This is a genomic window from Halorientalis sp. IM1011, from assembly GCF_001989615.1.
Lineage (GTDB): Archaea > Halobacteriota > Halobacteria > Halobacteriales > Haloarculaceae > Halorientalis.
The window spans coordinates 2163227-2601641 of sequence record NZ_CP019067.1 but is presented as its reverse complement, the minus strand read 5'-3'; the positions used below and the strand labels follow the sequence as shown (position 1 = coordinate 2601641).

General features: G+C 65.2%; 463 protein-coding genes, 29 tRNA genes and 3 pseudogenes (2 of these 495 cut by a window edge). 234 read left to right on the top strand and 261 right to left on the bottom strand.

Features of this window, described 5'->3' with window-relative positions:
- Nucleotides 1-1159 carry the 5' portion of a gephyrin-like molybdotransferase Glp gene (gene glp, locus BV210_RS13425; RefSeq protein WP_077207138.1) on the bottom strand. The gene continues 92 nt to the left of window position 1, outside the view, so the window shows 1159 of its 1251 coding nt (coding positions 1-1159); the start codon lies at nucleotides 1157-1159; its stop codon lies beyond the left edge, outside the window.
- Between the two features lie 109 nt (nucleotides 1160-1268).
- Between glp and BV210_RS13420 the strand changes: the two genes are divergently transcribed.
- From BV210_RS13420 to BV210_RS13375, 10 genes are all read left to right on the top strand, one after another.
- Nucleotides 1269-1631, top strand: a complete 363-nt coding sequence (locus BV210_RS13420; RefSeq protein ID WP_077207137.1) for an Hsp20/alpha crystallin family protein — start codon at nucleotides 1269-1271, stop codon at nucleotides 1629-1631.
- Between the two features lie 18 nt (nucleotides 1632-1649).
- Nucleotides 1650-3515 carry an AarF/ABC1/UbiB kinase family protein gene (locus BV210_RS13415; protein WP_084802638.1) on the top strand — a complete coding sequence of 622 codons (1866 nt, stop codon included), beginning with the start codon at nucleotides 1650-1652 and terminating at the stop codon, nucleotides 3513-3515.
- Between the two features lie 41 nt (nucleotides 3516-3556).
- Entirely contained in the window at nucleotides 3557-3934 is a 378-nt protein-coding gene (locus BV210_RS13410) for a MaoC/PaaZ C-terminal domain-containing protein (RefSeq protein WP_077207136.1), read from the top strand.
- A 64-nt stretch (nucleotides 3935-3998) separates the two neighbouring features.
- Nucleotides 3999-4382, top strand: a complete 384-nt coding sequence (locus BV210_RS13405; protein ID WP_077207135.1) for a translation initiation factor IF-5A — start codon at nucleotides 3999-4001, stop codon at nucleotides 4380-4382.
- Complete coding sequence (locus BV210_RS13400; protein WP_077207134.1) at nucleotides 4382-5191, top strand: arginase family protein; 810 nt, start codon at nucleotides 4382-4384, stop codon at nucleotides 5189-5191. Before BV210_RS13405 ends, BV210_RS13400 begins: the two co-directional genes overlap by 1 nt.
- A gap of 57 nt (nucleotides 5192-5248) precedes the next feature.
- Nucleotides 5249-6016: a hypothetical protein gene (locus BV210_RS13395; protein ID WP_077207133.1), complete on the top strand. Its 768-nt coding sequence runs from the start codon at nucleotides 5249-5251 to the stop codon at nucleotides 6014-6016.
- A 53-nt stretch (nucleotides 6017-6069) separates the two neighbouring features.
- Nucleotides 6070-6837 (top strand): Nif3-like dinuclear metal center hexameric protein, encoded by a 768-nt coding sequence (locus tag BV210_RS13390; protein ID WP_077207132.1) that lies wholly within the window; start codon nucleotides 6070-6072, stop codon nucleotides 6835-6837.
- 137 nt (nucleotides 6838-6974) lie between these two features.
- On the top strand, nucleotides 6975-7379 hold the full coding sequence (locus tag BV210_RS13385; RefSeq protein ID WP_077207131.1) for a CBS domain-containing protein: 405 nt from the start codon (nucleotides 6975-6977) through the stop codon (nucleotides 7377-7379).
- 97 nt (nucleotides 7380-7476) lie between these two features.
- On the top strand, nucleotides 7477-7761 hold the full coding sequence (locus BV210_RS13380) for a hypothetical protein (RefSeq protein WP_077207130.1): 285 nt from the start codon (nucleotides 7477-7479) through the stop codon (nucleotides 7759-7761).
- A gap of 110 nt (nucleotides 7762-7871) precedes the next feature.
- On the top strand, nucleotides 7872-9059 hold the full coding sequence (locus BV210_RS13375) for a redox-regulated ATPase YchF (RefSeq protein WP_077207129.1): 1188 nt from the start codon (nucleotides 7872-7874) through the stop codon (nucleotides 9057-9059).
- A 5-nt stretch (nucleotides 9060-9064) separates the two neighbouring features.
- On the opposite strand, the gene BV210_RS13370 is transcribed toward BV210_RS13375, so the two are convergent.
- On the bottom strand, nucleotides 9065-9574 hold the full coding sequence (locus tag BV210_RS13370; RefSeq protein ID WP_077207128.1) for a hypothetical protein: 510 nt from the start codon (nucleotides 9572-9574) through the stop codon (nucleotides 9065-9067).
- 182 nt (nucleotides 9575-9756) lie between these two features.
- On the opposite strand from BV210_RS13370, the gene BV210_RS13365 reads away from it, so the two are divergent.
- From BV210_RS13365 to BV210_RS13340, 6 genes are all read left to right on the top strand, one after another.
- Nucleotides 9757-10791, top strand: coding sequence for a deoxyhypusine synthase (locus tag BV210_RS13365; protein WP_077207127.1), 1035 nt, complete (start codon nucleotides 9757-9759; stop codon nucleotides 10789-10791).
- 176 nt (nucleotides 10792-10967) lie between these two features.
- Nucleotides 10968-11963, top strand: coding sequence for a CDP-glycerol glycerophosphotransferase family protein (locus BV210_RS13360; RefSeq protein ID WP_077207126.1), 996 nt, complete (start codon nucleotides 10968-10970; stop codon nucleotides 11961-11963).
- Nucleotides 11951-12640 (top strand): NTP transferase domain-containing protein, encoded by a 690-nt coding sequence (locus BV210_RS13355; protein WP_077207125.1) that lies wholly within the window; start codon nucleotides 11951-11953, stop codon nucleotides 12638-12640. The genes BV210_RS13360 and BV210_RS13355 overlap by 13 nt, the downstream gene beginning before the upstream one ends.
- A gap of 142 nt (nucleotides 12641-12782) precedes the next feature.
- Entirely contained in the window at nucleotides 12783-13445 is a 663-nt protein-coding gene (locus BV210_RS13350) for a glycerophosphodiester phosphodiesterase (RefSeq protein ID WP_077207124.1), read from the top strand.
- 310 nt (nucleotides 13446-13755) lie between these two features.
- The gene (locus BV210_RS13345; protein ID WP_077207123.1) at nucleotides 13756-14607 is read left to right on the top strand and encodes a formate/nitrite transporter family protein; all 852 of its coding nucleotides are present in this window, start codon (nucleotides 13756-13758) and stop codon (nucleotides 14605-14607) included.
- A gap of 116 nt (nucleotides 14608-14723) precedes the next feature.
- The gene (locus BV210_RS13340; protein WP_077207122.1) at nucleotides 14724-15110 is read left to right on the top strand and encodes a hypothetical protein; all 387 of its coding nucleotides are present in this window, start codon (nucleotides 14724-14726) and stop codon (nucleotides 15108-15110) included.
- 20 nt (nucleotides 15111-15130) lie between these two features.
- Here BV210_RS13340 and BV210_RS13335 read toward each other — a convergent pair whose 3' ends face one another.
- Both BV210_RS13335 and BV210_RS13330 read right to left on the bottom strand, forming a co-directional pair.
- Nucleotides 15131-15754 carry a bifunctional 2-polyprenyl-6-hydroxyphenol methylase/3-demethylubiquinol 3-O-methyltransferase UbiG gene (locus BV210_RS13335; RefSeq protein ID WP_077207121.1) on the bottom strand — a complete coding sequence of 208 codons (624 nt, stop codon included), beginning with the start codon at nucleotides 15752-15754 and terminating at the stop codon, nucleotides 15131-15133.
- A gap of 111 nt (nucleotides 15755-15865) precedes the next feature.
- Nucleotides 15866-16150: a translation initiation factor eIF-1A gene (locus BV210_RS13330; protein WP_077207120.1), complete on the bottom strand. Its 285-nt coding sequence runs from the start codon at nucleotides 16148-16150 to the stop codon at nucleotides 15866-15868.
- 287 nt (nucleotides 16151-16437) lie between these two features.
- Here BV210_RS13330 and BV210_RS13325 point away from each other — a divergent pair, with 287 nt between their 5' ends.
- The gene (locus tag BV210_RS13325) at nucleotides 16438-16632 is read left to right on the top strand and encodes a cold-shock protein (RefSeq protein WP_077207119.1); all 195 of its coding nucleotides are present in this window, start codon (nucleotides 16438-16440) and stop codon (nucleotides 16630-16632) included.
- Between the two features lie 100 nt (nucleotides 16633-16732).
- On the opposite strand, the gene BV210_RS13320 is transcribed toward BV210_RS13325, so the two are convergent.
- The 4 genes from BV210_RS13320 to BV210_RS13305 all read right to left on the bottom strand — a co-directional run bounded on the left by BV210_RS13320 (nucleotide 16733) and on the right by BV210_RS13305 (nucleotide 19440).
- Nucleotides 16733-17299 (bottom strand): GAP family protein, encoded by a 567-nt coding sequence (locus tag BV210_RS13320; RefSeq protein ID WP_084802699.1) that lies wholly within the window; start codon nucleotides 17297-17299, stop codon nucleotides 16733-16735.
- Between the two features lie 122 nt (nucleotides 17300-17421).
- Complete coding sequence (locus BV210_RS13315; RefSeq protein WP_157526015.1) at nucleotides 17422-18588, bottom strand: HAMP domain-containing sensor histidine kinase; 1167 nt, start codon at nucleotides 18586-18588, stop codon at nucleotides 17422-17424.
- A 93-nt stretch (nucleotides 18589-18681) separates the two neighbouring features.
- The gene (msrB, locus tag BV210_RS13310; protein WP_077207116.1) at nucleotides 18682-19089 is read right to left on the bottom strand and encodes a peptide-methionine (R)-S-oxide reductase MsrB; all 408 of its coding nucleotides are present in this window, start codon (nucleotides 19087-19089) and stop codon (nucleotides 18682-18684) included.
- A 99-nt stretch (nucleotides 19090-19188) separates the two neighbouring features.
- On the bottom strand, nucleotides 19189-19440 hold the full coding sequence (locus BV210_RS13305) for an MTH865 family protein (RefSeq protein WP_077207115.1): 252 nt from the start codon (nucleotides 19438-19440) through the stop codon (nucleotides 19189-19191).
- A 176-nt stretch (nucleotides 19441-19616) separates the two neighbouring features.
- On the opposite strand from BV210_RS13305, the gene BV210_RS13300 reads away from it, so the two are divergent.
- Entirely contained in the window at nucleotides 19617-20060 is a 444-nt protein-coding gene (locus tag BV210_RS13300) for a universal stress protein (RefSeq protein ID WP_077207114.1), read from the top strand.
- Between the two features lie 9 nt (nucleotides 20061-20069).
- On the opposite strand, the gene BV210_RS13295 is transcribed toward BV210_RS13300, so the two are convergent.
- Entirely contained in the window at nucleotides 20070-20789 is a 720-nt protein-coding gene (locus tag BV210_RS13295; protein WP_077207113.1) for a fumarylacetoacetate hydrolase family protein, read from the bottom strand.
- Nucleotides 20790-20818: 29 nt separating this feature from the next.
- Here BV210_RS13295 and BV210_RS13290 point away from each other — a divergent pair, with 29 nt between their 5' ends.
- From BV210_RS13290 to BV210_RS13270, 5 genes are all read left to right on the top strand, one after another.
- Complete coding sequence (locus tag BV210_RS13290; protein ID WP_216640625.1) at nucleotides 20819-21232, top strand: hypothetical protein; 414 nt, start codon at nucleotides 20819-20821, stop codon at nucleotides 21230-21232.
- Between the two features lie 47 nt (nucleotides 21233-21279).
- A complete protein-coding gene (locus BV210_RS13285) occupies nucleotides 21280-21792 on the top strand; it encodes a gamma carbonic anhydrase family protein (RefSeq protein ID WP_077207112.1) in 513 nt (170 codons plus the stop codon).
- Nucleotides 21793-21887: 95 nt separating this feature from the next.
- Entirely contained in the window at nucleotides 21888-24389 is a 2502-nt protein-coding gene (locus BV210_RS13280) for a PAS domain S-box protein (protein ID WP_077207111.1), read from the top strand.
- 87 nt (nucleotides 24390-24476) lie between these two features.
- Nucleotides 24477-24863, top strand: coding sequence for a hypothetical protein (locus BV210_RS13275; RefSeq protein WP_077207110.1), 387 nt, complete (start codon nucleotides 24477-24479; stop codon nucleotides 24861-24863).
- 52 nt (nucleotides 24864-24915) lie between these two features.
- Nucleotides 24916-26142 carry a TIGR00300 family protein gene (locus BV210_RS13270; RefSeq protein ID WP_077207109.1) on the top strand — a complete coding sequence of 409 codons (1227 nt, stop codon included), beginning with the start codon at nucleotides 24916-24918 and terminating at the stop codon, nucleotides 26140-26142.
- A gap of 40 nt (nucleotides 26143-26182) precedes the next feature.
- Here BV210_RS13270 and BV210_RS13265 read toward each other — a convergent pair whose 3' ends face one another.
- From BV210_RS13265 to BV210_RS13240, 6 genes are all read right to left on the bottom strand, one after another.
- Nucleotides 26183-27514, bottom strand: coding sequence for a hemolysin family protein (locus BV210_RS13265; RefSeq protein ID WP_077207108.1), 1332 nt, complete (start codon nucleotides 27512-27514; stop codon nucleotides 26183-26185).
- Between the two features lie 174 nt (nucleotides 27515-27688).
- Nucleotides 27689-28702 carry an alcohol dehydrogenase catalytic domain-containing protein gene (locus tag BV210_RS13260; RefSeq protein WP_077207107.1) on the bottom strand — a complete coding sequence of 338 codons (1014 nt, stop codon included), beginning with the start codon at nucleotides 28700-28702 and terminating at the stop codon, nucleotides 27689-27691.
- Between the two features lie 86 nt (nucleotides 28703-28788).
- Nucleotides 28789-29370: a hypothetical protein gene (locus tag BV210_RS13255; RefSeq protein ID WP_077207106.1), complete on the bottom strand. Its 582-nt coding sequence runs from the start codon at nucleotides 29368-29370 to the stop codon at nucleotides 28789-28791.
- A gap of 79 nt (nucleotides 29371-29449) precedes the next feature.
- Nucleotides 29450-29977, bottom strand: a complete 528-nt coding sequence (locus tag BV210_RS13250) for a hypothetical protein (RefSeq protein WP_077207105.1) — start codon at nucleotides 29975-29977, stop codon at nucleotides 29450-29452.
- Nucleotides 29978-30042: 65 nt separating this feature from the next.
- Nucleotides 30043-30309 (bottom strand): hypothetical protein, encoded by a 267-nt coding sequence (locus BV210_RS13245; protein WP_077207104.1) that lies wholly within the window; start codon nucleotides 30307-30309, stop codon nucleotides 30043-30045.
- 49 nt (nucleotides 30310-30358) lie between these two features.
- Complete coding sequence (locus tag BV210_RS13240) at nucleotides 30359-30631, bottom strand: hypothetical protein (RefSeq protein WP_077207103.1); 273 nt, start codon at nucleotides 30629-30631, stop codon at nucleotides 30359-30361.
- A gap of 184 nt (nucleotides 30632-30815) precedes the next feature.
- Between BV210_RS13240 and BV210_RS13235 the strand changes: the two genes are divergently transcribed.
- Nucleotides 30816-31772, top strand: coding sequence for a phytoene/squalene synthase family protein (locus BV210_RS13235; protein WP_077207102.1), 957 nt, complete (start codon nucleotides 30816-30818; stop codon nucleotides 31770-31772).
- 1 nt (nucleotide 31773) lies between these two features.
- Here the strand turns inward: BV210_RS13235 and BV210_RS13230 are convergent, their stop codons facing one another.
- Genes BV210_RS13230 through BV210_RS13215 form a run of 4 tightly spaced genes read right to left on the bottom strand, consistent with a single transcriptional unit; the run spans nucleotide 31774 to nucleotide 35305 of the window.
- Nucleotides 31774-32001: a hypothetical protein gene (locus tag BV210_RS13230; RefSeq protein ID WP_077207101.1), complete on the bottom strand. Its 228-nt coding sequence runs from the start codon at nucleotides 31999-32001 to the stop codon at nucleotides 31774-31776.
- A 55-nt stretch (nucleotides 32002-32056) separates the two neighbouring features.
- Nucleotides 32057-32908, bottom strand: coding sequence for a bisanhydrobacterioruberin hydratase (gene cruF, locus BV210_RS13225; RefSeq protein WP_077207100.1), 852 nt, complete (start codon nucleotides 32906-32908; stop codon nucleotides 32057-32059).
- On the bottom strand, nucleotides 32898-33794 hold the full coding sequence (locus BV210_RS13220) for a prenyltransferase (RefSeq protein WP_077207099.1): 897 nt from the start codon (nucleotides 33792-33794) through the stop codon (nucleotides 32898-32900). The genes cruF and BV210_RS13220 overlap by 11 nt, the downstream gene beginning before the upstream one ends.
- Nucleotides 33791-35305, bottom strand: a complete 1515-nt coding sequence (locus BV210_RS13215) for an NAD(P)/FAD-dependent oxidoreductase (RefSeq protein ID WP_077207098.1) — start codon at nucleotides 35303-35305, stop codon at nucleotides 33791-33793. The genes BV210_RS13220 and BV210_RS13215 overlap by 4 nt, the downstream gene beginning before the upstream one ends.
- 106 nt (nucleotides 35306-35411) lie before the next feature.
- Between BV210_RS13215 and BV210_RS13210 the strand changes: the two genes are divergently transcribed.
- The 4 genes from BV210_RS13210 to BV210_RS13195 all read left to right on the top strand — a co-directional run bounded on the left by BV210_RS13210 (nucleotide 35412) and on the right by BV210_RS13195 (nucleotide 37847).
- The gene (locus BV210_RS13210) at nucleotides 35412-36104 is read left to right on the top strand and encodes an SDR family NAD(P)-dependent oxidoreductase (RefSeq protein WP_077207097.1); all 693 of its coding nucleotides are present in this window, start codon (nucleotides 35412-35414) and stop codon (nucleotides 36102-36104) included.
- 69 nt (nucleotides 36105-36173) lie between these two features.
- Entirely contained in the window at nucleotides 36174-37037 is an 864-nt protein-coding gene (locus tag BV210_RS13205) for a ZIP family metal transporter (RefSeq protein ID WP_077207096.1), read from the top strand.
- Nucleotides 37038-37224: 187 nt separating this feature from the next.
- Nucleotides 37225-37524, top strand: a complete 300-nt coding sequence (locus tag BV210_RS13200; protein ID WP_077207095.1) for a hypothetical protein — start codon at nucleotides 37225-37227, stop codon at nucleotides 37522-37524.
- Nucleotides 37525-37613: 89 nt separating this feature from the next.
- Entirely contained in the window at nucleotides 37614-37847 is a 234-nt protein-coding gene (locus tag BV210_RS13195) for a hypothetical protein (RefSeq protein WP_077207094.1), read from the top strand.
- An 18-nt stretch (nucleotides 37848-37865) separates the two neighbouring features.
- On the opposite strand, the gene BV210_RS13190 is transcribed toward BV210_RS13195, so the two are convergent.
- Nucleotides 37866-38189: a transcription factor S gene (locus BV210_RS13190; RefSeq protein WP_077207093.1), complete on the bottom strand. Its 324-nt coding sequence runs from the start codon at nucleotides 38187-38189 to the stop codon at nucleotides 37866-37868.
- 53 nt (nucleotides 38190-38242) lie between these two features.
- The gene (locus tag BV210_RS13185; RefSeq protein ID WP_077207092.1) at nucleotides 38243-39253 is read right to left on the bottom strand and encodes a HAMP domain-containing sensor histidine kinase; all 1011 of its coding nucleotides are present in this window, start codon (nucleotides 39251-39253) and stop codon (nucleotides 38243-38245) included.
- A 130-nt stretch (nucleotides 39254-39383) separates the two neighbouring features.
- Between BV210_RS13185 and BV210_RS13180 the strand changes: the two genes are divergently transcribed.
- On the top strand, nucleotides 39384-39971 hold the full coding sequence (locus BV210_RS13180; RefSeq protein ID WP_077207091.1) for a response regulator transcription factor: 588 nt from the start codon (nucleotides 39384-39386) through the stop codon (nucleotides 39969-39971).
- Here the strand turns inward: BV210_RS13180 and BV210_RS13175 are convergent.
- The 4 genes from BV210_RS13175 to BV210_RS13160 form a co-directional block, all read right to left on the bottom strand.
- Entirely contained in the window at nucleotides 39963-40577 is a 615-nt protein-coding gene (locus BV210_RS13175) for a hypothetical protein (protein ID WP_077207090.1), read from the bottom strand. The two genes, BV210_RS13180 and BV210_RS13175, sit on opposite strands and share 9 nt — an antisense overlap.
- Nucleotides 40570-41514 carry a hypothetical protein gene (locus tag BV210_RS13170; RefSeq protein WP_077207089.1) on the bottom strand — a complete coding sequence of 315 codons (945 nt, stop codon included), beginning with the start codon at nucleotides 41512-41514 and terminating at the stop codon, nucleotides 40570-40572. Before BV210_RS13170 ends, BV210_RS13175 begins: the two co-directional genes overlap by 8 nt.
- Nucleotides 41515-41646: 132 nt before the next feature.
- On the bottom strand, nucleotides 41647-42483 hold the full coding sequence (locus BV210_RS13165; RefSeq protein ID WP_077207088.1) for an HTR-like protein: 837 nt from the start codon (nucleotides 42481-42483) through the stop codon (nucleotides 41647-41649).
- A gap of 63 nt (nucleotides 42484-42546) precedes the next feature.
- Nucleotides 42547-43515, bottom strand: a complete 969-nt coding sequence (locus BV210_RS13160) for a beta-ribofuranosylaminobenzene 5'-phosphate synthase family protein (RefSeq protein WP_077207087.1) — start codon at nucleotides 43513-43515, stop codon at nucleotides 42547-42549.
- A gap of 125 nt (nucleotides 43516-43640) precedes the next feature.
- On the opposite strand from BV210_RS13160, the gene ilvD reads away from it, so the two are divergent.
- Both ilvD and BV210_RS13150 read left to right on the top strand, forming a co-directional pair.
- Nucleotides 43641-45386 (top strand): dihydroxy-acid dehydratase, encoded by a 1746-nt coding sequence (gene ilvD, locus BV210_RS13155; RefSeq protein WP_077207086.1) that lies wholly within the window; start codon nucleotides 43641-43643, stop codon nucleotides 45384-45386.
- A gap of 114 nt (nucleotides 45387-45500) precedes the next feature.
- Nucleotides 45501-45719, top strand: coding sequence for a hypothetical protein (locus tag BV210_RS13150; RefSeq protein ID WP_077207085.1), 219 nt, complete (start codon nucleotides 45501-45503; stop codon nucleotides 45717-45719).
- A gap of 24 nt (nucleotides 45720-45743) precedes the next feature.
- Here the strand turns inward: BV210_RS13150 and BV210_RS13145 are convergent, their stop codons facing one another.
- Entirely contained in the window at nucleotides 45744-46781 is a 1038-nt protein-coding gene (locus BV210_RS13145) for a right-handed parallel beta-helix repeat-containing protein (RefSeq protein WP_077207084.1), read from the bottom strand.
- A gap of 522 nt (nucleotides 46782-47303) precedes the next feature.
- Between BV210_RS13145 and BV210_RS13140 the strand changes: the two genes are divergently transcribed.
- From BV210_RS13140 to BV210_RS19935, 3 genes are all read left to right on the top strand, one after another.
- Nucleotides 47304-47537: a hypothetical protein gene (locus BV210_RS13140; protein WP_077207083.1), complete on the top strand. Its 234-nt coding sequence runs from the start codon at nucleotides 47304-47306 to the stop codon at nucleotides 47535-47537.
- The gene (locus BV210_RS13135) at nucleotides 47527-47922 is read left to right on the top strand and encodes a PIN domain-containing protein (protein WP_077207082.1); all 396 of its coding nucleotides are present in this window, start codon (nucleotides 47527-47529) and stop codon (nucleotides 47920-47922) included. Before BV210_RS13140 ends, BV210_RS13135 begins: the two co-directional genes overlap by 11 nt.
- A 75-nt stretch (nucleotides 47923-47997) precedes the next feature.
- Nucleotides 47998-48165: a hypothetical protein gene (locus BV210_RS19935; RefSeq protein ID WP_157526013.1), complete on the top strand. Its 168-nt coding sequence runs from the start codon at nucleotides 47998-48000 to the stop codon at nucleotides 48163-48165.
- Between the two features lie 66 nt (nucleotides 48166-48231).
- Here the strand turns inward: BV210_RS19935 and BV210_RS13130 are convergent, their stop codons facing one another.
- The 5 genes from BV210_RS13130 to cmk all read right to left on the bottom strand — a co-directional run bounded on the left by BV210_RS13130 (nucleotide 48232) and on the right by cmk (nucleotide 50769).
- Complete coding sequence (locus tag BV210_RS13130; RefSeq protein ID WP_077207081.1) at nucleotides 48232-48624, bottom strand: PIN domain-containing protein; 393 nt, start codon at nucleotides 48622-48624, stop codon at nucleotides 48232-48234.
- Entirely contained in the window at nucleotides 48621-48824 is a 204-nt protein-coding gene (locus BV210_RS13125) for an antitoxin VapB family protein (protein WP_077207080.1), read from the bottom strand. The genes BV210_RS13130 and BV210_RS13125 overlap by 4 nt, the downstream gene beginning before the upstream one ends.
- A 346-nt stretch (nucleotides 48825-49170) precedes the next feature.
- Nucleotides 49171-49241: transfer RNA gene (locus tag BV210_RS13120), tRNA-Pro, on the bottom strand.
- 47 nt (nucleotides 49242-49288) lie between these two features.
- A complete protein-coding gene (locus BV210_RS13115) occupies nucleotides 49289-50191 on the bottom strand; it encodes an RNA-guided pseudouridylation complex pseudouridine synthase subunit Cbf5 (protein ID WP_077207079.1) in 903 nt (300 codons plus the stop codon).
- Nucleotides 50191-50769, bottom strand: a complete 579-nt coding sequence (gene cmk / locus BV210_RS13110) for a (d)CMP kinase (protein WP_077207078.1) — start codon at nucleotides 50767-50769, stop codon at nucleotides 50191-50193. Before cmk ends, BV210_RS13115 begins: the two co-directional genes overlap by 1 nt.
- A gap of 162 nt (nucleotides 50770-50931) precedes the next feature.
- Between cmk and BV210_RS13105 the strand changes: the two genes are divergently transcribed.
- On the top strand, nucleotides 50932-51984 hold the full coding sequence (locus BV210_RS13105) for an AI-2E family transporter (protein WP_077207077.1): 1053 nt from the start codon (nucleotides 50932-50934) through the stop codon (nucleotides 51982-51984).
- A gap of 4 nt (nucleotides 51985-51988) precedes the next feature.
- Here BV210_RS13105 and BV210_RS13100 read toward each other — a convergent pair whose 3' ends face one another.
- Together BV210_RS13100 and BV210_RS13095 are read right to left on the bottom strand one after the other, a co-directional pair.
- On the bottom strand, nucleotides 51989-52879 hold the full coding sequence (locus BV210_RS13100; RefSeq protein ID WP_077207076.1) for a DUF106 domain-containing protein: 891 nt from the start codon (nucleotides 52877-52879) through the stop codon (nucleotides 51989-51991).
- A 79-nt stretch (nucleotides 52880-52958) separates the two neighbouring features.
- Nucleotides 52959-53606 (bottom strand): adenylate kinase, encoded by a 648-nt coding sequence (locus tag BV210_RS13095; RefSeq protein WP_077207075.1) that lies wholly within the window; start codon nucleotides 53604-53606, stop codon nucleotides 52959-52961.
- Between the two features lie 106 nt (nucleotides 53607-53712).
- Between BV210_RS13095 and BV210_RS13090 the strand changes: the two genes are divergently transcribed.
- Nucleotides 53713-54123 (top strand): hypothetical protein, encoded by a 411-nt coding sequence (locus tag BV210_RS13090; RefSeq protein WP_077207074.1) that lies wholly within the window; start codon nucleotides 53713-53715, stop codon nucleotides 54121-54123.
- A 6-nt stretch (nucleotides 54124-54129) separates the two neighbouring features.
- Here BV210_RS13090 and BV210_RS13085 read toward each other — a convergent pair whose 3' ends face one another.
- The 3 genes from BV210_RS13085 to trkA form a co-directional block, all read right to left on the bottom strand.
- Nucleotides 54130-55695 carry a TrkH family potassium uptake protein gene (locus tag BV210_RS13085; protein WP_077208060.1) on the bottom strand — a complete coding sequence of 522 codons (1566 nt, stop codon included), beginning with the start codon at nucleotides 55693-55695 and terminating at the stop codon, nucleotides 54130-54132.
- Nucleotides 55696-55765: 70 nt separating this feature from the next.
- Nucleotides 55766-57259, bottom strand: coding sequence for a TrkH family potassium uptake protein (locus tag BV210_RS13080; RefSeq protein ID WP_077207073.1), 1494 nt, complete (start codon nucleotides 57257-57259; stop codon nucleotides 55766-55768).
- Nucleotides 57256-58587, bottom strand: a complete 1332-nt coding sequence (gene trkA, locus BV210_RS13075) for a Trk system potassium transporter TrkA (protein ID WP_077207072.1) — start codon at nucleotides 58585-58587, stop codon at nucleotides 57256-57258. The genes BV210_RS13080 and trkA overlap by 4 nt, the downstream gene beginning before the upstream one ends.
- 201 nt (nucleotides 58588-58788) lie before the next feature.
- Between trkA and BV210_RS13070 the strand changes: the two genes are divergently transcribed.
- Together BV210_RS13070 and BV210_RS13065 are read left to right on the top strand one after the other, a co-directional pair.
- The gene (locus BV210_RS13070; RefSeq protein ID WP_077207071.1) at nucleotides 58789-59223 is read left to right on the top strand and encodes a universal stress protein; all 435 of its coding nucleotides are present in this window, start codon (nucleotides 58789-58791) and stop codon (nucleotides 59221-59223) included.
- Nucleotides 59220-61547, top strand: coding sequence for an amino acid permease (locus BV210_RS13065; protein ID WP_077207070.1), 2328 nt, complete (start codon nucleotides 59220-59222; stop codon nucleotides 61545-61547). Before BV210_RS13070 ends, BV210_RS13065 begins: the two co-directional genes overlap by 4 nt.
- On the opposite strand, the gene BV210_RS13060 is transcribed toward BV210_RS13065, so the two are convergent.
- From BV210_RS13060 to BV210_RS20640, 29 genes are all read right to left on the bottom strand, one after another.
- Nucleotides 61544-62605: a DUF2304 family protein gene (locus BV210_RS13060; RefSeq protein WP_077207069.1), complete on the bottom strand. Its 1062-nt coding sequence runs from the start codon at nucleotides 62603-62605 to the stop codon at nucleotides 61544-61546. The two genes, BV210_RS13065 and BV210_RS13060, sit on opposite strands and share 4 nt — an antisense overlap.
- 86 nt (nucleotides 62606-62691) lie before the next feature.
- Nucleotides 62692-63840: a sulfatase-like hydrolase/transferase gene (locus BV210_RS13055; protein ID WP_077207068.1), complete on the bottom strand. Its 1149-nt coding sequence runs from the start codon at nucleotides 63838-63840 to the stop codon at nucleotides 62692-62694.
- 64 nt (nucleotides 63841-63904) lie between these two features.
- Entirely contained in the window at nucleotides 63905-65536 is a 1632-nt protein-coding gene (locus BV210_RS13050; protein WP_077207067.1) for an ATP-binding protein, read from the bottom strand.
- 109 nt (nucleotides 65537-65645) lie between these two features.
- The gene (secY, locus tag BV210_RS13045) at nucleotides 65646-67115 is read right to left on the bottom strand and encodes a preprotein translocase subunit SecY (protein ID WP_077207066.1); all 1470 of its coding nucleotides are present in this window, start codon (nucleotides 67113-67115) and stop codon (nucleotides 65646-65648) included.
- Between the two features lies 1 nt (nucleotide 67116).
- Nucleotides 67117-67626 (bottom strand): uL15m family ribosomal protein, encoded by a 510-nt coding sequence (locus tag BV210_RS13040; protein WP_077207065.1) that lies wholly within the window; start codon nucleotides 67624-67626, stop codon nucleotides 67117-67119.
- 2 nt (nucleotides 67627-67628) lie between these two features.
- Nucleotides 67629-68093, bottom strand: a complete 465-nt coding sequence (gene rpmD, locus BV210_RS13035) for a 50S ribosomal protein L30 (RefSeq protein ID WP_077207064.1) — start codon at nucleotides 68091-68093, stop codon at nucleotides 67629-67631.
- On the bottom strand, nucleotides 68093-68725 hold the full coding sequence (locus tag BV210_RS13030) for a 30S ribosomal protein S5 (RefSeq protein WP_077207063.1): 633 nt from the start codon (nucleotides 68723-68725) through the stop codon (nucleotides 68093-68095). The genes rpmD and BV210_RS13030 overlap by 1 nt, the downstream gene beginning before the upstream one ends.
- Complete coding sequence (locus BV210_RS13025; RefSeq protein WP_077207062.1) at nucleotides 68722-69279, bottom strand: 50S ribosomal protein L18; 558 nt, start codon at nucleotides 69277-69279, stop codon at nucleotides 68722-68724. The genes BV210_RS13030 and BV210_RS13025 overlap by 4 nt, the downstream gene beginning before the upstream one ends.
- A gap of 1 nt (nucleotide 69280) precedes the next feature.
- Entirely contained in the window at nucleotides 69281-69730 is a 450-nt protein-coding gene (locus tag BV210_RS13020) for a 50S ribosomal protein L19e (protein WP_077207061.1), read from the bottom strand.
- Complete coding sequence (locus BV210_RS13015; protein WP_084802633.1) at nucleotides 69727-70806, bottom strand: 50S ribosomal protein L32e; 1080 nt, start codon at nucleotides 70804-70806, stop codon at nucleotides 69727-69729. Before BV210_RS13015 ends, BV210_RS13020 begins: the two co-directional genes overlap by 4 nt.
- Nucleotides 70806-71342 carry a 50S ribosomal protein L6 gene (locus tag BV210_RS13010; protein WP_077207060.1) on the bottom strand — a complete coding sequence of 179 codons (537 nt, stop codon included), beginning with the start codon at nucleotides 71340-71342 and terminating at the stop codon, nucleotides 70806-70808. Before BV210_RS13010 ends, BV210_RS13015 begins: the two co-directional genes overlap by 1 nt.
- Before the next feature lie 2 nt (nucleotides 71343-71344).
- Nucleotides 71345-71737 carry a 30S ribosomal protein S8 gene (locus BV210_RS13005; protein WP_077207059.1) on the bottom strand — a complete coding sequence of 131 codons (393 nt, stop codon included), beginning with the start codon at nucleotides 71735-71737 and terminating at the stop codon, nucleotides 71345-71347.
- Nucleotides 71734-71949, bottom strand: coding sequence for a 30S ribosomal protein S14 (locus BV210_RS13000; protein ID WP_077207058.1), 216 nt, complete (start codon nucleotides 71947-71949; stop codon nucleotides 71734-71736). Before BV210_RS13000 ends, BV210_RS13005 begins: the two co-directional genes overlap by 4 nt.
- Entirely contained in the window at nucleotides 71946-72479 is a 534-nt protein-coding gene (locus tag BV210_RS12995) for a 50S ribosomal protein L5 (RefSeq protein ID WP_077207057.1), read from the bottom strand. Before BV210_RS12995 ends, BV210_RS13000 begins: the two co-directional genes overlap by 4 nt.
- Nucleotides 72476-73186, bottom strand: coding sequence for a 30S ribosomal protein S4e (locus BV210_RS12990; RefSeq protein WP_077207056.1), 711 nt, complete (start codon nucleotides 73184-73186; stop codon nucleotides 72476-72478). Before BV210_RS12990 ends, BV210_RS12995 begins: the two co-directional genes overlap by 4 nt.
- Nucleotides 73183-73545 carry a 50S ribosomal protein L24 gene (gene rplX / locus BV210_RS12985; RefSeq protein ID WP_077207055.1) on the bottom strand — a complete coding sequence of 121 codons (363 nt, stop codon included), beginning with the start codon at nucleotides 73543-73545 and terminating at the stop codon, nucleotides 73183-73185. Before rplX ends, BV210_RS12990 begins: the two co-directional genes overlap by 4 nt.
- Nucleotides 73542-73940, bottom strand: coding sequence for a 50S ribosomal protein L14 (locus tag BV210_RS12980; RefSeq protein WP_077207054.1), 399 nt, complete (start codon nucleotides 73938-73940; stop codon nucleotides 73542-73544). The genes rplX and BV210_RS12980 overlap by 4 nt, the downstream gene beginning before the upstream one ends.
- The gene (locus BV210_RS12975; RefSeq protein WP_077207053.1) at nucleotides 73940-74299 is read right to left on the bottom strand and encodes a 30S ribosomal protein S17; all 360 of its coding nucleotides are present in this window, start codon (nucleotides 74297-74299) and stop codon (nucleotides 73940-73942) included. The genes BV210_RS12980 and BV210_RS12975 overlap by 1 nt, the downstream gene beginning before the upstream one ends.
- Nucleotides 74290-74583: a ribonuclease P protein component 1 gene (locus BV210_RS12970; RefSeq protein ID WP_077207052.1), complete on the bottom strand. Its 294-nt coding sequence runs from the start codon at nucleotides 74581-74583 to the stop codon at nucleotides 74290-74292. The genes BV210_RS12975 and BV210_RS12970 overlap by 10 nt, the downstream gene beginning before the upstream one ends.
- Nucleotides 74584-74585: 2 nt before the next feature.
- Complete coding sequence (gene rpmC / locus BV210_RS12965) at nucleotides 74586-74798, bottom strand: 50S ribosomal protein L29 (protein ID WP_077207051.1); 213 nt, start codon at nucleotides 74796-74798, stop codon at nucleotides 74586-74588.
- Nucleotides 74795-75730: a 30S ribosomal protein S3 gene (locus BV210_RS12960; RefSeq protein WP_077207050.1), complete on the bottom strand. Its 936-nt coding sequence runs from the start codon at nucleotides 75728-75730 to the stop codon at nucleotides 74795-74797. Before BV210_RS12960 ends, rpmC begins: the two co-directional genes overlap by 4 nt.
- Entirely contained in the window at nucleotides 75730-76191 is a 462-nt protein-coding gene (locus BV210_RS12955) for a 50S ribosomal protein L22 (RefSeq protein WP_077207049.1), read from the bottom strand. Before BV210_RS12955 ends, BV210_RS12960 begins: the two co-directional genes overlap by 1 nt.
- Before the next feature lie 3 nt (nucleotides 76192-76194).
- Entirely contained in the window at nucleotides 76195-76617 is a 423-nt protein-coding gene (locus BV210_RS12950; RefSeq protein ID WP_077207048.1) for a 30S ribosomal protein S19, read from the bottom strand.
- On the bottom strand, nucleotides 76614-77345 hold the full coding sequence (locus tag BV210_RS12945) for a 50S ribosomal protein L2 (protein ID WP_077207047.1): 732 nt from the start codon (nucleotides 77343-77345) through the stop codon (nucleotides 76614-76616). The genes BV210_RS12950 and BV210_RS12945 overlap by 4 nt, the downstream gene beginning before the upstream one ends.
- Before the next feature lie 2 nt (nucleotides 77346-77347).
- On the bottom strand, nucleotides 77348-77602 hold the full coding sequence (locus tag BV210_RS12940; RefSeq protein ID WP_077207046.1) for a 50S ribosomal protein L23: 255 nt from the start codon (nucleotides 77600-77602) through the stop codon (nucleotides 77348-77350).
- A complete protein-coding gene (rpl4p, locus tag BV210_RS12935) occupies nucleotides 77599-78342 on the bottom strand; it encodes a 50S ribosomal protein L4 (protein ID WP_077207045.1) in 744 nt (247 codons plus the stop codon). The genes BV210_RS12940 and rpl4p overlap by 4 nt, the downstream gene beginning before the upstream one ends.
- Nucleotides 78339-79355 carry a 50S ribosomal protein L3 gene (locus tag BV210_RS12930; protein WP_077207044.1) on the bottom strand — a complete coding sequence of 339 codons (1017 nt, stop codon included), beginning with the start codon at nucleotides 79353-79355 and terminating at the stop codon, nucleotides 78339-78341. Before BV210_RS12930 ends, rpl4p begins: the two co-directional genes overlap by 4 nt.
- Before the next feature lie 7 nt (nucleotides 79356-79362).
- Nucleotides 79363-80238: a putative RNA uridine N3 methyltransferase gene (locus tag BV210_RS12925; RefSeq protein WP_077207043.1), complete on the bottom strand. Its 876-nt coding sequence runs from the start codon at nucleotides 80236-80238 to the stop codon at nucleotides 79363-79365.
- Nucleotides 80239-80342: 104 nt separating this feature from the next.
- A complete protein-coding gene (locus BV210_RS20640; protein ID WP_253741523.1) occupies nucleotides 80343-80939 on the bottom strand; it encodes a hypothetical protein in 597 nt (198 codons plus the stop codon).
- 107 nt (nucleotides 80940-81046) lie between these two features.
- Between BV210_RS20640 and BV210_RS12915 the strand changes: the two genes are divergently transcribed.
- The gene (locus BV210_RS12915; protein WP_077207041.1) at nucleotides 81047-81412 is read left to right on the top strand and encodes a sensory rhodopsin transducer; all 366 of its coding nucleotides are present in this window, start codon (nucleotides 81047-81049) and stop codon (nucleotides 81410-81412) included.
- A 100-nt stretch (nucleotides 81413-81512) separates the two neighbouring features.
- Nucleotides 81513-81583 (top strand) — tRNA-Gly (locus BV210_RS12910).
- Nucleotides 81584-81682: 99 nt separating this feature from the next.
- Here the strand turns inward: BV210_RS12910 and BV210_RS12905 are convergent.
- Nucleotides 81683-82102 (bottom strand): hypothetical protein, encoded by a 420-nt coding sequence (locus BV210_RS12905; protein WP_084802632.1) that lies wholly within the window; start codon nucleotides 82100-82102, stop codon nucleotides 81683-81685.
- Nucleotides 82103-82287: 185 nt separating this feature from the next.
- Between BV210_RS12905 and BV210_RS12900 the strand changes: the two genes are divergently transcribed.
- The 3 genes from BV210_RS12900 to BV210_RS12890 are packed head-to-tail and all read left to right on the top strand — an operon-like array spanning nucleotide 82288 to nucleotide 84731.
- Nucleotides 82288-82659, top strand: coding sequence for an SHOCT domain-containing protein (locus tag BV210_RS12900; protein ID WP_077207039.1), 372 nt, complete (start codon nucleotides 82288-82290; stop codon nucleotides 82657-82659).
- Nucleotides 82660-82704: 45 nt separating this feature from the next.
- Entirely contained in the window at nucleotides 82705-84012 is a 1308-nt protein-coding gene (locus BV210_RS12895; protein ID WP_077207038.1) for an NAD(P)/FAD-dependent oxidoreductase, read from the top strand.
- 59 nt (nucleotides 84013-84071) lie between these two features.
- Nucleotides 84072-84731 (top strand): hypothetical protein, encoded by a 660-nt coding sequence (locus BV210_RS12890; protein WP_077207037.1) that lies wholly within the window; start codon nucleotides 84072-84074, stop codon nucleotides 84729-84731.
- A gap of 7 nt (nucleotides 84732-84738) precedes the next feature.
- Here BV210_RS12890 and BV210_RS12885 read toward each other — a convergent pair whose 3' ends face one another.
- On the bottom strand, nucleotides 84739-85335 hold the full coding sequence (locus tag BV210_RS12885) for a DUF6149 family protein (RefSeq protein WP_077207036.1): 597 nt from the start codon (nucleotides 85333-85335) through the stop codon (nucleotides 84739-84741).
- Nucleotides 85336-85497: 162 nt separating this feature from the next.
- Between BV210_RS12885 and BV210_RS12880 the strand changes: the two genes are divergently transcribed.
- The 12 genes from BV210_RS12880 to BV210_RS12825 all read left to right on the top strand — a co-directional run bounded on the left by BV210_RS12880 (nucleotide 85498) and on the right by BV210_RS12825 (nucleotide 97755).
- Nucleotides 85498-86748, top strand: coding sequence for an NAD(P)/FAD-dependent oxidoreductase (locus BV210_RS12880; RefSeq protein ID WP_077207035.1), 1251 nt, complete (start codon nucleotides 85498-85500; stop codon nucleotides 86746-86748).
- A gap of 61 nt (nucleotides 86749-86809) precedes the next feature.
- Nucleotides 86810-87001 carry a hypothetical protein gene (locus tag BV210_RS12875; RefSeq protein ID WP_077207034.1) on the top strand — a complete coding sequence of 64 codons (192 nt, stop codon included), beginning with the start codon at nucleotides 86810-86812 and terminating at the stop codon, nucleotides 86999-87001.
- 58 nt (nucleotides 87002-87059) lie between these two features.
- Nucleotides 87060-87470 (top strand): hypothetical protein, encoded by a 411-nt coding sequence (locus tag BV210_RS12870; RefSeq protein WP_077207033.1) that lies wholly within the window; start codon nucleotides 87060-87062, stop codon nucleotides 87468-87470.
- Nucleotides 87471-87529: 59 nt separating this feature from the next.
- Nucleotides 87530-87817 (top strand): hypothetical protein, encoded by a 288-nt coding sequence (locus tag BV210_RS12865; RefSeq protein ID WP_077207032.1) that lies wholly within the window; start codon nucleotides 87530-87532, stop codon nucleotides 87815-87817.
- A 93-nt stretch (nucleotides 87818-87910) separates the two neighbouring features.
- A complete protein-coding gene (locus BV210_RS12860) occupies nucleotides 87911-88780 on the top strand; it encodes a hypothetical protein (RefSeq protein ID WP_077207031.1) in 870 nt (289 codons plus the stop codon).
- Nucleotides 88781-88833: 53 nt separating this feature from the next.
- Entirely contained in the window at nucleotides 88834-89367 is a 534-nt protein-coding gene (locus tag BV210_RS12855) for a DUF5815 family protein (RefSeq protein ID WP_077207030.1), read from the top strand.
- Between the two features lie 236 nt (nucleotides 89368-89603).
- Nucleotides 89604-89831 (top strand): hypothetical protein, encoded by a 228-nt coding sequence (locus tag BV210_RS12850; RefSeq protein WP_077207029.1) that lies wholly within the window; start codon nucleotides 89604-89606, stop codon nucleotides 89829-89831.
- A 194-nt stretch (nucleotides 89832-90025) separates the two neighbouring features.
- A complete protein-coding gene (locus tag BV210_RS12845) occupies nucleotides 90026-91813 on the top strand; it encodes an ABC transporter substrate-binding protein (RefSeq protein ID WP_077207028.1) in 1788 nt (595 codons plus the stop codon).
- A gap of 4 nt (nucleotides 91814-91817) precedes the next feature.
- On the top strand, nucleotides 91818-92666 hold the full coding sequence (locus tag BV210_RS12840) for a phosphatase PAP2 family protein (RefSeq protein WP_077207027.1): 849 nt from the start codon (nucleotides 91818-91820) through the stop codon (nucleotides 92664-92666).
- Nucleotides 92667-92788: 122 nt separating this feature from the next.
- Entirely contained in the window at nucleotides 92789-95989 is a 3201-nt protein-coding gene (carB, locus tag BV210_RS12835) for a carbamoyl-phosphate synthase large subunit (protein WP_077207026.1), read from the top strand.
- Between the two features lie 85 nt (nucleotides 95990-96074).
- Nucleotides 96075-96728, top strand: a complete 654-nt coding sequence (locus BV210_RS12830) for a hypothetical protein (RefSeq protein ID WP_077207025.1) — start codon at nucleotides 96075-96077, stop codon at nucleotides 96726-96728.
- A gap of 79 nt (nucleotides 96729-96807) precedes the next feature.
- Nucleotides 96808-97755: a hypothetical protein gene (locus BV210_RS12825; protein WP_077207024.1), complete on the top strand. Its 948-nt coding sequence runs from the start codon at nucleotides 96808-96810 to the stop codon at nucleotides 97753-97755.
- A gap of 301 nt (nucleotides 97756-98056) precedes the next feature.
- On the opposite strand, the gene BV210_RS12820 is transcribed toward BV210_RS12825, so the two are convergent.
- A complete protein-coding gene (locus tag BV210_RS12820; protein WP_077207023.1) occupies nucleotides 98057-98467 on the bottom strand; it encodes a hypothetical protein in 411 nt (136 codons plus the stop codon).
- Nucleotides 98468-98694: 227 nt separating this feature from the next.
- Here BV210_RS12820 and BV210_RS12815 point away from each other — a divergent pair, with 227 nt between their 5' ends.
- A complete protein-coding gene (locus tag BV210_RS12815) occupies nucleotides 98695-99000 on the top strand; it encodes a DUF433 domain-containing protein (RefSeq protein WP_157526011.1) in 306 nt (101 codons plus the stop codon).
- Nucleotide 99001: 1 nt separating this feature from the next.
- A complete protein-coding gene (locus BV210_RS12810) occupies nucleotides 99002-99346 on the top strand; it encodes a DUF5615 family PIN-like protein (protein ID WP_077207022.1) in 345 nt (114 codons plus the stop codon).
- A 288-nt stretch (nucleotides 99347-99634) separates the two neighbouring features.
- On the opposite strand, the gene carA is transcribed toward BV210_RS12810, so the two are convergent.
- Nucleotides 99635-100681, bottom strand: coding sequence for a glutamine-hydrolyzing carbamoyl-phosphate synthase small subunit (gene carA / locus BV210_RS12805; RefSeq protein WP_077207021.1), 1047 nt, complete (start codon nucleotides 100679-100681; stop codon nucleotides 99635-99637).
- Between the two features lie 102 nt (nucleotides 100682-100783).
- Here carA and BV210_RS12800 point away from each other — a divergent pair, with 102 nt between their 5' ends.
- A complete protein-coding gene (locus BV210_RS12800; RefSeq protein WP_077207020.1) occupies nucleotides 100784-101197 on the top strand; it encodes an Lrp/AsnC family transcriptional regulator in 414 nt (137 codons plus the stop codon).
- Nucleotides 101198-101263: 66 nt separating this feature from the next.
- Nucleotides 101264-101716 carry a hypothetical protein gene (locus BV210_RS12795; RefSeq protein WP_077207019.1) on the top strand — a complete coding sequence of 151 codons (453 nt, stop codon included), beginning with the start codon at nucleotides 101264-101266 and terminating at the stop codon, nucleotides 101714-101716.
- Between the two features lie 25 nt (nucleotides 101717-101741).
- On the opposite strand, the gene BV210_RS12790 is transcribed toward BV210_RS12795, so the two are convergent.
- Entirely contained in the window at nucleotides 101742-102443 is a 702-nt protein-coding gene (locus BV210_RS12790; RefSeq protein WP_077207018.1) for a CehA/McbA family metallohydrolase, read from the bottom strand.
- Between the two features lie 91 nt (nucleotides 102444-102534).
- Between BV210_RS12790 and BV210_RS12785 the strand changes: the two genes are divergently transcribed.
- A complete protein-coding gene (locus BV210_RS12785) occupies nucleotides 102535-103476 on the top strand; it encodes a diacylglycerol kinase family protein (RefSeq protein WP_077208057.1) in 942 nt (313 codons plus the stop codon).
- A 48-nt stretch (nucleotides 103477-103524) separates the two neighbouring features.
- The gene (idi, locus tag BV210_RS12780) at nucleotides 103525-104118 is read left to right on the top strand and encodes an isopentenyl-diphosphate Delta-isomerase (protein ID WP_077207017.1); all 594 of its coding nucleotides are present in this window, start codon (nucleotides 103525-103527) and stop codon (nucleotides 104116-104118) included.
- A 140-nt stretch (nucleotides 104119-104258) separates the two neighbouring features.
- Here idi and BV210_RS12775 read toward each other — a convergent pair whose 3' ends face one another.
- Nucleotides 104259-106355, bottom strand: coding sequence for a carboxypeptidase regulatory-like domain-containing protein (locus tag BV210_RS12775; RefSeq protein ID WP_172824898.1), 2097 nt, complete (start codon nucleotides 106353-106355; stop codon nucleotides 104259-104261).
- Nucleotides 106356-106551: 196 nt separating this feature from the next.
- Between BV210_RS12775 and BV210_RS12770 the strand changes: the two genes are divergently transcribed.
- Nucleotides 106552-107250 carry an SDR family NAD(P)-dependent oxidoreductase gene (locus tag BV210_RS12770; protein ID WP_077207015.1) on the top strand — a complete coding sequence of 233 codons (699 nt, stop codon included), beginning with the start codon at nucleotides 106552-106554 and terminating at the stop codon, nucleotides 107248-107250.
- Nucleotides 107251-107280: 30 nt separating this feature from the next.
- Here the strand turns inward: BV210_RS12770 and BV210_RS12765 are convergent, their stop codons facing one another.
- The 3 genes from BV210_RS12765 to BV210_RS12755 all read right to left on the bottom strand — a co-directional run bounded on the left by BV210_RS12765 (nucleotide 107281) and on the right by BV210_RS12755 (nucleotide 110508).
- Nucleotides 107281-109056, bottom strand: a complete 1776-nt coding sequence (locus BV210_RS12765) for a histidine kinase N-terminal 7TM domain-containing protein (protein WP_077207014.1) — start codon at nucleotides 109054-109056, stop codon at nucleotides 107281-107283.
- A 73-nt stretch (nucleotides 109057-109129) separates the two neighbouring features.
- Nucleotides 109130-109471, bottom strand: coding sequence for a hypothetical protein (locus BV210_RS12760; protein ID WP_077207013.1), 342 nt, complete (start codon nucleotides 109469-109471; stop codon nucleotides 109130-109132).
- Nucleotides 109468-110508, bottom strand: coding sequence for a zinc-binding dehydrogenase (locus tag BV210_RS12755; protein ID WP_077207012.1), 1041 nt, complete (start codon nucleotides 110506-110508; stop codon nucleotides 109468-109470). The genes BV210_RS12760 and BV210_RS12755 overlap by 4 nt, the downstream gene beginning before the upstream one ends.
- Before the next feature lie 96 nt (nucleotides 110509-110604).
- Between BV210_RS12755 and BV210_RS12750 the strand changes: the two genes are divergently transcribed.
- Nucleotides 110605-111252: a molybdenum cofactor biosynthesis protein B gene (locus BV210_RS12750; protein WP_077207011.1), complete on the top strand. Its 648-nt coding sequence runs from the start codon at nucleotides 110605-110607 to the stop codon at nucleotides 111250-111252.
- A gap of 1 nt (nucleotide 111253) precedes the next feature.
- On the opposite strand, the gene BV210_RS12745 is transcribed toward BV210_RS12750, so the two are convergent.
- Together BV210_RS12745 and BV210_RS12740 are read right to left on the bottom strand one after the other, a co-directional pair.
- Nucleotides 111254-113596 (bottom strand): PKD domain-containing protein, encoded by a 2343-nt coding sequence (locus BV210_RS12745; protein WP_172824897.1) that lies wholly within the window; start codon nucleotides 113594-113596, stop codon nucleotides 111254-111256.
- Between the two features lie 299 nt (nucleotides 113597-113895).
- The gene (locus BV210_RS12740; RefSeq protein WP_077207009.1) at nucleotides 113896-114213 is read right to left on the bottom strand and encodes a cupin domain-containing protein; all 318 of its coding nucleotides are present in this window, start codon (nucleotides 114211-114213) and stop codon (nucleotides 113896-113898) included.
- A 91-nt stretch (nucleotides 114214-114304) separates the two neighbouring features.
- On the opposite strand from BV210_RS12740, the gene BV210_RS12735 reads away from it, so the two are divergent.
- Nucleotides 114305-114976 (top strand): MBL fold metallo-hydrolase, encoded by a 672-nt coding sequence (locus tag BV210_RS12735; RefSeq protein WP_077207008.1) that lies wholly within the window; start codon nucleotides 114305-114307, stop codon nucleotides 114974-114976.
- Here the strand turns inward: BV210_RS12735 and BV210_RS12730 are convergent, their stop codons facing one another.
- The 5 genes from BV210_RS12730 to BV210_RS12710 all read right to left on the bottom strand — a co-directional run bounded on the left by BV210_RS12730 (nucleotide 114977) and on the right by BV210_RS12710 (nucleotide 119236).
- Nucleotides 114977-115309 (bottom strand): CTP synthetase, encoded by a 333-nt coding sequence (locus BV210_RS12730; RefSeq protein ID WP_077207007.1) that lies wholly within the window; start codon nucleotides 115307-115309, stop codon nucleotides 114977-114979. It lies immediately after the preceding gene.
- Nucleotides 115310-115352: 43 nt separating this feature from the next.
- Nucleotides 115353-115925: a PH domain-containing protein gene (locus BV210_RS12725; protein WP_077207006.1), complete on the bottom strand. Its 573-nt coding sequence runs from the start codon at nucleotides 115923-115925 to the stop codon at nucleotides 115353-115355.
- A 63-nt stretch (nucleotides 115926-115988) separates the two neighbouring features.
- Nucleotides 115989-116906 (bottom strand): glutamine-hydrolyzing GMP synthase, encoded by a 918-nt coding sequence (gene guaA / locus BV210_RS12720; RefSeq protein ID WP_077207005.1) that lies wholly within the window; start codon nucleotides 116904-116906, stop codon nucleotides 115989-115991.
- Nucleotides 116906-118564, bottom strand: coding sequence for a glutamine hydrolyzing CTP synthase (gene pyrG / locus BV210_RS12715; protein WP_077207004.1), 1659 nt, complete (start codon nucleotides 118562-118564; stop codon nucleotides 116906-116908). The genes guaA and pyrG overlap by 1 nt, the downstream gene beginning before the upstream one ends.
- 84 nt (nucleotides 118565-118648) lie before the next feature.
- On the bottom strand, nucleotides 118649-119236 hold the full coding sequence (locus tag BV210_RS12710; protein ID WP_077207003.1) for a dienelactone hydrolase family protein: 588 nt from the start codon (nucleotides 119234-119236) through the stop codon (nucleotides 118649-118651).
- Between the two features lie 55 nt (nucleotides 119237-119291).
- On the opposite strand from BV210_RS12710, the gene BV210_RS12705 reads away from it, so the two are divergent.
- Together BV210_RS12705 and BV210_RS12700 are read left to right on the top strand one after the other, a co-directional pair.
- On the top strand, nucleotides 119292-120149 hold the full coding sequence (locus tag BV210_RS12705; protein ID WP_077207002.1) for a PspA/IM30 family protein: 858 nt from the start codon (nucleotides 119292-119294) through the stop codon (nucleotides 120147-120149).
- A 91-nt stretch (nucleotides 120150-120240) separates the two neighbouring features.
- The gene (locus BV210_RS12700; RefSeq protein ID WP_077207001.1) at nucleotides 120241-121293 is read left to right on the top strand and encodes a hypothetical protein; all 1053 of its coding nucleotides are present in this window, start codon (nucleotides 120241-120243) and stop codon (nucleotides 121291-121293) included.
- Here the strand turns inward: BV210_RS12700 and thrS are convergent.
- Together thrS and BV210_RS12690 are read right to left on the bottom strand one after the other, a co-directional pair.
- Nucleotides 121290-123212, bottom strand: coding sequence for a threonine--tRNA ligase (gene thrS, locus BV210_RS12695; protein ID WP_077207000.1), 1923 nt, complete (start codon nucleotides 123210-123212; stop codon nucleotides 121290-121292). The genes BV210_RS12700 and thrS overlap by 4 nt on opposite strands.
- Before the next feature lie 80 nt (nucleotides 123213-123292).
- Nucleotides 123293-124015, bottom strand: coding sequence for a P-loop NTPase (locus BV210_RS12690; RefSeq protein WP_077206999.1), 723 nt, complete (start codon nucleotides 124013-124015; stop codon nucleotides 123293-123295).
- 164 nt (nucleotides 124016-124179) lie between these two features.
- Between BV210_RS12690 and BV210_RS12685 the strand changes: the two genes are divergently transcribed.
- Nucleotides 124180-125697 (top strand): hypothetical protein, encoded by a 1518-nt coding sequence (locus BV210_RS12685; RefSeq protein ID WP_077206998.1) that lies wholly within the window; start codon nucleotides 124180-124182, stop codon nucleotides 125695-125697.
- 12 nt (nucleotides 125698-125709) lie between these two features.
- Here BV210_RS12685 and BV210_RS12680 read toward each other — a convergent pair whose 3' ends face one another.
- Together BV210_RS12680 and BV210_RS12675 are read right to left on the bottom strand one after the other, a co-directional pair.
- Entirely contained in the window at nucleotides 125710-126765 is a 1056-nt protein-coding gene (locus tag BV210_RS12680; RefSeq protein ID WP_077206997.1) for a dipeptide epimerase, read from the bottom strand.
- A gap of 8 nt (nucleotides 126766-126773) precedes the next feature.
- The gene (locus tag BV210_RS12675; RefSeq protein WP_077206996.1) at nucleotides 126774-127787 is read right to left on the bottom strand and encodes a DUF1611 domain-containing protein; all 1014 of its coding nucleotides are present in this window, start codon (nucleotides 127785-127787) and stop codon (nucleotides 126774-126776) included.
- A gap of 71 nt (nucleotides 127788-127858) precedes the next feature.
- Here BV210_RS12675 and BV210_RS12670 point away from each other — a divergent pair, with 71 nt between their 5' ends.
- Together BV210_RS12670 and BV210_RS12665 are read left to right on the top strand one after the other, a co-directional pair.
- Nucleotides 127859-129178, top strand: a complete 1320-nt coding sequence (locus tag BV210_RS12670; protein ID WP_077206995.1) for a hypothetical protein — start codon at nucleotides 127859-127861, stop codon at nucleotides 129176-129178.
- A 69-nt stretch (nucleotides 129179-129247) separates the two neighbouring features.
- Nucleotides 129248-130288: a hypothetical protein gene (locus BV210_RS12665; RefSeq protein WP_077206994.1), complete on the top strand. Its 1041-nt coding sequence runs from the start codon at nucleotides 129248-129250 to the stop codon at nucleotides 130286-130288.
- On the opposite strand, the gene BV210_RS12660 is transcribed toward BV210_RS12665, so the two are convergent.
- A complete protein-coding gene (locus BV210_RS12660) occupies nucleotides 130281-131168 on the bottom strand; it encodes a Vms1/Ankzf1 family peptidyl-tRNA hydrolase (protein WP_077206993.1) in 888 nt (295 codons plus the stop codon). The two genes, BV210_RS12665 and BV210_RS12660, sit on opposite strands and share 8 nt — an antisense overlap.
- A 25-nt stretch (nucleotides 131169-131193) precedes the next feature.
- Entirely contained in the window at nucleotides 131194-131580 is a 387-nt protein-coding gene (locus tag BV210_RS12655) for a DUF5802 family protein (RefSeq protein WP_077206992.1), read from the bottom strand.
- A 290-nt stretch (nucleotides 131581-131870) separates the two neighbouring features.
- On the opposite strand from BV210_RS12655, the gene BV210_RS12650 reads away from it, so the two are divergent.
- Entirely contained in the window at nucleotides 131871-132818 is a 948-nt protein-coding gene (locus BV210_RS12650) for a hypothetical protein (RefSeq protein ID WP_077206991.1), read from the top strand.
- Between the two features lie 51 nt (nucleotides 132819-132869).
- The gene (locus tag BV210_RS12645; protein WP_077206990.1) at nucleotides 132870-133523 is read left to right on the top strand and encodes a metalloregulator ArsR/SmtB family transcription factor; all 654 of its coding nucleotides are present in this window, start codon (nucleotides 132870-132872) and stop codon (nucleotides 133521-133523) included.
- On the opposite strand, the gene BV210_RS12640 is transcribed toward BV210_RS12645, so the two are convergent.
- Nucleotides 133520-134077 carry a hypothetical protein gene (locus BV210_RS12640; RefSeq protein WP_077206989.1) on the bottom strand — a complete coding sequence of 186 codons (558 nt, stop codon included), beginning with the start codon at nucleotides 134075-134077 and terminating at the stop codon, nucleotides 133520-133522. The two genes, BV210_RS12645 and BV210_RS12640, sit on opposite strands and share 4 nt — an antisense overlap.
- A 91-nt stretch (nucleotides 134078-134168) precedes the next feature.
- On the opposite strand from BV210_RS12640, the gene gatD reads away from it, so the two are divergent.
- From gatD to BV210_RS12625, 3 genes are read left to right on the top strand one after another with little or no spacing between them, the layout of a single operon-like run.
- Entirely contained in the window at nucleotides 134169-135416 is a 1248-nt protein-coding gene (gatD, locus tag BV210_RS12635; RefSeq protein ID WP_077206988.1) for a Glu-tRNA(Gln) amidotransferase subunit GatD, read from the top strand.
- Nucleotide 135417: 1 nt separating this feature from the next.
- The gene (locus BV210_RS12630) at nucleotides 135418-136335 is read left to right on the top strand and encodes a GNAT family N-acetyltransferase (protein WP_077206987.1); all 918 of its coding nucleotides are present in this window, start codon (nucleotides 135418-135420) and stop codon (nucleotides 136333-136335) included.
- Nucleotides 136336-136383: 48 nt separating this feature from the next.
- Nucleotides 136384-137847 (top strand): BGTF surface domain-containing protein, encoded by a 1464-nt coding sequence (locus BV210_RS12625; RefSeq protein WP_077206986.1) that lies wholly within the window; start codon nucleotides 136384-136386, stop codon nucleotides 137845-137847.
- On the opposite strand, the gene BV210_RS12620 is transcribed toward BV210_RS12625, so the two are convergent.
- The 3 genes from BV210_RS12620 to BV210_RS12610 form a co-directional block, all read right to left on the bottom strand.
- Nucleotides 137834-138112 carry a ubiquitin-like small modifier protein 1 gene (locus tag BV210_RS12620; protein WP_077206985.1) on the bottom strand — a complete coding sequence of 93 codons (279 nt, stop codon included), beginning with the start codon at nucleotides 138110-138112 and terminating at the stop codon, nucleotides 137834-137836. The genes BV210_RS12625 and BV210_RS12620 overlap by 14 nt on opposite strands.
- Nucleotides 138113-138186: 74 nt before the next feature.
- Nucleotides 138187-139368, bottom strand: coding sequence for a TrkA C-terminal domain-containing protein (locus BV210_RS12615; RefSeq protein WP_077206984.1), 1182 nt, complete (start codon nucleotides 139366-139368; stop codon nucleotides 138187-138189).
- The gene (locus BV210_RS12610; protein WP_077206983.1) at nucleotides 139368-140612 is read right to left on the bottom strand and encodes a potassium channel family protein; all 1245 of its coding nucleotides are present in this window, start codon (nucleotides 140610-140612) and stop codon (nucleotides 139368-139370) included. The genes BV210_RS12615 and BV210_RS12610 overlap by 1 nt, the downstream gene beginning before the upstream one ends.
- Before the next feature lie 93 nt (nucleotides 140613-140705).
- Between BV210_RS12610 and BV210_RS12605 the strand changes: the two genes are divergently transcribed.
- Complete coding sequence (locus tag BV210_RS12605; protein ID WP_077206982.1) at nucleotides 140706-141869, top strand: NAD-binding protein; 1164 nt, start codon at nucleotides 140706-140708, stop codon at nucleotides 141867-141869.
- Between the two features lie 2 nt (nucleotides 141870-141871).
- On the opposite strand, the gene BV210_RS12600 is transcribed toward BV210_RS12605, so the two are convergent.
- The 4 genes from BV210_RS12600 to BV210_RS12585 form a co-directional block, all read right to left on the bottom strand.
- A complete protein-coding gene (locus tag BV210_RS12600; protein ID WP_077206981.1) occupies nucleotides 141872-143434 on the bottom strand; it encodes an HPP family protein in 1563 nt (520 codons plus the stop codon).
- A 49-nt stretch (nucleotides 143435-143483) separates the two neighbouring features.
- Nucleotides 143484-144209 (bottom strand): nucleoside phosphorylase, encoded by a 726-nt coding sequence (locus BV210_RS12595; protein WP_077206980.1) that lies wholly within the window; start codon nucleotides 144207-144209, stop codon nucleotides 143484-143486.
- A gap of 45 nt (nucleotides 144210-144254) precedes the next feature.
- Nucleotides 144255-144929: a hypothetical protein gene (locus BV210_RS20480; protein ID WP_077206979.1), complete on the bottom strand. Its 675-nt coding sequence runs from the start codon at nucleotides 144927-144929 to the stop codon at nucleotides 144255-144257.
- A 289-nt stretch (nucleotides 144930-145218) separates the two neighbouring features.
- Nucleotides 145219-146061 (bottom strand): DUF63 family protein, encoded by an 843-nt coding sequence (locus BV210_RS12585; RefSeq protein WP_077206978.1) that lies wholly within the window; start codon nucleotides 146059-146061, stop codon nucleotides 145219-145221.
- Between the two features lie 80 nt (nucleotides 146062-146141).
- Between BV210_RS12585 and deoC the strand changes: the two genes are divergently transcribed.
- On the top strand, nucleotides 146142-146777 hold the full coding sequence (gene deoC, locus BV210_RS12580; protein ID WP_077206977.1) for a deoxyribose-phosphate aldolase: 636 nt from the start codon (nucleotides 146142-146144) through the stop codon (nucleotides 146775-146777).
- Nucleotides 146778-146823: 46 nt separating this feature from the next.
- Nucleotides 146824-148083 (top strand): tRNA (N(6)-L-threonylcarbamoyladenosine(37)-C(2))-methylthiotransferase, encoded by a 1260-nt coding sequence (locus BV210_RS12575; protein ID WP_077206976.1) that lies wholly within the window; start codon nucleotides 146824-146826, stop codon nucleotides 148081-148083.
- A gap of 113 nt (nucleotides 148084-148196) precedes the next feature.
- Here the strand turns inward: BV210_RS12575 and BV210_RS12570 are convergent, their stop codons facing one another.
- Both BV210_RS12570 and BV210_RS12565 read right to left on the bottom strand, forming a co-directional pair.
- The gene (locus tag BV210_RS12570) at nucleotides 148197-149129 is read right to left on the bottom strand and encodes a cation diffusion facilitator family transporter (protein WP_077206975.1); all 933 of its coding nucleotides are present in this window, start codon (nucleotides 149127-149129) and stop codon (nucleotides 148197-148199) included.
- 44 nt (nucleotides 149130-149173) lie between these two features.
- Nucleotides 149174-149713, bottom strand: a complete 540-nt coding sequence (locus tag BV210_RS12565) for an HIT domain-containing protein (RefSeq protein WP_077206974.1) — start codon at nucleotides 149711-149713, stop codon at nucleotides 149174-149176.
- Nucleotides 149714-149984: 271 nt separating this feature from the next.
- On the opposite strand from BV210_RS12565, the gene BV210_RS12560 reads away from it, so the two are divergent.
- Entirely contained in the window at nucleotides 149985-150185 is a 201-nt protein-coding gene (locus BV210_RS12560) for a hypothetical protein (protein ID WP_077206973.1), read from the top strand.
- A gap of 18 nt (nucleotides 150186-150203) precedes the next feature.
- On the opposite strand, the gene map is transcribed toward BV210_RS12560, so the two are convergent.
- Entirely contained in the window at nucleotides 150204-151097 is an 894-nt protein-coding gene (map, locus tag BV210_RS12555) for a type II methionyl aminopeptidase (protein WP_077206972.1), read from the bottom strand.
- 294 nt (nucleotides 151098-151391) lie between these two features.
- On the opposite strand from map, the gene BV210_RS12550 reads away from it, so the two are divergent.
- On the top strand, nucleotides 151392-153152 hold the full coding sequence (locus tag BV210_RS12550) for a hypothetical protein (protein ID WP_077206971.1): 1761 nt from the start codon (nucleotides 151392-151394) through the stop codon (nucleotides 153150-153152).
- A gap of 148 nt (nucleotides 153153-153300) precedes the next feature.
- On the top strand, nucleotides 153301-154563 hold the full coding sequence (gene icd / locus BV210_RS12545; protein ID WP_077206970.1) for an isocitrate dehydrogenase (NADP(+)): 1263 nt from the start codon (nucleotides 153301-153303) through the stop codon (nucleotides 154561-154563).
- Nucleotides 154564-154577: 14 nt separating this feature from the next.
- Here icd and BV210_RS12540 read toward each other — a convergent pair whose 3' ends face one another.
- The gene (locus tag BV210_RS12540) at nucleotides 154578-155357 is read right to left on the bottom strand and encodes a hypothetical protein (protein WP_077206969.1); all 780 of its coding nucleotides are present in this window, start codon (nucleotides 155355-155357) and stop codon (nucleotides 154578-154580) included.
- A gap of 89 nt (nucleotides 155358-155446) precedes the next feature.
- Between BV210_RS12540 and BV210_RS12535 the strand changes: the two genes are divergently transcribed.
- The 3 genes from BV210_RS12535 to BV210_RS12525 all read left to right on the top strand — a co-directional run bounded on the left by BV210_RS12535 (nucleotide 155447) and on the right by BV210_RS12525 (nucleotide 157622).
- The gene (locus BV210_RS12535) at nucleotides 155447-156553 is read left to right on the top strand and encodes a hypothetical protein (RefSeq protein ID WP_077206968.1); all 1107 of its coding nucleotides are present in this window, start codon (nucleotides 155447-155449) and stop codon (nucleotides 156551-156553) included.
- A 49-nt stretch (nucleotides 156554-156602) separates the two neighbouring features.
- The gene (locus tag BV210_RS12530; protein WP_077206967.1) at nucleotides 156603-157127 is read left to right on the top strand and encodes a DUF5817 domain-containing protein; all 525 of its coding nucleotides are present in this window, start codon (nucleotides 156603-156605) and stop codon (nucleotides 157125-157127) included.
- 84 nt (nucleotides 157128-157211) lie between these two features.
- Nucleotides 157212-157622: a hypothetical protein gene (locus BV210_RS12525; protein ID WP_077206966.1), complete on the top strand. Its 411-nt coding sequence runs from the start codon at nucleotides 157212-157214 to the stop codon at nucleotides 157620-157622.
- 51 nt (nucleotides 157623-157673) lie between these two features.
- Here the strand turns inward: BV210_RS12525 and hmgA are convergent, their stop codons facing one another.
- Nucleotides 157674-158885 (bottom strand): hydroxymethylglutaryl-CoA reductase (NADPH), encoded by a 1212-nt coding sequence (gene hmgA, locus BV210_RS12520; protein ID WP_077206965.1) that lies wholly within the window; start codon nucleotides 158883-158885, stop codon nucleotides 157674-157676.
- A 203-nt stretch (nucleotides 158886-159088) separates the two neighbouring features.
- Here hmgA and BV210_RS12515 point away from each other — a divergent pair, with 203 nt between their 5' ends.
- The 4 genes from BV210_RS12515 (at nucleotide 159089) to nadC (ending at nucleotide 163547) form a co-directional block, all read left to right on the top strand.
- Nucleotides 159089-159748, top strand: coding sequence for an HAD family hydrolase (locus BV210_RS12515; protein ID WP_077206964.1), 660 nt, complete (start codon nucleotides 159089-159091; stop codon nucleotides 159746-159748).
- Nucleotides 159749-160008: 260 nt separating this feature from the next.
- Nucleotides 160009-161130, top strand: coding sequence for a quinolinate synthase NadA (gene nadA / locus BV210_RS12510; RefSeq protein WP_172824896.1), 1122 nt, complete (start codon nucleotides 160009-160011; stop codon nucleotides 161128-161130).
- A gap of 9 nt (nucleotides 161131-161139) precedes the next feature.
- Entirely contained in the window at nucleotides 161140-162732 is a 1593-nt protein-coding gene (locus BV210_RS12505) for an L-aspartate oxidase (RefSeq protein ID WP_077206962.1), read from the top strand.
- On the top strand, nucleotides 162732-163547 hold the full coding sequence (nadC, locus tag BV210_RS12500) for a carboxylating nicotinate-nucleotide diphosphorylase (RefSeq protein ID WP_077206961.1): 816 nt from the start codon (nucleotides 162732-162734) through the stop codon (nucleotides 163545-163547). Before BV210_RS12505 ends, nadC begins: the two co-directional genes overlap by 1 nt.
- Here nadC and BV210_RS12495 read toward each other — a convergent pair.
- Nucleotides 163544-164281 carry a GNAT family N-acetyltransferase gene (locus BV210_RS12495; protein ID WP_077206960.1) on the bottom strand — a complete coding sequence of 246 codons (738 nt, stop codon included), beginning with the start codon at nucleotides 164279-164281 and terminating at the stop codon, nucleotides 163544-163546. The genes nadC and BV210_RS12495 overlap by 4 nt on opposite strands.
- A gap of 137 nt (nucleotides 164282-164418) precedes the next feature.
- On the opposite strand from BV210_RS12495, the gene BV210_RS19930 reads away from it, so the two are divergent.
- Nucleotides 164419-164601 carry a hypothetical protein gene (locus tag BV210_RS19930; protein WP_157526009.1) on the top strand — a complete coding sequence of 61 codons (183 nt, stop codon included), beginning with the start codon at nucleotides 164419-164421 and terminating at the stop codon, nucleotides 164599-164601.
- A 48-nt stretch (nucleotides 164602-164649) separates the two neighbouring features.
- Nucleotides 164650-165051, top strand: coding sequence for a hypothetical protein (locus BV210_RS12490; RefSeq protein WP_077206959.1), 402 nt, complete (start codon nucleotides 164650-164652; stop codon nucleotides 165049-165051).
- A 22-nt stretch (nucleotides 165052-165073) separates the two neighbouring features.
- Here BV210_RS12490 and BV210_RS12485 read toward each other — a convergent pair whose 3' ends face one another.
- On the bottom strand, nucleotides 165074-166711 hold the full coding sequence (locus tag BV210_RS12485; RefSeq protein WP_077206958.1) for a hypothetical protein: 1638 nt from the start codon (nucleotides 166709-166711) through the stop codon (nucleotides 165074-165076).
- A 118-nt stretch (nucleotides 166712-166829) separates the two neighbouring features.
- The gene (gene gpmI, locus BV210_RS12480; RefSeq protein ID WP_077206957.1) at nucleotides 166830-168356 is read right to left on the bottom strand and encodes a 2,3-bisphosphoglycerate-independent phosphoglycerate mutase; all 1527 of its coding nucleotides are present in this window, start codon (nucleotides 168354-168356) and stop codon (nucleotides 166830-166832) included.
- A gap of 146 nt (nucleotides 168357-168502) precedes the next feature.
- Here gpmI and BV210_RS12475 point away from each other — a divergent pair, with 146 nt between their 5' ends.
- The 4 genes from BV210_RS12475 (at nucleotide 168503) to BV210_RS12460 (ending at nucleotide 171890) form a co-directional block, all read left to right on the top strand.
- Nucleotides 168503-168898 (top strand): hypothetical protein, encoded by a 396-nt coding sequence (locus BV210_RS12475; RefSeq protein ID WP_077206956.1) that lies wholly within the window; start codon nucleotides 168503-168505, stop codon nucleotides 168896-168898.
- A 56-nt stretch (nucleotides 168899-168954) separates the two neighbouring features.
- Complete coding sequence (locus BV210_RS12470; protein WP_077206955.1) at nucleotides 168955-170205, top strand: DNA double-strand break repair nuclease NurA; 1251 nt, start codon at nucleotides 168955-168957, stop codon at nucleotides 170203-170205.
- Between the two features lie 188 nt (nucleotides 170206-170393).
- Nucleotides 170394-171062 (top strand): hypothetical protein, encoded by a 669-nt coding sequence (locus tag BV210_RS12465; RefSeq protein WP_077206954.1) that lies wholly within the window; start codon nucleotides 170394-170396, stop codon nucleotides 171060-171062.
- Between the two features lie 48 nt (nucleotides 171063-171110).
- Nucleotides 171111-171890 carry a hypothetical protein gene (locus tag BV210_RS12460; RefSeq protein ID WP_157526007.1) on the top strand — a complete coding sequence of 260 codons (780 nt, stop codon included), beginning with the start codon at nucleotides 171111-171113 and terminating at the stop codon, nucleotides 171888-171890.
- A gap of 405 nt (nucleotides 171891-172295) precedes the next feature.
- Here BV210_RS12460 and BV210_RS12450 read toward each other — a convergent pair whose 3' ends face one another.
- Nucleotides 172296-172637 (bottom strand): hypothetical protein, encoded by a 342-nt coding sequence (locus tag BV210_RS12450; protein WP_077206951.1) that lies wholly within the window; start codon nucleotides 172635-172637, stop codon nucleotides 172296-172298.
- Nucleotides 172638-172751: 114 nt separating this feature from the next.
- Here BV210_RS12450 and BV210_RS12445 point away from each other — a divergent pair, with 114 nt between their 5' ends.
- Genes BV210_RS12445 through BV210_RS12435 form a run of 3 tightly spaced genes read left to right on the top strand, consistent with a single transcriptional unit; the run spans nucleotide 172752 to nucleotide 175612 of the window.
- Complete coding sequence (locus tag BV210_RS12445) at nucleotides 172752-174671, top strand: ATP-binding protein (RefSeq protein ID WP_077206950.1); 1920 nt, start codon at nucleotides 172752-172754, stop codon at nucleotides 174669-174671.
- Between the two features lie 52 nt (nucleotides 174672-174723).
- Nucleotides 174724-175149: a universal stress protein gene (locus tag BV210_RS12440; RefSeq protein WP_077206949.1), complete on the top strand. Its 426-nt coding sequence runs from the start codon at nucleotides 174724-174726 to the stop codon at nucleotides 175147-175149.
- Nucleotides 175150-175195: 46 nt separating this feature from the next.
- Entirely contained in the window at nucleotides 175196-175612 is a 417-nt protein-coding gene (locus BV210_RS12435; RefSeq protein ID WP_077206948.1) for a hypothetical protein, read from the top strand.
- Nucleotides 175613-175837: 225 nt separating this feature from the next.
- Here BV210_RS12435 and BV210_RS12430 read toward each other — a convergent pair whose 3' ends face one another.
- On the bottom strand, nucleotides 175838-177013 hold the full coding sequence (locus BV210_RS12430) for a KaiC domain-containing protein (RefSeq protein WP_077206947.1): 1176 nt from the start codon (nucleotides 177011-177013) through the stop codon (nucleotides 175838-175840).
- Between the two features lie 146 nt (nucleotides 177014-177159).
- Between BV210_RS12430 and BV210_RS12425 the strand changes: the two genes are divergently transcribed.
- Nucleotides 177160-178002, top strand: coding sequence for an NAD(+)/NADH kinase (locus BV210_RS12425; RefSeq protein ID WP_077206946.1), 843 nt, complete (start codon nucleotides 177160-177162; stop codon nucleotides 178000-178002).
- Here BV210_RS12425 and BV210_RS12420 read toward each other — a convergent pair whose 3' ends face one another.
- Nucleotides 178003-178263 (bottom strand): hypothetical protein, encoded by a 261-nt coding sequence (locus BV210_RS12420; RefSeq protein WP_077206945.1) that lies wholly within the window; start codon nucleotides 178261-178263, stop codon nucleotides 178003-178005.
- Nucleotides 178264-178318: 55 nt separating this feature from the next.
- Entirely contained in the window at nucleotides 178319-178543 is a 225-nt protein-coding gene (locus BV210_RS12415; protein ID WP_077206944.1) for a hypothetical protein, read from the bottom strand.
- Nucleotides 178544-178645: 102 nt separating this feature from the next.
- On the opposite strand from BV210_RS12415, the gene BV210_RS12410 reads away from it, so the two are divergent.
- The gene (locus BV210_RS12410; protein WP_077206943.1) at nucleotides 178646-179224 is read left to right on the top strand and encodes a response regulator; all 579 of its coding nucleotides are present in this window, start codon (nucleotides 178646-178648) and stop codon (nucleotides 179222-179224) included.
- Nucleotides 179225-179443: 219 nt separating this feature from the next.
- Here BV210_RS12410 and BV210_RS12405 read toward each other — a convergent pair whose 3' ends face one another.
- On the bottom strand, nucleotides 179444-179845 hold the full coding sequence (locus BV210_RS12405) for a universal stress protein (RefSeq protein WP_077206942.1): 402 nt from the start codon (nucleotides 179843-179845) through the stop codon (nucleotides 179444-179446).
- 173 nt (nucleotides 179846-180018) lie between these two features.
- Between BV210_RS12405 and BV210_RS12400 the strand changes: the two genes are divergently transcribed.
- A complete protein-coding gene (locus BV210_RS12400) occupies nucleotides 180019-180387 on the top strand; it encodes a helix-turn-helix domain-containing protein (protein WP_077206941.1) in 369 nt (122 codons plus the stop codon).
- On the opposite strand, the gene BV210_RS12395 is transcribed toward BV210_RS12400, so the two are convergent.
- Nucleotides 180388-180906: an HTH domain-containing protein gene (locus BV210_RS12395; RefSeq protein WP_216640624.1), complete on the bottom strand. Its 519-nt coding sequence runs from the start codon at nucleotides 180904-180906 to the stop codon at nucleotides 180388-180390.
- A 290-nt stretch (nucleotides 180907-181196) separates the two neighbouring features.
- On the opposite strand from BV210_RS12395, the gene BV210_RS12390 reads away from it, so the two are divergent.
- The 5 genes from BV210_RS12390 to BV210_RS12370 all read left to right on the top strand — a co-directional run bounded on the left by BV210_RS12390 (nucleotide 181197) and on the right by BV210_RS12370 (nucleotide 186887).
- Nucleotides 181197-181364, top strand: a complete 168-nt coding sequence (locus BV210_RS12390) for a hypothetical protein (protein WP_157526005.1) — start codon at nucleotides 181197-181199, stop codon at nucleotides 181362-181364.
- A gap of 86 nt (nucleotides 181365-181450) precedes the next feature.
- The gene (kdgK1, locus tag BV210_RS12385; RefSeq protein WP_077206939.1) at nucleotides 181451-182404 is read left to right on the top strand and encodes a bifunctional 2-dehydro-3-deoxygluconokinase/2-dehydro-3-deoxygalactonokinase; all 954 of its coding nucleotides are present in this window, start codon (nucleotides 181451-181453) and stop codon (nucleotides 182402-182404) included.
- A 99-nt stretch (nucleotides 182405-182503) separates the two neighbouring features.
- Nucleotides 182504-183991, top strand: a complete 1488-nt coding sequence (locus BV210_RS12380; RefSeq protein ID WP_077206938.1) for an aldehyde dehydrogenase — start codon at nucleotides 182504-182506, stop codon at nucleotides 183989-183991.
- Between the two features lie 94 nt (nucleotides 183992-184085).
- The gene (pyk, locus tag BV210_RS12375; RefSeq protein WP_077208055.1) at nucleotides 184086-185831 is read left to right on the top strand and encodes a pyruvate kinase; all 1746 of its coding nucleotides are present in this window, start codon (nucleotides 184086-184088) and stop codon (nucleotides 185829-185831) included.
- Nucleotides 185832-185921: 90 nt separating this feature from the next.
- Nucleotides 185922-186887, top strand: coding sequence for an ROK family protein (locus BV210_RS12370; protein WP_077206937.1), 966 nt, complete (start codon nucleotides 185922-185924; stop codon nucleotides 186885-186887).
- Between the two features lie 134 nt (nucleotides 186888-187021).
- Here the strand turns inward: BV210_RS12370 and glpK are convergent, their stop codons facing one another.
- The gene (glpK, locus tag BV210_RS12365; RefSeq protein WP_077208054.1) at nucleotides 187022-188560 is read right to left on the bottom strand and encodes a glycerol kinase GlpK; all 1539 of its coding nucleotides are present in this window, start codon (nucleotides 188558-188560) and stop codon (nucleotides 187022-187024) included.
- Between the two features lie 100 nt (nucleotides 188561-188660).
- On the opposite strand from glpK, the gene glpA reads away from it, so the two are divergent.
- The 4 genes from glpA to BV210_RS12345 all read left to right on the top strand — a co-directional run bounded on the left by glpA (nucleotide 188661) and on the right by BV210_RS12345 (nucleotide 193656).
- A complete protein-coding gene (gene glpA / locus BV210_RS12360) occupies nucleotides 188661-190367 on the top strand; it encodes an anaerobic glycerol-3-phosphate dehydrogenase subunit GlpA (RefSeq protein ID WP_077206936.1) in 1707 nt (568 codons plus the stop codon).
- Complete coding sequence (gene glpB / locus BV210_RS12355; RefSeq protein ID WP_077208053.1) at nucleotides 190357-191631, top strand: glycerol-3-phosphate dehydrogenase subunit GlpB; 1275 nt, start codon at nucleotides 190357-190359, stop codon at nucleotides 191629-191631. Before glpA ends, glpB begins: the two co-directional genes overlap by 11 nt.
- Nucleotides 191628-193007 (top strand): anaerobic glycerol-3-phosphate dehydrogenase subunit C, encoded by a 1380-nt coding sequence (locus BV210_RS12350; RefSeq protein WP_077206935.1) that lies wholly within the window; start codon nucleotides 191628-191630, stop codon nucleotides 193005-193007. The genes glpB and BV210_RS12350 overlap by 4 nt, the downstream gene beginning before the upstream one ends.
- An 88-nt stretch (nucleotides 193008-193095) precedes the next feature.
- On the top strand, nucleotides 193096-193656 hold the full coding sequence (locus tag BV210_RS12345) for a hypothetical protein (protein WP_077206934.1): 561 nt from the start codon (nucleotides 193096-193098) through the stop codon (nucleotides 193654-193656).
- An 89-nt stretch (nucleotides 193657-193745) separates the two neighbouring features.
- Here BV210_RS12345 and BV210_RS12340 read toward each other — a convergent pair whose 3' ends face one another.
- Complete coding sequence (locus BV210_RS12340; RefSeq protein ID WP_077206933.1) at nucleotides 193746-195611, bottom strand: histidine kinase N-terminal 7TM domain-containing protein; 1866 nt, start codon at nucleotides 195609-195611, stop codon at nucleotides 193746-193748.
- Between the two features lie 147 nt (nucleotides 195612-195758).
- Here BV210_RS12340 and gfo6 point away from each other — a divergent pair, with 147 nt between their 5' ends.
- Nucleotides 195759-196838, top strand: coding sequence for a D-xylose 1-dehydrogenase Gfo6 (gene gfo6, locus BV210_RS12335; RefSeq protein WP_077206932.1), 1080 nt, complete (start codon nucleotides 195759-195761; stop codon nucleotides 196836-196838).
- Between the two features lie 9 nt (nucleotides 196839-196847).
- Here gfo6 and BV210_RS12330 read toward each other — a convergent pair whose 3' ends face one another.
- From BV210_RS12330 to BV210_RS12320, 3 genes are read right to left on the bottom strand one after another with little or no spacing between them, the layout of a single operon-like run.
- Nucleotides 196848-198086 carry a mandelate racemase/muconate lactonizing enzyme family protein gene (locus tag BV210_RS12330; RefSeq protein ID WP_077206931.1) on the bottom strand — a complete coding sequence of 413 codons (1239 nt, stop codon included), beginning with the start codon at nucleotides 198084-198086 and terminating at the stop codon, nucleotides 196848-196850.
- A gap of 40 nt (nucleotides 198087-198126) precedes the next feature.
- A complete protein-coding gene (locus BV210_RS12325; protein ID WP_077206930.1) occupies nucleotides 198127-198390 on the bottom strand; it encodes a hypothetical protein in 264 nt (87 codons plus the stop codon).
- A 41-nt stretch (nucleotides 198391-198431) separates the two neighbouring features.
- On the bottom strand, nucleotides 198432-199343 hold the full coding sequence (locus BV210_RS12320; protein ID WP_077206929.1) for a dihydrodipicolinate synthase family protein: 912 nt from the start codon (nucleotides 199341-199343) through the stop codon (nucleotides 198432-198434).
- Between the two features lie 109 nt (nucleotides 199344-199452).
- Between BV210_RS12320 and BV210_RS12315 the strand changes: the two genes are divergently transcribed.
- Complete coding sequence (locus tag BV210_RS12315) at nucleotides 199453-199749, top strand: MoaD/ThiS family protein (RefSeq protein WP_077206928.1); 297 nt, start codon at nucleotides 199453-199455, stop codon at nucleotides 199747-199749.
- Between the two features lie 5 nt (nucleotides 199750-199754).
- On the opposite strand, the gene BV210_RS12310 is transcribed toward BV210_RS12315, so the two are convergent.
- Genes BV210_RS12310 through BV210_RS12300 form a run of 3 tightly spaced genes read right to left on the bottom strand, consistent with a single transcriptional unit; the run spans nucleotide 199755 to nucleotide 201789 of the window.
- Nucleotides 199755-200234 (bottom strand): type II toxin-antitoxin system VapC family toxin, encoded by a 480-nt coding sequence (locus tag BV210_RS12310; RefSeq protein WP_077206927.1) that lies wholly within the window; start codon nucleotides 200232-200234, stop codon nucleotides 199755-199757.
- Nucleotides 200231-200449, bottom strand: coding sequence for an AbrB/MazE/SpoVT family DNA-binding domain-containing protein (locus BV210_RS12305; RefSeq protein ID WP_077206926.1), 219 nt, complete (start codon nucleotides 200447-200449; stop codon nucleotides 200231-200233). Before BV210_RS12305 ends, BV210_RS12310 begins: the two co-directional genes overlap by 4 nt.
- 41 nt (nucleotides 200450-200490) lie before the next feature.
- Nucleotides 200491-201789 carry an HAD family hydrolase gene (locus BV210_RS12300; RefSeq protein ID WP_077206925.1) on the bottom strand — a complete coding sequence of 433 codons (1299 nt, stop codon included), beginning with the start codon at nucleotides 201787-201789 and terminating at the stop codon, nucleotides 200491-200493.
- A 103-nt stretch (nucleotides 201790-201892) separates the two neighbouring features.
- Here BV210_RS12300 and gfcR point away from each other — a divergent pair, with 103 nt between their 5' ends.
- The 5 genes and pseudogenes from gfcR to gdhB all read left to right on the top strand — a co-directional run bounded on the left by gfcR (nucleotide 201893) and on the right by gdhB (nucleotide 206266).
- Nucleotides 201893-202531 (top strand): transcriptional regulator GfcR, encoded by a 639-nt coding sequence (gene gfcR / locus BV210_RS12295; RefSeq protein WP_077206924.1) that lies wholly within the window; start codon nucleotides 201893-201895, stop codon nucleotides 202529-202531.
- A 40-nt stretch (nucleotides 202532-202571) separates the two neighbouring features.
- Entirely contained in the window at nucleotides 202572-203624 is a 1053-nt protein-coding gene (gene trmB, locus BV210_RS12290; protein ID WP_077206923.1) for an HTH-type sugar sensing transcriptional regulator TrmB, read from the top strand.
- Between the two features lie 69 nt (nucleotides 203625-203693).
- Nucleotides 203694-204650: pseudogene (locus BV210_RS12285) on the top strand (formate/nitrite transporter family protein); the annotation flags it as partial.
- A 146-nt stretch (nucleotides 204651-204796) separates the two neighbouring features.
- A complete protein-coding gene (locus BV210_RS19925) occupies nucleotides 204797-204946 on the top strand; it encodes a rubrerythrin-like domain-containing protein (RefSeq protein ID WP_157526003.1) in 150 nt (49 codons plus the stop codon).
- Between the two features lie 18 nt (nucleotides 204947-204964).
- Complete coding sequence (gene gdhB, locus BV210_RS12280; RefSeq protein WP_077206922.1) at nucleotides 204965-206266, top strand: glutamate dehydrogenase GdhB; 1302 nt, start codon at nucleotides 204965-204967, stop codon at nucleotides 206264-206266.
- 30 nt (nucleotides 206267-206296) lie between these two features.
- On the opposite strand, the gene psmB is transcribed toward gdhB, so the two are convergent.
- Nucleotides 206297-207010, bottom strand: coding sequence for an archaeal proteasome endopeptidase complex subunit beta (psmB, locus tag BV210_RS12275; RefSeq protein ID WP_077206921.1), 714 nt, complete (start codon nucleotides 207008-207010; stop codon nucleotides 206297-206299).
- The gene (gene psmA / locus BV210_RS12270) at nucleotides 207007-207747 is read right to left on the bottom strand and encodes an archaeal proteasome endopeptidase complex subunit alpha (RefSeq protein ID WP_077206920.1); all 741 of its coding nucleotides are present in this window, start codon (nucleotides 207745-207747) and stop codon (nucleotides 207007-207009) included. Before psmA ends, psmB begins: the two co-directional genes overlap by 4 nt.
- 141 nt (nucleotides 207748-207888) lie before the next feature.
- Here psmA and BV210_RS12265 point away from each other — a divergent pair, with 141 nt between their 5' ends.
- Nucleotides 207889-208305, top strand: a complete 417-nt coding sequence (locus BV210_RS12265) for a DUF123 domain-containing protein (RefSeq protein WP_077206919.1) — start codon at nucleotides 207889-207891, stop codon at nucleotides 208303-208305.
- Here the strand turns inward: BV210_RS12265 and BV210_RS12260 are convergent, their stop codons facing one another.
- The 6 genes from BV210_RS12260 to BV210_RS12235 form a co-directional block, all read right to left on the bottom strand.
- A complete protein-coding gene (locus BV210_RS12260; RefSeq protein WP_077206918.1) occupies nucleotides 208306-209076 on the bottom strand; it encodes an enoyl-CoA hydratase/isomerase family protein in 771 nt (256 codons plus the stop codon).
- A gap of 63 nt (nucleotides 209077-209139) precedes the next feature.
- Nucleotides 209140-211347: a neutral/alkaline non-lysosomal ceramidase N-terminal domain-containing protein gene (locus tag BV210_RS12255; RefSeq protein WP_077206917.1), complete on the bottom strand. Its 2208-nt coding sequence runs from the start codon at nucleotides 211345-211347 to the stop codon at nucleotides 209140-209142.
- Nucleotides 211348-211513: 166 nt separating this feature from the next.
- Nucleotides 211514-211819, bottom strand: a complete 306-nt coding sequence (locus tag BV210_RS12250; protein WP_077206916.1) for a putative quinol monooxygenase — start codon at nucleotides 211817-211819, stop codon at nucleotides 211514-211516.
- An 86-nt stretch (nucleotides 211820-211905) separates the two neighbouring features.
- The gene (locus tag BV210_RS12245; protein WP_077206915.1) at nucleotides 211906-213156 is read right to left on the bottom strand and encodes an RNA-guided endonuclease TnpB family protein; all 1251 of its coding nucleotides are present in this window, start codon (nucleotides 213154-213156) and stop codon (nucleotides 211906-211908) included.
- A gap of 103 nt (nucleotides 213157-213259) precedes the next feature.
- Nucleotides 213260-213333 (bottom strand) — tRNA-Ile (locus tag BV210_RS12240).
- 80 nt (nucleotides 213334-213413) lie between these two features.
- Nucleotides 213414-213935, bottom strand: a complete 522-nt coding sequence (locus tag BV210_RS12235) for an FxsA family protein (RefSeq protein ID WP_077206914.1) — start codon at nucleotides 213933-213935, stop codon at nucleotides 213414-213416.
- A 101-nt stretch (nucleotides 213936-214036) separates the two neighbouring features.
- Here BV210_RS12235 and BV210_RS12230 point away from each other — a divergent pair, with 101 nt between their 5' ends.
- Both BV210_RS12230 and BV210_RS12225 read left to right on the top strand, forming a co-directional pair.
- Complete coding sequence (locus BV210_RS12230) at nucleotides 214037-215659, top strand: DUF255 domain-containing protein (protein ID WP_077206913.1); 1623 nt, start codon at nucleotides 214037-214039, stop codon at nucleotides 215657-215659.
- A gap of 55 nt (nucleotides 215660-215714) precedes the next feature.
- Nucleotides 215715-216518 carry a TrmB family transcriptional regulator gene (locus BV210_RS12225; RefSeq protein ID WP_077206912.1) on the top strand — a complete coding sequence of 268 codons (804 nt, stop codon included), beginning with the start codon at nucleotides 215715-215717 and terminating at the stop codon, nucleotides 216516-216518.
- Between the two features lie 317 nt (nucleotides 216519-216835).
- On the opposite strand, the gene mptA is transcribed toward BV210_RS12225, so the two are convergent.
- Nucleotides 216836-217765, bottom strand: coding sequence for a GTP cyclohydrolase MptA (gene mptA, locus BV210_RS12220; protein ID WP_077206911.1), 930 nt, complete (start codon nucleotides 217763-217765; stop codon nucleotides 216836-216838).
- A 206-nt stretch (nucleotides 217766-217971) separates the two neighbouring features.
- Between mptA and BV210_RS12215 the strand changes: the two genes are divergently transcribed.
- Nucleotides 217972-220263, top strand: coding sequence for a nitric-oxide reductase large subunit (locus tag BV210_RS12215; RefSeq protein ID WP_077206910.1), 2292 nt, complete (start codon nucleotides 217972-217974; stop codon nucleotides 220261-220263).
- A 108-nt stretch (nucleotides 220264-220371) separates the two neighbouring features.
- On the opposite strand, the gene BV210_RS12210 is transcribed toward BV210_RS12215, so the two are convergent.
- The 4 genes from BV210_RS12210 to BV210_RS12195 all read right to left on the bottom strand — a co-directional run bounded on the left by BV210_RS12210 (nucleotide 220372) and on the right by BV210_RS12195 (nucleotide 224920).
- The gene (locus BV210_RS12210) at nucleotides 220372-222201 is read right to left on the bottom strand and encodes a histidine kinase N-terminal 7TM domain-containing protein (protein WP_077206909.1); all 1830 of its coding nucleotides are present in this window, start codon (nucleotides 222199-222201) and stop codon (nucleotides 220372-220374) included.
- Between the two features lie 12 nt (nucleotides 222202-222213).
- Nucleotides 222214-222807 carry a HalX domain-containing protein gene (locus BV210_RS12205; protein WP_077206908.1) on the bottom strand — a complete coding sequence of 198 codons (594 nt, stop codon included), beginning with the start codon at nucleotides 222805-222807 and terminating at the stop codon, nucleotides 222214-222216.
- 220 nt (nucleotides 222808-223027) lie between these two features.
- A complete protein-coding gene (locus BV210_RS12200) occupies nucleotides 223028-223621 on the bottom strand; it encodes a response regulator (protein ID WP_077206907.1) in 594 nt (197 codons plus the stop codon).
- A gap of 261 nt (nucleotides 223622-223882) precedes the next feature.
- Complete coding sequence (locus BV210_RS12195; RefSeq protein ID WP_077206906.1) at nucleotides 223883-224920, bottom strand: Lrp/AsnC family transcriptional regulator; 1038 nt, start codon at nucleotides 224918-224920, stop codon at nucleotides 223883-223885.
- Between the two features lie 85 nt (nucleotides 224921-225005).
- Between BV210_RS12195 and BV210_RS12190 the strand changes: the two genes are divergently transcribed.
- A complete protein-coding gene (locus tag BV210_RS12190) occupies nucleotides 225006-225458 on the top strand; it encodes a MaoC family dehydratase (protein ID WP_077206905.1) in 453 nt (150 codons plus the stop codon).
- 7 nt (nucleotides 225459-225465) lie between these two features.
- On the opposite strand, the gene BV210_RS12185 is transcribed toward BV210_RS12190, so the two are convergent.
- Nucleotides 225466-225711 (bottom strand): type II toxin-antitoxin system HicA family toxin, encoded by a 246-nt coding sequence (locus BV210_RS12185; RefSeq protein WP_077206904.1) that lies wholly within the window; start codon nucleotides 225709-225711, stop codon nucleotides 225466-225468.
- A 48-nt stretch (nucleotides 225712-225759) separates the two neighbouring features.
- Entirely contained in the window at nucleotides 225760-225981 is a 222-nt protein-coding gene (locus tag BV210_RS12180) for a type II toxin-antitoxin system HicB family antitoxin (RefSeq protein ID WP_077206903.1), read from the bottom strand.
- 174 nt (nucleotides 225982-226155) lie between these two features.
- On the opposite strand from BV210_RS12180, the gene BV210_RS12175 reads away from it, so the two are divergent.
- Nucleotides 226156-227223 (top strand): anthranilate phosphoribosyltransferase, encoded by a 1068-nt coding sequence (locus BV210_RS12175; protein WP_077206902.1) that lies wholly within the window; start codon nucleotides 226156-226158, stop codon nucleotides 227221-227223.
- A gap of 9 nt (nucleotides 227224-227232) precedes the next feature.
- Here BV210_RS12175 and BV210_RS12170 read toward each other — a convergent pair whose 3' ends face one another.
- Complete coding sequence (locus BV210_RS12170) at nucleotides 227233-227619, bottom strand: hypothetical protein (protein WP_077206901.1); 387 nt, start codon at nucleotides 227617-227619, stop codon at nucleotides 227233-227235.
- A 309-nt stretch (nucleotides 227620-227928) separates the two neighbouring features.
- On the opposite strand from BV210_RS12170, the gene BV210_RS12165 reads away from it, so the two are divergent.
- Nucleotides 227929-228576: a hypothetical protein gene (locus BV210_RS12165; protein ID WP_077206900.1), complete on the top strand. Its 648-nt coding sequence runs from the start codon at nucleotides 227929-227931 to the stop codon at nucleotides 228574-228576.
- A gap of 37 nt (nucleotides 228577-228613) precedes the next feature.
- Complete coding sequence (locus BV210_RS12160; RefSeq protein WP_077206899.1) at nucleotides 228614-229159, top strand: peptidylprolyl isomerase; 546 nt, start codon at nucleotides 228614-228616, stop codon at nucleotides 229157-229159.
- Between the two features lie 19 nt (nucleotides 229160-229178).
- Here the strand turns inward: BV210_RS12160 and BV210_RS12155 are convergent, their stop codons facing one another.
- A complete protein-coding gene (locus BV210_RS12155; protein ID WP_077206898.1) occupies nucleotides 229179-229706 on the bottom strand; it encodes a DsrE family protein in 528 nt (175 codons plus the stop codon).
- Nucleotides 229707-229852: 146 nt separating this feature from the next.
- Between BV210_RS12155 and BV210_RS12150 the strand changes: the two genes are divergently transcribed.
- Nucleotides 229853-230194: a ferredoxin gene (locus tag BV210_RS12150; RefSeq protein WP_077206897.1), complete on the top strand. Its 342-nt coding sequence runs from the start codon at nucleotides 229853-229855 to the stop codon at nucleotides 230192-230194.
- Here the strand turns inward: BV210_RS12150 and BV210_RS12145 are convergent, their stop codons facing one another.
- The 6 genes from BV210_RS12145 to BV210_RS12120 form a co-directional block, all read right to left on the bottom strand.
- On the bottom strand, nucleotides 230195-230803 hold the full coding sequence (locus BV210_RS12145) for a hypothetical protein (protein WP_077206896.1): 609 nt from the start codon (nucleotides 230801-230803) through the stop codon (nucleotides 230195-230197).
- Nucleotides 230804-230893: 90 nt separating this feature from the next.
- Nucleotides 230894-232687 carry an ABC transporter ATP-binding protein gene (locus tag BV210_RS12140; RefSeq protein ID WP_077206895.1) on the bottom strand — a complete coding sequence of 598 codons (1794 nt, stop codon included), beginning with the start codon at nucleotides 232685-232687 and terminating at the stop codon, nucleotides 230894-230896.
- On the bottom strand, nucleotides 232684-233799 hold the full coding sequence (locus BV210_RS12135) for an ABC transporter ATP-binding protein (RefSeq protein ID WP_077206894.1): 1116 nt from the start codon (nucleotides 233797-233799) through the stop codon (nucleotides 232684-232686). Before BV210_RS12135 ends, BV210_RS12140 begins: the two co-directional genes overlap by 4 nt.
- Nucleotide 233800: 1 nt before the next feature.
- Entirely contained in the window at nucleotides 233801-234814 is a 1014-nt protein-coding gene (locus BV210_RS12130; RefSeq protein ID WP_077206893.1) for an ABC transporter permease, read from the bottom strand.
- A 3-nt stretch (nucleotides 234815-234817) separates the two neighbouring features.
- The gene (locus BV210_RS12125) at nucleotides 234818-235843 is read right to left on the bottom strand and encodes an ABC transporter permease (RefSeq protein ID WP_077206892.1); all 1026 of its coding nucleotides are present in this window, start codon (nucleotides 235841-235843) and stop codon (nucleotides 234818-234820) included.
- A gap of 36 nt (nucleotides 235844-235879) precedes the next feature.
- Nucleotides 235880-237466 carry an ABC transporter substrate-binding protein gene (locus BV210_RS12120; RefSeq protein ID WP_077206891.1) on the bottom strand — a complete coding sequence of 529 codons (1587 nt, stop codon included), beginning with the start codon at nucleotides 237464-237466 and terminating at the stop codon, nucleotides 235880-235882.
- 224 nt (nucleotides 237467-237690) lie between these two features.
- Between BV210_RS12120 and BV210_RS12115 the strand changes: the two genes are divergently transcribed.
- Both BV210_RS12115 and BV210_RS12110 read left to right on the top strand, forming a co-directional pair.
- A tRNA-Leu gene (locus tag BV210_RS12115) sits at nucleotides 237691-237774 on the top strand.
- A gap of 558 nt (nucleotides 237775-238332) precedes the next feature.
- Complete coding sequence (locus tag BV210_RS12110; protein WP_077206890.1) at nucleotides 238333-238851, top strand: DUF5813 family protein; 519 nt, start codon at nucleotides 238333-238335, stop codon at nucleotides 238849-238851.
- Here the strand turns inward: BV210_RS12110 and BV210_RS12105 are convergent, their stop codons facing one another.
- The 3 genes from BV210_RS12105 to BV210_RS12095 all read right to left on the bottom strand — a co-directional run bounded on the left by BV210_RS12105 (nucleotide 238852) and on the right by BV210_RS12095 (nucleotide 240501).
- Entirely contained in the window at nucleotides 238852-239274 is a 423-nt protein-coding gene (locus BV210_RS12105) for a DUF1648 domain-containing protein (RefSeq protein WP_077206889.1), read from the bottom strand.
- Between the two features lie 304 nt (nucleotides 239275-239578).
- Nucleotides 239579-239809 carry an Lrp/AsnC family transcriptional regulator gene (locus BV210_RS12100; protein ID WP_077206888.1) on the bottom strand — a complete coding sequence of 77 codons (231 nt, stop codon included), beginning with the start codon at nucleotides 239807-239809 and terminating at the stop codon, nucleotides 239579-239581.
- Nucleotides 239810-239811: 2 nt separating this feature from the next.
- The gene (locus BV210_RS12095) at nucleotides 239812-240501 is read right to left on the bottom strand and encodes a TrkA family potassium uptake protein (protein ID WP_077206887.1); all 690 of its coding nucleotides are present in this window, start codon (nucleotides 240499-240501) and stop codon (nucleotides 239812-239814) included.
- 110 nt (nucleotides 240502-240611) lie between these two features.
- Here BV210_RS12095 and BV210_RS12090 point away from each other — a divergent pair, with 110 nt between their 5' ends.
- Nucleotides 240612-240842 (top strand): Lrp/AsnC ligand binding domain-containing protein, encoded by a 231-nt coding sequence (locus BV210_RS12090; protein ID WP_077206886.1) that lies wholly within the window; start codon nucleotides 240612-240614, stop codon nucleotides 240840-240842.
- Between the two features lie 82 nt (nucleotides 240843-240924).
- Nucleotides 240925-241248 carry a hypothetical protein gene (locus BV210_RS12085; protein ID WP_077206885.1) on the top strand — a complete coding sequence of 108 codons (324 nt, stop codon included), beginning with the start codon at nucleotides 240925-240927 and terminating at the stop codon, nucleotides 241246-241248.
- Here BV210_RS12085 and tmk read toward each other — a convergent pair.
- Nucleotides 241245-241829, bottom strand: a complete 585-nt coding sequence (gene tmk / locus BV210_RS12080; protein ID WP_077206884.1) for a dTMP kinase — start codon at nucleotides 241827-241829, stop codon at nucleotides 241245-241247. The genes BV210_RS12085 and tmk overlap by 4 nt on opposite strands.
- A gap of 43 nt (nucleotides 241830-241872) precedes the next feature.
- A complete protein-coding gene (locus BV210_RS12075) occupies nucleotides 241873-242382 on the bottom strand; it encodes a universal stress protein (protein WP_077206883.1) in 510 nt (169 codons plus the stop codon).
- A 134-nt stretch (nucleotides 242383-242516) separates the two neighbouring features.
- Here BV210_RS12075 and BV210_RS12070 point away from each other — a divergent pair, with 134 nt between their 5' ends.
- From BV210_RS12070 to cofG, 5 genes are all read left to right on the top strand, one after another.
- Nucleotides 242517-243395 carry a complex I NDUFA9 subunit family protein gene (locus BV210_RS12070; protein ID WP_077206882.1) on the top strand — a complete coding sequence of 293 codons (879 nt, stop codon included), beginning with the start codon at nucleotides 242517-242519 and terminating at the stop codon, nucleotides 243393-243395.
- Nucleotides 243396-243540: 145 nt separating this feature from the next.
- Nucleotides 243541-244722 carry a tubulin/FtsZ family protein gene (locus BV210_RS12065; RefSeq protein WP_077206881.1) on the top strand — a complete coding sequence of 394 codons (1182 nt, stop codon included), beginning with the start codon at nucleotides 243541-243543 and terminating at the stop codon, nucleotides 244720-244722.
- Entirely contained in the window at nucleotides 244700-245470 is a 771-nt protein-coding gene (locus BV210_RS12060) for a hypothetical protein (protein ID WP_077206880.1), read from the top strand. The genes BV210_RS12065 and BV210_RS12060 overlap by 23 nt, the downstream gene beginning before the upstream one ends.
- On the top strand, nucleotides 245470-246099 hold the full coding sequence (gene cofC / locus BV210_RS12055; protein ID WP_077206879.1) for a 2-phospho-L-lactate guanylyltransferase: 630 nt from the start codon (nucleotides 245470-245472) through the stop codon (nucleotides 246097-246099). The genes BV210_RS12060 and cofC overlap by 1 nt, the downstream gene beginning before the upstream one ends.
- A 26-nt stretch (nucleotides 246100-246125) precedes the next feature.
- Nucleotides 246126-247241, top strand: coding sequence for a 7,8-didemethyl-8-hydroxy-5-deazariboflavin synthase subunit CofG (cofG, locus tag BV210_RS12050; protein ID WP_077206878.1), 1116 nt, complete (start codon nucleotides 246126-246128; stop codon nucleotides 247239-247241).
- On the opposite strand, the gene BV210_RS12045 is transcribed toward cofG, so the two are convergent.
- Nucleotides 247235-247930, bottom strand: a complete 696-nt coding sequence (locus tag BV210_RS12045; protein WP_077206877.1) for a helix-turn-helix domain-containing protein — start codon at nucleotides 247928-247930, stop codon at nucleotides 247235-247237. The genes cofG and BV210_RS12045 overlap by 7 nt on opposite strands.
- A gap of 284 nt (nucleotides 247931-248214) precedes the next feature.
- Nucleotides 248215-249570: a 7,8-didemethyl-8-hydroxy-5-deazariboflavin synthase subunit CofH gene (gene cofH / locus BV210_RS12040; protein WP_077206876.1), complete on the bottom strand. Its 1356-nt coding sequence runs from the start codon at nucleotides 249568-249570 to the stop codon at nucleotides 248215-248217.
- Nucleotides 249571-249727: 157 nt separating this feature from the next.
- On the opposite strand from cofH, the gene BV210_RS12035 reads away from it, so the two are divergent.
- Complete coding sequence (locus BV210_RS12035; RefSeq protein ID WP_077206875.1) at nucleotides 249728-250564, top strand: SDR family NAD(P)-dependent oxidoreductase; 837 nt, start codon at nucleotides 249728-249730, stop codon at nucleotides 250562-250564.
- A gap of 7 nt (nucleotides 250565-250571) precedes the next feature.
- Here the strand turns inward: BV210_RS12035 and BV210_RS12030 are convergent, their stop codons facing one another.
- Entirely contained in the window at nucleotides 250572-252386 is a 1815-nt protein-coding gene (locus tag BV210_RS12030; protein WP_157526001.1) for a histidine kinase N-terminal 7TM domain-containing protein, read from the bottom strand.
- Between the two features lie 198 nt (nucleotides 252387-252584).
- Between BV210_RS12030 and BV210_RS12025 the strand changes: the two genes are divergently transcribed.
- On the top strand, nucleotides 252585-253607 hold the full coding sequence (locus BV210_RS12025; RefSeq protein ID WP_077206873.1) for a phosphoribosylaminoimidazolesuccinocarboxamide synthase: 1023 nt from the start codon (nucleotides 252585-252587) through the stop codon (nucleotides 253605-253607).
- Here the strand turns inward: BV210_RS12025 and BV210_RS12020 are convergent.
- From BV210_RS12020 to BV210_RS12010, 3 genes are all read right to left on the bottom strand, one after another.
- Nucleotides 253604-253957 (bottom strand): hypothetical protein, encoded by a 354-nt coding sequence (locus BV210_RS12020; RefSeq protein WP_077206872.1) that lies wholly within the window; start codon nucleotides 253955-253957, stop codon nucleotides 253604-253606. The two genes, BV210_RS12025 and BV210_RS12020, sit on opposite strands and share 4 nt — an antisense overlap.
- A gap of 251 nt (nucleotides 253958-254208) precedes the next feature.
- The gene (locus BV210_RS12015) at nucleotides 254209-255192 is read right to left on the bottom strand and encodes a formyltetrahydrofolate deformylase (RefSeq protein WP_077208052.1); all 984 of its coding nucleotides are present in this window, start codon (nucleotides 255190-255192) and stop codon (nucleotides 254209-254211) included.
- Nucleotides 255193-255427: 235 nt separating this feature from the next.
- Nucleotides 255428-256375 carry a ribonucleoside-diphosphate reductase gene (locus tag BV210_RS12010; RefSeq protein WP_084802626.1) on the bottom strand — a complete coding sequence of 316 codons (948 nt, stop codon included), beginning with the start codon at nucleotides 256373-256375 and terminating at the stop codon, nucleotides 255428-255430.
- Nucleotides 256376-256534: 159 nt separating this feature from the next.
- Here BV210_RS12010 and purS point away from each other — a divergent pair, with 159 nt between their 5' ends.
- The 5 genes from purS to BV210_RS11985 all read left to right on the top strand — a co-directional run bounded on the left by purS (nucleotide 256535) and on the right by BV210_RS11985 (nucleotide 259599).
- Entirely contained in the window at nucleotides 256535-256792 is a 258-nt protein-coding gene (gene purS / locus BV210_RS12005) for a phosphoribosylformylglycinamidine synthase subunit PurS (protein ID WP_077206871.1), read from the top strand.
- Nucleotides 256789-257466, top strand: coding sequence for a phosphoribosylformylglycinamidine synthase I (purQ, locus tag BV210_RS12000; protein WP_077206870.1), 678 nt, complete (start codon nucleotides 256789-256791; stop codon nucleotides 257464-257466). The genes purS and purQ overlap by 4 nt, the downstream gene beginning before the upstream one ends.
- Nucleotides 257467-257554: 88 nt before the next feature.
- A complete protein-coding gene (locus tag BV210_RS11995; RefSeq protein WP_077206869.1) occupies nucleotides 257555-257848 on the top strand; it encodes a hypothetical protein in 294 nt (97 codons plus the stop codon).
- A 179-nt stretch (nucleotides 257849-258027) separates the two neighbouring features.
- Complete coding sequence (locus BV210_RS11990; RefSeq protein ID WP_077206868.1) at nucleotides 258028-258669, top strand: hypothetical protein; 642 nt, start codon at nucleotides 258028-258030, stop codon at nucleotides 258667-258669.
- Nucleotides 258670-258828: 159 nt separating this feature from the next.
- The gene (locus BV210_RS11985; RefSeq protein ID WP_077206867.1) at nucleotides 258829-259599 is read left to right on the top strand and encodes a BGTF surface domain-containing protein; all 771 of its coding nucleotides are present in this window, start codon (nucleotides 258829-258831) and stop codon (nucleotides 259597-259599) included.
- Nucleotides 259600-259662: 63 nt separating this feature from the next.
- On the opposite strand, the gene BV210_RS11980 is transcribed toward BV210_RS11985, so the two are convergent.
- Nucleotides 259663-260739, bottom strand: coding sequence for an archaeosine biosynthesis radical SAM protein RaSEA (locus tag BV210_RS11980; RefSeq protein ID WP_077206866.1), 1077 nt, complete (start codon nucleotides 260737-260739; stop codon nucleotides 259663-259665).
- A 43-nt stretch (nucleotides 260740-260782) separates the two neighbouring features.
- Nucleotides 260783-261202: a VanZ family protein gene (locus BV210_RS11975; RefSeq protein ID WP_084802625.1), complete on the bottom strand. Its 420-nt coding sequence runs from the start codon at nucleotides 261200-261202 to the stop codon at nucleotides 260783-260785.
- 182 nt (nucleotides 261203-261384) lie between these two features.
- Between BV210_RS11975 and BV210_RS11970 the strand changes: the two genes are divergently transcribed.
- A complete protein-coding gene (locus BV210_RS11970; protein WP_077206864.1) occupies nucleotides 261385-263331 on the top strand; it encodes an aldehyde ferredoxin oxidoreductase family protein in 1947 nt (648 codons plus the stop codon).
- A gap of 192 nt (nucleotides 263332-263523) precedes the next feature.
- On the opposite strand, the gene BV210_RS11965 is transcribed toward BV210_RS11970, so the two are convergent.
- On the bottom strand, nucleotides 263524-264072 hold the full coding sequence (locus tag BV210_RS11965) for a DoxX family protein (protein ID WP_077206863.1): 549 nt from the start codon (nucleotides 264070-264072) through the stop codon (nucleotides 263524-263526).
- A 128-nt stretch (nucleotides 264073-264200) separates the two neighbouring features.
- On the opposite strand from BV210_RS11965, the gene BV210_RS11960 reads away from it, so the two are divergent.
- Nucleotides 264201-265118: an alpha/beta fold hydrolase gene (locus tag BV210_RS11960; protein ID WP_077206862.1), complete on the top strand. Its 918-nt coding sequence runs from the start codon at nucleotides 264201-264203 to the stop codon at nucleotides 265116-265118.
- Nucleotides 265119-265168: 50 nt separating this feature from the next.
- Nucleotides 265169-265783, top strand: a complete 615-nt coding sequence (locus BV210_RS11955) for an immunoglobulin-like domain-containing protein (RefSeq protein ID WP_077206861.1) — start codon at nucleotides 265169-265171, stop codon at nucleotides 265781-265783.
- Here BV210_RS11955 and BV210_RS11950 read toward each other — a convergent pair.
- The 6 genes from BV210_RS11950 to arcS all read right to left on the bottom strand — a co-directional run bounded on the left by BV210_RS11950 (nucleotide 265773) and on the right by arcS (nucleotide 270170).
- The gene (locus tag BV210_RS11950; RefSeq protein ID WP_077206860.1) at nucleotides 265773-266129 is read right to left on the bottom strand and encodes a hypothetical protein; all 357 of its coding nucleotides are present in this window, start codon (nucleotides 266127-266129) and stop codon (nucleotides 265773-265775) included. The two genes, BV210_RS11955 and BV210_RS11950, sit on opposite strands and share 11 nt — an antisense overlap.
- Nucleotides 266129-266404: a hypothetical protein gene (locus BV210_RS11945; RefSeq protein ID WP_077206859.1), complete on the bottom strand. Its 276-nt coding sequence runs from the start codon at nucleotides 266402-266404 to the stop codon at nucleotides 266129-266131. The genes BV210_RS11950 and BV210_RS11945 overlap by 1 nt, the downstream gene beginning before the upstream one ends.
- Complete coding sequence (locus BV210_RS11940) at nucleotides 266404-266691, bottom strand: ubiquitin-like small modifier protein 1 (RefSeq protein WP_077206858.1); 288 nt, start codon at nucleotides 266689-266691, stop codon at nucleotides 266404-266406. The genes BV210_RS11945 and BV210_RS11940 overlap by 1 nt, the downstream gene beginning before the upstream one ends.
- A gap of 49 nt (nucleotides 266692-266740) precedes the next feature.
- Nucleotides 266741-267124: a hypothetical protein gene (locus BV210_RS11935; RefSeq protein WP_077206857.1), complete on the bottom strand. Its 384-nt coding sequence runs from the start codon at nucleotides 267122-267124 to the stop codon at nucleotides 266741-266743.
- A gap of 44 nt (nucleotides 267125-267168) precedes the next feature.
- A complete protein-coding gene (locus BV210_RS11930; protein ID WP_077206856.1) occupies nucleotides 267169-268353 on the bottom strand; it encodes a hypothetical protein in 1185 nt (394 codons plus the stop codon).
- A gap of 65 nt (nucleotides 268354-268418) precedes the next feature.
- Entirely contained in the window at nucleotides 268419-270170 is a 1752-nt protein-coding gene (gene arcS / locus BV210_RS11925; protein ID WP_077206855.1) for an archaeosine synthase subunit alpha, read from the bottom strand.
- A 149-nt stretch (nucleotides 270171-270319) separates the two neighbouring features.
- Between arcS and BV210_RS11920 the strand changes: the two genes are divergently transcribed.
- Nucleotides 270320-271564 (top strand): hypothetical protein, encoded by a 1245-nt coding sequence (locus BV210_RS11920; RefSeq protein ID WP_077206854.1) that lies wholly within the window; start codon nucleotides 270320-270322, stop codon nucleotides 271562-271564.
- Here the strand turns inward: BV210_RS11920 and tgtA are convergent.
- The 9 genes from tgtA to BV210_RS11875 all read right to left on the bottom strand — a co-directional run bounded on the left by tgtA (nucleotide 271561) and on the right by BV210_RS11875 (nucleotide 279502).
- Nucleotides 271561-273048 carry a tRNA guanosine(15) transglycosylase TgtA gene (gene tgtA, locus BV210_RS11915; RefSeq protein ID WP_077206853.1) on the bottom strand — a complete coding sequence of 496 codons (1488 nt, stop codon included), beginning with the start codon at nucleotides 273046-273048 and terminating at the stop codon, nucleotides 271561-271563. The genes BV210_RS11920 and tgtA overlap by 4 nt on opposite strands.
- Before the next feature lie 42 nt (nucleotides 273049-273090).
- Nucleotides 273091-273522, bottom strand: coding sequence for a type II toxin-antitoxin system VapC family toxin (locus BV210_RS11910; protein WP_077206852.1), 432 nt, complete (start codon nucleotides 273520-273522; stop codon nucleotides 273091-273093).
- Complete coding sequence (locus BV210_RS11905; protein WP_077206851.1) at nucleotides 273519-273794, bottom strand: hypothetical protein; 276 nt, start codon at nucleotides 273792-273794, stop codon at nucleotides 273519-273521. The genes BV210_RS11910 and BV210_RS11905 overlap by 4 nt, the downstream gene beginning before the upstream one ends.
- A 45-nt stretch (nucleotides 273795-273839) precedes the next feature.
- Nucleotides 273840-274400, bottom strand: coding sequence for an NUDIX hydrolase (locus BV210_RS11900; RefSeq protein ID WP_077206850.1), 561 nt, complete (start codon nucleotides 274398-274400; stop codon nucleotides 273840-273842).
- Nucleotides 274401-274508: 108 nt separating this feature from the next.
- On the bottom strand, nucleotides 274509-274898 hold the full coding sequence (locus tag BV210_RS11895; protein ID WP_077206849.1) for a cupin domain-containing protein: 390 nt from the start codon (nucleotides 274896-274898) through the stop codon (nucleotides 274509-274511).
- 39 nt (nucleotides 274899-274937) lie between these two features.
- On the bottom strand, nucleotides 274938-276425 hold the full coding sequence (locus BV210_RS11890) for a glycosyltransferase family 2 protein (RefSeq protein ID WP_077206848.1): 1488 nt from the start codon (nucleotides 276423-276425) through the stop codon (nucleotides 274938-274940).
- 411 nt (nucleotides 276426-276836) lie between these two features.
- A tRNA-Pro gene (locus BV210_RS11885) sits at nucleotides 276837-276909 on the bottom strand.
- Nucleotides 276910-276972: 63 nt separating this feature from the next.
- A complete protein-coding gene (locus tag BV210_RS11880) occupies nucleotides 276973-278718 on the bottom strand; it encodes a hypothetical protein (RefSeq protein WP_077206847.1) in 1746 nt (581 codons plus the stop codon).
- The gene (locus BV210_RS11875) at nucleotides 278711-279502 is read right to left on the bottom strand and encodes an ABC transporter ATP-binding protein (protein WP_077206846.1); all 792 of its coding nucleotides are present in this window, start codon (nucleotides 279500-279502) and stop codon (nucleotides 278711-278713) included. Before BV210_RS11875 ends, BV210_RS11880 begins: the two co-directional genes overlap by 8 nt.
- Before the next feature lie 102 nt (nucleotides 279503-279604).
- Between BV210_RS11875 and BV210_RS11870 the strand changes: the two genes are divergently transcribed.
- The gene (locus BV210_RS11870; protein WP_077206845.1) at nucleotides 279605-280117 is read left to right on the top strand and encodes a YfcE family phosphodiesterase; all 513 of its coding nucleotides are present in this window, start codon (nucleotides 279605-279607) and stop codon (nucleotides 280115-280117) included.
- A gap of 49 nt (nucleotides 280118-280166) precedes the next feature.
- Here BV210_RS11870 and BV210_RS20290 read toward each other — a convergent pair whose 3' ends face one another.
- Nucleotides 280167-280322: a hypothetical protein gene (locus tag BV210_RS20290; RefSeq protein ID WP_172824895.1), complete on the bottom strand. Its 156-nt coding sequence runs from the start codon at nucleotides 280320-280322 to the stop codon at nucleotides 280167-280169.
- A gap of 121 nt (nucleotides 280323-280443) precedes the next feature.
- Here BV210_RS20290 and BV210_RS11865 point away from each other — a divergent pair, with 121 nt between their 5' ends.
- Nucleotides 280444-280902 carry a GDP-mannose mannosyl hydrolase gene (locus BV210_RS11865; RefSeq protein WP_077206844.1) on the top strand — a complete coding sequence of 153 codons (459 nt, stop codon included), beginning with the start codon at nucleotides 280444-280446 and terminating at the stop codon, nucleotides 280900-280902.
- A 6-nt stretch (nucleotides 280903-280908) separates the two neighbouring features.
- On the opposite strand, the gene BV210_RS19920 is transcribed toward BV210_RS11865, so the two are convergent.
- The 3 genes from BV210_RS19920 to trmY form a co-directional block, all read right to left on the bottom strand.
- Nucleotides 280909-281865: a hypothetical protein gene (locus tag BV210_RS19920; protein ID WP_157525999.1), complete on the bottom strand. Its 957-nt coding sequence runs from the start codon at nucleotides 281863-281865 to the stop codon at nucleotides 280909-280911.
- A gap of 32 nt (nucleotides 281866-281897) precedes the next feature.
- The gene (locus tag BV210_RS11855; RefSeq protein ID WP_253741515.1) at nucleotides 281898-282911 is read right to left on the bottom strand and encodes a PKD domain-containing protein; all 1014 of its coding nucleotides are present in this window, start codon (nucleotides 282909-282911) and stop codon (nucleotides 281898-281900) included.
- Between the two features lie 113 nt (nucleotides 282912-283024).
- On the bottom strand, nucleotides 283025-283621 hold the full coding sequence (gene trmY / locus BV210_RS11850) for a tRNA (pseudouridine(54)-N(1))-methyltransferase TrmY (RefSeq protein WP_077206841.1): 597 nt from the start codon (nucleotides 283619-283621) through the stop codon (nucleotides 283025-283027).
- Nucleotides 283622-283755: 134 nt separating this feature from the next.
- Here trmY and BV210_RS11845 point away from each other — a divergent pair, with 134 nt between their 5' ends.
- The 4 genes from BV210_RS11845 (at nucleotide 283756) to BV210_RS11830 (ending at nucleotide 288958) form a co-directional block, all read left to right on the top strand.
- Nucleotides 283756-285270, top strand: coding sequence for a phosphoenolpyruvate carboxykinase (ATP) (locus BV210_RS11845; RefSeq protein WP_077206840.1), 1515 nt, complete (start codon nucleotides 283756-283758; stop codon nucleotides 285268-285270).
- A gap of 102 nt (nucleotides 285271-285372) precedes the next feature.
- Complete coding sequence (locus BV210_RS11840; RefSeq protein WP_077206839.1) at nucleotides 285373-287715, top strand: STT3 domain-containing protein; 2343 nt, start codon at nucleotides 285373-285375, stop codon at nucleotides 287713-287715.
- Nucleotides 287716-287773: 58 nt separating this feature from the next.
- A complete protein-coding gene (locus BV210_RS11835; RefSeq protein WP_077206838.1) occupies nucleotides 287774-288340 on the top strand; it encodes a metal-dependent hydrolase in 567 nt (188 codons plus the stop codon).
- Nucleotides 288341-288415: 75 nt separating this feature from the next.
- Nucleotides 288416-288958: a hypothetical protein gene (locus BV210_RS11830; RefSeq protein ID WP_077206837.1), complete on the top strand. Its 543-nt coding sequence runs from the start codon at nucleotides 288416-288418 to the stop codon at nucleotides 288956-288958.
- Nucleotides 288959-288991: 33 nt separating this feature from the next.
- On the opposite strand, the gene aglM is transcribed toward BV210_RS11830, so the two are convergent.
- The 3 genes from aglM to BV210_RS11815 all read right to left on the bottom strand — a co-directional run bounded on the left by aglM (nucleotide 288992) and on the right by BV210_RS11815 (nucleotide 291129).
- Complete coding sequence (gene aglM, locus BV210_RS11825; protein WP_077206836.1) at nucleotides 288992-290287, bottom strand: UDP-glucose 6-dehydrogenase AglM; 1296 nt, start codon at nucleotides 290285-290287, stop codon at nucleotides 288992-288994.
- An 81-nt stretch (nucleotides 290288-290368) separates the two neighbouring features.
- Nucleotides 290369-290848: a type II toxin-antitoxin system VapC family toxin gene (locus tag BV210_RS11820; RefSeq protein ID WP_077206835.1), complete on the bottom strand. Its 480-nt coding sequence runs from the start codon at nucleotides 290846-290848 to the stop codon at nucleotides 290369-290371.
- The gene (locus tag BV210_RS11815) at nucleotides 290845-291129 is read right to left on the bottom strand and encodes an AbrB/MazE/SpoVT family DNA-binding domain-containing protein (RefSeq protein WP_077206834.1); all 285 of its coding nucleotides are present in this window, start codon (nucleotides 291127-291129) and stop codon (nucleotides 290845-290847) included. The genes BV210_RS11820 and BV210_RS11815 overlap by 4 nt, the downstream gene beginning before the upstream one ends.
- A gap of 247 nt (nucleotides 291130-291376) precedes the next feature.
- Here BV210_RS11815 and BV210_RS11810 point away from each other — a divergent pair, with 247 nt between their 5' ends.
- The 4 genes from BV210_RS11810 (at nucleotide 291377) to BV210_RS11795 (ending at nucleotide 294480) form a co-directional block, all read left to right on the top strand.
- Entirely contained in the window at nucleotides 291377-291790 is a 414-nt protein-coding gene (locus tag BV210_RS11810) for a transcriptional regulator (protein ID WP_077206833.1), read from the top strand.
- A gap of 154 nt (nucleotides 291791-291944) precedes the next feature.
- Nucleotides 291945-292859 carry an ABC transporter ATP-binding protein gene (locus BV210_RS11805; protein WP_077206832.1) on the top strand — a complete coding sequence of 305 codons (915 nt, stop codon included), beginning with the start codon at nucleotides 291945-291947 and terminating at the stop codon, nucleotides 292857-292859.
- Complete coding sequence (locus tag BV210_RS11800) at nucleotides 292856-293665, top strand: ABC transporter permease (RefSeq protein WP_077206831.1); 810 nt, start codon at nucleotides 292856-292858, stop codon at nucleotides 293663-293665. The genes BV210_RS11805 and BV210_RS11800 overlap by 4 nt, the downstream gene beginning before the upstream one ends.
- The gene (locus tag BV210_RS11795; protein WP_077206830.1) at nucleotides 293662-294480 is read left to right on the top strand and encodes an ABC transporter permease; all 819 of its coding nucleotides are present in this window, start codon (nucleotides 293662-293664) and stop codon (nucleotides 294478-294480) included. Before BV210_RS11800 ends, BV210_RS11795 begins: the two co-directional genes overlap by 4 nt.
- A gap of 84 nt (nucleotides 294481-294564) precedes the next feature.
- Here BV210_RS11795 and BV210_RS11790 read toward each other — a convergent pair whose 3' ends face one another.
- Together BV210_RS11790 and tnpA are read right to left on the bottom strand one after the other, a co-directional pair.
- A complete protein-coding gene (locus BV210_RS11790) occupies nucleotides 294565-295839 on the bottom strand; it encodes an RNA-guided endonuclease TnpB family protein (RefSeq protein WP_077206829.1) in 1275 nt (424 codons plus the stop codon).
- Nucleotides 295836-296216, bottom strand: coding sequence for an IS200/IS605 family transposase (gene tnpA, locus BV210_RS11785; RefSeq protein WP_077206828.1), 381 nt, complete (start codon nucleotides 296214-296216; stop codon nucleotides 295836-295838). Before tnpA ends, BV210_RS11790 begins: the two co-directional genes overlap by 4 nt.
- Before the next feature lie 300 nt (nucleotides 296217-296516).
- On the opposite strand from tnpA, the gene BV210_RS20475 reads away from it, so the two are divergent.
- A complete protein-coding gene (locus BV210_RS20475) occupies nucleotides 296517-296720 on the top strand; it encodes a hypothetical protein (protein WP_216640623.1) in 204 nt (67 codons plus the stop codon).
- Between the two features lie 511 nt (nucleotides 296721-297231).
- On the opposite strand, the gene BV210_RS11775 is transcribed toward BV210_RS20475, so the two are convergent.
- A complete protein-coding gene (locus BV210_RS11775) occupies nucleotides 297232-298404 on the bottom strand; it encodes an MFS transporter (protein ID WP_077206827.1) in 1173 nt (390 codons plus the stop codon).
- Between the two features lie 101 nt (nucleotides 298405-298505).
- Here BV210_RS11775 and BV210_RS11770 point away from each other — a divergent pair, with 101 nt between their 5' ends.
- Nucleotides 298506-298937: a nucleotidyltransferase domain-containing protein gene (locus tag BV210_RS11770; protein WP_157525997.1), complete on the top strand. Its 432-nt coding sequence runs from the start codon at nucleotides 298506-298508 to the stop codon at nucleotides 298935-298937.
- Nucleotides 298938-298957: 20 nt separating this feature from the next.
- Here BV210_RS11770 and BV210_RS11765 read toward each other — a convergent pair whose 3' ends face one another.
- Both BV210_RS11765 and BV210_RS11760 read right to left on the bottom strand, forming a co-directional pair.
- Nucleotides 298958-299653: a hypothetical protein gene (locus BV210_RS11765; RefSeq protein WP_077206826.1), complete on the bottom strand. Its 696-nt coding sequence runs from the start codon at nucleotides 299651-299653 to the stop codon at nucleotides 298958-298960.
- Nucleotides 299650-300321, bottom strand: a complete 672-nt coding sequence (locus tag BV210_RS11760) for a helix-turn-helix domain-containing protein (protein WP_077206825.1) — start codon at nucleotides 300319-300321, stop codon at nucleotides 299650-299652. The genes BV210_RS11765 and BV210_RS11760 overlap by 4 nt, the downstream gene beginning before the upstream one ends.
- Before the next feature lie 184 nt (nucleotides 300322-300505).
- On the opposite strand from BV210_RS11760, the gene aglF reads away from it, so the two are divergent.
- Nucleotides 300506-301273 carry a UTP--glucose-1-phosphate uridylyltransferase AglF gene (aglF, locus tag BV210_RS11755; RefSeq protein ID WP_077206824.1) on the top strand — a complete coding sequence of 256 codons (768 nt, stop codon included), beginning with the start codon at nucleotides 300506-300508 and terminating at the stop codon, nucleotides 301271-301273.
- Between the two features lie 418 nt (nucleotides 301274-301691).
- On the opposite strand, the gene BV210_RS11745 is transcribed toward aglF, so the two are convergent.
- A complete protein-coding gene (locus tag BV210_RS11745) occupies nucleotides 301692-303779 on the bottom strand; it encodes a hypothetical protein (protein WP_084802624.1) in 2088 nt (695 codons plus the stop codon).
- Nucleotides 303780-303913: 134 nt separating this feature from the next.
- Here BV210_RS11745 and BV210_RS11740 point away from each other — a divergent pair, with 134 nt between their 5' ends.
- From BV210_RS11740 to BV210_RS11725, 4 genes are all read left to right on the top strand, one after another.
- A complete protein-coding gene (locus BV210_RS11740) occupies nucleotides 303914-305344 on the top strand; it encodes an exopolysaccharide biosynthesis polyprenyl glycosylphosphotransferase (protein ID WP_077206822.1) in 1431 nt (476 codons plus the stop codon).
- 273 nt (nucleotides 305345-305617) lie between these two features.
- Nucleotides 305618-306424, top strand: a complete 807-nt coding sequence (locus tag BV210_RS11735; protein WP_371340753.1) for a hypothetical protein — start codon at nucleotides 305618-305620, stop codon at nucleotides 306422-306424.
- Nucleotides 306425-306451: 27 nt separating this feature from the next.
- Nucleotides 306452-307882: an O-antigen ligase gene (locus tag BV210_RS11730; protein WP_077206820.1), complete on the top strand. Its 1431-nt coding sequence runs from the start codon at nucleotides 306452-306454 to the stop codon at nucleotides 307880-307882.
- Nucleotides 307883-307914: 32 nt separating this feature from the next.
- Nucleotides 307915-309123, top strand: a complete 1209-nt coding sequence (locus BV210_RS11725; protein ID WP_077206819.1) for a glycosyltransferase — start codon at nucleotides 307915-307917, stop codon at nucleotides 309121-309123.
- A gap of 6 nt (nucleotides 309124-309129) precedes the next feature.
- Here BV210_RS11725 and BV210_RS11720 read toward each other — a convergent pair whose 3' ends face one another.
- Both BV210_RS11720 and BV210_RS11715 read right to left on the bottom strand, forming a co-directional pair.
- Nucleotides 309130-309981 carry a glycosyltransferase gene (locus BV210_RS11720; RefSeq protein WP_077206818.1) on the bottom strand — a complete coding sequence of 284 codons (852 nt, stop codon included), beginning with the start codon at nucleotides 309979-309981 and terminating at the stop codon, nucleotides 309130-309132.
- A 14-nt stretch (nucleotides 309982-309995) separates the two neighbouring features.
- Nucleotides 309996-310862, bottom strand: a complete 867-nt coding sequence (locus BV210_RS11715; protein WP_157525995.1) for a glycosyltransferase — start codon at nucleotides 310860-310862, stop codon at nucleotides 309996-309998.
- Between the two features lie 867 nt (nucleotides 310863-311729).
- Here BV210_RS11715 and BV210_RS11710 point away from each other — a divergent pair.
- Nucleotides 311730-312027, top strand: a pseudogene (locus BV210_RS11710) (IS5/IS1182 family transposase); the annotation flags it as partial.
- A 43-nt stretch (nucleotides 312028-312070) separates the two neighbouring features.
- Here BV210_RS11710 and rfbB read toward each other — a convergent pair.
- From rfbB to BV210_RS20885, 7 genes are all read right to left on the bottom strand, one after another.
- A complete protein-coding gene (rfbB, locus tag BV210_RS11705; RefSeq protein ID WP_077206816.1) occupies nucleotides 312071-312991 on the bottom strand; it encodes a dTDP-glucose 4,6-dehydratase in 921 nt (306 codons plus the stop codon).
- Between the two features lie 45 nt (nucleotides 312992-313036).
- Nucleotides 313037-313216: a hypothetical protein gene (locus tag BV210_RS20890; RefSeq protein WP_077206815.1), complete on the bottom strand. Its 180-nt coding sequence runs from the start codon at nucleotides 313214-313216 to the stop codon at nucleotides 313037-313039.
- The gene (locus tag BV210_RS11695) at nucleotides 313213-314286 is read right to left on the bottom strand and encodes a glucose-1-phosphate thymidylyltransferase (protein WP_077206814.1); all 1074 of its coding nucleotides are present in this window, start codon (nucleotides 314284-314286) and stop codon (nucleotides 313213-313215) included. The genes BV210_RS20890 and BV210_RS11695 overlap by 4 nt, the downstream gene beginning before the upstream one ends.
- 47 nt (nucleotides 314287-314333) lie before the next feature.
- A complete protein-coding gene (locus BV210_RS11690) occupies nucleotides 314334-315473 on the bottom strand; it encodes a glycosyltransferase (protein WP_077206813.1) in 1140 nt (379 codons plus the stop codon).
- Nucleotides 315474-315475: 2 nt separating this feature from the next.
- Nucleotides 315476-316600, bottom strand: coding sequence for a DegT/DnrJ/EryC1/StrS aminotransferase family protein (locus BV210_RS11685; RefSeq protein WP_077206812.1), 1125 nt, complete (start codon nucleotides 316598-316600; stop codon nucleotides 315476-315478).
- Between the two features lie 62 nt (nucleotides 316601-316662).
- Complete coding sequence (locus tag BV210_RS11680) at nucleotides 316663-318213, bottom strand: alkaline phosphatase family protein (protein WP_077206811.1); 1551 nt, start codon at nucleotides 318211-318213, stop codon at nucleotides 316663-316665.
- Nucleotides 318210-318650 (bottom strand): class I SAM-dependent methyltransferase, encoded by a 441-nt coding sequence (locus BV210_RS20885; RefSeq protein ID WP_253741513.1) that lies wholly within the window; start codon nucleotides 318648-318650, stop codon nucleotides 318210-318212. Before BV210_RS20885 ends, BV210_RS11680 begins: the two co-directional genes overlap by 4 nt.
- A gap of 541 nt (nucleotides 318651-319191) precedes the next feature.
- On the opposite strand from BV210_RS20885, the gene BV210_RS11670 reads away from it, so the two are divergent.
- Together BV210_RS11670 and BV210_RS11665 are read left to right on the top strand one after the other, a co-directional pair.
- A complete protein-coding gene (locus BV210_RS11670) occupies nucleotides 319192-320688 on the top strand; it encodes a lipopolysaccharide biosynthesis protein (protein WP_077206809.1) in 1497 nt (498 codons plus the stop codon).
- An 85-nt stretch (nucleotides 320689-320773) separates the two neighbouring features.
- Nucleotides 320774-321559, top strand: coding sequence for an FkbM family methyltransferase (locus BV210_RS11665; protein ID WP_077206808.1), 786 nt, complete (start codon nucleotides 320774-320776; stop codon nucleotides 321557-321559).
- A gap of 413 nt (nucleotides 321560-321972) precedes the next feature.
- On the opposite strand, the gene BV210_RS20630 is transcribed toward BV210_RS11665, so the two are convergent.
- The 8 genes from BV210_RS20630 to BV210_RS11625 form a co-directional block, all read right to left on the bottom strand.
- A complete protein-coding gene (locus tag BV210_RS20630) occupies nucleotides 321973-322077 on the bottom strand; it encodes an AIM24 family protein (protein ID WP_253741622.1) in 105 nt (34 codons plus the stop codon).
- A gap of 170 nt (nucleotides 322078-322247) precedes the next feature.
- Entirely contained in the window at nucleotides 322248-324254 is a 2007-nt protein-coding gene (locus BV210_RS11655; RefSeq protein ID WP_077206807.1) for a VirB4 family type IV secretion system protein, read from the bottom strand.
- Nucleotides 324251-325279 carry a hypothetical protein gene (locus BV210_RS11650; RefSeq protein WP_077206806.1) on the bottom strand — a complete coding sequence of 343 codons (1029 nt, stop codon included), beginning with the start codon at nucleotides 325277-325279 and terminating at the stop codon, nucleotides 324251-324253. The genes BV210_RS11655 and BV210_RS11650 overlap by 4 nt, the downstream gene beginning before the upstream one ends.
- Nucleotides 325279-326616 (bottom strand): hypothetical protein, encoded by a 1338-nt coding sequence (locus BV210_RS11645; protein ID WP_077206805.1) that lies wholly within the window; start codon nucleotides 326614-326616, stop codon nucleotides 325279-325281. The genes BV210_RS11650 and BV210_RS11645 overlap by 1 nt, the downstream gene beginning before the upstream one ends.
- Nucleotides 326609-327502 (bottom strand): hypothetical protein, encoded by an 894-nt coding sequence (locus tag BV210_RS19910; RefSeq protein WP_157525993.1) that lies wholly within the window; start codon nucleotides 327500-327502, stop codon nucleotides 326609-326611. The genes BV210_RS11645 and BV210_RS19910 overlap by 8 nt, the downstream gene beginning before the upstream one ends.
- Nucleotides 327503-329197, bottom strand: coding sequence for a hypothetical protein (locus BV210_RS11635; RefSeq protein ID WP_253741511.1), 1695 nt, complete (start codon nucleotides 329195-329197; stop codon nucleotides 327503-327505).
- 23 nt (nucleotides 329198-329220) lie between these two features.
- A complete protein-coding gene (locus BV210_RS20625) occupies nucleotides 329221-329466 on the bottom strand; it encodes a hypothetical protein (protein ID WP_253741509.1) in 246 nt (81 codons plus the stop codon).
- 402 nt (nucleotides 329467-329868) lie between these two features.
- Entirely contained in the window at nucleotides 329869-330321 is a 453-nt protein-coding gene (locus BV210_RS11625; RefSeq protein ID WP_077206802.1) for an SWIM zinc finger family protein, read from the bottom strand.
- 209 nt (nucleotides 330322-330530) lie between these two features.
- Here BV210_RS11625 and BV210_RS11620 point away from each other — a divergent pair, with 209 nt between their 5' ends.
- Both BV210_RS11620 and BV210_RS11615 read left to right on the top strand, forming a co-directional pair.
- Complete coding sequence (locus tag BV210_RS11620; protein ID WP_077206801.1) at nucleotides 330531-330869, top strand: DUF6516 family protein; 339 nt, start codon at nucleotides 330531-330533, stop codon at nucleotides 330867-330869.
- A gap of 24 nt (nucleotides 330870-330893) precedes the next feature.
- On the top strand, nucleotides 330894-331343 hold the full coding sequence (locus tag BV210_RS11615; protein ID WP_172824894.1) for a hypothetical protein: 450 nt from the start codon (nucleotides 330894-330896) through the stop codon (nucleotides 331341-331343).
- Between the two features lie 104 nt (nucleotides 331344-331447).
- On the opposite strand, the gene BV210_RS11610 is transcribed toward BV210_RS11615, so the two are convergent.
- The 4 genes from BV210_RS11610 to BV210_RS11595 form a co-directional block, all read right to left on the bottom strand.
- Entirely contained in the window at nucleotides 331448-331975 is a 528-nt protein-coding gene (locus BV210_RS11610) for a SprT-like domain-containing protein (protein WP_077206799.1), read from the bottom strand.
- Nucleotides 331976-332208: 233 nt separating this feature from the next.
- Nucleotides 332209-332748, bottom strand: a complete 540-nt coding sequence (locus BV210_RS11605) for a hypothetical protein (protein ID WP_077206798.1) — start codon at nucleotides 332746-332748, stop codon at nucleotides 332209-332211.
- Between the two features lie 3 nt (nucleotides 332749-332751).
- Nucleotides 332752-333336, bottom strand: a complete 585-nt coding sequence (locus BV210_RS11600; protein WP_077206797.1) for a helix-turn-helix domain-containing protein — start codon at nucleotides 333334-333336, stop codon at nucleotides 332752-332754.
- A 282-nt stretch (nucleotides 333337-333618) separates the two neighbouring features.
- On the bottom strand, nucleotides 333619-334599 hold the full coding sequence (locus tag BV210_RS11595; protein WP_084802698.1) for a transcription initiation factor IIB family protein: 981 nt from the start codon (nucleotides 334597-334599) through the stop codon (nucleotides 333619-333621).
- 225 nt (nucleotides 334600-334824) lie between these two features.
- On the opposite strand from BV210_RS11595, the gene BV210_RS11590 reads away from it, so the two are divergent.
- On the top strand, nucleotides 334825-335094 hold the full coding sequence (locus BV210_RS11590) for a hypothetical protein (protein ID WP_077206795.1): 270 nt from the start codon (nucleotides 334825-334827) through the stop codon (nucleotides 335092-335094).
- A gap of 77 nt (nucleotides 335095-335171) precedes the next feature.
- On the opposite strand, the gene BV210_RS11585 is transcribed toward BV210_RS11590, so the two are convergent.
- From BV210_RS11585 to BV210_RS11565, 6 genes are all read right to left on the bottom strand, one after another.
- Nucleotides 335172-336005, bottom strand: coding sequence for a type IV toxin-antitoxin system AbiEi family antitoxin (locus tag BV210_RS11585; RefSeq protein WP_077206794.1), 834 nt, complete (start codon nucleotides 336003-336005; stop codon nucleotides 335172-335174).
- A gap of 427 nt (nucleotides 336006-336432) precedes the next feature.
- A complete protein-coding gene (locus BV210_RS11580) occupies nucleotides 336433-337371 on the bottom strand; it encodes an ImmA/IrrE family metallo-endopeptidase (RefSeq protein WP_077206793.1) in 939 nt (312 codons plus the stop codon).
- A 73-nt stretch (nucleotides 337372-337444) separates the two neighbouring features.
- Complete coding sequence (locus BV210_RS11575; protein WP_077206792.1) at nucleotides 337445-338047, bottom strand: hypothetical protein; 603 nt, start codon at nucleotides 338045-338047, stop codon at nucleotides 337445-337447.
- Nucleotides 338048-338050: 3 nt separating this feature from the next.
- Nucleotides 338051-338359: a hypothetical protein gene (locus tag BV210_RS11570; RefSeq protein ID WP_077208047.1), complete on the bottom strand. Its 309-nt coding sequence runs from the start codon at nucleotides 338357-338359 to the stop codon at nucleotides 338051-338053.
- 68 nt (nucleotides 338360-338427) lie between these two features.
- Nucleotides 338428-338574 carry a hypothetical protein gene (locus BV210_RS19905; RefSeq protein ID WP_157525991.1) on the bottom strand — a complete coding sequence of 49 codons (147 nt, stop codon included), beginning with the start codon at nucleotides 338572-338574 and terminating at the stop codon, nucleotides 338428-338430.
- 697 nt (nucleotides 338575-339271) lie between these two features.
- Nucleotides 339272-339517 (bottom strand): helix-turn-helix domain-containing protein, encoded by a 246-nt coding sequence (locus BV210_RS11565; RefSeq protein WP_077206791.1) that lies wholly within the window; start codon nucleotides 339515-339517, stop codon nucleotides 339272-339274.
- A 280-nt stretch (nucleotides 339518-339797) separates the two neighbouring features.
- On the opposite strand from BV210_RS11565, the gene BV210_RS11560 reads away from it, so the two are divergent.
- The 3 genes from BV210_RS11560 to BV210_RS11550 all read left to right on the top strand — a co-directional run bounded on the left by BV210_RS11560 (nucleotide 339798) and on the right by BV210_RS11550 (nucleotide 342609).
- Nucleotides 339798-340649, top strand: a complete 852-nt coding sequence (locus BV210_RS11560) for a hypothetical protein (RefSeq protein ID WP_077206790.1) — start codon at nucleotides 339798-339800, stop codon at nucleotides 340647-340649.
- A gap of 387 nt (nucleotides 340650-341036) precedes the next feature.
- Entirely contained in the window at nucleotides 341037-341402 is a 366-nt protein-coding gene (locus BV210_RS11555) for a hypothetical protein (RefSeq protein WP_077206789.1), read from the top strand.
- Between the two features lie 283 nt (nucleotides 341403-341685).
- Nucleotides 341686-342609: a helix-turn-helix domain-containing protein gene (locus BV210_RS11550; protein WP_253741507.1), complete on the top strand. Its 924-nt coding sequence runs from the start codon at nucleotides 341686-341688 to the stop codon at nucleotides 342607-342609.
- Nucleotides 342610-342800: 191 nt separating this feature from the next.
- On the opposite strand, the gene BV210_RS11545 is transcribed toward BV210_RS11550, so the two are convergent.
- The 3 genes from BV210_RS11545 to BV210_RS11535 all read right to left on the bottom strand — a co-directional run bounded on the left by BV210_RS11545 (nucleotide 342801) and on the right by BV210_RS11535 (nucleotide 345755).
- Nucleotides 342801-343580 (bottom strand): hypothetical protein, encoded by a 780-nt coding sequence (locus tag BV210_RS11545; RefSeq protein ID WP_157525987.1) that lies wholly within the window; start codon nucleotides 343578-343580, stop codon nucleotides 342801-342803.
- Between the two features lie 47 nt (nucleotides 343581-343627).
- Entirely contained in the window at nucleotides 343628-344776 is a 1149-nt protein-coding gene (locus BV210_RS19895) for a homing endonuclease associated repeat-containing protein (RefSeq protein ID WP_157525985.1), read from the bottom strand.
- A 106-nt stretch (nucleotides 344777-344882) separates the two neighbouring features.
- The gene (locus tag BV210_RS11535) at nucleotides 344883-345755 is read right to left on the bottom strand and encodes a hypothetical protein (RefSeq protein WP_077206786.1); all 873 of its coding nucleotides are present in this window, start codon (nucleotides 345753-345755) and stop codon (nucleotides 344883-344885) included.
- A 709-nt stretch (nucleotides 345756-346464) separates the two neighbouring features.
- On the opposite strand from BV210_RS11535, the gene BV210_RS11530 reads away from it, so the two are divergent.
- The gene (locus tag BV210_RS11530) at nucleotides 346465-346857 is read left to right on the top strand and encodes a Fic family protein (protein WP_077206785.1); all 393 of its coding nucleotides are present in this window, start codon (nucleotides 346465-346467) and stop codon (nucleotides 346855-346857) included.
- A 336-nt stretch (nucleotides 346858-347193) separates the two neighbouring features.
- Here BV210_RS11530 and BV210_RS11525 read toward each other — a convergent pair whose 3' ends face one another.
- From BV210_RS11525 to BV210_RS11510, 4 genes are all read right to left on the bottom strand, one after another.
- The gene (locus BV210_RS11525) at nucleotides 347194-347640 is read right to left on the bottom strand and encodes a hypothetical protein (protein ID WP_077206784.1); all 447 of its coding nucleotides are present in this window, start codon (nucleotides 347638-347640) and stop codon (nucleotides 347194-347196) included.
- Nucleotides 347641-348168, bottom strand: coding sequence for an ArsR family transcriptional regulator (locus BV210_RS11520; RefSeq protein WP_077206783.1), 528 nt, complete (start codon nucleotides 348166-348168; stop codon nucleotides 347641-347643).
- A 93-nt stretch (nucleotides 348169-348261) separates the two neighbouring features.
- Nucleotides 348262-348606 (bottom strand): hypothetical protein, encoded by a 345-nt coding sequence (locus BV210_RS11515; RefSeq protein WP_172824893.1) that lies wholly within the window; start codon nucleotides 348604-348606, stop codon nucleotides 348262-348264.
- 89 nt (nucleotides 348607-348695) lie between these two features.
- Entirely contained in the window at nucleotides 348696-349214 is a 519-nt protein-coding gene (locus tag BV210_RS11510; RefSeq protein WP_077206781.1) for a transcriptional regulator, read from the bottom strand.
- Between the two features lie 151 nt (nucleotides 349215-349365).
- On the opposite strand from BV210_RS11510, the pseudogene BV210_RS20880 reads away from it, so the two are divergent.
- From BV210_RS20880 to BV210_RS11490, 4 genes and pseudogenes are all read left to right on the top strand, one after another.
- Nucleotides 349366-349663, top strand: a pseudogene (locus BV210_RS20880) (DUF6516 family protein).
- A complete protein-coding gene (locus BV210_RS11500) occupies nucleotides 349644-350111 on the top strand; it encodes a transcriptional regulator (protein ID WP_077206780.1) in 468 nt (155 codons plus the stop codon). Before BV210_RS20880 ends, BV210_RS11500 begins: the two are co-directional and overlap by 20 nt.
- 100 nt (nucleotides 350112-350211) lie before the next feature.
- The gene (locus BV210_RS11495; protein WP_077206779.1) at nucleotides 350212-350493 is read left to right on the top strand and encodes a ribbon-helix-helix domain-containing protein; all 282 of its coding nucleotides are present in this window, start codon (nucleotides 350212-350214) and stop codon (nucleotides 350491-350493) included.
- Nucleotides 350494-350891: 398 nt separating this feature from the next.
- On the top strand, nucleotides 350892-354614 hold the full coding sequence (locus tag BV210_RS11490; RefSeq protein WP_157525983.1) for a hypothetical protein: 3723 nt from the start codon (nucleotides 350892-350894) through the stop codon (nucleotides 354612-354614).
- Nucleotides 354615-354691: 77 nt separating this feature from the next.
- On the opposite strand, the gene BV210_RS19890 is transcribed toward BV210_RS11490, so the two are convergent.
- Complete coding sequence (locus tag BV210_RS19890; RefSeq protein WP_157525981.1) at nucleotides 354692-355321, bottom strand: hypothetical protein; 630 nt, start codon at nucleotides 355319-355321, stop codon at nucleotides 354692-354694.
- A gap of 1604 nt (nucleotides 355322-356925) precedes the next feature.
- Here BV210_RS19890 and BV210_RS11485 point away from each other — a divergent pair.
- The 28 genes from BV210_RS11485 (at nucleotide 356926) to BV210_RS11335 (ending at nucleotide 365991) form a co-directional block, all read left to right on the top strand.
- Nucleotides 356926-357001 (top strand) — tRNA-Gln (locus BV210_RS11485).
- Nucleotides 357002-357011: 10 nt separating this feature from the next.
- Nucleotides 357012-357085, top strand: a tRNA-Asp gene (locus BV210_RS11480).
- 285 nt (nucleotides 357086-357370) lie between these two features.
- Nucleotides 357371-357451 (top strand) — tRNA-Ser (locus tag BV210_RS11475).
- A gap of 117 nt (nucleotides 357452-357568) precedes the next feature.
- Nucleotides 357569-357655 (top strand) — tRNA-Ser (locus BV210_RS11470).
- Between the two features lie 84 nt (nucleotides 357656-357739).
- Nucleotides 357740-357810, top strand: a tRNA-Trp gene (locus BV210_RS11465).
- Between the two features lies 1 nt (nucleotide 357811).
- Nucleotides 357812-357893, top strand: a tRNA-Leu gene (locus tag BV210_RS11460).
- 3 nt (nucleotides 357894-357896) lie between these two features.
- Nucleotides 357897-357978: transfer RNA gene (locus BV210_RS11455), tRNA-Leu, on the top strand.
- A 32-nt stretch (nucleotides 357979-358010) separates the two neighbouring features.
- Nucleotides 358011-358093: transfer RNA gene (locus BV210_RS11450), tRNA-Leu, on the top strand.
- Between the two features lie 65 nt (nucleotides 358094-358158).
- A tRNA-Ala gene (locus BV210_RS11445) sits at nucleotides 358159-358229 on the top strand.
- A 363-nt stretch (nucleotides 358230-358592) separates the two neighbouring features.
- Nucleotides 358593-358664 (top strand) — tRNA-Tyr (locus BV210_RS11440).
- A 139-nt stretch (nucleotides 358665-358803) separates the two neighbouring features.
- Nucleotides 358804-358878 (top strand) — tRNA-Glu (locus BV210_RS11435).
- Nucleotides 358879-358949 (top strand) — tRNA-Met (locus tag BV210_RS11430).
- Nucleotides 358950-359022 (top strand) — tRNA-Val (locus BV210_RS11425).
- 3 nt (nucleotides 359023-359025) lie between these two features.
- Nucleotides 359026-359099, top strand: a tRNA-Ile gene (locus BV210_RS11420).
- A 4-nt stretch (nucleotides 359100-359103) separates the two neighbouring features.
- Nucleotides 359104-359174, top strand: a tRNA-Val gene (locus BV210_RS11415).
- A gap of 35 nt (nucleotides 359175-359209) precedes the next feature.
- Nucleotides 359210-359283: transfer RNA gene (locus BV210_RS11410), tRNA-Ser, on the top strand.
- Nucleotides 359284-359288: 5 nt separating this feature from the next.
- A tRNA-Gly gene (locus BV210_RS11405) sits at nucleotides 359289-359362 on the top strand.
- A 194-nt stretch (nucleotides 359363-359556) separates the two neighbouring features.
- Nucleotides 359557-359629 (top strand) — tRNA-Ala (locus tag BV210_RS11390).
- A gap of 3 nt (nucleotides 359630-359632) precedes the next feature.
- Nucleotides 359633-359706 (top strand) — tRNA-Cys (locus BV210_RS11385).
- An 87-nt stretch (nucleotides 359707-359793) separates the two neighbouring features.
- Nucleotides 359794-359869 (top strand) — tRNA-Glu (locus tag BV210_RS11380).
- A gap of 52 nt (nucleotides 359870-359921) precedes the next feature.
- Nucleotides 359922-359993 (top strand) — tRNA-Phe (locus tag BV210_RS11375).
- A gap of 203 nt (nucleotides 359994-360196) precedes the next feature.
- Nucleotides 360197-360268 (top strand) — tRNA-Thr (locus BV210_RS11365).
- Nucleotides 360269-360833: 565 nt separating this feature from the next.
- A tRNA-Arg gene (locus BV210_RS11360) sits at nucleotides 360834-360908 on the top strand.
- Nucleotides 360909-360972: 64 nt separating this feature from the next.
- Nucleotides 360973-362502, top strand: coding sequence for a TROVE domain-containing protein (locus tag BV210_RS11355; RefSeq protein WP_077206778.1), 1530 nt, complete (start codon nucleotides 360973-360975; stop codon nucleotides 362500-362502).
- A gap of 25 nt (nucleotides 362503-362527) precedes the next feature.
- Nucleotides 362528-362602, top strand: a tRNA-Gly gene (locus tag BV210_RS11350).
- Nucleotides 362603-362747: 145 nt separating this feature from the next.
- Nucleotides 362748-363050, top strand: a complete 303-nt coding sequence (locus tag BV210_RS11345) for a hypothetical protein (RefSeq protein WP_077206777.1) — start codon at nucleotides 362748-362750, stop codon at nucleotides 363048-363050.
- A gap of 54 nt (nucleotides 363051-363104) precedes the next feature.
- On the top strand, nucleotides 363105-363926 hold the full coding sequence (locus BV210_RS11340; protein ID WP_077206776.1) for a DNA polymerase beta superfamily protein: 822 nt from the start codon (nucleotides 363105-363107) through the stop codon (nucleotides 363924-363926).
- 394 nt (nucleotides 363927-364320) lie between these two features.
- Nucleotides 364321-365991, top strand: coding sequence for an acyl-CoA synthetase (locus tag BV210_RS11335; protein WP_077206775.1), 1671 nt, complete (start codon nucleotides 364321-364323; stop codon nucleotides 365989-365991).
- Between the two features lie 36 nt (nucleotides 365992-366027).
- Here BV210_RS11335 and BV210_RS11330 read toward each other — a convergent pair whose 3' ends face one another.
- Together BV210_RS11330 and BV210_RS11325 are read right to left on the bottom strand one after the other, a co-directional pair.
- Nucleotides 366028-366618, bottom strand: coding sequence for a carboxymuconolactone decarboxylase family protein (locus BV210_RS11330; protein ID WP_077206774.1), 591 nt, complete (start codon nucleotides 366616-366618; stop codon nucleotides 366028-366030).
- A 68-nt stretch (nucleotides 366619-366686) separates the two neighbouring features.
- Complete coding sequence (locus BV210_RS11325; protein ID WP_157525979.1) at nucleotides 366687-367346, bottom strand: hypothetical protein; 660 nt, start codon at nucleotides 367344-367346, stop codon at nucleotides 366687-366689.
- 180 nt (nucleotides 367347-367526) lie between these two features.
- On the opposite strand from BV210_RS11325, the gene fmdA (BV210_RS11320) reads away from it, so the two are divergent.
- On the top strand, nucleotides 367527-368789 hold the full coding sequence (gene fmdA, locus BV210_RS11320) for a formamidase (protein WP_077206772.1): 1263 nt from the start codon (nucleotides 367527-367529) through the stop codon (nucleotides 368787-368789).
- A gap of 60 nt (nucleotides 368790-368849) precedes the next feature.
- Here the strand turns inward: fmdA (BV210_RS11320) and thsA are convergent, their stop codons facing one another.
- The 5 genes from thsA to BV210_RS11295 form a co-directional block, all read right to left on the bottom strand.
- Entirely contained in the window at nucleotides 368850-370541 is a 1692-nt protein-coding gene (gene thsA, locus BV210_RS11315; protein WP_077206771.1) for a thermosome subunit alpha, read from the bottom strand.
- Nucleotides 370542-370670: 129 nt separating this feature from the next.
- Nucleotides 370671-371195 (bottom strand): AmiS/UreI family transporter, encoded by a 525-nt coding sequence (locus tag BV210_RS11310; RefSeq protein WP_077206770.1) that lies wholly within the window; start codon nucleotides 371193-371195, stop codon nucleotides 370671-370673.
- A gap of 163 nt (nucleotides 371196-371358) precedes the next feature.
- Nucleotides 371359-371718: a fluoride efflux transporter CrcB gene (gene crcB / locus BV210_RS11305; RefSeq protein WP_077208044.1), complete on the bottom strand. Its 360-nt coding sequence runs from the start codon at nucleotides 371716-371718 to the stop codon at nucleotides 371359-371361.
- A 4-nt stretch (nucleotides 371719-371722) separates the two neighbouring features.
- Nucleotides 371723-372103, bottom strand: a complete 381-nt coding sequence (locus tag BV210_RS11300; protein WP_077206769.1) for a CrcB family protein — start codon at nucleotides 372101-372103, stop codon at nucleotides 371723-371725.
- Nucleotides 372104-372162: 59 nt separating this feature from the next.
- Nucleotides 372163-372483, bottom strand: coding sequence for a hypothetical protein (locus BV210_RS11295; RefSeq protein WP_077206768.1), 321 nt, complete (start codon nucleotides 372481-372483; stop codon nucleotides 372163-372165).
- Between the two features lie 145 nt (nucleotides 372484-372628).
- Between BV210_RS11295 and BV210_RS11290 the strand changes: the two genes are divergently transcribed.
- Nucleotides 372629-373237, top strand: coding sequence for a molybdenum cofactor guanylyltransferase (locus BV210_RS11290; protein ID WP_077206767.1), 609 nt, complete (start codon nucleotides 372629-372631; stop codon nucleotides 373235-373237).
- Between the two features lie 16 nt (nucleotides 373238-373253).
- Here BV210_RS11290 and yqeC read toward each other — a convergent pair whose 3' ends face one another.
- Nucleotides 373254-373979, bottom strand: a complete 726-nt coding sequence (gene yqeC, locus BV210_RS11285; RefSeq protein WP_077206766.1) for a selenium cofactor biosynthesis protein YqeC — start codon at nucleotides 373977-373979, stop codon at nucleotides 373254-373256.
- Nucleotides 373980-374093: 114 nt separating this feature from the next.
- On the opposite strand from yqeC, the gene BV210_RS11280 reads away from it, so the two are divergent.
- Complete coding sequence (locus BV210_RS11280; RefSeq protein WP_077206765.1) at nucleotides 374094-374411, top strand: hypothetical protein; 318 nt, start codon at nucleotides 374094-374096, stop codon at nucleotides 374409-374411.
- Nucleotides 374412-374470: 59 nt separating this feature from the next.
- On the opposite strand, the gene fmdA (BV210_RS11275) is transcribed toward BV210_RS11280, so the two are convergent.
- Nucleotides 374471-375739, bottom strand: a complete 1269-nt coding sequence (gene fmdA, locus BV210_RS11275; RefSeq protein WP_077206764.1) for a formamidase — start codon at nucleotides 375737-375739, stop codon at nucleotides 374471-374473.
- Nucleotides 375740-375932: 193 nt separating this feature from the next.
- Nucleotides 375933-378056 carry a formate dehydrogenase subunit alpha gene (gene fdhF, locus BV210_RS11270; protein ID WP_077206763.1) on the bottom strand — a complete coding sequence of 708 codons (2124 nt, stop codon included), beginning with the start codon at nucleotides 378054-378056 and terminating at the stop codon, nucleotides 375933-375935.
- Nucleotides 378057-378232: 176 nt separating this feature from the next.
- Between fdhF and BV210_RS11265 the strand changes: the two genes are divergently transcribed.
- Nucleotides 378233-378790, top strand: coding sequence for a hypothetical protein (locus BV210_RS11265; protein ID WP_077206762.1), 558 nt, complete (start codon nucleotides 378233-378235; stop codon nucleotides 378788-378790).
- A 14-nt stretch (nucleotides 378791-378804) separates the two neighbouring features.
- On the opposite strand, the gene BV210_RS11260 is transcribed toward BV210_RS11265, so the two are convergent.
- Nucleotides 378805-380565 carry an aldehyde ferredoxin oxidoreductase family protein gene (locus BV210_RS11260; protein ID WP_077206761.1) on the bottom strand — a complete coding sequence of 587 codons (1761 nt, stop codon included), beginning with the start codon at nucleotides 380563-380565 and terminating at the stop codon, nucleotides 378805-378807.
- 161 nt (nucleotides 380566-380726) lie between these two features.
- Nucleotides 380727-382343: a BCCT family transporter gene (locus tag BV210_RS11255; protein ID WP_077206760.1), complete on the bottom strand. Its 1617-nt coding sequence runs from the start codon at nucleotides 382341-382343 to the stop codon at nucleotides 380727-380729.
- 186 nt (nucleotides 382344-382529) lie between these two features.
- Between BV210_RS11255 and BV210_RS11250 the strand changes: the two genes are divergently transcribed.
- Nucleotides 382530-383834: an acetamidase/formamidase family protein gene (locus BV210_RS11250; RefSeq protein WP_077206759.1), complete on the top strand. Its 1305-nt coding sequence runs from the start codon at nucleotides 382530-382532 to the stop codon at nucleotides 383832-383834.
- 5 nt (nucleotides 383835-383839) lie between these two features.
- Here the strand turns inward: BV210_RS11250 and BV210_RS11245 are convergent, their stop codons facing one another.
- Entirely contained in the window at nucleotides 383840-384100 is a 261-nt protein-coding gene (locus BV210_RS11245) for a ubiquitin-like small modifier protein 1 (protein WP_077206758.1), read from the bottom strand.
- 121 nt (nucleotides 384101-384221) lie between these two features.
- Here BV210_RS11245 and BV210_RS11240 point away from each other — a divergent pair, with 121 nt between their 5' ends.
- On the top strand, nucleotides 384222-384953 hold the full coding sequence (locus BV210_RS11240; protein WP_077206757.1) for an SDR family NAD(P)-dependent oxidoreductase: 732 nt from the start codon (nucleotides 384222-384224) through the stop codon (nucleotides 384951-384953).
- Nucleotides 384954-385040: 87 nt separating this feature from the next.
- Nucleotides 385041-386432 carry an ATP-binding protein gene (locus BV210_RS11235; protein ID WP_077206756.1) on the top strand — a complete coding sequence of 464 codons (1392 nt, stop codon included), beginning with the start codon at nucleotides 385041-385043 and terminating at the stop codon, nucleotides 386430-386432.
- On the opposite strand, the gene BV210_RS11230 is transcribed toward BV210_RS11235, so the two are convergent.
- Nucleotides 386429-387409, bottom strand: a complete 981-nt coding sequence (locus BV210_RS11230) for an NAD(P)-dependent oxidoreductase (RefSeq protein WP_077206755.1) — start codon at nucleotides 387407-387409, stop codon at nucleotides 386429-386431. The genes BV210_RS11235 and BV210_RS11230 overlap by 4 nt on opposite strands.
- Nucleotides 387410-387518: 109 nt before the next feature.
- Here BV210_RS11230 and BV210_RS11225 point away from each other — a divergent pair, with 109 nt between their 5' ends.
- Complete coding sequence (locus BV210_RS11225; RefSeq protein WP_077206754.1) at nucleotides 387519-388604, top strand: guanosine monophosphate reductase; 1086 nt, start codon at nucleotides 387519-387521, stop codon at nucleotides 388602-388604.
- A gap of 3 nt (nucleotides 388605-388607) precedes the next feature.
- On the opposite strand, the gene BV210_RS11220 is transcribed toward BV210_RS11225, so the two are convergent.
- Together BV210_RS11220 and hpt are read right to left on the bottom strand one after the other, a co-directional pair.
- The gene (locus tag BV210_RS11220; protein ID WP_077206753.1) at nucleotides 388608-389987 is read right to left on the bottom strand and encodes a uracil-xanthine permease family protein; all 1380 of its coding nucleotides are present in this window, start codon (nucleotides 389985-389987) and stop codon (nucleotides 388608-388610) included.
- A 131-nt stretch (nucleotides 389988-390118) separates the two neighbouring features.
- The gene (gene hpt, locus BV210_RS11215; protein ID WP_077206752.1) at nucleotides 390119-390664 is read right to left on the bottom strand and encodes a hypoxanthine/guanine phosphoribosyltransferase; all 546 of its coding nucleotides are present in this window, start codon (nucleotides 390662-390664) and stop codon (nucleotides 390119-390121) included.
- 125 nt (nucleotides 390665-390789) lie between these two features.
- On the opposite strand from hpt, the gene BV210_RS11210 reads away from it, so the two are divergent.
- Both BV210_RS11210 and BV210_RS11205 read left to right on the top strand, forming a co-directional pair.
- A complete protein-coding gene (locus tag BV210_RS11210) occupies nucleotides 390790-391017 on the top strand; it encodes an antitoxin VapB family protein (protein ID WP_077206751.1) in 228 nt (75 codons plus the stop codon).
- The gene (locus BV210_RS11205; protein WP_077206750.1) at nucleotides 391004-391417 is read left to right on the top strand and encodes a type II toxin-antitoxin system VapC family toxin; all 414 of its coding nucleotides are present in this window, start codon (nucleotides 391004-391006) and stop codon (nucleotides 391415-391417) included. Before BV210_RS11210 ends, BV210_RS11205 begins: the two co-directional genes overlap by 14 nt.
- Nucleotides 391418-391433: 16 nt before the next feature.
- Here BV210_RS11205 and BV210_RS11200 read toward each other — a convergent pair whose 3' ends face one another.
- Together BV210_RS11200 and BV210_RS11195 are read right to left on the bottom strand one after the other, a co-directional pair.
- Nucleotides 391434-392378 carry an NAD(P)-dependent oxidoreductase gene (locus tag BV210_RS11200; RefSeq protein WP_077206749.1) on the bottom strand — a complete coding sequence of 315 codons (945 nt, stop codon included), beginning with the start codon at nucleotides 392376-392378 and terminating at the stop codon, nucleotides 391434-391436.
- Nucleotides 392379-392381: 3 nt separating this feature from the next.
- Nucleotides 392382-393557: an NAD-dependent epimerase/dehydratase family protein gene (locus BV210_RS11195; protein ID WP_077206748.1), complete on the bottom strand. Its 1176-nt coding sequence runs from the start codon at nucleotides 393555-393557 to the stop codon at nucleotides 392382-392384.
- 149 nt (nucleotides 393558-393706) lie between these two features.
- Between BV210_RS11195 and BV210_RS11190 the strand changes: the two genes are divergently transcribed.
- Together BV210_RS11190 and BV210_RS11185 are read left to right on the top strand one after the other, a co-directional pair.
- A complete protein-coding gene (locus BV210_RS11190) occupies nucleotides 393707-394819 on the top strand; it encodes a DUF4330 domain-containing protein (protein ID WP_077206747.1) in 1113 nt (370 codons plus the stop codon).
- Nucleotides 394812-395453, top strand: coding sequence for a hypothetical protein (locus tag BV210_RS11185; RefSeq protein WP_077206746.1), 642 nt, complete (start codon nucleotides 394812-394814; stop codon nucleotides 395451-395453). Before BV210_RS11190 ends, BV210_RS11185 begins: the two co-directional genes overlap by 8 nt.
- On the opposite strand, the gene glmS is transcribed toward BV210_RS11185, so the two are convergent.
- The 5 genes from glmS to BV210_RS11160 form a co-directional block, all read right to left on the bottom strand.
- Entirely contained in the window at nucleotides 395454-397244 is a 1791-nt protein-coding gene (glmS, locus tag BV210_RS11180; RefSeq protein ID WP_077206745.1) for a glutamine--fructose-6-phosphate transaminase (isomerizing), read from the bottom strand. It lies immediately after the preceding gene.
- A complete protein-coding gene (gene glmU, locus BV210_RS11175; protein ID WP_077206744.1) occupies nucleotides 397244-398437 on the bottom strand; it encodes a bifunctional sugar-1-phosphate nucleotidylyltransferase/acetyltransferase in 1194 nt (397 codons plus the stop codon). Before glmU ends, glmS begins: the two co-directional genes overlap by 1 nt.
- Before the next feature lie 113 nt (nucleotides 398438-398550).
- A complete protein-coding gene (locus tag BV210_RS11170) occupies nucleotides 398551-399408 on the bottom strand; it encodes a CheF family chemotaxis protein (RefSeq protein WP_077206743.1) in 858 nt (285 codons plus the stop codon).
- Nucleotides 399409-399535: 127 nt separating this feature from the next.
- A complete protein-coding gene (locus BV210_RS11165; protein ID WP_077206742.1) occupies nucleotides 399536-400345 on the bottom strand; it encodes an undecaprenyl-diphosphate phosphatase in 810 nt (269 codons plus the stop codon).
- Nucleotides 400346-400565: 220 nt separating this feature from the next.
- Entirely contained in the window at nucleotides 400566-401498 is a 933-nt protein-coding gene (locus tag BV210_RS11160; protein WP_084802619.1) for a ribonucleoside-diphosphate reductase, read from the bottom strand.
- A gap of 166 nt (nucleotides 401499-401664) precedes the next feature.
- On the opposite strand from BV210_RS11160, the gene BV210_RS11155 reads away from it, so the two are divergent.
- Nucleotides 401665-402318: a helix-turn-helix domain-containing protein gene (locus BV210_RS11155; RefSeq protein ID WP_077206741.1), complete on the top strand. Its 654-nt coding sequence runs from the start codon at nucleotides 401665-401667 to the stop codon at nucleotides 402316-402318.
- 32 nt (nucleotides 402319-402350) lie between these two features.
- Nucleotides 402351-402512 (top strand): hypothetical protein, encoded by a 162-nt coding sequence (locus tag BV210_RS19885; RefSeq protein WP_157525977.1) that lies wholly within the window; start codon nucleotides 402351-402353, stop codon nucleotides 402510-402512.
- Nucleotide 402513: 1 nt separating this feature from the next.
- Here the strand turns inward: BV210_RS19885 and BV210_RS11150 are convergent, their stop codons facing one another.
- On the bottom strand, nucleotides 402514-404061 hold the full coding sequence (locus BV210_RS11150) for an aldehyde dehydrogenase (protein WP_077206740.1): 1548 nt from the start codon (nucleotides 404059-404061) through the stop codon (nucleotides 402514-402516).
- 262 nt (nucleotides 404062-404323) lie between these two features.
- Between BV210_RS11150 and BV210_RS11145 the strand changes: the two genes are divergently transcribed.
- Nucleotides 404324-405190 (top strand): triacylglycerol lipase, encoded by an 867-nt coding sequence (locus tag BV210_RS11145; protein WP_077206739.1) that lies wholly within the window; start codon nucleotides 404324-404326, stop codon nucleotides 405188-405190.
- Nucleotides 405191-405239: 49 nt separating this feature from the next.
- Nucleotides 405240-406547 carry a tRNA pseudouridine(54/55) synthase Pus10 gene (locus tag BV210_RS11140; protein ID WP_077206738.1) on the top strand — a complete coding sequence of 436 codons (1308 nt, stop codon included), beginning with the start codon at nucleotides 405240-405242 and terminating at the stop codon, nucleotides 406545-406547.
- Between the two features lie 310 nt (nucleotides 406548-406857).
- On the opposite strand, the gene BV210_RS19880 is transcribed toward BV210_RS11140, so the two are convergent.
- Nucleotides 406858-407010, bottom strand: coding sequence for a hypothetical protein (locus BV210_RS19880; RefSeq protein WP_157525975.1), 153 nt, complete (start codon nucleotides 407008-407010; stop codon nucleotides 406858-406860).
- Nucleotides 407011-407170: 160 nt separating this feature from the next.
- Here BV210_RS19880 and BV210_RS19875 point away from each other — a divergent pair, with 160 nt between their 5' ends.
- Both BV210_RS19875 and rnhB read left to right on the top strand, forming a co-directional pair.
- Nucleotides 407171-407344, top strand: coding sequence for a hypothetical protein (locus BV210_RS19875; RefSeq protein WP_157525973.1), 174 nt, complete (start codon nucleotides 407171-407173; stop codon nucleotides 407342-407344).
- Nucleotides 407345-407386: 42 nt separating this feature from the next.
- Nucleotides 407387-408028, top strand: a complete 642-nt coding sequence (gene rnhB / locus BV210_RS11130; RefSeq protein WP_077206736.1) for a ribonuclease HII — start codon at nucleotides 407387-407389, stop codon at nucleotides 408026-408028.
- Between the two features lie 186 nt (nucleotides 408029-408214).
- On the opposite strand, the gene BV210_RS11125 is transcribed toward rnhB, so the two are convergent.
- From BV210_RS11125 to BV210_RS11105, 5 genes are all read right to left on the bottom strand, one after another.
- Nucleotides 408215-409861 (bottom strand): preprotein translocase subunit SecD, encoded by a 1647-nt coding sequence (locus BV210_RS11125; protein ID WP_077206735.1) that lies wholly within the window; start codon nucleotides 409859-409861, stop codon nucleotides 408215-408217.
- A gap of 13 nt (nucleotides 409862-409874) precedes the next feature.
- A complete protein-coding gene (gene secF, locus BV210_RS11120) occupies nucleotides 409875-410750 on the bottom strand; it encodes a protein translocase subunit SecF (protein ID WP_305794031.1) in 876 nt (291 codons plus the stop codon).
- Nucleotides 410751-410890: 140 nt separating this feature from the next.
- Nucleotides 410891-412633, bottom strand: coding sequence for a histidine kinase N-terminal 7TM domain-containing protein (locus BV210_RS11115; RefSeq protein WP_084802618.1), 1743 nt, complete (start codon nucleotides 412631-412633; stop codon nucleotides 410891-410893).
- Between the two features lie 141 nt (nucleotides 412634-412774).
- Nucleotides 412775-413233, bottom strand: a complete 459-nt coding sequence (locus tag BV210_RS11110; protein ID WP_077206733.1) for a DUF5812 family protein — start codon at nucleotides 413231-413233, stop codon at nucleotides 412775-412777.
- Between the two features lie 74 nt (nucleotides 413234-413307).
- Nucleotides 413308-413877 (bottom strand): hypothetical protein, encoded by a 570-nt coding sequence (locus BV210_RS11105; RefSeq protein ID WP_077206732.1) that lies wholly within the window; start codon nucleotides 413875-413877, stop codon nucleotides 413308-413310.
- 103 nt (nucleotides 413878-413980) lie between these two features.
- Between BV210_RS11105 and BV210_RS11100 the strand changes: the two genes are divergently transcribed.
- The 3 genes from BV210_RS11100 (at nucleotide 413981) to BV210_RS11090 (ending at nucleotide 416841) form a co-directional block, all read left to right on the top strand.
- Nucleotides 413981-415300, top strand: a complete 1320-nt coding sequence (locus tag BV210_RS11100; RefSeq protein WP_077206731.1) for a glucose-6-phosphate isomerase — start codon at nucleotides 413981-413983, stop codon at nucleotides 415298-415300.
- A 52-nt stretch (nucleotides 415301-415352) separates the two neighbouring features.
- Nucleotides 415353-416510, top strand: a complete 1158-nt coding sequence (locus BV210_RS11095) for a CPBP family intramembrane glutamic endopeptidase (RefSeq protein WP_077206730.1) — start codon at nucleotides 415353-415355, stop codon at nucleotides 416508-416510.
- A gap of 178 nt (nucleotides 416511-416688) precedes the next feature.
- Complete coding sequence (locus BV210_RS11090) at nucleotides 416689-416841, top strand: CopG family transcriptional regulator (protein ID WP_077206729.1); 153 nt, start codon at nucleotides 416689-416691, stop codon at nucleotides 416839-416841.
- Here BV210_RS11090 and BV210_RS11085 read toward each other — a convergent pair.
- Both BV210_RS11085 and BV210_RS11080 read right to left on the bottom strand, forming a co-directional pair.
- Entirely contained in the window at nucleotides 416838-417296 is a 459-nt protein-coding gene (locus BV210_RS11085) for an NOB1 family endonuclease (protein ID WP_077206728.1), read from the bottom strand. The two genes, BV210_RS11090 and BV210_RS11085, sit on opposite strands and share 4 nt — an antisense overlap.
- A 15-nt stretch (nucleotides 417297-417311) precedes the next feature.
- Nucleotides 417312-417551: a PRC-barrel domain-containing protein gene (locus tag BV210_RS11080; RefSeq protein WP_077206727.1), complete on the bottom strand. Its 240-nt coding sequence runs from the start codon at nucleotides 417549-417551 to the stop codon at nucleotides 417312-417314.
- Between the two features lie 198 nt (nucleotides 417552-417749).
- On the opposite strand from BV210_RS11080, the gene infB reads away from it, so the two are divergent.
- Nucleotides 417750-419564, top strand: a complete 1815-nt coding sequence (infB, locus tag BV210_RS11075; protein WP_077206726.1) for a translation initiation factor IF-2 — start codon at nucleotides 417750-417752, stop codon at nucleotides 419562-419564.
- On the opposite strand, the gene BV210_RS11070 is transcribed toward infB, so the two are convergent.
- Genes BV210_RS11070 through BV210_RS11060 form a run of 3 tightly spaced genes read right to left on the bottom strand, consistent with a single transcriptional unit; the run spans nucleotide 419565 to nucleotide 422204 of the window.
- The gene (locus tag BV210_RS11070) at nucleotides 419565-419789 is read right to left on the bottom strand and encodes a hypothetical protein (protein WP_077206725.1); all 225 of its coding nucleotides are present in this window, start codon (nucleotides 419787-419789) and stop codon (nucleotides 419565-419567) included.
- Nucleotides 419789-420790, bottom strand: a complete 1002-nt coding sequence (gene cydB / locus BV210_RS11065; protein WP_077206724.1) for a cytochrome d ubiquinol oxidase subunit II — start codon at nucleotides 420788-420790, stop codon at nucleotides 419789-419791. The genes BV210_RS11070 and cydB overlap by 1 nt, the downstream gene beginning before the upstream one ends.
- Nucleotides 420783-422204, bottom strand: coding sequence for a cytochrome ubiquinol oxidase subunit I (locus BV210_RS11060; RefSeq protein WP_077206723.1), 1422 nt, complete (start codon nucleotides 422202-422204; stop codon nucleotides 420783-420785). The genes cydB and BV210_RS11060 overlap by 8 nt, the downstream gene beginning before the upstream one ends.
- Nucleotides 422205-422401: 197 nt before the next feature.
- Between BV210_RS11060 and BV210_RS11055 the strand changes: the two genes are divergently transcribed.
- Nucleotides 422402-422653: a hypothetical protein gene (locus BV210_RS11055; RefSeq protein WP_084802617.1), complete on the top strand. Its 252-nt coding sequence runs from the start codon at nucleotides 422402-422404 to the stop codon at nucleotides 422651-422653.
- On the opposite strand, the gene BV210_RS11050 is transcribed toward BV210_RS11055, so the two are convergent.
- The 3 genes from BV210_RS11050 to BV210_RS11040 all read right to left on the bottom strand — a co-directional run bounded on the left by BV210_RS11050 (nucleotide 422654) and on the right by BV210_RS11040 (nucleotide 424148).
- Nucleotides 422654-423016 (bottom strand): DUF5811 family protein, encoded by a 363-nt coding sequence (locus BV210_RS11050; RefSeq protein WP_077206722.1) that lies wholly within the window; start codon nucleotides 423014-423016, stop codon nucleotides 422654-422656.
- 40 nt (nucleotides 423017-423056) lie between these two features.
- Complete coding sequence (locus BV210_RS11045) at nucleotides 423057-423533, bottom strand: pyruvoyl-dependent arginine decarboxylase (protein ID WP_077206721.1); 477 nt, start codon at nucleotides 423531-423533, stop codon at nucleotides 423057-423059.
- Between the two features lie 219 nt (nucleotides 423534-423752).
- A complete protein-coding gene (locus BV210_RS11040) occupies nucleotides 423753-424148 on the bottom strand; it encodes a CopG family ribbon-helix-helix protein (protein WP_077206720.1) in 396 nt (131 codons plus the stop codon).
- Nucleotides 424149-424251: 103 nt separating this feature from the next.
- Here BV210_RS11040 and BV210_RS11035 point away from each other — a divergent pair, with 103 nt between their 5' ends.
- Nucleotides 424252-425079, top strand: coding sequence for a hypothetical protein (locus BV210_RS11035; RefSeq protein ID WP_077206719.1), 828 nt, complete (start codon nucleotides 424252-424254; stop codon nucleotides 425077-425079).
- A gap of 190 nt (nucleotides 425080-425269) precedes the next feature.
- Here the strand turns inward: BV210_RS11035 and BV210_RS11030 are convergent, their stop codons facing one another.
- The 4 genes from BV210_RS11030 to pyrH all read right to left on the bottom strand — a co-directional run bounded on the left by BV210_RS11030 (nucleotide 425270) and on the right by pyrH (nucleotide 431584).
- Complete coding sequence (locus tag BV210_RS11030) at nucleotides 425270-427222, bottom strand: heme-binding protein (protein WP_077206718.1); 1953 nt, start codon at nucleotides 427220-427222, stop codon at nucleotides 425270-425272.
- A 70-nt stretch (nucleotides 427223-427292) separates the two neighbouring features.
- Nucleotides 427293-429116, bottom strand: a complete 1824-nt coding sequence (locus BV210_RS11025; RefSeq protein WP_077206717.1) for a site-2 protease family protein — start codon at nucleotides 429114-429116, stop codon at nucleotides 427293-427295.
- Nucleotides 429117-429197: 81 nt separating this feature from the next.
- On the bottom strand, nucleotides 429198-430841 hold the full coding sequence (gene lysS / locus BV210_RS11020; RefSeq protein ID WP_077208040.1) for a lysine--tRNA ligase: 1644 nt from the start codon (nucleotides 430839-430841) through the stop codon (nucleotides 429198-429200).
- A gap of 50 nt (nucleotides 430842-430891) precedes the next feature.
- Entirely contained in the window at nucleotides 430892-431584 is a 693-nt protein-coding gene (pyrH, locus tag BV210_RS11015) for a UMP kinase (protein WP_077206716.1), read from the bottom strand.
- 84 nt (nucleotides 431585-431668) lie between these two features.
- Here pyrH and BV210_RS11010 point away from each other — a divergent pair, with 84 nt between their 5' ends.
- The 3 genes from BV210_RS11010 (at nucleotide 431669) to BV210_RS11000 (ending at nucleotide 434301) form a co-directional block, all read left to right on the top strand.
- Nucleotides 431669-432499, top strand: coding sequence for a molybdopterin synthase (locus BV210_RS11010; RefSeq protein ID WP_077208039.1), 831 nt, complete (start codon nucleotides 431669-431671; stop codon nucleotides 432497-432499).
- Between the two features lie 323 nt (nucleotides 432500-432822).
- Entirely contained in the window at nucleotides 432823-433083 is a 261-nt protein-coding gene (locus BV210_RS11005; protein WP_077208038.1) for a hypothetical protein, read from the top strand.
- A 111-nt stretch (nucleotides 433084-433194) separates the two neighbouring features.
- Nucleotides 433195-434301: a site-2 protease family protein gene (locus tag BV210_RS11000; protein ID WP_077206715.1), complete on the top strand. Its 1107-nt coding sequence runs from the start codon at nucleotides 433195-433197 to the stop codon at nucleotides 434299-434301.
- Between the two features lie 29 nt (nucleotides 434302-434330).
- On the opposite strand, the gene thiL is transcribed toward BV210_RS11000, so the two are convergent.
- Complete coding sequence (gene thiL, locus BV210_RS10995; RefSeq protein WP_077206714.1) at nucleotides 434331-435209, bottom strand: thiamine-phosphate kinase; 879 nt, start codon at nucleotides 435207-435209, stop codon at nucleotides 434331-434333.
- A gap of 132 nt (nucleotides 435210-435341) precedes the next feature.
- Between thiL and BV210_RS10990 the strand changes: the two genes are divergently transcribed.
- The 3 genes from BV210_RS10990 (at nucleotide 435342) to BV210_RS10980 (ending at nucleotide 437020) form a co-directional block, all read left to right on the top strand.
- Nucleotides 435342-435803, top strand: coding sequence for a 30S ribosomal protein S19e (locus tag BV210_RS10990; RefSeq protein ID WP_077206713.1), 462 nt, complete (start codon nucleotides 435342-435344; stop codon nucleotides 435801-435803).
- A gap of 269 nt (nucleotides 435804-436072) precedes the next feature.
- The gene (locus BV210_RS10985; protein WP_077206712.1) at nucleotides 436073-436423 is read left to right on the top strand and encodes a DNA-binding protein; all 351 of its coding nucleotides are present in this window, start codon (nucleotides 436073-436075) and stop codon (nucleotides 436421-436423) included.
- Nucleotides 436424-437020 carry an alpha hydrolase gene (locus tag BV210_RS10980; RefSeq protein ID WP_077206711.1) on the top strand — a complete coding sequence of 199 codons (597 nt, stop codon included), beginning with the start codon at nucleotides 436424-436426 and terminating at the stop codon, nucleotides 437018-437020.
- Between the two features lie 9 nt (nucleotides 437021-437029).
- On the opposite strand, the gene BV210_RS10975 is transcribed toward BV210_RS10980, so the two are convergent.
- The gene (locus BV210_RS10975) at nucleotides 437030-437233 is read right to left on the bottom strand and encodes a hypothetical protein (protein WP_077206710.1); all 204 of its coding nucleotides are present in this window, start codon (nucleotides 437231-437233) and stop codon (nucleotides 437030-437032) included.
- Nucleotides 437234-437318: 85 nt separating this feature from the next.
- Between BV210_RS10975 and hisS the strand changes: the two genes are divergently transcribed.
- Nucleotides 437319-438415, top strand: partial view of a histidine--tRNA ligase gene (gene hisS / locus BV210_RS10970; RefSeq protein ID WP_077206709.1) — the 5' portion only. 205 nt of this gene lie beyond the right edge of the window; the window shows 1097 of its 1302 coding nt (coding positions 1-1097); it begins with the start codon at nucleotides 437319-437321; its stop codon lies off the right edge, out of view.

The window sequence follows — 438415 nt, the reverse complement described above, 5'->3', positions numbered from 1 at the left end:
GCGCGACCGAAGAGAGCACGCCCGCGCCGCTCGCCCTGGTCGGCGTGGCTCGCGGTGGGTCCTCCGACTCGTCGATTCCGCGGCCGTCCCGGTCGAGTTCGACGCGGGCGAACGTCCGGACGCCGGGTTCGCTGGCGATCTTCCGGTCGAGGACGGCCTCGGTCTCGGGATGGGGTTCGAGCGGCATGTGCCCGGCCCACTTCACAGCGGGGCGCAGGAGCTGGACCGCGTTGACGATGCAGGCCACGGGGTAGCCGGGGAGCATGATCACGGGCGTGTCCTCGACGACGCCGAAGCCGGCGGGGTGGCCGGGTTTGACGCCGATCCCGTGGACCAGCACCTCGCCGAGGTCGTCGACGACGGAGGGCAGGAGGTCCCGTTCGCCCACCGAGGAGCCGCCGGTAGTGACGATCACGTCCTTCGTGAGGTCGCGCTGGATCGCCGCCCGGAGGGCGTGTTCGTCGTCTGTGACGACGGTGCGGTACTCGGGAACCCCACCCCAGCGCTCGACGTACTGGGCGACGGTCAACCCGTTGGTCTCGACGATCTCGCCCGGGTCGGGATCAGTTTGAACGAGTTCCTCGCCGGTCGGGACGACGCCGACGGTCGGGGGCTGGTAACACTCGATCTCGGTGACGCCGGTCGATTTCAGGAGGCCGATGTCCGAGGGGCGCAACTGGTGGCCGGGGTCGTAGAGCGAGCGGCCGGATTCGACGTCCTCGCCGGCGGGCGCGACGTTCTCTCCTTCGGCGACGGCGTCGAAGATCTCGACGTCCTCCGCGACGGTGTCTATTTGTTCGACCATCACCACCGCATCGGCTCCGGGCGGGAGTTCGCTCCCGGTGTGGACGCGGACGGCCTCGTCGGGGCCGACCTCGTCGCCGTCCTCGGCGTGGCCGCCCAGTCGGAGCACTGCGGGGGAGCGGTCGCCAGCGCCGAAGGTGTCCTCGGCCCGGACGGCGAACCCGTCCATGGCCGCGCGGTCGTAGTGCGGGACGGCGCGGCGGGCCGCCACGGATTCGGCGACGGTCCGGCCGGCGGCCGTCGAGAGCGGGACGGTCTCGGTCCGGTCGTGGGGCGAGACCGCCTCGCGAAGCCGCTCGCGCGCGTCGGCGAGCGGCGTCACGTCCTTGAAGCCCGACTCGCGTGGGTCAGTCATGGCCGGGAGTTAGACCGGGGCGGGCAAAAAGCGTCGGGCGAACAGGTGTGTAACGTGGACACGGCACGGGACCGCGGGCTTTTTCGCCCATGCGTCCTTAGAACTGCGCATGTCAGCGCTGCGCGATGCGTTGCGGGACCTCCCCGAGACGGTGTTCGCGGACCTGCTGGAGTCAGAGGACGCCTACCTCCTGGTGATCGACCTGCCGGGAGCGACGGCCGAGACCGTCGACGTGCAGGTGACGGCCGGCCGCCTGGAGATCGAGGCGCGGCGCGAGAAGGATCTCCCGACGGAGTTCCGGTACGTCGAGGAGGAGCGCGCGCTCTTTCTGGACGCCGAACTCCCCCTGCCGCCCGACGCGACGGGTGCCGACGCCGAGGGCACCGTCGACCGGGGCGTCCTCGAACTCCGCCTGCCCAAGGCCGGAGCCCAGCCGGAAACGTCCATCCCCATCGAGGACGCCGAGGCCTGAGGTCGGGGTGGCCGTCCGGTGAACCTCCGCGCGTACCGACGGTTCGTCACCGTCGCACGCCAGTTCCTGCCGCTGTTGCTCGCCTACGCCCGCGACCGTAACCGGTTCCTGCTCTTCGGCAGTTCCCGGCAGGTCTCGGCCGAACAGCGCCGGGAGCGAGCTGCGGCCCTGCTCGACTCGCTGTTGACGCTGGGCCCGACCTTCATCAAACTCGGCCAACTGCTCTCGACCCGGCCGGACGTCCTGCCCCCCGAGTACATCGACGAGTTCACCAAACTGCAGGACGAGGTCCCCCCGGCTCCGTGGGCCGAGGCCAAGCAGGTCCTCGAAGGCGAACTGGGGCCGGTCGAGGAGAACTTCGAGAACTTCGACACCGAGTCGATCAGCGGCGCGAGTCTCGGGCAGGTGTACTACGCCGAGACCGAGAACGGCCCCGTCGCGGTGAAGGTGCGCCGGCCGGGCGTCGAGGACCTCGTGGAGGCCGACCTGCGGGTGATCCGGTGGTCGCTGCCGATCATCATGCGGTTCGTCGACGAGACGCGGTCGTTCTCGCTGGAGACGCTGGCCGACGAGTTCGCCAAGACGATCCGCCAGGAGATGGACTACGGCCGGGAACGCCGGATGCTCGAAGAGATCAGCGAGAACTTCGCCGACGATCGGCGAGTCCGCATCCCGGACGTGGACCGGTCCCGCTCGACGGGACGGGTCCTCACGATGGAGTACGTCGAGGGGACCAAGATCTCGAACATCCGGGAACTGGACGACCTCGGCGTCGACCGGACGGCGGTCGCCGAGACGCTCCAGCGGGTCTACCTCCAGATGATCGTCGAGGACGGCGTGTTCCACGCCGACCCCCATCCGGGGAATCTCGCGGTGCAGGACGACGGGACGCTCGTGTTCTACGACTTCGGTATGTCGGGGTACGTGGACGCGTTCATCCAGGAGAAGATCGTCGACTTCTACATGGCCGTCGCCGAGCAGGACACCGACGCCATCCTCGACACGCTCATCGAGATGGGGACGCTGAAACCGGACGCCGACCGCGAGGTGATGGGCGAGGTGATGGAACTGGCCATCGCCGACGCCCGCGGCGAGGACATCGAGCAGTACCGCGTCCAGCAGATCGTCCAGCAGGTCGAGGACACCATCTACGAGTTCCCGCTGCGCCTGCCCGCCAACCTCGCGCTTGTCCTGCGCGTGGCGACAGTCGTCGAAGGCGTCTGTGTCACGCTCGACCCCGACTTCGACTTCATCGCCGTCGCGACCGACTACCTGGGCGATCAGGGCTACGTCGAGGCGGGCGTCCGGCAGTTCGTGACGGATCGGGCAGACGAGGTCCAGCAGGCGGCCCAGTCGGCGATCCGGACGCCGCCGAAACTGGAGCGGACGCTCGACCGGATCGACCGGGACGACCTGCGGGTCAACGCCGACATCGAGGACTCCGACGGGTTGCTGGCGACGCTGGCCAGGCGACTGGTCTACGGAATGGCCCTGTCGGCCGGCATCGTCTCGACCGCGGTCCTGTACGCGTTCAGCACCGTCGAAGCCGCCGGTGTGGCCGGCGGTGCGACGGTACTCGTGGCGGGCCTGCTGTACTGGTCGTTCCGGAGCAAGCGCGGCATCCGCGCCCAGCCCCAGTTCACCCGCCAGAGCATGCGCGAACGCCAGGAGGGACTCGGCGACGAGGGCTCCGCGGTCGGCGAGATCGGTCTCGGCGCCGGGTTCGGCCCCGACGGGGAGGAGGGAGACGAGGGGAGCGGAGATGCGGACGAGGATGCCGACCGGTCGGACGCGACCCCAGTCGCAGTAGAGGACGGGAGCGGCGACGAGGGCGGGACCGACATCGACGTGACGGCCGGCGACAGTGAGGACGTCGAGTCCTGACCGGCGAAAGGGCTACGGATTACGGGCCAGTTCTCGGGGACATGCCAGCCATCGCCGAGGGCGAAGTCGTCACCTACGAGCGCACCTTCACGGAGTCGGACGTTCGCGAGTTCGCCGACCTCTCGGAGGATCGCCAGCCGCGCCACCTCGAACACGACGAGGACGGACGATTGATGGTTCACGGTCTCCTGACCGCGACGATGCCGACGAAGATCGGCGGCGACCTGGAGGTGCTGGCGAGCCACATGGAGTTCGACTTCCGGCGGCCGGTATACACCGGGCAGGAAGTGCACTGCCGGGTCGAACTGACCGACGTGGCGGCGGGTGAAGAGCGCGACGAGGTGGCGGCCGACATCGAGTGTACGGTCGAGGGGGAGACGGTGCTATCCGGTGCGTTCGAGGGCGTCGTGTTGCACTGAGAGCCGCTGGACGGGACGGGTCGCTTCCAAACCGTTTATACTCGTACACTGAATACCGCGGGACATGGCAAGACAGCAGACCGAGGTTCGCGAACTCGACGAGGGGAGTTACGTAATGATGGACGACACGCCCTGCAAGATTAACTCCTACAGCACGGCCAAGCCGGGCAAACACGGGAGCGCGAAGGCCCGCGTCGAGGGTGAAGGAGTCTTCGACGGCAAGAAGCGTAGCCTCTCACAGCCCGTCGACGCGAAGATCTGGGTCCCGATAATCGAGCGCAAGCAGGGTCAGGTCGTCAACGTCGAGAGCGACGACGTGGCGCAGGTCATGGACCTCGACACCTACGACACGATCACGATGAAGGTCCCCGGAGATGTGGATCTCTCGCCCGACGACGACATCGAGTATCTGGAGTACGAAGAACAGCGCAAGATCGTCCGTAGCTAATGTTTCCCGGCGCTCGGGCCCACCGGAGCGACGCCGCATACGTCGTCGTCGGCGCGCCGCTGGACGCCTCGACGACGTTCCAGCCCGGCACCCGGTTCGGCCCGCGCCGCGTCCGCCACTTCGCCGAATCCTTCGACGACTACGATCACCACACCGACCAGCGGTTCACGGACCTCGCCGTCCACGACCACGGCGACATCGGTCCGACCGACGACACGAGCGAGTATCTCGACTTCCTCCGCGGAACACTCGAGGACGTGCGCGATGAGGGCGCTGTCCCGCTGACCATCGGCGGGGAACACACCGTCACCGTCGCGGGCGTCCGTGCCGTCGACCCGGACGTCTTCGTCTGTCTCGACGCCCACCTCGATCTGCGCGAGTCCTACGCGAACAACCCGCTGAGTCACGCGACCGTCACCCACCACGCGCTGTCGGTGGCCGACGAGGCGATCGTGCTGGGGGCTCGCACCGGCAGCGAAGCGGAGTGGGACCGCGCCGCTGATGCCGACGTGACCGTCGTTCCGCCCGCCGAGGTCTCCGACTGGGAGCCGCCCGCCGCAGTGCGGGATGGAGAGACCTACCTGAGTGTGGACATCGACGCAGCGGATCCGGGCTTCGCGCCCGGGACCGGGACGCTCGAACCGTTCGGACTCGACCCCACAGAGATGCACGACGCGGTGCGGGCGGTCGCACCCCACGCCGAGGGGTTCGACGTGGTGGAGGTCAACGACCGCGACGACGGGCAGGCGGCGACGCTGGGGGCGAAGTTGGTGCGGGCGTTCGTGTTCGCCCACGCCGCCGGCGAGTGAGGGGGAGCGATCGGCCGGCGGATAGCTTTTAGACGGTGGCGCGAGTGGGTCCCGAGCATGTCAGAGTTCGCGTCCTGTTACTTCTGCGGCACAGCGCTCGACGCACAGATCGACCCCTATCCGGTGGTTCCGGAGGACGCCGGGACCGACGAGCGGCCGACGGTCGACCTCTGCCCGGTCTGTCGCCGGAAGCTCTCGAAAGTGCTCGACGTGGCGCTGTCGGCCGCCGACGGTGCCGAACGGACCGCCACACCCCTCGCCGCCGGCCCCGAGCCGTCGCCGCTTTCGGCCGACCACGAGGACCCGACGGCCGACCTGGGGAGCGACGATGACGAGGGCCCCGCCTACGCCGTCGAACCCACAGGTGAGGCGACTGCAGTAGCAGATGGCGAGGACGAGCGGGAGGGCGAGGCGGAAGACGCAGTGCCGAACGGGAGCGAACCCGGAACAGTCGCGGATGAAGGCGAACCCGACGCGTCCGAGGGATCGGAGACCGTCGAATCCGAATCGGGCGAAGCCGAAACCAGTCCTGACGACGAGGCGGAGATGGCAACAGACGCGGAGACGGCCGAGGAAACGGACAGGGACGAGAGCGACGGGTCGGAGGGAACAGATCAGCCGTCGCTCCTCTCGACGCCGGCGGCCCAGAAGGTCATCAAGCTGCTCCAGAACCGCGAGTTCCCGGTCGAGCGCGAGGAGATCGAGGTCGTGGCGTCGAACGCCTACGCCATCCCCCAGCAGGACTGTGAAGACGTGCTCGACGCGCTGGTCAGCGAGGGCTACGTCGGCGAGCAGAAGGGGAAACTCGTCCGCTCCGAGGAGTGAGCGGGCGACGACCGTGACGTAACCACTACCACCCGGGGCCGCGAAGGGCGGGTATGGACTGCAGCGACTTCTGCGCGCGACTGGACGAGGAGTTGCGGACCGACGCGTACGCCGACCTCGACGCCAGCCCCAACGGACTTCAGGTCGGGTCGGTCGAAGGGGAGATCGACCACGTCGCGTTCGCGGTCGACGCCGCGGCGGCGACCGCCGAGGCCGCCGTCGAGGCGGGCGCGGATATGCTCGTGACCCACCACGGCTACGTCTTCGGCAGCGTCGAGCGCGTCACTGGCCGGTTCTACGACAGACTCGAACCACACTACGAACACGACCTGCCGCTGTACGTCTCGCACCTGCCGCTAGACGGCCACCAGGAACTGGGCAACGCCGCCGGGGTGGCCGACCTGCTCGACCTCGACGAGCGGGAACCGTTCGGCGAGATGGGACCGGAGTACGTCGGCCAGCGCGGAACTGCGGTCGAGTCGTTCACCGCCGAGGAACTGCGGGACCTGCTGACCGCGGAACTCGATCACGGCGGGCAGGGCGTGCAGGTGCTCGACTTCGGACCTGACGAGATCGAAGAGATAGCGATCGTCACCGGCAGCGGCGTCGACTGGCTGGACGAGGCCGTCGACGCGGGTGCCGATGCCCTCGTCACGGGCGAAGGCAAACAGCAGGTGTACCACGAGGCTCGTGAGGCCGGGATCACCGTCGTCCTGGGCGGGCACTACGGCACCGAGACCGTCGGGGTCCGGAATCTGGCGGAACTGGCCGAATCGTGGGGCCTCGAGACGACGTTCGTCGATCATCCGACGGGGCTGTGAGCCTGATCAGTGGGTCGAAGAACTGAAACGAATCATCTCGGGGGCGTTCGTAGCGAGTACCGCAACGTCGCGAGAACTCGACGTTCGGTCGTCGGGGTACCAATAGACATTACAGGCTGACCGCCCAGGGTAAGGGTATGGACGATATTTTCGTCGCGCGCCTGATGTCGTCGGGTACGGTTACCGTTTCGCCGGACACGCTGGTCGAGGAGGCTGCCGACATCCTGCTGGAAAAGCAGATCGGCTCGCTCGTCGTCGTCGACACTCACAATCAGTTGAAGGGTATTCTCACGAGTACAGACTTCGTCCGCATCGTCGCCAAGAGCCAGCCGAAGGCGAACACGACCGTCGAGACGTACATGAGCGATCAGGTCGTCACCGTCGACGCACAGGACTCCATCCGCGACGCCGCGGACAAGATGATCACGTTCGATATCCAGCACCTCCCCGTCGTCGACGACGAGGAAGGCGTCATCGGAATGCTCTCGACGACGGACCTCACGGCCTACCTCTCGGACGTCGAGGACCCCTCGACCGCGTAGGATCGACTCCCCCACACTGGGTCCACTCCGGAACGTCTCACCGTTTCAGTGCGACCGAGTAGGAAGCTTGAGGGACGCGCCAGGAGAGGAGACACACATGAGTCCGACCGTCCACGAGATTCAGAACGCGATTCGAGTGACGACAGGTCGCTTCGAACGGGAGGTCGACGCGTCGTTCACGAAGGAGGAGTTACAGGCCATCTGTGAGGCGCTCGACGTCGATGTCGACGAGACGGAGCGGCCGTCGACCACGCGGATGCGCCGACGGATCCGGGCAGAGGTCGGCATCGCGGAGTCGTCGGAGACGGCGGACGACTCCACGTTCCGGAAGGCCGACCTCCAGGCGATCGCCGACGCGGTCGGGGCCTCGGTCGAGTCGTAGTTGCCGGTCCAGGTTCCGCCGTGAGTTCCGATTCGACGACTGCGAGTGATTCTCACGCACAACCTATCAAATTCAAAACCATTTAGCGCGGCTCGATAGTACGGGAGGTAATGAGTTATCGGATCGGTCTCGTCGGCAAGCCCTCCGTGGGGAAGTCGACGTTTTTCAACGCGGCGACGATGAACGACGTGCCCGAGGGGGCCTACCCGTTCACGACCATCGACCCGAGCGTGGGGGAGGCCTACGTCCGGGTGGAGTGTGCGGCCCCTGAGTTCGGCCACGAGTGTACGCCCAACCACGGTTACTGCCGGGAAGGGACTCGCTACGTCCCCGTCAAACTGGTCGACGTGGCTGGCCTCGTCCCGGGGGCCCACGAAGGGCGCGGGCTGGGTAACCAGTTCCTCACAGATCTGAACGAGGCGGACGTGCTGGTCCACGTCGTGGACTTCTCGGGCGAGACGGACATCGAGGGCGAACCGACGGAGGATCACGACCCGCGAGAGGACATCGACTTCCTCGAGAACGAACTCGACATGTGGTATCTCGACGTCCTTGAGAAGGGCATCGAGCGCTACCGCTCGGGCTATCACGGCGAGGACGGGGACATCGAGGTCGAACTGGCCGAGCAGATGAGCGCCTTCCGAACGAACGAGGACGAGATCAAGCAGGTGATCCTCTCGCTGGATCTGGAACTCGATCCCGACGCGTGGGACGAGGAAGACAGAGAGGAACTGGCTCGCGAGATCCGCAAGCGGACCAAGCCGATGGTGATCGCGGCGAACAAGATGGACACGCCCGCCGCGCAGGACAACTACGAGGAAATCACGACCGATCCCGACTACGACCACCTGACGGTGGTTCCGGTGTCGGCCCACGCCGAGAAGGCGCTGAAGACCGCCGACGAGGGCGGCGCGGTCGAGTACCGCCCCGGGGCGGCCGACTTCGAGCTCGTCGGCGACGTGAGCGACGAGCAGGCCGCCGGTCTCGAACAGATCCGTGGATTCGTCGAGGAGTTCGAGGGGACCGGCGTCCAGACAGCGCTGGAGACGGCGCTGTTCGAGGAGTTCGGCGCGAAGGCGATCTTCCCGGGCGACGGCAGTCCCCGCGATAACGGCGAGTTCCTGCAGGACTGTTTCGTCCTGCCCGAGCGCGCGACCGCCGAGGAGTTCGCCTACTTCCTCCACTCCGATATCGGCGACGGATTCCTCCACGGGATCGACGCCCGCTCGGGCCGGCAGGTCGGGGCCGACACGGAACTCGATCACCGTGACGTGCTGGAGGTCGTCACGACGAACTAGCGGACTCAGACGAGGAGCCAGACCAGCAGGCCGGCGATCAGCAACTTCTTGACGAGGATCACGCCGACGACGAGCTGGCGGGTCGACGCGGTCCGCATCGCCTCGATCCCTCGGCGCGGGAGGTTGGGTGCGCGGGCGAGTTCGCGGGTCAGCAGGCGCAACTCGGTCCGGAAGGTCTCGGAGGCCGAGCCCGCGCCCTCGATCTGCGCCCGGTGGGCGCTCGGGACCCACTCGTCGCCGGTGTAGGTCAACTCGATCGACTCACCTTCGAGGAAGGCGACCTGCTCGAAGTCGAAGCCAGCCGTCTCGGTCAGCCGTTCGAGTTTCAGCACGTCCCGGTCGGCGTCGAGGTCGTAGGAGAGGCGTACGGGATCGGGAGCCCACTCGAATGTGGCAGTCAGGACCACGCGCTCGCGGCCGACGGCCACGTCGGTCACCGTCGCCAGTTCGGCGTTGCCCCGGCGCTGGCGTTTCTTCGCGGCGAGATGTTCGTACTCGGTGACGGTCTCGGCCATACGCTCACTCGGACGCGACGCGATATAAGTTTATTTTCTGTCACAATCGGTGATAGGAAACGGCGATTCGTCCGCTCCTGCGTCCGGGAGGGTAGGGCGGTGTCGACCGCCGACGCACGATCCGGCCTGCCGGTCGGCGACAATCGCGGACTTTTAGCGCGTTCGGCGGCCAGTGAGGCCCAATGAGCGACGACGAGAGCGGCGACGCCGACGGAGCGCACGAACAGCCACCGCGGGAAGCGTTCCACCACGATCCCATCGGTCACGCCGAGGCGCGGGCGGGGATGACGGTGGGCGAACTGGCCGAGGAGTACGGCGAGGCGGGCGTCGGTGCGGCGGACCTCCACGAGGCCGTCGACATCTACGCCGAGATGCTCGGCGACGACGTGACCGTGATGATGGGGCTTGCGGGCGCGATGGTCCCCAGCGGGATGCGTCGGATCGTCGCGGACCTGATCCGGGACGGCCACGTCGACGCGCTGGTGACCACCGGTGCGAACCTCACCCACGACACCATCGAAGGGATCGGCGGCAAACACCACCACGGCCACGTGCCGGACGAAGAGCACGAGCGCGAACACGACGAGCAACTGCGTGAGGAGGGCGTCGATCGGATCTACAACGTCTATCTCCCACAGGAGCACTTCGCCCTGTTCGAGTCACATCTCCGCGAGGAGGTGTTCCCGCCGCTGGCCGAGGAGGGAACCGTCGGCATCCAGCGACTGACCGAGAAGTTGGGCGAGGCCAACGCCGCGGTCAACGAGCGCGAAGGGATCGACGAGGATCCCGGCATCGCCGCCGCGGCCTACGAGTCCGACGTGCCGATCTACTGTCCGGCGGTACAGGACTCCGTGCTGGGCCTGCAAGCGTGGATGTACAACCAGACCTCCGACTTCACCCTGGACGCGCTGTCGGACATGGACACGCTCACCGACCAGGCCTTCGACGCAGACCGGACGGGCGCACTGGTCGTCGGCGGCGGCGTCCCGAAGAACTACGTCCTCCAGACGATGCTCGTCGCGCCCGAGGCCTACGACCTGGCGGTCCAGTTGACGATGGACCCGCCCCAGACCGGCGGCCTCTCGGGGGCCACCCTGGAGGAGGCCCGGTCGTGGGGGAAACTGGAGACAGCCGCCCGCAACGCCTCCGTCTACGCCGACGCGACGATCACCCTCCCCCTCCTGGTCGCCGCCGCTCGCGAACGGATCGCGGACTGATCGGTCACGGATCGGTTATCGCCTCGGTACCGTTCGGTTCCCGCGTTGTAGTGTTCATTCGTCTATTAGTCACGCGAAAAAATTAATGACTATGGTAGCATATGTAGATTGAGTTTCCGTACGTCCGGCTACGGCGGTGGCATCGACAGACAGGTATCCGCGGTATCAATCGTACCATGGTCAACGTTCTGTACACATTCGACCGGCAGTTCATGCGGAAAACGTTCGCCGCGATCGACACACACGTCCCCGAGGAGTCCGCGGTGTTGCCTCTGGGTGCCGCTGCGAGCGACGAGGACCCACTTCCCGATCACCGACCGATCGACTCGGCGGCCGCCCTCGACGCAGCGATCGACGAGATCGACCCCGACGTGATCGTCAAGAACCACCGCTTCGAGTCGGCCGTCCTCGACGACGAACCGACCTACCACGAGCGGTATCCGGTGGTTCATCTCCGCCACGGGGCGTCACTGGGACGCGGCGAGACAGCCACCACGACCCGGGATCTCGCTGACACGCTGACCGTCGCGCTGGCCCCCGGCGACCGGTGGGCCGACCGGTATCGAGAGGGATTCCCCGAATCGGTCCGAGTCGCGACGGTCGGCATCCCGGAAGCGGACGCCCTCGTCGACAGCGACCCGCCCCGGAAGCGACGGGTGCTGTACGCGCCGACCAACCACAACTACGGCGGCGGCTGTTATCTCGAGACCGCCGAGGCCGTGCTCGACACGTTCGCGGGTTCCGACTTCGCCTTGCGCTTTCGCCCCCACCCGATGGACCGGGTCGAGGAACCGGGCCGCTCGGTGACCGAGCGCTGTCGCGACCGGATCGAGGAGTTGCCGAACGTCACCTTCGACGACGCGTCGACGCCCCGGGAGAGCCTGCTGTGGGCCGACGTGTTGCTCTCGGACTGCTCGGGCGTCGTCACCGAGTGGCTCCACACGGGCCGGCCACTGATCCAGTTGACCGCCACCGCCGCCGACCACGAGATTCCGGCGGTGGGCGTCCAGACCGACGACCTCGCGCTATCGACCGTCGAACGGGTGTACGAGGAGGGATACCCACGGGAGGTCGCAAAGCGGGTCGATGAGACGGTGACGGACCTGGGGATACCGATGGACGGTCGTGCCGGCGAGCGGGCGGCCCAGGAGGTGGTCGCATGCACGCAGTGATCCTCGCGGCCGGCGAAGGCAGCCGAATGGGCGGCGCGACCGCGGACGTGCCGAAGGCGTTCATGGATCTGGCGGGGCGGACGCTGTACGAGCGCCAGCGGGAGGCCATCGACCCCCACACGGACGCCGTCACGGTCGTGTTAGGCCACGCTTACGAGAACGTTCGCGACGAGGTGGGGGACGCTCGCACGGTCGTGCTGGAGGACTGGGCCGACTACGAGAACGCCGAGTCGCTCCGCCGCGGCCTCCAGCGTATCGACGACGACGTGCTCGTGGTCAACGGCGACGTGATCGTGACCGAGAGCGCCGTCGGTCGCCTGTGTGCGCGCAACGCAGCCACGGACGAACGCAACGTCGTCGCCTGCCTCCCGGGGAGACAGGCCGAAGCGACTGCGATCCGGTGTGACGACCGCGACCGCGTCACGGACTACGGTCTCATTACCGGCCGCCAGCACGCGGGTGTGGGCGTGCTCGACCGGTCGAACCTCCGCGCCGCACGGGACTGGCTCGCCGCCAATCGACGGGAGTGGTACCCCGGACTCTACACCACCGTCCCGACCCAGGCCGTGACCATCCCGCCCACCCACCACATCGAGATCAACTATCCCAGAGACCGGATCGCAGCGCGGAGCAAACTCCCCCTGAACCCGTCCGACGAACTCGACGTCGGAACGTGATGGTAGCATCCGAATACACCCCTTCATCGGCACTTACTCCGCGATAGCGGCCCTGTCGGGACCGAAATACACAGCCGACGACTACCACCGGGTGGCGCGGCTTGCGACACAGTTAACCTCGTCCTATCCCTTGCCTCGGGTGATGGAGATCATCGGTCACCGGGGATGCGCCGATCAGTGTCCGGAAAATACCGTCGCTGCGGTCGAACGCGCCGGTCGATACGTCGACGCGGTCGAAGTCGACGTGCGCCGCTGTGGCTCCGGTGAACTCGTCGTCTTCCACGACGAGTACGTCGACGAATTGACCGACGGGACGGGTCGCGTCGCCGACCTCACCCTCGCCGAACTCCGCGCGCTCGACGTGGCCGGCTCGGGCGAACCGATCCCCCGCCTCGGGGCCGTCCTCGACGCGGTCCCGCCGGGCGTCGGCGCGCAACTGGAACTCAAAGAGACCGGCCTCGCCGCAGACGTGCGCGAAGTACTCGCCGACCACAGCGTCGACGCGGCCATCTCGTCGTTCCAGCCCGCCGCACTCGAATCGGTCCTGAACCTCGACTGGTCCGTCCAGACCGGGTATCTGTTCGCCGAAGACCCGACCGCGAACCTGCAGACCGCAGTCGAGATGGGCTGTGACGCCGTCCACCCCCACTACGACCTCTGTATCGACACCGACGTGGTCGAGCGGGCCCACGGCCAAGGGCTGAACGTGATCGCCTGGAAGGCCGCCAAGACCTCCGAGGAGATCGCCGACCTGCGGGCCGCCGGCGTCGACGGCGTCACCGCCGACCGCTGGGACATCGCCTGATACTGTCGGACAGACCATGTCGCAACCGGCGTGTATCGAGAACGAGGGTAGCGATAGGTTCCCGCCGACACGGCCGCTGACGGGTACGAGCTTCTGTCCGGCAGTATAAGAGAAACCGACTTGGGGCCGGTCCGTCTACGTCGAATCGGCCGATGACGATCGTGCGGTTCCGAGCCGGCCTGACGACCCGGCCGTGACGAACCCTATGAGTGCCGAGGCCGATATTCCTCCCATACCTTTTTGCGGACCGTCGATATACCGACGGTCCGAAGGGGGACCAGTACCGGCCCGATATAGGGGGATTTCGATCGTGAGTGATAGTTCCGACGAGCCGTCCGGAGGATCGCTCTCCTACAGCAACATCCTCGAACGGGAGATGGAAAACGCCGTTCGGGAACTCGACCGGCCCAGTAAGGGACTGCTCGTCTCCGGGCTCTCGGCCGGGCTGAACCTCAGCTTCGGGGCGCTGTTCATGGGCATGGTGCTGACGTTCTCGCCGACCTTTCCCTCGGTGTTCGTCGAGCGGTTCGTGCTCGCGGCGGCCTCCTCGATCGCGTTCCTCTTCGTCGTCCTCGGGCAGACGGAACTGTTCACAGCACACACGACGCTGGCCGTGTTGCCCCTGCTGGACGGTCGAACGAGTCTCCGGCAACTGGGTCGGCTGTGGGGGGTCGTCTACGTCGGCAACCTCGTCGGCTGTGCGCTGTTCGCCGGCCTCATCGCAGTCCTCGGTCCGGCACTCGACATCGTCGCCGCGTCGGCGTTCGACAGTCTCGCACGGTCGCTGCTCGCCAACTCGTCGTGGGCGATCCTCCTCTCGGGTGTCGTCGCCGGCTGGTTGATGGGGTTGACGACGTGGCTGGTCGCAGCGAGTCGGGACACCGTCGGCCAGATACTGATCATCCTCGTCGTTACGAGTACCATCGGCTTCGGGCCGTTCCACCACGCGATCCTCGGGACAACGGAGGTACTCGGGGCCGCGTTCCTCGGCACCGGCGTCACCCTCGTGGAGTTCGGCCGCTTTCTCCTCGTGACGACCGTCGGGAACGTCGTCGGTGGCTCGGTGTTCGTCGCGGGACTCAACTACGGCCACATCGCGCTCGTGGGTGAGGACACGGCCGAGCTCGATATCGACGAATCCGGGACGGACAGCGACGACTGACGGACGATAGATCGGGGAGTCCCACGAACGTCGGTGTCGGGTAAGCCGTCCGTACTCCCGTCAGCCAGTGGAGAGTCCGCACACGCCTTTTCCGGTTGGGTCCCGTACCGCGCGCGATGGCCGACGAACAGCCCGACCACGACAGCGTGAGCGAGAACGCACGACACCGCCAGCACGACCGGAGCGAGAGCGTCGAGGACATGCTGAACGAGGCGGCCGAACTGCTCGGCGAGCAGAAGTACCCGGTCACGAGCGAGGAACTGGCCACCGAGTACGCGGATCAGCAACTGGATCTCCCCAACGAGACCGAGAGCCTCGGCAGCGTCTTCGACCGACTCGTCGACGAGCGCTTCGAGTCCGCGGCGGAGGCCCGCGAGGCACTCTACGGGGAACTGACTGGCCAGGCGGGACCCGAAGACGAGTTCAACGACCAGCGGGACCTCGACGCACTGGACGAGCGTGAAGGGAGCGATCTCTCGGAGAGCGGGAGCACCGACGAGTAGCGACCGAGCGGGCCGACCGCTCAGCGATCGACCGACTCCGGCACGCGGAACGTCCGGACGGTGTCGCGCTCGCCGTGTTCGACGTCGATCTGGTCGAACCCGAGGTCGGTGAACACCCGGTTCCAGTCCCGATAGTACAGCGGGAAGTCGTCGTGGACGTAGTTCACGTCCCCATTCTCGTCCCCCTCGTCGCCCTCGTTCTCGATCGTGACGAGGAGGCTGCTGGTGATCCGGGCGAGTTCGGCGAACACCCAGTCGGCGTCGGGATGGATGTGCTGGAGCGTCTCGACGGAGAAGACGGCGTCGAAGCGGTCGTCCTCGAAGTCCTCGACGACGTTCTCGATGGCGTCGCAGTAGAAGGTGCCCGCGGCCGCGAGGTCCGGGTAGGCGTCCTCCATGGTCTCGAACGCGTCGGCGTTGATCTCGATGCCCTCGAGGTTCTCGAAGCCGTGATCGAGGAGGTGCGCGAGGTGGCGGCCGGAACTACAGCCCAGTTCCAGCACGCGGGCGTCCGGGTCGAGGTGCTCCGCGAAGGTCGCGCGCAGCGACTCGCTTCTCTTGTCCGGACCGTAGTGGGCGTAATACTCCGGGGAATACTCGCCGGACCGGCCGGCCCACTCTCGGCGAACGTCGTGAGAATCCACAGAGGACAACGAGCGCGGACACGTATAGCCTCGTCGGAGCGACCAGGAACACAGCCGCGACGGTGTGAAGATGTATCTCGGCGACGCAGCTATCGAGATCGGATAAGGGAATTAGTCGATGTGGCCTTCGGCGCGGAGCTGATCGGCGTCCTGCCCGTCGTACCGCCACTCGATGTTCGCCTTCTCGTCCTGCCAGTCCCAGGGTTCGACGAGTACCACGTCGCCCTCGCTGATCCAGGTCCGGTATTTCATGCGGCCGGGGATCCGGCCCATTCGGTTTTCGCCGTCTTCACACTGCACGCGGACGTGGTTCCCACCGTTGTGTTCGGTCACGACCGCGAACAGCTCGTCGTCGTTGGGCATCCGGAGATTCCGTCGCCCTGTTTCTTCACTCACACCTTTAATACGAGCCGAAGACGGTAAAGTGATCCGGAAGATTCGATAGCACGTACCACACGGCTGAGCGCGTGACGGTGATCGAAGCCAGCGGCCACCGGGAACTGCCGAGACCGTTAAATATCCCCCATTTCGTGACGGATCGGACACCAGACGCGACAGAACCGACCGTACGTGGCCGTAGTTCCAGATTTCTCGCGTTCTGCAGCACGTTCGTATAGATTTTCGCCGATCGAGAAAACGTATACGGAAGGCTTAACCGTGTAGTCGGCGTTCGTCTATTCGCAATGGCAAACGGTAAGGTTGATTTCTTCAACGACACGGGCGGTTACGGCTTTATTGACACAGAGGACGCGGACGAGGACGTTTTCTTCCACATGGAGGACGTTGGCGGCGAGGACCTCACCGAGGGGACCGAGATCGAGTTCGACATCGAGCAGGCCGAGAAGGGCCCGCGCGCGTCGAACGTCGTTCGGACGTAACTCGTTTCGTACCGTCGCTTCGAGCGACACAGCCCACTTCGATTTCTTTCGACGCTACCCGCCGAGCGATAGCACCGGCCGCCGCGACCCGATCCGTCTCTCAGGTGAGTGCGAGGACCAGGAACACGAGGAGGACGATCTCGTTGACCAGCCACGCGTTGGTCGTCATCCAGTTCCGGACCGCGGGCAGCAGACGGTCGGCCCGCTCGCCCAGCACGAGGACGGACAGCGGGGGGAGCGCGAGCAACAGGAGAGTGGCGGCGACGAACGCGAGCGCGTCCGTCACGGGCCGCCCCTCGGCCGCGAGATAGGAGCCGACGGCCGCCGAGGTCAAGATATCCGTCGGGAAGAATCCGAGCAACAGGAAGCCCAGCCGGAAGGCGAAGCGGGGCGTCGCCGTCTCCAGGTGGCTCATCCAGGTCGGGGGGTCGGCCGTCTCGCGAGTCCAGAAGACGTAGCCCATCGCGGCGAGAATGGCGACGACGACGACCTCGAGGAGGGGCCGCGACTGGGTCCGGCCGGCGATGCCGATGCCGGTCGCGTAGACAGCCGAGACCACGAGCGAGATCGACACCGTCGCCCCCAGCAGGTACGCGAGCGAGGCCCGCCGCCAGTGGTGACTCGTGGCGAGAAAGACGGCGCTCAGGAACTGGGGGCCGGCTACCATCACGACGGCCAGCGGGAGGACGGTCAGGAGCGTCTCGGACACGGGTCGGATCTCACGAGTCCGAACAGACGGGAGACTGTGGCCTAAAGCTTGTCAAGCGAATCCGACAGTTTGTCCGGCGCTCAGACGCCGACGCCGGCGAAGGCGGATGTCTGCTCCCGTTCGGCCCGCGGGAGGGAGACGACGAACACGGAGCCCCGCGGCTGGTTGTCCTCGACGTGGATCGACCCGCCGTAGTGGTCCAGCATCGTGCGGACGAAAAAGAGGCCGAACCCGCCGCCGCTGGAACTGTGGCCCTGCTCGAAGATGACCTCCTTCTCGTCGTCGGCGATTCCGGGACCGTTGTCGCTGATGCGGACCTCGACGGACTCGGCGCCGGCCCGGACGGTGACGTGGATGCGCGGGTCGTCGGCGTCGTTGTGCTGGACGGCGTTGGAGAGCAGGTTGCCGAAGACGGCGGGCAACATGTCGTCGGCCCGGACCACCACGTCGTCGGAGACGTCGGCGGTCACGGTCAGGGCGTCGTAGGTCGACCGGACCGTGGCGATCTCCTCGCGCAACACGGCCGAGAGGTCGACCGGTTCGGGCGTCACGTCGGCGTTCGCCGCCAGCGCGTCGACCGTCGCGCGGGCCCGCTGTGAGAGGTCGATGACGCTCTCGGTCTGGTTCAGGATGGCGTCCAGGGACTCCCGGTGGGTCCCGTCGAGTTGCTGGTCGAGGTGTTCGGCGCGGGCCCGCACCACCGTCATGCTGTTGAGTACGTCGTGACGGAGGATCGAGTGCATGAACTCCAGTTGCTGGCCGACCTGCCGGGCCTGGTGAGCGTCGTTCCGGGCTTTGACGTAGAGGAGGCCGATCAGATAGCCGGCGACGGCGCCCGCGTGGGCACTGGCGAGCAACTGGAGCGTCGGGCCGCCGATTCGGAGCCCGACCGAGGGGCGGACGAAGACGGTGACGTACATCACGAGGTAGACGAACACGACCCCGGCCAGCGAGGCGGCCGCGACCAGCCAGCGTTGACCGGGTGTGTACTCGCTGTCGTAGAGGTAGAGGGCACCGTAGACGACGACGGCCGACAGCCAGGCCCCGAACAGGACCGCCGCAACCTGTGGCAACCCGAACCCGAACTGCTGGAGTTCCCGGAAGAAGTTCAGCAGGGTGGCCAGAAACAGTCCGATGCCGACGATACCCACGACTGCGGGACCGCCCCGCGGAGTCGACGATACGAGTCGCTCGATACGCCCCCGTGCACCGCTTCCCCACTCCGTAACTGCGTCGAACCCTGACATCCCCCGATCCCCTGACCGATCCGCGACGACCACAGAGACAGGTCAATGCATCATCACGTATAAGCTATACTGCTCCAACAGGTTTCGCGGCGACTACTCCGACGGGTCGAACTCCAGTGCAGCCGAATTGATGCAGTAGCGTTTGCCCGTCGGCTCCGGCCCGTCCTCGAAGACGTGGCCGAGGTGGCCCTCACAGGTGGCACAGACGACTTCCGTCCGGCGCATCCCGTGGCTGGTGTCCACCCGGGTCTCGATGTTGTCCTTCGCCGCGTCGTAGAAGCTCGGCCACCCCGATCCCGACTCGAATTTCGTCTCCGAGTCGAACAGTTCCGTCCCACAGCCCGCACAGACGTAGGCACCGTCGTCTTTCTTGTCGACGTACTCGCCGCTGAACTTCGGTTCGGTACCGGCCTCCCGGAGGATTTTGTAGGCCTCGTCGTCGAGGACCTCGCGCCACTCCGCGTCGCTCTCTGGCAGGTCACGCTCGGCGTCCTGTGACATACCAGCCGGTACGGGTCGGACGTTGATACGGGTTCTGCCTACCGACCGTAGCGGCCGCTGATCGGTCGGGTCAGGAAAAAACGGGATCGGTTCGCGGCGTTAGACGTAGCCTTCGTCTTCGAGGCCGTCCATGATGTCGCCGACCAGCGAGTCGACGTCGTCGTAGGGGAAGTCCCCGCCGCCGCCCTTCTGGTTGAGCTCCATGGCGGTCATGCTGAAGTCACCGGACTCGAACGTGGTGGACGGACCGTTCGGCAGGGCCGGAACGAGGTCCATCGGGCTGTTGACCGGGTAGTCTGCTCCTTCGAAGGCGTCGATCAGCTGCTCTCGCAGGTCGTCTTTGTCGACCATATTCGTCATGTCGTAACCCTCCTTACTAAAATTGGTGGTTCTTTCGTGAAGAAATGGCTGCTCACGGGCTAACAGTGTAAACTCTTGGTTCGTTGTGCGACGTTGTGTCATGCGCCGGTCACGGCGTGGGGGATCGGGGGTGTGTTTCAAGTGTGCGCCCGGAGAACCGCCCAGATATGTACGACCGGATACTCGTTCCGACCGACGGCAGCGCCGGCACCGACGAGACGCTCGATCACGCGCTCCACATCGCGGCCGACAACGACGCGACGGTCCACGCGCTGTACGTCGTCGACCGCAGACTGTACCTCGCGGCCGACGAGGACACCCAGGACGACGTGATCGCCACGCTGGAGGAGGAGGGCGATGCCGCGCTTTCCGCCGCCGAGACCGCGGGCGCGAACGCCGGCGTCGAGATCGTCCGCGAGCGCCGCGAAGGGATTCCCCACACCGAGATCACGAGCTACGCCGAGGAGATCGACGCCGATCTGGTCGCGATGGGCACTCACGGCCGGACCGGCCGGGACCGGGTAGCCTCGCTCGGTAGCGTCACCGAACGCGTCGTCGAGCGTGTCGGCCGACCGACGCTGGTGGTCGACATCGGCGACGACGAAGAATAGCAGCGGGCGTTACTGGTTCTCGGCGATCGTGTTCCGGAGGGTGCCGATGCCCTCGTAGCGGATCTCGATCTCGTCACCGGGTTCGACGAGGCCAGGGTTGGCGGGGCTGCCGAAGGAGATCACGTCGCCCGGGCGGAAGGTGTAGCGCTCGCTGAGGAAGGCGACGGTCTCGCGGGGCTTGTTGAACATGTTCTCGGTGTTGTCGTGCTGGCGACGCTCCCCGTTGATGTGGGTCTCCATCTCCTTGCCCACCGGTTCGTAGTCGGTCTCGATCCAGGGGCCGAGCGGCCCGGAGCCGTCGAAGGCCTTGCGGGCTGTCCGGCGCTCCTGATCCAGCGCGTCCATGTCGTTGAGGATCGTATAGCCCCGGAGCACGTCGTCGACCTCGTCCTCTGTGATGTCGTGACAGGGCTCGTCGATCACGGCGGCGAGTTCGCCGGCGTAGGTCAGCTCCTCAGTCCACTCGGGGTAAGGGATGGGCCGTTCGGGCGGGTGGAGGCTGTGGGGCGGTTTGATGAACCAGTCCGGAACGTCGGGGATGTCGTAGTCCATCTGGTCGACCTTCTCGCCGAAGTTGCGCCCGACACAGAACAGCGCGTCGGGATCACAGGGCGCGAGCAGGTCCGCGTCCTCGCCGAGTTCGTAGGTGCCGTCGTCGGTCTCGATCGCGCCGTCGGCGTATTCGCCTTCGACGATCCCGTCCGGCGTCTCCGCGCGTGCGAGTCTCATGGGCGCGGATTCCCGTCCCGACGGTTTAGATGGTCCGGTCTCCGACGGCGGGGAGTCTCTCGGCCGCCGACGACGGGTTCCTGTCACAAGACCTATCGGTCCGTCGGTCGAAAGGCGACACAGAGATGGGGCGTATCGAGATCTCCGGGGCAGTCCTCTACTATCTCCTCTGGGCGGTCACGGCGATCGCGCTCGTCCCGGTTCTGGTATTTCAGGTGTCCCCGGTAGGAGGTCCCTCGAACGTCGCCCTCACCATCCTGATCACGTCCTTGCTGATCGCGGGTGGTGTGGGGGTGTGGCGACGGCGGACCGGTCGGGAACCGGAGCATCTCGGCACGGACGAGGACATCGCGTGGGATCCCGTCGCCTACCCCGAGCAGGCGGCCAAACAGCGATGGATGCGAGCCATCCGCCGCTTGCCCGGCGACGACGAGGACGACTGATCGCTCGGTGCCCAACGGTTTTGGGAAGTAGTACCGTACCCCACACCATGGACTCCCGCCAGTACGCGTTCGAGGGGGAGGAACCGGCAATCGACGGGACGGCACGCGTCAGTCGCGAGGCGACGGTCGTCGGGGACGTGACGGTCGCGGCGGACGCCAGCGTCTGGCCCGGCGTCGTCCTTCGCGGGGACGTGGGACCGGTCCGGGTCGGCGCGCAGTCCCACGTGGGGGACAACGCCGTCCTCCACGCCTCGACGGTCGGCGAGCAGGTGATGGTCGGCCACGGCGCAGTGCTCAACGACACCGCCGTCGAGGACGGCGCGCTCGTGGGGTTCAACTCCACGGTGACGGAGTCGGTCATCGGCGAGGGGAGCATCGTCGCCTCGGGCACGGTGGTCCCGGAGGGGTACGAGGTGCCGGCCCGCTCGTTCGTCCGCGGGATGCCGGCCACGGTCACGCCGCTGTCGGAGACGACCATCGACCCCGACGCCGTCTTCGAGGCGTACAGTTCCGGCGACTACACGAACCTCGCCCAGCGCCACGAGGACCTGTTCGGGTAGCTGGCCGGTCCGTCTCGGAACCGCCGGCAGCGGGCTTCGGGTGACGAACTCGGCCACAGGTTTTTGTGCGCTACACCGATATGTCTCAGCATCACATGAGGCCCGGTCGGGTGGTGCTGTACGTGGGGACCGACAGCGCTCGGGCAGCGTCGTTGCGGGAGGAGAGCGGCGACGCCTCGGTCATAGAGCGTGTCGAGACGGTCACCGAGGCGACCGACAGGATCGGTGACGTCGTCTGTGTGGTCAGCGAAGCGACGCTCCCCGACGGGAGCGGCGTCGACCTCTGCCGGACGGTCAGACAGCAATTCGAAGACGTGGCGTTCGTCCTGATCCCCGAGTCGGGCGGCGACGACCTGGCCCGGGCAGCGGTCTCGGCCGGCGTCGACGAGTACCTCCCGGCGGAAACGATCGCCGACGCGGCGGATCTCTGGGAGCGAGTACTCGCGGCCATCGAGACCGTCAGCACGGCCCAGCGGCGCTACCGGAAACTGGTCGAACAGGCCACCGACGCAATCGCGATCGTCGATCCCGACGCGACGATCCAGTACGTCAGCCCCCGAATCGAGTCGGTCCTGGGGTACAGGCCGTCGGAACTGGTCGGCCGGCGCGGGACGGAGCTCATCCACCCCGATGACCGTGACGACGTGCTCGACCGACTGGCGAGCAGCCTGGCGAATCCCGGAGAGACCGTCAGCGCGGTCTACCGCGCTGAACACGAAGACGGTGGGTGGCGCTGGGTCGAAACCAGAGGGCAGAGCTTCGTCGACGACCCGGCCGTCGGTGGCACGGTGATCAGTATCAGGGACGTGACCGAGCGCGAGGAACGCGAGCGGGACCTCCGGATGTACGAGACCATCGTCGAGGCCGTCGACGACCTTGTGTTCGCCCTCGACGAGGACGGCCGATTCACGTTCGCGAACGAGGCCCACGAGTCCCGGACCGGCTCGTCGGCCGAGGAGTTGCTCGGCAAAGATCCCACGGAGATGGTTCCCGACGAGGTGAACGCCCGGGGGAGAGCGGTTCTGGAGGAGCTCCGGTCCGACCCCGACCGGGACAGCGCGACCGTCGAGCTCGACCTCCCCGACGGGGACGGCGAGACGGTCCCGTGTGAGGTCCACCTCGCCACGCTGACCGACGACGACGGACAGTTCCGCGGGACGGCGGGCATCGTCCGGGACATTTCCGACCGGAAAGAGCAGGAACAGCTCTACTCCACGCTGTTGACCGAGGCCAACGACGGGATCTCGATCGCGAGAGACCTGACACTCGAGTTCGTCAACGAGCAACTGGCCGCCCTGCTGGGTGGGACCCGCGCGGAGATCGAAGGGATGGGGGTGCTCGACGTGGTCGCGCCGGAGGACCACGATATCGTCCGTCGCAACGCAGCGGATCGCCGGGACGACGACACCGGCCGCTACGAGATCGAACTCGTGACGCTCGACGGCGAGCGAGTGCCCGTGGAAGTCAGCACGACGTTCGTCCAGTACCAGGGCGAGACGGGCGAGATGGCGATCGTCCGGGACATCGCCGACCGGAAGGAACGGGAGCGCGAACTGGAACTGTACGAGACGATGCTCAACGCGGTGCCCGACAGCGTCTATGCGATCGACGAAGACGGCTACTTCGTCGCCCTCAACGACACGGCCAGCGAGGTGATGGGGCTCCCCGAGGACGACCTGGTGGGCGAACACTGTTCGATCTGTATGGACGAACGCGACATCGAGCGGGGCCGCGAACTGATCCGCGACCTCCTGACCGGCGACCGGGAGAAGGGGATCTACGAGATGGACCTCGAACCCGCCGACGGGGATCCGATCCCCGGGGAGAACCACGTCGCGCTCCTGCTGGACGAGGACGGCCAGTTCCGTGGCTCCGTCGGCGTCCTCCGCGACGTGACCGACCGCAAGGAACGGGAACGACGGTTGACCGTCCTCAACCGGGCGCTGCGCCACGACCTGCGCAACAGCATGCACGTCATCATGGCCAACGCCGAACTGATCGCGCGGGACCGCTCGGACGCCGCGACGCAGGGGAAACTCGACACCATCGTCGATCGGGCCGAGGGGATCAACAGCCTCAGCGAGAAGGCCCGCGAGATCGAGCGGACGCTGGCCAACCACGAACGGACGCGCAAACCCGTCGACCTCGGGGAGTTGCTCGCGACGCAGGTCGAACGGTTCCGCGAGCAGTATCCCGACGCACGTATCGAGACGGACCTGCCGGACCACGCCTGGGTCGAGGCCACGTCGCTGATCGACACGGCCGTCGAGAACCTCATCGAGAACAGCATCGAACACACCGACGACCCCCGGGTCACGGTGTCGGTGTCGGACGACGACGGATCGGTCACCGTGACCGTGGCCGACGACGGCCCGGGTATCCCCGAGAAGGAGCGACGCGTCGTCGGGAACGGCAGCGAGACACCGCTGGATCACGCCAGCGGCCTCGGGCTGTGGCTGGTCACCTGGATCACCCGCGACTCCGGCGGGGAAGTCGTCTTCGAGGCCCCCGAAGGGGGTGGCAGCGTCGTCCGACTCGTCCTCGATAGCGCACCCCCGCCTGTCGACGACGAACCCGGCCGGGCCGGCGTCCAGTGATCGACCACCCCCGACGGCCACCGCCACACGACCGGTACCGGCCCCGTACTTAAATCGGAAGCCGACGTAGAGGAGGGTGAACGCGGCATGACAGTCGACGACGACCCCTTCGCCATCCCGAGTCGGCCGGAGCGACGCTACCCCCGGGGTGGCGGCGTCGAGTACGAGGGCGGGACCGTCTTCTCGCTCGTTCCGGCCCCCGAGCGCGAGGACGCGTGGCTCCGTGGACTCGTCGAGGACGTCCTCGACGGCGAGGGGTACACCTACGGGGACTGGTTCGACCTGCCGATGCCGCTGTATCTGGTCCACGACGAGGCGACCGGCGACGTGTTCCGGGTGAGCGTCCGGAACGCCCGGATCCGGTTGCACGTCCTGCCCGCCACGGAATCGGGCGGCCTCCGGCAGTTCTTCGACCGCCTCCGGGACAGCGCCGACGGCGTCGACTGGGACGTGAACCGCCGGATCGACGACTAGGTCGGGCCGAGGACGCGTAATCGACTTATCACCGGGTATCCATTGGCCCACCATGACTGTTTCTCGGGAAGTCGAGTTGCAGGGACACATCATCGACTCCGGGATGATGCAGACCTGTTTCGGCATCGTCATGGATCTGGGCGGGTCCTTCTCCGTCGAGGAGTTCGACATCGGTCGCCACAAGGACGAACAGTCCTACGCGAAACTGCTCGTGACCGCCGACTCCGAAGCGGACCTGCAGTCCATCGTCCACGAACTCCACCAGAACGGCGCGAACCCCGCCGACCCCAACGACGCCCGTCTCGAACCCGCCCCGGCCGATCAGGTCGTCCCCACGGGCTTCTACTCGACGACCAACCACCCCACCGAGATCCGCTACGAGGGCGAGTGGATCGAGGTCGAGAATATCGAGATGGACTGTGCCGTCGTAGTGGAAGACGGCGACGACCCCCGCGCCTACACCAAGGTCCTCAACGCCGTCGAGGAAGGCGACACGATCGTCACCGGCGAGGCGGGCATCCGCGTCAGTCCGCCCGAGCGCCCCCGTGACTCCGAGGGTGCCTTCGGGTTCATGCAGGGCGGCGTCTCCTCGGAGCGGCCCTCCGAGACGACCATCGCCAACATCGCCGAGGCCATCGAGGAGACCAAGGCCGAGGGCGGCAAGGTCCTCGCGGTCTGTGGCCCGGCGCTGATCCACTCCGGCGCGCGTGAGGACCTCGCGCGCCTCGTCAGGGAGGGGTACGTCGACATGATCTCCGCGGGCAACGGCTTCGCCGTCCACGACATCGAGCGCGACCTCTACGGCACCTCGCTGGGCATGGACACCGAGAGCCTCGACCACCCCCGGAAGGGTCACAAACACCACATCTACACCATCTCCGAGGTGATCCGCGAGGGCGGTATCGAGGAGGCCGTCGAGTCCGGCACTATCGAGTCCGGCGTCATGTACGAGTGCGTCGACAACGACCGCCCGTTCGTGCTCGCGGGGTCGATCCGCGACGACGGCCCCCTCCCCGACACCATCACCGACGCCGTCGAGGCCCAGAACGCCATCCGCGAGCAGGCCCACGAGGCCGACATGGTCCTCATGCTGTCGACCCTGCTCCACTCCGTCGCCGTCGGGAACTGCCTGCCCTCGACGACCCGGGTCGTCTGCGTCGACATCAATCCCGCCACCGTCACCCAGTTGCTCGACCGCGGCAGCGCACAGGCCGTCGGGATGGTCACCGACATCGGCACCTTCGTGCCGATTCTGGCCGAAAAGGTACTGGACGACTGAATTACCGACGGACTCCACCGAAAAACTCCGCGCCCTGCACTCAGTCTTCTGCCGGTTCGTCCGTCTCGCGTTCGTGGACCCAGACCGTCGAAATCCGGGTTCCGTCGACGCTCGTCACCTCCACGACGTGTCCGGCGACCTCGACCTGATCGCCACGCTCCGGTGCACGGTCGAGGTGTTCGAGTACCAGTCCACCGATGGTTTCGACCTCGTCACTCGTGAGGTCGCCCTCGATCACGTCGTTGATCTTCGACAACGGGACGCCGCCGTCGACGTCGTACCCGTCGTCGTCGTGCTGGCGAATCGAGTGTTCACGCTCGTCCATATCGAACTCGTCCCGGAGGTCCCCGACGAGTGCCTCGACGACGTCTTCGACCGTCGCGATCCCCTCGAAGGCCCCCCATTCGTCGATGACGGCGACCATCTGTTGTCGATCCTCCCGGAACTGTCGCAGGAGATCGCTCAGTGCCATCGTCTCGGGGGTGACGACGATATCACGAGCGATGTCGCCGACCACTTCGGCCTCCCCGCTCTCCACTTCGGCTCGTAGCACGTCCTTGACGTCGACGAACCCGACAACCTGATCGCCGTCGTCGGCATCGAGAACGGGATAACGGGTATGGCCGGCTTCGAGGACGGTCGACTGGAGGTCCGAAAGCGGGGCATCCGCCGGAACGCTCACCACGTCCGGTCGTGGAACCATGACCTCCCGCACCACGATGTCGTCGAGATCGAAGACCCGCTCGATCATCGTCACTTCCGCAGCGTCGATGTCCCCTTCCTCGCCGGATCGAGTCAGGACCCGGAGGAGTTCCCGCTCGCCGAGCGTCTCGTCCGTCTCGGACGCGGGTGGCACGCCGAGTGCTCGGGTGAACGCGTTGGCGGCCCCGTTGAAGACGACGATTCCCGGGTAGAGGATGTAGTAGAAGACCTTCATCGGCGGGGCGAGGTACAGGGAGAGTCGCTCGGTCTTGGCGATCGCGAGCGTCTTCGGCGCGAGTTCACCGAAGACGACGTGGAGGAAGGTGATGATACTGAAGCCGATCGCGAAGGCGACCAGATGGATGAGACTCGCCGGGAGCACCGGCGCCAGCACGGGCTCTATGAGCGACGCCACGGCCGGTTCGCCGACCCACCCCAACCCGAGCGAGGCGATGGTGATGCCGAGCTGCGTCGTCGCGAGATAGTCGTCGAGGTTCGTCATCACCTCCTGAAGCGTCCCCGCGCCCGGGCGTCCCTCCTCGGCGAGTTGATCGACCGACGTCCCCCGTATCCGTACGAAGGCGAACTCTGCAGCGACGAAGAAGCCGTTGAGCACCACGAGCGCCAGCGCAACGGCCACCTGTGCCAGCGACAGCGCGACGTTTACCATCGGTGGGGCTGGCAGCTACGGCTGTTCGATTGTCGTGTGTCCATATCTCTCGGTCTCGTCCCATCTACTAAAATCATGTAATACGACTTCGATGGAGCCTGACTGTCGGGAGTGTCGCTTTCAGGTCGACGTGATACAGCGGTCGTGGGCTCGTCCAGACCGAACCCTAACGAATCACGGCGTGACGACGAGTTTCCCGACGCTGTCGCGGTTCCGCATCGCCGCGAACGCCGCGCCAGTCTCGGCGAGGGGATACGTCTCGTCTACCTCCGGCGTGAACGCGCCGTCGGCGACGAGACCGACGATCCGCTCCAGGTCGCCCTGCGTCCCCATCGTGCTCCCGATGACCCGCTTGTGACCGAGGAAGAGATCCGGGATGTCGATCTCGGAGGTGCCGGCGGCGGTCCGGCCACAGATCGCCATCCGGCCGCCGCGTTTCAGGACGTCGAGACCCAGTTGCGTGTACTCGCCACCGAGGTGGTTGAGCACGCCGTCGACGGGGCCGATATCGCCGACCGCCTCCCGGATCGCGTCCGGGTCGGTGCCTTCGACCGCGTGGTCGAGGCCGAGCGATTCGACGCGATCGAGTTTCGCCTGCGAGGACGACGTGCCGACGCTGTGCGCGCCGAGCGCGTCCGCGAATTGGACGCCCGCGACGCCGACGCCGCCAGTCACGCCCGGGACGAAGAGGAGATCACCCGGGCCGGCCTCGATCCGGCGGAGCATGTGGAAGGCGGTCATGTAGGCCGTCGGGAGCGCAGCGGCCTCGACCATCCCCACGTCGTCGGGGAGGGCGACGAGGCGGTCGGCCCGGACGCGGGCCGTCTCGGCGAGCCCGCCGTGGAAGAGGGCGAAGTTCTCACAGCGGTTCTCCGGTCCCTCCCGGCAGTAGCGACAGGTTCCGCAGGTCTCGTTGGGACAGAGGACCACGCGGTCGCCGGGCTCGACGCCCGTGACGCCCTCGCCTACGTCCTCGACGGTCCCAGCCACGTCGAGGCCGCTGACGAAGGGGAGATCGGCCGCGTCGACCATCGCGGAGTCGCCTTCGAGGATCCAGAGGTCGTGGCGGTTGATCGCCGCCGCCTCGACGGCGACCGTCGCCTCCCCGCGGTCGGGTTCGGGTGTCGGTTGCTCGACGATCGAGACGCCGTCCGGCCCGGTGAGATCGGTGAACGCTGCGGTTCGCATCGAGTCAGTGATCGTGCCCCATCGCCATGAAGGCCCGGGCGAGCGGGACGGCTGAACGGGGCCACGTCAGCTCCTGTGGCCGGTACTCAGTCCGCGGACGCGGGTTCGTTCGACGGGAACTCCCGCTCGACGGACGCGGCGATGGGGGCGATCCCCTCGTGTTCGTCGAGGTTGTCGAGGCCGGCGTCGAGGGTCCCGTCGACGAGGTCGTCGGCGTACCCCTCCGCGATGGCGCGCTGGACGACGTAGACGACCGTCTCCTCGACGAGGTCGTCGGCGTGGCCGCCCTCGATCAGTTTCTCGACGATTACGTCGCCGACGCCCTCGACGACGCGATCCGAGCGCCCCATCAGCCCCTTCACGATGCGCTTGACGGCGCGTTTGATCAACATTCCGCCGAAGGGAAGCTCCTCCATGACGATATCTGCGACCTCCTGCACGATGGCGTCGGAGTGACCGCCCTCGACGAGGTGGTGGACGATGCGGTCGCCGACCGCCGAGACGACGGCCGCGTCGTCGTCGGCCCCGTGGACCCGGGCCGCGATCAGCGCGCCGACGGCCTCGACCATCTCGTCGTCGTCCAGCTGGTCGCCGATCCCCGTCCTGATCGTCTCTGCGACTGCTGCCCGTTCCGTGTCGTCGAACTCGATCTGGTACGCCTCACCCATGTGTTCGGCCACCGGGCCATCGAAAAGTAAAGATTCTCGCTCACATGTGGGGCGGGGGTTCGGCGTCCGGACCACCGGATCAGCCGTCCGCTTCGATGATCTGGGTGACGCCGTCGTCGAAGATCTCCCGGATCAGTTCCTCGGCGTAGCCGCCCTCGATGGCGGCCTCGATGGCGATCTCCAGTGACGCGTCGACCAGCTCTTCGGCGTGGCCGTTCTCGATCAGCGTCGCGACGATCTCGTCGCCGACCTGCTGGACGATGGCCTCCGAGCGGCCGCTGGTGAGTCGTGTGACGATCCGGCGGACGGACCGGCGGATCACGACCGAGTGTCTGAGCCCGGGCAGATTGTCCATCACGATGTCCGCGACGGCTTCGATCAGATCGTCGGCCGCCTCGCCGTCGAGTCTGTCGACGATCTCGTCGCCGACCTGCCTGACGAGGCGTTCAGCGTCGTCCTCGTCTTCGACGTACTCGCCGATCGCGCGAGCGACGCTCCGTGCGATCTCCTCGGCTTCGTCCTCACTCAGTTCCGCGGCGATGACGGCCCGCACTCGCTCGGCGATCTCCGCACGGTCACGGCCCGCGATCCCTTCGTCCCCTGACATGGGCGCGAGTAGTTCGTCGTGAGTACAAAAACTCCTCGGGACGGCAGATCGCTGCGGACGGACAGTCAGTCGGGCCGATCGCGGTAGGCGACGAGCAGTGTCCGGGCGCGGTCGACAGCCGCGCGCACGTCGGGATGGTCGTCCCGACCCAGATCCCGAAGCTGCGCCTCGATGGTGCGGACGGTCCCGCGGTGCTGGCCGTCGGCGGGCAGTTCGCCGACCTGATGGGCCAGATCGGCCAGCCGTTCGGCCAGCCGGCGGTCGACTGTCAGTTCCGACGCGAGCAGTAGCTGGCGGTGTGCCTTCGCGATCCCCGTCCGTTCCTGTCGCATGTCCCCTCTATCGGCACTCCGTCTCCGGTCAGGAAAGAAGTTCCGGGACTCAGACGCCGCCCTCGATGGTCTCGCGGTAGGCGTTGATCGCGTCGTTGGCGTCGTCGATGGCGTCACCGGCCGCCTCACCCACCTCGTCGCCGAGATCGGCGAGCGCGGACTGGATGCGGGCCAGTCGGCCGTGATCGGGGCCGGACTCCCGGGTCGCGAGGTCGTCGAGCTGGTCGGCCAGTTCCGTCAGTCGGTCGCTCGCATCGCCGTTCGTGGCGTCGCTTGCTGTCCGGAGGTCCGCTGCTGCGGTTTCGAGCTGTGGTCGGGCCATACGTACCCTTCGAGAAAGGCGTGCAAAAACGCTTTCCGAACCTGTGCGGGATCGAACGGGTCTGATACCAACCAGTAAGGTACCGTCGTTAAGCCTGTGGCTTCCCAATATACGACAACGTGTCTGATCCCCACCCCAGTCCCCCCAGTGAGCGCGCCGGCCGTCGACCGATACCGGACAGAGCATGGTAACGAACGACTCACTCGAAGCGAGCCGGCAGATTCACCGGCGGACGGGCAAGACGTTCTACTACGCGACGCGGCTGTTTCCCGAGCGGATCCGCCACAAGACGTACGTCCTGTACGCGTTCTTCCGGATCGCGGACGAGGTCGTCGACGACGAGGACAACGACCTCTCGCCCGCCGAGCAACGCGACCGACTGGAACGGTTCCGCGAGGCCGCGCTGGGTCGTCGCGAGACCGACGACCCGGTCCTGCAGGCGTTCGACGACGTGCGCCGCGAGACGGACGTCACCGAAGACGACGTAGACCTGTTCGTCGACGCGATGGCGACCGACATCGAGAAACACCGCTACGAGACCTACGACGAACTCGAGGCGTACATGCGCGGCTCCGCGTCGGCCGTCGGCTACATGATGACCGGGATCATGGACGTCGAGGACCCGGACGTGGCGCGGCCACACGCCCGTGCGCTCGGGGAGGCGTTCCAGCTCTCGAACTTCCTGCGCGACGTGCGCGAGGACGTCGTGGATCGCGATCGGATCTACCTGCCACGGGAGACCCTCGACCAGTACGGCGTCACCGAGTCCGAGATCGAGAACCTGGAGATGAGCGACGGGTTCCGGTCGGCGATGATCCACGAGATGGCTCGCGCCGAGAAGCTGTACCGCGAAGGGGTCGCCGGGATCAAGTACCTCCCCGAGGACTGCCAGTTCGCCGTCCTGCTGGCGGCGGTGCTGTACGCCGACCACCACCGCCTGATCCGGGAGCGGGACTACGACGTGCTCTCGGAGACGCCGGATCTCTCGACGACGCGGAAGCTCTGGCTGATCGCGAAGACGCGCTGGCACTGGCACTGGAACAAGGACCCCGAGGCCGTCTTCGAGCGCGTCTCGACGATCGGGGACGCCCCGAGTCCAGCACCCGGGCCGGAACCGCCGGAGTGGACCCCCACGCAGTAGCCTACTCGATCAGCGGGAGGACGATGCCGAACAGGATCGGCGAAAAGAAGCCGATGATCAGGCCGGAGAACTCCGCGGCGAGAAAGAGCGTGTTCTCCCAGGCGGGCAACGGTTCGAAGAAGGCGTGGCCGACGACGGAGCCGGCGATCCCGATCACGAGGAGGGCGACTCCGAGGAAGAAGCCACCCTTCGCGTACGTCTGGTAGTCCATCGACGCAGTCTGTGCCATATTGGGAGACCGACACTGAGTGTTGAATTTCTTTCGGTCCCGACGAACCTGACCGCTACCCCCGGTGAAAGCCGGGCGCAGTCCGGAGAACCCCGAAGTCGAAGCGGTCGATCTTCACGAGGCTGCCGAAAAACAGGCCCGCCAGCGCCACGGGCACCCAGTTCCCGAAGTAGGCGTTTATCAGCCCCCAGAGGATCACGAAACTCACCAGGTCGTCGAGCATGAACGCACACGACCGGACGCGGGCGACCAGTTCCGTCCAGTCGAAAGCCAGATCGAAGAGGCCGACGGCGACCGTCGCCGAGAGGACCCAGCCGAGGTAGTTCGACCACGGGACGCCGTAGTAGGCCCCGCCGCCGTCGTAGGCCCAGAATCCCAGCGCCACCGCACCGGGGTCCAGCACCAGATCGACCAGCAGGACGGTCGCGATCACCGCAGGCAGGCGGATCGCCCAGCGACTCGCCCGGTCGCCCAGCAGGAGGAGCGAGAGCAGGTAGCTGTTGAGGACCAGCGGGAAGAAGAAGATCGGCAGACCGATCGGGACGGTGTCCAAAAGCATCGGGCCGAGTTCGACGCCGTACTCGAAGAATCCGTAGGGCCACCCCGTGGTGACGCCCACGTACTCGATGCCGTAGGAGTAGGCCGTCAGCGCGAGCAGGGCGGCGGTCGCTCGGCGGTCCAGCAGCGGTGCGACGCCGGCGATCAGCGGGAGGCGCATGACGAAGGTCCCGAAGAGGACGAGATACGGGTTGAACTCGAGCGGGCCGGGGAGCAGGGCTTCGGCGCTGGCGAGCAGCATGACCGCGCCGACGGCGGGGAAGACGACGGCGATGGTGAAGCGGTTCTCGCGGACGAGGTCGTCCAGTCGGGCCTCGACGGCCGCTCGGGTGGGCGTCTCAACCGCCATACACCAGGATCCAGAGGCCGCCGATGGTCATCGTCATGCCGATCAGGGTGTTGATCGCGGGGTACCACCAGTAAGCGTCGTCCACGTCGATCCGGGAGAAGGCGATGCCGAACACGAGCACGGGATACAGGAGCAGGAGGGCACCGAACAGGACGTGGACGGTCGCGAAGGCGACCGCGGCCGCCAGCCAGCAGCCCGCACAGTAGTAGTAGGTGCGTCGCTCGCCCAGCACGGTCGCCGTGGTCCGGATGCCGGCCTCGCGGTCGGGTTCGATGTCCGGGATGGCAGAGAAGGTGTGCATCCCCATCGTCCAGAGCCAGCCGGCGACGATGGCGGCGAGGGGCGGCAGCTCACCGGCCACCGCGGTGAAGGCGATCACGCCCGGGAGGATGTACAGGCCGTTCGAGACGGAGTCGAGCAGCGGCGTGGTCTTGAACCGCAGCGGTGGCGCGCTGTACTCGACGGCCAGGAAGAACCACAGCGCGAGCACGAGCGTCGCCGCCCGGGGTAAGCCGAGCGCGAACAGTCCGCCGAGGACACCGCTCGCGACGACGACGGCGGCGATCCAGCGGTCGCCCCGATAGCGCACTTCCCGCTCGTCTTTCTTCGGGTTGGCCTCGTCGACGTCGGCGTCGAAGGCGTCGTTGACGCCGTAGAGGAAGACGTTCGCGGGGATCGTGAAGTACGCCAGCAGGAGGATGGCGAGCGGTGAGAACAGGTCGGCCACGCTGTCGGCGGCGTACGCCGCGCCGACGATGACCGGCCCGCCGAGGTAGAGCCAGAACCGCGGGCGGGAGAGCCAGAACAGGTAGCCCAGTCGACTCTCCTCGGAGGGGAGGTAGCCGGCGACCGATTCGAGTCGGGCGCGGACGGCGCTGTCGCTCATCTGTCGTCGATCACGGCGTTGGCGGTGTGTTCGCCGCTGATGAGACACATCGGGACGCCGATGCCGGGCGTCGTGAACGATCCCGTGAAGTAGAGGCCGTCCACGGCCGACGACCGGTGGGGCGGGCGCAGGAGGGAGGTCTGTCGCAGCGTGTGGGCCAGCCCCAGCGCCGTGCCCTGGATCGAGTTGTACCGGTCGGCGAACTCGGAGACCGAGAACCGTTCCTCGAAGGCGATCCGGTCGCGCAGGTCGACGCCGGTGTTCTCGGCGAGGTCGGCGAGGATCTCGTCGCGGTAGCGCTGTCGGGTGGCCTCGTCGTCGTCCAGTCCGGGCGCGATGGGGACGAGGACGAACAGGTTGCTGTACGCGTCGGTATCTTCCTCGGGGACGGTCGTCGGATCTGTCTCGGAGGGCACACAGACGTAGTAGGCCGGATCCTCGGGCCAGGACGGCTCGTCGAATATCTTCTCGAAGTGGGGATCCCAGTCCTCCGGGAGGACGAGCGTGTGGTGGGCGAGTTCGTCCACGTCGCCCTCGATACCGAGATAGAGCAGGAACGCGGAGGGAGCGTAGGTCTTGCTCTCCCAGTAGTCGGCGTCGTACTGGCGTTCGTGTTCGGGGAGCAGTTCCTGCTCGGTGTGGGCGTAGTCGGCGTCGCTGACCACGAGATCCGGACCGTATTCGGTCCCGTCCTCGGTGGCGAGAAGGAAGCCGTCCTTCCGGCGGGTGATCTCGGCGACGGGTGCGTCGGTGACGTACTCGACACCGAGTTCCTCGCCGAGGTCGACGAGGGCGTCGACGACCGCGCCGTAGCCGTTGTCCCGGCCGTCCTTGCCGACGGGGTAGTGGACGCCGAGGTTGAAATCGACGTGGCTCATCATGTTGTACAGCGCCGGCGTGTTGTGGGGTGCCCCGCCGAGGAAGACGAGGGTGTACTGCATGATCTGCTGGAGTTTGGGGTTCTCGAAGTAGTCCTCGACGTGGCCCTGCATGTTGCCCAGCAGCTTCAGCCCGACCGGCGCGGCCCGCATCACGTCCAGATCGATCCAGTCGCGCAGACGCGGGCGGTCCTCGTAGACGAAGTTCTCCATCGCGAGTTCGTAGTTCGACTCGCTCTCTTCGAGGTAGGCGTCGAAGGCCTCGCCGCCGCCGTCCTCGTACTCGGCGAACAGCTCTCTTACTTCGGCGCGGTCGGCGGACACGTCGATCTCGTCACCGTCTTTGAAGAAGATACGGTAGTGGGGATCCAGCCGTTCGAGATCGTAGTAGTCGTCGGTCGACTTCCCGAAGTGGCCGAAGAAGCGCTCGAACACGTCGGGCATCAGATACCACGAGGGACCCATGTCGAAGCGAAAGCCCTCGGCTTCGAGCCGGCTGGCGCGGCCGCCCAGTTGCTCGTTTTTCTCGAGGACGCGCACGTCCGCACCGGCGTCGGCGAGGTAACACGCGGTCGAGAGTCCCCCGAACCCACCGCCGACCACGTCGATGTCCGTTCCAGCGAGCGAACTCATTGGGAAAAATAGGGGCCGGAACCCGAATAAAAGAAGGGGCTGACCAGTTGGGTGCGGGAACCGGGCACACGAAACGGGGATGTGGGTTCCGACCCATGGGGATAGCATGAACGAGGACACGGCCGTCGTCACCGGCGCGAGCAGGGGTATCGGTGCCGCAATCGTCCGGGAGTTCGCCGCCGCGGGCGCACACGTCGTCGCCTGTGCACGCGAGACCGACGAGTTCGCCGCCCTCGAGGAGGCGGTCGAATCGGCCGACGGGACCGTGACGACCCAGCGGGCGGACGTGCGCGACGAGTTCGACGTGGAGCGGTTGCTGGAGACCGCAGCCCGCGAAGGCGGCGAGATCGACACCGTCGTCGCCAACGCCGGCATCTACCACGGCTCACCGGGCGGGACGCCGCTCGCGTCGGAGTCCTACGCGGCTTTCGACGACCACGTGCGGACGAACGGCCGGGGGACCTTCGCCACGATCCGCGAGTCGCTCCCACATCTGGCAGCCGACGCGCGCGTACTCGTCACCTCGGGGGGTGTCGCCCGGGAGGCCGAACCCGGATACGGTTCCTACGCCGTCTCGAAGGCGACCGCCGAGGCCGTCGCCCGCGGGTTCGCGGCGGACATCGACCAACCAGTGGGAATCGTCGACCCCGGCGTGGTCGCGACCGATCTGACCGAGGGCCGTGGCCGCGACCCCGAGGAGGTCGCCCCGATGTTCCGCTGGGCGGCGACCGACGTCCCCGCCGAGGACCTCGACGGCGGCGTCCTCGACCTGGACGACTGGAAGCGCGCGACCCGCTGACGGCGTCGCTGTCCCGGTCAGCCCCCGGATCGGAGGTTTTATTGTTATCATCGCTAGTTCTATAGCCACATGTCTAATAACACTGGTCCCAAAATTATTAACTCCGGGACGCGCCCGTCGCTGGTGGGCCTGGCCGGCGTAGGTGTGCTGGTGGCGCTCTCCGGACTGGCGGTGCTCGCGGGGCTGTGGAAGGTGCTGGTGATCTCGTGGGTCGCGTTCGCGGCGATGGCGGGGTCGATCCCGCTGGGCGTCCGGGCGGCCGAGACCGGCGGCGCACGGCGGTTGGTCTGGGGCTACGGCCTCGCCAGCGGCGCGATGATCACGAGCGCGGCTGTCTTTCTGGTGCCCCAGGCGATGAGTTTCGACCCGCGGATCGGCGGTTTCGGTATCGCTGCCGGCATCCTCGTCGGCTTCGGCTCGCACGTCCTCGGCCACCGGCTCTCACACCTCAACGCGACGTTCGACGACACGGCGGTCCAGCTATCGGCCCACGCGCTCTCGGCCGGCGCGATCATCGGTCTGGTGTACGCGGCGATGCCGGAACTGGGCCTCCTGCTCGGGTTGTCCATCGTCTCGCACAAGGGACCGGCCGGCTACGCCGCGGCGCGCCGACTGGCCGCCGACGGTCGGTCGGCCTCGGTCATCCTGCTCCCCGCGGCGGGCGTCGGCGTCACGGGCATTCCGACCGCTCTGCTCTCCCTGCCAGCCATTCCAGCACTCAACGCAGCCGTCTTCGGCTTCGCCGCCGGCGTCTTCCTCCACGTCGCCATGGACTTTCTCCCCCGCTGTGAGATCGGCGGCGAGGTCGGCGAGGTCGCACAGGTCTCCGATCACGCCCACGAACTGCTCGATCGCCTCCGGATCCACGCCGTCCTCAGTACCTCGCTGGGCGGGCTCGCCGTCTTTCTCGCCTGGATCGCCATCGGCCCCTGATCGGACGACCGCCCGACTATCCGCGTTCGTCACGGTCGGATTTTCGGATCTTCGAATTTCACACGAGCGAGTCCAACGTCCGTAGCCGTACATGGGAGAATATAAGGACAATATATCTATTCTGGAGTGTATTGCTGTACATTCAGGGCAAGATTTTTACTATACCAGGACACTCGTTGAGGTAAGCATGGTAGAATGCGACAGCTGTGAAGACGACGTACTGCACGTCTGGAGACACCGCGCGATCACCGAGACCGTCACCCATCGGGACCAGCGCTGGGTCTGTGCGGACTGTCACCCGAAACTGGCGAGTACGCTCCGGACCGACACGACCACCGAAACGACGGAGGAAACGGACGCGACCACCGACGAGAAGGTCGTCGTCACCGACGGTGGGCAGTTCGCCTGTCCCTCCTGTGGGGGCGAGACGGTCAACGGGCAGGGCGTGTTCGGCTGTCCGACCTGTCACTGGACGGGTGTGAAGTGAGGGGTGAGCGGTGAAGCTCGGGGGCTGGGCCGGTGGCACGTCGAACCGTCACCACGCTTATCTGTCGGGCGGGAGTCGCCCGAGAGGTAATGGGAATTCTCGATTCGGTCGGTGGACTCGTCGGTAGTATCATCGCATCGCTGGTGTTGCTCGTGTTCGCGATCCTCAGTTTCTTCGTGACGGTGTTCATCGTGCGGGCGGGGGCCGGCTTAGCCGGCTACTCGCCGAGCGGCGACTTCGTCGTTCTCGCGGCCGCGATCCTGGCCGGTGCGGCGATCGTGGGCGGTGCCTCGCCGCTGGCCGCCCTCGGTGACGAGTCGTAAAATTGGCTACTCGGGCGCTCAGTTGTACTCGCGCCAGCGATTCCCGCAGTCCTGACACTTGAAGAACCGAGTCGGCGGTTCGTCGGCCGAGCCGGTCTGTTTGATCGTGTACCATGCCTTGCCGTGGCCACACTCCTCGCAGGTCACGTCGTCGGCGGTGGGTTTGCCCTCGAAGCTGTCGCCCTCCTCGGTCTCGATCAGTTCGTCGCCGCTCTGTTCCTCCGTCGAGACGAACTTCTCTGCGGCGGCCTCGTCTTTTACCTGTTCGGCGCCACAGGACGAACAGACCATCACGTCGCCGTCGGCGTGCATCATGGACCCGCAGTCGTCACAGAATTGCATGTTCGGAGTTGCCCAAACTCGGCCCCGACTCACACTTGGCTCTTTCGACTGGTTCAGAGCGGTTGCAGCGACTCGACGCCCTCGATTTCGAACCGCGCACCTCCCGCATCGCTCTCGGTGGCCGAGACCGTCCAGCCGTGGGCGTCGACGACGCGTTCGACGATGGCGAGGCCGAGACCGGTGCCGTCCTGATCGGTCGTGACGCCGGGCTCGAACACCTCCTCGCGATCACTCTCGGGGATGCCGGGGCCGTCGTCTTCGACGAAGAATCCGGTGCCGTCGGCGTTGCCGAGCGCGCCGATCCTGATCGACGCGTCGGCCGACCCGTGTTCCACGCTGTTGCGAAAGAGGTTCGCCAGCGCCTGCTGGAGGCGGTCGGGATCGGTCCGGAGGGTCGCGCTTCCGTTCTCGACGGTCAGTGTGGCTTCGTCGCCGTCGACGGTCTCCCAGGCGGCTGTTCCGACGGATTCGAGCGTCGTCCGCTCCCGGTCGTCGATGACCCGACCCTCGCGGGCGAGTTCGAGGACGTCCTCGATCAGGGTACGCATCCGGGCCAGTGCGTCCGCGACGCGGTCGAAGTCCGTGTCGTCGCCGCTCTCGCGGGCCGCGTCGAGGTAGGTTTCGGCGACCTCCAGTGGGTTCCGGAGATCGTGGGAGACGACGCTGGCGAAGGTCTCCAGACGCTCGTTGCGCTCTTCGAGGCGGTCGAGCTCGGCCTGAAGGTCTCGCTCGTCGTGGCCGTCGCCGAGTGCGGTGTAAAGGAGGTAGCCGCCGTCCTCGGTCGGGACGTTGCGCAGTCGGAAGCGCCGCTCTCCCCCGGTCGTATCACAGACGGTCTCGCGGTCGAGGGGATCGCCCGACTGGATCGCGTCCGCGACCGCCGGGAGGGCGTCCTCGGCGGCCAGCGTCGCCCGCAGAGATACTTCGGCCCCGTCGGCGGCGAAGGTCTGCCGGAACGCGGGGTTGATCGCCTCGACGACGATGCCCTCGGCCCCGTTGCCGTACTGCACCACGGGGTCGGGATGGGCGTCGAGCAGGTCGTCGGCTTCGTCCCCCTCGTTCATACCTGTCGGTCCGGAATTCGGCCACGGCCTTAGAGTAGGTGTGGGCCGTTACGAACAGTGAGTCGGCGGCTCGTGTTCCGAAACCGCAAAAAGGTATATCAGCGCGCCTCCGATACGATTCACAGCGACAGTGTCTCCCGAGTCAAGTACCGCGCCGAACGTTCTCGTCGTCGACGACGAAGAAGACGTCGCGGAGGCCTACGCGCTGAAGCTCCGGGACGACTACGACACGGAACTGGCGTTCGGCGGCGAGGCGGCCCTCGAGAAGGCCGACGCGACGACCGACGCCATGCTACTGGACCGCCGGATGCCCGACATCCACGGCGACGAGGTCCTCGCGGAGCTTCGCGACCGCGGCTTCGACTTCCCGATCATCATGGTGACCGCGGTCGATCCCGACCTCAACATCCTGGAGATGGACTTCGACGACTACCTCTGCAAACCGGTCGACAGGGAGACGCTCCGGACCACGCTCGACCAGCACGTCGACCGCAGCGGAACCGACCCGAAACTGGAGGAGTTTTTCAGCCTGCTCTCGAAGCTCTCCGTCCTGGAGTCGGAACTCCAGCCGAGCGAACTCGAAGATCACGAAGAGTTCCAGCGACTCAAGCGCCAGGCCGTGACCCGCAGCGAGGAGCTCAGGGAGTCGATGGACGACTTCGAGGAGATAGTCGAAACTCACCGGTCGGTCGACCGGGGAACACGCTCGTCACTCTGACTCGTCACCGAGTCCGACGCCGCCCCCCTCCAGCGCGCGCTGTTCGGCGACGACCGGACAGTTCAGCAGCCGCACCGTCTCCGTGTCCAGAAACTCGACGATCGCCGCCCCCTCGTAGGTACACTCGATCTCGGGCGGCGGACTGAAGTGTTCACACCCCTCACAGAACCGGTGTTTCGACACCTCCGAGTAGGTCCGTTCCTCGGTGTCGGGACCACCGCTCTCCAGGTCCTCCCAGACGGCGTCGGGGTCGATCTCGTCGACGCCGGCCGACTCGAAGGCGTCGAAGGGGTCGTCCCCCTCGTCCCGCCGGGGTGTCGAGAACTCCGCGAAAGGGTCGTCGGTCGGTTCCGTCGAGCCGTCACCGCCCGCTTCGTCGGGCGTCGGTGAGTCGACTTCGGCGGCTCCGTCGGCGTCGGGTGCGTCGGCGTGGTCGAAGGGGTCGTCCGGGAGGTGGCCCGGCGGGGTGTCGGTGGGAGTGTCGTCCACGGCGGCTTCGTCCACGCCAGCATCGCCGTCGTCGGGCCCGTCCAGCTCCTCGAAGGGGTCGTCGCTCTCGTCGGGCGCCTCGAAGGCGTCGAAGGGGTCGTCCTCGTCCTCAGCCATCGCTTTCCTCCGGAGCCTCGATGCCCTGGGCCTTGACGAGTTTCGGACTGCCGAAGAAGCCGTCCTTGGGTTCGACGTCGGTGACGACGGCCTCGCAGTGTGGGCACTCGGGATCGGTCAGCAGTCCGATCTGGACCCCCTCGCCACAGACCGAACACTTCGCGCGGTCCACGTCGAGTTCGGCGGCACGGCGTTTGATCGCCTCGACGGAAGTCGCCCGTTTCGAGCCCATTCGGGTGTCGTCCCGTAGATCACGGACGACGTGAGCCACCGTCCGAACTTTCTCTTCGAGGTCGCCGACGGTCTCGTCGAGGTCGTCGAGTCGGGCCGCGTTGTCGTCGGTGCGATCCTCGATCTGGGCCCGGAGCGCCTCGACGTCGTCTTCGACCGTCTCGATTTCCCCGGCGAGTCCGTCGATCCTGTCGGCCAGGTCGGGGTGATCGTGGTCGGCCGGTGCCTTCGCGTCGGCCTCCTGTTTGACCTGGATGACGCGCTGGCGCACGTCCTGGACCTTCTCCATGAAGTCGTCCTCGACCGCGTCGATCCGGTCGTCGACTCGACCGCCGACCTGTTCGGTGGCGCGGTCGGCCGCGGACTGTGAGAGCTCTGTGAGTCGGTCTTCGAGGGCGTCCTGGAGGTGTCGTTCGACGGCCTCCTGGACCTGATCCTCGACCGCCAGCTGCTCGGCGACGGTCTGGGCGATGCCGGGAATTCGGTCCGTGAGAACGTCGTCGACGGCGGCTTCCACGTCGACGATCTCGGCCAGCGCTTCGGGATTCTCGGCGTCGAGGTCGTCGGTGGCGCGGTGAGCGGCGAGCAACTGGGCGAGGACGGTCTCGCGGTCGGTGCCGCGCTCGGTGGCCTGCTCGTCGACCCAGGCTGCCAACTCCGGCGGGAGCGACACCGTCACCGGCTCGTCTGTCGACTCACTGGCCATTCACTCGCTGTTGGCCCCTTCGCCAGTTAAGCGTTTGCCACATTTTATCAACTCGTATAACAACGGATGGGCGGGAAATCGGAACGCTCGCGCCGGAAATCGAGGTCGAGCAGGAGAATGCGACCGAAGGTGTCAACGGATCTTCCGGACGTCGCTGATGTCGAAGCCGGCGTCGCCGATCTCGGTCTCGAAGCGGATGATGTTCTCGTCCTCGATCCGCGAGAGGACGCCACGGAACTTCTTGAACACCAAGGTCCGGGCGCGTTCGGAGCCGCCCTGTTCCCACTCGAAGGTCATCGTCCCGTTGGCGGCGTCGACGAGCTGGCCGTGCTGTTCGGGCGTGACCGTCTCGTGGTTGACGTGGACGAGGATCAGCCCGTTCCAGGAGTGAGCGGCCTTCTGGAGCCCCTTGACGAGGTAGACGATGTCCGACCAGTCCCGGCCCTCACCGACGGCGCTGATCAGGTCCGACAGCGAATCCAGCACGACCAGATTGCCCTGCGCGTGTTCGTTGAGGTACGCCCCGAGGGCAGTGAAGAGGTCCTCGCGGTCGTGGCGGCCGGCCATGTCCCGGATGTGGCCGGTCTCCTCTGCATACCAGTCCCGCGGGACGCTGCTCTTGTGGAAGTACGACTCGGCCATGTCGACGAACTCGACGGCCTCGAACCCCGACTCGACGATCTCGGTGTCCATCGTGCGATTCATCTCCCGGTAGAGCTGGTCGCTGTCGGCGGTGAAGGAGATGTAGTGGATTCCGTCGGTCACGCTCGCGCCGGTCGCGATGTCGCCGTAGTAGAGGTCGTGGAGTTCCGGATCCGCGTTGGCGAGCCCGTTGATGATCGCGCTCGTGTACATGAACTCCCGGGAGCCGGCCCCCGCTTCGCCCGAGAGCAGGACGACGCTACCCGGCGGTGTCCCCCCGTCGATGATCGTATCCAACTGTCGGATACCGAAGGGGATGCGGTCCATGCCCCCAACGAGTGGGCGGGCCCGTTTACTACTTGCGGCGTGTTCGACCGTCGAAACGCGGAATCAGGCGTCGATCTCGAGCCCGCAATTGGCGGGGGCGGTCACGACGATCCGGCCGTCGACGCCGACGGCGTCGAGGGCGTCCCGGGCGGCCGACCGGGCGTCCTCGGCCATCCCGGCGTCGGTCAGCGCGTAGACCGCCGGGCCCCACGAGGACTGGCCGGTGCCGGTAACCGCGGGACACCCGGAGAGTTCGTCGACGATCCGGCCCGCGGGCGGGCGGTAGACGCCGCCCTGCTCGTCGGCGTACCAGGCCCCGTTGAGCCGGCCGAGTTTGGCGACGCCTGCGCCGAACGTCGTCCGGTCGCCCTCGGCGGCGGCGGGGAGGACCCGCCGGAGGAGGACGCCGCCGATCTCGTCGGCGATACCCGGATCGGCGCGTTCGACGACGGTGCGCATACTCTCGTCTTCGGCGTCGCCGCTTCGGCCCGGATCGGTGTCGGGGACGACGACGACGAACCGCCAGTCGGTCGGGAGTTCGTGGTGGGCGGTCACCGGCGGCACCGTCCACGCGCCGTCGGCGGGCGGCGCGGCCGTGAACAGTTCTGTCGGGTGGCCGCCGTCGACGACGAAGCCACCGCGCTCTGCGACCGCGACGCCGACGCCGCTGCGGCCGCCACGGCCCAGCGCCGGGGCGCGCTCGCGGAGTCGCGGCTCGCGGTCGTGGGCGGCCGCGACCGCCGCGAGCGTCGCCATCGCGAGTTGCGTGCCGCTCCCCAGACCGACGTGGCGGGGCAGCCGCTCCACGACGGTCAGGTCGACGCCGGCCACGTCGAGCAGGTCGACCGCCGTTCGGGTGTGGGCGGCCACGGCCCCGTCGTCGCAGTGGACGCCCTCTGCGGGTTCGGCCTCGATCACGACCCGCGGTTCGTCGAGGGCGACGCCGACGCCCCCGTAGAGGCGTTCGCGGGCCAAAGAGAGGTTCTGGAAGCCGAAGTGCAGGCGCGCTCCGGCGGCGACGCGAACGGACATGGAGCGAGATATTCACTCGGCCGGCATGGCAGTTGCGGGTTCCGGCCGAACCGGTTCGGGGACGAAACGACCATCCGGTCCCGGAATCCGGGAAGTTAAAGCGCCAGGGTGGCAATCCTACGGCCATGAGCCAGCAACCGCAGGAACCCGACGCCGAGCGGACAGGGTCGGGCAAGCCCGACGACCTCCCGAGCAAGGAAGTCACCGAGGGCCGAGACAAGGCACCCCACCGCGCGATGTTCCGCGCGATGGGCTACGACGACGAGGACCTCTCCTCGCCCATGGTCGGCGTCGCCAACCCCGCCGCCGACATCACGCCCTGTAACGTCCATCTGGACGACGTGGCGAACTCCGCCTACGAAGGTATCGACGAGGGCGAGGGGATGCCCATCGAGTTCGGTACCATCACGATCTCCGACGCCATCTCGATGGGGACCGAGGGGATGAAGGCCTCCCTCATCAGCCGAGAGGTCATCGCCGACTCCGTGGAGCTCGTCGCCTTCGGCGAGCGCATGGACGGCCTCGTGACGATCGGCGGCTGTGACAAGAACATGCCCGGGATGATGATGGCCTCGATCCGGACGGATCTCCCCTCCGTGTTCCTCTACGGTGGGTCGATCATGCCCGGCGAGCACGACGGCCGCGAAGTCACCATCCAGAACGTCTTCGAGGGTGTCGGTGCGGTCGCCGACGGCGAGATGAGCGAGGACGAACTCGACGATCTCGAACGCAACGCCTGCCCCGGCGCAGGGTCCTGCGGCGGGATGTTCACCGCCAACACGATGGCCTCCATCTCGGAAGCATTGGGCTTCGCACCGCTTGGCTCGGCCTCACCGCCCGCCGAGGACGAGAGCCGCTACGAGGTGGCCCGCGAGGCCGGCGAACTCGCCGTCGAGGTCGTCCGGGAGCGGCGCAAGCCCTCCGACTTCCTCACGCGTGAGTCCTTCGAGAACGCCATCGCGCTGCAGGTCGCGGTCGGCGGGTCGACGAACGCCGTCCTCCACCTGCTGGCGATGGCCGCCGAGGCCGGCGTCGAGCTCGACATCGAGGACTTCAACCGCATCAGCGCCCGCACGCCCAAGATCGCGGACCTCCAGCCCGGCGGCGAGCGGGTGATGAACGACCTCCACGAGGTCGGCGGCGTGCCGGTCGTCCTCCGTGAACTGCTCGACGCCGACCTGCTCCACGGCGACGCCCTGACCGTGACCGGCGAGACCATGGCGGAGGCCATCGAGGCCTACGACCCGCCGGAGATTTCGGATCTGGACGCCGACTTCCTCGAAACCGTGGACGACCCGATCCACGAGCGCGGGGCCATCCGCATCCTGACGGGGAACCTCGCCCCGGGCGGCGCGGTCATCAAGATCACCGGCGAGGACCACCTCCACCACGAGGGGCCCGTCCGGATCTTCGAGGACGAGGAAAACGCCATGCAGTACGTCCAGGAGGGCAACGTCGAGAGCGGCGACGTGATCGGCATCCGCAACGAGGGGCCCCGCGGCGGCCCCGGGATGCGGGAGATGCTGGGCGTCACCTCCGCCGTCGCGGGACAGGGCCACGCCGAGGACGTGGCGCTCTTTACGGACGGCCGCTTCTCCGGCGCGACCCGTGGCTTCTCCATCGGCCACGTCGCACCCGAGGCCTACGTCGGCGGCCCCATCGCTGCGCTTGAGGACGGCGACACGATCACCATCGACATCGACGACCTCGAACTGTCGGTGGACCTCTCCGAGGCGGAGATCGAGCGCCGCCTCGACGAGCGGGACCTGCCCGAACCCAACTACACGAACGGTGTGCTGGCGAAGTACGGCGAGATGTTCGACTCGGCGGCCAACGGCGCAGTGACGAATCCCGGCGCGAAGCAGGACTGACGTCCGCGCGACCGCGGTTCTCGCCGCGAGCCGACGGCTCGTGTGAAATTGACAACCCGTGAAATAGTCCTCCAATCAGATATAAGTGTATGGATAATCCATGCCCGGATTGCCATGGACGAAATCATCGAAGTAGCCGAGGTGGCAGCCGACTTTGGGTTAGAAGGCGCGATGGCCTGGATCGTCCGCATCATCGGGCTGCTGGTGCTACTCGCGGGGGCGGGGATGTGGCTCGTCGCCGATATGTCGTTGCTCGTCCTGCCGGCGGCTCTGATGGTCGTCGGGCTCGTCCTGCTCGTCGCACCCAGTATCTTCCTCCTGTTTCTCGAGTAGGGCGAATAGTCCTGTGACAGGTCGTCAGTTCAGCCGGATCGTCACGTTGCCGCTGTCGGTCGCGGTGTAGAACCCGGCGGCGTTCCGACCGGTCGTCACGTCCACCAGCAGCGCGTCGGATACGCCGTCGAAGTCCAGTCCCCACCCCTCGTTGTCGGTGACGACCAGCGTTGTCGCCCGCACGTCGGCGGCATCCCGGAGGGCGAGCCCGCTCTCACCGTTGTCGGTCGCCGTCGCGTTCCGGAGGCTGGCGTTGTTCGCGGGACCGAGTCGCAGGCCGGCACCGCCGTTGGCCCGAGCGGTGGTGTCCAGCAGTCGGCTGTCGTCGAATCCGTTGCTGGCCCGCAGGCCGTCCTGGGCGTTCTCCCGGACCGTCGTGTTCCGGAGTGTGGACGCCGTTACGTCACCCATCACGACGCCCCAGGTGTTGTTCGTGGCGCGGGTGTCTGCCAGCGAGAGGGTCCGGACGTCGGCCGCAACGACCCCGATCTCGTTGTTCCGGAGCGTGGTCCCGGTGACGCGGTCGGCGTCCGCACCGGGCCGGAGGGCGACCCCCCAGCGCTCGTTGTCGACCGCGCGGTTGTCGATCAACTCGACGGTGTCGCTCGCGGCCTGGAACCGGAGTTCCGGGTCGATCACGATACCGTCCCGGTTGGCCGCGGCCGTGACGTTCCGGACGGAGCCGGTCGCCACGCCACCGCGGTACGTGAGACCGATCTTCCACCCCCTCGTCGTGAGATTCGAGACGGTGACGTTCGTCAGCGTATCGTTGCCTGTGGGTTCGACCAGCACGCCGACGGCGTCGGAGTCGTTGCCGACGACGGCGTTGGCCTGGCCGTCGAGCGCCACGTCGCTGGCGGTGATCCTGAGGCAGGGAGTGGAGCCATTCCCCGAGAGGGTTCCGGCGAGTCGGTACTCCCCGGGTTCGGTGATCGACCGACAGGTATCGACCGGCGTCGCCTGTGCGGCAGTGCTGGCGGGGAGAACGGCGAGTGCCAGTAGCGTAATCGTGACCACCGCCACCACGTGTCCTGCGGAGAGCCGTCCGAATCGGCGCATCATGCCCATCGTAACGGTCGCTCGGGTGTTAGTTACGGACGGCGTGTCTGGGAGTAAGGTCGGCTTGTCCGGGTCGACGTATCGAGCGAGTCACCGCCGAGCGCTCACAGCCGGATCAGGGTGAGGTCGATCTCGACGTCCCTGTTCGCCTTCGCGATGGCGACCAGTACCGTCCCGACCAGCAGGACGACCGTCCCCGCGAGGAGATAGGCGACGAGCATCATCGACCTACCCCCCGGTGCCGGTACTCGTCGCGCTGTGCCCTCCGTGACCCGTCGGGGCCGCTTGAATTTCGGGACATGGCTCTCTTGGTGTGTCCGTCGGCAGGTGCGGACTGGGCGAGACGCCGCGACGGCGTCCCCCATATCGACCGACGGCGGGCATCTAAAAGGGCTTACTGGGGGTGTTTCCGGATTTTCCGGGATGTGATTGGCTAGCACTCGATCGGGCGTCCTCCCGGGTCTCGGTCACGCCGTCGTGACCCCCGCAATTTTCTTGAGGCTTTGCCGTGTATTCGAATACACAATGAAGACGGTCAGGGTCGACGAGTGGTTTCACGACTACCTCAAGACGGAGAAGGAAGATAGCGAGACGATGGGCGAGGCACTCGTCCGACTAACCGGCGCGCCGGCACCCGATCCCGACCTCGTCGCTGGGGTAATCTCGGCAGAAAAAGGCGAAGAGATGAAAGATCGGATCGCGGAGATGGATCGGTCGAGCGCGCGAGACGTTCGGGAGCGGATGGTCGATGATTCTTGATACCAACTATCTCATCGACCTGTTTAGTGGGGACGAAGCCGCCCACAGGAAGGCTCGGGAACTGAAAGCTGAGCACGAAATTCAGCGGATCCCGACCCCAGTGTTGGCAGAGTTGGAATACGGTGCTGAATTCGCTCTCGACCACGAGGAGCTGCGGTGCATCGAGAACCTGAGCCGCATGTATTCGGTTACGGAACTCGACGCGGAGATGGCGAAACGGGCGGGGCGGCTATTCGCACAGGCCGATCCAACCGAGGGTGGAGACTCCGGAGCCGATATGGTCGATGCGATGGTGGCCGCACTCGCCGATATCACCGGTGAGGCCGTCGTGACAGACAACACGACGGATTTCCAGCAACTCGGTGTACCTGTCGAAACGTTCTGATCGAGTCGAAAAAACGTTCGACTCACTGGTACCGTTCCAGAAACAGTTACCAGAGTGTAATTTCAGTTAGTGAGTGTGACGACTGATGATGCTCCATCTCCGTTCGCGGTTCTGTTCGTGCTCCTCGTCAGTATGATTGGCGGCGGTGCTCTGTTTGGAATGGCAGGCGCAATGCTCGGAACTGTAGTGGGGATAGCTCTATTTTTTATCACACATCGAGAGATAGAGGAGCACGACGACTGATTCCAGAGAGGCGATCGCTCTCGTCGTACACCCAGTCGTATTTCCCGCCACGTGAAAACGAGCGGGTCACCTATCGCGCAGGTTCGTGACGTCCAGCAGGCCGGTCAGGTGGTCGGTCTCGAAGTCGGCGTCGGCGACGACGAGTTCGTCTCCCGTCGAGCGGGCGGTCGCGGCGATCAGGGCGTCTGGCGTGGTCAGCCGGTGACCGTCGTTCATCAGTTCGTCCTGAATCCGGAGAGCTTCGAGGGCGATGTTCTCGGAGAGGTCGAGTGCCTGCACACCACCGAAATCTTCCCGGAGTCCGGTCACGTCAGTCTCGCCCGAGCCGAGTCGCCCGTCGATAACCTCGTAGACACAGATGGTGGAGGTGAAGAACGGTTCTCGGCCGTCGAGGTACTCGACCACGTGATCGACGTCCCGCAGGTAGTCGATGATAGCCGACGAATCCAGAAACGTCATCGGCGGTCGTCCCACTGCTCGCGCGATTCGCGGATCCGCTCCTTGGCGCGTTCACCCTCTTGGTCCGACCACGCACCGGCTCTGATCGGCTCTTCCTCGCTGGCGATCCGGTGCAGGAGTTCGTCGAACGTCTCGTCGTCCCGCTTCAACCGCTCCAGCAGGGCCTTCGTCTCGTCCGACACGCGGATGCTCGTGCTCATACACGAGCGTATGCAAGCTGTATACAAACGTCTTGTGCCGCTCTTAGCCACTCGACTCTTTCGTATTTCCGACGCCGAATCCCGTGTTTTGGGGCCGAAGAACGTTCTATGCACAAGCATCCGCGCGAACGAAGTGAGCGCGGTTCACCGGCCGCGAGCATCGCTCGCGGCCGGCAGTTTTTCCCCAAGTTTTTACGAGGAGCGGTAGCGGCGAAGCCGCTACCCGACGAAGTAAAAAGTGGGAGTGGGACTACCGGAAGACTCACTCCGTTCGTCTTCCGTCGTCCCACGTTTCACGCTCGCGACGCTCGGTCGCTCCGCTCCATCGCTTGCGTCGCGTGAAAAGTGGGACCGCCGAGATTCGAACTCAGGTCCGACGCACCCCATGCGCCGAGGATACCGCTACCCCACGGTCCCGCACTCGGGAAGAGGAGGGTCCCCGGATTAAGGGTGTCGTTTTGCGCTCAGACCAGTACGCGTTCTAACTCGACGACGGTCCCCGAATCACCGTCGGGGTCACCCACCAGCCGACCGAGACAGATCGCCGTCCCGTTCGGGGTGTAGCAGGCGGCGAGCGGTCGATCCGCCACGTCGTCGGCGTCGAGAGCGGAGTCGATCACGCCCGGTGCGTACACCGGCGCGCCCTCGGCGACCTGTGCGGCGGCACTGGGAGCGATGGTCACGGCCGGTAACGGTTCCAGGGCCTGCTCGGCGGGCTGAACTATCTCTCGCAAAGGCCCGTCGTCGCCGTCCTCGGTCCACCACGCCAGCGCGTCGGCGAGGTCCTCGAGCGTCACCAAGTCGCGGTCGTCGAACTGGCCAGTAGAGGCCCGGCGCAGGTGGCCCATGTGCGCGCCGGTCCCCAGCGCCAGCCCGAGGTCGTGACAGAGTTTGCGGACGTACGTGCCGCTCTCACAGCGAACCCGCAGGAGTGCGCGGCGGTCCTCCACCTCCAGCACGTCGAGATCGTAAATCTCCCGGACCCGGAGCTGGCGCTTGACGGCGCTCTTGCGAGGCGGTTTCTGGTAGATCCGACCCTCGAACTCGGCGGCGACCGATTCGAGGTCGACGGGGGCCTGTGCGTGGAGTTCGAGGACGGCGACGTACTCCTTGACGGCGTCGTCGAACACCTGGGCGGCGCGGGTGGCGTCGCCGAGCAGGAGCGGCAGACAGCCAGTGACCTTGGGGTCGAGCGTACCGGCGTGGGCGACGCCGTCGATGCCGCCCGGCACGGCGTCGGCGACCATGTCCCGGACCCACGCGGCGACCTGGTGGGCGGAGGGGCCGGGCGGTTTGTCGAGGTTGACGACGCCGAACTGGAGCAGGTCGGCGACGGATCGGTCGTCGGGACCGGGGCGGTCGACCATCAGAACTCGTAGCGGACGCCCTCGACGGGGTATTTACCCTCGTCGGGATCCGGGTCGTAGGACTCGGCGGCCGACAGCACGAGCGAGAGGCAGGCGTCGGCGTCCCAGCGGGCGGTGTTCACAGTTAAATCGTAGATCGAGCGGTCCTCGATGTCGATGTTGTAGTACTCCCGATAGCGCTGGGCCTCACTGGCGGCGCGGGCGCGAGTCTCTTCGAGCACCTCGTCGAGGGGTTTGTCCTCCCGGTCGGCGATGCGGTCGGCTCGCACGTCGAGGGGTGCGTCGAGCCAGACCCGGAGGTCGGCGTACTCGGCGGCCATCCAGCCGGCGAGTCGCGATTCCAGGACCAGCTCGGTCGACTCACGGGCGGTCTCGCGGAGCCGGCGGTCCAGATCGCGGTCGATCTGGTCGTCCTCCTCGGCGAGTTCGTTGAACTCGACCAGCGAGTAGCCGCGGTCGTCGGCGAGCGCGCGGAAGATGTCACCCCCACTGACGTGCTCGTACCCGAGCGCGTCGGCGAGTCCCGCGGCGAGCGTACTCTTCCCGCTGCCCGCGGGGCCGGAGACGGTAATCAGCATATCAGTCCTGCGTTGGTCGCGGTAAAAGAGGTTGTGTCTTCGGCCGAAACCCGGCGAACCGCCACACTGGTCTGCGAACTGCACCGCCGGGGAACGACGGCCGGGCGACCTGCTGTCCGTTCCAGACCCGGGCTTTTGGGGGTGGCAGCCCTCACCGTATCCATGGAGGTATCATGGACGGTGAGCCGTGCGCGGGCGGCCTGGGCGCTCGTCGGCCTCGCCGTGGCGGCGCTGGTCGCCTACGTGCTGGTATCGTTCGTCGGCGCGCTGGCAGTCGGCGTCTTCCTCTACTACGCGGTGCGGCCGGCGTACCGGGCGATCGAGCGGCGGTTCGGGCGAAGCGACCTCAGCGCCGCGGTCACGCTGGGGCTGGTCGGCGTCCCGATCCTAGCTGTGCTGGGGTACGCCGGGCTGGTAGCCGTGCGGGCACTCGACCGCTTCGCCGCCCACGCGAACCTGGCCCGGTACCGATCGCTACTCGCTCCGTATCTCGACGTGGCGTCGCTGACCGAACCGCAGGCGCTGCTCGGACTCCTCGGTGGCAACCTGGGCCGGGCCGCGGGCTATCTCGGCCTCGCGACGACGTGGGGGATCAGACTGTTCGTCGCCGTCACCGTGGCGTATTACCTGCTGTGTGACGGGGACCGCATCGCCGACTGGTTCCGCGACACGTTCGGGGACTCGTCGGGATCCGTCGCCTTCGCGGAACGCGTCGACGCCGACCTGACGAGCATCTACACGGGGAACCTGCTGGTGATCGGCGTCACGGCTGCCGTTGCGACCGGTGTCTACGCCGCACTCGGGGCCGTCGCCCCGGCACCCCTCGCGATCAGGTTTCCGATCCTGCTGGGACTGTTGACCGGTATCTTCACGCTGGTGCCTGCGGTCGGGATGAAGCTGATCTGGGTGCCCTACGCGCTGTCGCTGGTCGTCCGGAGCCTGCGCGCGGAGGCCGGCCTGTGGTTCCCCGTCGTCTTCGTCGTCGTCACGTTCGTCGCCGTCGATTTCGTTCCGGACGTGTTCGTCCGATCGTACCTCTCGAAGGGGGGTCTTCACATGGGGCTGCTTCTGTTGACGTACGTGCTGGCGTCGATCGCCTTCGGCTGGTACGGAATCTTTCTGGGGCCGATACTGCTGGTGGTGGCGATCCACTTCGCCCGCGAGGTGGTCCCAGCGCTGGTCAGCGGCGAAGACGTAAGCGTCGAAAACGGGTGAGGACTCAGGTCGGCGTCGTCTGGATGTTCAGCGACTTCCGGATGATCTGGGTGAAGCCCATCGAGCAGAGGAAGTACCAGAGGATCCAGGCCTGCAGCGGGCCGAGAACACCCTCCGTCCAGCTCGTCGTTCCGATCAGCGGCAGCGTGATCGTCTGGGGGTGGATCGACTGGCTGGGCGAGAGCAGCATCCAGTACATCCACAGGAACACGGGGATGGTGAGCAGCATGATCCAGACCATCGGTCGGATCTGCTCTTTGAACATCCCCATCTGGTCGCCCATGGCGTCCATCTGTTCCTGCTGTATGCGGTCCAGCGCTTCCTCGTCGCCGCGTTCCTTGGCGTCCTTGCGGCGCTCCTGAATCTCCTGCATCTGCTCCTGGTACTCGCTCATCTTGTCCATGTCCATCAGGTTGGCCTGCAACAGCGTCGAGTACAGGCCCGTGAGCATGGCGAGCACCATGACGACGACGTAGAAGGGGAGCATCGCTTCCAGCGGCCCGAATAGAACGTCGAGCGTCCCGCCGATGACGTTGCGGACCGACGGCAGCGAGTAGCCTGCCATCATCCCCAGCGCACCGACACCGGCCAGTTTGTCGTAGCTCGACCACGAGGACTCCTCGTCGCCGTCGGCGGCCGCATCGCTCACCTCGTCGTCGGAGAGCGCGTCGCGGACGCCGTCGGGGTCGTCGACGACGAACCCGGATCCGTCGGCGTCGACCAGCAGGCCCTTCTCGATGAGGCGACCCCACTGGCCGCTGGTCATCTCGTCGCTGACGTCGCTCCACTCGACGGTCCCCTCGGACTCGGCGGCGTCGAGCACGACCTCGAGCGCGTCCAGCAACTCGCCGTCCTCGCGGGCGAGCGACTCTACTTTCTCGGCGGTACGTGGCATTGTCGGGACTCTAGGCACCACCGCTAATCAAGCTTTTACTCTGTCCTCGGAAAACGACCGGCCGACGGCGTCGATCCGGTCAGCTCTGCGCTTCGATGGCGTCCTCGATGTCCGCCCACACCTCGTCGGGAGTCTGTTCGCCGTCGATCTCGACGAAGCCGTCGTGGTCGCGGTAGTGGTCGATGACGGGCGCGGTGTTGTCCTCGAACACGTCGAGGCGGTTGTTCACCGACTCCTCGTTGTCGTCGTCACGCTGGATCAACTCCCCACCACACTCGTCACAGACGCCCTCTTCCTCGGGCTGGTCGAACTCGACGTGGAAGTTCGTCCCGCAGTCGTCACAGACCCGGCGGCCGGTCAGCCGGTCGACGAGTTCCTCGCGGCTGACCGAAAGCGAGAGGATCACGTCGAGGTCGGTCATGTCTTCGAGTTCGTCGGCCTGCTCCATGTTGCGCGGGTAGCCGTCCAGCACGTAGCCGTCCGCGCTCTGGAGCGCCTCCTCGACGATGGCGTTCACGACGGCGTCGGGCACGAGGTCACCCGCCTCCATGTACTCGCGGGGCGTGTCGTACTCGGTGTCCATGTCCGAGATGTCCATGTCCTTGTTCGCCCGCAGCGCGTCCCCGGTGGTGACGTGTTCCACGTCGAACCGCTCGGCGATGCGGCTGCTCTGTGTCCCCTTGCCTGCGCCCGGCGGTCCCAGAATCAACACGTGTGCGTCTGCCATGTGCTCGGCTTCTCCACCACGGAACTTCTACCTGTTGCTCTCGAGTTGACCACCCCGACCTCCACGAAGGACCCCGCTTTTGTCCCTGGCCGTCCTCGATTCCGGTATGACCGCCGAGGGGAGCGACGCGGCCGAGAGACGGACGGCCATCGCGAAGGCCATCGTCGCCCACCGCAAAGCCGGCAGCGAGTCGCCCGTCCGGTTCGTCGCCGGTTCGTCGAGCGGCGACGAGGCCGCGGACAGCGGGTCCACCCCCTCCGACGACCGGCCGGCCGTCGAGTACCGCGACCGCGAGATTACAGTGTGGGTCGACGGCGACGAACGCGACCGGCTGGACGCCCTGCTCGAGGACTTCCACGTCTTCAAGATCGCCCAGCCAGCCACGCGCAAAGCCCCCGACGGTGAGATTCACTGCTCGGCCATCGCGGACCCGAAACACGCCGCGGACTTTCTGGATCGCCTGTTTCTCGACGTGTTCGAGCGATCGGAGGGGTACGACCTCCGGGTCGAGAAGTGACGGGAGTCAGGCGCCGTCTTCGAGGGTGATGACGAAGAGGGCGAGTACTGGGACGATTTCGAGCCGCCCGATCCACATCAGGAACGTCATCCAGAGCTTCGAGACGGGCGAGAATTCCAGATAGCTCCCGAACGGACCGACCACGCCGAATCCGGGACCGATGTTCCCGATGGTCGCCAGTGCCGCGCTGAACGCCTCAAGCGTCGAGATGTCGAAGCCGATCCGGGCCGCGTCGAGACTGAGGAACACCGCCGAGACACCCATGAGGACGAAGTACAGCACGGTGAACACCAGGATGCCCCGGACCGCATCCTCGTCGACGACGTTCCCGCCGAGTTTGACCGGCTGAACCACGTCGGGTCGGGCGGTCGTGTACAGTTCCCGGCGGAGGGCCTTGATCGTCACCAGCCAGCGGACCACCTTGATCCCACCACCGGTCGACCCGGCCGAGCCACCGATGAACATCGCGAACAGCAGGATCATCTTCCCGTGGGTGTCCCACTCGGCGAAGTTCGACGTGGCGAACCCCGTCGAATTCAACAGGGACGCGATCTGGAACGCCGCCTGCCGCAGTGCGTTCTCGGCGACGCCGTCGGTCGCGCCGCCCAGATCACCGAGTGCGGGGGCCGCGCCGCGATAGAGGACGAACGCCAGCACGGCGACGACGACCGCGATCGCACCCACGTACGCGCGAAACTCGGTGTTCTCGAAGATCGCGTCGAACTCGCCCCGGAGGACGTGCCAGAACAGCGCGAAGTTGACCCCGGCGACGACCATGAAGGGGATGAACACCCACTGCACGACCGCGCTGAAGTACGCGATGCTCTGGGCCTGCGGGGAGAACCCGCCGGTCGGCAGCGTCGAGAAGCCGTGCGCGATGGCGTTGTAGAGGTCCATCCGCGGCGCGAATTCGGTGAAGCTCAGGCCGTAGAGCAACAGCATCAACAGGAGGGTGAACCCGACGTAGATGAGCCACAGCGCCCGCGCGGTCTCGGCGATCCGGGGCGTGAGCTTCTGCAGTTCCGGCCCGGGGGCCTCGTTTTGCATCAACTGCGCGCCGTTGACCGCGACCTCGGGGAGGATGGCGATCATCAGCACGATGATCCCCATGCCGCCGAGCCACTGGATGAGCTGTCGCCACAGCATGACGGCGTGGGAGTGGCGCTCCAGTCCGATCTGTCCCAGTACCGTCGCGCCGGTCGTCGTCACGCCGCTGGTCGCCTCGAACAGCGCGTTGACGGGGTTCGCGAGCGTCGAAGCGGTCCCCTGCCCCGCGAGGAAGAAGGGAATCGCCGCGACGACCGCGGCGGCCAGCCACGACAGCGAGACGAGCAGGAGCGCTTCCCGGGCTCCGAGGTCCGGGTCCGAGTCGAGTCGTTCCAGCGCCAGCCCCGCGGTCACACCGATTACCAGCGAGACCGCGAAGACCCAGACGTCCTCGCGGTAGACGACCGCGACGAGCAGCGGCAACAGCATCGTCAGCGAGAAGAACTTGACGACGGTCCCGAGGAGGCTCAGACTCGCGCGCCACTCGAAGGGCGTCCCCGGAACGCGTGACGTGACGCGAGACACGTCTGCCGTCACTCGACAGGTCGACATGAATCCATCGGCTTGGGCCGACCGCCCCGGGGTCAGGTCTCCGTCAGGACCGCCAGTACGCGGGCGTCAGGATCACCAGAACGGGGATGATCTCGATGCGGCCCACCCACATCAGGACGATCATCGCCAGTTTCGTCGTGTCCGGGAAGTGAAGGTAGCTCCCGTAGGGGCCGGCGGCACCGAAGGCCGGCCCGATGTTGAGGAAGGTCGAGGCGGCCGCACCCATCGCCTCGAACTCGCCGACGCCGCCGGCCACCCGGGTCGCGTCGGTGACGACGAAGACCGTCAGCAGGGCGAAGATGACGAGACTCAGGAGGACGTACGCGTAGATGTCCTTGATCGTCTCCTCGTCGACCGAGGACCCGCTGAGCCGGACGGGGCGGATCGCCTCGGGGTGAATCTCCGTAAACAGGTCCCGCCGCAGTGACTTGACGACGACCAGCCAGCGCAGCGTCTTGATCGAGCAGGTCGTGCTGCCGGCCATCCCGCCGACGAACATCCCCAGGAACAGGATGTGCTTCGCGCCCGCCGACCACAGGTTGAAGTCGACCGTCGCATAGCCCGTCGTCGTGACGATGGAGACGACCTGAAAGAGCGCGTGCCGGGCCAGCGGTTCGACGCGGTCGAACTGCCCGCCGCCGGCCAGAAAGACGGCGGTCAGCCCGGCCGCCCCGAGGACGATCGCGAGGTAAAACTGGAACTCGTCGCTCTCTCTGAGCCGGCTCGGATCCCCCTTGAGCAGGAAATAGAGGAGGACGAAGTTCGTCGCACCGGTGAACATGAACAGGATCGTCACCCACTGGACCGCCGGGGAGAAGTAGCCGAGACTCGCAGGCTGGGGAGAGAAACCGGCCGTCGAGACCGCGGTGAAGGCGTGGGCCACCGCCTGATACACCGTCACGTTCGGGGCCAGCCCGGCCGCGTGCAGGGCCAGCCACGACAGCACCATCAGCGCCGTCAGGCCGACGTAGATCATCCCGAGGAGTCGCGCCGTCTCCTCGATCCGTGGCGTGAGTTTCGTGAGATCCTGGGTCTGTGTCTCGGTCTCCATGAGCTGTGCGCCACCGACCGAGATCTGTGAGAGGACGGCCACGGCGAGCACGAGTATACCGAGCCCACCCATCCACTGGAGCAGCGACCGCCAGAGGTGGATCGACTTCCCGTGGGCGTCGAAGGAGTCGATCACCGTCGCCCCGGTGGTCGTGACGCCGCTCATCGACTCGAACATCGCGTTCACGGGATCGGCTAGCACGCCCTGGCCGGCGAGGACGAACGGGATCGCACCGACGAGCGCGATGGCCAGCCACGTCAGCGCGACCATCAGGTACGACTCCCTGAGTCCGAGGTCGCGCCGGTCGAACCGTTCCAGCGAGAAGCCGGCAGAAATCGTCAACACGAGTGGAATCAGGAACGGGACGACCGCCTCGCCGTACCACGCTGCGACGGCAGCGGTCGCGGCCAGTGGCAGGGTCAGGGCCTTCAGCACCGTGCCGATGAGTGTCGCGCTCGTCCGCCAGTCGACCGCAACGGGGCTCACAGTTTCTCGGTCACTTCCGAGAGCGCGTCGGCGTCGCTGAACACGACGACGTGGTCGCCCCGCTCGATCACGGTGTCACCACGCGGTTTGATGAGCGAGTGGCCCCGCGTGATCGCCCCGACGACCACCCCGTCGGGGAGTTCTGCCATCGACTCCTGGATCGGGCGATCCACGAGCGCGCTCTCGGCGTCGACCTCCAGTTCGATGACCTCGGCGCAGTCGCCCTCGATGATGGCGACGTTCTCGGCGCGGCGCGCCCGGGTGAACCGGGTGATCTCCTCGGCGGTCGCCTCGCGCGGACTGACCGCCACGTCGACCCCGACGGCCTCGAACAGTTCCGTGAACTCGCCGGTGTTGACGACCGCGACGGTCCGTGCCGTCCCCATCCGCTTGGCGATGAGCGTCGAGAGGAGGTTCTTCTGGTCGTTGTCCAGCGCCGAGACCAGCACGTCCGCCTTACCGACGCTCTCGCGTTCGAGCAGTTCCTGATCCGTTGCGTCCCCGTTGAGGACCGTCGTGTTCGGGAGGTTCTCGGCGAGCCAGCGGGCGCGGCCCTCGTCGCGCTCGAACAGTCGGGGCTTGTATCCGCTCTCTTCCAGCAGGCGCGCGACCTGATACCCGATCTCGCCACCGCCGACGACCACCACGTCGTTGGCCTCGTCCGCCTGCGGCGCGACCGCGGTGCTGAACTCGCGCATGCTCTCGGGACTCCCGATCGCGACGACGTCGTCGTCGGCCTCGATGACCGTCTCACCCGTCGGGACGAGGACCTCGTCGTCCCGGAGGATGGCGGCGAAGGTCAGCGAGTCGAAGCGGTCGGCCTCCGCGACGGTCTGGCCGGCCACCGGACTCTCCGCCGGGATCTCGAACTCGGTCATCTGGACCAGCCCGTCGGCGAACATGTCCACGTCCTGGGCCGTCGCGAGGCCGATCACGCCGACGATGGATTTGGCCGCCAGCAGGTCCGTACAGACCATGAAGTCCACGTCGAAGGCCCCGCGACGCTGCTCCCAGGCGCGGAGGTACTGCGGTTGTTTCACCCGGGCGATTGTGAAGGGGTCGCCGACGATGGCCGACACGCCGCAGGTGACGATGTTCGTCTCGTCGCTGTCCGTGCTGGCGATGAGCATGTCCGCCCCGCCCACGCCCGCCTCTTCGAGCGTGTCCAGATCCGTCCCGTCGCCCTCGATCGGGAGCACGTCGTGTGAGTAGGTGAGTTCGTCTACGCGCGCGGGATCGGTGTCGATCACCACCACGTCGTGATCGGACGCGAGGCTGGCCGCGATACTCGAACCGACCTGCCCCGCGCCGACGATGATTACCCGCACGGTCGATCACCAGCACCCGTCATTGGGAGTCCCTTCCGGCGGGCTACTCAAGAGAATTTCCCTTCCTCCGGTCCCGCAGTCGAGACCGCATGTCCGAGAAGTTAAGGTCGGTCGACTATCAGTCCCGCACATGATGGGACGGATTCGGTCACGAGAAAGGGGAATCGGACCGACCGAACGGTGGCGCGCGGACGGACCACGATGACCGACCTCTTCGATCGGGTCCTCCTGCCGGTCGCGAGCAGGGATGACGCACGGACCACCGCGCGAGCGTTCGATTCGTACGGAGCAGACGCCGACCGCGTCGTCGCCGTCCACGTGATCGAGAAGGCCGGCGGCGCTGTCGACAAGGCCTCCGTCGAACAGCGCGAGGAGGAGGCCGAGAAGATCTTCGCCGTCGTCCGCGAGGAACTGGGCGAGGGCGTCGAGACCGAGATCGCCTACGGCACGGACGTGGCCGAGACGATCTTCGACGTGGCCGACGAGATCGACGCGACGGCTATCGTCTTCACGCCGCGGGGCGGGAGCCGGTGGGTCCAGTTGTTGACCGGCGACGTGGCGCTGGACCTGATCACCGAGACGGATCGGCCCGTCGTGGTCCTCCCTGACGAGGAGACCGACGGAGGGGATGGATGAGCGACGAGGAACTCGCCAAGGACCTGGGGCCGCTGGCCGCGCTGACCATCGGCGTCGGGACAATGATCGGCGCGGGCATCTTCGTGTTGCCGGGCGACGCGATCCAGCTGTCCGGATCCTTCGCCGTCGTCGCCTTCCTCGTCGGCGGTGGGATCGCCCTGCTCACGGCCTTATCGGCCAGCGAACTCGGGACCGCGATGCCCAAATCGGGCGGCGCGTACTACTACGTCAACCACGCACTGGGCCCCCTGTTCGGCTCGATCGCCGGCTGGGCCAACTGGCTCGGGCTGGCCTTCGCCTCCGCCTTCTACATGGTCGGATTCGGCGAGTACATCGCTGCCATCGCCGGACTGGGCGAGAAGATCGACTTCGTCGGCGGACTCGTCGGCCTCGTCCGGCAGGTGGGACTGGGCTCGGTCGCCGACTGGATCCGTGCGACCGTCGGCCTCGGCGTTCTCACCGCAGACACCGTGACGTTCCTGGCGGTGCTCGGCGGCCTCTTTTTCATCTCGGTCAACTACGTCGGCGCGAAGGAGACCGGCCGGCTCCAGAACATCATCGTCGTAATCTTGATCGCGATTCTCACGGTCTTCACCATCGCCGGGGCGCTCCGGGCCGATCCGGCGAACCTCCCGGAGGCCAGGGGATACGGCCCGATGATGGTGACGACGGGCATCATCTTCGTCTCCTATCTCGGGTTCGTCCAGATCACGAGCGTCGCCGAGGAGATCAAAGACCCCGGGCGAAACCTGCCCCGCGCCGTCATCGGCAGTGTCGTCCTCGTGACGGCCATCTACGGCCTCGTGTTGATCGCGATGAGCGCTGCGGTACCGCAGGGCTTCATCGCCGCCGAACAGGGGGCCGGCAACATCGTCGTGGTCTCGGCCGCCCGGGAGTTGCTCGGCCCGCTCGGAGCCGTCGCCATGCTGTTCGGTGGCCTGCTCGCGACGGCTTCCTCTGCGAACGCCTCGATCCTGGCGTCCTCCCGCATCAACTTCGCCATGGGCCGGGATCGCCTGATCACGCCCGCGCTGAACGACATCCACGACCGGTTCGCGACGCCCTACCGCTCGATCGCGGTCACCGGCGCGCTCATCATCGCGTTCATCGTCGGCGCGAACGTCGTCGGCGGGGACGCCGTCGTCTCGCTGTCCAGCACCGCCAGCTTCCTCCATCTGGTGATCTACGGCCTGCTCAACATCGCGTTGATCGTGATGCGGACGGCGGATCCGGCCGACTACCAGCCCGACTACACCGTCCCGCTGTACCCGTTCACGCCGATCCTCGGCGCGATCACCTCCTTCGCGTTGATCTACTTCATCGAGCCGACCATCGTCACGCTCGGGTTCGGACTGGTCGCCGCCGCCGTCGCGTGGTACTTCGTCTACGCCCGCACGCGCACCGAGAAGCAGGGCATCCTCGGCCAGTACGTCCAGGCACGCTCCGAGGACATGCCCGATTCCGCTGTGGCTGCGGCCGAGGGTGTCCAGCCCGACGGCGGCCAGTACAGGGTGATGGTCCCGCTGGCCAACCCCGAACACGAGACGGAACTCATCACGCTCGCCAGCGCCATCGCGAAACAGCGCGACGGGAGCGTGCTGGCCACCCACATCGTCACTGTCCCCGACCAGACCTCGCTGGCCTACGGGGCCGACCACGTCGACGACCTCGACGCCGAGTCGGCCGACCTGCTGTCCGCCGCCGAGGCCGACGCCGAGACGTTCGGCGTCCCCGTCGAGACCCAAACGATCCTCTCACACCGCTCCTTCGAGGAGATTTTCACCGCCGCCGAGTCACACGAGGCCGACCTCGTCGTGATGGGCTGGGGCCCCGACTCGCACGGTTCGCCGGGCCGGGCCGAGTCCGCCATCGACGAACTCGCACAGGATCTGCCCTGTGACTTCCTCGTCCTGAAGAACCGGGGCTTCGACCCCTCGCGCGTGCTCGTCCCCACCGCCGGCGGCCCGGACTCCGAGCTGAGTGCCGCCACCGCGCAGATGTTACAGGCCGAGTACGACTCCGAGGTGACCCTGCTGCACGTCGCCGACGACGAAGACACCGGCCGAACCTTCCTCTCGGAGTGGGCCGAGGAGAACGGCCTCGGGGACGCCGACCTCCGGGTCGAGACCGGCGACGTGGAAACGGCCATCGAGACCGCCGCCGGGGACGCGACCCTGATGATCATCGGCGCGACCGAGGAAGGCCTGCTCGAACGGCTCGTGCGCGGGTCGCTCGTGCTCGACGTGGTCGACGAGGTGGAGTGCTCAGTGTTGTTAGCCGAGAAAGCCCGCGACCGGTCGCTGCTGGAACGCCTGTTCGGCTAGCGGATCCAGGTCACGAGGATCGTCCGCATCAGCCCCAGCGCGTACCTGACCTTCGGCTTCTTGCTCTCGCCGTGTTCCCGCTCGGCGATCGTGACCGGGATCTCCCGGATACGCAGCCCGTTCTTGCGCGCCTCGATGAGCAGTTCCGGTGCGCTGAACTGCTCTTCGGTCAGCGTCAGGTCGTCGAGTCGCGACCCACGGATCGCCCGGAACCCGTTCGTGCAGTCGCTGATCTCCATGTCCGTGAGCAGGTTGATCAGCCACGTGAACGTCCGGATGCCGACCTGCCTGACGGGGCCGTTGCCCGAGCGGTCGGTCCCGATGTAGCGCGAGCCGACGACGTAGTCGGCGTCGTCGTCGACGATCGGCCCGATCAGGTTGTCGAGCTGATCGATCGGGTGCTGGCCGTCGGCGTCGATGGTGACCACCACGTCCGCCCCGTTCTCCCGCGCAATCTCGAAGCCCGTCTTCAGCGCGCCGCCCTGCCCCTGGTTGATCGGGTGTTCGACGACCGCCGCGTCGGTCTTGCCGGCCCGGCGAGCGGTCGCGTCCGAGGAGCCGTCCGAGACGACCAGCGGCACGACCTCGTACCCTCGGACCGTCTCTGGCAGGGAGTCCACGACCGACTGGACGCTGTCGGCCTCGTTGTACGCCGGGATGACGACGTAGACCGTTCGTTCCCCGTCACCGTGGATATCGGCCTGATCCACGGTGAGACTCCGGGTGAGTTCGGCGATCGTGAGCTGCTGTTCGCGAAGCCGGCCGATGACGTACAGCACGAGCGCCATCAGCAGGACGGTGGCCACCAGCGAGATGACCAGCGGCCGCCGCTCGATCCGCAGAACGTTCCCGAGCGCGTTGAACAGGTCGGGAAAGACTGCGATCACCAGCGTGCCGGCCGCGATGGCCGTCGCCACGCCGAACTCCGTCTTCGAGAAACTACGCCGGTAGCGTCTGAACCCCCAGAGGAAGGTCAGGAGGGCGACGGCCACCAGCACGGCCGTCAGCGTCGGGCTGTCGAGGCCGGTGGCCTGAAAGGGCGACCCAGTGGCCAACATGCTAATTGAACTTCGATTTCGTGAGAACCGTTAAATGCGTTGTGTCTCGGCCCGCACACAGGCCCACAGGGCCGCGTACGGCCCGCTCACCCCGCGTCCGCGTACCCCAGATCCTGCAACTGGCGTTCGACCTCGTCGGACACCTCCGTCCGGTCGACCGCCACCTCCTCGCCGCCCTCCGTCATCGACACGTCTGCGTCCCGGGCGATCAGTTTCCGCTCGAAGTCCTGCCACGCGACCGTCGCTTTCTCGTGCCAGGGCGCGACCGTCACCGCTTCCTCGGTCGCCGCCTCGGTCAGGTCCGTCCCCTGCCAGGCATCGGGCGCGTCGATCCCAACCCCGGCCGCCAGCGTCGGCCCGATGTCCAGCAGACTCAGCCTGTCGCCGGTCGTCTCGACCCCGTCGAGAACGACTGGCACCCGGATCACCGTGTCGGGCACCCGCCGGCGGTACCCCTGGTGGTAGTAGTACTCCTCCTCGCCGAACTCGTCACCGTGGTCGGCGGCGAAGGCGAAGATCGGGTCCTCGCTGTCGATCTCCGTGAGGACGCGCTCGATCCGGTCGTCGACCCGACCCAGCGCGTCGCGGTAGGCCGACGTGATGATCCCGCGTTCCGCGTCGGTCACCTCCGAGGAGCCGAACCAGTGGCGACCGCCCGACGCCTCGGCCTTGCGGTCGATCGCAGAGGGAATCGCGTCCTCACCGGTGCCGTAGGGTCGGTGGCTCTCCATCTGGTGGACCCAGAGGAACCGGGGCCCGTCGGCGTCGTTGAACCGCTCGATGGCCTCGTCGACCACCTCGTCGTCTTCGGGCAGGTCGTCCATGTTGGCCTCCATCGGATAGACCCGGCGGTACACCTGCCGGACGATGTCGAACGAGCCGAGATACTCCCGGAGACTGCTCCGCCGGTTCGACGCGGCGTTGCCCGACCCGGACATGTAGTTGTCGTAGTGGTCGAAGCCGTCGTCGAACCCGAAGGCCGGATCGGCCTGTGCCGTCGGCACCAGCCCGATGGTCGTATAGCCCGCCTCGCTGAACGCCTCGGCGATCGTCGGCCCGACGACCCGCGACTGGACCGACGCACGCAGCCGCGAGGACTGCAGCGCCGCCAGACTCGGCCGCGTGTAGTGGCCTGCAGTCACGCCAGTCAGCACCTCGTGATCGGAGACGAAGGGCATGGCGTCGACGAAGTCCCGACGAACCGAGTCCGCGGTCAGCAGTACGACGTCTTGCATGCAGTTGCCGGAGAACGCGGGACGCCGATATTAGGTCTTCCGCCTCGCCGCCGTCGCGGCGACCTCACACGCCAGTGATCTCGATTCGGACGCCGCCAGCCTCGCTCTCGGTCAGCGTGCGCTCCCAGTCGTGGGCGTCGACGACCTCGTCGACGATCGCCAGCCCGAATCCGGTCCCGTCGTCGGCCGTCGAGTAGCCGCTCTCGAAGACCGACTCCCGCTCCTCGGCCGGGATCCCCGGCCCGTCGTCTTCGACGAAAAAGCCCGTCCCGTCGGCGAGTGCCCCCACGCGGATCGTCACGTCCTCGCCGCCGTGTTCCAGTGAGTTGCGGAAGAGGTTCTCCAGCAGGTGCTGGAGGCGGGTCGCGTCCGCCGTGAACGTCAGGTCGCCATCGACTTGGAGGGTTGCCTCGCCGGCGTCGACCATGCGCCAGGACTGACGCGCGAGGCCGGACAGCGTCACCGATTCCGTCTCGTCGATCGGCTGGCCGTGGCGGGCCAGTGCCAGCACGTCCCGGATCATCGTCTCCATCCGATCGAGCGCCTGACTGGCCGTCCGCAGGTTCTCGTCGTCGCGACTGTTGCGGGCCAGTTCCAGACGAGACATCGCCACGTTGAGCGGGTTCCGGAGGTCGTGACTGACCATCCCGGCGAACCGATCCAGCCGCTCGTTCTGCCGTTCCAGTTCCCGCCTGTATCGCTCCCGCTCCGTGATGTCAGTAAAGACGATCAGTCGCCCCAGGGTCGCCTGGCCAGCGGCGAAGGGACTCTCCGAGACCTGATAGTACCGGACGCCGTCGTCGCTGGCCCGCTCGACGATCCCCTCCCCGGAGTCGAGCGCGTCCGTCACGTCCGGGACGATCGTCCAGAGCGGGTCGCCGAGCACGTCCCCCCGCAGTTCCGGGAAGCGGTCCCCTGCCCGGTCGTTGTAGTCGCGAATACGATCCGCGTCGTCGACGACGATGATCGGATCGTCGTGACTGCCGGCCAACTGGACCGACCGGAACCGGTCGAGGTAGACGAAGGCGACACCGACGGCGAAGACGGCCACGCCGAGCGGTTCGTAGGTGATGTCGATGAGATACGGCGTCGCAAAGCCCACGATGTCGAACACGATGGGCAGCCCCGTCGCGCCGACGAGCGCCAGCAGCGGCGTCGTGTCGTACCCGACCTGTGCGAAGTACTCGAAGAGCATGAACGCCCCGACGATCGCGAGCGCGTACGACAGCCCCATCACGATCCAGTGGAGCGGTTCGTGCGTGACCGCGAGATGGGGAAACGGCGTCGCGGTCGGCGTCGCGGAGAAATACAGCCCGTGGACCGGGTTCGTGAGCTTCACCGCCACGATCGCCAGAAACACGCCGACCGCGACGCGGCGGAGGCTCACGTCGCGGTGCAGCGACCGATTGGTGTACGCCGAGCAGAAGTACAGCCACGGACCGACGGTCGCGAACCCGACGACGAGTCCGACGAGATAGAAGCCCTGTTTCAGTGGTTCGGTCGGCGCGAGCAGGAAGCCCACGTGCGCGAGTGCCCAGCCACCGCTCGTGACGAGTAGCGCCACGAGACCGCGTCGCGTGTCCGTGTCCTCGATCCGGGTGACCCGGCCCACGCTGGCGAAACAGCCCACCGCCGCCACAGCGAACGCCGCGATGTAGGCGACGAATACGGGATCGACGGCCGGAACCAGCTCCATTCGGTGAAAAATGACGGGAGACGGGCAATAAGCTACCGGTCGCTTCGAGCGAGCGCACGTACGTCCCGATACCGAACCGCGGTCGAGAGAGAAGAACGGGTGCCCGGTGTTAGCCGAACATCTGGCGCATCATGGGGTGCATCTCCATGAGCTGCTCTTCTGCGATCTCCTCGTACAGCTTGTACGTGATGGAGACCGTCAGCAGCAGGCCGGTCCCACCGACACCACCGATGGTGCCGAGCATGTTGGCCATCACGGCCAGCAGGCCGACAAGCGCGCCGCCGATGACGGTGACCTGGGGGATGTACCGCTCCAGAACCTTCTCGATGACGCCGGGGTTCTGCCGGAAGCCGGGGATCTGCATCCCGGAGCCGTGGATCTGCTGGGCCGTCGCTTCGGGGCCCATGTCGGTCGTCTCGACCCAGAAGATCGCGAAGATCGCGCCACCGATGACCATGAACGTCAGGTCGACGGAGACGCGGATCGCGATCTGCCAGAGTTCCGCAGTGGTCTGACCGAGCGCCGGGATCCAGTCACCCGGGCGCTGAATCGGCGCCATGTAGTAGAACAGCCCGCCGGTGGGCTGGGACTCCGAGTACGTGCCGAGCCAGGCCGGCATCCCCGCTCCGAGCTGTGCGTTCAGGATCCGCCCCAGGAACTGGAGGTTCGCCTGCAGCGCACGCACGAGGATCATCGGCAGGACGCTCGCGTAGATCAGCTTCACCGGGAAGCGACCGCGCGCGCCCTTGACCCGTGCGTTCGACAGCGGAATCTCGACGCGCACCGACTCGGCGTAGACGACCACCACGAAGATGAAGATCGTCGTCGCCAGCCGGATCAGGCCGAATTGCGAGCTCATGAGCACCTGCTGGAGCCCCGAGCCGAACAGCGACCCGATCGGCTGTTCGCCGATCGCGATCAGGATCCAGGACGGGAAGAACCCGACCTGTTCCGAGCCGATTCCGGGCAGGGCGAAGAAACCGCCGATGAGGCGCTGGCTGACACCGGCGACGATGAACAGACCGACACCGGAGCCGACGCCCCACTTCGAGATGACCTCGTCCATGTAGAGGATGAGGATCCCGCCCATGAACACCTGGGCGAAGATCAGCATCTTCACACCGGCGAGCCCGATTCCGAGGCTCTGTGCGACCTGCGGGCTCGCGGGCAGGAAGTTGCCGGCGAAGACCATCGGTAGCCCCGTCAGGATACACATCACGATCACCAGCAGCTTCTGGAGACCCTGGTAGAGCACCTGGTCACGGGGGTTGTTCTGGGTGTCCAGTCCCAGCAAGTCCGCACCGCCGAGCAACTGCAGGACGATGGATGCGGTGACGATGGGACCGATCCCAAGCTGGAGGATCGTCCCCTGCCCGCCGGCGAGGATCGAGCGGAAGCGCCCGAAGATGTCGCCGCCTGCTGTGCCCAGTCCGTACAGGTAGACGTTCGTCAGGAAAAAATACAACACCAGCACGCCGGCCGTCCAGGCCAGCTTCCGTTTGAACGGAACGTGGCCCTCCGGCCGTGCCACTGAGGGCATGCGGGTGAGTACCGGTTCGGCGGTTTCTTTCCAACCCATACTACGCGGACCCTTCTTCCTCGCTTGTATCCTTATCGGATTCGTCTTCGCGTTCGGCCTGTCGTTTCTCGCCGCGTTCGGTGAGCTCCGCGCTGCCACCGGCCGATTCGAGCAGTTCCCGGGCCGACTCGGAGAAGTCGTCCGCGAGGACGGTCAGTTCGTTGCGGACCTGCCCGCCGCCGAGGACCTTCACCGCGTCGACCTCGTGGCCGTCCTCGACGACGTCCCGCACGTCGATCCGGAAGCCGCCGTCGGTCTCTTCGGCAACGCCGTCGGCCGCCAGTAGCGCGGCGTCCTCGTCGAGTTCGCGGAGGTCGATCTCCGCGATCTCCTCTTTGAGCTTCTGGGGGCGCTTGAACCCGGACTTGCCGAGCGGTTCGTAGTTGTGGAACTCGTGTTTGTCACGACCGGCGCGACCGCGGCCACCGCGGTGACCCGCGCCACGACGGTTCTTGTGACTGCCGCCGCCGTGCGTCCGCGAGCCGCGCTGTCGTTTCTTTTTGCTCGTCATTGTTATCGCATCGCTGTGAGGAGATCGTCGATCTCCTCAGTTGTGTGTTTGCCGAGCTGTCCGTCCGTGGACGCCGGGCCCTTCAGGCCGTCGTGACCGCCACGGGGCGGGTGCAGTCGGAGCACCGGTGCCAGACCCTGCTCGCGCAGCGTCGTCTCCTCGGCGATCAGCGCGAAGGCGAGGCCGTCGATGGCGTCGTAGTCCGTGTTCTCGGCGACCCACTCGTCGTCGATGTCGGCGTCGCCCTCGAGGGGTTCGCCTCGCGTCTGCAGTAGCGTCTCGACGGTCGCCTGACTGGGTTCGCCGTAGGCGACGTAGTCGTTGACCTTGTGGATCATCCCGCGGTAGGCGTCGGTCTCCGGCACCAGCGTGCAGTGGTTCACGTCGTGGACGTTCAGCATCTCCAGCGTGTCGCTGACGTCCTCGGCCATGTTCACGTCACCGCGGATCTGGACGAGCGCCTGCATCACTCGATCACCTCTCGTTTCTCCATCGTTCGCTGGGGCACGCGGGCCTCGGCCGTGTTCTGCAGGGCGTTGAACGTCGCCTTCGCGAAGTTGACCGTGGTCCGGGTGTTCCCCGAGGAACGGGTCCAGATGTCTTCGATCCCGGCGAGTTCGAGAACGTGCCGGACGGTCTCCCCGCCCGCCAGTCCCAGCCCGCGCGGGGCCGGCTGGAGCTCGACCTCGACGCTGCCCGCCTTGCCGGTCGTCCGGAGCGCGACGGTGTGGGGTCGCCCACAGCCACACTCCCAGGACCCGCAGCCACGGGAGACGTCGATCAGGTTCAGCTTGCCGATGTCGATCGCCTTCTGGATCGCACCGCCGACCTGGTCGTCACGCCCCTCGGCGTAGCCGACGAGGCCGTCGCGGTTGCCCACGACGACGACACACCGGAACTTCACCCGGCGGCCGGAGTCGGTCATCCGCTGGACCATGTTGATGTCCAGCACTTCGTCTTCGAGGTCGGGGACCAGCTGGTCGACGACCTCCGGTTCCTTCAGCGGCAGACCGGAGTTGAGGGCCTCCTTCATCGAGTCGATCTCGCCCTCCTGTACCTTCCGGCCGAGCCGCGTGCGCGGTTCCCATCCGTTGCTCATAGTTCAGCCTCCATCAGTGTCTCTCGCACGTCGCTGAAGTGCGACGGCAGCTCCGTGGCATCGAACTCCCCGGAGTACAGCGGCTCGTCGAGCTGTTCGGCGTACTCGGCGATGTGTTCGCCACTGGTGCGCTCCCAGTCGGCGAGCACGCTGTCGTTGTGGGGGATCTCGAGCCCGGCGTCGATTGCACCTTCCTGTACTGCGAACACCTTACTGCCCGGCGTGGCGGTGTTGAGGCCGATGTCGAGCACGGCCTCCTCGAATCCGTTCGCGAGCGCGCGCTTGCCTGCCAGCAGTCCCGTGAGATAGGCGGCGGGCAGGTTCCCGGTGGGAGCCTCCCAGCCGAACTCCTCGAGATCGCTGGAGTGTGCGCTCGCGACCGTCTCGTCGCCCTGCGGGCCAGTGACGATCAGCTGCGCCGTAGTATGCTGGTTGCTCTTGCGAGCGACCAGCCGGGGTTTCCCGGATTTCAGCAGGCGCAACCTCTGGTGGTAATCGGTTCGTGCCTCGCGGCGACGCCGCATCGGCACCTTGTATCGTGGTCCTGTTGCCATGTCATTCGCCTCCGTACTGATTGTCGATGAATCGCTCCATGTCGGCGACGCTGTCGAACTCGCCACCGCCAGCCTGGTCGTAGAGCTCGCGGTACTCCGAACTCGACAGGTCACCGTCGTCTCGCATCTCGCGCAGCCGGTTCCGCTGTGCGCGGATGCGGCTCTCCCAGTCCTCCTTGGGGTCCTGGCGGCCGCCGGACTTGCCCTTCCGGGAGCCGGCGTTCTTCTGGTGGCCGTAGGCGCGCTTCTCGGCGCGCTCGCGGGCCCGGCCGCGTGAGTTGCCCTTCGCGTCCTCGGACTGGATCGTGCCCTGGTCGATCAGTTCACGAACGTCCTCGCGCGTGATCGCGTCGGCGATTTCGCCCTGCTCCTCGGGGTCGAACCAGATCTTGTTCTTCCCGACGTCCAGGATGTCCGACGCGAGCCGTTTCTGTGCACTCAGATCCGTCATTCTTCGACCTCCACTTCGACGTAGGTGGGGTTGAGGACGCGCACGCCGCGGTCCTCGGCTTCCTCTTCGATGCGTTCGCGCTTGCGGCCGCCGACCTTCGAGGCGATCCGGACCGCCTCGCGGTCGCCGTCGACGCCTTCGAGGTCGTCCACGTTGTGGACGCGAACCTCCTCGAAGCCGCTCGGGTGTTTGCCCCGAACCGCTTTCGGGGTGCGGAACCCGGCCTGAACCGTGTCGCCTTTGCCCTTGATGCCGCGGCGCTGCTTCGAGAGCTGGCCGCGTGGGCGACGCCACGAGGTGGGCACCCGCTTTTTCTTGTGGTAGTCCTGGCGGTTGAACTGCGGTTTGCCTTCGCGTCCCCGCTGGTTAAGGAGCCGCTGCTCGTTCTCGGAGAGGTCCGGCGTCTTCTCGGTCAGCCCGCGGGCCTGGAGTTCCGTCTCGACGTCCTCGGCCTCCTCTGGTTCGGGCGACTCGTCTTCGACTTCGGCCTCGGTCTCCTCGCTGACTTCGAGTCCGCCCACGTCCGCCTTGATGCGGGCCGCCAGCGCGTTGCCGATGCCGTCGACTTCGGACAGGTCGTCCTGGCTCGCACCGCGAACGTCGTCGACCGTCCGGTAGCCTTCGCCTTCCAGCGCGGCCGCCTTCGAGTCGCCGACGCCGCTGATGTCGGTCAGGTCGTCGTAGGTCTCGTCGGCCTCCTCGGCCGCCGAGTCGTCGCCTTCGACCTCCGCGTCGGTCTCGTCGTCGACTTCCACGTCGCCGACCTCGGCCTCGATGCGGGCCGCCAGTGCGTTGCCGATGCCCTCGATGTCGGTCAGGTCGTCCTGACTCGCCTCCGCGAGGTCGTCGGTCGTCTCGTAGCCGGCCCCGCGAAGGGTCGCAGCGGTCTGGGTGTCGACGCCCGCGATGTCGGTCAGTTCGTCGTCGCCAGCCTGCTCACGCTCGGCGGCGTCGCCGGCGAGTTCTTCCTCGTCGACCTGCGTGGCGTCGTCTTCGGCGGCGACTTCCTCTTCGAGTTCGTCGTTGTGAGCGTCCTCACCACGTCCCTCTCTGCTCTTGTCTTCGTCTTCTGTCATCAGGCCTCACCTCGGTTCGGTTTCGCGGTGATGTAGACGCCGTCCTGGAACACCCGGATGTCCTTGTCCTTGACCCGGGTGAGCTGTTCGATGTCGGCGGCGGTCTGGCCGACGGCCTCGATGTCCGAGCCCGTCAGGGTCAGTTCCTCGCCGTCGACGCTGACCTCGGTGTCCCCGTGGATGGTGGTCCGCCGGGGCGCTTTCTCGCCGAGGAAGTTCTCGATGACGACCTCGTCGTTCTCGACGCGGACCTTCATCGGGAAGTGAGAGTAGAAGACTTCCATCTCGTACTCCCAGCCCTCGGTCACGCCGTGGAACATGTTCCTGACGTGACTCTCGAAGGTGCCGAGCGTCGAGTTCGTCTTGGCGTCGTCGTTCTCGCTCTGGATGACGACCGCGCCATCCTCGATGGAGACGTCGACGTCCGGGTACCAGAGCCGGCGCGTCACACTGCCGTTGGGACCCTCGACGCTGAGGTCGAGATGGTCCATCTCGGCGCTTACCTCGTCCGGAATTTCGAGTTCTGTGCGTGGCATTGTCAGTATACGTAGGCGATCACCTGGCCACCGATGCCCTCCTCGCGGGCCTCGTAGTGGCTCATGATCCCGTGGCTGGTGGTCACGACGAGTGTGCCGTAGTCCCGAGCGGGGAGGAACCGCTTCTCCCACTTCTCGAACTCGTCTGCGCCCGCCGAATAGCGGGGCTTGACGGGGCCACACTCGTTGATCGCACCCTTCAGTTCGACCTCGAACTCACCGGCTTTGCCGTCGTCGACGAAACTGAACCCGTCGATGTACCCGCGGTCGTAGAAGACCTCGAGCACGCTGCCGATCTCGTTCGAGGCGGGCGATACCGTCTGCTCCAGATGTCCGACGCTTTCGGCGTTGTTCAGCCCCGAGAGCGCGTTGGATAGCGGATCGTTGCCTGTCATGAGTATTTCCTGAAGCCCATGCCGCGTGCGATCTCGCGGAAGCACTGACGACAGAGGTAGATGTCGTACTTGCCGACCAGTCCCTGCTCGCGACCACACCGCTGGCAAGAGCGGAGTTGCTCCGTGCGTTTCGCCGTCTGCTCGCCGGTGGCGTCGCGGACCTCCTCGGTCTCCTCGCCCTCGGCGTCGGCTTCTGTCTCGCTTTCGCTCATTCGTTGACCTCCACGTCGTAAGCCGCCTCGACGTACGCGACTGCGTCGTCGGGGTTCAGTCGGTGGTTCGACGGGATCGACCGCGAGGCCTTGTCACGCTTGGCCACCCGGTAGCCGGGGCGGACCATGTTGACCGTGACGTCCAGCCCGTAGATCCCGATGTTCGGATCGTACTCCTGGCTCGGGAAGTCCGTGTGTTCCTCGACACCGAAGCTGAAGTTGCCGGTGTCGTCGAACTGGGACTTCGAGAGGTCGACGAGCGGAATCGCCGTCTCCAGGAACGACTCGGCTTCCTCGTCGCGCAGCGTGACCTTCGCACCGATGGGGTCACCCTCGCGGATGTCGAACTCGCCGACGGTCTCCGTGGCCGTCGTCCGGACCGGCTGCTGGTCCGTGATCTCGGCCAGGATGTCCTCGGCGTTGGCCAGTTCGCGACCGCCCTGCCCGACGCCCATGTGGACGACGACCTTCTCGATGCGCGGTTCGCGCATCTCGTGGAAGTCGCCACCGGATTCGCTCTCGGAGCTCATTCGTCGTCACCTCCTTCGACGAAGTTCTCGTCGATCACGACGACGTACTCCTCGACGGTCTCGAAACCGTCGTCGTCCTCTTGCTCGACGAGGACGTTGTTCTCGGAGCTGCCCGGCGTGATCTGGATCTCCTCGATCCGGCCGATGTCACCGGCGTGTGCGCCGGCGACCGCCGTCACGAGTTCGCCTTCCTGGTAGGGGAAGTGGGCCACGATTTCCCCGTCGTCGTTGTCGACGACGATGGAGTCGTTGCCGCCGTACTCGCTGTCCTCGTCGACGGTCAGCGTCTGGCCGTCGTGCAGGGTCAGCTGTACGTCCCCACCGGGGATGTGCTGTTTGTTGACGATCTTGCCCAGCTTCGAGCCCGCCGACTCCTCGTCGATGGGCGTCAGGGCGAGCCGTCCGCCCTCGCCGGGGAACACGCGGTAGTACTCCTCGCGCTCGGTGAACGCCAGGATGTCGAACATCCCGACGGGTCGTTCCTCGTCCGAGACCGCCTTGCCGTTGATCAGGACGTTGTCCTGGTTGAGGGCGTAGCGGGCCTCCTTCCGGGAGTCGGCGTACTCCAGTACGTCCCGCAGGACGATCAGCAGGGGGACCCCTGCTTCGCCGTGCGGACCGGCGTCTGCCTTCACCGTGAACGTCTCGGTCTTGCGCTCGACCGGCCAACTCTTCGGGACGGAGAGTCGTTTCTGATGTTTCGTCATGCGCTATCCTCCTCCGATTCGAGTCGCGCCTGCCGCCGCTCGTCCTCGAGGTCGAGGGCCGTCACGCGGAGGTTCGACGCGTCCAGCGGCCGGGGCACTTCCTCCCCGTCCGCCTTCTCCAGCGTCACGTCCTCGACGTGGACGACCTGATCGGTCAGGTCCACGGCGACGACCTCGGCTTCCTCGCCGGCGTGGTCGCCACGCAGGACCTCGACCGTGTCGCCCGCGTTGACGCGGACGTTTCGCTGGCCGTACTCCTCGCGGAGGTCGTCGGCCAGCGTCGCCCGCACCTCGGCGTGGCGCTCGTGCAGCGGCGCGCGCTCGGTCTGGGTTCGCTGTTTGTGTGGTTGTCGTGTCATACTATCATCGTAGCCGTGCTCGCGATGGAGCCGAACCGTTCGGCGACCTCGCGAGCGATGGGACCCTTGATCTCGGTCCCGCGGGGTTCCTCGTTCTCGTCGATGATGACCGCCGCGTTGTCCTCGAACTTCACGCGTGTGCCGTCCGGCCGCCGGATCGGCTTGCGCTGGCGGACGACCACCGCTTCGAGCACCTGGCGACGCATCTCCGGCGTCCCCTTGGTGACCGAGACGGTGATCTTGTCACCGAGGCCCGCTTTCGGGTGGCGGTTCAGCGTCCCGGAGTACCCCGAGATGCTGACCACCTTGAGCTGGCGTGCGCCTGTGTTGTCGGCACACGTGATCAGCGAGCCCTTCTCGAGGCCCTGGGTGACGTCGGCACCGAGTGCCTCCATCAGTCGTCACCTCCAGCGGCGGCCACCTCGGTGGCGTCCGCCGAGGCCACGCGTTCCACGACGACGTGGCTTTTCGTCTTCGAGAGCGGTCGTGTCTCTGCGATACGGACCGTGTCGCCCACCTCCAGGTCCACGCACGGGGGTGCGTGAGCCGGGACGCGCGACCGACGCTTCATGAATCGGTCGTACTTGGGCACCTTCACGTCGTACTCGCGTTCGACGATCACGGTCTTGTCCATGTCCGTGGAGGCGACCTCCCCTTCGAGCGTCTGCCCACGCACACTGAGTGTGCCGTGGAACGGGCAGTTCTCGTCGGAGCAGGCCTCCTCCGGCCGTTCTACGTTAAGTCCTAGCGCCATTTCGAATCACCTGTTCGTTCCGTGCGCCGCGCAGGCCGCGCGACCAACTGTTCGCCCTCGACAGTGACCGTTTCACCGCCGGGAAGATCGAACTCGAACGTCGCGTCGCCCTTCGGCACTTGCCACACCCGCTCTGCCGTACTACCCTCTATCGACAGGGTCCGCGTCGTCTCCATCACGACCTCGCCGGCGATGCCGACGAGATCGGGGTTGGACGCGGCGACCACCCGAACCGGGCGGCCGATGAGTTCGTGTCGCGTGAGCGTCGCGGGTGTCAGTGGCATCGTTATTCCTCGTCCAGGTCGCCTTCTTCGCGCTGGATCGTCTTGATCCGGGCGATGGCTTTCCTGATCTCTTTGATCTCGCCCGGATTCTCCGGGCGACCACCCGCGGCCTGCACGGCCCGGGTGTTCAGCAGTTCCGTCTCCAGATCCTCGAGTTCCGCCTGCCGTTCAGGCGGCGTCATGTCGCGGATCTCGTCGGTGTGGATGATCGTCATTGCTCATCCTCCTCGGCCTCGTCGGCCTCGTCTTCCATCTCGTCCATCAGCTCTTCCGCTTCGGCCTCGGTGTCCTCGTCGACTTCGGACTCGATGGCGTCGTCGAGTTCGTCGATGTCGACGTCGTCGGGTTCCTCGTCGGGCACCTCGACGTCTTCCTCGACGATCTCTTCGTCGAGGACCTCCTCGGCGACGTCCTCGTCGGCCGGTTCGGCCTCGTCGGCGTCCTCCGGCGGCGCGCCCGTCGAGGGCTCCTCGTCACCCTCCTCGGGTTCGCCTTCGAGGAGTTCCTCGACGCTCTCGCCCTCGACGTCTTCGACGTAGTCCTCGACGTCCGCGTCCTCGTAGATGCGGAAGTCGTCGGGGAGCTGGGCGTTCGGCGGGATGATCTTCACGTCCACGCCGATCGTGCCGAGCTTCATGACCGCCGTCCCCTGACCGTGGTCGACGATGGTCTCTGCGGGCTCACCGTTGTGCTTGATGTAGCCACGGTTGAACTTCTCCACGCGTGAGCGTGCGCCCGTGACTTTGCCCGAGAGGACGATCTCGGCCCCGAGTGCGCCGGCTTCCATGATCCGGTCGATCGTGGTGTGACCGGCCTTCCGGAAGTACCAGCCGCGTTCGAGGGCGTTGGCCAGGCGATCGGCGACGATCCGGGCGTTCAGGTCCGGCTCTTCGACCTCCTGAACGTCGATCTGGGGGTCTTCGAGGTTGAACCGATCTTCGAGTTCGGTCGTGACCTTCCGGATGTTCTTCCCGCCCTTGCCGATGACCATGCCGGGTTTTTCGGCCTTGAGGACGATCTGGGTCCCCATCGGCGTCTTGGCGACGTCCATGCCGCCGTAGCCCGCACGGCCCAGTTCGTCGGCGAAGAACTCGTCGATCTGGGTCCGCTGGAGGCCGTCCTCGATGAACTGGTGTTCGTCAGCCATCAGTTCTCGACCTCCTCGAGGATCAGTTCGACGTCGACTTCCGGGGAGTTCCACTCAGTGGCCCGCCCCATCGCGCGGGGCTTGCGGCCGCGGGTCTCGCCGACCTTGTGGGCGGCGACGTGGATGATCTCCATGGACTCACCGTCGAAGCCCTGGTTGTCGGCGTTGCCGACCGCGTTCTCCAGCAGGTCGAGGAAGGCCTCGCTGGCCTTCTCGGGGAAGCGACCGGCGTCCCAGCCGTCGATGTCGTTGCGGTGGCCGACGCCCGAGTTGTGGGACTTGAAGGGCACCGACTGCTCTTCGTTGACGACCGCTTCGAGGTACTCCGTGGCCTCGTCGGCGGTCATGCCCTTGATCTCGCGGGCGATGGCCTTGCTGTGCTTGTGGCTCATCTGCCGTTCCCGAAGCATCGCTTTCGCCGTCGTGTCCGGGTCCGGGTCGATTGAGTAGCTGATTCCCATGTGTTACTTGAGTGGCACGAACTTCGAGGAGCGGGTCGCCCCGATCCCGGCCTGTCCGTGCTCGACGGATGTCCGTGTGAGCTGGAACTCGCCGAGGTAGTGGCCCAGCATCTCCGGCTCGACCTCGACGCGCTCGAAGCTCTGGCCGTTGTGGACGGCGAACGTGAGTCCGATCATCTCCGGCAGGATCGGCATGTCCCGGAGGTGCGTGCGGATCGGATCGTTCGCGGTCTCCTCCTCGCCGGCCTCGCGGGCCTCCTCGAGCAGCTGTTCTTTCTCGTAGGACAGGCCGCGCTCGATGCTTCGCCGCTGGCGTGCGGGGAGCAGTTCCGCGACCTCGTCGACGTCCATGTCCTGCAACTCCTCGAGACTGTGACCACGGTAGGAGAACTCTCCCTCGTGGCCGATCTGGTACTCCGAACTCATTCAGAACCACCCTTCCCGCCGCGGCCGGTCTTCCGGGAACTGATGTCCCCGACCTTCCGGCCCGGCGGCGCGTTCCGCGAGATGGACTTGGGCTTGCCCGGGTGCTGGCGACCGCCACCACCGAACGGGTGGTCGACGGCGTTCATCGCCACACCGCGGACGTTCGGCCACTTCGTCCCTCGCGCTTTCATCTTGTGGTACTTGTTCCCCGCCTTGACGTGGGGCTTCTCGGTCCGACCGCCACCGGCGACGACCCCGATGGTCGCCCGGCAGTCCGGATCGAGCCGCTTGATCTCCCCCGACGGGAGCTTCACGACCGCGACCGAGCGGTCGTGAGTCATCAGATTGGCGGAGACGCCCGACGCGCGGGCGAACTTCCCACCGTCGCCGGGGTTGGCCTCGACGTTACAGACCGGGACCCCTTCCGGGATCTCGGCCAGCGGCATCGTGTTGCCGGGCTCGATCGCCGCGGAGATACCGACCTGGATCGTATCGCCCAGGCCGATCCCCTCGGGCGCGAGCACGAGGCGCTGGTCGCCGTCGTCGAACTCGACGGCCGCAACGGGTGCGCTGCGGGCCGGGTCGTGTTCGATGTCGACGACCGTCCCGGAGACGACGTCTTTGTCTTCGAGCTTCCGGTGCGACAGGTCCGCCTTGTAGCGGTGTGACGGGGCCTGGAACGTCGGGCCACCGCGACCGCGTCGTTGTCCCTGAATTCGTCGTCCCATGATCAGAACACCCCGATCCGGGAGGCGATCTCTTCGGCGTCGTCCTCCTCGGAGAGCGTCACCGTGGCCTTCTTCTCGCCGTCCATGGTGACCATCGTGTTCACGTCGACGACGGTCACGTCGAACTGTTCGGCGATGGCGTCGGCGATCTCGCCTTTCCCCGCGCCGGTGTCGACGACGAACTGGAGCTTGTTCTCGAAGTCCATCTTGTTCATCGCCTTCTCCGTGACGTGGGGGTAGCGGATGATCGAGCTCATCGGTCGGCCACCTCCTCGAGCGCGCTCTCGGTCCAGACGGTGAGCCGGCCGGGCTGGCCGCCGGGCGCGAGGTCTTCCGCGTTGACCTCCCGCGCGGTCGCCACGTCCGCGCCCGCGAGGTTGCGGGCGGCACGCGACGGCTCCTCGCTGGTGACGAACAGGATCGAGGACGGCCGACGGTACTTCCGACCGCGGGTCTTCCCCTGACCGGCCTTGATCTTGGTCTCGTCGGCGCGCTCGATGTCGTCCTCGAGGCCCAGCGCCTCCAGCACGTCGACGACCTCCTGGGTCTTCACCAGGTCCTCGAAGTCGTCGGAGACGACCACGGGGAGTTCGACGTCGTCGTCGAACTCGTGGCCGCGCTCCGCGACGACCTCGGCGTCGGTCGTGGCCGCGACGGCCGACCGGACGGCGAGTTTGCGCTCCTTGTCGTTGATGTCTTGCGTGCGGTCCTTCTCGGACTTCGGCGGGTGGGCCCGGCGGCCACCGACGGCCTGGGGCACGCGTCGTGCCTGTCCGCCCTCTCGGGGGACGTGGGCCATCCCGCGGCCGGAGCCGAACGACTCGGCCGGCGTTCGCAGGCCGGCGTACTCGTCGCTCCCGTAGTCCTGTTTCCGGTTTGCCTGGGCGGCCTGCACCGCCGACCGGATCAGATCCGGTCGGAGCTGCGTGTCGAAGACCTCCGGGAGGTCGACCTCCCCGTCTTCGCCGCCGTCCAGGGTACGTACTGTCGCGTTCATCCTTGGTTACTCTCCTGAGACACGTAGCGCACCTCGGGATCGAGGCGCGGCTGGTCGTTCGGTCGGACCGCCGGGCGGAAGCGCAGCAGGCGCTTGTCCGGCCCCGGCAGCGAACCCTTCACCAGCGCGTACGGCCCGTCGACCTCGCCGTAGTTGACGAAGCCGCCGTCGACGGAGGGCTCGTCGCCCTCGCCGACGTCGACGAGCCGCTTGTTCAGTTCGGTCCGCTGGTGGTAACCCATCTGCCCCTGCTGGGGGACGGTCGAGCGAACCCGCGAGGGGTTCCACGGGCCGAGGTTACCGATCCGGCGTCGCCAGCCCTGGCGCTTGTGCTTGCCCTTCCGCTTCTGGACGCCCCAGCGCTTGACGGGACCCTGCGTCCCCTTGCCTTTGGTGATGCCGGAGACGTCCATGTACTCGCCCGCGCGGAACACGTCGTTCATCGCGTGTTCGCCGCCCTCGTCGAGCAGATCGAACGCGAACTCGACGCGGTCGGAAAGGGAGCCACCGCCGACGCGTGTCTCCATTACGTCGGGCTTTTTCTTGGGTACGCTGGGGACGGCGTCGGGGACCGAGTGCGTGATGACACGCACGTCCGCGAGATCGCCGTTCTCCAGCGCGGTCTGTACTTCGTCGCGAGCGCCCTCGGCGTCGTGCTCGTCGGGGAGATCGAGGGTCCGGTCGAGTTCCGGGTGGAACTCGTCGGTCCAGACCTCCGTGAGCGGTCGCTTGCCGTAGGGCGTGTCCTCGTAGGCTCGCACGGCGACGGCGCGCATCGGCGGCGTCTCGACGACCGTGACGGGAACCGTCTCCTCCATCCCCTCGCGTGGGGAGTCGGGCTCGTCGTTGATCAGCACGACGTGTGTCATGCCGGCCTTGTAGCCGGCGAAGCCCTGGAGGCTCGGCTGTCCGTCGTCGTCGGGCCAGGTGTTGAAGCGCGGCACTTCACTGGCCGACCGCGAGCGCGGGCCGAAGCCCAGCGAGCCTTTTCGTGGTCTGCTTGGTTGTGGCATGCGTTGGTCACTCCGTGAGTGAGAGGCAGGCGAGCACGGCGAACATCGCTTCTTCCGTTCGCACGACCTCGCTGCCCTGATTCGGAACCGCGTTCAGCCAGAGGTCGAACCGGGACCCATCCGGTTCGTCCGCGGGTAGATCCGTCCGTTCTCGCTCGGTCACTTCGCCGCCCTCGTCGCCGCCCGGTGGGGCGACACCGAGTATCTCCGGGAGACCGCGCTCGGGCGACCCGAACGCGACCGTCATCCCTCGCGGTGCCGTCTCGGCGACGATGTCGCCGAGACGGTCGACACTCAGCTGTTCGCCGTGCCGTGATGTGGCAACGCGAACACCGGCGTCGTCACGCGAGAGCTCCGTCGAGAGGTCCGACGCCTCGACGACGAATCCCGGCGGGGACTCGTCGGCGAACTTGGCGCGGACCGGCCGTCGCGAAGAGACCCTGATGGATACGCGCTCCCCCTCCGCCAGCCCGCCGTCGGGCTCGGGGAGGGAGATCGGGTGTTGCAGTCCGCAATTGACCCGAACGCGTCCGTCAGATCCGACCTCGGTCACGATTCCCTGTCTTAACGACCCCGAATCGTCCGATCCGGAGCCGGTCCGTGAGGCGACGCGGAGCGGCGGCAGGACGCCCGCGTACTCCAGTTCGTCCCGCTTACCCCACGCCTCCTTTCGGAGGTATGGCGGCGTCGCGGCGTACCGCAGCACGGTTTCGACGAACCCGTCACCCCATCGGCCCTCCGCCCCGGAATCGGGGAAGACGACCAGACGATCGACCCGGAACACCGTCGCCGCGCGGGCGACGTAACCGATTTTGCGAGTTGCCTCGCGTTTGTCCTCGGCTTCCCGGGTCAGCGATGACGGCACGAGCACGCTGACTGTCATGCCGTGACGCTTCCACGCCACGCCACTAGACTGTGCCGAATCTACTCTACTGCCAGGTTAAAAAGGACCCGCTTCGCGTGCGCGTTGGGGAGCGTTCACACGGGTCAGCGGTCCGGCACGTTCGACCCCAGCCACGCGCCCAGCGTCAGCCCGTAGATCGCGTGACTCACGTGGAAGATCCAGCGTTCGTCGGGGTCCAGATCCAGTCCGAGCACCCGCTCCAGCATGACCCGGGTCCCGAACACCGACAGGAGCATGGCGTACCCCGTCGCCAGAGCCGTCCCCTGCCACTCCTCGCGGGCGTCTGACCCGCTCGTTCGGGGGACGAAGACCGCCCCGAAGGCCGCCCCCGCTCCCATCCCGTAGCAGAGGTGGAGCACGAGCGCCACCAGGGGATAGTCCGTGGGCTCCCCGTTCCCGACGAAGCGCGCCCAGAACTCCGCCGTCGGCGGGAGCGAGTCGGTGATCGGGATCCGGAACGCGGTCATCACGACCGTCGCGACGGCCCCGCCGACCAGACCGAGACCGAGCGCGTCACGGCGGGAAACCCGACCCGGGGATCCGCCACGCCCGTCGGCTTCGTCAGCGGGTTCGCGGTTCCAGTCGGTCGATTCGGTCGCCGCGGGGTTCGAGTCGGTCACCGACGGCACGTCCACGGCGACGGCGGTATGCGTACTTGCCGCTCGGTCCCCGACTGGCACTGGCCCCTCAGCAGAACTGGCCCGGATTCGGCCGGTGGACATAGCCAGCCTGCACGCGACTCGCATCCCAGACCGTCGTTTATGCCTGTCGGCGTGGAACCGCCGCCATGATCGGACGCACCCAGTGGGCCATCCCGGAGGGGTACATCCCGGAGACCAGTCACGGGCCGCCGGAGATGGAGAGCCACGAGACGATCTGCCTCCTGAACGCGACGGAGGCGGCCGCCCACGCCGAGGTGACGGTCTACTTCGAGGATCGGGAACCGGCCGGTCCCTACGAGGTGACGGTCCCCGCCGAGCGGACGGTCCACGTCCAGTTCAACGAGTTCGAAGAGCCCGAGATCCCGCGGGGGACGGCCTTCGCGAGCGTGATCGAGTCGGATCGGCCGGTTGTCTGTCAGCACACGCGTCTGGACTCTCGGCAGGCCGAGAACGCGCTGTTGTCGACGGTGGCGTACCCGGGAGATTCGTAGGTTTCGTTCGGGAGTGACTGGCACGCCGCCCGGCGGTTTCGGACCGATTCGGAAGCCTTATACCTTCCACCATGGTTACTGTGTGATGTAGTGAAGTAGCGCGCTGGTGGTGTAGTGGTATCACAGGACCCTGCCACGGTCCTAACCCGAGTTCAAATCTCGGCCAGCGCACTTTTGCGACGAACAATTCCGACGAGCGACGCGTAGCGTCGCGAGTCGTCCGTGAGTCGCAAAGTCGCCCAGAGATTTGAAGTAGGACAGAGCTGTCGCTTACTGTCCGGAGCCGGCTTCGGACTCCTCTTCGTGGTCGCGCGCCTCGGATTCGGTCTCGATCTGGACGGTCGTGCTGTCGGACGGAGGGTCCTCGCCGTGGGTGTCGCCGCGGCCGCGCTGGCCGCCGTCGCCGATGTCGACGGGGAGTCGATCCCGGAGGTCGCCGGCGATGGACTCGACGCGGTGGCGGACGGTCTGGGTCTGTTCCTCGAACTGTTCGACGCTGCGGGCGACGTGGTGGACGCGGTCGCGGGGGATCTGGTGCATCAGGTCGTTGCCGTCCTCGTCGGTCCCTGTCTTGAGCATCCAGTGGTCGCGCGCGTAGACGAGTTCCTCGTTGTCGACGGTCTCCGTGACGGTGCCTTCCTCGGGGTCGTCGTAGGTGATCGTAGCCTGACCGAGTTCCAGTTCGTCCATGTCCAGTAGTATCATGCGAGGACGTATAGCCGCTGTGTCAGTGGATCGTTCGAACCAGACAGACAGGTCATCGTGGCTGGATTCGGACTGGCCAGTTCGTGGCTTTCGTTCCGAAAGTGTGACCGCTCGGCTGATTCGGAAACACAGGCGCAACCGGGGTAAGGGACGAGTGCATAGGTACAGGTATGACCCGAACGACGACGCGACTCGCGAGTGTCGCACTGGCGGTCGGTGTCGCACTGGCGCTGCTCCTGGCGACTGGCGGGGTCGCGGCGGGCCACACGGGCGACGACGGGATGCACCATCACGACGGGTGGATGGGGAGCCACGCCGGCGGGATGTGGGGTGGCTTCGGCTGGCTCTGGATGCTCGGCGGTCTGCTCGTCGTGCTGGCGGTACCCGCGATAGCGGTGTACGCGCTGTCGGCGCGGGGCGGGAGCGGAACCGCCACCGGGGCCGACGACGCGCTCACGACTCTGCGACAGCGGTACGCAGCGGGCGAGATCGACGAGGAGGAGTTCGAACGCCGACGGGAACGGCTCTCCGGCGGGGAGTGAGCGCCGAAGGCAACGCACATGTGTTCGCCGGGTGGACGGTGAGACATGATCGGTGTCGTCGGTGGCGGGGTGGCGGGACTGGCCGCAGCCCACCGGCTCCAGCGGGCCGGCCACGAGGTACAGGTGTTCGAGGCGAGCGATGACGTGGGCGGGCTCGCGGCTGTCTACGAGACCGCCGGCGATCCCATCGAGAAGTTCTACCACCACCTCTCGAAATCCGAGGAGACCATCGTCGAGGTGGCCGAAGAACTGGGGCTGGGCGACAGCATCGAGTGGCGCGTGGGGGAGAACGCCTACTACGTCGACGGCGTCGTCCACCCGCTAGACAAGCCCTGGGAGATCCTGGCCTACCCGCACCTCTCGCTGTACGACAAGTTCCGGCTGGCGATGCTCACGATGGAAGTCGACGTTCGCGGCGGGATCCCATCCTTCGACACCTACGACGACCTCGAAGACTTCGAGGACGTGCCCATCAAGGAGTTCCTGCTCGAACACACGACCGCGAGCGTCTACGAGAACTTCTGGGAGCCGCTGCTGTCCGCCAAGTTCGGCTCGCGCAAGGAAGACGTCAGCGCCGCGTGGCTGCTCGGCCGGGTAAAGTTCCGCGGCGAACGCGACCTCCTCAAAGGCGAGATCCTGGGCTATCCCGAGGGTGGGTTCGCGCCCTTCCTCGACGCGCTGGTCGACGCCGTCGGTCGTGAGAACGTCACCACGGGCGCGCGGGTGACCGACCTCGGGACCGCCGACGGGCGCGTCGAGTCGCTGGCCGTGGAGACCGCCGAGGGAGGCCAGAACCACGAGGTCGACGGGGTCGTCGTCGCCGCGATGCCGGACGTGCTGGAGGGGCTGACGGGCTATCCCTGCGAGATCGACTTCCAGGGAACGGTCTGTTCGGTCTGGAGCATGGACGAGTCGCTGACCGACACCTACTGGCTGAACCTCGCCGACGAGGCTCCCTTCGGTGTGTTCATCGAACACACCAACTTCGTCCCGCCGGAGCGCTACGGCGGCGAACACCTCTACTACACCGCCAGCTACGTCCAGGACCTCGACGAAGACCTCTGGGGGATGGACGACGGCGAAGTGGAAGCCCACTGGCGGGACGGCATCGCCGACCTGTTCCCCGACTTCGATCCCGCGAGCGTGAACTGGGTGGAGACCGCCCGCAACCCCCGGACAGCGCCGGTCTACGAGCGCGGGTATCTCGACATGGTGATTCCGTACGACCTCTCGGAGGCGGTCGCCGACGGCGTCACCTACGCCGGGATGGCCAGTCGCGCCCAGTACCCCGAGCGCAGTCTCAACGGGGCTATCGAGGCCGGCTTCGCCGCTGCCGACGTGCTGTCGGAGTGAGTCAAACCGACGTTTGACCCTCCAGAAGACAGGTTATCCGTGGCTGCGTCGGATCGGGCATGAAACGCCGCACGGTACTGGCAGCGCTCGGCGCGACGACGGCGGCGACCGCTGGCTGTCTCGACCGGTCCGGGAACGGATCGACGCCGACCGACACGGACAGGACGGGGACTGGTGGCGGGACTGAGACACCGCCCGGAACGGCGACCGACGAGAGACGGACCCCGATGGCACCTTCCGGTCGATTCGACGGGGCGGACTGTCCGTCCTTCAGCGACGGCGTCGACCGGACGGTCTGTTTCCATGCGCTCGAACCCGGGTCGGCCGAGGTGTGGGTCGAACCCGACCGCGAGGTGTTCGAGCCGACGACCGGCGACGACACTCTGGAGACGATCACGTTCACACTCCACAACCAGTCCGGCGGGCCGTTCGGGCTGAACCCCTACGCCTGGGCGATAGAGCGACGGACGACCAGTGAGTGGGAACACGTCGCCCCCGACGAACACGTCGAACCGTGGACGACCGTCGAAGACGACGGGACGTACACCTGGGAGCTGAGCGTCGAGACCCACCCCTCGGGGGACTGGGAGAATCACCGGACACTGGTCGAAGACCTCGAATCGGGCGTTTACGCGTTCACGATCACGGGATCACTGGGCGGAGACACGGGTGGATCCACCGGGGTCGAGTGCGTCGTGCTGTTCGAGGTGGATCGTTGAACGCTGATCAGTCCGCGCCGGCCTCGTCGGAGTCGACACCGGGGGCGTCCGCCGGGTCCACGTCCTCGGGTTCGTCCTGTCCGCCGACCACGACCTCGCCGTCGTCGGTCTCGACGTACACGTCGTCGGCGAACCCGCCCTCGGCGTGAGGGTGTTCGGGGTCGTCGAGTTTCTCGGGGGTCGACGGGGCGTCGGATATGCCGTCGTCGGGCCGGAAGTCGCCGAGCGGGTCGTCGATGGTGATCCCCCAGCGCTCGAAGAAGTCCGCGTAGCGGTCGTAGTGGTCCGCCAGTTCGTCGCCCGGGAACTCCATCATCTCCGTCCAGCCGTGGTTGTAGAAGTCGAAGTTGGCCTGGACGTGGGTGATCTCGCGGGCCTTCGCCTCGGTGTAGCCCGAATCCAGCGCGGCGACGTAGGTGTCCATCGTGGCCTCGAAGAAGTCGTCGAGGTGGGCGCGGCGGGCCTCGCGGTGGACCGCGTCGGCCTTGTCGAGGAAGATGGAGGTGTGGAGGTCGACCAGACGGTCCTCGACCCGCTTTCCGATGACGGGAGCGGTCAGTGCCTTCTTCGCGGCCCAGTGGCGGACGTTCTGGCGGATCTTCATCTCGACCCATTCGTAAGGACGGGATGTCCTAAAACGTCCCGGGTTCCCGTCGGTGACCGGTTCCGGACCGGTGTGCGGGCGGACCACGAGATGGGACGGTCGGCGACGCGAAACTCTCTCGGATAGCAATGCACATTAGGCCCGGTATGCAAACGACGCGTTATGAGCGCGTCGCACGTAATCATCGGAGACGGTATCGCGGGGAGTTCCGCGGCGGAGACCATCCGGGAACAGGACCCCGATGCCGACATCACTGTCGTTACCGAGGAGGGTGAGGCGCTGTACAACCGAATTCTCATCAAGGAGTTCGCCAAGGGGAAACTCCCCGAGGCCCCCATCTCGATCCACGAGGAAGACTGGTACGCCGAGCGGGACATCGACCTCGCACTCGATACGGTCGTCACGGGCGTCGACACCGACGCCAAAGTGGTCCACACCCACGACAGCGGCGACATCGAGTACGACAAGCTACTCCTGGCGAGCGGGGGGACGCCCACACAGCTCCCGGTCGACAACTCCGACGCCGAGGGGATCCACCACTTCTGGACCTTTCAGGACGCCCGGGCCATCCGCGAGCACGCCGACGAGTCCGACACGGGCATCGTCGTCGGGGCGGGACTGCTCGGGATCGACCTCGCGGCCATCTGTGGCGCACAGGACATCGACGCCCACTACCTGATGCGGGGCAACCGCTGGTGGCGTTACGCCCTCTCGCTTGACGGTGCCGAGATCATCCACGACGCGCTCGAGGAGAACGGCGTCACGCCCGTCTTCGATTCAGGCGTCGACCACTTCACGACCGACGACGACGGCGTCGTCACCGGTGCGGTCGACCCCAACGGCGAGGAGTTCGAGGGTGAGTTCGTCGGTGTCGCCATCGGCCTGAACTTCAACACCGAGTTCCTCCGGGACACCGACATCGAACTCCAAGACGGCATCGTCGTCGACGAGTACATGCAGACCAACGTCGAGGACGTCTACGCCGCGGGTGACGTGACCCGGTTCTACGACACCATCCTCGACGACTACACCCAGAACGGAGCCTGGGGCTCGGCCAAAGAACAGGGCGCGGTCGCCGGGCAGAACATGGTCGACGGTGACGAGGCCGAGGAGTTCCGCTGGGTCTCCTCGTACTCGATCACGCACTTCGACTTCCCCTTCCTCTCCTTCGGTCACCCGACGCTGGGCGACGATCACGCCGAGCGGAAATACTCCGACACGGAGTGGCGGCGACTCGCCTTCAAGGACGGCAAACTCGTCGGCGGCGTCCTCATCGGCGACCTGGCACCCCAGTCGAAGTACAAGCAGCTGATCCGCGAGGAGCGGGACGTCGCCGACCAGAAGGAGGTCCTGCTCGAACAGAGCGTCGATCTGGAGAACCTCGACGCGCCCGCTGCCGCCGAGTCCGAGTAATTCACCGATCACCCGCGACGGTCGGACCAGCTTTTTCTGACGGTCCTTCGAACAGTTTCACATGCCTGGACGCCCTGCGGAATCGCGGTCTCTCCGGATCGTCGGCGCGCTCGTGGCGCTGGTCGCCGTGATCGGCTTCGCCGCGTTCGACTGGGAGTGGGGCGGCGGCGACCCGCTGCCGACGCTGCTCGGGGTCGCCGCTGCCGCACTCGCCGTCGGCGTGACGCTGTATCGACGGCTCGATCGAGGGTGACGCCCTCGCGAGCGGCGGTATCGAAGGCGTTTTCTCCGGCGCGGGCCGAGCGGGGGGTATGAACGGCGGGAGCAGCGACATGACCCTTGCCTTCGATCTGAGCGCGCTCAAGGAACTGGCACACCCCGATTCGGTGTTCAACGACGCGCGCCAGTGGAGCGAGTACGTCGGCGTCGTCTCGGAGAAGCCGACCTACGTCGTGACCAACTTCACGCGCAAACACCGGATCCGCCAGGACTTCTTCTCCGGCCCCCGGGGTCGCGAGGAGAGCCTCGAAAACGTGAAGGGACAGTTCGAGACCGAACGCCACGTCTTCGTCGGCACCGACGAGGACGACGAGGCGCTGGCCGAGGCCGCCGGCTGGGAGTTCCTCCACGTCGAGGACGCCGCCGAGGCCGCCGACTGGGAACTGGGCGAACCCGACAGCCCCGACCAGCAGGTCGAAGACAGCCGCGACGACTGGCCCTGAATCCGGCAACCCTCGCTCTCGCCCGTACGACTTTTTCGATCGGCGTGGTATCGACAGCCGTGACCGACAGCAACGTCACGGTCGACGTGGAGGTAGAGGTGGAGGTCGACAGTCAGGAACTCGACGTCGCGGTCGGCGACGCCCGGGAGTTCGAGGCCGAACTCGACGCGCCCGGCCTGGAGATCGAGGTCGAAGCCGAGGTCGAGGTCGCGGGCGACGAACCGGCGAGCAGCCCAGACGAGTACGTCGAACTGGACGCCGAGGACGAAGCGGGCGAGGCCGAAGACGACGAACCCGAAGCCGAGGAGAGCGAGTCCGGGAGCGAGGACGAGGAGGCCGGTGGGTAGTGACGGCAGGGCCGGAGCCGACGACCACGGCGTCTATCGTCCGGGTCCGTCCGCCCAAAACGGTTTGGTCGATCGGAGCACACGTTCTCCCGAATGTCCCTCGACATCGAGCGGGCCCTCAGCGACGGTCTCGACCGGTTGCTCACGCGACCCGGCGCGTATCTCGTCGGTGCGTTCCTCGTACTCGGGGTGGCCAACGTCGTCGTCGCACAGTCACTGACTGAGCTCGCGGCCGAGTTCGTGATCGAGGAGTACGGACAGGAGCTGGCCGAAGCGGGCTCGCTGGACGAGTTCCGGAGCCAGGTCGGCATGTCGCCGTTCGCAGTGGGGCTCTCGCCCACGCTGCTGGCCGTGGCGTTCGTGGCACTGGCGTTCGTGGCCGAGGCGGTCGGCATCGTCGCGGTTCGGGTGTTCGCTGCCGCCGATCCGGAGCGGCTGCCCGACGGAGTCGCCGACGGCCTGCCGCTGGCGACCGTGAACGGGTTCCTCGCTGGCATCGTCACGTTCGTGATCGTCACCGTCGGGTTCGTCGTCGGGCTGATCGGCCTCATCATCGGCGGGTTCGTCCTGGGGGCGTTCCTCGTGGTCTCGCTGGTGTTCGTCCGGCAGGCGGTGGCGCTGGACGACGAGAACGCGATCGGGGCGCTCGGCCGGAGCTGGGACGTCGCGAAGGGGAACCGCTGGTACCTGTTCGCACTCGTGCTCATCCTCGCCGTCCTCGGCATGGTTGTCGGCGGCCTGGGCGGGCTGGTCGCCGGACTCCTCGGTCGGACGGTGAGCACACTGGTCAACGCCGTGATCGGCGCAGTCGTGGGCGTGTTCGGCATCGCGGTGACCACGCGGGCCTACCAGCAACTCCGCCCGACGGGCGATGCCGGGACGGGCGTCGACGGGGCTGGAGGCGACGGAACGGGTGTCGACGGCGACTGGGAGACCTCGGAGAGCCGGAGCGACGGGTACTGAGCCGCGTCGTCGACCCGCGGCGTTTAACCGGGCGCGAGTCGTACGCGACGGCGATGGCAGAACCGCGCGTGCCGGGCGGCGAGGACGACGACCTGGAGTTGGCCTGTGGCCAGACGCTCAGCCCCCGGGAACTCGACCTGGGCGTCCGGGAGTTCGACTGTGACTGCGGCGACGCACACGGAGTCGTGATGGACGTCCACCCGCTGGGACGGTTCGTCCCGGAGTCGCTGGCGGACGTGTTGCGCGCCACGGTCGAACCCGCTGACGAGTTCGACGAGTTCACCACCGCCCACCTGATGGGGATGGTGATCGAGGAGTTCCCCGGTCGGGTCGAGAGCGCCGACCTCTCCGACGACGGTGACGTGGGCTACAGCGCCGTCTGGGTCACCGACTTCGACTCGCGGGAACTCCACGAAGTCGTCGTCGAGTTGCTCGTCGAGTTGATGGAACACGCGATGAGCCACGCCGGCGACGACGACGCCATGTCCGAGTTCGAAGAACAGATGCTCCAGTTCGACGTGAGCGAGTTCGTCGAGATCTACCGCGAGCAACGCGAGTTCGAGTCCGAACACGACACGGCCGCCTGAATCCTGAACGGCACCGCCCGGGAGACGGAATTACCCGTCGCCCTCCCCCTTCGTCGCACCCGACGCGCCCCCAGTCCGTCGGGAATCTGTTGATTCTCCACCACTTCCGGCGGTGACACTGGTCGTATGACGGGAGCCGACACGAACGAGGAAGTGCCGTCCGGGGGTTTTCGCCGAACGGCCGTCAGACGGGCGTCTGACGACATTTAATGTGATAGTAGGGCATGCGTATGTGTATGCGCTTACGTCAGGGTCGGTTCGAACGCATCCGCACCGTCCTCGACGAGGCGGACGCCGACGAGCCACTGACGGCGCGGGAGATTCTGGACCTGCTGGACGAACACGGCGAGGAGTTCGACAGCGCGCACCAGATCGCGACGGTACTGGGACGGCACGCCGAAACCGGCGACGTCGAGGTCATCCGCGACCGGCCCTACCGGTACCGCTTCCAGGACGGCTCCTGAACGGGCGCGTCGCCGCTCGGCTGCGTCCGGGGTCCGGTACCGGGTCGTTCGGGTGCCGGCCGGCGACAGTGTTCCGACTCGTAGCGGTATCGGTAGGTGAATCTTGCCAGTCCTCACGTTGGGTGGAACACGAACAGAGGGGTCCAGAATACATAAGGGATATAGCGGGGACGGCTAAACGTAACGACAACGCAATGTCGTCCGGCAGAGATGGCGTGACCAGGCGGCAACTCCTCGCCGGCGGCGCGACGGGCGTGGCCGGCGCGAGCGCCGGCTGTCTCGACCGCCTCCAGTCGCTTCTGGGCTGGCGGGCCAGCGGCCAGACGACGCTCCGAATCAAGACACTCCCGGCGGATACGGATCCGTACGCCCTTCGGCTGGCGCGGGCAGTCGGGGAGTGGTTCCAGACGGCGGGGGTAGACGCCCGGGTCGTCCCGACAGCCGAGGACGAACTCCGCCGGCAGATCCTCGTCAACCACCAGTTCGACCTGTTCGTCGGACGGATGCCGGATGTGCCTCGGGAGCCCGACGCCCTGTACTCGCTATTGCACTCGACGGGCGCGCAGTCCCCGGGCTGGCGCAACCCCTTCGGCTACTCGAACGCACGGGTCGACGACCTGCTTCAGCGGCAGCGACGCGTGACGGGACAGGAACGACGGGACGCGGTGACGACGCTCCAGCGAACGATCGCGCGCTCCCAGCCGTTCAGCATCCTCGGGTTCCCGGAGACGATCCGGGCGGTTCGGACCGACAGGTTCACCGGCTGGGAGCGGGCGGATCTGGATTCGCCGATGGGGTATCTGGCGCTGGAAGCGACGCCCGAGGCCGAATCCAGTCCTCGCACCCTCCGGATCGGGACGACCTACGGGCAGGAGATCCAGAACCTCAATCCGCTGGCGGTGCGCTACCGCGACAACACGATCCTGACGAACCTGCTGTACGACCCGCTGGGGCGGGCCTACGACGGCGACCGGATCGAGCCGTGGCTGGCCGACCGCTGGTCGTTCGAGCGCCGCGACGGGGAGCTCCAGGCGACGGTCCGGTTGCGGCCCAACCAGCGCTGGCACGACGGCGAACCGCTGACCGCCGACGACGTGGCCTTCACCTACGAGTTCGTCAGAGACACGTCGACGCCGGACAGCGACTCGTTCGTCCCCGTCCCGCGGTATCACGGACAGGCCAGTCTGGTCGAGAGCGTGCGGGCCACGGACCTCCGAACCGTCGAGTTCACGTTCGGGGACTGCTCCGAGCAGGTCGCCCGGCGCGCACTCACAGTGCCGGTCCTGCCCGAACACGTCTGGCAACAGCGCCGCCGGCCGGCGACCCTCGGCGGCGTCGACGTGGGCGGGGAGGTGACGGAGGCGCTGGTCACGAACAACGTCCCCGCGGTCGGGAGCGGGCCGGTGGCCTTCGAAGAACAGCCCTCGGGCGTCGAACTCGTCTTGGGTCGGTTCGACGAGCACTTCCTCCACCGGACCGACGCCGGGGAGTTCCCGGAGTCGATGGCCGGCGGGCTCCCCTTCGATCGGCTGGTCGTCCGTGCCGACGTGTCCGACGGGATCGTCGTCTCCTCGGCCGCCGACGGGACCATCGACGCCGCGGTCAACGGGATCGGCGTCGACAGCGCGGAACAGATCGTCGGGGCCGACGAGCTCAAGTTACTGACTAGCCCGTCGAACTCCTACTACGTCCTGGGGTACAATACGCGACGGACGCCGCTGCACAACTACCAGTTCCGACGGGTTCTGGGGCAGTTGATCGACCGGGGACACCTCGCGGACGAGGTGTTCGACGGGTACGCGACGCCCGCGGCGAGCCCGCTCGCCGGGACGGACTGGGTCCCGTCGGACCTCGAGTGGGACGGCGACCATCCGCTGCTCCCCTTCCTCGGATCGGACGGACAGATAGAGTCCGAACGCGCCCGACGGGCCTGGGGCGAGGCGGGCTACCGCTACGAGGGTGGCAACCTCGTCGGACGGTGATACCGTGAGCCTGCTGGAACTCTCCGCGCGAGTGCTCGGGGTCGTCGGGGCGATGCTCGTCGTCGCCTCGCTGGTCCTCGTCGGGCCGGCCCGACTCCGGGCGACACGCGAGAACGTCCGGGAACGTATCCGTGAGGCCGGACCGGCCGTGGCCGTCCTGGCCGCCGTTTTGCTGGTGAACAGCCTCATCCGGGACGTGAGCGGCGACCTCTCGCAACTGGTCGGCGTCCAGATCACCTACCGGATCTACGCCATCGAGGGCGAGCTCGTCGCGCAGATCCAGTCGATCGCCTCGCCGGTTCTGACAGCCTACTTCTCGAACGTGTACGTCTACGGCTACGCCTTCCTGATGATCTTCCCGCTAGTGGCGTACTTCACGCTCGACGACCAGCGGCCGATGCGGGAGATGACCATCGCGTACATCCTCAACTACGGGATCGGGCTGATCTGTTACCTCGCGTTCATCGCCTACGGCCCGCGCAACTTCATGCCCGACGTGGTCGACCCGCTGTTGTACCACCACTGGCCCCGCTCGCAGTTGCTGACCAGCGAGATCAACCGCAACACCAACGTCTTCCCCTCGTTGCACACCTCTCTGTCGGTGACCGTCGCGCTGATGGCGTACCGGACCCGCGACGCCTACCCCTACTGGTTCCCCGTCGCCGTCTTCGGCGCCGCCAGCGTCGCCATCTCGACGATGTACCTGGGGATCCACTGGGCGACCGACGTGGTCGCCGGCACCGTGCTGGCCGTGTTCTCGGTCACCGCCGCCGAACGAATCCGGGCGTTCACGGACCAGCACGACGGGTCGGTCCGCGAGCGCGTGCGTGTCCTCGCCGTCTGGCGGGACTGAACGCGCCGGTCACGGTGACGACCGTCCCGTGTGAACCTGCCACAATACGAATTTCGAAATTCGGTTACGATGCTCGCAATCTATCGCCGGGCTTATTACGATGAGCGAACTGGGAACGGACAATGACAGACGGATCAGAGGACCGCACGATTCTGTTGATCGGGAGTGGGCCGATCAAGATCGGACAGGCCGCGGAGTTCGACTACTCCGGTGCGCAGGCCTGTCGCGCGCTCCAGGAGGAGGGGGCGCGGGTCGTGCTGGTCAACTCCAACCCGGCGACGATCATGACCGATCCGGAGATGGCCGATAAGGTGTACATCGAGCCGATCAACACCGAGGCCATCGCGGAGATCATCCGGAAGGAACAGCCAGACGGCGTCATCGCCGGCCTCGGGGGCCAGACCGGGCTGAACGTCACGGCCGAACTCGCCGAGGAGGGCGTGCTCGAGGAACACGACGTGGAGGTCATGGGCACGCCGCTGGACACCATCTACGCCACGGAGGACCGCGACCAGTTCCGCCAGCGAATGGAGTCGATCGGCGAACCCGTCCCCGAGTCGGTGACCATCGAGTCCATGGACGAGGTCGAGGACGCCGTCGAGGCCGTCGGCGGCCTCCCGGTCATCATGCGGACCACCTACACGCTGGGCGGCCAGGGGTCGGGCGTCATCGGCGACATGGACGAACTGAAGGAGGCCACCCGGAAGGGACTCAGTCTCTCACGCGACAATCGCGTGATGATCACCGAGTCGATCGACGGCTGGATCGAACTGGAGTACGAGGTGATGCGGGACGCCGACGACTCCTGTATCATCATCTGTAACATGGAGAACATCGACCCGATGGGGATCCACACCGGCGAGTCCATCGTCGTCACCCCCAGTCAGGTCATCCCGGACGAGGGCCACCAGGACATGCGCGACACGGCCCTCAAGGTGATCCGCGAACTCGGCATTCAGGGCGGCTGTAACATCCAGTTCGCCTGGCACGACGACGGCACGCCTGGCGGCGAGTACCGCGTCGTCGAGGTCAACCCCCGCGTCTCTCGCTCCTCGGCGCTGGCCTCGAAGGCGACCGGCTACCCCATCGCCCGCGTCACCGCCAAGGTCGCGATGGGCAAGCGCCTCCACGAGATCGAAAACGAGATCACGGGCCAGACCACCGCCGCTTTCGAGCCGGCCATCGACTACATCGTGACGAAGGTGCCCCGGTGGCCCAAAGACAAGTTCCGCGACGTGGAGTTCGAGCTCGGGCCGGCCATGAAGTCCACCGGCGAGGCCATGGCCATCGGCCGGACCTTCGAGGAGTCGATGCTGAAGGCGCTCCGCAGTTCCGAGTACGACCCCGCCGTCGACTGGGCGGACGTGAGCGACGACGAACTCGAATCAGAGTATCTGGAGCGGCCGACACCCGACCGCACCTACGCCATCTTCGAGGCGTTCGAGCGCGGCTACTCCGTCGAGGAGGTCAACGCCCTCACCGAGATCCGCGAGTGGTACCTCGAACGGTACAAGCGCATCGCCGATTCCGCCACCGCGGCCGCGGCGGGCGACTTCGCGGCCGCCGCCGAGGAAGGGTTCACCGATCAGGAGATAACGGCCATCGCCGGCGGCGAGTTCAACGACACCCACGCCTCCTGGCTCCCCGACCGCGACGAGGCACAACAGGTCGACAGCGAGGAGGTCGAGGCCGATGGTGGAAGCGTCACCGTCGAGCAGGTCGACGCCGAGACCCCGGACCGCGCGTTCAAGCAGGTCGACACCTGCGCGGGCGAGTTCGCCGCCTCGACGCCGTACTACTACTCCGCCCGGGAACCGCTCTCGGGGCTGGGCCGTAACGAGGTCCAGGTCGACACCGAGATGGAGAGCGTCGTCGTGGTCGGCGGCGGCCCCATCCGGATCGGGCAGGGCGTCGAGTTCGACTACTGTTCGGTCCACGCCGTCCAGGCGCTGGAGGCGATGGGCATCGACGCCCACGTCGTCAACAACAACCCCGAGACCGTCTCGACGGACTACGACACCTCCGAGGGCCTCTTTTTCGAGCCCATCACCGCCGAGGAGGTCGCCGACGTGATCGAGACGACCAACGCCGACGGCGTGATGGTCCAGTTCGGCGGCCAGACCTCCGTCGACATCGGCGAACCGCTCGAAGCCGAGATCGAGCGCCGCGGCCTGGACTGTGAGATCATGGGCACCGCCGTCGAGGCGATGGACCTCGCGGAGGATCGGGACCGCTTCAACCAGCTCATGGACGATCTGGGCATCGCTCAGGCCGAGGGTGGTACGGCGACCTCCGAGCAGGAGGCCCTGGAGATCGCCCGCTCGATCGGCTACCCCGTCCTCGTGCGCCCGAGCTACGTGCTGGGTGGGCGCGCGATGGACGTGGTCTACAACGACGAGGACCTCGAGACCTACATCGAGGAGGCGGTTCGCGTCTCTCCGGACAAGCCGATCCTCATCGACGACTTCCTCGCCGACGCCGTGGAACTGGACGTGGACGCCGTCGCCGACGGCGACGACGTGCTCATCGGCGGCATCATGGAACACGTCGAAACTGCAGGTGTGCACTCCGGCGACTCCGCCTGTATGATCCCACCGCGCTCGCTGTCGGACGACGTCCTCGAACGCGTCCGCGAGGTCACCGAAGACATCGCGACGGCGCTCGATACGGTGGGCCTGCTCAACGTCCAGCTCGCCGTCAAAGACGAGACGGTGTACGTGCTGGAGGCCAACCCGCGCTCCTCCCGTACCGTGCCCTTCGTCTCGAAGGCGACGGGCGTGCCCATCGCCAAACTCGCCGCGAAGGTCATGGCCGGCGCGAGCCTGGAGGAACTGGACGTGGACGAGCAGATCCCCGACCAGGTCTCCGTGAAGGAAGTCGTCCTGCCCTTCGACCGCCTGCCGGGCAGCGACCCGCGGCTGGGCCCGGAGATGAAATCGACCGGTGAGGTCATGGGCACTGCCGGCTCGTTCGGCAAGGCCTACCAGAAGGCCCAGATGTCCGTCGGCAAGCCGATTCCCACCGAGGGCAACGCCATCGTCGACCTGCCGGTGATCGGCTTCGAGGACCACTTCGACGTGGAGGATCTGGAGGACGCCGACATCGAGGCAGTCAAGTCACGCCTGCGCGACGGCGAGATCGACCTCGTCGTCTCGCGCAACCGCGAGATCCTGGAGGTCTGTGTCGAGGAGACGATCACCTACTTCTCGACCATCGAGAGCGCCGAGGCGGCCCTCGAGGCCATCGAGTCCTCGGACCAGCCGCTGAACGTGCAGGACGTGGCCACCCGTCCCAAGGACACCCGCGACTGGGGCGACTACTGAGGCCGCGACGCCGTCGCGACCCGCTTTTCTCCGTTCGCTCTCACGTTGCAGTAGCCATTTCACCGACTTCGTGGTATATCCCCGCATGGAAGGGGGACTGGGACAGTCACGGAGCGTCGGGACCGCATACACCGAGTACCTGCTGGACGGGGCGCTGATCGGGGCCGGCGCGTACGTGGCCGGCTACCTCGTCACCGTCCTGTTCACGGTGCTCGACGGGTTCGAGGTGGCCGGCGACGTGCCGGCATGGACGGCGATCGGATGGGTGTTCTACGGCGCGCACAACGTCCCGATCGAGACGAGCGGCGGGGCCGCCGACGAACTGTCGACCGAGAGCGCGAGCGTCTTCGAACTGCAGGGTGCCGTCGCCGCCCCCATCTCGGAGCTTTCGAGTACGGTACCGCGCGTCCTGTACCTGCTCGTGCCGGTGGCCGTCCTGCTGGGCGCGGGATACGTGGCGTACAGGGTGGCAGACGAGCGTCGACCGGGGCCGGTTCGTGCGGCTACACTCGGGGCGTCGGTGGTGATCGGCTACCTCTCGCTCGCCGTCGTCGGCGCGTTCGTCTTCGAGCACTCGCGTTCGCTGACCGTCCAGGGCCGGACGGCGCTTTCCTTCTCGGCGGGCCCGGACCTCTTGCTGGCGGTCGTGCTCGCCGGACTGGGCTACCCGCTCGTGCTCGGAGCGATCGGTGGCCTGCTCGCTCGGCAGGGCAGCGCGAACGACCAGGCACGGATCTGACTCGACTCTGGGGGTGTGAGATAACAGTCTCTAAGTACCCACACAGGTTATCGGGGAGACGTGTCGGAGGGGACGGGATATGCTAGATAGGGACAACAGTACGACGCGGATCGTCTCGGGAGTGGTCCAGATACTCGCGATCGCGGTGGTGGGGATCGTCGTGAGCGTGCTCATCGCGGCGTTCACGGAGAGCCTGGCGGCGGCGCGGACGCTCGCGACGATCGCGGGCGCGCTGGGGACGGTCGTCCTGCTCGTGATCGTCGGCTGGTACGCCAGACGGCTTGAGGAGGCCACGGCCGAGAGCCGGAAACTCCGCCGTCGGCCGTACGTCAAACGCATCGTCGCGACGGGGATCGACCGGATCCTGGAGTGGCTCACGACAAACCGCGACCGCTGGGATCGGACGAACCCACCGGCCGGGATGCCGACCTACCCCGAAATCGAGGACACCGGGGTCCCAGACGACGTGGTGGCCGACATCTCCCGGGACTACCCCGATCTCGTCTCGGACGTGAGCGCCTTCCTCACCGCCTCCCGGGAGTACCGCGACGCCTGGCAGGAGCTCCACACCGACCTCTCCCGGATCGTCGACCACGCCTTCGAGCTCTCGGACCCCCCCGAGGTCATCGACGACGTGGTCCCGCAGAACTACGAGGGCGCGGCCCGCGCCGAGGGCGTCGACCCGTGGGCCGAACCCAACGAGTTCGTCGACGACCACCCGCGCCTGTTCGCCCGCCTCGTCCTGACCAACCCGGAACCGTCCCTGAACGGAGCCGCCTACCTCGACACCGAGGATTACGCCGTCCTGCTGGTCGACGAGTTCCGCCGCGAGTTCATGAACCTCCGCGGCGAGGACGAGATCGCAGACCAGATCGACCTCGTCCACCGGAAACTGGAGACGCTCAAGGAAAACGACGAGAACATGGAAGAACGCCTCCAGGACGTGCGCAGCCAGTACCTCGACGAGTACGAGATCATGGAGACCGAACTCGGCGAGATCAGGGCTGGCGGGCGGAGTGCGGTGTAGTGCGGTCGGAACGAGGTCTGGGGTCCACGGGCGCGTGGCATAGGCGATGCGCGCCGACTCGTCCATGCTCGCGACTCACGACGTGCCCGTCGAGGGGATTACCGAGCCGGTGACCGGAGATGAGTGGAATTGGGTCGGTCGAAAAATCGCTCAGTGTATGTGCGAACTGAACAGCTGGTTCACTCCATCAAATCTAGAAAGAAGGGCACCTGCTCTGCTCTTACTCGGAACTAACATTAGCCAGCTGAATCATAGATTGCGAATCTTCGATACTTACGGACTTCCGCAAAACGAGAGAAATTCAACTACTAATCATCTCTTTAGGAGGTGTAAATTGGTATGTGAGCCACAGTGAAGCGGTTAGAGCGAGCACTCCGGCGCTGACCCAGATCCATATGGGGACAAGCCCGTAGATCTGTATCTCGATATACCAGATGACCCGGAAGACGATGGTGAGGCTGCAAATCATCGCGATTGCTGCTATTGCTGGCCGTTGATTCCCTGTCCGATACGAATAGACACCCGCCCCAATTATTCCGAGTCCGACAAGTCCCAGAATAACTTCGACCATGATTACGAAGGCTGCGATCGGCCCGGATTCAAAGAATGCCAGTCCGAGAAAGTGGATCGGCAGTACGATTACGAGGGTACCTACAACAACTGCTAAGAGACCCCAAAATCTCCTGCTTGTAGATTTGCTGAATCGTCTCATAATTCGAAGGAAAATCCTATAGCAAAAAGTTTTGTGTAGTGAATGACATAAACGGCAGGTTATGGCTCCTCGGTATTACGTTGTGGCCGAAAGCATCGACACCAGTTTGTTGAATGGACATCCTGTACTGAACGATAGGGCGGTATCTGTACTCCCATCATTGAGCACTCTGGGCTGACTTCCCGTACCGGCAAAGACTGAAGGCCACTGCAGTGGTATTCTACCCTATGTCGAAGCAGATGAATACCGTTGTCTCAGGTGACGAGTCAGAGATTCACGACGAACCCCACATTCAGGGCCGACGAATCACCGTCAGCCACATCCACGCGCTGGTCGAAGAGCGCGGCCTCGACGCGCAGACGGTTGCGGACCGCTTTGACCTTACCGCCGCGGACGTCTACCACGCACTGGCGTACTATCACGACCACCCCGAAGAAATGCGAGCGGTCGAAGAACACCGGCGAGAGCTTCACGACGCCGCAGAAGAAGACCCCGAAATCGTCACCGGCCCCGAAGATCTGCCGGAATCGTAGTATGCAGGTGTCGTTTTTGCTTGACGAGAACATCGCGGCTCCGCTGGCCGACAAGCTCGACAAAGCTGGCCACGACGTAGAGCGTGTCGTCGACGTGGGCGAGTTGGGCGAAGGCGTCGACGATACCACAATTCGCCTGTACGCCGTCCAAGAGGGCCGTCTCATCGTCACCAGTGACGACGACTTCGTCCAGATGTCGGCTGACTCACACAGTGGCGTGTTCTATGTCCCCGACCAGTCGCTTCCCCCGCACGAACTCTACCATATCATCCAGCGGGTTCTCGAAGCATTCCCCAATCGAGAGACATTGGATACAGTGACGTACATCACTCCTGATTGGTTGTGACCCCGGACCAAGTGAGTAGGCCCTAATTCATCTGTACTGAGCACCAGCATCCGCGCCGAGCAGGGCGGGACCGAAGGTCCCGCTGGCAGCCGGCGCGTCGTCGTTCGAAAGGCGCTTCGCGCCTTTCGTGATGACGAGAGAGCTTTGCTCTCTCGGACCACGCCGGCGACGAAGCGAGGCGCGGTTCACTCGACGCGAGGCGGAGCCGAGCGTCGAGGTCGTTTTTCCCCAAGTTTTTGCGATGGGGGGTTCGCCCCAAGGCGAACCCCCCGACGTAAAAAGTGGGTTTTAGTCCTCGGCCATCGCCAGCACGTCGTCGAAGAAGCCCTTCGAGTCGTTCGGACCGGGGTTGGCCTCGGGGTGGTACTGACGGGTGATGATCTCCAGCTCGTCGTTCTCCAGCCCTTCGGGCGTGTCGTCGTTGACGTTGATCTGGGTGACCTCGAGCTTCTCGCCGGGTTCGGCGACGGTGTAGCCGTGGTTCTGGGTGGTCATGACGACCTGATCGGTCCGGAGGTCACGGACGGGCTGGTTGACCCCGCGGTGGCCGAACTCCATCTTCTCGGTCGAGCCGCCCAGCGCGCTGGCGACGACCTGCTGGCCGAGACAGATGCCGGCCATGGGCGTCTCGCCGGCGTAGCTGTCCACGAGATCTTTCGTCTGTTCGAAGTTCTCGGGGTCGCCGGGGCCGTTGGAGATAAAGAGGAGGTCGGGGTCGATCGCGGCCACGTCGTCCTCGGTGGCGTCGTAGGGGAGGACGTGGACGACGGCGTCGCGCTCGACCAGCGAGTCGATGATCGAACCCTTCGCGCCGCAGTCGATCAGCGCGACCGTCTTCCCGTCGCCGTCTTCGTTGAAGACCTCGGGTTCGCCGACGCTGACCTGCGCACCGATCTCCGTGTGGTCGGACATGTGCTTGCACTGCTCGAGTTCGGCCAGCGCGTCCTCCTCGGTGGCGTCGGGGCCGGCGGCGATGCCACACTTCATCGCACCCTCGTCGCGGATGCCGGTGACGAGTTCGCGCGTGTCCAGGTGATCGACGGCCGGCACGCCCTCGGATTCGAGCCACTCGGCCACGTCCTCGGTGAGTTCGCGGGCGACGACGCCGCGCGGGTGGACGCGGTCGGACTCGAAGCGCTCCTCTCGGACGCCGTAGTTGCCGATCAGCGGGTAGGAGAAGGTCAGGATCTGCTCCTCGTAGGAGGGATCCGTCAGACTCTCCTCGTATCCCGTGTACGCGGTCGTGAATACCAGTTCCCCGCGGGTCGTGCCCGGAGCGCGGGAGCGCGCCTCGACGACGCGTCCGCCCTCGATAGCCACGTAGGCGTCCGTCATTACGAGATGCGTATCCGTTCGGCGCGGATAAGTGTTGCTTTCGAAGCGCAGTTACGAATTTCGCAATCCTCAAGTACGGCGGGTGAGTACCCGCAAATCTCAATGGACGAGCTGGACCGGCAGATCCTGAGCATTCTGCGACGGGACGCCCGGACGGCCTACACGGAGATCGCGGATCGGGTGGGGACCTCGGAGGGGACGGTCCGGAATCGCGTCGAACGGCTGGTCGAGGACGGCGTCATCGAGCGCTTTACCGTCGCTACGTCCACCGGGAACGTCAAGGCGATGATCGAGATCAGCGTCGACGTCAACGTCGACACCGCTGCGATCTCCGATCGCATCGTCGAGTGGCAGGAGGTGGACTCGGTCTGGCAGGTCTCGGGGGAAGAGGACATCGTGCTGGTCGTCGACGCCGCCGACACCGAGCGGGTCAACGAGTTGATCACGAAGGCGCGGGAACTCGACGAGGTCGTCTCGACCAAAACCCGTCTCATTCTGGACGAACGGCTCGGGTGAGCGAGGGGAGGTCGCCAAGCGCAGGCCGGGGGAACGCACATACCGCTCCCGACCGAACGGACGGGTATGACACTCGACGTGGAGGTACCCGACCCGCCGCGGCTCAGCGGCCCGGGCGACCCGGGCGACTACGACGCCGTCGACGAACCGGAGGAGTGGACCGGTGACGAGGAGGCCCGTGAGGCACTGTCGGACATGCTGTCGGCCGGAGCGTGGGAGGACGCCTTCGAGGAGTGGCGCAGGGGAACCTCCCTCTCGGTCGAGCAGTTCCGGGCCGCCCGCGAACTGGGAACCTTCCAGCACCTCGACTTCCACTACAACCCCACAGCGGAGGACGTGGGCTACCGTGCGCCGTCGCTCCCCGAGGGCCCCGACGCGCTTGCGGAGGCGGGGCTGGACCGGGACGACGCCCGGGAGATCGAGGGGGAACTCGACGACCTCGGTCGGATCGTCAGCGAAGTCCTCGAGAACGACTACATCCACCGCTCCTCCGAGGAGTTCGGTTACGACTGGGAGTGATCGCGGCGGACGCCGCTGTCGGCGGTCACTCCTCCCCGGGTGGTGCTCCGACACCGGGTGTGGTCCACTCGGGTTCGGTCAGGTGGCCCTTCTCCGAGTGGATCCGACGGTAGAAGGTCCGGAGCAGTCGGTGGGGAAGCCAGGTGTCGATCCGCGGGGCGACCCGCCCGTCGCGGATGGCGTCGACGACCGCCGCGGGCGTGAGTCGGTCTGCGTCGACGAGCGTGTGTGCGCGGCCGACCTCGAAGGCGTAGTGGGCGTCGCTACCGCCGACGATGGGGAGGTCGTGGGCCTCGGCGAGGCGCTCGACCCAGTTCCGCGTCCGGGGGTGTTTGCCGTTGATCTCGATGGCGTCGAAGGGGGCCTCGACCTCCCGGACCGTGCTGTTGCGGTAGGGATGGGCGACGATCGCAACGCAGTCGCGGTCGTGGGCCAGGTCGACGACCTCCGCGGGGTCCATCCCGCCGACCTTCGTCGCGGCGGGCGGGTCCGGTCCGATCACGAGGACGTGGCCGCGGGCGGTCGACACCTCGATGCCGGGAATGGTGACGAGTCCGGGGACCGCGTAGTCGACGGCGTAGTCGTGGTTGGTGAAGGCGAGGCCGTCGAGACCGCGGTAGCGTGCGACCGCGGCCAGCGCTCTCGCGCCCACGGGGTCGGCGGGCGTGGGTCGCGACTCGAACCCGTGAAACGACCGCGTATGCGTGTGGAGGTCGACTGCGAACACGGCCGCAAGGAAGCGGTAAGAGTCCTTTTGCGTTCTGTCCGCTTCGTTGCGGGTAGTGACCCATCCAGAACGCCAGTCGGACGGCGAGTCGATGGACGAGGGGTCGCGGGCCGCGACCGAGCGTGTCCTCGTGTTGAATCCGGTGAGTGGCGACGCCGACCACGCCGACCGCGTCCGCGAACTGGCGGCCGACCACGGCTTCGCCGTTCGAGAAACCGAGGGCGAGGGCGACGCCGAGCGGTTCGCCGCCGCGGCCGCCGACGAGGGGGCCGACCTCGTGGCCGCAGCGGGCGGCGACGGGACGCTCAACGAGGTCATTTGCGGACTGGTCGAGGCCGACGCACTCCCGGACGTGGGGTTCGCCGTCGTCCCCGCTGGAACGGGCAACAACTTCGCCGAGAACGTCGGGATCGAGGGGATCGAACACGCCTTCGAGGTGATCGAGTCGGGCGAGCGCCGCCGGATCGATCTGGGGTTCGCCGACGACGCGCCCTTCCTGAACTCGGCGATCTGCGGGCTGACCGCCGACGCGAGCGCCGACACCGACCCCGAATCGAAGTCCGAACTGGGTGTGCTCGCGTACGTCGTCGAGACACTCCGGACCGCGGCCGACTTCGACGGCGTCCCGCTCGAGATCGAGGCCTTCGGTGAGGTCGGCGGTGAGACGGAGTGGTCGGGGACGGCGGTCCTCCTGCTCGTGGGGAACGCCCGCTGTTTCCCCGCCCGTGGCCGGAGTCAGGCCGACGTGGAGGACGGCCTGTTCGACGTGACCGTCGTCGAGGAGCGGCCCGGGTCGAACCTGGCCGATCTCGCCCGCACGACGATGCTCGAACGTGTACTCGGCACCGACGCCGACGACGTGACCCGACTGCGAGCACCGGCGCTGTCGGTGACGGTCGCCGAGGACGATCCGGCCACGTTCAGCCTCGACGGGGAACTCCGGACGACGAGTGCGGTCCACCTGCGGACGGAACCCTCGGCCGTCCAGCTCCCCGTCGGGACGGCCTACCAGCCCGATCCGGAGTCGGACTGACCGAGCTACCTCGATTCCTTTTTCAACCCGCTGGTCGATTGCACAGGCATGAGTTCAGAGGAAACGTCCGACGGGGCGGACGCCGCCGGGGCCGACGGCCCCGCACACGAAAACGCCCGGCAGGCGGTCGTGAAGGTCGACGAGGACGACACCGAACTGGGGACGGTCAACCGCCTCGACGCCCACACCGGCGACGGGATCCGACACCGCGCGTTCACGTCGCTGCTGTTCGACGAGGACGACAACATCCTGCTGGCCCAGCGCAGCCCGGACAAACGGCTCTGGGACACCCACTGGGACGGCACCGTCGCCTCCCACCCCGTCCAGGGCCAGAGTCAGGAGGCGGCGACCCGCCAGCGCCTCGAAGAGGAACTCGGCGTCACACCCGACCAGTACGACGACCTCGAGGTGACCGACCGCTTCGAGTACAAACGCTACTACCCCAACGAGGGCATCGAGTGGGAGGTCTGTTCCGTGTTGCAGGCCACCCTGACCGACCGGTCGCTCGATCCCGATCCCGAGGAGGTCGCCGGGGTCATGTGGGTGCCCTACGAGCGACTCCGCGAGCACCCACGGTGGTACCGCCAGCTCCGGCTCTGCCCCTGGTTCGAGATCGCGATGCGCCGGGACGACCAGGACTGACCGCGAATTCTCGACGGTTCACCGCTCTCTCGCCGTTTTCGGTGCCCGCTCGCCCGACTATCCGACGACGGAGAGCAGTGCTGCTGCTCGTCGTGTGTAGTCGCGAAAAATGAAGTGGTTAGTCGGCGTCGCGGCCCGGATTAGCTGCCCGAGTTGCTCGGGGCGTCCGGGTTGTTCTCGACCGAGTTCTCGCTGAACTCGATGTAGAGGTTCTGGACGATCTCGTTCTCGCCCGCTGGTGCGGGCAGGCCGACGTCGTTGTTGACGGCGGTGGCCAGGAAGCCGCAGGTCTCCTGGGTCGCTGCGGGAATGCTGAAGGTCCCGTCGACCAGCGTCGCGCGGGCAGTGCCGTCGTCCTGGATCGGACCGGGTTCGCCGGTCAGGGCACCGCTCTCGCCGGTCGTCCCTTCGACGTTGACCTCGAGGCCACAGCTGTCGTCGAGTGCGGGATCCTCGAGGTACGAGAAGATCGGCGCGTTGAACGACGCCTCACCCGTCTCGGCGTTCAGGTTGCCGGTGATGGTGTCCGTCGCGGTGTTGTTGGCCGGGACGGTCCCCAGCGTGGTGTTGTCGAACGGAATCGGCGGGAACTGGAAGTTCTCCGGCGAGACCGTGTAGTCACCCGTCGACGGGTCGTAGTCGGCCGTGAACTTCACACAGCCCTTGGACTCGTTCTCGGGCACACCGTTCGGACAGTCCGGGAGGTCCGACCGCAGGGAGTTGTTCCCGACCTGCAGGTAGCCGCTCTCGGCCCACGCAGTGAACGACTGGTAGACCGGTCCGGACTCGCTGAGCGAGAAGTTCTGGCTCGTCGTCTCGCCGGCCGTCACGGTGACGGTGGCGTTGTCGGCCTCGTAGCCGTCGGCGGTCGCCTCGACCGTGTAGTCGCCTTCCTCGACGGTCAGCGAGTAGCTGCCGTCGGCGGCGGTGGTCGTGGACTGCCCGCCGGCCGAGACGGTCGCGCCCTCGATGGCACTGTCACTCGCGTCGGTGACGGTGCCCTCGATGGTACCATCCGTCTGAACCGCACTGAGCGAGAAGTTCTGGCTCGTCGTCTCGCCGGCCGTCACGGTGACGGTGGCGTTGTCGGACTGGTAGCCATCCGCGTTGGCTTCGACCGTGTAGTCGCCTTCCTCGACGGTCAGCGAGTAGCTGCCGTCGGCGGCCGTCGTCGTCGACTGGCCGTCGGCCGAGACCGTAGCGCCTTCGATGGCGCTCCCGCTGTCGTCGGTGACGGTGCCCTCGATGGTACCGTCGTTCACGATCTCGGTCAGCGAGAAGTTGGCCGTGGTCGTCTCTTCCGCGTTCACGGTGACGTTCTGGGAGTCGGACTCGTAGCCGTTCGCACTGGCTTCGACCGTGTAGTCACCTGCCTCGACGGTCAGCGAGTAGCTGCCGTCGGCGGCCGTCGTCGTCGATTCGCCGTCAGCCGAGACGGTTGCGCCTTCGATGGCGCTCCCGCTGTCGTCGGTGACGGTACCCTCGATGGTGCCGGTCGTGACAGACTCGGTGACCGTCACGTCGGTGGACGCGCTGTCGTTCTCGCTGCTGACCGTCGCGGTGTAGTTACCGGCGTCGCCCTCGGCCGTCGTCCACGAGAGCGAGACGTCCTCGCTCCCGCCAGCGTCCAGGTCGACCTCCTGGCTGTCCTGCACGCTACCGGCGACGTTCAGTTCGACCGTCTGCGTGCCGGCGGATTCGCCGGTGTTCTCGACGGTCGCGTCGACCGTCAGCGTCTCACCTTCGACGACCGGTGAGTTGCTGCTCGGCGTCGTGACGTCGAAGTTCGCCGGGGCCGCAGGGCCGTCGTCGACGGACTTGAGCGTGACCACGCCGTCGTCCTCGTTGATCTGACCCTCGACTGTTTCGCCGCCCTGGATGGACGCCGAGACGTTTACCGGGTACTCCTCACCGAAGAAGAAGAACGCCCCCACGCGGAGCGTCACCGAGCTTTCGGTCCCGTCGGCCGTCACGGTCTTCGTTTTGTCCGCGACCGTAACGTCGACCGTCTCCCCTTCAGGTGCGGTGTACGTGACTTCGACTTTCGAGACCTTTCCGGTGAACAACGTCTCTTTCGTTACCTCGGCGGTAACGTTCCCGAATTCCGCCTCGTCCGTCGTCTGTGTCGATACTCCTGTCGCCGCTGCGGGCTGGACCGCCACCATCCCCATCGCCACTACGGCGATAAGCAGTGCAGTCAACCCGACTGAGTACAGTAACTTTCGATTTGCTTGCAAGGTTTGCATTCCGCTACCCCCATGTCCGCATAAGTCGTTCATCATATATAATATTTCGCTTCAACTTTGGAGTAATTTACGAACTATATGGTGAAATTAGGTGTCGTCTGATGGCGCGCGTAACCCCGTGCAGAGAGTTTTCAGGGCTGGTAACTGGTGAGTCGGCTTTTTGCCAGTGGCCGTCGCCAGGGGGAATATGGAGGTCGAGACGTACAACTCGCTGGGCGGTCAGGTCGCGCTCGTAACCGGCGCGACCCGCGGGATCGGAGCGGCCATCGCCGCCGACCTCTCGGACCGCGGCGCGACGGTGTACGCAGGTGCCCGCGACCCAGATGACGTGACTTCCTCCGAGTTGCGCCCGCTGAAACTCGATCTCACCGACGAGGATTCGGTCGTCGACGCGATCAACTGCATCGACGACGAGAAGGGGCGTCTCGACGTTCTCGTGAACAACGCCGGCGTGATGGACAGTCGGTCCGCCCTCGCGGAGATGCCGACCAGTGTGATCGACGAGACGCTCGCCACCAACCTCCGCGGCCCGCTCGTGCTCACGAAGTACGCGCTCCCACTGCTGCTGTGGCGCAACGGGAGTCGCGTCGTCAACGTCTCCTCGGCCCTGGCGTCGCTCCGGGGCGACGCCGGTCGCGGGATGCCCGCCTATCGAATCTCCAAATCCGGCCTGAACGCACTGACCACCTACCTCGACGCCGAGTACGGCGATCAGGGCCTCGTCGCCAACGCCGCCTGTCCGGGCTGGACCCGCACGGCGATGGGCGGGCCGGACGCCGACCGCAGTCCCGAAGAGGGCGCGGACACGCCCGCGTGGCTCGCACGGTTCGAACCCGGGTCCCCCAGCGGGCAGTTCTGGCGCGACCGACAGGTAATCGACTGGTGACCACGGGACTCGTGAGTGTCGGCAGACCGATCAGTCGTCGCCCGAGAACCCGATCGCCGTCGCGTCCAGCGCCTGCCTGATCCCGGAGAGCGGGGGCGATCCGTCCGAGCGCTGTTCGTCCGGCTCCTCGTCGGCGTCCGGGAGCCACACCGTGACGGTACAGCCGCGGTCGTCGTTCTCGAACTCCAGGTACCCGCCGAACTGCTCGATCGTCCAGTAGACGACCCAGAGTCCGACGCCACTCCCGTGTTCGAGCGCCGTCTCCTCACCCTCCTCGAGGACGGCCAGTTCGTGTGGGTCGATCCCCGGGCCGTCGTCGGCGACTGAGAGCACCGCGAAGCCCTCCGCGTCCCGGATTCGGACGGTCACCGTCGGGTGGTCGCTGTCGTTGTGTTCGACGGCGTTGGCGACGAGTTCGTCGAGCGCGATGGCGATGGCGGGGTCGACCTCGACGGCCAGGTCCGCCGGCAGGTCGGCGGTGATCTCCGCGCCCGGATAACGGTCGCGAGCGTCCCGGACCTCGTTTGCGACGGTCTCACAGAGGTCGACCGTCACCGTCCCGTCCTCGTCGAACGTGCGCGAGACCTGCCCGACCTTGTCGCTCTGGTCCGTGATCCGGGTGGCCGTCTCGACGATCCGATCGAGGCGGTCACTGAGGTCCGAATCAGCCAGTTCGCGTTCGACGAGTTCCGCGTTGCCCGCGACGACGTTCATCTCGTTGCGGAGATTGTGTCTGAGCAGACGGTTGAGCACTTCGAGCCGCTGGCGCTGCTGGCGTTTGTCGGTCACGTCACGGAGGCTGATCAGCGTCCCGGCGACGGCACCCCCCACGCGGCGGAGTGGCGAGATCCGGACGTTGTAGTACCGGCCGCCCTCGTCGGTCTCCAGCGAGAGTTCCGTCTGGACGTGCGTGTCGGCGCCCCCGTCCAGTAGCGCGGCCACATCGGGAAAGACCGTCTCGACGCGTTCCCCGATGGCGGCGGCCTCCGACCGGTCGAGCAGCTCCGCGGCCGCGGGGTTGATGTCGGCGATCCGCTGGTTGTCGTCGAGGACGATCACGCGGTCCTCCATGTTCTCCAGGATCTCGTCGCGTGCGAGATGTCGGGCGACCGGGACGAGTTCCAGTAACTGGCCCCGCAGGATCGTGCCCGCGATGACGAGTCCGCTGAGCAGGAACCCGACGGTCGTCGGGTCGACGCCCGTCGGGAGATACCCGTAGATGTACAGCGCGTTCCCGACGAGCGGGACGAACATCGCCATCAACAGCGCGGTGGCCTGTGTCCGGTAGACCCCCTCCGCGAAGAGGATGACCCGCAACAACAGGGCCCCGCCGACCAGCACCAGCAGGTACGAGTAGATGACGTGGACGTGAAAGACAGTTCCGTGGGTGGCCTCGAACGCGACGAACCCGGCGGCCTCCGCGAGCGACATCTCCGTCCACAGCAGCCCCGGTCGCAACGAGATCGCGCCGGCGACCACGACCGGTTCGATCAGCAGGAGCGCGATCGTCCGAGGCGTGAGCCACTCGTCGTTGCCGGTGTACTCCAGTACGACCGCCAGCCACGCGATCGGAATCGCACACGAGAACAGCGTCTCCATGCGCGTCCAGAAGAACTTCGGCCCCAGCGTCGCCGCCGCGAGGTTCATCCCCTCGGCGAACGACCAGAGGCTCGCGCCGAGCATGAACACCCCGAGCGGGAAGGCACCCGGTCGCTCGCGGTGCTGGAACGCGAACGCACCGACACCGAGACCCACCACTGCCGAGAGGAACACGGGCGCGGTGTACGGCGTGTACTGCAGTTGCATCGCTCCGGTTATCGGACCAACGCCAACCCCCAGAATAAGGGTTCCCTCGCCGATATCAAAACTGAGAGCGGAACTATCCGGTCCGTGACCGCACCGCCGACCAGACCGCGATCGCTGCCAGCACGATCGCGGGGATCAGCGGCAGGGCGAGGTAGGTGTGTCGCCACCCCCAGCCGAGGGCGGCGACGCTGCCGCGGGCCACGGGCAGCACGTACAGCGCACCCGGGACGACGAGAAAGGCGACCACGATGGCGGCGACGAGGAGCCAGCCGCGCCAGTCGAACTCCTCGTCCACGTCGCCGACGGTGTTGCGCGGGTAGACGTCGCCGTCCGCGGGCCCGTCGGACTCCCGATCGGTGTCGCCGTCGCTACCCTCGACGGCGCCCGGTTCGTGGACGTAGCCGTCGTCGCTCACAGCTCGCTGTCGGGCCGCACGACGACCTTCCCAAAGCCTTCGCGGTCCTGGAGCATCTCGTGGGCGCGGGCGGTCTCGCTCATCGGCAGGGTGTCCCGGACGCGGGGCTCGAACTCGCCCTCCCAGACCAGTTCCAGCACGTCGTCGACCTCGCCGGGGGTGCCCATCGTCGAGCCGATGACTTCCAGCTGGTTCCAGAAGATGCGGTTCACGTCCGTCTCCGGGTTCGGACCGGTGGTCGCCCCGCAGGTGACGATCCGGCCGCCCTTCGCGAGGCTGGCCAGCGACTTGTTCCAGGTGGCGGCCCCGATGTGGTCGACGACCACGTCGACGCCGCGGTAGCCCGTGATGTCGCGGATCGCGTCGTCGAAGTCCTCCTGCTCGTAGTTGATGACCTCGTCCGCGCCGAGTTCTTCGGCGTACTCGAGTTTCTCCTCGCTGCTGGCGGTCGCGTACACCTCCGCGCCGACGTATTTCGCGATCTGGAGCGCGGCGTGACCGACGCCACCGCTGGCCCCCAGCACGAGCACCTTCTCGCCGGGCTGGAGGTCGGCCCGCGTCACCAGCATGCGCCAGGCGGTCTGGAAGACCAGCGAGGCCGACCCCGCGACCTCCCAGTCGACGTGATCGGGGACCGGCACGAGGTTGTCCGCGGGCACGGCGGCCTGCTCGGCGTGGACGCCCCGGACGTGTTCGCCGAGGATGTGGAAGTCCACGCACATCGTCGGCTCGCCGTCGCGGCAGAACTCACACGAGCCACAGGAGACACCGGCCGAGACGGCGACGTGGTCGCCCTCCTCGAAGCGGTCCACGTCCGCGCCGACCTCGGTGACGACGCCCGCGGCGTCGCTGCCGGGGATGTGGGGCATCTCCAGATCGATCCCCGGGAGGCCGCGCCGGGTCCAGACGTCGAGGTGGTTGAGCGCCGCCGCCTTCACGTCGAAGAGTACCTCGTCGTCGGCCGGGTCCGGATCCGGGAACTCGTCGTACTCGATGACGTCCGTATCGCCGTGCTCGGAGAACTGGACTGCCTGCATACCCTGTCGCTCGGGCGGCGGATGCAAAACGGTGTCGACTGTTCGAGTCCGCGCCTGCGGCGGGACTGTTTAGGGCGCGCGACCGGAAGGACCGCCATGGTCGATTTCCAGTCACGCGACACGCGCCGCTCGGTCGACGATGGAGACGACGATCCGTCGACCGCCGACGCGACCGGGGCGGACGAACCCGAAGGGCACGATGAGGGACACGACGACAGCGGGGACGACGGCGGACACGCTCACGATCACGACCACCACGAACACGACCGCGAGTCGCTGGGTGTGGCCATCGTGACGATATCGTCCTCGCGGACGCGGGAGGACGACCCCGCGGGCGATGCAATCGAGAGCGCCCTGACCGACGCGGGCCACGAGATCGCCGTCCGAGACGTGATCAGGGACGATCACGACGGCGTCCAAAACACCGTCGACGCCGTCGCGGGACGTGGGGACGTGGACACCGTCGTCACGACCGGGGGCACCGGCATCACCCCCGACGACGTGACCGTCGAAGCCGTCCGCCCGCTGTTCGACAAGGAGTTGCCCGGGTTCGGCGAACTGTTCCGGCGGCGCTCCTACGACGATATCGGGACGAAAGTCGTCGGCACACGAGCGACTGCGGGCGTCGTCGACGGCGTCGTGGTTTTCTGTCTCCCCGGCAGCGAGAACGCCGCCCGCCTCGGGGCCGAGGAGATCATCGTCGAGCAGGCCCCGCACCTCGTCGGCCTCGCCCAGCGGGAGTGAGCTAGCTCGCTCGCCGCCGGGCGGCCAGCAGGCCGGATAGCACCAGTCCGAGCGCCGCCACGACCGTCCCGAATCCGGGACCGTTCGCGCTGGTCGTGGTATCGTCGGCCGCGTCGGTCGAATCGGCCGGGTCGTCGGCGGGTTCGGCCGCCGTCGGCCCGGGTTCTGTCACCGGTGGCTCGTCGGTGCCGTTCGGCGCGGCAGCCATCACGGAGAAGGCGGCCGTCCGGTTGCCGATGGTGGCGAAGTACTCGCCCGGTCGCTCCACCGTCGTCGCCACGGACGCCGTCCCCGTCCCGTTCTCGGGGATCGCGACCGGCAGTTCGTCGACCACGCCGTCGGTCCCGTTCGCACGCTGCTGGTGGACCGTCAGCGGCACTTGCTCCGTCTCGTTGTCGGCCCCGTCGAAGTCGACGGTGATCTCGACCTGCGAGCCCGCGTCGACGGTCTCCCGACTCGTCCGAACGTCCCCGACCGACACCGCCGAGTCGGTCGCCGTGTCGTTCGTCGAATCGTTCGCCGAGTCGCCGCGGTCGTTCCGTAGGTCTAGCGGGTTCGGCACGTCCGGGTTGATGTTCACGTCACCGACTCCTGCACCGTCCGATCCGTCGTCGGACTCGTCGTCGTCACCGTCTGCACCGTCGCTCTCGTCCGAGTCGTCCTCGTCCGACCCGTCGTTCTCGTCACTATCGTCCGAGTCGTCTTCGGAGCCGTCGTCGCTATCTCCGTCCTCGGACCCGTCGTTTTCGTCCCCGGAATCGCCGTCATGGTCGTCGGCGACCACGTCGATCTCGGTGGCGACGGTCGTTTTCCGACCCTGCTCGTCTCGCAGTTCCAGCGTGACCTCGTGAGTCCCGGTCTCCTCGAAGGTGTGCGTGACGGTCTGGCCCTCGGGACCGGTCTCGCCGTCGAAGTACCAGCAGACGTGCGTGACGCCGTCGGAGAGGCTCGTCGCCTCGATGGTGACGGATTCGCCGACGGTCGCCTCGGCGGGCGCGACGATCTCGCCGGTCGGTCCCTCGTCGGTCGCACCGACCTCGATCGTATGTTCGGCCGTCGCCGTGTTGCCGTTCTCGTCTTTCACGGTGACCGTCACGGTGTGAGTACCGGACTCGTCGAAACTCGTCTCGACCGTCGGTTCGACAGTCGTTCGGTCGACGGTGGTGTCGCCATCGAAGTTCCACCCGTAGCTCGCGATCCCGTCGCCGTCGGACGACGCACTCGCGTCGAGCGCCACCGTCTCGCCGACCGTCGTCTCCGTCGGGCCCGTGAGCGCGGCCATCGGCGTGTCGTCGGGGCCGTCGGCGCCGTCGCCCGAGTCACCGTCGTTTCCGTCGCCGTCGTCGCCGTTCTCCTCGTCGCCGTCACCGCTGTCGCCGCCGTCCTCGGTGATCGTCACCGTCGTCGTCGCGGTGTCGGTGTTGTTCGCGTAGTCCCTGACCGTGACAGTGGCCTCGTAGTCGCCGGTCGAGTCGTAGGTGTAGTCCGCGGTCGGGGTCGTCGTGTTCAGGTCGATGGTACCGTCGCCGTCGAAGTCCCAGCCGTAGCCGGCGATCCCTTCGTCGTCGGTCGCGTCGGACGCGTTCAGCGTGACCGACTCGTCCACCGCGGCGGTCTCCGGCTGGGCCGTGAGCGCGGCCGACGGCGGAGCGTCACAGCCCGAGTTGGAGATCGTCACGGACTGGTTCATGTCGAGGGTGGTCGTCTCGTCGGGCCCGGTGTAGAGCCGCCACTCCTCGATTCGGTCGTTCTCGTTGCCCGAGGCGTCCCACTCGCCCCAGGTCGCGGCCTCCTCGTTGAACGCGGGATCGACGGTGATCGAGACGTTCTCGCTCGCGGTGAGCCCGCGGAACGCACCGCCGTCGTTTCGGTTCTCGTACCACATCCAGTCCACCTCGCTTGTGGAACCCTGGTGGTTCCACTGGTCGTCGCGTCCGTCGTAGCCGTCGTCCTCGACGGCCCACTCGCCGTCGGTCGGAAGTCCGGTGAACGTCATCGACGTGACGCCGCCGTACGGCGCGTCGCCGTACTTGTCGTGGACCAGGACCAGACTGTATCCCTCGCTGCCGTGGTACACCAGGAGGTTGCTGACCTGGTTGTCCTGCAGGTGGGTCGTCCCGTTCGAGCTGTAGTTGTACGAGGTGTCGTAGTCGTAGAACCCCTCGACCGTCTCGTCCCCGTTCCCGAGCGGGTCGATCTCGTAACAGTCCTCGCCCTGTTCGACAGTGATCGTCACGTCGTCCGGGGACGCGGCTGTCGCGCCAGTTGGTACTGCGACCACACACAGCGCGAGCAGGAGGGCCAGCACCAGCGTTCCACCGCCGCGGATGGGGCCTGTGCGCATCACACTCCCCCCGTCGACGGTACCGCAGTCGTCACCAGTCGCCACCCACTCGCACGGATCTGTCCGCGAATAACGGGTCGGTTAGTTGCGCCGATCATGCGATAGCCCGGCCTACCGCGTATCCACTCATTGTTATGGGTGTGCTGACCGGGCGCAGTCGCCGCCTTCGCAACCGAAAAACAGGTCACTGAACGGTAAGGGACCGGATAGACGGCACGTGTCCGCACCTGCGGATACGCGACCGCTATCCAGTGCCTACGGGTCCAGTCTCTGGCCTTCGTCCGCACCGCCTGGGCCAGTCACCCGGGGAGCGGGCAGAGGCTCGCCGTCAGAATCGCCACCTCCTCGGTCTCGTTTCGCGCGCCGTGTGACTGACCCCGCTCGTGGAACACCACGCCGGGTGCGGTGATCCGCTCCTCGGTGTCGTCCTGAACGACGGTGACCGTCCCGTCGAGGACGTGGAACACGTTCGCGGCCCCGTCGTGGACGTGCGGGTCCAGTTCCGCGCCCGGACCCAGCGCGAACGCCTTCACGAGCACGTCGTCGCTCACCGCCAGTTCCTCGTCGATCACCTCACCCGCGTCCGGGTCGAGGTCGGGCAATCGATCGAACGTCATACTCCGACCTCGGTCGGGTCGGCCTTAGCGGTTGGGCCAACGCCTGTCGCTTTGCGTGGCTTTTAGCCGCTGGCGGCCCCACTCTGTGGCGATGGTAACCGAACTCGGGGACGACGTGTGGTGGTACGACCTGCTCGGGGTGAACGCCTATCTCGTCGACGACGGGACGGTGACGCTCGTCGACGCCGGCAACCCGTGGGACGGCCGCAACCTCGTGCTGGGCGTCGACGAGGCCGGCTACTCCCTGCAGGACGTGGATCGCGTCCTGCTGACCCACTACGATTTCGACCACGTCGGCGGTCTCGGCCGGCTGCAGGGACTCGACGCGACCGTCTACGTCGGCGCGGCCGACGAACCGTTCCTCACCGGCAAGGAGCGCCCGCCACTGTCGAAACACAAGGGGGCGCTCCAGAACGCGCTGGGGCCGTTCCTCAAATCCCCCGCCCTCACCGTCGAGACCGTCGCGGACGGCGACGAGATCGGCTCCTTTACTGCGTACCACACGCCGGGACACACGCCCGGCCACGTGGCCTACGTCAGCGAGGCGCTCGACGCGGCCTTCCTCGGGGATCTGGTCCGGGAGTCCGGTGGGAAACTGCGCCCCTCGCCGTGGCTCATGAGCTACGACACCGACGCCGTCGAAGAGAGCATCCGCGATCTGGCCGAGCGCGCGCCCGAATTCTCGATCGCGGCGATGGGCCACGGTACCCCGTTCGAGGAACGGGGCCGCGAGGCGCTCGACGATCTGGTCGACTCGATCTGATCAGTCTCCGGCGGCCTCGGCGGCCTCCTCGGCCACGTCTGCGGGATCGAACAGTTCGGGGTCGAGCGCCATGTGTGCCTGTCCCTTGACGAACTCGGGGAGCGAATCGGTCGTGTAGGCGACGATCCGGAGGTCGTCGGTGAGGTCGGTCGCGACGGGGATGGCGGTCGCCAGCGCGGCGTCCGTGAGGACGAACAGGTCCGCGTCGTGGATGCCCGCTTCCTCCAGGGCCGGGCGATTCGCGGTACCCGCTGCTCGCGTCACGGTGAATCCGGCCTCGGTCAGTGCCGCCCCGAGGTCGTGCTCGTCGGGGCCGGCGATGACTGCGTTCATACTCCCCCTCTGTCGCCCCCGGGGTTTGGCTCTCACGGTCGAGTCACGTCGGCCGACCGTCCGCCCCGGGTTCGGCGTGGGCGGCCAGTTCCCGCAGGACGACCGGTGAGGCACGGACGCGCGGGATCCGGAGTCGGTGCCCGTCCGCGTCGTAGACGTCCACGGTCCGGGTCCCGGCGAACCGGTCGACGAGCGTCGTCCGGACCCGCACGTGTTCGATCTCCGCACGGGGGACCGTTACCGCCCGCGACCCGAACGAGCGGCGAATCCAGCCCGGCGTGATCGTGACCGACAGCCGGGCCTTCCGGGCCGCGTCCCGGCCGACCGCGAGGCCGATCCCGACGAGCCAGAGGATCAGGCCCGTTCGCACCGAGATCGACGGCGACGGTAGCGACAGGACCAGTCCCAGCCCCCACCACAGCGACAGGACGAGGGCGAGGACGAGTCCGTAGATCAACCCGGCGACGGCCACCGCGAGTGGATTCAGGACCGGGATCGCACGGATCTCGGCCCGGATCGGTTCCGGACGGCCCGGCAAGTCGACGGCTGCCGGATCGGTGGCCGGGGAGTCACTCCCAACGTCGGCGGTATCGGCAGCGTCGGCAGCGGAGGGCATCGACTCTCCGGACTCGTGCCAGCGAAAAAAGCGGTGGGGGTCATTCGGCCCCGATCCGCCGGATTACTCGTACTCGATGGTCGCGGGCGGCTTGTGGGTCACGTCGTACAGCACGCGGGCGACGTTCTCGTTCTCGCCGGTGATCCGGCTCTGGATGCGCTGGAGCGTCTCCCAGTCGACGTTCTGGGCGCGGGCGGTCATACCGTCCCGGCTCTCGACCGAGCGGACGGCGACGACCCAGCCGTGGACGCGGTTGTCGCCCTTGACGCCCGTGGCCTTCCCGATCACGGCGGCCAGCGCCTGCCACGGGTCGTGGTCTTCGAGTTCCTCCTCGACCACGTGGTTCGCCTCCCGGGCCACGTCGAGTTTCTCTTCGGTCACCTCGCCGATGATCCGCACGGCGAGGCCGGGGCCGGGGAACGGCATCCGTTCTGCGATGATCGATTCGAGGTCGAGGTCCCGCGCGACCTCCCGCACTTCGTCCTTGTAGAGGTCCCGCATCGGTTCGACGATGCCCTCGAAGTCGATGCGCTCGGGCAGACCGCCGACGTTGTGGTGGGACTTGATGGTCCCCTCACTCTCGATGCGGTCGGGGTAGATCGTCCCCTGGACGAGGTAGTCGGCGTCGACCTCGCGGGCGACCGTCTCGAACTCCCGGATGAACTGCTCGCCGATGGCGTGGCGCTTCTCCTCGGGGTCGGTGATGCCGGAGAGGGCGTCCAAAAAGCGGTCCTTCGCCTCGACGATCCGCAGCGAGTCCATGTAGTCGAAGGTCTCGCGAATCCCCTCGGTCTCGCCTTTCCGCATCAGTCCCGTGTCGACGTAGACCGGCGTCAGTTGAGCGCCGATGGCCTCGTAGGCCAGCGCGGCGGCCGTCGAGGAGTCGACGCCACCCGACAGTGCGATGATGGCGTTTGCGTCGCCGACTTCCTCGCTGATCTCGTCGATCTTCTCGTCGATGAACGAGTCGACGTCGACCATCAGGCCTCCACCTCCTCGGGGTCGGCGGCCTCGGTATCGGTTTCCTCGAGCACGGTCTCCAGCAGGCCGACGAAGGGCGGACTGGCGCGGCCGGGCCGGGAGCGGAACTCGGGGTGGAACTGCGTGCCGACGTAGTAGGGGTGGTCGGACAGTTCCAGGATCTCCATGCGGTTGTTGGTGTGGCCCGAGAAGACGAGGCCGGCCTCTTCGAGATCGTCGATGTACTCGGGGTTGACCTCGTAGCGGTGGCGGTGGCGCTCGGTACAGGATGTGTCGCCGTAGATCTCGTTCGCGATCGTTCCGGGATCGATGTCGGTCTCGTGTGCGCCCAGCCGCATCGTGCCGCCCATATCCTCCATATCGTACTGCTCCGGCAGCAGGTCGATCACGGGATGGGGGGTATCCTCCTCGATCTCGGCGGAGTGGGCGTCCTCCAGTTCGAGGACGTTACGCGCGTACTCGACGACGGCCATCTGGAAGCCCAGACAGAGGCCGAGCCACGGCAGGTCGTTCTCGCGGGCGTACCGGCAGGCCTCGATCTTCCCCTGAATGCCGCGGGAACCGAACCCGCCGGGGACGACGACGCCGTCCACGTCGGCGAGTTCGCCGTCGTGGCCGTCCGCGAGGTCCTCGCTGTGGACCCACGTCGTGTTCACGTCGACGCCCGCCTCCAGGCCGGCGTGTTTCAGCGACTCGTGGATCGAGATGTAGGCGTCTTCCAGACCGTACTTGCCCACGAGCGCGATCTCGACCTCGCCTGTGGTTTCCCGGGTGACGAGTTCACGCCAGCGGTTGTCCCGTTCGGCCTCGGGCAGGGCCTCGGCTTTGAGGTCCAGTCGTTCCATCACGTACTCGTCGAGCCCTTCCTCCTCGACCATCAGCGGGACGTGGTAGATGTCCTCGACGTCGGGGTTCGAGAAGACGGCGTCGGTGGGCACGTCACAGAACAGCGCGATCTTCTCTTTCACGTCGGGGTGGAGTTTGTCCTCACACCGCCCCACCAGAATGTCGGGCTGGAGCCCGATCGATCGCAGTTCCTTGACGGAGTGCTGGGTGGGTTTGGTCTTCTGTTCGCCGTTTTTCGAGTAAGGGACGAGCGTGACGTGGGTAAAGAGGATATCCTCGTCGTCCTGCTCGTGGGCGAACTGGCGCAGGGCTTCGAGGTAGGGCATCCCCTCGATGTCCCCCACCGTGCCGCCTACTTCGACGATGCACACGTCGTGGCCCTCGGCGGCCTCCCGGATGCGGCGCTTGATGTCGTCGGTGATATGCGGGATGATCTGGACGGTCTTCCCGAGGTAGTCGCCGGCGCGTTCCTTCTCGATGACGTGCTGGTAGACCTTCCCCGTGGTGACGTTGTGGTCGAAGGTCATGTCGATGTCGAGGAACCGCTCGTAGTTCCCCAGGTCCAGATCGACCTCCCCGCCGTCTTTCAGCACGTACACCTCGCCGTGCTGGTAGGGGTTCATCGTTCCGGCGTCGACGTTGAGGTACGGGTCGATCTTCACGGCGGTCACGTCGAAGCCGGCGTTGGCCAGCAGCCGTCCCGTGCTCGCGGCGGTGATGCCTTTCCCCAGTCCGGACATCACGCCGCCGGTGACGAAAATGAACTTCCGACCCAGCTCCGGGTCGTAGTTCGTCTCTGATTCGGTCGGCATACCGACGGTGCGCGCGGGGCGCTCAAAACGGTTACGGGAAGTCCCGAGTGTGCAACGAATGCACACTTTTCGGTCGCGTGACCGTCAGGATCGCTCCCCGGACAGGAACGCGGCGACGGACTCGCCGATCCGGTCGACCTGTCCCGCGAAGAAGTGATCGCCCGGAATCGACTCGACCGCGTCCCCGCGCTCGCGGGCGCGCTCGACGATAGGTTCCCAGTCCACAGTGGAATCGCGCTCGCCGAACAGGACCTGTACTGGACAGGCGAGCGCCGACAGCGCCGCGACCGTGTCACGCTCGCCCAGCGAGGCCGGCGGTGCCAGCACCGAGACGGCGGCCGGTTCCGCGTCGGCCGCCGCGAGCAGCGCGACGCCGGCACCGAAACTGTAGCCGAAGATGGAGACGGCGTCGTAGTCGTCGCGAGCGGACGCGAGAACGTTCAGCGCGTCCCGGCGTTCCCCCTCGCCCTCGTCCCAGGGGCCGTAGTCGAAGCGCAGACAGGCGATTCCCCGCTCGCCGAGGGCCTCGCCCACGGCGCGCAGGCGGGGGTCCGACCGGGTGCCGCCCATCTGCGGATGTGGTGGGCAGGCGACGACCCCGCGGTCGGCCTCGGGAGTGTCGACGGTGACCCGTACCTCGCGGTCACCGGCGATGCGGCGCTCCTCGCTCATGTTGGGTTACAATCAGGTGTGAGAGATTTAAGGGCAGCGGTACCCAAAGGTTCCCATGGGCATCCTCTCGCGCGCCTCCTACATCATCCGCTCGAAGGTCAACGGAGTCCTCAACAGGGCCGAAGACCCCTCCGAGACGCTGGATTACTCCTACGAGCAGATGCGCGACGAACTCCAGAACGTCAAGCAGGGCATCGCGGACCTGACGACCCAGAAGAAACGGCTGGAGATCCAGCAGCGCCGCCTCGAGGAGAACGTCGAGAAGCACAACGATCAGGCCCGTGAAGCCGTCCGGCAGGACCGGGAGGACCTCGCGCGTCGCGCGCTTGAGAAAAAGAAACAGAAGATGAACCAGATCGAGGATCTGGAGAGCCAGATCCAGCAGCTCCAGCGCCAGCAGGACCAGCTGATCGACAAGAAGGACGAACTCCAGAACCGAATCGAGCAGTTCCGCACGAAAAAGGAGACGATGAAGGCCCGCTATAAGGCCGCCGAGGCCTCCAAGAGCGTCTCCGAGGCGATGACCGGAGCTGGCGACGAGATGGAGGACGTGGGCCGGTCCATCGAGCGAGCCGAGGAGCGTACCGAGGAGATGGAGGCCCGCGCGGCCGCGATGGACGAACTGCAGGAGACGGGGGCCTTCGACGACGCCCTGAGCGACGAGGACCAACTCGACCGGGAGCTCGAAGAGATTCGTACCACAGGCGAGGTCGACGCCGAACTCGACACGCTCAAAGCCGAGATGGGGAAAGACGAGGAGGGCGAGTCGGAGGCGAGCGAGACCGACGTGGACACCGAGCCGGCCGACGTGGACCCGGCCGACGTGGAGACGCCGGACACGGAGGAGACCGAGGTCAGCGACGAGGAACTCGACGCCGAACTCGAAGAACTGCGGGAGGAAGAGAAGAACTGAACGCCGGTGCCCCACCCCGATCGATCGACCGCTTGATGACGGTTTCCCGGCAGTTCCGTACTACTTTCCGAGCGGCGAGTGACCCCCCAATATGGACGGAGACGGCGGGACGGAGTCCCGGGAGGCGACCGAGGACGAACAGACCAGCGACACCATGCGGGGCCGGGTCCCGGGTAACCGGGTGAAGCTGTGGGTGTTGATGGAGGCGCGACGCTGGCACGTCGCGGCCACGTTGCTCGGCTTCGTGTTCGTCTCGCTGGTCGGGATCGGCGCGCTCGACCCGTCACCGCTCCGTGAGACGATGGGAAGCAAGGACCCCATCGAGACGACGTTCCAGGCGTTCATCACCGCTATCATCACCGGCGTCACGCTGGTCGTCACGATCAACCAGCTCGTGCTCTCCCAGGAACTCGGGCCGCTGGGCGACCAGCACGAACGGATGGAGGGCGCCCTCGACGTGCGCCGGCACATCGAGTCCGAACTCGACATCGACGTCGCGCCGGCCAACCCCAGCGCGTTCCTGGGAGCCATCGTCGGTACGGTCAGGGATCGGAGCGAGACCCTCCTCTCGGTCGCCGAGAGCCCCGACGAGTCCGTCATGGACCAGATCGAGACGTTCGCCGACAGCGTGACCGACAACGCAAACGAGGTCCACGACTCCCTCGAGGAGGCCGAGTTCGGGACGTTCGACGTGCTCTCGGCCTCGCTGAACTTCAACTACTCGGGGAAGATCTACGAGGCCCGGCGGCTCCGCGCCCAGTGTCGGGACGTCATCTCCGAGGAGACCGAGGACGCCTTCGAGGACCTGCTGGACGCGCTCGAACTGTTCGGACCCGCCCGCGAACACGTGAAGACGCTGTACTTCCAGTGGGAACTGATCAATCTCTCGCGCGTCCTGCTGTACTCGGCGCTCCCGGCGCTCGTGGTGTCGATCTCGATGATCACCTACGTGGACACGGGTGCCGTCTGGGGGTCGTTCCTGGGCATCGACACGATGGTCTGGGTCATGAGCGGGGCGGTGACCGTCGCGCTCGTCCCGTTCGTCTTCCTGCTCGTGTATATCCTCCGCATCGCCACGGTGGCGAAACGGACGCTGGCCATCGGGCCGTTCGTCCTCCGGGGTGCGGAAGACTCGGAGAACTAGTCCAGAAAGTCCGGCTCGGTCCGCTGCTCGCCGACCTCGTCGTCGAGATGGTCACGGAAGGCCGTCGGGTCCACGTCGTTTTCCTCGCGTTCCTTCCGGTCGCGCACGGAGATGGTCCCTTCGCTCTCCTCGTCGTCGCCGAGGATGAGCATGTACGGCACCAGATCCTCGTGGGCCTGCCGGATCTTCTTCTTGACCGTCCAGGAGCGCTCTTCGATGGTCACGCGGTGATCGCCGAGTTCGCGCTTGATCTCCTCGGCGTAGGCGATGTGGTCGTCGCTGATCGGGAGGATCCGCACCTGTTCGGGGGCGAGCCAGGTCGGGAACTTCCCGTTGTAATGTTCGGTGAGGACCATGAAGAACCGCTCGTAGGAGCCGTAGAGCGCGCGGTGGATCATCACCGGGCGGTGTTCCTCGTTGTCCTCGCCGACGTAGGTCAGGTCGAACCGTTCGGGCATGTTGAAGTCCAGCTGGACCGTCGGCCCGTCCCAGTCTCGCCCCAGCGCGTCCTCGAAGGCGAAGTCGATCTTCGGCCCGTAGAAGGCCCCGTCGCCGTCCTCGACGACGTACTCCATGTCCGCGCTCTCGAGGACGGACTCGAGCTGTGACTCGGCGCGCTCCCAGATCTCGTCGCTACCCACCGATTTGTCGGGTCGGGTGGCGAACTGCACGGTGTACTCGAGATCGAACGTGTCGAGGATGTCGAGGATGATGTCCATGATCGCCTCGACCTCGGACTCGATCTGGTCCGGGCGGACGAACAGGTGGCCGTCGTCGATGGTGAACGCCCAGACCCGGGAGAGACCCGAGAGTTCCCCACGCTGTTCCTTGCGGTAGACCTTGCCGTCCTCGAAGTAGCGGACGGGCAGGTCCCGATAGGACCACTGCCCCTGATCGAAGATGGTCGCGTGACCGGGGCAGTTCATGGGCTTCAGTCCGTACTCCTCGTCGTTCACGTCGAGGAGGAACATGTCGTCGACGTAGTTCTCGTAGTGACCGGACTTCTTCCAGAGTTCGGTTCGGAAGACGTGGGGCGTCTCGACCTCCCGATAGTCGTTTTCCCTGTTGAGGCCGGCCACGTAGTCGGAGAGTTCGTTCAGGATCGTCTTCCCGTTCGGGTGATAGAGGGGCAGGCCCGGACCAGTTGTCTCGTCGATGGAGAACAGATCCATCTCCTGGCCGATCTTGCGGTGGTCCCGCTCCTGGGCCTTCCGGCGCTGTTCGAGGTACTCCTCGAGGCCGTCCTCGCTGGGGAAGGCAGTGCCGTAGACGCGTGTGAGCATCTCGTTTTCCTCCTCGCCACGCCAGTACGCGCCGGAGATCTCCAGCAGCGAGAACCCGCCGATCTCGCCGGTGGACTCGACGTGGGGGCCCTGACAGAGGTCGTAGAACTCGCCCTGCTGGTAGAACTGGACGGGATCCTCGCCGGCGGCCTCGTCATCGAGGATCTCCTGCTTGAAGCGGTTGTCCTCGTACCGGTCGAGGGCCTCCTCGCGAGGGACCATGTCCCGCTCGATATCGAGGTCTTCCTCGATGATCGCGTGGGCCTCGTCCTCGATGGCTTCGAGGTCGTCCTCGTCCAGCTCGACGCCGGCGATGTCGTAGTAGAAGCCGTCGTCGGTGTAGGGGCCGATGGTGAGTTTCGCCTCGGGGTAGAGTCGTTCCAGTGCCTGTGCGAACACGTGGGCGGCGGAGTGGCGGAGTACGTCGAGGTACTCGTCGGCGCTCTCCGTGACGATCTCGATGTCGACGTCCTCCCGAATGGGGGCGTGCTTGTCGACGAGTTCGCCGTCGACGACCCCGGCGACGGTGTCCCGACCCAATCCCGGTCCGATTTCGAACGCGACGTCCTCGACGGTCGACCCCTGCTCCATATCGAGGGTCGACCCGTCGGGGAGCGTGACCGTGACCTCGCTCATACCCGTGCCAAGTCGGCACCGCGGGATAAGTGTATTGAGAACCGGGCGACCAGTTCGGTTCGCGGACCCGCCCCAGCCGATCAGGACTCGACGGGCCGTTCGATCGTCGGGTCGTCGATCCGGTCGGCGAGTTTCGTCCCGAGGCGGCGATAGGCCTGTGCGGCGTAGCTGTCCGGCGACGTAATCACGAGCGGTTCGTCTGCGGTCGCCACGTCGTCCTGTGGCACCACGCCCAGGATCTCGTGGCCCAGTTCCTCGCCGACCTCGGACACGTCGACGTCGTCGCGCACCTTCGTCAGGACGGCACCGACGATCCGGCCCTCGACGCGTTCGGCCAGTTCGCCGACCTTCCGGGCGTCGGTCAGCGACACCTCGTCGGGCGTCGTTACGAGGACGATCCCGTCGGACATCCCAGCCGGCACCAGCGTCTCGTGGGAGAGCCCCGCGCCGGTATCGACGATGACCGCCTCGAACGAGCGCTTGAGGGCGCGCAGGACTGGCTGGAGGTTCGACGGATCGGCCTCCGCGAACGACTCCAGCGTCCCCCGCCCGGCCAGCACCGACACACCCTCGGGGCCCTCGGCGATGGCGTCCCCGATCTCCGCCTCGCCGGCGAGCACGTCGTGCAGCCGTGGTTCGTGGTCGATACCCAGCAGTTCGCTCAGATTCGTCATTCCCAGATCGGCGTCCACGACGACCGTCCGACGCCCCGCGTCCTGCAGTGCGATCGCCGTGTTTACAGCCGTGGTCGTCTTGCCCACACCACCCTTGCCGCCCGCGACCGTGTACACGTCCCCAGCCATGTGTCACTCACGAGCCCCCACGAACCCATATAAATATCGCGGGTTTTGGAGGGTGTTTTAAATAAACCGGGCGGAACGCGTTCGCTACGCCCGGTCGAGTCCAGCGGGGTGCCGAGCGGAGCGATCCGCAACACTCAATCCGTCGCCCTCGGGAACCTCTGGCAATGACCGATCCGGTCGCGCTGGTGGGGGAGTCACTCGCTCCGGCGACGCGGGAGGCCTTCGAGGACCGCGTCGACGAGCAGGCGGCGTTTCTCAGGGACGCACTGACAGGGGGCGAGCTCGACACCGACGGGTTCGCACTTGGGCTGGAACTGGAGGTGTACGCCGCCGACGACGACGGCCGGCTCACGACCATTCCCGAGGGTGTCTTCGAGCAGTGCAACAAGGAGCTGGGCCTCCACAACGCGGAGTTGAACACCGATCCGGACCCGTTCACGACCGACGGGATCGAGGCCCAGGCCCGCGCGCTCGAAACCCAGTGGGAACGGGCACGGGCCGCCGCCGACGAGCACGGCTGTGACCTCGTGCTCGACGCGATGTGGACGACGCCGCCGGCGGAGGGCAGCGTCGACTACCTCGGTGACACCGACGACCACGACGGGACCGAACTGCCGTCGAACATGCGGCCCGTGCCGCGCTACTGGGCGATCGACCGCCACTGCCTGGATCTGGCCGGCGGAGCCATCGAGTTCGACGTCCCCGGCGCGACCGTCGAGTTCCCGACGATCCTGTTCGAGTCGCTGGCCACGTCGATCCAGCCTCACGTCCAGATCCCCGACGCCTCGCAGTTCCCGCGGTACCACGACCTCGGGATCCGGACGCTCGGTCCAGTTCTGGCACTTTCGACCAACTCCCCGTTCCTCCCGGGCGATCTGTACGACGAGGACGTCGACCCCGAGCGTCTGCTGGACGAGACCCACCACGAACTGCGGATCGCGGCCTTCGAGCAGTCGGTCAACCACACCGACCCGCCGAAGTGTCGCGTGCCCGACGACCTCGAAAGTCCAGCGGACGCCGTCGATCACGTCGTCGAGGACCCGCTGCTCGCGCCCTTCCTCGCGGAGTGGGTCGAGGGAGCCGAGGAGGGGTTCACCGGCGAGATCTGGGAGTTCGACCACAAGCGCGGGACCTTCTGGCGGTGGCTTCGGGGCGTCATCGGCGGCGATCACGTCGACGGGATCGGTGGCCGACGCTCCATCCGCATCGAGTACCGCCCGATCCCGACCCAGCCATCGATCCGCGACATCGTCGGCTTCCAGTGTCTCGTGGGCGGCCTCCTGCGGGGACTGGTCACCGCGGACCACCCCCTCGGTGACCTCGACCACGATACGGCCGAACGGAGCTTCTACGAGGCCGTCGAGAACGGGCTGGACGCCGATCTGGCCTGGATCACCGAAGACGGCGAGCGCACGAACGATAGCGAGACGATCTTTTCGGAGGTCTTCGAGTACGCACGCCGCGGCCTCGAAGAACAGGGCGTCGACGACGCCACCGCCGACCGCTACCTCGACCCGCTCGAAGCCCGCTGGGAGACGCGAACGACGCCCAGCCAGTGGAAGATCGACCGCGCCCGCGCGGAACTGGACGCGGGCGCGAGCCTCGAAGACGCGCTCGCGACCGTGCAGTCGGAGTACGCCCGCCTGTCCAGGAAACACGAGACGTTCGCCGACTGGCTCTGAGCGGCAGTCTGATTACTTCTCCCGCGCGCCCGTCCCCGCTCGCTCCACGCCCGAGAGGTCGATTCGGCCGCCGGGCATTTCGATTCCTTCGAAGGTATCATCCGCGAGCAACAGCGAGCCATCGAGGTCGGCGTAGTCGACCAGTGGCGTGAGGTGGGCCGCGGCCGCGATGGAGGCGTTCGTCTCGGTCATACAGCCGAGCATCACGTCCAGTCCGCACGCGCGGGCGGCGTGACACATCTCGACCACGGGCCAGAGCCCGCCGCTTTTCGTGAGTTTCAGGACCGCGATGTCGGCGGCCGCTGCGACGCGGGGCACGTCTTCGGGGACCACACAGCTCTCGTCGGCGGCGACCGGGAGCGGCCCCTCCGCGCTGACGCGGGCCAGTCCGTCGAGGTCGTCGGCGGGAACGGGTTGCTCGACGAACTCGACGTCGTGGTCGGCGAGAAATCGGCTCGTCTCGACGGCTTCCTCGGCGTCCCACGCGCCGTTGGCGTCCACCCGGATCGTCGCGTCGGGGACACGGTCGCGCACGGCCCGGACGATCTCCCGGTCCCGGTCGGTCCCGAGTTTGAGTTTCAGGATCTCGTAGGTCTCGGCCGCGCTGGCCGCACGCTGGGCCATCCGGTCGGTGTCGTCGATCCCAACCGTGAACGAGGAGGTGACCGACCGACCGGGGTCGAGTCCGAAGAGGCGGTAGAGTGGCAGATCGACCCGCTTGGCTGCCAGGTCCGCGAGCGCGACGTCGACCGCCGCGCGGGCTCCGGGGAGCGAGGCGGGGCCGCCGGCGATGTCGGCTGCGACCTGGGCAAGTCGGGTCGCGATGCGCTGGCGATTCGACGGGTCGCAGTCCGCGACCGCCGAGAGCAGGTCGGGCAGCGCCTCGGTGATCTCCTCGCGGGACGGGCTGAAGTAGTCCGCGGGGGCTGCGCCGCCGACCCCCTGATTCCCCGCGTCGTCCTCGATCCGGACGACGAGGTTCGCCGAGACCGTCGTGGTACCCCGCGAGATGCCGAATGGTGTGTCGAGTTCGATGTCGTGCCACTCGAAGTCGGTGGTGAGGGTCATGGTAGTGGTCAGAGCAGGGCGTCCAGCAGTTCGTCCGCACCGAATCGGACGGGGTCGGTCGCTGGCGCGTCGATGGCCGTCGCGTACTCGATGACCGCCTGGTTGGCCTCGGCGTCGTCCAGCCCGCGGGTGTTCAGCGATCCCGCGGCCACGGTGGTCTCGGCGACGGGCGCAGCGAGGTCCTCGTAGAGGCCGGCGACTTCGGGGACCGGCGGTATCTCGAAGGACTCGTAGCCGTGGATCCGTTCGCGGCCGGCCTCGTGACAGAGGACGAGTCCGTCGGGCATCGCGCCGTGGAGGATCCCGCAGGTCACGGCGGAGTAGGCCGGGTGGGTGATCGAGCCCTGCCCTTCGACGACCAGCAGGTCGTGATCGTCGCCGCGCTCGCTGACCATCCGCTCGATCGCCCCGGCGACGAAGTCGCTCGCGACGCGGTCGACGACGATCCCCCAGTCCTCGATCAGGACGCCGGTCTGACCCGTCGGGATCAGGGCGGCGTCGATCCCGCGCTGGCGAGCGGCTTCGACGAGTTCGACGCTCGTCGTCATCTTCCCCGTCGAGCAGTCCGTGCCAACGGTCGCGACCACGTCGGCGTCGACTTCGCGGGCCCGTCCCTCGGCGACCGTGAGGTCTTCGGGTGGCCGGCGCAGGTCACGGAGGTCGACGCCGTGGTCGTCCGCGAGGGCAGCGAACTCCTCGTCGGCGGCGAGGTAGTAGTGCAGGCCAGAGAGCACGTCACAGCCGCGTTCGATGGCGCCGCGCACGTCCGGCCGCCAGGACTCGTCGAAGCCACCGCCGATGGGGGCGATCCCGATCACCAGCGCGTCGACGGGGTCGGGAACGTCGTCGATCCCTGCGACGATCGGGGCGTCCTGTACGGCCGGGAGGTGATCGGCGACGCGCTCGCCCGCGCGGTCGCGGTCGAGGACGGCTGTGACGTCGTAGTCGGCGTACCGGAGGACGCCGACGGCGGTCTTGGCGCGGTCGGGGAACCGCTCGTGAGCGAGAACGGCGACGTTCATATCGGGTCCGTGGACCGGCGAGGGGATAACGACCCTGTATCTTTTTGTATCGATATGTCATCACAGTTGGTATGCGCCGAGTCGCAATCGCTCTCTTGGTGGGGGGAACGCTCGCGCTGGCCGTGTTGGCGACGCCAGCGGCGGGAGCACAGACAGAAACGAACACGAACCAGACCGTCGTCGGGGCCGAAATCGACGGCTGGAGTGCGACGGGAATCGACTTCGAGGGGGATCGGGCCAACGAGACGATCCGACAGGAGGTGGCTGCGAACCTCAGTCTCGAACCGGACCAGGTCCGGTTGTTACCCGAGAACAGCACGATCGAGGTGTACGGTGACGACCTCTCGGCGGCCGGCGTCGCGGACGGTCTCGCCGCCGCCGGGTTCTCGCCGAACGTGGTGCGGAAAGGTGTGACCGACCGGACCCGCAACGCCGTCGTCGACGTTCTGCGGGCCAGACTCGCCGCGACGGGAGTCGGCGGCGAGGTCGAGACGATCAACGCCGATGGCACGCAGTACGTCACCGTCGTGGGCGCGGACCGCGCGGCAGTGACCCAGCAGATCCGGAACCGCGGGCGCGTCGAAGTGTTCGCCCACTACCCGGTCACGGAGGGAAGTGAAACCACCTACCGCCAGACGAAGATCCTCGAAAACGAGGACTTCATCCGGGTCGGGGAAGCGGCAGCAAGTCGCCCCTTCACGGACCGGCCGACCGTCGAGGTGTTCCTCGAGGTCGAGTCGGCCCGTGAGGCCGCCGGTATCGTGAAGGAAGCCGGCTTCACAGACGAAGGCGTCACGGGCTGTCCGGACGACGCAGCCCAGAATCCCGACGCGGCCGAAGGGCACTGTATTTTCACCTACTTCAACGGCGACATCGTCTCCTCGCGATCGCTGGGCGGGGGCCTGGCCTGGGCGATCAACTTCCAGGAGTACGAGGAGGACCCCTCCGTCTTCCTCATCACCGAGACCGTGAGCGAAGCCGAGCAGCTATCGATGACGCTCCGGACCGGCGCGTACCCCGTGCCGCTGTCGATGACCGACCTCCCCGAATCTGTCCGGACGACCGCGCTAGAGCGCGCCGCCAATTCGTCGGGCGACGAACTCCCCGAGAATCCGAACCAGATTCCGGTCGCCACGCCCGACGACTCGACGCCGGACGACACACCCGAATCGACGACGCCGACGACCGACGAACCGACCGACAGCACGACGGAGGCGACGGCCGACACGCCGACCGACGAACCGGCCGACAACACGACCGCTGCTACGACCACCGATTCCGACGGTGTCGTGGCGGTCACCGACGCGACTGGACCGGGCTTTTCCCCGATTTCGGCCCTGCTCGCGCTCGTCCTCGGTACCACCGTACTGCTGGCCGCCCGGCGCAGTTAACGCCGGACCGGTCGAACGGTACCCGGCGACACCGTAGTTTTTTGTGTTAGTACAGGATCAGGTTCGAGTATGCGCCGCCCGACAGCAGCCCTCCTGGTGGCGAGTGCGTTCACGCTCGCACTCCTCGCCGCCCCAGCGGCCGGAGCACAGACGGAAGCGAACGGCAACGAGACGGTCGTCGGTGCCGAAATCGGTACCAACGTTTCCGACGGGACGGCCGAAACCGTGGTCGCCGTCCTCGAAGCGCGACTGGACGAGGCAGCGATCGACGGTCACGTCGAGACGGTGACGGCGAACGAGACGTGGTACGTCGCCGTCGTCACGGATGCGGACCGAGACACGGTCGTTCCGCTTCTCCGTGACCGCGGCCGGATCGAGATCGTCGCCCGCTACCCCGTTCAGGGGAACGGATCGACAGTCTACCGCGAGGAGACGCTCCTGACGAACGACGACTTCACGAACGTCGGGCCGGCGCGCGCGGGGAGCGGGGGTGTCCGACAGCCCCAGGTTCCCGCTACGATCGAGGAAGGCGCGGCCCGGAACTACTCCCAGCGACTCCAGGAGACCGGGTTCACCGAGGACGGGATCGGAAGCTGTCCGCCCGACGCCGACCGGGATCCCCACAATGCGAGCGGGTACTGCCTGTTCACCGTCGACGACGGGGAGGTCCGGTACGCGGCGTCGATGGGATCGGACCTCGCCCAGACGATGAACGAAGGGGAGTTCGCCGCCGATCCCTCGTTCGTCATGACGGCCGAGAACATGAGCGTCGCCGAACGCCTGTCCAGGGTCCTCCGGACGGGTGCGCTCCCCGTCGCGCTGACGGTCACCGACCTCCCCGAATCGGTCGAGCAGACAGCGCTGTCGGCCGCTGAGAACGCCACCGCCGCCCCGAACGGGACGAACGACGGATCGACGGACGAGAGGGGCGACGATACGCCCGATGAATCGACGCGAGCGGCCGGAACGACGGCGGAGTCGACGACGACCGGACCGACGACTGCGGCGACCACGGAGAGCAACGCGCTCGGTCCCGGGTTCACGCCGGTCGTCGCGCTCGTCGCCATCGTCCTCGCGAGCGCCACACTGGTCGGGGCGCGGCTCAGATAGTCCGCAGTCGGACCGTCCAGAAGTCCCGGAAGGCGTCCTCGAGTGCCGGTTCGGGGTTACCGGTGGCGTCGACGGTCGCGGTCACGTCCGCAACCTCGGAGAACCCCGACAAAACTGTGCGTTCGCCGACGACGTACAGCGGGTCGGTCGTCCGCTCGTCGAGCGCCTCCAGACAGCGGTCGACGTGAGAGTCGATCTGTTCGTCGCGCAGGCGCTCGAACCGGGCTTGCGAGAATCCGCCCTTGGAGTGTTGGCTCTTCAGTTCGGAGTCGAACCCGTGGAAGGCGGTCCGCTCGCGGCCGTCGTACTCGCCCATGGCGAACAGATCCGACCGGACCAGCGCGAGGGTGAACCCCCCGGTGGGCTCGAACCACGACCGGTCGATCCGGAAGCCCTCGCCCCACTCGGCGAACGGGTCCGGGGGTGCGGGCACGGAGAGGGCAGCACTCACGAGTCCCGCGTCGTCGGTCACAGCGAGGCAGGGTGCGGCCTCGGCGACCAGCGTGGCCCGCTCGCCGAAGGCGTCCCGCACCGCGCCGGGCGTCTCGTCGTCGACGTAGGACGTGAGCGCGCCCTCGGGACCGGTCTCGACGGATTCGAGACGGTCCAGGACGGCGTCCAGTCGCTCGCCCCGGAGCCGTTCGCGGCGGCGGTAGTCCAGCGACCCCTCCTCGCCTTCGAGGCGCTCGACTGTCCCCTCGAGATCGGCGATCCGGTCTTCGAGGCGGTTGGCCCGCTCTTCGGCCTCCTGCCGGTCGCTGGCGGCGTCCGCGCGGCGTTCCTGTTCGGCTTCGAGCTGTCGTTCGAGGTGGCGCTTCTCCTCTTCGAGTTCCTCGATTCGGTCTTTGAGGTCGGCCCGCCCCAGCAGCTCGTCGAGCATCACCGGACAGGGCAGTGGAGGGGGCTTAAATTGCGGGGCCGCCCGGGACGTCGTCGCGGTCGTCGACGGCGACTGTCCCGGCAGCCATCGCCAGGAGTTGCTCGGCCCGGTCGGCCTTGGCCAGCAGGACCTCCCGCAGCGTCGGAGGATTGCTGACGCGCGTGTCGTCGAGCACCGACTGAGGCACGGCGAGTGTATCCTGTGGGACGCCCTCCGCGCCCGTCACGGGGAAGTGTCGCTCGTCCACTTTCATCACCAGCGGTCGGTCGAGCCGCTCGACGCCCTCGCCGTCGGCGTAGAGCTGCTCGTTGACCTGCTCGTGTTGTTCACGACTGATGGCTGCGGTCTCACCCTCGCCCGGCGTCACGTAGAGCCGGCCGAGGTAGTACCCGCTCGAAAACCGTTCGAACATGCTATACGGTGCCACATATCACACCAGCGTAGAAAAACCTTGCCCGGCACCCTTATATCGTCGCGCTTTCATCGAGTTCCGGTCGTCGCGGGAAGTACCTGTGGCGACGGTCGGGGCGGGTCCGACGGCGCCGTCAGCCCCGATCGATAGCGGATGACTGTGATTCCGAATCGTCGACGGAGCGTGGCGCGTGAACGCTATTGGACTATCTGGATCGGTGAGCGGTGGCGGGTGAACAGTGAGAACGGATCTGCGCTTTTTTGTGCGATAGCGGCGTACGTTCACACAGAATGAAAACTCGTGGGACGCTGCTGGCCGTGGTCCTCGTCGCGGCCGCCGTCGGACTCGTCGCGGTGCCAGTGCTGGGAGCCGTCGACGGCACCACCCCGGCGAGCGACGGAATGTCGGCGGTTCAGGCGAACGACAGCAACGAGACGGCGACCAGTGAGGTGAGCCTCGGAGCGCAAATCTCCTCGTTCATGCAGTCGAATAGCGCGGAAACCGAGAGCTCCGTCGAGGCGGGGATGTGGGCCGCCGAGTACAACCGGTCGGCCGGCGACGAGCGACCGGCCGTCGTCGAGTCCCGGATCGACCGGCTGGAGCGCCGGAGCGAACGGTTGCGCGAGCGGATGAGTCGCCTCCAGTCGAAGTACGAGAACGATACGATCCCGGCGGTGGCCTACAGAGCACAGGCGAGTCGACTTACCGCGGAACTGAACGGGCTCGACGAGGCGATCAACGAGACCAGCGACCGTGCCCGCGCCGTGGGCGTGAACACCTCCCGACTCGACTCACTCCGGGACCGGACGCAGAACATGAGCGGACAGGAAGTCGCCGCGGTCGCGCGGGAACTCGGGGTCGGACCGCCGGACCACGCCGGCCCACCCGGGGAACGGGGACCAGGTAACGCCGGCCCCCCGGGTGACGTAGGTCCGTCGACGAACGTAACGAATGACGACCGACGGGGCCCGCCGGGCGACAGGAGGCCGGGGGGACCCGGTCAGGGTGAGACAGGTCCGTCGGAGAACGTGACGAACGACCAGCGGCAGGGCCCGCTACCCGACGCGGACGACCCGCCCGGTCCCCGCGGTCCAGCCGCCCCCAACAACCCGTCCGACCCCAGCGATCCAGCGGACACCGATAACAGCACTGACGCGGACGACTCGGACGACGGCCTGAGCGGCGGACCATCAGGCTCCAGCGGTGGCGGATCGGGTGACGGACCGCCCGGCCGCTGAACCGACCGTGGCCAGTTAGCCTTATCACTGGTCATCGCTTACGTCCGGTAAATGGATTCGGCCGAGCTACTCGATCTCCTGGGAAACGAGAACCGCAGACGGATCCTGCGACTGCTCGCCCGAAAGCCCTGTTACGTGACCGAGATCAGCGAGTACCTCGGCGTGAGTCCGAAAGCCGTCATCGACCACCTCCGAAAGCTCGAGGAGGCGAACCTCGTCGAGAGCCGTACCGACGACCAGCGCCGGAAGTACTACTTCATCTCCCAGAACCTCCGGCTGGAGGTCAGCGTCTCGCCGTACGGCTTCGGCGCGAAAAGCGCCTATCCGGCGAGCCAGAGCCTGGACGTGACCGCCAGCTGTCGCCACCTGAAGATCGACGTGAGCACGCGCGACCCCGCCGACCTGAGCGACATCGCGTCGGAGCTCACGCGGCTCGATCAACTCGAAAACGAGCTGTCGATGGCCCAGCGGTGGGTCCAGGGTCGGCTCGCGGCCGTCATGGAGCAACTGGGCGAGCGACTGGACGTGGAGGACACGCGACTCTACGCCGACGTATTGAGTGCGCTGGCGGAGGGGGCGGCCACCACCGACGAGATCGCCGCGGCCGTCGACGCGCCCCAGCCGGTCGTCCGGGAGGCGCTGAACGAACTCGAAGCGAGCGGTATCCTGGCTCGCGACGGCGAGGAGTGGCAGCTCACCGATTAGATTTCGCGGGTCAAGCCGGCGCGGAGATCCCGGCCGAAGTAATGCCCCAGAAGCGCCGCGATCACACCGAACCCGACTCCGACGGCGACGAGCGGGACGCCGGGTCCGACCGCCGTCAGGACCAGATTTCCGAGCAGCCAGCTGATCCCGGACGCGAGCGCGCCGGCCGCCCCGGTCTCGACGTACCGTCGCCGGTCGTCGAGGAGACCGGCACCGAACGCCACCGCCGCGATGCCGAGCAACCCGGCGATCGAACCGAAGGGGAGGACCAGACCCGCCCCCAGCATGCCGGCGACACTGGTGACGACCAGAAGCAGAAACGCCCGGATCGAGAACAGTCCCTCGACGGGCGCGGTCAGGCGCGTCGCGGCGGCACCGAACGGCGCACGAACGGCGGCGCGGAGCCGGTCCGTGATTCCCCGTCCGCCTGTCTCGGACGGCGCGGACGACTCGGAACCCGTCTCGACCGCTGAGTCGTCGAGGAGCGTCTCGTCTGCCAGCGACTCCTCGACGTCGTCGGCCGTGCGGGTCCGCTGATCGGAACGTTCGGCCATACGAAACGATCCGGGCGTGGCGACGTGAGTCTTTTCCCGCGCGGACGGTCGGAAGGATGGTTTCAAGTCCGGGCACGCGGTACGCCCGAGTATGAACCCAGGGGACAGGGTCCGCGTCGAGCGCGCGGACCAGACGTACGAGGGCGTATTGTTGCCCTCGACGACGGAGGAGAACCTCGTCGTCAAACTCGAGAGCGGGTACAACGTGGGCATCGACCGCGGCGACGCGTCGGTCGACGTGCTCGAAGCCGACACCTACGACGTCGAGAGCGCACAGGACGCCGCGGGGGAGTCGGCCATCGAGTTCGACGACGACCTGCCGACCATCTCGTTGATTTCGACCGGCGGCACCATCGCCTCGACGGTCGACTACCGGACGGGCGCGGTGACCGCCCAGTTCGACGCCGAGGACGTGTTGCGGGCCGTGCCGGACCTGGCCGGCCGCGCCAACTACCGGGGCCGGGTCGTCGCGAACATCCTCAGCGAGAACATGACGCCCGACGTGTGGCAGGATCTGGCCCACGCCGTGAGAGAGGAGATCGAGGCCGGCGCGGACGGCGTCGTCGTCATGCACGGCACCGACACGATGCAGTTCACCGCCGCCGCGCTCGCGTTCATGCTCGACACGCCCGTCCCCATCGTCTTTACGGGTAGCCAGCGTTCGGCGGATCGGCCCTCCTCGGACAACGTGATGAACGCCGTCTGTGCAGTCGAGGCGGCCAAATCCGACTGTTCGGAGGTGCTCGTCTGTATGCACGCCGACGAGGCCGACGAGCGGTGCGCGCTCCATCGGGGCACCCGCGTCCGGAAGAACCACACCTCCCGCCGGGACGCCTTCGAGACCGTCGGCGCGAAGCCGCTGGGCGAGGTCGATTATGACAGCGAAGAAGTCCAGTTCCGCCGGGAGTACGCCGAGCGCGGCGAGACCGACCTCGCACTCCGCGAGGACCTCGAAACCGACGTGAGCCTCGTGAAGTTCACGCCCGGCACCGATCCCGCGATGCTCGACGCCGCGGCCGACCGTTCGGAGGGCGTCGTCATCGAGGGCACGGGACTGGGCCACGTCAACACCGACTGGATCGAGACCGTCGAGGATCTGACCGACGCTGGCACGACGGTCGTGATGACCAGCCAGTGTCTGGAAGGGCGGGTCTGTGACCGGGTGTACGACACCGGCCGGGACCTGCTGGACGCCGGCGTGATCGAGGGCGAGGACCTCCTGCCCGGCACCGCGAAGGTGAAACTGATGTGGGTGCTGGCGAACGCCGACGACCCGACGCGGGCCATGCGCGAGCCGCTGGCCGGCGAGATCCAGAGCCAGTCACGGCCCTGGACCTGAGATGCCCGACCTCCGCGTCCGGCAGGCCCGCGCCGACGATCACGACGCGGTCGTCGACTTTACCGACGACCCCTGGCCGGACCGCGAGGTGAGCGACTACATTCCGCGCGTGTTCCCCGAGTGGGTCGCGAGCGACGGCCCCGAGCAACGGACGTTCGTGGCGACGGTCGACGGCGATCCCATGGGTGTCTGCCAGGGCGTCTGCCTCTCGGACCACGAGGCCTGGGCGCAGGGGATGCGTGTCGCACCCGACGCACGCGGGCTGGGGCTCGCGCACCGACTGACCGAGGCCGTCTTCGACTGGGCGGCCGAGCGCGGTGCGACCGTCTGTCGCAACCTCGTCTTTTCGTGGAACGTCCAGGGACTCGGGACCTCCCGCGGTATCGGCTTCGAGCCCGTCACCGAGTTCCGGTGGGTCCACCCCGAACCCGATGCCGACGCCGAAGTTGCGAGTGATACGACCCATACCGTCACCGGCCACGCGGACGCGGCCTGGAGTTACTGGCAGCGCAGCGACGCATGCCGGACGCTCCGCGGGCTGGCACTGGCACCCGACGAATCGTGGGCCGTCCGGGAACTGACGCGTGCGGACCTCCGGCGGTTCGCGGACGAAGGAGCGGTATTCGCGGTGCAGAGCGGGAGCGACGGGACAGTAGGAACGGCCTACCGCGCCCGCGACTACGAACCCGGAGACGGCGACGAGCGGGTCGCGGAGTACGGCGTCGCCGCGTGGACTGACGTGCCGGCCGCTCGCGTGCTGTTCGCAGCGATCGCCCGGGACGCCGCCGCGGTCGGCGCGGACAGGACTCGGGTGCTGCTCCCCGAAACGCCGCGGGCGGTCAGCGACGCCGCCTACGCCGGGGTCGAACTCGGCGAGGAACCCGATTTCGTACTGGAAGCCGATCTGACGGACCGATAGCTGTCAGCGTGACACAAACTATTCAAGTGCGCTGGCGGATCCGGTAGTATGAACGACACGTCTCCTCTGGGTGTGGCGCTCGGCGGGATCGTCCTGCTGGCGGTGCTGTCGCTCGTCGCGGTCGGTGGCGCTGCGGGCGCGACGGCCGGCACGACCTGTCCCGCTGGCCCGCCGCACGACGACGCCACCGGGAACGGGTCGGTCGCCGTGGACATGTTCGCGGCAGAGAGCGACACGTTCGGCGAGTTGGCCACCCTCGGCGGGATCCGGGCGGCGATGGACGACGATCGGGTCGTCAGACCCCGAAGCGACGGTGGGGACCATCCGATGGTCGCGAACGACCGCGTCCGCATCTTTCGGTTGCGGTTCGCTGGCGAGGCGACCCGGGTCCTCCACGGCATCGAGGGACCCAGCGAGCGGGCGATCGACCGGCACGTCGACCGCCGGCTCACCTCGGCGGAGAACGTCAGCTTCGACGTCAGAACCGGGACCTGCAGTCCCGAGGTCGATCTGTCCGCATCGTACGACGCGGGTGCGGTCGAGTACGTGGTCGACGCCCGAAACCGCTCGATCTACGTCGTCCTCGACGCAAAGCGGGCGGTCTTCGAGTACGCCGGCTTCAGGTACAGAGGGGGTGTCGTCGAACTCCGGGTCGGCGACGGTGAGGACAGGATCGAAGACTCGACCTACTACACGATCGGTGACGAGATGGCCAGTATCGACGGCGAGGAGCCGTTCCACCTGAACGGAACGGACAACGCCACCGTCTCGGGTCGGACGAGTGGCTTCCCCGGAACGAACGTCACCGTCGAACTGAACGTGAGCGGTGAGCCGACGCCCAGACGGCGGACTGTCACTGTCGGCCCCGACTGGCGGTTCGCGGCGACCTTCGACCTCTCGTCGGTTCCGGCGAACACGCGGGTCGTCGCCGACCTGCCCGGGTACGAGTACTCGGAGGCGGTCGGCGTCGTCGAACCGTCACCGGCGTTCGTCGGGGAAGTCTGGGGACACCTCGACGATTCGGCGGTGGTCGTCAAGGCGCTGGACCTCTCGCGGAGCGGGCATCTCGTGGTCCGTGAGTACAACGCGTCCGACCCGCTGGGCGGGCGGGTGCTGGGACACACGCGGGTCGATTCGGACGACGACCACGCGTCGATACCCGTGTCCGAGCTGGATTTCAGGACCCGGCGGCTCGTCGTCGTGCCCGTCCGTGATTACGGGAACGAGACCTACGACCCGGAGACGGACCGGCCCTTCCGCGTCGACGGCGTGCCTGTGAGGCGGGTGGCGCGGGTCGAGAACCCGCACGTCGGCCAGCGCCGCGTGACGCCGACTCCGACGACCACGACCGAGTCGAGTTCAACAGAGCGTTCGACGTCCGAGCCACCGCAGTCCCGAACGGACCGGACAGCCCGGGCCACCACTACGGGAACCGGTCCGGGCTTCGGCACGGGACTGGCCGTTCTGGCCGTCGTCGCTGTCGCCTTCGCGGTCCGCCTCACCCGCCGCTGACCGGCGGGAACAGCGCGAGTTCGTCGCCCGCCTCTAATTCGGTGTCCCGGCCCTCGGCGGAGACGAAGGGGTTGTCCCCGTTGTGGAGGACGCGGATGTGGTCGCGCAACTCGCCGTCGTCGTTCAGCACTTCTTCGGCGAGTTCGGGATGGGCCTCTAACAGTGCGTCCAGTGCCTCGCCGAAGGTCGCGCCCGGCTGGACGTCGACCTCGACTTCCGACTGGCCGACGACCTCTTTGAGATTGGCGAACAACTTCCACTCCATACCCGGAGGACCGGACGCGGCGGCAAAAGCCGTTCTGCTTCAGTCGTCTTCCACACACCCGTTCGTGTCCCCTGTCAGTCGTCGGCGGCGTCGACCGCGCCAGCCGTCGAGGTGGTCGCGTCGACGCCCGACGCGGCGGCTTCGAGTCTGCGGAGGCGTTCGGGTTTGGCGACGGCGTAGACCGCATCGTCGGCCCCGAGAACGTGGCTGCGGTCGGGGAGCGCCTCGACACCGCCGGAGTCGAGGCGGACGGCGATCACGGTCACGTCGAGGGAGCCGACGGGCTGGCCCGCCAGCGGGCTGTCGGCCTCGATTCCGACGACGCTCATGGTCTCGTCGGCGGCCCGGAGGAGCGAGGCGAACTCCCTGTCGGTCCGAGACTCGACGGGGAGGGTGAGCAGCCGGTACTCGGTGTCGGTGTCGAGCCGTGGCGTGTCGGCTGCGTCGACGGCCAGCGTCACGATATCGTCGGCTACGCCCCGGATCTCGGCGGTCGTCACCCGCTCGAAGGGGTCGGGTCGCCACACCTGCACCACGTCGCCGGAACTGGCTGCGAGGGCGGGATCCGCCCGGACGGCGACGGCGGCCGTCTCGGGGGGGAGCGTCGGGCCGATGCCCGCGACCCGCGCACCCACGGCGAGGTACTCGACGGTCCCGTCGGCGGCGAGGTCGACGTCGACGTGCCCGACGCCGAAATCACCCTTGATCCGCGTGCGCAGGCGGTCTTCCAGTTCCGCGACGGTCAGCCGTTTGGGAAAGAGGAAGGTCCGGCCGGCCAGTTGGTCTTTGGTCTCGTCGGCGACGGGATCGTAGCCGACGATGTCGTCGATCTCCTCGGGGAGGTCGACCGCGATCACGCGGCCGACGGCCTCGACGACGCGGCTGACCTCGCCCTCGACGCTCCTGGCCCCGGTGGCGGCGAAGAGGTCGTTGCCGAAGCGGTCGCCCACGTCGACGGCCCCGGCCGCGGTGAGTCCCGCGACGAGAAAGGCGGCGACGTTGAACAGGGCGGTTTCGGGCGAGAGCGCGTCGTTCGTTCCCGCGATGACCTGTCCGAGCGCCGTCGTCGCGTTCAGGGAGACCGAGACGCCGCTGAGGCCGACCAGCACCGGGAGGCCGCGCTGGATGCGCTCGTTGGCGTACCACCGGTACAGCAGGGCGACGGTGCCAGAGAGCGCGCCGGCCAGCACTGCCAGTCCGACGAGGCTGGCGATCGCGACGACCGGTCCGTCGAACAGCGCGACGGCCTGGGCCATCAAGCGACCACCCCCGCGAACGCGTCGAGTTCGTCGGGCGACCCGACCGCGAACACCTCGTCGCCGCCCGCGAGCGCGGTGGTCCCCTGTGGAGCCAGTTGCCAGCCCGTCGGTTTCCTGACCCCGAGGATCGCCACGCCGTAGGTCTCCCGGGCGTTGACAGTTCCGAGGTCCACGCCGTCGAGGTCGCTGTCGGCGGCGACGGTGAACCGGCGGAACCGCTTGCCGCTGCGCCGGAGCAGTGAGATGAGTTCGTACTCGAGTCGGGTCCCCCGGGCTTCGACGACGACCCGCGCCCGGTCGGCCCGGAGCAGCGGCTCCGCGTCCGTTCGGGTAACCGCGGCCGTGAGCCGCCCTTCGCCACCCGTCGTCGTCGGTGCCCGGACGGCCCGCGGTGTCGACCCCTCGTCGGCCTCGGCGTCACCGTCGGGATCCGGGTCGGGCGTCGTCGGCACGGTCAGTCGCCTGTCGGACGCTGGATCCGCCGTCTTCGCACTCACGACCGTCCCGCGAACCTGCGCGTCGGTCGTGATGAGGGTCACTTCGTCACCCCGGGCAAGCCCGGTCGGAATCAGCGCGTCCACGGAGACGGCGCGTTTGCCCGCGGGGACGCGCTTCGAGAGGCCCGAGAACGGCGGTGCGGCGGCGACCGACGCGCGGCCGCGTTCGTCGATGGTCACCGCCACGTCCCCCAGATCGAACTCCGTCCGGAGGCGTTCGGCGACGCGTTCTTCGAGTTCGGAGACGCGCAGATCAGCGGGAAAGGTGTACTCCGCCTCGCGGATCTCGGCCCGGAGGTCGTCGGACAGCGGCGGGTACCCCTCCATGTCCGAGACGTCGCCGACGACCCGGATCCGGACCTGGCCGCCGCCGACGCGGTCGGCGAGGTCCCGCGAGAGCGTGCGCTCGCGGAGTTTCGACAGGGAGAGCCGCCGGGGTGCGTCCGCACCGAGCTGGTCGCCTTTCGCGTGGGCGTACAACGAGAGGGCGGTCACGACGAGGATCGCGGTCACGAGCGTCGGGGCGTTGGTCGCCTCGGTGACCGTCGGATCGGCCAGCGCGAGCAGTCCGCCGCTGACGCCGGCCAGCGCGACCGCCAGCACGACGACACCGAACCCGGGGATCGAGACGCCGGTGAAGTACTTGAAGCCGAAGCCGAGTGTCCACGCGACCAGCGCGGGGATGATACCGGTGAGAAAGCCGAGATAGATACCGAGCAGCACCTCGACCGGAAGCGAAGCCATGGGGTCGCTGGGACCGCCTCGTACTAACCAGTACCGCCGGGGACGACTGCCCGGTTCGGCGGTTTTATCCGGTCTCCCGCCCGACGGGGGAGCATGGCGTCGAGGCGCGTGTTGCTCGGGACGCGTGTGACGGTGTTGCTGGTGACGGTCGTCGCGCTCCTGTCCGTAGCGACGGGTATCCTGTACATCGGCGTGTCAGATCCCGTCTCGGGGCCGCTCGACGCGTACGTTCCACCGGGCGTCGATCAGGCCGTGGGCTTTACCGGCGCACTCACCGGCTTTCTGATGCTGGCCAACGTCTTCGGGCTCCGGCGTGGACTCCGAGTCGCCTGGTACACCACCGTCTTCCTGCTCCCGGTGACTGCGATTCAGGGACTGGCACAGTCGAGCCCGTACTCCTATCCGTTGATCGTTCTCTCCGTGCTCTCGCTACCGTTCGTCTTGCTCAACTACCACCGGTTCGACCGGACGATCGACCTCTCGACGACGCAACTCGCGGCGACGGCCGCACTCGTTGGCACGATGGTTTACGGAACTGCAGGCACCTACCGACTCCGCGGGGACTTCGCGAACGTCGACACCATCCTCGACGCGGTCTACTACACCATCGTCACCGCCAGCACGGTCGGCTACGGCGATGCGATCCCCGAGACACAGAAGGCCCGCCTCTTCTCCATCTCCGTGTTGATCCTCGGCGTGGCGAGTTTCACGCTCGCGCTGGGGTCGCTGCTCGGCCCGGCCATCGAAGCGCGGTTCGCCCACGCACTCGGTACCATGACGGAACGACAGCTCGAACTGCTCGAGGACCACGTGATCGTCCTCGGCTACGGCGACCTGACGGAACCGATCATCGAAGAACTCTCCGGCTCGACGCCGTTCGTCGTCATCACGCCGGATCAGGACGCGGCCGCACAGCTCAACGCCCGCGACATCGCAGTGCTGTCGGCCGATCCCAGCGACGAGGAACCGCTCCACCGCGCGAGCATCGAGGACGCCCGGGCGGTCGTCGCCGCGACGAACAACGACGCCAACGACGCGCTATCGATTCTCACCGCGAAGTCGCTCAACGCCGACGTGCGGGTGGTCGCGGGAGCGACCGACCGCGAGAACATCGAGAAGCTCAGGCGTGCGGGCGCGGACACGGTCATCAGCCCCATGGTCATCGGCGGCCACCTGCTCGTCGAGTCGGCGCTCGGCGACGACGACGTGGAGTCGCTGGCCGGCCAGTTGAGCGGCGACGTGGACGCTGACGACTGACCTCACCGGTTGCGGTCGACGATGGCCACGTCACAGTCCAGATCGCGAATCCGCTCGAACGTGGGCGGAGAGACCAGCCGCGAGGCGCGGCTCCGATCCATGCTCGCCCCCATGAACACCAGTTCGTAGTTCGGAGCGGTTTCGTCGAGGAAGTCCTCGATGGACATGCGTGAGATCCGGGTCTCGAAGGAACCGTCGAACGGCGCAACCAGATCCGCCAGCATGTTCTCGGCCCGTCGGCGGTCGCCGTCACCGTGCAGACAGTGGGCGACGCCGACGTGGCCGCTCCGGCCCGTCAGCCGGAGCGCGAAGTCGATCATGGCGTGGGCCACGTCCCCGGCACGACGGACCGGGACGAGCACGCGGTTCCAGCGGGTCCGGCCGTCACAGGAGCGATGGACGAGTACGTCCACGTCCCCCCGAAAGAGCAACCGGACGAACGGCGAGAGACCGCCGTGGCGCTGTTCGTACGGCGTCGCGATCAGGTCGCAGTTAGTCGCGTGTGCGGTCGAGAGCACCGTCGCCGCGGGCGACCCGCCGGCCGAGGCGACGACCACCTCACAGGGAACGCCCACCTTCGTCTCGATTCGTGCGGCCTGCCGTTCCAGGCGGTCGGCGGCGTTCGAGGCGACGCGGTTCTCGGCCATCTCGTCGAGCGTCTCCGCGTCGAGGTCACCCCCGTCGTCGGGCAGGCCGCCGTCGCTCGCGTCGCTCGCGGGACCGCCGTCCGTTCTGACCTGCGAGGTTCCCTCCAGCAGTTCCCGTTCCGCGGCGGCTACCGCCTCGTCGTCGACCACGTCCAGCAGGACGACCTTCCCCGCCTCGTGAGCGGCGGCGAGGTTCGCCGCCAGCATCGCGGTCGCGTCGGCGTCGTCGGTCCGCATCGGCACCAGCACGTGATCGTCGCCTTTCGTCGACTGGTAGAGGTAGCGGGCCCGCTCCTCGTAGAACGTCTCCCGCCATAGCAGGAAGACGCCGGCGACCAGCGTCGAGGAGGCTAGCACGCTCCCGACGTAGGCCAGCCGCGGCGTGAGCGTCACCGAGAGTCCTGCCAGTACGTCGAGCGTGATCGAGTTGGCGCTACTGACGTCGATGACGTGAATCAGCAGGGCACTGGAGTAGGCGGAGGCTTCTTCGACGGAGAGCAACCAGGTCACCAGTCCCGTCAGGAAAATCGAAAACGCCGCGGCACCAGGGTCGACGGTCGACCGGCCTGGAGGCGCCCAGAGAACTGTCGAGAGCACGTACGCGAGCCAGCCACAGAACGCGCCGACGGTGAGCCCGCCGACGAACCGCGTCGGCGACGCGTACTCGCTCTCCGGTCTGGCGAAGAGCATGTACGTCCCCGAGGCCAGCGGCGGAAAGAGCAGGAAGGGAAGCACCGAGACGGCGTTCGAGATCCAGGTGACGGCGGCGATAAGTAGCGGAACGAACACGAGCACCGACAGATGAACCAGGTTTCGGGTGTTCTCGAGCCAGCGCCGGATCGTCCACAGTTCGCGGCGCTCGAACCGGGCCAGTCGCGCCCGCGCCGCCCCGACCCGCTCACGCAACCGGTCGCGCATACCGTATCTTCAAAATCAGGGTACAAAAACCGCGCGCCGACGCCCGCGGCTACAGTGTCGTCGCGGCGTCGAGCGCGATTCGGATGGCACGCTCGACGTTGTTTTTGGCCTTCTCGGGGAGTTCGTCGGCGTCGGTCTCCCCTTTCTGTGTCCCCTCGACCAGGTTGCCGTCGACGGTACAGATCGCGCCGGCGGCCATCCCTTTCCGGCGGGCCAGCGAGAAGATCGCCGCCGCCTCCATCTCGACGGCGAGCAACCCGGCGGCCTCCCAGGCTCGGACGTACTCGTCCGTCTCCGCGTAGAAGGCGTCGTCCGTGGCCACCGGCCCCACGTGTACGTCTTCACCATTGGCTTCGGCCCCATCGACGAGCGCCGAGAGGACGTCGTAGTCCGGCACGGCAGGGATGGTGTCCTCCTCGTAACGCTCGGTGGTCCCCTCGTCTTTGGCCGCGCCCGTCGCGACGACCATGTCGCCGATCTCGATGTCGGACTGGAGCGCGCCGGTGGTTCCGACGCGGATCACGGTCTCGACGCCGACGGCGTGGAGTTCCTCGACGGCGATGGCCGCCGACGGACAGCCGATCCCGGTCGAACAGATCGTGAGGTCCCGCCCCTCGTAGGTGGCGTTGACGACCTTGTACTCGCGGTTCTGTGCGACGGTCGTGGCCTCGTCGCAGGCGTCGGCGATGCGATCGACGCGGCCGGGGTCACCCGGGAGGAGGGCCACGTCCGCCAGCGCGCCGTCTTCGACCAGCAGGTGTGGTTGTTTGGCCATACGCGCCGTTCGAGCAGCGCCCACAAAACGGCAGGGGAATCGGCGTCAGGACTTCGAGTCGTCCCGGCCCAGTAACCGTCCTACCGGCCCGACGAACTGCGCGAGCGACATGTCCGTCGACTCGAAGAACTTCTTCGCCCGGTAGGCCCCGCGGGCGGGGAACCCGATCAGGAAGAAGACGAGGGCCGTCAGCGACAGGGAGATCATCGACACCGGAAGCAACGACTGGGGCTGAACGATTCCCTCGATGACGACGAGCCCGAACAGGAAGATGCCGGCCAGAATGGAGTGCCGGCCGAGACTGCCGATGAAGGCCCAGCGCGGGCTCTCGGTCTCCAGCGGTTCGGCGTCCGCGTCCGAACTGGCCGCGGTCCCTGCGGGCGCGCCCGACGGTTGCGCGGGTGCAGCAGGTGACGGTTCGGGTTCCACGTCCAGTTCGGGGTCGGGAACGCCGTCTTCCGTTTCGACGTCGGCCGGTTCGGGTGTCACGCGCCACCAGACGCGGCCGACGCCGACGTCCTTCGAGGCGAGTTCGTCCCGGTCCACGAGGTCCTCCAGCCGGTTCAGCGTGGCCCGCTTCCCGATCGGAAGTTCCTCCGCGACCTCCGAGGTCGTCAGGACCGGATCGTCGGTCGCCTCGAAGACGCCCAGAATGTTCTCGTCCCGGGCCTTCTGGGCGGGTGCCCGCGGATACTCCTCGGAACCGGAGTCTGAGGGCATGGGCGTCCATATTTCCCCCATACGCATTAATCTTGGGGAGTCTAGAGGACGGCTTCATACCCGGTTAACCCGAATTTCGTGCTTACGAAGTAAGGTTCACGAGCAGTAACCTTTATACTCTCGGGTGAACATGGATGTGATGAGGGCGCGGGGAAGTGGAAGTACGCCGCTCCAGGCAGACACCACGCGTCCGAACCCTCACCGGACGGACCTCACCCAACACCACGGGGCTGACCGGTACCAACCCTCACTCTCGTTCCCTTTCGGAAACCTCACCGCATAGCACCGCTCACACCATTCCAGCGGCCGCGAACAGCAGGAGGTTGTGCGTGCCCGGCCCGAGACCGACGGCCGCGACCACGCCGAGCGCCGCGTTGCCCTGTGCGGGGTCTTCCTCGACGAAGTCGGCGAACAACACCAGGATGGCGGCCGCGATCAGGAGTTTCACGAGCACGAACAGCCACCCTTTACCGATCACCGACGCCGTCGGCAGCGAGCCGGCGAACTCCATGATCGCCGCGGGGATCGGACTCCGTTCGCCGCTCCCGAGCAGGTCGACGCCGACGGCCGTCGAGACGCCGTCCAGCGCGTGCCCGAACACGGTGACCGCCCCCAGCGTGCCGGTCCGGGCGGTGACGGTGGGCCGGGTTCGGTCGAGGAGCGCGTAGGTGGCGACCGCGACGACGACAGACGCGAGAAGCGCCGCGAGCGGAACCACCGGTTCGAAGGTTCCCTGGACCGTGGCCGTTCGCCAGACCAGCGCGGCCCCGGCGAGCGTCGCGAAACCGCCGGTCGCCGCGAGCGTCGGGGGGACCGCCCGCTCGGCGACGGCGAGTCCAGCCCATATCGCACCGGCGACGAGGAAAGTCGTCACGTAGACCGTCGGGGCACCGAAAAGCGGCGCGATGACGGGCGGCAACGGCTGTGCGCCCGGTATCAGTTGTAGCTGGTAGAGGACGTGAACGGCCGCGCCGGCGGTCATCCACGGCGTGAAGGCGACGACCAGTCGTTGCGTGACGGGCGGGCGCCGGATGGAAAGCACCGCGCCCACGGCGATACCGGCGACCGCCAGGCCGAACAGATACGGGAGGGCGGGGACGACAAGTCCCTCGGGGAGTACCTGGAGTAACATGTCGGTGGGGGGTCGCGCGGCGGCCGAAAGCCTTCCGGTCGGCCACGTCGGTTTTTACCGTCGGGCCGAGACGGAATCGTATGGACGTTCCCGGGCGGATCGACCACACGGTGTTGGGACCGGCGACGACGGGCGACGACGTGCTGACCGTCCTCGACGAGGCCATCGAGTACGGGACGAACGCCTGCATCCCGCCGTGTTACGTCGACATGGCGGCGAGTTACGCACCCGAGACGACGATCGCGACCGTCGTCGGGTTCCCCCACGGCCAGCACGCGCCGGCGAGCAAAGTCGAGGAGGCCGAACGCGTCTGGGAGGACGGCGCGGACGAACTCGACCTCGTGGCCAACGCCGGCCGACTGCGAGGCGACGAGGACGAGGAGTACCGAGAAGAGATCGCCGAGGTCGTCGCGGCCACGCCCCTGCCCGTGAAGGTCATCGTCGAAGCCCCTATTCTGACCGACCAGGAGAAACGGCGAGCGGCCGAACTCGCAGCCGAGGCCGACGCGGACATGCTCAAGACCGCGACCGGATTCGCCGACGGCGGCGCGACGGTCGCGGACGTGGAACTGTTGGCCGAGTTTTTACCTGTGAAGGCCAGCGGCGGGATCGGGTCCTGGGAGCGTGCCGAGGCGATGTTCGAAGCCGGAGCCGAACGGATCGGGGCCAGCAGCGGCGTAGCCATCGTCGAGGAGTGGCGAGCGGCCACCGAGTAGGATCCGTCGCGCTTTTGCTCGGCGAGCCCCGAGCGTGGAGTAGCGAATGGCCCGCTATCACATCGAGACGTACGGGTGCACCTCCAACAGAGGTGAGACCCAGCAGATCGAGCAGGCGCTCCGCGAGGGGGGCCACCACCCCGTCGACGGCCCCGAAGCCGCGGACGTGGCGATCCTCAACACCTGCACAGTCTTAGAGAAGACGGAGCAGAACATGCTCCGGCGGGCCAAAGAACTCGACGCCGAGACGCCCGGCGACCTCGTCGTGACAGGCTGTATGGCACTGGCACAGGGCGATATGTTCCGCGAGGAAGACGTCGACGCAGAGATCCTCCACTGGGACGAGGTGCCCGATCACGTCCTGAACGGCGAGTGTCCGACCGTCACCGACGGGACTGACCCGGTCCTGAACGGCGTCGTCGGCATCCTCCCCATCGCCCGGGGCTGTATGAGCGACTGCTCCTATTGCATCACCAAGCAGGCGACCGGTCGGATCGACAGCCCGTCGGTCGAGGAGAACGTCGAGAAGGCACGCGCGCTCGTCCACGCGGGCGCGAAGGAACTCCGGATCACCGGCCAGGACACCGGCGTCTACGGCTGGGACATCAATCAGGGCGAGAGCCTGCTCCCCGAACTGCTGGATCGGATCTGTGACATCGACGGCGAATTCCGCGTCCGCGTCGGGATGGCCAACCCGAAGGGCGTCCACGGCGTCCGAGAGGAGTTGGCCCGGGTGTTCGCCGAGAACGACGAGCTCTACAACTTCCTGCACGCGCCCGTCCAGTCCGGCAGCGACGACGTGCTCGCGGACATGCGCCGTCAGCACGCCGTCGGCGAGTACGTCGAGGTCGTCGAGACCTTCGACGAGCATCTGGACTACTGGACGCTCTCGACGGACTTCATCGCGGGCTTCCCCACCGAGGAACCCGAAGACCACGAGCAGAGTCTGGCGCTCATGCGCGAGACACGGCCCGAGAAGATCAACGTCACCCGGTTCTCGAAGCGGCCGGGGACCGACGCCGCCGACATGAAGGGACTGGGCGGCCAGACCAAGAAGGACCGCTCGAAGGAGCTGACGGACCTGAAGATGGAGCTGGTCGGAGAGGCCCACGAGGAGATGGTCGGCACCGAACGCTCGGTCTTGCTCACCGAGGACGGGACCGACGAATCGCTGGTGGGTTACGACGAGGCCCACCGGCAGGTCGTGATCGCCGACGCAGAGGAGCGCGGGCTGGACGTCGGCGACACCGTCGACGTGGAGATTACGAGCCACAACACGGTGTACGCGTTCGGCGAACCGGTCTAGTTCACTACTGTCGGACAGATGTTGATACCTGCCGGTCGTCAGTTCCGGCAGCAACGCTGTGGCTAGCGTCGTCCTCGACACGCGTCGGATGTGAAATGTTCTGTCCGACAGTATCACTCACGGTCGAGACTGCCGGGATCACTGACCAGCCGGTCGACTTCCTCGTCGGGTTTCCACTCGCCGGCCTCCTTCGGGTCGACGTGGACGAACACGTCGTCGACCTCGGGGAGGCGCTGGATCGACTCGATCACCGCGGTCTCGATGTCGTGAGCTTCCAGCAGCGTCCGGTCGCCCTCGACTTCGATGTGGAGGCTCACGTCGATCTCCGGGCCGACGTAGTGGGCGATTACGTCGTGTGCGCCCTGGACCTCGGGGTGGGAGAGCGCCCGTCGGACGATCTCGGCCCGCAGGTCCTCGGGCGGGGCCGCACCGACGAGGTAGTCGAGGTTGTCCCGGACGACCTCGATCCCGGTGTAGAGGATGCCGACCCCGACCAGTGCGGCCGCGATGGGGTCCAGCAGTGGGAAGCCCAGGGCCGCGCCGACGACGCCGCCCAGCGCCGCCAGCGCGGTGAGGATGTCGTTGCGATTGTCGAGCGCGGTCGCGACGAGGGCGGGCGAGCGGTGGTCCTCGCCAGCGGTCAGGCAGTAGCGATAGAGGAGGTACTTCGCGACGGCTGCCACGGCCAGGACGGCGACGGCGGCCGGACTCGCCGTGGCCGGGCCCGGCCCCGCGAGGACGGCGGTGATCGCCTGCCAGATGACGGCGCCGCCGGCCGCGAAGATCCCGAGCGCGACGAACAGCCCCACGAACGGCTCGATGCGTTCGTGGCCGTGTGGGTGTTCGAAGTCCGGCGGCTGAGTGGTGAGGTAGAGTCCGGCGACGATCACGACGCTGTAGGCCGTGTCGGCGAGGCTGTTGACCGCCTCGGACCCAACGGCGAGGCTGCCGGTGAGATACCAGACCCCGCCCTTGGCCAGCGCGAGCAGGAGGTTGACCCCCAGCACCACGAGGCCGACCCGCCGTAGCGCCGTCGAGCGTGCCATCGTCCGGGTTTGGACACCCGGGTAGAAAAGTCGCCCTGTCGACTCTAGAACTGGACCGCCCGGTCCTCGCCCGTCACCGTCGCGCCCTCTTGCTCGGCGAAGGCCTCGTGGAGTCGGTCGTAGGTGTCCTCGACCGCCTGTACGATGACCTTCGTGTCCGAGACGACCGGCATGAAGTTGGTGTCACCCTCCCAGCGCGGGACGACGTGGGTGTGCAGGTGGTCGTCGATCGAACCCCCGGCCGCGCCGCCCCCGAGGTTGAGGCCGGCGTTGTAGCCCTCCGGGTGCATGGCCATCTCCATGGCGTCGATGGTCCGCTGTTTGAGCCGGGCGTGGTCGGTGAGTTCCGGGTCGTCGAGGGCGCGATAGTCTCCGGTGTGGCTGTGGGGGATCACCATCGCGTGTCCTGGGTTGTACGGGTAGTTGTTCAGCAGGACGAAGGCGTGGTCGCTCCGGGCCACGACTCTGTTCGCCCGGTCTGCATCGTCCTCGGCGAACGCACAGAACACACAGCCGTCGATCTCCTCGTTCTTGTCGGACCGTTCGATCCAGTCGATCCGCCAGGGGGCGAACACCTGCTCCATGCCGGCCCTGCGGCCGCCCGCGGCTTAACCGCCACGGAGACCACCGCACCGCTTCGGAACCGAACCTCAGCCGCCCCGTACCATCATATATAAATCATTCGGCCGTTTTCCGGATTAATACACGGACGGACGTCTGAGACGTGTCCGTGAACGATTTTGTCGGTTCTCAGTCCGTCTCGTGGAAAATCGCAAGAGGGCAATCGAAAATCACGTGAACGAAGCCGAACGGATTGGGGTTTTTATGCTTTCTTCGGCGAAAGACTGTGATACGATGTCAGCGACAGACGACGGCGGAGACGGGATGAGAGAGCAGTGTGAGGAGTGCAGTCGCGAGACACCCCACGAGGTGTCGGTGGAGATCCTCACGGAGAGCGCCACCCCGGAGAACGCCGAGTACTCGCGCGAGCCCTATCGCGTCAGCGAGTGTCGCGTCTGTGGCGCACGCACGGTGTTGCGGATGAACAACGCCTAGTTCCGTCCCGAACCCCGCTTAGAGTCGCGTCGTGACCTCGCAGCCGTCCTCGGTGACGATGAGGGTGTGTTCTTTCTGGCTGACCAGCCGACCGTCCTCCTCCTTCAGGACGGGGTAGCCGTGGAGGATATCCTGCTGTTTCAGCCGACGAAGCGCCATCTCGGCCCGGCGTCCGTCGAGCCAGCGGGTGGCGAACGGGAGCGTCTTGAACTCCTCGGTGATCTGGTTCAGGGCCTCTCGGGCCGCACGATTTCGGACCGACCCCTCGGATTCGAGCGCGAAGATCTCCTCCTCGGTGCCCTCCCGGACCTTGCCGCCGCCGTCGGTGGCGAACGGTTCGATGGCGACCACGTCGCCGGCTTCCAGTTCGATCCCCTGGTCGACCTCGCGGTTGGGGATGTTCGGAGGCGTGTGCTGTTCCCAGTGACCAAGTCCGTGGCCGGTGAGGTTCACGACGGGGTTGTAGCCGTAGCCGTCGATGGTCTCCTCGATGACCGCGCCGATCTCGCCGGTCTCGACGCCGGCTTCGACGGTATCGAGGGCGGCGTCCAGCGCGGCTTCGGAGGCTTCGGCCAGTTCCGGATTGCCCGAGAGGTCGACCGTGACGGCGGTGTCGGCCAGCCAGCCGTCGACGTGAACCCCGATGTCGAGGTTGATCATGTCCTCGCCGAACGTGCTCGAATCGTCGACGCTCGGCGTGGCGTGGGCGGCTTCCTCGTCGACGCTGATGTTCACGGGAAAAGCGGGTTCGCCGCCGAGTTCGCGGATGCGGTCCTCGGCCCACTCGGCGACTTCGAGGTGGCTCGCGCCGACTTCGACCCGGTCGGCGGCCTCGTTCCGTACGTTCGCGAGGATCTCGCCCGCCTCCCGGTGTTTCTCGTACTTCTCTGCGTCCAGGTCCACGTCGGTCATACCCGACCGTTCGGCGAAGGGTGGCAAAGGAGTTGCGCTCCGGCCGATCCACCCGCGGCTGGACCGGTCGCGACGGTGCCGTCCCCGTCGTCCCGGGCGACCGTCCGGCAAGCCGCTGCTTACCCGTTCCCGAGACGCCGGCTAGGCGCAAGCCATCGTCGAGGTGGAGTGGATCGAACGGTGGCCGGTCCGCAACCGATCGGCAATCAGCAACCGCTTATCCGACACAGCCGGCCGCTACGTCTCGAAACGGTCTAGGTGGCTTATTTTCAGAGTCGGGAAACCGAACGGTGGATGAGAGACAAGCATCTCGTGGCAGTGACAGCGACACTACTGATCGTGGTTGCGGCCGGGTTCGCCCTGACGGCGGGCGGCGAGCGGGCGAACCCCCAGTCCGAGACCGCGAGCGCGACCGCGGACGCGAGCGCGGGCGTGACGTTCCACGACGTCACCGTCGAACGACTCCAGTTGCAGAACACCACCGTCGAGAACGCGACCGTCGATCGGTTGACGGTCGACCAGTTGTCGAGTTCGAACCGGACGATATCGAACGGCACGTTCGTCGACGCGGAGCTCACGTCGCTCCAGCTGCCGGGCGTCACGGCCGAGGAACTCTCCGGCGAGCCGGCCCCCGCGACCCCTGGAGGGGAAAACGAGACCGGGATGGACACCGGAACGCAGACTGACACCGAATCCCCCGGCGCCACCACGCCCGAGGCGGAGACACCTGGCGAGTTAGCCCAGGCACAGCCGACGCCGGAGACGGAGACGCCCGACGCGGAAACCGACACGGCGACGGGCACGGAGATGCCCGGCGCGGGAACCGAGACCGAAACGGGGACGGAGACGGGTGAACCGGCCGGTCAGGACGGCGAGAGCAGCCAGATCGGTAGCGTCCGCATCGCGACGCTCTCCGTCGAGGCGGTCGAGGTCGAGTCGCTCTCCTTCGAGGAAGGTGACGCGGCCGCGGACACTGGTATGACCACGCCCGCGGGCGAAGCAACGCCCGCCGAAACGACGACCGAAGCCGAGACGCCGGGCGAGGCCGGTACCGAGACCGAGACGCCACTCGCACCCGCCACCGAGACGCCGGGCGAAGCCGGAAGCCCCACGGAGTCGCCGGATCAGGCCGGTTCCCCGACGGAAACCGAGTCACCGGTGTTCGACCTCGGAAATCAGCCGGACAGTCCCCAGGAAACTCCGAACGGTCCACAGGAGACTCCGGACACCACCCAGGACACCCCGGACACGCCCCAGGAGACGCCTGGCGGCGAGGCAGGAGCCGGTGACGGCGAGTCGGTCGTGGTCGGGACCATGAACGTGAGCACGCTCACGGTCGAAGAGATGGTCGTCACGACCGCGCTGTCGAACATGAGCGGGCCGGCCCAGGAGGGAGCAGCACAGGAGACCCCCACCGAGGCGGGCGCGACGCCGGCCGGTGAGCCCGGCACGACGCCGACCGAGCAGACGCCGGACACGGGCGAGATGGGTGCCGACACCACGGTCTCGCAACTCGACGTGGACTCGGCCAGTGCGGAGCGCGTCTCGGCCCGGATGACCGGCGAGTACGGACAGTTCTACGTCGCGGCCGTCGACACCCCCGAGGAGGTCGAAGCCGGTGAGGAGTACACCGTCACCGTGACCGTCGTGAACGCGGACGACGAGCGCGGGTCGGAGTACGTCGGCTACCGGCTCGGGATGGCCGTGCCCACGCGGGAACTGGTCGTCCTCGATCCGGGCGAACGCGAGGAGGTCACGATCAACGCCACCGCCGAGGACCTCACGGAGGGGTCACAGGTCGTGACCATCGAGACCCAGCGATCGACCATGGAGAGCACGCTGACGGTCACGAACGACACCGAAGCGACGGCCACCGAGGCGACCCCGGGCACCCCTGGCGAGGAACCGACCACCGAGACGCCGCTGGAACCCGGGACCGAGACCCCCGGCGGTGACGAGACGCCGACCGAAGCCGAGACGCCCGGAGCGGGCGAGACGCCGACCGCGCCTGGAACTCCCGGCGACGAAACCACGACGCCCGGCGGGCCGCTCTAGGGACGCTGGCAGCGACGGTCCAGCCCGGGACCGCCCTTTTCGACGGGCGGACAGTTCCAGGCCTATCAGTTGATAAATACCACGGTCGTTGTCTATAGTTTCTCAGGAAGCGGTAGGCCTTTTAGCCCGACGTGTGATGTTCCGAGATATGCCCTACGAGAAGGTCGACGTGCCCGCAGACGGGGACAAGATCGAGGTGGTAGATCCGGACACCGACGAGCTGGACGTTCCGGAGAACCCGATCATCCCCATCATTTACGGGGACGGAATCGGTGTCGACGTCGGTCCGGCCGCACAGAAGGTGCTCGAAGCGGCGGCCGATGCGACCGGCCGCTCGATCAGCTGGATGCGAGTGTACGCCGGTGAGACCGCACGCGAGCAGTACGACGAGAACCTGCCCGAAGACACCCTGCAGGCGTTCCGGGAGTTCAACGTCGGGATCAAGGGGCCGCTCACGACGCCGGTCGGCGCGGGCTTTCGCTCGCTGAACGTCGCGCTCCGGAAGCGGCTCGACCTGTACACGAACGTCCGGCCGACCTACCACATCGAGGGTGTCCCCTCGCCCGTCACCCGCCCGGACCAGATGGACATGGTCACCTTCCGGGAGAACACCGAGGACGTCTACGCCGGTATCGAGTGGGAAGCCGGCACCGAGGAGGCCGAGAAAGTTCGGGAGTTCGTCGAAGAGGAGATGGGTTACGACGACACCATCCACGAGGGCCCTGTCGGCATCGGCATCAAGCCCATCACCGAGTACGGGACGAAGCGACTCGTCCGGAAGGCCATCGACTACGCCCTGGAGAACGATCGGGACTCGGTCACGCTGGTCCACAAGGGGAACATCATGAAGTTCACCGAGGGCGCGTTCCGTGACTGGGGCTACGAGGTCGCAGAGGAGGAGTACGGCAGCGAGGTCATCACCGAGGACACGCTCTGGGAGGAACGGGACGGCGAAGCGCCCGACGACGCCATCGTCGTCAACGACCGCATCGCCGACAACATGCTCCAGCAGATCCTCACCCGTACGGAGCAGTACGACGTGCTGGCGATGCCCAACCTCAACGGCGACTACCTCTCCGATGCCTGTGGCGCCCAGATCGGCGGCCTCGGCATCGCGCCCGGCGCGAACTTCGGTGACGGCCGCTGTCTCGCCGAACCCGTCCACGGCTCCGCGCCGAAGTACGCCGGCCAGGACAAGGTCAACCCGACCGCGATGATCCTCTCCGGGAAGCTCATGCTCGAGTACATGGGCTGGGACGACGCCGGCGAACTCATCCGCGACGCCGTCGAGGAGACGATCAAGTCCAAACACGTCACCTACGACATCGAACGCCAGATCCAGGGCGGCGAGAAACTCGCCTGCAGCGAGTACGCCGAGCGCGTCGCCGACAACATCCACGACCTGGCCTGAACGGCCCGACGACCCTATTTTTCGGGCAGGTACCGCGACAGCGCAGCCACGGCCGCGTCCTCGTCGTCGATCTTCTCGCGCGGGATGGCGTACGCCTGTGGGAACCAGCTCGCGTCGCGGACGATCAGTTCGTCGTCGGTCAGCTCGTAGCTCTCGAAGTCGCTCCAGGGCCGGATCGACATACCCTGTTTCAGTCCCGCGTCGAGGACGACCAGTTCCGAGCGGTGCCACACGGACAGCGCCGGTGCCAGTCCACCGGCGGCGACGACCAGCATGGTCGCCTCGATGTCACCGCCGGAGACCACCGACCAGAAGAACCACAGCAGCGCGACCCCGCCGGCCACCAGCCCGATCAGGGACATCGAGTCGTCGGCGGTCGGATCGGGCAGGACCACGCGCACGTCGCTCTCGGCCTCGACGCGGGCGGCGTACCGACGTTCCGCGGCGTGGAGCATCGTCACCGCGCCGAGGAAGGTGACACCGACACCGACCATCCCGGGTCCGAACACGTCCCGGCCGGGACCGAGGAGGCCGTAGTGGACGGTCACGACGGCGGCCGTCAGGACGACCGGGACGACGACCACCGGGATCTGGGCGCGCAGGGACTGGAACCGCTCGACGCGGGCAGGGGTCGACAGGGGCGTGGTAATAGCTGTGACAGCCAGAAAGAGCGCGGCCGCGATGCCGCCGGCGACGACCGGGGCTGGTGTGAGGGCGACCAGTACGAGAGCCGTCCCGACCGTGCCGGCGACGAAGCCACTGGCCCCGAGGGCGAACAGGGAGGGCTGACGCATATCCACCGGTTCCGACGAGGCCGGGGAATATTTTGTGCTCCGTGTCGCCACCCGGAACGGTTTTGGTCGATCCGCCGACAGGTGGGGTAATGTATCGACACTGCGTGCTGGCGCTGGTCCTCGTCCTCGCCGGGTGTTCCGGCCTGGCGGGCGATCCGACGGCGACGCCCGACCCCACGGGTGACGACGAGTCGAACGACGGCGGCGACGCGGTCGACGGTCCGACCGTTCCGGGCGTGGCAGCCGACGGGAGCGTCAACGAATCGGCCCTGCTGAACGCACACTTCGAGACGCTCGACGGGAACGCGAGTCGACAGCACTACCTGACGCGCTCGAACGGGACGGTCGACTCGAACACCACGACCGTCCGCAACGAGTCGCACCTGCTGGACCGGAGTCGCGGCTCCTTCCCGTCGACCACCTACCAGTCGACCGACCGGACGTGGTCGGTCGAACACGAGCGCTGGGGTGAGGAGCGCTACACCTTCAGCTACGACCGGACGGGAGTCGTGTCCTCGGCCGGCAGTATCGATTTCGGCGTGGCCGTCTACATCGGGTCCGGGCAGTTCGAACGCGACGGGACGACCACGTACCGCGGCGATCGAGTGGTTCGGCTGGAAGCCGACGACGCGAAATCGTCGGGGATGGCCGGTGCCTACGATCGCTACGACGTGACCCTGCTGGTCGACGAGCGCGGGCTGATCCGCCGGGCGACCGGGACGGTGACCGCTGGCGACGAACCACCCACGTCGTTCGATATCACGTCGACGACCGACGTCGAGCGGGTGCCGCGGCCGTCGTGGGCCGAGAATGTACTCCGGGGTCGGACCGCGATGGCGGCCAACGACACCGCTGTCGAACTTCAGGTTACCGGCGGGCCGACGCTCCCCGCGAACACGACCGTCGAGTTCTCGATCGAACTGCGGGAACACACGGTTCGGACCGACCGGCCGATCGAACCGGGCGACACCGTCTACCTCTCGTTGAAGCCCGGCGAGTACGAACCCACGGCGACGCTGACCCGGTCGCCGCCGGATCCCGACACGCGACTGTCCATCGGTGACGAGGTCTCGCAGGCGACTATCAGGCTCGAGGATCCGCCGGGGCTGGACGCACCGATGGAGGCCTTCTTCAGGGCCGGGCCCGATCCGTTCGAGAGCGTGGGCGAAGGTGGAGAGACCGAGCGGGCCGACTGACTGCGCCCGGGGCGGTGGATTCTTCCCGGAACGGGACCCAGTGACGACCATGTACGCGGTGGTCGGGTGTAGCGAGTGCGACGCGCTCCGGGTCGTCGAGGGCCGTCCAGAGCGGTCGGAGTGTCCGCGGTGTGGGACGAGCCGGAAGTTCGAGAAGCTCAAGCAGTTCGTCACGACCGAGGACCCGGACCACGCCCGCGAGGTCCGGGCGGCGATGCTGGCCAAACGCCAGGGCCGCGAGGACGCCTTCGCCGACCTCGATTCCTTCGCCGAGATGGAGCGGTATCTGGACGAGGCCGGGGTCGACGACGAGGAGTACCTCGAAGGATCGGGCGTCGACACCGACGAGGTCGGGGCCGCGGCCGCCCGAGCCGAGCAGGGTGCCGGAGGCGGGCGGAGTCGCAAGGAGACGGTACTGGCCGCACTGCGGGAGCAGGACGAACCGACAGCGGCGAGCGTGGTCGACTACGCAACCGAGCGCGGCGTGCCGGCGGCGTACGTCCGGGACGCCCTCGAAAAACTCGTCCGCCGGGGCGAGGTGACCGAGAGCGGCGGCACCTACCGGCTCCTGTGAGCCGCGCCGAGCGCGACTGACAGCGAAGAGAGCTGTCCGTCCGCCGACTGTGGATTTTAATATGCGAGACGTTGGCACACCGCTATGGTCGAGGAGCGTCCCGAGTCAGCCGAGGTTCTTCTTCTCGCGGCGGGGGCCGCGATCGCCGTCGGGGCGATCGTCGTCGTGCTCGCGGGGAGCGCCGGCCACCCCTCGGTCGGTCCGATCGGTCTCCACCGGATCGGACAGGCGCTGTTCGTCGCTGGGTTCGCGCTCGGCGGGGGGTACCACTACGTCCTCGGGCACGGTCTGCAGGCCGCCGGCTTCGGCTGTCTGGCGGTGGCCTGGGGACTGCTGTTCGTCGACTGGCTGCTGGAGCCGTTGCTTTCCGGCGCGTACATCCCGCTGCTCGTCGCGGTGCTCGCGCTGGGCGCCGCGCTGGTCGTCCTCGGCATCTTCGGGGACGCCCAGCGCCTCAGGGAGATCGTCCCGACCGAACGCGTCACCGGGCGATAACTGGCGGCCGAGTTCCCCGCCGGTAGCGTGTGGCGGAGTGCCGAAAGTGACCTACCGACCCAGTTCCTCGTGAGCCGAGGAGAGGTGGCGAGAGGCGAGCGCGGCGAGCAGTGAGAGTTCGCCGGCCAGTGCGGCGGTCGCGATCACCTCCGCGAGCGCGTCGGCGTTGCTCCCCGCCGGATCTCCGCCGCCTGTGACGCCGACCACGTCGAGGGCTTCGGCCTGCGTGGCGAGGCCGGTCCCGCCGCCGACGGTGCCGACCTCCAGCGAGGCGATAGTCAGGCTGGCGTACAGTCCCTCGTCGCGCTCCTCGACGGTCGTGATGGCGTTCGATCCCTCGACCACCTGGGCGATGTCCTGGCCCAGCGCGAGGAAGGCCGCGGCGACGGTGTTTGCGGCGTGGGCGTTGAATCCCAGGCTCCCTGCCTTGGCGCTGCCGACGAGGTTCTTGCGGGTGTTGGCCTCGGCGATGGCGTCGGCGGTCGTCTTGAACCGCTCCTCGACGAGGTCGTGGGGGATGAACACGTCGGCGGCGACGGTGCGACCGCGGCCCTCCACGGCGTTGATCGCCGCGGGTTTCTTGTCGGTACAGAGGTTGCCCGACAGCGCGACGAGCGACGCGGGCGTCTCCGCCTCGACCACGCCGCAGGCCTCCTCGGTGGCGATAGTGGCCATGTTCATCCCCATGGCGTCTTTGGTGTCGTAGGTGAATCGCAGGAAGACGCTATCCCCGACGACGTAGGGTGTCACGTCGGTCAACTCGCCGTGGCTGGTAGTGGACTCGGCGGCTTCGGCCAGTCGGTCGGTGTTCTCCCGGACCCACGCGGCGACGGTCGCGGCCTCGCCCACGTCCTCGACGGTGAACACGGGTGCGCGGGTCATCCCGTTCTTGAGGACGCGTGCGGTCGCGCCACCGGCCGCCCGGATGGCCGAACAGCCGCGGTTGACGCTGGCGATCAGCGCGCCCTCGGTGGTGGCCAGCGGGAGGTAGCGCTCGCCCTCGACCGCGCCCCCGTCGATCTCGACGGGGCCGACGACGCCGACGGGGACCTGCGTCCCACCGATCATGTTCTCGATGTTCGGTTCGGCGGTCTCGGCGTCGAAGGCGTACTCACCGACGGTGTCGAGGTCGGTGTCGGTCTCTCCCGCGACGAATTCCCGGCGGGCCGCGGCGGCCGTCTCGGGGTCGGCGTGGTCGTCAAGTTCGTGAAGTCGCAGTTCGCCCTCGCGGAGGCGACGGGCGAGGTCGGACGGATCGGTCATACCCGACGGTGTGGGGGGTACGTCCTAAGCGTTTCCGAAGGCGGGACCAGCGGAGCCGTCTCGACGGCACACGGGGCGAACGGATCGGCTCTGGGCCCGTCACCCGACGAGCGGGCCGACCGGAGGATCGAGGTAGCGGCGGTCCGGGGCCCGATAGATGTGTGATCGGAAACGCTTAACTCGCCGCCGCCCCGACAGATAGTATGACTTACGATACCGTCGTTTTCGACAACGACGGTGTCCTCGTCGGTCGGACCCATTTCGAGGTTCTCCGGGAGGCCACTGCCGAGACGTTCGCGAAGTTCGACGTGACCGATCCGGACCCCGACCACGTCGAGGACATGACCATCGGCGCGACCCCGTCACAGGTCGCGTCCGTCTGTGACACGTATAATCTCGACCCCGACACGTTCTGGCGCACCCGCGACCGGACGATGTCCGAGGCCCAGCAGGAGGAGGCCCGGGCGGGTCGGAAGACGCCCTACGGTGACGTGTCGACGATCTCCGACCTCGACATCAACCGGGGGATCGTCAGCTCGAACCAGCAGGCCACGGTCGATTTCCTGCTCGATCACTTCGACATGGACGGGCTGTTCGACGCCGCGTACGGCCGCGAGGCGACCATCGAGAGCCTCGACCTCCGCAAACCGAACGCCCACTATCTGGAGCGGGCCCTCGCCGACCTCGACGCCGACTCGGCGCTGTACGTCGGCGACAACGAGTCCGACATCCGGGCCGCCGAGAACGCCGGCATCGACTCGGCGTTCATCCGCCGGCCCCACAGGACGGACTGGGAACTCAACGTCTGGCCCACCTGGGACATCGACTCGCTGGACGACCTCCACCGGATCTGTAGCGCCTGAACTGAGTCTGGTATCCGCGTCGTCGCTCGTTCGTTCGTAACCACAGGTTCTACTCCTCCTTTTCGTCCGCAGCCCGGAACGGTCAGCCCAGCGGAAAGCGGAGACTCGGAGACGCCGAATCGGCGCGTTCGATCAGTCACATCCGAACCACCGGCAATATCTGCGCGGAATGCCACCGGTTTCGCACATTGAAGGCATAATCTTTTCAATACAGGGCACCGTAGACTGGTCAACACCAATCGGTGGTTCACGTGCCGAAAATGGAAACAGCGGAGTTCGAGACGGACCTGAGTCTCTTCAAGTACGACAACTTAGAACAGCTCCCGCCGGCCTACCGGGACCTCGACGAGGGCGAGCGCACGGACCGCATCGAGGCCGCGCTGGCGGAGCTGGGCGACGACGTGGTCATCCTGGGGCACAACTACCAGCGCCGGGAGATCGTCGAGCACGCCGACTTCGTGGGCGACTCCTACCAGCTCTCGAAGGAGGCTGCCGAGGCCGACGCCGACTACGTGATCTTCGGCGGCGTGACGTTCATGGCCGAGAGCGCGGACATCATCACCGACGACGATCAGTCCGTGATCCTCCCGAGCATGGAGGCGTCCTGTCCGATGGCCGGCATGGCCGAGGCCCTGCAGGTCGACGCCGCGTGGGCGGAGATCACCGCCGCGACCGACGACGAGATCGTTCCGATCACGTACATGAACAGCTACGCGGACCTGAAGGCCTTCTGCGCCGAGCAGGGCGGACTGGTCTGTACCTCCTCGAACGCCCACAAGGCATTCGAGTACGCCTTCGAGAAGGGCGAGAAGGTCCTGTTCCTGCCCGACAAGCACCTCGGGGAGAACACGGCCCACCGGCTCGACATGGCAGACGAGATCGTCGAGTGGGACCCGTGGGACCCCGAGGGCAAAGACGCCGAGGCGGCTGCCGAGAACGATATCATCCTCTGGGACGGCTACTGCCAGGTCCACGAGCGGTTCCGCGCGAGCCACATCGAGGAGTTGCGCGAGGAGCGCCCGGACGCCAACGTGGTCGTTCACCCCGAGTGTCGCCGGGAGGTCGTCGAGGCCGCCGACGTGGTCGGCTCCACCTCCACGATCTGTGAGACCGTCGCGAACGCAGAAGCCGGCGACACCTGGGCCATCGGCACGGAGATCCACCTCGCCAACCACCTCGACCGCTGGCACCCCGAAGTGGAGGTCCTGCCCCTCTGTGGCGACGCCTGCATGGACTGCAACGCCATGCGCCAGATCGACCCGAACTACCTGACGTGGGTGCTGGAGGAACTACTCGAGGGTCGCGAGCGCAACGTCATCGAGGTCGCGCCCGAGGAGAAGGAGCTCGCACAGGTCGCCCTCGACCGGATGCTGGAGATCTGAACTCCACCGATGACAGACCACAACGAAACAGACGTGCTCGTCGTGGGCTCCGGGATTGCAGGTCTCGCGAGCGCGCTCGCCGCCGCCCGCGAAGGCGCGGACGTGACCGTCGCGACGAAGGCTACCCGCCCCGAGGGTGCCTCCTCGTGGTGGGCACAGGGCGGCATCGCAATCGCGCGGGACGACCCCGAGCAGTTCAAGCGGGACATCCTCGACGCATCCAGCGGCACGGCCGATCCCGAGGCCGTGGACGTGCTGGTCGAGAACGCCAACGCCGCCGTCGGGGACGTGCTGCTGGAGACGCTCGATGTCGAGTTCGACACGACGGGGATGGACGCGGACGGCGACGGCGAGGACGACTTCGATTTCGGCCGCGAGGCCGCCCACTCCAAGAACCGCATCCTGCACGTCGACGCCTCGACGGGCAAACACGTCCACGTCCCCTTCCTGAACTATCTGGACGCCCACGACGACGTGACGATCCGGGACGACACCGCCGCGCTCGAACTGATCCGCCACGAGGGCCGGGTCCACGGCGCGGTGCTGGAGTCCGACGGGGACTTCGAGCCCACGTACGCGGGCGCGGTCGTCCTCGCCACCGGCGGCATCGGCGACCTCTACCCGCGCACGACCAACCCCGCCGGCTCGACCGGCGACGGCATCGCCATGGCCGCGCTTGCCGGAGCCGAGGTCACGGACATGGAGTACGTCCAGTTCCATCCGACAGTGTGCGTCGGCGGTGACGAACCCTTCCTGATCAGCGAAGCCGTCCGCGGCGAAGGTGCGGTCCTCCGGAACGGCGACGTCCCCGAGTCGGCAGACTCGGGGGCTCGGGAGACGGAGTCTCCCGGTGGCGAGCGGTTCATGCCCGACTATCACTCGGACGCCGAACTCGCGCCCCGTGACGTGGTGGCCCGTGCGGTCAAGACCGAACGCGACGAGACGGGCGAGGTCACGCTCGACGTGAGTCCGCTCGATTTCGCCGGGGAGTTCCCCGACCTCGTCGAGAAGTGCGAGGACCACGGCGTCGACTGGGAAGACGGCATCCCGGTCGCGCCTGCCGAGCACTTCCTCTGTGGCGGGATCGACGTCGACGACCTCGGGCGATCCAGCCTCGACCGACTCTACGCGGTCGGGGAGTGTGCCCGCACGGGCGTCCACGGCGCGAACCGGCTGGCCTCCACCTCGCTCCTGGAGGGGCTGGTCTGGGGCCTGCGCGCAGGCGAGGACGCGGCCGGCAACGAGATCGACGTGATCGAAGCGCCCGAACTGCTGGAACGCGATCCCGAGTTGCCCGAGCGGTTCGCCGAGGAGAAGTTCCACCGCCTCCGGCGCGTGATGGACGAGTACGTCGGGCTGGAGCGCGATTCCGACGACCTCGGCAGGGCGATGTCGGTCCTGCGGCGACTGAAAGGCGAGGTCGACGCCTACACCCGGACCCGGACCTCGCGGTCGCTGTACGAACTCCGGTCGGCCAGCGTCACGGCCCTGCTGATCGCCCGGCAGGCCGCCGAGAACGGCGAGTCGGTCGGCTGTCACCACCTCGTCGACACAGCGGCCGCGGACGGCGACGAACCGGCGGAACCGCGGGCCGACGACTGATGATTCCAGATTCGACAATCGAGGGCTGGCTCCGGGAGGATCTGGGCCACCACGACGTGACCAACGAGGTCCCAGGGGAGACAACGGGGCGACTCGTCGCGAAGGATTCGGGTGTCGTCGCCGGGCTCGACGCCGCCTGCGCCGTCTTCGACTACCTCGACGTGACCGCCGAGCGTGCCGCGGAGGCCGGCGACCGCGTCGAGCGCGGCGAAGCGGTACTGCGCGTGTCGGGTTCCGCACGCGAGGTCCTGCGGGGTGAGCGCGTCGCGGTGAACATCGCGGGCCACGCCTCGGGCATCGCGACGAAGACCCGACGGGCGGTGGCGGCGGCCCAGGAGGTCAGCGACGACGTGCGGATCGCGGCCACCCGCAAGACGACGCCCGGCCTCCGCGGGATCGAGAAGCGCGCGGTCGTCGCGGGCGGCGGCGACACCCACCGGCTCGACCTCTCGCACATGGTGATGGTCAAGGACAACCACGTCGCCGAGATGGGACTCGAAGGCGCAGTCTCGCACTTCCGCGAGCGGGCCTCCTTCGCGACGAAGATCGAAGTCGAGGTCGAAAATCCGGAAGACGCGCCGCGGGCGGCCGATGCCGGCGCGGACATCGTGCTGCTGGACAACATGAGCCCCGACCAGACCGCGGAGGCGGTCGACCTGCTCGCCGAGCGTGCCGACGACACGCTGACGGAAGCCTCCGGGGGGATCACGGTCGCGGACGTACCGGACTACGCGGGGACGGGCGTCGACGTGATCTCGATGGGAAGCCTCACGCACTCGGCGGACACGCTGGATTACTCGTTCCGGACGGGCTAATCGAGGTCGGCGGCGAGCATGATCTCGTCGACTGGGTCGCCGTCGATCTCGAAGTGATCGTTCCGGACGGCCTCGATGCGCCAGCCGTTCTCCTGCAGGAAGGAGACCGCGAGTTCGTTGGTCTCGGGGAGAGAGTTGTACACGCGCCGACAGCCGTTGGCGCGGGCCCACTCCATCCCGCGCTGGAGGAGGTGGCTCCCGATGCTGTACCGCCGGTACTCGACGAGGACGCCGACGGTGACCTCGGCGGTGTGGGAGAGCTTCGCCATGCGGGGGATCTCGACCTGACACCAGCCGACGACCTCGTCCTCGACGGTAGCGACGAAGAAGACACGCGTCTCGCCGGCGTTGTGTCTGAGCAGTGCGTCGTCGTACTCGATCAGTTCGGCGACGCTCTCGGCGACCAGATGCACCTGCTTGTCGGCGACCTCACGGACGACCCCGAGCAGCCCCGTCGCGTCGGCCTGACAGGCCGGCCTGATCGCGTAGTTCAGCCCAGCAGTCTCGTGTTCCTCACTCTCGCCGCAGTCGAGGCGGATCCGGAGTTTTCCCTCGGTGGTCTCGCGGACGTACCCGTCCCGTTTCAGGATGGAGACGTGATGGCGGAACGTCTCGGGGTCGATACCGACGTGTTCGGCGACCTCGCTCGTGTCGACGACCCCGTGCCGTTCGACGTAGCGGTAGATCGCCATCCGGTCGTCGTCGTCGAGATCGAAGGAGCCGAACGGACTCATTGCCCGCCACGTTCGCACTCCGTGCCTAAACAGTTTGCTGCCGTCTGACAGGATCGGCAACTAGCCGGGAACGATCTGTGGCTATCCCGCAAACAACCTCTCAGGCCTCGGCCGCGTAGTACGACCGAGGTGAACGGATGGACACCAGATTGCTCGCGGGTGCGGTGACACTCGGACTGGGCGTGCTCGTCGTCGGGATCGCGCTGCTCGATCTGATCGAGACCGTTCCGGAGCTGACGCTCCCGGTCGGCGTCCTCGCGCTGGCGGTCGGCACGCTACTCGTCGGGACCTCCGGAACGGTCAAGCACCGGGCGGCCTGACCGACCGGCTTCCGGCCGGTTAAGTGGCCCCGCCGTCTCGGGAGGCGTATGACCGCCGACGAGACGAGTGGCGGGAGTTTCGGCGTCGCAGTGGTCCGGTTCGCCCTGGCCGTCACGGCCGGCGGGAGCCTCGGCGTCGTCGGCTATCTCGTCTTTCCCGGGCCGCTCCCGGGCCTGCTCGCGGGACTGGCGACCGCCGTGGGATTTTTCCTGCTGGCACCGCTCTTGCTCGCCCCGGACGCCGTCCCGCGCGACGCGAGCGACCGGCGGGTCGGCGGAGTCGATCCGATTCCGGCCGGCGCGGCCCTCGCCGGGAGCGCCCCGATCGTCTTCGTGGGGATGTTCGTCTCCGGCTCGGTCGCGCTGGCCGCATCGCTGGCGCTTCTGACTGCGGTGGCGGGCTACCGGCTCTTCGCCGCGGCCGTGCCCGACGGTGAGAGTGCCGACTGAAAGACGAACCGGAGCCTGTGGCTCACGGGAGTTCGTACCGATCGAACGATCGCGTGGCTCGCCGAAACGCCAGCAAGGAGACTGTTGCGGCGAGAGTCAGCGTCACGAGGAGTGAGGCGATGCGGACGGATACGGCCGGGACGCCGAACAGACTCGGTCCCGGCCCCGTGAGCGTCACGAGGGCAGCCACCAGCGGTGGGGCAGACAGGAGGGCCAGAAGTCCAACCACTGCGCCGAGCCTGCCGAATGCTGCGCGTCCCATTTCGGAGTACACGGCGGTGTTCGTGAGTGGAACGGGGACCAGCCGAAACTCGTAGTAGGAGGCGCGGAGCGAGACGGCGGTCCCGACTGTGACTCCACAGACACAGAGGACGACGCCGGTGAGCGCGACGAGCGACGTTTCCACGGCACCCACCGGACCAGCCAGCCCGAGACAGACGATTCCCGCGATGGTGAGCGGGCCACCGACGGCAGCGCCCGCGAGGACGGTCCCCGCAACGAACTGTCGGCCGGACGTTGCCGTCAGCGTCGCAGGGAGGGATGGGTACTCGGCAGCGAGTGCGACCGACCCGAACCCAAGTCCAGTGGCGGCAGCGCCGAGGAACGCAGTCGCGGTCAGTGACAGCACCGGGACGTGGCCAGCCGCCAGAATCGGCAGGAACACGGCCGGAGTGAGAACGAGCAGGTACCCCGTGGAGAGTGCCCCCCGCGGAACGCGCCGCTCCTGCACCCACCGTTTCCGGGCAACCGTCAGAACCGGGCGCGAGACGCGGCCAGCGGTCAGCCGCTCCGGGATTCCGGCATCGAAAAACGAGTGCGAGCGATGCGAGCGATCGGAGACCACCCGGTCGCCCGTCCAGGTCCGCTCGGCCAGCGGAACAGCCGTGTGAAGGGCTATCGGGACGCCGCCACCTGCGAAGACGAGCGCACCGACACTCCGGAGCGATACCGGACCCCCACCGGGCAGACCGAGTGTGCCAAGATCGACGAACCAGGCGGCCGGAAAGAGCCGGAGCCACTCGACGACCCCTGCCGTCGACACCGGTCCCCGAATTCCAGCGACCCACACCAGAGTGGCGACGCCGAACGCCACCACGGGGAGAAACGTCGTGAATCGTCGGAGTCGTGGCGACCGCATGGCAAGGAACCGGGCGGCCAGACCGCTCCAGCATCCGGCCGCGACCGCGAGTGCGACGTATCCGGTGACCGCAACCGGGACCGCGACGGCACTCACCGGTGACTTCGTACCCACTGCGAGACCGGCCGCGACACCCAGTGAGAGTGTCCCCGTTGCCATCACGATCCGATGCCCAGCGGCGAACACGACACCGAAGACAACCGCACGCACCGGAACGGTACACAGGAGGAGATCGATCTCCTCGCGCTTGGCGACGCCGGCAGTTCGACGCCCCACGACGTACCACAGGAGCAGGAACGCCCCACTCGCCACAGCCTGCAGGTGGTCGATCGGGAGTGAGGAAGTCCCGGCCACCAGCGCCCGGCCGAAGTCGAACGCGAGCGCCGCGCTCCCGACCACCGCACCGACGAGTGTGACTGCGAGGGCAGCGCGGGTTCGTGACGACTGTCCACGGTGGCGGCGTCGTCGGGTCCGTTCGACGCGTGCGATCCGGCGAGCGTGTCGGAGCCAGGGTGGAGTCACGGTGTCTCTCTCACACCGGCTGGTGACGCGTTACCGACATGAATGCCGAGCCGGATTTTCTGAGCCAGAAAGTGTAGCGACGGAACCCATCGAGAAGCCCCGGGACAAACGGCGATGGTCAGGCGTCGAACCGCAACAGCGACTCGCCGGTCATCGCGTCCGGCTGCTCGATACCAGCGAGCGACAGCAGCGTCGGTGCCACGTCCGCGAGCGTCCCGCCGTCTCTGGCGGTCCGGCCCCCGTCCCCGCCCTCGGAGGCGAGGTAGACGAAGGGAACGGGATTGAGCGTGTGAGCGGTGTGTGGGTCCGCTTCGGTCCCCATGTCGTCGGCGTTGCCGTGATCGGCGGTGACCAGCGCGTCCCCGCCCGCGGCGTGGATCGCGTCGACGAGCCGACCGACCTGTTCGTCGACCGCCTCGACGGCCGCAACGGCGGCGTCGAAGTCACCGGTGTGGCCCACCATGTCCGGGTTCGCGTAGTTGAGGACCATGGCGTCGGGGTCTTCCCGCTCGATCCGGTCGATCGCGGTGTCGGTCACCTCCGGGGCGCTCATCTCCGGCTGCTGGTCGTAGGTGGACACGTCGGGACTCGGGACGATTTCGCGGATCTCACCGGGGAACTCCACCTCGCGGCCGCCGTTGAGGAAGTAGGTGACGTGCGCGTACTTCTCGGTCTCGGCGATCCGCAACTGGGTGTGGCCGGTGTCCGCGAGGACTTCGCCGAGCACGTCCTCTGGCTGGCGGGGCGGGTAGGCCACGGGGAGGTCGAAGGTCTCGTCGTACTCGGTCATCGTGACGAGCCGTGTCTCCGGCGGGTCGGTCGAGAACTCCCACTCGGGGTCGATGTCGGCGAGCATCCGCGTGAGCTGGCGGGCGCGATCCGAGCGGAAGTTGAAGAAGACGATTGAATCCCCGTCCTCTAGGGCGGGGCGGCCCTCGATCAGCGTCGGTTCGACGAACTCGTCTGTGGTGTCACGGTCGTAGGACTGGGTGACGGCGTCGACCGCCGTCTCGGCCGTATAGTCGGCCTCGCGCTCGACGATGGCGTCGTAGGCCTTCCGGGTGCGATCCCAGTTCTCGTCGCGATCCATCGCGTAGTAGCGGCCGGTGACGGTCGCGACGTGACCGGTTCCCCGTTCCTCGGCGTGGGCGGCGAGGGAGTCGAGGAACGCCTCGCCGCCCGTGGGCGCGGTGTCCCGACCGTCGGTGAAGGCGTGGGTGACAGTCTCGGCGTCGCGCTCGGCGGCGATGTCGATCAGCGCGTGGAGGTGTGACTGGGCCGAGTGGACGCCGCCGTCGCTGACCAGTCCCATGAAGTGGACGCGACCGTCGTGCTCGTCTGCGTACTCGAAGGCGGAGACGAGTGCCTCGTTCTCCCGGAGGTCGCCGTCGAGGATGTCGTCGGTGATCCGGGTCGTCTCCTGTTTGACGACGCGGCCGGCCCCGATCGAGAGGTGGCCGACCTCGCTGTTGCCCATCTGTCCCTCCGGCAGTCCGACCCGGCGGCCGTGCGTCTCCAGCGTGGTCGACGCGCCCTGCTCGCGAAAGCGGTCGACGTTGGGCGTGTCGGCGGCTCGTACCGCGTCACGGGCCGTCTCGTCGGGATTGAGACCCCAGCCGTCGAGGATGACCAGACCCACCTGCATACGCGGAGCGTCGCCGTCGCGTGGTAAAACGGCGTCGAATGGCCGGCACGCGCGGGACGTGGACCGGTGGCGGCGACCGGTCGCCGACGGCGGCAGTAGCCTCGGGGACCACCGACGTTATGTAACAGGACAGCCAGTGCTAAGGCATGTCGACGACCATCGTGGACGAGGCCTTCGCCGAGAAGTTGGTGACGACCGCACGGACGGCCGCTGGCGACAGCCTCCGCTCGCTGACGTACTTCACGCGCTCGAACTTCGAGCAACTGTACCTCCGCGAGGACCTCGAACGCGACGCCGACCTCGACAGCTTCATCGGCCACGAGTGGCGCGGCTTCAAGAACACCACCGACGCCTATCGCGGGACGGAACTCGGCGAGTACCGCTACACCATCCGCGTCTTCGAGAACGGCTTCCTCCTGCGCGTCACCAGCGACCGCGACGGCGTGTTCCTCACCACCGACGGCGCGACCATCCGCGATTTCAACTCCTACGTCACCGCGATCAAGGAAGTGCTGGACGAGAAGACCGGCCGCGAGGAGTAAGGGTACCCGTCTCGGCTCCCGGACACTTTTGATTCCCCCCGTCGTTCCACCCGGTAATGACCCTGGACCCGGTGCATTTCGACGGGATCGCGCAACTCGCCGGCCGCATCGAGAGCGGCGTCGACGCCAGCGACCACCGGGACCTCGCCAGCACGGTCTGGAGCGACTTCCTCGATCCCCTCTATCAGGAGGGGACGCCCATCCTCGAACCGCTCGACGAGCAGCGCTGCCGACTCGTCGACATCGAGGACGCCGCGCTGATGGAGTCACCCTTCCCCACCCAGCACGGCCTCGATTCCGGGACGATCAACCCCACGACGTTCAAGAACGGCCTCGTCATCGACGTGGCACAGGCCGCCATGGCCGCCGTCCCCTCCGATCTGGACCTGCACCGCGGGCGCACCATCGTCAGTACCGTCCACTCCAACGACGGCACCGTCGACGTGACCGAGGACGACTGGACGCTGTTCGACGACTGCTACGGCCGCGGGCGCATTTTACAGGCCCCTCGCGTCGACCGCTTCGAGCAGACCGTCGTCCACGCGCTGGCGCTCTACCTCGCCGAGAGTAAACACGCCACGCTCAACGCCGACGTGGTCTCGGACCTGCTGATCCTCGACGGCCCGATCTACCCCACCGGCCTGCTGAAGTGGACGAATCAGGACCCCACCCTCGCCGAGTTGCTCGTCGAGGACGAGCGCCCGCGCGACGTGGTGCAACACTACGTCGACCTCGTCGAGCGGTTCGTCGGCCGGGACGTGCCCCTCGTGGGCTTCGTCAAGAGCACGGCCTCGAAGGCGATCACCCGCACCGTGCGCCGAAAGACGGCCGCCCCGTGGGTCGACGACGCCGCGTTCTTCGAGCAGGTCCTCTCCCGGACCGACGACGACGGCGAGATCGACGACGACGCCCTGACCTTCACCAACTGGTTCCGCTCGCGGGCCGGCGCGGACCGTCCCCTCTCCGTCGAGAGCGACCTCGATCTCGACCTGACGAAGGAACTCGACCCCGAGGCCTACGAGGTCACCTTCTTCGTGATCTACGACCCCCGTGAGGAACTGATCTACCGGGTCGAGGCCCCCTACGCGTTCACGAAGGATCCGGACCTGCGCGAGGACCTGACCATGCAGATCGTCTCCGACGTGGCCGCACGCACCGGCCCGCCGCTGGCCGTCGAGAAAGCCGACGAACTGGCACGGATCAGCCGGCAGGAAAAGAGCGCGCTCCAGCGCCAGTTAGAGGAGACGTTCGACAGCGACCGCCAGCGCGAGTACGACGACGTGCGCTGGCAGGGCGTGGAGTTCTAGTGGGCCTCGTCGGACGAGACTCCCTGCCCGCCACCGACGAGCCGGACGGCTACCGGCCCCCGAGCATAGATGTTCAGGGGGTGGTGCACCGGCGATTACTGTAGTTCTATTATCCATCTCAAAAATTATATTCATTAAATGTATTCTAGTTAATAACTATTTCCAACCGACATAACGTGGCAGTTGCAATGGCAGACAACGACGAGACGACCCGTTTGGACGTGATCGAGAGTGCGGACGAGCGACGAGGGTTCCTGCAGACGTTGGCCCTGAGTGTCGGATCGGTCGTGGGCCTGAGTGGATCCGCGTCGGCGACGGAACCGGAATCGGTCGAGAACACGACGGTCGAGCCGCTCGATTTCGACCACCGAGAGGCCCGTGAGAGTCTCGAAGCGGCGTTCTCGGGATCCATGTTGAAGGGGTTGAGTGACGACGGACTGCTCGAGGAGGAGTCGGTGTCCGCGATTCCCTTCGATCAGCTGGCCGATCGGTCCCAGCCCGGTGGTATCGAGAAACTCCGAGTCAACGGCGAGCTGGAGCAGTACAACTTCCACATCCCGGTGGGGGACGATCGCCTGGAGATCATGTTGCCGCTCTCCGACGACGTACCATCGGCGTATCTGCATCGAGCGGACGGCCCGGAAATCGTCTACGCCCCGGACAACTACTATCAGGGTGAACCGCTCGAACCGGCGGGGACGCCGCGAGCGGATTCCTCCGAGTGTGACGAACCCCTCTGGCGGTCGTGTGCGACCTGTTGGTGCTGTGGGGTCGTCGGCCAACGGAACGAGGTGAAGAAACCCTGTCCCAACTGCTGGCTCACGGACTGTCACTGGGTGAAGCATAGCTGCTGCTAGTCCCCGCGCACCACGTTTTCGAATGCCGACAGCACCAGAGATACGAACATGATAGAATCCACGATTTCCCGACCTCGCAGGCCGGAATATACCGGAACGAACAGATGCACCGCCTGTACCATTGTGAACACAGGCATTTCGGTTCTGATAGCGCTCCTGATGTCACTTTTCGTCACACCTCTGGTCGCACTGCTGGTGCTCGTGGTGTCGGGTCTCTCGATCTACCTTCGAGGATACCTCGTGCCCGGGACACCGGCGCTGACAAAGCGGTTCTTGCCGGCGAGCGTGCTGAACTGGTTCGGAAAGACCCCGGTTTCCGAGAGCGCGATCACGGAAAGCGCTCAGTTTCTCCGGGACGGCGGACTGGTTCGCTACTGTCCAACGACGGACGACGTTCGATTGGTCGAGGGCGTACGAACGGAGTGGCACGAGCGAATGGACGCGATCACGGTCGAGTTGATCCACGAGCGGTTCGGCAAGCTTCTCGAGGCCGAAGACATCGAAATCCAGAAACGCGGTGAGGGAGTCCACGTTGTCGCAGACGAGATAGTCGCCGTGAAACGACGGACGACAGTGGCGCTTCGGGTCGACGCGGCTGCGATCCCACTTCTTCGGGATCGGTGTCCGGACTGGGAGACACTATCGATCGACGAGAAAGACGAACTCCTCCGGACGCTTCGAGTGTTCCTCGAGACGTGCCCGTCCTGTGGCGAGGAACTCGCGCACGATACCGACGAAGTCGAGAGTTGTTGCAGCACACAGGAAGTGTACACACTGTCGTGTGAGGGATGTGACAGGCGGCTCTCCGAGGTGCCGTCGAATTCCTGACTCCGGCCGCCTCGCGGGGGCGATCATCGACCAAGCCGGGCCGATGTCGTCCACGACGGTTCCTTCACCGGGTCAGTCGGGTTCGTCCACGTCCGACAGAAAAACCAACATGAGCAGGACAGAAAGAGCCGTCACCCCGACGACCACGGTCCTGTACACGGACACCGGAATACCCACGACAGCCAGTGCGTCGGTAAAGTGCTCCCCGAGTAATACCGACATGAGAAAACAGGAGAACGCCACCGAACCGATATCGCTCCAGGTTCGCCAGTGGGTCAGTCGTCGGTGAGCCGCCATCTTGTTACTTTATATGCATTATCGAGTTATATTATTTTCGAGATGCTATTCCGGAGTGGGGGCCACAGCGGACGTGTCGCTGGTTCGTCGGGATCAACGCTGCAGGGATCAGTGGGCCTCGGCCCCGGTCTTCGTGACCTCGATGTCGACGTCCTCGGGGTCGACGCCGACGCGCGCGAACTGGGTGCGGACGTGTTCCTCGGCGGCCTCGATGGCGCGCTCGCGGGTCTCGAAGCCGTGGGGCATCGGCGACTCGAAGGCGACGTTGACCGTCCGGCCCGCGATGGTGGTTTCCTGGCCGCCGCTCTCGACCTCGTAGAAGGAGTCACAGACCCAGACGTAGGGAGCGTCCTCGTCGGGCGCGCCCTTGAACGACGGCGGGGACTCGCCGCGCTCGTACAGCGTGCCGGTCAGGTCGGTTTCCCCGGCAGAACCTCGAACGAGTAACATACTCGCAAGTACGCGACCAGCGGGGAAAAAGCCCGCGTCGGCGGTTATCGACGCGAGCCACGGTCCCGAGTCGCGGGGGAAACGCGTTTGACCCACCGGTCCGATTGACCGGGTATGTCAGATCTGGGCGACTTTACCGACTTCGACGGCGACGGGGGCGAGGGGTCCGCGGACGGCGACGACGGGTCGGTCGCCGAGGCGGCGACCAGCGACGAGTCGGGGACGACGGAACCGGCGGCCGACGATTCGGGATCGAGCGACGACGAGACACCCGAGTTCGAGACGGTGGACGTCTCGCCCGCAGGGCAAGACCGCGGGATCGGCGTCCTCTCGGCCTCGGAGGGGCTGACGATCAGCGAGGACGCCGACGATACCATGCTCCGGGCCTACGTCACCGTCGAGAACCGCTCGACCGTCCGGATCGGGAAGTACCTGCTCGTCCCCTACCCCGACGGCGAGCGCCTGTTCTGCCGGATCACCGCGCTGGAGTACGCCCAGGAGTTCCGCACCGACGACGCCACCGAGATCCACGCCCGCCGCGCGATGCGCTCCCGGGAGATCGACGAACAGGACTTCAAGTTCATGGCGTCGCTAGAGCCCGTGGCCGTTCTCTTCGAGGAGGGAGGGGCGCGAAGCGCCCAGAGTCAGTCGAGCGGCGACGAGTCGCGAGACGACGGCGAGCTCAAACGGCGGATGACCGACCGCGTACCCAAACCCGAGACGGTCGTGCGGCCCGCCACGGACAAGTCCGAGATCAAGACCGGGCTGAAGATGCCCGAGGACGGCGTCTTCCTCGGCCACCTCGCCGTGGGCGGCGAGCGGGTCAAGACCGCCGCCGAACCGCCGACGATCGACTACCGGCTGAAAGACGACTACGAGGCCGGCGACCCCCTCGTGTTCCGCCACACCCTCGTCGCCGGCGGGACGGGGTCGGGGAAGACCCACGGCTCGAAGAACATCCTCCGGCAGTACCTCGCCGAGGAGCGGACCTACCCCGTCGGCGACGGCGAGGACCGCGAGGTCCAGACCGCCGTCGTCCAGTTCGACCCGCAGGACGAGTACGCCCAGATGCACGACGACAACCCCGACCTGGACGACGACGACCGCCGCCGACTGGAGCGGGAGGGCGTCGCCTACGGCGGTCACGACGACACGATCGCGCTGGTCCCCAAGGTCGGCGGGGCGAGTTACGCCGCCGACCACCACCGCGCCGAGCAGGTGGAGTTCACCATCCCCTTCTCGATGGTGCGGGACAACCCCTGGCTGGTCGCGGGGAGCGGTCTCAACGACAACCAGTACGGCGGCCTGACCCACCTGCTGAACCGCTTTTTCGACAACTACGGGTCCGAGGGAACCTACCAGCAGTTCGTCTCCTTCCTCGACGACCCGGCGCTGAAGGAGGAACTCGACGAGAGCGGGCGCGTCCACGAGGCGACCTTCGACGCCATCCGCCGCCGCGTCCGCGGGTTCGGCGACGTGTTCGACCGGGACGCCCGCCCGATTACCGAGCAGATTCACGAACTCGTCCGCCCTGGCGGCCTCACCGTCGTTCCGACGTACCACATCAACGACACCCGCACCGCGGAGACGATCGTGCTGGCGGTATCGAGTCTGCTGGTCGACCAGAAGCTCTCGAACGACCCGGAGTACGACCGCATCAAGGAGACACCTCTGGTCGTCGGGATGGACGAGGCCCACAACTTCCTGACCGACGCCGACAGCGTGCAGGCCGGCAAGGTCATCTCGAAGTTCACCGAGGCCGCCAAACAGGGCCGGAAGGAGCGGCTCGGACTCTTTCTCATCACGCAGGACCCACAGGACATCGCCGAACCCGTGTTCAAGCAGATCAACACGACCGTCGTCCTCAACCTCGGCGACGAGGACGCCATCTCGGCGGTGAACATCCCCGCGAATCTGGAGGCCAAGGTGCCCTACATGGAGAAAGGCCAGATGGTCGTCTACTCGCCGGACAACTCCGAACCAGTCGAGTTGATCGGCCTCCCCGTGTGCGTGACCAAACACGGACGGGACTGAGCGAAGCGACCCGGCCGCTACACCTTTGTCGCGTGGCATGTTATCCCCCTGCATGGGAAAGCGAATACTGGTTCCCGTCGACGGGTCCACGCAGTCCCGGGAGGCCTGGGAGTTCGCCGCGCGGGAACACCCCGAGGCGGAGTTCGTCCTGTTGCACGTCATCGATCCGACGGAGGCAGGATACAGCGCCGGGGCGTCGTTCCCCGCTGCCTCCGAGGAGTGGTACCAGCACGCCAAGGACGACGCCGAGGAGTTGCTCACCGAACTGGAAGCACAGAGTGGGACGAGTGCCGTCGTCGGGACGGATACCGTGGTCGGCAAACCGTCCCGCGCCATCGTCGAGTACGCCGAGGAGCACGACATCGATCGGATCGTGATGGGCAGTCACGGTCGCTCCGGCGTCTCCCGCATCCTGCTCGGCAGCGTCGCCGAGAACGTCGTCCGAAACGCCACGATCCCCGTGACGGTCGCGCGGTGACCGCGGTCGACAGAAGACACTTATCTGGACTGGGCCATCCGAACCCATGCGACGCCGTGCCCTCCTCGCTGCGGTCGGGACCAGTTGTGTCGCGGTCGGTGGCTGTCTCGGCGACGGCAGCGATACCGACGGCAAACCCGATCCGACCGGGACGGTCGACCCACGGGGAGACATTCCCCTCGTGATCCACAACCAGCGCGACGCGACCAGCACGGTGACGGTGACCGTCACCGCCAAGAGTACGACGGTCTTCGAAAAGACCGCCGAGTTGGACGTGGGCGAGTCGACCACGCTCGATCCCGGCCTCGACGAGACGGGGGAAGGCTACGAACTGATCGCCGAGACCGACGGTGGCAGGCGGGACACCCTTCCGTTCACTGTCGACGACTTCGCCCTCCGGAACAGGTTGAAGCTCCTCGTGTGGATTCTCGAAGATCGGGTGGATACGGGAATACAGGAGTAGCGGTGCTGCTGGCGAACGAGCACACCAGCCGCACGCTCGCGTGCCGAAGGCTCGCGAGCGCGCGGACCGGCGCGCCCGACGAGCGGCGCGAGGCCGACCGAAGGGAGGCCTCGAAATGCGCGAACGGGGAGGAACGACCCGTGAGCGGGAGGACGGCGCGATTTTTGGCCGAGATTTTTGCCGCGGAGTCGCTCGTAGAGCGACGGAGCGTGCAAAAAGGTCGTCTCAGAAAATGTTGGCCTGCTGGTACACCGAGATGCCTTCGTCGGTAATTTCGTAGGGTTTGGTCTCCCGGGAGTGGTTGGCGTTGCGGATCTTCTGGATCTCGACGGCCATGCGGGTCTCGCGGGTCTCCTGGCGGACGTACCGGAGGTGAACGACGGCGTCGGTGAGGTACTCGATGATGCCGTGGCGGGAGGCGTACTCGTGGGACTCGCTGGCCTCGGAGGTGAGCATGGTGGTGACGCCGGCCTTCTTCAGCGAGCGAGTGAAGTCGAACACCTGGGTCCGGCGTTTGGCCTGGTCGTTGTACATCATCTCCAGCAGCGACACGGAGTCGAGCACCAGCCTGTCGGCGCCGAAGTCCTCGATGAGTTCGGGGAGTTCGGCCTGGATGTTCTGGAGGCTGTTGGCCATCTCGACGGGGTCCAGGTCGATGATGGCGAGGTCGTCCTCCTCTTCGTGGCGCTCGAAGTTCCAGTCGTGTTCGTCCGCGGTGGCCATGATGGCGTCGTGGCTCTGTTCGAGCGTGATGAACACGGCTTTCTCGGTGTCCTCCTTTTCCAGGCCGTGGTGGAGAAACTGGAGGCCGAAGGTCGTCTTGCCGGTCCCTGCCGACCCGATGGTGACGATGAGGTGTCGGCGGGGAATCCCACCCTGGATCATGTTGTCCAGTCCCTCGATTCCCAGGTCCAGTCGGGGGAGGTCGGACTCGAAGTCCTCGTCGTCGAACTCGCTGCTGCCACCGCCGCCACCGCCGCCGGCGGACCCGAACGCGGAGGCGAAGTCGTCGTCGAACAGTTCGCCGTCGCCGCCGGCCTCGCCCCCGCCGCCGAAGGGGCTGTCGTCGTCGCTTCCGCCGCCGAACGGGGTCTCATCGCTCGCGCCGTCGGTCTCGGCGAAGGCGGCGTCGTCACCACCGAACGGGGTCGCTCCCTCGTCGGCGCTGCCGTCGCCGAAGCCGCCGCTGTCGTCGCCGCCCTCGAACGGGCTATCGCTCCCGCCGTCGAACGGCGAGCCGTCACCGCCGTCGTCGCTCCTGGCGGATTCGTCCGCGTCGAACGGCGACCCCTCGCCGTCAGCATCGTCGCTCCCGTCGTCGGTGAAATCGGTGTCGTCGCTGTCGGTGTCGTCGTCACCGTCACCGACGGCGCTCTCGAACCAGTCGTCGTCCTCGCTCATGGGCGATGCACCGACGGCCGGGTGGCCATACCCGACTCTGGGTACGCTGCGTGATTAATGTTGCCCGACGCTCACGTCCCGAAACGCCCGTCCGGACGGGTCGGGTCCGCCCGGTTTATGGTGACCCGTTGCCAACCCCGAGACGGATGAACGTCGGCATCGTCGCCCAGCGAGACAATCCCCGCGCCGCCGCGCTGGCCAACGAGCTCCGGACGCACCTCGACGACGAGGACGTGCCGACTGTCGTCGACGAGACGACAGCGAGACGGCTCGACAGCGAGGGAGTGACCGGGGTCGAGGGCGTTCCAGTCGACGAGATGGAGCGCCGCGACCTGGTGGTCAGCATCGGCGGCGACGGCACCTTCCTCTTCGCCGCCCGCGGCGCGGGGACGACGCCGATCATGGGCGTCAACCTCGGCGAAGTCGGCTTCCTGAACGCAGTTTCACCCGACGAAGCCGTCGAGGTCGTCGGAGACGTGGTCCGGCGGATCCGCGAGGACGGCGCGGCCGACACCCGGTCGATGCACCGACTGCGGGCCCGCGGCGACGGCTGGACGATCCCGCCGGCGATCAACGAGGTCGCCGTCCTCGGCGAGCAGCGCGGGCACGGACAGGGGATCGACTTCGAGGTGACGGTCGACGGGGCGACCTACACCGAGGGCCACGCCGACGGCGTGTTGATCGCGACGCCGACGGGAAGTACCGCGTACAATCTCAGCGAGGACGGGCCGCTCGTCCACCCGGACGTGTCCGGGCTGATCGTCACGGAGATGGCCGGCGAGTCGGAGATGCCGCCGCTGGTGGTCGACGACGACAGCGAGATCGAAGTGACAATCGAGAACGGAGGGCGAGCGATCGTGGTCGGGGACGGGCGGACGAACGAGACGGTGACGCCGCCGGCGACGGTGTCACTCGAACGGGCAGAGAAACCGGTCAGAGTGGCGGGGCCGCCGCTGGATTTCTTCGCGGGCCTGGAAAAACTCGACTGATCAGCGTTTGGCGGTCATGTACACCATCGGGGCCAGCACGAGCAGGGCGAGACCCAGGAACTTCCAGTAGGTGGCTTCGAGCATGCTCTGGGGTGTCAGCAGGAACAGGAGCCCGAAGCCCAGGAACTGCATGGCGTAGACACGCTGGGATTTCAGCGGCAGGGCTGCCAGGGCAGACAGGATAAAGATCAGCAACAGTGCCTGCCCGACGTTGTACTGGAGCAGGAAGTTGTCGATTACCTGCAGCGGTAGCGCGAGCATTCTTGGCTAGGACTGACCCTGTAGCGGCCTAAAAACTTCCGTTACGAGCCCACAGTTACGTGGGTCCGGTCAGGTCCAGTGGGCGGACCCAGACGTACCAGATCAGCAGGATGGCCCCGGCGTAGCCCAGCGCCCACGCCAGACTGCCGAGCCTGTCGTAGCCGGCCGCCGCGAGCGCGTAGTTGGCCAGTCCGGGGATGACGACGCCGCCGGTCAGTACCAGTGCGAACGTGGCCTTCTCGGACAGCCCTGTCCCGCCGTCGGTCTCGTGGCCGTTCATGTCCCGGTCGAGGGACTCTACTGGCGTGAAAGGTTCGGTCTCGGGCCGCCGGTGTCAGCGTGCGTGCAAAATTATAACCCGTCGCTCCCAAACAGACGTGGTATGGGCAACGATTCGGCGTCGGCGACGATACTCGTCGTCGACGACGAGACGGAAGTCGCCGACGTATACGCGCTCAAACTGGAGCGCGAGTACGACGTCCGGGTCGCCTACGGCGGGCAGGAAGCACTCGAGAAGGTCGACGAGGACGTGGACGTGGTGTTGCTCGACCGCCGGATGCCCGACCTGTCGGGCGACGACGTTCTCGCGGAACTTCGGGACCGCGGGCTCGACTGCCGGGTCATCATGATCACCGCCGTCGACCCCGACTTCGATATCATCGAGATGCCCTTCGACGACTACCTCTGCAAACCCGTCGAGAGCGGCGACCTTGTTGGGGCCGTCGAGCAACAGCTCGCGGCCGGCGAATACGACGACCGACTCACCGAGTACTACGAGGTCACCTCCAAGCTGGCGCTGCTCGAAGCCGAGAAGACACCCCGTGAACTCGAGGGGAACGAGGACGTCGAAGCGTTACGTGAACGGGCCGAACGGCTCGAAGCCGAGATGAGCGACTCGCTATCGGACTTCGAGGATTTCGAGATGGCGTTTCGCGAGATCGGCCGCCAGCCCGGTCGATAGGATTCAGAAGACGCCGTGATGCCGCCTGAGGAACGGCATCGCGGCAAAGCTGGCACGTGGTGCTTGCGGGACGGCTGTTGAGGGAGACGTGGGCGCGTCCCCCGCCGGTAGGAATCGGAAGCGATGAACCACCCACCCACCGGCACACGTTAATATACAGTAGTTACAGATTAAATTTTACCCGGAAATTCGTGGTTTTTTAAATGTACGGCGCTTACGTCAGGCGTCGTCGCCCCGCCGGCAGACGAGCACGGACCGGTCGGCGTCAAGCAGGACGCTCTGGGTGACGCTCCCGAACAGGACCTTCCCGGTCGGGGAGCGCTTGCGGCCCCCGATACAGATGAGGTCCACGTCCTCGTCGGCAGCGACTTCGAGGATGGAGTCCGCCGGACTGCCCGAGCGCTCGTCCAGAGTCACCTCGTAGCCGGCGTCTTCGAGGTGGGACTCGACGCGCCGGGCCGACTGCAGCTGTGTGATGGACGCACCCGAGGGGTTGTCGGTGAACGAGTGCAAAACGGTAACGTGAACGTCCTCGGAGCCGCCCGGCAGGTCCTCGACCGCCCGGGCCTGTCTGAGCGCACGGTCGGCATCGGTGTCGATCGGCATCAGTATCTCGTACATATCACCTTCCTCGGACAGGAGCCTGTTAAATCGCGGTGTAAAGTATCAGATTTTGAGAACTGGCGGGACCGGTCGAGTATCAGTCTCTGAACTACACCGTGACGGTTCCGGTTACCCACTACAACCAGGTATCGAGATGTAACTATATATCGCTGGAGGTTCACCGACCGTGTATGAGCGACGACGATCCGATCGAGATCTGGTGTGCCGGCGAGGAGTGGTGTGCCGTGACCGCGACGGCATCGCTGATCGGCAAGAAGTGGCATCCAGTCATCGTGGACCGACTGTTGAACGAGGGGCCGCTGGGGTTCAACGCGCTGAAGGACGCGGTCGACGGCGTGTCGAGCAAGGTGCTGTCGGACAGTCTGGAGGACCTGGAGGAACGCGGAATCGTCACGCGCACGGTGGTCAGCGAGAAACCGTTTCGCGTCGAGTACGCCCTGACCGAGCGCGGTACGGACCTCGCGCCGGTCATCGAGGCGATGCGCGAGTGGGGTCGTGACCACCTCGTCCCCGCGCCGGACGACGGTTCACCTGCCTGATTACTCCTCGGCCTCTTCGGCGACCAGTCCCCCGTCGCCGTCGGATTCGAGCGGTTCGGTCGTGGTCCCGTGTTGCTCCAGCGTGTCGAGACGGTCGGTCACGGTGACGACGTCGTCACCGTCAGTACAGGGGGCGACGTAGGTGAGTTCGCCACCGTGGTACTCCGCGAGCGTGAACATCGGCAGGACGAGGGCGGCGTAACTCTCCTCGGTCATCCGTGAGTCGACCCGGCGAGTCTCGAAGAACGAACTGATCGAGCGATCGGTGTCCGTTGCCCACTCGCGGAACATCTCGACGCGGTTCAGCACGTTTTGCCCAGCGTCGGTGCGTGCCGCGGCCGTCGAGAGGCTGACCTGCCGTCCCCAGACGTGAACGTTGAACTCGTCGATCAGCCCGGTGTCCGCGAGTCGTTCGAGCCGTTCGATCACCGCCTCCTGCCGGCCGTTCCCGGCACGGGGTGTGAGTGATCGGACGTGGAGATCGACGGTGACCCGCTCCGCAGTAATATCGGTGGTCATTGTACCCGGGTATCCGTACTGATCAATTTACTGAATGATAAAGATTTGGGCGGGAAAAATAAACGACCGACAGGGGCGGTACCACCGGGTTGCACAGCCGAGGAATCGCCGGCGAGCGAGTACGAGCCCCCGCCTAACTGTCGACGGCCCCTGGCCATTCCCGACCACTCATCGCACCCGACAGTATCGGCAGTTGAAACCTCACGGTTACCCGTGGGCCACCGGTTTACCGTGAGGTGTGGTAACATTTAACAGTGAGTGCCGTCTACGTTCACACAGAGGTGGTCACGATGGCACGAGCACCAGTCGACGACGCGGACGCCGAACGGGACGCGCCAGTAGCCGCCGGCCAGTTCGTAGAACTGGACGCCGCCGAGGGCGTCATCATCTACGACCGGGAGAATCACAGCGCCTGGGTCCAGTCCGACAGTGCGGTCATGGTCACGGACCGGCGGTAAGGTGCCCCGCGGGAGTCGACGGTGGACCGGCCAGTCACTCGCGCTCGTCTCGCACCTTTTTGCTCGCGGCGGACGACGGTGTGTCCATGCCGGAACTCGCCACGTTCGGAGAGACGATGTTGCGTCTGTCACCGCCCGGCGACGAACCGGTCGAGACGGCCCGGACCTTCGAGGTCCACGCCGCCGGTGCCGAGAGCAACGTCGCCGTCGCGGCCCAGCGGCTCGGCGTCGCGTCGACGTGGCTCTCGAAACTCCCGGACTCACCTCCCGGCCGCCGCGTCCGCTCCGCGCTCCGCCAGCACGGCGTCGAGCCCGCGGTCGTCCTGTCCGAGGAGGGCCGGCAGGGGACCTACTACCTGGAGAGCGCCGACCAGCCCCGCGGCCGGACGGTGATCTACGACCGCGAGGGCGCGGCCGTCCGGACCGCGACGGCCGCGGAACTCCCGACCGACCGGATCGAGCGTGCGGATGCTTTCCACACGACCGGGATCACGCCCGCGCTCTCGGAGACGCTCGCGACGACCACCGCCGACCTGCTGGAAATCGCCCGCGAGGCCGACACGACGACCGTCTTCGACCTGAACTACCGCTCGAAGCTCTGGGAGCCCGACCGGGCGCGGGAGACGATCACCGATCTGCTCGACCTGGTCGACGTGTTCGTCGTCGCCGACCGGGACGCCGAGACGGTGCTGGGGCTTGCGGGATCGCCGACGGAGACGGCCGAACGTCTCGCCGCCGACCGGGACTTCGAGACGGTCGTAGTGACCCGCGGCGACGAGGGTGCGGTCGCGGTTCACGACGGCGAGACCCACGAACAACCGGCAATCTCCGCCGGTGACGCCCACCCGGTCGGCACCGGCGACGCCTTCGTCGGCGGGTTTCTGGCGAGCCGACTCCAGAGTGGGTCCGTCCCAGAGGCGCTGACCTACGGCGCGGCGACGGCGGCGCTGAAGCGGACGATTCCCGGCGACGCGGCAGTGGTCACGCCCGAGGCCGTCGAGCACACGATCGAGGGCGGGACCGAGGGGATCGAGCGCTGAGAGCGAGCGCCGACCGGCCCGCGCGCAACCAACCGGAACGGACCCCGACACCCGGCCGCGAGTGAACCCTTTACGCGGGGGTCGGCTAGGGACCCCGACATGGCCACGACACGATACGCGCCGACGGATCACGTGCTCCGGGAGGGGGAGAGCGACGGCGAAACGCTCGACGTCCGCGACCTCGCCGAGGGCGGGGTGTTCGCCCACGTCCGGGCGGCGGGGCCGGGCGAAGCGAGGGAAGCGGCCGCGATAGCGGGGAGCGCCGAGCGGCCCATGCGGGAGACGACGCTGGTCGAGCGCGCCGAGTGGCTCGACCGGATCGCGGACGAACTGGCGGCCCGCCGGGAGGAACTCGCGACCGTGATCGTCCGCGAGGCGGGCAAGCCGATCACGAGCGCGCGGGGCGAGGTCGAGGCGGCAATCGAGCGGTTCCGGCGCGCGGTCGAGGAGGTCCACGACCTGCAGGGCGAGTACCTCGAAGGGACGACCACGGGCCACGAGGGCTGGGAGGCCATCGTCAAGCCCCAACCCGTCGGGACCGTCCTCTGTCTCACGCCGTACAACTACCCCCTGTCGACGACGGCACTGCAGGTCGCGCCGGCGCTGGCCGCGGGCAACCCAGTCATCCTCAAACCCGCCACCCAGACGCCGGTGAGCGCGGCGCTGCTGGCCGAGGCGGTCGACGCCGTCGACCTGCCACGGGGCGCGTTCAACTACGTCCCCGGCCGGGCCAGCGAGATCGGCGACGCACTCGCCGGCGACGACCGGATCGACGCGATCGCCATGACCGGCTCGTCGGCGGCCGGAAACCACGTCGCCGACGAGAGCGGCATGGTCACGCTCCACATGGAACTGGGCGGGAACGCGCCGGCTCTGATCTTTCCCGACGCCGACCTCGACGACGCGGTCGGCCAGTGTGCGCGCGGCTCCTTCAAGTACGCCGGCCAGCGCTGCTCGGCGGTCTCCCGGGTGCTCGCGCACGAGTCCGTCCACGACGAGGTGGTCGACCGCCTCGACGCCGAGATGGACACCTGGATCGCGGGCGATCTCTTCGACGAGGAGACGACGTTCGGCCCGCTCATCACCGAACAGCAGGCCGACCACGTGGAGGAACTGGTCGACGACGCGGTGGAGAGAGGTGCAGAACTGGTCCGCGGGGGTCGCAGATCCTCCGGCCCGGAGGATCTGCGAGCACACCAGAACTCCCCGAGTTCTGGGGACGGCGACAGAGACGGGCAGTTCTTCGAGCCGACGTTGCTGGCCGACGTACCCCACGACGCCCGCCTGATCGAGGAAGAGCAGTTCGGCCCCGTTGCGGTGGTGACGACGTTCGCGGACGAACGGGAGGCCCTCGACATCGCGAACGCGGGCGATCTCGGGCTGGACGCGGCGGTGTTCACGTCCGACCACGACCGCGCCATGCGGCTGGCCGATCGGATCGAGGCCGGCGCGGTCCGGATCAACGGCACCCCCTCACACGGTCTCGGGGACATCCCCTTCGGTGGCGTCAAGGACTCGGGCATCGGCCGCGAGGGGATCGGCTACACCATCGACGCGTTCACGACGACGAAGACGATCGTCCTGTGAGCGACCCGTGAGAAACGACCGTCCCCCGCAGAATCTATCCCCCTGCGGTGAGAACCGCGGACGAGAACCCGTGGGCAGCGACCACATCGAACCCATGCGCAACGCGAAGATCGTCTGCACGATCGGCCCGGCCTCGGACTCGCGAGAGCGACTGCGCGAGTTGGTCGAGGCGGGGATGGACGTGGCGCGGCTGAACGCCAGCCACGGCACCCCCGAGGACCGCCGCGAAGTGATCGACCGCATCCGCGACGTGAGCGGCGACCTCGGCGCACCCGTGCCGGTCATGTACGACCTCGCAGGCCCGGAGATCCGGACGGCCTCCACCGACGAACCGGTCCACGTCGAGACCGGCTCGACCGTCCGGTTTTCGGTCGGCGAGACCGCCACCCCCGAGGAGATCGGCCTCTCGGATTCGATCGCGGCCGCCCAGCCCGGCGACCGCGTCCTGCTCGACGACGGACGTATCGAGACGGTCGTCGAGGAGAGCGACGGAGAAGTTGTCGTCGCACGCGTCGAGGACGGCGGCGACCTCGCCGGGAACAAGGGCGTCAACGTCCCCGGCGTCGACCTCGGACTCCCCGTGGTCACCGAGCAGGACCGGCGGGACATCGAAGTCGCCGTCGAGCAGGACGTGGAGTTCGTCGCGGCCAGTTTCGTCCGGAGCGGCGAAGACGTCTACGAGGTGGCCGAAGCCATCGACGACGCGGGCGGTGATATTCCGGTGGTCGCCAAGATCGAGCGTGCCGACGCGGTCGCGAACATCGACGCCATCGCCGACGAGGCCGCGGGCGTGATGGTCGCCCGGGGCGACCTCGGCGTCGAGTGCCCGATGGAGGAGGTCCCGCTCATCCAGAAGCGAGTCATCCGCCGGTGTCACCGCGCGGGCGTCCCGGTCATCACCGCGACGGAGATGCTCGACTCGATGGTCCACGAGCGCCGGCCGACCCGCGCGGAGGCCTCGGACGTGGCCAACGCCGTACTCGACGGGACCGACGCCGTGATGCTCTCGGGCGAGACCGCCATCGGTGACCACCCCGCCACCGTGGTCGAAACGATGGACCGGATCATCCGGGACGTGGAGGGCAGCGGGGAGTACGACGAGTCCCGCGAGCAGCGCGTGCCGCCCGCGGGCGAGAGCCGGACCGACGCGCTGGCCCGGTCCGCGCGCTTCCTGGCACGTGACGTAGGAGCCAGCGCCATCGTCGCGGCCTCCGAGTCGGGCTACACCGCCCGGAAGGCCGCCAAGTACCGCCCGGACGTGCCCATCGTCGCCGCCACGCCGAGCGAGCGCGTTCGCCGCCAGCTCTCGCTGTCGTGGGGGATTCGCCCCGAGTTCGCCAGCTACACCGAGGACGGGGCGAACGCGGTGATCCAGACCGCAGTGCAGTCGGCCATCGACGCAGGTGTGGTCGAACCAGGGGAGACGGTGGTCGTCCTCGCGGGGATGATGACCGAACTCGAGGGACTGGACACCGCCAACACGCTCAAGGTCCACGTCGCTGCCGAGACGCTCGTCTCGGGCCGCCCGGTCGTCGACGGCGTGATGTCGGGGCCCGTCTACCACGTCGAGGACGGCGACCTCGCCGGAATGCCCGAGGGAGCGATCCTCGCCGTCCCGGACGACTTCGACGGCGAGTTCGAGGGCGACCTCTCGGCCATCGGCGGCATCGTCACTGCCCACGAGGGTGTCACTGGCTACGCCGCCATCGTCGCCCGCGAGCTGGGCGTCCCGACCATCGCGGACGCGGATCTCGGCGACGTGGCCGCCGGGACCGACGTGACGCTCGACGGCGAGCGCGGTGTGGTCTACGCCGACCGGATCACGGACCGATCGGAGTGACGCCGTGACTGCGTCGTAGTTGCGGGATGGGATGGGGAGCGCGGCGAGCGAACGGTCTTAAGTGCGCGCCGGGCCACGGTTCAGGCGAGAATGTACGCGGGAGTCGACCTCGGGGCGACGAACCTCCGGGCCGTCGTGACGGACGTGGAGGGGCGGATCCTCGGCCGCGATCGGCGGCCGACGCCCCAGAACGAGGGTGGCATCGCCGTCACGGAGGCCGTCCTCGACTCGCTGCGGTCGGCCTGCGAGGCCGCGGGCACGACGACCACGCGGCTCAACGCCGTCGGGATCGGCTCCATCGGCCCGCTCGATACGGCCGCCGGAGCCGTCGAGAACCCCGTGAACGTCGAGGGCGCGGACCGCATCCCGCTAGTCGGCCCGGTGGAGAACCTCGTCGACAGCGAGGCAGTCTACCTCCACAACGACGCCAACGCCGGCGTCCTCGCCGAGCGGTTCTACGCCGACTGCGCACCCGACGACATGGTCTACCTGACCATCTCCTCGGGGATCGGGGCCGGGGTCTGCGTCGACGGCCATCTGCTGTCGGGCTGGGACGGCAACGCCGGCGAAATCGGCCACGTCGCGCTGGACTCGGAGGGGCCAGTGACCTGTGGCTGTGGCGGCACCGGTCACTGGGAAGCGTTCTGCTCCGGCGAGAACATCCCCGAATACGCCCGGATCCTCCACGAGCGCGGGGACGTGGCGACCGAGCTGTCGCTCGATGAGCCGGATTTCGACGCGGCGGCGGTGTTCGAGGCAGCGGAGGAGGATCCGCTGGCCGACCGGGTGCTGGATCGGCTGGCTCACTGGAACAGCCACGGGATCGCGACCATCGTCCACGCCTACGCCCCGATCACGATTTCCGTGGGTGGTGCGGTCGCGCTGAACAACCCCGAACTGGTGCTTGATCCCGTCCGCGAGCGCCTGCCCGACCTGGTGGTCTCGAACGTGCCGGAGATCCGGCTGACCGAGTACGGGGACGACATCGTGGTGAAAGGGGCTGTCGCGAGTGCGATGACCGGCGGCACTGGTGATCGGGGGCGAATTCGCAGATGAGCCCCTGCGGCAGTGCCGGCGCAGGTGGCACTGGTGATCGGGGGCGAATTCGCAGATGAGCCCCTGCGGCAGTGTCGGCGCAGGCGGCACTGGTGATCGGGGGCGAATCCGGCGGTAACTGATCGGTCGTCCCGTCAGTCCGCGTCGTCGCGGGCCCAGTCCATCGACCGGTCGACGGCGTCGTGCCAGCGGTCGAACTTCGCGTCGGCGTCGTCCGGATCCATCTCCGGCGTGAACCGGGCGTCGACGTGCCAGTTGGCCCGGAGTTCGTCGAGTGAGTCCCAGTAGCCGACCGCGAGGCCGGCGGCGTAGGCCGCGCCGAGGGCCGTCGTCTCGTCGACCTCCGGGCGGACGATGTCGACCCCGACGATGTCGGACTGGAGCTGACAGAGGAAGTTGTTCTTGACCGCACCGCCGTCGACTTTCAGACTCTCCACCGCGACGCCGGCGTCGGCTTCCATCGCCTCGGCCACGTCCCGGGTCTGGTAGGCGATGGCCTCCAGGGTCGCGCGGACGATGTGTTCGCGGCGTGTGCCCCGGGTCATGCCGACGATGGTCCCGCGGGCGCGGCCGTCCCAGTGTGGCGCGCCGAGGCCGGTGAACGCGGGGACGACGTAGACGCCGTCGGTCCCCTCGACCGAACGGGCGAGTTCCGCGGTCTCGGCGGGGCTGTCGATGAGGTCCACGTCTTCGAGCCACTCGATGGCCGCCCCGGTGACGAAGATCGACCCCTCCAGCGCGTACTGGACGGGTTCGCCCGAGCGCTGGAAGCCGACGGTCGTCAGCAGGCCGTGATCGCTCTCGACCGCCTCGGTGCCGGTGTTGAGCAGGAAGAAGGAGCCGGTGCCGTAGGTGTTCTTGGCGTCGCCCGCGTCGAAGCAGGTCTGGCCGAAGAGGGCGGCCTGCTGGTCGCCGAGCGCGCCCGCGACCGGAATCTCGGCGTCGAGGAAGCCGTCGGGGTCGGTGTGGCCGTAGCAGTCCTCGTCCGAGGAGGGACGGACCTCCGGCAGGACGGCGGCGGGGACGGAGAACTCCGCGAGCAGGTCGTCGTCCCACGCGAGGTCGTGGATGTTGTACAGCATGGTCCGCGAGGCGTTGGTCACGTCGGTGACGTGGGTCCCGGTCAGGTTGTAGATCAGCCAGCTATCGACGGTGCCGAAACACAGCTCGCCGGCCTCGGCGCGGTCGCGCACGTCCTCGGGCCGGGTGCGCTCCATCTTGATCGGATCGGCGTTTTCCAGCAGCCACTCGACCTTCGTCGCCGAGAAGTAGGGGTCGGGTTGCAGGCCCGTCTTCTCGCGAATCCACTCGGCCGTGCCGTCGGCCGCCAGTTCCTCGACGCGGTCGGTGGTCCGCCGGTCCTGCCAGACGATGGCGTTGTAGACGGGGTCGCCGGTCTCGGCGTCCCAGAGGACGGTCGTCTCGCGCTGGTTCGTGATGCCGAGCGCCGCCAGTTGCGACGCGTCGATGGTCGCGTCGTCGAGCGCCCGGTCGATCACGGACTGCACGTTCTCCCAGATCTCGACGGGGTCGTGTTCGACCCAGCCGGGTTCGGGGTAGATCTGTTCGTGCGTCTCGTAAGCGCTCCCGACGACCTGCCCCCCGTGATCGAAGACCATGAACCGGGTCCCGGTCGTCCCCTGGTCGATCGCCCCGACGTAGGTGTCTCCCATGGTCGCTCGCCGCCATGTACAGCCACCCTCGCCTTGAAGGTACGCCTCGGCCGCGCCGCCGACGGTGCACATTTGTGTCCGGGGCCCTATCCCGCGATAGATGCCGGACGCACCGACGGTGCTGGTGATCGGCGGCGGGTCGACGGGCTGTGGCATCGCGCGGGACCTGGCGATGCGCGGACTCGACGTGACGCTCGTCGAGCAGGGGAACCTGACTCACGGGACGACCGGCCGGATGCACGGCCTGCTCCACAGCGGCGCGCGCTACGCCGTCTCCGACCGGGACAGCGCCCGGGAGTGCATCGCCGAGACCCGCGTCCTCGAAGACATCGCGAGCCACTGCGTCGAGGAGACCGGTGGCCTGTTCGTCAAGCGTCCCGAAGACAGCGAGGCGTACTTCGAGCGGAAACTCCAGGGATGTGAGGCGTGTGGCATCCCCGCCGAAGTCCTCTCCGGGCGGGAGGCCCGCCAGCGCGAACCCTACCTCGCCGAGGACGTGGACAAGGCCATCGCGGTGCCCGACGGGGCAGTCGACCCCTTCAGACTCTGCGTGGCCAACGCCGCGAGCGCCGAGAACCACGGTGCGCGGATCGAGACCCACGCCGAAGTGACCGACCTGCTCGTCGAGTCCGGCGAGGTCGTCGGGGCGGAGATCGAACACGGGAGCGGACCGGGGACGCGGAGCCACCGCAGCCCCGGCGCGACCGAGCGGATCGAGGCCGACCACGTGATCAACGCGACGGGTGCCTGGGCGGGCGGAATCGGCGAGATGGCCGGCGTCGACGTGGACGTTCGCCCCTCGAAAGGCGTGATGACGGTGATGAACGTCCGGCAGGTCGACACCGTCATAAATCGGTGCAAGCCGAAGGGCAACGCCGACATCGTCGTGCCCCACGAGACCACCTGCATCCTCGGGACGACCGACGAAGAGGTCGAGGACCCCGAGGACTACCCCGAAGAACAGTGGGAGGTCGACCTCGTGATCGAGGAACTGTCGAAACTCCTCCCCGTTCTGCAGGAGGCCCGAACCATCAGATCCTACTGGGGGGTGCGGCCGCTGTACGAACCGCCGGGCTCGGGAACTGCGGACTCCGAGGATATCACCCGCGATTTCTTCCTGCTCGACCACGCCGACCGGGACGGCCTGCCCGGACTCACCACCATCGTCGGCGGGAAGTTCACCACCTACCGGATGATGGCCGAGGACGTCAGCGATCACGTCTGTGATCGACTGGGTGTCTCGGCGACCTGCCGGACCGCCGAGGTGCCCCTGCCGGGAAGTCGCGACGAGCGCGTCCTCGACGACGCGATGGACGCGTTCGGGCTCAGTTCGCCAGTCGCTCGTCGGAGCAAACAGCGGCTCGGCGACCGCGCGTCCGACGTGCTCGACACCGACGAGCCCAATCCCGTGGTCTGTTCCTGCGAGGGCGTCACCCGTGCGGAACTTCGGGACGCCATCGGCCAGTCGGGGACGGACCTCAACGCGGTCCGCATCCGGACGCGCGCGTCGATGGGCAACTGTCAGGGCGGCTTCTGTGCCCACGCGATGGCAGACGAACTCCATCCCGAGTACGACCCCGAGCAGGCCACCGCGGCGCTGGACGAACTGTACCAGGAGCGCTGGAAGGGCCAGCGCCACGCGCTGTGGGGCGAACAGCTCTCACAGGCAATGTTGACCTACGCACTGCACGCGGCAACGATGAACCGGGATCGGGCGGCGCGGAGTGCCGCCGGGAGTCGGACGGAGGCCGACGACCGCACCGTCGACTTCGAGGCCTTCGACGGAGGTGCTCCTGGTGGCGATTGAGCAGGACGTGCTGGTGATCGGCGGCGGACTGGCCGGGGCGACCGCCGCGATCTCCGCGGCCCGGACCGGCGCAGACGTGCGCCTCGTTTCGTCCAAACAGCCGACGCTACGCCACGCCAGCGGCCTGATCGACGTACTGGGTTACACCCCCGACGGCGAGGGGCCGCTGGCCGACCCCTTCGCGGCGCTGTCCGACCTCCCCGAGGGTCACCCCTACGAGCGGGTCGGCCGAGACGCGGTCGAGGCGGGACTGGCACTGTTCGACGAGATTGTGGGTAATACCTACGAAGGCAACCACACCGAACGGAACGCGCTGATCCCGACGCAGGGCGGGCGGGTCAAACCCACGGCGCGGTATCCCGCGAGCGTGTCCGCGGGGCTCGCGAGCGACGAGCGGGACGCCCTGCTGGTGGGGTTCGAGCGGCTGGCCGGGTTCGACGCGTCGCTGTCGGCCGCCCGGCTGAACGCGACGGGCGTGCCCTTCACGGCCCGCGGCGCGGCCGTCGAGTTTCCAGAACTCTCCAGCGCGGACCCGAAGGTGACCCGGTTCGCACAACTGCTCGACCGGGACGAGGGGGTCGATGCGGGGCGCGGCGTCCGCCGGGAAGTCACAGAGCGGGTCACGACCCACATGGACGGCGAAGATCGCGTGGGGTTCCCGGCCGTCCTCGGCGACGACCACCCGGAGGAGGTTCGAGCCGATCTCGAATCACACCTCGGCGCGGCCGTGTTCGAGATCCCGATGGGGCCGCCGAGCCTCCCCGGCCTTCGGCTGGAAGACCGGCTCTACGACGCGCTGGACGAGGCCGGCGTCCGCATCGAGACCGGGAACCCAGTGGTCGGCTACGAGTCGAAGTCGAGGGGCAACGGCGTCGAGACCGTCCTCGTCGACCGCACCGGTTCGACGGTTCCCTACGGGGCCGAGCAGTTCGTGCTGGCGACCGGCGGACTGGTCGGGAAGGGGATCGAGTCGGACCGATCGGGCGTCGAAGAGCCGATCTTCGACTGCCACGTCGCCCATCCATCGGACCGTTACGACTGGTTCGCGGACGACGCGTTCGGCGACCACCGGTTCGCACGGTTCGGCGTCGATCCCGACCGGGAGCTGCGACCCCGGGATGCACATGGAAAGATCGAGTTCGACAACCTCCGGGCGGCGGGTGCCGTGCTGGGCAACTACGACTTTGCGGCGGAGAAGTCCGGCAGCGGCGTCTCGCTGGCGACGGGCTCCCACGCCGGCAGGCTGGCAGGTGAGAACACGTGAGCGACGCAGACTCCCCCGACGACCGAGGCGTACCGGACGGCGAGCGAGGCGACGCGAACGAAGACTTCGAGCCCGTCGAGGTCTTCCCCGAGGGCGACCTCGACCTCCGGAGCGGGGCGGACTCCTGTTATAAGTGCTCGACCTGCGATACGAACTGCCCCGTCGCCGAGGTCGACGACGAGTTCCCCGGGCCGAAGTTCCAGGGGCCCGAGCAGTGGCGACTCAAGCGCAAGGAAGACAGCGAGATCGACCCCTCGATCATGGACTGCTCGAACTGCATGCGCTGTGACGACGCCTGTCCGGCCGACGTGCCCCTCAGCCAGATGCACAACGAGGCTCGCGCCGAGTACGTCGACGGACAGATGAGCAAGTTCTCCGTCGAGTACTGGCGCAACCGCGTCCTGGCGAACTATCGCAAGGGCGCGTGGCTCGGGAGCAAGGTCCCGCGGCTGACCAACGCCCTCGCGAACAACGGCCCGCTGCGCAAACTCGGCGAGAAACTGTTCGGACTCACGGCCGAACGGGAGTTCCCCGAGTTCGCCACGGAGACGTTCAGGGAGTGGTGGGAAGAGCGAGGTGGCGCAGCCACCTCGAAGAAGCGAGCGCGGGAGGCGCGAGCCGATCGTGGCGGGGCGGACGTGCAGAGTGAAGACAAACGCGTCGCGTACTTCCACGGCTGTTACGCCAACTACAACACGCCCGAGGTGGCGAAGGCCATGGTCCGGGTGTTCGAGCACTTCGGCTACGAGGTCGCCGTCCCCGAGCAGGGCTGTTCGGGCACGCCGATGTTCGCCAACGGCATGCTCGACGACGCCCGCCGGGACGCCGAGACCAACGTCAGCAATTTCTCGGACCTGATCGACGAGGGCTACGACGTGATCTGCTCCTGTACCTCCTGCTCGATGTCGCTCCGACAGGAGTACCCCGAGCTATTTACCTTCGAGGGCACCGCCGACGTGGCGGCTCACACCTACGAGGCCCTGGAGTACCTGCGCATCCACGAGGACCTGCGAGGGGCGCTCGACGAGGCGGAGGTCGGTGGCGAGGGCGAGGAACTGGCCTACCACGCGCCGTGTCACGCCCGGAATCAGGGGCTGGACCGGCAGGCCGTCGAGCTGTTCCGCGATCTGGACGGCGTGGGGGTCGAGGACGTGGGCGACTCCTGTTCGGGCATCTCGGGCACCTACGGCTGGAAGGCCGAGAAGTACGACACATCCATGGCGATCGGCGAGGAGATGTTCGCGGAGATGGCCGACGCCGACGGCGAGACGGGGATGACGGAGTGTCCGACCTGCGCGATGCAGATGGAACACGGCACGGGCTACGAGATCCGCCATCCGCTGGAACTGCTGGAAGACGCGCTGGTCGCGGACTGATGGGACGGCGGCGGGCGGGGCCGTCGTCGGGAGTTCTCCGACCGAAATGTAGCCGAACTTTATATCGGAGAGGGAGATATCCAGTCACATGGGTTTGCGTAGCTGGGTCAGCGGGTTGCTCGGCGGCGAGGGGGACGCGACCGACGACGGCGACGACGGAGAGCTCGAACTCGCGGTCGACGTGGAGCGCCGCGCCGGGTCGATCCTGGAACACTACGGCCTCTCCGGGGAGGACGCCCGGCAGGTCGCAGAGATTCTCGCTGCCGAGTTGGGCCGCGAGGAGGGGTACGCCCGGTCGATGATCGCCGACCGTGTCGCCCGGGAACTCGACATGGACGAGGAACGCGCCCGGACCATCGTCGACACGGAAGTGGCGTCGATCCGGAACCTGGCCCGCGTCCGGACGTTCACCGACCAGGCCGGCGGCGACGTGCGGTTCCGCTGGGTCGACTCCGTCGGACAGGACGACTCGCAGGTCTGTGCGGACGTGCGGTCCGAAATCGACGACCGGGGGCCGGTCGACCTCGACGAACTGCGGTCGATCATCCGCGAAGCGGCCAGCGAGCACCCGTCGGGGACGCCCGAGCGAGCCGACGATCTCGTGCCCCACGAACGGTGTCGCCACACCGTCGTGCGGCACATGGAGTGATACCGACGGACGGCGTGTTCCCAAACTACTGTGAGCGGTTATTGTTCGCGTCGCTCGGGATGTGACAGACGTCCGGCCGGCAGTATCGGTCAGGGCTCCGGTTCGCTCTCCAGCGACGGTTCGGTGCCGGCCAGCCCCGTGATCTCGAACTTCGCGCCACCGTCCTCGCTCTCGGTCACGGCGATCTCCCAGCCGTGAGCGTCGGCGGCGGTGTTGACGATCGAGAGGCCGAGTCCGGTCCCCTCCTCGCTGGTGGAGTAGCCCTGCTCCAGCACGACCTCGCGCTCGTCCTCGGGGATACCGGAGCCGTCGTCGGCGACGTAGAAGCCGCGCGGGCCCGACCGCAGCGGCTCGTCCGTCGTCGACTCCTCGCCCACAGTACCGACCGTCACCGTCACCGAGTCGCCGCCGTGTTCGACAGCGTCCTCCTGAGCCTGCGAAGGAGGGCTCGTCGAACCGTGTTCGACAGCGTTCCGGAAGAGGTTCTCGAACAGTCGGAGCAGTCGGGTACGGTCGGCCTCGAAGGTCACGTCGTCACGACGCTCCAGGGTGGCGTCGCGGGTGTCGACGTTCGCCCAGGCCTCGGCGGCGACGGAGTGGAGGGAGACCGACTCGGTCTCGTCGACGGTCTGGCCCTGGCGGGCCAGCGTCAGCACGTCCTCGATGATCGTCTCCATGCGGTCGTGGGCGTTCTCCGCGCGGTCGAGGTAGTCGAACTGTTCGTTCCGGCGGGCCAACTCGATGGCTCCGTCGGCGACGTTCAGCGGGTTCCGGAGGTCGTGGGAGACGATGCCCGCGAAGTCCTCCAGCTGTTCGTTCTGTCGTCTGAGTTCGGCGGTCCGTTCTTCGAGGGCCTGTTTTCGGCGCTCGCGCTCGGTCACGTCGTGGATCAACGAGACGCGGCCGGTCGTCCCCTCGCCGTCGAGTTCGGTGATCGTCACGTCGAAACAGCGCTTCGCACCCGACGGCGTCCGGACCCAGACGCCAGTGAACTCGCCCGCCACGTGGGGATCGAGGAGGCGCGTATCGTCCTCGTCGACGAATATCTCGGGCGGGAGGACCGCCTCGAGCTGGCGACCGACGACGCGTGCGTCGGGGTCGCCCACGATCTTCCGGCCCATCGGGTTGATGTCGACGACGCGGTTGCGGTGGTCGGTCACGAGCATCCCGCCGCCCATCTCCTCGATCATGGCGGTCCGGGCGACCGGCGCGAGGCTCTTTGACTGTGACCCGACCAGTTCGAGGATCGGCCGGAGCGGGAGGAACTCGTAGGATCGGTAGCCGACGAACACCAGCAGCGAGAACGAGCCGAAGACCAGATTCGCCAGCGGGGCGAGCGTGTAGTGCGGCGTCGGGCTCAGACCTGCGGTACTCAGCGCGTGACACCCCGTCAGCAGGAGGCTGTAGGTCAGAAAGAAGAAGGTCCGCTTCCGGTAGACGTTCCGGGAGCCGACGAACTTCCCGAACAGGTAGTAGTCGCCGAGAAAGAGCAGCGCGTACGAGTACGCGACGACACCCCAGAAGACCGGGCCGTATTCGGCCGCCAGCGTCGACTGGCCGGCGTGGCCGAGACGGACGGGGCCGAGTCCGACAGCCCCGACGACGCTCAGGACGCCGACGGCGAAGACGGCGAGCGGGACGATCGCCAGTCCCGCGACGAGTCGCCTCGAGACGCCGGCCGTGTGGCCCGTGTACTGGCGTGCGAACAGAAACAGCGCCGGGCCGATGAACGACATCGCGAACAGCGTCGTCGCGGCACCGGCGGTCAGGGATACCTGCTCGCCGGCGACGACCAGCGCTTGTCCGAACGCCCACAGCGCCAGACTGATCTCGACGAAGATCAGCGGCGTCGCTCCCGACCTCGGGCGCTCGTTCCAGAGGAACGCCGCGACCGCCGTCGAGAGCGCGCCAGAGAGGACGAGCAACCCTGTGAGTACAGGGATGCCGAATGGCATGTGTTCCCAAACCCGTCACGCCAAGTTAAGTGTACGCACGAGGGAATCAGCGCTGATAACCGCACGCCGGATCGACGCCGGCCCCTCACGGCGACGTGTCAGGGGGTCGACCCCGGTGCCTTTTCGCGTGGGGAGCGAACGGTGGGTATGGACCTCACCACCGTTCTCGACGAGTTCACAGAGCGGGACTGGCGGGTCTCGGGCGACGACGCGGGGCCGCTCCGCGTGGCCGTGGTGGGACTGGGCTGGTGGACGCGCGAGGAGGCGATCCCCGCCATCGCCGATTCGGCCCTGTGTGAGACGACCGTCGCGGTCAGCCGCACCCGCGAAAAGGCCCGCGAGGTCGCCGCCGACGCAGGGATCGAACACGGACTCTCGGCCGAGCAGTTCCACGACGGGGCAGCGACCGACGCCTACGACGCCGTCTACGTCGCCACGCCCAACGCGACCCACCTCGAATACGTCGCGTCGGCCGCCGAGTTCGGGAAGGCCGTTCTCTGTGAGAAGCCGATGGAAGCGAACGTCGAGCGGGCCGAACGGATGGTCGCGGCCACCGACGAGGCCGGGATCACCCTCATGGTCGCCTACCGCATGCACACCGAGCCCGCCGTGCGACGGGTCCGGGACCTGCTCCGGGAAGGGCTACTCGGCGACCCCGTCGCTGTCCACGGGCACATGTCCCAGCCCCTCCTCGAGATGATCCCGAACCCCGACCAGTGGCGGCTGGACCCCGAACTCGCGGGCCCGGGAGCCTCGGTCACCGATATCGGCCTCTACCCGCTGAACACCGCCCGCTTCCTGCTGGAGGGCGATCCGGTCGCCGTCCGGGCCTCGATGGACTCCTCGGGAGCGGCTTTCGACGACGTGCCGGACGAGCGGGCCGCGTTCACCCTCGAATTCCCCGAGGGTGTGTTCGCAACCTGCACGGCCAGTCAGGCCGCGGCCCAGTCCAGTCACATCGAGGTGATCGGCACCGAGGGTCGCGCCCGGATCGACCCCGCCTTCTTCCCGAGCGAGCCCCGGCAGGTGACCGTCTCCAGAGGCGAGACGACCGCCGATATCGAGTTCGAGCAGGTCGATCAGATGCGCGAGGAGTTCGATTACTTCGCCGACCGCGTCCTCACGACGGAACAGCCGGAGGGGGACGGTGAACACGGGCTGACCGACATGCGAATCATCGAGGCGATCTACGAGTCGGGCGAGCGCGGTGAGCGCGTCGAACTGTAGCTCGCGCGGTCACGCCGGGTCAAAGAGTTCCTCCCCGTCGACCATGTGCTCGGCCACGGCGTCCATATCGAGCGTGATCCCGAGTCCCGGCTCCTCCGGGACCTCGATCTCCCCGTCCTCGATCACCGGCCCCTCGACCAGATCATCCCACCAGTCCAGTTCGTAGGAGTGGAACTCGACGGCCAGCGCGTTCGGGATCGCGGTTCCTACGTGGGCAGCGGCGACGGTGGCGACGGGCGAGGCGACGTTGTGCATCGCGACTGGGACGTAGTGCTGGTTGGCCACGTCGGCGATCTTCCGGGTCTCGCGCATGCCACCGACCTTCGGCAGGTCCGGGGCGACGATGTCGACGGCCCCGCGTTCGACCAGCCGGCGGAGTTCGGTCACGCGGTACCGGTTCTCCCCGACCGCGATCGGGGTCGTCGTCGACCGGGTGACCCGCTCCTGTACCTCGAGATTCTCGGGCGGGACGGGATCTTCGAGCCACCACACGTCGAACTCCTCGATGGCGTCGGCCAGCCGTTCGGCGGAGTTGCCCGAGAAGGTCCAGTGGCAGTCGAAGGCCACGTCGGCCCGGTCGAGGACGCGCTCGGTGACCTGCTCGACGATCTCGGTCTTGTGGCGGATCTCACCGGGCCGGAGGTGACGGTTGGCGCGATCCTTCTCGAGGCCGCTGGGCACGTCCAGATCGAATTTCAGGGCGTCGTAGCCCAACTCCTCGACGACGCGTTCGGCCTCGTCGGCGCAGGCCTCCGGGTCGGCCTCTTCCTCGGTGTGGCAGTCGCAGTAGACTCGCATCGAATCCCGGTATTTGCCGCCGAGCAACTGGTAGGCCGGGAGTTCGAGGATCTTCCCCGCGAGGTCGTGTAGCGCGACCTCGATTCCCGCGACGGCGGTGACGGTGACGCCCTCGACCGAGCCCTCGCCGGACATCTTCTGGATCAGGTGTTCGTAGAGCCGGTCGATGTCGAGGGGGTTCTCCCCGACGAGGAAGGGTTTCATCCGCGCGATCAGCTCGGGGACGCCCGCGCCCCAGTAGGCCTCGCCGGTGCCGGCGACCCCGGCGTCGGTGTAGACGCGGACGAGCGTCCACGGGAAGTTGCCGTCGACCATCGTCGTCTGGACGTCGGTGATCTCCACGTCGCGGCCGCCGCCGCGTTTCGCCCGGACGCCCATCGTCTCGGCCGAGAGGTCCCGCATGGTGTACTCGGCGTTGGGATCCCGGAGGCTCTCGTAGTCGATTCCCATGGACTCCGTTCCACGCGGGAGTCCTAAAACGCGGGGGCGCTCACTCCTCGTCGTCCTCGACGAGGTCGTCGAGTTGCCGGCGGAGGTCGTGCCGGTCGGAGTCGATGTCCTCGTTGAGTCGCTTGATGAAGACGAAAAAGAGGACGAGGAGGGCGACGACGACCACCAGCACGGCGACGAACCCGCCGAGCACCTGGAGGGTCGGGTTCGACTGGACGCCGGTCGCGACCACGATCACGGCCCCGACCAGCAACAGGACGACGACCGTCGGCGTGTCGATCAGCCGAGCGAGCGACCCCAGCATGCCTCGCACTGGCTCGGGCAACGCCATCAAGCTTTCCGGTCTTACGGGAGGTCGAGGTCGGCGAGGTCCGACTCCAGGGCCGCCCGGTCGTCCTCGTCCATCCGGCGGAGCGGTCGCCGGAGCGGACCCACGTCGAAATCGAGGTCCCGCAGGGAGAGTGCGGTCTTGACGCCGGCCATGTACGGCCCGCGTTTCATCGCCGCCCGTACGTCGTACACCCGGCTCTGGAGGTCGCGGGCGCGGTCCTCGTCGCCCGCTGCGTACGCCTCGTAGAGGTCGACGACGAGTTCGGGGAAGGCGTTGGCGACGGCGCTCACCAGCCCGGAACAACCGATTTCGAGGCCGGGGAACAGAAGCGAGTCCGACCCCACAAGAAAACTCAACTCGGGGTGGCGGTCGACGGCCTGTCCGAGCCAGGGCACGTCCTTGCTGGAATCCTTCAGCCCCGCGATGCCGTCGATTTCGGCGATTCGATCGAGCGCGGACAGCGAGAGCGCGTTGCCCGTGCGGGAGGGGATGTGGTAGACGTAGACCGGCACGTCGACGGCCTCGGCGACCCGCCGGTAGTGGTCGACGGCCGCCGCGTCGTCGAGCGGGTAGTAGTACGGCGTGACGACGATGACGCCGTCCGCACCCGCGTCGGCCGCGTGCTCGGCGTTGGCGACCGTCTCGTGCGTGCTCGGCGCGCCCACCCCGGGGACCACGGGGACGCTCTCGATCTCGTCGACGACGGTCTCGACCACGCGGCGGCGTTCCTCGCCGGTCAACAGCGGGAACTCGCCGTTGGTTCCGAGCGGGAAGACGCCGTGACAGCCAGCGTCGACGACGAAGCGGGCGTGGGCCGCGGTCGCGTCGAGGTCGACCGACTCGTCGGCGTCGAAGGCCGTGACGGTCGGCGGAACGACACCGTACAGAGGGAGCGGATCCGCGCTCCCGGCGGTCGGATCTGCCATCGTCTCCCCCTCCACGCCCGAGCGGGTAAGCCCTTCCCCCGGTTCGTCGAGTATCTTTTTCGAGAGTGAGTTAACTTTTTGTCGGTGGAGCCAGTAGATACGAGTAACCATGTGCGACATCGAAATCAGCCGCTCGCTCGCGGCGCGGGTCGGGGCCCAGGAGGCACACGTCGGCGTCCGGGAGGGGGAGACGGTACACGAGGTAATCGACAGACTCGCGGACCTGTACGGGTCCCAGGTCGCGAGCGGGATGCTCGACGGGAACCGCCTGCGCTCGGACGTGATCGCAGTCCGAAATCCCGACACGAACCACGATCCGGTCACCGCCGACACGGCCCTCCACCCCGGCGACTCCCTGGAGTTCCACCTGACCTCCGAACACGAGAAAGTGAGCGGCTCGGCCTGATTTCACTACTCTTCTATCTGTAGCATCTCGACGTCGAAGTAATCCCGGAAGAAGCCGCCGTCGAAAGTGAGCAGGGTACCGGCGGTTTCGGCGTGTGCGCCGATCAGAAAGTCCGCGGCGACGTGCTGGCGCGCGGTGATCGACGATTCGCAGTCCGGACACTCGAAAGTGGTCTCTCTTCCGCAGGTCGAACATTGTAGCTTCTCACCTCTACGGGACAGGTACGTCTGGAAGCACTCGCCAGCGCGTGCCGCGGTGTCGCGGGTAATGGATTCGACCGCGATGCCGGTATCGTCGAGGAAGTAATCGAGTGCGTCTCGGTCCTCGAACGTGTCGTCGGCGGCGAGCTCGGCGTACACGACGGGATTGATCACGATTTTCCCGGCTTCGTCGGCCGCCACGAGAGCCCTTTTCGCCCGCTGGTTGTGCGCATCGTCGGGATAGAGTAGTGCAAGCAGAGCGCTCGTGTCTACAACGGTCGTCATCGCGTCTCGCGAAGTTCGTCCATGCGTTCGTCCACAGTGTGGTCCGTGTCGGCCACGCCCCGCCACTTCTCGAAGCGTGACTCGTCGACGTCCTTCCTGACGACGTAGCCTTCCTCGGTCTCGACGAAGGTGATCTCATCGCCGGGTCTGATGCCGAGTTCCTCTCGGATCGACTTCGGAATCGTGACCTGACCCTTCTCGGTGACCCGCGTCATAGTCGTACCTAACCGGTATTACCGCTAAAGTATTACGGCTCTCAGGACTCTATCCTCGCTAGCCGATTTAGCGCGTAGATCGTCGCCAGCACGTCGGTCGCGTCGCCGGGATCGAAGACGAGTTCGTCGGTCCCCATCACGTGGTCCAGTACGTCCCGGGAGGCGTGTTCGGGCGCGGCCGCGAGCCCGATGTCGTTCTCCGCGACCCACTCCATCACCCGGAGGTCGCTCTTCGAATCGCCCATCACCACACAGAAGGGCTCGTCGATCCCCAGCACGTCGAAGGCGGCCTCGACCCCGGCGACCTTGTTGAGTTCGAGGCTCCCGATCTCGGCTGCGTCGGCCTCGTAGTATGCCACGTCGATCCGGTCGAACACGGCGGCGACCGCCTCGGGCACGTCCTCGGGGTCGGCGTCGGCCGTTCCGCCCTCACCCTCCAGCACCGTCCGGATCTCGGGATCCTGTGCGGCGTAGTAGGCTCTCGCCCACGCGGCGGCGGTGTCGGAGTTCGCGTCGGCATCGACGGCGTCTGCGGTATCGTCGGCGGCGTCGGCGTCGAGATCGACTTCCCGCAGAACGGCGTCACCGAGCAGATCGAGCATGTAACAGAGCGCGTCGTCGATCACCTCGCGGGCGCGGGGACTCCCGGTCTCGAAGTTTGGCTTCATCGTGACGTTGAACTCGTTGCCCTGGAGGTGACAGCCACGCCGGAGGGCCTCGGGGGCGTCCGAGAGGACACGCGAGCGGACGCCCCCGAAGACGGTCCGGATCTCCGCGTCGAGGTCCTCGTACAGCAGTTGTTTGGTGTCGCCGCCGTGACCGGGCGTGAACACGCCCGTCCCGGCCTCGTAGACGACGCTCACGTCCCCGGAGTGGACGAGTTCGTTGCCCAGCCCCTGGATCAGGAAGCCCTTGACGTTCTCCAGGGTCTGGCCGGTACAGACCACGATGGGGACGCCGGCCTCGTGGAACTCCGTCAGGAGGTGCAACGTATCTCGGGGAATCTCGTTGTCGGTCCGGCCGGCCGAGCGGAGGGTCTCGTCGACGTCCAGCACGAGGGCGTTGACCGCGCGGTCGTACCTGGCCAGCAGATCCAGCGCGGTGAAGGCCTGTTCGCGGGTAGCGGTCGCGGCGATGTCGGCGAAGGTCTCGCCGGTCGCGGGGAAGGCCTCGCGGATCTCGTCTTTCCCCGCGGCGAGTTCCTCGCTGGCGTTTTGCCAGTGTTCGAGGGCGACCCGGGAGTCCACCGGCGGGAACAGGTCGACGAAGTCCTGGTAGGCCCGCAACTGTCCGGTGTCGAACTCGTCGAACAGCCGGTACAGCTGGTCGTAACGCTCCATGTCCCCACTGGGCCGGCGACGGGCAAAAGACTGCGGGGCCCCGAAAGCGGGAGCGATCGGGAACGGGAAAAGGCCATTACCGACGGCGGACAACTGATCGGGTATGAAGAACATCGACGACCTGATGACCAGCGCGGCGGAGCTGGCCGAGCGGGGCCTCTCGAAGGGCGAGATCGCCGACGAGCTGAACGTCTCCCGCGAGACCGCGAGCTGGCTGGTCGAGCGCAGCGACGGGCCACAGACGCCGAGCGCCAAGCGGGAGAACAACGGCGGTCCCGAGGACATCCACGTCGACTGGAGCGCCATCGGCCGCGACTCCAACCGGCTGTGGCACGCCGGCGCGGCGATGGCCGACCTCCTCTCGAAGCAGGGCGAGGACGTCGACCTCACTATCGGGATCGAGAAGGCCGGCGCACCGCTGGCGACGGCCGTCGCGCGGGAACTCGACACCGATCTGGCGACCTACGCCCCCCGGAAACACCAGTGGGACGACGACGACATGGCCGACCTCGGCGGGACCTTCTCCCGGAACTTCGCCGGCATCCGCGACCGGGAGTGCTACGTCGTCGACGACACCATCACCAGCGGCACGACCATGACCGAGACGGTGCAGGCGATCCGCGAGGAGGGCGGCGAACCCGTCGCCTGCGTCGTCCTCGTCGACAAGCAGGGCGTCTCGGATATCGAGGGCGTCCCGGTGTACTCGCTCGTGCAGGTCATCCGCGTCGGGAACGACGATTGAAGGGACACACTGATTTGGATCGTCGGCATCTGGGGGGACAATGAGCGAGGAGGACCTCCACGCGACGCTCTCGCGGGTCGCCCAGCGGTTCGACTTCGGCGAGTACGAGTCGGCGGCCTACCTGACGATTCTGGAACACGGGCAACTGACGGCCTCGGAGATCGCCGACCGGACGGACATCCCCCAGCCCCGCGTCTACGACACCGTCCGCGACCTGGCCGACCTCGGCCTCGTGGAACTCCAGGAGTCTCGCCCGATGCGCGTGCTCGCGGTCGACCCCCAGGAGGCGTTCGCCGACTTCCAGTCCTCGCTGGACGACCTCGTCGACGGGCTCTCGGCGCGGTACACCGCCCCCGCCCGGGACACGGAAGCCGTCTCGCTGATCAAGTCCCGCTCGACGATTCTGCGCTATCTCGAGGAGATCATCGACACCGCCGAGTACGAACTGATCCTCTCGCTCGATCCCGAACTCTTGGACCGGTTCGCCGACGACCTGCGCGCCCAGCAGGCGGCCGGCGTCGCCATCGAACTCCTGCTGTCGCCGGCCGCCGACGTTCCCGACGCCGACGAGTTCGACTACCTCGACGTGGCCACGACGGTGCGAGCACGTCGCGGCATCACCACCCCCGTCGTCGCCATCGCCGACGGGAACTACTCCATCTACGCCACGCAGGACGCGCTGCAGGGCGACCGGGACCGCTACGGCGTGATCTTCAACCGGTCGGAACTGGGGTTTCTGGTCTCGGGCTTTCTCAACACCGTCCTCTGGACGACCGCCGAGACCGTCGCCGAGGGGGCCGACGACCGGCCGTTCCCGCGCCGGTACGCCACGATCCGGCGGTGCATCTCCGACCTCCGGACCGCCGAGGGGGAGTTCTACGCCTCCATCGAGGGCCGGGACGTGCTGACCGGCGACCACCGGAAGATCGACGGGAAAGTCGATCAGGCCGCCTTCGGTGCCGGCCGCCAGACCGCGACGCTGGTCGTCGAGACCGACGACGGCCCCGTCGAGGTCGGCGGACAGGTCGCCGCCGTCGAGGACGTGGAAGCCCACGAGATCCGGATCGGCGAGGGGGATCCACCCGGGGTCTAACTGCCGAGCGGTTGCGGGGTACTCACGGAAAGGGAGGCGTTTTTTCGGCCGGCGTAGATGTAGGCCCGGATGCGAGACTCCACGACCGGATCGGACGGATCGACCGCCGGCGCCGACGAATGGAGCGACTCCACGAAGTCCGACGGGCACGCGGGACCGGGCGCGCCGGCGGCGGGCGCGGTCGTCCCTGACAGGTTCGAGACCCACGAGGTGTTCCAGCGGATCATCGCCGCGGCGGACGTGGAGGCGACGACCGGCGCTCGAAAACTGTTCTTCAGCGGGCTCGCGGCGGGTTTTGCCATCACGCTCACCTTTCTGCTGTACGCGTCGCTGACCGCTTCGACCGGCGGCGACCCGATCGGGAGCGCCGTGTTGTACCCGCTGGGGTTCGTCTTCATCGTCGTCGGCGGCTACCAGCTGTACACCGAGAACACGCTGCCGCCGGTGGTGCTCGTCCTGGAACGGTTGGCGAGTTTCCCCCGCCTGTTCTGGACCTGGGCCGTCGTCCTGGCCGGCAACTTCACCGGCGGCGGTCTCGGCGGCGTCGTCCTCTCGACCACCGGCGTCTTCCCGCCGGAGGCCGCCGCCGCGGCGACGGCCATCGCGACCGAGGGCATCGAGACCCCGTTCTGGGATCTCCTGTTCAAGGGCGCGTTCGCCGGGCTGATCGTCGCGGGCGTCGTGTGGCTCGTCTACGCCGTCCGGGACGCCATCTCCCGGGTCGTCCTGGTTTACGTTGCCTTCCTCGCCATCCCGACCGGCAACCTCTTTCACGTCGTCGTCTCGTTCACCGAAGTGGTCTACCTGACCGTCGGGGATCGGATCGGCCTACTCACCGGACTCTCTGAGTTCGTCCTGCCGGTGTTGCTCGGGAACACGCTGGGCGGCGTCGTGCTGGTCGCGGTGGTCAACTACTTCCAGACGACCGAACAGCGCCTCGCCGTGGCCCGCGAAGACGGCGTCGAACGGCGACTCTCCCGCCGAGAGTGGCTGCTCGGCCGACGAGGTGGCCGGTCGTACGTGCCGCGAAACGGGCGTGAAGACTGACGAACCGGACGATAGTGGGCTACCGACCGGCGATAGCTGCCGGAACAACCTCGCTACTACCTTATATGGAATAATATACCATAATGTGGTTAATACTATATAACCACAGATCCAACGACGAGTGTATGTACGATCTTCAGACCGACGACGAGACGACCCCGACGTACGAGTGTTTGCTCTGTGGGACGATCGTATCGGCAGACCGGAAACCGAGCGAGTGTCCGGGCTGCGGGCAGTCGGGAGCGTTCCAGAACCGCGCGTTTTCGCTCGAGTGAGCGGCTCTCCTTCCACCAATGTCATCAGATCCCCCAGCCGAGACCGACGACTACGACGCGGCGGCCGCCGCTGAGCCCCAGTCGGAATCGGCACTGACGACTGCACGGCGACAGCTCGAACACGCCGCGACCCACCTCGATGTCGATCCGAACTTCATCGAGCGACTCAAACACCCCACCGCGGTCCACGAGGTCACGGTCCCGATAGAGCGGGACGACGGCTCGCTGGGCGTGTTCACCGGCTATCGCGCCCACCACGACAGCGTACGCGGCCCCTACAAGGGCGGGCTCCGCTACCATCCGGGGGTCACACGGGAGGAGTGTATCGGCCTGTCGATGTGGATGACATGGAAGTGTGCGGTGATGAACCTCCCCTTCGGCGGGGCGAAGGGCGGCGTCGTCGTCGACCCCAAGGAGCTGAGCGATGCGGAGAACGAGCAGCTCACGAGACGGTTTACCCAGGAGATCCGCGACTTCATCGGCCCTAAACGGGACATCCCCGCGCCGGATATGGGGACCAGCGCCCAGACGATGTCCTGGATCATGGACGCCTACAGCATGCAGCAGGGCGAGGTGATCCCCGGCGTCGTGACCGGCAAACCCCCGGTGATCGGCGGCAGTTACGGCCGCGAGGCAGCGCCGGGGCGCAGCGTCGCCATCATCGCCCGTGAGGCGTGTAAGTACTACGACTATCCGCTCTCGGAGACCACCGTCGCCGTGCAGGGGTTCGGGAGCGTCGGGGCCAACGCCGCGCGGCTGCTCGACGACTGGGGGGCGACCGTCGTGGCCGTCAGCGACGTCAACGGCGCGGCGTACGACCCCGACGGTATCGACCCGCACGCGATTCCGGAACACGACGAGGAACCCGAGGCGGTGACCGAGTACGCCTCCGACCCGATATCCAACGAGGACCTGCTCACCCTGGACGTGGACGTGTTGATCCCGGCCGCTATCGGGGACGTCATCACCGAAGCCAACGCCGACGAGATCAGGGCGGACCTCGTCGTCGAGGGGGCCAACGGCCCCACGACCTTCGCGGCGGACGCGATCCTCGCCGAACGCGATATCCCCGTCGTTCCGGACATCCTGGCCAACGCCGGCGGCGTCACGGTCAGCTACTTCGAGTGGCTTCAGGACATCAACCGCCGGGCGTGGTCGCTCGAGGAGGTCCAGCGTGAACTCGAGACGGAGATGCTGTCGGCGTGGGACGACGTGCGGGCTGAAGTCGAGTCCCGCGACGTGACCTGGCGGGACGCGGCCTACATCGTCGCCCTGACGCGGTTGACCGAGGCCCACGGCTACCGCGGCCTCTGGCCCTGAGCCGGCGCCCGTGAAAGAAAAGCCGGCGACCTACAGCAGGTCGTCGTACTCGTAGGTGTCGATTTCGACGTCTTCCTCGGTGACTTCGGCGATGACGAGTCCGTTACCGGAACCGGTGTCGCGCTCGGCGGCCGCGCTGACCGCGTCGGCGGCGACCGTCGTCGCCTCGTCCATCGACATGTCGTCCTCGTACTGGCTCTCCAGGGTCCCGTACGCGACCGTGAGGCCGGAGCCGGTGACCGTGTAGTCGTCTTCCATGACCCCGCCGGCGGGGTCGATGCTGAAGACGTGACTGCCCTCCTCGTCGACGCCCCCGAGGATCGGGTTGATCGCGAAGAAGGGGCCGCCGCGGGCGAAGTTCCCCGCGAGCGTCGCCAGCGCGGACATGCTGATGTCCTCGCCGCGACGGGCCTCGTAGAGGTTGACTTCCGCGCGCAGCGAGCGGATGAACGACTGGGCACCGCCGACGGAGCCGACCAGCGTCAGCGCCGCGGTCGGGTGGATCTGCTCGACCTTCTGGACGTTCTTGTTCGAGACGAAGCGGCCGCCCAGCGACGCGCGGCGGTCGGTCGCCACGACGACGCCGTTCTCGGTGGCGATGCCGATAGTGGTTGTCCCGGTCTCGTTGACCTTCTCGTTGTCCTTCTCGGTCGTGTTGGGCAGCTGGCCGAGTTCCGGCTCGTAGGGGTTCTGCAGCCCCTCTTCCAGAGTCGGCGGGCCGCCCGCTGGGTTCATATCGTTCATTCCTCGTCACCTCCGGTGTCGATCTCCTCGACGTACCCTTCGATCTCCTCGGTCTCGTGGCGGCGGTACTGCTCGGTCTCGACGTCGATGGTCCCGAGGGCGACCCCTTCGGGATCGACGCCCTCCTCGCCGACGGTGTCGAGGCCCCTGAGGGCCAGATCGATCCCGCCGTCGAGATCGAGATCCTCGCGGTACTCCTCCTCGAAGAAGTCGATGAGGTCCTCGCGGTTGCCGCCCACGGCGAGTGCCTGCCACTCGTAGGGCGTCCCCGACGGGTCGGTCTCGAACAGGCGCGGTTCGCCGTTCTCGATCCCGCCGACGATCAGCGCGACGCCGAACGGGCGCGCACCGCCCGTCTGGGTGTACTGCTGGATCTGGTCGGTGATGTCTTTCGTCAGCGACTCCACGCCGATGGCCTCGTCGTACCGGAGCTGGTTGACCTGCGCGTCGCGGCGCGCGAAGTCGATCAGCTGACGGGCGTCGGCGACGTGGCCGGCGCTGGCGATACCGATGTGATCGTCGATCTTGTGCAGCTTCTCGACGCTCTCACGCTCTAAGAGCGGAGAGCGGACCCGCGTGTCGGCCGCGAGGACGACGCCGTCCTCGGTGCGAACACCGACGCTTGCGGTGCCGCGCTTGACGGCCTCACGGGCGTACTCGACCTGATAGAGGCGTCCGTCCGGGGAGAAGATCGTGATTCCCCGGTCGTAGGCCTGCTGTTGGGATTGTCCCTGCATGATTTGCATCGAAAGCCGGGGGTGGCCTTCACCCTGGGTTAGTGCCTCCCGTATTTAAACCCATTTATGGTAGCAAGTGACACCGTAAACGCGGGTGGCCACATCCGGAAGGTCGATTTGGGCGCGAGGTGAAGTCCCGGCGTGGTCGGAGGAACGTACACTATAGTGGTCAACCTTCCGGAACCGGAGACGCTTACGGTCGGCTCGCTCGGACGACACGAACTGCCCGCCGGCTCCTACGCCTACACCGGCAGCGCGTTCGGGCCCGGCGGGTTCGGTCGCGTCGACCGCCACCACGAAATGGCCGCCGGCGAGCGCGAGACGCGTCACTGGCACGTCGATTACCTGCTGGGCGACACCGCCGCTCGAATCGAAACGGTGGCCCGGTCGCCCGAGGCCGAGATCGAGTGTGCCGTCGCCGAGGCGATCGCCGAGACCGGCGAGGTGGCCGTCGACGGCTTCGGCGCATCGGACTGTGACTGTCCAGCGCACCTGCACTTCAGCGAAGATCGGGACGAACTCGTCGCGGCCGTCCGAGCCGCTCACGATGGGGAGTAGTCAGCGCCCCTGAAATTCGGGTTCGCGGCCCTCGAAGAACGCGCCGACGCCCTCGGCGAAGTCCTCGGTCTCGAAGATCCGATCCTGTGCGCGGGCCTCCGCGCGGAGCGCCTCCTCCATCGAGCGATGGGTGTTGCGCTGGACCAGGCGCTTGGTCTCGCCGACCGCCAGGGTCGGCCGCGATGCGAGGGTGGCGATCCGCTCGGCCACCGTGTCCTCGAACTCGTCCTCGCTGAAGGTCTCCGTGGCGATGCCCATGTCGACCGCCTCCTCGGCGTCGACGCGGCGCGCGGTGATCAAGAGATCGAGCGCCCGGCGAACGCCCACGAGTCGCGGCAGGACGTAGGTCGCGCCGGTGTCGGGCGCGAGGCCGATGTCGGTAAAGCCCCAGCCGAAGACGGCGTCGTCGCGGGCGTAGACGAAGTCACAGGCCGTCGCCAGCGACGCCCCCGCGCCCACGGCGACGCCGCGGACGACGGCGATGGTGGGCTTTTCCATCCGCAGGAGCGCGACCGCGATGGCGTTGAGCCCGGTCTCGAGTTCCTCGATCACGCCCTTGCCGTCCATCCCGCCCGAGAGGTCGATCCCGGAACAGAAGGCGTCGCCGTCGCCCTGGACGACGACCGCCCGAATCCCGGCGTCGTGTTCCAGCGCACGGAGTTCGTCGGCCATCTCCCCGGACGCCTCGGCGCTGATGGCGTTTTTCCGGTCGGGGTTGCTGATCGTCACCGTCGCGTAGTCGTCTTCGCGCGTGACCTCGATATCGGTCATGCCCAATCGGTGGACCGCCCGGGATAGAATAGTTGTGGGTTGGTTGCGACCCACTCGATCCGGTCAGGTCGGGAACGTCCCGATCCCGAACAGTCCGGGCGGGTCGCCCCCACCGGTACCCATCGTCTCGGGCCAGTCCAGCGTCGCGACCGACCCCACCGTCAGGTCCACCGCCGCACCGCTCCGGTTGCCGAGGCCGTCGACAAGCCCGTTCTCCGGGACGGTCACGGTGTCGCCCGCGCCGACTCCCTCGACCGTGGCGACCCAGCCCTCGGCGTCGCCGTCCCACTGAGCTTCGTGGGCCTCGCCGCCGACCTCGATCGTCACCGTCCCACCCGTGGGCTGGACCGGACGCACGCGCAGGTTCTCCTCGGGGTCCGGCGGCGGGTTCTGCGCGACGACGGTCAACCGCGTCGGCTCGGCGCCGGGGCCGGCGTTCTCGGCGCGGACGCCCCGGACTCGAAGGCCGGTCGAGGGTGCGATATCGAACCTTCGGTTGGTCAGTTCGTACTTCTCGGCGTTCACCCGGAGCCGGTAGGTTCCGGTGGGGAGATCGGGCGGCACGTCGTAGCGGACGGTGTAGTCGCCGAACCACTCCGTCCAGACGAAGCCGAGGCCCAGATCCGAGGTGACCGTCTCCCACCCGCTCCCAGACTCCCGTTCCAGCAGGACGAACGGCTGGCCGACCGGGCGGTCCTTCCCGGACCAGCCGCCCGCCCAGTCCAGCGTGACCACGTCCATCCGCTCGACGGTTCGGGCCGGCTGGTCGGTAATCTCGCCGTCGGCGTCACCGCCCCCGACGGGGGCGTTGGGGATCGAGGGTCGCGATCCGCTGGGTTCGGCCGGGTCGCCCAGCCCCGCCGCGATGTCGGCGGCGAGGTCGCGCTGGCGGTTGCGGATCAACAGGGAGGTGTACTGGCCGAAGGCGGTGTTGCCACCCTCGTAGTCCTGTTTGTTGTACTCCTCGGGCGTCGTGAAGTAGCCGTTGTACCCGTTGGCGATGCCGACCACCGCAACGTCGTCGACGGCGTCGGGTGCGACCTCGGCTGCCGCTCCCCGCATCCGCCGGCCCATCTCGACGGTCGGCTCGCCGGGCACCGTCACGAGCAACTGGTCACCGACGCGCATCGCCTGCACCTCCACGTCCGTCGAGTACGGCGCGGGCGCGAGCGGGAGCTTTCGCCCATGCACGTCGTCGGCCAGCCACTCCGGGCGGCGTTTCCCCTCCAGTTCCAGCCCCGAGAACGGCGTCGGCCCGTTCTCCCCGCCGTCCAGTGTCGGCACCCCGACGACGGCGTCGTCGTCAACCGGCTTGCCGGGTTCGACCTCCTGCCCACGGTACTCGTCGTGCGTCGCGCGACCACCGACTGACAGATTTCGTGAGAGGTCACCCCCGGCCGACTGCCAGGCGTCCCACATCGCCCGCTCGGTGCGGATGGCTGTCCGCTCGGCGACCGCGTACTGGCCGTAGTCGTCGTAGCGGGGAATTTGGTCGCCGACGCGCCCGGTCGTGTAGACGGTCGTCGGCGCGTCGCCGTCGAACCGATCCGCGAACCACTGGCGCGCGACGCCCGGGAAGTCCGCCGAGAAGGTCGTGTTCGACGGCGTGAACGCGGTCGGGTGGTTCCCGAACAGCGTCCACGCGCAGATCGGCGTGCCGTCTGTCCCCTCGACGCGGAGCATCCTGACCGTGGTATCTCGCGCCCGATCCGGGTCGATCGGGTGATCCTCGGGCGATCCCTCCCCGATCGGAATATCGAGGCCGAAGTTCGCGAGGTGAGCCTCGATGGAGCGGTTCCAGTTGCCCGCCTCGACCGTCCCGGTGGCCCAGCCCGCCCGTGCAGGCCGGCGGTTCGCGTCGGCCGCTGCGATGGCGTCGCCGATCTGCCCGGCGATCCAGTCGCCCGGCGAGTTCGGGCCAGCGTGGGTGTGGGTCGCCGCGAAGAGGACCGAGTCGCGGTCGAATCCCAGCGGCCGGACGTGCTCGATCACCGCGTCCCGGACCGCCGGCTTCCCCAGATCCGCCGAGACGAGCGCGACCTTCCGCTCGCCGTCGGAGAGCACCAAGGCGTGCGCGAACAGCCGGATCGCCACGCCCTCCGCGCGGATATCCGGACGGACGTATCCGAAGAAGGAGCCACCGTTGTCCGGTGTGATGTCGCGTTTTGCGACCCCCGCGGTCAGCGGTCCGCCCGCGTCCGCTCCGGACTTTCCGGTCGCCGTGCCGCTGGCAAGGCCCGCCGTGAGCCCCGAGATGGCCGCCGCCTGCACGAATCGCCGTCGATTCAGTTCCCCTGTACGGTCCGCTCCCCGTCGGTCCGGGGCCCCCGACCCCGAACCACCCGAATCACGCATCGTGTCACCGTGTACCTCACTCTATAGTATATAAATTCGTACGGACGTGAAGCGGATTTTATAAGAGAGGTCCGCTCGGCGTTCAGAGTTCCACTTCGCTCATCGAGTCGACCTCGAACCGGAGGATCTCGGGGTCACCGGCGAGCCAGTCGCTCAGGGCCGTGAGGAACTCGGTGAAGTGGTCGGTCTTGGAGTGGGCCGCGAAGGCGTCCTCGTCCTCGTACCGTTCGACGAATCGAACGACGTTCTCGTCCTCCACGTCGGTCGTCGCCCGGTAGTCGAGCATGCCGTCCTCGGCGCGGGACTGCTCGGCCAGGTCCTCGATCTCGGCCAGTGCTTCCTCTCGGTACTCGGGATCGATGGGGAAACTCGCGTGTACGACGATCATCGCACTCGGCAGACGGAGGGCAGGCACGAAAAGCTATCCGTCCGTCACGAAGGGCCAAACCGGATGTCGACTGTCGCGCCACCGACTCACCCTGACGAGGTAGCTTCAGGATTGGGCGACTTGTCCGTGGACTCGTATGGAGCGAACCCGTTGCGTTCGCTGACAGTCCCGGACTTCAGGGCGTATCGACTGACACCCCTCCGCCGGGAGGACTGTTGCTCCCGACGGAGATACGCCGCAGCCACGTTCTTGGCCGCATTGTAGTCGGCGTGATTCCGGTTCCCACAGACCTCGCACTCGAAGGTCTCTCTGCTGGGACGGTTCGCCTCGTCGACGTGGCCACACTCGGCACACCGCCGCGAAGTATTCCTGGGATCGACAGTATCGACGAACAGCCCTGCCGCTTCTGCCTTGTACTCGACGTACGCGTAGAGCCGTTCGAAGGCCCACTCGGCGTGCCAGGCTACGTTCGGGAGTCGAGTTCGAATACCGGATAACTCCTCGAAAACGATTCCATCGCATTCGAAACGACGGGCTTCGGCGACGATTCCGTTCGCCACGCTGTGGAGGACGTGTTTCACGAACTCGTCCTCACGGCCACTGACGGTTTCCAGGGTACGGTGCGCGCTCCGGGAGCCACACTTCTGGAGACCACCGCGGACGCGCTCGAACTCGCGGCGTCGGTGGTTCAATTCACCGGCCGAAAAGAACCGGGCGGTACTGGTGACGGCGATCTGTTCGACACCGAGGTCGACGCCGAGAACCGTTCCGTTCTCGGTCGTCGTCTGCTCGGTGTCGGGCCTGAGTTTCCGAAATCCAAGGTGGAGGAACCAGTCACCGTCCCGGTAGTGGAGTGTACTCTCGGTCGGCTCCCACTGGCCGTCGAGATACTGTCGCTGGTAGCCGTCCTCGTCTTCGGGCAGCACGAGGTCACAGCGTACGCGGGAGTGTTTGCCGGCCACCGTGAGCGACACTTGCTCGTCTTCCTCGAAGACTGTCATCGTCCGCGAGTCGTACCTGACCGTCGGACTCGTGTAGATGGGTTTGGACGCCTTCCGACCGTTCTCGCGACGTGACCGACAGGATCGGATGTTTTCCGCAGCCTGATGCGTGGCGAGAATCGTGTGCTGACTTCCGAGGGTGGTCCGGTCGCGAATCTCGTCGTAGGCCAGCGATTGGACGTCGGATTTGTCGTGGCACCGATTCCAGGCCTTTTCGACCCCGATCTGGCAGCCACGCCGCCACGCGTCCACAGTATCGCGGAGCAAGCGCTCGTCCTCGGCGGTCACCGAGAGTCGGGTGATCGCTGTCCGACGGAGGTACTCGTCCGACGACACGGATTTCAGTTCGAGTGTCGTGAATATAAGGCCGACGACCGCTCTCTATCTCGTACCACGAGGACGTAGATTCGGCTATAGAACAGTTGAATCGATCGAAAAGTGGGCCAACACGGATTTGAACCGTGGACCTCCCGGTTATCAGCCGAGCGCTCAACCTGACTGAGCTATTGGCCCAGGTGAGCGCATCAGAGTGTTCCGCCCTGCCTATGTTAAGCGTTTCTTTTCACCGAGAGGGTGGCGGGCGTTCACACCCGCTATTTGGAGTCGTCGTCCACGTCGTAGGAGTCGCTGTCCACGTCGTAGGTGTCCTGGGAACCCTGTCCGGACTGTCCCGGGCCGGGCTGGCCCTGCCCCTCGCCGCCGGGGAAGCCGCCGACGTAGACGTTGCCGGTGGCGAAGCCGCTGGTCTTGGCGTCGACGTAGGGCGTGACGACCCACTTCTTGGCGGCCAGTCGGACCGGATAGCGCGTGACCGGCACGACCAGCACGAGACCCACGAGGTCGGTGACGATACCGGGCGTCAGCAACATCGCGCCGGAAACCAGCAGCAGGCCGCCGTCGATGAGTTCGTCGGTCGGGGGCTCGCCCTGGGCGAGTTTGCCCTGGATCTTCCGGAGGGTGTGGCGGCCCTCGGCCCGGACCAGGAGCATCCCGATCAGCGCGGTGAGGACGACCAGGGCGACGGTGTAGAGGGGCCCGATCCAGCCCGCAACCAGGAACAACAGCATGATGTCCAAAAGCGGGATGAGCAGGAGCAGCCCGATGATGCGGAGCATAGGGGCCATAGCGGCCCGGGACTCAAAATAGAACCGCTTCCGGCCGGATTTCGACGGGCGTGGGACGCAGGATACTTGTTCGGCAATCGCTACGGCTCGGTATGGACGATTCCGCGGCGCGGACCAACGTCGAGTGGCGCGAGTGGGGCCAGGACGCCTTCGACGAGGCCGCGCGGGCGAAAAAGCCCGTGTTGCTCTCGCTGTCGGCCCCCTGGTGTACCCACTGCCACGAGATGGACGCGACCACCTACACCGAGCCACGCATCGCGGCCAACATCAACGACGGGTTCGTGCCGGTGCGAGTCGACGTGGACCGACACCCCCGGATCCGCGAGCGCTACAACATGGGCGGGTTCCCCTCGACTGTCTTCTGTACCCCTGAAGGCGACATCCTGACCGGTGCGGGCTACCTCGGCGTCGACGGCTTCCGCGAGATTCTGGACTCCGTGCGACGCACCTGGGACGGCAAGGGTGAGGAGGCCGGCCGCGTCCCCCGCGCGCTCCGGGACGGGACGCCCCCGAGCGGCGAGGTCCGTGCCCGCATCGAGGAGCACATGGTCGAGCAACTGCTCGGGGCTTTCGACGACGAGTTCGGGGGCTGGGGGTCGGACGCGAAGTTCCCGCTGCCCAGAACCGTGGAGTTCGCGCTGGTCCGGGACCGCGACCAGGCCACCCGGACGCTGGAGGCGATCCAGACGCACCTGCTGGACACCTACGACGGCGGCTTCTACCGTTTCGCGACGGGGCGGGACTGGAGCGAGCCCCATCGAGAGAAACTGCTCGACGAGAACGCCGCGCTGGTCCGGGCGTTCGCCCGCGCGTACCGCTACACCGGCGAGGACTCGTATCGGGATACCGCCGAGTCGACCGTCGAGTATCTCACGACGGACCTCTGGACCGGCGACGCCTTCGCCGCCAGTCAGGCCGGCGACGACGAGTACTACCGTATGAGTCCGACCGACCGCGAGGCCGCCGACCCGCCGAGCGTCGACGAGACAGTGCTGGCGGACCGCAACGGGATGGCCGCGGGCGCGTTGCTCGCGCTCCACGCGTACACGGACGACGAACCGGCCCGCCGGTACGCCGAGCGAGCGCTCGATCACGTCCTCGACGACCTGGTCGAAGACGGCGAAGTGACCCACTACCGCACCGGCGAGGAGACGGGCGAGTCCGGACTGCTCGCCGACCAGACCGGCGTCCTGCAGGGCCTGACGACGGCCTGGCAGGTCACCGGCGAGTACGGCGACGCGGCCACGGCGGTCGCCGACTACGCGCTCGACGAACTCCAGGACGACGATGGTGCGTTCCGCGACGGGACCGCCGAGGGCCCCGGCCTGCTGGATCAGCCGCTCTACCCCCTCGACACGAACGTCGAACTGGCCGACGCGCTGGTCGATCTGGCGGCGCTCACGGGCGAGGACCGCTACTGCGAGCGGGCCCGCGAGGCGATCGCGGCCTTCGCCGGCGCGGCCGAGCGCATGGGCGTCGAGGTGGCCAGTTACGCCACGGTCGCCTCACGGCTCCAGTCGCTCCGGGTCTTCCGCGTCGGCGCGCCCGCCGGGAGCGACCTCCACCGCGCCGCGCTCCGGGTCGCGGACCACGAGGCCGTCGTCGTGCCGGCCGCAGAGGACCTCGACGGCGACGCGGAAGTCGTCGACGACGGCGAAGTTACGGGGACGGCGAAAACGCCGGACGGGCTGGCTGAACTGGCGACAGGTTCATAAACCACTGCGGTAAACCTGCGGTGCGTTTATATCCCCGGCGTTCGACTGCCTCACAATGGCAAGTCTGAGAGACCTCGGGTTGTCGGAGTACGAGGCCCGAGCCTACCGTGCGTTGCTGAAGACGGGGCCCACAACGGCCAAAGAGTTGTCCCGGGTAAGCGACGTGCCGATGGGCCGCATCTACGACGTTCTCAACAGCATCGAGACCTACAACCTCGTCCGGAGTCAGAGCGCGAGCCGGCCGAAAAAGTACGTCGCCGTCGAACCCCAGACCGCACTGGACAGGCTGCTGGAGGACAAAAAGCGGGAACTCGAGGAGAAGGCCCAGCAGTACGAGGGGATCGTCGACGAACTCGTCGGCGAACTCGAGAGCGCCGAACCCGTCGAGGAGACGTTCTGGACGGCCGCCGTCGGCCCCGACGAGACCGTCGACCTCCTCGTGGAGCGCCTGGCGGCCGCCGACGAGCGGATCATCATGGTCGCCTCCTCGTCGTCCCAGCAGTTCGACATGGACACCGTCGGCGACCTGATCGTCGAGGAACTCGGGAACGCGCTCGATCGAGGCGTCGACGTCTCTCTGTTGATGCGCCCCGAACTGGTCAACGAACTGCCCGAGAGCGTCGGCGAACGCTACCGCTCCCATCTGGCCCGTCACGAGCGGTTCTCCGTGCGCACCTCGCCCAACGTCTCGGGCACCTTCGAGCTCATCGACAACGCAGAGGTGTGTATCGAGGTCCCGCACCCGCTCAACGCCGACGAGACCTTCGCCGTGATCGACCTCAAGGATCGTGAGTTCGCCGCCAACGTCCGCTCGGAGTTCGATCCCCGGTGGGAGGACGCGGAGCCGCTCACCCTTTAGCACCTCCACCTTTTTCTCCTCGGGTGGCCTCCGGCCACCGCTCGTCGAAAAACGTGGGCGAAAAAGGCCGGACGCGAGCCGTCGGCTCGCGTCCGGTGAACCGCGGCGCTTCGCGCCGCGGATGCTACTCCTCGCCGTTGACTTCTGCTCGCAGGTCGGCCAGCTCCGCCACCCGCTCGGCGTGGGCGTTGCACTCCACCTTTTTCCGCCTCGGGTCGCCTCCGGCGACCTCTCGGCGCAAAAACGTGGGCGAAAAAACGGACCACTCGACTCCGCCTCGCGGTCCATGAATCGCGCTCACTTCGTTCGCGCGAACGCTAGTTTCCGTTCACTTCCGTCCGCAGATCCGCGAGTTCCGCCACCCGCTCGGCGTGGGCGTTATGCTGGTGGATCGACTCGTCGTTGGACTGTTTCATCGTCACGATGGCGTCGTCGGGGAGATCCGGGAACTCCTCGACGACCCCTTCGGCCATCGCGCGCACGCAGTCCTCGACGAACTTGGCGTCCTTGTGGGACTCGTAGGTCATGTGGTCCTCGTCGGGACGCTTCGCGAGGTTGTAGATGCGGGCGCTCATCGAGTCGCGGGCGATCCGGATGATGTCGTTGAGATCGGCCTCGGGCGCGCCCTCGCTCTCGACGGTCAGCGTGGCGTGACCCCGCTGTGAGTGGCCCGGCTGGGGGACTTCTTCGAGGAACTCGTCGATGACCTCGTCTTCAACGTCCAGTCCGCGCAGGGTCTCGCGGGCGCGGGACGTGCTCATGCCCTGCGAGCAGGGACAGACGGTCATGCCGGTGACGCGAGCGCCGATCTCCTCGTGGGTTCCCTCGTCGGTGGCCGTCGCGGAGGCGATGATGTCGGCCGTCGACTGGGTGGGCCGGTCGGACTCGGGCGTCCGCTCGCGGGTGACGTACTCGGCCTCCATCGTGACTTCGGCCTTGGTGGTGTACTCGTGTTTGTCGATCAGCCGCTCTGCGGCGTCGCCGCAGACGTCCTCGACGCGGTGAACCTCCTCGGCGACCGCCGCCTCGAGGGTCTCGTCGATGACCTCCATGTTCCGGGACATGTCAGCACCCTTCCGCCAGGACGGCAGGTCGACGAACACGTCGAACTCGGCCATGAGGACGATCGGTCGGTCGTCGGCCCGGCCGAGCTTCACGAGCTTCTCGACGCCGGTGACCCCGACGCGATTCAGTCCGACGGACACGTCCGGACTGGTCGCCTGGACGTCCGGCAGTTGCTGACTCATTGGGCCTTCCTTAGTACCGAACCTTCGTTAGGGCTTTCGAAAACGACCGTTTTTGACGGACCACCATTGCGACGCGAGAATCAGGGCCTGCGAGACGTGAGGAGTCCCGCCGTCGTCCCTGTTTTCCCGAACGGGTTCGCCCGGGTTCGCAGATTCTTGGACTGCCGTCGACCCTTCATACCTCCGCTGGAACGACGACCGTCTGTATGCAAGTCACGCGAAAGCACCTCGCGATGGCACTGGTCGTCGCCTTCGTGTTCAACCTCGTCGTCATGGGCGCGGGTGCGTGGTACTCCACCACCAACGCGCCGCCGATCCCGCAGGAAGTCGTCGGTCCCGACGGCGAGCAGATCACGACCAAAGACCAGGTCCAGACGGGCAAGACCGTCTTCCAGTCGGACGGACTGATGAATCACGGGTCGATCCTCGGGAACGGCGCGTACTACGGCCCCGACTACACCGCCGACGCGCTGGACCTGAAGGTCCGGCACATGCGTGAGTACTACGCACAGGAGAGACACAACGCGTCCTACGCGAACCTCTCCGCCGGCGACCGGGCGTCGGTCAACGCCACGGTGCAGTCGGAACTCGAAAAGAGTGAGTCCGGCAGCGACGTCGTCCGGTACTCCGCGGCCGAACTGTACGCCCACGAGCAGGTCCGCGGGGAGTACGTCCAGCGCTACCACGAGGGCGAGCCCCACCGCGGCGTCCCCGCGGACATGATCGACTCCGAGGAGCGCGCCCGGCAGTTCGCCGACTTCGCCATGTGGACCGCCTGGGTCGCCCACACCGACCGCCCGAACGGTGAGAACTCCTTCACCAACGAGTGGCCCTACGCCCCCGGTGCGGGCAACCAGCCGCCCGCCAGCGCGATGACCTGGAGCGTCATCGCCATGGTGTTGCTCGTCGCCGGTGCCGGCGGGGCCATCTGGCTCTACCGGGCGGTCGACCTCACCGAACCCGAAACTGAAGGGGTCACCATCCCCGATCCGGACGACATCACGATCCTCCCCAGCCAGATCGCCGCGACCCGGTTTATCGCCATCGGGGCCCTGCTGTTCCTGGCCCAGGTGTTACTGGGCGGGTTACTGGCGCACTTCTACATCGAGCGCGACGCCTTCTTCGGTCTCGGTGAGCTCTTCGGCTTCGAGATCCTCCAGTGGCTCCCCTTCGCGCTGGCCAAGACCTGGCACATCGACCTGGGGATCCTCTGGATCGCGACGCTGTGGCTCGGGGCCGGCATCTTCCTGCCGGCCCTGCTGACCGGCTACGAGCCGGACAACCAGGCCCGCTACGTCAACGGCCTGCTCGTGGCGCTCGTCGTGGTCGCCGTCGGCGGCCTCGCGGGCATCTGGCTCGGCGCACAGGGATACATCGACGGCGCACTCTGGTGGATCGTCGGCAACGAGGGGCTCGAATACCTCGAGGTCGGCCGGCTCTGGCAGGTCGGTCTGCTCGCCGGCTTCGGCATCTGGGCGGCGCTGGTCTGGCGCGGGTTCCGCCCGCTCCTGCGCCGCGAACAGCCCTTCGGACTGGCTCACATGATCCTCTACGCCGGCGGCTCGATCGCCCTGCTCTTCACCGCCGGGATGTTCTACACCCCCCAGACCAACATCGTCGTCACGGAGTTCTGGCGCTGGTGGGTCGTCCACATGTGGGTCGAGGGGGCCTTCGAGTTCTTCATCGTCGCCATCGTCGGCCTCGTGCTGGTGAGCATGAACCTGCTGGAGAAAAAGAGCGCCGAGAAGGCGGTCATGTTCCAGGCCCTGTTCGTGATGGGGACGGGCGTCATCGGCGTCTCCCACCATTACTGGTGGGTCGGCCAGCCCGACATCTGGGTCCCGGTCGGCAGCGCCTTCTCGACGCTCGAACTCATCCCGCTCGTGTTCATCCTCTACGAGGCGCTGGGCCAGTACCGCGTCATGGTCACCTCCGGCGAGGGGTTCCCCTACACGCTCCCGTTCATGTTCATCGTCGCGAGCGGGGTGTGGAACTTCGTCGGGGCCGGGGTGCTGGGCTTCTTCATCAACCTCCCGCTGATCAACTACTACGAACACGGCACCTACCTCACCGTCGGCCACGCCCACGCGGCGATGTTCGGCGCGTTCGGTTTCCTCGCCATCGGCATGGCCGTCTACATGCTCCGGCTCACCACCCGGAGTTCGGCCTGGTCCGGCCGCCGACTGCGCTGGTCGTTCTGGCTGTGGAACATCGGCCTGGCGCTGATGGTGTTCGTCTCCGTCCTCCCCGTGGGCTTCCTCCAGCTGGAAGCGATCTTCACGGCGAGCTACGACGCCGGCCGGAGTCTGGCCTTCTACAACAGCGAACTGATCCAGACGCTGTTCTGGGCACGCCTCCCGGGTGACACGCTGATCATCCTCGGGACGGCCATCTTCGCCTCCGACGTGGTGGCGAAACTCCGCAACCAGTCGGCCGCCGAGGCCCCGACCGACGACACCGGCCAGCCCGTCGCCGACAGCGTGCTGAGCGACGACTGAGGCGGAACTCGACCCCAGTCAGGTCGAGATCCGTCACCGTCGGTTCCGGGGTCCCGACTGCGCTTCGTTCTCGCCGTCGCCTCTCGACACAGTCTCAGTCGAATAGTATCAGCTGTGTGCGTCCTGGGCCTGCGAGCCGACCGCGGGGCCTGCGTCGTCGGCGTCCCGCTCCGTCCCGTCACTGCCGGCTCTTTCGCCGAGGGCCTCGGCGGCCTCCTGTTCGTCCGGTTCGCCGTCGGCTTCCGGGAGCCGGATCGTCACGATCGACCCCCGCGGGTCGTTCTCCTCGAACTGGACGGTGCCACCGGACTCCGTGACGATCCAGTTGATGATCCAGAGGCCGAGGCCGCTGATGTGCTGGAGCTGGGTCTCCCGACCGCGCAAGAGGACGGCGCGCTCCTCCTCGTGGATGCCCGGCCCGTTGTCGACGATCTCGATGGCGACCGCGTCGTCTTCGACCCACGCGGAGACGGCGACCTCGATCAGCGGCTCCGGGTTGTCGTTGTGTTCGATGGCGTTCTCCACGGCGTTCTCCACGGCGTCGGCGAAGAATTCGATGGCCGAGACGTGTGCGCACTCCGGGAGGTCGGTCTCGATGCTCACGTCCGGCCGGTCGGCCTCGCACTCGTCGACGACGGTCTCGATCACGTCGACGGCGTCGAGCCGGCGGGATTCGACGTGTTCGCTGTCCAGCGCCTGTTCGAGCTGGCGGGCCTTCTCGCTCAGGTCGATCAGCCCCGAGATGTGATTCTCGATGGCGTCGACCCACTCGGCCTCGGGGTTGTTCTGCTTGCCCAGTTCCGCGTAGCCCAGCACGACGTTGGCCTCGTTGCGCAGGTCGTGCCGGAGCGCCCGATTGAGGACGTTCAGCCGCTGTTCGCGCTGTCTGCGCTCGGTCACGTCCCGAAGGGAGAGGAGATGCCCAGTCAGGAGCCCGCCAGCGCGCCGCAGCACCGTCACCTGGACGTCGTAGTACCGGAGCTTCCCGTCGCGTCGCAGCGCCAGTTCCGTCCTGACGGCGTCGCTATCGGACTCGACGGTATCCGCGTCCACAAGTACGTCCGCCAGATCAGGACACACTTCAGCGACCGGTCGGCCGACCAGCGAGTCGTCGGTATCGTCGACGATGCGGACCGCGCGCTGGTTGTAGTCGATGATCCGCCGGTCGTCGTCGAGGACGAACACGGCCTCGACGAGGTTGTCCATCAGTTCGTCCCGAGCGACCTCGCGGGCGACCGGCACCATCTCCAGCAGCCGGTGGCGATAGATGGCGAGCACGAACGCCGCCGCAGTGACCGAGAAGGCGGCCGGCGTGGGATCGAAGGGGAACGAGACGACGTCCCCGAGATACAGCGCGTTTGCGACCCAGGGCGTGAAGGTCCCGACGAGGATCGCCACGGCCTGTCCCCGGTAGACGTTCTCCGAGACGACGAGCATCCGCACGAGGAGATACGAGCCGACGACGAGGATGGTGTAGGAGTAGACCGTGTGGACGGCGAACCACGACCCCGCGAGTACCGACGGAGTCGCGACGGGGCCGGCCTGAAACAGCTCGGACCGCTGCCACATGAGGTGATGGACCGGGTTGGTCCAGATGAGCAGTTGCGTGATCGCCGGGAGTACGAAAAGCGGGATCGGCCCGTACCGCGTCAGCGGCGTCTCGTGGCCGGAATACGACTCCGCGAAGTACAGAAACAGGATCGGGAGCGTCGCGATGGCGAGATACGTCGCGTTCCCGAGTACTCGCTGGCCGAAGGCGTCCGTCCGGGCAAGTTCCAGCCCCGCACAGAGCGTCCAGAACGAGGTCGCGGCGAGCAGCCCGGCCAGCGGTCCCGACCCGGCCGTCATCCGGTTGCGGTACACCCACGTGCCCAGCCCGGCAACGGCTACGGCGACACCTGTATAGAGGAGTGCAAACGGAGTGTATTGCCAGGCCATGTGTGGGCCACTCTACGGCTGTGACGGCGAATCCATCGAGTCGAGGTCGGGTTCCGGCATCCGGAAGAGCGCGCCGAACTCGTCTTCTTCGAGGTCACCGACCGCGTCGTCGAGGTTGGCTTCGAGTTCTTCGATCTGCTCGGTCAGCTCCTGGTACTCCTCGTTGGTCTCTAGCGCCGACCGGCTCTTCGACGTTTCGAGGGCCGCCCGCTTCGAGACCAGTGAGAAGTACTTCTGGAACGTGTCGTCGTACGTCGAGTACGTCAGGAGCTGTTCGACCGTATCGTAGAGATCGTCCCGCGAGACGGGCTTGACGACGTACTCGTCGAAACCCATATCGAGGATATCGAAGTCGGGATCGACGGCTGTCACCATCGCGACCCGACAGTCGTACCCCTCCTCGCGGATGTGTTCGAGGACTTCGTCCCCCGACATCCCCGGCATTCTGCGATCGAGCAACACGGCGTCGACATCGTCGTCGAGTTTCTCGAGCGCCTCCGATCCACTGTACGCCGTCCGGACATCGTACTCGTCCTGCAGGTGTGCCGCGTACACGTCCGTGACAGCGGACTCGTCGTCGACGATGAGGACTGTTGTTTCGCCCAAACCTATCCACTCACTGTAGGAAGTGGTGAACGGTAGCAAAAAAGTTTCCGCCCGGTGTTCAAAACTGAAAACCAGGAAATCACTCACCAAGTATCCCGCAAACAAGACGCGAGAACACTCGCAGGTCGCGTTTTCGAACACAGTAACCAGCACGGCAGCGACGAATCATGGTCCGGTGTGTCGTGCCAACCGGGCAGCGGTGGCCCCGTACAGTCAGATATTACTCTTCAGTGACGGGTGGGGGCCCCTCGTGGAGTTCGCGGAACACGGCGGCGAAGGCTTCGTCGTCGAAGCGCGCGACGGTGTCCTGGAGGTCCTGTCGGATCCGGTCGCGTTCCACGCGGAGGTCCTCGAACTCGTCGCTGTTTTCCAGTTCCGTGTTGCTCTTGTTTGCCAGCAGCGTCGCGTACTTCGAGGTCAGCGAGTAGTATCGCTGGAGTTTCTCCTCGTACTCGGCACAGACCAGCAGGCGGTCTATCGTGTCGAACAGGTCCTCCCGCGAGACCGGTTTGATGATGTAGTCGTCGAACGGCATGTCGATGATGTCGAAATCCGGATCGACCGCTGTCACCATCGCGACCCGGCAGTCGTACCCCGCCTCGCGGATCTCGGCGAGAACGTCGTCACCCGACACGTCGGGCATCCGGCGGTCGAGCAAGACGATGTCGATCTCCGGTCCGAGCGCTTCCAGTGCCTCCTCACCGCTGTAGGCCGTCCTGACGTGGTACTCCTGCTCCAACTGGGCAGCGTACGCGTCGGCCACGTCCGGTTCGTCGTCCACCACCAACACGGTGGGGAGGTCACCTGTACTCATCCATGAACAATACACGCCAATAGAAGGATAAGACTTCCGGGCGTTTCGGCCCAGATATGTATCTATATGTCTATATCTACTCTCTTCGAACAGGACAAACGTCGGATCGTCCTACTCGCCGACGATCTCGTCGTACCGCGCGCCCGTCCGTTTCCCACCTTTTTCTCGTCGGATCGCCTCCGGCGACCTCTCCTCGAAAAACGTGGGCGAAAAACCGGCCGCTCGCCTACGCTCGCGGCCGGAACAACAACGGAGTCTGCCTCACTCGCCGACGATCTCGTCGTACCGCGCGCCCGTCTGTTTCAGCGTCTCCGTCGAGTAGAGCCGTTCGTGGTCGACCGGGAGGTACTCGTCGGCGAGTTCGTCGATCTTCGCGTCGACGACCTCGGCCTCCCGGCCGTGGATCATCGTGAAGAGGTTGTACGGCCAGTCCTGCTCGGGTCGGCGCGGGCGGTGATAGCAGAGCGTGACGTAGGGGAGCGACCCGACGGACTCGCCCCAGGCGTCGAGTTCCTCGTCCGGCACGTCCCAGACGACCATGCAGTTGTTGTCGAAGCCGGTCGTGAGATGGTTGACGACACAGCCGATCCGCTTGATACAGCCGTCCTCGCGCAGGCGCTGGATGCTGTCGAGTACGTCCTCGACGGGCGCGTCGACGGCCGCCGCCACGTCCCGGTAGGGCGTCTCGGTGAGCGGAAAGCCGTCCTGGATCTCCAGCAGGACTCCACGATCGAGCGCCGAGAGGTCCACCGCGGCGTCCTCGCTGATCCGCGTGGCGGAGGCATCGGTCTCGGCGATCGACTCACGAGCAAACCGGTCGCCGTTGACCACCGGGAACTCCAGGTCGATGTAGTAATCGGTCAACATCGGCAGGACGAGCACGTCCAGCCCGGTCCGCTCCTGGATGTCGTCGATGATCGCGTCGCGCTTGTCTCGCGACCCTGCCGTGACGACGAACCACATGTTCCACTCGTGATCGCGGCGGTAGTTGTGGTTGACCTGCCGGTGGTCGTTGATCACCTCGGCCACCTCCTCGAAGCGGTCGGCGGGGGCCGAGACGGCCGCCAGCGTCGACGAGCCGATCACCGGCGGATTGAGGACGGCCCCGAACCGGCGGAAGATACCGGCCTCACGGAGGTCCCGGACCCGGGCCAGTGCGTCGGCGGCGTCGATTCCGAGGTCGTCGCCGACGATCTCGAAGGGGCGTTCCGCCACCGGGAAGCCGCTCTGGTAGCCGTCGACGAGCGCCGCGTCCGCGTCGTCCAGCTCCGCCCGCCAGTCACCCGACTGGAGACTCATTGTTACGGCTTGGTGCTTTCACAGTGTAACGGTGTCGCTTTCCGGGCACGAAACCGCTAAGTCGGCGGCGCTGTTGCCATCGTCAATGCCCACGTATTTCGAGGATATCGAGGTCGGCGACACCGAAGAACACGGCAGCTACGAGGTCACCGAGGAGGAGATCCTCGAGTTCGCAGAGCAGTACGATCCTCAGGAGTTCCATACCGACCCCGAAGCCGCGAAAGACACGATGTTCGGCGGCCTCGCCGCGAGCGGCTGGCACACCGCCGCCGTCTGCATGCGCCTGCTCGTCGAGACCATGGAGAACGCCGAGTGGGCCTCGCAGGGCGCCCGCGGCGTGGACGAACTCCGCTGGATCAAGCCGGTCCGCCCCGGCGACGAACTCGCCATCGAGTACGAGGTCGTCGAGAAACGCGAGGGCGACCGCCCGGGCGTCGGCGAGGTCGACAGCCGCCTGACCGGATACAATCAGGACGGCGACCCCGTCATCACCTGGATCGGGCTCGGGATGATCGAGAAGCGCGCGGCCGGCGAGTAGGCAGCGGTCACAGAAGCTCCTCAATTGCGTCGAGAAACTCCTGAAATTCTTTGGCTCCGGCCTGCGAGGCGATGGATCGCAGAGTTCCCGTCGCTATCTCGTCATGCATCGGCACTTCGACGGTCCGCTTTTCACCAGTTTCGGGATGAACGTAGCGAAGTTTGAGATGACTCCCAGCGCGGTCGACTGGCGTGAATCCCCACTTTTCGAGGGCTTTCGCAATTTCCTCGCCGGAGTAGGTCCGTCGCGACACAGATATTCCGAGGGAGCGGCCGTTTAAAAAGTCCCGTCTTTCCGGAGGTCAGGAGTCGAACCACGGTGCGTCCGGTTCTTCCAATTTTTCGTCTTCGGGTTCCGGACGCGCATGGAGGTCGAGGGCTTCAGCCAGGTTCGCCAAAGCCTCGGATTTGGTGTCTCCCTGGCTCGCGACACCCGTCTGGTCGTCGCGAGCGACGACGTAGCCGTCACTCTCGAAGATGGTGACGGTCTCGTCTTCGTCCGGGTCCCTCGGCTTCGTTCCCATACGTTACCGACAGTAGTCCGTCCGCAAAGGACTTTCCCTCGCGTCGTAGCCTCTCGCCCTTGAGGTGACAGCGGGGGCCAAACCCAAGTCACACAGTTCGCTGTTCGATTTTCGAACGGATCGACAGCGACGGCTTCGTGAGATATATCGCGGTGGCGTCCCGAACATGTCGGTATGACACAAGCGAGCCAGCAGTTCGGCGAATGGCCGCTCAAGCGGTTGATGACCGAAGTCGTCGGGTCCGGCCACAAGTCCGCCGAGGACATGGACCGCGAGCAGGCCCGCGAGGCGTTCCAGCGGATCCTGGCCGGCGAGCCCGATCCCACCACGCTGGGTGCGTTCTGGCTGGCCAACCGCTGGAAGCGCAACAACCCCGAGGAACTGGCGGCCTACACCGACGTGATGCGCGAGGAATCCGTCGAGGTGGCCGCGCCCGACGCCGACCCCGTCGACTGCGGCGCCAACTACGACGGGAAACACTCGACGGCGATCCTCGGGGTCGCCGCTGGTGCCGTCGCCGCCGCGGCCGGCACGCCCGTCGTCGTCCACTCCGGCGACCGCGTCCCGACGCAGAAACTCGACGCGTACAAGCACGTGCTGGACGAACTCGGCGTCCGCACCGAACTCGACCCCGAGGAGAGCGCCGAGATGGTCGACGAGACCGGCTTCGGGTACTACTACCAGCCCGCGTTCAACCCCGGCGTCGACGACCTCTGGGAGCGCCGGGACATGATGGGCGTGCGCTCCTTTGTCAACACCGTCGAGACGCTGGCCAACCCCGCCGACGCCGACGTGCATCTGGGCAGTTTCTACCACCTCGCGTTCGCCGAGAAGATCGTCGACACCTTCCGCGAGGTCCAGGCTCAGGACGTGTCCCGCGTGCTGATGTTCCAGGGCCAGGAGGGGTACGACGACATCCGACCGGGATCGACCGTGGTCGCCGAATGGTCCGAGGGCGAGGACCTCGAAGACTTCGAGATCGAGACCGCCGAGTACGGCATGGACTTCAGCGGCGAGGACCTGGAGGTCGATGACATCGCCGAGGACTCGGCGACGATCACGGAGGAGGTCCTCGCGGGCGACCGGGACGACCAGTTCGCCGACGCGGTGGCGGTCAACGCCGCTCTGCGCATGTACGCTCGCGAGGACGTGGACGGTCTCGAAGACGGGCTCGAAATCGCGCGCGAGACCATCGAGAGCGGCGACGCCGCGGCCGTGCTGGACGACCTGCGAGCGTTCTGAACCAGGTCGTCAGTTCCCGATCACGAAGCGAGCGAGAGCGTAGTCGACGCCGACGACGGCCGCGAACGCCAGCAGGACGGCGCCGTCGCCACCGAGGAGAGGGGCCGCGAGGACTATTACGGCGAGCAGTTGCGCTGCGACGGCGATCCCGGTGACGAGTCCCCAGCCAGCGGCGCGGGACGTATCGTAGGTTTTCGGCCAGTAGCTCCGATAGACGAAGGGTGGCAGGAACACGATGGCGAGTGTCGCGAACATCGCGGGGTAGGTCACCGTTCCCAGACGCTCGGTCAGGAAGAAGACGACCGGCAGCGCGATGGCGGCACAGACGAGGAAGATGGCCTTCTCGGGCGTCCACCAGTCCGCCGGACCCGACGCGTCGGCCTCTCGATTGCTCATGTCGGGTGCGTTGCGGACAGGCACGTAAAACAGGTACTGTCTGGGTCGGGCGGGTGCGGTTGCGGAGCCATTCGCATCCGGCGCGCTCTGCGCGCCGGTTCACCGAAAGACGCGAAGCGTCTTTCGAGCCTTCGTTCGTTCCCTGCGGTCACTCACGAAGACACCGCGAGCGCGCCTTCGGCGCGACTCGCGGAACGTTTTTCGCCCACGTTTTTGCAAGCGGGGTGCGCGAACGGAGTGAGCGCACCCCCCGCAGTAAAAAGGTGGGTGGTCGGAGGCCTTATCGGTCCCAGTCACCTCGATTGGGCTATGGACGACGACAGGGCGCCGAGCGGGCGGCTCTCGACCGGTGTAGAGTTGCTCGACAGCGGGCTCGGCGGCGGGATACCGGCGGGGAGTCTGGTGGCGGTGTCGGCGCTGCCGCGGGCACAGAGCGAGCCGCTCCTGTACGCGATGGCGGCGGCGAACTCGACGCGTTACCTCTCGGCGTTGCGGCCGGCGGAGGAGGTGGCCGACTCGTTGACGACGGCGGCCCAGGTCGGGAGGGACGCGCTCGACGTGGACGTGCGGGGCGTCGACGGTGACGACGTGCTGGCATCGCCCGAGGAGTTTCTCGGGGGGCTGGACGCGGGATCGCTGCTGGTCCTCGATCCGACGACGGAACTCGAACAGGGCGACCGGACCCGGTATCGGGAGTTTCTGGATACCGCGAAGCGGGCGCTGCGGATGACCGACAGCGTCGGCCTCTTTCACTGTCACGAGAACACGCCCTCGGTCCTGCGGCGGGACATGACCCTTGCCCGGGCGGATCAGGTGTGGGACGTACGGATGGACGTGGTCGACCGGTCGGTCAAGACCTGTCTGGCGGTCACGAAGGTCCGGGGTGGGACGCCGTTCGGGCTGGTGGAGCTGTCCTTCGACGAGGCGGGCGTGACGGCGACCGTGGGTCGGGACTAACACCAGACTTTTCCGCGGACCGAGCGGAGTGAGAGCCATGAGTGACCTGGCAGTGACGCTGCACACGAACCACGGCGACATCGAGATCGACCTCTTCGACGAGCGCGCACCCAAGACGGTCGAGAACTTCGTCAACCTCGCGGAACACGATCCGGCGGCAGACGACGAGCCCGCCGTCGAGACGACGACGTGGGAGGACCCCGAGAGCGGCGAGGTTCGCGGCGACTCGCTGTACGAGGGCGTCACTTTCCACCGGATCATCGAGGACTTCATGATCCAGGGCGGGGATCCCACGGGGACCGGCCGCGGCGGCCCCGGCTACCAGTTCGACGACGAGTTCCACGAGGACCTGCGCCACGACGGTCCCGGCAAGCTCTCGATGGCCAACAGCGGTCCCAACACGAACGGCTCGCAGTTTTTCATCACACTGGACGCTCAGCCCCACCTCGACGACAAACACGCCGTCTTCGGCGAGGTCACGGACGGCATGGACGTGGTCGAGGAGATCGGCAACGTGCCGACCGACGGGCAGGACAAGCCCCACGACCCCGTCGAGATCGAAAGCGTCACGATCCACCGGTAACAGCCCGCATTCGGCCCCCTCAGGGGGTCTTGATGTACCCGTACCCCTCGGACTGTAGGCGTGACAGCTCGCCCACGCCGGAGGGGACCGACTCCGCGTCCGGGAGCAGATCGGACTCCGCGACGCCGAGAGCGTCCATCGAGTTCGAGCAGACCAGCAGGGAGACGCCTCGTTCGGCCAGCGTCGCGACGGCCTCGGCGTGACTCGTTCCGGATTCGGTCAGCAACTCGATCCCCGACCCGTTCGTGACCAGGGCGACCTCGGCCGTTTCGACCGTCTCGTCGGCGAGCAGGTTCCGGACGTTCGCGACCGCGTGCCCCTGTTCGTCGGGCGCGCCGGAGAAGTGAAAGACCGTCTTCGTGCCGGCCGGTTCGGCTTCTCGATCGTCGGTCCCTTCCGAAGTGCGATCGGTCGTCGACGTCGCGGCCGGCGAGTCCGACGGCGAGGTGCCCGCCGACTGGCCGCCGGCACACCCGGCCAGACCGACTGCGGCGGCGAGACCGCCGGCCGCCTGGAGGACGCGACGTCGCTTCGTATCGAGATCCATACCGACACCTCGGGCCCGAGAGATATTACTAGGCGGGCAGTAATGGCCCGCGTCCCGACCGAGGAGTACAGGGGAGTTGCGACGCCCTCTTCCGAGTGGTCGGCCGGAAGCGACAACGGAAAGACCGCCCAGTACCAATCGGGGGTATGAGCGAGGCGGAGGAACCCGTAGATCCCAGCGAGATCGGCGAGCAGGACGCGCCGCCGGTCGAGGAGAAGCCGTACAAGATCATCTTCGAGGCGAACAAGTGCTTCGGCGCGGGGAAGTGCGCCGAGTACTCCGACAACTGGAGTCTCGACATCTCGACGGGCATCGCAAAGCCCGAGACCTACTTCTTCGGCGAGGAGGAGCTCGACCACAATATCGCGGCCGCGGAGGCCTGTCCGGCGAAAAAGGACCGAGGGATCATCCACGTCGTCGACCGCCGGACCGACGAGGAGATCGCGCCCGATCCGGAGGGCGACGGGACGCTCAGCGTCGACTGGTAGTTACCGCTCGGCGTTCTCGTCGTGTAGCGGTTCCGAGTGATCGGTCACGTCCCGGAGTCCTTCGGCGTCTTCGGAGCGGTAGACGCCGGCGTTGCGGTGCTGGTCGGCGTCCTCGACGAGTCGGCCGTCCTCGCGCTGGCGTTCGATCACGGTTCGAGCCTCGTCCCTGCTGATTCGGCCGACCACGCTCAGCACGGATTCGAGTTCCCGTTCCGGGACGCCGAGGTCGGTATCGGCCGAGGCAGCCGGGAAGCCATCCACGTCCTGAAGGAAGCCGACGTAGGCTTCGGCGTCGGCCGAGTCGCCGAGTTCGTCGTGCCACGACTGGGGATAGACGCTGATGCGGTCGTCGCCGAGGCGGTAGAGGAGACCGTCGTCGAACTCGTTCGTGTCGGTGAGGGCGTCGTCGACGGCGGAGAGGAACGACTCGGCGTCGAAGGCGTAATCGCGTTCCTCGGCCAGCCGGTCGGCGTACGCCTCGAGCGTCTCGCGGTCGAGGCCGTCCGTCTCGGGGTGGTGGCGTTCGATCAGCGTCAGCAGGTCGATCGTGGTCATCGATTCGCCCTCGTGTTTGATCTCCGCAACGGCGTCGTCGGAGAGTGTGACCATGCCGGCGGCTTGCGCCGGACGCCGCATAAGCCACCGGCACGCACAGGCAAGGACGGTGGCGAGAAGACCGGGCGACCGCCCGAGCGGCCCCTAGTCCTGCCGGTGGCAGGCCACGAACGCGTCGTCGCCGAACTCGGTGGGCACGTCGTAGGCCGGTTCCGCCGTCGCACAGGGACTCTGCTCGGCGAAGGCGGTCTGGAGGCGGTCGTTCGCGCGCTCCCAGTCCTCGGCCGCGAGGGCGTCGATGGCCGCGCGGACGTGCTCTCCGGCCTCGCCGTCGGGGAGGCCATCCGGGAACCAGTTGTTCCGGATTCGCTCCGCGGCGTCGAGGCTGACGGCCTGGCGCTCCACGTCGTCGCGGAAGGCGGCGACCGCCTCCCGGTCGTGCTCGGGCAGGTCGGCGAGCGTGGCCTCGGAGAGTTCGTCGAGGCGGTCCGCGGCCGCGTCCCACTCGCCGTTGGAGACGCGCCGCACCGCGGCGGTCACGGCGTCTCCGGCCTCGCCGCGGGGGAAGCCGTCCGGGAAGTACTCCCGGCGGACGAACCGCTCGGGGGTGACCCCGACCTGCCGGCGGTCCACCTGGCGCATGAACGTCCGGACCTCGTCCCACCGCTCCGCGTCGAGGTCGTACGCCTCGGGGGCGATGAGGACCGGACAGCGCGTGCGGAACCGACAGCCAGACGGCGGGTCGATGGGACTGGGCACCTCGCCTTCGAGGACGCTCCGCGCGCCATCCGCCCGCGGGTCCGGCACCGGGATGGCGTCGAGCAGCGCCTCCGTGTAGGGGTGTTTGGGGTTCTCGAACAGTTCCTCGCGGTGGGCCACCTCGGCGAGTTGCCCGAGGTACATCACCGCGACGCGGTCGGAGATGTGCCGGATGACGCTCAGGTCGTGGGCGATGAACAGGTAGGTCAGCCCGAACTCCTCCTGGAGGTCCCGCATGGTGTTGAGCACCTGCGCCTGAATGGACACGTCCAGCGCCGACACGGGTTCGTCACAGACGACGAAGTCCGGGTCGACCGAGAGCGCGCGAGCGAGGTTGATGCGCTGGCGCTGGCCCCCGGAGAACGCGTGCGGGTAGCGGTTGTAGTGCTGTGGATCCAGGCCGACCTTCTCGAGGAGTTCGCGCGCTCGCGACCGTCTGAGGTCGTCTTTCGAGGCCGTCACCAGCACGCGCACCGCGACGGTCTCCGACGCCTCGTCGACCGTGACCTCGGTCCCGAGGTGGGGATTCTCGACCGTCACGGCGACCGGGTCCTCGCCGTCGCCGTCGCGGACCGTGACGTGGGCCGTCGCGACCCCGTCGGTCGTGGCCACGGCCATATCGACGTCGTCGTCCACGTCGACGGTCGTCTCGTAGCGCGTCTCGTCGGTGACGGTGGCGGTCGTGGTCACGTCGGGGTTCGACTCGGGCAGGTCGTGGGCCTGCATCGGTTCCTCGACGATCGTCCCGACTTTCATCCGCGGGTCGAGCGAGGACTTCGACGCCTGGAAGATCATCTGGACGTCCTTGCGGACCTCGCGGAGTCGGTCGCCGTCCATCTCGGCCAGGTTCTCGCCCCGGTAGTAGACGTCGCCCGCGGTCGGTTCGAGCAACTGGAGGACGGTCCGGGCGAGCGTGCTCTTCCCGCACCCGGACTCGCCGACCAGTCCCAGAGTCTCGCCCTCCTCGATGGTCAGGGAGACGTCTTCGACGGCGCGGACCTGCTCGGACTCCAGCCCGAAGGGCAGGCCGTCCGACTCGGGGTCGTAGGAGAGCCGGGAGAGGAGGCCGTCGTCGTTCGAGAAGTGTTTTGTCACCCCGTCGAGTTCCAGGAGCGGAGCGTCGTCGGACGCCTCGCCGTCATTCTCCGAGCCCCGTTCGGGTTCCACCTGTCGGCTCATCGGTCACCTCCGGCGAGGTCGACGTCGAAGCCGCCCTCCGTCCGGTCCGTGAGCGGACGGCTCGACTCGTAGTCGGCCCCGAAGACGTCGTGTTTGAGGCAGGCCGACCGGTGGGGTCGGTCGCCGTCGTCGGCGACGGTGCGACAGTCCGGCTCCGTCTGGCGACAGACCTCGCGAGCGTCGGGACAGCGGGTGTGGAACCGACAGCCAGACGGCGGGTCGATGGCTTCCGGCATGACGCCCTCGATGGGATCGAGTTCGGCGACCGTCTCGTCCGGTCGCGGGATCGAGTTCAGGAGCGCCTCGGTGTAGGGGTGGTGGGTGTCGTAGAACAGGTCGTCGACGTCGGCCTGCTCGACGATTTCGCCGAGGTACATGACGTTCACACGGTCACAGATCTCGGAGACGACGCCCATGTCGTGGGTGACCCACAGGAAACTGGTGTCGTAGCGGTCCTGCAGGTCCGAGACGAGTTCGAGGATCTGTCCCTCGACGGTGACGTCCAGCGCCGTCGTCGGTTCGTCGGCGACGACCAGCGAGGGTTCACAGGCCAGCGCCATGGCGATGAGCACGCGCTGGCGCATCCCGCCGGAGAACTGGTGGGGGTAGTCGTCGAACCGCGCCGCGGGTTCGGGGATGCCGACCTCTTCGAGCATCGCGATGGCCTCGTCTCTGGCGGCCGCGCTCGACATGTCGCGGTTGCGCTCGACGAACTCGCGTAACTGCCCGCCGACGGAGTAGACGGGGTTGAGCGACTCCATCGGGTCCTGGAAGACGATGGCGATCTCCCGGCCGCGGATCCGTGAGCGCATCTCGGCGTCCGAGAGCGTCTCGTCGGTCCGGACCGGGTCGCCGTCGTCGTCGTGCTCTACCTCCAGGATCGTCTCACCCCGAAACTCGACGCGACCGCCGACGATCTCGCCGGGCGACTCGACGAGTCGCAGGATCGAGGCGGTGGCGACGCTCTTGCCGGCCCCGGATTCGCCCACGAGGCCGACGATCTCGCCCTCGTGGACCTCGAAGGAGATGCCGTCGACCGCCTGGACGACGCCGTCGGCGGTGACAAAGTGCGTTCGCAGGTCTTCGACGCGTAGGAGTGGTTCCGTGGTCATGTCAGTTGTCGAGTCGTGGATCGAGTGCGTCTCGCAGGCCGTCGCCGAAGAGGTTGAACCCGACGACGGTGATCAGGATGGCCAGTCCGGGCCAGATGCTGTAGAACGGACTGGCGATCATCGAATTGCGCGACTGGGACAGCATCGCGCCCCAGGACGGCGTCGGTGGCTGGACGCCGAACCCGAGGAACGAGAGGCCGGCGACGATCAGGATGGCGCTGCCGATGCGCAGCGTCCCCTGGACCAGTACCGGCGCGAAACTGTTCGGGATGACGTGGCGACGGATGATGTTCCGGTCGCGGACGCCGGCCGCGCGCGCCGCGTCGATGTACTCCTCCTCGCGCACGCTGACGACCCGCGAGCGGATGAGGCGGGCGAACTCCGGGATGGAGACGATCCCGACGCCGATCATGGCGAAGGTCAGGTCGCGGCCGAGTGCCGCCATGAACGCGAGCACCAGCACGAGGAAGGGGATAGCGTACAGCGTCTCGACCAGGCGCATCAACACGTCGTCGACGACGCCGCCGTAGTAGCCCGCGACCGCGCCGACGAGCGTCCCGCCGACCATCCCGACGGCCGTCGCGATGACGGCCACCTGAATGGCGATGCGGGAGCCGTAGATTATCCGCAGCAGGATGTCCCGGCCGCGGTTGTCGGTCCCGAGCGGGTGGGCCCACGTCCCTTCCCCGGCGGTGTTCTCCAACCCGACTGGGGGGAGAAACTGGGGCGTGTTCGCGGGTTCGGCCAGCGGACTCATCCAGACCGATTTGGCGATCACGTACTTCTCGAATCCGAGCCACGGGAGCACCACGCCGTCCACGAACGAGACCGTCGCCATCGTGGTCACGACGAGGATGATTCCGAGCCCGAGCAGCGCCGTCGGATCGCGTTTGATCTGGCCGACGGTGTATCGCCAGCCGACGCGGGCCTCGAAGTCCTCCTCGTCGTCCTCGGTGTCTGTTATCTTGTCGTCCGATCTGATTGCCGTCGTGGAATCGTCAGTCGGGGTCGCCATGGATCACTCACGCTCCCCGTAGCTGACCCGCGGATCGACGTAGGCGTACGAGATGTCGGTGAGGATGACGCCCACGACGAAGATGAAGCTCACCACGAGCGTCGTCCCCATGATCACGGGGTAATCGAGCGAGTAGATAGACTGGACGATCAGCCGGCCCATGCCGTTGATCTCGAACACCGTCTCGGTCAGGACCGCGCCGCTGAACGCCGCCGACAGCTGCAGTCCGATGATCGTGATGACCGGCAACTGGGCGTTCCGGAAGGCGTGTTTCCGGAGGATGGTTCGTTCCGGCACGCCGTAGGCTCGCGCCAGGCGCACGTAGTCCTCCGAGAGGACTTCCAGCATCGAGGAGCGCTCGATGCGCGTGATGGCGGCCATCTGGAGGGTGCCGAGCGTCAGCATGGGGAGCAGGAGGTTCGTCCCGGCGATACCCAGCACGCGGGCCCGTGCGACGATCCGGTCGAGCAGTCCGGGACCGGCCGTCAGTCCGAATTCGGCCGGGTCCGCCCACGGCATGACGAGGTTCGTCGCGGGCAACCAGCCGAGGTGGTAGGCGAAGATCAGGATGAGCATCAGCCCGATCCAAAAGGAGGGCGTGCTCACGCCGATCAGCGAGACGACGCGGGCGGCGTGGTCCGTTGGCTCGTTCCGTCGCTTGGCCGAGATGACGCCCAGGGGCACGGCGGTGGCGATCGCGAAGACGAAACTGGAGACGATGAGCAGCATCGTCGGCGGGAGCCGTTCCATGATCTTCTGGGTGACGGGCACGCCGTACTCGAGGCTGGTCCCCAGGTCGCCCTGCAGGACGCCGGCCACGTAGTTGACGTACCGGACCGGCAGTGGCTGGTTGAGGCCGTACTTCGCCTTGATGGCCTCGGCGGCGGTCTGACTCGGTGACGGTCCGAGCATGATATCCACCGGGTTCCCGGGAATGGCGTTCGAGAGGAAGAACGTGATCGTCACGACGCCGAGCAAGACCGGGACGGCCTGCAGCAGACGACGCAGCGTATAGCGGTAGATCCCCACGTCTCGTCACCTCCATGAGTCTCGTTCCTGCATAGCTCACTGGAGCGAGACGTTGTTGTGGCCCGAGGTGAAGTGGAACTGGTCGATGGGATGGGCCGCGAAGTCCGAGACGCGATTGCGGACGCCGAAGTTGTTCTTCAGCGCGTACGCCGGCAGGTGGACCCGGTCTTCGAGCAGCGTCGGAACGGCCTCTTCGTACAGTCGTTTCCGCTCGTCCCGGTCGGTCGACTCGCGAGCGTCCATGATCTGCTGGTCGACCGTGTCGTTGTCGTAGTACGAGCCGTTCGTGACGCCTTCCATCTCCTGGGAGAACAGGAAGTACATGAAGGTGTCGGGGTCGGCCGCGCCCGACCAGCCGAGCGTGAACATGTTGTAGTCGCTGGCCTCACCGGTGACGTACTGGTTGGTGAACTTCCCCCAGTCGAGTCGCTGGACGGTGGCGTCGAACCCGGCTTCCTTGATGCCGTTGGCGACGGAGATGCCGACCTGTTCGCGCTTGTTGTCCGGCGGGACGATGATCCGCGCCGACCAGTCGCTCGGGACGGCGTCGCTCGACTCGAGCATGGACTTGCCCCGGTCGATGTCCTTCTCGTGGCGGATCCCCTTCCAGTCGTCGACGGGGAAGTCCCACTCCTCGGACACCTGTTCCGGCACCGGCGCGTACTGGCGCACGCCCGACGGTTCGACGAACTGTGAGACGGCTTCGTCCATCGAGACCAGGTAGTCGATGGCCTCGCGGACCTCCGCGTTCTGGGTCGGCCCCTCGTTGCAGTTGAACGCGAGGTAGAAGTAGCTCACGCTGGGTACGGCGTTGATGCTTGCCTTGTCCATGTTCTCGACGGTACTCCAGGAGTTCGGCGGGACGGTCTTGATGACGTCGTTCTTGCCGGTCTTGAGCGTCGTGACGCGCGTCGTGCCCTCGGTAACTGGCTTGAACTCGATGGTCTCGACGTTCGGCGTCGGATCGGCCCAGTAATCGCCCCACTTCTTGAGGCGGACGTACTCCCCTTGCTTCCACTCGTCGAACTCGTACGGGCCGGCGCCCACGGGGTTTTCCTTGTTGAACGACTGCTTGTTCCCTTCACGCGCGGACTTGGAGACGATCTCGAAGGGGAGATAGTGTTTGAAGGCCCCGAACTGGTACTTCAGGTCGAACTGTACGGTCTTCTCGTCGACGGCCGTCGCCGACTCGATCATGTTGAACTCCCCCGCGTTCTCGGTGCTCTCTTTGACCGGCTGGCGGAAGGTGTACGTCACGTCCTCGGCGGTGACGGTGTCGCCGTTCTGGAACGTGGCATCGTCTTTGAGTTCGACGATCCAGCGTTGGCCGCCGCGTTCGACCTCCGGCATCGATTTGGCGATGGACGGGTTCAGCTCCGTCTCCGCGCCGTACGTGTACAGCGAGTCGAAGATCAACTGGGCGATCTCCGCCGACGGGACGTCGTTGAGGACGATCGGGTCGAACTCGATCGGCCCTTTCGCCTGTGCGAACTTCAGTTTCGAACTACTCTCGGTGTTCCCGGAACACCCTGCGAGACTGCCGAGTGCGAGCGTTGCACCGGCACCTCCCAGGAGCTTTCGTCGGGTGATCGAGTCGATAATTCCATCGTTTCCAGCGTTCATTGTGTTACTCCGAACACACGAACGTGACTTGACCCCGTCAAAAAGATTGTGTTAGTTTATACCACATTCGAGTGCCTAAAATGGTAATTGATGACTGTCATTGCACATCGACGCACATACCTGTTGTTCCGGTTTCAGGTTCGTGTCAGTCCAGCCGCGACCGTGAACTGGGGGAGATTGCGGACCGAAACCGACAAACCCCTCACGGATGGAGGGGGAACTGTGCGAGGGTAGCCAAGCCTGGAAACGGCGGCGGACTTAAGATCCGCTCCCGTAGGGGTCCAGGGGTTCAAATCCCCTCCCTCGCATGAGACCGCGCCACATTCCGTGGCGCGGGCGAATCGTTGTGGGATTTGAATCAGGGAGTGAGAGGTGAGTGAGCGAAGCGAGCGAACGGGAACGACCGTGGTTCAAATCCCCTCCCTCGCATGGAGTCGCGCCACATTCCGTGGCGCGACGGAATCGTCGGAGGGTTTGAACCCTGCCAGTGGCAGCCCGCACAGCGAGCGAAGCGAGCGAGCAGGAACCTCTGGCTCCGGTTCAAATCCCCTCCCTCGCATGAGACCGCGCCACATTCCGTGGCGCGGGCGAATCGTTGTGGGATTTGAATCAGGGAGTGAGAGGTGAGTGAGCGAAGCGAGCGAACGGGAACGACCGTGGTTCAAATCCCCTCCCTCGCATGGAGTCGCGCTGCAATCCGCAGCGCGACGGAATCGTCGGAGGATTTGAATGAGGCCAGACGCAGCGCGACCGAAGGGAGCGACCGTCTGGACGTAGTTCAGATCCCCTCCCTCGCAGGACTTCTCTCACGTAGAATCGAGCACCGACACAACGGGCTTTTGCCGGCTGCTCGCGTACTGGGTGGCATGACAGACGGGATTCCGGAGCGGGCGGAACGAGCGTTCGAGGGCCACGGGGCCTTCGAGCGCGACGGTGACGAGTTCGTCGTGACGACGACGCGGTTCGAGGGGCGCGTGACCGCGAGCGAGACCGACGACTGGGCGCTTTCCTACCGGCTGGTCGTCCGGACACCGATGCTGTCTTCGGCCGTGGACGGCGAGGTCGGCGACGCGGTAGAGTCGGGCTGGTTCGACACGTTCGAGCGTCGTCTCGAAGACGTGTCGTCGGTCACTCGAACCGACGTGGAACTGGATTCGGTGACGCTCACCGAGGACGACGGCGAGGCGGTCGCCGAATTCGACTTCGAGTTCGGGAACGCCGACCACGCGCCCGACGTCGTGAAGGCCTTCGCGGAGTACGTGGAAGGGACCTACGTCGAGGGCGTCGTGCCGGGCTACGACTACGAGGGCGTCGTCGCGGATCTGCTGGGCGAGGCCGCGACTGGCGGCGGCGAGGGCGGTCAGCGCGGCGGCACGCCGCTGTAATCAGGGGATTCCGAGTCCGTACTCGCGGACGGCGGTGTAGGCGACGACCAGGGCACCCCACGCGAGGACGCCGAGCAGGACGAGATCGAACGGGACGGCATAGCCGAGATTCCACGCGAGGACGAGCCCCTGGATCGCCGCCAGCAGGAGCATCGTGGCGACGGTGACGAACACGATAGTGCGAGGATCGTCAGGGGGATCGACGCGGACGGCCCACTTCAGGACGAGATGGGTCAGGACCATCCCCGCGGGAACGGCGGCGACGCCGACCGCCTTCGGGACGAAGTTGTCGGGTTGGCCCGACGCGGAGAAGTGGATCGCCATCTCGGCGGGGAGTTCGGGGTAGACGGCGAGGCCGGCCAGCGCGGTGACGGCGGCCAGTCCGACGCTGACGGTGTCGAGGTGGTTCAGCGACCGAGCCATTGGGGGTGGTGTCGGCTGTCGGAGACAAGTGTGTACCGGAGCGGTGCGGGTCGCGGTCGCCGTGCAGTTGTCGTGCGTTCCCGGTGACTGTGCGGTATGGCCAGCATCCGCGGCGCGAAGCGCCGCGGTTCACTCCGCGCGAGGCGAAGCCGAGCGCGGAGGGAGTTTTTCACGCACGTTTTTGCAATAGTGAGGGACCGGAGGTCCCTCATACCATGCGAACGGGCGCTATGCGCCCGTGAGCAGAAGGGGGTTCCGCAGGGTGCCTTCGGCACCCGAGGAATCCCCCTGCAGTAAAAAGGTGCTAGTCCATCGCGATGTACGTCTGCGTGGACTCGACGCCGTCGATTTCCTGAATGCCGGAGGCGGCGACGTCCTTGACGGCGGCGGGGGAGTCCACGTCCACTTTGGCGATGAAGTCCACGTCGCCGGCGACGATGGAGCACTCGACGACGCCGGAGACGGCGTCGATGTCGGCCTTGATGCGGTCGGCGTCACCAGTGTGGGCCTTCACCATGACGTAGGCGACGACCACGGTCAGACACCTCCTGCGGCGGCGGCCCGGCCCTGTGCGTCGCCGACGACGATGCGGCGCACGTCGTCCAGCACGCCGAAGTCGGCGAGGACGACCATCCGGTCACCGGCCTCCAGCGACGCGTCGGCGTCGGGGAGGCCGTAGGAGGCGTCCTGCTTGCCGAAGGCCAGCACTCTCGATTTGGCGGGCAGTTCGAGTTCGCTGAGGGTGTAGCCACGCATCGGCGCGTCCTGGGTCACGGTCAACTCGACCATCTGGAGGTTGCGGGCGATGTCGGCGACGGCACGGATGGACCCGCCCATCAGGGCGTTCTTGGCGGCGATGGCACCCAGCCGTTCGGGGTAGATCACCTCGTCGACCTCGGAGGCGTACTTCCGGTAGATGTCCTCGCGGTAGTCCTCGTCGATTCTCAAGACTGTTCGACAGCCGTGGTGTTTCGCGATCATACAGGCGATGAAGTTGTCGTTCAGGTCGCCCGACAGCGCGCCGAGGGCGTCCGCGGTGGCCAGATCGGCCTTCGCGAGGACCTCCTCGGTCGAGCCGTCGCCCTCGATCACGTCGAACCCTTCCTTGCGAGCGCGGTCGACCGAGGTCGGGTCGCGCTCGACGACGACGACCTCGTGGCCGCTCTCCTGCAGGACGCGGGCGGTCCGGAGGCCGACACGTCCGGCACCCACGATAACGAATCTCATATGCCACATTCTGCCACGGGAAGGCTTAAAACTATCCCGACCGGGCCGACGCGACCCCCGGGGGAGCGACCGGATAAACACTTTTGATGTGTGGTAGAGTAGCAAGGGCCATGGTCCGGGCCTACATCATGGTGAAGACGGCGGCGGGCAAATCGGAGGCGTTACTCGAAGCGACACGGGCGCAATCGGGAGTCACCGAGGCGCACATCGTCGCCGGGAAGTACGACATCATCATCGAGGCCCAGGGCGAGGAGGTCTACGATGTGATGCACTCGGTCGCGACGGACGTGCGGAACTTAGACGGCGTCGCGGACACGCGTACGTACATCTGTCTGGAGTGAGCGGCGCGGCGGCCTCACTCTCCATCCCGGGTGCTCGCGTCGGTTCCGACACCCCCAAGGAGTCCCGGCCCGTACGCGGGGTATGGTCTCCGCCGTCGACATCGCCGGGTTGCTGGTCATCGTCGGCCTCAACACCGCCATCGCGGCGCTCGCGACCCGGTTTTTCCGCGTCCGACTGAACACCCAGTGGGGCAGCGCGCTCTACGCCGTCGTCCTCACGCCGATCCCGCTGGTGGGGACGACGATCCTGTTCGGGACGGTCCTCGGGCCGAACCTGGGAAGTGCGAGTACCGTCCTCGCGCTCACGGTGCTGGTCCCGCTAGCTATCGGAATCGCCTTCGACTTCTTCTGGATGCCCGCACCCGACGACGTCCCCGTCCCGGACAACCGCCGCCAGCGCACCTAGGGGCGACGGCGCTCGATCTCGTCGACGGCGGTCGAGAGCACGGTTTCGGGAGCCTGTGTCGCGTCGATCCGGACGAACCGGTCGGGGTCGGCCTCGATCAACCGCTCGTAGTTGTCCCGCACGCGGGCGAGATAGTCCGCGGCCTCGAACTTGTTGGTGGCACCGCTGCGCTCGGCCCCCGTCTCCGGTGGGACGTCGAAGTACAGCGTCAGATCTGGCGCACGCGTGAACGGTTCGTGGACGCGCTGGACGTAGGCCATCGGGTCGTCGATCTCCCCCCGAAGCGTCGCGCCCTGATAGGCGTACCGCGAATCAGAATAGCGGTCGGAGATCACGAGGTCGCCGGCCGCCAGCGCGGGGCGGACGACTCGCGAGAGGTGGTCGGCGTGGTCGGCGGTGTAGAGGAACAGCTCCGCGAGTGAGTCGGCGTCGTCGTCGCGGATCGACCTGTCGACGGCCTCGCCGTACCAGGAGTCGGTCGGTTCCCGCGTAAAGGTGACCGAGCCGTCGAGTTCCCCACGCAGACCGTCCCAGACGGTGGTCTTGCCGCTGCCGTCGATCCCCTCCAGCGTGACGAGCATGGCGGTACTCCGCGGGCGGTGCTTGTAAATCGGCCGTTCCCGATCAGTCCGGGAGGTAGAAGTCTGACTTCCCCCTGCGGTGCGGGGAGGCGTCCTTGAGCTTCGCGATCTTGGCCGGACTGCGGTCCCGGACGATCACCACGTCGTAGGACTCCTCGGCGGCGACGCTGCTGCCGACACTCGAGATCGAGGTGACCAGGTGGCCCGCGTTCTCGCTCCCGATGAACACCATCGAGGCGTCCTCGCGCTCGGCCATCTTGCGCAGTTCCTTCGCGATGGCGCCGGTGGGCGCGTGTTTGTCGACGACGCGGTGCCGGAAGTTCGCGGACGGACACAGGTCGGTCACCTGCCGGTGGAGTCGCGAGACGACCGACTCCACGCTGGCGTCCTCGTTCGATTCGATCCACCCGTGCTCGCGAGCGTACTCGGCGTTTCCCTTCGGAATCACGCTCACCGCGAGCACGTCCTCCTCGAAGACGATCCCGAACTCCGTCGCGCGGACCAGGGCCGCCTCCGCCAGTTCCGACCCGTCGAAGGGGACGACTAGCGTCATACCGGAACTCGGTCGGCAGCGGGGATATATCCCCTGACAGTTCTCGGTCCGCGAAACACGACGGGCGAGTACCGCCGGATACCTGACTAGTGGCACGGTAGTTTTAACCCCATATAAACCGAATGGTAACCCGTATGAACGTTCTCGTCGTCGGCGGCAGCGGCTTCATCGGGACGAACCTGAGCGAGGAACTGTTGGACCGCGGCCACGACGTGACGGTCCTCTCCCGCGCTCCAGAGAGCGAACCGCTCCCGGCAGGCGTCGACACGGTTCGGGGCGACGTGACGGCCTACGACTCCATCGAGGGAGCCTTCGAGGGGCAGGACGCGGTGGTGTATCTGGTCGCGCTCTCGCCGCTTTTCAAACCGACGGGCGGCAACGAGAAACACTTCGAGATCCACACCGAGGGCGCACGCAACGTCGTGCAGGCGGCCGAGGAACACGGCGTCGACCGGCTGGTTCACATGAGCGCACTGGGAGCCGACCCGGACGGGCCGACGGCGTACATCCGGGCGAAGGGGCAGGCCGAGGACGTCGTCACCGCCTCGGGTCTGGACTGGGTGATGTTCCGGCCCTCCGTGGTGTTCGGCGAGGGTGGGGAGTTCGTCTCCTTCACGAAGAAACTCACCCCGCCCGGACTCGCGCCGTTGCCCGGCGGCGGGAAGAAGACGAACTTCCAGCCCGTCTGGGTCGGCGATCTGGTGCCCATGCTCGCGGATGCGGTGGAAGACGACGATCACGTCGGCGAGACCTACGAGATCGGCGGCCCCGAAGTGCTCTCGCTCCGGGAGATCGCCGAGCTGGTCCGGGACAGCGTGATCGTCCCGGTGCCGATGGGGCTGGCCGGCGTCGGCCTCAAGGTCGCGGGCGTGATCCCTGGATTCCCGATGGGCGGGGATCAGTTCCGCTCGTTGAAGTTCGACAACACGACCAGCGACAACGACGTCGCGGCCTTCGGCGTCGACCCCGCGGAGATGACGACGCTCTCCGAATACCTCGATTCCAGACCGTAAGCGCTCCTTTTTCGCGGTGCTAAGCCCCGATTAACCGGACTGCTTGCACGCGGTTGTGTGTCGCATCCGGCATTCTATTTGCTGATATTTGGGGGTAAAACTTATAGCCATTATGTGACTGTTTCCTCACACACGGAGACGAGTCATGAAACTCGCGATGATCGGGTTCGGCCAAGCGGGCGGGAAAATCGTCGACAAGTTCCTGGAGTACGACGAGCGAACCGGGAGCGGGATCGTCCGCTCTGCGGTCGCCGTCAACACCGCCAAAGCCGACCTACTGGGCCTCGAACGCGTACCGGAAGACAACCGCGTGCTGATCGGACAGGCACGAGTGAAAGGACACGGTGTCGGTGCCGACAACGAACTCGGTGCCGAGATCGCCGAGGAAGACATCGACGAAGTGCAGGGGGCGATCGACAACATCCCCGTCCACGAAGTCGACGCCTTCCTCATCGTCGCCGGTCTCGGCGGCGGGACCGGGTCGGGGGGCTCCCCCGTCCTGGCGAAGCATCTGAAACGCATCTACACCGAGCCGGTGTACGGGCTGGGCGTCCTGCCCGGCGGCGACGAGGGGGGTATCTACACCCTGAACGCCGCTCGCTCCTTCCAGACGTTCGTCCGGGAGGTCGACAACCTGCTCGTGTTCGACAACGACGCCTGGCGGAAATCCGGGGAGAGCGTCCAGGGCGGCTACGACGAGATCAACGACGAGATCGTCAAGCGCTTCGGCATCCTCTTCGGCGCGGGCGAGGTCGATCAGGGCGGCGCGGTCGCCGAGAGCGTCGTCGACTCCAGCGAGATCATCAACACGCTCGCGGGCGGCGGCGTCTCGACGGTCGGCTACGCCGCCGAGGAGGTCGAACCCGAGGAGGGCGGTGGCGGGTTGCTCTCGCGGTTCAAAGGCGACGACAGCGACGACGGCATGGACACCGCCAACACGACCAACCGCATCACCAGCCTCGTCCGCAAGGCGGCGCTTGGCCGGTTGACCCTCCCCTGTGAGATCGACGGGGCCGAGCGGGCGCTGCTCGTGTTGAGCGGCCCGCCGAAACACCTCAACCGGAAAGGTATCGAACGCGGTCGGAAGTGGCTCGAAGAGCAGACCGGCAGCATGGAGGTTCGCGGTGGCGACTACCCCGTCCCCGAGTCGGGATACGTCGCGAGCGTCATCCTCCTGTCGGGCGTCCACAACGTGCCCCGGATCAAGGAGCTCCAGCAGGTCGCCATCGAGGCACAGGACAACATCGACGAGATTCGACAGGAAAGCAAAGAGAATTTAGAGGAGTTAGTCGAGGACGATGATGATGAACTGGATCCGCTCTTCTAAGGGCACGATCGTAGTCGCACTGTTCGTGGTCTGTCTCGGGGCCGTCGGGACAGCCGCGGCGCTGACCGTTACCGCCGACGACCCGGCTCGTGAGGCCCAGGCGGGTTCCGAGATCAACACCACGGTCACGATCGACGACGCGTTTACCGAGAACAGCCAGTGGACCGTCGGCGCGGAGACGGAGCTGAACAACGTCAGCTGGACACTCGAGGAGTACGACCAGGGCTCCCGGGTCGAGCAGTGGAGCGACCTGGGCGGCCAGTCGATCAGTCAGGACGTCTCCAGCGACCCCTCGGGTGACGAACTCCGCCTCCAGATCCGCGGTGAAGTCCCCGCGGTTCCGGAGTACAACTACAGCAACCCCGCAGCCGAGAACGTGACCTTCGTCGCAGTCACGAGCACGTCCGGCGACAACACCCAGACGCTCGAGACCTACTCCGTCCACGTCTACACCAACGAGAGCAAGAACGCCCGGGAGGCCATCGACGCCGCCAGAGCAGCCAGCGACTCCGCCGGCAACCCGGACGGTGTCGAGAGCACCATCGACAACGCTATCTCCTCGTACAACAGCGGGAACTTCGAGAACGCGATGGACCTGGCCAACGAGGCCGAACAGAAGGCTACCTCGTCACAGCAGACGAGTCAGCTCGTGCTCTTCGGTGCGGTCGCCGTCGTCGCCATCGCAGTGATCGGCGGCGGTGTCTACTACTGGCGCAACCGCGGCGACGACTACGACAAACTGCGCTGATGGACGTTCTCGTCCCCCTGGCCGTCGACGAGCCCAAGACCCGGCTCGCGGGGACACTTGCTTCGTCTGAACGGGCGGATTTCGCCCGCACGATGTGTGCCGACGTTCTCGACGCGATTCGTGAGAGCCGCCACTCTCCCGAGGTGCTCGCCACGGCGGCCGTCGACGTGGACGCGCCGGTCAGAATCGACGCCCGACCCCTGACCGAGGCCGTGAACGCCGCGCTGGCCGAGGCCTTTTCGGATGGGGCCGACGCAGTCGGGGTCGTCATGGCCGATCTCGCGCTGGCGACGCCGGCCGCGCTCGATCGGTTGTTCGAGGCCGACGGCGACGTGGTGTTGGCACCGGGTCGCGGTGGCGGGACCAACGCGATCGTCGTCCGCCACCCCGAATTCCGGACGGACTACCACGGCGCGTCGATCCGCGACCACCGGGCGGCGGCCCGCGCCGTCGATGCCGACGTAACCGAGATCGACAGCGTCCGGCTCGCGACCGACGTGGACGAGCCCGAAGATCTGGTGGAGGTCCTGTTGCACGGCGAGGGCCGAGCCCGTGAGTGGCTGGTCGAGGCCGGGTTCGAGATCACGACCGCAGACGGCCGCGCGACCGTGACGCGCGCACAAGAGTGAAGTCCGGGGCACTCCGACCGGGACCTGTGATTCCGGGGACCGACGAGTACGGCGTCGACGTGACCGTCGCCGAGGACGATATCGAGCAGTTGCGCTCCGTGACGCCCGCGGACGTTGACCCGGCCGACCACCTCTCCTTCTGCCGGAACGTGTTCGTCCCGCTGACGACGGCCTGCCGGTACACCTGCACCTACTGCACCTACTACGACCCGCCGGGACAGGCCGACCTGATGAGTCCCGACGAGATCCGGGAGACGGTTCGCCGCGGGGCCGACGCCGGCTGTACGGAGGCCCTCTTCACCTTCGGGGACGACCCCGACGACCGCTACGGCGAGATCCACGACCAACTGGACGAGTGGGGCCACGACTCCATCCACTCGTATTTGCGAGAGGCCTGCGAGATCGCCCTGGAGGAAGGGCTGCTCCCCCACGCCAATCCCGGTGATCAGACACGCGAGCAGATGGCCGAGGTCGCGGACCTGAACGCTTCGATGGGCGTGATGCTAGAGACCACCGCCGAAGTACAGGCTCACGGCGGCCCCCGCGCCAAGAACCCTGGCCAGCGGCTCCGGACGATCGAGACGGCGGGTGAACTCGGCGTCCCGTTCACGACGGGCATTCTCGTCGGCATCGGCGAGGACTGGGCGGATCGGGCCGAGTCGCTGCTGGCGATCCGGGAACTGGACGAACGCCACGGCCACGTGCAGGAGGTGATCGTCCAGCCGGTCGTGGACAACGAGCGCTGGCGCGGCGGGTCCCCGAGCGTGGAGACGCTCCGGCGGACGGTCGCGATGGCCCGGTACTGTCTGCCCGAGAGCGTGAGCGTGCAGGTGCCGCCGAACCTCGCGCCGGCCCGCGAGGTGGTCGACTGCGGGATCGACGACCTCGGCGGCGTGTCGCCGGTCACCGTCGACCACGTCAATCCCGAGTACGAGTGGCCGGGGCTGGACGAACTACGTGCGGTCGCCGATCACGCGGGCGTCCCGCTCCGCGAGCGCCTGCCGGTGTACGACCGCTACGCGACCGACGAGTGGCTCTCTGAGCCGATAGGGGCGGCGATCGCCGCCCCCGACGCGGCCGGCGAGCGGTACCGGGCCGTCCGGGACCGCGGGACGAACCCGACGAGTCCACCGTCTCACTGATTCGGGCTCTCGGTTCCGGACTCGGGATCTGGGTACCCGTCGAGAGCGTGGAGTTCGCGGAACACGGTCGCCTCGATCTTCCGGAGGTGTTCGCCGACGTTGGCGGCCGAACAGCCGAGTTCGTCGGCCAGTTCCCGGTGGGTCACCCGGCGCGGATCGGCGTAGTACCCCTCCTCGACTGCGACGGTGAAAATTTCCCGCTGTCGGTCGGTCAGTTTCTCCATCAACTGGGCGGCGTCGGGGTAGGACGTGCCGGTCCGGACGATCCGGACGTCGATCGCCTCGGGCAGAGCTGCGAGTTTCTCGCGGAACCCGCCCTCGTGTCCCACGTAGGTCGCCTCCACGGTCGTCTCGTCGACGATCCTGATCGGCCACTTCACGAACACGTCCGAGGAGCGTCGCGTCTCCAGTAACGCCCGGGCGAACTCCGTCGGTTCGATCGAGAGGTAGGCGTACCACGTCCGCTCCCCCGAGAGACTGCACTCCCGGACCGGGTCGGCGGCCCTGACGAGCGACTCGAACCGGTCCCGGTCGCCCCGGCCCTCCGCCAGGGCGACCAGCGTCCCGTCGTCTAAGAGTTCGGCCCGGTGGATCGCCCGGATCGTCACCGCGGGCTCGACCAGCACCTCACCCACGAAGGGGTGGAACCGGGGCGCATCCAGCGAGAGTCGAACCGTCACGTGCCGCATCGTCCGATCGTTCTGACAACTAGGATATATTTCTTTTGCCGGTGTGAAGTGGAGAAGGGGGGATGGGGAATCGTTCGGCGGCGTCAGCCACCGAAGCAGGGATTCCCGGGCCGTACACTCCAATTGGCCCGCCGCAGTCCCGGATTTGCGGGCGACCGGTAATGGATTTTTACCCGCCCATCCAAAGTGGATTTATAAACATCCGAAGTTGAATGGATCCTCTTATAAAAAGACAGGCGGATCACCAGCGGCCAGTCGGTCAGGGCCGAGTCGCTGCCACTGTCTCAGCGATCCGGGACGAGCGGCGTGCCGTCGGCCTGCGGGCCGAGTTTGGGACCGAGCTGCTCGGCGCTCGGGTCGACGCGCCGGCGCTCGGTGTAATCGGTCGAGCGCTCGACGGGGACGCGGCCGATGGCCGAGATCATGTCGGCGTACTCACGAACGGATCGGCACTCGCCGAACCCCCCGCCGGCGCGTTTGGTGATCTCCTCGGAGAGGATCGTCCCCATGAAGTCGTCGGCCCCGCAGGTGAGCATCTTCAGCCCCTGGGCGTCGCCGTACTTCACCCACGAGGACTGGACGTGCTCGACGTTGTCGAGGTAGAGCCGCGAGACGGCGATCATCAGTTCGTCCTCGTGGGTGGTCGCGCCCGAGTTCACCATCCCGCGGTCGGCCAGCGGCGTCTCCTCGTGGACGAAGGAGAGCGGGACGAACTCCGTGATCGCACCGGTCCGCTCCTGAAGGTCTCGGATCCGGTCGAGGTGGCGCACGCGATGGGCCTCGTTCTCGACGTGGCCGTACATGATGGTCGCTGTCGTGTCGAGGCCGACGGTCGCGGCCGCCGCCATCGCTTCGAGCCACTCGTCGGTGCCGATCTTGCCCGGACAGATGACCTCGCGCACCTCGTCGACGAGAATCTCGGCGGCCGTGCCCGGGACCGAATCCAGCCCTGCGTCCTTCAGCCGGCGGAACACCTCCTCGTAGGACCAGTCGGTCCCGCGGCGGGCGTGGTAGGCCTCCTCGGGCGTCATCGAGTGGACGTGGACGCCGCCGACGCTCATCGCCTCGATCTGATCGACGTAGTTCCCCGGATTTTTCTCGTACTCCGCGGGCGGGCGGTAGTTCAGGTCCTCGCGCTCGCTGGTTTCGAGTATCTCGCGGTGTTCCGAATCCAGCGCGAACGCGGGGTGGAGTCCCGAGACGGAGGTGACCTCGTAGATCCCGCGCTCGACGGCGTCGGCGACGATCTCGCGGGATTCGGCGGGCGTCTTGGTGAACCCACCGTGGTCGCCCTCGTGGGACGTGCGGAACTGCTCGGAGCGGTCCTTGAAGTTACAGAACAGACAGCCGGTGTTACAGGCGGTGGTGACGTTGTTGTTGAGGTTGGCGACGAAGGTGACTTCCTCGCCGACCACCTCGGCGCGCCGGCGGTCGGCGGCTTCGAGGACGCGCTCTTTGCGCTCCCGGTCGATCCCGGGTCGGTCGGTGCCGGTCGTGAGCAACTCGATGCCGTCGGCGACCGTGAGGCGGTCGCCGGCCCGGGCCTTCGCGAGCGCGTTCTCGAACGACTGGTCGGTCTCGGGGCGGTGCTGGAAGTCGAATTCGCCCCGCGGAACCGACGGCGTGGCCGCATCAGACATTGCTACATGGCATGGGTGGTACCGTCATATACGTGGCGGGAGCGGCACCGCTCGTCGGTAGTGGCCGGTACTCGGGACCCGGCAGTCTCGATCCGATTCCCTCGTGGGCACAGACTAACAGTTATGTCGGCCCCGAGAGAGTCACCGGTGGACAATCATGGACGGACTCACTGGCAAGACGGCGCTCGTGACGGGGGCGGGGTCGGGGATCGGTCGCGCGACAGCGTACCGCTTCGCCGAGGAGGGAGCGAACGTCGTCGTGGCCGACATCGTCGAGGACACCGCCCGCGAGACGGTCGATCGCATCGAGGACGCGGGGGGTGACGCGATCTTCGTCGAGGTGGACGTGTCCGACCTCGACTCCGTCGAGCACATGGTCGAGACCGCGGTCGAGACCTACGGGTCCCTCGACTTCGCACACAACAACGCCGGTATCCTCACCGACTTCGTGGAGGTGACCGGTATCGCCGAGGCCCAGTGGGACAGGATCGTAGACATCAACCTGAAGGGCGTCTGGGCGTGCATGAAGGCAGAGCTCGCGGTGATGGAAGCACAGGGCGAGGGCGTCATCGTCAACACCGCGTCGGAGGCCGGCCTCGTCGGGATGGGTGGGCTCTCCAGTTACTCGGCCAGCAAACACGGCGTCGTCGGCCTGACGAAATCGGTCGCCCTGGAGTACGCCAGCCGTGATATCCGGGTCAACGCGGTCGCGCCGGGGCCGACGAAGACGAACATCCAGTCCGGTCTGCTGGGCGGCGGGCCGGGTGCGTCGTCGTCGCTCAGGGACCGGATCGAGCGTGCCGTCTCACTGGTCCGGACGGCGATCCGGACGCTCCGGGCCGATTTCGACACGTCGGCGATGCGGGACGTACCGATGGATCGCATCGCCGATCCGGAGGAGATCGCCGGTGTAGTCGCCTTCCTCTGTTCCTCGGACGCCTCCTACATCACCGGCCACACCATCCCGGTCGACGGCGGACAGGCGGCAGACTGAATGGGTATCAGTCGTCGGCCCCGATCCCGAGGTTCAGGTCGGTCGCTTCGTCGTCCTCTCCGGCCTCGGGGATCGCGGCGTCGAGTTCGATGGTGACGGTACAGCCCCGATCGGTGTTCTCGAACGCGATGTCGCCACCCGAGAGGTCGACGATCCAGTCGACCAGCCAGAGGCCGATGCTGGAGCCGTGTTCGAGCTGGGTCTCCTCGCGGCGCTCCAGCACTTCGAGTTCCTTGTAGGGGATGCCAGGGCCGTTGTCGGCGACCCGGAGGGTCGCGCGCTCGTCGCCACACTCGGCGGTGACGGCCACCTGTGGATCGTCGGCGTCGTTGTGCATGGCGGCGTTCTCGATCACGTTCTCGACCGCGTGAGAGAGGGCCCAGTGGGCGTTGACCGGACACGAATCGGGGAGATCGGTCTCGACGGCGACGCCGGGGAACTCCCGGCGGGTGGTCTCGACGGCCTCGGTCGCCATCTCGGCCACGTCGAACTCGCTGCGGGTGCGTTCGCTCGAGAGGAGTTTTTCGACGGTTCGGGCCTTCTCGCTCGCGTCGAGCAGGTTGTCGCTCTTGTCCATGATCGTCCGGAGGCGTTCGGCCTGCAGGCCGGAGGACTCCTCGGCGAGCATCTTCGCGTTGGACTTGACCACCGAGAGGTCGTTGCGGACGTTGTGCCGGAGGACGCGACTGAGCACCTGCTTGAGCAGGTCGAGTTCCTGCTGTTTCTGCCGGAGGTCGGTCACGTCGTAACACAGCACCGTCCACCCCAGATGGTCACCGCCGTCGTCGAGACGGGACACCCGGACCACGAAGGTTCGGGAGACGCCGTTGATGACCGTGGTAAACTCGTGGCCGTCGAGCAGGTCGGCGATCCCCGCAGGGGACGCCACGCTGCCGGCCTCGCCGCCGCGGACCCCCGGCAGTGATTCGGAGAGTTCGACCACGCCGACGATGCCGCGCCCGACAGCCTCGTCGGTGAGGCCGAGAACGAGTTTCGCCGCCTCGTTCAACTCGATGACCGTCCCGTCGACGGTGTAGACGAGGATGGCCCCGTCGATGGCCTCGATGAGGCTGTTCTCGGGCAGGGAGACCACGTCGTAGTCGCCGAAACGGGCCACGCCGAGGACGACGAAGCCGTGGGCCAGCACGTAGACCAGCGGGTGGGGCTCGTAGGGGAGATTCAAGAAGGCGAACCCGACGGCGAAGCAGAGGCCGGCCACGCCGCCCAGCACCAGCATCGCGTTTCGCCAGCGGTAGAGTCGTTGATCGGAGCGCGCCGTGAAGGCGACGAGCAGGCCGACGCTCCCGAGCAACAGGCAGAGGGAGTAGAGACGCTGACCGAGTGCGGCCGGACCGCCCTCGAAGACGAGCGGCGAGAGCACGGCGTCGGGGGTGGCGACCGACACCGACGACCAGTACAGCGAGTGTAGCCCCGGCACCGACGGCGCCGTGTTGGTGACGAGCAGGGCGACACAGATAGCCAGCGGTCCGCCGGCCAGCGCGAGCGTCACCCGACGGGCGAGCACGGCCCGCCCGGTCCAGACGACCGCGAACAGGTACCAGAGGAATACCACGACCGCCGCGAGGACGCCGAACAGCTTCCAGAAGATCACCTTCGTCGCGACCGACGGCGCGACCAGCGACAGCAGGTACAGGATCGACTGCAGACTGCCGAGCACCGCGGCGGCGAGCAAGTACTCCAGCCCCCGCACGTTCCGATTCGTCCAGTAGACGTACGCGAACGTCGCCAACACAACCGTACTGAACAGGTACGACCCCGCCCACAGCGCGTTCGCCAGCATCCGTGCTGTGGTCGCCGACAAACCACCTTGTAGGTTCGCACCGCATTTTCAGATTTGATTCCACTCCGAACTGCCTGCAAACGACGACTGGCCGGTCGGTTGGCGAGCGGGTACGAGGCCGACGATAGTAACCCCTTAGTGACGCCGCGGGGACCACCCGGTAATGACTGCTGTACCAGCCACGCCCGCGATCGGCCGCGAATCGGCGGGGTGGGACCGATGACGAGCGTCAAGGACTTCCGCGTCGAGCGGGCGGCCACGGCCACCGAACTGGGGCGGGGCGCGTTCGTGTTCACCGACGATTACTCGGTGTTCGACTGGGGGAAGATGCCCGACGCGATCCCGAACAAGGGAGCCAGCCTCTGTGCGATGGGCGCGTACAACTTCGAGTTGCTCGAAGACGCCGGCATCCCGACCCACTACGATGGCGTGGTCGGCGGGAGCGGCGAAGCGGTCCCGCTCAGCGAGGTCGCCGACCCGCCCCGCGAGATGGCCATCGAACTCACGCAGGTCCCGGACCTGCCCCACGACGGCCGCGAGTACGACTACGACGCCTACTACGCCGACGCCGGCGAGAACCACCTGATTCCCCTGGAGATCGTCTTCCGCAACACCGTCCCCGTCGGATCGAGTCTGCGGTCCCGCGCCGACCCCGCCGACTTCGACCTCGACTTCGCAGAGTGGCCCGACGAGGTCGTCGACCTGCCCGAACCGGTCGTCGAGTTCTCGACGAAACTCGAAGAATCGGACAGGTATCTGGATCGGAGCGAGGCCGACCGGATCGCCGGTCCCGTCGACATCGACCGACTGGAAGACCTCGCGCTCTCGGTGAACGAGATCGTCACCGACCGGGCCGACGAGGTCGGGCTGGTCCACGAGGACGGCAAGATCGAGTGTTTCCACTACGACGGCGAGATCCGGGTCGCCGACGTGGTCGGCACCTTCGACGAGAACCGCTTCTCCTTCGACGGACAGGAGGTCTCCAAGGAGGTCATCCGGCAGTACCACAAGCGCACCCAGCCCGAGTGGGTCGAGGCCGTCTCGGACGCGAAGGAACGGGCCAAGGCCGAGGACGTGGCCGACTGGAAGGCGCTCTGTGAGCGCGACCCCGAGCCGCTGCCGGATCACGTCGTCGACGCCGCCAGAGATCTCTACACGGCCGGGACGAACGCCTACGTCGGTCGGGATCTGTTCGACGCGCCGTCCCTGTCAGAGGCCGTCGAAACAGTCCAGGACCTCTAGGAGCGCGATCCGGACCCCGACAGCCGGGGCTGGAAGAGCCGCGCCGAGATCGGCCCGACGATACAGAGGACCCCGCCGATCACCGTCGGAATTATCCACATTGGTGCGCTCCAGATCACGTAGAACGTCGTGAACGAGAGCGCCATCGCGACGATCCCCCCGATCGGCGCGAGTTTCGGCCTCGAGAGCGCGAGCAGCCCCATCCCGGAGATGCCGATCCCCATGTTCATCACGAGTAAGAGCGGAACGATGAACCCGAATCGTTCGTCCTGTGTCAGATAGCCGACCGTCAGCATGCCGGCGAAGATGAGGACGATACCCCCCAGTTCGGTAAGTTTGTTCGACACCATCGTCCGTGTAGTTTACTCGCCGGACGTAATAAATGCACCCGAAAAACTGCGGTTCTTGGGTACCGAGCGAGGCCTGCTCGGCGTCGGGCGGTTTACAGTTCGGCGTTTCACTCGATCGGAGGACTGGCTCTGTTCCACGGCTCGCTACCGCTCGCCGTTCCACCACGAGGCCTCCTCCTGCGCTATGCTTGCTCGCGGCTCCTTTCGTCGCCGCTCGCACATTCATCGGCCTCCCTGCGCTCGTCCTCCCGTCAGTCGTCAGCCTCGCTTTCCTCTCCACCCCGATTCGCCACGATCTCGCCGAGTCCGTCGATCGGCCGGTCGGGATTCGCGTCGTCCAGCACCTCCGGCGACCCGAGTTGCACGTCCTCGCTCTCCAGATCGTCCCGAAGTTTCGTCCGGCCGCGGTGGACCGAGACGGCATCGTTGAGGTGGAGTTTGATCGCCTCGATGAGGGCTTCGGCTTCCAGCGGCTGACCGATGCGCTGGAGGTCCTCCTCGCTGGCGTCGTCGGGCACGTTGAACGCCCGCTGGGTGATGATGGGGCCCTGATCGAGGTCGGTGGTGACGTAGTGGGCGGTGACGCCCGCGATGCGGACGCCCTCCTCGATGGCCTGCATGTACGCCGACGCGCCGGGGAAAGCCGGCAGCAGGGAGGGGTGGACGTTGATGATCCTGTTCTCGTACCGGAAGACCACGTCCGGGCTGAGGATGCGCATGTAGCGGGCCAGCACCACGAGGTCGACCTCGTACTCCTGGAGGAGGTCGAGCATGTGGTCCTCGTCCGGGTTGCCCTTCTCGTCGCCGATGTCGTGGAAGGGGACGTCGTACTTCTCGGCCAGCGGGCGCAGATCGGGGTGATTGCCGATGACGACGCTCACGTCAGCTCCGAGGTCACCGTTGGCCCAGGCCTCGAAGATGGCCTCCAGACAGTGTGACTCCTTGGTGACCAGCACGGCCATGGTCTGGGTCTCCCGTTCGGCGGGGAACCGGACCTGAATGTCGACGCCGAGTTCCTCGCTCAGGTCGTCGACGTCCTCGCGGAGTTTCTCCTCGGTGCAGACCATCTCGGAGGTGTCGACGTGCATCGTCATCCGGAAGACGCCCTCCCGGACGGCCTGGTCGAGGTCCTCGATGTTGATGCCCCGCTCGAACAGCAGCGAGGTGACGTTCGCGATGAGACCGGTGTCGTCCTCGCCGACGACGGTAATCTCTGTCAGTTTGTGTTTTTTCACGGTGACCACCCGCTGGCGCTGTCGGCGACTGCAATCATGGTCCCTCTCGGCAACGCCCGGCGAAAAAAGTTGTTTTTCGCGGTACTGTCGTCGCGGGGACAGGATCCCACCGCGACCAGAACCCCGGCCGTGGAAATCCTACCCGAAATGGAACGTTCGGACCGTCCGGCAACAGCCCCTCCCGACCTCGCTGGGGAAGGGTGGTACGTACCAGTCGGACCGCCGAGAGACGTCGTTAGGCCTCGCCGCGGTCCTCTTCCAGCGTCACCAGCTGTTCGACCGGGGGTAGCTCCGCATCCTCCTCGGTCAGCACGTCGATGCGTCGGCGCACCTTGTCGGTGGCGTACTCGATCAGCGGCGTCGGGTCCACCTCCTCGGTCCGGGTCGCCTCGACGGCCTCGGAGACGAACGGCAGCAGGTCCATCAGCGTGTCCTGCACGACGGCCTCGTCGACGCCCTCCTCGTGGATCAGGCCCCGGACCTTGTGCATCCCGAACCCGACGTGGCGACCCTCGTCGCTCCGGATGTAGTTGATGCCCTCGACCAGTCCCTCCAGTTCGGGCGTGTCGACGCCGTCGTCGTACACGTCCGGCCCGTCCTCGCTGAACCGGGCGGAGATGCCGTAGTAGCCGGTCTGTGCCAGCACGCTCTCGACGGTGAGGTGGTAGTGACAGTACGCCTTCGCGCGGTTCTCGGGCGTATCGTCCTCCAGCAGGCGCTCCATCGCCTCCTCGGTCCGGTCGAACAGTTCGACGTACCCCTCGGGGAAGTAGCGCTGGTCGGTGGGTTCGGTGACCTCGGCGTCTTCCTCCTGTTCGGCGACGGGGTTGATGACTTCCCGCCAGTAGCGGTCGAAAAACTGCGTGTGTTTGGCCTCCTCGTAGATCTGCGTGGAGAGAAACATCTGGTCGTCGATGTCTTCGAGCACCATCCCCAGGGGCATCAGGTCCTCCGTCACCGCTTCCTCGCCCGCGCCAAACAGCGCGAGCGTCGTCCGCAGCGCCTCGAATCCCTCCTCGTCGCCGTCGAATTCGAGCAGGCGCTCGCGGTCCTGTTCGAGCAGTTCCTGCGGGATGTCCTCGTGTGGGTCCCAGTGGCGGTAGACGGCGTTGCGGAAGTAGCCACCGGCGAACGAATCCGGATCGATGCGCATGTCACGACTGGTGTCCCTGATCTGTGTCATGGGATGGTACGTGTCCACACGACACTCGGTGTTAACACTGGTGCCCCTGTAGAGAGGGTGTTTTAAACGATACGACGGTCGGTGAGTTTTCGAGTCTGTGGCTACGCGGGCGGCCGGAGATAACAAGCGTTAACGTCGGTGGTCACGGCACTCCCGACAATGACTGCCTACACCGCGACCGTGACGGTCCGGCTGAAACGCGGGGTGCTCGATCCGGAGGCCGAGACGACTCAGCGCCAGCTCGAACGGCTCGGCTTCGATCTGGAGGATCTCCGATCGGCCGACCAGTTCGAGATCGACGTGGACGCGACCGACGCCGACGCGGCCGCCGAGCGAGCCGACGAGATGGCCGAGCGCCTGCTTGCCAACCCGACCATCCACGACTACACCGTGGCGGTCGACGAACGAGACACATGACGGTCTCGGTGATCCAGTTCGGCGGGTCGAACTGCGATCGGGACGCCGTCCGCGCGCTCGACGAAATCGGGGTCGACGCCGAACTCGTCTGGCACGAGGACGGTCTCCCCGCGGACACCACCGGCGTCGTCTTCCCCGGCGGCTTCTCCTACGGCGACTACCTCCGGGCCGGCGCGATGGCCGCCCGCTCGCCTATCGTCGAAGAAGTCCGCGAGGCCGCCGACGAGGGCACGCCCGTCCTCGGCGTCTGTAACGGCGCACAGATCGGTTCGGAGTCCGGACTCACCCCCGGAGCGTTCACCACCAACCGGAGCGCTCGCTTCCAGTGTGAACACGTCCATCTCCGCGTCGAGAACGCCGACACCCCCTGGACCGAGGCCTACGAGGAAGGCGACGTGATCGAACTCCCCATCGCCCACGGTGAGGGTCGTTTCGAGATCAGCGAGGAACGCCTCGACGAACTCGAACGCGAGGATCGGGTCCTGTTCCGGTACTGCGACGACGCCGGGAACGTCACCGACGAGGCCAATCCCAACGGCTCGAAACACAACGTCGCGGGCGTGCTGGGCGAGCGCGATTCGGTCGCCGTGTTGATGCCCCACCCCGAGCGGGCCGCACTGCCCGATATCGGCCCCACCGAGGGGCAGGGCGTGCTGGAAGGCTTCGCCGAATAGGCAGTCTGACCAACCGAGAACCCGTCGTTCGTTTTCTTCCGCCGGGAATCGACAGAGCACTGAAATTCCGTCGGCCCCTAGTTCGGGTATGGCGACGACAGACGAGGCCGTCGAAACCGAGCGCGTCTGGCTGGTCGAACGCACCTACGGCGACGACGAGCAGAACATGATCATCCTGACCTACGCGACGCCGGACGGCCGGCGCGACTACCGGAAGGAACGCGCGCTGCCGAGTTTCACCGGCCCGGGACGGGAGACGAACGTGTCACTGGAGATGGAGCGAAGCAACCTCGGGACCGTCGACGACCCCGACACCCGGGAGCGCTACGCCAACGAAGTCGACCGAATGATCGAGAAGCACGACCCCGACGACACGCTGTAGCGCTGGTCGTGGCTCCATCCGTCGCTGCTCACGGGCTTCGCCCGGTCGCGTTTCGAGGCTCGACCGAAAGGAGAGTCTCGCATTCCCCGCTCACACGTCCGGCGACGTTCGCTACGCTCACGTCGCCCGCCCAGCAAACTTATATTTCGGCTGTCCGACACACCGACAGGTGACTCCCCGTGTCGAACATCGCACTCACGGCCGTCCTGTTGCTCGTCGGAATCGCACTGACAGTCGGCGGCGTCTTCTTCTACCGAACCGGGCTGAAACTGTTCGGGTTCCTCGTCGGCGGCGGCGCTGGCTTCTTCGCGGCCAGTACCGCCAGTCTGGGGCCGATCCCGACCATCGCCGTGATCCTCCTGCTGGGCTTCGTCGGCCTCGCCATCGCCAACAAGGTGTACCTCATCATGCTGGTCGTCCCCGGCGCAGTGACGGGCTTTGGCGCGGCGCTCGCGCTGACGGGCACGTCGATGGACCCGCTGACGAACCTGCTCGATCCCGTGATCCTCGCGGGGCCGGTCATCGGCGCGGTACTGGCCGTGTTGCTCCAGAAGGTCGTCGTCGTGTTCGTCAGCGCGGCCTGGGGCGCGGTGCTGATCTGGGCCGGGCTGGACGCCGACGCGATCGTCGAACCGCTGGCCAACCTCACGGTACCGACGCCACCGAGCTGGACCGGCGCGCTGATCGCCGTCGGCGTCATCGTCCAGATCGCCACCTGGGCGCTGCTTCGCCACTACGACGACGACGAACTCAAGGCGAAAGTCAGGGATGTGCTGGGCCGTGGCTCCGGCGGTAGCGGTCAACCCGAAGGCGGCCTCTGACACGGTACGGTTCAAGACGTTTCGAAGCTTACGGAAGGGCTTTTCTCACCCAGCGCGAACGTTCGGTCGAATGACTCGTCGTCCTGAACGGCCCGTCCGGTGTGGTTCCGCCCCCGTCGAGCATCGACAGTCGACCGTCGCTGCCCCGGAGGTGCGACCGTGACGGACCGACGCCTCGTCGCGGCCGTCGCGGTCGTGGTCGTCGCCGTGGTCGCCGTCGTCGCCGGTGCGTCAGTCGTCGGCGTCTTCGACGGCAGTCCGGCCGACGACACCAGCCCGAACGAGTCGGCAGTCGGCGACGGCACCGAACGGACCGTCGCGCTCGTCACCGGTGACGACAATCGGGTACAGGCCGTCGCGACCGACAATCAGTCCATCCGCGGAGAGTCCGACCTTCCCCCGGGAACGGAAGTCGAGGTCCGCGTCACGTCGACGGGCTCACAACCGTGGGCACGGGCCGAGACAGTGACCGTGCGCGAAAACGGCACGTTCGCGGCGACCGTGAACCTGTCTCCGGCGGCGTGGAACGAGACCTTCCAGACATCGGTGGTCTACGCCGAGAACGGCACGGAACTGGCGAACGTGACGGGAGCCATCGTCGCTGACGAGTACGCGTCGACGAACCCGGCCGTCGCCATCGGGCCGATGCGAGAGGCCGTCGTGCGCGTCGACGCGACATCGAACGAGTCCGTCGTCGGCACGACCGACTTGCCCCAGGGTACGGTCCTCGAAGTCGAGGCGCGTCGGAGCGGCCTGACCCCGTTCCTGAAGGAGTTCGAGACGACCGTCGACGCGGAGGGAACCTTCGTCGGGACGATGAACTTCAGTGAGGTAGACGAGAACAGGACCTTCAGGGCCACAGTTTCGTACGCCGAAAACGGGACTGAACTCGCGGACCCGCTCGGCGTCGTGACGGTGCCGGACAGCTAATCCGCCGTCAGCCGGGCGGCACAGACGACCCGTCGAGACGGTCGCGGCAGTGTTTCGTGTCGCTCACCGCACGAGCGGCTGGTTGTAGCCCGTCTCGCGGTCGAGTACGATCTCCCAGGTCCGCTCGCACTCACAGGAGACCTGCTGGAACACAGAGGGATCCTGTCGGAGGTCGAAGTCCTTGATCGCCTTCTGGACGCGGTCGTCGCACTCGCCGCAGTTGTGCGCGCCGCGGTCGCTGCCGTGGCCGACCGGGTCTGAGACGACGATCACGTCCTCCTCGGCCGTTGATTCGAGGACCTCGGCGACCGACCAGAGCCACGGCGGGCGGTAGCCTCCGTCGTGATACAGGTCCTCGACCATCGTGTGGCGCTGGACGTTCGTCGGGTTCATCGAGACGGTGTGACAGCCCTCGACGGCGGCGCATTTCCGGACGGAGCGTTTCATGTCCTCGACTGCGTCCGGTTCCGAGAGGAAGGGGGGCTTCATCAGCAGGTAGGCCTTGATCCCTGCGCCGGCCTCGCGGGCGTCGGCGGCGGCGCGCTCGAACTCGCTGAACTCGAAGTACTTGTTCACGCAATCCCGGCGCACACGGTCGGTCGCCGTTTCGAGGCCGACGGCGATGTCGGTCTCCAAGTCGTGGGCGGTGAAGTCCTCGATCTTCTCCCGGTCGACGAAGTCCGGGAGGGACTCGACGACGATGCGGTCGCGGTCGGCGAACTCAGAAGCGATAGCCTGCCGGGTCTCGGCAGGAACCTCGCGCTCGTCGAGGAACGAGCCGGAGGTGTAGATCTTGATGAGGCCGGATTCGTCGTCTGCGTTTTCAGCCTCGTGCTCCAGACAGGCGTCGATCTGGGCCATGAGGTCCTCGTGGGCGACGGAGCCGCCCTCGACGGACTCGGCGACGTAGCCACACATCGTACAGCCGCCGGCGCGGGCCCACCGACAGCCGCCGGTGTTGAGGATGATCGTCAGCGACTGGTAGACGCCGTCGGGCGTGTTGTCCTCGTCGATCCAGACCCGCGTGGGCTCGCGGGGGTCGTAGGTCTCGTCCTTGCGGGACCGGATCTCCCGCATCGCCTGATTGTGGGCGTCCATCCCCTTGCCCTGCTCGTAGACCTCGGGGCTCGGCTTGCTCATTACCTCAGGGGAGCCGTTCCGGGCGTAAATCGCCTTCGACCGGTCACTCCGGGTTCGAGAGACCCCCGTCGAGCCCGCGTTCTCGACGCCGGTGCCACGCCCACAGGAGCGCGGCGGCCAGCGTGATTCCGACGACGTTGGCTCCCAGATCCGCGACGCTGAACGACCGGGATGGCACGAACGCCTGCACGACCTCGATCACCACACCGTAGCCGAGCGCGAGCGCGCCGGCGAGCGCGAGCCACCGCGTCGTCGACGGCCAGACTGCGTACGCGATCAGGAGAGTCAGCGCCGCGTACCCGAGGACGTGCAACCACTTGTCCACAGCGACGAGTCCGAGGGGGCCGGTCGGTGCCAGTCCGCCAGCCGGCGGGTCCGCGACCGAGACCGCGAACAGAGATACGCCGTAGAGGACCGCAGGCCCGACGCGGGCCAGTCGAGCAGTGGAGCGGCGGGGGCGCATATGCACCCCTCTTCGCTCCGGGGACAAGTCGACCGGGGTTCGCCGTCACGTCACGATCCGCGAGGCCAGTTCAACCGGATATTGACGGTAATTTATCACTCGTCGCGTAACTGGTATCAGTTACGGGGGGCGAACAACGCATAACACGGTTCGGCCCGTACTCTAGTACGGTACGTTAACTTATGACAGACCTCGGAGGATTCCACGACAACGTCGCTCGCGTCGATCTGAGCGCGGGGGACGTACAGTACGAGGGCATCGACGACGAGGACGCGGAGAAGTACATCGGCGCGCGCGGCCTCGGCGTCAAGTACGTCTTCGACCAGGGCCCCGACGTGGATCCCCTGGGCGAGGACAACCTGCTCGCGTTCATGAACGGGCCGCTCACGGGCACTCAGACCACGATGAGCGGCCGAATCGCTATCTGCACGAAATCACCCATCGCCGGCCAGGTGACCGACTCCCATCACGGCGGGTGGTCGGGCGCGCGCCTCAAGTGGGCCGGCTTCGACGGCCTGCTGTTCGAGGGCAAGGCCGACGAGCCGGTCTACGCCGTCGTCGAGGACGGCGAGGTCGAACTCCGGGACGCCTCTCACCTCTGGGGTGAGGGCATCCACGCGACACGCGATCAGCTGGAGGAGGAAGTCGAGGGGTCCTACGGCAAGAACCTCTCGATGATGGCCGTCGGGCCGGCCGCCGAGAACGAGGTCAAGTACGCCTGCATCATCAACGAGGACGACCGCGCCTCGGGCCGGGGCGGCACCGGCTGCGTGATGGGCTCGAAGAACCTCAAGGCAGTCGTCGTCAAGGCCAAGACCCAGATGCCCAAACCGGAGGACCCGGAGACCTTCAAGAAGGGCCACCAGCAGGCCATGCAGGTCATCCAGGAGTCGGACGTGACCGCCCCCAACGAGGGCGGCCTCTCGATGTACGGGACGAACGTCCTGATGAACGTCACCGAGGAGATGGACGGCCTCCCGACGAAGAACGGCCGCTACTCCTCGACGAAGGCCATGTCCGACGCCGAGGGCGACGGCGAGCGCATCATCGACTCCGAGAAGGTCTCGGGGGAGAACGTCCGGGAGAACATCCTCGTGGACGAACCGACCTGTCACTCCTGTCCGGTCGCCTGCAAGAAGGAAGTCGAGGTACAGGCGATGCACAAGGGCGAGGAGATGAACGTCCGGATGGAGTCCTACGAGTACGAGTCGGCGTGGGCGCTCGGGCCGAACTCCGGGCACCACGACCGCGACCGGATCGCGGTCATGCTCGACGTCTGTAACGACCTCGGGATGGACACCATCGACACCGGCAACACCATCGCGATGGCGATGGAGATGATCGAGGAGGGGAAACTCGACTTCGAGGACTCCATCGACTGGGGCGACTCAGACGAGATGATCGACCTCATCGAGCGAATCGGCCACCGCGAGACCGACCTCGCCGACCACATGGCCGAGGGCCCGAACCACCTCGCCGAGGAGTTCGACGCCCACGAGAACTCCCTGGCCGTCAAGGGCCAGACCATGGCGGCCTACGACCCCCGCTGCATGAAGGGGATGGCCATCGGCTACGCCACGAGCAATCGCGGTGCCTGCCACCTGCGCGGGTACACCCCCGCCGCAGAGATCCTGGGCGTCCCCGAGAAGGTCGATCCCTACGAGCCCGAGGGGAAGGGCGAACTCTGTGCGACCTTCCAGGACATGCACGCCATCTCCGATTCGTTCGACATCTGCAAGTTCAACGCCTTCGCGGAGGGCATCGAAGAGTACGTCCTCCAGTACAACGGCATGACCGGCCGCGACGTGAGCGAGGAGGAACTGATGCAGGCCGGCGAGCGCATCTACAACCTGGAGCGCTACTACAACAACCTCGTCGGCTTCGACGGCGCAGACGACGATCTCCCCGACCGCTTCGTCGAGGGCAACGAGAACGCCATCCCCGCCCAGGGGGCCAGCGAGGGCGAACTCGCCGAACTCGACCAGCTCAAGGCCGAGTACTACGAGGTTCGCGACTGGGTCGACGGCGTCGTCCCCGACGAGAAACTCGACGAACTCGGCATCGACGTCGGCCCCGGCACCGGCGTCTCGATGGGCGACTCCGGCGCTGCTGCGCCCGGCGACGACTAACCACCTTTTTCTCCTCGGGTTGCGCGCCAGTGGCGCGCAACCACTCGTCGAAAAACGTGGGCGAAAAAGCCGAACTCGCGGCTCCGCCGCGAGTTCGGTACGACGACTCGGTGACTGACCGCAAAACAAAAAACGACTGTCAGCACCGTCACCGCGACGGCACCGACCGACCGCGAACCCCCACTGTCCGACCTAGCCGAGGAACACCCGAAGAACGGGCGTCGACTCGACGAACTCCTGCTGTTCGAGCCACGCGTCCACGCCGAGGATCCGACCCGCACCGATCGCACCGAGACCGAACAGCAACAGCGCGTAGACGATGTGGCTGCTGACGAAGAAGCCGTGTTCGATCGGGAACCCCGCCATCAGACCACCTTCGAGGTGAGCCGCCCAGAACATGAGCATCTGGAGCGCACCGAAGAACGCGGCCAGTCGGACGAACGCACCGACGAGCAGGGCCAGTCCGATGAGGACCTGTCCCCACAGGACCAGCATGTCGACCATGGGCGACCCGGCCATCGACACCCACAGATCGCCGAAGGGGTTGCCTGCCGGGACGGCGTTCGCGAGGAATCCGGCGGCGGTCCAGTCGGGATCGAGTAGCTTCGCGATCCCGGCCTGCAGGAACACCCAGGCCATTACGACCCGGAGTCCCAGCAGGGCGTATCCGATCCAGTGATCGGAGTATTCGAATCGCGTTTCACGGCCGAACAGTTCCGCTTCGAGGGTGCGCGTTGACATGTGTGCTTTCGCTCCAACCATAGATATGTTAACTTCCGTTATATAATCTATGGGCAATTCTCGAATTGTGGAACTGTAGTGGGACGCTGCCGGTGCCGCTTAGTGGCTCGGCCACCACGGTAGCGCGTATGCCCGACCCACTCGCCGGCGTCGATCTCGAACACCGCAACGCCGTCGTCGACGACGTGCGCCTCCACTACGTCGCCGCTGGCCCCGAGGACGGCGATCTCGTCGTCCTCTTGCACGGCTTCCCGGAGTTCTGGTACTCCTGGCGCTACCAGATCGGCCCGCTCGCCGAGGCGGGCTATCGGGTCGTCGCGCCCGACCTCCGCGGGTACAACCGCTCGGAGAAACCCCACGGCGTCGACAGCTACGCCATCGAACATCTGGTCGGCGACGTCGTCGGACTCGTCGATGACCGGGGCCGCGAGACCGCCCACCTCGTCGGCCACGACTGGGGCGGCGCGATCGCCTGGGCCGTCGGCATGCAACGCCCCGACGCGCTGGACAGTCTGACCGTGATGAACGCACCCCACCCGGCCGCGTTCGCCCGCGAGTTCGACCTCGCGCAGCTGAAACGGTCGTGGTACGTCCTCTTCTTCCAGCTCCCGTGGCTCCCCGAGCGGTTGCTCTCGTTCGGGAACGCCCGCGCCGTCGGCGCGATGTTCCGCGACCAGCCGGCGAACCCCGACGCCTTCGACGATGCGGACGTCGAGCGGTACCGGGAGGCGTTCGCCCGACCGGGCGCGGCCCGCGCCGCGGTCAACTACTACCGGGCGTACGTCCGTGGGATCGGGAAACCGATGGCCAAAGCCACGCTGCCCGGCCTCCGGCGCGTCTTCGATCCGCCGGGCGACACCGAGATTACGGTGCCGACGCTGGTGCTGTGGGGCGAGCAGGACGCGGCGCTGGGCGTCGGCATCTCAGAAGGACTCGACGAGTGGATCCCCGACCTCCGGGTCGAGCGATACCCCGAGGCCAGCCACTGGGTGCAGTGCGACGTGCCCGAGGCGGTCAGCGAGGAACTGCTGGCGTTTCTGGACTGAGCGATCGTTCACCACAGAAGACACTTATCGGCGTTTGCTGAATCGCCGGTATGGCTCCGCACACGCGACGGCAGGCGATCCGGCTGGCAGTCGCCAGCGTCGCGGCGGGCGTCGTGGGTTGTATCGGCGGCGCCGACCGACAGGTCAGTCCGAAGGGCGATCCGTCGACCGTTACCGCAACGCTCGATTGTGACCGGGAAGGCGTGGAGCGACTCGATAGTCCGTACTACGAGACTGTGGTCTGGGGTGGTGGCGACGACACGCCGTTCACCCTCCGCGTCGACGCTCTCGAATACGAACGCGGCGACGAAGTGACGATCACGATGCGCAACGATGGCGACGAGGCAGCGCTCACGGGAAACGAGCGGAAGTTCAACCTCGAACTGAACACCGAAGGCGGTTGGCAGGACGTCAGGGTCTGGGACGGTGATCGTCCGGTAGGGTACACCGCAATCGGGATCGAACACCCGCCCGGCGAGGGGTTCGAGTGGACGTTCCCGCTCACGCCCGAGGGCTTCCCGGAGCAGACCGACGACCGGTTCACCGTCTGTCCCGGCTTCCCCGAAGGCCGCTACCGGTTCGTCTACTGGGGGACCGACCCCGCGCTCGCCGTCGCCTTCGACCTCGTGGACGGCGGGGCGACACCCTCGTCCGTCAGGTCCTGACCACCACGCAATCCCTGATCTCGAGAGCCGTCTCGAACTCGTCCGTCCGGTTCAGTCGCCGACCGTCGCGAGTCATCTGTTCCTCGTGGGAGCGGCGGACGGCGTCGATCTCGCGGGTTCCGAGGTCCAGTCGCCCGCCGATCTCCTCCCAGTGGCCGTCCTCGACGAAGAAGGCCGTCCGCTCGTCGGTCTCGTAGGCCAGTTCGTACTCGCGAGCGTAGGCGTCCCGTCGGGAATCGAGGTCGGCAGCCACGCGGTCGACCAGTTCCGGCAGGCGCTGGGGGCCGACGCTGGCCTTGGCCGCCACGAGGACGAGCACGTCCCCCTCGATCGGATCGCCCGTCATCAGCCGCCCGCCCGCATCGCTTTCTGGGTGAACTTCTCGACCAGTTCCTCCACGGCGTCGTCCTCGCCCTCGAAGACGACCGACACCTCCGTCAGCTGTAGCGATCCGCCGACCGACACCTTCTCCGCCGACAGCTTCACGGTCCAGTCCTCGCCCGCCACCTCGGCCTCGGCGTCGTCCTCACGCTCGCCCGCGACGAGTTCCCCGCCCAGATTTTCGAGGTAGTGGACCGCCAGCCGCTTGGAGATGCCCCGGAACGCTTTCTCGCGGCGCATCAGACCACCCCGCCAGCGACCGGCGGGAACACCGACAGGGAGTCGCCGTCTTCGAGCACCGTCTCGCTGCCCTCCATGTGGGTCACGTCCCGACCGTTCTTGAGGATCGAGAGCTGTGGCCGGATCGCCCCGTCCTCGTCGAGCAACTGCCGGTCGAGGTCGGGGTACTCCGCCTCCAGTTCCGAGAGGACCTCGGCGACGGTCGCGCCGTCGGGGAACTCCCGTTCGAGGGACTTCTGCCCGACGACCGCCCGATAGGTCGCGAAGAACCTGCATTCGAGGTGCATACCGCTGTGCAGGGACGGCGACGGCATAAAGCAACGGGCGGCCAGTGACTCAGAGATCCCGCATCCGGATGCCGTCCTCGACGACGCGCTGGTTGCGCTCCCGATCCAGCCTATCGGCCAGTTCCTCGTGTTCGTACAGTTGCCCGATCAGGTCGGCCATCAGGTTGCGCCAGCAGATGGCGTAGATCGGTGACTGTCCCCAGGCCCGCAACTCGGGGACGAACGCGTCGTAGGTGTCCATCCGCTCTTCGAACAGTTCGATCGCGTCGAGGACGTAGCCGGCCGCGTCCTCTGCGGACTCGTCGCGGATCGCGCGGTTGATCCGCCGTTCCCAGCCCTCGACGGCCCGTTTCATGTCCTGTTCGGCCGCGCCGTCGTCGTCCGGTAGCGAGTCCAGAATTGGCTCGGGAACGGCCAGCGTTATTTCGTCCATGGTCCGGGAGAGGGCTGGCGCGAACTAAAGCCTCCCGGCGGGGACTACGTACCGGAGCCGAAGCCGCCGGTCGTACCCGTCTCGCGCCCGACTTCGGGGGCGTACTGCAACTCGACACCGTCGGCGAACACGGAGATCGACGGGAGCCGGTCGAACGAGACGGCGTTCTCGGGAGTGTCGGGCTGGGTCCCGACGCTGCCGGTGACGTTGTAGTCCCCGAACCGACCGGACGCGACGACGTAGAGCGTCTCGCCGGCCTCCAGCGACTCCGAGAGGGTCACGTTCCCGTAGGCGACGAAGTCCGAGCCGACCCGAAGCCGCGTGTCGACCGGGATCGAACCGCCCGCGCGGTGTTCGAGCGCGAGGACCGAACTGTCCTTGCCCGTCGAGACCGTCAGGTCGGGATAGCCGCTGGCCCAGGAGGGGCGGTCGACCGTCGTCGAACCGACGCCCGAGACGGTGACGGTCACGGATTCGGTCGCGCCGGTCCGGTCGTCGGTCGACTGGTAGTGCATTTCGCGGACGACTCCGTCCGGCGTGACGAGGACGTAGCCCCGAAGGTCGGAGATGTTCTCGTCGACCACGAAGCCACCCGACGTGTTCCGGACGCCCTCGATAGACAGGCGCAGGACCTCCTGGCCGTCGACGCTGGTCGTCCCGTCGACCGCCAGGTCCGTCGTGTTCAGAATCAGGAACGGGACCGCCCGGAACAGCCCGGTGAACTGGTAGGTCGTGTAGGTATTGGTATCACCCTGCGAGTAGGTGAGCGACGGTGACGCCGATCCGTTCCAGCGCACGACGGTCGCGTTCGACGCCCACCACGTTTCGGCGGTGCCTCTCGTCTCGTTGACCATCGTGAACCGCTCGCCGCTCGATCCGTTCCGATGGACGAGCCGCGTCGTCCCGCCGCCCGTGATGAACTCGGCGCGCATCACGGCGTTCGCCCCCGCTGTCTCGAAGTGCCGGGTCACGAGCGCCGATGCGTTGTAGACGCCCGACTCGTCGACGCCGGGCGGGTACAGGTCCGCCGACGCCGCGCCGCCCGCACCGGGACCAGCCCGCGACACCGAGACGTCCAGATCGGTCGGTGTCGACACGTCGGCCGAGAACTCGCTCTCCGTCGTCGATTCGGTCCCGTTCGTCGCCGTCGGCGTCCCCTGCCCGCCGCCGTTACAGCCCGCCAGCACGAGCATCGCGGCGACCGCGACAGTCACCAATACGCGTTTCATCTATCGTGTCATCCTGCGTAGGCCACAAATAGATTTCCGATTGCTGACAGTGCCGTCGAGTCGCGTCAGCGCTCGTCGACGTGCCGGACCTCGCTGGCGATGCCTCGCGTCGACTCGACCATCTCGGGTCCGCTCATCGCCGCGCGGCCGACGCCGAACGCCGACGGCCCCTCGATCACGACCTCGTCGCCCGGCCGGATCGAGTCGCTCGCGTCGACCACGCCCGGCGCGAGGACGCTCCCGTGGGGGACGAAGTCGTCGATCTCGACCCGCGCGACCGGCGCGTCGCTGTCGACCCAGCGGCGAGCGCCCGCGACCGTCAGCGAGAGGACGCCGTACTCGGGGACCATCGCCGCCAGTTGCTCGCCGTCGCCGTCGGTCACCCGGAGTTTCGGATAGCGGGACTCGGTGTGCAGGTCGTCGAACAGTTCGTCACCCGCACCGTCGCCGAACTGGTAGTCGGCGATCGCCCGGATCGTGTTGTGTTCGCGCTCGCGCTTGGGATATTTCAGTTCGCCCTCGAGTTCCGCCGCGAGGTTCGAGAGGGAGTCGCCCGTCGTCGGGTGATCCTCGACGGTGAAGACGGGCTCCACGTCGAGGTCGGCAGTGGCGCGTTCGACTATCTCGCGGTAGCCCTCCGGCGGGACGTGGGCGACGACTTTGGGGTAGTCGTTGCGCCGGAGGTACGCTTCCAGCACGTCGCTGACGAACTCGATCTCGGTGGCGGTCCACTCCCCCGTTACGACGGAGTCGTAGTGCTGGGCGGGGTAGGTGAGCTCCAGTTCCTGGGGCACGACGCCGATGGGCGAGGTCATCGAGGCGACGTGGGCGCGCCACTGGATCACGTCGTGGTACTGGCCGTGGCTCTGTGACTCGCTGTAGGGTTTCTTCGCCGAGCAAGGCACCAGTACGAGGGGGTTCGAGAAGCGACTGCGGTAGCGGTTCGTTACGCGCTCGGCGAAGCGCTGGATCTCGACGCGCCGGATGGTGTCGTCGGTCGCGGCCGTGATCTCGTTCCGGCGGACGACCGGCGTCCGCTGTTCGAGGTAGCTGTACTGCTGGTCCAGGCGGCGGAACGTGGCCGTGAGCCACTGCTCGTGACGGGCCTGGCCCTCGATATAATCGCGGAGCGTGCCGTCCCGAACCCGACGGCGGACCCGCGCGAGTTCGGCCGCGAGGGCACGCTGGTTGTGTTCGGCGCAGTCCTCGCGGTCGAACTCCGAGGCAGGTTGCTGGCAGGCGGGACAGGCACAGGGGAGTTCGTCGAGGTCTTCGAGGAAGTACTCGCCGTCGGTCGTCTGGTAGAACCCCTGCGTTCCCCGCAGGACCGCCCGGTCCGTGTCCACGAGGTCGACGCCGGCGTAGACGAGCGTCGCGACGTTGGCGGGCGTGGCGACGCCGGGCAGATAGAGGGCGGTGTCTGCGGGTGTGGCCTCCCGCACCGAGACCACGGCGTCGACGAAGGCAGCCGCGTGGCCGGCGTAGCCGCTGGCGTTCGAGAGGACGTAGGCGTCGGTCCCGTGGTCAGCCGCGGTCGCGGGCGTGACGACCGCGGCGCTCGGGTAATCCACGTCCGGGTAGTCGACCGCGAACGCGTCCTCGACTTCCTCGGGCGTGCCAGCGGGCAGGCCACGATGGGGGAGGACGGTGAGCGTCGACTCGTCGCCGTCGGGCACCTCGCGCTCTTCGGGCCAGAGGCTGCCCGCGTCGGTGACGACCTCGTCCGCGACGGCGGGCGTGGTGAGGGGGTCCGCGAGCCGGAGTTCCCCGATGCGGGCGGCCCCGTCCCGCTCGTGGACCTCGAAGTAGTCGGTCATGGCACCGTCTCGGGCGAGCGCGGCCAATTATCTTTCCTTCCGGGCGGCCCGGCCCGGCTGGTCGGGGTCGCCCGCCGGCACGCAACCGAGTAGCAAGGAATCCGCACGCTCGGACCGGGTTTTTCCGCCTCGCCGTGGACTGGGTGGACATGCCCCGACCGGGGACCGGATCGACGGTCGCGACGGCCGAACCGGACGCCGAGAGCGAGTTAGCCGTCGACGTCGGCCTCCTGATCGCCCACTCGCCCCGGGAGGACGCCGAGGACCTCCGGGCGTTCGCCGACCGACTCGCGGGGGACGTCGGTCCCGAACTCGCGTCGGCGACCGGGTCGACCTGGCGGTTCTTCGGGGGTGAGATCGACAGACTCCCGGACGCCACCTCACGCAGACCCTCGGAGTTCCTCGACGAGGCCGCACTCCGGATGGTCGAAGGACCCTACGACCTGCTGGTCGTCGTCACCGACGCACCGCTGGTCTCCCGGCGGGAGACCCAGGTCCCGGGGCTGGCCTCGCCGCTCGCCCGCGTCGTCGTCCTCTCGACGTGGCGGCTCCGGGTGGGCCCGCGGACAGAACCCACCGCCGGCCTCGACGCGCCGCCGGTCCGCTGGAACGGCGCAGCCCTGCTCTTGCACCTGCTCGGCCACGTCCTCGGGGCCGAACACGACGCCGGAGCCGCGGAGGACAGCGCGATGGCACCGTTCCGGTTCGACCCCGACCGCCGGAGCCTCCCCGCGTTCGACGCCTACGCGGAGCGGTACCTCCGCCGGGTCGCCGCGGACATCCCCGAGACGGAGTCAACCGTCCGGGGCCCGCTCGGCCGGTTCGCCTTCCACCTCCGGAGTGCCGCCCGGAACCCGGACCAGGTGCTCGGGGCGCTGGCCCACAGCGGCGGCCCGTTCCTCCCGCTCTCCCTGCCGAAACTCTCGACGGCGGCGCTGATGCCGGCGCTCATCCTCGTGTTCAGCGCCGAGACGTGGGACGTGGGGATCAACCTGTCCAACGGGACCGCGGCGCTGTTCGCGGCCGCGAGCGTCTTCGCGGCCGCCGTTCACGTGCTGTTCGCACAGAATCTGTTCTTCCCGCGCGAGCGCAGTCGTATCGTCACGGAACACACAGCGCTGATCAACGTCACGGCCTTCCTCATTCTCCTGTCGGCGATGGTCGGCCTGTTCGTCCTCGTCGGGGTGGTCATGCTCGTCATCGAGTTCGCCGTGTTCCCGCCGAACCTGATGACCAACTGGCCGAGCCTCGAGGACCCACAGATCGGCGTCGTGGACCTCGTCCGGACCGGGGCCTTCATCAGCACGGTCGGCGTCCTCTCCGGCGCGCTGGCCGGTGGGCTGGAGAACCGGACGCTCGTGCGCCACCTGGCGCTGTTCCGTGATCGGCCCTAACTGTCGCCGTACGCGTCGTCGACGCCCAGTTCGTAGGTATCCACGTCCTCTGGCACCCGGTCCAGCGCCGTCTCCGGCCAGCCAGTGTGAGCGAGCGTGAACGTCACGTCGGGATTGGTCTCGACCAGCCGCGCCACACCGTCCGCGGCCCGCTCGTAGGCCCGGCGGTCGAGGCGCTCGGGAATCTCGGCGTTCAGCGGGTACACCTCCGAGAGGTCGCGCGGGAACGGGCCGAAGGGCGGGACGACCCGCCAGCTCTCGTCGTAGGCCTCGTTGGGGTCGCCCTCGGTCAAGAGCACGTCACCAGCCACGTCCAGCCGGTCGAGTCGCTCGTGGTGGCGCAATACCTCCGGCCGAGCCGCACTCTCCCCCGAGACGTAGAAGAAGGCGTCCTTCGAGACGGGATCGCTCCGTTCGAGTTGTGCGGCGTGATCCCCCAGCGCGCGATAGCCGTCGAGCATCGTCGAGTGCCCGCGAGCGCGAGCCTCGACCAGTTCCAGCAGGTTCCCCTGCCGGATCGCCTGTTTGATCCGCCGGATCTCGCCGAACGTGACGTGGAGGTTGTGCTCGGCCAGCAGACGCTCGCGTTCGCGGTTGCCGCAGGACTCCAGTTCGTCGGGCGTGTGACTCGTACAGATCGGGCACTCACAGGGGAAGTAGTCGAGGTCTTCGAGGTGTTCGGTCCCTCGGACCGTGAGGTAGCGGTCGTCGCGGGCGTACAGCGCGTAGGCCGCCGAGTCGAACAGGTCACAGCCCATCGCCACCGCCAGCGCGAACATCATCGGGTGGCCCGCGCCGAACAGGTGGACCGGCGCGTCCGCGCCCAGCCCGCGCTTGGCCGCCGCCACCATGTCCACCACGTCGTCGAAGCGGTAGTCGTTCAGCAGCGGGACCATCGCGCCGACCGGGAACACGTCGAGGTCGGTCGCGTAGGCCTCGCGTCCGGCCCGCTCCCGGAGGTCGGGGTAGGTCGACCCCTGGACCGGCGCGTTGACGAGCATGTCGCCCGTTTCCACCTCCGCTGCGAGTTCGAGTCGCTCCTGTGTCGTCGCCAGTTCCTCGGCGGCCTGCTCGCGGCTCACGTCCGGCGGCGTCGGGATGTCGACCGGCGTGCCGATGTCGGAGCCGATGTCGTGCTGGAATTCGAGGATCTCGCGGGTATCCACGTCGATCTCGCCGTACTCCGAGAGCTGGAAGGAGCCCGAATCGGTCATGATCGCGCCGGAGAAGTCGTAGAGGTCGTGCAGGCCGTCGGCGAGGGCGCTCTCGCGGGCGTCCTCAGAGCCATAGAGGATGTAACCGTTCGTGATGAGGATCTCCGCGCCGAATTCGGATTCCATGCGGGCCGGCTCGACCGTCCTGACGTGGGGGTTGACCACGGGGAGGAGTGCCGGCGTCTCGACGGTCACGTCCGCACGGGGGACAGTCAGCTCCCCGATCCGGCCGGCGGCGTCGTGGTCGCGTACCTCGAACCAGTCGCCCATTTGCCCCGGCTTTCGCTGGCGCGGGCCTAAGGGTTGCGTTCCTCACACGGTAGCGGGATCGATCCGTTCGACGAGCCCATCGAAATCGTCGTCGAAGCTCAGCACAGCGTCGATATCTTTGTGATTTACCAGCGCAACTGTCGTCGCGTCGGTAAAGCTCAAACCCTGATCGTCGAATCGCTCGAACACGTCGATTGCAGCCTCGAAGACGGTCGGATCGACGTACGCGAACGAGTATACGTCAGGGAAGTCTTTCGCGCCCCGTACCTTCTCCCCGACGGTCCGTGCTGCCTCGAAGCGACCGGTTCGTTTGTGGGTCAGTGTTACGACTTCGTCGTATACGTAATCACTCGTGAACGGCTGTCCGAACTCCCCCTCATAAACCGTATCCATGGCTCGGACGGCCGTTTCATTCCGGTTCGCCGACCCGTCGAACTCGGCGTAGAGAACACCCGTGTCTACGAAAACAGTCATCCGTACAGGATGTCGTCGATGTCGTCCTCGTCCGTTTCCTTTCCCGATTCGATCCGGGCTTCGTTGAGTCGCTGAATCTCCCCGTCCGAGAGCGGAACTGTAGTCTCACGGAACGAATCGACGAATTCTGATTTTGACTCGTGGGCATCCTCGATCAACCGAGTCAGGATCGTCTGTTGTGTCACCTTTTTGCCCGTCGCGAGTTTGATCTCCGCCTGTAGCTCTTCGAGACGAGATTTCGCATCCTCGTCGACTTTCACTGCGGTCGCCATATATCAAATTACGTCCGAAACTCAGTAACTCTTTCTACTGCAAACTTACCCGAACAGTTCGTAGTAACAGACTCCGAATGCGGTGCGACCGTCCCGGAGTTCACCGTCCTCGACCGCCCCGAGCAACTCGTCGAACTCCGTCGTCTCGACGCTGATCGACTCGTTGTGGTCCAGTGCCTGCTCCCCCGCTGGCTCACAGTCAGTGGCGACGAAGTAGTGGAACACGGCGTCTGCGACGCCGTTCGAGGGTTCCATCGTGGTGAGGTGTTCGATCCCGTCGGCGACGTAGCCCGTCTCCTCTTCGAGTTCGCGGCGGGCCGTCGCCGCGAGGTCGGCGTCCTCGCCCTCGACGCCGCCGGCCGGGAACCCGCGGTTGACTCGCTTGACCGCCTGTCGCCACTCGTCGATGACCACCACTTCACCCTCTGCAGTAAAGGGAAGGACGACGACGCTCTCGCTGTCCGAGAGGTAGTCGAAGTCCGTCTCGGTGCCGTCGGGCAACCGGACGCGCTCGCGCTGGATGTCGAACCCCGGACAGATGTAGGCCGTCTCGCCGTACAGCGTCTCCCAGGCCAGCTCGTCGTCGTGGGTGGCGTCGTCGGTCATACCGTCTCCAGCAGTTCAGAGTGCAAAAGCACCCGTAAAACACCGGACAATCGACCGTCGGTTTGTACCCCGGGAGAGTTTCTTTCCGGCCGACTGCCGGCGGGACCGCTACGCGTCCTCACCGTCCGCCTCGGAGTCGTACGGCCGCCCGATGTCGAACTTGGGCGCGCCGACGCCGAGAACCCGGACGGACGCGTCGGCGTCGGTCGGGTTGTACGGTCGGATCGGACTCTCGGGCTCGACCACGAACGTCTCGTCGGCCCCGATAACGAACTCCTCGTCGGGCGTCTCGACGTGGAGGTCACCGTCGAGGACGTAGAACAGTTCCTCACGCTGGTCGTGGTAGTGATAGGTCGTCGCGAGGTCCTCGCCCGGTTCGAGGTCGTAGACGGCCGCCGCGAGCTGGGTGAGTTCGGCGACCTCGGCCAGTGATCGGCGGTCACAGGGGTGGTCCGACGACGGTGCTAGCTCGTCGGGATCGACGTGATGATAGCCCATACGTACGGGACAGCGGCGGCGAGGTAAAGAATCGGCCGGTCAGTCGGACTTGGTCTCGGTGCCGCTCGTCTTCGAGCCCGACCCCGATTTGGCCTGGGAGTTGACCCGTGCGGTCGTCACGTAGATGCTCGGGCGCTCGAAGATGACCTCGTCGAGGAAGGACACCACGTAGACGACGCTCTGGAGCGCCAGGTAGATCCACAGCGTGAACGAGGCCGCGAACTCAAGCGGGTCGTGGGAGTACCCGTCGCGGTAGTCCTGGACGAACACCATGCCCGCCGCGAGGGCCGGCGCGACCGCGAGCAGGGTCCAGAGCGCGTTCCGGACGAACTCGGAGAAGTACGTCGCGGTCGGAATACCGTGTTCGAGGGTCGCCCCGATGCCCATGTCGGCGAGGATGGACGCGGTGTAGGGATTTCCGACCGCGAAGTCACGCACCATGTCGAACAGCAGGAGCGGGAACGTAAAGGCGACGTACACCGGCATGAGCGCGTAGGCGAAGGTGAAGACGGCGTCGAGGCGCTCGCGGGTCGACAGGTTTCGACTGCGCGGGAGTCGGAACAGGTAGCGGAAGGCGACCTGCATCCAGCCGCGTGCCCAGCGTTTGCGCTGGCTCCACCACGACTGGATCGTGCCCGGATTCTCCTCGTACGTGACGATGGAGGGATCGACCCGGAGCTGTTTGCCGAAGTCGTGGATCTTCGAGGACATGTCGATGTCCTCGACGAGGACGCTCTCGTCGAACTCGCCGAGTTCCTCGAACATCTCGGCGCGGAAGAACGCCTGCCCGCCGCCGAAGATGGTGAACCCGCCGAAGACGTCACGTGCGAACAGGTCGGCCTTCTCGGCGATGTGGCGCTCGACGGTGGCGTGCAGGGCCAGAATCGAGTCTCGCGGGTTGTCCCCGTAGCACCGCCCTTTGACACACCAGATGTCCTCGTCGGACTCGAACCACGCGACCGCCTTGCGGATCGCGTCGGACTCGAACCGGTGGTCCGCGTCGATGCTCGCGATGATGTCGCCGGTCGCGTACTGGAGGGCGTAGTTCGTCGCCTTGGCCTTCCCGCCGCCGGGTTCGTCCCGCTCGACCGCGACGAACCGCTCGTCGTCGGCGGCAGCCTCCTCACAGATGGCCGCCGTGTCGTCGACGGAATCGCGCTCGTAACAGAGGACGACCTCGAGCTTCTCGGCCGGGTAGTCGAGGTTCCGACACGCCTCGATCGTCCCGGGCAGCACCGCGGCCTCGTTGTACGCGGGAATGACCACGCTGACTTCCGGCAGTTCGGCGTCCGATAGCGTCAGTTCGGGTGTCTTCGGCCGTTTGAACGAAAACAGTGCCGACACGAGTGCTCGGCCGGTCAGCCCGAGCAGCGCGACCAGCATGACGGTCGTGAGTACCCGAAACCACGTGTTGGGCAGCAGGATCGCCGGGAGGTACAGCGCCCCCATCACACCGACGGCGACGGCGATATAGCGGAGAGCTTCCCCGTAGGAGAACGATTGACTCTCCGCTGTCTCTACCTTCATAACCCGGAGTGAGTCAGTGATTAAGAAATAATTGGTGATTTGCTACGAGGCCCGCCGACGGGCGTCAGACACTAGTGAGCTACCCTACACTCCAGACTGAATCCGTTTGCTGGATATCTCCGAATACGCTCGCGCACCGCTCACGAGTGTGTTGGCAGCGCAAAAGTGGGCCGGCGCGAACATCGAACACGGGAAGACGGTCGCTCACTTCGTTCGCGCTGCGACTTCCCTGCTCGAATTCGCCCCTGTCACGTGTGCGCCGCTCACGGATTTGTTCGCGGCACAAAAGTGGGCCGGCGCGAATTCGAATCACGCGAGACCTCCAGTCTCGCTGGCTCTCGCTCGCTTCGCTCGCGAGAACGCGGTTACGGCCACCCGAAGGCCGTCGCTAGCCTGTGAGAAAATGGAAAGTGGGCCGGCGCGAATTCGAATCGCGGTTACGGCCACCCGAAGGCCGAAGGATACCAAGCTACCCCACCGGCCCGTGCAGTAGCAATACGAAGATGGCACGGGGCAGTTTTAACGGTTGCGAAAACCGAGTCGCCACCTACTCAATAGCGTACGCCTCGTAGCGTCGCGAGACGGTCCGGACGGACCACCAGCAGAGCGCGAGTGCCACAGCCAGCGACACACCGTATCCGCCCCAGTGAACGCCGGCCACCGGAAGGGATGCGATCGCGTCACCGGCCCCGCCCAGCCACGTCGCGACGGCGTCGGCGAGCGGCACGCCGTTCCCAGCCAGCCAGGCGAACGGGAACGCCAGCAGTCCGCCGACGAGGACGGCGTAGACGCCCCGGGTTCCGCCAGGAGCCAGCGCACAGCCCACCGCGGTCCCGCCGAGGACGACGAACACCAGGGAGTAGACGATCCCTGCACTCAGACTCGGCGGGACGACTTCCCGGTCGCTCCCGACCGTCATCGGATCGAAGCGCGGGAAGATCGTACCGACCGCCGGTGCGAGCGTGACCGCCAGCAGGCAGAACACGACCGCCACCGCGAGGAGGAGGGCGACCTCGACGGGCTCGAAGGGGCCGTAGACACCGGTTGCAACCGTACCGAGGACGGACAGCGGCAGGCCGAAGACCAGTCCGGGAACGGCGAGGCCGGTCGCGTACTGCCGCCCCGACGCCAGTGCTGTGAGCGTCGCGGGCAGGACCGGCCCCTCGTCGCCGAACGGGTTGAGACCGAAGGTGCCGCCGGCCAGCCAGGGGAGCAAGAGTGCGAGGACTGGTGGCAACGCGGCGAACAGCCCCCCGCTCTGGGCGAGGTTGATCATCGACGACCCCACGACGAGGACCGGGATCATGAGGAAGGAGAGCCGGCTTGGATTCCTGCGGGCGACGACGACCGCCCGCTGAGCGACGCGCAGGACGGGACGGCTCATCGACGGGAGCGCGAGGGGTCGCACGGCCGCGGCCAGCGGATCGTCCCCCGTGTCGGCGTCGACGGTCGCCTTCTGTTCGGCGACTTCGTTCTCGACGGTGTCGCCGAACCACAGCGCCGTCGCGACCCGTTCGAGGAGGACCGCCCAGCCGAGTATCCAGACGACGCTCCCGACCGCCGCGACGGCCGCCCGCGTCGACGACTCCACGACCGGCGAGCCGACGACAGCCAGATCGACGAGCCAGCTCAGCGGCCAGAGTCCCAAGAGGGCCGTCACGCCCCCGTCCCCGACGTTCATCACGAGAAAGTAACAGCCGAAGACGGCGGCGACGGCGGCGATGCCGAGGGCAGTCTTGTAGCGAGCGACGAATCGAACGCGCGCCACCAGCAACTGAGTCGACAGGCCGATCGCGTACCCGGCGACCAGCGCGGTGAGCACGAGCAGGAGGCCCGCGAGCAGGAAGAACGGAACCATCAGCGGCGACGCCGTCGCGTAGACGAACGCCCCGCCGATCAGCGCCGCCGGGATGGCCACGTACGAGAGGGCGCGGAACAGGTCCGCGCTGAGCAGTCCCAGCACGGCCGTCCGGGTCGAGACGGTCAGCAACAGCAGCGACTCGTTGTCGAGGCGGTCGTGACGCGAGCCGGCCCGCTGGGCGAAGATGTACACCATGAACAGCCACTGGATCGTGACGGCACCCCGTATCCCGTCCGTGAGCGGCCGGGCGGCGAGTTCCCCGCCGAACCGGAGGACGAGCCACGTGCCGACCAGTGCGAAAATCGAGAGGAAGAGCCCGCCGAAGGCCATGAAGACGAGTCGCGCGGAGTCGCCTCTGAGTGCCCGGAGCGTCCGTCGGAACTCCTGCCGGCCGATGGCGAGTCCGTGTCGCGGCCAGCCCGCTTCAGGCATCCGGCCGCTCCCCCGTTATCGCCTCGCTCCGCTCCGTCGCAGGGTCCTCGCTGGTCACGTCGAGGAACACCTCTTCGAGCGTCCGACCGGAGCCGGCGTCGTCACTGGCCTTCGCCCGCTGTTTCAGGTCCGCTGGCGGCCCCTCGGCGACGAGTTCGCCGTCCGAGAGGACGCCGACGGTGTCTGCGTGTTCGTCGACGACCGGCAGGATGTGCGTCGACAGGAAGATCGTAGCGCCCTCGTCGGCGAGGCCGTCGATCATGTCCCGGATCGTCCGGGCGGCCCGCGGATCGAGGCCGCTCGTCGGTTCGTCCAGAAAGAGCACGTCGGGATCGTGTAGCAGCGACTGGACGAACGCCGTCTTCTGCCGCATCCCCTTCGAGTAGGTGTCGATGCGCCGGTCGGCGTCCTCGGCGAGGTCCAGCCGTTCGAGATAATCCTCGACCCGTTCCCGCGTCCGTTCCTCCGGGAGATCGCGCAGTCCGGCGATGTAGCTCAACTGCTCGCGCGCCGTCAACTCGTTGTACAGCGGCGGTTCCTCGGGGAGGTAGCCGATGTGATCGATGAGTCGATCGCGGTCGTCGACCGGGACGCCAGCGACGCGTGCGTTGCCGCTCGACGGGCGGGTCAGCGACGTGAGCATTCGCATCGTCGTCGTCTTTCCCGCTCCGTTCGGGCCGAGGAAGCCGTAGACGACGCCCTCGGGGACTTCGAGGTTCAGGTCTGCGACCGCAGTCGTCGATCCGTAGCGTTTCGTGAGGTCGGTCGTTTCGATCGCTGTCATGGGGACCAGTCGTCGAACACTCCCGACGGCGAACGTATGAAGGTAGTGTCGCGTTTTCCGACCCTGAAAACCTTCATTGTCCGGCCGGTCGACGCCCGACACATGCAGGTGGGAATCGTCTCCGACACGCACGACAACTACAGCGCCGCCGAGGCCATCGCCGCCGTCCTCGACGACCGCGGGATCGACACCCTCGTCCACTGCGGCGACTTCATCGCGCCGCCGCTCCTCGCGGCCTTCGAGGGCCACGGCTTCGACATCCACGGCGTCCTCGGAAACAACGACGGCGAGCGCGAGGGACTGGAAGCGACCATCGACGGCTTCAGCGAGGGGAGCCACCTCCACGGCCGCGAGGCCGACCTCACCTTCGACGGCACCTCGGTCCACGTCCTCCACGGCGACCAGGGCATCGAGACCGTCACCGACCGCGCCGAGTCCGGCGACTACGACTACGTCTGCTACGGGCACTTCCACGTCGCCGAAAAGCGTTCCGTCGGCGACACGACCGTCGTCAACCCCGGCGCCCACTTCCCCACCGTCCCCGACGAACACCGGAGTATCGCCGTTCTCGACACCGAGACCGACGAGATCGAATTCGTCGATATCGACGGGTGACAGGGCTGTGGCTGCTCGGTTCGATTAGCTGGAAAAGTGACCGCGCCGATCAGGAGAGATCGGGAACGAGCGGCGCGTCGGCCTCGTCTACACTCTCGTTACCGGACGCTTTCGGTGCCGCGCGACCACCGTCGGTGCGGACACGCTTTTTGGGCATCTCGGGAACGAGCGGAGCCGTCGTTTCGATCTGAGGCCGTTCGGTCATTTTGTCTTCAACACATCCTGAGAGAGGGACGTACATAAACATCACGGTCTATAATTATCACGGTCGTTCGTGTGTCGGCGTGGATGGCAACAGAAAAGGGGACCGGCCCGCCAGCGGCAGTATGAGCGACGGTCCGGTTCCGGCGGCCGAGTGGGAGACGATCGTCAGCAACGTGCCGCTGGTGTCGGTCGATCTCGTCGTCGAGACCGACGACGGCGTCGTCCTCGGCAAGCGTGAGAACGAACCCGCGAAAGGCGAGTGGTTCGTCCCCGGCGGCACCGTCCGCAAACACGAGGGGTTGCGCGACGCCGTAGAGCGGGTCGCGACCACCGAACTCGGCTGTAGCGTGGCGATCGAGCGCCAGCTCGGCGTCTACGAACACTTCTACGACACGTCGGAGTTCGACGATACGGACGGCAAGCACTACGTCCCGATCGGCTACCACGTGACGCCCACAGACGGCGAGGAATTCGAACCCGACGACCAGCACAGTTCGTTACGGACGTTCGAGCCCCCGTTCGAGTTCGATCTGCACCCCTACGTCGAGGCGTATCTCGACGACGCTGGAGTTCTGGACTGAGAGGATTTACTCGTCCGTGTTGGGATTGTCGCGGAGTTTGTCTTTTTCGAGGAATCGGGAGAGACGCAGTCGTCCGGCTTCCTCCTCTCGGCTCATCTCGCCTTTGACCCGTTCTTCCGCCCACCGAATCCGGTAGCGGTACCACTCCAGCGTGTCGTTGCCGTTGCGGACCTCCATGTTGAGTACGCCAGCGTACCAGCCCTCGGTACGGTTGAGTGAACGCGGTAGGGTCAGGTTCTTGTAGACATCGACGACGTTAGCAACCTCGTCGAAGTACTGGCTGGAGTTGAGTTCGTGGTCGGTTTCGTAGGTGAGGAATGCTTCCGCACCGTGTTTGTCTAATGAAGCCACTTCAATATCAGTTTGGTGCTGAATGTTACTACGGATTTTTATAAGATAGTTAACCCCACCAGGTTCTGGTCTTTGTGCGGTTACATTCCAGTGATGTCCACTATCTAAAGTGGCATTAAGGTAAGAATCTAAATCCCACTTTCCGAGGGCATAATTCATTGCCCACCAGTCTTCTGTTCTGAAATCCCATACTTTGGATCCATTTGAGCTAATTCCAACTACATTTAGCCGGGATACACCCCATGATGATTGGTTATGATAACTTCTGTTCACTACACCAGAGAATATTGCCGTTATATACTTTAACTCAGATATTGTTCGTGCTTCATTGGTGAAATCCCCTGTGTAATTTAACTGAAGTGTGTCGCCCTCCTTCGAAATTTTAGTTGTATTTATTGATAATTGATTAATTGCTGATCTGAATATTGCAGTATAGTTGGGGTTCTTGGATGCATTTGACCCATTATTCGATATGTTCTTGTTATTTTTACTATTATTGCCGCCTGTTTCTGTAATATCTCCCTCTGTTTCGGTTAGGGTTATTGGATTGTTATTCGGTGTGTGACTCTGTTGATCCTCTAGAATCCCACTACACCCAGAGGTGAGAATCACTATACATATGGTAATTGTAAGTGCTTTAGATTTCAACATATTGAGCAAACCTCGCCAAAGGAAACACCGCTTCCGAGACCAATTGGTGAACCTCCCCCACTAAATGGGGCCTCTGGATCAGATGATGTTTCATCCGTTGTTGACTCATCGTCGTCATATGATTCTTCAGGATCATCATTTGTGCCCCTCTGATTATCGTTCTCTTCATCATCCTCAAAAAAGTCAGTCTGTACCTCTTCTCCCGGATCGGCTGTTACAACAGCATTCAACTGCTCAAGGTTCGGACCCGACTGCTGAACGACCTCACCGGTACTCGTATCGATCGTCGGCGCCTCGAACGTAATCGTTCTACCACCCCATTCAGTCTGCATGACACCATCGTATCCGTCGTCGCCGTCGTAACCACCGCCCACGTTTCGGACCTGCGGCGAGACAGACATAGAGTCAGTCCCTTCGCGACCGGCAGTGTCGACGACACGAACGGTCAGCGTGTGGTTCGCGGCCGATTCCATGCTGTGGACGTAGCTGATCGAATCCGTCTCGGAGGCGTTGACCGATCGCTGAACTGTCTGCTCGCCGTCGACTTGCCACTCGACGTAGCCGACCGGATGGCCGCCGCGGGAGAAGTTCGCGACGTAGTTCGCCTCCCCTGACGGATCACCGCCCGCCTGCTCGACGGTCGGTTCCGTGGGGCCGGACAGCGACACCGACGGTCCCGGTGCGGGATCGACATCGACGTACAGCGTGTCCGCCCGCGTCGCACCGTCGTCGTCCGTCACGGTGACGGTCACGTTGTACTGACCTGGCGTGTCCGGACTGAACGCGGTCGTCCCACAGGTCCGACAATCGGGTGTGATCGTTCCGCCGCTGGGCGTCTCGATCGACCAGTTGTACCCCGAGACGTTGCCGTCGGGATCCCGCGATCCGGTCGCGTCCAGTCGGACGGTTTCACCCGCCGCAACGTGTTGATCCAGTCCGGCGTCCGCCAGCGGTGGCTCGTTCCCATCGCCGGCGGCGACACCCGACAGCGCGAGGAGTGCTACCACCAGTGAGAGGGCGATCCCACCCCGTATAACCCGATCCATGTCCCGTATCCGGGGTTTGCCTCGGTCTGGTATTTAAACTTCAGGATGGTGAACAGGTCCGGGAGTCGAAGGCTTCAGTACGTCTGGAATCCGGCGGTGTCGAGGTAGTTGTGCGCGACAGTGATGGCGTGGTCGGCGTGCAGGGCGCGTGGCGAGAGGCTGACGCGATGGTCCGCGTACTCGGCGAGTAGGTCGGACTCGGCGTCGGTGAACGATTCGTGGTCCGAGAGGACGAACAGTGGGTTCTCGGGCGGTTCGACGTCGACGATCGGATCGCCGTCCTCGTGGAGGTGGACGACGGTACTGTCGGCAGCGGCTTCGTCGAGCGTGGTCTCGAACCCCTTCCGGGAGATCGAGACACCGGGTGAGCTTTCCGCCGGCATGTGACCGATGGCGTCCTCGCGGTGGTCCAGCGCGGTACGGACGAGGGCCGCGGTGCTGCGCTCGTCGGGGTTGAGGTTGCGCAACTCGGACCCTTCGAACTGGATGGTGAACTCGTCCTGCAGGACCAGGGAGACGCGCACGTCCCCGCGGATGTCGTGGGAGAGGACGAACGCGGCGCTGATCGCGCGACAGAGGATATCGAGGCGGCCGGCCTCGCTCGGGAGCGCGTCGAGCGAGAAGTCGGGAGTCGTCGGCACGCGGTGGCCCAGCAGGAGAAACTGGCGCATACGACTGGTGTCGAACCGCGGGGAGAAGAACGTGTCCGTCTCGACCTCCGTCGAGAGGTAGCGTGACGGTATACCGAACCAATGCGCGATTGAATGGCCCGACCTTATTACTCGGCCCGTGGTATGCACGCGTGATGTCCGAGTCCGGAATCACGGTGCGAGAGCCCGTCACAGCCTTACCCGACCCGGTCGAGTCCGAGACCGTCGTCTACAACCCGTCGCTCGACCAGCTCCGGGAGTTCTCCCGCGAGATGGAGACGACCACGGAGTTCGGCTCGCCCGCCTACGTCAGCGACCACCAGTCGCGCAACGCGGACAAGACGCGAAACGCGATCGACCACGAATTCGACGCCGAGGACCTCGCGTACTTCGAGGACGCCATCGAGTTCGCGGCGTCGAACGAGATGATCTGTCTCGACCGGCAGGTTGGTCGCCACCCCGACCACGCCTACGTCTGCCGGTACTACGTCCCAAAGGCGTACGGCCGCATCGCGCTGTCGGTGGCCAAGCTGTTCGAACCGGTCGACGACCCGGACGCCGACCCCGACTTCGTCACCGTCCAGGTTCCCGAATGGGACGAGACCGCCATCCGTATCCTCCCCGAGGAAGGCTTCACGGCGGTACTGGGCAGCGATTACACCGGCGAAGCCAAGAAGTCCTTCCTCCGCCTGTTCATGCTCCGCACGAAAGAGGCAGGTGGTCTGGGCCTCCACGCCGGAAGCAAGCGCGTCCAGCTGAAACAGGACGACGGGGACGACCTGAAGACGGTCGGCCAGTTGTTCCTCGGCCTCTCCGGGACCGGCAAGTCCACGCTGACCGCGCACGGGCTCGGTCTCGAGGACCCCGAGGACGCGACGATGTTGCAGGACGACGTGTGTGCGCTCCTGTCCGACGGCTCGGTCGCCGGCAGCGAGGGTCAGGGCCTGTACATCAAGACCATCGGCCTCGAACGCGAGGAACAGCCGGAACTCTACGATGCCGCGACCGACGAGTCCGCAGTACTGGAGAACGTCGACGTGGCCGAGGAGGGGGCGGTCGACTTCGACAGTGACCACCACACCACGAACGGCCGCGCCGTGATCCAGCGCTCGGAACTCGACTCCGCGGGCGAGGAGATCGACCTCCCGGCGCTGGACCAGATCTTCTTCATCACGCGTAACCCCGTGATGCCGCCGGTCGCCAAACTGGATCCGGACGAGGCCGCCGCGGCGTTCATGCTCGGCGAGTCCGTCCAGACCAGTGCCGGCGACCCCTCCGCGGCCGGCGAGCGGATCCGCGTCGTCGGAACCAACCCCTTCATCATGGGCTCGGAAGGCGAGGAGGGCAACCGGTTCCGCGACCTCATCGAGGATCTGGACGTGGACTGTTTCGTCCTGAACACCGGCTCCGTCGGCGGTCGCGACGTGGGCGTCGACGACACGGTGACGCTGCTGGAGGGCATCTCCCGCGGCACCGTCGCGTGGCGCGACGACGAGACGACCGGCCTGACCGTCCCGAGTGAGGTCCCCGGGATGGACGTCTCGGCGTTCGACGTGGCCGGGAATCTGGACGACGCCGACGATCGGGTCGCGGACCTGCGCGCGGAACGCCGGGAGTATCTGGCGCAGTTCGCGGACCTGGACGACGATATCGAGTCGGCTGTGTACTGATCTACCGCAACCCGGCTGCGTTTTCTCGCCGTTCTATAGTCCCGGACAGCGCGAGGGAGGGGTGTCGATGGGTTTATTCGGTCGACGGGGGATGGCCGAGACATGGCCGAGGATCGGGACGCCGCCGAGACGCTTTCCGAGCGCCCCGAACTGGCGTCCGCACTCGAATCCGTTCGCCCCGTCGACGACGATTCGGAGACCTGGACCTTCGAGGACGTGCCGATCGACTCGGGGACGTTCGGCGAACTCGTTTCTGCCGGGCTCGTCGAGAAGGTCGACGGCGAGTATCGCCTCCCCGACGCGACCCGACGCGCGCTCGACGGCGAGGAGGTGAGCGGAACCACCGATCAGGAGGAGACGGACCTCGATCTGACGATGCCCGCGTTCGACGTGGACAGGCGGGCAGCGGGCGCACTCGTCGGTGCGCTCGCGCTGGTCGTCCTCTTCCGGACGGTGTTTTCGTTCGGTTCGGTGTTCCGGGACGGCGCGGTCGTCCTGTCGGGGAACGACCCGTACTTCTATCGGTATCACGTCGAACAGTTACTGGCACAAGGCGGGGGATTCGACGCCGCACTACTGAGTGAGCTTCCGATACCGCACGGCGAGCCGCTCATGGTCGCGACGCTGTACTGGCTCGCGGGGCTGTTCGGCGGGACGGCGTCCGCGGCCGGCACGGTGCTGGCCTGGTATCCAGTCGTTTCGGCGCTACTCACGGGACTCCTGCTGTACGTCCTCGCAGTGAAACTCACCGACGACCGACGGGTCGGACTGGCCGCGGTCGCGTTCCTCGCGACGACGCCGGCCCACGCGATCCGGACGAGTCTGGGCTTCGCCGACCACCACGCCTTCGACTACCCGTGGCTCGTCCTCACGGCGCTCGCGCTGGTCGTCCTCGCGGGTCGGGACGAACGCGCCTACCGCGACCCACGGGCCTGGCTCGCCGGCCTCGGACTCGGAGCCGGTGTCGCCGGCCAGATCCTCGCCTGGGACTACGGAACCGCGCTGGTGGTTCCCGTCGCGCTCGTGATTGCGCTCGCCGTCCTGCTGGACGTCGACGCCGACCGCTCGCCGCTCCAGTCGAACGCACCGCTGCTCGGTGGACTGGCACTGGCTGCGCTGGCCGTCCAGTTCGTCCACGGCGAGACGGGCTGGCACACGGACTTCGTGACGGCAGTGCCCCTGTTGCTCGTGGGCGGGGTCGCGGCCGTACTCGCCGTCGGCGAGGTCGTCCACCGTCTCGACCTCCCGGCCCTCGCGATGGCCGGTGCAGAGGTCCTCGGGGTGGTCGCGGCCGTCTTCCTGGTCCCGGTGTTGGTCACCGACTTCTGGGCACGGGCCGGCGACCGGGCCGATCGGTTCTTCGCGACCCGGAACATCGTCGAGACGCAACCACTGATCAGCGGTGACTTCACCTGGTTCCTGTTGCTCGGGCTGGTACTCGTCCTCGCGATCCCGCCGCTGATCTGGGCGAGTCGGCGCGCTACGGATGGATCGAAACCCTGGCTCGTCGCTGGCGTCTACACGTGGTACCTGCTCGCGCTCGCGGCGGTACAGGTTCGGTTCGTCGGCGAGCTCGCCGCCTTCACGGCCCTCTTCGGCGGCCTGGGGTTCGTCTGGCTGGCCCACTGGGTCGACCTCGCCGCGATCCCGCGCCCGTTCGCCGCGGAGACGGCGACACCGGGCCCGCGTGGCGACGAAACGACCGACGGCGGTACCCGGACGCTCCGACTCCCGACCGCGCGCGAGGCCGGATTGCTCCTCGCGCTCTTCCTGCTGGTCGGTGGCGTGGGTGTCCTCCAGACGCCGATCAAGACGAGCCAGCTCACCATCGAGGACGGAGCCTACCAGTCGGCAGCAGCGATCGACGACCACGCGACCGCCGCCAATCTGAGCCACCCCGAGAACTACGTCCTCAGTCAGTGGGGCCGCAACCGGATGTACAACTACTTCGTCAGTGGCGAGTCTCACTCGTACGGCTACGCCCAGAACGAGTACCGGACGCTGTACACCTCCGCCAACGAGTCGCAGTGGTACCGGAGCCACCGCAACCGGGTGGGCTACCTCGTCACCGAGTCGACACCGGACGCGAACACGAGTGCCCGGTCACTGTTCGCTCGCCTGCACGACGGGTTCGGTTCCCGCCAGTCGACCGTCGGCGGGCTGGCCCACTTCCGCGCTATCTACGCCTCCGAGGGTGGGACCTACAAGGCGTTCCGGATGGTTCCCGGCGCGACTATTACCGGAACCGGGCCGGCAAGCTCGACGACGACACTCACCCAGTCGGTCGAGGTATCCGGCGCGTCGTTCACCTACGAGCGCCAGGTCCGGACGGACGCCGACGGCGAGTACGCCGTCACCGTTCCGTATCCAGGCGAGTACAGCCTCTGGAACGAGACGGTCAGCGTGAGCGAGCGCAACGTCACAGCTGGGAATCGGGTTCGGTGACCGGACCGGTCAACCGAAGCCAAAGCGCGTATGACCGTCGCCGTCGTCCACCCACACGATGTGGCCCTGGGGACACGCCGCCGTCGGCTACCTCCTGTACACCGCCTATCGCTGGTTCCGGTTCGACCTCCGACCGCACGGCGTCGCCGTCGTCGCGCTCGCGGTCGGCACGCAGTTTCCGGACCTGATCGACAAGCCACTGGCCTGGCAGTTCGCCCTCCTGCCGAACGGCCGATCGTTCGGACACTCGCTACTCGTCGCTGCCGTGCTCCTCGCAGTGGTCTGGGTCGTCGCGAGGCGTTTCGACGCCCGCGAGAGCGTGGTCGCGTTCGGTATCGGCTACGTCGGCCACCTGTTCGGCGACGCGCTCTACCCCGCGCTGGCCGGGGATTTCCACTACGTCGGCTTCCTCGGCTGGCCGCTGATTCCCGCCATCGAGTACGACCTGTCGAGCGGTGGCTTCCTCGACCACCTGTTCGCGCTCGATCTCGGTTCGCTCGCGCTCTTCGAGTTGGGCCTCACCGTCGTCGCAGTCGGGCTCTGGTACCACCACGGCTGTCCCGGGCTGTGGGTGCTACTGCCCGGCGATGGACGGCCGGCGCCCGAAGAGCGCCCGGAATCGTAACTCGCCCCGACCTATCGTCAGCCCCGGAACCGAGATACACAACAGTTTACTACTAGCTGCCGACAGGTCTGGCCGATGAACGTCCTCCCCTGGCTGCTGGACTGGCCCCCACGTCGGTCGACGGTCGTCGCTTTCCTCCTCCTGACCGCGATCAGCGTGGGCACGCTGGTGGCGTTCGGCGGCGTGACCGACGACGCCTCCTCGGAGAACGTCACGGTCGCGTCGACTGACCTCACCGTCCGCTTGAACGACGAGCGCGACCTCCCGGACACGAACGGCACCGTCGAGACGTGTCTCGCGAGCGGCACGCCGAGCGACAGCGTCACCGTGCTCGGCGACGTCACCGTGGACATCCCGGCTGAATCTGAGAACGTCAGCAGCGGCGATCGGGTTCGCGTCGTGGTGAGCCTGGCCCACACCGACGAGACGACCACGAGATCGATAACCGAGCGTGGGCGCACGACGAGCGACGTGTTCTGGGTCTTCGAAGACGACGAGACGCTCGCCGTGGGCGACACCGCGACGGTGCAGATCCGCGTCCAGGCGGACGACGCCACGGTGGCGAACGCGACGCGACGAACACCCGTCCTGAACGGGTCGCGATCGTTCGATTGCTGACCGACTGCTGGATTCGCGCTGTGGAGGCCCGCCTCACCACGTCAGCCCCTCGTAGGTAATCCCCTCGCGGCGCTCGATTATCCGCCGGCCGTCGACGACCACTGAGTCGGCCATCGCGTCGAACTCCTCGTCCAGGGTCCCGAACTCGTCCCAGTCGGTGACCGCGACCGCGCCGTGAGCGTCGTCGAGTGCGTCGGCCGCCGACTCGGCATACTCGATCTCGGGGAATCGCTCGGCCATCTCCCCCACTGCGACCGGATCGTACGCGACGACCTCCGCGCCGCGTTCCTGCAATCCCTCGATCACCGGGATCGCCCGCGAGTTCCGGATATCGTCAGTCCCGGGCTTGAAGGCGAGACCGAGTACGGCGATCCGTTTCCCGTCGGCGTCGACGTGGTCGTCGAGCAGGTCGAGGAGGCGTTCGGGCTGGCGGTCGTTGACCTCGACCGCCGCTTCGAGCATCCGGGGCTCGTAGCCCGCGTCGTGGGCGTGCTGGATGATCGCCGCGGTGTCCTTCGGAAAGCAGCTTCCCCCCCATCCGACTCCGCTCCGTAGGAATCGCTCGCCGATACGGTCGTCAAGGCCAATGGCCTCGGCGACCTCGTAGGCGTCGACGCCGTACTCCTTGCAGATGTTCGCGATGTCGTTGATGAGGCTGACCTTGCTCGCGAGGAATGCGTTGTTGGCGTACTTGATCATCTCGGCCTCTCGGGGGCCAGTCTCGAAGACCGGCACGTCCCACTGGAGGACCAGCGGTTCGTAGACCTCGGCGAGCAGATCGAGAGCGCGCCCGTCGCCGTCGGTTCCGACGACGATCTTGTCCGGTTCCATGAAGTCGTCCACCGCGGTTCCCTCCCGGAGGAACTCGGGGTTGACGGCGACGCCGAAGTCCTCGCCCGCGGTCTTGCCCGACGCGTCTTCGATGATCGGCGTCAGGGTGTCCTCGGTGGTGCCGGGAACGACGGTGCTCTTGACGACGACGAGGTGGTAGCCGTCCTTCTCGGCGATGGCCTCGCCGACGGATTCGGCACCGGCCTCCATGATCGAGGTGTCGATGCTCCCGTCGTCGTTTTTCGGCGTCGGGAGCGCGAGGAAGGTCACGTCGGCCTCGCGGATGGCGTCGTAGTCGGTCGTCGCCCGGAGTTGGTCACCGCCGTAGATCGAGACCAGCGGGTCCAGTCCGGGTTCGTGGATCGGCGCTTCGCCGTCGTTGACGGCCGCGACGATGTCCTCGTCGATGTCGACGCTGGTGACATCGTGGCCGAGGTCGGCGAAACAGGCCGCGATGGTCGTCCCGACGTAGCCGCTGCCGACGACGCTTACGTGCATACAGGATGGGTCCACGTCACCGGCCTTGAGAGTTCGGTTGGGAGCGCGGTTGTAGCTCACTGCGGTACCACATTGGCTTGGCTACCCATCGATGAACGCCAATTTCTCGCGTTTTTCGCCCGGGATCGGATTGGTGTAGGTCGTGTCTTCACCGTCACAGAGGTCCTCGAAATCGGCATCGGTGGTGATAAGGTAGTCAGCGTCGTATGCTCGTGCCAGCGCGAGGATGAACGAATCGTAGACGTCGTGGTTTTTCTCGGCGCTGATCTCGTAAGCCTCCAGAAGAGTGGTTTCGGTCGCACCGACGATTCGTGCGGGACTGCGAACGAGGGACTGGACCGCGTTGCGAGCAGCCGCCGGACCCACTCCGAAGTTGCTCGTCATGATATACTGCGCTCGGAGCGGGTAATAATCGAAGACGAGCAAGACGTTCGGTCCATCGAGGGCATTCTCGATCCAGGGATACACATCGTCGTGGGCCGGATGATCTTCGGTCAACCCGATCGCGAGTACGTTCACGTCCGTGAGAACCGTCACTTCGGTCGGGAGCGACTCAGTCATCTGCTATCGGACCACTGCTCCATCGGTCCGAAGAGCGCCTCTCCCGCATCGGTTGTCGTCGTGTTCTCCCAGTTGTCCCGGTCCGCTCTTGCTGTCTTCAGTTTCGTGCTCGGTTTCGGGTTAACCTCGAGGACCGAACCGACGAGGGTCGCGGAGATCTCGTCGTTCGACTCGATGCCCAACCGATCCCGGACCTCCTTCGGTAGGGTTACCCGCCCTCTATCGTCTACTGTGAGCGTCAGTTCCTCGCTTTGATTGCCATCGGCAGATGTATTTCCCATTTCACACCACCTATTACCCACTATTGTACTGACACACATAACTGTTGTTCTAATCGGAATATCGAGATGTCTCTTCCCCTCCTGGGTACTCAGTGCCAGTCAGCGGTCGAACCGCATCGTCACCACGATTGACCCCGACAATGTTCGTACCAGATTCGATTCCCGAGAGAACGGTATAAAAGACGCTGTTTTTTGTGATTACTGGCGCGACAAAGACTAAACGCGTTTCATTCGACTTCGAATCGAGATGGCGACCGATCAGAGACGGACAGCGGAGAAGGAAGCGCCGGACGATCCAGAGGATCTGCTGCCAGAGGACAGCGTTCTCAGTCTCGGCGAGTATCTGGATATGCACGCTGCCGTCGGGAACCGAACGCGATACGAAATTCTCTATCGACTGGTTCACGCCGGTGAGATGAGTCCGACAGAGCTTGCGGATATGATGGACATCGACGACAGCACACTCCACTATCACCTGAACGAACTCCTCGAGAGCGGACTGGTCGAAAAGCGTCAGCGCACGGAACGAGAACAGGGCGGGCTCTACACGTACTATCGCGCGACCGTGTTTGGTGAGGTCACTCTCACCGACGGTGTCGACGAGTTGATCCGCGGTGAGCAGGCCTTCGACGAGATGTACAACAGTTCGAGCGGCGAGTGACCGTCAGAGTCCGGGATCCAACACTCGGTCGATCAAACGCTCCAGCCCACGACACTAGGTTCATGTCCGCCCAGCGGCTGTCGTGGCCAGACACTGTTTCCGAGTCGGAAAATCACCGCGCGCTTTTATTTTAGTGCCGTCCGCCAATTGACATATGGCCGCCATCGAAGCCACCGAGGTGTCGAAACGCTACGGGACGGTGATCGCCCTCGATCGGGTCGATCTCACCGTCCCCGAGGGGGAGATTTTCGGCTTTCTCGGCCCCAACGGCGCGGGGAAATCCACGTTCATCAACGTCCTGCTCGACTTCGTGTCGCCCAGCGACGGATCGGTCGAAATCTTCGGCCACGACTGTCACGCGGAGGGCGTTACGGCTCGCGAACGGATCGGCGTCCTCCCGGAGGGGTACTCGGTGTTCGAGCGCCGCACCGGCCGCCAGCACATCGAGTACGCCATCGAGTCGAAAGACGCCGACGACGACCCCGCCGAGATTCTGGATCGGGTGGGGCTCGATCCCGCCGACGCCGAACGGGAAGCCAGCGACTACTCGAAAGGGATGGCCCAGCGACTCGTCCTCGGGATGGCACTGGTCGGCGAGCCGGACCTCCTCTTGCTCGACGAGCCAACGACGGGGCTGGACCCCAACGGGGCCGCCGAAATGCGGGATATCATCCGCGAGGAGAACGAGCGGGGTGCGACGGTCTTTTTCTCCAGCCACATCCTCGAACAGGTCGAGGCGGTCTGTGACCGCGTGGGCATCCTCCAGAACGGCGAACTCGTGGCCGTCGACACCATCGAGGGGCTCCGGGAGTCACTCGGAGGGGGGACGAAGCTCGTCATCACGGTCGACACCCTGCAGAACGGGACGCTGGAGACTGTTCGCGGAGTTCAGGGCGTCGAGACGGCCGTCGAGCGCGAGGACTCGACGCTGGAGGTGACCTGCACGAACGACGCGAAGATGGACATCCTCGTGCAGTTGCACGACGCGGGCGTCGACGTGGTGAACTTCCGGACCGAGGAGGCCTCGCTGGAAGATATGTTCATCGAGTACACCGGGACGGGCCGATGAGCTGGGACGTGATCGCCCGCCAGGACTGGGCGCTGACGGTCGGCGAGCGCTCGACGAAGTACCTGCTGGGCCTGCTCGCGTTCGTGATCGTCGTCACAGCGTATGCCTACCCGCTCGGCGGGTCGGGGACGTACACGACAGGACGGTTCGCCGGCGTCGTCCACGGGAGCCTGACGACGCTGGTCCCCATCGTCGGCGTCCTGCTGGGGTACAACGCGGTCGTCAGCGAGCGCGAGTCGGGCGCGCTCCGGCTCACGCTGTCGCTGCCCCACAGCCGGGCCGACGTCGTGTTCGGGAAGTTCCTCGGCCGGGCCGGCGTGGTCACGGCGACGCTGGTCGCCTCGCTGGCCGTCGCCGGATTCCTCGTCGTCTATCCGTTCGGCGAACTCGAACCGCTCCGGTATCTCGCCTTCGTCGGTTTCACTGTGTGGTTCGGCGGGATCTGGACGGGTATCGGGATCGCAGCCTCCATCGCCGCAACCACCAAACGGCGCGCACTCGTCCTCGCGCTCTTCTTCTTTTTCCTGTTCGTGATGGTCTGGGACACGGTCGCCGACGGGGTCACGCTGGCGCTCTCCTTCGCCGGCCTCGTCGATGGGGAGTTGCCCGACCCGTTGCAGTTCGTCTTCGGTCTCGAACCGGGCCGGGTCTTCGGACGGCTCACCGACGGATTCGTCGACCCCAGCGCCACCGTCGAGGGTGCCTGGTACCTGAGCGAGTGGGTCGCGCTCGTCCTGTTCGCGCTGTGGCTCGCGGGACCGCTGGGGCTCGCCTATCGGCGTTTCGCGCGGGGTGATCTGGCGTGAGCTGGCGTGTGATCGCCCGGGAGGACGTGCGCGGCACGATCCTGTCGAAGACGACCTGGCTCGCGGTCGGTCTCTTCCCGATCGCGTTCCTCGGGTACGCGGTCGCCCACGACTACGTCGGCGAGCCGACCTTCCCGGCATTCGTCGGGGGGCTCGCCAGCGTCGTGGGCGTGCTCCTCCCGGCGATCGCGATCCTCGTCGGCTACAAGTCGATCGTCGAGGACCGCACGAGCGGCCGACTCGCCCTCACGCTCTCCTTGCCGCACTCCCGGCGCGACCTGGCGATCGGGACGTTCGTCGGCCGTGCGGTCGTGGTGCTCGTCCCGGCCCTGCTCGCGCTCGTCGTCGCAGGCGTGGTCGGTGCCGTCCGCTTCGGTACCGAGGGGGTGCTGTGGTTCCCGTGGTTCCTCGTCGCGACCGCGCTCTTCGGGGCCGCGTTCGTCGGCTTTGCCGTCGGCCTCTCGATGTCGACGACCGCCGACCGCTGGATCACCCTCGGCGGCCTCGGCGGGTACCTGCTGCTGGTCACGTTCTGGGGAAGCCTCCAGTCGACCGTGCTCCTCGTCCTCCACCGCTTCGAATTCGAGGTGCTTCGCGATATGCCCGACTGGGCGCTGCTCTTCCGGCTGATCGAACCCGGCGAGTCCTACGCCCGACTCGTCCGCGCCGGGTTCGACGTGGACCTGGCAGGGCTGTACGTGGCCGAGGGTGCCCCCGTCTACGTGAGTGCGCCGGCTGCGCTCGTGTTGTTGGTGGCGTGGGTAGTCGTTCCGCTTGCGGTAGGCTACCACCGGTTTCGGGAGTCCGATCTCTGATCTTCTGATCTGACTTTCAGTTTTCAGCTGACGTTGACATCCTCCCCGCGCTAAAGCGCGAGGATTCCTCCGTTGGGGGTTCGGCTACCGACCCACGGAGGCAACTTGCGGGTTTGTGCGCACTTCTTTGGGACTTTCGTGAGGGTATGGTTTCCCCGACCAGTCGTGGTCGTCCCACTCGAATCGCACGGGCCGTGCCATCGGCCTGACTTCCGTGTCGCTGTTTTCTCGAAGGAACGTCTCTGATGCCGTGAGGTCGGCGTGTCCCTCGAAACCGCACGGACACGTCAGCGTGTCCTCGTGGCGAATCGTCGCGTCGTGGTCGCCACACTCGGGACACGTCTGACTCGTCCACGCTTCCGACTCGGCTTCGAGGCTGATGCCGTATTCCTCACAGACGCACGCGAGACGGTGGATAAACTTCTTGAACGCCCAGAAGTTGTGCGTCTTCTCGTTCACTCTGACCGACCAGTGCGTTTCCAGCACGTCGGTCAAGTCGCCCACGTACACCGTCGCCACTCCCTCGTCGTACAGTCGTTCAACGAGGTCGCGCACCAGCGCGTTCTGTGCGTGGTCACGGCGTTTCGTCCGCTGTCGGTACAACCGTCGAATCTGCTTCGAGGAGTAGCGTCCCTCACGGAGTTTCGACTGGAGGCGGGCGATTTCGTTTACCGTCTCACGGAAACGTCCGAACAACTCCCGACCGTTGTAGAGGTACTGGTTCCCAGTGGTCGTGGAACAGGCGACGAGGTTATTTGCGCCAACGTCGAGGGCGGCTTCTTCTGAAGCCAGTGGTGAATCCAGTCGAGAATCAGGTACGGTGACTGGTTGAAAGGCCCTGAACGTGTCGCTCACCTCGTCGTACTCAAGTTCCAGACGGCCCTGTTTACCGTCCCACTTCGGGTTGCCTCGGACTTCGAGGCGGAGTCGTTCGTGGTAGCCGAGTCCGTATTCGTCTTTCAGTTCTTTCCCGACAGGGATTTCGAGACGGCTACGCTTGCCCCACTGAATCGTGTACTGGTTGTTTCGGATGTAGGTACGGAGTTCGCGTCCGTCCTCCTCGTTGCCCCAGTACGACGGTGGGTTGGCGTACTCGCCTTTCTCTTTGAGGGCGAAGAACGACCGCCACGCTTCGCTGTTCTTGCGTGTGACCTGTTGGACGGTCGCGCTTCCGACGACGCCGTTGTACTGTCCACGGTACTCGGAGGTATCCCACACGTCGCCGTCACCGAAGTAGTTCTGACGGCGTTCGTAGGTGAGTTCGTTCCACAGGGATGCGGAGGCGTCGAGTAGCCGTAGAAGGCACTCCTTGTCGTTTTCGGTCTGTGGCACGACCTCGAAAGTGTTGACGCGATTCATGCGCCCCCGCCTTCCTGTTCAGCGATGTAGCGTTCGACAGCGCCCTTCGATGCGCTTCCCGCTGTTCCGACGTAGTACGAGCGAGTCCACTTCACGCGGTCGTCGTATCGTTGATTGTACTTCCGGGCGGAGATGCCCTTGACCCAGTTGACGATGAGGGACGGGGCGTTCTTCGGTGGACTCCCGATGAACAGGTGTACGTGGTCGGGCATGACCTCGGACTCGGCCAGTTCGAGGTCTTTGTCCTCACAGATTTCCTCGAAGATGGTTTCGAGTCGTTCCTTCGTCTTCCCCGTCAGGTGCGAACGCCGATATTTCGGCACGAACACTATGTGGTAGTAGAGTTCGTATTTCGCGTGACGGGTACTCTTCACCATCTATGCATACTATCACGGTCGGACGGCTTAATGATTGCGTTGGAACCCGGTCTATGCCATCGTCGGCGGTTGAATACTGTTGGTCGGCTTCATCCCCGTCCTCGAAAAGCGGAGCTTTTCGGTTGCAGCGAGAGCTTCGCTCTCGCCATGCCCCTGAAGGGCGAGGCTTTCGCCTCGAATTTTCCGTAATGACGAAGAGAGTGAATGCTTCGTCAAGGGAAACAAGAATTTCCGTACCCCATCCAATTTGGTTTCAGACCATCCCAGAGGTATAAACCGCACCCAGACGTTGACCCTGCCGTGTCACAAGCGGACGACCATCTCCGGATCACGGATCTATCTTCCCTCAATGCTGAGGACTTCAAGCTCCGGAATACCAAATTCCTCAAAGGAGACACTGAATACGAACAGACCGGAGGCGAGTCGTTCGAGAGTCTCCGGCATCAGATCTGGGCCACCCGGAATGGTGATCTCCGACGTGTCCTCTCCCAGTTCCCGATGTAGTGGTCGCTCGAAGAACAATGTGCGGGCTGGATGCACGCGGTCGTCGGTAAACATTTCTTTCCTGACGCAAACCACCGGACTGCAGTTGCACTACTCCGGCGGCTGTTGGACGAAAACGGTATCGAGTATAGCAAATGGTCGCTGGATCGGCTGGGAGAAGCCCGGCAAGAGTCACACACTGTCCGGAGAGAGATCGAAACAGTGCGGCTGGATACGCTCTATCGAAAGGACGACCTCTACGATGTTTGGTGGCGGTTTTTCGATGACGAACTACGGGTTGTCGAACCGGGCGACAGGTAGTTATTCGTCGTCGGGTTCGTCGGCCAGCACTTCATACAGGTCCGCGTTTTCCTCAACGTCGCGGTCCATCTCCCGCTGCGCTTCCCAGTTCACCGGCATACCATTACAAAGACGATGTATCGGTATAGACTTTTCGCGTCTCCGAAAGACGGTATCGACATTTCCAACGACGGTCCAAAGTCCTGCATCGAGAAGGGGAACCACGCGGCTCTCAGAGACCGAGCCCCAGCACTCGGTTCACGACGATAGCGATGACGGCCACGCTCGCCAACACGGCCAGCAGCCCGAACGCGACGGTCCAGCTGATAGTATCCGAGAGGACACCGACGACGACGCTCCCCGATGCACCGATGGTCATGTAGACGGTCCGGACGAGCCCGAACCCGGCCCCACGTTCGGCGTCAGAGAGGATGTCCATGAACCGGGACTGCAGCGGCGCGCCCCAACTCATCCCGACGCCGACGAGCACGATCCCGGCGATCACGACGACGAACTGTTCGGTCACGACCAGCAGCGCGTACCCGATCGCAGCCGACGCGAGCGCGCCAGCGACGACGCCGTCCCGGGAGAGCCGATCCGAGAGCGACCCGAGCATCGGCTGGGTCAGGCCGTGAATCACGAAGTACGCCGAGAACAGCGCGCCCGCCACCGTCGTCGAGAAGCCGTGGTGGGCCGTGAAGAAGGTCGGCAGGAACGAGGCCGTCGCCTGCCAGGAGAAGGCTCCAAGGACGGAGAGTGCGGTCGTGTATCGGATCTGGGGCCGGGCAAGCAGCTCGCGCACTGCGGCGACCTCGAAGCGCTCTCTGAGGGGTTGCTCCGGCCGGCGCGGCTCGGTCGACTCCACGGAGAGCCAGAAGGCGACGAACACGGGGACAGCGACGGCCGCGCCGATCCCGATGGCCGGCCGCCAGCCGTACTGTGTGGCGACCACAGCCGCCGCGATGGGGGCAAGGAGACCGGCGAGCGGTCCCCCGGCGACGTGGACACCGATGGCCCACCCGATGTCGTCGAAGTAGCGGGCAAGCAGCGTGGTGGCGACGCTGTAGTGGAGGCCGGCGACCGCTCCCAGGAGGACAGTCCCGGCGAAAAAGAGCGGGAAGTTCGGTGCGGTCGTCAGGAGGAGGCTCGTCACCGCGGTGCCGCCGACGGCTGCGAGGATGACCGTTCGTTCGCCGAGGCGGTCGCCGAGGACGCCGCTCGGGAACTGTGTGGTCGCGTAGGCGACCCACATGCCCGACAGCGCCAGCCCGATGGTGCCGTTGCTGACCCCGAACGCGAGCGTGAGGTTCGGGACGACGGGGCTGATCACCAGCCGGGCGACCATCGTGGCGAAGAAGGCCAGCGTACACAGCGCGAGGACGACCGACGCGTACCGACGACTCACTTTCAGAGGTTGGGAGAGGTCGGGAAAGTCGGTTTCGAAGGACGGGCCCTCAGGCCCCGCGGAGGACAATTCTTTTGGTGGGATACGGCGTTGTTCTCCACATGACAGGGAGTGACGATCAATCGACGGTGCTGACCGACCTCGCAGAGTCACTCCGTGGAGATGACGACATCGTGTTTGCAGTGGCCTTCGGTTCCCGCGTCACGGATGAAAACCATGCCGCGTCCGACCTCGACCTCGCCGTCAAATTCACCGACAAGCTTTCATCGAGCGAACGGTTCCAGAAGCGTTGCCATCTTTCCGGGATGCTCCAGCGCGAGGACGCCCCATATGTCGATGTTTCCGATATCGAGGAACTTCCAATCGCAGTGGCTCACGACGCCGTGAGCGGAGACTTCCTCTGCGGTGACGAGCGATCGGTCGGGGAGTTCAAGAGGGAAATCACGGAGGCTTTTGAGAACGAACGAGATGACATCCACCGCCAACATCGAGACGTGATAGGGCGTATCGCGGAGGAGGGGTTGCGTACCTGACAGCCAATCGTTCTTTTACATCACTGTTCGGTATCGAGACGATCACGCTGGTTGAGAAGAAATTCCTTGACAGCGTCGATATCCTGCTCGGGTACTGTCTGCTGTTCGAAGACGCCTTTAAACGAATCCGCAAAACCGGGTGACGTTAGTCGATCCATGACGACTCCGATACGCCGTGCAAGTTTCTCTGAGTCCCCACGGTTGAGATGCATCGCGATTCGTTCTAGATCGGCGTCGCGCCCGAGTACCACAAGGTCGCGGGTATCGGCTTTTCGGCCACTGTGGAGTTTTACCGCAAACAGCAACTCCGGTTCCGGAATCCGAGCCGAAATTGGACGGGATGTGCCTAATTCTTCGGTGACGGAGTGTTCGGACAGATAGCGATACGACCACTCGGCTTCTGTTTGTCGACACCCCAATGCATCGACCATCACATCGAACTGAACCGGGTTCCCGACGTCTTTCTCGAACCTGACAGTACGACCCTCGTACAATTCGTTTCGCTCGACATCAGCGGTTTTCTCGTAGCCACGACCAGTGAGGAGCGCAGTGTAGTCGTCGAGAGCCTGTCCCGGAATCACGACGTCAACATCTGTCGTAAATCGCTGGTTGAACGCCGCAATTGCCCAGCCACCGACAAGCACGTACGGAAAATCGGCGTCGATCACCGTCTCTAGCGTATCTAGCAACTCGTCTTCGCGTTCGCCAAGACTCATGCTTTCAGGTGCGGGTCTGCGTGGGACGCGTCGATGTCACGGTCGTACTCGTCAGCGATCATCTCCAACGCCGGTTCGTAGTTCACACGGTAGTCCAGCATGTGGTCGATCGTTTCGTCTAACGGAACGACTGGGTTGCCGTCGACCCACTCGCGAGTGATATCCTCGCTCGTCGGGAATAACACGTACGCGACTGTTCCCTCGTACTCGGTTGCATCCAGGCGCTCCTCGATCGTGTTTGGAATCCCGAACTCGTCGAAGAAGGCAGCCCACCGTTCGATATCCCGGTCAGCGACCTGAATAAAGATCGGATAGTCGTCGTGACCGCGAGCGATCTGATAGCCCCCGTGCGTCCAAACGTAGACTCCGTCGATTTTCGTGTACGCGAACGGCATACCTGCGAAATGCGGAATGACGTATCCCTCGTCGATCGAGAGCGGAGCTGATCTGGATATTGCTGCGACGATATCGTAGTAGCTGTCTCTGACATCGTAACTCTCGATGTAGAGGCCATCGTCGCGCCGGATGAAGCCCGCTTCTTCCAACCGTTCGACCCAGTCGTAGACCCACGAGTAGGAGCCGTCGATCTTCTGGGCGATCCGCCGAATCGAATCACCGGGACGGATCGCTAGCATGATTTTTGCCGCAATCCCGTCGACGTACTCCATCATCGCTAGTTATTGCTATAGCATCTAATAGTATTAGTCTTGTCCCGCATTTACTATGGAAAATTATCTTTCTACCGATACCATATCTCGGGCAAACCCATCTCAACGAACTTCCTGAGACGAGACCGTATCGAGGCGAAGGCGAGGACAAGAGTTTTGCAGTTGACCCGTCGAGTAAGCGGACATGAAAGCCGTCGTGTTGGCCGCCGGCGAGGGAACGCGGCTGCGGCCCCTCACCGAGGACAAGCCCAAGGGAATGGTCGAGGTCGATGACAAACCGATCCTGACCCACTGTTTCGAGCAACTGGTCGATCTCGGAGCCGACGAACTGGTCGTCGTCGTCGGCTACATGAAGGAGGTCATCATCGACCACTACGGCGACGAGTTCGACGGCGTCCCGATCACCTACACCCACCAGCGCGAACAGCAGGGACTGGCCCACGCCCTGCTGACCGTAGAAGAGCATATCGACGACGACTTCATGCTGATGCTGGGCGACAACGTCTTCCAGGCGAACCTCGCGGACGTGGTCAACCGCCAGCGGGAGAGTCGCGCCGATGCGGCGTTCCTCGTCGAGGAAGTGCCGTGGGAAGATGCCAGCCGATATGGCGTCTGTGACACCAACGACTACGGCGAGATCGTCGAGGTCGTCGAGAAGCCCGACGAGCCACCGTCGAATCTCGTGATGACCGGATTCTACACCTTCACGCCGGCCATCTTCCACGCCTGCCACCTTGTCCAGCCCTCGGACCGGGGTGAGTACGAGATCAGCGAAGCCATCGACCTGCTAATCCAGTCGGGCCGAACCATCGACGCCATCCGGATGGACGGCTGGCGGATCGACGTTGGCTATCCCGAGGATCAAGAAGAGGCCGAGCGTCGGTTGCAGGAAACGGGTGAGGCAAGCGCCGACGCTGGGTCCGAGGAGAGTGCTGAGACGGCGACGGAATAACTGACCACAAATCCCATTACTCATTTCAAGTGTCAATATATCCCCAGTAGATTTGTCCAATATATTCCTAATAGGAATAGTATTCCCGATTGGAAAGTGAGTACTACAATTGCACTGGAGTATCCGTTCCCCGACGACCGTGTCTTTCGGTACCAGGCGATGGAAGACGTTCTCGCGCTCCTCATCGAGGAGCCATACGAGGAATACACCGTAAGCCAACTCGCAACGCGAAGTGCTGTCCCGAATTTCGGCGTATCAGTTACGTGCTGTCGATACAAGGTCGGCCAGTAGCTCTGTCTCTCGGTTGCAGAAGGTCATTATCCTGGTAATGATTATCGCGATAATAGGTTGTAGCTCCAGTCTCAGCGGCTCGAACAGAAGAGTACCAGTATGATCCGACTGGTTCGCCCAGAGGAGTCTAGACGGCAATCGGCAACAGTTCGGTGAGTGCCTCAACGAGTGGCAGTGCGTAGTCGGCGTACTGGAGATAGACGAGTCCGGTGAACAGCAGGAACAGCGTCGACAGTGCAGCGGGGACCGCGAGCGCGACGACGCCGATCCGCTCGTCGAGGTCGACGAGACTCGCGGCGACCGCCCAGCCCGCGAGGAGTGCAGCGCTAGTCAGATTGACCAGCGCGTGCAGTTGCATCGCCTCACCGAGTGCGAGTCCGAGCCATAGATTGGCGGCCAAGAACCCGAGTCCGCCTACGAGGAGAGCGCCGACGTACGCGCCGGTGATCCAGCGCAGGTCGGCGCAAACGACGCGGTGGACACAGTCCAGTCGGGCGAGTCCGTACAGCCCGAGCGGCACGATCGGAACGAGGTACCGGACGGTGAACTGCGTGTGGAGCGGGAGTCGTTCGACGTTCATCAGCACCAGCGCGACCGTCATCGCAACCGCGAGCAGGTCCGTCTGGCGCGCTGGTTGTCCAAGTGCAGTCCGGATCCCGGCCAGCGAACGGGTTCGGAGTCGGTGGAGTCCCGCTCCGACCACGCCGAGGAGACCGCCGAGTAACGGCGCGACTTCCAGCAGTGCGAGGTCGACTGCCTCCTGATCGGTCATATGGTAGGCGACGTATTCGGGGATGCGCCCGCTCCGGACGAAGATGTGGTAGAGACGCTCAGGATCCTCCTTGGCGAGCGTGAGTCCGGTGTCGACGTAGGACCAGCCCTCGCCGACGGCCCAGGAACTCCCCTCGATCGCCACGCCGGCGACGGCCGTGATCGCCGCGACCAGTGTCGCGATCGGTCCCGGTGATGAATCGGATGGGGGCTCGGAACCGGGTGATGTGGGGGCTGTCGTCCCGTCGGTTCCACCTTCCGTGGTCGTCCCGTTGGCTGGTGGTCCCGCTCCATCAGTCGTCGTCGGTTGTGACTCGGTGGGTGTCGGCGTCGGTGTCGATCCGCTATCGCCACCGCGCTGGCCGTCCCTGCCGTCTTGGCCACCGCTCGCGAGTGGGTCGACCTGGCCGGAGAACTGATCCATCGACCGGGGCGGCTGGAACGGGTTGTCGTTGATCGCCGCGTTGGTCGCGAGGAAGGGCGCGAGCGCGACGAGGAAGACGACACCGACGACGGCGAGGTGTTTCGGGTGGTTCGAGCGTGCAGTCGCGATGTCGAGCGGCACGAAGACCGCGAACACCACGAGGGCTTCGAGCGCGTGCAGCCACGCGAACAGTGCGACGACGGCGTACGCGAGGGCACGGAGGCCGAGGGCTCGTCGTCTCGCGTCTTCGGCGCGGCTGAAGTAGAACGCGCTCAGGATGGCGACGACGGCCAGCGTCGAGAGCGCGTGGCGTTTCGGGATCGTCGCCCAGAAGCCAACGGGCGAGGCGATCGCGGCCGCCGCGCCGAAGCAGAGGCCGACCCGTCGTCCGTGGGCGTGTGCGAGGACACGGTAGAGTATCACGCCGACGAACGCGACGGCGATCATCCCCGTCACCTGGAGCGCGAGGAAGGCCGTCCATCGGTCGGGGAGTGGTGCAGCGACGAGGGCGCTCCCGAGGAACGTCAGGAGTCCGAGGGCCGTTCCCGCGGTGGCGAATTGGGTATGGTAATCGAGAAGGCGTCCGAGACGGTCGAACAGGAGGACGAGTAGTCCCGACCACGCCGCGGCGAGGACGAGCCGCAGGTCGAAGAGGCCGGCAAGGGCGTCCAGTAGCCAGAGGACCGGGAGTGAGAGGAAGATGTGGGCGTAGTTGCGGGCGTAGACCGCGCCGTCGGCGTACCAGAGGCCGGGCTGGGAGCCCAGCGTGAGCGAGTAGGTTTTCTCCGTGATCGCGAGGTGGCCGTCGGCGACGTTGACCAGTCCGTTGGCGATGGCGTAGCTGTCGGTGATGAACACCCCGACCCGCCAGTAGGTCGCGAGGATGGCGAGCGTCCCGAGAAAGAGGACGACGCCGTACCGGTCGCCGAAGAGGGCGCGTCCGAGTCGTCGCCGCCATTGGTTGGCGAGGTCGACGAGGTTTTCGTTCTCGGTCATCGCGAGTTCCGACAGCCGTGTCACGTTCCTGTCTCTGCAGGGCGACACCAAGAGTTTGTCCCCGAGTCGACATGCCGAAACGTGCGTTCGAGAGGTGTCAGACGCTCGTGTGACGGCTGTCGCAGGCCTTATGTCCGGCGGTGGAGTTATCAGTTCCAATGGCAACGGGCTGGCGGTATCGGGTCGCGAGCGTCCTCGGGACTGCCAGCCTCACCGCCGTCGCTGTCTGGTTCGTCAACTACCCGTTGATTCAGGACGCGTTCAGTCAGGTGCCGGTCCTTGGTCGGCCAGCGCCCGCCGTCTTATCAAATGGTGCGCTGGTGTTCGTGATCCTGACGGCACTTGTCGTCGTTCTCGGTGCGATGTGGCCGTTGTTCAAACCCCGGCCGCGCCGCGTACTGGCCACGATCATTCTCACGCAGAAACGGGTGTTCCTCGCGATGGTTGGACTGGCCGCGCTTGGATATTTCGACTATAACTATCGAATGCCGCGGGCGACGCTGATGCTCGGGACGGCTTTCCTGTTGCTCTGGTTGCCCGCCTGGATGGTCGCGATCCGACGCCGCCCGAGCGAACAGTCCAGAGCGATCATCGTCGGTGACGATCCGACTGCGATGGAAGCGATTCTCGAGGAGACCGACCTGCCCGTGATCGGGTACGTCTCGCCGCCGTCGTCCTACGAGGCCACGGAGGGAGGCGTGGTCGGGAAGCCAGAGATGTCCGACGGCGGGGCCGTCACGACGCGACTGGACGAACTCTCGAATTTGGGTGGGTTGTCGCGGCTAGATGAAGTGTTGGTGAAATACGAGATCGACACGGCGCTATTGGCGTTTGCAGATACCGATCGCGCGGAGTTTTTCGGTACGCTCGACACTTGTTTCGACCACGGTGTGACGGCGATGGTCCACCGGAATCACGCTGAGGACGTGTTGACCGCTGGTGTGGCTGGTGGCGAGTTAGTAGAGGTGGATCTCAATCCATGGGACTGGCAGGATTACGTGGTCAAGCGAGTGTTCGACGTGTGTTTCTCCGCCTGTGGACTGGTCGTGTTGTCGCCAGTGATTCTGGCAATCGCCGTAGCTATTAAATTGGATAGTCCCGGTCCCGTGTTGTACAGCCAGGAACGGACTGCGGAGTTCGGTGATACGTTTACTGTGTACAAGTTCCGGAGCATGATTCCCGAGGCTGAAGCCGAAACGGGGGCGAAACTCTCCGCGGAGGACAGAGGCGATATCGATCCGCGTGTGACACGTGTCGGCCGGTTCCTCAGGAAGACACATCTAGACGAGATTCCACAGCTGTGGTCAATCCTGACCGGCGACATGAGCGTCGTTGGTCCGCGACCGGAGCGACCGGAACTGGACACGAACATGGAGTCGGGAGCCGCGGACTGGCGGCGCCGGTGGTTCGTCAAGCCCGGACTGACCGGACTCGCACAAATCAACGCCGTGACCGGCCACGACCCACAGGAGAAACTTCGGTACGACATTAAGTATATCCGCAGGCAATCGTTCTGGTTCGACGTGAAGATTGTCATCCGACAGATCTGGCAGGTGCTCGATGATTTAGTGGAGATGATCGAAAAGTGACTCTTGGCCCCAGACTCGAAACCGAGGTGAGCGTCAGGCGATACATTGATGCCCCACGAACCAACTCATCAGGACGTAGCGAATGACCAACGGTAGCCCGGCGAGGGTCGCCTCACACCCGGGCACCGAGCGACGAAAGACAGTCCATAAATGTATTCTATAGAACAAATACGTCGGGGTCTCGCGACGCCGTCCCTCGTCGGTCGGGAACTCAACAGGATTTACTACAACCGACTAAACTCACGCTCGTACAACACCGACGGCTGTGATATCATGTCCGAAGACTGGGACTCGCTACTGTTGCTCGACGCCTGTCGGTACGATCTGTTCGCGGACCGGCACTCGCTCCCCGGTAATCTCTCATCACGGATGTCACGGGGGTCAAACACGCGGGAGTTCCTCCTAGGGAACTTTCATGGAAAGACATTCCACGATACGGTGTACGTCACGGCAAGCCCCATGCTCTCTCGAAACAGTGAGGTCGTCAACGTAGAGTTCCATGCCGAACTGAACGTCTGGCTCGACGACGGTTGGGATGACAATCGCAGGACTGTTCTCCCAGAGACGACGGCGGACCAAGCCCGGGAGGCCGCCGCCAAGTACCCAGAAAAGCGCCTTCTGGTACACTTCATCCAGCCTCACTACCCGTTCATCGGTTCCGACGAGCAGCCATTCACCGACGAACTCGGTTTTGAGAACCCCGACGACACCAACTGCTGGCGGCAAGTCATGACGGGCGACCTGCAGACTACCGCCGCCGAGGTCTGGAGCGCCTACGAGGCGAACCTCGACCGGGTCCTCCCCGTGGTAGCGGAACTCCTCGACACGCTCGACGGCAAGACAGTCGTCACCTCCGACCACGGGAACATGATCGGGGAGCGTGCCCGCCCCGTCCCGATAACAGAATGGGGGCACCCGTACGGTATCTATACGCCGGAGCTCGTAACCGTCCCGTGGCTGGAAGTCGAATCCAGTTCACGTCGGGAGATTGTCCCGGAGCCACCGGTCGAATCGACGACGACTGCTGACGACGATGTCGTCAAGCAGCGACTGCGCTATCTCGGATACACCGATCCCTGACACGGTCACCGGGCATGGAGTAAGGATATGTGGCTACACAACCGCACAAGAACGGCCGGAAGTATCGGCGCTGTTTTTGCGGTCGTGAGTACGGTACTCATTCTCGTCGGTCGTATTTATTTTGATGAAGCTCTCCCTGTCGCTGTCGTTGGCGTCGTCGTCTGCACCGCAATGGTGGCAATCGTCGTCCGAGGGGGCGTCAACGAGGGGGCCGCCAGATGGACGCTACTCGGTACCCTGGTTCTGTTCGTGGCCCTGTCTCCGGAAATCCCGGTGGATATCCCGGTCTCGGTGAGCCGTGCGTTCACCCTGCGGCTCGAGGACTTGCTGTTACTCGTCGTACTGCTGGGCTGGACGGTTACGCTACACCGGAGTGACCACGTGTACCTCCCACCGTTCGCGGTGCCTTTCGCCGGGTATCTCGCGGTGGCCCTGGTGGTCACGGTCGTGGGTATCGGTGTATACGCGCTCCCAGCCGCTCGGGCCGCCCTCTACCTGCTCAAGGAGGTGCAGTTCCTGCTGTTCGCCCTCCTGGTCGCAAACCTCGTCAAGTCGCGGGCCGACGTATCAGTGGTCGTCACCGCGTTCATTTTTGGTGGCGTCCTCAACGCCACTTGGATGGCCGTCCAACTTGCCACCGGCGACCTCGGACCGCTGTTCCACACCGTCGACATCGCGAAATGGCGATACGGCCCGTCTCTGCTCGGCCAGCCGAGCGTGTTGGCGTCCGCGGGCTTTTACCTCCCGCCGGTATTCCTCACGTTCGGGATGCTCCTGTACCGGACTGGACACCGGGTGAGGATCATCTGCTGTGCGTTATTGGTGGCCTTCCTCGGTAGCATGATGGTCACCGTCTCCCGGGCGACTATCGGTGCAACGTTGTTCGTGCTCTCCGTGTTCACTTTCGGATACGCCGTCAGGGCGACAGACAGGAACGTTGTCGCCTATTTCGTTGCAGCGCTCCTCGCAGTGATTCCGTTCACCGTCCTGAACCCGCTGATCGTCCGACGGTTCCTCCCACAGTCGGTTTTCTCGAGCATCGTGTCACGGCTCGAGATTTGGAACGAGTTCCTCGCGCCCCCCGTCCCAGCGATGCTTGTAGGGTTCGGGAAGGGGAGTCCGGGAGCGGTCATAGGACCCGCCGAGGCGCACAATTTCTACCTGCGGTTGCTCGTCGAAACCGGGATCATCGGGTTGGTAACATTCCTCCTAAGCATCGCTGTAATCCTGCAAACCGGAGTGAAGTTGGTCGTCCACTCCGATGACCCCCTGTTCCGGACGGTCGGGACCGGAACCGTCGGCGTCACCGCGGCGCTACTCATTGTCGCCATCTTTCAGGACGTGTTCATCAACGTCAAAGTCGCAGAGACGTTCTGGCTACTGATCGGGATGGCAGGGGCCGTATGGCGGTTATATTTGGATCGTCAGACGGACGGCACCGAACCTGAAAACGTTTAACACTGTCACCCTAGAACCGCCTGCTAGTTCCGATGTCCGAACACAGTCGACGGGTCGCGCTGTTCCTAAACACTCCCATCCACTACGACAAGGCGGCCGACACCTACTCAACGGACTACGCGAACCTCCTGGACTTTTTTCTCGCGAACAGTGATCGGTTCGAGGAGCTTCTACTCGTGCTTCCGGTCGGAGAGGGGGAGGGTGCCGTAGACCTCGACGTGCCCGACAACGTCCGTGTTATCGGGTTCAAATACTACATGGGAGCATTCGGGCTACTGAAACGCTCCCACAGAATCGTCCCACAGCTGGTTCGGATCGCCGCTTCCGATGCCGTTCGGTCCTGTGACGCCGTCGGTGCAGTCGCCCCGAGTACGGTGAGCGCATTCACGGTCCCGATCTGTCGACTACTCGATTCGACGCCGACGTTTTTCATCATGCGCGGGCTGAAAGGACAGACCGTCGATCACGCGATGGCGGACGCCCCGCTGAAGCGTCGGTTCCTCCGCAGGGTCGTCGGTAGCTACGGGTGGGCGACGAAGCGTCTCCTCCGGAACGATCGAACGGTCCTTTTCACTATCGGGGAGTACACCGACCGGCTCGCCGAGCGTGGGTATCCCCCAGCGAAACTGGTTAGCCTGTTCCCACTGGTTCACGACAACATCGTACGCGAAAGCGTCGATCCCGCGGATGAGGTCTCCGACCTCCTCTTCGTGGGGCGTCTTTCAGGAGAAAAAGGCGTCGGTGATCTGCTGGCCGCGTTCGCGGAGCTAGTTGAGCGGGCCGATCGGGAACTGACACTCCACGTCGTCGGCGACGGCCCGGCCGAAGACTCGCTACGAGAGCAGGCCCGTACCCTCGGTGTCGCCGATGAGACCGTCTTCCACGGCTTCGTCCCTCACGGTGAGGAGCTGTGGCGTCGGTACGACGACAGCGACCTCCTGATCCTCCCCTCGTACACCGAGGGACTCCCCCGCGTCCTCGGCGAAGGGATGGCACGGGGCCTACCAGTGGTCGCGACCCGCGTCGGTGGCATTCCCGCGTTCGTCCGCGACGGCGAGAACGGTCTGCTGGTCAAGCCCGGTAATCGTAACGACTTGCGGTCAGCTATCGGCCGACTGCTCGAAGACGACGAGCTACGTGCCGACCTCGCGACGGCGAGCCTCGACACCGCGAGCACGGTGACGTTCTCCGAACAGGGCGGTCGGCTCGTCGACGAACTCGAGACCCGGCTCTGGGAGTGACTGCCGTTAGGGTCCACGGCGGAACAGCAGTTCGTAAACCGCGCCACGCACGTGGTTCGGAACCAGCCGGAGCGGGACCCTGGTACAGAGGTTCGCCAGCACCCGCGCCGGCCCGAGGAATCCCCATCGCCAGAACTCGTACTGGAGGCGAAGCTCGGCCCTGGCGTAGTCGATCCCCCCTCGGCGTCGGTACATGCCTTCCCCGGCGCGAGCGGCGACCAGCGTCTCCGGGATGTTGGCGAACGTCGCCCCCTCCAGAAGCATCCGCACCCAGAGGCCGTAGTCCTCCATCCGATCGACGTTCCGATAGTTCCCGGCCGAGAGCGCCATGTCACGGCGGAAGACGACCGTTGTCTGGTTTATCGGGTTGCGGTGCCGGGCTCGCTTCGCGATGTCCTCGTGCCCGGGCGGTACCTCTCGGACGGCCACGGGGTCGTCCGGACTCTCGACGAACTCGCTCAGGTAGCTACCGACGACGTCGATGTCGGGGTGTTCGTCGAGGAAGTCCAGTTGCCGCTCGAACCGCGTCGGCGCGCACACGTCGTCGGCGTCCATCAGCGCGACCAGTTTGTGACTGGCCGCCTCGACTCCGACGCGCCGCGCTTCGCCGCGCCCACGGTTCTCGGGAAGCCGCTCGACTCGTAGCACCGACGGGTGAGCGTCGAGAAACCGGTCGATGACCGCGTCTATGTCCGAAGGAACCGGGCCGTCGGCGACCAGAACGACCTCGTCCGGCGGGCGCGTCTGCTCGAACACGCTTTCCAGCGCCGTCGTCAGTTCGTCGGGGTCGTCGCCGCGGTACGTCGAACAGACGACCGAGAGGGAATGGCCCTCTCCATCGGCATCATCGTGAGTCATGGATTCTCTACAGGTTATACCTCTTCACCTGTCGTCTGGGTTGCAGACTCCAGTAGCACCGACGCGACCCGATCCCAAGTGTGATTCTTAAGGACATATTCGCATCCGCGCTTCCCCATCCTCACGCGCTCTTCATTACTCTTCTCTCTCAATGTCCTGAGCGCGTCGGCGACAGTGACAGTCGTAACGCGGTCCAGGGCAACACCTGCATCGACCGCCGCCACGAACTCGAACTCCGGACTGGTGCTCGTCAGGACCGGTCGTTCGCAGGCCAGATACTCGTAACACTTGATGGGGTTCGACGGAAACCCTGGGTGGACGACGCCAAAACCGACGTCGAACGCCGAGATATACTCTGGGACACTCTCGTGGGGGATCCGTCCGGTAAACGTCACGTCGCTGTCCAGGCCCAGTTCTGCAGCAAGCGTTTCGAGCTCTCGCCGACGCGGACCGTCACCAACCAGGAGTAGATGAGTATTGTCTACCTCGGCGCTCGCCCGAAGTAGCGTCGAGAGTCGATGCCGTTCGGAGAACGTTCCGACGAATCCGACGACGAACTCGTCACGGGGGACATCAATTTCCTCCCGCGCTGTCTGTCCGTCCCCCGGCGTGAACAGGTCCGCATCGACCGCATTCGGGAGGACGGACACCGGCGTCTGTCTCGAACTTCGATACGGCGCCAACCGCTCTCTGAGTGCCTCGAAAGCGACGTACACCTCCGTCGACAGACGCGTGTTCATCCGGACGAGTTGCTCGATGACCGGACCCACCCAGGAGTCGGCAGTCTCGCGGTCACGCGTCACCCAACCCCGGACCAGTAAAACGTGTGGTACCTCCTTGAACCAGCAGTACGGTGTCGGGAACAGCGTCGATGGCGTCATTCGCGTCACGACCAGCGACAGCTGCTCTGTTCGGTGGAGGCTCCGCAAGTGACGGAGAGTGGACCACTCGGCGCGTGCATGCCACTGTAACTGGCCGGATCCTCCGGCGGACTGCAGGTGCCTGAATTCGTCGACCTGCTCCGACAGCCGATCCGCGTACGTCTCCGTCGGTTCCGGACAAATAACTGCAAGGGGTTCTTCCGTGACACGTCCCAGACTAGTAACGATCTCTCGTGTGGCAACACCGCCACCGTCAGTGCGAGAAAGATCTTCAAGTGTGACGAATACGAGCACGCTGTCTCCTACTGTTGGTAAATTGCCGACAAGTAAAACCTACCGTATGTGCATTGGTGGTATTCATGTTATTTATTCTTGCAAAGACGGATTTTCGATTTAAGCCTCCGACATGTCTCGTTCAGTGTTGTTAAGTTTGATTACCACATAAAAGAGGATTTTTCCCTCCTGAGATGAAGGTTTTGGAACGAATTGATGCTGGTACGGTTCTCTCCGATGAGACGGTTGCTACAGTCGTCTCAGCTATATCCAGTTTACCGGACACCAGACAAGATAAGGAGTTCGAGATGGGAGACAGGATAGAAATCCGTGGTTAAGAATCATACTTGGAGGTGAGTTGCGAGATTGACCTTGAGCAACTCAGACAATAATGATTGAATAAGAAATTAAGGAACACGGTTTCGTGGCCCCAGGACCTCGATACACATGCTGACCGATTACAGTTCCCTGTTGAATAGCGGTCAAATAAGCGGTATCACGGAGTAGAAGAACGAAGCCGAAGAATTCGACCTACCTATGGAGGTCGATCCCCTCAAGTTCGTTGAGTAGTGTCAGCAATTAGTCAAACAAGCGTTGGGGAAACACGCGGGCGAGCCCGCTGGAAGCATGTCGTTCTTCACTGTCTTCAGCTTGAAGATGCCCACAGCTACCGTGAAACGACGAATCTAATGAATTATTTGGCCGGGGTTCGTGGCTCACTCGGCTTAGATCGGGACGACCCCCCAGACTACAGCACGATCTACAAGTCGTTCGACTGGCTGAAAATGTGGGTTTAGCGGGTGCTGCTGCGCGTTTCAGCGCAGCAGCACCCGCAGTCTGGCCACGTAGCACTCGACAACCATTCTTCGACCGCCGCTCAGCGTCATCGTACCTTAACGACCTTGAACGGTGTTTCTCTCAGTAAGCGATACCGGTTATCTATAGTACTCGACGGTTCGCTCTAACCCTTCATCGAATGACCACCTCGGCTCCCAGCCAAGCGCCCATATCTTGCTGCTATCAAGCGCGTACCGCTGGTCGTGTCCCGCCCGATCCTCGACGAATTCAATGAGTTCCTCGGACGCACCGACGGCGTCAACGACGGCCCGGGCGACCTCGAGGTTAGAGCGCTCGATACCGCTCCCGACGTTATAGATTTCACCGGGCTCGCCATCTTCTAGAACGCGGGTCAGTGCCCGGCAGTTGTCTTCGACGTAGATCCACTCGCGAACGTTCGAGCCATCACCATAGATCGGCAATGACTCTCCAGCAGCGGCTTTCGTAATCAACTTTGGGATGAGTTTCTCGGGATGTTGGCGCGGTCCGAAGTTATTCGACGAGCGGGTAATCGCGACGGGTAGTCCATGCGTCGTCGCATAGCTTTGCACCAAGAGATCGGCACCGGCTTTGGTCGCCGCATATGGATTTCGGGGTTCAAGAGGGTCGGACTCGCCGAACTCACCTTCCAGAATCTCTCCGTACACCTCGTCAGTCGATACCTGTAGGAACATTTCCAGATCTGTGTCGATGGCTGCTTCGAGCAGTACCTGTGTCCCGACGACGTTGGTTGAGGCGAACAGGGTAGCATTCGCTATGGACCGGTCTACATGGGACTCGGCCGCGAAGTGAACCACAGCGTCGGCGTTTGCGACCAACTCGCTCATCGCCCCCTCATCTCGTACATCAGCCTCAACGAAGGTGTGTCGAGGATCGTCTAGAGTCCCGTCGAGATTATTCTTCGAACCGGCGTAGGTGAGGATATCAACTGTCGTTACGGCGTGGTCGGTTTCGGACAACAGATAGCGAACAAAGTTCGATCCAATAAAACCCGCGCCACCGGTGACGAGAACGTCCATGTCAGCACTACTCACTGGAGACAGATAGGCGTGTCCGATCTACGTTCATATCCGGTACTGGCCGCGGTTATTCAGGAAGTGATGGCGCTCGTCGTCCGTCAGATCAGCAAATCGGAGGACGGACTCACAGTCCAGGCCGGGACACTTCATCACTCGGCGCTGTTCAAGCTCGTTGGCAGCGACGATCGTTCCACACTCCTCGCAGGTAAGCGTAATGATTCTCATAGTCTCAGGTTCGAGTGTTCGCCGACGACGAGTCGGCTGCCATCGGGTCGCAACTTCTCCGCGCTCCCAACGGTGACGCCATATCCGATGAGGCTATCGATGATCTTCCGATCCGTGGTAATTTCGGCACCGCCCATAACGACGCTGTTTTCGACGTGTGCACCTCTGATATTCGTATCCGGACCGATCGAGGTGTACGGTCCCACGTATGTGTCGGGACCGATTTCGGATTTCGCGCCGATCGATACAGGCCCACGGACGACTGCATCGGCGTGGATCGAACTCGTCTCATGGAGGTCGATGGTCCCTTTGACCTCCGCGTCGGGGTCTACCGTACCGTCTACGGACGCTGTTGCGTCGTTCAACACGAGACGGTTCGCTTCGAGAATGTCCTCTGGTTTTCCGGTGTCTTTCCACCAACCTTCGACGATGTGAGAGTCGATCTCATGTCCGCGCTCGAGGAGCAGTTGAATGGCGTCGGTGATCTCCAGTTCACCACGCCAAGACGGTTTGAGGTCCTCGATCGCATCAAAGACTGCCGACGAAAACACGTAAATACCGATGAGTGCGAGGTTGCTGGGCGGATCGTCCGGTTTCTCGACCAACCGTGTAATCCCCCCGTCGGCGTCGACGTCGGCAACGCCGAACTGCTCGGGGCGATCGACCGACTGGAGTGCGATTCCGGCACCGAAGTCACCGTTTCGGAAGTCCTCGACCAACTCGGAGATGCCCTGTTTGAGTATGTTGTCACCCAAATAGACAACCACGTCGTCGTTACCGACGAAGTCCCGGGCGCAGCCGACCGCGTGGGAGAGTCCGAGCGGATTACCCTGGACGATGTACGTGATATCGACGCCGAACGAATCACCGTCGCCGAGTGCGGCCTGGATCGCTTCCCGTCCTTTGTTCCCGAGAACGATGCCGATGTCGGTGATACCGGCCTCGACGAGGTCCTCAATCGCGTACTGAATGACGGGTTTGTTCGCGACGGGGACCAACTGTTTCGGACCGGTGTGAGTGATCGGCCGCAGACGCGTTCCGCGACCGCCAGCGAGAATTAAACCCTTCATTCGTCACACGACAAGGTCAACTCGACGGACGGACATAACACTTGTTCCTACAGAAGTCGATCGTATCGCGTTTCAAGCTGGCGTGCCAGTTCCGTGACGTTGTGGTGGGCCTTCATGTTCTCGCGGCCGGCCCGACCCATACGAGTGAGATGTTCTGGATGGTCCCGGCACCAGCAGAGTGCGTCAGCGAGTGATTCAACGTCTCCGGGCGTAACCAACCGACCGGCGATGCCATCTTCGACTACGTACGGAATGTCTGCATGCGTCGTGGCGACCACCGGTTTCCCGCTCGCCTGTGCCTCCAGAAGAACCGTTGGCGCGCCACCTTCGGAATCCCCCGATTCGGCTCGTTTGCTCGGGGCGAGGAGTACGTCACACTCGTGGACAGCTCCAAGATACTCCTCGTACGGCAGGAATCCGGCGAAGACAACCTGGTCGCTCACGCCTTCGGCGGCCGCAATCTCTCGGAGGTCCGCTTCCGTGTATTCGCCGCTCTCACCTCCGACGATTCGGAGTTCCGCGCCTTCGACGTCACCGAGGGCCGAAGCGAAGGCCCGTATCCCGTCAGGCATCCCCTTCTTCTCGACAAACCGACCGACCATCAGTACCTGAAGGCCATCGCTCAGGTCAGGATAGCAGGGTTCGATCCGATCGGTGTCAATCGCGATCCGCTGGAGAGCGATCTTCTCCTCCGGGCAATCGAGCGCCAGGAGTTTCTGTCGCATCGCCGGCCCCTCCACGAGGAATAGATCCCCCTTGGCGAATAGCTTCTGGTACTTCGCACGCATCGAATCGTCGCCTTCGACGAGTTGAGAGGCATCATAACCGTAAAACGACGTCACGAGCGGCCGATTGTCGCGGCGATATTTTTCCAGTTCCACACCGCGTGGTCCGAAGTGGGCGTGGAGCACGTCCGGATCAGTGCGGTCAATCACATTCCGATAGTGCGTGTTCTCAAGGCCAAAGAGATCGAACTTCGCGAGCGCGCCGTAGACCCAGAATCGTGGATCGAATCTGGATTTGTCCATAAATACGTACCGGGGCTCGAAGGGAAACCGATCCGTATTCTCGCTCCGGATTCCACAGACAAACGGCACATAGGTGGAGTGACTCGTCAAGTAGCGATAAACGAACGTCTGCGTGAGGGGAAGATAGTTCTTGACGAAGTGACCGACAGTTGGAGCCATAATTATTGAGGAGTTCTGAGCGCATCGATTACGTGGTCTTGCGTCGAGTTGTCCATGTCCGGAAACATCGGGAGTGATAGGATTCGGTCGTAGAGACGCATTGCCCGCTCGTACTCACCCTCCACGCCATTGTAGTACGTGAGTTCCGGAATGGGCGGATAGTGGACACCCGTGACGATATCATTCGTCGAGAGATGATCGTACAATTCGTTACGGGTCAGTGGATATTCGTCTTCGACGTGGACGACGAACAGGTGGAAAACGTGGTCCTTCTCTGGATCGTTACCATACCAAGACAGTCCATCGATGGTCGCTATCGCCTCTCGGTATCGACGCGCCACCCGCTGTCGGCTTTCAGTCATCTCTCCGAGTTTCTTGAGCTGGCTCAGTCCCATCACAGCCTGGAACTCGCTCATACGGAAATTGAACCCCAGTCCATCCACGTCGTACCCCCAGTTCTGTTTCTTCTCGTCAGGTGATTTCGTCTGGTGGTGGTTCCGGAGTTGTCGGACACGTTCGCCGAGGTCCGCGTCGTTCGTGACGACCATGCCGCCCTCGCCCGTCGTCATGTTCTTGGTCGCGTAGAAACTGAAACAGCCGGCGTCCCCGAAGGATCCGACCGGCTTGCCGTCGACCGACGCGCCTGGCGCGTGCGCGCAGTCCTCGATGACCGCAATGTCGTGCTCGTCGGCGACATCGATAATCTCCGGCATGTTACAGGGGAGTCCGTAGAGGTGGACTGGGAGGACTGCTTGGACATCGGTTCGTCGCTCAAGAATCTGTCGGAGGCTATCCGGATCAAGGTTACCGGTCTCGGTCACGTCACTGACGATCACGTCGCCGCCGAGCAGTCGCACGACGTTGGCAGTAGCAGCGAATGTGATCGCAGGGACAACGACTGTGTCGCCATTACCGATTCCCAGCGCTCGAAGCGAAGCATAGAGCGCGGACGTACAGGAGTTTACGGCGACACCCTCGTCCGTCTTGTGGACGGCAGCGAACGTCTCCTCGAATTCTGTCGTCTTCGGACCTAGCGTCAGCCACCCCGAATCTAAAACCTCGCGGATACCGTCGACAATCTCGTCTCCAATGACGTTATTTACGTCATATAAAGGAATCTCCGACATGAGGGCGTTTTGGAATGGTAATGGTATATCTCTTTGCGTACTACTATACGCAAATGTCATCGCTATTCCAGATATCCTAAATCCCTCAATCTATCGCTGACCGCAGATCCTTCTCTGTCTTGATCCACCCCGTTAAATTCCTCACCTTCTGTTGTTCGTACCGAACGCGCACTAGCCTCTGAGTCGTCCGCAAATATGTCGAACAGTACTGACCCATCCATGCTTTCGGGAATAGGTTCGTCGTGAAGGTGAAGAAATGTCGGAGCCAGATCATACAGGAGAGGTGTATTAGAAACCTCTTTAGCTGTAATATCCGGGCCAGAGCCGAGTAGAATACCAGTTGGTTCATTATCAGCCAATACTCCATATGGGGGGCCAAATATTCGTTCTGGATCTTCAGAGTGAATATCTTTAATCTCGAATCCGTCATTCCACTCCACGAGGAGATCAGGTGCTGCATCTGGGATGGGGTGGGCGTAAACTTCCTCAGCAGGTTTCACGTCGGCAAAGACTGCTTCACCTGTCTCCGGGTCAGTCACATCGAAAAGTCGATCACGTAGTTCTGTACGTGTTTCCAAATCAGCGTCAAGTATGTACACTGGCCCCTGCGGGGAAGCTATCGCGCGTGAGTTCTCGAAGTCCACCCTCGTTTCAAACTCGGTTGTGTCCATGAGTCGGCGTCGAGAGTCAGGCCGAACCGTGTCAACGGTAGACTCCGGGAGCACGCGTTTCAGCGTGGCTTTCATTTTCACCATCTCCAAAACGGACTTTGCCGTATCGAAAAGCCGATCGTGGACACTCGGTTCTGCGGGCGGGTCGACTGAGAGATAGCCCTGCTCTTTCAGCCATCCGTTCAGGTAGAATACCCGCTCGACTTCGTGAAGTCCATGATCCGAGTGGATAATTACGTTTATATCCCGATTCAACAATGTGCCCAGTCTCTCATCAATCCGCTTCCAGAGGTGCTTGACCTCCGGTGCGTCCCAAGCTTTGTGCTGTAACACATTGATATAGAACAGCGTCAGGTTCACCAGGTCGAGTGATTTCTCATCAAGGAACCACTCGATCAAGTCGAACCGTTGGTCAAGCATTTTTTCGAAGTCAGATATGATTTCTCGATCACGTGCATTCTCGATAGAAGGATACACGTCAGGATGGAGTTGGTAATCGAATTTTGATTCTAGCGTCGACTGAAATGCCGCCGGATATGTGTATTCATCTTGGTCGGCGAATGGGCCACCTGAGACGAGATACCCATTCAGCGGTCTCGGTGGTGCATTCAGCGGAACTCCAACGACCGCAACACGTTTGTCGTCAGAAAGGAACTCCCAGTAGCACTTGCTTGTCAACGGGATGTCGTCGGCCGACACGAACCGTTGAGATTCACGGTCCAATTGCCGCCACCAGTAAACGCCGATACTGGCGGGATCTTTTCCGGTCGCATAACAACGCCATGCGGGACTGGTTACAGGCGGTGTAGAACTCCGGAGTTCAGTGGCGAATCCATCTTCTAAGAGCTTCGAGAAGTTCGGTAGATCATCGATCCAAAGGTCAAGTAGTCGAAACGTCGCACCGTCAATACCCAAAACGAAAGTCGGTACCGAGCGAGTCATTTCACACCACCTTTTATTAGATATCCAACACTAGACGTGATTTGACCGGATTCTGCAGTTCTGGCCGATGCAAACGAATCGAATGCACCGTTCCAATCAATATCGTCCGAGAGGATTATGCCGTTCGAACCAAACCATTCCCAGGCAAGATCATATTCGAATAACATGCACGGCAACGAATGTTCTGAATCGTGAATGAACACGTCAATTGATTCCAGTTCCGTGACTAACTGTGGCAATTCTCGTTGACTCTTCCCGATCCGAAGGTCCCACTGAGACTGATACTCATCTGGAACTATCCACCCCGGTTCCTTGTCGCTCGGAATTGCAGCACCCCCGAAATCTTCAAACGTTTCGTCGCGGAATTCACTCAATGGAACATCCGCATAGTACGGGTAATCAATAGAGTAGAGAGTTCCGTGGTCATTTTCGTCCAATGCCAGAAGGGTACATAGTGTCGAAACACCGTTACAAACACCAGTTTCAACGATTACGTCCGGTTTGAGTTTGCGTACAAGTGTGTAGTACCGTTTGCCAATTTTAGTTCCGATACCACCCCACTTCCCCGAACTAGTGAGAGTTGCAAACTCATCCGACGATTGTTCAATGATATCAGAGACAGATTTTTGCTCGAACTCAACTGCGTAGCTGTCGTATTCCTTTCGAGAATTGAAGAAGCGGTTTTTGAACCTTCGATCCCACTTATATTGCCATATTGAAGAACGTACGTTCCGAATTTTCTGCCCAGCCGATCGACCAAAAGTGTCCAAATAGCTTATATATTTATTCATTTTGATTGTCGATAGCAGTAGGGTTGGCTTCTTGTTGTTTCAAGCTAAGTGCAGTACATTAGTGTTACGGGTACGCCGAATGCTTCGTGGCTTAATCGTTCCGGAGCCTAGAATATTCAGATGCAAAACCATTACGGTCGAATCAGAGAACGAAGTATTCAATAACGAATAGTGAGAATCAAGTCCAGTGTTTGAATGGTTTCGTTCTATTTATGGGCGTCTAACTGAAGGTGGGTCAACAGCAGAGCAAGCCGTTCAAAGTGGCATCTGGGTCGGGGGAATCAACATTGTCGACCGTGTTCTCCAGTTACTAAAGGTTGTCATTCTTGCTCGCGTGCTTTCACCGGCTGCGTTTGGATTACTCGGTATCGCACTGCTCTCTATCGCCGCACTACGGCAATTCTCTCAACTCGGGTTCGACGAGGCGCTGATACAGCACGAAGACGACGAAATAGACGCCTACCTCAACACAGCATGGGTAATGAAAATCCTTCGCGGAATTGTAATTGCGAGTACCGCGTATCTCGCAGCCCCACATCTCGCTGTGTTCTTCGGTGAACCACAAGCTAAACCCCTCATTCAAGTCATCGGTCTGTCGCCGCTAATTCTCGGGCTACAGAACCCCGCTGTGGTCTACTTCCAGAAGAATCTAAACTTCCATAGAGAATTCATATATCAGGTCGGCGGCCGATCAAGTGATCTCGTTGTAGCGGTGGTTTTCGCTCTCCTATTCCAGAGTGTCTGGGCCCTCGTATTCGGTATCGTCGCCATGAATCTCGTCAAATTCGCACTCTCGTACGGTATCCACGATTACCGTCCCAGCATCGAATTTGATCTCGAGTACGGGAAGGAGATGTTCGGATTTGGAAAGTGGATGTTTGCGTCCGCTGTTTTAATTTTCCTCTATGGACAGGGTGACGATGCTTTCGTCGGCTGGTTCTTTGCTGCAAGTTCCCTCGGTTTATATCAACTTGCATACCGTTTTTCAAATGCGCCGGCGACAGAGGTCACACACGTCATTTCACGCGTGGCCTTCCCCACTCTCTCGAAGGTACAGGACGATATGGAGAAGCTTCGTAAGGGGTTTCTGCGGACCGTCCAGCTATCGACGATAGTAGCATTTCCAATGGCAGCTGGCATCGTAGTCGTCGCTCCACAGTTCGTTCCCGTAATACTTGGAGATCAGTGGCAATCTGCGGTATCCGTAATGCAGATATTAGCTGTATGGGGTGGGATTCGCGCATTTGGCGCAAGCGTAGGACCTGTGTTCAATTCCACAGGACATCCCGATCTCGGAGCCAAAATGCAGTTCGTCAAGGTCGTTCTCATTGTCATCGCTATCTACCCTGCTGCGCAGATGTTTGGAGTTGAAGGTGTCGCCTTCGTCATAGTTGGTAGCTCTTTCGTCACTTTACCCATGAATTTACACCTCATCAAACTCATAACAAATGTGAGGTATGAGGATATATTCAAGAGTGCTCTATACCCATTTTTGGGTAGTATAATAATGGCGTTTTGTGTCGGTGTAATAAATTGGCATATTCTCTCAACACAAAGTGTTCTGAGTCTGATGACGCTCATATTTTCAGGAGTGGTTATATATACTTCAATTATGTTTATTTTTAATAATATATTTGATTGCGAGTTTGGCCATCTCTATCGCATGATACGTAGGGGTCTGTAGATAGACTCACGTAGCAATGATTCGCTTCGATATATTGGACTTCTCTGACCATCATTTTATTATACGACCGTATCAATCCCACAGTATGGGATTGTTTAAACGGCTGCAGTCGCTTCTTCCACATCTCTCGGAAAAACCACGAATAACGCCATCAGATGATATTTACCGTGCCGATTGGCATGATTTCGAGTGGTACATTCCGAACAATGACGCATCTCAAGCGCGTTGGTGCCGCAACTTCATCAGTTCTCACGAGCGATTCTTCGACATGTTATCTGGTACCGACACGATAATTGAAGTCGGTGCCGCAACAGGAGAGTACACAGTTGAAGCAGCATCCCGATTGGACAACGGCCACATCCATGCCTTCGAAGCCGAACCGCTGAACTTCCGGTCACTGGAGAAAAACATTGATTCTCACGGATACAGTAACAGAGTTACTTCACATAACATGGCTATATCGGATGGTTCGAAAGATCAACTTACATTTCAGGTGGCCGATTCTGTCGCCGAGCACAAGGTCGCTGACGCTGATGTCTCAAACTCCGATGATGAGTATCGATCAATAGTCGGCGACGCAGCAGATAACAAACAGTCGGAAATTGATGTTCCTGCCACGACGATAGACGATTACTGCTCAACCCACGATATCAACAGCGTTGATCTCCTCAAATTAACCGTAAATGGTCACGAACCAACGATTCTGCAGGGTGCTGCAGAGACACTTGAACGTACAACCGCAGTATTCCTCAATGTTGAGTACGAGAGGGCTACAGAACTCCTTCAGGCACATGGATTCGAGAAAACCCATAATCGTAAGCATCAGTCCCTTGGTTCGCCCCAGTTTTGGACACATGCTGACCTGAATTAAAGGAGAGGTCTTAATTTGTGATCGGTGGTTTTGAGTCTGCGCAATACCTACGTGGGTAGTTTCCATTCCTTTGCGACCGGCCAATATACGCGTTTCATCTCAATTTCTCACTCCCATTCTCCGGTTGTCACAAATGCCGATCGCGACTCGCCGGAAGATACTGTAAGTCACAGGGAGTAATGTTTCCATCAGAATTCCCAACGGAATCAATTCTCTCAAACTAGCCTGCATTCGGTACCGAAGATTCGGCGAAGAGTCGCAAACTCCAAAATTCTGAACTCAATCGTCGCATCGTTGTCCTCGCCGGTCGGGAGCGCGCCTGCGATGACATGGACGAACGAGTCCAGCCCGACGGTCTGGTACCAGACGGTTACGGGGGCGTTGAACTCCATGACTTGGTCTTCGCCGCTGAGCTACGTCGACTTGAGGTCGCCTACTCGTCGGGAGTCGAAGTCGACGGTCCCTTCCCAGGCGATAACGCTCTTGTTGTCGACGACGTAGAACTCGCCGTAATCCAGATCGGCCGTTTCAATGCCGCTGAAGGCTCCGAGGAAGACGCGAACCTAGCCCGATAGCGCCAACTGTGTGATGCTCGCGCTGGCCAGCAACAACTATCGAGAGCGGACCGCCCCGTTTCGAGGTGTGTTTTACCCATCTACAATCAGTACAATTCATAGCCTCCTACGTACTACGATCCCAACATCTCTGCCTCGAACCCACTCGCACGAACACGCAACGGGAACCATCCCTCTTCATCTATCCCGAGCAACGCTTCCGAGAAGCCATCGTCATCGTTGCCGGCCTTCGCCGTACGAACCCAGTTCACCTCACGCTCGCTGAGACCAAACCACTCCGCCAGCTTCTCGGCTTCCTCGTTCACTCGGTGAATCAGGGTCATCGAACATAGATTCGCGATCGTCTGTGCCTGCGGTGTGAGCGTGAACTCACCACCCGTCTGGGTGATGAAGTGCAGAGAGAGGTCGTAGTGACGACTATGCCTGACAGCCATCTCCAGAAACTCCAGTGAGGTCGCATCGTTCATCAGGTAGTGGGCTTCGTCGATGACGAACACGACCCGTTTGTCCGTCTGTTTTGCCCGCTCGTAGACAGCATTGAACAGGACGGACATCATCAGACTCGTCTCCGTCCGACCACGAGCTCCTTCTTCCTGATGTAAGTCTAGATAGAGTACCTTCGAGTCCAAATCGAATTCCGTGGTTTGGGCAAGGTTCGCGAGGTCGCCATCCGGCCGGAACGATGGGCGAAGATCCGTCAGCAAAGATTGGGCATCCTCCCGAACACCTTCCTGCTCGCTGGCTGTCGGATAGCCAAATGAGACTGGATCGTCCAGCATATCTTCGAGAACGCCGATTACGTCTCGGATGGTTGGCGACTCATGATGGTGAGTCTTCGGATCGCGCGTGATTCCCTGCCGTTCGTAGGCTTCCTGCACCGCACGCCTGAGTGTCTGCTTACGCTCCTCAAGAGGATTGTTGGCGATGTGGGTGAAGAAGGTATCACAGAAGGTCAGTACCCAGCTAATCTGTTCGGCCCACGGGTCCAGATCGGGAACTCGATCTAGGACATGCTGTGGGGTCGACTGCAGTTCGAGCGGGTTGAACCCACGCCGACCACCCACCGTAATCCGCTCGCCACCGAGGGCTTCGTTCACACCCGCGAAGCCCTCCATCGGATCGAGCATGACGATCAGCGTCTCCGAATCGTACATCGCTCGCCTGAGCAGTTGCAGTTTCGTCGAAAAAGATTTCCCTGCGCCCAACTGCCCGATGACCATCGTACAGTAGCCCGTCTCCCGATTGAATCGATCGAGAATGAGCGGGCTCTCGTTCAGTGCGTAGGTGCCGTACTCGACGCCCGGTTCGGCGAACGATCCCGAAACAAAGGGAAACATCGCCCCGACAGCACCGGCGAGCATCGGCGTCTTGGCGTCCAGTGACTCGTCGAGTTTGTCGACACCGATGGGGCTCGCAGAAACGAGCGATTCCGTCTGTGCCCATCGTGGCGTGACGGGTGTCAGGTTTGCTGGCGCACGTCGCGTCGCTTTCCGAACAGCGTCGGTCTCCAATTCGTCTCGTTCGCCAGCACCAGTAGTGAGATACATCGAGACGTCGAAGGCCCGCATCGACGTATTCCGAAGCACGTCGTACAGCTCGCGGTGATCTTCGAGATCTTTCTGAATACCACGAGCGCTGGCTCTGTGCTTCTCGGAGAGGTACTCGAATTCGGCTTCAAGATCCTCTAACTGATTCTCCAGCGAATCGAGTGTACTCTGGGTATCCCGCGGATCGAGATGCATCGAGATGTCCGTCCGCCGGGTTTCACCCGTCGAATAGAGCGCTTCGAGCAAGCCATCTGCTGGCGCATCCGCGAACTCGCCGATCCACTGTGTCTGGAGCCATCGGTTGCCCGCTCGAATCGCACCCGGCGTCTTCTCGATTGCCGACGGTGCGATAATCGACGAATGAACGTCTGTCTCTTCCTGAAGTGGAGCGTTGGGAGTGTCGTGAGTTACCGAGAACGGCGAGGTATCGTCTGTGTCTGCCTCGGGTTCATCAGCGTGGTCTGCACTTCCAGCATCGGATTTCTCCTGTTCGACCGATTGGGCCTCTGCGTCTGTCTCAGACTGCTGTTCGGATTCCTCGTCGCCCACAGTGTGTTCGATATCGCTGCTCATTGGACTGCCCTCTCAGCGTCGAGAATTGAGCGCACCTGGAAGGCTTTCTCCGGGTCGCCATACTCGATCTGTTCACCAGCCCAGAAGGACGCCAGCAGTTCAACAGCTTCTGTCGCGGGGACTGCCCGCGCCCCACAATCTTCGATCTCACGAAGACCGCGTTCGACCCGGCTGACCCGCTGTTCGAGCGTTCCGAACATGGCATCGCGCTGTTCGTTTCGGGATGGCGCTAACCAGACGCGAACGAGGGTTCCAAGGAGGGGTACCCGAGCGAGTTTCCCGACGAGGCTTTCGTGTTCGAACTGTACTTCTTCAGGCGCAATCGTGACGATCACGTAGTGGTCTCGGATCGTCATCTGGCGTTGTTCGAGATCGGTCTCGTACCACTCGATATAGTTCTCGATCAACGCGGCGAGTTGCGGATTGGCCTTCACATCGTCATCGCCGAGTCGTGATTCGTAGTGTGCGAGGTACTCCTCGACGGGGAAGTCCCGCGTCGTTGAGTAGATCTGAATCGGGAATTCGACGACCGTGTTCAGGAAATCCTGAAAGGCGTCTGCTTTCTGTGCCCACTCCGCTCCCGTAGCGAGTGCCATGTTGGGTGGCTCGACTTGAATCAATCCGACGAGCGCTCCGTCAGTCCGCTCTATGGCATTCTGATCTGGGTGGATGCGTTCGACCTGTGTATATTCCTTCGCCTCGTCGTGTTCGAGTTCGGTGTCGTTCGAATAGAAGCCGATCACCGTCTGGATCCAGTCGAGACTGTTCGTATAATTCGGTGTCAGCGAGACGAATATCGCCCCAATCGTGATCGCGACGCCAGCAATCGGGAGCGTCAGCGTCTGGATCGAATAGCCGGCAAGGACTGCTGTGGGAAAGAGAAGTTGCGTACAGAGGACGACGAGGACGCCCGGGAAGAGCGCCACGGCAACGTCGGCCAGACTGTAGCTGCCGATGAGGTTCGCGTCAGTGTTGAGTGATTTCGGAATGCGTTTCGATGGATCGGAGTGCGGAGTATCTGCCATTAGTTGATGTACCGTGGTCGGTCGTCGTCGCCGTCGCTGTCATTGCTGGATCGAGAACGTCGCGTTCGGGTACGGTCTCGATCACGGAGTGTCTCGAAGTTCGTCGATTTGTTTTGCCGAGTTTGGTCGGCTGTCTCGGGTGGACTCGAAGTAGTCGTGGTCGAGTCGCCAGCGTCTGAATTCGGAGTATGGTCGTCGGGGCCCTGGCCACGATTGGCACCAGAACCAGTCGTTCCACCGCTACCACCCCCACCACCCTTACGTGTAGTAGAGGTACTCTGCAATCGCTGTGTCGCGCCAGCGAGTTGTTTCCCTGCAGCGTGAGCGCGCGACTCACGGGAGTCGAGAACGTACTGTCCGTCGGGTTTGATCGCTGGCTTCCCGCCCATACCACGCGAAAAGTTTCTCGTCCCGTGGGCCGTACGCGAGCCAACATCGCGCGTTTTGGTGACTCGGTTTCGAGCCTGTGATCCCGACAGTCGTCGGGAGGCACGATCAGCGACGAAGAATATGGCCCCAGCCTGCCAGAACAGAACCAGTGGTGAGAGAACTGCGATCAGTGGAATAATCAGGGCCGTCAGCCACTGGCCAAAGCCGGCCATCGAGAGGCTGAAACTCGATCCGAGGAGTTCGCCAAGTCGGAACAGGATCGCGACCGGGATCGTCATGAACAGGAACGGGACGTAGAATCCTGAGAGTCGGCTCACGAAGCGAGAGACAAGCGTGAATGGCCCGACACCCGGTACCCAGAGTGCGATCAAGATCGGCATCATCAGGACGAACAGATAGAGGACGACTTCGCGGGCGAGATAGATGAGTGCGATCAACACGAAGAGAACGAGGTCTGCAGAGAGTGTGAGAACGAGACCAAGTACGCCCATCGTACTGAACGAGAGCGTCTCGAACAGTGCGATATCCGTAAGTGTGGGGACGATAATCTCCGCGAGTGCGCTCATGAACCGAAGTGAGAGTGCAGCAATCCACCACCACATGAGAATGCCGAGGAGGCCGGTGAAGGCTCGTTTCTTGAGTTTCGTTCGATGGTAGCTACTGAAGAGATGGCTCGTCATCTCGAAGAAAATAACCAAGCCAATTGAGACTGCCCAGAGAAACAGTGCCAGTGGGACCATGTTCTCCCAGTAGTAGTTGTAGATCGCCGGCCACGCTTCGTTCGTCGGTGGCCCAAAGACGGAGTTCGGATGTGGTGTGCCGACTACTTCCTTAACTAGCTGAGATCCGTGGTCCTCAATTATCTTAGTTATCGGTTCGAAAAGGGCCCGGAGGGCGTCCTGAATTGCTTGGACGATTATATCGCCTAGCGCACTCAGATCAACCATCGTTCTGCTCCTCAACGAACTCTGCTTCTACTGCCGTACAGGCATACCAGTCATGCTGGATCACGGCAGCTACATCTCCATCTGGGTGAAGGCCAATTCGGGCGCGGAGAGTCTGATCGTTGGCACCGCCAACGAGAACATCCATCTGAGAGGATTGCAGATTACAGCCTTGCTGTACCGTTGATGGGAAGTGGAGCGGGTAATTGACCGGAATGTACTGTTGACTTTCACCAGGTGGGATCGACAGATCACGTGATTCATCCGGGGCGGTAAAAACTGGATATCGGTAACTCTCCGCGAGATCCCCATCTGCTGCGAAGTTTGGAGACGCAGAATAGGCAATATCGTATACCCAAGTTGGACCAGTCCCGCTGTTGTGAACCGTGATTACTAGTTTGCCGTAATCGTCATCATATTCCCCATCTCGATACTGCTGAACGTCCGTAATCTCCAGCGACGGTTCCAGATCGATCGCCACTGTATCGTTGATCGATCCATCTGAGATGAGTGCTAGCTCGTGTTCGCCGGGTGTGTAGTGTGAATAGTCATGAGTAACGGACTGGATTTCGATAATCTGCAGCCGCACTGTCGTCTCTCCTGTCGCGACCGACGCCGACGTGTAGAGACTCCCCTCTGGATCGAGGAGATTCAACTTCGAGATGTCGTGATTGTCGACGAGTTGGACGACGAGGTCCTGGCCCTCGAACTCGATTGCCTCCACGAGCGAACTCTGGCCTGCCAGATTCTCTTCACGAGCGCCCTGATCGGACTCTGTATTTGTCTCATCCGGACCAAGACAGCCCGCAGCGCTCGTGAGGATACCTACGGCCCCGAGGCGAACGAATGACCGACGAGAGAGGTGAGCACGTCCAGATGGTTCCTGCATCTAGACACCCCTCCACGGTGGCCAGACACGCCATCCAGTGATCCGATCGATGAGATACACACCGACCAGAAACAGCGACACTGGAACGGCGAACCGAAACAGCGTCGCGAACCACTCCAAAACGGTTCCACGAGCATAGACTGCGTCCGAGTCGGCCAAGTAGCCCGGCGTTTCCCGCCACCAGAAACTCGGGACGTATCGCCCGGCGATCGAACCATCGCCACGTGGCAGCGTCGTGATGACCGTTCCGTTTTTCGTGGTGTTGAACCGCTCACCTCCGATGATCACGTATCCATCCCGGTCACTGGTTGCAACTGGGTCTCCGGTCGCATTCGATCGGAGTGTCGCCTTGACCCGAATCGTCGATGCATCCCGGTCGAGGATTTCAAGTGTGAAGTTGCTCTCGGAGAGTTCCATCGCCTCGAACGACGAGAAGTCCCGCTCGGCTGTTACACCGCGGACCAGGCCCGTTGCGACCACCGGGTCGGGATCCCGATCGGTCTTGGTTCGTGTCGCGATTCCAAAGCTCGCCGTGTATGGTTCCGTGAGTGTATCGAGGTTGATCGCGTCGGGGAGCGTCCCCGGTTGGGTTTGCTCGCCGTAGGTTTCGAGGATCGTTACGTTCGCACGTGGTGATGGAGTCGGCCCAGTCTCGATCGGGTAAGCCGACACCTGCAGTGGCTGTGCTGGCGAGGGGATTCGTTTCTGGCCGTCTTCGCTCGACGTTACGAGTGAATCCCACTCCGTGTCGCGAGCGCTATAGAAGCGCCACACGCCGTGGACCTCACCATTCGGGAGTTCGTGTCCCAGCCACGGGTAATTCTTGTAGACGACGAGGCCCAGATCGCCATCGGGATACCTCGTGCGAAATCCGGAGATATACAGATCGTAGACGGTCACATTGCGTGAGTCTCGAACTGTGAGTGTCTCTGTATCCGATTCTCGTTCGCGGTCGAAATCGATACAGGCCCTGCCGTACCGGTTGTACTGATTGCAGTACTCCATCACGTGGATCAGATCAGCCTGGATATCTGCTTCCAGCGTGAGCGTCAGATTCTCACTTCGATAGGTATCGAGATCCTCGAATGGGACAGTGACTCGCTGTGAGCCAGACTGGCGAGTTAGAACCTCGCCGTCGACGAGGAGGCGTACTTCAGTAACCTCGTGGGACTGGAGTTTCCAGAAGTCCCGCTCACCCAACATTGCTGTTGGCTCTTCGATTTCGAGGCGATAATCGACCGTCCCCAGGAGGGATCCCGACGGACCAACGTACAAGGGTTGGTCACCCTCCTGAATGCGGGCGCGTGTCGAGGGTTGGACGGCGAAGATATTCGCCGTTGCATCCTCGAGGAACGTCCCGTCCGTGAGGGTCGCATTCGGTGGATGGACAGACTGATTTCGACCACTGCTCGGAAAGTCACCGAGGTCGCCTCGATTCCACTGCTCGACAGCAGCCGGTGGTTCATCGAGTGGGATGTCCGTCCCGTTCGCGAGGACGGCCATCGGGGATCGCTCTGTCGGGCCAGTCGCGTTTGCCGGTGAGACAAAGTCGTCTTGGTCGCCCGACCAGAGGACATGAAACGTTTCGTTCGAGAGTCCGTGGTCAGTCTGATTCGGTGGTGATCGTGATGCAGGTGCATGGACGGTCGTCGCAGTCACTGTCGAGACGAGCGTCACGAACACGAGGACGCTCACTCCAAACCCACCGGCGAGGGGCTTCAGAAGCCGCAACTTGCCCCACCTGCAACGACGTTGTTCAGGAGGAACTGCAGGATCACCGTTGCCAGGGGCGCAACGATCACTCCCCAGATGAGACCCTGATTCCGGATCTCCTTGATCTCCTTTTTCAGATCTGCACGTCGGACGGCTGGCGTTGCAACCGTCGCACCAAGGAAGATCGTCCCTCCGAGCAGGGGCCCACCGAACTGGATGATGGTGAAGATGTTGCGGACGGTTTCTGCCATATCAGTCGAGCAGAAGTCGTTCCCGACTGACTGGGCCAAGACGGGATCGACAGCGACGACACTCAGGAGAAATCCAGTGAGCAGTGACCACCGAACTGTGCGGACGGATGGACTGATCGAACGACGACTCGACATCGAATCTGCAGCGTCTGTGTCATCTTCTGACATAGTTGCTACTCATGAAGTCACTTTGCGTCGAACCCCACCCGATGATGGAATTGACCGCAACGCGACGAGTACAACTGATCTGGTGAATGGGTGGGATATAAACCTAAAGATTCCACCGCCATCATGCGTTTTTGGAAAGTAAGACGCAACTATCTGGGAAGCAGCTGAGTCATATCTATGCGCCTCCTTACTGTATGCTGATATAAGAAGAGACGTCTGAAGGTATCGTTTCGATTACTCGGGGAGTGTCTTCTTACCAGTTCTCACACACTCCCAGCAGGGGAAGTCCTCGAAGCACTCCTCGCATTCTTCTGGGTCTGTATTGGAAGTCCCAGAGGAATCGCCGGAGGTCGTCTTGTCCCCAATGGGATGCTCGTCTGATCGAGTAGTTCCACCATCAGCTGCGACGCGGGTCGTCGCTGCATCGAGGATCGGTGTGCGAATGGCAACGGCAACTCGATGTTTGCAGGCTCCCTCGAAGCGGGCATCCGCTGGACAGGTGCAGTGTGTGGGGAGGCCATCCCGAACGGTAACGAGATATTCGTGGTCCTCGGGATTTGTGTGGCTACCGTTTCGCACCTGGACACCCTCAGGAGTGAGCGTGTACTCGAAGGCCTCGTACTGGGCGCGCTTTCGGACACGATTCGTGAACTGAAGTCTGGCAAGAGGATTGTCTGTCTTCGACATTCATATTTCAGGACACACCGATCGATGTGCCCCGCGCCCCTCGCGGGGCACCAACAAACTGGGGGGTGTCGTCGCTCGCTCACTCAATTCGATATCTGGACGCAGTCAAATTGGTGTAGCGGAATACGAGGAGTATAGAGGTGTGAAAACGGATATTGGTTTTTCGACCAATAGTCATATATCATTGGCCTGTGTACCAATAGCCGAGGATGGTCTCACTGACCGGCGACGACCTCGATGGCGTGACCGAGGGGAGGAAGTACCCAGACGAGACCGTCATCCGCGTGTTCTGCATGCGGACAGATCGTGACGCATACCCGTCTGGATGGGCCTACAAGCTCCACTACGGCGCGACGGAGGCGGACCCGCCCCGCACGCTTGAAGATGGGACAATTCGTCGGTACGATAACTCACACGAAGATACGAAAGGGCACGAACTGCACGTTGCACCGGACCTCGATCCAGATATCATCACGTTCCCCGGGATGGTCGAACTGTGGGACCGGTTCTGGAGCGAGATCCCAAAACCCCAGTTCGAGGTCAAGTGAGGCCATCACACGACGGTGATACCCATGAATGATACCACGCCACCGCTACACCCGATGGAGCGCGAACAGCTTCGAGCCGAATCAACGCTTGTCGTGACTGTGAAGTCGTCCAGTGAGTTCCACGACGACATCACCGACGGGATCGAGGCGCTCGAACAGGACGATGCGGTGGATTCCACACCGGCGCTCTCATTCTCCAGCTATGACGACCTCATGGAGACGCTGACGCCACGCGTCCTCGAACTTATCGAAGCCATCCGCCAGGAAGAGCCACCCAGCATCAACGAGACCGCCCGAATTGTTGACCGAGACGTGAAGAATGTCCATGCGGAGCTCAGCCGACTCGCCCAACTGGGCATCGTCTTCTTCGAGGAAGATGGACAGAGTAAGCGTCCAATCGTCTGGTTCGACGAACTCGTGATCAACCTTCCATTCGATCCAGAGGCTGGTGATACGGCCACTGCCACACCGTGATATCAGTCGGCCTCTCCGGTCAAACCCGTCGTGCTTCCGACTGGATGTCGATAATCTTCACTCCTTGAGGCGGAAGGCTCTGCCGTGAGACTGCTGGCCGTGCGCTACCAATCCTTCCCCAACCACTCTCGAACACGTTCGTACTCGTCGTTCGTCTGCCAACACGCACCAGAGTCGATGTGCCGGACCGCATAGTGACTCTCACAGCGACCACATCGGTAGCCGTCATCGGGGTGGGTCACTGACTTCGAGACCCGGTGTCGATCGAGGTGCCAGTCACAGTCTTCGTTGGTGCAGACGAGCTGGAGGCGAGCCTCCGTGAACGGCCGACAATAGCGTGGTGCATCGATTTCACGGACTTTCTGGAGAAATCGTGTTCCATGCGTGGATTCGCCAAAGTGTTGGAACTCCCAGGCATGGACGAGTTCGTGTCTGATCGTCCCGGTGAACTCCGCCCAACCGTATTCTTCGTAGGCAGCCCAGGCAAGTGTGATCGTAATCTGTTCGGTGAGGTGGTTGTACTCACAACAGCCCGCACAGCGCTTTGCTCGCTCGGAGAGTTTCCAGTCGATCAAGGGAACGTCGACGTCGAGGTCGACTGTCCGTGCGTATTCAGGGGCCCGTTCGAGCAATGCCGCTTTGCTCTGCGGGTCTTGTTTCTGGGTTGGTCGATGAAATCGGTCAGCGTCGAGTGTTGTCTGTTTTCTCACGGGTGCTCAGGGGTACACAAAGTGCGCCCTCGCCCCGCAGGGCGCACACAACAGAGAGCAGCTAGCGGCGGCCTCAGCAAAGCTGGAACCAATCCCGTCGTCGGTTTGATCTGATCCGTCGTGGACTAGAGATGTATCTTCGCTTTTTGACTCATTCAGGAGACCTCGTCAATCAGCTCAAATCCATCTACGAATTGGACACGGTCTTCGAAGCCATTTGCGGTGAGAGACGCAACGACTCCCTCCCCTACATCGGTATCCGTTGTGATGACTGAGACGGACTCTGCATCACCGTTGGTCAAGCAGTCGACGGCAACGGCACCAAACGCTGTATCTGCCTTCTCGATTTGATCCTCGTCACGGTTCGACGAGGTAGCAATGAACGCCCGAATATCGTCCATCACGCGCGAAACTGTACTTTCCGTGTAGTCCGGGTCCGCAGCAACCGTCACCCACCCAGCGTCGATAGCGCTATTGATGGGGGTCTGTCCAGGAGTGCTGCGGTCCGGTGCACCGCCAAGTTCGGCGTAGACACGCTCGGGAATTACGAATGTGATGTCGTGTCGACGTGAAAACCGTTCGAGTGCGGTATACTTGTTGTTCTGCTGTCGTCCGCACGCGATGAACAGGCCGGAATCGGCGATCCAGACTACTGACTCATCGACATCGTCGAACGGCCCGCTCTCTTTGGCCACCCTTCAGTCCTCCGAACTGGGGGGTTGCTCACGCGCATTCTGGATGTCCTCGAAGTACGGATCCAACGACTGCATATCGAGAACGACGTCTCGGAGCGCCTGTAGCACCGCGATACCGAATGCGTACTGGAGGTCGAGTTCCCGAGATGCAACACGCTCAGACATTTCGCCATTCGTGTATGGGACTGCGTACGTGAGGGCGGCAGCGAGCTTACCAAGACCATGCTTCTCGAGCAGGAGGTCCAGATCTTGGTCGTGGGGCGAGCGACCGAACGCAGCAATGAGCGTCGGCGTGACCGTGTACTTGTCGCCGTCAAGCGTCGCGGTGAGCGTGATCGGGACGGCCGAGTAGGTGTGTGTCTTCTGGTCGTCGTCTCGCGTGAGGAGACCGAGGTCGACGAGAGTCGCAGTATCAGAGTATGCAGTCGTCCGTGGCAGCGCGAGGTTGTCGGTGATGTCGTCGATCGTCACCTCTGTTTCACGGAGGACAAACGTGTACAGGCGTGCCAGCCGAGGCTCCTCGAGAAGTTGTGCAACCGATAAGAGGCCATTGACCGCCCGTTCGGGACCCTCCGTTGCTTTCGACATACATTACATAATTCGTGTATTGGGTAATAACGCTTTGGACGGACGAGCAACGACAGATGTGCCTACGGTGTGTCGCGTAGAATCTCCCCGAAGACGCCTACGAGGAAGACTCCCATACACCGAGGTCTGGTGAAAGCTACTCGACCAGATACACTGCAATTCCACCTCGTCCACAGAGCGGACAGGATTCGCCGGAGGACTCGACAGTCGTTCCACAGTGACGACACTCACAGATCTGCTCGAACCGAGATCGTCTCAGAAAGCGAGTAATGCGGGCGAACATCACTCGACCACCGCCGAAGATGCAGACGTGCTAAGATCGATATCATTCGTCCGCTCCAGATCCCAGATCGCGTTTCGCTGGCTCCGGATCGTCGCTGGTGTCACGTCCGCTGCATCAGCGATTGCCTGCTGCGTGATCGGTTCGTCGAAGGCATCAACCGTAACCGCGAGACAGCCACCAGCCACTCCTGCTGGATTACAACCGGTCGTGATTCCCGCCTCCGTTGCTACTTCTGTGAGTTTTCTGGCGTAGAATTCGATCTCGGATGCCAGATCAAGGGCTGAAGCGAGCGTCGGAATGAATTCCACTGGAAACAAGGGGCGAACCGCCATCTGGAGTTCCCTGTTCAGCGTACTATACCCGTTCCACACCTGCTGGTCAGAACACCGCGCGACTTCGGCAACGTCTGTGAGTGTTCTGGTGTGCTTGCTCCGCCGACAGGCTGCATACGTAGCGCCTGCTGCAATGCTCTCTATCGACCGCCCCTGGATCAGATCGGCCGCCTGTGCTTCTCGGTAGAGTTTCGAGGCTTCTTCACGGACGCTTCTGGGGAGTTCTAATGCGCTCGTGAGCCGAGCAATCTCTGTACATGCGAGTCCGAGATTCCGTTCGGCCTTGCTCCGCCAGCGTGCCCGATTGTGCTCACGACGAAGGCGACCGAGTTGGCGTTGTTTGCGGTTCGAGAGGCTGTTTCCCTTCGCATCTCTCTTGAAGCCAATCTCGCTGGACAGCCCCCGATCGTGACGTGCCTGGGTGAGTCGCGGGCCAGTCCGTTTTCGATTTTGCTCATTACTCGGACGGGAGAAGGGCCGTGCCGCGTGGTCGAGGCGGTACTCGTCGAGGATCAGGCCACACTCCGTACAGGCAGTTTCGCCGCCATCGGTTTCGAGTGTCCCCTCACAATCGGGACACTCAGTCGCAGCGATTGTTTTTCCATCGTCCTCATCGAAGCCACAGTCGTAGATTTCTCTCGAAGTCATGTTCGTATTCCGGGGACTTGCTTGCCCCGCACCCCTCAGGGGCACACAAAAACGGACAGCGATCTCTTACCCGACAACAGGGTGCAGACAGAGGGTCAGCAGTGCCCGAGAGCAGCAACTTGAGAAAACGATACGGCTGAGACCAGAGGGTATATTCAGCATGGAGGCGTGGTTTGTTCTGTCTCGCGACACCAAGTCCACCACAGCAATCCGAACAGAAGAACGATGCGAGTCACCAGTGAGACGATCTACGAACACGACGAACACGGAGAAGTGCTCATCATCGACGTTCACCATGTCTTCAACGAGTACGACCTAAAATCTGGAAGTGGAGACCTTCACTCGCGCGTCGTTCGATACACCCCGAACTGGGATGACTACGGCCCGATGCCGGGCAGCATTCAAATGACATCAACGGACGATTTCCGAGAGCAGTTGGGTGACCGGGTCGAAACATTCGAACCGCTCCAACCACAGGCTGAAACGGATAAGTAGTGCGTATCACGTAGTTCTTCTCTATCCAAGGCGGACGCCCAACTCCCTGGCCTGTCGTCGAAGTTGCGCTTCGGAAATCATGAGAAATCATCCGGGAGGAACGACTCGGAGTCAACGTTCAGACGGAGTTGATACTTGCTGTCGCGGGTGCCCTTCGCTTCTCTCGTCGGATCAAGCAGTGGGTATCCAGTCGTGAAGTTCTCGACGAGGTACTCGTACTCTGGCAGGGAGATATCCAGCTGGTCAGCGAGGTAGACGATTCGTTTCGTTGCAGCCCCATTCCCGACTCGCCGCAAGTATTCGACGACTCGGTCCCACGAACATCGCGTGTCGACAGCGTTCTGCATTGCCTTCGCCAGCTCACCGATACCACCACAGAACTCTGGATGGTCGGCACAATCGACCAGCGTCTTTTCGATACTCGAAATGTTCACCTGGTTCGATCCGACTGCAGTCGATTGATAGCCGAAGAATTTCTGTTCAGTGACGGTCACGGGTCGATACGTCACCCCGTGAATTTCGCGCTCTTCATCGCGGGTTGTCGTCACGATGTACACCGTTCGGGACAGTTGTTCCGTCAGCCCGTGATGGTTCAGCGCACTCCAGTACCCAACGTACATTGGCTCCACCAGAGCAGACGCGATCACGAACTCGTGCTCGGTATACACGGCGTTCTCGCCTGCAGCGAGTGGCAGAATCAGATACTGCCCATGAGCGATCCGCTCTAACCAACCCTTCTCCTTGAGCGCATACGCCATATCCTTCGCCGACTTCCGCGAGATATCCACCACATCCGCGATATCACTAATCGTGATGATCTGCCGACTCTCACTTGCGAGCCGTGACAGCGCCTGCGACTCACGCGTCGACAGGCTCTTTCGTTGAACTCCTTCGTTGTTTGTTGACCCCATAGCCGCTCAGCGCACATAGAATCTAAATCTGCCCACGGGATAAAGGTATTCGTTGAGAGGTATACAAAGGAAAGTCGCCCCTAAAGCCGCTCACTATACATAGAATATAAATCTGCATTTAACACCAATGCAAGACAAGCGCACCACTCATCGATTTTCTTATATTTGAGAGTGTTTGCCTTGTCGAGGGGCGTCCAGTGGTCAGTGTCACCGATTCCGCGACCGTCAACCACGCAGCCGCCGTGGTGTATTTCCGGGTGGTTTCGGAGACCGGGTGTCGGCCTGGACCGTCCTGTCCCAGTGTTCGATTAGGAAATTCTCATCCTGAATCTCGTAGATCGGCCTTCGTCTATTCAGAGGCTCTACGAGTGGTGAATTCCGCTTCGGTTGGCATATTCATCACTATCCTCTATCGGCCTGACCGAGCCTAGCTCGTGCTGTCGCCCAGTTGGTAGTTGAGTGCGTCGATGATCGTCGTCGCCGTTGCACTGATCCGCTGGAGTCTGTCAGTGATCGTGTCCGTCTCCTCCTCAGCCCACACCGCCAAATAGAACGCGGCGTTGCTCGTGTCGAGTCCGAAGTACCGACCGACGATGTACGCCACTGCTTCGGCTTCGACCTCGCGTTTCGCCCGCTCGCTGTCGTCGGCGACCTGGAAGTGCAATAGCGCGTGGGCGTACTCGTGGATCAGCGTCGTCGCTAGATCGGCGTCGTTCGTTCTGTTCTTTGCCTTCACGACTGGCAGTTCGTCCTGTCCCGACTGACTACAGACACCCTTTGCACCCGGATGGGACCAGTCGGACTGAGCGACGATTTGGACCTCGACATCGAGAGTGGACCCAGCCATCTGCAGTGCGTCGACTAATGCGGCTCCATCGCCGTGCGTGTCAGTATCGAGTTCGGGGAGTGGCTCGCCTTCGGTCTGGGAGACGTCGAACACCGGTGCGGGCTTGAACCCGACCAGCCCCTGGTCCCACTCCTCCGGTGGCGTCTCGTCGTACTCACAGCCCGACGTGTCGTGATACGACGGCGCATTCTCACATTCAGGACACCGCGTGGTGATGATCGGTGCCCAGATCCAGATGGCCGATTCACCTTCTGTGACGTGTCTGTCGAACTCCTCCTGCCACGTCCGGTAGCCCGCGACCTTCGTCGCCTCCGGACACTGTTGTTTGATCAGCAGTGTATTGCGATGCGAGTAGTCGTGGAGGCGACTCTGGACATCCAGCCACTTCTGGAACTCCAAGCTGGATTGTGCCTCGTCGACGAGGTCAGTGAGGTCCTCGACCCACTCGTCGATGGTTGCTCGCATCTGTTCGTCACGCGTCTCCCGGTCGTCGAATGTCGTGTTGTCACTCGTCGCCATCTCGAATCAGCGCAACCACTGCGTGTGGCCCCGCACCCCTCAGGGGCCACAAAACAATTCACTGCAGAGGCGTCTACGGAAGTAGGTCATCTGAAAGATAGTCGCGGCAATCGAGCGGTATTGCCTCCCACGCCGCTTGGATCGCCTGAAAGCCAGTCCATCCTTCGCCCCGGAGTAGTTCACCACACGCCAGACAGAATTCCTCTTCTGTACATACTCCGCGCTTCAGCAGCAGATAGAGCAAAAACGGCGGTGCAACGGCCTTCCCATCCCCGTTCTGCGTATCGAAGACACGGTTAATCGCTTTCCGTCCGTGCTTGTCCATCAAAATTGCATAGGTGTACGCCTCCGAGTGTTGCTCGACCTCCCGCTGTATCGATGTCTCTCCAGCATCCTTGCCGTGTGGGCGAGGCACAGACGGGACGACAGTGAATGCCTCGGCTTCACTCGTGAATGGTTCAAGCGCCGCCTTGCTGCCATCGTGGACCCATCTCTCACGTGTTCCGTCGGGAGCGTGGGCAGATTTCTCCCGTGTGTGGCGCTGTAGTTCCTGCTGACAGACGTTCGTCGTCGTCAGGTTCAGCGTCTCGAGGATACGTGACCAGAGGTCGGTATTTGCAACCGCGATCAAAGCGTCACTATCGACGATGACTGGATGGCGAGTGGCATCAGCCATCCATTACTCCTGAAACACGCCATCTGTATCGAGGCCAGCCGCTTCCTCGAAGGCATTGCGTTCTCGTTCTATTTCATCAAGTGCATCTCCCATGAGAACGACAGCGACTTCCTCACTGAGATCACCGCGTTTGTATTGCTCATACAGTTTGAATTTCTCTTCATCAGAGAGTGTTTCTCGGAGTTTCTCTTTGAGCCCCGCTCGCGCAAGTTCGCTGATATTGATTCCGCCGAGGCGCATCTGATCGACGACCTGACTCGCCTGTTTTTCGGCTGCTCCCCTGAACTGGATTTTGTCGTTCTCCATCGCCATCGTTACCTCTCTATACTCATCGGACAGGCTTAGGTGTTGTGACAAGCCATCCATGTCATGACATTACTTTATACACCGCTCATTGATCGCGCCGCACTGGCTTGTGCCTCGTCGACGAGGTCGGTGAGGTCCTCCACCCACTCGTCGATGGTTGCTCGCATCTGCTCGTCACGCGTCTCTCGATCGTCGAATGTCGTGTTGTCACTCGTCGCCATCTCGAAACAGTGCGACCACTGTGTGTGGCCCCGCACCCCTAGGGGGCCACAAACCACCACATGCTGTCCGACAGGGTGGTGTGCCGAGGAGTCTACGTCCGACTGGGAGCAGTCCGACGATCCGCCGTCCGGATGATACGGTCACGACGATCCGTAACCCACTCGCTGAGTTTCCATTGTAGATACTGCTGTCCTGCTCGGGCGTGAAGACGCCAGGTCGACCATGTCGCCGACGGCGTCTTTCAGCGCCCGGAACTCGACCTAGGCAGCACCGTCACCGACTAGAACACCGTTGACCCACCGAACCGTCCGGAGCGGTTTGTTGCCATGGGTTTCTAATCATCTGAGCAGGAACCACCGCTCGCTTGTTCCAGCAGGCGGGCAGCTTTCTCCGTGAAGCCACGCAATAGAGCCTATTGTCCTCTCTACTACTGTAGAAAGCTACCACCACAAGTTTATTGCTTTAGAGCAAAAGGTCGGAGATTATGAGTCGTGGTAGACCCAGAAGTGTAAGTGACAAGGTGCTGCTTGATGGTATCGACGATATAGAATCCCCAGTTGTAACGGCTAAACTCCTCAGCAAACGTGTCGGTCTGACCCGACAGGCAGTCCACAAGCGTCTTACTACACTCCACCACCAGGACAAACTCTGCAAGGCGAAACTCAACGAACGGGTCGTAGTTTGGTGGCGACCAGATTAGGGTTCATGCTCAGTGGCAATGCGCTCTCGGCCATCGTCTGTAAGCCAATAGACCCGATCTCGGCTGATGATTTTACTTTCGAGCAGTCCATCTTCTGCGAGCTGACGAAGGCGATAGTCGATGCCTTGCCGACTCATATCGAACGTCTCGGTAAGCTCGTTCGCACCAAGAACGGGATCTGATGAGAGGGCAAACTGCCGGAGTATCTCGATATCGGAAACCTCCGGCTTGCGACCGGCCATGCCAACTGCTTCTACCTCGTAGCCCTAAATATCAGAGGTTTGGTTTATTAGCCTCACAAGCAACTGCTTTCCTTTGAGCAAAATAAAAGGGGCTTCGATACAGAGGGTGAGTTGAGACTCCGCTCAGGAAATCGTCGTGTAAAGCCGGCGACCGTGTACCTGCACGGCCACCGAGTGGAGTCGGAAGGTCCGACATGCTCGCTCAGGCACCGCGGGACCTTGAAACTCCCGCACGAACAGTCGCATCGCTCCCAACCACACTCACTGGAGGGCACCACCAATGACGGCCCTCGAACGCCTCGAAGCCCGCATTGCAGACCTGGAGGCTACCGTCGAGTCCCAACAGACCCAGATCGAGAAACTCCAATCAGATCTCGAAACCGAACGCGAGGCGCGAAAAACAGCCGATCAACGCGTCGACGAGCTCCAGTCAACGTGTGAGAAACAGAGTGCACTGCTGGAAGCACTCCGCAAGCGCACGACGACGACCCAGTCCCAGCTCGCCGAACTCCAGACACGCGAACTCGAAAAGGGCGCTCACCTCGAATACGAACATGTCACACCCACCAGGGACCAACTCAACCTGCCCGAGAACCGCCTCGAACGCTTCAGTGACGATGAGGGCACCGAGTGGGTCCGCCTGCCCGATTACGAGGATCCACTCGAACGCTCGGGGACTACCCCACTCGCAACTGCGGATCTCCTGCCCATCCAGCAACTCGCCCGCATGGACGACCAGCTGCTCAGTTCGGCTACCAACCGCCGAGCAGACTACCTCGCAGCCAAAGCCTGGGCCGAACGCGGGAAACACGATCGATCCACGCTCTGGTCGCGTGGCTGTAACACAGTCTCAGAATACGTCGACGCCTCGGATGTCCGGATCTGGATCAAGTCCACCCACGAACGCGCCGATGAGACACTGAGTTACGATCACGCCAAGAAACTCGCCGGCCAGACACTCGAACGCATTCGCGAACTTGCGAATGATCGCGTCTACATCGAGAAACGGACCCATCGCAAGGACGGCCTCGAATACAAAGAGCGCCGCCTGGTCGTCCCCAGTGATTCGGATATCCCAGGGACCGCCACCACAGACACAGATACTCCGAGAACGACCGACCTCCCCGGATAGAACTCTCCCCGGTGACTAGAGAGTCCAAGCGGACCCCAACGCTCCAGGCTATCTCCCACCCAAGCCGCCGACGCCACCCGCGAACGCAGGCGTGGTGTCTGTCTGCCTGCTGTCGGTAGCTGTCGGTCCGCGAGGAAAGCGCGACAACGGCGACACAGACCAGCCACGGACACACAACTGCCACCGGGGACGACATCAGTCCCCGGAGTAGTACTCGTCACCTGTCTTTCCGAGGGGCAGAAACCCAGAAGACTCCAGAACAGATCTACACGCACAGGATCATAACTGAAACCTGTGTGAGAGAGTTCGATCTCACGAGCGTTGATGTGCAAGGTCTGTTCGAACGCCGAAGCCGTTATCATTCTATGTGCAAAACTTGTGTATACGATGGGCGGAAGCGACGAGCCGCGACGGGTCCATTTTCAGTCCCCCGAGTACCTCGTTGACCGGCACGATGCAATCGCGGAACTCTTCGACAAAGATCGCACGGATCTGCTCGTCGAAGCCATCCGCGAGTACATCGAAGAGACCGCCGATAGCGAGACGTTTCAGGAACTCGTCGCGACGAAGTACTACGACGACCAACTCGAGTTCAAGACGGTCAAGCAGTTGGTCGGAGCCGAAACTGCCCAGCGACTCCGCCTCCTCAAGGCAGACCTCGAGGACGAGCCGCTCGATCTCGCCGCCCCCGACGACGTCGACATCTACGATAGCGATGCCACGACGGTCGATACCGAAGCTGAGGATCGATGAGCGGCCATCGACTGCGAACGGTCGTCGCAGATACGAGCGCGCTCGTCAGTCTGGCCGTACCTGTCCCCCAGAACGATCTGCGAGACGTTATGCCCTGCACCCATGGGGGCGAAGAATGTTTTTCTCGAGGTGGTTTCTCGATTAGCACACTAGGCTAGCCGACTAGAAGTATTGCACTATAGAATAGTCGCCTCCTCTAGTGGTTGTTTCATTTTACGAAATTTGTATATACCTGGGTTTCGTAAAATGAGACAAGTTGTTATCGAAGAGTGAGATCCGAGCTGTGTCAGAGATTGGACATGGATCGGTTCAACAGGTCCCGATTCACGAGGTGGCTGAGCGCCTCGACTGGAGTGAGAGCTATGCATCAAGGGTCATCTCAGCACTTCAAGAGCGCGGATACGCTAATGTGGAGCGAAAAAAGAATACCAAGTTCGTCTCGATGACGGACATCCAGCCAGTCGAGCTACTGACGACGTTGATAAGTGAGTTCGGCCATGTCGATTTCCCCGAGCTACTCGCGGGTGCAGGATTGCAGATTCTGTACTATCTGGATGAGCCTCGAACGGCAAGTGAACTTACAGAGCGAAGCCACGTGAGCCGGGGGACAGTCTACCGGCGACTCGAAAAACTCCAACACGTGGGCATCGTCGGGAAAGACCACTCACAGTATGCACTCACAGAGCCATTCTCAGACCTCTCAGACCTTGCTCGTGCCGTCTTCCATCACGACCACCGGCAGGAGGCGCTCGCAGAAGCAACGAAGGTGACGATCCACTGGGAGACCCACGACGAATATCTGTTCGGGAGTGACACAGACACAATGGAAGCGGACTTCCACCGGACAGGACCAACGGTCTTTGCGGAGTTCGGAATTCCCCTCCTCACGCGGGGGCGTTTTCACTACATACACTCTGAGCGGCTCTCAGAAGTCACGGCTGCAGATCTCGTCTGCCACATGCTTCTAATCAACCAGGAGACACGGTTTCGAATCTATTGTATGCTGCTCATCGCACACCAAGAGATTGATTCCAAAGCACTCAACGAACGTGCACGCTATTACGATCGCGAAGCAGAGATAGATCTCAGTACACTCACGAGTGGGCTTCTCGCGTACCTCGATTCACAGGGTGAACAGACGACTGAGCGACTTCCCGAATGGAGAGAGTTCAAACGGACGGCCGCTGACTACGACATCAGACTGTAAGCTAACCCACCCCGATCGGCAGGGACCAACGAAACAAGAATTTGTCAATTCCCAGGTGAATGCGCTCGTCAAACCAGACTTCAGAGACCTGTTTTGATCAGTCGCGAAACTCGGCGACCGATTGACCGACCTCGCGAACGTACTCACTTCGTTCGAGGTTGAGTTCCTCGGCGAGGTAATCAACCGTCAGGTCAGGCCACTTCATTACGACGCTGTCCGTCGCGGCCCTGCCCCTGTCTCTTAACTTCGGCGTAGGGATCGACAGCCAAGAGATCGTCTTGTAGACGAAGCGCGTGTTTCAAGAGCGTTATCGTGTCGTTCTCTTCTTCCCAGTCCCGGAGTGCATGACTTCGAGCTTTGGTTTCTTCGGCTGAAACGTCCGGCTCCGCAAGCGACTCCTCGAGTTCTTCACGGCTCTCGACATCGTATTGGTCCTGTATCTGTTCAATCGCCTCTTTGGCTGCCGTGATTTCAGCTCGCAATTCGTCTGCCGAGAGTTCAAGCGCAAGCTGGCGAATCTCCTCGATATACGTCTTGGTGAAATCCGGCACATACGTGGTGCTGTCACCTCGCTCGATACGATGGAGATCACCTGCTTCAGCCATCTTTTCGAGACGATCCGCTGCCGTATTCCAGTGCACAGCAGCTTCCTCAGCAACCCAGTTGATACTCACTGGCTCAGTGACTGTCTCGACTACCTTCGTCACGCGCTCCCGTGCCGAGAGATCGTCTTTCGAGGATGTCATTGGTGGTTCTTGATCAGAACAAGTGGTCGCGGACACAAATATATAAGGAGTTTCTTCACCAATATGAGTGAGGTCGAGAGCTTGTGCGTGCGAACGCGTATCTCTGGGATACCAGACAAGCCACGTGAGGTCGTGGCTGCCGGCCGACCACAGGGAGGCCGGGAGCGGTGGGTGGGGAGGTGGGTCGTGGGCAATGGGATGGAGGAATATCAGTTTGTGATACATAGAGAGGATTGAAAAAGTTCTGACTAGAATCTCATTCTTCAATTATTTCAAATGGAATCCAAGTGTCTCGTATCCGGCCGAAGTGGGGCTATTCGTTCCCACTTGATATGATGGCGATGGCAGAGAGTAATTAAGTTTTTAAGATCATTCACCTGTTCATAGTCAACCGTATCACCTCCAGTTGAATAAGTCCGAAGAGGAATCAGGTGGTGAACATTGATAGCCCGAGAGAACTTCTCTTGATGAGATTCATTAGTAATCTCACACCCATATGCTTGACACGTGTGATTATCTCGTTCTAGTGCCCGCTTTCGTTGTAAGTACCAGTTTGCTCCGTACCGATCTGGATAACCACCTTTCCATGAGGGATGATCAGGACCGGAGGGTTGGCCACGTGATTCATGCCCCGCAGCCGTAATGGCACTCTCCCAGTCATCAAAGTGAGTAGAATACGGGGTAATCGAGTACTCACCGTGTTCAATCATTTCGTTAGATGAAGGAGGATGACCAAGTTCGTCTGCGAGTCGGTCAATTTCGGCTAAGAGTTCAGGCTCTGGAATGTTATGAATTGCATTCGGTTCGTGTCCCGCAACTCGAACAGCCTCGTTCCAGCTTCCAAATCGTCGTTGAAAGACCTTTACCGAATATGCTCCAAGATCCTCCATCTCAGAAGCAGTCGGAGTTCGACCCAGCTTCGCGGCTAACTGCTGAAAGGATTCAAGCAGATCTGTTTGGGAGATATCAAACTGGACAGTAGGTGTGAATCCCGCCATTTTCAACGCCTCAGACCAAGAGCCGAATCTTCGTTGGACCGTTGAGGGGGAAACCGAACCATCGTCTCGCATATCTTTCATTGTTGGAGTCCTATTTTTTGTCTCAGCCAACCTGACCACCTCGTCGATTACCGCGTCTTTCGACACGTCGAATTTGATATTCGGTTCCAGCCCTGCGGCCTTGATTGCCTGATTCCAACTGCCAAACAATTTTACTGCAGGAAATGTGGAATACTCGCCTTCGTCGTCCATTTCATTTCGCGTGGGAGCACGGCCTTTTTCGTCTGCTAACCGCTGAATGGCACACAAGACTTCGTCCTTTGAAACAGACTTCTGGTGACCAATGGTATGGGCTGCAATTTCCACGTTCGTTTCGAACAATTCGCCACAGATCTCACAGGTATACTCACCTTCGGTTTTCATTGTGGACTACGGACAATTTGTGAATTGCCCGCGCCCATTAGGGGCATATAAAACCCACGGGCTGTAGAGTAACGTGGATAAAAGATTTCAGAGAGGGTTTGCAGACCTAGTCCAGGATATCGACCTGTGACCGCCCGGTTAGAGCTACCGAGACACTGCCTTGGTACCAGTTCTTCGCAACTGATCGTAGTCGAAGATTTTCACCCTCACGGACGATAGGTTGTGCACTCCGCCTCCATGATGTCACTTTCATAGTTCCAGTCGCATCTTCCACCAGGCCAGCCCATGCAATGCTGGGGTGATTGGTATTGAAGAGTTTCACAACCGTGCCTTCGATATTCACTTCTCGCCGTTCAACCCGTCCAACGGCCGCAATCGGGATCACTTGTCCGGGTCCCATCTGTAACTCCTCGAACGCCGTCATCACTGCACTCGCCACGTCCGTTCCATCCACGACCCGCTCTGCTATCCGCCGACTGATCGCCGCTCGTGACCACCCACGTAGCTCCTCGCTCAGCCGCGCTGCTTCCTGATTCACTTCCGCCAGTTCAGCTCTGGACAACTGCAGTCGTGCGTCCTCCCGATCTGGGTCCGCCCAGGGGTCGACACTCGCCGCGCGCTTCTCGAAAGCACGCCGGCGCTTGATACTCCCCGACCGAGCCACCGCTCGCGTTCGGTTCTCTCGATCGGAGTCCACTCGCCGATCCACCCGCTGGAACGTCCGACTGATCTCCGCCTCTCGTGCCTGCATCCGTTCTTCTGCTTCGAGAGTCAGCCCCTCGGGGTTTGCATCCGGGTGGTTCGTATCCACTGTGCCCTGTATTTCCTGCTCGACAGACGGCCGCAGTTCGGGTTCCTCCTCGACTACGTCTTCCAGTACCTGTTCATCCGCGATCGGCTCACGGACATCCAGATCGACGTGTTTGACTGCCTGTGCAACGGACGAAACTTCATTACCTCGTGGGTTTGTATTTGACATTGGAACTCCTAGTTCCGAAGGCGCTCACCGCGCCGACAACCGCGATCACTACTCGCGGTTTTCTCACACCGACCGACTCGATCAGTCACACCGCTGCGCGCCGCTCGCGCCTTCGCTTGCGCCCGCCAGGGCGCGAGCGGCGCGCTCACTCGGACAGATAACCAGCGACGCGCGCCGGATCGCCCGGCACGACCGCCCAGCACACAAGCCGGTTTCGTGTCCGAGCCTGCGAGGACCGACAGCGCGCTTGGTGCTGGCGCGAAACCAGACGCCCGGAACGGCGAGCAGTGCGTGGCCGACCGCAGGGAGGCCACGAAGCGAGCGGGGAGGGACGACCCGCGAGTAGCGAGGCGCACGCCCGGAATGGTCGGTCGCGAGGGACGAGCAGTTCTCCCTGCAAGGAGAACCGCGTGTGCGAACGGCTGGAAGCCGTGAGCAAGTGCCGGGCGAAAGAGGCGAGCGGGGCGAGCCATTCACAACTCTGACAAACACCCGATTCGGCACCTCGAAAAACCACGCCTGGTGGATGAAGGGCGAGTGCGCTCCGGGAACCCCGACCCGTCAAGCACCGACAGGAGCGCAGACGCGGTCGCGGGACTGGAGCGCACGAGGGCTTTTGGTGGTGAGGTTCCAGTCAACGCGTTCAAATTCGTTCCGGGGCAGCCATCTATTGTACAATTTATATCCCACCCATCTGTGAGAGTACGTGATGGCTGATGATATGCTCCCGACACCCGAGGAGATTCTCGCTACGCACGAGGAGCTTGAAGACGCCTACAACATGCAGTATACTGGAACCCGAGTCCCCGCACCAAAACTAGATCTGAGAGACATACTCCAAGAGTGTGAACAATATGAAAGGCCGTATTTTCGTGCAGCGTGTTTGCTCCGGCAGCTGATAACCATGCATCTGTTTGAGGATGGAAATAAGCGTACTGCGTGGGTGACTACCCGGGAGTACCTGTCTAGGCTGGACGAGGTACCTGCTGAACGTGGCCCCACCTCAGAACGAGTCTTGAAGCGGATCCGGCGATACGATGTTGGAGAAATCGCAGAATGGCTTGAGAAGGGCGAGATCGATAAAGACCGTCTTCAACCATGACACGTGCGAAGATTAAAACCGGAGTAGTTGCTATAGCACGATAATGAGTCAAGAACAACTGGACGACGATGATCTCGACGACCACCGTGAACGAGTTCGTAAGATCATCGAAGAAGACCGCGAACTTCTCGACGAACTCGCATAACAGATTTTCTATCTTCTGCCAGATGTCATAACCCAATTTTACTGAGAGTATTCTTCCGTTTTGATCGAGGAGTATCGAAGAGTGATCGAGCTCTAGAAACACCGACCCGTCACGCACCGACAGGCGCGCAGACGCGGTCGCGGGACTGGGCGCACGAGGGCTTTCAGAGAAGTACAGGTGCCTCGATATACTCAGTGCGAAGACCACAACGTCTCAATACGTTGCTCGATGGCCGTGAGCACCGTCGAATAGACTTCGAGTGGATGGAGAGAGGAGAGTTCGAGATCGACGACCTCGGTTCCGGCTGGTGGCTCGTGAAAGTGTAGTCTGCTGTTGTGTGTATTCGGATGCCGGTCCCAGCGACACTCCCAGTCAGCCTCCGCTCGCGTTTCGACGTAGTGAATCGAAAAATCTCCCGTCGTGAACCACCGGATATTGAGCCGGGCCGTAGTCACCGCCTCAGGATATCGATCAGCATCGAGGAACACCGCAAGTAGCCGCGGCTCGTAGGGATCCGGCTCGAACGCAGTTTCGACGACGAGGGATTCCGAGGCGAGGTGTCGTTCCAGCAGACGCAGAGTCTGTCGATCCGACGGGCCTGTGGAGTGATCGGCCGAATCATCGGGTGAATGACCCATCTATGCTGGAATCAGGTGGCCATCGTTCTGGGAAAGCTGGCGAGCGAGTTCATAAAGCCGAATGTCCCGGATGACGCCCTGCCACTCACTGACTGCAGCCATCCGTTCGTGGATGGTTTCGTGATCACCCTGCTCGAACACAGAGACATCCGAGGGGTCTGTCGTTCCAAACTGGGATTCGTACTCCGTACGCTCGTTTTCGAGTTCCTCTACCCGCTCGAGTATGTCTTCGACAGAGAGTTCGGTTGCGATTCGACTCGCATCCTGCCATTCAAGGTATCCATCGTTTCGTTCGTACGTCGCTGGGCGACTCTCACTGTCACCGTGGGCAATACCCATCTCTACCAGACGGTCGAGGTGCTTTTTCGCAGCGTTCGGGGAACAGTCTGCAAGCTCTGCGATGTCGGTGTAGGTAGTTGGGGACGTAATCCCGAGGACAACGTTGTAGACACGACCAAAGGTGTCAGTGCCCTCCTGCCACCGTCGCTGTGAATCCTCGGACTCTGGAGCCGGATCGAACTCGGTCATGACCAACTGTAGGTGGCGTCGCTCAATATATCTTTGGGGAGCTCATATATTTGTGATTAGTAGGCTGCAGAGTGCAAAACACGACGTATCTGTCTACTGCTGTTCCCACAGCGTCTCGATACGGTCCTCGATGTCATCGAGGACGAGACGGCACACGTCTCTATGATCGTCCGGCCACGTTGCATCCGTTGTGTCGGTGCGGCTGGCAGCAGGTGGTGGGTGAAAGTGCCCTCGCGAGTTGTGAGCGTTCGGATGTCGGTCCCAGCGACACGCCCACGAGCTGTCCTGATGTTCCTCTTGGTAGTGGAAGTTGAAATCATCGTTGCGGTACCAGCGAATCTCGAGGCGAGCGGACACCGTGTCGGGGTAGTACGCTTCGGCCAACGCAACACGAAGGTGCAGTTTCCCTTCCTCGATGATCGCCGCAGACTCGACCATGCGACTGCCGACGAAACGGGACTGCATCCGCTCGAGGACTGGCCGGTCTATCGGCGCAGGACTCGCGCCGGTGTCCACTGGTACCATCGCTAGGTATGCGATGGAGCGGTCGATCCGGCAGCCTTCTGTCGAGCGCGTTCGTGCAGACGGCGCTCTTCAATAGCAGTAGCCCAGTCACCAAGGTCTGTGTACACCTCGTCGACTCGCTCCGGTGAATACTCGAGGGCATCGACAGCTGCGGGCGTGTCAGCGTCGTATTTCTCACAATAGGCTTCGATCCGGTCGGTCAGGTCCGACACGCGGGACTGTAATTCCTCGACGGTACGATCTCGCGCCAATTCGTTCACCCGCCGCCACTCGAAGTAGTCGTCGTTACGTTCGTACCTGACCGGTCGCCCCTCGTGCTGGATGACGATACCGAGGTCAGCGTAAAACGACAGGTGAGTCCGTGCTGATTCCTCGGAACAGTCCGCCCGCTCGGCAATCTCAGCAGCCGTCATCGGCTCACGGGCGTGCAGCACCGCCCCGTAAACGCGCTGTTTCGTGTCTTCGCCCTCGAAAGGCCGCTCGAACGGCGGTGGCCCCTCGCGCTGGGTATCCTCTGCCATACATCACCGCACGACCTCAGGACACATATTTCTTCCTTTAGCCAAAATATATTCTTGAGCAGCAGCACTCGCTTCTCCCTGTCTCCACTGACATCAATATTGATTGGGATGAGGTTTATCTCTGTTGGGGTCGATTCCCAACATATGGCAGATGCCTGTGTCAGTTGTGTACCGGGACGAAGGTGAGAAACCGGTAGGAAATGGTCGCGTGGCGAGTCCCGGTAAGCGAGGACTTCCCCGCAGGGGTTGAAGTACAGCTTCCAGTACATGGATGCTGACGGCGACACGCTCCTGCGATACGAAAACGCGCCCTACCACTTGGACGCCGGCCGGCATCACCGGCACACACCCGAGGGTGACATCACGAAACTGGAGTTCACAGGCCTCTCCGACTGATCGCTGACTTCCAAACCGAGGTGACCAAAATCTATGAGCAACGAACCGACTGACACCGAACCCACCCACGACGAATTCACCCCCGACCCGGACGAGGTTGAATACCCCTCGACACTCCGGGTCACATCGCTGCCAGCGGAGCAGACACAGCAGGCGGCCATCGAGCGCGCCGAACAGTGGGAGGACGGCGAAGAGGCACCGCACGTCGTCAACTTCGAAGACCGCGCGCGCCTCCGCCAGCTGCTTACTGACCGCCGCATGGAACTGCTTGAGGAGGTGATGGAACACCCGCCCGATAGCATCCGCGCGCTGGCCAGCCGTCTCGACCGCGACGTCCACGATGTCCACGACGATCTCCACCTACTGGCCGAGTACGACATCATCCACTTCGAGGAGGATGGGCGCGCGAAGAAACCGTATGTCCCTTACGACACGGTCCGAATCGAAGTTGAGTTCGGCCTCCCTCGTGACGAGGAATCGGAGTCGACCGCATCGGCCTAAGAACTCACGAACGACACGTTGCACCAAACCTTGACCCAAACCTCATCGAGATAGTCCGTCGCCGAAACATCTACGCGTAAGACGAGCGTGTTACGATGGTATGTCCGAACCAACCACGGATGGAAACGAGGACGATGAGATCGCCACGGTGAATTTCAAAGCCACCGAATCGTTGCTCGCACAAATTGACGATACGTGGCAGGGGCGTGGATTCAACAGCCGGAGTGAGTTCATTCGGGATACGCTCCGGGATGCAGTCGAGTTTCCGACCTTTGACCGAGATGAACTTATCGCGCTCTTGGGAGCAGAGGAGGAACTCCGTGACGAAGCGACGATGAGTGCAGAGAAAGCCCGAGAGCAGTTCGGGACGAGCGATGAGTGATGGATGGCCGTTGGAACTTGCATCGGAAGCTGCCGATGACGACTGAGAAGAACTGATCACCACGTTTTGGAAGAGTTCCTAGCAGCGCACTGGAATCGCGACAACCCACGCCTGGTGGATGAAGGGCGAGTGCGCTCCGGGAACCCCGACCCGCCAAGCACCGACAGGAGCGCAGACGCGGTCGCGGGACTGGAGCGCACGAGGGCTTTCAGTGCATCACAATCGACGCCCCTACTCACTCCAAGGCATCTTCTCCTTTCACCCACACACGACCACCAGCAACTCGAATACATGATCGCCACCAAGACACTCTGCCAATCCATGACGGCTCCAAACCAGCCACAGCAATCCCTTGCCTTATAGGAGCCACATTCGAGGGGGTATCATCGACCAGCGTCATGACGATCCCACCTTCACCACCCCCAACGTCCCCTGATACACCGACTGCAGACTCCCTCCCCGTTCTTGCCGATGACGCGCGCCCCTATATCCAGATCCGGCCAACGACAGACAAGGCTGACCCCTGGAATCTCCCGCTGCACCTGAAACGCCTCCATCGGCTCTGCTTCGACGATAGCGCTCGTCGGTGGTTACCCTTCGATTCGCCGGCCCACACCACGATCGAAGTGTTGCTCTATACCCGTGGACACGGTGAGATTGCCTACCTGTTCGGATGTAGCGCTCCCGAGAAACTCGACGCACTGGAGGGCTTGCTACGAGAGGCCGTTCCCAACAGCTACGAATTCCAGCGCGTCGAATTCCATCCCGACTCACTGACGGACCCCGATCATGGATCAATCGCTGGACTCGAATTCGAGGGCCAACCCAGATCGCCCAGAGACTGGCAGACGAGACTCACGCCCTATATGGACTTCTACGGTCCCGAAAACCGATACAGAACGAACGGATCGAACTCCTCACATGAGGGCCAGACGAAGACGATTCCACTCGCAACCATCGCGGAGAGGATGGCCAGAAGCGATACGCCAGTCCTCTATCAGGCACTCCTCACACCCTATGACGATTTCACGAGTGAACTCGATGCCTACAGCAGGGCCATCGAGACGGGGAACGTCGGTATCCTCGATCAGGCGATCAACGCAGTGGCTGGCTATCCCGACCCAGAGGATATCCGACTCACGGCAACTGATCAAACGCGATTAGAGACCCTCGCCGAGAAGGACGGACGCCATTCGTTCATCGTGAATGCCCGGGCAGTCGCGATGGGTGGGAAAGCCCGGGAGTCAGAAGACCTGATTCGAACCCTCGAAAGCGCTTTCGCCGAGGTGAGTGGGGAGACCTACGACATCCGAGCGTCCATCTCCAGTGGAACAAAGGGGCGAAGCCTCTTCGATCGGATCACAGATCGAAGCATCCAGCACCCAACTTACGAGACACTCACACAGCGACTCCCGGGAACAAAGACAGGGAGTTCCGGAATCGTCGCTGACCCCGCCGAGGTCGGGAGTTTCTGCCTGTTGGATGGCGATGCACTCACCACCGAAGGAAGCCGTGCAGTGGCCCTGACACCGGCCGCAAAAACTGGACTGAGGCTCCCACCCCAGTCTGTCCTGGAGAACTACCAGCAACCGGGCTTCGAGGTTGGCCTCCCACTCACTGCCGATAAGAAGCCCAGCAACAGTCCTGTTGCTGTGCCGCCCGCACTCCAGCCGATGCATCAGGCGATTCTGGGTGCCACCGGTTCAGGAAAGTCAGTCCTGAATCTCAGTGGTGTGCTCTCGAATCACGCCACGACGGATGGACCAAGTGTTCTCTTTCTCCCCAAGGGCGGCAATGCTGTTACAGAGTATTTGTTGGCCCACTATGCGAGATTCGATGGACTGGACGACGTCGTCTATTTCGATTGTAGTAAGACGGTGCCTGCCCTCTCCTTTTTCGACATCAGGTCACAACTCGAGGCGGGCATTCCACGAACTACGGCCGTCCAGGACGTCGCGGATCACTACATCGAGTTGCTCGGACAGATCATGGGGACAGAGCGATTCGAACGTGCGGTTCGCTCGCCGGATCTCATCCGGTATCTGATTCACGCGCTGTTCGATCCAGTCCATGGCTCGGATGCCTTCTCCCATCGTGAGCTGCACCTCGCCGTCAAGACGATGCAACAGGACGGGAGTCCGCCTGCCGTCTCGGATGCAGAACTCGAACGCACACTGAGCAAGCAACTCGATACGGATGCTCGCACGTTCTCGAAGATTATGGCCGGGGTTGCGAGTCGGATCGAGAAGATCACGATCGATGCCAGACTGGCTCGGATGTTTAACCACGTTGCTGTCGACGAGCCGTCTGACGACGAGCCGACTGGCGATGATGATGAGAGCTCCGACGAAGACGACATTGCCGAAGACACTGCACAGACACCCCATTTCGATCTTGGGGAGTACCTCGACGAGAACGTGGTCATCATCGTCGACACGGGCGGCATTCGGACGGAAGCCCAGCGTGCAATTGCACTCGCGATCCTCTCGAATGCCTGGTCGGCACTCAAGCGTCGGACACGTTCGAGTGGCCCCGAAACCGATCATGCACTGGTCAACCTCTATATCGAGGAAGCAGCGAGTATCGCGAACGCCTCGCTCTTGAAAGAGCTCCTGGCCCAGGGCCGGGAGTTCGACGTCTCGGTGACGCTGGCGATGCAGTTTCCGAGTCAACTCGCTGGTGATGATGCCAGTGCCGCCGACGAACTGTTGAACAACGTCCAGTCGGTGGTCTCGGGAAGCGTCCCGTCTGATTTCGAGTTGGCCAAACGGCTGGCGACCGGGGAGACGGATGCACAGACGATTGCTGATCGCCTCGATGGCCTCCGTCGTGGTGAGTGGCTCGTGAAGCTACCGGGGGAATTCCTCGGTGAAACCCCCGAGCCATTCCTCGTGCAGTCTCTGCCGCTCCCGCCCGGCCATCCGAAGGGGTCGATGCCGCTTGCTGGGGAGACTCGCTCAAACTTCGAGTCCGCTCGGGACGATCTCGAAGAAAGTACTATAGAAACGGTCGGGCTGGAACTTAGGGAACCACAGACGGTCGAGGACGCGAGTCAAGAGGGAGACGAGGACGAAGCGGCAGTTCCGGTTCGAGTGGACAGTGCCCTCCCGCATACCAGGCGACTCCCGGGGATGGTCAGCTACGACGAGGGTGGCCATGCCCTGCTGTGTGCTGATTGTGAGACACGCTACTCGCCTGATGATGCCGGACTCAAACAGGCGATCGAGTGCTGCAACTCCGTCACGCAGGTGGACCCTGATGATATCCCGATCACCGACGTGAATCTCAGACTCGACGAGACAGAGCGCCGTCAGAGTGAGTGGTCCGATCAGGCGCTCATGTTCCTCCAGGCTGTGCACAATGCGAGTCAGTTCAGCTACGAGGCACCGGGGTACGATCTGCTCTCGGATTCGATGATTCGCTTACAGGAGTACGTCGGTGTGGAGTCTGCAGAGGTCGATGCACTCATCGATGCAGGGTTGCTGAGTCAGGATACGACGCGTCCTCATCGGTTGTATTCGCTTCGCCCGGAGGGACGAAATCTGATCGGCCAGGTGAATCAACACGGTGTCCATTACGGTCATGGCAAAGGCGATCTCGATGAGTCCGCCCAGCACGTACTGGGTGTCGAGGTGACGCGCCAATGGCTCGAACGGGAGTTCCGCGAAGATTCAGAGTCACCAGTCACGGAGGTCCGGCCGTATTACGAACTCCGAGAGGGGTCGGTTCCGCTGGCTGGGTTCATGGGCGGTGATAGTGATGCTGCGGAGGCGAGTTCGGATTTCGAGCAGCATCGCCTGGATCTGGCTGGACTGGACGCAGATGGTGAGATCGTCGTGGTCTGTGAGATCGAACGCGTCAATCACGACCTCCGCAGAGCGGCCCCGAGTGATTACGATAAGATGGCTGCCTGTGATCCTGAGGAAGCGATCTGGGTTGCGATGTCCCATTCGGAGGCACACGAGATTCTCCAGGCTTTGAACGATCCCCTGGAGGGTGACCAGCGTGTCGCTAAGACGTATTCTGAGAGTAGTCCGGTACAGAAGTTCAAAATCGATGAGCCGGGGTTCACCCAGATGCATACCCTGGAGCAGTTGCTCTCGAAAGTGCGCGAGGAGTGATCTGAGAGCGTAGTCTCGAGAGTTGCTTTTGTCGTCTGTGTAGTTTCGTAGACGGTCACCCCACCCGACAGTAGAGATTACCCGAATAGACCGCCAATGAAGTTCAGAGCCCCAAAGATTGGCCCAAGAAATGAACCGACACGTCTCACTATATTCTGGACGAAGTTACAGAGTTGGATGAAGTCTCCAAGTAACCCGCCTGACAATGCGTCTAGGACGAGAGTCGCAAGCGATTGTGATGGGTTTTGGAAGTCAAAGGGGACGTCCTGAATAATTGTCTGAGTAACTGGTGGTAGTAACAGTGGTTGCACTCCGTCTATTCCGTCCACTTCCATGGGATCCGTCCCATCTGCTATCTCTGCACCGACGCTGACTGTTTCTTCTTCGAGTCGTTGTGGAAATGACGCATTGTCTACCGACAGGTCCATTCCCTGATCTGCACCATTGGTCAGTTCAATATCCTCAAAGCAAACCTCATCATCTTCAAAACGATCCTCAGTTCGGAGTTCACCGATACAGACTCCCTCATCACTCATATCTACATCCTCGACAGAAATTCGCTCATCAACATCCGCAATGACCCCCTCTTCGTCTGTGCAAGATTCATTCTGGCGTGCTGTAGCAATGTCGCTCGCTGATTCAGCGAGGATTCCCATTCCTGTAAGGGTACCAAGCGATTTAACGACCGTTCGGCGGTTCTCGTGCATGATTTCCTCGGGATCACAGTGTCTGCCTGTGATTCCAGACGTGTGAAACAGTGTAGCGTATTTCGTAAATTGGTGATTGTGTTATCCTGACTGTGATATGATATTAGTTACTTAGCAGTAGGTGAGAGTAAGTAAGAGTTCGTTCGCTCAACTCCTTCCGGTTTGCTACGTTTATCACCTGAAACAGACATGGTATCACGGTACAACTAACGGTGCTGCCTCATTCAACAGACTGGCTCGGTTGGAGGCGGTCGATGTAACCCACATTCATTCTGAAGCATATGGTTTGATATCTGACTAGTTTTGATTGCAATACTGGCACCCGTTCGATTGGGGTCCGGAGACGTTGCAGCCATCATCGAAACGGAGTGTAACAGGAGCCCGATTCACCGCTAGAAAGGAACAGTTCTGAGAGGAAGGCGACTAGAAGCAGGGGTGTCCCATGGCTGGGTGAGAGCAGGCGAAAATTCGAATTGCCGGGCAGGGTCGTTCTCGGACGGACTTCGAAGGGATCTAGAATCTGGGGGCACCCAGTGAGTATGTCAGATTGTATATTGAATAGTTTCTGTAAATTCCTAACCCTGGACTCCGTATGGGGGTTACAGCTATCCTTACAACACCTCGTGGATCAGGTAGTTCAACCAGATTGGCTTCGTCCCCTCTTCGCCGATCAGCCTGAGCAGCACGCTTTCGACCGCTTCAGCGATTGCCCCTTGGGGTCGCCCAGACCACAGTCAATCGAGTCCCTGTCTAGGCAACTGTATCGAATATACACCACTACCTAGCGGTGGTGGCGACCAGAGTTACCATGCCGTTTTTGAAAGGTTACTTTGGTCTGTGTTGCCGTTCCCAAGTCGGTGCTAATCTACCGATAGCTGGATGTTCCGCGATCTCGATGTGTGACTATATCTCACGGTTGGAAAGAGAGTTAAGCTGGTGAGTCACCCCTAGTTGACGGCCGTCAATTCCTAGATCCATGTCGATTCCGAGGAGGTAATTCACCTTGAGCCGCGTCAAGAAGAGGCCATAGTCAAATCCAGGACCTTCATACCAAAATTTGATCGATCACACTCGCGACGGCACACCAGACCCAATTCCGTGTCTATGTGTAGCATACCTCAGCCACAGTTAATACAATTGCCACGTTGAGATGTAATTGAAGTCTTCGACAGCACACAACCCGAGGAGATTCAGTATGATGCCAGCTCGCCACGTTCCACGGCTCGCCCGCTTGTCCATAGCCGTGGGCACCTTCGGCGAGCCCCTACGCAAACAGCGTGGGGACGAACCCGATCCGGAACGCCGGAATCAGGAGTATGCCAGTTGCGACGGCGTGCTCCAATCCGGCGCTGTCCGGACACCACTGCCCGCATAACTCTGCCCCCACGCGGACTACCCGCCGGGGCGGGGGAACACGGGCCTGCCGCCTGCTTCCATCCAGCGATGCGATCCTCTCGTTCGAGGGGTTCTCGGTGGATGTTGCTCGCGGCATCGTGATTTCCGCTCACACCGAGAGCGGTGTGAGCGTGCAGTTTCGTTCGCGCTGAGCGGACGCTGAGCTGCTGGACGCACATTCGCCCACAGCCATAGCTGCGGCACTGCACAGCCCCGGAGTCTCCGCTGGCGAGGGACGCGGGCCTTTGGAGCCCGAGGTCGCCGGTTCGATTCCGGCCGGGGCGACTGCCACACTGCCGACGTGGTGTAGCTCGGCTAGCATACGGTCCTGTCACGGCCGTGACCCGGGTTCGAATCCCGGCGTCGGCGTTCGAAGTGGGATGCTCATCGAGGCAGGCAGACACTGCCCGACGCGAGCGGTTCGCGGTCGGCGGTGCTGGGCCCGGAAGGGTCTGCAACCTGCATGGTCCGATGGACATTCCAGGGATACCCCGAAGTACGCCCGCCTCGCGACGGCGGACAGTTGCGGTACAGTCGTTCGCCGTCGCACAGTTGTACAGACACACAACTATCCGTGGGTCGCTAGTGTAGCGGCCGAATATCTGGCGTTTGGGACGCCAGGCCAGTGGTTCGAATCCACTGTGACCCACTTCTGCCGCGGCTGGGAACTGGTAATCCCGCTCGCCTGCTACGCGAGCTCCGAGAGGACTCCCGGTTCGACTCCGGGCCGCGGCGTTCGCGGGTGCTGATCGTATGGTCAGCGCGAGGTGAGACACGCAGACAGGTGACTGCGCTCGCCTTGAAAGCGAGAGCCGTCAGGCTTCTGAGTTCGACTCTCAGTCTCACCGTTGTGGCGGGATTCCCCTAGCTTGGCCAAGGGACCGTGCTGGAACCACGGTGCCCCACGCGGGCACGAGTGTTCAAATCACTCTCCCGCCGTCTCCGCCGGTACAAAAGGTGAAGAATCGGCAGATGAGTGGAGAGACTCTGCCGGTGTCTTGTCGACCGGAGTGCAGTAAGCCAGGGTATGTGGTCCAATGGAAAGACGCTCGCTTCCAGAGCGAGAGACGGCTGTTCGATTCGGTCCATACCCACTCCGCGGTAGCTAAGTGGCCGAAGGCGGCGAGCTTAAGACTCGCTACGTAGGTATTCGAGGGTTCGAATCCCTCCCGCGGTATGCGCCGCCATGTCCGAGTGGTCAAAGGAGCACGGCTGAGGGCCGTGTGGTTAGTCCTTCCCAGGTTCGAGTCCTGGTGGCGGCATGCCGGCCTCGCCGGCACTTCCCTGTCATCGTGTCGCCGTACCCAAGTGGCCGAAGGGGCGCGGCTCAGGACCGCGTGCTTAGTGCTTTCCGGGGTTCGACTCCTCGCGGCGACATTCGATGCTAGGAATTGGTGACTGATCCCGCCTATCTTGATTCAGCTAGCGAGAGATCTGTCTTGGGGCCGTAGCTCAGTGGCAGAGCGCCCGCCTCGCAAGCGGGAGGCCGCCGGTTCAAATCCGGCCGGGTCCATCAGCGTCGGTCGGTGCGCTGGAGTAACGCCCAGACACCTTTGATGGTGGCAGTACCGGACAGAAAGACGGACTGCCAGCGATCGGCGCTTGCAGTCACGAGTCGTACAGACTGATCAATCGTACAAATTCTCGAGCGAGAGAACGACCTGCTCACGTGAGCGACACGAATGGCCGATGTCCGTTCTCAATGACTTCGATGACCGGGTCGAGTAGTGGAGCTACTTCGATTCCACCATCTCACTTGGAATCAACCGGGTTGGCCGCCCGTCCTGGTCCGAGGGTGAGACGCCTCGGTGTACGCGGCGAGAGCGATCGAGCCGACACACGCGTCCTCCACTACGGTTTTCCCCGGTTGCAAGCACTCCCCGTGGTCCAGCGGCGACGACACCTCCCTGTAGAGGAGGAGACGCACGTTCGAGTCGTGCCGGGGAGATTCGGCACACGAAAGTGTGCCATGCAGGTGTGAGTCAGCACCCGCACTCGCGGGTGTTTTCGGTTTCACGATAGCCGTGATGTCGGAGGGATTCGCTCACAGGATGCTAGCTCGCGTGGCCACGCTGACGGGACAGCCTGCTCCAGTGGAGTAGCCAGGACAAACTCACGGCCTTCTCGAGGCCGAGCCCCCGGTTCGAATCCGGGCTGGAGCATGCGGGATAGGGTAGCGGTAGCCCACGGGGCTCATATCCCCGAGGCCCAGGTTCGACTCCTGGTCCCGCAATGGTGGGTAGTCTAGTGGAGTGGACGCGCCGCTGACTCCGGCGAGATCGCAGGTTCGACTCCTGCCCCGCCAATCCGGGTGCGTACCTCAGTTGGTCAGAGAGATCCGCTGATAACGGATTCGTCGGAGGTTCGAGTCCTCCCGTGCCCACTCAGGACGCATGGTCCAACGGCAAGATATGGCCCTCACGAGGCTGTGATCGAGGTTCGATTCCTCGTGCGTCCATTGGCAGCGAGGGTTGGAGGTCCTCGGTGCCACGCGGGCCCCTAGCTCAATCGGCAGAGCAGCGTCCTGGCAGGACGAAGGCTCCGGGTTCGAGTCCCGGGGGTGTCCACTCTTGCGTCACTGGTCTAACCTGGCGAGGACACTGGCCTTCCAAGCCAGTAGTCCCGGTTCGAATCCGGGGTGACGCATGCGGGCTTGGAGCCTATGAGTACAGGCAGGCGGCTTTTAACCGCAAGATAGCGGGTTCGAATCCCGTCAGGCCCTCTCTGGCCCATGCCTGGGAGTCCCCCATGGTGGGGGAGCCGGGCTGTTACCCTGGTTGTGGAAGGTTCGAATCCTTCCCCAGGCGTTCGGGGCACTGTCCCCGTGTACTGGCTTTCGTGGGCCCTAGCTCAACTGGCAGAGCACTCGCTTCGCTAGCGAGAGGCTCCAGGTTCGAGTCCCGGGGGCGTCCATCGGCCGTGGTGGCAGAGTGGCCCAACGCACCTGCCCGCAGAGCAGGTCAACATCGGTTCGAATCCGATCCGCGGCTTGTGCAGTTTTTGGGCTCCAGGCCCTCTGGGTTGGGCACTCGGCTTTTAACCGAGCTGTAGAGCGTTCGACTCGCTCGGAGCCCGTTGCTTCCGGAGTCCCCGTTGGCGAGGGATGCCGGCCTTTCGAGTCGGTGGTCGTGGGTTCAATTCCCACCGGAAGCATGCGCTTCAGAGCCCTCACTCGCTTCACTCGCGAGGACACCGGAAGCACTGCGGAGCGATAGCTCAACTGGGAGAGCACCGGCCTGAAACGCCGGCGGTCCAGGTTCGAGTCCTGGTCGCTCCATCACCCGTCGAAAGATGGGAAACAGTGGCCGGGTTGGGGTACCAGGGAACGTTCGGTCCTGTGACGACCGAGCAGTGAGTTCGAGACTCACACCCGGCCCTGCGCCTGTGTAGCTCAATTGGCAGAGCACATCCGTGGTATGGATGCCGTCCAGGTTCGACTCCTGGCGCAGGCTTCAGGCCTAGCCCCGACCCGATCTTCGTGCCGGCATAGCTCAACTGGGAGAGCACCACCCTTGTAAGGTGGCTGTGAGCGTTCGATCCGCTCTGCCGGCCTGGGGCACCGAGCCCCGTCCCAACCGGGTGGCCGTCGAGACGGAGCGTTCCTTCACTCTGGCACCCAGCGGGTTCGACTCCCGCACCCGCTCCGTCGGTTTTCCGGCCACCCGCCAGTCATCGCGGCGACCGTCGAGTCGGAGCGTTCCTTCACTCCAGGATTTCCCGAGTTCAAATCTCGGCGATAGGCCATCCGGTCTATCGTGATGTCCGGGCAAAGGGAGCGGCCCGACACCGGACCCGCTCCGACTGTTTCCCGGTCGCCACCACTCAGGTGACCGTCGAGACGGGGCGTTCCTTCGCTTGTCACGCACCCGAGCCGTAACGGCTCGCACGCCCCGTCGATCTTCCGGTCACCAACACTCATCCGGTGGTCGTCGAACCGGCGCGTTCCTTCGCCTCAGGAGCCGGAGATCCAGGTTCGAATCCTGGGGTCCTGCCGAGCGCGAGCGAGGCAGGGCTCGGAAGTCGAGCGAAGCGAGTCTTCCGGTGGCGGAATCTCCGCCCTGGTGTAACCTGGTATCACGCTGATCCACACGCGCCGGTGATTTTCCGACCACTGCCTGCCTTCGTAGCTCAGTCTGGACAGAGTGCTGGCTTTCGAAGCCAAGTGCCGCACGTTCGAATCGTGCCGAGGGCGTTCGCTGCCTGCGGTCCCCGCTGGCAGTCAGTCTGGAGCCGTCTGTTACGGCTCCGATGGTAGTATGAAATTCAACGACACCAAACAGACGCTCGCGGAGGCGACACGGACGACCAACCACGAAGGTGGGGAGGCGTTCGCGCCTGTCGATCCGCGACTCGCCCTGTACAAACGAACGATCAACCAGCTGCTCGAAGACTCGTACTACGAGTCCGACGAGGCACATCTCGCGGCCATCGTCGAGCGATTCGACGTGGCGGCCGACCACGACCCCAAGTTCGTCCTCAAACTCGCTGCGTACGCCCGCCAGGAACTCTACCTGCGGGACGTGCCGCAGGTACTGCTCGTGCTGGCGGCCAACGACGACCGGTTCAAAGACGACTCCGACGAGTCGCTGATCCGCGAGTGGACGCCGTCGATCGTCCAGCGGATGGACGAGACGGCGACCGCGCTGGCGATTCACGACGACTTCTTCGGCGGCACCGCCCCGTGGCCGCTCCGTCGGGGTATCGAGGACGCCCTCGTCGAGATGGCCGACGCCTACACGCTCGGGAAGTACACGCTCTCGCGGCGTGAGGTGACGCTACACGACGTGTTCAACCGCGTTCACCCGACACCGGTCGACGCTGACCAGGAGGCCTTGTTCGAGCGGTTCATGCGCGGCGACCTCGACGATTACCCGGATGTCGAACCGCTCCCAGCCCCGAACACCTGGGAAACGGTGATCTCCGAGCGCGGGAACACCCGTGAAGCCTGGGAGACACTGATCGAAGACGAGGCGTACACGCTGCCGATCTTCGCGTCGATCCGGAACCTCCGAAACATGCTCGAGGCTGGCGTCGACGAGGCAACGATCGTCGACCACCTCGACCTCGAAGCGGTGCGCCACGCCCCGCTGTACCCGTTCCGGTACTACCAGGCCTACACGGCCCTTCAGGCGGCCCGGATCGACGCGCCGGCCGTCGAGCGCTGGCTGGAACAGGCCATCGACGTGGCCGTCGAGAACGTTCCGGACGGCCTGGGCGAGACGTTCGTCGCCGTCGACCTCTCGGGGTCGATGGACGCCACGCTCTCGCAGAACGGCACCCTCCGGTACAAAGAGATCGGCTCACTGTTCGGTGCGATCCTCGCCGACCGGGGTGCCCGCGTCGGCGGCTTCGGTGACGACTTCCAGGAAGTCCCGATGCACGCCGACGCGCCGGTCCTCCAGCGACAGGACGCCCTGCTGGGCATCGGCGAAGACGTCGGTCATTCGACGAACGGCTGGAAGGCGCTGCGACAGCTCCGCGAGGAGGCGATCGCTGTCGAACGCATCGTCATGTTCACCGACATGCAGATCTGGGACTCCCGAATCGGGTTCAGCGACGATACTGCGACGGTTCGCGAGGAGTTCGACGCCTACCGAGACACGGTCGCGCCGCACGCGTCGCTGTACCTGATCGACCTGGCGTCCTACGGCGACCTCGTCACACCAGAGGGCTACGAGGACGTGTACAACGTCTCTGGCTGGTCGGAGAGCGTCCTGGAGTTCATCCAGCACGCCGAGCAGCCGATGCAGGTCATCGACGAGATCGATGCCGTCGAACCGCTGTAGTGCGGATTCCAATTTTTCGAAGTACGCGCGAGTGGTGTAGCTTGGCCGATCACGCGGCCTCGCCAGGGCCGAGACGAGCGTTCGAATCGTTCCTCGCGCATCGGAGTGTGGCTCGCGGTGTCGACCGCGCGGCTCGCGGCTCGACGCGTCGCGTCTCGCCGCTCACACCGACCGAGAATCACCCTGCGAACCCATCGGTTCGCACTGGTCGATTCTCGCGCCGCTCTCCAACGGAGGTGACAGACATGGCAATCACAGACACCGATACTGAACAGACCACGACGACCGTGACGGCAGTGCTGGCCGTCCGAATCCCCGACAGCGCCGGAGATGATCTCGCGACCGACGCCGAGTGCCGGCTCGGTCGCATCGAGGGCGTCCGCGCGGTCACTATCGACGGCCTCCGCGACCTCGAACCGCGGTTCACCGCGACGCTCGTGACCGTCGCCGTCACCATCGAGAGCGGCGCGGCCGTCGAGGATCTTCGCGAGGGGCTCTCCGACGCGGTCTGTGTCGACACCGTCGACCGACTGGTGGCCAACGGTTGATGCTCCCCGGTCGGTTGATGTGAATAGGGACGACGAGAAACGAGGTGAGTACGAATGACGATCGACGATCTGGAGTTGGAGTACAGTGCCGCAGAGATTCGCGAGTTCATCGAAACTGCGGTCGCTCGGAAAGGAACCCAGCACCGTCCGCGATTCTACGCGGTTACGGGCAGTCACGTCTACGGCTTCGACAGTGCCGACAGTGACATCGACGTGCGCGGCATCCACGTCGCGCCCGCCGCGGAGTACGCGTATCTGGAGACGCCGGCCGAGGAGGTGACCGTCAACATGGACGGCGTCACCGAGGGTTTCGAGGAGTACCCCGAGGTCGACCTCCGGAGCTACGAACTCCGGAAGTTCGGTTCGCTGCTGGCGAAGGCCAACTACAATGTCGTCGAACTGGTCTTCGAGGCCCCGACGGTCATGAACGGAATGCCCCTGGAGATGGACGCGTTGCAGGAACTCATCCGGGACTACCTCCCGATGAACGTCCCGCACGCCTACCTGGGCATGGCCAAGTCGAACTACTACAAGCACCTCGACCCGGAGAAAGAACAGGGGTACACGCCTGTCGCCAAGAATTTCCTCTACGTCTATCGTGGGCTACTCGGCGCGCAGTACGTTCTCGATGACGAGGATATCGAAGCCGACGTGTTCGCACTCGCCGAGGCTGTCGACGGCGGCAACCCCGAACTGGTCGCGGACCTGGTCGCACACAAGCGTACAGCCGGCGACGAGATTCTGTCGGACGACCTCGAATCCCGTGCCCGTGATGCAATCACGCAGCAGTTCAACGCCCTGGATCCGCTGCCGGAGCCTGACAAGTCCGGGTATCGTGAGGCACTGGACGACTGGATGCGGAAAGTCCGGACGTGACTGTGCCAACGGCCCCGGAGACACGTGGTTCCGCTGCCGTTGGCACTTTTTCTGGACTTTATCAGTCGTCTGATATTCCTCACGGTCGTGGCTGTCGGCTCCATGCAGTTCGGATCGAAAGTGAGGAAACAGAGTTGGTATGAGCAGGTCGACTTTTCGTCGGACCTCTCCTCGGCACCCATATCGAGCCCCACAGGATGGAGTACCTGACCGTCGTGGACGATACACATTGCCACAACTGGCACCGTTTTGCTGAAGAACACCATCACAACGTTGCTCACCAACCCAACGATTTGAGTGACCGCACGGAAGCGGTCACGACAGCACTTACAGCGGGCAGTGAGATTACATGTAAATATCGGGTTCTATATGGAATGCTCTTCGACTATTAGTCATGAGTTGGCATATCACACCGGAGTACGAGACCTACGATCGGGCCCACGAACAGTTCGAGTGGGAGTTCCCCGACGGGTACAATCTCGCGTGGGATCTGCTTCGGAAACACGACGATTTCGGGAGTCCGCTGCTCCACCAGGCGTATCCGGACGGACGGCGGGAGACCTACAGCGTCCAAGACCTCGACGAGCTATCGAACCGGGTCGCCAACGCACTGGCTGCGCGTGGCATCGAGCGTGGTGACCGCGTCGCGATCGTCGTTCCGCAGAAGCCGGCGAATCCCCTGACGCATCTCGCGTGCTGGAAACTCGGCGCGATCTCGCTACCGTTGTCGATACTCTTCGGGACCGATGCCCTCCGGTACCGGCTGCAGGACAGCGGGGCGAAGGCCGTCGTCGCCGACCGATCGGTACTCGATACCGTCACAGAGGTACGCGAGGACTGTCCGGATCTGGACCACGTCGTCGCCGTGGACGCCGGCGAGACAGCCGACGAGACGGCCGACGATATCGAACGGTTCGACGAGCTGTACGCCGGTCACGACACCGAGTTCGATATCGTCGACACCACCGAGGAGACCCCCGCGATCATCATCTACACGAGCGGCTCCACCGGACCACCCAAGGGCGTCCTCCACGGCCACGGTCTCTGGGCCGGCCACTGTCCAGCTTTCTACATGTACTTCGAGCAGGACGTCTTCGATTCGACGTACTGGACGCCGGCCGACTGGGCGTGGATCGGCGCGCTCGGTGACGTGGTCTTCCCGGCCTGGCACTACGGCCAGCCGGTCGTCAGCTACCCGATGGGGCAATTCGACGCCGAAACGGCCTTCGAGATCTGCGAGGAGTTCGGCGTCACCCACAGTTTCCTGCCGCCGACGGCGATCCGGATGCTGATGAGCGTCGACGATCCCACCGAGCAGTACGATCTCGCCCTCGAAGCGATCAGTTCGGGCGGCGAACCGCTGACACCGGAGATCCTCGACTGGGCCGACGCGGAACTGGGCGGCGTCGCCGTCAACGAACTCTACGGACAGACGGAAGCCAACCTCCTCGTGACGAACTGCCGGGCATGGTTCCCGGTGCAGGCCGGCAGCATGGGCAAACCGGTCCCCGGCCACGACGTGGCGATCGTCGATCAGGAGACCGGTGAGCGCCGCCCCGACGGCGAGGTGGGGATGATCGCGGTGCGCCGCGACGAGGATCCGGTCATCTTCCAGGAGTACTGGAACGAACCCGAAAAGACCGACGCGGCGACCGTCGAGGGCCCCGACGGCGCTCGCTGGCACCTCACCGAGGACCTGGGCTACCGCGACGAGGAGGGCTACTTCTGGTTCAAATCGCGCGACGACGATATCATCATCACGGCCGGATATCGCGTCGGTCCCGGAGAAGTGGAGAGTGCCATCCTCGAACACCCGGCGGTCGAGCAGGTCGGCGTCGTCGGTGTCCCCGACGACACCCGCGGCGAGATCATCAAGGCGTTCGTCGAACCCGTCGCCGGCGTCGACGGAGACGACGCCCTCCGCGACGCGATTCGGCAGCTGGTCAAGGACGCCCTCGCGAAGTACGAGTATCCACGCGAGATCGCGTTCGTCGACGCGTTACCGACGACCACGACCGGGAAGATCCAGCGCCGGAAGCTGCGTGAGCGTGACGCCGAGGGCTGACCGAACGGACCATTATGGGATTCACCGGGCATTCGGTCACCGGTCCTGCTGGTCGCGAGTCGAGAACGGATACTCGAGTCCCGTCGGGTACGGGCTCTCCGCCGTCGTATCGAGCGTCAGTGCGATCGTGAACCGGTCGAGTCCGACTTCGAGGCTACAGAACAACAGGAGTTCCACGAGTTCCGCCGTCGAGAACTCCGACTCGAGGTCCTCGAAGAAGTCGTCCGAGATCCGGTGAGGGTCCGTCGAGAGTAACTCGCCGAGCCGCACGGCCAAACTCTCTCGGTGACTGAGCGCTGTGTCGTCGATCTCGTCGCCGAGGACGGCCGCTTCCTTCGGTTCGACCTCGTCCCGGAGATCCGTCGTCCGGACCGTCCCACAGTAGGCACACTCGTGACAGGCGGCGATCCGGAGTCGGACCAGTTCCAGCAACGCGGGCGTGAGGCCGTCGGACTGGGGGAACGAACCGAGCGTATCGACGAGGCGCTTGAAAACCGTCGGTCGATGGGCCATCGCCCCGAAGAACGCCGCGTCCTCGTACCAGTCCTCGGTGGCCTCGCGGAGCAAGTCGTTTACCGCCTCGTCCGCCGATTCGCCCGGTTCGACGATCGGGATGCGTCCGGTCATGGGTACACGTACCACAGTTCGGCGTGGACGGCCAAGAGCGTTCGTCGACGTGGGCGTCCAGCGACCTGTTATCCCGGGTAACTGTCCGAGCGAGTGAGAAAGAGACGAAAGGTGAGCGTGTCCGGATCGGCCCCCAGGACCTGTGTGGTTACCTTCTGTAGTGAGGCCGACTCCAACTGATCGGCGTCGGAGCCACAGAGACTGTCGGCGAGGTGCTGGACGTGTGCGGCCTCGTCGGCCGGCGCAGTCAGTACGACGTGTTCGTGATCGGGATTCGCATCGAACGTGTCCGAGAGTGCACTCGCGAGGTCCCCGACCGTCGTCTCGGGGGTGACCGGGATCCGGAGATAGGTAGCCCCCTCGAAGTCGACCACGTCAGCCCCAGTGGACTCCGAAGCAGGCGAGTCTCGGTTCCCGAGTGCCGACTGAACTGCCTCGTGGAGGGACGCGGTGCGCGAAACACAGTGATCGATCCAGTCGTCGAGGTCGTCGTCCGGCGTGAGGCGAACCTGGTATCGGCGCTCGGCAGTTCGGTCCAGCAGACCCGCTGCGACGAGTGTCTCCGCGACTCGCTCTACGTCTCCACGTTCCCAATCCGAGCGGCCATCGTCCGCGGGCGGTGTCAGCGTGGCACGGCACCGCTCGGGTGAAAATTCCGCCGTCCCGAACGTCTCCCAGCAGTCCAGATACAGTTCGATGTGTGCCGTCGGGAGCTGTTGATCGGACATGGTCGGGCCCTCCACAATTCGCCGGAGTCGATGTTAAACGTACTGTCAGATAGAACACCCTGCACCCAATCGTTGCGGAACCAGACCCAGATGAGGGACACACCGTAGGAGCGCTGTAGGTAAACCGTCCCACGTGTCAAATAGGATTACCCCAGTACATGTGGTGTGTTGGTCTAGACCATGCCCGAGACCGTATTCGAGGTCGACGTCGACAGCGACATAGCAGACCAGCCCGACCCGATCGTCAATCGCTGGCATCCGGACGTCCCGCCGGCAGCGAGCGTCGAACCGGGGGAGAAGTTCCGCGTCGAGTGTCTAGACTGGACGGGGGATCAGGTCGTCAACGACGACAGTGCCGACGATATCAGAGACATGGACCTCGCGCCGAACCATCACCTCAGTGGGCCGATTCGCGTCGAGGGTGCCGAACCCGGCGACATGCTGGTCGTCGATATCCTCGACCTCGGCCCGTTCCCGGACCACGAGTGGGGGTTCAACGGCATCTTCGAACTCGACAACGGCGGTGGGTTCCTCACCGACCACTTCCCGGAAGCGCGAAAGTCCATCTGGGATTTCGATGGCGTCTACGCCACCTCACGGCACATCCCGGACGTCCGATTCGCCGGGCTCTCACACCCGGGGATCGTGGGCACAGCACCCTCCCACGAGCTACTCGAGGAGTGGAACGAGCGCGAACAGGCGCTCATCGACCGTGGCCCGGACGACGAGACGGCCGTTAATCACGAGACCCGCGAGGAGGAACCGCCGCTGGCCCTGCCCCCGGAATCCGACGACGTGTTGCTCGGCGACCTCGACGACGACGAAGTCGACGAGGCGGCCGCGGAGGCCGCTCGGACGATCCCGCCGCGGGAGAACGCCGGCAACTGTGACATCAAGAACCTGAGCCGCGGCTCACGCGTGTACCTGCCCGTGTTCGTCGACGGTGCGAACCTGATCACGGGCGACCTGCACTTCTCGCAGGGCGACGGCGAGATCACCTTCTGTGGGGCGATCGAGATGGCGGGCTTCATCGACCTGAAGGTGGACCTCGTGAAGAACGGGATGGAGAAGATGGGGACCGATTACGCCCTGTTCACGCCCGGCAACGTCGAGCCGCAGTTCTCGGAGTACGTCGTCTTCGAGGGCTACTCCGTCGACGAGGAAGGGACCCAGCACTACAAGAACGCGAACGTCGGCATGCGCCGGGCCTGCCTGGACGCCATCGACTACCTCGCACAGTTCGGCTACACGCGCGAGCAGGCCTACCAGCTGCTCAGTTGCGTGCCCGTCGAGAGCCGCATCGCCGGTATCGTCGACCTGCCCAACACCTGCGTCACCGTCTCCGTCCCGAAGGAGGTCTTCGAGTTCGATATCGACCCCGACGGACTCGCAGACGAGACCGCGCCCTCGACCGACCGGGGCGACCTGGCCAAGCCGTCCTGAACTCGCCGCAGTTCGCTTTTTCGACCGGCGCACCGATCGCCTCGTACTCTCGAACAGGTATTAGTGACCGACGGCCCAGGGATACCCGCCGGTTGCCTCCACGCCGCCGTGACCACCCTCGTGGCCATGGTCGTGGTCGTGGCCGTGCTCGGACTCGTCGTCCGAGGTCGCCAGGATCACGTCGTCGATGCCGACGAGAACCGTCGCGGCTTCGATGGCACCCGTGATCGCGTGTCGCTTGACCTGGACCGGGTCGAGGACGCCGCTGTCGACCATGTCCGCCACCTGACCGGTCGTCACGTCGAGTCCGGCCGTCTCGTCACCTCCATCGTGACGATTGCGAAGGGCGAGGACGGTGTCGATCGGATCCAAGCCGGCGCTCGCCGCCAGCGTGCGCGGAATCGCCTCCAGTGCGTCGGCGACTGCGGTCACGGCGAGTTGTTCGCGGCCGGCGACGCCGTCGGCGGCGTCTCGGAGCGTGGCCGCGAGGGCGACCTCCGTCGCGCCGCCGCCGGGGACGACACCGTCGGTCTCGATGGCCAGCGTCACGTCGTCGAGGCAGTTCTCGATCAATCGCTTCGTCTCCGCAATGACGTGCTCGGTCCCACCACGCAGGAGCAGGGATCGCTGTTCGCTGTCGGGGCAGTCACCGACGACGGCGAGGTGGGTTCCGGCGACGGTGCGCCGCTCGATGCGCCCCGCGCGGCCGACGTGCTCGGGCGTGAGTTCGTCGACACGCATGACCATCTCTGCACCGGTCGCCCGGGCGAGTTTGTGCAGCTCGTCCTGTCGGGTCCGCTCGACGGCGAGGATTCCCGCCCGGGCGAGGGCGGCCAGCACCTCGTCGTCGATCGACTTCTGACAGAAGACGATATCGGCACCAGCGTCCGCGATACCCGTCGCCTGCTCCCGGTAGACCGCACCCTCGTAGTCGGCGAGCCGTTCGAGCTGGTCGGGGGTCTCGACGGAGACGTGCGTGATCGCGTCGGCCTTCTCGACCGTGAGCTGGTCGTCGACCAGTGCCACGCCGGCGTCCTCGATTCGGGTCGGCAGGTCGACGTCGAGCGACGCCAGCGTCGTCGACGAGGAACCCATGTCGATCGCGAGGCCACTGACGAGTTCGGAGTCGGTCGGTGCGCCACCGGGGATCGTCGTCCGAGTGATACGGCGTCGCTCGACGACCCCGTTCCGCTCGACCGACTGGGCGGCCTCGACGACGAGTTCGAGCAACGCCGCCGCTTCGTCGTCGCTCCACTTCCCGGTGACTGCCGTGTGGGCGACGTTCAGTAGTGTCTCCGTGTCCGCGGGGTCGATCTCGATCGTCTGTGCAGCCAACTCCGAGCGAGCTCGGTCGAGAGCGAGCCGGTAGCCCCGATCGATCGTCGTCGGATGAAGCCCCTTCTCCACGAGATCCGCCGCCTCGGCGAGCAGTTCCCCCGCCAGTACGACGGCCGTCGTCGTCCCATCTCCGATGCAGTCGCGCTGGCTCTCCGCAACTCTGAGGAGTTCCTGTGCGGCGGGATGTTCGATCTCCAGCCGGTCGAGGATGCTCGCTCCGTCGTTCGTCACCACCACCTTTCCCCGATCACCGACCAGCATCTTGTCCATCCCCTTCGGGCCGAGTGTGGTTCGGATCGTGTCGGCGAGAACGCGTCCGGCAGTCACGTTCATGTCGCGAACGTCGCGCTCACGAAGCCGTTCCGTCCCGTCTGCGAGTACTGTATCGGGCCACTCCCGCGCTGATTGTGTCATGGTAGCACGCCCAGTTATGAGTCCACGGAAGTCCACAAAGGGTTATCCCGACCTCTCAACGCGCTCGTATTGCGTTTCTGACGCACTGAGTCATCGGGGTCGTAACCTCCACGGGAAAAGAGAGGGGACTCAGGCCCACGGCCAGAGGCCTGCGGCCATCACGTACCCGGCACCTCCGGTGAGGACGCCGACAGCGAGCGTGTACCAGCCGACGAGTCCGGTGTATTCGGTCTTCTGGACGGCGAGTATGAGCCAGAACGCCGCCCAGAGGACTGCCCAGATCCACCAGAGGCTCGCGAGACCGATATCACCGAGCTGGAAGACGACCAGACCGGTCGGGATCGCCAGCAGCGTCACCATGATACAGTACCAACCCAGGGCACGCTGGTCCTCCTCGCCGCGCCACGCGTTCGAGCCGACCCACAGATACGTGAACGAAAACAGCAGCGTTCCGGCCGCGTTGAACGGTGTTCCCTCAGATGCCGACCCCCCGAACGCCCACCAGAGTGCGATGAGGAAGGTTAGTCCGCCGACGAAGTAGTTCAGGACCGCTACGTCGCGGTCCGAGCCGATGCCTAACAACCACGCCCCGTTGACGACCAGCACCATCCCGACGAACACCAACCCCATTCCGAGCACTGTGTACAGACTCATGGTTCGTGTGGTGTGATACCACCATACACATAGATTCCCAACGAAAAATAATTAATTTTCGTTTACATACGTGGCACAGATCTGCACAAACGAAGATACGCTGCAACCAGTTTCGAGCAAACAGGGGAGAACCGTCGACGCCAACCGCGATGCCGGCGACCGCTCACACCGGAGCGAGTCTGGCGAGCGCCCACGCCAGCGCGATCGCGGCGATCGATCCGAGAAGGTTCCCGACGGCGAAGGCGACAGCGCGCACCTGCTCGCCGTCCTCCCACAACCGGACGGTGTCGAACGAGAACGACGAGAACGTGGTGTAGGAGCCACAGGCACCGGTGCCGACGAACAGCACCACCGCGTTGCCGGTACCGAGGACGGTCACGAACCCGAGGACGAAGCTCCCGACGACGTTCACGGTGAGCGTCCCCGTCGGGAATCCATCGGATGCGAGACGGGTCGTCGTGAGATAGCGCAGGAGCGCCCCCACGACGCCACCGAGTCCGACCAGCCAGAGGTCGGGGACCATCCGCTCACTCCCCGTCGAGTCGGCTGGCGACGCCACCACCCAGAACGACGCCGGTGAAACCGAACAGGTAGTTCCCGAGTACGTTCAGGAGGGCCAGACTCGGTGTCGCCTGGACAGTTTCGAGCGCGAAGGTGCTGTACGTGGTAAACGACGAGAGAAAGCCAGTCGCCACGGCGAGTCGCGTCTCCTCGGCCAGCAGCCCCGTGTACATCGCTTCGTACAGGACGAATCCGAGACAGAAGCTCCCGAGCGCGTTCGCGAGGAGGGTTCCCCAGAGCCTGGGCGTCGAGATGGCGAGGAGATGGCGCGCGTTCGCGCCGACGAATCCCCCGATGGCGATCAACACGATCACCTCCAGCGTCAGGAGCGGATGGTCCTCGCTCATGTGCCAGCCACTGACGCTCGCGCTCCTCTTACGACTGCTTTCGGGTCGGTTGCCGAGAACTACGCTCGGTCCCGACGGATGACGGCGACCGACTGCTTCACCGAGGCGATCCGCCCGCTGAAGGTCCTGTCGCGCCAGGTAAGCACCGCGGCCATTCCCTCGAGGTTCGCCGGTGACGTGTCGGTCAGGTCGCTCGGCCACAGCCGACCACCACGGCTGCGAGCGACCGTCAACTGCCCCTGTTCGACGGTCAGGTGTTTCGGCACGAACCAGTGCGACCACGTCGGTTTTGCCGGCTTGCTATCGTCGATGAGCGTCAAGCGCACCTGATCGTCGCTGACGACTTGCTTCGCGACCGAGGCCGTGCCAGTCGCTGTCATGACGCTGCCCCGCGAGTGTCACATATCATACACCCTCTCCCGGCAGGGGTCGGAATAAAGCTTGCTTCATGCTCAGATAGGTCGCGTCGGTCAGGTGATGCCCACCTGTGAAACGTTTAGGTATCCACCGGGCGAACGGGCGGTGATGCGAAGCGGCGTCATCCTCGCGGGCGGGTACTCGACGCGGTTCGGATCCGCGGACAAGGCGGTCGCGGACCTCGCGGGAACACCGATGATTCGCCGTGTCGCCGACCGACTCGAAGCCGTGGTCGACGAGGTGGTCGTGAACTGTCGCCCGGACCAGCGAGAACGGCTCGCGGCGGCGCTTGCGGACCTCGATTTCCCGGTCACCTTCGCCGAGGACCCCGAGCCGGACCGGGGGCCGATGGCCGGTATCGAGACCGGACTTCGCGAAGCGAGCGGCGAGTACGCGGCGGTCGTCGCCTGTGATATGCCCTTCGTCGACGCCGAGTTCGTCGCCTACCTGTTCGAGCGAGCGCGGGGCCACGACGCGGCCGTCCCACAGGTCGAAGACGAGTGGTTCCAGACGACACAGGCGGTCTACCGGACGGAGTCCATGGCGGCGGCCTGTGCCGAGGCGCTCGCCGACGGCGAGCACAGGATCGTCGAGCCGCTGTTCACACTCGAGTACGTCGTCGTCGATGCCGAGGAGATCCGCACCCACGCCGACGACGACACCTTCCGGAATATCAACACACGCGAGGAGTTGCAGGCAGCCACGGAGGAGTTCTGAGTCGAGCGAGGGAGCGTCAGTCGCCGAGCACGGCCACGATCGGGTCGTCGGCGATCATACGTGTGAGCGCGACGCGGTCGACCCGGTCGGTGGCGAGGACCGCAGACGCGATCCGTCTGGCGGCTTCCTCGTCGGCGTCGTCGTCGACTTTGTTGACCACCGGGACGACCGTCGCTCCGTCGGGTACGTCCTTGCACCCACCGTTGGGGCTCGTCACTACTCTGGCGACGTTGTCTGGGCGGATCTCCTCGCCCGGTGAGAGGTCCGTGAGTGCGGCCACGCGATCGACCCGATGGACGTAGTCGTCGGTTAGCGGTTTGCCGACGACGTGTGCGCTGACGAGGGGCAGGACGGTGTCCGTCGCCGTAGGAATCCGGGGCTCGGCGTCGTTCGGGGCCTTGAACTCCCGCATTCGTGCGCCGTCGGCCTTGACCAGGACGGCATCGGGAGGCTCGGTCCCGGCGATTCGCTCGACGGTTTCCGTCTCGTATCCCAGATAGCGGTCGCCCTCCCGTTCGGGGACGAGGCCGAGCGGCCACGTGTCGGCCCCTCGAATCGCCTCGACCGGGTTCTCGGTCACGCTGACCGCGCTCACGTGCGGGTCGAATATGGGGATCCGAACGGTCGCCGTGACCACCGCACGGTCGATCCGGACGGCCAGTTGCCAGAGGGTGGATTTCTTCCCACCGGCACCGACGACACAGACGAGCCCCTCGGCCCCGAGTGCGGTGACGAGGTCCATATCCTCCCTACGACGGCCGGTGGCTAAACGTTCACACTCGACTGTCGTGAGTGTTGTCCGCTCGAGGACAGTCCCCCCGAAATTTTACCTTCGCGTTCGTGGACTGTCCAGCCTATGCCGGCCAGCGACCCCGACCTCGCGACTGCTGCGGCCAGCTTCCACGAGGAGATCCCCCATCGGTTCCAGGTGTCGTTGACCATGTCGATGCAGACCCGTGATTCGCTGCGAGCGGTGCGGGACGCCGTCAACGAGGCCAGTGACGAACGGGTGTTCACCAACGACGACGTGATCCGGGCCGCGCTACAGGCAGCAGCGAGCTATCACGCGACGGAGACGGACGAAGGGTCAGAGACAGGCGACCGCGATGCAGCGCAGTTGCGCCCGATCGCGGCGGTGATCGCCGACGTACTCGAACCCGACGAGGGGACGTGAATCCGGCAGGAATCCAAAGCGATGCAAAAATCGCGACGAGTCTCGCTGTGAGTTCTGGCTCAGAGCGGGTCGTCCGTGATCGTGATCTGCCCGCGGTCGCGGGCCTCATCGAGGCCGTCGGGACTGACGTCGAATTCGAAGACGTCTTTCGGGAGGGCGAGAGTCGAACAGGCGTTGGGAATGTCGACGACGCCGCTCTGTCGACCCTCCACCGGGACGGTCCCGAGGATCACGTAGGCCTGCTCGCGCGTGTAGCCGAACTGCTCCAGGTAGTCGATAGCCTGGAGACAGGCGCGTCGGTAGGCGACGTGTGAGTCGATGTAGTGCTGTTCGCCGTCCTCGTCGACGGAGTAGCCCTCGAAGACGACGTACTCGCTGAAGTTCGGCCCGCGGTGGCCGGGCTCGAAGATCGGGTGGGAGACGCCGTATTTGTCCATCCCGTCTTTCACGAGTTCGAACTGCAGGTCGACGTAGCCGGCCATCTCGATCGCGCCACAGAACGTGATCTCCCCGTCGCCCTGGGAGGCGTGGAGGTCTCCGATACCGAACTTCGCCCCCTCGACGAACACCGGGAAGTAGATCGTCGAGCCGAGCGAGAGGTCCTTGATGTCACAGTTGCCGCCGTGTTCCCGCGGTGGGACCGTCCGCGCGCCCTCCTCGGCGATCCGGTCCGCCGCGTCGCCGGACGCTTCACCGGGCTGTGCGCCCTCTTCCGTCGGTGGGCTCGCCACGGGCGGCTCCGACTCGCCGGTCGGGTGGTCCGGGATCGAACCCGGGTCTTCCTCGTGTTTCTCGATGAGTTGCTGTTCGCGCTGGGTCCACTCCTCGAGGAGGGCCTCTGAGGGCGCGGTCCCGATGAGGCCGGGGTGGATCTTCCCCTCGTAGTGCACGTCCGGGACGTGTCGCGAGGAGACGTAGGTCCCGTCGAGGTCCCAGATGGCCTTCGCCGCGTCGGGGAAGTGGTCGGTGAGGAACCCGCCGCCGTTCTGCTGGGAGAAGATGCCCGTAAAGCCGTACTCCCAGCGGTCGTTCAGCGCCCCGATGTCGAGCAACGTCACCTTCAACAGGTCGCCGGGTTCAGCGCCGGCGACCTCGACCGGCCCGGAGAGATAGTGGACCTGGTTCAGATCCACGTCCCGGACCTCGTTCGCGTCGTCGTTGTCCCCGATCTGGCCGCCCGTCCAGTCGAGACACTCGAGTCGGACCCGGTCACCAGGCTCGGCGGAGACGACCGACTCGATCTCGGGATGCCAGCGGTTGAACGGGTTCGCTCCTGGCTGTTCGTCCGGCGGACTGTCGACGTCTACCTCGAAATGTACTTCTGGCATTGTATCTCGGGCGGGTCTGCCCAAGTAGGACGATTCCACGAACGCGCCAATAAAATACTATGAAAGATGATTAAGTTTATTCGGTGGCCACTCTCCACCGGGTAGTTGCAGGCTGGCAGTCGGCCGAGCCGAATCGCTGTGGAGCAACTGGGACAGTCACGCACGTCGGTTCCGGCTGAAAAGATCGCGCGGCTCAGTCGTCGTCGGCCTCGGCACCGGCGTCGGTGGGTTCGATTCGCACGTCGATCTCTGCTGCGGCGGCCTTGTATTCGGGGATCTTCGCGCGCTCGTCGAGGGCCTCGTTGGTGAGCCTGTTCGCGGAGGCGGCCGCGAAGTGCGGCGTCGTCCAGACGACGCCTTCCTTGATGTCGTCGGTGACCTGCGCGGTGAGCGTGATTTCACCGCGGCGTGATCTGATCGTCACCTCGTCGTCGTCCTCGATGCCGTATCGGTCGGCGTCGGCGGGATGGATGTCGACGAAGTTCTCCGGGTGCTGGCGGTTCAGCGTCGGCGAGCGCCGACTCATCGTCCCCGTGTTGTAGTGTTCGATGAGCCGTGCAGTCGTCAGTACCAGCGGGTACTCCTCGTCGGGCACCTCTGCGGGTGGCTGATGGCGCACGCCCTCGATGTACCCGAGGCCGTCCTCGGTCGTGAACTCCTCCTCGTAGAGGTACGGGTCGCCTTCGTCGCCGGGTTCGTAACAGGGCCAGTGGATGCCCTCCTCGCCGAGGAGGTCGTAGGTCATCCCGTGGTAGCTGGGACAGACCTGCCGAAGCTCCTCGAAGACGGCTTCGGGGTCCGAGAAGTCGAAGCCAGCGTCGTCGCCGAACAGCCGTGTGCCCACTTCCGCCAGGATATCCAGGTCGTGTCGGGTGTCGTCGTGGACCTTCTCGACCGGGCGCATCCGCTGGACGCGCCGATCAGTGTTGGTGACGGTGCCACCGCGCTCGGCCCAGGAGGTCGCCGGCAGGATCACGTCGGCGAACTTCGCCGTCTCGGTCATGAAGATGTCCTGGACGACCATGAACTCCAGTCGCTCCAGCCGTTCGGCCACTTCGTTCGCGTCGGGTTCGCTCATCACGGGATTCTCGCCCATGATGTACAGTCCGTGAATGCTGTCCCCGGCGGCCATCGAGATTTCGACGTTGGTCAGTCCCGGTTCCGGTGGGATCTCGAAGCCCCAGACCGCCTCGACGGACTCCCGGGCATCGTCGTCGTCGACGTTCTGATAGCCCGGCAGGACGTTCGGCATCGCACCGACGTCACAGGTCCCCTGGACGTTGTTCTGGCCGCGGAGCGGGTTCACGCCCGTTCCCGGTCGGCCGAGGTTCCCCGTGATCAGTGCCAGGTTGATCTCGTTCTGGACGTTGTCGACGCCACAGGTGTGCTGGCTCATCCCCATCCCGGTGAAGATGGCCGCGTTGCCGGCCGTCGCGTACTTTTCGGCCGCCGTCTCGATGTCTTCGAGCGGGACCTTGCAGGTCGCTGCGGCTTCTTCCTTGTCGAAGTCTTCGAGCGTCGCCTCCAGATCCTCGACCCCTCGCGTCCGCTCGTCGACGAACTCCTCGTCGACCCAGTCGTTTTCCAGCACCGTCTTGAGGACGATATTCAGCAGGGGGATGTCGGTCCCCGGTTCGACCTGGAGGTGCATGTGCCGGTCGGTGTCCTCGATCTCGAAGGACTCGGTCGTCTTGTTGGCGTGGGGGTCGACCTGGATGACGGTCGCGCCGTCGAGGACCGCCTGTCGGAAGTACTGGCTGTTGGCGATCGGGTGCTGTTCGGCCGGGTTCGCGCCGTGGATCCAGAACAGGTCCGCTTCGTCCCCCAGATCCCGCATGCTGTTGGTCATCGCCCCGGCACCGAGACTCCGGCGTAGTGCCCACACCGTCGAGGCGTGACACATCCGCGTGCAGTTGTCGACGTTGTTCGTCCCGTAGCGACGGGCGAGTTTCTGGAGGAGGTAGTTCTCCTCGTTCATCACCTTCGAGGAGCCGTAGAAGCCCATCGCGTCCGGGCCGTGCTCCTCGCGAATCCGTTCGAGTTCGTCGACGATTCGCTCGAACGCGTCCTCCCAGGTGGCCTCCCGGAACTCCCCGTCGTCGTCTCGAATAAGTGGTTCTGTCAACCTATCTTCGTGGTCGACTACCTCCGTCGCCGCGCCGCCTTTGATGCAGATCCGTCCCTCGTTGACCGGTGCATCGCCCCACGGCATGAACCGCATGTCGCCGGGTTCCTCGCCGGGTCTGACCTGGATGCCACACCCGACACCACAGTACGGACAAATTGTTTTGATGGGATTCTGTTGGTCGTTGGACATGGTTGGAGCCCCGTATTCCGCGGCTCGACGGCCGCGGTGTATACGATGAAAGAACCGGCGCACGTGCATGAGTGTTTTTAACACACGTGGAGACGTTCCAGGCGAAATATGGGAGCGAGCGGGTACGACACGCCAGCGAGCACAACACACAGGGGTGCGGACGACGACCGTCTACCATGGAACTGACCCGCTCGGTCGTCGAATCCAAGTCAGCAGAGTACCGGGCGAGAGAGCCCCTCTATCCGGTCGAGCAGGAGGGGATCGATATCTTCCCGGAAATGTTCCGGACGGGGTCGTACGGGTGGCGCGACGCGGAGTGGGTCGTCAGGTGGTACTATCGGCGCTTTCTCGGGGAGGTCCCGCACGAGGAACGCCAGCGGATCGAAGATCAGTTCGCCACCAACGAGTTCGAGACCGTTCGCGCGGTCATCGACGACGCCGTTTCCGCGGCCGAGGACACGGCAGCCATCGAGCGACTCACCGACCTCGCTGGCGTGGACGTACCGGTCGCGTCCGCGTTTCTCCAGTTCGTCGACCCGGAGACGGCCATCGTGATCGGCGAGCGAGAGTGGACGGTGCTGGAGGAGGCCGACGAACTCTCGGCCCCCTATCCGAACCCGCCGTCGGTCCGGGAGTACGAGCGGTATCTCGACACCTGCCGCGAGCTTGCCGAGCGCCTCGACTGTGATTGCTGGACGCTCTACATGGCGCTGTGGCGGTTGTGGAAATCGTAAATTTCCCACGACGGCTATCGGTCCGGGTCGACGGGCGTCTCGTCGTCGACGACATCCAGCAGGTCCAGTCGCGCCAGCGTCTCGATCGTCGGACGGCCGTCCGCATCCCACCCGCGCAGTTCGTAGTACGCGTCGAGCATCCGCTCGAACGTCGCGGGCTCGATCGGTCGTGCCGTCTCCGCATCGACTGGTTCCGTGAAGACCTCGGGAAGTGCGTCGTCGTCGCGGGTGAATCCCTCCCGGAGATTGAACAGTCGAGTGAGCGTCCAGATGCGCTCACCGGCGAGCGACAGGTCCTCGGGAACGGGCGCACCGACGGCCTCGAGCCACTCGGCCCCCAGGTCCTCGAACACGGCACCGACGAAGTCGTCGGCGACGAGACTCCAGCGCACCGAACTCGTGTTCTGCTCGGCGATCACGGCCGCTGCAGCGCGCTCGGGGGCCCAGTCTCTACCAGCGAACGGTTCGCGTTCGATCGGCCGACTTCGACGGTGACAGGCACCCCTGTCGCTCGTGGCGTAGGCGAGCGCCATACTCGCCGCGGCACGCGGGTCGTAGGACGGCACTTCCAGTCCCTTGACGTGCGGGATACGGTCGCGAGCGCCGAGTTCCGCCGCGGCAGACCTGACGCCGAGTGCGAGGATATCGCCGAGCGGGGTCCGTCTGGTCGCGATCTCGCCGAGCAGTTCGCGGGCCGCCTCCGCATCGCCGAACGCGAGGTCGCGGTCGATGACCCCCTCCCGCGCGGCGAGCATCGCCCACGCCACCGCGTTCCCGGCACTGATGACGTCCAGTCCGAGACGGTCACAGGCGTCGCCGAGTGTCACCACGGCGTCGAACTCCTCGACCCCCAGCGTGGCGCCGAGGGTCATCTGGGTGGCACCCCTGGGGACGCTGTCGCCGTCCTCGGTCTCGACTCTGAAGCCCCCGGGAATCGACTCGTCGTCGCGCTCGCGCTCGGTGGCGACCCCACGGGCGGCTTCGATACCGATGTCGGACAGTCCCTCGAAGCGACTCGCTTCCCAGCCTCGCGTCGCGAGCCCGCCGATCTCGTCGGCGAAGTCGACCGATTCGAGCGTCTCGCTCGCGGCCTGCCAGCGGCCGACCGCGTCCTCGGCGAACCGATCCGTGTAGGCCGCACGGAGGTCCGCGAGCCCCGACGGTGGGTCACCGCGAGCGACGATCGCTTTCAGTCGTTTGCTCCCCATGACCGCGCCGGCCCCGCCGCGGCCCGCCTGGTGGTCGCCACCGTCGGACGCGACGGTCGCATATCGGACCCGACGTTCGCCTGCCGGGCCGATACAGGCGACCGACGCGTCGGGAAACGCCGCACACGTCTCACTGGTATCGGCACCCCACAGGTCCGCGGCCGGTTCGAGGTGTACACTGGCGTCCTCGACGACGAGACAGACCGGCTCGTCCGCACTGCCAGTCACCACCACCCCGACGTGGTCTCCGAGTGCACCCGCGAGTGCGCCGGGGAAGGTCCCACCGGCGTAGGAATCGAGGAAGGCACCCGTCAACGGAGACTTGGTGACGACTGCGTACCGCTGCTCCCCCGGGAGATATCCCGTCAGCGGCCCGAGCATGAAACACAGGCGGTTCTCCCGGCCCAGGGGTTCGGTTCCGGAATCGAGTTCCGCGTACAGATACCGAGCTCCGAGCCCTTTGCCACCGATGTACCGTCGTCGCCACGTCTCTGGGACGGGGTCACGGACACAGGTTCGATCTGTGAGGTCGACCCGGAGGATGGTGTCCGGTGTCGGTCGTGGCATCTAGTCACAGGCAGGCCAGTGCCGGACAAAAGGGTGTCTCAGGTCGGCTGGCTGTTTGTTCAGCTAGTCGATCATATTCGCGGTTCCGAGAGAGCGGGCGAAGATCGTCGCCGGTGACCGATCGATACTGGCACGAGGGACGCGACGACCAGCTTCCGGCGTCAGTCGTCCGTCGGTTGGTTCTCCGCCACCCGGTCCGGTAATTTCCGTCGAACGCTCGATGCGATGTCGGTGTCCGGGTACTGAGACTCATCCAGCAACACGGGGGCGTGGCGTTCGAGTTGCACGACCATGCCGACCAGCGCGATCAGGCACAGTATCGCGGCCGGGATTCCGGCGAGGACGGTGAACGAGCGGAGGACGGAGATCCCACCGGCGAGAGTGAGTGCGATGGTCAGGAATCCCAGGACCAGCCCCCACGTGATCCGGTTGAGAGTCGACGGTGACGGTTCGCCCTCGTTCGCGATCATGGAGAAGCTAAAGGTCGCCGAATCGAGCGTCGTGATGAGGAAGCTCAACACGAGTCCCAGCAGGATCGCGGAGAACAGATCGGCGAAGGGCAGCAACTGATCGAACAGGGCGAAGCTGACGCCGGCGAGGCCGACATCGGAGTACACGGCCAGCAGGTCGGCCTGTCCGGTCGTCTGTAGCCAGAGTGCCGAGCCGCCGGTCGCGACGTACCAGGGGACGGTGAGTGCAAAGGAGCCGAGAATGCCGGCGAACACGAGCTGGCGGAGCGTCCGCCCGCGGGAGATCCGGGCCATGAACACGCCGACCATGGGCGCGAACGTGAGCCACCACGCCCAGAAAAACACCGTCCAGGAGCCGAACCAGCCGCTGGCCTCCGGCGTGAAGTACAGGCTCATCCCGACGAAGTCGGTCACGTACCCCTGGAGCGCCTGCGTCCCCAGATTCAGCAGGAAGGACAGGGGGCCAAAGGCCAGCGCTGCCGTCATGAGGACCAGCAGGAGGACCACGTTCAGGTTCGCGAACCGCTGGATCCCCTCCTGGATCCCGGCCGTAACGGACAGCAGGAACAGGCCCGTGATGAGGAGGATGAACAGGACTTCCCCGAGTGCGCCGACCTGGACGCCCCAGTTGTAGGCAAGGCCGGCGAAGAACTGGTCGACGCCGAGTCCGAAGGAGATGGTGATTCCGCTCACCGAGACGACCACGGCCAGCGTGTCGACCGCCTTTCCCATCCAGCCGTCGACGTTGTCGGTGCCGACGAACGGAGCGAGGATGACGGCGGGACGGAAGGGCATGTCTTTGCGATACGCGAAGTACGAGACGGCGATGCCGAAGACCACGTACCCGGCCCACGCCGAGGTCCCGTAGTGGAAGATCGCGTACTGGAGTGCACTCACCATCCCCGCCCACCCCTCCGGACTGGACCCGACGAACGGCGGGGCGGTCTGGTAGTGGACCAGCGGTTCCACCGGCCCCCAGTACTCGAGGCCGCCGGACGACAGCCCCGCAGTGAAGATCATCACGAGATAGCCGGGGTAGGAGAACGCGGGCTCTTCGTCCGGGTCACCCAGCCTGATGTTCCCCCACGGGCCGAGTAAGACGTACATCAGGAATACGAAGGAGAGAAAGACCAGCCAGAGGAACAACCAGCTGAAATTCGAGACGACGTAGGCGTTGATGGTCGCCAGCTGTGTGGCAGTCGCGTCCGGCCAGACGATGATCACTGCCGTTATCGCGAGGATCAACGAGAGTGATCCGAAAAATATCGCCGAGTCCGTCTCCTCCAGGGCCTGCTGTACCAGACTCATGTATTCAGCGGATGGGTTCGACCGGCGTGGTGCTCTGTTGCGACGTTGCCATCATCTAATCGGTACCCCACCCCTAGCGAGGGTTCAATGTTGGGACTCGACCCCCAATATGGGAGACGACCACACACCTCCCCTCGTAACACGTCGGGCTATCTTTATGCCCATCGTTAACGTACATCCCGTACAATGTCCGAACAGATCGAACGAGAACTGGACGTGGACGAGTACACCCTCGGGCTGGTCGGGCCCGAGCAGGAGTGGGCAGGGACCGTCGCGGACGGCGGTCGTGTCAGGACGCACACACCCCCGGCGTGCTGGGGGCCGATGATCACACCGGAGTTCCGGGGCGGACACGAGGTGACCAAACCCATCGCCGTCGAGGGGGCAGAGGTTGGCGACGCGATCGCCATCAAGATCCGTGACATCGAGGTCACGAGCGTCGCGACCAGTACCGGCTCGATGGACGAACTGGAGGACGCCTTCGGCGACGATCCGTTCGTCGACCACAAGTGCCCGGAGTGTGGCATCGAGTGGCCCGAGAGTGTCGTCGAGGGCACTGGGGAAGACGCGATCCGCTGTGCGAACTGCGGCGCGAACGCCTCCTCGTTCGCCTTCGAGTACGGCATCACGACCGTCTTCGACGACGACCGCGAGGTCGGGATCACGGTCGATGCAGAGGCAGCCCACGACCTCGCCGAACGGGCCGACGAGGCGAGCGCGCTCCCGGAGAACTCCCGCCAGCACCCGATCTTGCTGTACGAACCGTCCGAGATGCCCGGAACGCTCGGCCACCTGCGGCCGTTCGTCGGCAACATCGGCACGACGCCACCGATCGAGATGCCCGACTCCCACAACGCCGGGGACTTCGGACAGTTCCTCATCGGTGCGGGCCACGACTGGGGGCTCGAAGACGAGGCGGAACTCGCCCAGCGAACGGACGGCCACATGGACATCAACGCCGTACGAGAGGGGTCCATCCTGCTCTGTCCGGTGAAAGTCGAGGGCGGCGGGATCTACGTCGGCGACATGCACGCGAACCAGGGCGACGGCGAACTCGCCTTGCACACGACCGACGTGAGCGGCTACACCGAGTTCGAGGTCGAACTGATCGAAGACCTCGACATCGACGGCCCGGTCTTGCTCCCCAACGCGGAGGACCTCCCACACATCAGCGAGCCCTACAGCGACGAGGACGTCGAGCGCGGCGAGGCCCTCGGCGAAGAATACGGGGTCGACGTCGAGACCGACATGGGACCGATCCAGGTCGTCGGGTCCGGCGCGACGATCAACGAGGCGACCGAGAACGCCTTCGACCGGGCGGGCAAGTTGCTCGACATGAGCGAAGGCGAGGTTCGGACCCGCTGTACGTTCACGGGTGGCGTCGAGATCGGGCGACTCCCCGGCGTCGTACAACTGACCATGCTGGCACCGATGGCGACACTCGAAGAGCGCGGGATGGCCCACCTCGTGCGCGAACAGTACGGACTCTGAGGCTGTCACCCACCCTGCATCGGCGGGTGGATACTGATCGACGCGTCCGGCGGACACCGATCGTCGAGTTCGTTCCGCTCGCCGTCGACGGCGATCCGAACACTCGGCTCGATCTCCCCGTCGTCCCGAACGAGGTGCCGTTCGGTCTGTGGGTACGCCGTCACGAACGCGAGGACGGCCTCCCGGACAGTCCCGCCCTCGAACTCGACCGCGACGGTCTTCTCGCCGGTCGCCCCGCGGAGTTGCCCGTACACCGTGACTTCCATACCCTCAGATACGACTCGATCACGATGAGCGTTCTCGTTGGACGAACTCGAAGCGCGATTTGACACGAGAGCGTCGTCCAGTGGGAGGTAGCTTTACCCGCGCGTGGGTGCATCTCCACCCATGACGACGCTCGATGACGAAGTCGTGATCGTCACCGGTGCGAGCCGTGGACTCGGCGCGTCGATGGCGAAACGATTCGCCCGTGAAGGCGCATCCGTCACGATCACCGCCCGGAGCGAGTCCGACCTGCAAGCGGTCGCCGACGCGGGCGACGGTGAGATACACGTCGCCCCTGCCGATATCACCGACGAGGCCGCGGTCCGTGACGTCGTCGCCACGACGGTCGACGAGTTCGGCTCGGTCACCGGCCTCGTGAACAACGCCGGCATCGGCCTCCTGAACATGTACGACGAGGGGCGACTGCTCCACGACGTGGATACCGAGGACTTCCGGCAGATCATGGAGGTGAACGTCACCGGCGTCTTCCTCTGCTCGAAGTACGCCGTCCCCGAGATGATCGAGGCCGGCCGCGGGAACGTCGTCAACATCTCCTCGGGCCTGGGTCGCCGCGGGTCGGCCAGGTGGGGACCGTACGTAACCTCGAAGTGGGCACTGGAGGGGATGACTCGAACACAGGCCAAGGAACTCGACGAGTACGGGATCAACGCCAACGCTCTCGATCCGGGCGGTCGCGTCGACACCGGGTTCTGGGATCACCTGCCCGAATCGGAACGGGCGGAGATTCTCGACCCCGACGTGATGAACGACGCCGCGACGGGCCTGCTCGCACAGGGGCCCGACGGCGTCACCGGCGAATCGATGCCGGCCGAGGAGTGGGAACAGCGGCTGTAAAATTATTCAGAGTATCGTACTTGAGAGTATCATACTTCAGAGTACGATTATGGAAAGTAGTATAGTTCCGGACCTCGAACTGTTCCCATGGTCGAGTTCGTGAACCGGACGGTGGAACTCGAACGGCTCCGTTCGCTCTACGAGTCGGACGACGCCGAACTCGCGGTGGTGTTCGGGCGACGGCGGCTCGGCAAGACGGAACTCCTGAAACAGTCGCTCGACGGGTACGACGACGCCGTGATCTACCAGGCACGGCAGAAAACGAGTACGTTACAGCTGCAACAGTTCGTCGAGACTGCAGCGGAGTCCTACCCGGATCTGGAACGGATACGAGAGGAGTGGGAGGAGGTACTTCGATATCTCGCCGAACAGGACGCCATCGTCGTCCTCGACGAGTTCCCCTACCTCGTCGAACAGGACGATAGCCTCCCGTCCGTCTTACAGGCGCTGTTCGATCACGAACTCGACGAGTCGGCAGCGACGATCGTACTAGTCGGGTCGTCGATCAGCATGATGGAGGAGGCAGCACTCCTCGGTAACAGTCCGCTGTACGGCCGGTCGTCGCTGAAGCTCGATATCAGACAGCTCCCCTTCGACGCCGCGATGGAGTTTTTCGACGAATCGTATACCGCCGCCGAGCAGGTGAGTACGTGGGGGGTGTTCGGTGGCGTCCCGTACTATCTCGAAGAAGTGTCGCCGGACGCGACGCTCGACGAGAACGTGCAGCGAACGATCCTCTCGCGACACGGGACGCTCCACGACGAACCGGACTACGTCCTCCGGATGGAGCTCACGGAACCGACGCGGTACTTCTCGATTCTGGAAGCAATCGCGGGTGGCAGTACGAGCCGAAACGAAATCGCTGGGACGACGGGAATCGACTACAATCAGCTCTCGAAGTACCTCGATCGTCTGTCTCGATTGCGACTGGTCGACCGACACGTCCCGATCACCGAGCAGAAAGAGCGGAGCAAACGAAGTCACTACCGGATCCGGGACCCCTTCTTTCGCTTCTGGTTTCGCTTCGTCTACGGGTCGAGCGACCGGTACGACGAACTCGGGACCGACGCCTACGAAATCCTCGTCGAGCCAGAACTGGCGGATTTCGTGAGCCACTCGTTCGAGGAGTTGTGTTGTTCGGCACTCCGGACGCTCTACCCCGAGTACACGATCACGGAGACCGGCCAGTGGTGGTACGAGGACCACGAGGTGGACGCTGTCGGACTGACCCAGGGTGAGACACTGATCGCCGGTGAGTGTAAATTCCAGCAGTCGCCACTCGGATACGACGCGTTCTCGAAACTACAGACGCACGTCGACGAACTCAGGTGGACGCCCGAGACGGGCAACGAACGACGAGAAGAGTACGCGCTCTTCTCACGCAGCGGGTTCAAGCCCTCGGTCGAAGAAGCCGCGACCGAACGGGACGACCTGCGACTGTTCACGGTCGAAGATGTCGTCGAAGCCCTGCGGAGTTAGTCCGACTCGGCGAGCAACCCACGAATCGAGTCCTCGACGCTCTCGGCCGGTTCCCACCCCAGCCGATCCTGTGCTGCGGCCGTGTCCACGCCGAACTCGTCGACCAGCGTCTCCCCGCTGCGGGGGTTCTCGACCAGTTCCACGTCGGCGTCGATGCCGCGCTCTTCGCGGGCGATCGACTGCACGAGTTCGGCGACCGCCATCACGCCGGGATCCTCGTCGCTGGCGATCTCGTACTTCTCGACGCCGCTCTCGCCGGCCTCGCGCTGTTCGACCAGTCGCTCGGCGCTCTTGACGAACGCGTCGGCCACGTCCTTGACGTGGACGAAGTTCCGGGACTGGGTGCCGGGTTCGTAGACGGTCAGCGTCTCGCCCGCCAGCGCCCGGTTGACGAAGAAGTTGATCACGGTGCCCTTCGAGACTTCCCGGCCGCCGACCTCGTGGCGACCGTAGAGGTTGGAGATCATGAACTGGTGGGCGGGGAAGGCCCCGTCGGCGAGGGTGTCGATGGCGCGCTCGCCCAGCACCTTCGTCCGGCCGTACCAGTTCAGCGGGTCCCGCGGGAGGTCGACGGTGATCGGGAACTCCTGAGGGTCGCCGATGACGGCCATCGAGAAGGGGAAACACAGGGCAGTTCCGGTCTTCTTGCAGAACCAGGCGACGTTGTTCGTTCCGGTGACGTTGACCTCGTAGGCCAGGTCGGGCTTGTCGTCGCAGTCGTCGACGCCGGAGATGGCGGCGAGGTGGAGGACCACGTCCGCGCCGTCGAGGGCGTCCTCCAGTCGGTCTCGGTTGCGGATGTCGACGTGCTCGACGGACACGTCGCCGACTTCGCGGAGGTCGCCCAGATAGAAGTTGTCCAGTGCGGTGATCTCCCAGTCGGGGTGGTCACGCTGGAGCTGTGCGACGACACGGCTGGCGATGTAGCCCGCCGCGCCGGTGACGGCGACGTGGACGGACTCGGCGGAATCGCTCATGCACTGGTTGTCTACGTGAGGGGTTACAAACCTTCGTGATCCAACCGGACGGACATATCTACCGGAATCGGCGGATTTATCCGGACGAAGCTACTGCGTCTGTGCGGTTATGGACGAACCGCGGACGGGATTGAGCTACGGAGACGTGTTGCTGGTACCACAGCGCTCGCCGGTCGACAGCCGGAGCGACGTGGATTTGACTACCAACCTGACGCCGGACCTGGAACTGGAGACACCGCTTTGCTCGGCAGCGATGGACACCGTCACGGAGGCCGATCTCGCCATCGCGCTCGGCCAGGCCGGCGGGATCGGGACGATCCACCGCTTTCTGACCGTCGACGAGCAGGCCAGCGAGGTCGCCACGGTCACGGATGCCGGCCAACCGGTCGCGGCCGCCGTCGGGATCGACGAGGACCACGTCACCCGGGCCGAAGCGCTCGTCACCGCCGGCGTCGACGCCGTCGTCGTCGACGTGGCCCACGGCCACATGGAACGTACCCTCGACGCAGTCGCCGACATCCGCGATGCGTTCCCAGACCTCGACCTCGTCGCGGGCAACGTCGCCACACCCGCAGGCGTCGAGGACCTCTACGCGGCTGGCGCGGACTGCGTGAAGGTCGGCATCGGCCCCGGCTCACACTGCACGACCCGCAAAGTGGCAGGGGCGGGCGTGCCCCAGTTGACGGCGGTCGACGACTGCGCCGACGCCGCGGCGGATCTGGACGTGACGATCTGTGCCGACGGCGGGATTCGCACCTCCGGGGACGCAGCCAAGGCGCTGATGGCCGGCGCGGACACCGTCATGATGGGGAGTCTCTTCGCCGGCACCGAGGAAGCCCCGGGCGATACCGTCGAAATCGACGGGACGCGGTACAAGCGCTCGCGCGGAATGGCGACCACGGCCGCCGCGGAGGAGCGCTCGGACAAGGAGGAGAACGTGACGGCCGACGAGGGCGTCGAGGGGCTGACCCCCTACAAGGGTCCGACGACCGACGTGGCCGGGGAGTTCTGTGCCGGCATCAAATCCGGCCTCTCCTACTGTGGTGGCCACACGATCCCCGACGCACGCGAGAAGGCGGAGTTCATCCGCGTCGCCGCGAGCGCCCGCGAGCGAGAGGGTGCCCACACCGATCAGGAGTGGGAGACGGTCAGCGTCGACAGCACGAAACACGCCCAGGTCGAGGGCGACGACTGACTGCTAATCGTCGTTGGAGACGAGCCCCATCGACTCGGCGGGCGTCTCGTCGGGCGCGGCGTCGAACAGCGGACTCTGCTCGCCGGGGACGAACGTGTTGAGGAGCAACGCCGACAGCGCCGTCAGGATCACCGGTTCGCCGAAGAAGGTCTCGGCGGCTGTAGGCAGGCCCTGCAGAGCTTCCGGGCGAGTCGCGACGCCCAGCCCGAGGCCGAGCGCGACGGCCATGATGACCATGTTCCGCCGGTCCAGATCGGTGTGCAGGAAGATCAGGCGCGCGCCGGAGGCGGCAACCATCCCGACCATCAGCAGGACCGCGCCGCCGAACACCGGCTGGGGGATGGTCGTGACGACCGCACCGACCTTCGGGCTGAAGCCCAGCACTGCCAGCATGACGCCGCCGACGCCGACGACGTGGCGGCTCATCACGCCCGTGAAGTTGACGATGCCGACGTTCTGCGAGAAGGAGGTGACGGGGAAGGTGGCGAACAGCGAGCCGATCGAACTCAGCAGGCCGTCGGTCAGGAGGCCGCCCCGGAACTCCTCGTGGGTCGGCTGTCGACCCTCGGCCGCCGTGACGCCGGACATGTCGCCGACGGTCTCCATCGCCGAGACCAGAAAGAGGAAGGCGAAGGTGACGATGGCGACCGGCTCGAACTCGAAGCCGAAGGCACCGGGCTGGGGGAGTGCGACCCAGCTCGCCTGCGCGACGGCGCTGAAATCGACGACGCCAGCCACGACGGCAGCGACGTAGCCCACGGCGATCCCGACCAGCACGCTCAGCAGGCGCATCACGCCGCTCGTGAACATGTTGAGCAACACGGCGATGCCGAGGACGAGCCCGGCGAGCCCCAGATTCGTCATCGACCCGTAGTCGGCCGCGCCGACGCCCCCGGCCGCGTAGTCCATCCCGACCGGGATCAGGTACAGGCCGATGATGACGACGACGAGCCCCGTCACCAGCGGCGGGAAGAAGGGTTTGATACGTTTGAACTGCCAGCCGACCAGCCCCTCCACCCAGAAGCCGGTGACCAGTATCGCGCCGAAGACGGCGGCGAGTCCGTACTCGACGCCGATGGTCGTCGCCGCGCCGACGAACGTGAAACTCGTCCCCATCATGATGGGCAGGCGCGACCCGACCGGGCCCAGCGCGTAGGCCTGGACGATGGTCGCTAGCCCCGAGAACAGCAACACCATCTGCACCAGATAGGCGGTGTCGGTCGCCCCGATCCCCGTCGCGTCCGCGACGATGAACGCCACCGCCGTGGCGGGCACGATCATCACCGCGACGTGCTGGAGCCCCAGCAGCAGCGACTTCGGCCACGGCGGCCTGTCGTCGCGCTCGTAGTCCAGATCGATCTCCCCGTCTGTCTCCGTTGGCATCTATACCCCTACCCAGCAGATATCGTGTCATAGGACTTTCGTCATCGACCGCACCGGCGCGTTTCGACACCGCACGAGGGCCTCTACATCTCGATGGGACGTGTCGGACGTGGAGAAGAAGCGGGCCGCCGTCAGTGGATCGTGACCTCGCCGTCGTCGACGGTGATGTCGACGAGGCTCTGGACCTCGTGGTCCACGTCGTCCATCGCCGAGTCGCCGACCTTCCGGATGACGACGGCGATGTCGGCGATGTCCGCACCGATGCCGTCCAGTGCCTCACAGATGGCCGCGAGGGTTCCGCCGGTCGACAGCAGGTCGTCGACGATCAGCACGCGGTCGTCGGGTTCGACGTCGTTGATGTACATCTCCGATTCGGAGTAGCCCGTGGACTTGTGCAGGGCCACCTCGTCGGGCAGGCCGTAGGCCCGCTTGCGGATGACCACCAGCGGGATGTCGGTTTGCAGGGAGAGGGCGGTCGCCAGGTGGATGCCCATGGCCTCGGGCGCGACGATCTTGTCGACGTCCAGATCGGCCCGTTGCATCACCTCGACGACGACCTCCCGGAGGAGCGAGGGGTCGAGCATCGGGACCCCGTTGCTGATCGGGTGGACGAGGTACTCGTAGCCGTCCTTGTCGACGATCGGAGCCTCGTGCAGCGACTCGCGAAGTCGGTCCATGCCGCGCGTATCGGGGGCGTCGGGAAAAACGAATCGTTCTGGTAGTCGAGAGTCGACATCCCTATCGCGGAACCGTCACTCGACCTGCCGCAACAGTTTTGGGTACAAACACCCATACGTAAAATATGAGCAAGAACATCTCAATCTCCGACGACGTATACCGGAAACTGAAGCGGGAGAAGGGGGATCGAAGTTTCAGCGAGGTCATCGAGGAGCGACTCGAAGCCGGTGGAAAACTGGCCGACGTTACCGGTCAGAAGATCTTCGAGGAGGGGACACACGAGCAGGTAAAGGAGGACATCGGCCGGCTGAGTGAAGGGACACTGGATCGACTGGACGATGAAACTCGTTGATACGTCGCCACTCGTCGACATCGACCGTGGGGGCGTCGACCGGAAAGTCGAGAAACTCGACGACGAGGGGCGACACGCCGTAAGCGCCGTCACACTGACCGAACTCCGTCTGGGGGTGAACAAACAGTACGAACAGGGGACGGACGCTCACCACGAAGCCGTCGAAGAACTCGAACGGCTCTGTTCACGGTTCGAGGTCATCCCGGTAACCAGACCCGTTGCCGTCGCGGCGGCCGATATAATCGCGGACCTGCAGTCGAGCGGTCAGCGTCTCGACGACCTGCACGACATCTACATCGCCGCGACGGGTCGGACGGAGCAACTACCCGTGCTGACCGCGAACGTCGATCACTTCGAACGTATCGACGACGTGCAGATCGTCGACTGGACCGAGTACTGAACGCGCGGCCCGAAGCTCACGCCTCGCCGGTGAACCGATCGGCCAGATCCCGCACACCGTCCCGCAGGGACCACTCGGGCTCGAACCCGGTCTCCCCTAGCCGGTCGAAGTTGACGTGATAGGACGGGCCGGGGTGTTCGTCTTCGAGGTAGGTCACGTCGACGGGGCCGACCTCGTCGCGAATCAGATCCGCGATCTCGCTGATCCGGTAGTTGCCCTCGTTGGTCCCGACGTTGTACACCTCCTGCTCCCAGTCCTCGGGGTTGCAGGCGGCGTGTTTGTACGCCGCGGCGGCGTCCTCGACGTGGATGAAGGGCCGCCAGTTCGATCCGTCGCCGTAGACGGTCAGCGACCGCCCTGTCAGCGCGCGGAAGACGAAGTGATTCACGACGAGGTTGAAGCGCACCCCCGGCGAGTAACCGAAGTTGGTGCTCATCCGCAGGGCGGTCCCCCGCATATCGTGGTCCTCGCAGTACTCCGCGAGGAGGGACTCGGCCTCGTACTTGGCTTCGGCGTAGGGGTTGATCGGGTCCGGCTCCACGGACTCGTCGATGTCGCGGCTCATCGCCCGGCCGTAGATGTTACAGGAGGAGGCCGAGACGACGTTCTCGACGCCGAGTTTGCCCGCGGCCTTCAGGACGTTCTCGGTGCCGTCGTAGTTGACCGCCAGCGTCTCCGCGCGGCGGTCGTGGGTGCTGGCCGCGCCGGTGATCGCCGCGAGGTGGATCACGGTGTCCACGTCTCGCATGGCGTTCTCCACGTCACCGTACTCGCGTACGTCGCCCCGCTGGAAGTCGACCTCGGACCGGTCCCCGTTGCCGAGGGTTCCAAGCAGGGCGCGGGGCGAGCCGTTCGACAGCGAGTCGAGCACGACGACCCGTTCCACGTCGTCGTCGGCCCGGAGCATCGGGAGTAGCGCGCTGCCGATGTAGCCACAGCCGCCGGTGACCAGCACGTCCATCCGTCAGTCCTCGTCTTCCAGCACGCCGGGGAGGAACCGATCCTCGTGGGCCTCGATGGTCTCGGTGTAGCGGGTCAGCGTCTCGAAGATGTCCCGGACGCCGCCCTCGAACTCCTGGGCCTGCTCGCCGATGAGTTCCATGTACCGGTCGTTCTCGATCTCCATCTTGTGGGTCTCGTCCTCGTCGCGGGGGTTCTCGAAGTGCTCGACGGCCACGTCGAGGTCGAACTCGGCGCCCACGTCGGCGATGGTCTCGGCGATCTCGACGATGCTGATTGCCCGTGTGACCTGGTTGTACACGGTCAGGTCGTCGGGGCGTTCGTCGGGGTCTACGAGCGCGATGCGGGCGAGACCCTCGACGGTGTCTTCCAGCGAGATGAACGGTTTGCGCTGTTCGCCCTTGCCGTAGACCGTGACGGGGTAGCCCGCGACGGCCTGGGCACAGAAGCGGTGGCCGACGGTGCCGAAGTAGTAGTCGAAGTCGAAGCGAGTCTTCAGGCGGTCGTCCGCCCGGGTCTCGTCGGTCTCGGTGCCGTAGACGATGGCCGTCCGCACGTCCGAGATCGGGATGTCGAACTGCGACTGGGCCAGTCGGAGGTTCGCCGCGTCGTGGCTCTTGGTGAGGTGATACCAGCTCCCCGCCTCCGCCGGGAACGGCACCTCGTCGCGCTCGCCCTGATTCTCCATGACAGCACCGCCCTCGGGGATGGGGAACTCCGGGGCGCCGTAGACGCCCGTCGTCGTGGTCTCGACGAAGTGCGTGTCGGTGAGATCGTGCTCTTCCAGGCCCCAGACGAGGTTCCGGGTGGCCTGCATGTTGTTGTGCTGGGTGTAGTTGGCCCGCTCGCCGTTGATCTGGGAGTAGGGCGCGGAGGGCTGGGCCGCGGTGTGGACGATCACGTCCGGTTCGTGGACGGTGAGGAGTTCGTCGACGAACTCCTTCTCCACGAGGTCGCCCTGGACGAAGGATAGGTTGTGCACGTCGTGGGCCTCCCGGGCCGCAGCGAGACGATCGTCCATCCAGCCGATCGGGACGGCGCTGGTCGAGCCGACCTCTTCGACCCAGTCCCGGCGCGCGAAGTTGTCGACGGCCAGCACTCGGTCGTCCGTCCGTGTCGCGATCCGTAGCGCGGTGGGCCACCCGACGTAGCCATCACCGCCTGTGACGAGTATCGTCATTAGTTACTCACCTTGCGAGTAACCGTGCGCGGCTAAATAGTTTGTGATCTGTCACAGATGGTGACGGTCGTGAGGGGCGACACGGGAGCGTCGGCCGGCGAACCGGTCGAAACCACTATACCGCCGGCTTGCGACGCGGGTGACAACCGATGGAGTTGATCGACGAGGAGGGACGGTTGTTCGGCCACGTCAACGTGGTCGACGCGCTCGTCGTACTGGTCGTGCTGGCGGTGGTCGCCGCTGGCGTCGCCCTGGTGACCGGCGGCGGTGGACTGGCGGGATCCAACGACGGTGGCGGTGACACAGACATCCGTTACGCGACGGTCGCACTCGGGCAGCAACCGACCTCGTCAGCGTCGGCGATTCGATCCGGGCAGAACGTCACGTTCGACGGATCCAGCGGGACCGTAAACGTCACCGACGTTCATCTGACCGGCGCACCGGACGGACAGGTCAACGTGTTCGCGCGAATCGCCTATCCCGAGGGAACGGCCGTTGGCGGAGCTCCGCTGCGGGCCGGCAGAACCGTCACCGTGGTCGGCGACGACTACCAGACGGAGGCAGCGGTCGAGTCCGTCGGCGACGATCAGTCGACGTTCCGGACGGAGCAAACCCCGGTCTCGGTCACGACCACCGTCGACGCCGCGACGGCCGCAGCGGTCGACGCAGGGGACCGATACAGCGTCGGTAATCATACCCTCGCGACGGTCGAATCCGTCGCCTCGCTCCCGACGAACGGGAGCGACGTCCGCCGACTCCGCCTCGGCGTGACCCTCGCAACACGCGTCGTCGGCAGTGAGTCGCAGTTCGCCGACCGGACACTCCGGACCGGGTCGAGGATACCGCTCCGGACGAACGCCGTGGAAGGCCTCAATGGCACGGTCGAAACCGTCGGCTCGCACGATTCCCCCGGTGCTCCCGCGAACGTCACGATGACCGTGGCCTGGGAGGGCGTTCGGCCCGAAGTCGCCGACGGCGTCACCGCGGGACTCGAAGCGCGCCACCCCGGCGCGACGGCGCGAATCGTCGACGTGGCGACCAGTCCCGCGCGGGTCGTCGTCCCGACCGACGCCGGCGAGTTGGTCGTCCGCGATCACCCCCGCGAGCGAGACGTGACCCTGACCGTCGACGCGACCGCACGCCGGTCCGGCTCGGAACTCCGGTTCCACGACCGGCCGCTCTCGGACGGTCGGCAGGTCACGCTCGAGTTCGACAGCGTTACCCTTCGCGGAACCGTCCTCGATTTCGAGACGAATGGGTGAGTCCTCAGGCCACGAGGAATCAGTCGTCGCACACCTCTACAACACGGTCAGCGACTGGGCCGGGAACTCCCGGCTCGTCCAGTTTTTCGACGGGCTCTCGGACCGGTTCGCCGTCGCGACCGCCGAGTCCAGAATTAGCGGTGCCGCCAGCACCGTCGGCGACTGGATTCGCGCCTCGTGGACGTATCGCTGGCTGACCGCCGAACCCGACCCCGACGTGATCGTCATCGATCTGCGGGAGACCTACACCGTCGGCCCGATCATCCGACTGCTGGACCGCATCGTGACGCCGCTTTCCTGTGCGTGGGAGGGGTCGGGCGCACAGGCCTCGGTCGACGCCGTCGCGGACGCGCCGGTACGCGCACTCGGCGTCGTCGTGGCAGTCGCGGTGCTAGTCGAGACGGCGCTCTCTCTGGTGGTCGGTGATCTCGGGCAGACCGGACTCCGCATCCGGGCACTCCTGTTCGGGTTCGCCGTGCTGGCGACACAGGTATCCCTGTCGGCGTCGGAACTGGCGGAAACACGGCCCGGTCGCCTCCTCCGGGCCGTTCTCGAGCCGCCGGAGCCGCCGGGACGAGCAACCGAGCGTCCCAGAGTAGAGCAAGAAGACGACGACACAGACGACCGCGACTGATTACTCGACGGTGACGCTTTTCGCCAGGTTGCGTGGCTTGTCGATGGAGCGCCCCAGCATATCGGCGGTGTGGTAGGCCACGAGCTGGAGCTGGACGTTCGCGACGACGGCGGCCACGCGGCGGTGGGTGTCGGGCACCTCGAGGACGTGGTCGGCGTACCGCACCACGTCGCTCGCGCCGTCGGTGACCGCCACGACCGGCGCGTCCCGGGCCTCGACCTCTTTGACGTTGCCGACGGTCTTGGTCGCCTGCTCGTCGTCACCCGTGACGATCGCGAACACGGGCGTATCCTGGGTCACCAGCGCCAGCGGTCCGTGTTTGAGTTCGCCGGCGGCGAAGCCCTCCGCGTGTTTGTACGTGATCTCCTTCATCTTCAGCGCGCCCTCCAGCGCGACCGGGTAGTGGAGTCCGCGGCCGATGAAGAAATAGGACTCGGCGTCGCGGTAGGCCTCGGCGATCTCCTGGGCGGTGGAGGTGTCGAGGATCTCCTGAACCGCCCCAGGCAAGTCCCGGAGGCCGCTGATGACCTCGCGGGCGTCCCCGACGCTCGTAATCGCCAGCGCGAGCAGGTTCAACGCGGCGATCTGGCTGGAGAAGGTCTTGGTCGCGGCGACGCCGATCTCCGGCCCGGCCCGGATGTACATCGCGTGATCGCACTCCCGGGCGACCGTCGAGCCGACCGTGTTGGTCACCGCGAGCGTCCGCGCGCCGCGTTTGCGAGCCTCACGGAGCGCCGAGAGTGTGTCGGCGGTCTCCCCGCTCTGGGTGACGCCGATCACCAGCGCGTCCCCGATGGGCGGCGGGCTGGTGGCGTACTCGCTGGCGAGGAACGCCTGCGCCGGAATCCCGGCCTGCTGGAACAGCTGGGCGGCGTAGACAGCCGCGTGGTAGCTCGTCCCACAGGCCACGAGCTGGATCCCCCGCGGTGAGAGATCACCGAGATCGGCGAGGTCGACCTCGCCGGCGAGCTCGTCGACCCGGCCTCGCAGGCACTGCCGGAGCGCCCGGGGCTGTTCGTGGATCTCTTTGAGCATGAAGTGGTCGTAGCCGCTCTTGCCGGTCTCCTCGGGGTCCCAGTCGACGGTGTCCTCGGTCTTCTCGACCGGTTCGCCGTCGAGGGTGGTCACCCGGTAGCCGTCGGCGTCGAGGACGGCGAACTCCCCGTCGGCGAGGTAGACGACACGATCGGTGTGGTCCCTGAACGCGGGCACGTCGCTGGCGAGGTAGTAGGCATCCTGATCTATTCCCAGGACGAGTGGCGAGTCGTTGCGCGCCGCGAAGATCCGGTCGACACCGGACATGACGACGGAGACGGCGTAGCTTCCCTCCAGTCGCGCGATGGCCTGCCGGACCGCGTCTTCGGGGTCGGCCCCGTCACCCAGCGCGTCCTCGATCAGGTGCGGGAGGACCTCGGTGTCGGTGTCGCTGCGAAACTCGTGGCCGGCCGTCGAGAGTTCGTCGCGGAGCTCCTGGTAGTTCTCGATGATCCCGTTGTGGACGACCGCGACCTCGCGGTTGCAGTCGAGGTGGGGATGGGCGTTCTCGTCGGTCGGCGGCCCGTGGGTGCTCCAGCGGGTGTGGCCGATCCCGACCGAGCCGGCGGGCGAGCGTTCTTCGAGTGCCGCCCGGAGGTCGTCGATCTCGCCGGCGGTCTTGCACACGTCCAGCCCATCGCCGGCGAGCGCGACGCCGGCGGAGTCGTAGCCCCGATATTCGAGTTTCGAGAGCCCGTGGACCAGCACGTCGAGGGTCTCCCCGTCGCGGCCGGCACAGCCGATGATCCCGCACATCAGCGCATCACCTCCGCGCCGTCGGGGATCTGCCCGCGGACGTGGGCCCCCGTGTGGAGGTGGGCCGACGGGCCCACCAGCGTCCCGGGGTCGAAGCTCACGTCGCCGTCGGCGGTGACCCGGTCGGCCAGCACCGCGCCGAGGCGCTGGTCCTCGAAGACCTCGTTGCCGACGCGGACGTCGGCCTGCCCACCGGGGACGACCGATCCCGCGCCAACGTCGACGTTCTGTCCGGTCACGGTGTCGATCAGCACGCTCCCGGCGTCGACCCGCGCGTCGGCGTCCAGTACTGTGCGCTCGACGGTCGCGTTCGCGCCGACAGTGACGTTGTACCCCAGCGCGGCGTCCGGGCCGACGACGGCTCCGGGGCCGATCTCGGAGTCCGGTCCGACGACCACGGGCGGGCGCAGCGTCGCCGCGTCGTGAACGCGGGCCTCGTCGTGGACCCAGACGCTATCCTCGCGCCGGGACACGTCGACCTTCCCCCGCGCCAGCACCGTGCGCGCGACGGTCAGCAGGTCCCACGGGTAGGTCGCGTCGACCCACATCCCCTCACAGCGGACCCCTCTCACTCGCTCGCGCTCGGCGAGGCGGGCGATGGTGTCGGTCAGGGCGAGTTCCCCCGCGGAACGGGGCGTGTCGGCGATCTCGTCGAAGATACTCGCGTCGAAGGCGTAGATGCCGGCGTTGATCAGCCGGTACTCGCCGGTGGTGGGTTTCTCGATGATCTCGGTGAGTTCGTCGTTCTCGAGGACGACCGCGCCGTACTGGCCGGCGTCGGGGTGTTCCATCACCGCGAGCGCGGCGGCGGGCTCGTGGCGCTCGAACCCCTCGGCAACGGCCTCGACCATCGAGGCCTCGATGAGTCGGTCGCCGTTGACGACCAGCGGCGGGCCGTCGACGGCCGCGCGGGCCTGCAGGAGGGCGTGGCCACTCCCGAGCTGTTTGTGCTGGCGAACGTACTGGATCGGGACGCCCCGATAACTCGGGCCGAAGTGGTCCTGCACCCGGTCGTGTTTGTAGCCGACGACACAGACGAGTTGATCCATGCCGGCCTCGACCAGGGCGTCGAACACGTGTTCGAGGATCGGGCGGTTGGCGGCGGGCAACATCGGTTTCGGGCGGTTACGCGTCAGCGGACGCAACCTGGTCCCCTCACCGGCAGCGAGGACGACCGCCGTGCTGACGTTCATACCGAATGGTTGCCGGCGGCCCGTTTCAACCTTCCGGCTGGCACACTCTCGTTTCACACTGTTCCGGCCGTTAGTCACTTTATTACGCAAACATCGAACGGGTTAGTGGCCGGCTACTCATCACTCATGGCATCGCTTGCCAGATTTCTCCCACGTGCGTTCAGCGCGACTTCGGTCCGGGTACGCACCTCGTCGACCGCGCCCATCTCCAGCAGGCGCTGGTAGATCTCCTCGACCTCGTCGGGCGGGATCCCGACGAAATCGGACATCTCGAACGGCGAGACTCCGGAATAGAGGGCCATCAGCACCTGACTCTCCATGTCGTCCAGTTCGTCCAGATCGCCCTCGTTGCGTTCGACGGCGCTGGTAAACAGCGAGTCGAGCGCCCGCGTGTGCCGTTCCGTCCCCGTCAGGTGGGTCTCGACGCTGATGTCGCCCTCGGTGTGTTCGACCGCGATCACGGTGCGGTCGGTGCCTCGCACCGTCGACTGGGAGGTGTCGATGCTCCCGACGTTGTCCACGTCGATGGCCACCCGCCCGTCCGAGAGGGCCATCTTGATCCGTTCGTCGACGTAGCGGAACTTCGCTTTCTCCCAGTCGGTGTCCTGAACGACACCCCCCTCGACGGCCGGGTGTTTGACGAGGACGATCTCGTCGTGCAACGTCGCCCGACAGATCGTCTCCTCTAACGCTGCGTCGGGCAACGTCAGGAAGATGACCGCGCTCCCCACCCGGATAGCAGTGAAGTCGGTCACGTGTTCGGTCGCCGCGATCTCGGGCGGCTCGTCGACCAGCGAGAGCTTCGACAGCGGTACCGTCTGTTTGTTCCCGCGCGTCGACAGCACCAGCCGCTTGTTCGTCACGACGATCCGGCAGGACTGCCAGTCCGCCTCCCGGTCGACCTCTCCGCCCCGAACGGCGTAGAGGAAATCGCCCTGTGCGTCCAGGAGCTTCTGCTCGGCGTCGCTCACGGGCGATCACCGTCCCGACGGGCGCGCTGGCTCCGATACATGTGACCGGTCGAACTCGTCGATACCTACCCCGCTCTGAAAGATAAACGTTGTCGGGTCGTTCTCAGAGATTGTACGCGACCGGCGTTCAGACCAACAGGAGGCCACCGCCGACGAGCGCCAGCGTGCCGAACCCCACGCAGACCCCCCAGAAGGCGACCCGGCGGACCAGCGCCACCAGCGCCCCCACCGTGAGATAGCCCACGACGGCGCTCACCGCGAGCGCGGTCACCGCCGCAGTCGGAGAGATTCCGAGCCCGTCGAACGTCAGGAGTCCCGCGCCGAGCGACGCCGGGATGGCCAGCAGGAAGGAGAGCCGCAGCGAGTCGACGCCGTCGTGACCCCGCAGGAGGAGGGCGCTGACCGTCGTCCCCGATCGGGAGACGCCGGGGAGGATCGCTAGCCCCTGCAGGCCGCCGACTGCCAGCGCGTCGAACAGGTCGGGGTCGGTCCGGCGGTCGATTCCACCGCGGGATTCAGCGACCTTCTGGACGATACCCGTCACGATCAACAGCGCGCCGATCAGCGCCACGAACGCGCCGCCGGCCAGTTCCGACACGAGGGCTTCGAGTGCCGTGTAGGCCGCCAGCCCGACGACCATCGAGGACAGCGTCGCGACGATCAGGAAGGATACGTCGGCAGTCCCCTCGCCGAACGGGTCGTCGGCCGAGAGGTCGGGGAGCGTCCGCAACACGCCGTCGATCTCGCCGTGGTAGTAGACCGTCGCCGCCAGTGCCGTGCCGGCGTGGAGAAAGAGCGCGTAGCCGACCGCCGCCTCCGGGTCGGCGTTGCCGAGCAGGTTCAAGACGAGGGCGACCGTCCCCTCGCTGGAGACCGGCAACCACTCCAGCGCGCCCTGCACGGCCCCGACGATTACGGCGAGCAACTGCTCGTCCATACAGCGGGGCCGGCGGGACACGGGAAATATGGTTCGGTACTCGATCCGAGAACGATCGACCCACCGGTCGGGAGTGTGTGGGAACGAGAGTGAGCGGTCCCGAAGTGGGGGTTCGGGACCCGTGGAGGATCGTCGGGAGTGGGAACGGGCGTGGTGTCGGGAGCGTGTAGTTGGGGGAGTTCGCGGTTGGGAATTCGTGGTCGGGGGATCCGGTTTCGGTTCAGTCCGCAGCGGCCGCGCTCTCGTCCATGTCGACGAGTTCGTGGACGTCAGGGACTTCGGCGTCAGCGTCGGTGATGATCTCGATTCTGCGGGTGAGTTTGTCGCGGGAGTACGCGACGAGCGGCCCCGGGTTCAGGCTCTCGGTGAGGTCGCTGAACGTGCCCGCGACGTGGGGCATCAGGCTCTGGAGCGTCTCCTGCACCACGTCCTCGCTGACCTCGCCGGACTGGACGTAGCCCCGGACCTTGTTCATCCCGAAACCGACGTGGCGACCCTCGTCCGAGCGGATCTTGGCGATACCCTCGACCAGGCCCTCGGAGTTGGGGAAGTCCTCGTCTGTGACCTCGTCTGAGCCCTGGTCGGAGAAGGCCGACTGGAAGCCGTAGTAGCCGGTCTGGGCGAGTACCGACTCGACGACCAGATGGTAATGACAGTACGCCCGGACCCGGTTCTCGGGCGTGTCGTCGGTCAGCAGGCGCTCCATCGCTTCTTCGGTCTTGTCGAACAGCGCGATGTAGTCGTCGTTGAAGTACCGCTGGTCGGTCGGGTTGGTGACCTCGTAGCCCAGCTCCTCGGCGACGGGGTTGATGACCTCCCGCCAGTGCCGGTCGAAAAACTGGGTGTGCTTGGCCTCCTCGTAGATCTGGCTGGAGAGGAACATCTGGTCGTCGATGTCTTCGAGCACCATTCCCAGCGGCATCAGGTCCTCCGTGACGGCCTCCTCGCCCGCGCCGAAGCGGGCGATGGCGGTCCGGAGTTCGTCGAATTCGGCCTCAGTCGGCCCGTAGTCGATCATCTTCTCTTTGTCTGCTTCCAGCCCCTCGATCTCGTAGGGATCCCAGTGCCGGTAGACGGCGTTTTTGAAGTACCCCTGGGCGAACGAGTCCGGGTCGAGTCGCATCTCGCGGCTGTCGTCCTCTACCTGTGTCATCGTACACCCAACTGTTCGACACGAGTTCCCTATCCGTGGTGCAAATCATCAGTGGGTCATTTATAAGACCCCAATAGAACGGGTCCGGATGTGGTGAGAGGTGGGCTGGAACTCGCCGGCCGAGGCAACCGTCGCACCCATATGGGATCGGCCGTTAGCGAGTGTCATGCGTTACGTGGAGATGGTGTTGCGGCCGGACCGGGAGGGCTTTCACCCGGCCGAGCAGGCGATCGTGGACGATCCGGAGCTCCAGCGGGTCGCGATCCACCACCTCAACCAGCTCGACGACGGGACTATCGTCTTTCTCTACGAGTCCCGGGGCCCGCTCGACCGCGCCCGGGAGCTGATGGACGACCACGAGGACGTGCTGGAGTACAGCGTCTCCCGCGAGGGCTCGAAACTCCACTCCTACATCCACTTCCGACCGAACGAACTGGTCGACGCCCTCTTTCGGGCGATGCAGGAGTACAGCATCGTCGTCGATACCCCCGTGGAGTGCCTCTCAGATGGCGGCATCCGGATCACCGGCATGGGCGATCAGGAGACGATCACCGAAGCGCTCGCGGTCGTCCCCGACAGCGTCGACGTGGAACTGGAGGCGATGCGGGAGTACCACCCCGACGACCGCCAGCTGTTTTCCATGCTCACCGACCGCCAGCAGGAAATTTTACTTACGGCGGCCGAGTTGGGCTACTACGACGTGCCCCGCGAGGCCACCTACGAGGACATCGCCGCCGAACTGGATCTGGCCCCCGTGACGGTCGGCGAACACCTCCGGAAGATCGAGTCGCGGGTGCTCACCGAGATTCTGCCGGGGTAACGCTCTTTTCGCCGGAGCGAGGATTCGAACACATGAAACGGTCGTCGCTGCTGGACCTGACGGGGACACTCTCGGCGGAGGAGGCCGAGAGGTTCCGGGACGTACTGGATACGATCGATTCCGACGCGAAGGCCGACATTGAGGAAATAGTCGACTCTCACTCGGTCGAAGACACCGACCGTTCGGAGGCCTGACTTACATATCCGGCAGGCCGCCGAAGTTCATCGTCACCGACTTCTGCTGGGTGTAGTCCTCGAGCGTCGACTCGTCGAGTTCGCGGCCGATGCCCGATTGTTTGTACCCGCCGTAGGGACTGGGCTCGAACATATCGTTGTAGGTGTTGACCCAGACCGTCCCGGCTTCCAGATCGTCTGCGGCCTGTTTCGCGCTCTCCAGATCGGTCGTCCAGACGCCCGACGCAAGCCCGTAGATAGTGTCGTTGGCCTCGGCCATCATCTCGTCGTAATCGGACCACTCCAGGACGCTCAGGACGGGGCCGAACACTTCCTCACAGGCGATGGTGTCTCCGTTGTCGATGCCCGTGAGGATCGTCGGCTTGTAGAAGGGTGCGCCGTCGAGGTCGGCGTCGGCGGGCTGTTCGCCGCCGTACGCGAGTTCGGCACCCTCCTCCAGCGCCGTGTCGACGTAGGAACGCACGTCTTCGAGGTGGTCGTGGTCGATGAGCGGGCCCACGTCGGTCCGCGGATCGAGCGGGTCGCCGACCTGGAGGTCGTCGGTCGCCTCGACGAACGCTTCGAGGAACTCGTCGTAGATGTCCTCGTGGAGGAACATGCGCGAGCCCATCGTACACTGCTGACCGACGTTGAACCACGAGGCGATGATGGAGCCCTGAACGGCCTTCTCGATGTCCGCGTCGGGGAAGACGATGTTCGGGCTCTTGCCACCGAGTTCCAGCGACACGGGGGTGATGTTCTCGGCGGCGTTCTGCATCGTGTACTGACCGGCCGCGGTCGAGCCAGTCAGCGCTACCTTGCCGACGCCGGCGTGACCGGTGAGGGCGTTGCCCACTTCGCTGCCCGCGCCGGTGACGACGTTGACGGCCCCGTTGGGGAGGACCTCCTGGATCGTACGGGCCATCTCCAGCGTCGAGAGGGAGGCCCGCGAAGAGGGTTTGAACACGACGGCGTTGCCCGCGGCCAGTGCGGGGGCCATCTTCCAGGCGACGAACATCGCCGGGAAGTTCCAGGCACTGATCAGTCCGACGACGCCGTACGGTTCCTTCTGGGTGTAGGTCAGCCGGTCGGGGCTGGCCGGGGGTCGCCGTCCCTCGTCGGCGGTACGTGCGAGGCTGGCGAAGTAGCGGAACTGCTCGATGGCCACTTCGAGGTCGACGAACATCGAGTGCTGGTTGGCCTTCCCCACCTCCAGCGAATCGAGGCGGGCGATCTCCGAGCGGCGATCTTCCAGCCGATCCGCGACCTCCAGCAGCTTGTTCGAGCGCTGCTGGGGCGACATCACCGACCACTTCTCGAAGCCCTCCTGTGCGGCTTCGACGGCCCGATCCACGTCCGCGGCCGTACCCTTCTGGAAGCGGGCCAGTCGCTGGCCGGTCGTGGCGTCGACCGACTCGGCCGTCTCGCCGCTCTCGGACTCGACCCACTCGCCACCGACGAGCAGCCCGTACTCCTCGTCACGTACCGCCTCGCTGGCGACCTGCTCGTGTTTCTCGGCGACCGACTCCCCCACGTCCACCTGATCAGAATCGAAGTACTCGCGCTGCATCCTTTCCGTCGTTCACCGGACCCACAAAAACGTGTACCGCCTCAATGGTACGCCATTTTAAGACGGCGCACAGACCACGCCGGTATCCGGTCCCGTCGCAGTCGTCGCCCGGACGATTTTCGAATGGTAATCTCTCGTCGACTTCCACCCGACATACGGTAATCGCTGCCCCTCTTCGATTACCAGTCAGACGTTTGTTTCGCCGTTCGAATTCCGTTGTAAGGAGACAGATATATATGTGAAACGTTCACACTACTCAGGTATGTCCGTCGACAGGGGGTCGGGTCGGTCACGGCCCGTCCTCCAGCAGTTGACTTCGAACCTCGCCGGACTGCGGCGATGTCGTCGCAACGGGGGATGCCGGGTCGACTGCCGACACGAACGCAGCGCCGACGATCGACTGCCGTGGACCACCACCGGGTACGGGGGCTGGGGCGGCCACGAGCACCACGACACCGGGTCCGACAGCGCCGAGACACCGGTCGTGTTCGTCCACGGGAACCAGCGCGACGCCTGCGACTGGGACGACCACGCCGAGTTCTTCCTGAACCGCGCCTACTCGGGCGAGGACCTCTGGGCCATCACCTTCGAGGCGGGGAGCCCGAGCCACGCGAGCATGGCCGACCAGCTCGACCATTTCGTCGAGAACGTCCGGGACCACACCGGAAGCGATCGGGTGAATATCGTCGCCCACAGTCTGGGCGTGACCGGCGCGCGGTACTGGCTCCACCGCGAGGATCGCTACGACTGGGTCGACACCTGTGTGTTCATGGCCGGCGCGAACCACGGCACGGTCCTCAGCTCCTACGCCGCCACCGCCGGCCTCACCGGCGGCACCTACAAGATGAGTGACTTCCTCCGGCGGGACTACGACACCGTCGACGGCCACCCGCTCGCGGAGCTCAACGAGAACGAGACGCCGGGCGATATCGACTACTACACCCTCCGCGGGACCGACGACCCGCTGTTCTGGAACTGCGAGGACAGCCCCGCGCTGGCGGGTGCGGAGAACGTCCTCCTGCGGACCGACCACGACGGCGTCCGGGCGAGCCTCACCAGCACGGAACTCACCTACGAGTGGCTCACCGGCGAGAAGCCGTACAACCTGCAGACGACGCTGCGGTCCTGAGGCGCGTCGAAAGGAAAGGGAATTAGGCGCGCCCCGCCTCCGCCCGACAATGACAGTGCTCGAGACCGCCCGTCGGGCCCTCGATTCGGGCCCGCTCTGTGACGCCTGCCTCGGGCGGCTGGTGGCCGACCGGAGCTTCGGACTGACGAACCGCGAGCGCGGCCGGTCGCTGCGGGTCGCCGTCGCCCTCGACGACGACGACCCGGTCGGCGACCTCGAACCGGACGACCCATGCTGGGTCTGTGAAGACGAGAGCGACCGCTACGAGGAGTGGGCCGACCGCGCCGCCCACGCGCTCGCCCCCTACGAGTTCGCCACCTACCAGACCGGGACCAAGGTCCCGCCCCTGCTAGAGGAGAACGACCGCCTCCTCCGGGAAGAGGTGGGTCTCGACCCCGACACCGGCGAACAGCTCAAGGCCGAACTCAACCGGGAAGTGGGCAAGCGACTGGGCGCGAAGACCGACGCCGAGGTCGACTTCGAGCGCCCAGACGTGCTCGTCCTGCTCGACCTGGCGACCGACGAACTCGACGTGCAGGTCAACTCCGCGTTCGTCTACGGTCGCTACCGCAAACTGGAGCGGGACATCCCCCAGACGAAGTGGCCCTGCAACGACTGCGGCGGGACCGGCCTGAAACGGGGCGACACCTGTGACGGCTGTGGCGGGTCGGGCTTTCGCTACGACGAGAGCGTCGAGCAACTGACCGCCCCGGTGGTGCTGGACGCGATGGACGGCGAGGAGGCCGTCTTCCACGGCGCGGGTCGTGAGGACGTGGACGCACTGATGCTCGAGTCGGGCCGCCCGTTCGTCATCGAGATCAAGGAGCCACACACCCGTGACGTGGACCCAGCGGAACTGGAGACCGAGATCGCCGAGTTCGCCGACGGCAAGGTCGAGGTCGAGGGCCTGCGGCTGGCCACCCACGACATGGTCGAGCGCGTCAAGGAACTCGACGCGAACAAGACCTACCGGATGGACGTGGCACTGGACGACCCGGTGAGCGAGGACGCCTTCGAGGCAGCCCTCGACCAACTCGACGGCGCGACCATCTACCAGGACACGCCCCAGCGCGTCACCCACCGCCGCGCCGACGTGACCCGGACCCGCGAGGTGTACGACATCGACGGCGAACTGACCGGCGAGACCGAGGCCGAACTCGAAGTCGAGGGCGAGGGCGGACTCTACGTCAAGGAACTCGTCAGCAGCGACGAGGGCCGCACCGAACCCAGCCTCGCCGGCCTGCTGGATACCGGCGCGGTCGTCACCGCACTGGACGTAATCGACGTGGAAGGCGAGGAGGAACCGTTCGCCCGCGAGGAGTTCTTCCGACACGGCGAGACCGACGACGAAGCGTGATCGCCGGCTCGTCGGCGGTCGCCCCGACGGCACGTGGACACCACCCGGACCGTCGCCAGCAGGCGCGGTATCCCGCTGGTTTCCTCACTATCACCAACGGATAATCTTGCCCGTTTTCGCAGTAGGCAATGGGTTTTATTGAGTAAACAACTGTGTTCTCGACTGCATGGCACCGAGTGCTTGTTATCCGAACCGTGCAGAAAATGTTAACTCAGTTCTAGAAATCCTCGCCAACGACCTCCGGCGCGAAATTATTTACTATTTTGAGTGTATTTCTGAAACAGATATCGTGTCAGTATCTACGGTCCTGTCACACCTCGACGACGAAACCTCCGGCCACGACGCGAACCAGCTCGACATCCAGCTCGTTCATACCCATCTCCCCAAACTCGACAGGCGTGGCTGGATCGATTACGACGCACAGAGAGGCTCCATCCGATATCACGGACACGACTCCGCTCACAGGCACCTCTCCGACCTGTGTGCGATGTTCGAATGACGGAGTGACCCGTTTCGACTGAGGCCCCTCACCAGCGATCGAATGTAGTGCAGTCACCGCTCGGACTGTATCGACACAACGGTTTTCCGTCCCCAGCCCCTCGTTTTTCGTGAGGTGTACTACCATGTGCCACGGGATCGATAACCACGTCGACTGGCGCGAGAAACTCCGTGAGGCCGAGCAGGAGGACGAGGAACCGCCGGAGGTCGACATCGCCGAACCCGAGATCGGCGAGCACGAGATAGCGGAGCCGGAACTCGACGAGCCCGAACTCGGCCGGACCGAACTCGACGATTGAGGAACCCCCTGCTTTTTGCGCCCGTCACCCGACGCCTGAGCCATGCAGTTCGGCGTCGACGAGGCCGGCAAGGGGCCCGTGCTGGGGTCGATGTTCGCCGCGGCCGTGCGGGCCGACCCCGCCGCCGTCCCCGAGGGTATCGACGACTCGAAGAACCTCGCGCCGGCCCGCCGCGAAGATCTGGCCGACCGGCTGCGCGCCGACGACCGGATCTGCGTCGCTGTCGCGGAGATCCCGCCCGAGCGCATCGACGACCCGGAGACCGATATGAACACGCTGACCGTCGCGGCACAGGCCGAGGCACTCGACGGCGTTGCGCGTGACGGCGACGCCGGCGTGGTCGACGCCGGCGATACGGACGCCGACCGCTTCGGCCGCCGCGTCGCCGACCGACTGGGGGTCGACGTGTCGATCACGGCCGAACACGGGGCCGACGAGGCCGACCCGCTGGTCGGGGCCGCGAGCGTCCTCGCGAAGGTCGCCCGGGACGCACACGTCGCGGCCCTCGCCGCCGAGTACGATCACGAGATCGGCAGCGGCTACCCGAGCGATCCCACGACCAGAACCTTCCTCCGGGAGTACGTGGCCGACACCGGCGATCTCCCGGCGTGTGCGCGGCGGTCGTGGTCGACGAGTCAGGACGTACTGGCGGCCGCCCAACAGTCGGCGCTCTCTGAGTTCTGAGCGATAGCGGTCACTCGGCGGTTGGGGAACGAGAGGAGAGGGGGAATGGGTGGGTAGAAAACGGGGGTGGGAATGGTGTTGGGGGGACGTCGCAGTGTGGGGTGACTGCACCTAAATCTACGAGCTATACCACTACAAAAGTACAGGAGCGTTTTCAGATCGCGAAAATACCGGGATAGAGAGGGGTTACTGTTCGGTGTAGCGTTCCCGCTCTTCCTCGGAGAGCATCAGGTTCCGGAGGATGTCACCGTAGGCCGGACGGGTGACCAGCACGCCCAGCAGGACGCCGACGATGGTGACGATGGCGAACCCGGTGAGGTCGCCCAGCGACAGCACCGTAAGCGGACTCATCGCGATGATGGTGGTGGCAGCGGCGGCACCGATGACCCAGAACGCCTTCTTGAAGCGGCTCTGGAACACCTTGCCGGTGGCTACTTTCCCCTCCTGTAAGATCTCGTCGGCGATGATGATCAGGTCGTCCACCCCCGTCCCGATCACGGCGATGAACCCGGCGATGTGCGAGAGATCGAGCGCCAGCCCGATGGCCGAGGCGAACCCGAGCAGCAGGAACACCTCGGCGGCGGCCGTCGCCAGCATCGGTACGGCGACCCGCGGACTCCCGTACCGGATGAACACGACCACGCTGACCGCGAGATACGCGACGAGTCCCGCGAGCAGCGAGAACAGCTTGAACCGCTCGGCGACCGAGGGCAAGAGCGTGTAAGTGGTGCCCGCGGTGAAGTTCATCTCCGTCGGGATCGAACCAGCACGGAGGTTGACGGCGAGTTGCTGGGCCTCGCTGATGTTCGTGGTCGTCATCACGAACGAGGGGTCGTTGGCGAAGTCGCCGTTGTTCATCGTGTTGGCGAGGTCCTGTCCCATCGAGGCGGCGTAGACGACACGGTCGTTCTGGACCGTGTACAGACAGTAGCCGGACGCGTTGTCCGGGTTCTGATCCGCGTTGGGCGGACAGCTACCGATCCCCTCGGCGGTGAATCCGAACTCCTGCAGCCGCTCTGAGTACCGCTCCGCCGAGCCGTCCTGCCGGATCGACACCGGCACGTGGGGCTGGCTGATCCCGCCCTGGGGATCGGCCTGCTGGGCCGACCCGATGTTCGTGAAGTCGCTGTTGTTCAAAAGCGGCGTCTGGCGGTAGACCGTCGACCCGTTCTCCTGGACGGGGTAGTGGGCCACGATCTGGACGCGACCGGTCCCGGAGATCAGGTCCCTGACCTCCCCTTCGTCGGCGTTGGGCACCTCGACGACGACGAAGTACTCGTCACCGGCGGCGGCGGTCTTGACGTTCCCGCCGGAGATACCGCCCTCGTTGATCTTGTCGGAGAGGACGTTGACGACCGTCTCTCTGGTCTGTGCCGTGACACCGCTCCTGATCTGATCCTCTGACACGTCGAACCCGTTGTTCTGGAGCGCCGTGGCGAACTCCGATTGCGTGACGTTCCGGGAGAACACCTCGATGGTGCCGCCACCCTGGGCCTGTGCCTGTTGCTGGCCCTGGGACTGTCCACCGCCGGCACTCAACCGCACCTGACTCGGTTCGAGATCGAGGTCGTTCGCGATCGCCCGGCGGTTCTCGGCCATGTTCGTGTCCTGTGTGAACTCGATCTCCTCGGCGGTCATGCCGACCAGCGGCGCGCGGATCTGTGTCCCACCGGACAGTTGCAGCCCGTAGTCGAGGTTGACCGGTCTGGCGTCGCCGCCGTCACCGCCACCGATGCCGGCCTGCGCGGCCACGAAGGGGCCGAACAGGATCACGGCGCTGGCGAGCGTGAACAGGACGAGCAGGACGATCCGCCAGTTCTCTCGGACGTTCATCGATCTCCCTCCGTCATCGTGTGACCCCCTCGTACTTGTACCAGCGAAGCAGGCTGAGGTTCAACATGTAGGTGTTCATCAGGTCAGCCGACAGCCCCAGCACGAGGACGAGCCCGATCTGGGGCAAGAGCGGAATCGCGAGCAGGAACGCCGCGGCGGACATCACGGCCATCGCGGCGATCGAGGTCAGCGTCATCGTCACCCCGGTCCGCATCGCCCGATAGGCCGATTCGTAGAAGTCACCGCGGCGTCGCAGAATGTGGTTGTTCAACAGCACGTCGGAGTCGACGCTGTAACCGATCAGCATCAGCAGTGCCGCGATCGTCCCCAGCGTGAGCTTGAGCCCGAGGACGTTCATCAGGGCGAGCGGGATCACGATGTCGGAAAACGCCGAGATGACGATCGCGATCGACGGGACGAACGACCGGAACAGCACGAAGATCAGCAGACTCATCCCGAGGAAGGCGACCGCGAGCCCCATCAGCGTGAGTTGCACCGAGTCGGACCCGAAGCTGGCCGAGGTTTCACTGAACGAGGAGATTTCGTACCCCTGACTATCGATCGCCTGCCGGACACCCTCGGTCTGCTGGGTCGTGACGATGTACTCCTGAGTTCCCCCACTGACCTGCACGGGCTGAATCGTCGGATCGAGCCCACTCAGACTCTGCTCGACCTCGCTCTGGGAGGCACTGGTCTGTATCTGTACCTCGGTCCCGCCGGTGAACTCGATCCCGAGTGCCACCGGTGACCCGGTCATCACGTACCAGGCGGCCAGGATCGCCAGCGCGACTGCGAGGACGGCGAGCGGCACCGCCGCGAGTTGTCTGTTCGTGTACCGCGTGTAGTCGACGTCGGGGAACCGGTCCGGGAGGTCGGTCATGGCGCTCATCCGGACCATCCCCCGTTTCCGACTCCCGGTACCTCGAACTCCACCATACGCCACCGTGTGCAACAACATCGAATAAGCCTTCTTATCTCATCTGTCGTCTCACCGGTTCCCCGGACAGGGAGCACCGTCGCGTGCGGCGTTCAGTCCGCATCGACCGGCGGCCGGCCCGTCGCGGTGTGGACGGTCGGCCCCTGCCGCGGGATCGAGATGGTGACGACGCTCCCGGACACGTCCTCGTCCCGGCCGAAGGCCACGCGGTCGCGGAACTCGATCTCGCCGCCGAGTATCGTCACGCCCCAGTTGACCAGCCAGAGGCCGAGGCCGCTCCCGTGTTCCAGCGGCGTCTCGGTCCCCTTGACCAGCACTTCCCGTTCCTGCTGTGGGATGCCCGGGCCGTCGTCGGCCACGGCGATTTCGACGTTGCCGCTGTCGTCCGTATCGACCCGGACCCAGACGTGCGGTCGCTGTGAGTCGTTGTGGACGACTGCGTTCTCCAGTACGTTCTCCAGGACCGATTCGAGGATGCCGGTCGAGTCGATCTCCAGTTCGTCGGGCAGGTCCGACTCGATCTCGGCGGCGGGATACTCGTGCCGGAGCGTGTCGAGTTGCCGGGTCAAAAGCGAAGGCAGATCGATCGGCTGGGGATCGTTGTGCCGGCGGGACATGATCCGCTCTATCTCGCGTGCCTTGGTACCGGTCTCGCTCAGGTCCCGTGCGACCGAGCGGATGCGATCGGCCAGCTCCGAGTCCTCCCCGTCGAGCCGCTCTTCGAGCTGTGTCGCGCAGACGTCGATGACGTTCATATCGTTGCGGAAGTTGTGCCGGAGCACCCGGTTGAGAACCTGCAACTGCTGGCGGCGGTTGGTCCGGTCGGTGATGTCCCGCAGGACGAGGACGCGACCCAGCCGACGGCCGTGCTGGTCGCTGAGCTTCGAGACCTTCACCTCGTACTCGAAGGGGCCGCGCGCCGACCAGACGACGGTGCCCTCGCCGACAGGCAACTCGAACTCCGGATCGTCGAAGACGGCCCGGACCGGGCGGCCGACGACATCGGGTGTCGACAGATCGAACTGGTCCTGGGCGATCGGGTTCACGTCGACGATCACGTCGTCCTCGTCGACGACGATGACGCCGTCGCGCATGTTCCGGACGACGGCGGTCCGGCCGATCTGGCGGGTCGCGGGGACCCGGTCCAGCAGGTCCGACCGGTAGAAGGCGTAGCCGTAGGTGATGCCGCTGATCGTGAACATGTACGGCGTCAGGTCGAGGCCGGAGATCGGACCGACGGCACCCATCACGGTGGCGACGTTGGCGAAAAGCGGCGCACAGACGCCGAGGGTGAGCGCCACGCCCTGGTCGACGAACAGGTGGTCGGCGGTGAACACCAGTCGCATGACGAGGACGATGCCGGCCAGTACGAGCGCGTACGCGTAGGCGGTGAACGCCCAGAATACCGGCTCGAAGCCCTGGATCCCGACGGCGACCCCCTGAGTGTACACCATCCGGACCTCGGACCAGACGAGTTCGTGCAGCGGGTTCGTCCAGGCCAGCGCGAGCATGGCGATCCCGGGCAGCGCGATGGCCGCGACCGTCCGGCGCGTGACGCGGTCGCCGTGGCCGGTGTACTGCAGCGCGAACAGCACCCACGCCACCGGGACGCCGATCCGTCCGATCCAGGCCAGTCGCTCGAAGGCGAGCCAGGTCGCCCTGTCCGATGCCGCGAGCGCGAGCGCGGCGCCGCCGGCCCACAGTACGATCGAACACAGGAGCAGACGCAGGGCTCTGACTCCCGGCCCGCTGCAGCGTCGCCACGTCTCGATCAGGAACGCTACCGCGAGCACCACGGGCACGCAGAGCGCTAGCGCGTACGGTGAGAGAGACACGTTACTCGACTACCCCCTCGCCCCCACTACGGGCTCAGTTACCACTGTTAGATCCACCTGCATAAGAATAGAGCCGGCAGATTCCGGCGATATTTAAGCTCCGTCCCGGTCCGACGGGCGAGCGACCGCCCGCGTTAGCGGTCAGGGGAGATAGCGCACGCTCAGTGCCTGTCCGTCGGCCCGGACCTCGACGCGCTCGACGCCCAGTCGTGCCGCCCGCGCCAGCGTCTCCTCGTCGTCGAGCACGTCCGCGGCCGCGTCGTCGACTTCCCCCTCGGGGACGGTGATGACGTGGAGTTCGCCCTCGCCGGCGCGTTCCTGCCGTGTGATCTCCCCGACGGGCTGATCGCCGGCGATCTCTCTGGCCTGCTTGGTCGGCGGTTCCGGGCTCCGCTCGACGGGAATCGTCCGCTGGTCGGTGATCTCGACGACTTGCCAGGCGACCTCCATCGGCGGTTCGGGTTCGATGCTGGCGGTCAGGACCTCCCCCACCTCGACACCGGGGTTGGTGGTTAGGGTGTGGACCTGACTGTCGGTCACGTCCTGCAGGACCGCGGACTCCTCGTCGGCGGCCGTGACGAGAAACGTGGCGTCTTTCATAGGCGCTGGTTGTGGCTCGCGGGGTTTCCGCGTTTCGAGTTCTCAGCGCCAGAACACAGGCCTGGTTGACGAGTTTATCTCGTCAATCGGTGGGCCACGTAGATTGCGGCCGCGCCGATCACCGGCGGTACCAGCCCAGCGAGGGCAGGCAGGGCGTAGAAGAGTTCGACGACGGGCGCGTACACACCGGAGACGGGCTGTTGCTGTTCCGGCGGCGTCGATATCAGCAATGCCAGATACAGCGTCAGCACGAACAGGTAGCCGGCAGACGCGATGGCGGCGTCGTAGCGGGCGTTCGATCCGACCTGTCGGTGTCGCCGTGCGACCGAGAGGACCGGGGCCAGCAGCGGGAAGACGACGAGCAACCCGACGAAGATGAAGAAGGCCCGGGAGAACGAGAACACGCCGCCGGCGGTACCGGTCGTGCTGGCGATGACGCCGATCAGGCCGAACGTGAACAGGAGCGCGATCAGGAGTGCTAGCAGACCGCCGATGGCGGCGTAGGATTTGAACAACAGCGAGTCGCTCCGGCGGAAGGCGTAGGGGTAGGCCCCGAAGAGGCCGCCGTACGATTTCTCGTCGGTGGGCGGGCCTGGTTCGCCGTCGTCGGCTCCCGCGGACGCGTCTGCGGCCTCGCTGGTCATCGCCACAGGATACGTAGCGGGTGCCGAAAAGCCACGCGATTCCCGCCGGCGATCGGCCGGAGAGAACAGTAGCGTTTTGCGCGCCCGGCGTGCACGGACGCCCATGAGAGTCGACATCGGCAACGCGCTCGCGGCCGAGGCCGATCCGGGGATCGGCCGCGACGCGCTGGAGCGACTCGACGAGGACGTGGCACGGGCACACGAACGCATCGCGGCGGGCCGGGAAGACCGCGAATTCGGCTACGCCGCCCTGAACCTGCCCGAGCGGACCGACGCCGCCGAGATCGAGGCGGCCGTCGAACCGCTGACCGACGCCGAGGCCATCCTGACCGTGGGGATCGGCGGGAGCGCGCTCGGCGCGGCGACCATCTCGGAGGCTCTGGGGGGCCTCGACAGTGAGGGCGAGTCGGCCGACGCCCCGCCGCTGTACGTGCTGGACAACGTCGATCCCGCCGCAGTCCGGGAGGTTCTCCAGGAGGTCCCGCTCGACCGCACCGCGGTCAACGTCGTCTCCCGGTCGGGCACCACCGCCGAGACCCTCTCTAACTTCCTCGTCGTGCGCGACGCGATGGAGCAGGCGGGCGTCGACTGGACCGAGCGGACGGTGGTCACCACGGGCGAGGAGGGGCCGCTCCGCGAACTGGCCGACCGCCACGACATGCCCGCGCTGGACGTGCCGACGGGCGTCCCGGGTCGCTTCTCGGCGCTCTCTGCGGTCGGGCTGGTGCCCGCGGCGATCCAGGGCCACGACATCGAAGGCCTGCTCGCGGGCGGCCAGCGAGCCGCCGACTCGCTTTCGGGGTCGCTGTTCGACACGCCGGCCTACGCCTACGGTGCAGTGAGCTACGCGCTGTCCCAGCGCGGGGCCGACATCAACGCCGTCGTCCCCTACGCCGAGCGCCTGGAGTTCTTCGCGGAGTGGTTCGCCCAGCTGTGGGCCGAGAGCCTGGGGAAGGACGGACTGGGACAGACGCCCGCGCGGGCGCTCGGCGCGACCGACCAGCACTCCCAGCTCCAGCTTTACCGCGCCGGCCCGCGGGACAAGGTCGTGACCATGCTCCGCCCGCGCGAGTACGCCGACCGGGAGATTCCCGAGACCGACATCGAGGGGCTGTCCTACCTCGGGGGGTCGACGCTGGGCGACCTGCTGGGCGCGGAGTTCGAGGCGACCGAGGCGAGCCTCGCGGCCGCCGACCGTCCCTCGGTGCGGGTCGAGATCGATCGGCTGGACGCCGAGTGCGTCGGCGAGTTGCTGTACGCCATGGAGGCGGCCTGCGTGCTGTACGGCGAACTGGCGAACGTCTCGACGTTCGACCAGCCGGCCGTCGAGTGGGGCAAGCGGGCGGCCCGCGGACTGCTCGGCGGCGGCGAGTTCGAGGAGGCCGAGGCGGTCGCGGACAAGACCGAACTGATCGTCGAGTGAGCGGGTACCCGAAGCACAGCCCATAAATCGCCCGCCGCCGTGGTGGGAGCCAATGGCAGCAGTAGATGCAGTCGACGGTCGCGGGCCGACGACCGCGGCACCGACGACGGGGCTGGTGCTGGCCGGGATCGCGCTGGCGGCGAGCGGCCTCCCGTGGACCGGCGGGACGCCGATCGTCGCGGTGCCGGGCATCGACGGGAGCGTCGTCGGTGTCGTCCTCGCGGCCGGCGCGGCGCTCGCCTTCGGCCTGCGCCGGCACGGGGTCGTCGACCGTCGGCTCGGCGCACCCGTCGCCGGCCTGCTCTCGCTCGCGCTGTTCTCCTACGCGCTCTACCAGTTGATGCGTCCGGCCATCGGAACCGACGCCGTCCCCGAGGTGGGGATCGGGCTCCCCGTCGCGGCGCTCGCGGGGCTGGGTGCGGCCGCCGTCGCCGTCGCCGACTACGACGCCATCGCCGACGACGCCTTCTGGGAGAAAGTCAAGGGCGTCGGGGTCGCCATCGCGCTCGCCGGCGGGGCGTTCGTGGGGCTGTACGTCGCCCAGCTCGTCGCCGTCGTGCCGCTGTCGCTCGGCCGGCTCGCCGGCCTCCAGTTCGACCTGCAGTCCCCGCCGGCTCTGGCCGTCGTGACGGCCTTTAGCTACCTCGGGACCGTCGGGTTCGTCGTGCTGTATCTCGAGGGGCGTGACCTCCCGTGGTCGTACGTCGACGTGTCGGTCCCGACGGGCAGAGACCTGCTCGCCACCGTGGGCGGGCTGTTCGTCCTCCTGCTCCTGCTCGGGGGAATCACGACGCTCGTCCAGCAACTCGGACTTCCCTCCTCTGACTCCCAGATCCAGCAACAGGCCATGGAGAACCCGCCGCTGGCGCTGTACTTCGTCGCGCTCTCCTTCCTCGTCATCGCACCCGTCGAGGAACTGGCCTACCGCAACGTGGTCCAGAAGTACCTCTACGAGCACTTCACCGGGCGGTCGGCCGTGGTGCTGGCCGCGGCGGTGTTCGGGGCCGTCCACTTCAGCCAGTACCAGTCCGCCAACCCACTGGCCACACTGACCACGCTCGTCGTAATCTTCGTCCTCTCCCTGCTGCTCGGCTACGTCTACTACCGCACCGAGAACCTCGTCGTCCCCATCCTCGTCCACGGCGCGTTCAACGGCCTGCAGTTCCTCGCTGTTTACCTGCAGGCGACCGGGCAAATCCCGACGGCCTGAGCCCGCGCGGTTCGCGACGTCGCCGACCCCCGTCCGACTGCCGTGTGACCAGTTCCCATTCCCGCAAGAGCCCGCGCCGCCTCGTAGTTTCCACGCCGACAGCAGGGAAATGTCGTCACCCGGCGTGAGACGGGTGTCTGACGGGTGTTTATCCGTTCTCGGGTGGATATTCGGGGGTATGTCGACCCGTTTCACCGTGGTCTGTGACGACGATCTCGCCAGCGAGGTCGAGTCGCTGGCCCGGGAGTACGACCTCACGGAGGAGGAAGTACTCACACAGTTGATCGACCTCGGGTTGGAGGAGACCCGCCGGACCCGCAACCGCCTCTAGGCGGGGTTCTTTCGGGAGAGGTCGCTCCCGCAGACGGGACAGCGGTCGTGATCCTCGTCGAACTCGCGACCACAGCCGCTACACTGGAACAGCCAGTCCCGTTGCTCGGAGATTCCTTCGCGAGCGATGACCTCGACGGCCACGTCGAGTTTCTCCGCGACGTTTTGCATCGCGTAGTCGTCGGTGACGAGGGTCCCGTCGAGTTCGAAGGCCGCGGCAACCAGCCGGATATCCGTCCGGGAGAGTTCGTCGAAGTCACCGGTCTCGCGGGCGGCCCGCTCGATCCGCTCGACGGTCTCCTCTTCGGGGATGTGGATGTGCATCCCCGAGCCTTCCATCGCGTCGAACCGATAGGAACTCTCGCCTTCCAGTTCCTCCCGAACCATCGGGATCGACGCCTTGGTCTCCTGAGTGTGGTACTCGTTTATAAACGCCGACGAGTCGAGAACGTACATCGAAAAAGAGTGCGATTATCGGTCGACGATCATGTGGTCTTTGACGGCCTGGACGCGGGGGACCGGAACCAGCAGGCGGCCGCGTTCGTCGGTGGGGAACTCGGACTCGCGGAGCATCTCGTCGGGTTCGACGACGAGGCTCTCCAGTCGGCCCGATTTGGCGTCCATCGTGATGTTGTACAGCATTCCCAGTTCCTTGCCGTCGGAACCCATGACGGCCTTCCCCGAGAGGTTCTCCGCCAGTATCTCTGCCATACACGGGGTAGTGTATTCCACTTACATAAACCACACGGGGCGTGTGACGCGGGTCTGACGGTGCGCAAGCGGGGAGTCGTCCTGAACGACCGGCGTGCGAGCGGGTCCCGGCGCGACGCCGTGTCGGGGTCCAAATAGAGAAAGTTAAATGGGCCGCGGGGTTGGTATCGCGTACGGATTCTCGAGGGTGATGTGCCAATGTCTGACTCTACAGAAGCCGACGCCGACGCCGACGGGGAGGCCACGCTCCGGACCCCCATCGTCGCGGTGCTCGGCCACGTCGACCACGGAAAGACCACGCTGCTGGACAAGATTCGCGGCTCCGCGGTGAGCGAGGGTGAAGCCGGCGCGATCACCCAGCACATCGGCGCGACGGCCGTGCCGCTCTCGACCATCTCGGAGATGGCCGGCGAGCTCGTCGACCCCACCGACTTCGACCTGCCCGGGCTGCTGTACATCGACACGCCCGGCCACCACTCGTTCTCGACGCTGCGCTCCCGGGGCGGGGCCCTGGCCGACATCGCCGTCCTCGTCGTCGACGTGAACGACGGCTTCCAGCCCCAGACCGAGGAGGCCGTCGACATCCTCAAGCGGACCCAGACCCCCTTCATCGTCGCCGCCAACAAGGTCGACACGGTCCCCGGCTGGAACCCAACGGAGGGCGTCCCGATCCAGGAGAGCATGGAACAGCAGTCCGAGCGCGTCCAGAGTGACCTGAACGAACGTCTCTACGGAATCATCGGCGAACTCTCCGACCACGATTTCGCCGCCGACATGTACTGGCGCGTCCAGAACTTCCAGAACAACGTCGGCGTCGTCCCCGTCTCCGCGATGACCGGCGAGGGCGTCCCCGACCTCCTCACCGTTCTGATGGGCCTCTCCCAGCGGTACATGAAAGACGAGATGCAGATCGACGTGGCGGGCCCCGGTGCCGGTACGGTCCTGGAGGTCAAGGAAGCCCAGGGGTTCGGGACGACCGTCGACGCCGTGCTGTACGACGGCACCATCCGCGAGGACGACGAACTCGTCGTCGGCGGCCTCGAAGCCCCGATCACCACCGACGTGCGCGCGTTGCTCCAGCCGAAACCTCTCGAAGAGATCCGCACCGATCAGGCCTTCGAGAAGGTGCCCGAGGTATCGGCCGCGGCAGGGGTCAAGATCGCCGCACCCGACCTGGACGACGCGATGGCCGGCGCGCCGATCCGGGTCGTCCGGGATCGGGACCGCGGAGAAGTCATCGCCGAGGTGGAGCAGGAACTGGCCGAGATCGAGGTCACCACCGAGGAACAGGGCGTCGTCGTCAAGGCCGACACCCTCGGGAGCCTCGAAGCGATCGCCTCCACTCTCGACGAGGTGGACATCCCCATCGTCCGCGCGGAAGTCGGCGACGTGGCCCCCCGCGACATCCGGGTCGCCGAGACCGCCGAGGAGGAGAAACACGAGGTCCTGCTCGCCTTCTCGGTCGACGTGCTCGACGACGCCAAACGGCTCGCCGAACAGGAGGGCGTCCGCATCTTCGAGCACGACGTGATCTATCGCCTCGTCGAGGAGTACGAGGAGTACGTCGAGGAGATGGAACGGGCCCAGCAGACCCAGGTGATGGAGAACATCACCCGGCCCGCCCGCTTCCAGATCCTGCAGGACCACACCTTCCGGCAGAACGACCCCGCCGTCGTCGGCGTCGAGGTGCTGTCGGGCACCGTCAAGCGCAACTCCAACGTCGCGAAGTTCGAGGACGGCGAGTTCAAACGCGTCGGCCAGCTCAAGTCCATCCAGGACGCCGGCGAGGACATCGACGAGGCCCGCATGGGCGATCAGGTCGCCGTCTCCATCGACGGTCCGACTGTGGGCCGCGGCATCGAGGAAGGCGACGAACTCTGGATCTACCTCCCCGAAAAGCACGCCAAGATCCTCGAACAGGAACTGGTAGAGGAGATTCCCGGCGACGAACGCGAGGCGCTCAACCAGTATCTCGAGAAACAGCGCAACCGCGACCCCTTCTGGGGCAAGTAGTCAGTCGCGGTCGTCGGTCCCGCCCTCGTCGCTCGCCATTCTCGCCGTCAGTAGCGCGTCGACGTTGTAGAAGAGGATACCCACCGAGACAAGCGTCGTCAGCAGGTAGACGATGAAGCCGGGTGGGCCACCGAGGGTCGTCCCGACGGCGGCCCCGGCGGTCCCGGCCAGCGTCAGTTCGAGCCAGGTGACCAGCACTCTGGACCCGAGTTTCGCGTCGGGCATCAGTAGGACTCCTCCGCTTCGATCTGGCCGCTGAACGCCGAGTACAGCACCGCGAAGTAGACGAAGATCAGCGGGAGCAGGACGGCCGCGCCGACGGTCATGAGATTCAGCGGGAGCGTCGAGACGATGGCCTCCGAGACGGTGGCTCCCGAGGCCCGGTCGACGTAAGGGTAGGTCAGCCGCGCGACGACGCCGACCAGCGCGAACACCATGCCCGCGGCCGCCGCAAACGCCGCGTAGTAGCGATCCCGCACCGTCGCCAGCGCGTACCCGCCCGCCAGCACGAGCGTCAGGCCAACGAGCGCGAGCGCGACCGGCGAGAGCATCGCGGATCGAACCACAGGGACGGTCGCGTAGCTCGTCCCCAGCGCGGCCACCACCAGCACGAGGTAGCCAGCCAGCGCGTAGAGGCTGTCCCGTCGCAGGTCGGCCCGCAGGTCACCGCGGGTCTTGAGCCGGAGGAACGCCGCACCGTCGACGACCGTGAGCGCGACGACCGCGAGGCCGACGACGATGCCCGCCAGGGTGAGCGTCCCGCTCGCGCCGAGCACCCAGTTGGCGACGAACAGTCCCAGCAGGAACGGCGCGGCGAGGCTGCCGACGACGAACGACCGGCCCCACCACCGCTGCCAGGTCTCGTCGTGGCGTTGCTCGTACATCTCCGGGGCCAGTCCACGGAGGATCAGGGCCCCGAGGATCCCGAACATCAGCAGGTAGTGCCGGCTGAAGAGGTCGGCGTAGACCGAGGGGAAGGCGGCGAACAGCGCCCCGCCGAAGACGACCAGCCACACCTCGTTGCCGTCCCAGAACGGCCCGATAGCCGCGATCAGTTGCTCGCGCTCCGCGTCGTCCTCGCGGGTGGCAAAGAGCGCCCCGACGCCGAAGTCGAACCCGTCCAGGAACAGGAAGGTCCCCAGGATGAAGAATAGCAACCCGAACCACAGCTCCGCGAGTGGCAGGCCAAAGAGCGGCTCGGTGGCCAACAACAACGGCTCAGTCATCGCCAGTCACCCCCTCCGCTGGCGGTTCCGCAGGCTCGGCGACACGCAACTCGTCGCCGGTCGGTGGCCCACCCCGGATGATCCGGACGAGGACGTAGGTGTACAGCGCGAGCAGTCCGAGATAGACCAGGGCGAACCCGGCCAGTGTCGCGGTGGCCTCGGCTCCCGTCAGCCCGGGCGAGACCCCCTCCGTTGTCTCGAGGACGCCCTGGATCACCCACGGCTGGCGGCCGACCTCGGTGACGACCCACCCGAGTTCGACCGCGACGATGCCCAAAAGCGTCGAGAGCATCAGCGACTTGTGGAGCAGGTCGTCCTCCAGCAGTTCGCCCCGCCACCAGCGGTAGACGCCCCAGAATCCCAGCAGAACGAACCAGAACCCCAGCGCGACCATCAGCCGGAACGACCAGAATACGATCGCGACGGGCGGGGCCTCCCCGTACTCGTTCAGGCCGACGATGGTGGCCTGTGGATCACCCCCGCTGGCCAGCCACGAGGCTCCTCCGGGGATGCCGATGCCGAAGATGTCCTTGGCCTTCGGGTCGGTCAGGTCCGCCAGACTCGTCGGGAAGGCGACGATGTACTCGGGGACGTACGAATCGGTCTCCCAGACGGCCTCCATGGCGGCGAACTTCTGGGGCTGGGTCTCGTAGACGTGGCGAGCGTAGAGGTCGCCGTGGATCGCCTGCAGCGGCGCGGTGATCACCAGCGCCACCAGCGCGATCTTCAGCGTCGTCTCCCAGAAGTCGACGTTCTCGATGGGGTATTCCCAGACGTGGTGACGGAAGACGAAGTAGGCCCCGAGCCCGGCCATGAACAGCGCGACCGACAGCACGGCCGCGTTCTGCATGTGGACGAACATGTACGGGAATCGGGGGTTGAGGTAGGCCGCCATCGGATCGGTCAGTGTGACGATCTCGCGGCCACCCTTCTCGACCAGTTCGAAGCCCCGCGGGGTCTGCATCCAGGAGTTGGCGATCAGGATCCACACCGCGGACAGCCACGTGCCGAGGCCGACGGCGACCGCCGAGACGAAGTAGAGCCTGTCACCGACTCGCTCCCGTCCGAACACGAATATCCCGAGGAAGGTGGCTTCGAGCATGAACGCCATCATTCCCTCCAGGGCCAGTGGACCGCCGAACAGCTCCCCGGCCACCGTCGAGAACGCCGCGAAGTTCGTCCCGAACTCGAACTCGAGGACGATCCCCGTCACGGTGCCGACGACGAACGAGATGGCGAAGATCTTCGTCCAGAACCGCCGGAGTTGCTCGTACACTGGCTTCCCGCCGCGGATCTCCTTCCAGGTGAAGTAGACGAGGAAGGGCGCGAGGCCCATGCTCATCACCGGGAAGATGATGTGGACGATCGTCGTGAGTGCGAACTGGAGTCGGCTGGCGATGACTGGATCGAGCATGACTGAGAGCGTGGCTGTCGAGCGATGCTACGGTACCGGACACCCTATCACGTTCTCGCGTTCCCGGTCCCCTGCAACGCCCGAACATATTTTGGTCGTCCAGGCCCAAGCTTACGCGGTCGTTAACCGCCGGGCCAGTCGCGACCAGTCCGCCCAGTAGTAATAATATTTAATTAGCGGGAGGTGGACAGTGTCGGGTGGAGGCAACTATCTCGGCGCACCCGCTCGGATCGGTGTCACGGCCCGATCTCGTGTTGTCCGCGATCCCGGGGCCAGTCGCCCTGTCGGCAGTGCTCGGCGTGTTGCTGGGCCTGCCGCTGTCGCTGTCGCTGGCCATCGGGAGCGTCCCCAGCGGTGCCGTCGTGGGCTACGCGCTGTTCTATCGCCCGCCGGTCGACAGCGAGGATACGGCGAGTGAAACACACACTTCGTCAGAAGGAAGCCGGTAGTTACTGCGCGGTCGGGGAGTGGTCGGTCCCCATCGCCTGTTTCATCTGGAGGGCAGCGCTAGCTGCGAGTCCCTGGGCCAGATCCGTCTGTTCGTCCTCGCCGATTCGGAGGTCGGCGTCGTCTTCCGGCGTGTAGCCGGCACTGACGGCGGAGCCGACGGGCGGCTGGACGGCGACCGTCGCCCGCGGGCCGTTGGCCCCCTGTGCGAGTTCGAGGCCGACGGCGAACTCGTCGGGGAGGAGGTCGCGGGTCTGGGCGGCGACGTTTGCGAGATCGCGGCGCAGATGGCGGCGCTGCTCGGCGGAGAGCCGTGGCGCGGCACCGTCGTCGTCTGCACCCGCGAACGGAGTGTTCCCGTACATTGACCTCCTGATAGGAGCGACCCACGTAAAAATCCGCCGGCTACTGCAGGAGTGACCGACTCTCTCCGTACGCCGCGATCACCAGCGCCGTCGTATACTCGTCTGGATCGGGTTCGGCTTCGACGGTGATCGAATCCTCGTCGACGAACGACCAGTCCCGGAGTTCCGTGCCCGACGCCAGTCCGTCCTCGATCCGCTCGCTGACGACCGCCTCGCTCTCGCCGTCGGCCTCGTAGAAGATGCCCCGGCCGGACTCGCTGCGCGCCCAGCCGATGCCGGCCGCGCCCGCCTCGCCCGGCGGCGCGGTGTGGCGACCCTGCACCACTGTCAGCCCGTCACCGACCACACCGAGATCCGGGGCCTCACCGACCGCTTCGAGGTGGGCTTCGGCCGGGATGACGGAGGAGACCTGAATCAGATTGAAGTTGTGGACGTTGGCCTCGGCCAGGGCCGCGTCGTAGGAGGCCGTCGGCGTCGGCCCCGTCGCAGTGGCCCAGACGAGCCGAATTACGCTCATATCCCAATCAAGACGGATGGGACGGTAGAACGTTTCGAACCCACCTTTTTCGCGAGGGGGTCGCTCCGCGACCCCCTCGCCAAAAACGTGGGCGAAAAAGGCTGAATCTCGGCCTTCGGCCTCGATTCAGTGAACCGCGGCGCTTCGGGCCGCGGATACTGGTGCTCAGTACAGGTGAAGTACATAGCGAGTGAACCTCTCGGAGGTTCTGGCAGATCGTCATTCTTCGCCGTCCCGGATGACCATCACCTTAACCCGATTGACGCCATCGAAGTCGCGGAGTCGGTAGGTGAGGGTGCGCACCTGCTCAGTTGGTCCCCGACAAAACAGTGATTCGAGGCACCATTCCCCCTGGTGCGTATGACTCGTGTTGAGGATCACGTCTTGGTACTCGTGTTGGACTGCATGGAGTTCCTGTATCACCTCATGGTGGCGATAATCGAACGCAACGAGCGCGACAATTTCCCCGCTTGTCTCTTCGAGGCGGGAGTGTGACTCGATGTACTCCAGCATCGCTTCTCGAACCGCCCGGGACCTGTTTTCGATGTCCTGTTCTTGCCAGACTCGGTCGAACTCTTCGACGACTTCGTCTGGAATATTGAAACTCGTTCGCATAGGTAGTGGTTCGCCGTTTTTCTACAAGAGGTTCTCGTATGACGATTCACCCATTTCGGTATTAACAACCGTTATTCACGTCGGTAGCAGATTCTCGATCAGGATGTTACACGGCGAAGCGTTCGGTCTCTTCCTCGGGGCAGTTGCGCTCGGCGCTGTTCACGGGATCGAACCGGGTCATGGGTGGCCCGTTGCCGCCTCATATGCGCTCGACCAGACGAACAAGTGGGTGTACGGATTCGCGGCGAGTCTCATTATCGGCGTCGGCCACCTTATCAGCAGTATTGCGATGGTGGGGGTGTTCTTTTTCGCGAAAGACTACTTCAACCTCACGCAGGTCAACGAGCCGATGACGATACCCGGTGGTATCCAAATCGGCGGGCCAGTCAGTCTTGTTGCCGGTGTCCTACTCATCGCACTTGGAATTCGTGAATACTTCCACGGGCATTCTCACGGCAGTCACAGTGATGACGACCATTCCAACCATCACAGCCACGACCACCACGATCTGGACGAGCATTCAGGCCATTCTCACGAGCAGAGCCATTCACACAATCACAACGATGGACTGATAGCTCGTTTGAAAGGATTCGTTCCCTTTGTTGGTGGGCACTCTCACTCACATGATGACCCCGAAGCAACTGCTGACCGTGGCCTCCTTGGGATCGGGTGGTTCGCGTTCGTACTTGGATTCGCCCACGAAGAAGAGTTCGAGATTATTGCACTCTGCGCCGGGTCAAACTACTGTCTTGAACTGATGAGTGCGTACGCTCTCACCGTCATCGTGGGTATCGTTGGGCTGACGATGCTGTTGATTGCAGGATACCAACGCTCCGAGGAGAAAATCGAGCAGTACACGCCGTACCTTCCGGTGTTTTCCGCAGCTGTCCTCATCATCATGGGGGCAGGGTTCATCACCGGAGTGTTCTGACTTACCTGTTCAATTCGCACGTACACAGTATCGACTGTTACACTCGAAGTCGCCCGAAACTAGCATCCGCGCGAGCGAAGCGAGCGCGGTTCGCCGCGAGCGCGCCGTAGGCGCGACTCGCGGGCAGTTTTTCACGCACGTTTTTGCCGCGAGTGGTTCGCCGAAGGCGAACCCGAGCGGGAAAAACGTGCTAGGCCAGGAACACGTGCCGCGGCCGGTCGTCGAGGACTTCCTGTCCCCAGGAGACGGTCTCGGAGAACTCCTCCGAGCGGAAGAAGGCCATGGCGTCGTCCTGCGAGTCCCACTGGCTGGCGATGAACATGTCGTTTGCGTCCTCGCGGTTGACCAGCAGGGCCGTCTCGCGGTGGCCCTCCATGTCCGCCAGGAGGTCGCCGACGGCGTCGAACCGTTCGGTGAACTCCTCGCGATAGTCGGGCTTGACGGTGTAGAACATGCCCATAGTGCCGAAGCCCTCGCCCTCGCCGGCGCGCCCGACGACCTCGGGCAGGTCCGAGAGGAAGCCGGCGGCCTTCTCGGCGGCTTTCTCGGTCTCCCAGAGGGAGACGACCGCGGAGCGATCGCTCGCGTCGTCCCTGGTGTCGTAAACGGCCGTTTTGACGTGACTGTCGTAGTGATCGAAGCTGTCCCGGAGGCCGTCGACCTCATCGAAGAGAGTCTCGGCGTCGGCCTCGGAATAGAGCACGAGCGCGAACACGTCCTCGCCGCGGGGCGTGCCGGCGTAGATGTCGTCCTCGGCCAGCTGGCCGCGGATCTCGTCGTCGGTGCCGGCCGCCTCGGGTTCGTCGTCGTCCTGCTCGCCGAGCGGGCCGCGGTAGCCCTCGACGATTCCCGCCAGATCGTTCAGGAAGCCCGCAGCGGTGTCGGCGGCGCTCTCGGTCTCCCAGACGCTAGCGATGGCCGCCCGGCCCTCGTTGGCGCGAACGGTCGTGAGGACGTGGGTGTCGTAGTGGTCGAAGTTACCCCGCAGACCGTCGACCTCGTCGGCGAGGTCGGCGGCGTCGGCCTCGGAGTAGAAGACGAGCCCGAAGGTCCCCTCGTCGTAGTCCTGCCCGGGGAACAGGCCGAGGTTGGCGAGTTTACCTTCGAGTTCGTCGTCCACGTCGAGGTCGGCGTCGCCCGGGTCCGGCCGGCCGCCCGAGGAACCGCTGGGGTGGTCACTGCTCTCGTCCTCGGCCTCGGTCGGTGGGTGCTCGTCGGCGTCGGTCTGCCCGTGGGCGTGACCGTGGTCGCTCCCGCCGTGGCCGTTCGTATCGCCGTGGGGGTGACTCTCGCCGTGGGGTGACCCGCCTGCCTCGGCGCTCGCGGCCTCGCTATCGGTCGGGACCGGTTCGCCCGCGAGCAGGGCGTCGAGGTCCTCGGGCGGGAACCGCTTGCCGAAGTAGAAGGGGCCGAACTCGGCGAATTTGGAGGACGAGGGGTCGAAGCGCATCTCGTTGAGCAGGTCTTTGATGTCGGTGGGATCGTCGGCCCACAGCGTGATGCCCCACTCGTAGTCGTCGAAGCCGACGCTGGAGGCGATCATCTGGTTGACCTTGCCGCCGTAGCCCCGCCCGATGTCGCCGTGGCGGGCCATGTGCTCGGCCCGCTCGTCGAAGGGCAGATCGTACCAGTTCTGTTCGGGCTGGCGGCGCTTGCTCATCGGGTAGAAACAGACGTGACCGGCGTCCGGGATTTCGGGGTGGAGGCGCTGCTGGATGTACTGGGCCAGTCCCGAATCGTCGTCGACCTCGCCCTCGAAGTACTCGCGGGCGCGCTCGGTGTATCCCGAAGCCTCGGTGACGGAGAGGTAGGAGGTCGGCTGTTCGGTGAACTCCGCGAGGGCCGTCTGCTCGAAGCGACGTTCGGCGGCTTCGAGGTGGCCGACCGTCTGGCGCAGGTGGACGATCATGAGGTCGGCCTTGTGGCCGACGACGGTGAATATCGCTGTTCGGCCGCCGCCGAACTCGCCGGGGTCGGACACGTCGTCGAGGGCGACGTGGGACTGGAGGTACTCTATTCCCTCCGCGATAGCGCGCTGGCGCTTCCGTTCGGGGGCCGACCGCCAGGCGTCCCAGTCGATCGTTCGGAAGTCGTGCAGTGCGTACCACCCTTCCTCCGTCGGCGGCGGGTCGCGCTGAGTCATGCGCGTCCGTTCGGACCGCTCCGTAAGGAGGTTTCCGTTCTCGGTCGCAACGACGGCGGAGCCGGGACCGTCAGCCGGTGAACAGCTGCGGGCCGAAGATCATCAGGAAGAGGCCGGCGATCATCAGCAGGCTGACCGAGATGGTGACCGTCGTCGTCAGCCGACGCCCGCCCTCGATCGGGAGCCGGGAGATGACCGCCTCGGCGCTGGTCCGGAGGATGTGCCCCCCGTCCAGCGGGAAGGTCGGGACGAGGTTGAACATGCCGAGCTGGAGGTTCACCCAGGCGGTCCAGAACAGCAGGTTGGCCGCGATCAGGACGCCGCCACCCAGCCCGCCGAGCAGGCCGGTCGCCGTGTAGAAGTTGGCGATCTCGGGGACGAACCCGGCGAAGTTGTAGCCGATCTGGGGCTGGAGCACGCCGATGAACGGCAGGATCAACACCATGAACACCCGGTCGAGCACGGATCCGCCGGAGATGCCGCCGAAGGCGTCCGCGTCGCCCTGGAGGAGTCCGAGGAAGTCCTCGGCGGGGTAGGTCTTGATACCGAAGTCGTTGATGACCAGTCCGCTGACGCCCCGCGCGGGCGCGACGCCGATGAACCCGCCGTCGCCGTTCGGATGCGGATCGAGCGTGACGTTGTAGACGTTCCGCTCGAAGTCGCCGTCCCGGAGGACGTACGTCTCGACGGGGACCGTCGTCCCGGGTTGTTCGTCACGGAGCGCGTCGCTCAGCGTGGCCGGGTCGATCACCCGCTCGCCGGCGACCGAGGTGACGATCATGTACCGGTCGGTCGGTGCGGTCGTGTTCCCGAGCGGCCCGTCCTCGAAGGTCCGGATCACGAACGCGCCGGCCGGGAACGTCGCGGTGCCGTTGTCGGTCTCGACTCTGGCGACGGTGTGGTTGGTGACCGCCCGCTCGAACCCGCGTTCGGTGCTAACCGCCGTCCCGTTGACCGCCACCACGTCCGTCGGGGAGTTTTCGCTCCAGTTGATCCCGGACTCGTCGTCGCGGCCGGCGATCACCTGCGGGACCGTCGCCGTGATCGTCGGCTCCCGAGTCACCTGGATCGTCCGGTCGCCGTCGAGTTCGACCGCGACCCGCTGTCCCGGAGTATCCCGGAGGACGGTTTCGAGCCGGTCGGGGTCGTCGATGTCGGTACCGTTGACCGCGGTGATGAGGTCGCCGCGTTCGATGCCGGCATCCTCGGCGGTCGAACCGGGCAGTGACTGGCCCACCGGCGCGCCGTCGGCGACGGCGATGGAGCCGACGACGGGCCCGAAGAGGAGGGCGAAGGCGAGCAGGGTGATCGCGAAGTTGTTCATCACGCCGGCCGAGAACATCCGGGTCTGAGAGCCCCGGTCGGCCTCGTTGCGGCTCTCCTCGTCGGGTTCGACGAACGCCCCGACGGGGATGAACGCGAAGAGGGCCAGTCCCATCGAGTCGATGTCGATGTTCTCGACCCGACAGAGCAGGCCGTGGCCGCCCTCGTGGACGACCAGCCCGACCAGGAGGCCGAAGACGATGCCGGGCGCAGCCGACAGCGGGAGGAACTCGTTGACGCCCGGAATCACGAGGACGTTCTGGGGGTTGCGGACCTCGGAAGGTGTCGCATCGGGCGAAAGGACGCTCCCGAGCGCGGCCGTCAGTACGACGACCAGCATGCCGGCCATCGTTACCAGGGCGATGCCGACGCCGAAGTTGCCGTACGCTCGCCAGAAGCGCTTCGGCCCGGCGAGCCAGTTCAGGAAGGCCCGCCCGCGCTGCGTATGGATGGTCGTGATCGGCCCGGACACGCGGATGTACTCCGGGAGCCACCCCCTGGTCCGCAACGTCATCATCACCAGCGTATAGAGGAGGATCCCGGCGAGTACCCACACCAACAGGTCTGCCATCGCTCAAGCTGACGGGCCTGCCGGTCAAGAGGGTTTGGTTCGGGACACGACACGCGGGAACCGCGCCGCGGGACGGCCGCCTCAGTCCTCCCGGCGCAACCGATCGAGGACGAACGCCTCGTCCAGCGCCGCGAGGAAGGGACCGAGCCGGGGGCCCTGATCCGTGTCGAGGAAGAGTCGATAGCCCGCCGCGAAGAAGTCGCTCACCTCGATATCGTGACGCTTGGCCGCCTCGTAGATCTCGCCCTGGATCTCCTCGCCGTCGTCGGTCTCCGCGACGAACTCGGCGAGGTCGGACAGCGCGGCGGCGGTGTCCTCGTCGAGGTCCACGTCGGGCAGGTCCTCGGCCAGCCGGTAGTTGTACTCGTTGTCGGTCCGCTCGGCCCAGGCGCGTGCCCCCTCGACGCGGGAGAGTGCGGCGTGGACCTGCTCGGGCGTGGCATCGTCTGGAATGTGGCCTTCGCGTCGAGCCATCGTCTCCCGCAGTTCCAGGTCGTCGGTCATGCCCAACACGGCGGCGAAGGTGTAGGGGATCCGGACGGGCTGGCGCTCGGGCACCGAATCGACGATCATCGGATAGGCCCTATCGACGAGTTCCGCCTCGGTCTCGTCCCGGGGCTCGGCGTCGCCGAAGTAGACCCGCTCGAAGTGATCGAACTCGTCGACCAGCTGGTCCAACGTCTCGACGCTGAAATCCCGTTGCTTGCGGGGGTTCTTCACGAAGAAGTAGCGGAACACCTCCGGTTCGAGCAGTTCCAGCACCTCCGCGACCGTGACGATGTTGCCCGAGGAGGAGGAGAGCGCTTCGCCGTCGAGCGTGAACCACTCGTAGACCATCGGGACCGGCGGGTCGATATCGAGCAGGTTCCGGGCGACGTCCTCGCCGCTGGGCCAGGACCCCTCCGCGTGGTCCTTCCCGAACGGCTCGAAGTCCACACCCAGAATGTCCCACTGGCCCGGCCACTCGAACCGCCACGGGAGCTTGCCCTCCCGGAGCGTGGCCGTCCCCTCGTGGCCACAGCCCTGGATCGTCCGGTCGCCGGCCTCCAGATCCGTGCAGGTGTACTCGACCTCGCCGGCGTCGAGGTCGACACTCGTGACCTCGCCGGTGAGCTTCCCGCATTCGGCACACTGGGGAGTGAAGGGCGTGTAGTCCTCGTCGACACTGTCCTGGTAGTCGCCCAGGAGGGTCCGGGCCTCGTCCGCGCGGGAGAGCAGGTCGCGAGTCACGGGCTCGAACTCGCCCGCCTCGTAGAGGTCGGTGTTCGAGACGAACTCGATGGGGACGTCCACGAGGTCGGCCGCCCGGAGCAGGAGTTCCGTGAAGTGTGCGCCGTAGGAGTCACAGCAGCCGAAGGGATCTGGAATGTCCGTGTACGGTTTGCCGAGATTCTGGCCGACGGCGGCCGAGTCGACGGCGTCGTCGCCGAAGTCGACCACGTTCCAGTCCAGATCGGCGAGCGTCCGGGGAATCTTCCGCAGGGGGTCTTTGTCGTCGGTCGTGAACACCTGCCGGACCTCCCGATCCCGGTCGCGCAGCGCCTCGGCCACGAAGTAGCTCCGCAGGATCTCGTTGAAGTGGCCGATGTGGGGCACGCCGGAGGGGGAGACGCCGCCCTTGATGACGATTGGCTCGTCGGGGTCCGTAGCGAGTATTGCGTCGGCGACGGCGTCGGCCCAGAAGGCCCGGCGGTCGCTCGTCCCGACCGCGTAGGGGTCGTAGATGGCCTCGTCGTCGAGGTCCACGTCGATTGCGGGTGGTGCACGGTCGCCGGTCACACCCCATCACCCGGGACGACCTCGGTCCCATCGTGGTCGTCGTCGAGGACCGCGCGCGTGACGGCTTCGGGGTCGGTGCCGTCCAGCACCACGGCCCGGAGGTTCGCCCGCTGGATCACTTTCGCGGCCAGCAGGTCGACCGGGGCGTTGCTCCCGGCGGCCATCTCGATGTCTGCGATCACGTCCACGAGTTCGTCGGCCGACAGTTCGGTGTACTTCGTCGCGTCGTCGTGTTCGTTCGGGTCGGCGCTGAACACGCCGGGGACGCTCGTGGCGTACACGAGCAGGTCGGCGTTGACGTACTCGGCCAGTGCGGCGCTGACCGCGTCGGTGGTCTGTGCGGCCGCGACCCCGCCCATCACGGGCACGTCGCCGCGGTGGAAGGCCGCGCCGGCGTCCTCGTACGTTTCCGGGGGTGTCGGGGCGGCCCGGTCGCCGAGTGCAGCGACGAGCAGGCGCGCGTTCAGGCGGGTGACGCCGATACCCAGCTGGTCGAGTTGCATCTCGTTGGCTCCGAGTTCGCGGGCCGAGGCGATGTAGTCGCGGGCGACGGTACCACCGCCGACGACGACGCCGACGCGGTGGCCCTCCGCGAGCAGCGACTCGACGACGTTCGCGTAGGCGCGAACCCGGTCCGGGTCGAGATCCGGTGCGAGAACGCTTCCGCCGATAGAGACGACGACTTTCATTACAACCGCGTTACCCTGTTGCCGGCTTAAGGGTTGTCAAGCCGGGACCGAACCCTAATGCGCCCGGAGGACCGAGGCGGAGGCATGCACGTACTCGGGGTCGTCGGCCCGTCCGATTCGGGGAAGACGACGCTGGTCGAACGGCTCGCAGAGCGACTGGCCGACCGCGGGCGCGTCGCGACCGTCAAACACCTCACGCACGCGCCGGACATCGACACCGACGGGAAGGACACCGCCCGGCACCGCGCGGCCGGCGCAGCCACGACCTACGGCCTCACCGACGACGAAGGCTGGTTCGCCACCGGCGAGGACCGCACCCTCGACGACACCCTCGACCAGCTCGCCCCCGACTACGACTACGCCATCGTCGAGGGGTTCAGCCACGCCGCCATCCCGCAGGTCGTCCTCGGCGACCGCGACCACGCCGGGACGGAACTGGCCAGCGCCCCAACCGCCGACGACGTAGACGTCGATTCGGTACTCGATGCACTCGCCGGGACCGAACCCCGCGAGACGCTGGAATCGCTCGTCGAACGGGTCAAGGCCTCCCCGCGGGCCGAGCGATCGGGTGCCATCGCCACCTTCACCGGGCGCGTGCGGGCGAAGGACGCCCCCGACGACGACCCCACCGAGTACCTGGCCTTCGAGAAGTACGAGGGCGTCGCCGAGGACCGGATGGAGACCATCGAGGCCGAACTCGAAGACCGGGAGGGCGTTCTCGACGTGGTTCTCCACCACCGCACCGGCGTCATCGAGTACGGCGAGGACATCGTGTTCGTCGTCGTCCTCGCGGGCCACCGCCGCGAGGCCTTTCGGACTGTGGAGGACGGCATCGACCGCCTCAAAGACGAGGTGCCGCTGTTCAAGAAAGAAGTCACCGTCGACGACGAGTACTGGGTCCACGAACGCGATTGACCACCCGTGTGGAGCCATCGCTCGGGACGCTATTTGGACACCGTCCCAGCCGCGCGCCACGTCTCATCCGGCAACATGTTCCGGGTAATGGGCGTCGTGAGACGCCTGTCAGACGACGTGTTTTACAGGACTCTGCATCCACTATAGAGGGCCCTAATCACTCTATAAAACGTCTCGGGCCCTCTAAAAACGTCCTGAAAGACGTTTTTCACACCGGTTTACGAGCGAACAAACGCGAAGTGTCGCTAAAACCGGCGAAGTGATTCGAAGCTTCCTGCCTTTATATGGGCTCCTGGTCGGAAGGGGGAAGTGAGGTGTCACAGATGAGCGCAACCACACAGCCCTCCGCGACGAACGACGAGGAAGACGCTGCGAGCAAAGAGGAACAGCTCAAGGAGTATCTCTCGCAGAAGGCGGCAGACGGCGAGATGTACTTCAAGAGCAAGTTCATCGCGGACGAAGTCGGACTGTCGCCCAAGGAGATCGGTGCGCTGATGGTGAAGTTGAAGGACTCGGCTACCGACCTGGAGATCGAGAAGTGGTCGTACACGAGCGCGACCACCTGGCGCATCGAATCCGCCTGAATGGACACCACGCCCGCCCGACGCCCCGTAACCGGTCGTTCGACCCCCTGCGAACGACTGCCAGTCAGCCGACACGAGGTTTTTACACTGCCGACCTGTAAGTAGCGGTCGATGGCGGCTGCCCGGACACCACGGGACGGCCCGCCGATCGAGGAGTTCGCGTCGGTGTTTCGCGTCCACGAGGTCCGGACCGACGGTGATCGACTCCTCTATCTCGGCCGTCCCACGGTCCCCGCCGACGTCCTGGAACGCGAGGTCCACCCGCTGTTTCGCGAGTACGGGTACGAGATCTCCCTCCGACAGCACCAATCAGGTGGCCCGACCGGACCGGGAACCTACGTGCTGGTCGCCGAACCGCAGTCGGTCGGCGTCGACGGGATCCCCTGGACGAACGTCGCGCTCGCACTGGCGACAGTGGCGACCACGCTGTTCGTCGGCTCGCTGTGGTACCGGGGCAACGCCTTCGCCGACCCTGCCTCCGCAATCAGGGCCTGGCCGTTCACCGCCGCCGTGCTCGGCGTGATCGGCACGCACGAACTCGGCCACTACGTCCTGAGCCGGTACCACCGCGTCGACGCCAGCCTGCCCTATTTCATCCCCGTCCCGATCCCACCCTTCGGCACGATGGGCGCGGTCATCCGCATGAAAGGCCGGATTCCCGACCGAAAGGCCCTGTTCGACATCGGCATCGCCGGCCCGCTGGCGGGGCTGGTCGCGACCGTCGTGGTCACCGTAATCGGCCTGCACCTTCCGCCGGTCACGAACCCCTTCGGCGTGCAGTTCAACCACCCGCCCCTGATCGAGGCCATCGCGGCCCTGACCGGCCAGCAACTCGTCTACGAGGATCCCCGATTGATCTTCAACCCAGTCGTCTTCGGCGGCTGGCTCGGGGCCTTCCTCACTTTCCTGAACCTGCTCCCCGTCGGACAGCTGGACGGTGGCCACGCCGTCCGGGCGATGTTCGGCGAGCGGACCGAGACCATCGGTGCGGCCGTGCCAGCGGCGCTGTTCGGGCTCGGAGCCTTCCAGTTGCTGGCCCGGAGCGGAGAGGTGACGCTGGTCTGGTTCCTCTGGGGGACGCTCGCGCTCGGGCTGGCCTACGCCGGGCCGACGACGCCGATCAGCGACGAGCGACTCGACGGCAGGCGGTTCGCGCTCGGCATCGTCACGTTCCTGCTGGGCCTGGCCTGCTTCACGCCAGTCCCGGTCACGACCTGATACCGCCCACACAGCCGATACCGGCCAACCTACGCCTCGCCGTGCGTGTATCCGCGATCCGGGAGCGCCACGCCGTCGAGCGTGACCTCCTCGCCCTCGGTGACGGTCCCGATCCGGCTGATCGGCACGTCACACACGTCCCGGAGGCCGGGGAGGCTCTCTTCCGGGGCGGTGAAGACGAGTTCGAAGTCTTCGCCGAAGAACACGCCGAGTTCGTGGCGGTCGGCGGGGTCGTCGGCCACGTCGTCGACGGCGTCGTCGATTGGGAGCGGCGTCTCGACGGCGAACCCACAGTCAGAGGAGTCGGAAAGCTGGTGGAGCGACCGAGCCAGTCCGTCGCTGGAGTCGATCATCGCCGTGGCAGCGGACGAGATCGCCAGCCCGGGGACGACCCGGGGGGTGAACCGGAACAGTTCGTTGGCCCACTCGGTGTCACCGCGCTCGAACAGGCGGATAGCGGCCCCGCTCCGGCCGAGCGTCCCCGTCACACAGAGGGCGTCGCCCGGCTGGGCGTCCGAGCGCCGGACCGGGTCGGTCGTGCGGCCGAGGGCGGTGGTGGCGACGGTGAACTCGTCGTGGTCGTCGAGGTCGCCGCCGACGTACTCGGCCTCGACGTAGGCACACACGTCCCGTGCGCCGCGCACGAACGCGCGCAACTCGTCGGGGTCGAACGTCGGGGCGGCGTAGACGGCGACGGCGGCGGTCGCCTCGGCACCCATCGCGGCCACGTCAGACAGTGACGCGCCGACGGATCGCCAGCCGGCGGTGTATCTGGTCGTCCCCGCGGGGAAATCCGTCGTTTCGTGGAGCATATCGGTCGTGAGGACCTGGTCGCCGACTACGGCCGCGTCGTCGCCCGCGGCGGGGAGGTCGTCGGCCAGCAGGGCCAGGGCCGCCCGCTCGTCCATACCGGCACATCGAACCCGCTACTAATGAAAACCACCCTCTCGACTCCCGGTCGAGTCGGAGAGTACGACAGCGAGCCACGCGACGGGTCGCTAACGATGCGCTTTTATGACGCCGCGCGGAACGGAGATGCAATGACGACGCTCTACGACGTGCCCGCCGAGAATCTCATCGAGGCGGTCGCCGAGAAACTCGCCGAGGAAGAGGCAGTAGAAGAACCCGACTGGGCCCGATTCACGAAGACCGGTACCGGTCGCGAACTCCCGCCCGAGCAGGAGGACTTCTGGCAGCGCCGCGCCGCCAGCCTGCTCCGGAAGGTCGCCGTCGACGGTCCCGTCGGTGTCGAGCGCCTCACCACCGAGTACGGTAGTTCCAAGCAGGGCTCGACCCGCTACCGGGTCCGCCCGCCGAACAGCACGGACGGCTCCGGGAAGGTCATCCGGACCGCGCTCCAGCAGCTCGAAGAGGTCGGCTACATCCAGATCGCGCAGGGCGAAGGCCGCAAGGTCACCGGCGACGGAATGAGCCTGCTCGACGACACCGCGGGCGAAGTCCTCTCGGACCTCGACCGGCCGGAACTCGAACGGTACGCGTAAGCCGATCTTCTCTATTTTCTCTCGGCGGGTAGCGGCTGTGCTGTGGCGGTCGCGGGGCGGTCGCGGTTGCGGTGGCTGTGGCGGTTGGTGGTCGCGGAGGGACTAGCATCCGCCGCCGCAGGCGGCGGTTTACACCGCGCGACCGGAGGGAGCGCGGTGGGGTTTTTGGTCCAGCTTTTTGCAAGGGGGGTTCGCCGGCGGCGAACCCCCCGCAGTAAAAAGGTGGTCCGTTAGGGTTTTGCGGCTGACGAGGTTAGTGTCGGGTAGTCATGAGTGGCGAGCCCGACGACGAGGAGCTCGAACGGCTGCGACAGGAGAAAATGGAGAAGCTGCGCGAGCAGAAACAGGGGCAGGGCGGCGGCGAGGCCCAGGAGGCACAGCGCCAGCAGGCCGAGGCCCAGAAGAAGGCGCTGCTGCGCCAGCACCTGACCGACGGGGCGCGCAAGCGCCTGAACACGGTGAAGATGTCCAAGCCGCAGTTCGGCGAGAAGGTCGAACAGCAGGTCATCGCGCTGGCCCGGAGCGGGCGCATCCAGGGCAAGATCGACGAGGAGAAGATGAAGGACCTGCTCAGCGAGCTCAAACCGGACTCGAAGAGTTTCGACATCGAACGCCGGTAGATGGACGTCGGCGTCCTCTACAGCGGCGGCAAGGACTCGACGCTCGCGGCCCTAGTCCTCGATCCGTTCTACGAGGTCACGCTCGTCTCGGCGACGTTCGGGATCACCGACGCGGCCGACCACGCCCGCGAGGCGGCCGCGGCGGTCGGATTCCCGATCGAGACGGTCGAGCTGGACGAGGACGTGGCCCGCGAAGCGGCCGCACAGATGGTCGAGGACGGCTTTCCCCGTAACGGTATCCAGCAGGTTCACGATCACGTCCTCGAAGTCGTCGCGGCGGAGTCGTTCAGTGCAGTGGCGGACGGCACCCGCCGCGACGATCGGGTGCCGACGGTCTCGCGGGCACAGGCCCAGAGTCTCGAAGACCGCCACGGCGTCGACTACGTCGCGCCGCTGTCGGGCTTTGGCCGCGGCGCGGTCGACGACCTCGTGGACGCGCAACTGGTGGTCGAGGAGGGGCCGAGCGAGGAGATTCCCAAGGGTGACTACGAGGCGGAGTTGCGCGAGTTGATCCGCGAGGAGTTCGAGGACGGGGCCGTCGAGGACGTGTTTCCCGACCACGATCAGACGCGGGTGGTCGGGTTGCGGGACCAGTAACCCGGCCGCTCAGGCCGAGAGCCAGGCGTAGGTCTGGATACCGCCGAACACGACGGCGAGCGTGGCGTTCTGGACGACGAGCAGGTTCTGTGAGGGGAGCGTCGCTCTGGCGGCGACGGCGGCGACGCCGAACACTGTCGCCAGCAGGAGATTGTACTTCGCGAGCGCCGTCCAGCAGTCCTGATCGAGTTCGACGAGGCCGTCCGATCCCATAGCCGGAGTACGGCACGGAGGGGGACGTACCTTGGGCCGGTCCCGGAAGGACAGTTTCAAGCGCGCGGTGGGCAAAGCGGGGCACATGTACGACGGCCTGAAGGGCTTTCGCGATTTCTACCCCACGGAGATGGGGCCCCGGCGGGAGGTCATCGACACGCTGGAGGCCACGGCACGCCAGTACGGCTTCCGCGAGATCGGGACCCCGGCGATGGAGCGCACGGAGATGTACGTCGACAAGAGCGGCGAGGAGATCGTCGAGGAACTGTACGCCTTCGAGGACAAAGGGGGTCGCGAGGTGTCGCTCACCCCCGAGTTGACGCCGACGGTCGCACGGATGGTCGTCGCCAAACAGCAGGAACTCTCCAAGCCGATCAAGTGGGTCTCGACACGACCGTTCTGGCGGTACGAGCAGGTCCAGCAGGGCCGGTTCCGCGAGTTCTACCAGACCAACGTCGACATCTTCGGGTCGTCGGAACCGGAAGCCGACGCCGAAGTGCTCGCCTTCGCCGCCGACGCGCTGACGAACCTCGGTCTGACGAGCGAGGAGTTCGAGTTCCGCGTCTCCCATCGGGACATCCTCGGTGGTTTGCTGGAGGCGTTCGACGCCGACGTGGACACCCGCGAGGCCATCCGCGCGGTGGACAAATCCGAGAAGATCGACGAGGACGAATACCACGACCTGCTCTACGAGGCCGGCCTCTCCTACGACCAGGCCGCCGAGTTCGACGACCTGCTGGACACGCCCGAGGAGCATCTCGACGAGTTGATCGAGTTCGCGGGGACCGACCGCGTCGAGGACGCGGTGACGAACCTCCAGAACGTCCTCGATGCCGCGGCGGACTTCGGCGCGCGGGAGTACTGTACGCTCTCGCTGGAGACCGCCCGCGGACTGGACTACTACACCGGCGTCGTCTTCGAGTGTTTCGACGCCACGGGCGAGGTCTCGCGGTCGGTGTTCGGCGGCGGCCGCTACGACGACCTCATCGAGAGCTTCGGCGGCCAGCCGACGCCCGCGGTCGGCGTCGCGCCCGGTCTCGCGCCGCTCTCGCTCCTCCTCCAGCGGGCGGGCGTCTGGCCCGACGAGGGGTTCACGACCGACTACTACGTCCTCACGGTCGGGGACACGCGGGACGTGGCGGCGGAGATCACCGGCGAGTTGCGCGAGCGCGGCCACGTCGT

Excerpts from the sequence above, each read along its gene's own strand:
- BV210_RS12425 (WP_077206946.1), top strand. The coding sequence starts at position 177,160 with ATGAACGTCGGCATCGTCGCCCAGCGAGACAATCCCCGCGCCGCCGCG.
- BV210_RS13170 (WP_077207089.1), bottom strand. The coding sequence starts at position 41,514 with ATGGCCAGTGAGTCGACAGACGAGCCGGTGACGGTGTCGCTCCCGCCG.
- BV210_RS11545 (WP_157525987.1), bottom strand. The coding sequence starts at position 343,580 with ATGTATCACAAACTGATATTCCTCCATCCCATTGCCCACGACCCACCT.
- BV210_RS11005 (WP_077208038.1), top strand. The coding sequence starts at position 432,823 with ATGAGCGCAACCACACAGCCCTCCGCGACGAACGACGAGGAAGACGCT.
- BV210_RS13030 (WP_077207063.1), bottom strand. The coding sequence starts at position 68,725 with ATGAGCAACGGATGGGAACCGCGCACGCGGCTCGGCCGGAAGGTACAG.
- BV210_RS13105 (WP_077207077.1), top strand. The coding sequence starts at position 50,932 with ATGGAGGTATCATGGACGGTGAGCCGTGCGCGGGCGGCCTGGGCGCTC.
- BV210_RS12915 (WP_077207041.1), top strand. The coding sequence starts at position 81,047 with ATGATCGGACGCACCCAGTGGGCCATCCCGGAGGGGTACATCCCGGAG.
- BV210_RS11770 (WP_157525997.1), top strand. The coding sequence starts at position 298,506 with ATGACAGGGAGTGACGATCAATCGACGGTGCTGACCGACCTCGCAGAG.
- BV210_RS12105 (WP_077206889.1), bottom strand. The coding sequence starts at position 239,274 with ATGGCTCGGTCGCTGAACCACCTCGACACCGTCAGCGTCGGACTGGCC.
- BV210_RS11685 (WP_077206812.1), bottom strand. The coding sequence starts at position 316,600 with ATGTCGGAGATTCCTTTATATGACGTAAATAACGTCATTGGAGACGAG.
- BV210_RS12325 (WP_077206930.1), bottom strand. The coding sequence starts at position 198,390 with ATGCTGGGGTCGCTCGCTCGGCTGATCGACACGCCGACGGTCGTCGTC.
- BV210_RS12140 (WP_077206895.1), bottom strand. The coding sequence starts at position 232,687 with ATGAGCCGACAGGTGGAACCCGAACGGGGCTCGGAGAATGACGGCGAG.
- BV210_RS11250 (WP_077206759.1), top strand. The coding sequence starts at position 382,530 with ATGTCCGAACAGATCGAACGAGAACTGGACGTGGACGAGTACACCCTC.
- BV210_RS11070 (WP_077206725.1), bottom strand. The coding sequence starts at position 419,789 with ATGCCCGACGCGAAACTCGGGTCCAGAGTGCTGGTCACCTGGCTCGAA.
- BV210_RS11185 (WP_077206746.1), top strand. The coding sequence starts at position 394,812 with ATGGGTGAGTCCTCAGGCCACGAGGAATCAGTCGTCGCACACCTCTAC.
- BV210_RS13200 (WP_077207095.1), top strand. The coding sequence starts at position 37,225 with ATGGTAGAATGCGACAGCTGTGAAGACGACGTACTGCACGTCTGGAGA.
- BV210_RS11600 (WP_077206797.1), bottom strand. The coding sequence starts at position 333,336 with ATGTCGAAAGCAACGGAGGGTCCCGAACGGGCGGTCAATGGCCTCTTA.
- BV210_RS13265 (WP_077207108.1), bottom strand. The coding sequence starts at position 27,514 with ATGGTAAACGTCGCGCTGTCGCTGGCACAGGTGGCCGTTGCGCTGGCG.
- hpt (WP_077206752.1), bottom strand. The coding sequence starts at position 390,664 with ATGGACCGACTTCGCGAGTCGCTGCACGAGGCTCCGATCGTCGACAAG.
- tgtA (WP_077206853.1), bottom strand. The coding sequence starts at position 273,048 with ATGGGCGACTGGTTCGAGGTACGCGACCACGACGCCGCCGGCCGGATC.
- BV210_RS11110 (WP_077206733.1), bottom strand. The coding sequence starts at position 413,233 with ATGAAAGACGCCACGTTTCTCGTCACGGCCGCCGACGAGGAGTCCGCG.
- BV210_RS11595 (WP_084802698.1), bottom strand. The coding sequence starts at position 334,599 with ATGACTTCGAGAGAAATCTACGACTGTGGCTTCGATGAGGACGATGGA.
- BV210_RS11490 (WP_157525983.1), top strand. The coding sequence starts at position 350,892 with ATGACGATCCCACCTTCACCACCCCCAACGTCCCCTGATACACCGACT.
- BV210_RS11800 (WP_077206831.1), top strand. The coding sequence starts at position 292,856 with ATGAGCTGGGACGTGATCGCCCGCCAGGACTGGGCGCTGACGGTCGGC.
- BV210_RS13185 (WP_077207092.1), bottom strand. The coding sequence starts at position 39,253 with ATGAACGAGGGGGACGAAGCCGACGACCTGCTCGACGCCCATCCCGAC.
- aglF (WP_077206824.1), top strand. The coding sequence starts at position 300,506 with ATGAAAGCCGTCGTGTTGGCCGCCGGCGAGGGAACGCGGCTGCGGCCC.
- BV210_RS11765 (WP_077206826.1), bottom strand. The coding sequence starts at position 299,653 with ATGAGTCTTGGCGAACGCGAAGACGAGTTGCTAGATACGCTAGAGACG.
- BV210_RS13255 (WP_077207106.1), bottom strand. The coding sequence starts at position 29,370 with ATGGGTGAGGCGTACCAGATCGAGTTCGACGACACGGAACGGGCAGCA.
- BV210_RS11680 (WP_077206811.1), bottom strand. The coding sequence starts at position 318,213 with ATGACTCGCTCGGTACCGACTTTCGTTTTGGGTATTGACGGTGCGACG.
- BV210_RS13360 (WP_077207126.1), top strand. The coding sequence starts at position 10,968 with ATGGTCAACGTTCTGTACACATTCGACCGGCAGTTCATGCGGAAAACG.
- carA (WP_077207021.1), bottom strand. The coding sequence starts at position 100,681 with ATGACGGACGCCTACGTGGCTATCGAGGGCGGACGCGTCGTCGAGGCG.
- BV210_RS11910 (WP_077206852.1), bottom strand. The coding sequence starts at position 273,522 with ATGACTGTTTTCGTAGACACGGGTGTTCTCTACGCCGAGTTCGACGGG.
- BV210_RS11725 (WP_077206819.1), top strand. The coding sequence starts at position 307,915 with ATGTCCGAACACAGTCGACGGGTCGCGCTGTTCCTAAACACTCCCATC.
- BV210_RS12880 (WP_077207035.1), top strand. The coding sequence starts at position 85,498 with ATGAGCGCGTCGCACGTAATCATCGGAGACGGTATCGCGGGGAGTTCC.
- BV210_RS13145 (WP_077207084.1), bottom strand. The coding sequence starts at position 46,781 with ATGATGCGCCGATTCGGACGGCTCTCCGCAGGACACGTGGTGGCGGTG.
- BV210_RS19925 (WP_157526003.1), top strand. The coding sequence starts at position 204,797 with ATGTACGATCTTCAGACCGACGACGAGACGACCCCGACGTACGAGTGT.
- BV210_RS12585 (WP_077206978.1), bottom strand. The coding sequence starts at position 146,061 with ATGTTACTCCAGGTACTCCCCGAGGGACTTGTCGTCCCCGCCCTCCCG.
- BV210_RS12310 (WP_077206927.1), bottom strand. The coding sequence starts at position 200,234 with ATGACGACCGTTGTAGACACGAGCGCTCTGCTTGCACTACTCTATCCC.
- BV210_RS11935 (WP_077206857.1), bottom strand. The coding sequence starts at position 267,124 with ATGGACGAAATAACGCTGGCCGTTCCCGAGCCAATTCTGGACTCGCTA.
- BV210_RS11645 (WP_077206805.1), bottom strand. The coding sequence starts at position 326,616 with ATGGTTGATCTGAGTGCGCTAGGCGATATAATCGTCCAAGCAATTCAG.
- BV210_RS11495 (WP_077206779.1), top strand. The coding sequence starts at position 350,212 with ATGTCCGAACCAACCACGGATGGAAACGAGGACGATGAGATCGCCACG.
- BV210_RS19910 (WP_157525993.1), bottom strand. The coding sequence starts at position 327,502 with ATGCAGGAACCATCTGGACGTGCTCACCTCTCTCGTCGGTCATTCGTT.
- BV210_RS13210 (WP_077207097.1), top strand. The coding sequence starts at position 35,412 with ATGAACGAGGACACGGCCGTCGTCACCGGCGCGAGCAGGGGTATCGGT.
- BV210_RS12995 (WP_077207057.1), bottom strand. The coding sequence starts at position 72,479 with ATGAGCTCCGAGAGCGAATCCGGTGGCGACTTCCACGAGATGCGCGAA.
- BV210_RS13305 (WP_077207115.1), bottom strand. The coding sequence starts at position 19,440 with ATGGTCGACAAAGACGACCTGCGAGAGCAGCTGATCGACGCCTTCGAA.
- BV210_RS11345 (WP_077206777.1), top strand. The coding sequence starts at position 362,748 with ATGGCAATCACAGACACCGATACTGAACAGACCACGACGACCGTGACG.
- BV210_RS19905 (WP_157525991.1), bottom strand. The coding sequence starts at position 338,574 with ATGGCGACGAGTGACAACACGACATTCGACGATCGAGAGACGCGTGAC.
- BV210_RS13285 (WP_077207112.1), top strand. The coding sequence starts at position 21,280 with ATGGACTCCCGCCAGTACGCGTTCGAGGGGGAGGAACCGGCAATCGAC.
- BV210_RS11805 (WP_077206832.1), top strand. The coding sequence starts at position 291,945 with ATGGCCGCCATCGAAGCCACCGAGGTGTCGAAACGCTACGGGACGGTG.
- BV210_RS13095 (WP_077207075.1), bottom strand. The coding sequence starts at position 53,606 with ATGGCAGACGCACACGTGTTGATTCTGGGACCGCCGGGCGCAGGCAAG.
- BV210_RS20290 (WP_172824895.1), bottom strand. The coding sequence starts at position 280,322 with ATGACCGAACGGCCTCAGATCGAAACGACGGCTCCGCTCGTTCCCGAG.
- BV210_RS13140 (WP_077207083.1), top strand. The coding sequence starts at position 47,304 with ATGAAGACGGTCAGGGTCGACGAGTGGTTTCACGACTACCTCAAGACG.
- infB (WP_077206726.1), top strand. The coding sequence starts at position 417,750 with ATGTCTGACTCTACAGAAGCCGACGCCGACGCCGACGGGGAGGCCACG.
- BV210_RS12945 (WP_077207047.1), bottom strand. The coding sequence starts at position 77,345 with ATGGGACGACGAATTCAGGGACAACGACGCGGTCGCGGTGGCCCGACG.
- BV210_RS12980 (WP_077207054.1), bottom strand. The coding sequence starts at position 73,940 with ATGGAGGCACTCGGTGCCGACGTCACCCAGGGCCTCGAGAAGGGCTCG.
- BV210_RS11290 (WP_077206767.1), top strand. The coding sequence starts at position 372,629 with ATGCGAAGCGGCGTCATCCTCGCGGGCGGGTACTCGACGCGGTTCGGA.
- BV210_RS12200 (WP_077206907.1), bottom strand. The coding sequence starts at position 223,621 with ATGAGTACAGGTGACCTCCCCACCGTGTTGGTGGTGGACGACGAACCG.
- BV210_RS12175 (WP_077206902.1), top strand. The coding sequence starts at position 226,156 with ATGACACAAGCGAGCCAGCAGTTCGGCGAATGGCCGCTCAAGCGGTTG.
- BV210_RS13135 (WP_077207082.1), top strand. The coding sequence starts at position 47,527 with ATGATTCTTGATACCAACTATCTCATCGACCTGTTTAGTGGGGACGAA.
- BV210_RS13020 (WP_077207061.1), bottom strand. The coding sequence starts at position 69,730 with ATGACGGATCTGAGTGCACAGAAACGGCTCGCGTCGGACATCCTGGAC.
- BV210_RS12065 (WP_077206881.1), top strand. The coding sequence starts at position 243,541 with ATGAAACTCGCGATGATCGGGTTCGGCCAAGCGGGCGGGAAAATCGTC.
- BV210_RS11955 (WP_077206861.1), top strand. The coding sequence starts at position 265,169 with ATGGCTCCGCACACGCGACGGCAGGCGATCCGGCTGGCAGTCGCCAGC.
- BV210_RS12785 (WP_077208057.1), top strand. The coding sequence starts at position 102,535 with ATGGACGAGGGGTCGCGGGCCGCGACCGAGCGTGTCCTCGTGTTGAAT.
- BV210_RS12595 (WP_077206980.1), bottom strand. The coding sequence starts at position 144,209 with ATGGCCAAACAACCACACCTGCTGGTCGAAGACGGCGCGCTGGCGGAC.
- thsA (WP_077206771.1), bottom strand. The coding sequence starts at position 370,541 with ATGACACAATCAGCGCGGGAGTGGCCCGATACAGTACTCGCAGACGGG.
- BV210_RS11205 (WP_077206750.1), top strand. The coding sequence starts at position 391,004 with ATGAAACTCGTTGATACGTCGCCACTCGTCGACATCGACCGTGGGGGC.
- nadC (WP_077206961.1), top strand. The coding sequence starts at position 162,732 with ATGATTCCAGATTCGACAATCGAGGGCTGGCTCCGGGAGGATCTGGGC.
- BV210_RS11945 (WP_077206859.1), bottom strand. The coding sequence starts at position 266,404 with ATGCGCCGCGAGAAAGCGTTCCGGGGCATCTCCAAGCGGCTGGCGGTC.
- BV210_RS13060 (WP_077207069.1), bottom strand. The coding sequence starts at position 62,605 with ATGTTGGCCACTGGGTCGCCCTTTCAGGCCACCGGCCTCGACAGCCCG.
- BV210_RS11895 (WP_077206849.1), bottom strand. The coding sequence starts at position 274,898 with ATGGGCTATCATCACGTCGATCCCGACGAGCTAGCACCGTCGTCGGAC.
- BV210_RS12575 (WP_077206976.1), top strand. The coding sequence starts at position 146,824 with ATGGCCCGCTATCACATCGAGACGTACGGGTGCACCTCCAACAGAGGT.
- rpl4p (WP_077207045.1), bottom strand. The coding sequence starts at position 78,342 with ATGAACGCGACAGTACGTACCCTGGACGGCGGCGAAGACGGGGAGGTC.
- BV210_RS13315 (WP_157526015.1), bottom strand. The coding sequence starts at position 18,588 with ATGTCAGGGTTCGACGCAGTTACGGAGTGGGGAAGCGGTGCACGGGGG.
- BV210_RS13240 (WP_077207103.1), bottom strand. The coding sequence starts at position 30,631 with ATGGCCCGACCACAGCTCGAAACCGCAGCAGCGGACCTCCGGACAGCA.
- carB (WP_077207026.1), top strand. The coding sequence starts at position 92,789 with ATGACAGACGGATCAGAGGACCGCACGATTCTGTTGATCGGGAGTGGG.
- BV210_RS11650 (WP_077206806.1), bottom strand. The coding sequence starts at position 325,279 with ATGGCAGATACTCCGCACTCCGATCCATCGAAACGCATTCCGAAATCA.
- BV210_RS12085 (WP_077206885.1), top strand. The coding sequence starts at position 240,925 with ATGGTCTCCGCCGTCGACATCGCCGGGTTGCTGGTCATCGTCGGCCTC.
- BV210_RS12440 (WP_077206949.1), top strand. The coding sequence starts at position 174,724 with ATGGGAAAGCGAATACTGGTTCCCGTCGACGGGTCCACGCAGTCCCGG.
- pyk (WP_077208055.1), top strand. The coding sequence starts at position 184,086 with ATGCGCAACGCGAAGATCGTCTGCACGATCGGCCCGGCCTCGGACTCG.
- BV210_RS13405 (WP_077207135.1), top strand. The coding sequence starts at position 3,999 with ATGGCAAGACAGCAGACCGAGGTTCGCGAACTCGACGAGGGGAGTTAC.
- BV210_RS12730 (WP_077207007.1), bottom strand. The coding sequence starts at position 115,309 with ATGAACGCAGTCATCGCCGGCCCCGACGAGCACGACCTCGGGGCGGCA.
- BV210_RS19895 (WP_157525985.1), bottom strand. The coding sequence starts at position 344,776 with ATGAAAACCGAAGGTGAGTATACCTGTGAGATCTGTGGCGAATTGTTC.
- BV210_RS13235 (WP_077207102.1), top strand. The coding sequence starts at position 30,816 with ATGGTAACGAACGACTCACTCGAAGCGAGCCGGCAGATTCACCGGCGG.
- BV210_RS12640 (WP_077206989.1), bottom strand. The coding sequence starts at position 134,077 with ATGGCCGAACGTTCCGATCAGCGGACCCGCACGGCCGACGACGTCGAG.
- BV210_RS11730 (WP_077206820.1), top strand. The coding sequence starts at position 306,452 with ATGTGGCTACACAACCGCACAAGAACGGCCGGAAGTATCGGCGCTGTT.
- BV210_RS11045 (WP_077206721.1), bottom strand. The coding sequence starts at position 423,533 with ATGAGCGTAATTCGGCTCGTCTGGGCCACTGCGACGGGGCCGACGCCG.
- BV210_RS12505 (WP_077206962.1), top strand. The coding sequence starts at position 161,140 with ATGACAGACCACAACGAAACAGACGTGCTCGTCGTGGGCTCCGGGATT.
- BV210_RS13300 (WP_077207114.1), top strand. The coding sequence starts at position 19,617 with ATGTACGACCGGATACTCGTTCCGACCGACGGCAGCGCCGGCACCGAC.
- BV210_RS12620 (WP_077206985.1), bottom strand. The coding sequence starts at position 138,112 with ATGGAGTGGAAGTTGTTCGCCAATCTCAAAGAGGTCGTCGGCCAGTCG.
- BV210_RS13190 (WP_077207093.1), bottom strand. The coding sequence starts at position 38,189 with ATGCAATTCTGTGACGACTGCGGGTCCATGATGCACGCCGACGGCGAC.
- BV210_RS11890 (WP_077206848.1), bottom strand. The coding sequence starts at position 276,425 with ATGAAGGTAGAGACAGCGGAGAGTCAATCGTTCTCCTACGGGGAAGCT.
- cofC (WP_077206879.1), top strand. The coding sequence starts at position 245,470 with ATGGACGTTCTCGTCCCCCTGGCCGTCGACGAGCCCAAGACCCGGCTC.
- BV210_RS12035 (WP_077206875.1), top strand. The coding sequence starts at position 249,728 with ATGGACGGACTCACTGGCAAGACGGCGCTCGTGACGGGGGCGGGGTCG.
- BV210_RS11105 (WP_077206732.1), bottom strand. The coding sequence starts at position 413,877 with ATGACCAGCGAGGCCGCAGACGCGTCCGCGGGAGCCGACGACGGCGAA.
- BV210_RS13370 (WP_077207128.1), bottom strand. The coding sequence starts at position 9,574 with ATGGCCGAGACCGTCACCGAGTACGAACATCTCGCCGCGAAGAAACGC.
- BV210_RS12680 (WP_077206997.1), bottom strand. The coding sequence starts at position 126,765 with ATGACCCTCACCACCGACTTCGAGTGGCACGACATCGAACTCGACACA.
- BV210_RS12890 (WP_077207037.1), top strand. The coding sequence starts at position 84,072 with ATGAAACGCCGCACGGTACTGGCAGCGCTCGGCGCGACGACGGCGGCG.
- BV210_RS12490 (WP_077206959.1), top strand. The coding sequence starts at position 164,650 with ATGACCGCCGACGAGACGAGTGGCGGGAGTTTCGGCGTCGCAGTGGTC.
- BV210_RS11145 (WP_077206739.1), top strand. The coding sequence starts at position 404,324 with ATGTCCGTCGACAGGGGGTCGGGTCGGTCACGGCCCGTCCTCCAGCAG.
- BV210_RS11035 (WP_077206719.1), top strand. The coding sequence starts at position 424,252 with ATGTTACACGGCGAAGCGTTCGGTCTCTTCCTCGGGGCAGTTGCGCTC.
- crcB (WP_077208044.1), bottom strand. The coding sequence starts at position 371,718 with ATGGTCCCCGACCTCTGGCTGGTCGGACTCGGTGGCGTCGTGGGGGCG.
- BV210_RS11210 (WP_077206751.1), top strand. The coding sequence starts at position 390,790 with ATGAGCAAGAACATCTCAATCTCCGACGACGTATACCGGAAACTGAAG.
- glmU (WP_077206744.1), bottom strand. The coding sequence starts at position 398,437 with ATGAACGTCAGCACGGCGGTCGTCCTCGCTGCCGGTGAGGGGACCAGG.
- BV210_RS11840 (WP_077206839.1), top strand. The coding sequence starts at position 285,373 with ATGGCCGAGGATCGGGACGCCGCCGAGACGCTTTCCGAGCGCCCCGAA.
- BV210_RS11040 (WP_077206720.1), bottom strand. The coding sequence starts at position 424,148 with ATGCGAACGAGTTTCAATATTCCAGACGAAGTCGTCGAAGAGTTCGAC.
- BV210_RS12420 (WP_077206945.1), bottom strand. The coding sequence starts at position 178,263 with ATGCTCGCGCTACCGCTGCAGGTAATCGACAACTTCCTGCTCCAGTAC.
- BV210_RS12895 (WP_077207038.1), top strand. The coding sequence starts at position 82,705 with ATGATCGGTGTCGTCGGTGGCGGGGTGGCGGGACTGGCCGCAGCCCAC.
- BV210_RS12750 (WP_077207011.1), top strand. The coding sequence starts at position 110,605 with ATGGTCGATTTCCAGTCACGCGACACGCGCCGCTCGGTCGACGATGGA.
- BV210_RS11575 (WP_077206792.1), bottom strand. The coding sequence starts at position 338,047 with ATGGCTGATGCCACTCGCCATCCAGTCATCGTCGATAGTGACGCTTTG.
- icd (WP_077206970.1), top strand. The coding sequence starts at position 153,301 with ATGCCCTACGAGAAGGTCGACGTGCCCGCAGACGGGGACAAGATCGAG.
- BV210_RS13050 (WP_077207067.1), bottom strand. The coding sequence starts at position 65,536 with ATGGAGCTGGTTCCGGCCGTCGATCCCGTATTCGTCGCCTACATCGCG.
- BV210_RS11140 (WP_077206738.1), top strand. The coding sequence starts at position 405,240 with ATGACAGTGCTCGAGACCGCCCGTCGGGCCCTCGATTCGGGCCCGCTC.
- BV210_RS12070 (WP_077206882.1), top strand. The coding sequence starts at position 242,517 with ATGAACGTTCTCGTCGTCGGCGGCAGCGGCTTCATCGGGACGAACCTG.
- BV210_RS19885 (WP_157525977.1), top strand. The coding sequence starts at position 402,351 with ATGAAACGGTCGTCGCTGCTGGACCTGACGGGGACACTCTCGGCGGAG.
- BV210_RS11355 (WP_077206778.1), top strand. The coding sequence starts at position 360,973 with ATGAAATTCAACGACACCAAACAGACGCTCGCGGAGGCGACACGGACG.
- BV210_RS12145 (WP_077206896.1), bottom strand. The coding sequence starts at position 230,803 with ATGGTCACACTCTCCGACGACGCCGTTGCGGAGATCAAACACGAGGGC.
- BV210_RS12705 (WP_077207002.1), top strand. The coding sequence starts at position 119,292 with ATGGGCATCCTCTCGCGCGCCTCCTACATCATCCGCTCGAAGGTCAAC.
- BV210_RS11200 (WP_077206749.1), bottom strand. The coding sequence starts at position 392,378 with ATGGACGTGCTGGTCACCGGCGGCTGTGGCTACATCGGCAGCGCGCTA.
- BV210_RS12860 (WP_077207031.1), top strand. The coding sequence starts at position 87,911 with ATGTCCCTCGACATCGAGCGGGCCCTCAGCGACGGTCTCGACCGGTTG.
- BV210_RS13365 (WP_077207127.1), top strand. The coding sequence starts at position 9,757 with ATGAGCGACGACGAGAGCGGCGACGCCGACGGAGCGCACGAACAGCCA.
- aglM (WP_077206836.1), bottom strand. The coding sequence starts at position 290,287 with ATGCACGTAAGCGTCGTCGGCAGCGGCTACGTCGGGACGACCATCGCG.
- nadA (WP_172824896.1), top strand. The coding sequence starts at position 160,009 with ATGGAAACAGCGGAGTTCGAGACGGACCTGAGTCTCTTCAAGTACGAC.
- BV210_RS12855 (WP_077207030.1), top strand. The coding sequence starts at position 88,834 with ATGGCAGAACCGCGCGTGCCGGGCGGCGAGGACGACGACCTGGAGTTG.
- BV210_RS11030 (WP_077206718.1), bottom strand. The coding sequence starts at position 427,222 with ATGACTCAGCGCGACCCGCCGCCGACGGAGGAAGGGTGGTACGCACTG.
- BV210_RS12560 (WP_077206973.1), top strand. The coding sequence starts at position 149,985 with ATGTCAGCGACAGACGACGGCGGAGACGGGATGAGAGAGCAGTGTGAG.
- BV210_RS12800 (WP_077207020.1), top strand. The coding sequence starts at position 100,784 with ATGGACGAGCTGGACCGGCAGATCCTGAGCATTCTGCGACGGGACGCC.
- BV210_RS12745 (WP_172824897.1), bottom strand. The coding sequence starts at position 113,596 with ATGCGCACAGGCCCCATCCGCGGCGGTGGAACGCTGGTGCTGGCCCTC.
- BV210_RS13115 (WP_077207079.1), bottom strand. The coding sequence starts at position 50,191 with ATGGTCGACCGCCCCGGTCCCGACGACCGATCCGTCGCCGACCTGCTC.
- BV210_RS13090 (WP_077207074.1), top strand. The coding sequence starts at position 53,713 with ATGACCGCCGAGGGGAGCGACGCGGCCGAGAGACGGACGGCCATCGCG.
- BV210_RS11335 (WP_077206775.1), top strand. The coding sequence starts at position 364,321 with ATGAGTTGGCATATCACACCGGAGTACGAGACCTACGATCGGGCCCAC.
- guaA (WP_077207005.1), bottom strand. The coding sequence starts at position 116,906 with ATGGTCGACGTCGACTCGTTCATCGACGAGAAGATCGACGAGATCAGC.
- BV210_RS13375 (WP_077207129.1), top strand. The coding sequence starts at position 7,872 with ATGAGTTATCGGATCGGTCTCGTCGGCAAGCCCTCCGTGGGGAAGTCG.
- BV210_RS11310 (WP_077206770.1), bottom strand. The coding sequence starts at position 371,195 with ATGAGTCTGTACACAGTGCTCGGAATGGGGTTGGTGTTCGTCGGGATG.
- fmdA (WP_077206772.1), top strand. The coding sequence starts at position 367,527 with ATGCCCGAGACCGTATTCGAGGTCGACGTCGACAGCGACATAGCAGAC.
- BV210_RS11330 (WP_077206774.1), bottom strand. The coding sequence starts at position 366,618 with ATGACCGGACGCATCCCGATCGTCGAACCGGGCGAATCGGCGGACGAG.
- pyrH (WP_077206716.1), bottom strand. The coding sequence starts at position 431,584 with ATGAAAGTCGTCGTCTCTATCGGCGGAAGCGTTCTCGCACCGGATCTC.
- BV210_RS12215 (WP_077206910.1), top strand. The coding sequence starts at position 217,972 with ATGCAAGTCACGCGAAAGCACCTCGCGATGGCACTGGTCGTCGCCTTC.
- BV210_RS12820 (WP_077207023.1), bottom strand. The coding sequence starts at position 98,467 with ATGAGACGATTCAGCAAATCTACAAGCAGGAGATTTTGGGGTCTCTTA.
- BV210_RS12150 (WP_077206897.1), top strand. The coding sequence starts at position 229,853 with ATGAGCGAGGCGGAGGAACCCGTAGATCCCAGCGAGATCGGCGAGCAG.
- BV210_RS11025 (WP_077206717.1), bottom strand. The coding sequence starts at position 429,116 with ATGGCAGACCTGTTGGTGTGGGTACTCGCCGGGATCCTCCTCTATACG.
- BV210_RS11525 (WP_077206784.1), bottom strand. The coding sequence starts at position 347,640 with ATGGGTCATTCACCCGATGATTCGGCCGATCACTCCACAGGCCCGTCG.
- BV210_RS11295 (WP_077206768.1), bottom strand. The coding sequence starts at position 372,483 with ATGACAGCGACTGGCACGGCCTCGGTCGCGAAGCAAGTCGTCAGCGAC.
- BV210_RS19875 (WP_157525973.1), top strand. The coding sequence starts at position 407,171 with ATGTGCCACGGGATCGATAACCACGTCGACTGGCGCGAGAAACTCCGT.
- BV210_RS12390 (WP_157526005.1), top strand. The coding sequence starts at position 181,197 with ATGGCACGAGCACCAGTCGACGACGCGGACGCCGAACGGGACGCGCCA.
- BV210_RS13420 (WP_077207137.1), top strand. The coding sequence starts at position 1,269 with ATGTCAGCGCTGCGCGATGCGTTGCGGGACCTCCCCGAGACGGTGTTC.
- BV210_RS12450 (WP_077206951.1), bottom strand. The coding sequence starts at position 172,637 with ATGTTACTCGTTCGAGGTTCTGCCGGGGAAACCGACCTGACCGGCACG.
- BV210_RS12470 (WP_077206955.1), top strand. The coding sequence starts at position 168,955 with ATGACCCTGGACCCGGTGCATTTCGACGGGATCGCGCAACTCGCCGGC.
- BV210_RS12435 (WP_077206948.1), top strand. The coding sequence starts at position 175,196 with ATGCGACGCCGTGCCCTCCTCGCTGCGGTCGGGACCAGTTGTGTCGCG.
- BV210_RS13100 (WP_077207076.1), bottom strand. The coding sequence starts at position 52,879 with ATGCCACGTACCGCCGAGAAAGTAGAGTCGCTCGCCCGCGAGGACGGC.
- BV210_RS12755 (WP_077207012.1), bottom strand. The coding sequence starts at position 110,508 with ATGCAGGCAGTCCAGTTCTCCGAGCACGGCGATACGGACGTCATCGAG.
- BV210_RS11000 (WP_077206715.1), top strand. The coding sequence starts at position 433,195 with ATGGCGGCTGCCCGGACACCACGGGACGGCCCGCCGATCGAGGAGTTC.
- BV210_RS12460 (WP_157526007.1), top strand. The coding sequence starts at position 171,111 with ATGATAGAATCCACGATTTCCCGACCTCGCAGGCCGGAATATACCGGA.
- BV210_RS12710 (WP_077207003.1), bottom strand. The coding sequence starts at position 119,236 with ATGAGCGAGGAGCGCCGCATCGCCGGTGACCGCGAGGTACGGGTCACC.
- BV210_RS12615 (WP_077206984.1), bottom strand. The coding sequence starts at position 139,368 with ATGGCCCAGGCCGTCGCGCTGTTCGACGGACCGGTCGTCGCGATCGCC.
- BV210_RS13205 (WP_077207096.1), top strand. The coding sequence starts at position 36,174 with ATGTCTAATAACACTGGTCCCAAAATTATTAACTCCGGGACGCGCCCG.
- BV210_RS11325 (WP_157525979.1), bottom strand. The coding sequence starts at position 367,346 with ATGTCCGATCAACAGCTCCCGACGGCACACATCGAACTGTATCTGGAC.
- BV210_RS12725 (WP_077207006.1), bottom strand. The coding sequence starts at position 115,925 with ATGCCCTCCGCTGCCGACGCTGCCGATACCGCCGACGTTGGGAGTGAC.
- BV210_RS12060 (WP_077206880.1), top strand. The coding sequence starts at position 244,700 with ATGAACTGGATCCGCTCTTCTAAGGGCACGATCGTAGTCGCACTGTTC.
- BV210_RS19890 (WP_157525981.1), bottom strand. The coding sequence starts at position 355,321 with ATGCACGAGAACCGCCGAACGGTCGTTAAATCGCTTGGTACCCTTACA.
- BV210_RS11740 (WP_077206822.1), top strand. The coding sequence starts at position 303,914 with ATGGCAACGGGCTGGCGGTATCGGGTCGCGAGCGTCCTCGGGACTGCC.
- BV210_RS12095 (WP_077206887.1), bottom strand. The coding sequence starts at position 240,501 with ATGAGATTCGTTATCGTGGGTGCCGGACGTGTCGGCCTCCGGACCGCC.
- BV210_RS13400 (WP_077207134.1), top strand. The coding sequence starts at position 4,382 with ATGTTTCCCGGCGCTCGGGCCCACCGGAGCGACGCCGCATACGTCGTC.
- trmY (WP_077206841.1), bottom strand. The coding sequence starts at position 283,621 with ATGCGCCAGTTTCTCCTGCTGGGCCACCGCGTGCCGACGACTCCCGAC.
- BV210_RS20480 (WP_077206979.1), bottom strand. The coding sequence starts at position 144,929 with ATGCCCTCAGACTCCGGTTCCGAGGAGTATCCGCGGGCACCCGCCCAG.
- BV210_RS11090 (WP_077206729.1), top strand. The coding sequence starts at position 416,689 with ATGTCGACCCGTTTCACCGTGGTCTGTGACGACGATCTCGCCAGCGAG.
- BV210_RS12090 (WP_077206886.1), top strand. The coding sequence starts at position 240,612 with ATGGTCCGGGCCTACATCATGGTGAAGACGGCGGCGGGCAAATCGGAG.
- BV210_RS12525 (WP_077206966.1), top strand. The coding sequence starts at position 157,212 with ATGGTCGAGGAGCGTCCCGAGTCAGCCGAGGTTCTTCTTCTCGCGGCG.
- BV210_RS11940 (WP_077206858.1), bottom strand. The coding sequence starts at position 266,691 with ATGCACCTCGAATGCAGGTTCTTCGCGACCTATCGGGCGGTCGTCGGG.
- gatD (WP_077206988.1), top strand. The coding sequence starts at position 134,169 with ATGAACCCAGGGGACAGGGTCCGCGTCGAGCGCGCGGACCAGACGTAC.
- BV210_RS12475 (WP_077206956.1), top strand. The coding sequence starts at position 168,503 with ATGTCGACGACCATCGTGGACGAGGCCTTCGCCGAGAAGTTGGTGACG.
- BV210_RS12645 (WP_077206990.1), top strand. The coding sequence starts at position 132,870 with ATGGATTCGGCCGAGCTACTCGATCTCCTGGGAAACGAGAACCGCAGA.
- BV210_RS11235 (WP_077206756.1), top strand. The coding sequence starts at position 385,041 with ATGGTCGAGTTCGTGAACCGGACGGTGGAACTCGAACGGCTCCGTTCG.
- BV210_RS12305 (WP_077206926.1), bottom strand. The coding sequence starts at position 200,449 with ATGACGCGGGTCACCGAGAAGGGTCAGGTCACGATTCCGAAGTCGATC.
- BV210_RS11165 (WP_077206742.1), bottom strand. The coding sequence starts at position 400,345 with ATGGACGAGCAGTTGCTCGCCGTAATCGTCGGGGCCGTGCAGGGCGCG.
- BV210_RS12405 (WP_077206942.1), bottom strand. The coding sequence starts at position 179,845 with ATGTACGAGATACTGATGCCGATCGACACCGATGCCGACCGTGCGCTC.
- BV210_RS12160 (WP_077206899.1), top strand. The coding sequence starts at position 228,614 with ATGAGTGACCTGGCAGTGACGCTGCACACGAACCACGGCGACATCGAG.
- BV210_RS12815 (WP_157526011.1), top strand. The coding sequence starts at position 98,695 with ATGTCGAAGCAGATGAATACCGTTGTCTCAGGTGACGAGTCAGAGATT.
- BV210_RS11625 (WP_077206802.1), bottom strand. The coding sequence starts at position 330,321 with ATGTCGAAGACAGACAATCCTCTTGCCAGACTTCAGTTCACGAATCGT.
- glpK (WP_077208054.1), bottom strand. The coding sequence starts at position 188,560 with ATGGGAGACACCTACGTCGGGGCGATCGACCAGGGGACGACCGGGACC.
- fmdA (WP_077206764.1), bottom strand. The coding sequence starts at position 375,739 with ATGCCAGAAGTACATTTCGAGGTAGACGTCGACAGTCCGCCGGACGAA.
- BV210_RS11240 (WP_077206757.1), top strand. The coding sequence starts at position 384,222 with ATGACGACGCTCGATGACGAAGTCGTGATCGTCACCGGTGCGAGCCGT.
- cydB (WP_077206724.1), bottom strand. The coding sequence starts at position 420,790 with ATGACTGAGCCGTTGTTGTTGGCCACCGAGCCGCTCTTTGGCCTGCCA.
- BV210_RS12345 (WP_077206934.1), top strand. The coding sequence starts at position 193,096 with ATGGGTTTGCGTAGCTGGGTCAGCGGGTTGCTCGGCGGCGAGGGGGAC.
- BV210_RS12415 (WP_077206944.1), bottom strand. The coding sequence starts at position 178,543 with ATGAACGGCCACGAGACCGACGGCGGGACAGGGCTGTCCGAGAAGGCC.
- BV210_RS11615 (WP_172824894.1), top strand. The coding sequence starts at position 330,894 with ATGAATGATACCACGCCACCGCTACACCCGATGGAGCGCGAACAGCTT.
- BV210_RS12675 (WP_077206996.1), bottom strand. The coding sequence starts at position 127,787 with ATGAACGTCGCCGTTCTCGCTCACGAGCGGTTCCCCGACCGCGCCAAG.
- BV210_RS11155 (WP_077206741.1), top strand. The coding sequence starts at position 401,665 with ATGCGTTACGTGGAGATGGTGTTGCGGCCGGACCGGGAGGGCTTTCAC.
- BV210_RS12195 (WP_077206906.1), bottom strand. The coding sequence starts at position 224,920 with ATGAGTCTCCAGTCGGGTGACTGGCGGGCGGAGCTGGACGACGCGGAC.
- BV210_RS12190 (WP_077206905.1), top strand. The coding sequence starts at position 225,006 with ATGCCCACGTATTTCGAGGATATCGAGGTCGGCGACACCGAAGAACAC.
- BV210_RS12225 (WP_077206912.1), top strand. The coding sequence starts at position 215,715 with ATGGCAAGTCTGAGAGACCTCGGGTTGTCGGAGTACGAGGCCCGAGCC.
- BV210_RS12885 (WP_077207036.1), bottom strand. The coding sequence starts at position 85,335 with ATGAAGATCCGCCAGAACGTCCGCCACTGGGCCGCGAAGAAGGCACTG.
- cruF (WP_077207100.1), bottom strand. The coding sequence starts at position 32,908 with ATGGCGGTTGAGACGCCCACCCGAGCGGCCGTCGAGGCCCGACTGGAC.
- BV210_RS11340 (WP_077206776.1), top strand. The coding sequence starts at position 363,105 with ATGACGATCGACGATCTGGAGTTGGAGTACAGTGCCGCAGAGATTCGC.
- BV210_RS13245 (WP_077207104.1), bottom strand. The coding sequence starts at position 30,309 with ATGCGACAGGAACGGACGGGGATCGCGAAGGCACACCGCCAGCTACTG.
- BV210_RS12230 (WP_077206913.1), top strand. The coding sequence starts at position 214,037 with ATGGACGATTCCGCGGCGCGGACCAACGTCGAGTGGCGCGAGTGGGGC.
- thrS (WP_077207000.1), bottom strand. The coding sequence starts at position 123,212 with ATGAGCGAGGTCACGGTCACGCTCCCCGACGGGTCGACCCTCGATATG.
- ilvD (WP_077207086.1), top strand. The coding sequence starts at position 43,641 with ATGAGCCAGCAACCGCAGGAACCCGACGCCGAGCGGACAGGGTCGGGC.
- BV210_RS12905 (WP_084802632.1), bottom strand. The coding sequence starts at position 82,102 with ATGGACGAACTGGAACTCGGTCAGGCTACGATCACCTACGACGACCCC.
- BV210_RS11245 (WP_077206758.1), bottom strand. The coding sequence starts at position 384,100 with ATGGAAGTCACGGTGTACGGGCAACTCCGCGGGGCGACCGGCGAGAAG.
- BV210_RS12700 (WP_077207001.1), top strand. The coding sequence starts at position 120,241 with ATGGACGGAGACGGCGGGACGGAGTCCCGGGAGGCGACCGAGGACGAA.
- BV210_RS11280 (WP_077206765.1), top strand. The coding sequence starts at position 374,094 with ATGCCGGCCAGCGACCCCGACCTCGCGACTGCTGCGGCCAGCTTCCAC.
- BV210_RS11810 (WP_077206833.1), top strand. The coding sequence starts at position 291,377 with ATGGCGACCGATCAGAGACGGACAGCGGAGAAGGAAGCGCCGGACGAT.
- BV210_RS11220 (WP_077206753.1), bottom strand. The coding sequence starts at position 389,987 with ATGCCAACGGAGACAGACGGGGAGATCGATCTGGACTACGAGCGCGAC.
- BV210_RS11900 (WP_077206850.1), bottom strand. The coding sequence starts at position 274,400 with ATGACCGACGACGCCACCCACGACGACGAGCTGGCCTGGGAGACGCTG.
- BV210_RS11060 (WP_077206723.1), bottom strand. The coding sequence starts at position 422,204 with ATGCTCGATCCAGTCATCGCCAGCCGACTCCAGTTCGCACTCACGACG.
- BV210_RS12830 (WP_077207025.1), top strand. The coding sequence starts at position 96,075 with ATGGAAGGGGGACTGGGACAGTCACGGAGCGTCGGGACCGCATACACC.
- psmB (WP_077206921.1), bottom strand. The coding sequence starts at position 207,010 with ATGAACGATATGAACCCAGCGGGCGGCCCGCCGACTCTGGAAGAGGGG.
- BV210_RS12770 (WP_077207015.1), top strand. The coding sequence starts at position 106,552 with ATGGAGGTCGAGACGTACAACTCGCTGGGCGGTCAGGTCGCGCTCGTA.
- BV210_RS13390 (WP_077207132.1), top strand. The coding sequence starts at position 6,070 with ATGGACTGCAGCGACTTCTGCGCGCGACTGGACGAGGAGTTGCGGACC.
- BV210_RS11095 (WP_077206730.1), top strand. The coding sequence starts at position 415,353 with ATGGCAGCAGTAGATGCAGTCGACGGTCGCGGGCCGACGACCGCGGCA.
- BV210_RS13130 (WP_077207081.1), bottom strand. The coding sequence starts at position 48,624 with ATGACGTTTCTGGATTCGTCGGCTATCATCGACTACCTGCGGGACGTC.
- BV210_RS12850 (WP_077207029.1), top strand. The coding sequence starts at position 89,604 with ATGCGCTTACGTCAGGGTCGGTTCGAACGCATCCGCACCGTCCTCGAC.
- BV210_RS12340 (WP_077206933.1), bottom strand. The coding sequence starts at position 195,611 with ATGCCATTCGGCATCCCTGTACTCACAGGGTTGCTCGTCCTCTCTGGC.
- BV210_RS12795 (WP_077207019.1), top strand. The coding sequence starts at position 101,264 with ATGACACTCGACGTGGAGGTACCCGACCCGCCGCGGCTCAGCGGCCCG.
- BV210_RS13150 (WP_077207085.1), top strand. The coding sequence starts at position 45,501 with ATGGACGAAATCATCGAAGTAGCCGAGGTGGCAGCCGACTTTGGGTTA.
- BV210_RS11620 (WP_077206801.1), top strand. The coding sequence starts at position 330,531 with ATGGTCTCACTGACCGGCGACGACCTCGATGGCGTGACCGAGGGGAGG.
- BV210_RS13065 (WP_077207070.1), top strand. The coding sequence starts at position 59,220 with ATGAGCGACGAGGAACTCGCCAAGGACCTGGGGCCGCTGGCCGCGCTG.
- BV210_RS12670 (WP_077206995.1), top strand. The coding sequence starts at position 127,859 with ATGCGCCGAGTCGCAATCGCTCTCTTGGTGGGGGGAACGCTCGCGCTG.
- BV210_RS12155 (WP_077206898.1), bottom strand. The coding sequence starts at position 229,706 with ATGGATCTCGATACGAAGCGACGTCGCGTCCTCCAGGCGGCCGGCGGT.
- BV210_RS20890 (WP_077206815.1), bottom strand. The coding sequence starts at position 313,216 with ATGAGAATCATTACGCTTACCTGCGAGGAGTGTGGAACGATCGTCGCT.
- BV210_RS12655 (WP_077206992.1), bottom strand. The coding sequence starts at position 131,580 with ATGTTCGAACGGTTTTCGAGCGGGTACTACCTCGGCCGGCTCTACGTG.
- BV210_RS13215 (WP_077207098.1), bottom strand. The coding sequence starts at position 35,305 with ATGAGTTCGCTCGCTGGAACGGACATCGACGTGGTCGGCGGTGGGTTC.
- BV210_RS12465 (WP_077206954.1), top strand. The coding sequence starts at position 170,394 with ATGGCAGACAACGACGAGACGACCCGTTTGGACGTGATCGAGAGTGCG.
- BV210_RS13125 (WP_077207080.1), bottom strand. The coding sequence starts at position 48,824 with ATGAGCACGAGCATCCGCGTGTCGGACGAGACGAAGGCCCTGCTGGAG.
- BV210_RS11880 (WP_077206847.1), bottom strand. The coding sequence starts at position 278,718 with ATGCCTGAAGCGGGCTGGCCGCGACACGGACTCGCCATCGGCCGGCAG.
- BV210_RS11230 (WP_077206755.1), bottom strand. The coding sequence starts at position 387,409 with ATGAGCGATTCCGCCGAGTCCGTCCACGTCGCCGTCACCGGCGCGGCG.
- BV210_RS12870 (WP_077207033.1), top strand. The coding sequence starts at position 87,060 with ATGAACGGCGGGAGCAGCGACATGACCCTTGCCTTCGATCTGAGCGCG.
- BV210_RS11695 (WP_077206814.1), bottom strand. The coding sequence starts at position 314,286 with ATGAAGGGTTTAATTCTCGCTGGCGGTCGCGGAACGCGTCTGCGGCCG.
- BV210_RS13015 (WP_084802633.1), bottom strand. The coding sequence starts at position 70,806 with ATGACAGAAGACGAAGACAAGAGCAGAGAGGGACGTGGTGAGGACGCT.
- BV210_RS11970 (WP_077206864.1), top strand. The coding sequence starts at position 261,385 with ATGACAGACCTCGGAGGATTCCACGACAACGTCGCTCGCGTCGATCTG.
- purS (WP_077206871.1), top strand. The coding sequence starts at position 256,535 with ATGACTGCCTACACCGCGACCGTGACGGTCCGGCTGAAACGCGGGGTG.
- BV210_RS11655 (WP_077206807.1), bottom strand. The coding sequence starts at position 324,254 with ATGAGCAGCGATATCGAACACACTGTGGGCGACGAGGAATCCGAACAG.
- BV210_RS12540 (WP_077206969.1), bottom strand. The coding sequence starts at position 155,357 with ATGCGTCAGCCCTCCCTGTTCGCCCTCGGGGCCAGTGGCTTCGTCGCC.
- BV210_RS12045 (WP_077206877.1), bottom strand. The coding sequence starts at position 247,930 with ATGCGGCACGTGACGGTTCGACTCTCGCTGGATGCGCCCCGGTTCCAC.
- BV210_RS20625 (WP_253741509.1), bottom strand. The coding sequence starts at position 329,466 with ATGGCAGAAACCGTCCGCAACATCTTCACCATCATCCAGTTCGGTGGG.
- rpmD (WP_077207064.1), bottom strand. The coding sequence starts at position 68,093 with ATGCAGGCGCTCGTCCAGATCCGCGGTGACGTGAACATGGCCGAGGAC.
- BV210_RS13165 (WP_077207088.1), bottom strand. The coding sequence starts at position 42,483 with ATGGACCGCATCCCCTTCGGTATCCGACAGTTGGATACGATCATCGAC.
- BV210_RS12010 (WP_084802626.1), bottom strand. The coding sequence starts at position 256,375 with ATGACACAGATCAGGGACACCAGTCGTGACATGCGCATCGATCCGGAT.
- secY (WP_077207066.1), bottom strand. The coding sequence starts at position 67,115 with ATGGGTTGGAAAGAAACCGCCGAACCGGTACTCACCCGCATGCCCTCA.
- BV210_RS12600 (WP_077206981.1), bottom strand. The coding sequence starts at position 143,434 with ATGCGCGACCGGTTGCGTGAGCGGGTCGGGGCGGCGCGGGCGCGACTG.
- BV210_RS13260 (WP_077207107.1), bottom strand. The coding sequence starts at position 28,702 with ATGCGAACCGCAGCGTTCACCGATCTCACCGGGCCGGACGGCGTCTCG.
- BV210_RS11965 (WP_077206863.1), bottom strand. The coding sequence starts at position 264,072 with ATGTCAACGCGCACCCTCGAAGCGGAACTGTTCGGCCGTGAAACGCGA.
- BV210_RS12025 (WP_077206873.1), top strand. The coding sequence starts at position 252,585 with ATGACGAGCGTCAAGGACTTCCGCGTCGAGCGGGCGGCCACGGCCACC.
- gdhB (WP_077206922.1), top strand. The coding sequence starts at position 204,965 with ATGTCATCAGATCCCCCAGCCGAGACCGACGACTACGACGCGGCGGCC.
- BV210_RS12960 (WP_077207050.1), bottom strand. The coding sequence starts at position 75,730 with ATGGCTGACGAACACCAGTTCATCGAGGACGGCCTCCAGCGGACCCAG.
- BV210_RS12875 (WP_077207034.1), top strand. The coding sequence starts at position 86,810 with ATGCCTGGACGCCCTGCGGAATCGCGGTCTCTCCGGATCGTCGGCGCG.
- BV210_RS12130 (WP_077206893.1), bottom strand. The coding sequence starts at position 234,814 with ATGGCGACCCCGACTGACGATTCCACGACGGCAATCAGATCGGACGAC.
- cmk (WP_077207078.1), bottom strand. The coding sequence starts at position 50,769 with ATGCTGATTACCGTCTCCGGCCCCGCGGGCAGCGGGAAGAGTACGCTC.
- BV210_RS12740 (WP_077207009.1), bottom strand. The coding sequence starts at position 114,213 with ATGACGTTCGATCGATTGCCCGACCTCGACCCGGACGCGGGTGAGGTG.
- BV210_RS13195 (WP_077207094.1), top strand. The coding sequence starts at position 37,614 with ATGGGAATTCTCGATTCGGTCGGTGGACTCGTCGGTAGTATCATCGCA.
- BV210_RS13070 (WP_077207071.1), top strand. The coding sequence starts at position 58,789 with ATGACCGACCTCTTCGATCGGGTCCTCCTGCCGGTCGCGAGCAGGGAT.
- BV210_RS11870 (WP_077206845.1), top strand. The coding sequence starts at position 279,605 with ATGCAGGTGGGAATCGTCTCCGACACGCACGACAACTACAGCGCCGCC.
- BV210_RS13320 (WP_084802699.1), bottom strand. The coding sequence starts at position 17,299 with ATGGTAGCCGGCCCCCAGTTCCTGAGCGCCGTCTTTCTCGCCACGAGT.
- hmgA (WP_077206965.1), bottom strand. The coding sequence starts at position 158,885 with ATGACCGATCCGTCCGACCTCGCCCGTCGCCTCCGCGAGGGCGAACTG.
- BV210_RS12955 (WP_077207049.1), bottom strand. The coding sequence starts at position 76,191 with ATGGGAATCAGCTACTCAATCGACCCGGACCCGGACACGACGGCGAAA.
- BV210_RS12260 (WP_077206918.1), bottom strand. The coding sequence starts at position 209,076 with ATGACCGATATCGAGGTCACGCGCGAAGACGACTACGCGACGGTGACG.
- BV210_RS13410 (WP_077207136.1), top strand. The coding sequence starts at position 3,557 with ATGCCAGCCATCGCCGAGGGCGAAGTCGTCACCTACGAGCGCACCTTC.
- BV210_RS12380 (WP_077206938.1), top strand. The coding sequence starts at position 182,504 with ATGGCCACGACACGATACGCGCCGACGGATCACGTGCTCCGGGAGGGG.
- BV210_RS11585 (WP_077206794.1), bottom strand. The coding sequence starts at position 336,005 with ATGGGGTCAACAAACAACGAAGGAGTTCAACGAAAGAGCCTGTCGACG.
- BV210_RS13175 (WP_077207090.1), bottom strand. The coding sequence starts at position 40,577 with ATGGCTGAGGACGAGGACGACCCCTTCGACGCCTTCGAGGCGCCCGAC.
- BV210_RS13295 (WP_077207113.1), bottom strand. The coding sequence starts at position 20,789 with ATGAGACTCGCACGCGCGGAGACGCCGGACGGGATCGTCGAAGGCGAA.
- BV210_RS11995 (WP_077206869.1), top strand. The coding sequence starts at position 257,555 with ATGGCGACGACAGACGAGGCCGTCGAAACCGAGCGCGTCTGGCTGGTC.
- BV210_RS11735 (WP_371340753.1), top strand. The coding sequence starts at position 305,618 with ATGTCCGAAGACTGGGACTCGCTACTGTTGCTCGACGCCTGTCGGTAC.
- BV210_RS12970 (WP_077207052.1), bottom strand. The coding sequence starts at position 74,583 with ATGCCACTGACACCCGCGACGCTCACGCGACACGAACTCATCGGCCGC.
- pyrG (WP_077207004.1), bottom strand. The coding sequence starts at position 118,564 with ATGCCGACCGAATCAGAGACGAACTACGACCCGGAGCTGGGTCGGAAG.
- BV210_RS13160 (WP_077207087.1), bottom strand. The coding sequence starts at position 43,515 with ATGTCCGTTCGCGTCGCCGCCGGAGCGCGCCTGCACTTCGGCTTCCAG.
- mptA (WP_077206911.1), bottom strand. The coding sequence starts at position 217,765 with ATGAGTCAGCAACTGCCGGACGTCCAGGCGACCAGTCCGGACGTGTCC.
- BV210_RS12180 (WP_077206903.1), bottom strand. The coding sequence starts at position 225,981 with ATGGGAACGAAGCCGAGGGACCCGGACGAAGACGAGACCGTCACCATC.
- BV210_RS12810 (WP_077207022.1), top strand. The coding sequence starts at position 99,002 with ATGCAGGTGTCGTTTTTGCTTGACGAGAACATCGCGGCTCCGCTGGCC.
- BV210_RS13275 (WP_077207110.1), top strand. The coding sequence starts at position 24,477 with ATGACAGTCGACGACGACCCCTTCGCCATCCCGAGTCGGCCGGAGCGA.
- BV210_RS12565 (WP_077206974.1), bottom strand. The coding sequence starts at position 149,713 with ATGGAGCAGGTGTTCGCCCCCTGGCGGATCGACTGGATCGAACGGTCC.
- BV210_RS12765 (WP_077207014.1), bottom strand. The coding sequence starts at position 109,056 with ATGCAACTGCAGTACACGCCGTACACCGCGCCCGTGTTCCTCTCGGCA.
- trmB (WP_077206923.1), top strand. The coding sequence starts at position 202,572 with ATGAGCGAGGAGGACCTCCACGCGACGCTCTCGCGGGTCGCCCAGCGG.
- BV210_RS10975 (WP_077206710.1), bottom strand. The coding sequence starts at position 437,233 with ATGGGATCGGACGGCCTCGTCGAACTCGATCAGGACTGCTGGACGGCG.
- BV210_RS12395 (WP_216640624.1), bottom strand. The coding sequence starts at position 180,906 with ATGACCACCGATATTACTGCGGAGCGGGTCACCGTCGATCTCCACGTC.
- BV210_RS12165 (WP_077206900.1), top strand. The coding sequence starts at position 227,929 with ATGGACGACGACAGGGCGCCGAGCGGGCGGCTCTCGACCGGTGTAGAG.
- BV210_RS11790 (WP_077206829.1), bottom strand. The coding sequence starts at position 295,839 with ATGAATCGCGTCAACACTTTCGAGGTCGTGCCACAGACCGAAAACGAC.
- BV210_RS11580 (WP_077206793.1), bottom strand. The coding sequence starts at position 337,371 with ATGGCGACGAGTGACAACACGACATTCGACGACCGGGAGACGCGTGAC.
- map (WP_077206972.1), bottom strand. The coding sequence starts at position 151,097 with ATGACCGACGTGGACCTGGACGCAGAGAAGTACGAGAAACACCGGGAG.
- BV210_RS12430 (WP_077206947.1), bottom strand. The coding sequence starts at position 177,013 with ATGAGCGAGGACGACGACTGGTTCGAGAGCGCCGTCGGTGACGGTGAC.
- BV210_RS12300 (WP_077206925.1), bottom strand. The coding sequence starts at position 201,789 with ATGGAGCGTTACGACCAGCTGTACCGGCTGTTCGACGAGTTCGACACC.
- BV210_RS12315 (WP_077206928.1), top strand. The coding sequence starts at position 199,453 with ATGTGCGACATCGAAATCAGCCGCTCGCTCGCGGCGCGGGTCGGGGCC.
- BV210_RS12410 (WP_077206943.1), top strand. The coding sequence starts at position 178,646 with ATGGGCAACGATTCGGCGTCGGCGACGATACTCGTCGTCGACGACGAG.
- BV210_RS12120 (WP_077206891.1), bottom strand. The coding sequence starts at position 237,466 with ATGAACGCTGGAAACGATGGAATTATCGACTCGATCACCCGACGAAAG.
- BV210_RS11960 (WP_077206862.1), top strand. The coding sequence starts at position 264,201 with ATGCCCGACCCACTCGCCGGCGTCGATCTCGAACACCGCAACGCCGTC.
- BV210_RS13355 (WP_077207125.1), top strand. The coding sequence starts at position 11,951 with ATGCACGCAGTGATCCTCGCGGCCGGCGAAGGCAGCCGAATGGGCGGC.
- BV210_RS11830 (WP_077206837.1), top strand. The coding sequence starts at position 288,416 with ATGAACGTCCTCCCCTGGCTGCTGGACTGGCCCCCACGTCGGTCGACG.
- BV210_RS11530 (WP_077206785.1), top strand. The coding sequence starts at position 346,465 with ATGGCTGATGATATGCTCCCGACACCCGAGGAGATTCTCGCTACGCAC.
- BV210_RS13325 (WP_077207119.1), top strand. The coding sequence starts at position 16,438 with ATGGCAAACGGTAAGGTTGATTTCTTCAACGACACGGGCGGTTACGGC.
- BV210_RS13270 (WP_077207109.1), top strand. The coding sequence starts at position 24,916 with ATGACTGTTTCTCGGGAAGTCGAGTTGCAGGGACACATCATCGACTCC.
- BV210_RS11190 (WP_077206747.1), top strand. The coding sequence starts at position 393,707 with ATGGAGTTGATCGACGAGGAGGGACGGTTGTTCGGCCACGTCAACGTG.
- BV210_RS11930 (WP_077206856.1), bottom strand. The coding sequence starts at position 268,353 with ATGAAACGCGTATTGGTGACTGTCGCGGTCGCCGCGATGCTCGTGCTG.
- BV210_RS11555 (WP_077206789.1), top strand. The coding sequence starts at position 341,037 with ATGGGCGGAAGCGACGAGCCGCGACGGGTCCATTTTCAGTCCCCCGAG.
- BV210_RS11150 (WP_077206740.1), bottom strand. The coding sequence starts at position 404,061 with ATGCAGCGCGAGTACTTCGATTCTGATCAGGTGGACGTGGGGGAGTCG.
- purQ (WP_077206870.1), top strand. The coding sequence starts at position 256,789 with ATGACGGTCTCGGTGATCCAGTTCGGCGGGTCGAACTGCGATCGGGAC.
- secF (WP_305794031.1), bottom strand. The coding sequence starts at position 410,750 with ATGAGCGCCATGACCGACCTCCCGGACCGGTTCCCCGACGTCGACTAC.
- BV210_RS11255 (WP_077206760.1), bottom strand. The coding sequence starts at position 382,343 with ATGAGTCTGGTACAGCAGGCCCTGGAGGAGACGGACTCGGCGATATTT.
- BV210_RS12665 (WP_077206994.1), top strand. The coding sequence starts at position 129,248 with ATGCGCCGCCCGACAGCAGCCCTCCTGGTGGCGAGTGCGTTCACGCTC.
- BV210_RS11845 (WP_077206840.1), top strand. The coding sequence starts at position 283,756 with ATGTCCGAGTCCGGAATCACGGTGCGAGAGCCCGTCACAGCCTTACCC.
- BV210_RS12400 (WP_077206941.1), top strand. The coding sequence starts at position 180,019 with ATGAGCGACGACGATCCGATCGAGATCTGGTGTGCCGGCGAGGAGTGG.
- BV210_RS11500 (WP_077206780.1), top strand. The coding sequence starts at position 349,644 with ATGAGCAACGAACCGACTGACACCGAACCCACCCACGACGAATTCACC.
- glpA (WP_077206936.1), top strand. The coding sequence starts at position 188,661 with ATGCCGGACGCACCGACGGTGCTGGTGATCGGCGGCGGGTCGACGGGC.
- BV210_RS11590 (WP_077206795.1), top strand. The coding sequence starts at position 334,825 with ATGCGAGTCACCAGTGAGACGATCTACGAACACGACGAACACGGAGAA.
- BV210_RS13025 (WP_077207062.1), bottom strand. The coding sequence starts at position 69,279 with ATGGCAACAGGACCACGATACAAGGTGCCGATGCGGCGTCGCCGCGAG.
- BV210_RS12235 (WP_077206914.1), bottom strand. The coding sequence starts at position 213,935 with ATGCTCCGCATCATCGGGCTGCTCCTGCTCATCCCGCTTTTGGACATC.
- deoC (WP_077206977.1), top strand. The coding sequence starts at position 146,142 with ATGGACGTTCCCGGGCGGATCGACCACACGGTGTTGGGACCGGCGACG.
- BV210_RS11720 (WP_077206818.1), bottom strand. The coding sequence starts at position 309,981 with ATGACTCACGATGATGCCGATGGAGAGGGCCATTCCCTCTCGGTCGTC.
- BV210_RS12210 (WP_077206909.1), bottom strand. The coding sequence starts at position 222,201 with ATGGCCTGGCAATACACTCCGTTTGCACTCCTCTATACAGGTGTCGCC.
- BV210_RS12370 (WP_077206937.1), top strand. The coding sequence starts at position 185,922 with ATGTACGCGGGAGTCGACCTCGGGGCGACGAACCTCCGGGCCGTCGTG.
- cofH (WP_077206876.1), bottom strand. The coding sequence starts at position 249,570 with ATGTCTGATGCGGCCACGCCGTCGGTTCCGCGGGGCGAATTCGACTTC.
- idi (WP_077207017.1), top strand. The coding sequence starts at position 103,525 with ATGAGTTCAGAGGAAACGTCCGACGGGGCGGACGCCGCCGGGGCCGAC.
- BV210_RS13010 (WP_077207060.1), bottom strand. The coding sequence starts at position 71,342 with ATGCCACGCACAGAACTCGAAATTCCGGACGAGGTAAGCGCCGAGATG.
- BV210_RS12930 (WP_077207044.1), bottom strand. The coding sequence starts at position 79,355 with ATGCCACAACCAAGCAGACCACGAAAAGGCTCGCTGGGCTTCGGCCCG.
- BV210_RS11920 (WP_077206854.1), top strand. The coding sequence starts at position 270,320 with ATGCCCCGACCGGGGACCGGATCGACGGTCGCGACGGCCGAACCGGAC.
- rfbB (WP_077206816.1), bottom strand. The coding sequence starts at position 312,991 with ATGGACGTTCTCGTCACCGGTGGCGCGGGTTTTATTGGATCGAACTTT.
- BV210_RS11760 (WP_077206825.1), bottom strand. The coding sequence starts at position 300,321 with ATGGAGTACGTCGACGGGATTGCGGCAAAAATCATGCTAGCGATCCGT.
- BV210_RS12845 (WP_077207028.1), top strand. The coding sequence starts at position 90,026 with ATGTCGTCCGGCAGAGATGGCGTGACCAGGCGGCAACTCCTCGCCGGC.
- BV210_RS11515 (WP_172824893.1), bottom strand. The coding sequence starts at position 348,606 with ATGGTCGAGTCTGCGGCGATCATCGAGGAAGGGAAACTGCACCTTCGT.
- BV210_RS12610 (WP_077206983.1), bottom strand. The coding sequence starts at position 140,612 with ATGGCTTCGCTTCCGGTCGAGGTGCTGCTCGGTATCTATCTCGGCTTT.
- BV210_RS13220 (WP_077207099.1), bottom strand. The coding sequence starts at position 33,794 with ATGAGCGACAGCGCCGTCCGCGCCCGACTCGAATCGGTCGCCGGCTAC.
- BV210_RS11865 (WP_077206844.1), top strand. The coding sequence starts at position 280,444 with ATGAGCGACGGTCCGGTTCCGGCGGCCGAGTGGGAGACGATCGTCAGC.
- BV210_RS11050 (WP_077206722.1), bottom strand. The coding sequence starts at position 423,016 with ATGTACGGGAACACTCCGTTCGCGGGTGCAGACGACGACGGTGCCGCG.
- rpmC (WP_077207051.1), bottom strand. The coding sequence starts at position 74,798 with ATGACGATCATCCACACCGACGAGATCCGCGACATGACGCCGCCTGAA.
- BV210_RS11225 (WP_077206754.1), top strand. The coding sequence starts at position 387,519 with ATGGACGAACCGCGGACGGGATTGAGCTACGGAGACGTGTTGCTGGTA.
- BV210_RS10985 (WP_077206712.1), top strand. The coding sequence starts at position 436,073 with ATGAGTGGCGAGCCCGACGACGAGGAGCTCGAACGGCTGCGACAGGAG.
- BV210_RS12250 (WP_077206916.1), bottom strand. The coding sequence starts at position 211,819 with ATGATCGTCGTACACGCGAGTTTCCCCATCGATCCCGAGTACCGAGAG.
- BV210_RS11010 (WP_077208039.1), top strand. The coding sequence starts at position 431,669 with ATGCACGTACTCGGGGTCGTCGGCCCGTCCGATTCGGGGAAGACGACG.
- BV210_RS11125 (WP_077206735.1), bottom strand. The coding sequence starts at position 409,861 with ATGAACGTCCGAGAGAACTGGCGGATCGTCCTGCTCGTCCTGTTCACG.
- BV210_RS13395 (WP_077207133.1), top strand. The coding sequence starts at position 5,249 with ATGTCAGAGTTCGCGTCCTGTTACTTCTGCGGCACAGCGCTCGACGCA.
- BV210_RS11950 (WP_077206860.1), bottom strand. The coding sequence starts at position 266,129 with ATGACGGGCGATCCGATCGAGGGGGACGTGCTCGTCCTCGTGGCGGCC.
- BV210_RS12990 (WP_077207056.1), bottom strand. The coding sequence starts at position 73,186 with ATGACGAAACATCAGAAACGACTCTCCGTCCCGAAGAGTTGGCCGGTC.
- BV210_RS13385 (WP_077207131.1), top strand. The coding sequence starts at position 6,975 with ATGGACGATATTTTCGTCGCGCGCCTGATGTCGTCGGGTACGGTTACC.
- BV210_RS12605 (WP_077206982.1), top strand. The coding sequence starts at position 140,706 with ATGGCGTCGAGGCGCGTGTTGCTCGGGACGCGTGTGACGGTGTTGCTG.
- BV210_RS12940 (WP_077207046.1), bottom strand. The coding sequence starts at position 77,602 with ATGAGCTCGATCATCCGCTACCCCCACGTCACGGAGAAGGCGATGAAC.
- BV210_RS12630 (WP_077206987.1), top strand. The coding sequence starts at position 135,418 with ATGCCCGACCTCCGCGTCCGGCAGGCCCGCGCCGACGATCACGACGCG.
- BV210_RS11665 (WP_077206808.1), top strand. The coding sequence starts at position 320,774 with ATGGGATTGTTTAAACGGCTGCAGTCGCTTCTTCCACATCTCTCGGAA.
- BV210_RS12075 (WP_077206883.1), bottom strand. The coding sequence starts at position 242,382 with ATGACGCTAGTCGTCCCCTTCGACGGGTCGGAACTGGCGGAGGCGGCC.
- BV210_RS11690 (WP_077206813.1), bottom strand. The coding sequence starts at position 315,473 with ATGGCTCCAACTGTCGGTCACTTCGTCAAGAACTATCTTCCCCTCACG.
- BV210_RS13280 (WP_077207111.1), top strand. The coding sequence starts at position 21,888 with ATGAGGCCCGGTCGGGTGGTGCTGTACGTGGGGACCGACAGCGCTCGG.
- BV210_RS11260 (WP_077206761.1), bottom strand. The coding sequence starts at position 380,565 with ATGCCACGACCGACACCGGACACCATCCTCCGGGTCGACCTCACAGAT.
- BV210_RS12625 (WP_077206986.1), top strand. The coding sequence starts at position 136,384 with ATGAACGACACGTCTCCTCTGGGTGTGGCGCTCGGCGGGATCGTCCTG.
- psmA (WP_077206920.1), bottom strand. The coding sequence starts at position 207,747 with ATGCAGGGACAATCCCAACAGCAGGCCTACGACCGGGGAATCACGATC.
- BV210_RS11080 (WP_077206727.1), bottom strand. The coding sequence starts at position 417,551 with ATGGCAGAGATACTGGCGGAGAACCTCTCGGGGAAGGCCGTCATGGGT.
- BV210_RS13250 (WP_077207105.1), bottom strand. The coding sequence starts at position 29,977 with ATGTCAGGGGACGAAGGGATCGCGGGCCGTGACCGTGCGGAGATCGCC.
- BV210_RS11265 (WP_077206762.1), top strand. The coding sequence starts at position 378,233 with ATGGAACTGACCCGCTCGGTCGTCGAATCCAAGTCAGCAGAGTACCGG.
- arcS (WP_077206855.1), bottom strand. The coding sequence starts at position 270,170 with ATGACCGACTACTTCGAGGTCCACGAGCGGGACGGGGCCGCCCGCATC.
- BV210_RS12925 (WP_077207043.1), bottom strand. The coding sequence starts at position 80,238 with ATGACAGTCAGCGTGCTCGTGCCGTCATCGCTGACCCGGGAAGCCGAG.
- rnhB (WP_077206736.1), top strand. The coding sequence starts at position 407,387 with ATGCAGTTCGGCGTCGACGAGGCCGGCAAGGGGCCCGTGCTGGGGTCG.
- BV210_RS19930 (WP_157526009.1), top strand. The coding sequence starts at position 164,419 with ATGGACACCAGATTGCTCGCGGGTGCGGTGACACTCGGACTGGGCGTG.
- BV210_RS11820 (WP_077206835.1), bottom strand. The coding sequence starts at position 290,848 with ATGACTGAGTCGCTCCCGACCGAAGTGACGGTTCTCACGGACGTGAAC.
- BV210_RS11160 (WP_084802619.1), bottom strand. The coding sequence starts at position 401,498 with ATGACACAGGTAGAGGACGACAGCCGCGAGATGCGACTCGACCCGGAC.
- BV210_RS12530 (WP_077206967.1), top strand. The coding sequence starts at position 156,603 with ATGTACGCGGTGGTCGGGTGTAGCGAGTGCGACGCGCTCCGGGTCGTC.
- tmk (WP_077206884.1), bottom strand. The coding sequence starts at position 241,829 with ATGCTCGTCACGCTGGAGGGGATCGACGGCAGCGGCAAGACCACCGTC.
- tnpA (WP_077206828.1), bottom strand. The coding sequence starts at position 296,216 with ATGGTGAAGAGTACCCGTCACGCGAAATACGAACTCTACTACCACATA.
- BV210_RS12170 (WP_077206901.1), bottom strand. The coding sequence starts at position 227,619 with ATGAGCAATCGAGAGGCCGACGCGTCGGGTCCGGCGGACTGGTGGACG.
- BV210_RS11565 (WP_077206791.1), bottom strand. The coding sequence starts at position 339,517 with ATGGCCGGTCGCAAGCCGGAGGTTTCCGATATCGAGATACTCCGGCAG.
- BV210_RS11980 (WP_077206866.1), bottom strand. The coding sequence starts at position 260,739 with ATGAGCAAGCCGAGCCCCGAGGTCTACGAGCAGGGCAAGGGGATGGAC.
- yqeC (WP_077206766.1), bottom strand. The coding sequence starts at position 373,979 with ATGGACCTCGTCACCGCACTCGGGGCCGAGGGGCTCGTCTGTGTCGTC.
- BV210_RS12330 (WP_077206931.1), bottom strand. The coding sequence starts at position 198,086 with ATGGGAATCGACTACGAGAGCCTCCGGGATCCCAACGCCGAGTACACC.
- BV210_RS12535 (WP_077206968.1), top strand. The coding sequence starts at position 155,447 with ATGTATCGACACTGCGTGCTGGCGCTGGTCCTCGTCCTCGCCGGGTGT.
- BV210_RS11560 (WP_077206790.1), top strand. The coding sequence starts at position 339,798 with ATGACGGCCCTCGAACGCCTCGAAGCCCGCATTGCAGACCTGGAGGCT.
- gfcR (WP_077206924.1), top strand. The coding sequence starts at position 201,893 with ATGAAGAACATCGACGACCTGATGACCAGCGCGGCGGAGCTGGCCGAG.
- BV210_RS12685 (WP_077206998.1), top strand. The coding sequence starts at position 124,180 with ATGACCGATCCGGTCGCGCTGGTGGGGGAGTCACTCGCTCCGGCGACG.
- BV210_RS12495 (WP_077206960.1), bottom strand. The coding sequence starts at position 164,281 with ATGAGTCCGTTCGGCTCCTTCGATCTCGACGACGACGACCGGATGGCG.
- BV210_RS11085 (WP_077206728.1), bottom strand. The coding sequence starts at position 417,296 with ATGTACGTTCTCGACTCGTCGGCGTTTATAAACGAGTACCACACTCAG.
- BV210_RS12020 (WP_077206872.1), bottom strand. The coding sequence starts at position 253,957 with ATGGTGTCGAACAAACTTACCGAACTGGGGGGTATCGTCCTCATCTTC.
- BV210_RS12825 (WP_077207024.1), top strand. The coding sequence starts at position 96,808 with ATGCTAGATAGGGACAACAGTACGACGCGGATCGTCTCGGGAGTGGTC.
- BV210_RS13005 (WP_077207059.1), bottom strand. The coding sequence starts at position 71,737 with ATGACAGGCAACGATCCGCTATCCAACGCGCTCTCGGGGCTGAACAAC.
- BV210_RS12660 (WP_077206993.1), bottom strand. The coding sequence starts at position 131,168 with ATGCTCGACGAGCTGCTGGGGCGGGCCGACCTCAAAGACCGAATCGAG.
- BV210_RS12110 (WP_077206890.1), top strand. The coding sequence starts at position 238,333 with ATGACAGACGGGATTCCGGAGCGGGCGGAACGAGCGTTCGAGGGCCAC.
- glmS (WP_077206745.1), bottom strand. The coding sequence starts at position 397,244 with ATGTGCGGGATCATCGGCTGTGCCGGCCGCGACGGGGAGACCCTCGAC.
- BV210_RS11815 (WP_077206834.1), bottom strand. The coding sequence starts at position 291,129 with ATGGGAAATACATCTGCCGATGGCAATCAAAGCGAGGAACTGACGCTC.
- gfo6 (WP_077206932.1), top strand. The coding sequence starts at position 195,759 with ATGGACCTCACCACCGTTCTCGACGAGTTCACAGAGCGGGACTGGCGG.
- BV210_RS13290 (WP_216640625.1), top strand. The coding sequence starts at position 20,819 with ATGGTCCGGTCTCCGACGGCGGGGAGTCTCTCGGCCGCCGACGACGGG.
- BV210_RS11535 (WP_077206786.1), bottom strand. The coding sequence starts at position 345,755 with ATGTCAAATACAAACCCACGAGGTAATGAAGTTTCGTCCGTTGCACAG.
- BV210_RS13040 (WP_077207065.1), bottom strand. The coding sequence starts at position 67,626 with ATGACGAGCAAAAAGAAACGACAGCGCGGCTCGCGGACGCACGGCGGC.
- rplX (WP_077207055.1), bottom strand. The coding sequence starts at position 73,545 with ATGACACGACAACCACACAAACAGCGAACCCAGACCGAGCGCGCGCCG.
- BV210_RS13000 (WP_077207058.1), bottom strand. The coding sequence starts at position 71,949 with ATGAGCGAAAGCGAGACAGAAGCCGACGCCGAGGGCGAGGAGACCGAG.
- BV210_RS10990 (WP_077206713.1), top strand. The coding sequence starts at position 435,342 with ATGACGACGCTCTACGACGTGCCCGCCGAGAATCTCATCGAGGCGGTC.
- BV210_RS11100 (WP_077206731.1), top strand. The coding sequence starts at position 413,981 with ATGAGAGTCGACATCGGCAACGCGCTCGCGGCCGAGGCCGATCCGGGG.
- BV210_RS12900 (WP_077207039.1), top strand. The coding sequence starts at position 82,288 with ATGACCCGAACGACGACGCGACTCGCGAGTGTCGCACTGGCGGTCGGT.
- BV210_RS11835 (WP_077206838.1), top strand. The coding sequence starts at position 287,774 with ATGTGGCCCTGGGGACACGCCGCCGTCGGCTACCTCCTGTACACCGCC.
- gpmI (WP_077206957.1), bottom strand. The coding sequence starts at position 168,356 with ATGCAGGTGGGTCTGGTCATCCTCGACGGCTGGGGTCTCAATCCCGAC.
- BV210_RS11875 (WP_077206846.1), bottom strand. The coding sequence starts at position 279,502 with ATGACAGCGATCGAAACGACCGACCTCACGAAACGCTACGGATCGACG.
- BV210_RS12445 (WP_077206950.1), top strand. The coding sequence starts at position 172,752 with ATGTCAGATCTGGGCGACTTTACCGACTTCGACGGCGACGGGGGCGAG.
- BV210_RS12320 (WP_077206929.1), bottom strand. The coding sequence starts at position 199,343 with ATGGCAGATCCGACCGCCGGGAGCGCGGATCCGCTCCCTCTGTACGGT.
- BV210_RS10980 (WP_077206711.1), top strand. The coding sequence starts at position 436,424 with ATGGACGTCGGCGTCCTCTACAGCGGCGGCAAGGACTCGACGCTCGCG.
- BV210_RS12735 (WP_077207008.1), top strand. The coding sequence starts at position 114,305 with ATGGTAACCGAACTCGGGGACGACGTGTGGTGGTACGACCTGCTCGGG.
- BV210_RS13340 (WP_077207122.1), top strand. The coding sequence starts at position 14,724 with ATGGCCGACGAACAGCCCGACCACGACAGCGTGAGCGAGAACGCACGA.
- BV210_RS11300 (WP_077206769.1), bottom strand. The coding sequence starts at position 372,103 with ATGAGCGAGGACCATCCGCTCCTGACGCTGGAGGTGATCGTGTTGATC.
- BV210_RS11195 (WP_077206748.1), bottom strand. The coding sequence starts at position 393,557 with ATGACGATACTCGTCACAGGCGGTGATGGCTACGTCGGGTGGCCCACC.
- BV210_RS13350 (WP_077207124.1), top strand. The coding sequence starts at position 12,783 with ATGGAGATCATCGGTCACCGGGGATGCGCCGATCAGTGTCCGGAAAAT.
- BV210_RS12135 (WP_077206894.1), bottom strand. The coding sequence starts at position 233,799 with ATGACCACGGAACCACTCCTACGCGTCGAAGACCTGCGAACGCACTTT.
- BV210_RS11975 (WP_084802625.1), bottom strand. The coding sequence starts at position 261,202 with ATGCGCCCCCGCCGCTCCACTGCTCGACTGGCCCGCGTCGGGCCTGCG.
- BV210_RS13230 (WP_077207101.1), bottom strand. The coding sequence starts at position 32,001 with ATGGCACAGACTGCGTCGATGGACTACCAGACGTACGCGAAGGGTGGC.
- BV210_RS11520 (WP_077206783.1), bottom strand. The coding sequence starts at position 348,168 with ATGACCGAGTTCGATCCGGCTCCAGAGTCCGAGGATTCACAGCGACGG.
- BV210_RS11905 (WP_077206851.1), bottom strand. The coding sequence starts at position 273,794 with ATGGCGACCGCAGTGAAAGTCGACGAGGATGCGAAATCTCGTCTCGAA.
- thiL (WP_077206714.1), bottom strand. The coding sequence starts at position 435,209 with ATGGACGAGCGGGCGGCCCTGGCCCTGCTGGCCGACGACCTCCCCGCC.
- kdgK1 (WP_077206939.1), top strand. The coding sequence starts at position 181,451 with ATGCCGGAACTCGCCACGTTCGGAGAGACGATGTTGCGTCTGTCACCG.
- BV210_RS11715 (WP_157525995.1), bottom strand. The coding sequence starts at position 310,862 with ATGACGCCATCGACGCTGTTCCCGACACCGTACTGCTGGTTCAAGGAG.
- BV210_RS12550 (WP_077206971.1), top strand. The coding sequence starts at position 151,392 with ATGAGAGACAAGCATCTCGTGGCAGTGACAGCGACACTACTGATCGTG.
- fdhF (WP_077206763.1), bottom strand. The coding sequence starts at position 378,056 with ATGTCCAACGACCAACAGAATCCCATCAAAACAATTTGTCCGTACTGT.
- BV210_RS12650 (WP_077206991.1), top strand. The coding sequence starts at position 131,871 with ATGAAAACTCGTGGGACGCTGCTGGCCGTGGTCCTCGTCGCGGCCGCC.
- BV210_RS12690 (WP_077206999.1), bottom strand. The coding sequence starts at position 124,015 with ATGGCTGGGGACGTGTACACGGTCGCGGGCGGCAAGGGTGGTGTGGGC.
- BV210_RS12950 (WP_077207048.1), bottom strand. The coding sequence starts at position 76,617 with ATGAGTTCGGAGTACCAGATCGGCCACGAGGGAGAGTTCTCCTACCGT.
- BV210_RS12975 (WP_077207053.1), bottom strand. The coding sequence starts at position 74,299 with ATGGCGCTAGGACTTAACGTAGAACGGCCGGAGGAGGCCTGCTCCGAC.
- BV210_RS12570 (WP_077206975.1), bottom strand. The coding sequence starts at position 149,129 with ATGGCACGCTCGACGGCGCTACGGCGGGTCGGCCTCGTGGTGCTGGGG.
- BV210_RS11510 (WP_077206781.1), bottom strand. The coding sequence starts at position 349,214 with ATGGCAGAGGATACCCAGCGCGAGGGGCCACCGCCGTTCGAGCGGCCT.
- BV210_RS12515 (WP_077206964.1), top strand. The coding sequence starts at position 159,089 with ATGACTTACGATACCGTCGTTTTCGACAACGACGGTGTCCTCGTCGGT.
- BV210_RS13055 (WP_077207068.1), bottom strand. The coding sequence starts at position 63,840 with ATGCAAGACGTCGTACTGCTGACCGCGGACTCGGTTCGTCGGGACTTC.
- msrB (WP_077207116.1), bottom strand. The coding sequence starts at position 19,089 with ATGTCACAGGACGCCGAGCGTGACCTGCCAGAGAGCGACGCGGAGTGG.
- BV210_RS13380 (WP_077207130.1), top strand. The coding sequence starts at position 7,477 with ATGAGTCCGACCGTCCACGAGATTCAGAACGCGATTCGAGTGACGACA.
- BV210_RS11570 (WP_077208047.1), bottom strand. The coding sequence starts at position 338,359 with ATGGCGATGGAGAACGACAAAATCCAGTTCAGGGGAGCAGCCGAAAAA.